The sequence below is a fragment of the Coprobacter tertius genome, from assembly GCF_024330105.1.
Classification (GTDB): domain Bacteria; phylum Bacteroidota; class Bacteroidia; order Bacteroidales; family Coprobacteraceae; genus Coprobacter; species Coprobacter tertius.
In genome coordinates this window covers 1-391045 of record NZ_JANDHW010000002.1, presented here as the reverse complement: position 1 = coordinate 391045, position 391045 = coordinate 1, and the positions used below count along the sequence as shown (strand labels likewise).

298 protein-coding genes, 3 tRNA genes and 2 pseudogenes are annotated in these 391045 nt (G+C 38.7%); 126 read left to right on the top strand and 177 right to left on the bottom strand.

Annotated elements, in window-relative coordinates:
- From NMU02_RS03445 to NMU02_RS03430, 4 genes are all read right to left on the bottom strand, one after another.
- Positions 1-421: SDR family NAD(P)-dependent oxidoreductase (locus tag NMU02_RS03445; RefSeq protein ID WP_255025812.1), on the bottom strand; the 421-nt coding region annotated here is incomplete at its 3' end.
- 151 nt (positions 422-572) lie between these two features.
- The gene (locus tag NMU02_RS03440) at positions 573-1115 is read right to left on the bottom strand and encodes a UpxY family transcription antiterminator (protein WP_255025810.1); all 543 of its coding nucleotides are present in this window, start codon (positions 1113-1115) and stop codon (positions 573-575) included.
- A gap of 582 nt (positions 1116-1697) precedes the next feature.
- Positions 1698-2915: a tyrosine-type recombinase/integrase gene (locus tag NMU02_RS03435; RefSeq protein WP_255025808.1), complete on the bottom strand. Its 1218-nt coding sequence runs from the start codon at positions 2913-2915 to the stop codon at positions 1698-1700.
- A 152-nt stretch (positions 2916-3067) separates the two neighbouring features.
- The gene (locus tag NMU02_RS03430) at positions 3068-3997 is read right to left on the bottom strand and encodes a hypothetical protein (protein WP_255025805.1); all 930 of its coding nucleotides are present in this window, start codon (positions 3995-3997) and stop codon (positions 3068-3070) included.
- A gap of 787 nt (positions 3998-4784) precedes the next feature.
- Here NMU02_RS03430 and NMU02_RS03425 point away from each other — a divergent pair.
- Positions 4785-7007 (top strand): tetratricopeptide repeat protein, encoded by a 2223-nt coding sequence (locus tag NMU02_RS03425; RefSeq protein WP_255025803.1) that lies wholly within the window; start codon positions 4785-4787, stop codon positions 7005-7007.
- Between the two features lie 10 nt (positions 7008-7017).
- Here NMU02_RS03425 and NMU02_RS03420 read toward each other — a convergent pair whose 3' ends face one another.
- Positions 7018-8856: an LTA synthase family protein gene (locus tag NMU02_RS03420; protein ID WP_255025802.1), complete on the bottom strand. Its 1839-nt coding sequence runs from the start codon at positions 8854-8856 to the stop codon at positions 7018-7020.
- A gap of 155 nt (positions 8857-9011) precedes the next feature.
- Here NMU02_RS03420 and NMU02_RS03415 point away from each other — a divergent pair, with 155 nt between their 5' ends.
- Entirely contained in the window at positions 9012-11099 is a 2088-nt protein-coding gene (locus NMU02_RS03415; protein ID WP_435522010.1) for a M3 family metallopeptidase, read from the top strand.
- A 58-nt stretch (positions 11100-11157) separates the two neighbouring features.
- Here the strand turns inward: NMU02_RS03415 and NMU02_RS03410 are convergent, their stop codons facing one another.
- Genes NMU02_RS03410 through NMU02_RS03400 form a run of 3 tightly spaced genes read right to left on the bottom strand, consistent with a single transcriptional unit; the run spans position 11158 to position 17559 of the window.
- A complete protein-coding gene (locus tag NMU02_RS03410; RefSeq protein ID WP_255025800.1) occupies positions 11158-11592 on the bottom strand; it encodes a lysozyme in 435 nt (144 codons plus the stop codon).
- Positions 11579-11923 (bottom strand): hypothetical protein, encoded by a 345-nt coding sequence (locus tag NMU02_RS03405; protein WP_255025798.1) that lies wholly within the window; start codon positions 11921-11923, stop codon positions 11579-11581. The genes NMU02_RS03410 and NMU02_RS03405 overlap by 14 nt, the downstream gene beginning before the upstream one ends.
- Positions 11924-11934: 11 nt before the next feature.
- On the bottom strand, positions 11935-17559 hold the full coding sequence (locus tag NMU02_RS03400; RefSeq protein WP_255025797.1) for an ApaG domain-containing protein: 5625 nt from the start codon (positions 17557-17559) through the stop codon (positions 11935-11937).
- A 152-nt stretch (positions 17560-17711) separates the two neighbouring features.
- On the opposite strand from NMU02_RS03400, the gene NMU02_RS03395 reads away from it, so the two are divergent.
- Positions 17712-18602: a glycosyltransferase family 2 protein gene (locus NMU02_RS03395; RefSeq protein ID WP_255025796.1), complete on the top strand. Its 891-nt coding sequence runs from the start codon at positions 17712-17714 to the stop codon at positions 18600-18602.
- On the opposite strand, the gene NMU02_RS03390 is transcribed toward NMU02_RS03395, so the two are convergent.
- Complete coding sequence (locus tag NMU02_RS03390; protein WP_255025795.1) at positions 18599-19057, bottom strand: DUF695 domain-containing protein; 459 nt, start codon at positions 19055-19057, stop codon at positions 18599-18601. The genes NMU02_RS03395 and NMU02_RS03390 overlap by 4 nt on opposite strands.
- 127 nt (positions 19058-19184) lie before the next feature.
- Between NMU02_RS03390 and NMU02_RS03385 the strand changes: the two genes are divergently transcribed.
- From NMU02_RS03385 to mnmA, 4 genes are all read left to right on the top strand, one after another.
- A complete protein-coding gene (locus tag NMU02_RS03385; RefSeq protein WP_255025794.1) occupies positions 19185-20108 on the top strand; it encodes a hypothetical protein in 924 nt (307 codons plus the stop codon).
- A 64-nt stretch (positions 20109-20172) separates the two neighbouring features.
- The gene (locus NMU02_RS03380) at positions 20173-22275 is read left to right on the top strand and encodes an outer membrane beta-barrel family protein (protein WP_255025793.1); all 2103 of its coding nucleotides are present in this window, start codon (positions 20173-20175) and stop codon (positions 22273-22275) included.
- 29 nt (positions 22276-22304) lie between these two features.
- Positions 22305-24470 (top strand): S46 family peptidase, encoded by a 2166-nt coding sequence (locus NMU02_RS03375; RefSeq protein ID WP_255025792.1) that lies wholly within the window; start codon positions 22305-22307, stop codon positions 24468-24470.
- A 115-nt stretch (positions 24471-24585) separates the two neighbouring features.
- The gene (gene mnmA / locus NMU02_RS03370) at positions 24586-25656 is read left to right on the top strand and encodes a tRNA 2-thiouridine(34) synthase MnmA (protein WP_255025791.1); all 1071 of its coding nucleotides are present in this window, start codon (positions 24586-24588) and stop codon (positions 25654-25656) included.
- A 2-nt stretch (positions 25657-25658) separates the two neighbouring features.
- Here mnmA and NMU02_RS03365 read toward each other — a convergent pair whose 3' ends face one another.
- Positions 25659-25979, bottom strand: a complete 321-nt coding sequence (locus NMU02_RS03365; RefSeq protein WP_255025789.1) for a hypothetical protein — start codon at positions 25977-25979, stop codon at positions 25659-25661.
- Between the two features lie 41 nt (positions 25980-26020).
- Complete coding sequence (locus NMU02_RS03360) at positions 26021-28114, bottom strand: KamA family radical SAM protein (RefSeq protein ID WP_255025788.1); 2094 nt, start codon at positions 28112-28114, stop codon at positions 26021-26023.
- 358 nt (positions 28115-28472) lie between these two features.
- Between NMU02_RS03360 and NMU02_RS03355 the strand changes: the two genes are divergently transcribed.
- Positions 28473-28646, top strand: coding sequence for a hypothetical protein (locus NMU02_RS03355; protein WP_255025787.1), 174 nt, complete (start codon positions 28473-28475; stop codon positions 28644-28646).
- A gap of 126 nt (positions 28647-28772) precedes the next feature.
- Here the strand turns inward: NMU02_RS03355 and recA are convergent, their stop codons facing one another.
- The 19 genes from recA to NMU02_RS03260 all read right to left on the bottom strand — a co-directional run bounded on the left by recA (position 28773) and on the right by NMU02_RS03260 (position 51123).
- Complete coding sequence (recA, locus tag NMU02_RS03350) at positions 28773-29816, bottom strand: recombinase RecA (protein WP_255025785.1); 1044 nt, start codon at positions 29814-29816, stop codon at positions 28773-28775.
- 14 nt (positions 29817-29830) lie between these two features.
- The gene (gene bcp, locus NMU02_RS03345) at positions 29831-30283 is read right to left on the bottom strand and encodes a thioredoxin-dependent thiol peroxidase (protein ID WP_255025784.1); all 453 of its coding nucleotides are present in this window, start codon (positions 30281-30283) and stop codon (positions 29831-29833) included.
- 176 nt (positions 30284-30459) lie between these two features.
- Entirely contained in the window at positions 30460-31473 is a 1014-nt protein-coding gene (locus tag NMU02_RS03340) for a radical SAM protein (protein ID WP_255025783.1), read from the bottom strand.
- An 89-nt stretch (positions 31474-31562) separates the two neighbouring features.
- Positions 31563-32759 (bottom strand): saccharopine dehydrogenase family protein, encoded by a 1197-nt coding sequence (locus NMU02_RS03335; RefSeq protein WP_255025782.1) that lies wholly within the window; start codon positions 32757-32759, stop codon positions 31563-31565.
- 218 nt (positions 32760-32977) lie between these two features.
- Positions 32978-34279, bottom strand: a complete 1302-nt coding sequence (locus tag NMU02_RS03330; RefSeq protein WP_255025781.1) for an inositol-3-phosphate synthase — start codon at positions 34277-34279, stop codon at positions 32978-32980.
- Positions 34280-34503: 224 nt separating this feature from the next.
- Entirely contained in the window at positions 34504-35205 is a 702-nt protein-coding gene (locus tag NMU02_RS03325; RefSeq protein WP_255025779.1) for an HAD family hydrolase, read from the bottom strand.
- Positions 35202-36119: a CDP-alcohol phosphatidyltransferase family protein gene (locus NMU02_RS03320; RefSeq protein ID WP_255025778.1), complete on the bottom strand. Its 918-nt coding sequence runs from the start codon at positions 36117-36119 to the stop codon at positions 35202-35204. Before NMU02_RS03320 ends, NMU02_RS03325 begins: the two co-directional genes overlap by 4 nt.
- Before the next feature lie 4 nt (positions 36120-36123).
- Positions 36124-37017 carry an ATP-grasp domain-containing protein gene (locus NMU02_RS03315; protein ID WP_255025777.1) on the bottom strand — a complete coding sequence of 298 codons (894 nt, stop codon included), beginning with the start codon at positions 37015-37017 and terminating at the stop codon, positions 36124-36126.
- Positions 37018-37027: 10 nt separating this feature from the next.
- On the bottom strand, positions 37028-37723 hold the full coding sequence (locus tag NMU02_RS03310; protein WP_255025776.1) for an NTP transferase domain-containing protein: 696 nt from the start codon (positions 37721-37723) through the stop codon (positions 37028-37030).
- Between the two features lie 313 nt (positions 37724-38036).
- Complete coding sequence (pdxA, locus tag NMU02_RS03305; RefSeq protein WP_255025775.1) at positions 38037-39140, bottom strand: 4-hydroxythreonine-4-phosphate dehydrogenase PdxA; 1104 nt, start codon at positions 39138-39140, stop codon at positions 38037-38039.
- 80 nt (positions 39141-39220) lie between these two features.
- Positions 39221-40264, bottom strand: coding sequence for a dual-specificity RNA methyltransferase RlmN (gene rlmN / locus NMU02_RS03300; RefSeq protein WP_255025774.1), 1044 nt, complete (start codon positions 40262-40264; stop codon positions 39221-39223).
- 267 nt (positions 40265-40531) lie between these two features.
- Positions 40532-41005, bottom strand: a complete 474-nt coding sequence (locus NMU02_RS03295) for a hypothetical protein (RefSeq protein WP_255025773.1) — start codon at positions 41003-41005, stop codon at positions 40532-40534.
- A gap of 64 nt (positions 41006-41069) precedes the next feature.
- Positions 41070-43466: an ankyrin repeat domain-containing protein gene (locus NMU02_RS03290; RefSeq protein WP_255025772.1), complete on the bottom strand. Its 2397-nt coding sequence runs from the start codon at positions 43464-43466 to the stop codon at positions 41070-41072.
- Positions 43467-43523: 57 nt separating this feature from the next.
- On the bottom strand, positions 43524-44459 hold the full coding sequence (locus NMU02_RS03285; protein WP_255025771.1) for an energy transducer TonB: 936 nt from the start codon (positions 44457-44459) through the stop codon (positions 43524-43526).
- 295 nt (positions 44460-44754) lie between these two features.
- Entirely contained in the window at positions 44755-46887 is a 2133-nt protein-coding gene (locus tag NMU02_RS03280; protein WP_255025770.1) for a peptidylprolyl isomerase, read from the bottom strand.
- 107 nt (positions 46888-46994) lie between these two features.
- Positions 46995-48257 carry a hemolysin family protein gene (locus NMU02_RS03275; protein WP_255025769.1) on the bottom strand — a complete coding sequence of 421 codons (1263 nt, stop codon included), beginning with the start codon at positions 48255-48257 and terminating at the stop codon, positions 46995-46997.
- Entirely contained in the window at positions 48254-48952 is a 699-nt protein-coding gene (lptC, locus tag NMU02_RS03270; protein WP_255025768.1) for an LPS export ABC transporter periplasmic protein LptC, read from the bottom strand. The genes NMU02_RS03275 and lptC overlap by 4 nt, the downstream gene beginning before the upstream one ends.
- Before the next feature lie 160 nt (positions 48953-49112).
- Complete coding sequence (gene bamG, locus NMU02_RS03265) at positions 49113-50402, bottom strand: BamG family beta-barrel-assembly machinery protein (RefSeq protein ID WP_255025767.1); 1290 nt, start codon at positions 50400-50402, stop codon at positions 49113-49115.
- Positions 50392-51123, bottom strand: coding sequence for a type III pantothenate kinase (locus tag NMU02_RS03260; protein ID WP_255025766.1), 732 nt, complete (start codon positions 51121-51123; stop codon positions 50392-50394). Before NMU02_RS03260 ends, bamG begins: the two co-directional genes overlap by 11 nt.
- Positions 51124-51229: 106 nt before the next feature.
- On the opposite strand from NMU02_RS03260, the gene NMU02_RS03255 reads away from it, so the two are divergent.
- Positions 51230-51547: an FtsB family cell division protein gene (locus NMU02_RS03255; protein ID WP_255025765.1), complete on the top strand. Its 318-nt coding sequence runs from the start codon at positions 51230-51232 to the stop codon at positions 51545-51547.
- Complete coding sequence (locus tag NMU02_RS03250; protein ID WP_255025763.1) at positions 51540-51884, top strand: hypothetical protein; 345 nt, start codon at positions 51540-51542, stop codon at positions 51882-51884. The genes NMU02_RS03255 and NMU02_RS03250 overlap by 8 nt, the downstream gene beginning before the upstream one ends.
- Positions 51885-52003: 119 nt before the next feature.
- On the opposite strand, the gene rplI is transcribed toward NMU02_RS03250, so the two are convergent.
- From rplI to rpsF, 3 genes are read right to left on the bottom strand one after another with little or no spacing between them, the layout of a single operon-like run.
- On the bottom strand, positions 52004-52447 hold the full coding sequence (gene rplI / locus NMU02_RS03245; RefSeq protein ID WP_255025762.1) for a 50S ribosomal protein L9: 444 nt from the start codon (positions 52445-52447) through the stop codon (positions 52004-52006).
- A 23-nt stretch (positions 52448-52470) separates the two neighbouring features.
- Positions 52471-52743, bottom strand: coding sequence for a 30S ribosomal protein S18 (gene rpsR / locus NMU02_RS03240; RefSeq protein ID WP_009317570.1), 273 nt, complete (start codon positions 52741-52743; stop codon positions 52471-52473).
- Between the two features lie 3 nt (positions 52744-52746).
- On the bottom strand, positions 52747-53094 hold the full coding sequence (rpsF, locus tag NMU02_RS03235) for a 30S ribosomal protein S6 (RefSeq protein ID WP_255025760.1): 348 nt from the start codon (positions 53092-53094) through the stop codon (positions 52747-52749).
- 198 nt (positions 53095-53292) lie between these two features.
- Between rpsF and NMU02_RS03230 the strand changes: the two genes are divergently transcribed.
- Together NMU02_RS03230 and NMU02_RS03225 are read left to right on the top strand one after the other, a co-directional pair.
- The gene (locus NMU02_RS03230) at positions 53293-53754 is read left to right on the top strand and encodes a MarR family winged helix-turn-helix transcriptional regulator (protein WP_255025758.1); all 462 of its coding nucleotides are present in this window, start codon (positions 53293-53295) and stop codon (positions 53752-53754) included.
- Between the two features lie 46 nt (positions 53755-53800).
- Positions 53801-54808, top strand: coding sequence for an alpha/beta hydrolase (locus tag NMU02_RS03225; RefSeq protein WP_255025755.1), 1008 nt, complete (start codon positions 53801-53803; stop codon positions 54806-54808).
- A 127-nt stretch (positions 54809-54935) separates the two neighbouring features.
- On the opposite strand, the gene NMU02_RS03220 is transcribed toward NMU02_RS03225, so the two are convergent.
- Positions 54936-55775, bottom strand: a complete 840-nt coding sequence (locus tag NMU02_RS03220) for an outer membrane protein assembly factor BamD (protein WP_255025754.1) — start codon at positions 55773-55775, stop codon at positions 54936-54938.
- A gap of 231 nt (positions 55776-56006) precedes the next feature.
- Positions 56007-58220, bottom strand: a complete 2214-nt coding sequence (locus NMU02_RS03215) for a RelA/SpoT family protein (protein ID WP_255025828.1) — start codon at positions 58218-58220, stop codon at positions 56007-56009.
- Positions 58221-58358: 138 nt separating this feature from the next.
- On the opposite strand from NMU02_RS03215, the gene NMU02_RS03210 reads away from it, so the two are divergent.
- On the top strand, positions 58359-59879 hold the full coding sequence (locus tag NMU02_RS03210) for a DUF4301 family protein (RefSeq protein WP_255025753.1): 1521 nt from the start codon (positions 58359-58361) through the stop codon (positions 59877-59879).
- Positions 59880-60198: 319 nt separating this feature from the next.
- Positions 60199-62829, top strand: a complete 2631-nt coding sequence (locus NMU02_RS03205; RefSeq protein ID WP_255025752.1) for an alpha-L-rhamnosidase — start codon at positions 60199-60201, stop codon at positions 62827-62829.
- A gap of 55 nt (positions 62830-62884) precedes the next feature.
- On the opposite strand, the gene NMU02_RS03200 is transcribed toward NMU02_RS03205, so the two are convergent.
- On the bottom strand, positions 62885-63565 hold the full coding sequence (locus NMU02_RS03200) for an RluA family pseudouridine synthase (RefSeq protein WP_255025751.1): 681 nt from the start codon (positions 63563-63565) through the stop codon (positions 62885-62887).
- 227 nt (positions 63566-63792) lie between these two features.
- Here NMU02_RS03200 and NMU02_RS03195 point away from each other — a divergent pair, with 227 nt between their 5' ends.
- Complete coding sequence (locus tag NMU02_RS03195; RefSeq protein WP_255025750.1) at positions 63793-64359, top strand: plasmid pRiA4b ORF-3 family protein; 567 nt, start codon at positions 63793-63795, stop codon at positions 64357-64359.
- 152 nt (positions 64360-64511) lie between these two features.
- Here NMU02_RS03195 and NMU02_RS03190 read toward each other — a convergent pair whose 3' ends face one another.
- The 11 genes from NMU02_RS03190 to NMU02_RS03140 form a co-directional block, all read right to left on the bottom strand.
- Positions 64512-65000 (bottom strand): RNA polymerase sigma factor, encoded by a 489-nt coding sequence (locus tag NMU02_RS03190; protein WP_255025749.1) that lies wholly within the window; start codon positions 64998-65000, stop codon positions 64512-64514.
- Between the two features lie 251 nt (positions 65001-65251).
- Entirely contained in the window at positions 65252-65998 is a 747-nt protein-coding gene (gene fabG / locus NMU02_RS03185) for a 3-oxoacyl-[acyl-carrier-protein] reductase (protein ID WP_255025748.1), read from the bottom strand.
- Positions 65999-66037: 39 nt separating this feature from the next.
- Positions 66038-66982, bottom strand: coding sequence for a 3-oxoacyl-ACP synthase III family protein (locus tag NMU02_RS03180; protein ID WP_255025747.1), 945 nt, complete (start codon positions 66980-66982; stop codon positions 66038-66040).
- Positions 66983-67000: 18 nt separating this feature from the next.
- Positions 67001-67579 (bottom strand): TetR/AcrR family transcriptional regulator, encoded by a 579-nt coding sequence (locus tag NMU02_RS03175; RefSeq protein ID WP_255025746.1) that lies wholly within the window; start codon positions 67577-67579, stop codon positions 67001-67003.
- A 299-nt stretch (positions 67580-67878) separates the two neighbouring features.
- Complete coding sequence (locus NMU02_RS03170) at positions 67879-68109, bottom strand: hypothetical protein (protein ID WP_255025745.1); 231 nt, start codon at positions 68107-68109, stop codon at positions 67879-67881.
- 21 nt (positions 68110-68130) lie between these two features.
- Positions 68131-68760, bottom strand: a complete 630-nt coding sequence (locus NMU02_RS03165; RefSeq protein ID WP_255025744.1) for a hypothetical protein — start codon at positions 68758-68760, stop codon at positions 68131-68133.
- 807 nt (positions 68761-69567) lie between these two features.
- A complete protein-coding gene (locus NMU02_RS03160) occupies positions 69568-70215 on the bottom strand; it encodes a hypothetical protein (protein WP_255025743.1) in 648 nt (215 codons plus the stop codon).
- A complete protein-coding gene (locus tag NMU02_RS03155; protein ID WP_255025742.1) occupies positions 70190-71278 on the bottom strand; it encodes a DUF3289 family protein in 1089 nt (362 codons plus the stop codon). The genes NMU02_RS03160 and NMU02_RS03155 overlap by 26 nt, the downstream gene beginning before the upstream one ends.
- Before the next feature lie 20 nt (positions 71279-71298).
- Positions 71299-71619 carry a hypothetical protein gene (locus NMU02_RS03150; RefSeq protein ID WP_255025740.1) on the bottom strand — a complete coding sequence of 107 codons (321 nt, stop codon included), beginning with the start codon at positions 71617-71619 and terminating at the stop codon, positions 71299-71301.
- A 29-nt stretch (positions 71620-71648) separates the two neighbouring features.
- Positions 71649-72428: a hypothetical protein gene (locus NMU02_RS03145; RefSeq protein ID WP_255025739.1), complete on the bottom strand. Its 780-nt coding sequence runs from the start codon at positions 72426-72428 to the stop codon at positions 71649-71651.
- Between the two features lie 267 nt (positions 72429-72695).
- A complete protein-coding gene (locus NMU02_RS03140; RefSeq protein ID WP_255025738.1) occupies positions 72696-73154 on the bottom strand; it encodes a hypothetical protein in 459 nt (152 codons plus the stop codon).
- A 485-nt stretch (positions 73155-73639) separates the two neighbouring features.
- Here NMU02_RS03140 and NMU02_RS03135 point away from each other — a divergent pair, with 485 nt between their 5' ends.
- On the top strand, positions 73640-73783 hold the full coding sequence (locus NMU02_RS03135) for a hypothetical protein (RefSeq protein WP_255025737.1): 144 nt from the start codon (positions 73640-73642) through the stop codon (positions 73781-73783).
- A 12-nt stretch (positions 73784-73795) separates the two neighbouring features.
- On the opposite strand, the gene NMU02_RS03130 is transcribed toward NMU02_RS03135, so the two are convergent.
- Both NMU02_RS03130 and NMU02_RS03125 read right to left on the bottom strand, forming a co-directional pair.
- Positions 73796-74425 (bottom strand): hypothetical protein, encoded by a 630-nt coding sequence (locus NMU02_RS03130; protein ID WP_255025734.1) that lies wholly within the window; start codon positions 74423-74425, stop codon positions 73796-73798.
- A gap of 112 nt (positions 74426-74537) precedes the next feature.
- Complete coding sequence (locus NMU02_RS03125; protein WP_255025733.1) at positions 74538-75050, bottom strand: hypothetical protein; 513 nt, start codon at positions 75048-75050, stop codon at positions 74538-74540.
- Positions 75051-75519: 469 nt separating this feature from the next.
- Here NMU02_RS03125 and NMU02_RS03120 point away from each other — a divergent pair, with 469 nt between their 5' ends.
- The 4 genes from NMU02_RS03120 to NMU02_RS03105 all read left to right on the top strand — a co-directional run bounded on the left by NMU02_RS03120 (position 75520) and on the right by NMU02_RS03105 (position 78564).
- Positions 75520-76296 carry an EFR1 family ferrodoxin gene (locus tag NMU02_RS03120; protein ID WP_255025732.1) on the top strand — a complete coding sequence of 259 codons (777 nt, stop codon included), beginning with the start codon at positions 75520-75522 and terminating at the stop codon, positions 76294-76296.
- Positions 76297-76362: 66 nt separating this feature from the next.
- Positions 76363-77292 carry a DUF3298 and DUF4163 domain-containing protein gene (locus tag NMU02_RS03115; RefSeq protein ID WP_255025731.1) on the top strand — a complete coding sequence of 310 codons (930 nt, stop codon included), beginning with the start codon at positions 76363-76365 and terminating at the stop codon, positions 77290-77292.
- Positions 77276-77896, top strand: coding sequence for a 16S rRNA (guanine(527)-N(7))-methyltransferase RsmG (gene rsmG, locus NMU02_RS03110; RefSeq protein WP_255025730.1), 621 nt, complete (start codon positions 77276-77278; stop codon positions 77894-77896). Before NMU02_RS03115 ends, rsmG begins: the two co-directional genes overlap by 17 nt.
- 29 nt (positions 77897-77925) lie before the next feature.
- A complete protein-coding gene (locus NMU02_RS03105; RefSeq protein ID WP_255025729.1) occupies positions 77926-78564 on the top strand; it encodes an MBL fold metallo-hydrolase in 639 nt (212 codons plus the stop codon).
- 3 nt (positions 78565-78567) lie between these two features.
- On the opposite strand, the gene NMU02_RS03100 is transcribed toward NMU02_RS03105, so the two are convergent.
- A complete protein-coding gene (locus NMU02_RS03100) occupies positions 78568-79155 on the bottom strand; it encodes a uracil-DNA glycosylase family protein (RefSeq protein WP_255025827.1) in 588 nt (195 codons plus the stop codon).
- A gap of 145 nt (positions 79156-79300) precedes the next feature.
- Between NMU02_RS03100 and NMU02_RS03095 the strand changes: the two genes are divergently transcribed.
- From NMU02_RS03095 to NMU02_RS03085, 3 genes are all read left to right on the top strand, one after another.
- A complete protein-coding gene (locus tag NMU02_RS03095) occupies positions 79301-80101 on the top strand; it encodes a metallophosphoesterase family protein (RefSeq protein WP_255025728.1) in 801 nt (266 codons plus the stop codon).
- A 12-nt stretch (positions 80102-80113) separates the two neighbouring features.
- Positions 80114-80767, top strand: a complete 654-nt coding sequence (locus NMU02_RS03090; RefSeq protein ID WP_255025727.1) for a hypothetical protein — start codon at positions 80114-80116, stop codon at positions 80765-80767.
- A gap of 82 nt (positions 80768-80849) precedes the next feature.
- The gene (locus NMU02_RS03085; protein ID WP_255025726.1) at positions 80850-82508 is read left to right on the top strand and encodes a glycoside hydrolase family 32 protein; all 1659 of its coding nucleotides are present in this window, start codon (positions 80850-80852) and stop codon (positions 82506-82508) included.
- Positions 82509-82594: 86 nt separating this feature from the next.
- Here the strand turns inward: NMU02_RS03085 and groL are convergent, their stop codons facing one another.
- Complete coding sequence (gene groL, locus NMU02_RS03080) at positions 82595-84232, bottom strand: chaperonin GroEL (protein WP_255025725.1); 1638 nt, start codon at positions 84230-84232, stop codon at positions 82595-82597.
- 27 nt (positions 84233-84259) lie between these two features.
- Positions 84260-84529 carry a co-chaperone GroES gene (locus tag NMU02_RS03075; RefSeq protein WP_255025724.1) on the bottom strand — a complete coding sequence of 90 codons (270 nt, stop codon included), beginning with the start codon at positions 84527-84529 and terminating at the stop codon, positions 84260-84262.
- Between the two features lie 312 nt (positions 84530-84841).
- Between NMU02_RS03075 and NMU02_RS03070 the strand changes: the two genes are divergently transcribed.
- The 14 genes from NMU02_RS03070 to NMU02_RS03005 all read left to right on the top strand — a co-directional run bounded on the left by NMU02_RS03070 (position 84842) and on the right by NMU02_RS03005 (position 101815).
- Positions 84842-86479, top strand: coding sequence for a beta-N-acetylhexosaminidase (locus NMU02_RS03070; protein WP_255025723.1), 1638 nt, complete (start codon positions 84842-84844; stop codon positions 86477-86479).
- A gap of 170 nt (positions 86480-86649) precedes the next feature.
- Entirely contained in the window at positions 86650-87075 is a 426-nt protein-coding gene (locus NMU02_RS03065) for a dCMP deaminase family protein (protein ID WP_255025722.1), read from the top strand.
- Positions 87076-87161: 86 nt separating this feature from the next.
- Positions 87162-88784: a S41 family peptidase gene (locus NMU02_RS03060; protein ID WP_255025721.1), complete on the top strand. Its 1623-nt coding sequence runs from the start codon at positions 87162-87164 to the stop codon at positions 88782-88784.
- A 2-nt stretch (positions 88785-88786) separates the two neighbouring features.
- Positions 88787-89362, top strand: coding sequence for a 5-formyltetrahydrofolate cyclo-ligase (locus NMU02_RS03055; protein WP_255025720.1), 576 nt, complete (start codon positions 88787-88789; stop codon positions 89360-89362).
- A gap of 22 nt (positions 89363-89384) precedes the next feature.
- Positions 89385-90098 carry a helix-turn-helix transcriptional regulator gene (locus NMU02_RS03050; protein ID WP_255025719.1) on the top strand — a complete coding sequence of 238 codons (714 nt, stop codon included), beginning with the start codon at positions 89385-89387 and terminating at the stop codon, positions 90096-90098.
- 2 nt (positions 90099-90100) lie between these two features.
- On the top strand, positions 90101-90685 hold the full coding sequence (locus NMU02_RS13680; protein ID WP_290427097.1) for a response regulator transcription factor: 585 nt from the start codon (positions 90101-90103) through the stop codon (positions 90683-90685).
- A gap of 32 nt (positions 90686-90717) precedes the next feature.
- Positions 90718-93534: a M16 family metallopeptidase gene (locus NMU02_RS03040; RefSeq protein ID WP_255025718.1), complete on the top strand. Its 2817-nt coding sequence runs from the start codon at positions 90718-90720 to the stop codon at positions 93532-93534.
- A gap of 305 nt (positions 93535-93839) precedes the next feature.
- Positions 93840-95540: an aspartate-alanine antiporter gene (gene aspT / locus NMU02_RS03035; RefSeq protein WP_255025717.1), complete on the top strand. Its 1701-nt coding sequence runs from the start codon at positions 93840-93842 to the stop codon at positions 95538-95540.
- Between the two features lie 41 nt (positions 95541-95581).
- Positions 95582-97246 (top strand): bifunctional aspartate transaminase/aspartate 4-decarboxylase, encoded by a 1665-nt coding sequence (locus tag NMU02_RS03030; protein WP_255025716.1) that lies wholly within the window; start codon positions 95582-95584, stop codon positions 97244-97246.
- A gap of 168 nt (positions 97247-97414) precedes the next feature.
- Positions 97415-97930 carry a ferritin gene (locus tag NMU02_RS03025; protein ID WP_255025715.1) on the top strand — a complete coding sequence of 172 codons (516 nt, stop codon included), beginning with the start codon at positions 97415-97417 and terminating at the stop codon, positions 97928-97930.
- A 167-nt stretch (positions 97931-98097) separates the two neighbouring features.
- Positions 98098-98757, top strand: coding sequence for a trimeric intracellular cation channel family protein (locus tag NMU02_RS03020; RefSeq protein WP_255025714.1), 660 nt, complete (start codon positions 98098-98100; stop codon positions 98755-98757).
- The gene (locus tag NMU02_RS03015) at positions 98732-99148 is read left to right on the top strand and encodes a GtrA family protein (RefSeq protein WP_255025713.1); all 417 of its coding nucleotides are present in this window, start codon (positions 98732-98734) and stop codon (positions 99146-99148) included. Before NMU02_RS03020 ends, NMU02_RS03015 begins: the two co-directional genes overlap by 26 nt.
- Positions 99145-100119: a glycosyltransferase family 2 protein gene (locus NMU02_RS03010; protein ID WP_255025712.1), complete on the top strand. Its 975-nt coding sequence runs from the start codon at positions 99145-99147 to the stop codon at positions 100117-100119. Before NMU02_RS03015 ends, NMU02_RS03010 begins: the two co-directional genes overlap by 4 nt.
- Positions 100103-101815 (top strand): ArnT family glycosyltransferase, encoded by a 1713-nt coding sequence (locus NMU02_RS03005; RefSeq protein WP_255025711.1) that lies wholly within the window; start codon positions 100103-100105, stop codon positions 101813-101815. The genes NMU02_RS03010 and NMU02_RS03005 overlap by 17 nt, the downstream gene beginning before the upstream one ends.
- Before the next feature lie 62 nt (positions 101816-101877).
- Here NMU02_RS03005 and NMU02_RS03000 read toward each other — a convergent pair whose 3' ends face one another.
- On the bottom strand, positions 101878-102378 hold the full coding sequence (locus NMU02_RS03000) for a TlpA family protein disulfide reductase (protein ID WP_255025710.1): 501 nt from the start codon (positions 102376-102378) through the stop codon (positions 101878-101880).
- Between the two features lie 337 nt (positions 102379-102715).
- Between NMU02_RS03000 and serB the strand changes: the two genes are divergently transcribed.
- The 4 genes from serB to NMU02_RS02980 all read left to right on the top strand — a co-directional run bounded on the left by serB (position 102716) and on the right by NMU02_RS02980 (position 108175).
- Positions 102716-103951 carry a phosphoserine phosphatase SerB gene (serB, locus tag NMU02_RS02995; protein ID WP_255025709.1) on the top strand — a complete coding sequence of 412 codons (1236 nt, stop codon included), beginning with the start codon at positions 102716-102718 and terminating at the stop codon, positions 103949-103951.
- Between the two features lie 155 nt (positions 103952-104106).
- The gene (locus tag NMU02_RS02990; protein WP_255025708.1) at positions 104107-106416 is read left to right on the top strand and encodes a patatin-like phospholipase family protein; all 2310 of its coding nucleotides are present in this window, start codon (positions 104107-104109) and stop codon (positions 106414-106416) included.
- A gap of 218 nt (positions 106417-106634) precedes the next feature.
- Positions 106635-107897, top strand: a complete 1263-nt coding sequence (locus NMU02_RS02985) for a metal-dependent hydrolase family protein (protein ID WP_255025707.1) — start codon at positions 106635-106637, stop codon at positions 107895-107897.
- A gap of 204 nt (positions 107898-108101) precedes the next feature.
- Positions 108102-108175 (top strand) — tRNA-Arg (locus NMU02_RS02980).
- Positions 108176-108302: 127 nt separating this feature from the next.
- On the opposite strand, the gene NMU02_RS02975 is transcribed toward NMU02_RS02980, so the two are convergent.
- The 5 genes from NMU02_RS02975 to ispE all read right to left on the bottom strand — a co-directional run bounded on the left by NMU02_RS02975 (position 108303) and on the right by ispE (position 112489).
- Positions 108303-109010: a class I SAM-dependent methyltransferase gene (locus tag NMU02_RS02975; protein ID WP_255025706.1), complete on the bottom strand. Its 708-nt coding sequence runs from the start codon at positions 109008-109010 to the stop codon at positions 108303-108305.
- Between the two features lie 192 nt (positions 109011-109202).
- A complete protein-coding gene (gene dnaJ, locus NMU02_RS02970; RefSeq protein WP_255025704.1) occupies positions 109203-110354 on the bottom strand; it encodes a molecular chaperone DnaJ in 1152 nt (383 codons plus the stop codon).
- 19 nt (positions 110355-110373) lie between these two features.
- Positions 110374-110973, bottom strand: coding sequence for a nucleotide exchange factor GrpE (locus tag NMU02_RS02965; protein WP_255025703.1), 600 nt, complete (start codon positions 110971-110973; stop codon positions 110374-110376).
- Positions 110974-111102: 129 nt separating this feature from the next.
- Positions 111103-111597: a ferritin gene (locus NMU02_RS02960; protein WP_255025701.1), complete on the bottom strand. Its 495-nt coding sequence runs from the start codon at positions 111595-111597 to the stop codon at positions 111103-111105.
- Between the two features lie 67 nt (positions 111598-111664).
- Positions 111665-112489 (bottom strand): 4-(cytidine 5'-diphospho)-2-C-methyl-D-erythritol kinase, encoded by an 825-nt coding sequence (gene ispE / locus NMU02_RS02955; protein ID WP_255025700.1) that lies wholly within the window; start codon positions 112487-112489, stop codon positions 111665-111667.
- Between the two features lie 171 nt (positions 112490-112660).
- Between ispE and dnaB the strand changes: the two genes are divergently transcribed.
- Positions 112661-114187, top strand: coding sequence for a replicative DNA helicase (dnaB, locus tag NMU02_RS02950; RefSeq protein WP_255025699.1), 1527 nt, complete (start codon positions 112661-112663; stop codon positions 114185-114187).
- A gap of 60 nt (positions 114188-114247) precedes the next feature.
- Here the strand turns inward: dnaB and NMU02_RS02945 are convergent, their stop codons facing one another.
- The 4 genes from NMU02_RS02945 to NMU02_RS02930 all read right to left on the bottom strand — a co-directional run bounded on the left by NMU02_RS02945 (position 114248) and on the right by NMU02_RS02930 (position 118237).
- Positions 114248-114694 (bottom strand): methylglyoxal synthase, encoded by a 447-nt coding sequence (locus NMU02_RS02945; protein ID WP_255025697.1) that lies wholly within the window; start codon positions 114692-114694, stop codon positions 114248-114250.
- Positions 114695-114765: 71 nt separating this feature from the next.
- Positions 114766-116055, bottom strand: a complete 1290-nt coding sequence (locus tag NMU02_RS02940) for a M16 family metallopeptidase (RefSeq protein ID WP_255025696.1) — start codon at positions 116053-116055, stop codon at positions 114766-114768.
- A gap of 6 nt (positions 116056-116061) precedes the next feature.
- Positions 116062-116829 (bottom strand): 3-deoxy-manno-octulosonate cytidylyltransferase, encoded by a 768-nt coding sequence (gene kdsB, locus NMU02_RS02935; protein ID WP_255025695.1) that lies wholly within the window; start codon positions 116827-116829, stop codon positions 116062-116064.
- 19 nt (positions 116830-116848) lie between these two features.
- Positions 116849-118237, bottom strand: a complete 1389-nt coding sequence (locus NMU02_RS02930; protein ID WP_255025694.1) for an NfeD family protein — start codon at positions 118235-118237, stop codon at positions 116849-116851.
- A gap of 289 nt (positions 118238-118526) precedes the next feature.
- On the opposite strand from NMU02_RS02930, the gene NMU02_RS02925 reads away from it, so the two are divergent.
- The gene (locus tag NMU02_RS02925; protein WP_255025692.1) at positions 118527-119030 is read left to right on the top strand and encodes an RNA polymerase sigma factor; all 504 of its coding nucleotides are present in this window, start codon (positions 118527-118529) and stop codon (positions 119028-119030) included.
- Positions 119031-119260: 230 nt separating this feature from the next.
- Here NMU02_RS02925 and NMU02_RS02920 read toward each other — a convergent pair whose 3' ends face one another.
- From NMU02_RS02920 to NMU02_RS02900, 5 genes and pseudogenes are all read right to left on the bottom strand, one after another.
- Positions 119261-119770, bottom strand: coding sequence for a type I restriction-modification system subunit M N-terminal domain-containing protein (locus tag NMU02_RS02920; protein WP_255025691.1), 510 nt, complete (start codon positions 119768-119770; stop codon positions 119261-119263).
- Between the two features lie 118 nt (positions 119771-119888).
- Positions 119889-120078, bottom strand: a pseudogene (locus NMU02_RS02915) (TIGR03905 family TSCPD domain-containing protein).
- A 133-nt stretch (positions 120079-120211) separates the two neighbouring features.
- Positions 120212-120940: a YebC/PmpR family DNA-binding transcriptional regulator gene (locus tag NMU02_RS02910; RefSeq protein WP_255025690.1), complete on the bottom strand. Its 729-nt coding sequence runs from the start codon at positions 120938-120940 to the stop codon at positions 120212-120214.
- A gap of 37 nt (positions 120941-120977) precedes the next feature.
- Entirely contained in the window at positions 120978-123443 is a 2466-nt protein-coding gene (pheT, locus tag NMU02_RS02905; RefSeq protein WP_255025689.1) for a phenylalanine--tRNA ligase subunit beta, read from the bottom strand.
- A gap of 158 nt (positions 123444-123601) precedes the next feature.
- Positions 123602-124516: an RluA family pseudouridine synthase gene (locus NMU02_RS02900; RefSeq protein ID WP_255025687.1), complete on the bottom strand. Its 915-nt coding sequence runs from the start codon at positions 124514-124516 to the stop codon at positions 123602-123604.
- Between the two features lie 206 nt (positions 124517-124722).
- Between NMU02_RS02900 and NMU02_RS02895 the strand changes: the two genes are divergently transcribed.
- From NMU02_RS02895 to hisB, 8 genes are all read left to right on the top strand, one after another.
- Positions 124723-125382: a phosphatidylserine decarboxylase family protein gene (locus NMU02_RS02895; RefSeq protein WP_255025826.1), complete on the top strand. Its 660-nt coding sequence runs from the start codon at positions 124723-124725 to the stop codon at positions 125380-125382.
- Between the two features lie 65 nt (positions 125383-125447).
- Positions 125448-126140, top strand: a complete 693-nt coding sequence (pssA, locus tag NMU02_RS02890) for a CDP-diacylglycerol--serine O-phosphatidyltransferase (protein WP_435522009.1) — start codon at positions 125448-125450, stop codon at positions 126138-126140.
- Between the two features lie 60 nt (positions 126141-126200).
- Positions 126201-126446, top strand: coding sequence for a DUF4834 family protein (locus tag NMU02_RS02885; protein ID WP_255025682.1), 246 nt, complete (start codon positions 126201-126203; stop codon positions 126444-126446).
- 135 nt (positions 126447-126581) lie between these two features.
- Positions 126582-127004 carry a DUF6789 family protein gene (locus tag NMU02_RS02880; protein ID WP_255025680.1) on the top strand — a complete coding sequence of 141 codons (423 nt, stop codon included), beginning with the start codon at positions 126582-126584 and terminating at the stop codon, positions 127002-127004.
- Between the two features lie 368 nt (positions 127005-127372).
- Positions 127373-128224, top strand: a complete 852-nt coding sequence (gene hisG / locus NMU02_RS02875) for an ATP phosphoribosyltransferase (RefSeq protein ID WP_255025679.1) — start codon at positions 127373-127375, stop codon at positions 128222-128224.
- Entirely contained in the window at positions 128224-129513 is a 1290-nt protein-coding gene (hisD, locus tag NMU02_RS02870) for a histidinol dehydrogenase (RefSeq protein ID WP_255025678.1), read from the top strand. Before hisG ends, hisD begins: the two co-directional genes overlap by 1 nt.
- A gap of 5 nt (positions 129514-129518) precedes the next feature.
- Positions 129519-130568: a histidinol-phosphate transaminase gene (hisC, locus tag NMU02_RS02865; protein WP_255025677.1), complete on the top strand. Its 1050-nt coding sequence runs from the start codon at positions 129519-129521 to the stop codon at positions 130566-130568.
- Complete coding sequence (gene hisB, locus NMU02_RS02860) at positions 130565-131695, top strand: bifunctional histidinol-phosphatase/imidazoleglycerol-phosphate dehydratase HisB (RefSeq protein WP_255025676.1); 1131 nt, start codon at positions 130565-130567, stop codon at positions 131693-131695. The genes hisC and hisB overlap by 4 nt, the downstream gene beginning before the upstream one ends.
- A 62-nt stretch (positions 131696-131757) precedes the next feature.
- Here hisB and phnW read toward each other — a convergent pair whose 3' ends face one another.
- The 3 genes from phnW to NMU02_RS02845 are packed head-to-tail and all read right to left on the bottom strand — an operon-like array spanning position 131758 to position 135047.
- Positions 131758-132846, bottom strand: a complete 1089-nt coding sequence (gene phnW, locus NMU02_RS02855) for a 2-aminoethylphosphonate--pyruvate transaminase (RefSeq protein ID WP_255025675.1) — start codon at positions 132844-132846, stop codon at positions 131758-131760.
- Between the two features lie 14 nt (positions 132847-132860).
- A complete protein-coding gene (gene phnX / locus NMU02_RS02850) occupies positions 132861-133670 on the bottom strand; it encodes a phosphonoacetaldehyde hydrolase (RefSeq protein ID WP_255025674.1) in 810 nt (269 codons plus the stop codon).
- A gap of 24 nt (positions 133671-133694) precedes the next feature.
- The gene (locus NMU02_RS02845) at positions 133695-135047 is read right to left on the bottom strand and encodes a DUF5690 family protein (protein WP_255025824.1); all 1353 of its coding nucleotides are present in this window, start codon (positions 135045-135047) and stop codon (positions 133695-133697) included.
- A 193-nt stretch (positions 135048-135240) separates the two neighbouring features.
- Between NMU02_RS02845 and NMU02_RS02840 the strand changes: the two genes are divergently transcribed.
- Entirely contained in the window at positions 135241-136125 is an 885-nt protein-coding gene (locus NMU02_RS02840; protein WP_255025673.1) for a hypothetical protein, read from the top strand.
- A gap of 168 nt (positions 136126-136293) precedes the next feature.
- Positions 136294-136380 (top strand) — tRNA-Ser (locus tag NMU02_RS02835).
- Between the two features lie 140 nt (positions 136381-136520).
- Here NMU02_RS02835 and ahpF read toward each other — a convergent pair.
- Positions 136521-138071, bottom strand: a complete 1551-nt coding sequence (gene ahpF, locus NMU02_RS02830; RefSeq protein ID WP_255025672.1) for an alkyl hydroperoxide reductase subunit F — start codon at positions 138069-138071, stop codon at positions 136521-136523.
- Between the two features lie 100 nt (positions 138072-138171).
- Positions 138172-138735: an alkyl hydroperoxide reductase subunit C gene (gene ahpC, locus NMU02_RS02825; RefSeq protein ID WP_255025671.1), complete on the bottom strand. Its 564-nt coding sequence runs from the start codon at positions 138733-138735 to the stop codon at positions 138172-138174.
- 143 nt (positions 138736-138878) lie between these two features.
- On the opposite strand from ahpC, the gene NMU02_RS02820 reads away from it, so the two are divergent.
- The 7 genes from NMU02_RS02820 (at position 138879) to NMU02_RS02790 (ending at position 146795) form a co-directional block, all read left to right on the top strand.
- The gene (locus tag NMU02_RS02820) at positions 138879-139802 is read left to right on the top strand and encodes a hydrogen peroxide-inducible genes activator (RefSeq protein WP_255025670.1); all 924 of its coding nucleotides are present in this window, start codon (positions 138879-138881) and stop codon (positions 139800-139802) included.
- 234 nt (positions 139803-140036) lie between these two features.
- Positions 140037-140600: an L-threonylcarbamoyladenylate synthase gene (locus NMU02_RS02815; protein ID WP_255025669.1), complete on the top strand. Its 564-nt coding sequence runs from the start codon at positions 140037-140039 to the stop codon at positions 140598-140600.
- Between the two features lie 17 nt (positions 140601-140617).
- Complete coding sequence (locus NMU02_RS02810) at positions 140618-142021, top strand: sugar transferase (RefSeq protein WP_255025668.1); 1404 nt, start codon at positions 140618-140620, stop codon at positions 142019-142021.
- Entirely contained in the window at positions 142018-143832 is a 1815-nt protein-coding gene (locus NMU02_RS02805; protein WP_255025667.1) for a chloride channel protein, read from the top strand. The genes NMU02_RS02810 and NMU02_RS02805 overlap by 4 nt, the downstream gene beginning before the upstream one ends.
- A gap of 22 nt (positions 143833-143854) precedes the next feature.
- Entirely contained in the window at positions 143855-144823 is a 969-nt protein-coding gene (gene fmt / locus NMU02_RS02800) for a methionyl-tRNA formyltransferase (RefSeq protein ID WP_494337084.1), read from the top strand.
- A 7-nt stretch (positions 144824-144830) separates the two neighbouring features.
- Positions 144831-145217, top strand: coding sequence for a YbaN family protein (locus tag NMU02_RS02795; RefSeq protein WP_255025665.1), 387 nt, complete (start codon positions 144831-144833; stop codon positions 145215-145217).
- Between the two features lie 57 nt (positions 145218-145274).
- Positions 145275-146795, top strand: a complete 1521-nt coding sequence (locus NMU02_RS02790; RefSeq protein WP_255025664.1) for a ClC family H(+)/Cl(-) exchange transporter — start codon at positions 145275-145277, stop codon at positions 146793-146795.
- 4 nt (positions 146796-146799) lie between these two features.
- Here NMU02_RS02790 and NMU02_RS02785 read toward each other — a convergent pair whose 3' ends face one another.
- The 5 genes and pseudogenes from NMU02_RS02785 to NMU02_RS02765 all read right to left on the bottom strand — a co-directional run bounded on the left by NMU02_RS02785 (position 146800) and on the right by NMU02_RS02765 (position 153606).
- On the bottom strand, positions 146800-147138 hold the full coding sequence (locus tag NMU02_RS02785) for a helix-turn-helix domain-containing protein (RefSeq protein WP_255025822.1): 339 nt from the start codon (positions 147136-147138) through the stop codon (positions 146800-146802).
- A pseudogene (gene recQ / locus NMU02_RS02780) lies at positions 147118-148935 on the bottom strand (DNA helicase RecQ); the annotation flags it as partial. The gene NMU02_RS02785 and the pseudogene recQ, both read right to left, overlap by 21 nt.
- On the bottom strand, positions 148932-150263 hold the full coding sequence (locus NMU02_RS02775; RefSeq protein ID WP_255025663.1) for a UDP-glucose dehydrogenase family protein: 1332 nt from the start codon (positions 150261-150263) through the stop codon (positions 148932-148934). The gene NMU02_RS02775 and the pseudogene recQ, both read right to left, overlap by 4 nt.
- 28 nt (positions 150264-150291) lie before the next feature.
- Positions 150292-151686 (bottom strand): undecaprenyl-phosphate glucose phosphotransferase, encoded by a 1395-nt coding sequence (locus tag NMU02_RS02770; protein ID WP_255025662.1) that lies wholly within the window; start codon positions 151684-151686, stop codon positions 150292-150294.
- Positions 151687-151791: 105 nt separating this feature from the next.
- A complete protein-coding gene (locus NMU02_RS02765; protein ID WP_255025661.1) occupies positions 151792-153606 on the bottom strand; it encodes a DUF349 domain-containing protein in 1815 nt (604 codons plus the stop codon).
- 402 nt (positions 153607-154008) lie between these two features.
- Between NMU02_RS02765 and NMU02_RS02760 the strand changes: the two genes are divergently transcribed.
- The 4 genes from NMU02_RS02760 (at position 154009) to NMU02_RS02745 (ending at position 162065) form a co-directional block, all read left to right on the top strand.
- Entirely contained in the window at positions 154009-155997 is a 1989-nt protein-coding gene (locus tag NMU02_RS02760; RefSeq protein ID WP_255025660.1) for a DUF3858 domain-containing protein, read from the top strand.
- A gap of 131 nt (positions 155998-156128) precedes the next feature.
- Complete coding sequence (locus NMU02_RS02755; RefSeq protein ID WP_255025659.1) at positions 156129-158114, top strand: DUF3857 domain-containing protein; 1986 nt, start codon at positions 156129-156131, stop codon at positions 158112-158114.
- A gap of 38 nt (positions 158115-158152) precedes the next feature.
- Positions 158153-160162: a DUF3858 domain-containing protein gene (locus NMU02_RS02750; RefSeq protein WP_255025658.1), complete on the top strand. Its 2010-nt coding sequence runs from the start codon at positions 158153-158155 to the stop codon at positions 160160-160162.
- A 7-nt stretch (positions 160163-160169) separates the two neighbouring features.
- A complete protein-coding gene (locus NMU02_RS02745; protein ID WP_255025657.1) occupies positions 160170-162065 on the top strand; it encodes a DUF3858 domain-containing protein in 1896 nt (631 codons plus the stop codon).
- 145 nt (positions 162066-162210) lie between these two features.
- On the opposite strand, the gene cas6 is transcribed toward NMU02_RS02745, so the two are convergent.
- The 9 genes from cas6 to NMU02_RS02700 form a co-directional block, all read right to left on the bottom strand.
- Positions 162211-162984 carry a CRISPR-associated endoribonuclease Cas6 gene (cas6, locus tag NMU02_RS02740; protein ID WP_255025656.1) on the bottom strand — a complete coding sequence of 258 codons (774 nt, stop codon included), beginning with the start codon at positions 162982-162984 and terminating at the stop codon, positions 162211-162213.
- A gap of 93 nt (positions 162985-163077) precedes the next feature.
- On the bottom strand, positions 163078-164316 hold the full coding sequence (locus NMU02_RS02735; RefSeq protein ID WP_255025655.1) for a M16 family metallopeptidase: 1239 nt from the start codon (positions 164314-164316) through the stop codon (positions 163078-163080).
- Between the two features lies 1 nt (position 164317).
- Positions 164318-165139, bottom strand: coding sequence for a peptidylprolyl isomerase (locus NMU02_RS02730; RefSeq protein ID WP_255025654.1), 822 nt, complete (start codon positions 165137-165139; stop codon positions 164318-164320).
- 256 nt (positions 165140-165395) lie between these two features.
- A complete protein-coding gene (pckA, locus tag NMU02_RS02725) occupies positions 165396-166994 on the bottom strand; it encodes a phosphoenolpyruvate carboxykinase (ATP) (RefSeq protein ID WP_255025653.1) in 1599 nt (532 codons plus the stop codon).
- Between the two features lie 138 nt (positions 166995-167132).
- On the bottom strand, positions 167133-168587 hold the full coding sequence (locus NMU02_RS02720; RefSeq protein ID WP_255025652.1) for an MFS transporter: 1455 nt from the start codon (positions 168585-168587) through the stop codon (positions 167133-167135).
- Between the two features lie 93 nt (positions 168588-168680).
- Positions 168681-169352 carry a bifunctional 4-hydroxy-2-oxoglutarate aldolase/2-dehydro-3-deoxy-phosphogluconate aldolase gene (locus tag NMU02_RS02715; protein WP_255025651.1) on the bottom strand — a complete coding sequence of 224 codons (672 nt, stop codon included), beginning with the start codon at positions 169350-169352 and terminating at the stop codon, positions 168681-168683.
- Between the two features lie 70 nt (positions 169353-169422).
- On the bottom strand, positions 169423-170466 hold the full coding sequence (locus NMU02_RS02710) for a sugar kinase (RefSeq protein ID WP_255025650.1): 1044 nt from the start codon (positions 170464-170466) through the stop codon (positions 169423-169425).
- A gap of 187 nt (positions 170467-170653) precedes the next feature.
- Complete coding sequence (locus tag NMU02_RS02705) at positions 170654-171451, bottom strand: ABC transporter ATP-binding protein (protein WP_255025649.1); 798 nt, start codon at positions 171449-171451, stop codon at positions 170654-170656.
- Complete coding sequence (locus tag NMU02_RS02700; RefSeq protein WP_255025821.1) at positions 171448-172191, bottom strand: MlaE family ABC transporter permease; 744 nt, start codon at positions 172189-172191, stop codon at positions 171448-171450. Before NMU02_RS02700 ends, NMU02_RS02705 begins: the two co-directional genes overlap by 4 nt.
- Positions 172192-172510: 319 nt before the next feature.
- Here NMU02_RS02700 and lptB point away from each other — a divergent pair, with 319 nt between their 5' ends.
- On the top strand, positions 172511-173248 hold the full coding sequence (gene lptB / locus NMU02_RS02695; protein WP_435522008.1) for an LPS export ABC transporter ATP-binding protein: 738 nt from the start codon (positions 172511-172513) through the stop codon (positions 173246-173248).
- Positions 173249-173284: 36 nt separating this feature from the next.
- Positions 173285-174571 (top strand): L-cysteine desulfidase family protein, encoded by a 1287-nt coding sequence (locus tag NMU02_RS02690; protein WP_255025646.1) that lies wholly within the window; start codon positions 173285-173287, stop codon positions 174569-174571.
- A gap of 51 nt (positions 174572-174622) precedes the next feature.
- Here the strand turns inward: NMU02_RS02690 and NMU02_RS02685 are convergent, their stop codons facing one another.
- Genes NMU02_RS02685 through NMU02_RS02670 form a run of 4 tightly spaced genes read right to left on the bottom strand, consistent with a single transcriptional unit; the run spans position 174623 to position 178414 of the window.
- The gene (locus NMU02_RS02685; RefSeq protein ID WP_255025645.1) at positions 174623-175066 is read right to left on the bottom strand and encodes a GNAT family N-acetyltransferase; all 444 of its coding nucleotides are present in this window, start codon (positions 175064-175066) and stop codon (positions 174623-174625) included.
- Positions 175035-175949, bottom strand: a complete 915-nt coding sequence (locus NMU02_RS02680) for a CPBP family intramembrane glutamic endopeptidase (protein WP_255025644.1) — start codon at positions 175947-175949, stop codon at positions 175035-175037. Before NMU02_RS02680 ends, NMU02_RS02685 begins: the two co-directional genes overlap by 32 nt.
- Before the next feature lie 4 nt (positions 175950-175953).
- Entirely contained in the window at positions 175954-176826 is an 873-nt protein-coding gene (locus tag NMU02_RS02675; RefSeq protein ID WP_255025643.1) for a 1,4-dihydroxy-2-naphthoate polyprenyltransferase, read from the bottom strand.
- Positions 176827-176851: 25 nt separating this feature from the next.
- Complete coding sequence (locus NMU02_RS02670; protein ID WP_255025642.1) at positions 176852-178414, bottom strand: DUF4435 domain-containing protein; 1563 nt, start codon at positions 178412-178414, stop codon at positions 176852-176854.
- A 195-nt stretch (positions 178415-178609) separates the two neighbouring features.
- Here NMU02_RS02670 and NMU02_RS02665 point away from each other — a divergent pair, with 195 nt between their 5' ends.
- The 3 genes from NMU02_RS02665 (at position 178610) to NMU02_RS02655 (ending at position 181047) form a co-directional block, all read left to right on the top strand.
- Entirely contained in the window at positions 178610-179215 is a 606-nt protein-coding gene (locus NMU02_RS02665; protein ID WP_255025641.1) for a riboflavin synthase, read from the top strand.
- Between the two features lies 1 nt (position 179216).
- Complete coding sequence (locus tag NMU02_RS02660; RefSeq protein WP_255025640.1) at positions 179217-179765, top strand: nitroreductase family protein; 549 nt, start codon at positions 179217-179219, stop codon at positions 179763-179765.
- Between the two features lie 115 nt (positions 179766-179880).
- On the top strand, positions 179881-181047 hold the full coding sequence (locus tag NMU02_RS02655; protein WP_255025639.1) for an AIR synthase related protein: 1167 nt from the start codon (positions 179881-179883) through the stop codon (positions 181045-181047).
- Between the two features lie 70 nt (positions 181048-181117).
- On the opposite strand, the gene NMU02_RS02650 is transcribed toward NMU02_RS02655, so the two are convergent.
- From NMU02_RS02650 to NMU02_RS02630, 5 genes are all read right to left on the bottom strand, one after another.
- Positions 181118-183673 (bottom strand): M6 family metalloprotease domain-containing protein, encoded by a 2556-nt coding sequence (locus tag NMU02_RS02650; RefSeq protein WP_255025638.1) that lies wholly within the window; start codon positions 183671-183673, stop codon positions 181118-181120.
- 84 nt (positions 183674-183757) lie between these two features.
- Complete coding sequence (locus tag NMU02_RS02645; protein ID WP_255025637.1) at positions 183758-184642, bottom strand: T9SS type A sorting domain-containing protein; 885 nt, start codon at positions 184640-184642, stop codon at positions 183758-183760.
- 51 nt (positions 184643-184693) lie between these two features.
- Entirely contained in the window at positions 184694-186460 is a 1767-nt protein-coding gene (locus NMU02_RS02640) for a RagB/SusD family nutrient uptake outer membrane protein (RefSeq protein WP_255025636.1), read from the bottom strand.
- Positions 186461-186494: 34 nt separating this feature from the next.
- Complete coding sequence (locus NMU02_RS02635) at positions 186495-189575, bottom strand: SusC/RagA family TonB-linked outer membrane protein (RefSeq protein WP_255025635.1); 3081 nt, start codon at positions 189573-189575, stop codon at positions 186495-186497.
- Between the two features lie 10 nt (positions 189576-189585).
- Complete coding sequence (locus NMU02_RS02630) at positions 189586-192177, bottom strand: zinc-dependent metalloprotease (protein WP_255025634.1); 2592 nt, start codon at positions 192175-192177, stop codon at positions 189586-189588.
- Between the two features lie 375 nt (positions 192178-192552).
- Here NMU02_RS02630 and NMU02_RS02625 point away from each other — a divergent pair, with 375 nt between their 5' ends.
- Entirely contained in the window at positions 192553-195054 is a 2502-nt protein-coding gene (locus NMU02_RS02625) for a DUF6383 domain-containing protein (protein ID WP_255025632.1), read from the top strand.
- Positions 195055-195438: 384 nt separating this feature from the next.
- Here the strand turns inward: NMU02_RS02625 and NMU02_RS02620 are convergent, their stop codons facing one another.
- From NMU02_RS02620 to NMU02_RS02555, 14 genes are all read right to left on the bottom strand, one after another.
- Positions 195439-198084 carry a DUF4962 domain-containing protein gene (locus NMU02_RS02620; RefSeq protein ID WP_255025631.1) on the bottom strand — a complete coding sequence of 882 codons (2646 nt, stop codon included), beginning with the start codon at positions 198082-198084 and terminating at the stop codon, positions 195439-195441.
- Positions 198085-198248: 164 nt separating this feature from the next.
- Entirely contained in the window at positions 198249-199946 is a 1698-nt protein-coding gene (locus NMU02_RS02615; protein ID WP_255025630.1) for a RagB/SusD family nutrient uptake outer membrane protein, read from the bottom strand.
- A 25-nt stretch (positions 199947-199971) separates the two neighbouring features.
- On the bottom strand, positions 199972-203151 hold the full coding sequence (locus tag NMU02_RS02610; protein ID WP_255025629.1) for a SusC/RagA family TonB-linked outer membrane protein: 3180 nt from the start codon (positions 203149-203151) through the stop codon (positions 199972-199974).
- Between the two features lie 259 nt (positions 203152-203410).
- Positions 203411-204451, bottom strand: a complete 1041-nt coding sequence (locus NMU02_RS02605; protein WP_255025628.1) for a T9SS type A sorting domain-containing protein — start codon at positions 204449-204451, stop codon at positions 203411-203413.
- A gap of 30 nt (positions 204452-204481) precedes the next feature.
- Positions 204482-205213: a discoidin domain-containing protein gene (locus NMU02_RS02600; RefSeq protein WP_255025627.1), complete on the bottom strand. Its 732-nt coding sequence runs from the start codon at positions 205211-205213 to the stop codon at positions 204482-204484.
- 187 nt (positions 205214-205400) lie between these two features.
- Complete coding sequence (locus NMU02_RS02595) at positions 205401-206588, bottom strand: heparin lyase I family protein (protein WP_435522006.1); 1188 nt, start codon at positions 206586-206588, stop codon at positions 205401-205403.
- Entirely contained in the window at positions 206585-210799 is a 4215-nt protein-coding gene (locus NMU02_RS02590) for a polysaccharide lyase family 8 super-sandwich domain-containing protein (RefSeq protein ID WP_255025626.1), read from the bottom strand. The genes NMU02_RS02595 and NMU02_RS02590 overlap by 4 nt, the downstream gene beginning before the upstream one ends.
- 10 nt (positions 210800-210809) lie before the next feature.
- Positions 210810-211787, bottom strand: a complete 978-nt coding sequence (locus tag NMU02_RS02585; RefSeq protein ID WP_255025625.1) for an ROK family protein — start codon at positions 211785-211787, stop codon at positions 210810-210812.
- Entirely contained in the window at positions 211784-213424 is a 1641-nt protein-coding gene (locus NMU02_RS02580) for a CehA/McbA family metallohydrolase domain-containing protein (protein WP_255025624.1), read from the bottom strand. Before NMU02_RS02580 ends, NMU02_RS02585 begins: the two co-directional genes overlap by 4 nt.
- 34 nt (positions 213425-213458) lie before the next feature.
- Positions 213459-215135, bottom strand: coding sequence for a sulfatase family protein (locus NMU02_RS02575; protein ID WP_255025623.1), 1677 nt, complete (start codon positions 215133-215135; stop codon positions 213459-213461).
- Positions 215136-215140: 5 nt separating this feature from the next.
- Entirely contained in the window at positions 215141-218332 is a 3192-nt protein-coding gene (locus tag NMU02_RS02570; protein ID WP_255025622.1) for a chondroitinase family polysaccharide lyase, read from the bottom strand.
- Between the two features lie 89 nt (positions 218333-218421).
- A complete protein-coding gene (locus tag NMU02_RS02565) occupies positions 218422-220446 on the bottom strand; it encodes a heparinase II/III family protein (RefSeq protein WP_255025621.1) in 2025 nt (674 codons plus the stop codon).
- A gap of 20 nt (positions 220447-220466) precedes the next feature.
- Positions 220467-221732, bottom strand: coding sequence for a glycoside hydrolase family 88 protein (locus NMU02_RS02560; protein WP_255025620.1), 1266 nt, complete (start codon positions 221730-221732; stop codon positions 220467-220469).
- 146 nt (positions 221733-221878) lie between these two features.
- Positions 221879-225949: a hybrid sensor histidine kinase/response regulator transcription factor gene (locus NMU02_RS02555; protein ID WP_255025619.1), complete on the bottom strand. Its 4071-nt coding sequence runs from the start codon at positions 225947-225949 to the stop codon at positions 221879-221881.
- 376 nt (positions 225950-226325) lie between these two features.
- Between NMU02_RS02555 and NMU02_RS02550 the strand changes: the two genes are divergently transcribed.
- A complete protein-coding gene (locus tag NMU02_RS02550) occupies positions 226326-227537 on the top strand; it encodes an L-serine ammonia-lyase (protein ID WP_255025618.1) in 1212 nt (403 codons plus the stop codon).
- A 400-nt stretch (positions 227538-227937) separates the two neighbouring features.
- Here NMU02_RS02550 and ilvC read toward each other — a convergent pair whose 3' ends face one another.
- From ilvC to ilvD, 5 genes are all read right to left on the bottom strand, one after another.
- Positions 227938-228984 (bottom strand): ketol-acid reductoisomerase, encoded by a 1047-nt coding sequence (gene ilvC / locus NMU02_RS02545; protein WP_255025617.1) that lies wholly within the window; start codon positions 228982-228984, stop codon positions 227938-227940.
- A gap of 31 nt (positions 228985-229015) precedes the next feature.
- The gene (locus tag NMU02_RS02540) at positions 229016-229780 is read right to left on the bottom strand and encodes an acyl-[acyl-carrier-protein] thioesterase (protein ID WP_255025616.1); all 765 of its coding nucleotides are present in this window, start codon (positions 229778-229780) and stop codon (positions 229016-229018) included.
- 21 nt (positions 229781-229801) lie between these two features.
- Entirely contained in the window at positions 229802-230350 is a 549-nt protein-coding gene (gene ilvN, locus NMU02_RS02535) for an acetolactate synthase small subunit (protein ID WP_255025615.1), read from the bottom strand.
- Between the two features lies 1 nt (position 230351).
- Positions 230352-232064, bottom strand: a complete 1713-nt coding sequence (ilvB, locus tag NMU02_RS02530; protein ID WP_255025612.1) for a biosynthetic-type acetolactate synthase large subunit — start codon at positions 232062-232064, stop codon at positions 230352-230354.
- 97 nt (positions 232065-232161) lie between these two features.
- Positions 232162-233988: a dihydroxy-acid dehydratase gene (gene ilvD, locus NMU02_RS02525; protein ID WP_255025607.1), complete on the bottom strand. Its 1827-nt coding sequence runs from the start codon at positions 233986-233988 to the stop codon at positions 232162-232164.
- Positions 233989-234521: 533 nt separating this feature from the next.
- Between ilvD and tamL the strand changes: the two genes are divergently transcribed.
- Positions 234522-236837 carry a translocation and assembly module lipoprotein TamL gene (tamL, locus tag NMU02_RS02520; RefSeq protein ID WP_255025606.1) on the top strand — a complete coding sequence of 772 codons (2316 nt, stop codon included), beginning with the start codon at positions 234522-234524 and terminating at the stop codon, positions 236835-236837.
- 114 nt (positions 236838-236951) lie between these two features.
- Here tamL and NMU02_RS02515 read toward each other — a convergent pair whose 3' ends face one another.
- Positions 236952-237875, bottom strand: coding sequence for a ribonuclease Z (locus NMU02_RS02515; protein WP_255025605.1), 924 nt, complete (start codon positions 237873-237875; stop codon positions 236952-236954).
- A gap of 173 nt (positions 237876-238048) precedes the next feature.
- On the bottom strand, positions 238049-239845 hold the full coding sequence (gene rpsA, locus NMU02_RS02510; RefSeq protein WP_255025604.1) for a 30S ribosomal protein S1: 1797 nt from the start codon (positions 239843-239845) through the stop codon (positions 238049-238051).
- 351 nt (positions 239846-240196) lie between these two features.
- Between rpsA and NMU02_RS02505 the strand changes: the two genes are divergently transcribed.
- The gene (locus NMU02_RS02505) at positions 240197-243292 is read left to right on the top strand and encodes a glycosyl hydrolase (RefSeq protein WP_255025603.1); all 3096 of its coding nucleotides are present in this window, start codon (positions 240197-240199) and stop codon (positions 243290-243292) included.
- A gap of 66 nt (positions 243293-243358) precedes the next feature.
- On the opposite strand, the gene NMU02_RS02500 is transcribed toward NMU02_RS02505, so the two are convergent.
- Complete coding sequence (locus NMU02_RS02500; RefSeq protein WP_435522005.1) at positions 243359-244516, bottom strand: beta-1,2-mannosidase; 1158 nt, start codon at positions 244514-244516, stop codon at positions 243359-243361.
- A gap of 299 nt (positions 244517-244815) precedes the next feature.
- On the opposite strand from NMU02_RS02500, the gene NMU02_RS02495 reads away from it, so the two are divergent.
- From NMU02_RS02495 to NMU02_RS02485, 3 genes are all read left to right on the top strand, one after another.
- The gene (locus NMU02_RS02495; RefSeq protein ID WP_255025601.1) at positions 244816-245310 is read left to right on the top strand and encodes a hypothetical protein; all 495 of its coding nucleotides are present in this window, start codon (positions 244816-244818) and stop codon (positions 245308-245310) included.
- 80 nt (positions 245311-245390) lie between these two features.
- The gene (locus NMU02_RS02490) at positions 245391-245729 is read left to right on the top strand and encodes a hypothetical protein (RefSeq protein ID WP_255025599.1); all 339 of its coding nucleotides are present in this window, start codon (positions 245391-245393) and stop codon (positions 245727-245729) included.
- Between the two features lie 643 nt (positions 245730-246372).
- A complete protein-coding gene (locus tag NMU02_RS02485; RefSeq protein WP_255025598.1) occupies positions 246373-247407 on the top strand; it encodes a tetratricopeptide repeat protein in 1035 nt (344 codons plus the stop codon).
- A 14-nt stretch (positions 247408-247421) separates the two neighbouring features.
- Here the strand turns inward: NMU02_RS02485 and NMU02_RS02480 are convergent, their stop codons facing one another.
- A complete protein-coding gene (locus NMU02_RS02480) occupies positions 247422-248345 on the bottom strand; it encodes a DMT family transporter (RefSeq protein WP_255025597.1) in 924 nt (307 codons plus the stop codon).
- Positions 248346-248373: 28 nt separating this feature from the next.
- Positions 248374-249594, bottom strand: coding sequence for an MFS transporter (locus NMU02_RS02475; RefSeq protein WP_255025596.1), 1221 nt, complete (start codon positions 249592-249594; stop codon positions 248374-248376).
- Positions 249595-249883: 289 nt separating this feature from the next.
- On the opposite strand from NMU02_RS02475, the gene gad reads away from it, so the two are divergent.
- Both gad and glsA read left to right on the top strand, forming a co-directional pair.
- Entirely contained in the window at positions 249884-251323 is a 1440-nt protein-coding gene (gene gad / locus NMU02_RS02470) for a glutamate decarboxylase (protein ID WP_255025595.1), read from the top strand.
- Between the two features lie 92 nt (positions 251324-251415).
- The gene (glsA, locus tag NMU02_RS02465) at positions 251416-252381 is read left to right on the top strand and encodes a glutaminase A (RefSeq protein WP_255025593.1); all 966 of its coding nucleotides are present in this window, start codon (positions 251416-251418) and stop codon (positions 252379-252381) included.
- Positions 252382-252603: 222 nt separating this feature from the next.
- Here glsA and NMU02_RS02460 read toward each other — a convergent pair whose 3' ends face one another.
- The gene (locus tag NMU02_RS02460) at positions 252604-253404 is read right to left on the bottom strand and encodes a potassium channel family protein (protein ID WP_255025592.1); all 801 of its coding nucleotides are present in this window, start codon (positions 253402-253404) and stop codon (positions 252604-252606) included.
- Between the two features lie 183 nt (positions 253405-253587).
- Between NMU02_RS02460 and gadC the strand changes: the two genes are divergently transcribed.
- The 3 genes from gadC (at position 253588) to NMU02_RS02445 (ending at position 258690) form a co-directional block, all read left to right on the top strand.
- Positions 253588-255159 (top strand): glutamine/gamma-aminobutyrate antiporter GadC, encoded by a 1572-nt coding sequence (gadC, locus tag NMU02_RS02455; protein WP_255025591.1) that lies wholly within the window; start codon positions 253588-253590, stop codon positions 255157-255159.
- A 346-nt stretch (positions 255160-255505) separates the two neighbouring features.
- Positions 255506-257779, top strand: coding sequence for a GH92 family glycosyl hydrolase (locus NMU02_RS02450; RefSeq protein ID WP_255025590.1), 2274 nt, complete (start codon positions 255506-255508; stop codon positions 257777-257779).
- 440 nt (positions 257780-258219) lie between these two features.
- Complete coding sequence (locus NMU02_RS02445; protein ID WP_255025589.1) at positions 258220-258690, top strand: hypothetical protein; 471 nt, start codon at positions 258220-258222, stop codon at positions 258688-258690.
- Positions 258691-258832: 142 nt separating this feature from the next.
- Here NMU02_RS02445 and NMU02_RS02440 read toward each other — a convergent pair whose 3' ends face one another.
- Positions 258833-259123, bottom strand: coding sequence for a YtxH domain-containing protein (locus NMU02_RS02440; RefSeq protein ID WP_255025588.1), 291 nt, complete (start codon positions 259121-259123; stop codon positions 258833-258835).
- A gap of 697 nt (positions 259124-259820) precedes the next feature.
- On the opposite strand from NMU02_RS02440, the gene NMU02_RS02435 reads away from it, so the two are divergent.
- Genes NMU02_RS02435 through NMU02_RS02425 form a run of 3 tightly spaced genes read left to right on the top strand, consistent with a single transcriptional unit; the run spans position 259821 to position 265075 of the window.
- Positions 259821-262970 carry an ATP-binding protein gene (locus NMU02_RS02435; protein WP_255025587.1) on the top strand — a complete coding sequence of 1050 codons (3150 nt, stop codon included), beginning with the start codon at positions 259821-259823 and terminating at the stop codon, positions 262968-262970.
- A gap of 22 nt (positions 262971-262992) precedes the next feature.
- Positions 262993-263934: a UDP-glucuronic acid decarboxylase family protein gene (locus tag NMU02_RS02430; protein ID WP_255025585.1), complete on the top strand. Its 942-nt coding sequence runs from the start codon at positions 262993-262995 to the stop codon at positions 263932-263934.
- 10 nt (positions 263935-263944) lie between these two features.
- Positions 263945-265075, top strand: coding sequence for a hybrid sensor histidine kinase/response regulator (locus tag NMU02_RS02425; RefSeq protein WP_255025584.1), 1131 nt, complete (start codon positions 263945-263947; stop codon positions 265073-265075).
- A gap of 175 nt (positions 265076-265250) precedes the next feature.
- On the opposite strand, the gene NMU02_RS02420 is transcribed toward NMU02_RS02425, so the two are convergent.
- The 15 genes from NMU02_RS02420 to NMU02_RS02350 all read right to left on the bottom strand — a co-directional run bounded on the left by NMU02_RS02420 (position 265251) and on the right by NMU02_RS02350 (position 285148).
- Positions 265251-268466 (bottom strand): hybrid sensor histidine kinase/response regulator, encoded by a 3216-nt coding sequence (locus tag NMU02_RS02420; RefSeq protein ID WP_255025583.1) that lies wholly within the window; start codon positions 268464-268466, stop codon positions 265251-265253.
- 212 nt (positions 268467-268678) lie between these two features.
- Positions 268679-269752: an endonuclease/exonuclease/phosphatase family protein gene (locus NMU02_RS02415; protein WP_255025582.1), complete on the bottom strand. Its 1074-nt coding sequence runs from the start codon at positions 269750-269752 to the stop codon at positions 268679-268681.
- A gap of 12 nt (positions 269753-269764) precedes the next feature.
- The gene (locus NMU02_RS02410) at positions 269765-270946 is read right to left on the bottom strand and encodes a glycosyltransferase family 2 protein (RefSeq protein ID WP_255025581.1); all 1182 of its coding nucleotides are present in this window, start codon (positions 270944-270946) and stop codon (positions 269765-269767) included.
- Positions 270940-271848, bottom strand: coding sequence for a glycosyltransferase family 2 protein (locus tag NMU02_RS02405; RefSeq protein ID WP_255025580.1), 909 nt, complete (start codon positions 271846-271848; stop codon positions 270940-270942). The genes NMU02_RS02410 and NMU02_RS02405 overlap by 7 nt, the downstream gene beginning before the upstream one ends.
- The gene (locus NMU02_RS02400) at positions 271841-272914 is read right to left on the bottom strand and encodes a glycosyltransferase family 2 protein (protein WP_255025579.1); all 1074 of its coding nucleotides are present in this window, start codon (positions 272912-272914) and stop codon (positions 271841-271843) included. Before NMU02_RS02400 ends, NMU02_RS02405 begins: the two co-directional genes overlap by 8 nt.
- Positions 272915-273103: 189 nt before the next feature.
- A complete protein-coding gene (locus NMU02_RS02395) occupies positions 273104-274231 on the bottom strand; it encodes a glycosyltransferase family protein (protein ID WP_255025578.1) in 1128 nt (375 codons plus the stop codon).
- A 1-nt stretch (position 274232) separates the two neighbouring features.
- On the bottom strand, positions 274233-275159 hold the full coding sequence (locus tag NMU02_RS02390; RefSeq protein ID WP_255025573.1) for a glycosyltransferase: 927 nt from the start codon (positions 275157-275159) through the stop codon (positions 274233-274235).
- A gap of 34 nt (positions 275160-275193) precedes the next feature.
- On the bottom strand, positions 275194-276636 hold the full coding sequence (locus tag NMU02_RS02385; RefSeq protein WP_255025572.1) for a lipopolysaccharide biosynthesis protein: 1443 nt from the start codon (positions 276634-276636) through the stop codon (positions 275194-275196).
- Between the two features lie 137 nt (positions 276637-276773).
- Entirely contained in the window at positions 276774-277907 is a 1134-nt protein-coding gene (locus NMU02_RS02380; protein WP_255025570.1) for a glycosyltransferase family 4 protein, read from the bottom strand.
- A gap of 10 nt (positions 277908-277917) precedes the next feature.
- Positions 277918-279117: a glycosyltransferase family 2 protein gene (locus tag NMU02_RS02375; protein ID WP_255025569.1), complete on the bottom strand. Its 1200-nt coding sequence runs from the start codon at positions 279115-279117 to the stop codon at positions 277918-277920.
- 6 nt (positions 279118-279123) lie between these two features.
- Positions 279124-280578 (bottom strand): O-antigen ligase family protein, encoded by a 1455-nt coding sequence (locus NMU02_RS02370; protein ID WP_255025568.1) that lies wholly within the window; start codon positions 280576-280578, stop codon positions 279124-279126.
- A 15-nt stretch (positions 280579-280593) separates the two neighbouring features.
- A complete protein-coding gene (locus NMU02_RS02365; protein ID WP_255025566.1) occupies positions 280594-282759 on the bottom strand; it encodes a GumC family protein in 2166 nt (721 codons plus the stop codon).
- A 2-nt stretch (positions 282760-282761) separates the two neighbouring features.
- A complete protein-coding gene (locus NMU02_RS02360) occupies positions 282762-283565 on the bottom strand; it encodes a TolC family protein (RefSeq protein ID WP_255025565.1) in 804 nt (267 codons plus the stop codon).
- A gap of 27 nt (positions 283566-283592) precedes the next feature.
- The gene (locus NMU02_RS02355) at positions 283593-284786 is read right to left on the bottom strand and encodes a sugar transferase (RefSeq protein WP_290427095.1); all 1194 of its coding nucleotides are present in this window, start codon (positions 284784-284786) and stop codon (positions 283593-283595) included.
- Positions 284786-285148, bottom strand: coding sequence for a response regulator (locus NMU02_RS02350; protein WP_255025564.1), 363 nt, complete (start codon positions 285146-285148; stop codon positions 284786-284788). The genes NMU02_RS02355 and NMU02_RS02350 overlap by 1 nt, the downstream gene beginning before the upstream one ends.
- A gap of 578 nt (positions 285149-285726) precedes the next feature.
- Between NMU02_RS02350 and NMU02_RS02345 the strand changes: the two genes are divergently transcribed.
- On the top strand, positions 285727-286986 hold the full coding sequence (locus NMU02_RS02345) for an NAD(P)/FAD-dependent oxidoreductase (protein ID WP_255025563.1): 1260 nt from the start codon (positions 285727-285729) through the stop codon (positions 286984-286986).
- A gap of 57 nt (positions 286987-287043) precedes the next feature.
- Here NMU02_RS02345 and NMU02_RS02340 read toward each other — a convergent pair whose 3' ends face one another.
- The gene (locus tag NMU02_RS02340; RefSeq protein WP_255025562.1) at positions 287044-287943 is read right to left on the bottom strand and encodes a FimB/Mfa2 family fimbrial subunit; all 900 of its coding nucleotides are present in this window, start codon (positions 287941-287943) and stop codon (positions 287044-287046) included.
- 36 nt (positions 287944-287979) lie between these two features.
- Positions 287980-289383 (bottom strand): Mfa1 family fimbria major subunit, encoded by a 1404-nt coding sequence (locus NMU02_RS02335; protein WP_255025561.1) that lies wholly within the window; start codon positions 289381-289383, stop codon positions 287980-287982.
- A 153-nt stretch (positions 289384-289536) separates the two neighbouring features.
- Between NMU02_RS02335 and NMU02_RS02330 the strand changes: the two genes are divergently transcribed.
- Positions 289537-291711 carry a fimbrial protein gene (locus tag NMU02_RS02330; protein WP_255025560.1) on the top strand — a complete coding sequence of 725 codons (2175 nt, stop codon included), beginning with the start codon at positions 289537-289539 and terminating at the stop codon, positions 291709-291711.
- Between the two features lie 691 nt (positions 291712-292402).
- Complete coding sequence (locus NMU02_RS02325; protein ID WP_255025559.1) at positions 292403-293200, top strand: hypothetical protein; 798 nt, start codon at positions 292403-292405, stop codon at positions 293198-293200.
- Positions 293201-293415: 215 nt separating this feature from the next.
- On the opposite strand, the gene NMU02_RS02320 is transcribed toward NMU02_RS02325, so the two are convergent.
- Positions 293416-293492: transfer RNA gene (locus tag NMU02_RS02320), tRNA-Asp, on the bottom strand.
- A 191-nt stretch (positions 293493-293683) separates the two neighbouring features.
- On the opposite strand from NMU02_RS02320, the gene NMU02_RS02315 reads away from it, so the two are divergent.
- The 4 genes from NMU02_RS02315 to NMU02_RS02300 are packed head-to-tail and all read left to right on the top strand — an operon-like array spanning position 293684 to position 302206.
- Positions 293684-294994 (top strand): aminotransferase class I/II-fold pyridoxal phosphate-dependent enzyme, encoded by a 1311-nt coding sequence (locus tag NMU02_RS02315; protein WP_255025558.1) that lies wholly within the window; start codon positions 293684-293686, stop codon positions 294992-294994.
- Positions 294995-295009: 15 nt separating this feature from the next.
- Entirely contained in the window at positions 295010-296257 is a 1248-nt protein-coding gene (locus NMU02_RS02310; RefSeq protein ID WP_255025817.1) for an exonuclease SbcCD subunit D, read from the top strand.
- Complete coding sequence (locus NMU02_RS02305) at positions 296254-299997, top strand: AAA family ATPase (protein WP_255025557.1); 3744 nt, start codon at positions 296254-296256, stop codon at positions 299995-299997. Before NMU02_RS02310 ends, NMU02_RS02305 begins: the two co-directional genes overlap by 4 nt.
- 19 nt (positions 299998-300016) lie before the next feature.
- Positions 300017-302206, top strand: coding sequence for a glycosyl hydrolase (locus tag NMU02_RS02300; RefSeq protein ID WP_255025556.1), 2190 nt, complete (start codon positions 300017-300019; stop codon positions 302204-302206).
- A gap of 3 nt (positions 302207-302209) precedes the next feature.
- Here the strand turns inward: NMU02_RS02300 and NMU02_RS02295 are convergent, their stop codons facing one another.
- The 6 genes from NMU02_RS02295 to NMU02_RS02270 form a co-directional block, all read right to left on the bottom strand.
- Positions 302210-303049 carry an SDR family NAD(P)-dependent oxidoreductase gene (locus NMU02_RS02295; RefSeq protein WP_255025555.1) on the bottom strand — a complete coding sequence of 280 codons (840 nt, stop codon included), beginning with the start codon at positions 303047-303049 and terminating at the stop codon, positions 302210-302212.
- Positions 303039-303845, bottom strand: a complete 807-nt coding sequence (locus NMU02_RS02290) for an SDR family NAD(P)-dependent oxidoreductase (protein WP_255025553.1) — start codon at positions 303843-303845, stop codon at positions 303039-303041. Before NMU02_RS02290 ends, NMU02_RS02295 begins: the two co-directional genes overlap by 11 nt.
- The gene (locus NMU02_RS02285; RefSeq protein WP_255025549.1) at positions 303829-305064 is read right to left on the bottom strand and encodes an NADH:flavin oxidoreductase; all 1236 of its coding nucleotides are present in this window, start codon (positions 305062-305064) and stop codon (positions 303829-303831) included. The genes NMU02_RS02290 and NMU02_RS02285 overlap by 17 nt, the downstream gene beginning before the upstream one ends.
- A 21-nt stretch (positions 305065-305085) precedes the next feature.
- Positions 305086-305850, bottom strand: coding sequence for a DUF1295 domain-containing protein (locus NMU02_RS02280; RefSeq protein WP_255025548.1), 765 nt, complete (start codon positions 305848-305850; stop codon positions 305086-305088).
- Between the two features lie 164 nt (positions 305851-306014).
- On the bottom strand, positions 306015-306653 hold the full coding sequence (locus NMU02_RS02275) for an outer membrane beta-barrel protein (RefSeq protein ID WP_255025547.1): 639 nt from the start codon (positions 306651-306653) through the stop codon (positions 306015-306017).
- Positions 306654-306668: 15 nt separating this feature from the next.
- Positions 306669-307301: a DUF4136 domain-containing protein gene (locus NMU02_RS02270; protein WP_255025546.1), complete on the bottom strand. Its 633-nt coding sequence runs from the start codon at positions 307299-307301 to the stop codon at positions 306669-306671.
- A gap of 713 nt (positions 307302-308014) precedes the next feature.
- On the opposite strand from NMU02_RS02270, the gene NMU02_RS02265 reads away from it, so the two are divergent.
- The 5 genes from NMU02_RS02265 to NMU02_RS02245 all read left to right on the top strand — a co-directional run bounded on the left by NMU02_RS02265 (position 308015) and on the right by NMU02_RS02245 (position 318584).
- Entirely contained in the window at positions 308015-309193 is a 1179-nt protein-coding gene (locus NMU02_RS02265) for an ATP-binding protein (protein ID WP_255025544.1), read from the top strand.
- A 53-nt stretch (positions 309194-309246) separates the two neighbouring features.
- Positions 309247-312798, top strand: a complete 3552-nt coding sequence (nifJ, locus tag NMU02_RS02260) for a pyruvate:ferredoxin (flavodoxin) oxidoreductase (protein WP_255025543.1) — start codon at positions 309247-309249, stop codon at positions 312796-312798.
- A gap of 152 nt (positions 312799-312950) precedes the next feature.
- Positions 312951-314984 carry a beta-L-arabinofuranosidase domain-containing protein gene (locus tag NMU02_RS02255; protein ID WP_435522004.1) on the top strand — a complete coding sequence of 678 codons (2034 nt, stop codon included), beginning with the start codon at positions 312951-312953 and terminating at the stop codon, positions 314982-314984.
- Positions 314985-315714: 730 nt separating this feature from the next.
- Complete coding sequence (locus NMU02_RS02250; RefSeq protein WP_255025542.1) at positions 315715-317049, top strand: NADP-specific glutamate dehydrogenase; 1335 nt, start codon at positions 315715-315717, stop codon at positions 317047-317049.
- Positions 317050-317270: 221 nt separating this feature from the next.
- Positions 317271-318584: an NAD(P)-dependent oxidoreductase gene (locus tag NMU02_RS02245; RefSeq protein WP_255025541.1), complete on the top strand. Its 1314-nt coding sequence runs from the start codon at positions 317271-317273 to the stop codon at positions 318582-318584.
- Between the two features lie 102 nt (positions 318585-318686).
- On the opposite strand, the gene NMU02_RS02240 is transcribed toward NMU02_RS02245, so the two are convergent.
- From NMU02_RS02240 to NMU02_RS02230, 3 genes are all read right to left on the bottom strand, one after another.
- Complete coding sequence (locus NMU02_RS02240) at positions 318687-319313, bottom strand: C40 family peptidase (RefSeq protein ID WP_255025539.1); 627 nt, start codon at positions 319311-319313, stop codon at positions 318687-318689.
- A 198-nt stretch (positions 319314-319511) separates the two neighbouring features.
- A complete protein-coding gene (locus NMU02_RS02235; protein ID WP_435522003.1) occupies positions 319512-320705 on the bottom strand; it encodes a BamA/TamA family outer membrane protein in 1194 nt (397 codons plus the stop codon).
- A 296-nt stretch (positions 320706-321001) separates the two neighbouring features.
- A complete protein-coding gene (locus tag NMU02_RS02230) occupies positions 321002-322180 on the bottom strand; it encodes a sugar transporter (RefSeq protein ID WP_255025814.1) in 1179 nt (392 codons plus the stop codon).
- 268 nt (positions 322181-322448) lie between these two features.
- Between NMU02_RS02230 and NMU02_RS02225 the strand changes: the two genes are divergently transcribed.
- Both NMU02_RS02225 and rpiB read left to right on the top strand, forming a co-directional pair.
- Positions 322449-323885, top strand: a complete 1437-nt coding sequence (locus tag NMU02_RS02225) for an ATP-binding cassette domain-containing protein (RefSeq protein WP_255025537.1) — start codon at positions 322449-322451, stop codon at positions 323883-323885.
- Between the two features lie 54 nt (positions 323886-323939).
- Complete coding sequence (gene rpiB / locus NMU02_RS02220) at positions 323940-324392, top strand: ribose 5-phosphate isomerase B (protein WP_255025534.1); 453 nt, start codon at positions 323940-323942, stop codon at positions 324390-324392.
- Between the two features lie 57 nt (positions 324393-324449).
- Here the strand turns inward: rpiB and NMU02_RS02215 are convergent, their stop codons facing one another.
- Positions 324450-324833: a hypothetical protein gene (locus NMU02_RS02215; protein ID WP_255025532.1), complete on the bottom strand. Its 384-nt coding sequence runs from the start codon at positions 324831-324833 to the stop codon at positions 324450-324452.
- 348 nt (positions 324834-325181) lie between these two features.
- Here NMU02_RS02215 and NMU02_RS02210 point away from each other — a divergent pair, with 348 nt between their 5' ends.
- Positions 325182-325370 (top strand): hypothetical protein, encoded by a 189-nt coding sequence (locus NMU02_RS02210; protein ID WP_255025530.1) that lies wholly within the window; start codon positions 325182-325184, stop codon positions 325368-325370.
- Positions 325371-325760: 390 nt separating this feature from the next.
- Here the strand turns inward: NMU02_RS02210 and NMU02_RS02205 are convergent, their stop codons facing one another.
- The 4 genes from NMU02_RS02205 to galE form a co-directional block, all read right to left on the bottom strand.
- A complete protein-coding gene (locus tag NMU02_RS02205; RefSeq protein WP_255025528.1) occupies positions 325761-326078 on the bottom strand; it encodes a DUF4491 family protein in 318 nt (105 codons plus the stop codon).
- A gap of 128 nt (positions 326079-326206) precedes the next feature.
- On the bottom strand, positions 326207-326785 hold the full coding sequence (rbr, locus tag NMU02_RS02200) for a rubrerythrin (protein ID WP_354003100.1): 579 nt from the start codon (positions 326783-326785) through the stop codon (positions 326207-326209).
- Between the two features lie 31 nt (positions 326786-326816).
- Complete coding sequence (locus NMU02_RS02195) at positions 326817-327230, bottom strand: Fur family transcriptional regulator (RefSeq protein ID WP_255025522.1); 414 nt, start codon at positions 327228-327230, stop codon at positions 326817-326819.
- Between the two features lie 425 nt (positions 327231-327655).
- Positions 327656-328690: a UDP-glucose 4-epimerase GalE gene (galE, locus tag NMU02_RS02190; protein ID WP_255025520.1), complete on the bottom strand. Its 1035-nt coding sequence runs from the start codon at positions 328688-328690 to the stop codon at positions 327656-327658.
- 370 nt (positions 328691-329060) lie between these two features.
- On the opposite strand from galE, the gene NMU02_RS02185 reads away from it, so the two are divergent.
- The 10 genes from NMU02_RS02185 (at position 329061) to NMU02_RS02140 (ending at position 342389) form a co-directional block, all read left to right on the top strand.
- Positions 329061-333899 (top strand): protein NO VEIN domain-containing protein, encoded by a 4839-nt coding sequence (locus NMU02_RS02185; protein WP_255025519.1) that lies wholly within the window; start codon positions 329061-329063, stop codon positions 333897-333899.
- Between the two features lie 254 nt (positions 333900-334153).
- A complete protein-coding gene (locus NMU02_RS02180; protein ID WP_255025518.1) occupies positions 334154-334744 on the top strand; it encodes a 50S ribosomal protein L25/general stress protein Ctc in 591 nt (196 codons plus the stop codon).
- Positions 334745-334754: 10 nt separating this feature from the next.
- Entirely contained in the window at positions 334755-335318 is a 564-nt protein-coding gene (gene pth / locus NMU02_RS02175; protein ID WP_255025517.1) for an aminoacyl-tRNA hydrolase, read from the top strand.
- Between the two features lie 7 nt (positions 335319-335325).
- A complete protein-coding gene (locus tag NMU02_RS02170) occupies positions 335326-335763 on the top strand; it encodes an RNA-binding S4 domain-containing protein (protein WP_255025516.1) in 438 nt (145 codons plus the stop codon).
- 79 nt (positions 335764-335842) lie between these two features.
- The gene (locus tag NMU02_RS02165) at positions 335843-336694 is read left to right on the top strand and encodes an ion transporter (RefSeq protein ID WP_255025514.1); all 852 of its coding nucleotides are present in this window, start codon (positions 335843-335845) and stop codon (positions 336692-336694) included.
- A gap of 124 nt (positions 336695-336818) precedes the next feature.
- On the top strand, positions 336819-337838 hold the full coding sequence (locus NMU02_RS02160) for a branched-chain amino acid aminotransferase (RefSeq protein ID WP_255025512.1): 1020 nt from the start codon (positions 336819-336821) through the stop codon (positions 337836-337838).
- Positions 337839-337988: 150 nt separating this feature from the next.
- Positions 337989-338360, top strand: coding sequence for a peptide-methionine (R)-S-oxide reductase (locus NMU02_RS02155; protein WP_255025511.1), 372 nt, complete (start codon positions 337989-337991; stop codon positions 338358-338360).
- Positions 338357-338839, top strand: coding sequence for a peptide-methionine (S)-S-oxide reductase MsrA (gene msrA, locus NMU02_RS02150; RefSeq protein ID WP_255025510.1), 483 nt, complete (start codon positions 338357-338359; stop codon positions 338837-338839). Before NMU02_RS02155 ends, msrA begins: the two co-directional genes overlap by 4 nt.
- 138 nt (positions 338840-338977) lie before the next feature.
- Positions 338978-339517, top strand: a complete 540-nt coding sequence (locus tag NMU02_RS02145) for an HDIG domain-containing metalloprotein (RefSeq protein ID WP_255025508.1) — start codon at positions 338978-338980, stop codon at positions 339515-339517.
- 82 nt (positions 339518-339599) lie between these two features.
- On the top strand, positions 339600-342389 hold the full coding sequence (locus NMU02_RS02140; protein WP_255025506.1) for a putative LPS assembly protein LptD: 2790 nt from the start codon (positions 339600-339602) through the stop codon (positions 342387-342389).
- A 74-nt stretch (positions 342390-342463) separates the two neighbouring features.
- Here the strand turns inward: NMU02_RS02140 and NMU02_RS02135 are convergent, their stop codons facing one another.
- Positions 342464-342931 carry a helix-turn-helix domain-containing protein gene (locus tag NMU02_RS02135; RefSeq protein WP_255025505.1) on the bottom strand — a complete coding sequence of 156 codons (468 nt, stop codon included), beginning with the start codon at positions 342929-342931 and terminating at the stop codon, positions 342464-342466.
- A gap of 170 nt (positions 342932-343101) precedes the next feature.
- On the opposite strand from NMU02_RS02135, the gene NMU02_RS02130 reads away from it, so the two are divergent.
- Positions 343102-343359 (top strand): hypothetical protein, encoded by a 258-nt coding sequence (locus NMU02_RS02130; RefSeq protein WP_255025504.1) that lies wholly within the window; start codon positions 343102-343104, stop codon positions 343357-343359.
- 93 nt (positions 343360-343452) lie between these two features.
- Here NMU02_RS02130 and NMU02_RS02125 read toward each other — a convergent pair whose 3' ends face one another.
- From NMU02_RS02125 to NMU02_RS02105, 5 genes are all read right to left on the bottom strand, one after another.
- Entirely contained in the window at positions 343453-343953 is a 501-nt protein-coding gene (locus NMU02_RS02125) for an NUDIX hydrolase (RefSeq protein WP_255025503.1), read from the bottom strand.
- Between the two features lie 8 nt (positions 343954-343961).
- The gene (locus NMU02_RS02120; protein ID WP_255025502.1) at positions 343962-346058 is read right to left on the bottom strand and encodes a DNA topoisomerase 3; all 2097 of its coding nucleotides are present in this window, start codon (positions 346056-346058) and stop codon (positions 343962-343964) included.
- Between the two features lie 70 nt (positions 346059-346128).
- A complete protein-coding gene (locus NMU02_RS02115) occupies positions 346129-347748 on the bottom strand; it encodes a hypothetical protein (RefSeq protein WP_255025500.1) in 1620 nt (539 codons plus the stop codon).
- 124 nt (positions 347749-347872) lie between these two features.
- Positions 347873-349636, bottom strand: coding sequence for a coiled-coil domain-containing protein (locus NMU02_RS02110; RefSeq protein WP_255025499.1), 1764 nt, complete (start codon positions 349634-349636; stop codon positions 347873-347875).
- Positions 349637-349660: 24 nt separating this feature from the next.
- Positions 349661-352636 (bottom strand): PEP/pyruvate-binding domain-containing protein, encoded by a 2976-nt coding sequence (locus NMU02_RS02105; RefSeq protein ID WP_255025813.1) that lies wholly within the window; start codon positions 352634-352636, stop codon positions 349661-349663.
- Between the two features lie 177 nt (positions 352637-352813).
- Here NMU02_RS02105 and gdhA point away from each other — a divergent pair, with 177 nt between their 5' ends.
- The gene (gene gdhA / locus NMU02_RS02100; RefSeq protein WP_255025498.1) at positions 352814-354148 is read left to right on the top strand and encodes an NADP-specific glutamate dehydrogenase; all 1335 of its coding nucleotides are present in this window, start codon (positions 352814-352816) and stop codon (positions 354146-354148) included.
- 206 nt (positions 354149-354354) lie between these two features.
- On the opposite strand, the gene NMU02_RS02095 is transcribed toward gdhA, so the two are convergent.
- Together NMU02_RS02095 and NMU02_RS02090 are read right to left on the bottom strand one after the other, a co-directional pair.
- Entirely contained in the window at positions 354355-354885 is a 531-nt protein-coding gene (locus NMU02_RS02095) for a GNAT family N-acetyltransferase (protein ID WP_255025497.1), read from the bottom strand.
- A gap of 37 nt (positions 354886-354922) precedes the next feature.
- Positions 354923-357112, bottom strand: coding sequence for a B12-binding domain-containing radical SAM protein (locus tag NMU02_RS02090; RefSeq protein WP_255025496.1), 2190 nt, complete (start codon positions 357110-357112; stop codon positions 354923-354925).
- Positions 357113-357224: 112 nt separating this feature from the next.
- On the opposite strand from NMU02_RS02090, the gene NMU02_RS02085 reads away from it, so the two are divergent.
- Together NMU02_RS02085 and NMU02_RS02080 are read left to right on the top strand one after the other, a co-directional pair.
- A complete protein-coding gene (locus NMU02_RS02085) occupies positions 357225-359975 on the top strand; it encodes an alpha-L-rhamnosidase-related protein (protein WP_255025495.1) in 2751 nt (916 codons plus the stop codon).
- A 20-nt stretch (positions 359976-359995) separates the two neighbouring features.
- The gene (locus NMU02_RS02080; protein WP_255025493.1) at positions 359996-361840 is read left to right on the top strand and encodes a glycoside hydrolase family 13 protein; all 1845 of its coding nucleotides are present in this window, start codon (positions 359996-359998) and stop codon (positions 361838-361840) included.
- Between the two features lie 239 nt (positions 361841-362079).
- On the opposite strand, the gene NMU02_RS02075 is transcribed toward NMU02_RS02080, so the two are convergent.
- The 7 genes from NMU02_RS02075 to NMU02_RS02045 form a co-directional block, all read right to left on the bottom strand.
- Entirely contained in the window at positions 362080-362589 is a 510-nt protein-coding gene (locus NMU02_RS02075) for a hypothetical protein (RefSeq protein ID WP_255025491.1), read from the bottom strand.
- Between the two features lie 81 nt (positions 362590-362670).
- Positions 362671-363573 carry a hypothetical protein gene (locus NMU02_RS02070; RefSeq protein ID WP_255025490.1) on the bottom strand — a complete coding sequence of 301 codons (903 nt, stop codon included), beginning with the start codon at positions 363571-363573 and terminating at the stop codon, positions 362671-362673.
- A 165-nt stretch (positions 363574-363738) separates the two neighbouring features.
- Entirely contained in the window at positions 363739-364617 is an 879-nt protein-coding gene (locus NMU02_RS02065; protein ID WP_255025489.1) for a DUF3828 domain-containing protein, read from the bottom strand.
- A complete protein-coding gene (locus NMU02_RS02060) occupies positions 364605-364871 on the bottom strand; it encodes a hypothetical protein (RefSeq protein WP_255025488.1) in 267 nt (88 codons plus the stop codon). Before NMU02_RS02060 ends, NMU02_RS02065 begins: the two co-directional genes overlap by 13 nt.
- 11 nt (positions 364872-364882) lie before the next feature.
- Positions 364883-366193 carry a glycoside hydrolase family 24 protein gene (locus tag NMU02_RS02055; RefSeq protein WP_255025487.1) on the bottom strand — a complete coding sequence of 437 codons (1311 nt, stop codon included), beginning with the start codon at positions 366191-366193 and terminating at the stop codon, positions 364883-364885.
- Between the two features lie 89 nt (positions 366194-366282).
- Positions 366283-366789, bottom strand: a complete 507-nt coding sequence (locus NMU02_RS02050; RefSeq protein ID WP_255025485.1) for a hypothetical protein — start codon at positions 366787-366789, stop codon at positions 366283-366285.
- Between the two features lie 231 nt (positions 366790-367020).
- Positions 367021-367248, bottom strand: coding sequence for a winged helix-turn-helix domain-containing protein (locus tag NMU02_RS02045; protein ID WP_255025484.1), 228 nt, complete (start codon positions 367246-367248; stop codon positions 367021-367023).
- Positions 367249-367476: 228 nt separating this feature from the next.
- Between NMU02_RS02045 and cls the strand changes: the two genes are divergently transcribed.
- Entirely contained in the window at positions 367477-368919 is a 1443-nt protein-coding gene (gene cls / locus NMU02_RS02040) for a cardiolipin synthase (protein WP_255025482.1), read from the top strand.
- A gap of 15 nt (positions 368920-368934) precedes the next feature.
- On the opposite strand, the gene NMU02_RS02035 is transcribed toward cls, so the two are convergent.
- Positions 368935-370347: an ATP-dependent DNA helicase gene (locus NMU02_RS02035; protein ID WP_255025481.1), complete on the bottom strand. Its 1413-nt coding sequence runs from the start codon at positions 370345-370347 to the stop codon at positions 368935-368937.
- Positions 370348-370454: 107 nt separating this feature from the next.
- On the opposite strand from NMU02_RS02035, the gene NMU02_RS02030 reads away from it, so the two are divergent.
- Complete coding sequence (locus NMU02_RS02030) at positions 370455-371276, top strand: DUF3822 family protein (protein ID WP_255025480.1); 822 nt, start codon at positions 370455-370457, stop codon at positions 371274-371276.
- 170 nt (positions 371277-371446) lie between these two features.
- Here the strand turns inward: NMU02_RS02030 and eno are convergent, their stop codons facing one another.
- Positions 371447-372727: a phosphopyruvate hydratase gene (eno, locus tag NMU02_RS02025; RefSeq protein WP_255025479.1), complete on the bottom strand. Its 1281-nt coding sequence runs from the start codon at positions 372725-372727 to the stop codon at positions 371447-371449.
- A gap of 27 nt (positions 372728-372754) precedes the next feature.
- On the bottom strand, positions 372755-373387 hold the full coding sequence (locus tag NMU02_RS02020) for a peroxiredoxin (protein WP_255025477.1): 633 nt from the start codon (positions 373385-373387) through the stop codon (positions 372755-372757).
- A 602-nt stretch (positions 373388-373989) separates the two neighbouring features.
- Here NMU02_RS02020 and NMU02_RS02015 point away from each other — a divergent pair.
- The 6 genes from NMU02_RS02015 to NMU02_RS01990 all read left to right on the top strand — a co-directional run bounded on the left by NMU02_RS02015 (position 373990) and on the right by NMU02_RS01990 (position 379560).
- Positions 373990-374541, top strand: a complete 552-nt coding sequence (locus tag NMU02_RS02015) for a hypothetical protein (protein ID WP_255025476.1) — start codon at positions 373990-373992, stop codon at positions 374539-374541.
- Between the two features lie 84 nt (positions 374542-374625).
- Positions 374626-376233, top strand: coding sequence for a hypothetical protein (locus NMU02_RS02010; RefSeq protein WP_255025475.1), 1608 nt, complete (start codon positions 374626-374628; stop codon positions 376231-376233).
- An 87-nt stretch (positions 376234-376320) separates the two neighbouring features.
- A complete protein-coding gene (locus tag NMU02_RS02005; RefSeq protein ID WP_255025474.1) occupies positions 376321-376830 on the top strand; it encodes a hypothetical protein in 510 nt (169 codons plus the stop codon).
- 34 nt (positions 376831-376864) lie between these two features.
- Complete coding sequence (locus tag NMU02_RS02000; protein WP_255025473.1) at positions 376865-377965, top strand: hypothetical protein; 1101 nt, start codon at positions 376865-376867, stop codon at positions 377963-377965.
- Between the two features lie 138 nt (positions 377966-378103).
- A complete protein-coding gene (locus NMU02_RS01995) occupies positions 378104-378652 on the top strand; it encodes an RsmD family RNA methyltransferase (protein WP_255025471.1) in 549 nt (182 codons plus the stop codon).
- The gene (locus NMU02_RS01990; protein ID WP_255025469.1) at positions 378652-379560 is read left to right on the top strand and encodes a DMT family transporter; all 909 of its coding nucleotides are present in this window, start codon (positions 378652-378654) and stop codon (positions 379558-379560) included. The genes NMU02_RS01995 and NMU02_RS01990 overlap by 1 nt, the downstream gene beginning before the upstream one ends.
- On the opposite strand, the gene mutY is transcribed toward NMU02_RS01990, so the two are convergent.
- Positions 379561-380661, bottom strand: coding sequence for an A/G-specific adenine glycosylase (gene mutY, locus NMU02_RS01985; protein WP_255025468.1), 1101 nt, complete (start codon positions 380659-380661; stop codon positions 379561-379563).
- Between the two features lie 135 nt (positions 380662-380796).
- Here mutY and NMU02_RS01980 point away from each other — a divergent pair, with 135 nt between their 5' ends.
- Together NMU02_RS01980 and NMU02_RS01975 are read left to right on the top strand one after the other, a co-directional pair.
- Entirely contained in the window at positions 380797-382122 is a 1326-nt protein-coding gene (locus NMU02_RS01980; RefSeq protein ID WP_255025467.1) for a DUF3843 family protein, read from the top strand.
- A 24-nt stretch (positions 382123-382146) separates the two neighbouring features.
- Positions 382147-382980 (top strand): alpha/beta hydrolase, encoded by an 834-nt coding sequence (locus NMU02_RS01975; RefSeq protein WP_255025466.1) that lies wholly within the window; start codon positions 382147-382149, stop codon positions 382978-382980.
- Positions 382981-383154: 174 nt separating this feature from the next.
- Here the strand turns inward: NMU02_RS01975 and NMU02_RS01970 are convergent, their stop codons facing one another.
- Positions 383155-384342, bottom strand: coding sequence for a glycosyltransferase family 87 protein (locus tag NMU02_RS01970; protein ID WP_255025465.1), 1188 nt, complete (start codon positions 384340-384342; stop codon positions 383155-383157).
- A 27-nt stretch (positions 384343-384369) separates the two neighbouring features.
- Positions 384370-385161 (bottom strand): DUF7847 domain-containing protein, encoded by a 792-nt coding sequence (locus NMU02_RS13800; RefSeq protein WP_255025464.1) that lies wholly within the window; start codon positions 385159-385161, stop codon positions 384370-384372.
- Between the two features lie 442 nt (positions 385162-385603).
- Between NMU02_RS13800 and NMU02_RS01960 the strand changes: the two genes are divergently transcribed.
- The 3 genes from NMU02_RS01960 (at position 385604) to NMU02_RS01950 (ending at position 388117) form a co-directional block, all read left to right on the top strand.
- Complete coding sequence (locus NMU02_RS01960) at positions 385604-386734, top strand: AAA family ATPase (RefSeq protein ID WP_255025462.1); 1131 nt, start codon at positions 385604-385606, stop codon at positions 386732-386734.
- A gap of 214 nt (positions 386735-386948) precedes the next feature.
- Entirely contained in the window at positions 386949-387449 is a 501-nt protein-coding gene (locus NMU02_RS01955) for a flavin reductase family protein (protein WP_255025460.1), read from the top strand.
- Positions 387446-388117 (top strand): B3/B4 domain-containing protein, encoded by a 672-nt coding sequence (locus NMU02_RS01950; RefSeq protein ID WP_255025458.1) that lies wholly within the window; start codon positions 387446-387448, stop codon positions 388115-388117. The genes NMU02_RS01955 and NMU02_RS01950 overlap by 4 nt, the downstream gene beginning before the upstream one ends.
- 165 nt (positions 388118-388282) lie before the next feature.
- On the opposite strand, the gene NMU02_RS01945 is transcribed toward NMU02_RS01950, so the two are convergent.
- The 3 genes from NMU02_RS01945 to NMU02_RS01935 form a co-directional block, all read right to left on the bottom strand.
- On the bottom strand, positions 388283-388963 hold the full coding sequence (locus NMU02_RS01945) for a DUF1566 domain-containing protein (protein ID WP_255025455.1): 681 nt from the start codon (positions 388961-388963) through the stop codon (positions 388283-388285).
- A gap of 19 nt (positions 388964-388982) precedes the next feature.
- Positions 388983-390701 (bottom strand): hypothetical protein, encoded by a 1719-nt coding sequence (locus NMU02_RS01940; protein WP_255025454.1) that lies wholly within the window; start codon positions 390699-390701, stop codon positions 388983-388985.
- Between the two features lie 52 nt (positions 390702-390753).
- Positions 390754-391045 (bottom strand): hypothetical protein (locus tag NMU02_RS01935; protein ID WP_255025453.1); only part of this gene is annotated, 292 nt, incomplete at its 5' end.

Here is a 391045-nt window from a genome sequence, read left to right as displayed (position 1 = left end):
CGATACTGTCTTCTACTTTCGGTAACGATTTACTATCCCCGTAGGTAGAACTGCTCGCAGCATAAACAAAACGTTTGACTCCGGCATCGCGAGAGGCGATTAACATATTCAAAAATCCCGTAATATTGGTCTCATTCGTTGTCAGCGGGTCTTTTATCGATCGGGGTACCGAGCCTAAAGCCGCTTCATGAAATACATATTCCACACCTTCTACCGCTTTACGGCAATCCGCCGGATTGCGGATATCTCCTACCACCAAACGAAAACGTTCCGGATAGTCCTTTAGCATCGGTAAAAGATTCTCGATATGGCCCGTCGTAAAATTATCCAGACAGACAACTCTCTCACCTTCTTTCAATAATACTTCACACAGGTTGCTCCCGATAAAGCCGGCGCCTCCTGTTACTAATATAGTTCGCATGTTTTTTTGATTTTCATATAACCCGGCACATTCAAATACCGATATCGATTTGATCGGACAAAATATGCCTATTTTAATGAGGAAGATTTTTTACACCTTTATAATATTCCAATAAATATAACCGATACCTCATCCGGGCATCGAATAAAAATTACATCCGCTCTATAACCTCTACCAAAGACGGATGTAAACTCGCAGTAGCGACTGCCATCACTCCTTCTATAGCAACAACAACCCGCAATCCACGTTTAATACGTACAAACCGACCCTCTACACCTTCCCATATTCCCCCTTTAATACGTACCCGGTCGCCTTTCTTCACAGAAACTTCGGTAGGGGTAAGATACATCAATTGTTCATCATAAGTTCCGGCAACAGCAATAAAATCCTGCATTTGCCGATCGGGAATAACCAAAGGCTCGCTACTTTTATATTTCATTATATAGCGAATGGGAAAAGCCGATAAGGTATCTGATTTTATAATATCGATATCAGATTTCGCAGCATGTACAAAAATGAGATTATGTATTACCGGTACCAATTTTCTATGTTTCTGACCGTTAATCTCCCTATCTTCATAATGCATCGGAACAAAGTTTTCGATTCCGACAGAATCAAGATATTCTTTAAATTTCATCTCCCGGCTATAAGTTACCCGCAATGGAAACCAGAATATTTCGGAACTTTGCACCATGCCATATCAAATAAAACCTACCCAAAAGAACATTCCTCGGGGACACCGGAAAAATTATTTTTCCGGTCAATCGAGTTTCGGTTGCCTGATTTACAATAATATTTCAACTCGAATTCCCCTTTCTATTACAGAAACGGGAACTGAAACCGTCACAAAGATATAAATATTTGTATTTATTGTTGTTATAAAAGCGAAATATTATGTATAGATTTTTTTCATTTGTTTATATCTCACTGATTATAAATATTATGCTTTTCGTTTTTAAAACAGGTGGTTATTTATATAATTATAAGTATAAATATAACTGTGTAATATGCTTATATATTAGATTTAAATTTGATACGTTTTCAATTTTATACCTGAATTTATGAAAGAAGGAAATATTTTGTATTTGAATTTATAAATAAATTAAAGTGTCATTAATTATTAAGGAACAATTATATTAAAATGTTGACTGATAAATAATCATGATAATACCATACCTTTATTCAGTGTAAATGATTATGTCCTGTTTCTGTAATAGAAAGAGGATATCCTTGATCTACCGTTTTTCGAAAATTACCTACTTACACAATAAAAAATTCATATACATTCGAGACAAGAAAGTATTCTCGAATTTGCATTATCGATCATAGAAGCATCCAAAGAAGCCAAATATATTTTAGTCATCGTTTCCGATGTATGTCCCATGCCTGCACTGATAACAGACAAAGATATATTCATATTACGGGCAATTGTAGCCCATGTATGTCGGGCTACGTATGATGTTAACGGGATTTCAAGACAAAGCATATCCGATAATTTTTTCAACTGTTTATTATAATAACTCCTTTTATTCTGATACTGTTTATATGCTTTATCCTCGTCTTTTTCGGTAATAATAGGTAACAAATATTCAGAATAAGAAACTTTATGGGCATAACGTTCTAAAATTTCTTTCATACAATCCTCAAGTTTTACCTCCATAAGACAACCCGTTTTTCTACGCGTATAACGTATAAAACCATTTCGAACATTACTCTTTTTAAGAAAGGCCATATCGACAAAAGCAATTCCCCGCATATAGAAACTAAACAAAAACAAGTCTCTTGTAAATGACAAAGAAGAGCAACAGGAAAGATTAAGCCTGATAAGCCTTTTAATAACCGATTCTTCTACAGCCCTTTTTCTTGTTTTATCTATACCGGTATATACCGATTTAAAAGGGAAATGTTGAGTGGTTAACCCAAGATTTACGGCTTTATTATATACCGAACGAAGTTGACGCATATAAAACGAACGAGAATTACGGGAAACCTCTTTTTTTCTGAGCCACCTATCGTATATTACCATCAATTCCCCGGTAATTGCGGTAAACGGGAGCATATCGCAACCTATAAATTCGATAAAACTATTTCTTGCTCTCATATAATTTTGGGCTGTACCCCAATGCCCTTCAGTCCTCAATACAGAAATACATCCGTCTATAAATGAAAAAAAAGACATTTCAGATAATAATCTGTTATATTCACGATAAACATCATCAACAGTATATCTACTCTTATTCTCGATAAATCGGCAAACAATTTTTTCGAGAAGATCCCTTTCAGCTATTACAAAGCAACGTATTTTTCCGATATAATCCTTACGTTCACCCGCATCGATAATAATATCCCGTATTTCATTATCCCATTCGTTTTCAAAAAGCACATAATTTGATTTCATTCGTAAATGAAATTGCTCATGCTTTACTAAATAATAAATACTCCCCTCTTTACTCTGACCGGAAAATTTCCGGAATTCCACTTCTACAATCATCATACTTTCATTAATTATTATCCTATTTTTTTAGGTTGAAAAAACAAAAAAAGAACGGAAAATTCTTCATTTCCCATTCTTTTAATTTTTCGGACATCTCCAATAAAATTCAATCGGATTATAATCTATTGAAAATTCTAAAACAATAACGACATTTATTGCTCTAAAACTAAGCCGGTATCGATATTCACAGTATATACAAAAAAACTTTGTGAATTGTCTTCAAAAGTCACTGTCAGCTTTAACTTCCACTCCGATGTACTTTGATCGAGAATCGTTAAATTCTGCCTATATCCATAAAGAGGAAAAGGACTTTTCAAAAAAGATTTCCAAATAAATTTCTGCTCTTTATAATTATATCGGGACATATCTCCGGGATACACAAATATTCCATCTTCTAAAGAAACCGGGATTATTCTCTGATGGGGTAATATCGTTTTATTCTCTTTTCCCTGATCGTAAGTATCATAGATAAGATCACCATCATTATCGTAACAACATCCCGATAAAAAAAATGTACCTTCATACCAATTAAGGACACCTCCACCCGTATAAGAGACTTTCTTTTCACTTGTCCCATTATAAAAAATACAAGGCGACGGAAAACACGTATTTTCATCCTTATCACAAAAAATAACAATCGCTATAAAACCGTTATCCTTTTTAGAGAGATTACTTATTTTTACCCCATTCAAAATATATTCTCCATACTCACCGTTATAAAGAAATTTCTTTTGATTTTTTTCTGTTACATCAGAATCCTCCCATTCAAACAATTTCTTCTTTCCATTCCTCTCGATCATGCACATCCATAAATGATCATTTTTTAATCCGGCAAACTTGAGAGTATCTCCAGGAGAGCAACGCCTACAATCGATTTTTTCATATTCCGATATATATTCCGAAAATAATTCATCATAAATTCCCCACCCTTTCATATACAATTTTTCATATTTTATTTCTTCTTTTTTACACGCTATAAAAAAAATCGGAAAAATAATAATTAAACTCACCAATTTCAATCTTTTCCCCACCTTCACAGCTCTATTCATTAAAATATAATGCTTATTATCTGTATTTCTCATAAATATAATTAATTAAATAATATCACCTGTAATTAAAGTAAATAATATATAACAGAAAATTAATAGTATAATATTGATAAACAGCGTCTTTAGATAATTATCTTTCTAAAAATAACGGGCTAAAATCATACTCACGATACATATTAAAATAATGCTGATAACCTATAGCAAAAATATCCATAGCAACAATTCTATACCGCTATTTACAAAGTGTCCCTGCGCATCTATTGCATACCATATGCAAAAACAATATAAAAGGTTAGGCAAAAAAATTAATCATGTAAAAAAGAAAACGCCAAAGTATTTTCCCGTAAAAAGCAATTAATCAACAATTACCCTCCTAAATCCTATTGTAAGGAATACATCACCTTTAAGCCAATAATTTTAAATATTCATCATTATTCACAAAATAAATAAAAATATCGATTAAATAAAAATTTTAACTATTTTATTAATATATTTTTCGACATATATAGTCCATTATTACTTTTATATAGATTAAAAAAACGGTCATTCCAATAGTTTTAAGTTGACAGACATTATCCGGTAATCCCTATTAGACTTATTAAAAAAAAAATTCTTCATACGCACCGGTTTCACAATATATGTATCTGATATGCATTTAAAATAACTTTTATTCTATCTCCTATTCTACATGAAAAAAATTTTGTTAACTTGCAGAAGTTTGGCATATTATTTGAACTTATAGAAAAAGTAAATGTTGTAAAACTAAAGTGATAACAGCATTTATTACCATAAAAATATCACGCATAATAAACTTATCCGTATGACTTCCAAAGAAATAAAGAATAGACAAAAAAAAATATACAACCTCCTTACCGACAGAAGACTGAAAGAGGCATTCGGCATATTGTCCGAACTGATCGCAATTCTTCAAGATGGTCATATTTCAGATAAACTGAACGAAATAGAAACGTCGTATAAATACATGATACGCTACATGCTCGATGGGTTTAACGATCCTGAAAGAAAAAAAATATACGACAAGCTGGTACTTTCTACATACAATCTGACAGATCTGGTAACCGAAATTTTGCTCGAAAAAGAATCGGGAGACTTTTATTACAGTAAAAAAAGATACCAGAATATACAACCTCCGGGCTATCTGCAACGATGCTTCGAAGAAGTTGATAATGCTATAAACAACCTGTCTTTAAACAGCTTATTGGAAGATAATGAAAATAATGATGAAGAAAAATTCCGACTCAAGCAAGAAACCGAACATACCGGACTCGAATTATTTACTGCCATAATGACAAATTATCCGACAAACGAAACCGATTATCAAAGTATTGGCAATGCTATCAATGAACAGATATTTCCGGTACAAACGACCTGTCTTATCATTTCGGCACTCACATTAAATTTATTACACCGTTACGATGAGAAAAAATTGCATATTTTACTCGACGGCTACTCGTCACCGGCGGAAGAAATAAAGCAAAGAGCTTTATGCGGTGCACTCATCATAATTTATATGTATAAAGAGCGACTGGCGTTGACACCTTCGATTGCCGAACGTATAGAATCTTTAAAAGAAAATTCGAACTTCTGTACCGATTCGAGAAACATTTTTCTGCAATTTATCAAAAGCCGTGAAACGGAAAGGATTTCCCGAAAATTTACCGAGGAACTATTACCTGAAATGATGAAAATAAGTCCGTCGCTATATAAAAAAATTAAGCCTGACGAACTGATGAGCGATATAAATTCACTGGAAAAAAATCCCGAATGGCAAGAAATACTCGATGAGGCAGGGATTACCGACAAATTGAAAGAATTAAGCAATTTACAGATGGAAGGAGCTGATGTCTTCATGAGTACATTTTCTAATCTGAAATCATTTCCTTTTTTCTCGGAAGCCGGGAACTGGTTACTTCCTTTTTCGACCGATCATACATCTCTACGGAATATTTTTAACAGTGGAGAAGGAAGCGTTAGTTTTAAAAGCATAATAACATCATCTCGTTTTCTTTGCAACTCAGACAAATACTCATTTTGTTTGAGCCTTACACAGGTACCTGATGCCCAGCGAAAAATGATGATATCCCAATTCAGCAACGAAGGTTCCGAAATGGAAAACATCGAAAAGGAAGAAGCAATGCTCACAGCTAATAAAAAGGGCGAAAATATTTCTAATCAATATTTACAGGACCTTTACCGGTTCTTTAAGCTTTTTCCCCGGAAAAACGAATTTTCCGACCCATTTGCTACCGATCTTAATTTGCTGCATGTTCCCATACTCGAATCGATTTTTTCAGGAGAAGAAAGCTTACGGCTCATCGGGGAGTTATATTTCAGAAAAGATTATTATACCGACGCTCTCGAAATATTCAACATACTGGCTGAAAAACAACAATCAAGCAGCGAATTATATCAAAAAACAGGATATTGTTTGCAAATGATCGGCGACCACGAAAAAGCGCTCGAAGCTTATCTAAAGGCAGAAATGATTCATCCCGACAGTGTTTGGACATTACGACGCATCGCACAATGTTACCGCAATCTTAAGAAACCCGAGATGGCTCTCGAATACTATCACCGGGTAGAGAAGCTTCGCCCCGACAATTTATCGGTAGAACTCAACATAGGGCACTGTTACCTTGAACAAAAAGATTACGGGGCTGCTTTGAGGCATTACTTTAAAGTCGATTATCTCGACCCGAAAAGTACGAAGGCATGGCGTCCGATTGCATGGTGTTCATTCCTTATCGGAAAAAGTGAGCAAGCACGCCGCTATTACGAAAAGATACTCGAAGACAAGCCTTCAGCACTCGATTTTATGAATGCCGGACATGTAGAATTCGCATTGGGAAATATACGTAAGGCAATTGAATATTACCGAAATTCGATCACCCTCGAAGACGGTGATATGAAAAAATTTATGCAAAATTTCAAACAAGATACACCTGAACTTATCGATGCGGGAATATCTTCCAACGATATTCCCATTTTACTCGATCAACTCATGTACAGTATTACCGACTAAAAGATACGGGTCAACGGCTACCCAAATCATCGTATAATTTCTGGAGAAAAGCTTTGCCCGCCAATTCGCTTGCGCTTGCATTGGCTCCTTTCAAGAAGATTGCTTTTCCGGCTTCATTATCATAAATGACCTGATTATCGGCATCAAGGAAACCGAAGCCGTCTTTAAAAGTATAATAAGCGAATTTCCGTTGAACCGGATCGGCCATATTTTTGCTGAACGTAAAGTCATCGTAAGGTAATCCGAGTTGTCCGAGTAATGTCGCAGCAATATCTATTTGAGAACCGTATTCACTAACTACACGAGGTTTACTAACAGCACCACCCGTCCATATCATAGGGATATAATGACGTAAAATATCCGATTCCTGAATTCCGACAGGATAACGCATAGCATGATCGGGCACAAAAATTACTAATGTATTTTTCCATTCGGGTGTTTTTTTCAAATCGTCGATAAACACTCCGATACAGCTATCGGTATATGCGACCGAATTCAGATAAGGATCTTTAAATTTATGATACGGTACATCGAAAGGTTCATGACTACTAATCGTCAAAAAAGCTTTCATATAAGGACGTTCTTTCTGATTAGCGATCAAGCTTCTGAGTTTATTAAACGTAACCTCATCATTAGCCCCCCACTTCGAAAGTCGGTCGGCCACGGGAAAATCTTTATCACATACGATATTTTTAAAACCGGTACCGATAAAATAAGATCGCATATTGGTAAAGTCTGCATCACCTCCATATAAAAACTCGGTATCATAACCGTTTTTTTGCAAAGTTCGGGCAATCGACGGTAACGACTGCGATTTCGAAGGATATTTCATGATAGAGGTCGTCGGTTGAGCCGGATATCCGCTCAGGATAGAAACCAGCCCCCGATCGGTTCGGAAACTATTCGCATAAAAGTTAGTAAAGAAAATACCTTCACTTGCCAGCTTGTCAAGATTCGGCATAATTCCACCAGGAGCTTCGGCATAAAGACTATCCATAGCAATACCCGAAAAACTTTCGAGGATTATCATCAGTACATTAGGCCTTTTATCTTGTATCCATAACAAAGAATCGGCAACCGTATAAGGATTTCCGCCCTTTAATCTTTCAAACTCTTTTTCAGCCTGGTCTTCATCCATATATCGGTATTGTTTCTTAAAATCCTGGCCTTTCGATATTGAAGTCATAAAACTGAAAACAGGATTAATAGCGGCATGATTCAACGAAATCTCAGGACTGAAATAAACTTTACCGATGTTCATCGTAGAAACAGAAAAACCGCCACGGGCCGGAATAATTAAAAGTGCGGTGATCAGCAACAAAACTACCGTATCACGCCCACGCCTGCGAATAAATTTCCAACGAACTGTAGGTGAAAGAACAAATCGGGAAAGAGGATACCAAATAAGTAGGAAATAAACGATAATGCATAAAGGAACTAAAATCAACGCAGCCATGGGGACACTAGCCATAGCATCGGCCGGAGAACTCAAATAAAAGAGCGGAGTTGCGTCCATGCGAAATCCCCAATAACTGTAAAGTTCTGCATCGCAAATAAATATTACCGATGAAACAATACATACCGGAATAAGCCACAACTGATTAGCCAAATATATCCAACGTCCTTGAATCCATACCGACAATACTGCTATAAGAGCCGGTATAAATAAAATATAGGCCGATAAAGAGAGGTCGAGCGGCAAACCATGCCACATTACCCGTAGCCAATCCGTCATATCGAACGAAGTATAAAGACCTGCATGATAAATCATAAACAAAGGTTTCTGCAAAATAAATACAAGCAAAAACCAGGCATATATTTTTAATAAAAAAATTAATCTTTGTCCCATTATTTTTGATATACTTTTTCACAAAAGTAAAATAAATAATACAAATCTGTTCAAACACAGTTATCAGCCTGTCGATAATTAATATTAATTAATAAGGAACCTTTATGAAAACAATGAATATTTATAACTTTGTCACCGATTTCAAAAACAATTTCATGAATAAATCAGTATTATCATTAGTTCTAATTGCATTTACATACATGACACAAGCTGCTAATCCTTTATTGGGAAAATTCAACACCCTACATGAGACCATTCCTTTCGGAATTATTAAAATAACCGATTATGAACCGGCTTTCGACGAAGCGATCCGAATACATCAAGAAGAAATCGATTCTATTGTAAATCAAACGGAAACTCCGACATTTGAAAATACAATAGCAACTCTCGATCAATCGGGAAAAATGCTCGGAAGAGTAAGTTCTGTCTTTTTTGCGTTACTGAGTGCCGACGGAGATGATGAAATGAATGAAATATCTCAACGAATATCTCCCAAACTCACTGAACATGGGAATAGTATCACATTGAACGAAAAACTATTCGAAAGGGTAAAGTCGGTTTATGAACAACGTGAAACTCTCGATCTCACCTCTGAGCAACAAATGCTTCTTACTGAAACTTACGAGAGTATGGCCAAGAAAGGAGCCAATCTAAAAGGTGAAAACCGGGAAAAATACCGCCGCTTAAAAACAGAGCTTAGCCAACTGACCCTTCAGTTCGGACAGAATGTTTTAAAAGCGACCAATAGCTTCGAAATGCTGCTTACCGATAGCGCCGATCTGGCCGGCTTACCGGAAAGTGTTATGGAAGCGGCTGCATACCAGGCAAAAGAAAAAGGAAAAGAAGGATATTTATTCGACCTCTCCTTTCCGAGTTATGTGCCTTTTATGAAATACTCGTCCCGTCGCGACCTGCGCGAAAAAATGTACAGAGCATATAATTCCCGCTGTCTGCAAGGAAAATACGATAATACCGATATACTAAAACGTATTGCGGAATTAAGATATGAAATTGCAAATCTGATGGGAAAAGAAAACTATGCAGAATACGCTCTGGAGTTTAAAATGGCAAAAAACAGCCATAATGTATATAACCTTTTAAACCGGTTGCTCGATGCTTATAAACCCGTAGCCGAAAAGGAAATACAAGAGGTTCAGGTTTTCGCAAACCGGATGGAAGGTAAAAATATCCCGCTTATGCCTTGGGACTGGTCTTATTACTCCGAAAAATTAAAAGATGCCAAATACGACTTGAATGACGAAATAATGAAACCTTATTTCGAACTGGAAAAAGTTAAAATGGGCGTTTTCGGCCTGGCGACACGTCTTTACGGCATTACATTCAAACCCAACAAAGACATCCCAGTTTATCATCCCGAAGTAGAGGCCTTTGAAGTGTTGGATAGTAACGATCGTTACATCGGTGTATTATATACCGACTTTCATCCTCGCGCAACCAAACGCAGCGGTGCATGGATGACTGAATTTAAAGGACAATGGAAAGAAAACGGAGAAGACAGCCGTCCGCATATTACCATTGTAATGAACTTCACCAAACCAACCGGAGATAAACCGGCACTCCTCACCTACGACGAGGTAAACACTTTTTTGCATGAATTCGGACATGCCTTACATGGCCTGCTTACCGAATGTACTTACACCTCTCTTTCGGGAACGAATGTCTACCGGGATTTTGTAGAACTTCCTTCTCAATTTATGGAAAACTATATGACCGAAAAAGATTTTCTCGACACATTTGCCCGGCATTATCAAACAGGAGAACCTATTCCGCAAGAACTTATCGAAAAAATCAAAGCCGCTTCGCAATACAATGCCGGATATAACTGTGTTAGGCAATTGACGTTCGGTTTACTCGATATGGCTTGGCACACGATAAATTCTCCGGTAAAAGATGCCCTCAAATTCGAGCAAGATTCCATTTCCCGTACACAATTATTCCCGATTGTTGAAGGTACGGCTATCAGTAACCAGTTCGGTCATATATTCTCGGGGGGGTATGCCGCAGGATATTACGGCTATAAATGGGCAGAAGTATTAGATGCAGATGCATTTTCATTGTTCCGCGAAAAAGGAATTTTCGATAAAACGACAGCAACCTCATTTAAAGAAAATATCCTGGAACGGGGCGGATCAGAAGACCCGATGACACTCTATAAACGTTTCAGAGGACACGAGCCCGGTATCGAAGCCCTCATGAAAAGAGACGGGATTATCGAAGAATAAACCCTAAATTTATAAACATAGGCGCCGTTGAATAAAAATCAACGGCGCCTTTTTAATTCTAAGACTTAAAATATAACCGACATTCGGCCAAACGCCTGTTGACTAATCCGATAAGTCTACGGCCGCCTGCAAATACCCATTTCGAAAATTCATCTCCAATACTTTTGTCATTCGGGTCACGGTTTACTTTACGTAATAACGTACTCTTTTTAAAATTTCCTTCTCCCAAATTAAAGATAAACGACACCAGCGCATCGAACTGATTTTGGGTAATCGTCCTCTTCACATACCTTGATACAACGTCTTCAGCCTCCGAAATATCCTCTTTCAAAAAATCCTCTGCCTCAGATTCGGTAATAATCATACCGTCTTTTACATTTTTACCCGTATGTCCGTATCCGATAGTAAGCACACCTGCCGGGCAACGATAAGTCAACGGTACAAACTTTTCGAACCGTTTTATCAATTCTATTCCCTCCTTACTTGTTTTCATTACCGTTTTTATTTTGAATTCTTTCGGGACAAATCGTTTTATAACATCTCAAACCTTTCAAATAAGTAATCTCACATTTCAATTCCGAAACGTCGGCCATCGCTTTTTGAGCTTTGTCAAGCATTTCAAAATAATCTTTCGTCAACTTGTCACATTTTTTCGTGAGATATTCATAATCATCTTGTTTTAAATCCTGTTTCTTCCGGTTATTGTCCAAAACTATACTTTCTGCAGCAGCAAACGCTTTTTTACGTTCGGCTCTGAGAAATATAAACTGAAAAATATTCAATCCACCGAATAATCCGGTCAGAACCACCCATAACTCACTCATATAATTTAGTATTATGTTAAAACCAAATACTTATGTCCTCCACTGACAAAAACTCTCAATTCTCCTGAATAAACAGTGTTGGCCACCCCATTTCCCCATGCAATGTCCCTTACATTATTTAACATAACACGATTGAAATAATATTCATTTCCAGATGCCTTTTCATAACCAAGATTAATATCTACACCTCCTGTCACAGATAAAGCAATATTATTATAACCATTAGCCACTTTGGCCATTACGGCATAATGTCCTATACCCTCTACATCTGTCGTAGTATCCTCAAAACGAGCTAAAACCGAATGGCCTAAATAACTGGGAGCAACATTTCCACCGACTCCCATAAATTTTGTTCCTTCATTATTAGTTAATATGATCGATGCATTAGTAACTCCATTATTTTCTACTACATTTATTAAATCTCCTCCTTGAATATTAAAACCTCCGATCTTTCCTGTTGAAGCTTCTACCTTTCCCACAATTTCGGCTCCTTCAGCCTTCAACACCCCATCGGAACCGACATGAAATTTACCGTTACCCACACTCAGACCATTCGTTTCGATCGCCTTAGCGACAACATCTCCGTTGAGACTGATATTTTTAGAGTCAATCTTTATATTTTCAGGCAAAATATTAATCGCAGACACCACATCGTCTTTATTCACTTTCATTGCGATTTGTCCGGCCTGAGTAGTAATACTTGCTTCTGCAGTAGAAACCCGTTGTCCTAAGGCGTTAAGTTCGGTTTTTGTCGCCCTCAGATTAATCTCCTCATTGGTTTTAGTTAAATCAGAATTATAGAGTGTAGTAGAAACTTTTCCGGCAATAGAGTCATCCACGTCTTCAGGAGAAGGAGTCCAATCGGTCGCTTTATTTCCCGTCTCGAGTTTCCAATTTTTCAACGTAAATGCAGAATAAGCCGATACTAAAATGTCGCAGAATACACACACCGTTTCGGCAAATCCTCCAGCTACAGACGTAATACTAATCCGTTTAGATTCTCCTGAAGTAATAACAAATTGGGTAGAACTTTTATCGGTAATATCCAAAGATAACTTTAATGTATCGCTACCGGTATTATTCACTGTTACCGAAAAAGTATAAGTTTCGCCGACATAAGCTTTCCCTGTCAATGAATTATAAAAACGCAGAGAATAGCCTCCTACCGGAGTTTTACTAAATGATGTAGAGCGTAATTCATAATCGCTCACTCTCTCTATCATCATTTCATTCTCCTGGATGTAATCGCTTTTTCGAAAATAATTACGTCCCCCGACAGCTACATTATCCACCAACTCTTTTGCTTTGCTCTCAATTTCCCGATATAATGTATTACGCTGTGTATAAAAAGTTGTAAACAACTCTCTAAAACGGCTGCCTGTAAAAACAGCACCATCTGCCGGAGAATCGGTATCGGGCTTTACCATCAACGGATTTACATAATTATATAATGCAGTGTAAGCATTCTGATAATTAGTTTTTTCGGTTACAATAGCATATTTATCCGCCATCTGACTTAACGGTATTTTCTCATTTACAATTGAAGTCCATTCAGGTAAAAGTTGTTTTTTTTCCGTTGCAGAAAAAATATCATCATCCACAATCGTCTCGATCTGATCCTGCAAATCGTCGAGAGACGGTTCCCAATCGGTAGCCTTTGTACCCCGTTCTATTTTCCATTCTTTAATTATAAAAGGAGAAAATTCTCTCACTCCTACATCGCAATATACACCGTTTGAAGTAATACTGGTACCGGAAACAGCAGTAACACTTATTCGATTTGTTTCCCTCGACGGAATCAAAAATTCTTCTTCCGGTTGTCCTGCAATACTAATTCCCAACTGTAACGTATAATCTCCCGTGTTAGTTATAGTAGTAGAAAACGTAAATGATTTACCCACATTAGCACTTCCTGTCAACTGATTGCAAAAACGCAGCGCATAATTACTACTGCTCGTAGATGCAGAAGAAACAAAAATTTTGTAATCGCCAATACGTTCTATCTCCACAAAATTCAACAATATCGTATCATTCTTCCGAAAATAATTTCGTCCTCCTATTTGCAAATCATCTACCATATCTTTTGTTTTATTTTCGATAGCACGATATAAAACATTACGCGCATCATAAAAAGCTATAAACAACTCTCTGAATCGAGACCCGGTAAACGAGACACCGTCAGCCGGAGAATTGCTATCAGCTTTTTCCATTAATGGATTGAGATAAGTGTACAACGAATTATATACCGCATCATAACTTTCTTTTTCAGTCGTTATCAGGTATTTTTCGGCCATTGAGATTAAAGAATTCCGTTCGTTTACAATCGAAGTCCATTCAGGTAAAAGCTGCTTCTTCTCTGCAGAAGAAAATATATCGTCATCTATGATCGTATCAATTTGTTCCTGCATATCTTCCGGAGAAGGAGACCAGTCTGTCGCTTTATTACCGGTTTCTATCTTCCATTCACTAATTGTAAAGGCCGATGAAGCAAGCACCGCTATATCACAAAAAACACCTTGTGAAGTATCTATATTTGCCGAGATACCCGTTACTTTGATACGGCTGCTCATTCCCGAAGCAACCTGCACCTCCTGAAACGAATTATTGCTGATGCGGGACGCAAGTTTCAACAAAGAAGTACCTGTATTTTTTATTTGTGCCGAAAATGTAAAGGTTTCACCCATATACAAATTTCCGGTTAGACGATTGCAAAAACGAATGGAAAAATTATTATCCGTACGCGGAACCGCTGACGAAACCGAAATCTTGTAATCTGAGTTTCGTTCGTAGGTAATATCCTGGTAGTAAATTTCATCATTTTTACAGAAATAATTTCGTCCTCCGATACTGATATTATCAACCAGATCTTTTGCTTTCCCCTCGATAGTACGGTAAAGAATATTACGAGAATTATAAAATACCGTAAAAAGCGACCTGAAATTTACGCCGGTAAAAGGAATACCATCTCCGGGAGAATCGGTATCAGGACTTTCCATCAAGGGATTTATATAATTATACAAAGAATTATATGCAGAAATATAATTCGCCTTTTCGGTAACGATATTATATTTATCGGCAGTTTGCTCTAATGATGTTCTTTCATTTACAATCGAACTCCATTCGGGCAAAAGTTTTTTCTTCTCCGTTGCCGAAAAAATATCATCATCGACAATAGTGTCTATTTGAAAAAGTATATCTTCGGGAGCCGGACTCCAATCTGTAGCACGATTTCCAGATTCCAATTTCCATTCACTCATGGTAAATGCAGAGAATTCTAATACAATTAAATCGCAATAAACGCTTTGCGTAGCAGCCGCTTCACTCGATATTGCGGTAACTTTCAGCCTTTCTGTAGTACCAGAAGCTACCAATACCTCCTGTGTTTCATTATCGGTAATACGCGAAGCCAACTTTAAGGTCGTATTTCCGGTATTTTTTATCGTTATCGAGAATGTAAAAGTTTTTCCAACATTAAGGCTTCCTTTTAATCGATTGGCAAACCGAAAAGAATAATTATCACCGGTAGGTACATTTGCCGAAACTACACTGATTTCATAATCATCCGTCCGGTTAAAAACAGTACCGATTTGATAAATCTCATCACTTTTCAAAAAATAATTACGGCTACCGACCTGCACATCATCGATCAAATCTTTCGACATCCCTTCTATTGCACGGTACAATGCATTACGGGCATTATAAAAAACCGTGAATAATTCCCTGAAACGTGCTCCGGAAAAAGAAACACCATCTGCCGGTGAATCGGTATCGAGAGTCGACATCAATGGATTCATGTATCCGTATAACGAAGAATATGCGGACATATAATCCGATTTTTGCGTTATTATACCGTATTTATCAGCCGTTTGTAACAAACTTTCTTTTTCTGCGACAATTGCATTCCACTCGGGTAAGATCCTCTTTTTTTCAGGGGCAGAAAATATGTCGTCATCTATGATCGTGTTTATCTGTTCCTGTACGTCTTCCGGAGCCGGGCTCCAATCTGTTGCCCGATTACCAGTCTCTATTTTCCATTCATTAACGACAAAAGTAGAAAAAGCTTTAATACTCATATCACAATAGACTCCATATTCAGATAGCTGCATACTCGAAATTGCCGTAGTATCAACCCGAACAATCTCACCGGCCGCAACTTCAATTTCCCGGGATCCGTTACCTGTAATTCCTAAAGAAAATCTCAATACCGAACTCCCCGTATTTTTTATAGTCGTAGAAAATGTAAAAATTTTCCCTGCATTTTCCGATCCTGTCAACCGATTGCAAAATCGTATGGAATAATTGTTATCAGTATGCGGAACAGCAGTTTCTACTAAAAATTCGTAATCACCTGTACGATTTATGTTCGTTTCATTCAGCAAAAGAATATCGTCTTTTCTGAAATAATTACGACTTCCGATCTGTAAATTGTCTATCAAGTCTTGTGTAGCTTCGATTACAGTTTTTCCCGACGATAGCTTAAAATCCCCTGTAAAACTATTTCCTGCAGGAGAAATTACCGTAGTCTCTTTCCCCGTAAGCGAGAAATTATTGATACCTGCGTATTGTTTAATTGAAGGGGCTTCACTTCCGAAAGCGCTTATCTCTATCGCGGCCTGACGGGAAACATCGTTACGATTCCCCAATTGTACGATAACATCTCCTTCGGCAGGAATTCCCGATTCTTGCGCATCGGTTTTAGAAAGGTCGATATAATCGGCACCGATTCCGGTTACCAATCGCCAATACGATTTTATGTTTCCACCATTAAAACGCTGGCATCGAGCCTGATCCCCCTTTACGAACAAATTAGATAAACGCCCCTCGTCATTATTGAAATAACACCGGTACGAATCTGTACGTTCCTCCACACGTATCGCTTTCATATCAGCCAGAGAAACAAGAATACGTCCTCCTACACTTTGTATTTCCGACACTGTGATTTTATTGAAAACAGCATTTACCCGCACCAACAAATGGTCGAATTCACCATACGATTCACCTCCCTGCACATATGCACGGAAACTGTTGTTGACACTTTTCAAATCATCTGTCGTTAATGTACCGTCGATTACAGCCGAACCGGTAATTTCACCTCCTGCTTTATCGAATTTCCGATCGAGACGCTCATCCCACTCATCTTTAAGACGATATATTTCTTCAGCCGCAGCTATCGCTTCTTGCGTCGCTTTTTCGGTGGCTTCGAGATCGGCCGATACGCCGGGATCGCCTTTATCCCCTTTGTCCCCCTTCTCACCTTTCTGATAGACTGGTAATACCGTTATTTCCGCACTTTCGGTATTATCACTCTTGCCTCCCCATAGTTCTATACCCGGTAATTGAGGTACTCGTATATGCTGCAACCCATCGGGAAATACTTCATTGGGTATCCCTATAAATAAGGTTTGCCGCAACAAACCGCAATCGAGACCATGATCATTAAAAACGACCAATAATCGGTCTCCGTCTAATCGGCAATTAGAATATACCCCATCTTTTTTACTTGCCACATATTTATTAAAACCGTCGGTTTCATACTCGAGGATAAAATCATATTCCGGTACGGATATCTTCGAGCCAGCAGCATCGGTAAACTGCACAAAGGCAGTAAAATCAGAATCTTTGTTAATAAGCTTCATACAATTAAAATTTATAATTTTACTACCGACAAAAGTGTACATAATCACATTACACATTATGTGATAATTATAAAAGCCACATATATTCCTTTATAACCGACATTTTTTGTTATCTTTGAAGATAGAACAGACGACTCCAGAATAAAAACACAATGCTATCGATATTAATCCCTACATACAATTACAATTGTTTGTCGCTCGTTGAAGAATTACATCAGCAAGGACAAAAACTGGGTATCTCTGTAGAAATAATCGTTGCAGATGATAATTCGAAAGAGGAAAATAAACAGGAAAACCGGAAAATGAATTTATTGCCGAAATGTCGCTACATCGAGCTGGATCAAAATATAGGCATCGCACGCATTCGTAATTTTTTAGCCGATCAGGCCCATTACCCTTATATCTTATTCCTCGATTCCGATACAATGCCAGTTACAAAAGATTTTCTTGCCCGATATATCGAAGCCGGGAAATCGGCTGATGTCGTTTGTGGAGGATTAAAAATCAGAAGAAAAAAACCAGACAAAAAGCATACCTTACGGTATTATTACGGGATAAAAACAGAAGAAAAAAATTCGGACGAACGTAAAAAGAATCCATACGGGCAATTTGTTAGCAGCAGTTTTTTAATTAACCGCCAAATTTTTCAACAAATCCGATTCAATGAAAATTTTACACAATACGGACATGAAGACACCTTTTTTGGGAAACAGTTACAAACTCTGAATATATCATTACTGCATATAAACAATCCCATTTATCATGAAGGTATAGACACTAACGATGAATTCCTCGAAAAAACACATAAAAGCCTCGAAAATTCATTACGTCATAAAGACATTCTTATAAAACACGTCAGGATACTGAATTTATATTTAAAACTAAAAAAAACCGGATTGCATTTTCTGTTACAAGCCGGTTTTCATATAAGCAATAATCTTATGTTGAAGAATCTGACGGGAGAGCACCCGAATCTGAAAATTTTCGCTTTATATAAACTGGGATATCTCTCAATTATCGATAAAAAACAGCATAAATTCTAATAATCCTCTTCGGTATCGCCTTCGCCGTTTTCAGGTTTCAATTCATACATTTCATGATATTCGGTCCAGTCGGGATCCTTCTCCGTATAAATTTCAATGGGCAGTAATTCAAAAGGCTCTAACGCTTTATTAAGCATTTGGCCAAAGGCTGGCACATTTCGCGTATAAAATACCCAAATACGTTCGTCTCCTCCGGTATAAACCCCCGTAAGTATAGCCAGTTTATCTTTTTCCATCGCTTTTTTTAAAGCTTCTTGCACGGGTTCCATCCGGCGGGCCTCCTCATCCGAAGGCATTCCTTTCGTTTCCCCCTTGTAACGCCAATAAACTTCAGCCCTTTCCTTAAATTTTCCCGATTCGATAAAAGGAGTAATATTATCCCTGCCGCATACAACCATCATATCGCCCGCTTCATTCTCAGAAAGTGCGGTAAACCAATCGTCAGTAAGTTTCATATTTTATCTTCATTATTTTAACGAGTATAAAAAAAATTTCCTATAAAGACAAAGATAACTGAAATTACCGGATATAAATCAAACATTCATCGCATTCTCGTTGTTGGATAATTAAAAAATAAATCAAATGAAATATACCGGTCTATTACTTTTATTTTTATTTCAGTTCTGTACGATTATGGCCCAGGAAGAAAATGGAGAAGGATCTTATGAAACCCAGCAATTTGAATCAGACCTCAAGGGAAAAGTGTCTCATGTACATACGACTTATTTGTTTTCAGAAACAGGGGCTTCACAAGATACGGCAAGCTATATACTCATAGACAAATATAACCGCAACGGCCTGCGCATAGAACAACAAATGCTCAGCCTCGATAATACTCTTATCGGTGCTGTCAATCTCGAACTAAACTCGCAAGGCCTGGTTTCAAAAGCCGACTACACCGATATGTACGGCAACTTAGTAACAAGAGTCGTATACAGTTATGACAACTCGGGTAACTGCATACAGGTAAATGTCTATCGAGGTGCTTTTTATCCTAAATCCCAAATTACATATAAATACAATGCACAAAATGCACCTGTCGAAATAACAAAATACAATTCGTTTAATTTTCCGGTAGAAAAAGAAGAACTCATTTACGACAATAAAGGTTACAATACTCTGAAAAGATTTTTCGACGGAAGAAACAAACTCAAATATACCATAACTTTACAATACGATTCTGCCGGACATGTTACAAGTTATACCCGTACCGGTAAAAATAATGAAATAACCGAAACATATAACGCATCACTCGACTCTGTCGGCAATATAAACAATTCGGAAACAAAACAATTCGCACCAGGGGGAACAATCGATACCGTTACAAAGTACGATCGTTACGGAAACCCGGTATCTATTACCATAACCGACCCAAATAATATTTCACCCGCTATATCGCTAATAGGATACCGCTACGACAAACAAGGAAACTGGACCCAAAAACAGATTACAGAAAAGGGCATTGTCACCTCTCAGGCTACCCGGACAATAGATTATTACGAATAGCACGCTTGCTGCTTTATCAAAAATCGTTACCTTTGCAAAAATTAATCAGGTTACGGTTTTACACATGATGCAACGCGCCTTAGCAGCGATAATCTGCATAACAGCTTTATTTTACATTTCCAACACATTCGCAATAAATGATTCAATTCCTCTGCATCGTCAACTCGACGAAGTAGATATAACTACCATTTATCCTCATAAAATAGGTAGAGGAACACTGGCAACTACGTTTCCCCGTGAAGTTATACACCCCAACAGCGCTTCACTAAATGCGTTACTTTCCCGTATCCCATCGATAGATTGCGAAATCGACGGTATAATCAGACTACGGGGATCGGATAAAATAAGTATTCTTATCGATGGACGACCGACCGCATTGATGGGGGAAAAACGCGACGAAGTCGTCATACAATTACCTGTTGCAGCCATAGATCGTATCGTTACCGAAAACATACCGAGAACCGGAGCTAAAAATATTCCCGACGGCGATGGAGGAATCATCGATATTATACTCAAACGCAATTATACTCAAAATTTTACAACAAGTGTACATGCGGCAACAGCAAACAACGATCGCTACCAGGCAGGTGTAAAAATAGGAATGCCGTTTGGAAATCACTGGTCTTTCGATGCTGGTGCCGAATATAAAAAAGAATACCGGACACGCTCATTCGACAATACGATTGTAAAAAACAGAAACAGTGATAAAGAATCAACCCAGTTACAAGATAATACGGCAAAAGCACGCCCCGAAACTGTATTTGCAGATTTAGGTTTTAAATACGAGAATGCGGAGAAAAATTACAGAAAAGCGGGAACAACTTTATTCTTTTACCAAACCCGTTACGACCGTATCGGGAATATACATAATACAGAACCTCCTAAAGAATTACGCATTGTTAGAAATAACAATCTCAAAAACAACAATTTATCTGCAAATATCTTTTATATACAAAGCATAGGCAAATCAGGGAAAAACCGTATAAATACAGACTTTTCTTACCGGCATACTCTTTATGACGAAAATAATGCTTACGATAGAACCATTATCGTTCCCAAACCAAATTTGATACGAGATAACCTTTTTATCGACCAGAATTCTAACGAATATGATGCCCGTATAGACTTTAGTTCCGAGGTAAACGATATTTTTAAACTACATACGGGTTATATGTCTAGAATACTACAGAATAATAGCCGCAACTTAAAAGAAATGTTTTCTAACGATATTTTTTCTGAAGTTCCGTCCGCTTCCTGGAAAACAAAATTGACACGCAACATACAAGCTCTCTATTTACAGGGAGAAATGAACTTCGACGAAATATTGAAATTAGAAATAGGATTAAGAGGAGAATATGTTCACCGGGTCGTATCCCGGATAGATACGGATGCAAAAACGGCTTATGATTACTGGCATCTGTACCCCAACATTTTAGCAGAATTCTGTTTCGATAAGCATACATTTTCTGCTCAATACGCGCAACGTACCAACCGACCGACCATCGCTGAACTGAACCCCTTTATCGATGAAAGCGATCCTGCCGACAAAATACAGGGTAACCCGCTGTTAAAACCGGAAATTACCAATAGTCTGAATATAGGATACTATTATAGAATATCCCGCTTCTCAGAAATGAAATTTTCAGTTTTTTACCGTAACAGGAAAAATTCTATCGTATCTTTGCTCACCGGACCCGATATGACCACCATATCGAATCTGTATAATTCCCGAACTACAGGGTTAGAAACCGAAATGGCATTCGAACCTTTAAAGTGGATATGCATAGATATTAACGGCTGCGTATTTCATGATGAAATACAAGCCGATAAAAAAGGGAAAAAGCGTAACGGATGGACCGGACAAGTAAAAGGCGGTCTCGCTTTCAGAATGACACCATCTACTACCTTACAATGCAATGGAACATATATTACCGATGTTACCACAGCACAAGGTACGATACGCTCTCGATACCGGATAGATACCGGTATCAATCAAATTATATGCAAAGGGAAAGGATATGTTAATCTGAGCATAGACGATTGGCTGGGTTCTTCTCGAGAAATTACGGTCGTAGATACGGCATCGTTATATAAACGCACGGTAAAAAGCCGCGACAACCGTATCGTTTGGCTGGATATAGGATGGAACTTATTCATGAAAAATTAATTTAATATACAACCATAAAACCAAAACTTATGAAACTAAACAAACTGATTCTGCCACTGGCATTCGCGACTTTATTCGCACCTGTTAAAGCAGATGAAGGCATGTGGTTGCTTCCGTTACTGAAACAACAAAATGCCGAAAAACTAAAAGAACTGGGACTGAAACTCGATGTCGACGATATATATAATCCCGACAGCACCTCGTTAAAAGACGCTATCGTAATTTTCGGCGGCGGTTGTACCGGTGAGGTCATTTCTCCGGAAGGCCTTATCCTCACCAACCACCACTGCGGATACGGGTCGATACAACAGCACAGTACGGTAGAACACGATTATTTGAAAGACGGTTTTTGGGCGATGAACCGCAGTGAAGAACTCCCTACTCCGGGATTACAGGTACGTTTTATCGACAAAATCGAAGAAGTAACCGACATAGTGAAGACAGAATTGGAGAAAGACAGTACAAGCAATATTATGAAACCTTTCGATACTAAATTCCTTCACGAAATAGCGGTTAATCGCATCGGTAAAGAATATCTCGAGGAACATCCTTATGTAGAGGTAGTCATAAAACCGTTTTATGGCGGAAACCGTTACTTTATGTTTACAATGAATGTATATAACGACGTACGTATGGTAGGAGCCCCCCCTTCGTCGATCGGTAAATTCGGAGCCGATACCGATAACTGGATGTGGCCCCGTCATACCGGCGATTTTTCCCTATTCCGCGTATACATGGGCAAAGACGGGAAACCGGCAGAGTATTCCCCCGAAAACGTTCCCCTGAAACCTAAACGGTTCTTGAATATATCTCTGAAAGGTATTGAAGAAAACGATTTTGCCATGATTATGGGATTTCCGGGAACAACAAACCGTTACTATACTTCATGGGAAGTAAAACAACGGAGAAATATCATCAACGACCGTATGATAAAAATAAGGGATGTACGCCAAAAGGAAATGCTCGACGAAATGTTAGCCGATCCGCAAGTGCGTATTCAATATTCGGCAAAATATGCCGCTTCGAGTAATTACTGGAAAAACTCTATCGGAATGAACCGGGGCATCGATAAACTCGATGTTATCGGTCAGAAAGAAAAAGAAGAAGCGGCATTCCGAAAATGGGCGCTGGATAACAATAAACCCGAATACCTGAGAGCCCTCGACAGCCTGAAAGTAGCTATAGAAAATACCGATTCTATAAAATATCAGTTACGGACACTTACCGAAGCATTGTATCAAGGTATAGAATTCAGAAAAGTACCTTATATCAGTCCTAAATTAGTAAAAGCGATTAAAAGTAAAAATAAAGACATAATCGCCAAAGAACTCGATAACCTGAAAGAAAGTTACCAAATATTTGCCAATAAAGATTATAACCGCAAAGTAGACAACCGAGTTGCCAAAGCAATGCTGAAGGCTTATATGAAGGATATTCCCCCTGCTGATCGTCCCGACATTTTTGCATATATCGATAAAAAGTACAAAGGAAACACTGATAAATTTATCGATGATTGTTTTAAAAAATCGATTTTCGGTAGTGATGAAAATTTCGAAAAATTCCTAAAAAAGCCTACTGTAAAAGCAATCGAGAACGATCCTATGATTATGTTCTCCCGCTCTGTTTCGAAAAAAGGATATGAACTCACACAAGAACTGATTCCTTATAATAATGATTTTGCGTTGGCCAACAAAGAATACATCAAAGGATTACTCGAAATGAACGCGGATAAACCGGCCTATCCCGACGCCAATTTCTCGATTCGTCTTACTTACGGACAGGTACTGCCTTACTCTCCTGCCGACGGTATCATCGATAATTATTATACTACACTCAAAGGCGTAATGGAAAAAGAAGATCCCAATAACTGGGAATTTGTAGTACCTGAAAAATTGAAAAAATTGTACGAAACCAAAGATTTCGGCCCTTATGCAATGAAAAACGGAGAAATGCCCTGCTGCTTTATCTCTAATAATGATATCACCGGAGGTAATTCAGGCAGCCCCGTTATAAATGCAAACGGGGAACTGATCGGTGCCGCTTTCGACGGAAACTGGGAAGCAATGAGTGGAGACATCGTCTTCGAACCCGATCTTCAACGTACAATCAGCGTAGATATACGCTACATATTATTTATAATCGATAAATATGCTAACGCCGGACATCTGCTCAAAGAGATGAACCTTGTAAAATAAATAAGCATATACCAAGACTTTAAAAGGTTGTTATCAATCGATAACAACCTTTTTTATTCCCCAACAATATACATATATCATTTTTTTTAAATTTGCAGCCGATAAGAATAAGATCATGAATATAGCCGCATTAGTTTCGGGAGGTGTCGATAGTGCCGTTGTCGTACACCGGTTAAAAGAAGCCGGGGAGAATCCGGTATTATTTTATATACGTATCGGAATGGAAGGCGGCCAAGGGGATTGCTCTGCCGAAGAAGACATAGAAATCGTTACCTGGCTGGCCCATAAATACGGCTGTCGGCTCGAAGAAGTCTCATTACATAAAGAATACTGGGAACACGTCATGCAATATGCTCTCGATGCGGTAAAACGAGGTCTTACCCCTAATCCAGACATGATGTGCAACAAGATTATCAAATTCGGATATTTCGAACAAAACTGGGGTAAGGATTTCGATAAAATTGCGACAGGTCATTATGCCACAACTACCGAAATAAACGGCCTCACGTATCTTTCTACAGCAGCGGACAAACGAAAGGATCAAACCTACTTTTTAGGGCAAATCAATTACCGGCAAGTTTCCAAAATTTTGTTCCCGATCGGTAATCTTCAAAAAAACGAAGTCCGTAATATCGCCTTAGCGGCAAAACTCCCTAATGCAAACAGAAGAGATAGCCAGGGCATCTGTTTTTTAGGGCGAATTGACTATAACGATTTTATACGACAACAGTTAGGGGAACGACCAGGGAAAATTGTCGAACTCGAAACCGGGAAAATCTTGGGCAAACATCGGGGATACTGGTTTCATACTATCGGTCAAAGAAAAGGCCTCGGACTCAGCGGGGGACCATGGTTCGTCGTAGGAAAAAATATTGAAGATAATGTAATTTTCGTTTCGAACGGATACGATACCGAAAAACAATACGGATACGATCTCTTTCTCGACGGACTCCATTTTATCACTGACAATCCATGGAAAAAGACAGATTTACCCGTACGAGTCGCTTTTAAAAATCGTCATACACCCGAATTTTCGGAAGGAATCCTTTCCCGAGATACAACTACCGGATTATATACCCTGCACTCGGATACGCTGATACAAGGCATTGCTCCCGGGCAATTTGCCGTTTTATACGACAGAAGCCTAAAACTATGTTATGGAAGCGCCGTTATCACTAACCGGTAAAGTCAGAAATAATAATAATGAGTGGCTACTGATACCACCGTTCCCAATATTATCGCATTCGCCGTTATTACCGGTATAGGCCTTTTGTCATCATGTCCTACATGAATAAGCATTGGCAACATTAAAGCCAATCCGATAACACCCCCTTTCAACCACCATGGTAAACCGGGAATATCGGTATTTACAATTACAATTGTTACGAAAAAATAATGAAAAAAGGCCGCTATTATAGAATAACAGGGCATTTTCTTCATAATCATCGGTACAACGTCTATTATCGCAATAATTATGCCCAAAATGGCCGAAAAAACAAATAAACTCATATTCAAATTCTTTTTAAAATACTCATCTTCAACGATATAATTCAACAAGCATCCAGATTGCTGAAATGTTCGGTTACTCTAAAATCAAATTCAGGATACTCATATCCCTTAAAACGGGATTCGGTCACTCCTTGCGTGTAAAACCAAATACTACGATAGTTATCAGGATTTTCACCCATATCTTCCAACTGCCGTAAATAAGCACGTATCGACTTATTTTCAACAATATACACATCACCCATTTTATCGATAATAGGGCTATGAGATCTACCCCTATCATGTTCGAAACGAAGAATTCGACGACCGTCGGCTGTAATTCCTATTGTCACGAAAGTCATACTTTTCCCGATTCCCGGCAAATTCAATACATTGCGATCGGTTGCTAAAAACGGAAGCCTGTATTTCCGCATAAACTGCCGGATACTTTTTGCCGTAACATTTCCTCCATTAATCAGAGTATATAATTCCGTCTGTTGTTCTGCCGTCATCATACCCCATTGTTTTTCTTCATACTGTTCTTGTAAAGAACGGCTATTGGGTGTAAATACGGTATAATTCTCATCAAATCCTTTCACCGTAAAAGTATAATAACAGATTACCCCCAACTGATTGAGTTTTCGTCTTAGCTGAGCGGTATGTCCTCTTCTCGATGCTGCAACTGTAAATACCAATTGATTGGTAATAATCCAACCGGTGGCCAATATTTTATTTATTGCCTGCTCCGCTTCGGGAGTTATCTCTAAAGGAGATTGAAAATGAGTTTGTATAACAAATTGCGTAACTCCTATTTCCGACGCCTTTTTCCTGAATTCAGACAAGATAGCAATTAATTCATCCCCGATTCTCATCGGAAGATAAGCCAACAAACGAGAACCCAAACGAACCCGTTGCAATTCGGCAAACTTTTCTCCTTCAGACCGTGTTAAATTTGCTTCTTTTTTCCTTTTAGCCATCTTGTACACAGCATCCAATATATTACGCAGTGTCTTATTCTGACTCATCAAAGCATCTCCACCCGTTATGAGTACATCACGAATTTGTGTATCTTCTTCGAAATACTTCATTAGTTTACGTAATTTTTTATCCCAAGTTTCTTTTGGTTTTAAGGATTCGAATTCGAAATTGAGCCTTTTATTCTGAAAATCATACATCCGTTGGCACGAAGCACATAAGCCCCCGCATGACCGTCCGATAGAATCAGGAATAAAAATTGCCACATCCGGATACCGACGATGTATATTGTGTCCGTCGGGGACAAACCAACCGGCAGCATTGGGCTTTCCTTCTTGTACAATATCTTCTCTTTCCCAGGCTCTTATACGACCATATGTCTCAACTAATTTTTCTGAATAAAGTACATAACTACGTATCGCTTTATCATCGTAATGATTTCCCGACACATCGAGCAACGATAAATAATAAGGAGTTACAAAAAAAGGCATACCTTTTCTCTGAGCTTTATTCAAAATATCGAGGGTCTCCTCCGATAAAGAAAAATCTAAAAAACGATTCAATTCCGAAGGGCTTTTTACTGCCATAGACAAATGAAAACGAAAATCCCTCCACCATTCTTTAACCAATCCCAATTTTTCATTATACTCCATCTTTTCAGAAAACCGATAACGAGCATTCTCACTATACCGATTTTCGATTTTACGTACAAGCAAATGCATAATTCTTTCTTTATTTTCAGCTCTAATCTGCATAACATTTTCATCAAGCCCCGAAGACCATCGAGACATCCATCTTTTTTCTGTATCTACCGGTACGACAGAAATTCCGGTATTTTGCAAAAAGCGAAACTGATAATAAAGATCGAGCAACAAATCGACATAACCGTCTCCTACAAGTTCCCCCCTGAGCACTCTCCTGAAAACAGAAATTGTATTTACCCGCATATTCTCTCCTGTAGATAACTCGAAAATATTTTTTCCATCGTTATCGATAAGCAATGAAAAGTGTTCTCTCTGTTTTAAATCGGCTTTTGAGTAAGTGATAACATATTCCAACAATTTCTTTTTAAAATCTTCATCTCCGGCACTGCTCAGTGCCATATTCACGATCTCGGGAAAATCAGCCGCAAACAACTTTTTTAAACCAGACAGAGATAACCTATATAACCTTCTATTCTTCATAAAACAACCTTCTCCTTATTATTAATATTCATACATCTGGCAACAGCATCATTATCGACCAATGATGATCAGAAAATTGCCATTCGGAATAAAATCTTTCTTAAGATAAGAATTTTTATGCGATTATACAAGTAGAAAATATATAACATCTTTTACATTTTTGTGCACAGATATTTGTAAGGGCAATTTTTATGATTTTTTTAATTTAATATATATGATTATCTTTTATATTTGCACTCCAAATTGTTCAATATACACTTTCAAGGTATTTTTTATTCTAAGTATTTTCAAACATAATATTTTATCAACGAACATTACGAACAAGAATCTGTTTTAATAATTGTAAATAGTAGTTATTATGAAGGATTTAAAAAAATGGGTTTTCAGAACGAACGAAGCCGGTTTTATTAACCGTGAAAACGAAAAGCTCGAAAATGTATTAGGAATTATTTTCTTTACAGTAATTATTATCGGCATACTAATTCTGGGTATATTCAGTTTTCAGGAGTTTACCCACGCAAGTGCCATATGAACTAACGACGAGGACTATTAAAAATCCCCCGGAATATAAATACCGGGGGACACATCAACCCTTCACTCTTATCTATGCAAGGCATCGCCTGTCGTCAACCACACAGAATAAAAGCAAAAGAATTCTTTATTTTACAGGCTTCAACGCTTCCATTATCAGGCCTTCCAGTTCGTCGGCCAACTCAGGATTATCGAGAATACATTTCTTTGCTGCATCCCGACCTTGACCCAGTTTTGTTTCGCCATAACTAAACCACGAACCGCTTTTCTTTATAATGCCTTTCTCGACTCCTAAATCGATTATTTCCCCAGATTTAGAAATTCCTTCACCGAACATTATATCAAACTCGGCTTTACGGAAAGGTGGTGCTACTTTATTTTTAACTACTTTCACCCGCGTCTGGTTACCGATTACCTCGTCACCGTCTTTTATTTGGCTGATTCTGCGTATATCGAGACGTACCGAAGCATAAAACTTCAAAGCATTTCCACCGGTTGTTGTTTCGGGATTCCCAAACATTACACCCAATTTATCCCGCAACTGATTTATAAATATACAAGTCGTATTCGTCTTGTTAATCGTTGCCGTCAATTTACGTAAAGCCTGAGACATGAGACGAGCCTGTAATCCCATTTTCGAATCCCCCATTTCACCTTCCAGCTCTGCCTTTGGAGTAAGAGCGGCCACAGAATCGATTACAACGATATCTACAGCCGATGAACGTATAAGTTGCTCGGCAATTTCAAGAGCCTGTTCTCCACTATCGGGTTGAGAGATCCAAAGATTTTCTACGTCTACTCCTAATTTTTCGGCATAAAAACGATCGAAAGCATGTTCAGCATCGATAATAGCTGCAATACCACCGGCTTTTTGTGCTTCGGCTATAGCATGTATTGCTAAAGTCGTTTTACCGGAAGATTCCGGTCCGTATATTTCGATAACACGTCCGCGGGGCAAACCACCGACTCCCAAAGCTGCATTAAGACCAATAGATCCGGTAGAGATTACGGCCACTTCCTCAACATGATCGTCTCCCATTTTCATAATGGCACCCTTACCGTAATTCTTCTCTATTTTGTCCATTGCTGCTTGTAAAGCCTTTAATTTCTCACTCGGCACAGCAATTTTACCCCCTTTTTCAATTTTATTTTCTGCTTCTTTTTCCGCCATATAATTTGTTTTATTTATAAATTCAAGATTTGTTTTGCATGATCTTTAGTATCGACTTTGGTAATAATATTCTGTATTACACCGTTTTCATCGATCAGAAATGTCGTACGTACAGTACCCATATATTCCCGACCCGCCATCTTTTTTAAAGCCCATACACCGAATATTTGGTTCAGCGACGTATCGGTATCGGCTACAAGATCGAACGGTAAAGATTCTTTATCGGCAAATTTACGGTGCGAAGCCACACTGTCTTTACTTACCCCTATTACTTCATAACCTGCAGACCTAAGGTTTTCATACCCGTCTCTCAAGCTACATGCTTCTGCCGTGCAACCGGGAGTATTGTCTTTAGGATAAAAATAAAGAGCTATTTTACGACCGGTAAAATCACTGGCTTTTAACTCTTTTCCGTCCTGGTTAATACCTAAAATATCCGGTATTTTATCTCCTATCTTCAATGCCATATTCCTATATATTTTCTTTTTTTCAAAGATAATAAATAAAAGCAGAGACCACAACAGACAACCACAAATTATTAATTTCCAGTATTCTCTGTCATTTTATTAATCCGTCGTATCTCCTATTCTTGTGTACAAAGGAAATCAAAAGATATGCCATAAAGAAGCATATCTTTGTTTTTTCATTTTATTATATAATTTATTTTACGAGTTACCTGAACCTTTTTTTTACGGCGAGGTAAAAAAACTTTCTTCAATAAAGACTTGCCGATGTGGGCCTTACGAGAATAATTTTCAAAGGTCATGTTACGATAATCATAATCTGAATGCCAACATATATGAGGAGACACATAACAGTAGGTAGCTTCTGAAATCATCTCGCCAGTATTATTATCTTCTAATATAAGCAAATTTCGGGGAGAAGGCGCAAGACATACAATATTACGCTGACGGCATTCCCGAAGCAAGGGAGTAATAATGCCATCATAATTATCCACGATCTTGTTCAGGGAAAAATTATCATAATCGGTCTCTCCTATCTTTTGTATCGGCCTCAACTGCAATATATCGACAGGCAGATTTGGGAAAGTTTCGAATAATAACGGTAATTCTTTTATATTATCGTCATTCATCGTATAATTGATACGTAATTTAAAGCGAGGGTATAGCACTTTCACATCTTTAACATTATCGAGTACAGACACAAACTTATCATAATCGCCGTTCACCATTAAATACTCGTAAGTTTCCCGTTTTACCCCATGAACCGAAAGTGTTATTTCGTCGAGACCGGCCGAAGCAAGAGCCATTAACGAATCCCGGTTCAAGAGATTTCCGTTAGTTGTCAGCGAGATATAAGGTATTCTGTATTTTTTCCCTAAGGAAACGATAAAAGGCAGGTCTTTAAACAATGTAGGTTCTGCCCCGCAACCGATCTGCAACTTCAATGCCCTGTGAAAAAGTGAACGGGCAACAGCCTCGATATCTTCATGCAACATGATTCCATGCATCTCTCTGCGTTTCTTTTCATCACTAAAATAGCACATTCGACAACGAAAGTTACAAGCTAATACCGGATCGAGAAAAACCCCGATATATCGCTTTCCCATAAAATGCAATGCCGCTATTCCTGCCAATTTCAACCGCTGACTCTTTATACAAGAAGCTACTTTAAAAAGAGAATATATATTTCCCATTATCAACCGCTATGACAAAATCATCAACCACAAAAAAATGAAGATACCCCGGCTCAGTGAGTCGGGGTATTTTTTCGAAAAATTTCTTATTACAATTCGAGATCTTGATTAAATACCTCATGCCACGGAAGCCCCTGCTTATTGAGTTGCTCCATAAAGGGGTCGGGATCGAATTCCTCGACATTGAAGACTCCCGGTTTCTTCCAAAGTCCTTTCAAGAACATCATCGCTCCGATCATAGCCGGCACACCGGTCGTATAACTTACTCCTTGCGCACCTGTTTCGAGAAAAGCCTCATGATGACTGCAATTATTATATATATAATACGTAAGTTCTTTCCCATCTTTCCCAATACCCCGAATACGGCATCCGATAGACGTTTCTCCGGTATAATTTTGTCCCAGCTCTCCGGGATCCGGCAATACTGCTTTCAAGAACTGAATAGGAACAATCTCCACTCCGTTATATATAATCGGATCGATACGTGCCATACCGATATTTTGTATTACACGAAGATGAGTAAGATACTCCTGACCGAAAGTCATCCAGAAGCGGGCCCGTTTAAGAGTCGGGAAATTTTTAACCAAAGATTCGAGCTCTTCATGATAAATAAGATACGACTCCTTAGCCCCGATATTGGGATAAGTCAACGGTTTATGTATTTCGTGCGGTTCGGTATAAATCCACTTTCCATTTTCAAAATACTTGCCTTTCTGCGTTACTTCCCGAATATTTATTTCGGGATTGAAATTAGTGGCAAAAGCTTTTCCGTGATCACCGGCATTACAGTCGACAATGTCGAGATACTGCATTTCTTTGAAGTGATGTTTTGCCGCATATGCCGTATATATTCCCGAAACTCCCGGATCGAAACCGCATCCGAGGATGGCCGTAAGTCCAGCTTCACGAAAACGATCCTGATAAGCCCATTGCCACTTATATTCGAACTTTGCTTCATCGACCGGTTCATAATTAGCAGTATCGAGATAATTCACACCACAGGCCAAACAAGCATCCATAATCGTCAGGTCCTGATAAGGTAAAGCCACATTGATTACAATATCCGGTTTATGCTCGTTGAACAGTTTTACCAGTTCATCAACATTGTCGGCATCTACCTGAGCGGTCTTAATACGTTTGTCTCCGATCGCTTCAACAATTGCGTCACATTTCGATTTTGTACGACTGGCCAGAACGACCTCTGTAAAAATATCGGGATTTTGAGCGACTTTGTTGACCACCACGGTACCAACGCCACCTGCACCGATAATTAAAACTTTTCCCATTTCTTATATACAGGTTTTTTAATTAGTTCAATGGAATTACCTCATTTAAAAATTAAAGGTAACCCTATCATACGACATACAAAGATAATATTAATCGTGAGATTTTCCTTATCCCTAAACGAGTTTTACACATACCATACAGAGAATATGAAAAAGGCCGAGAAATTACATTTATTTCCCGACCTTTCCTATTTATAATAAAATATATGAATTATAAATCAATCGATCTCTTCATCGGCTTCATATCCGCCCATTTCACGAATGGCATTCTTCAGCATAACATATTGTTGGAAAAGATGATTTACAGGAATTTCGTTTTCAGTATGCATTGGACTCTTCAAGAAGAAACTCAAGAACCGTTGTATACCATAACGTCCTGCACGTGCAGCCAAATCGCTCAATAATACGAGGTCGAGCAAAAGAGGAGCTGCCAAAATTGAATCCCTGCAAAGGAAATTTATCTTTATTTGCATAGGATATCCCATCCAACCGAAAATATCGATATTATCCCAGCCTTCCTTATTATCGTTACGGGGAGGATAATAATTGATACGCACTTTATGATAATAATCGGTATAGAGATCGGGCTGTTCTTCGGGTACGAGTATCGACTCTAATGTAGACAATTTACTAACTTCTTTGGTACGGAAGTTTGCCGGCTCATCCAATACCAAGCCATCGCGATTACCGAGTATATTGGTCGAAAACCATCCCGAAAGGCCGAGACAACGTGTACCGATGATCGGTGCAAATCCCGATTTAACCAATGTCTGACCGGTCTTGAAATCTTTTCCGGCAATAGGCATTTTGGTTTTTTCAGCCATTTCCCACATAGCGGGAATATCTACGGTTGTATTAGGTGCCCCCATAATAAAAGGTGCGCCTTCGGCTAATGCAGCATAAGCATAACACATCGAAGGAGCGATATGTTCCTTATCATCGTTTTTCATCGCTTGTTCCAAAGCTGCAAGACTACCGTGAACCGGCTCATAAACCGGTACGTATATTTCGGTAGAAGCAGCCCAGATAACGACAATACGATTGCAATTATTTTCAGCTTTGAATTTACGGATATCTTCTCTCAACTGCTCGGTCATATCCCAGCGATCTTTGCATTTCTTTACATTGTCGCCATCGAGACGTTTGGCATAATTATGATCAAAAGCAGCCTTCATGGGAACAATCTTTTCCAATTCGTCTTTTACGGGTTCGATATCTTTTTCTTTTAATACCTCACAATTGATCGCCGATTCATATGCATTTGCCGGATAAACATCCCAAGCTCCGAATACGATATCATCAAGTTTGGCTAACGATACGATTTCTCCATAATGCTTATACTGTTTATCAGCTCCTTTACCTACACGAATTTTATCGTATTGAGTCATAGATCCGACTGGTTTTGCCAACCCCTTTCGAGCCATTAAAACCCCTGTCATAAAAGTTGAAGTCACAGCTCCTAAACCTACACAAAGTACGCCTAATTTACCCTCAGCTTTTTCCTCATTAATTTTTTCCATAATCTTTTTATTTAATACAACTTTTCAAGTTGAATAAAATGTTGAATGATGATTTCCATCAAATTTTAGTTAAATATATATTGTTTTTTCTTATCCCAAAAAGGTTTTCACAACAATTATTTACAAAGTTACTTTATTTACTTTTAAATACGAACTTTCAGCCATTTTTAAAGTGATAAAGAACATTTAAGCCTTTATATATCCTCTATTCCCATTGCCATTTATTACAACAAAAGTTCTTTTAATTTAACAATAGTATCAATTGTTTGTTCATAAGCGATCTTATCCTCTTCATCGGTCCAACCCTTTCCTTTCAACCATATCGCAGCACAACCGATAGAGGTTGCGGGAAGTATATCTTTCTTATAACTATCGCCAACGACGACCGTTTCCTCCGGCTTTAGACCCAAAGCCTCCACGCCAAGACGAAAAATCTGCGGATCGGGTTTTCTCACTCCGACAACTGCCGATTCAATAATTTTACCGAAATATTTTCCGATTCCGAAATCATTTAAAACCGTTTGTATATTTCCATAAAAATTAGAAACAAGTACCATCGGATATTTTGCATATAATTGAGATATAATATTTTCAGCTTTTTTAACCGACATATGAGCACGATCATAACAGAATCGAGAAATATCTTCACAATATTTCGAATAATCGATATCGAGAATCTTATTTTCAACAAGGTATTTAAGCTCAATCTCCACCTTTATCTTTAACATGTGATAAAAGTTATGCTCCGGTTGTATATAAACCGTATGCGCCAGAGCTCTTTCAGCATACACATACGCTTCCCGAAAAATCTCTTTACTTACAGGTATTTTATATTTGTAGTAAGCTTCCCACAAAATCTCACTCCAATGTATACCGTCACTATCGATCGTTCCGCCGTAATCGAAAATTATACCTTTCACCCTCATAAAGCGGTCAGTTTTTTTACAAAATCGTCACAAATCTTTTCGTGACGCATTCTCATATATATCAACATAATATTCAATACCGTTAGCTCAAAAACGAAATAAAGCCATACTTCATCCAAAAACAACGATATAAATAATGCTATTACCCGCGTATTGAACGAAAGCATGTTGGTATACTTCATCAATGGTAAACTTTTAGCTCTGAATTGTACCCTCAGCCATTCGGGAACATTGTCACCGTATTTGCTTCTGATGATCGAACGTAATTCCTGCATATTAGGAGTAAGACGTTCCTGAGTTCTCGTATAACCGATGTAAAAAAATTGTACGAGTTTTGTCATAAAATCTTTCTTCCACGTTAGCTTTTTGAAATTTTGTTCGAGTTGTGACATATCTTCTAATTCCGATCCGCTCTTTCCCTTTACAAAAAACAGGTGAAAATTGCGATAATAATCGGCCATAGACGCTTGTTGTGCATGGAAATATCCGGCTATAGCCCCTAACGCAAATACCGAAACATTCCATCCTTCATTCATCAATCGCAAACATAAAGCGATATAAATAGTGATAAACCAAAGGTCTCCGCTCAAACCATCGAGTATACGCCCCAACCGAGAATATTTTCCCGTCATACGGGCCAACTGGCCGTCGGCACTATCAAAAGAATTCGCCCATATAAGCAATAACATTCCTGCCACATTATACATGAGGTTATCGAAATAGAACAGAATACCGGCAGCTATCCCGATAAAAATAGACGCAATGGTAACCGCATTCGGGGATATACCCAAACGCCTGAACAACAAAGCCCACACATATCCGATAGGACGATAAAACCATAAATCGATCGTCTCTTCGGTATCCATCGACTTTAATGTCGAACGTAATGTTATCTTCTCTTTCCCGTTTTCCATAAAATCATTTTCTGGCTTCAGTCATATGCCGTACCCGTTTTTTCTTTATCGCCAAATCGAGGCTGCGTGCAATATGTATCGAAGCGATATCCCGACAAGGAGCAAAACTCGGCCAATCGTTGAAATCGATAATACATATATCACCTTCGGGAGATATAATACAATCACCTCCGTACACCTGTACATTCAATACTTCCGACGCTTTTCGGCAAATCGATTGCATTTCATCGATCGAGAACGGGATTCCTACCGCTTTCCCATTAATCTGTTCATAGCCGAATTTACTATGATTCATATCAAACGGGTAAAACCAATAAAAGAAATCGCTATCGGCGATCCCATAAAATTTTACCAAATCGCCTTCGAGATGACGATTTATAACAGCCCGGCTGATCCCACGCAATGCATATTCCCGCAATATTTCAATCGCTTCTTCAGGATGACGTACATAACTGACATCTTCTTTATGCATGGCATGAAAATCTCCTCGTTTGATCCAACAGTTCACAAATCGTTCGGCATGAAGCAACGGGAGGACATCCTCATCTGTAGATACTATAATACTTTCGGGTGAAGGTACTTTAGCTTCCAATAACAGACGAGTCATTTTTTCACGGGTACAATTCTCAATCCCGAAACCGGAATTCAAAACGATCTTACCTTCTTTTTCAAGCCGTTGGAGTTTCGAAATAGAAGCCATTTCACGGCACATATTTATCACGACATCTTCCGCAATATCTGCTACCTGAAACTCTTCTTCGCTGTATTCGGTAATCGTATATCCTTCATTATGCAAACATTGCAACGTCTGACTGAATATGGCGGCATCGTTCCCAATATGATTGGGTGAGTATGCACCTGCTCTGCGTACTGCGGCTATCCTTATATGATCTTCCATATTTTCAATTTCATTTAACGAACCGGGCTGCTTTTTCGATATCTCCGGCATGATCTACATCGATAATTTTTGTAAAAGGATATGCTTTTAATTGCATACCTTCCGAAACCAGACGACGCTGATAATTCCGCATACGGGAAACATTGTCCCGCATAGCCCTTTCCAAAATATCAATTGCCGGTTCGGTTAGGCCATAAACTCCTCCAGAAATATATCGGGCATTATCATAGACATTATCTCTGAAACCCTTTATATTCAAATCTTTATCTGTTTCAACATATAACGGCTTCTCATCATCGATAAAATCGGTAACAGCCATTAGACCTCCGATTCCGGCACTCTCTTCGAACCGGGATATATAGGATGAAAATTCATCTTCACGAAACATCGTATCAACAGTCGTAAGACAAAACCTTCCGCCACGCAACCACTCCCGTAATTCAAAAAAACTATGCATCGAACTGGGAGTGGATTTCACTTCTACATGCAAGGGCACCGGAAGCTGCAACGAATCAAGATGTCGTCTCACTTCCTGCATTTCCGAATTAATAATGATATTTATCGATTCAGCCTTGTTTTCGATAAAAATACGTATAAGACGATCGATCATCGCTTCTCCATTAATTTTTACCAAAGGCTTCGGATCTTTTACTCCTTCCCCTACCAGTCGGGACCCCTCTCCCGCCGCTATTACAGCGTACTTCATACACTCTGTTACATTACAGTTTCACAAGATGCAAATGTCAGTAATATTCGTTACGAAACAAAAAGAACGCCTTATTTTAACATTCTTCCCCATTGATAAAATAAAACTAACAAAACTTTATCAGTTACAATAGTTTACCATTTATAGCTGCATATTTTTATAAAAAAGATATAATTACATCTCTTTTGCTTTCAAATTAACAGTTACAAAGATTAATTATTATTAAAAACACAACAAATAAAAGATTGTTAAATATTAATAATACGGAATATCTATAAGCAGTTATCCCGTATTACGACCTTACTACTATTTTTCAATCTTCCTTTTCTTCTTCTTCGAGATTAAGAACTTCGTTGTCTCCACTCTTATCGAAATACTGCTTTCTCAAAGGATTCGACTTCATTTCTTTAAATCGATTGCGACAATTAAATATATCTATTGCCTGATACATCGCATGGCGAAACGACTCTTCCGAAGCCTTGTTTTCACCGGCAATATCATACCCTGTACCGTGTGCCGGAGATGTACGTATAATCGGCAATCCGGCTGTATAATTCACCCCTTCTTCCATAGCCAGAGTTTTAAAGGGTGCCAATCCCTGATCGTGATACATAGCCAACACTCCATCGAAATGAGAAAAATGTCCCGATCCGAAAAATCCATCGGCGGCATAAGGACCAAAACACAAAATTCCTTGTTCCTCTGCATCTTTTAAAGCCGGTATAATAATTTCATTTTCTTCGTTTCCCAACAAACCTTCTTCACCGGCATGAGGATTAAGTGACAATACAGCGATACGGGGTTTTATGATCCCGAAATCTTGCCTGAGCGCATAATTAAAAATACGAAGCTTCTGTACGATATCAGCCTGCGTTATCATCGATGGAACCTGAACTAAAGGCACATGTCCCGTTACCAAAGCAACACGCAAAACATCATTCATAAGTATCATCAATGATTTTCGACCTTTCCCCAAACGTTTCTCAAAATATTCGGTATGTCCGGGAAAATCGAATTTATCGGATTGTATCACATGTTTATTTATCGGAGCCGTAACAATCACATCGATAGCCCCCCGTTCGATATCGGTCGAAGCCGCCTCAAGTGCAAAATAAGCCGCTTCCCCCGATTGGGCAGTAGGTTTTGATAATTCCACTTTTACCTCTTCATCGATACAATTAATAATATTGAGTTTAAGGTCTTCGGCTTGTCCGGCTTCATTGATAATATTAAAGCTCATCGGAGGCAACTCGAGTGCCTTACGATGATAAGCCGCAACTTTGGGCGAACCATAAACGATCGGCGTACACATTTCTACAATACGCGGATCGGAAAGGGTTTTCAGAATAACTTCATAGCCGATTCCATTAATATCTCCCTGGGTAATTCCCACTTTTACCTTATAATTTTCTTCCATAAATTCTATTTCGTAATTGAAGCTCTAAGTTACTATTATTCTCCGAAATATAGATATTTTTAATTTAAATAATGTATCCTTTATTTAAGAATATCGGTTCGCGTTCCTCCTTTCCGAACAGTCGAAAGCATGCCGCATGCTGCAAAAATATCTTCACCACGCGACGAACGAATCGTACAAATTACCCCTCTACGATTAAGACAATCTCTAAACCGTATCATTGCATCTTCATCAGAACTTTTTAAATCTACACCCGGGATCGCATGAAACCGTATCAAATTTACCCGGCAATGCAATCCTCGTAGTATTTTAGAAAGTTCTTCAGCATGTTCGATACTGTCGTTCAATCCATTAAACATGATGTATTCGAAAGATAATCTTCGTTGCTTCGAAAAGTCATAATTCCTCAATAACTCTATAATCTCATATTCAGGCCACGCTTTTTCTACGGGCATTAAAGATAAACGTTCGACCGGATAAGGAGAATGCAAACTCACAGCAAGATGACACTCGCTTCCTTCGAGAAAACGAATCATACCGCTTTTATGACCGATCGTAGATATGGTAATACGTTTGGGACTCCAGGCAAATCCCCAATCAGAGGTAAGGATTTCAAGAACTTTCATCAATTCTTCGACATTATCGAGCGGTTCTCCCATTCCCATAAACACGACGTTGGTTAAGGTATCGCTTTCGGGGATCGAAACTATTTGATTCAATATTTCATTTGCAGTCAGATTCCGTGAAAACCCCTGCTTACCGGTCATACAAAAAAGGCAATTCATTTTACATCCTACCTGGGAAGATACACATAAAGTAGCGCGATCCCGATCGGGAATATAAACCGATTCAACCGAATCTCGAGCCGACTTTCCAAACAGATATTTTACCGTGCCGTCTAACGACCTCATTTCGTCAACAGGAGGGAAATATCCGACCTCATATTTTTCTCCGAGAAACAACCGGTTACGTTTCGATAAATCGGTCATTTCATCGATATGATTCACCCGTTTTACATATATCCACTTCAAAATCTGTAAAGTTGTAAAACGGGGCATTCCCAACTCTGCTACAATCTCGGCAATTTCTGATCGGTTTTTCCCGGCCAAACGAATTTTTTCCACGTTCTGTCTCCTTTTTCTATACAAAAATACGTAAACGAATGTAAGATATCAACTCGCGACGCCCTTTTTATGCATTACAATCGCATCATAAAAAAACATGTATAGAAAAATAGCCGACCGGTAGTAAAATAAATCGCTGAATATCAAAAGCAAATAATCTAAAACAATAGATACTATGCACCGGTAATTTTTTACCGATATGTATGTATTTTAATATAATCGCACATTTTAACAGCGAAACAAATACCGGAAAAATCAAGTATTGTTTTATTTGTTCATGTAACTGTATTCCCCTAACATAGGAGGCCATGTGTTAATTAAAGCCAGCAAAAATAACAAAATAGTTACTATAAGTGATACGATTATTACCAACGCCACTTTCCATATCGACCATTTCAATCCCCCCGTTTCAAGACATTCCCTGATTTGTTCTCCTTGGTAACATTTTGCTAAAAACATATATATTGTGCTATAGGTAACCGGAATAAGAAAATTAGGAATTTTTTCCATAAAAGAATATTCAAGGGCAAACAACGTGATAAATATAAAAGTGGCAATCCATGTAATCCCTGCAAACCGTCTACGGCCGAACACGCTGAAATTTTCCGCCATCAGGTAGGCTCCGGCAAAGGGTCCGCCAATGAAGGCAGCCACATAAATCATATTCGGGGTATATACTCTTTTTCGAGATATTTCATCCGTCGCATTTTTTTCCGTCGCGCAAGTTACATTTTCAATCATAATACTAATTTTATAATTACGTTCGTTACCATTTTTTCCTATTTACAAAAAGATATCCGTTTTTTTACCGTTCGCCAGAGGGTTCCTTCTTAGGCAAAATCTTTAATACGTCTTCATTCCCATCCGCATAATCCCAAACCGAACTGCCGGCCTCATCGGTCGCCAATGGGTCGGCGCCTGCAATCAACAACATTTTCACAATATCCGCATTCCCTTTTTCGGCAGCTACCATAAGAACCGTACGACCTTGCTCGTCGTGAGCTTCCGGATTGGCTTTTCTATTCAAAAAATAACTGACAAGCCGCACGTCTCCGAGAAGCACAGCATCGATCAGCGGATTATCGTCGTACATATTAAGATCAGGATGATAACGAAGCAACAGATCGAGTATTTTATAATTTTTCAGCCGGGTCGCAATTTTAAAGGGATTGTTCGTGTCTGGATAGTATGGAGAGGCGTTAAACTTCAACAATATCTCAGCGGTTTTATATCGTTTTTTTTCGACTGCATACCCCAAAGGTGAATAACCACGCCCGTCTCGTATATCTACCGATGCTTCATTAGCGATAAGCCCGATTACGATCTCGTCGAATCCGAGAGCAGCCGCTACCGACAACGATGTAGCCCCCTCGTTAAAACGGGTATGTAGCGAATCACCGAGAACAATCTCCTGCGTCAATGTATAGTCTATATCGTCAGACGCCAATAAATTAATAACAACCCCGATCCCTATTTTACCCTTATAAAGGTCAAATACCGGTTTCAGTTTTTCTCGGTAATTTCCCAACGTATAATCTTGCCGTTCAAGCAATCGCTTTACTTCGGGACTGAATTTTTTTCTTTTCAATAAATCCAGTGGGCTCATAGCATCAAAATTTTCGATTCGTGACGAGGCCCCATACGCAATAAGCAATCGGATCGTTTCTTCCTGATAATCGGAAACAGACAGGGCCTCCATATTTGTCAGCAACGGAGTATTTCCGTCTTTATCCAATGCATTCACATCAGCTCCGTATTCAATCAAAGTTTTCATCATCGACAAAACACCCGGAAGGCTTTCCGAATAATTTACAGCGGATAAACGATGAAGTGCCGTTCGGTCGGTATATCCCCATATGTCCGGGTCAGCCCCTCGTTCGAGCAAATATTTTACGATGACAGAATCTCTTACGGCGGCTTTATCGGGAAGAATGGAATATCCGCTCCGGTTACGAACTCCGATATTAGCGCCGGCTTTTAACAAAATATCTAAAATTTCGAGATGCGTTTCGGTACTTACATCCCCCTGTGTATTGATCGCATAGTCACCTCCAATACTATGGTTTACATCTACCCCTTTATGTACAAGTTCCTCAACAATATCGATCTCTCCATTTCGTACCGCATCGAATAAGCGAAAATAATCCGTTTGAACGCCCTGTTTTGCTCCTCCCGCTATTAATAAATCAAAACAAGAAGAACCCGCTACGTCTATCGGGAAGCGGTTATTATGATTAGCTAAATTAACATCGGCACCCTGTTCAATCAAATATTTTACCAATTTATAATTATCATTTTCAGCGGCATGCCACAAGAAACTACACCCGGCGGAATCTTGCGCATTAATATCTGTCCCGCTTTCCAACATAGCTTTCATCACCTCAATCGGGCCTACCTGCGTAACTCCGTTAAAATAAGGCTTCATGCCGTGCCGAAGAAGGTACTCTACTATATAGTCCTCAAAATAAGGGAGTTTTGCGACCGCATCGAACGGTCTGAATCCGTCAAGTCCCGCATTCAGGTCGGCACCCAATCCGAGAAGCTTGCCAATTACAACCGTATCTCTTTTCATTACCATTTGGCTCAATACTGTATATCGGGTAATTTTATCGGGAGCATTTATATCGCTCCCCATTTCTATCATTTTTTCAAGTAAATTGAAATGATGAAAAACAGCCGCATAAAATAAGATACCGGTGTTATCCGTAAAATATTTTACTCCCGTTTTAGGAGTCGCCCAATCTATAAATTGCATAATAAACGTCTCGTCTTGTGTCTCTTCTGCCATCGCGACAACATCCATACCGCGCATCTGATTTTTTGCTTTAATATCAGCTCCCATATCGATGAGCATTTTAGATAAGTCTGCATACCCGTAACGTACGGCTATCATCAAAGGGGTAGAGCCTTCATACATTCTTATTTTTTCGAAGGGACCGGGCTCTTCCGACGTCAGTTCGATGACATCCGAATTCTCCCGGGGCGGATAATCCCACATGACAAACAACCGGCCGTCGATACCCCGGGTTAATAGACGGCGTATGGTATCGGCACAAACCTGATTAGGAAGTTCCGATAAAACGGGACTCAATTTTTGCCATTCCTCTCGGGTCAATTGTCTACCCTGGTTATTTACAGGTTGCCCGGGAGTACAAGATCCCCTCAGCAGACAAAAAATAAAAATGCTTAATATCCACTTCATATCTCAAGAGGGTAATTATGTTAATTAATTTATTTCTTCAACACCACACCAGATCTATTATTGCAAACGGAACATAATGGGAATCACAATTTGATAGGATGATTTTACATTTTCGATTATTCCCGGCGTCCAACGAGGCATAATTTTAATCACCCGAACCGCTTCTTCCGACAATATATCGGCCGGAGATCGGGTAACTTCCACATCACCCACCATGCCGTCAGCTTTTATGGTAACCGTACAAACCACCATCCCCGATATTCCATTCTCCATGGCCTGAGGAGGATATCTCAGATTACTCCGTATAAATTGTAGCAGTGCGCTTTGTCCCCCGGGAAAACTGGGAGGAAAAGATTTCAGGGAGTCAGAGATCATATTAATCATATCTGCCTCTCGCGAAATATCGAAATAAGCTATTTTCCGTATCAGACCCTTTTTCCAATATATATGCAGGGAATTATTCTTTAACTTATCTTCATACAACAACACCGGAACTTGATTTTTACGGCTAAAATACCGAGGTCTCCCCGTTGGAATATCCGCATAACCATACTTGCCGAACACTTTTCCCAACCTTGTACCCTTTTTAATACCTCCCATTAGCTCAAAATCGGGAGACTTTTTATCAGGAGAATCAAAATAACTACCTATCCTCGAAACCCGGCATTCTCGAACCGGCATCGGTTTTCCGAAAGTATTCGTAAATGATACCTTTAACCGTTTCCCACCCCGGGTGAGTATTTCCGCACTATAAGAAAGGAGGCTCTGCTCCTGGCCATATCCGGTTTCGAAATAATAAGGTAATTCGTAAGTCGCGTCTTTTTCATTTTCGAACCTCCATCCCAATTTCTCCAACTCGCTCCACTGGCCGGGAAGCTTTATGGTATCTCCCTCGATAATGATATACTCTGAAAAATGTGCAGGACGTTGAGCTTCAACATTAAATGCAATTAATCCAAAAGTGCATAGTGAAATAATCGTTTTTATTTGCATGATATAAAGATTTTCTATTGATCAAAATATGAGCTTGCGACTGCTTATCGACAAACATAAAAAACATAGTACATTAATTTTCAGCGGGAAAGGTATATCATAGGTCTTTTCGACACTACCAGAAACACTACAAAAAATAGGTTTTCTCCAACCAACCGGGCAAATACGAACCATTCACCCTCACCACTGTACCAATTAATGTACTATGTTCAAATACTATCTAAAAAATTTTATCTTCAGTTTTTAAACCGTAACCTTTAATATGCAGCTTAAAAACAATTCATCAATCAATTTTTTAGAAAAACTTTATACGGTTATCTTCAATATCGGCTTTATTTTTCATTACCTCTATTAACTGATTAGACATAGCCGAATTCACAAGCTGTATATATTTCTGTTTCTCTGCATCATTATTCATCGGCTGAGGATTGGTCGTTTTATTATATACCGAGATAACATATACCCCATTATTACCTTTTAACGGGCCATCCACTTTATTTTCGGGAGCATAAGGTGCTGTTGCCGTTAAAATAGGTTCGAAACCGATACCGGTAATGGCATTGGTATTAAAGCTAACAAATTTAGCCGTATCCACTTTAGATGACATAGCCTGAGCATAAGAATCGATCGAAGACGCTCCTTTTTCTTTTAAAGCATTCATGATAATATCAGCCTTTTTATCGGCCATCAGTTGCATTTTCAACTGATTCTCAACATCCTTAGGAGAAGCATATCCTTCTTTTACAATATTGGCCAATACTCCTACTAAAAATTTATTTTCAGTATTAAAGATTTCAGATATATCACCTTTTTTCGCATTGAATGCCCATTTGATTACCTTACGGGCATCTCTTACCGAACCCAGACCTATATCGTCACGCGTTAAGTCTGCAGTAGAAATATTATATCCTTTTTCAGATGCATTCTTTTCGAAAGAATCTACCTTATTATTGGTTGCGATATACTGACTTATACCATTATACAAATTACTGTACGTTTCGGAACTGGGGCGTACCGTCAATACCAACTGTGCAACCTTAGCCTTCGGAACATTAGCCGTACGCTCGGTTACCTCTACGATATGTTTTCCATAGGGACTTTCTACCGTAAATACAGAGCCTTTAGCCGCACTGAATATAGCCGATACGAATTTCTGTCCCAACTGCGAAGCAGAAACTTCAGTCATCCAACCCATATCTCCTCCATTGGAGGCAGAATTGCGGTCACCTGAAAATTGTCTTGCCAAAGCGGCGAAATCACCGCCGTTCTTAGCAACCTTATATACGCTGTCGTACCGGGCAGTTATCTGAGGATCGTTCTGTAAAGGGAACATAATATGACGAACTTTAACCGAATCGGGTCCGACAGTTCTACCCATCAAACGATACATTTTATATGAATTATTATCGAAGATAGGGCCTTCCACATCATTAATCTGAGCTTTTGTCACAAAATTTTTCATGTCGGCATCCATACTTCTTTCCGAAACATAAGCGTCAACATAAGGCACATCTGTATTGAAACTCAACATACCGGCAACATCTTTGGTAGATGCAAAATTAGCTTTAAGACTATTGATTCTATCCTCAGTCGCTTTAAAGTCAGCTTTACTGGGAACGATATCGACCGTAAAATATTTAACGACACGTTGCTCTTCGCGTTTAAAATTTTCTTTTTCTTTATTATAAAGCTCTTTCAACTCCGAATCGCTGATTTTTACCGTTGAATCGGCAATAGAACTATAAGGTTGCATAGCATATATGAAATCTGCGCTTGTTTTTCCGTCCTCATAGGCTGCCTCAATGTCTAATTTATTAGGAACGACCGATTTAGACATCAACGTATAGAATTTCTGAACCAACCGTTGCTGTTTTACATTCTTTTCGAGGTTAATCCACATCTGACGTTGTTGTTCGAGTTGACGAGCCTCTTCTTCGCTCATATTCGCATTCGTTCCGTTCAGAATCATATTCAGAAAACTAAGCAAAAATTGTTTATCAAATACTCCTGTGTTCGGATCGGTAAACAACTGCTTTACTTCAGGAACGATATTATCTCCTTGCAACAGGTCGGCAAGTTCCTGTTTGGATACCGTAATCCCCAATTTTGCCGTTTCATCCTGTAATAGCAATTCATTTATCATCTGGTCGAAAACCTCCTTATTTATGCTTGCAGCAGCACCTTCGGGAAGAGACATACCGTATCTTTTATACATATTCTGCATTTCTTCCGTACGCTGATTTACACGATTCTGAAACTCTTCGACCGTAATCCTCTTACCGTTGACCACAGCCACTTTATCCTGATTCATTCTAAAGAATGTATGACCCGAATTCAACAGGTCTCCCACGATAAAGGCAAGTAATGCCACACCGATAACGGTGACGAGCAGACCTGCTTTACCTCTAATTTTCTCTAACGTAGCCATCTATTACTTTGTGTTTATTTAGTTTTTAATTTTATTTCAAATTTAGTAGGCGCACGAAGATACAAAAAATGCCATTATATCTGTGACGAATACCCAAAAAAATCGCTTTATTTCTCTATTTTCATTCTTACGAGTTCTATTTTTGTTGCATTTCTTTTTAATATTTTAAATTTAAAAGGGGGTATTTCAACAGTTTCGCCCTGTTGGGGAATTGTTTTCACATACCAAAGAATAAAGCCGGCAATAGTCATATAATCATCCGATTCCGGTAATTCTATATCGTATTTTTCATTTATTTTCTCAATTTCGAGACGCCCCGAAAAAATATATTCCGTGTCACTCACTTTTTGCAACACATAATTACGCACATCATGCTCATCTTCTATATCTCCAAATATTTCTTCTACCAAATCTTCCAAAGTAACAACACCTCCGGTTCCACCAAATTCATCGATTACCACAGCGATACTTTTCTTCTGCTGCATAAGCATCTTCATCAAGTTCTTAGCAGGCATGGTTTCGGGTACCTGTAAAATAGGTTTTATTTTAATTCTCCAGTTGTCCGATTTTTTAAACATTTCAGAAGAATGTATATAACCGATTACATTATCTATGTTATCTCGATATACTAATATTTTAGATAGTCCCGTTTCTATAAATTCCGAAATAAGGCCGTCGGCCGTTGTCGAATCTATATCTACAGCGACAACCTCATTACGGGGAATCATACAATCCCTTAATTTCAGATTCGAAAAATCAAGTGCGTTCTGAAAAATCTTCACCTCTGTTTCCACTTCGTTTTCATCATCGGCATCTTCGATACTCTGTTGTATAAAATAATCGAGATCGACTTTGCTCATCAGGCTCCCATCCCGATCTTTCGAAATCTTTACACCGCCTAACCACAAGACTCCTTTAGAAAGTACTGCCGTCAGCTTCGAAACCGGATATAGTATGATATAAAAAAGATAAGCCGGTAATGCAAATACCCGCATTACCGAATTAGGGTTTATGCGAAAAAGCGTTTTGGGTAAAAATTCAGCCGTAAGCAATATCAACAATGTCGATAAAAGGGTTTGCCCCAATACCACGAATATTTCATTATTAAATATACCGGCAAGCAACGGCTCGAGTACCTGAGCCATACCGATACCATATATTACCAATGCGATATTATTCCCTACCAACATGGTAGAAATAAATTGTTCCTGATGACGATAAAAAACATTAAGCGCACGCCCCAGAAGTGTCGATTTCTTCATATCGATTTCAAATCTCACCTTGTTAGAAGAAACAAAAGCAATCTCCATCCCTGAAAAAAAGGCAGAAAAAAGCAGTGACACTATAATGGTCCATATCAATAGACTCATTCTCCACCTCCTTTCCGACGAGGGGCGTAACGTTGAGCATTAGACCGTTCATCGGCAGAAATAGCGACGTTAGTGCTATCCGAAGTACGAGACTCCTGCTTTATCGGGAAACTGGAATCATAAGCGCCTTTAAAAAGGTAACGTGTCATCGACTCGTTTGAAACGAAATTACGGGCTCGTATAATTTTATCATCCCGCTGTATATATACATTGCTATCGGTATACATTTCTCTCCGGTTCTGATCCCAGAAAAGTAGCTGCGTTTCGAATATTTCGTTTTTAATATTTTCCATTCTGACGTTTCCCACCAGTTTCCACAACTTTTTATCTTTATAATAATAGGCGGTATCTCCTACTATAAATGATTCGGTATGATAGGTAGAATCGAATTGTTCTACATAAAGTCCCTTCGGAAAATACCAATACGGCTCCGCTGCCGCTTCAAACATCAGCCATTCCTTAGCTTTCACCCGATACCGCGTAATACCCGAGTCGGATATAAGCGTCTCTACATCGTAAGTGTATAACGTTGGCAGCAGCTTAGCATCCGTTATTTCTCCTGCGACTTCAGTTTTTGTTTTAGATGTACATGAAGAAAAAATAAAGATAAACCCCGACACGATTGCCAGCAAAAGCGGCATAAGACGCATCAGAGTATCATTTTTCCTCCAAAAAGAAGTATCAGGTATTGCCATTTTTAAATTATCATGTGCGATTAATATACGATTATTGTATATTCAAACTGCAAAAATAACGAATTAGGAATATATAATCTAATCTTTTGTTTCAAAATTTCGATATAACGGGAAAGGGGGCAATTGCCCCCTTTCCCGTTATATCGAAATCCACAAATTATCAATTGATTTTTTCTTTATAAAACCATTTTTCATTAAATGTAAGGCTTATCGACAGTCTGAGATAATTTTCGGTAATCAGTTTTTTAGGAGTAGTCTGACGATTCACATATTCGAGCGCAATATTAATCAAAGACCGGCTGTTCAACACAGGGATACCAAATCCGCAACTCACTCCTATTTCTCTCATATCACACTGCTTTCCCGTCTCCATATCGTCTATTTTCTGATAAGCCTTGTTATAAAACAATCCGGCCCGATAATGCATCTGTTTTCCGAAATTTTTCGACATGGCATCTGGGATATATTCGCCTCCGAGAGAAACTCTCATCCGATTATTCTGATTACCGAGCACTCCGGCATATTTTGCTTTTGCCCAAGCTTGATAAGTAAAATCGGCTCCTACAATAAAATTATTTTTACGCATATACGTAAAACCTCCACCATAAGAATTAGGTAATTGGTACCGATTTTTCAGACTTTCGGATGTCGTACTTACCACCGACTCCGAAGATGATGTATAATCACTTACCGTATTGGTCATCGACCCTAACAAACTCTTTTTGGGAGAATATACGACACCGAAGATCAATTTGTCTTTATACTTATTTTTAATCTGATATGCGTACTGCGCTCCGAATTCGATATGAAAATCGGAAACATGCATTTTATTTTCAAGCAAACTACCGACCGTGTTTCCCGAAGAAGGAATAATATAATTACTGTGGGTAACATTTCCGAAAAGATATCCCATATTAAAACCGATCGAAAACGCATCAACCGGACGATAACCGATACCGGCATACGCTTGGTTGATACCGCCTTCCCCAACTTTCGTATCGTCTCCATTGGGAAGTGTTCCGCCATAACTGTACCCTACATACGAATAAGGAACCAGCCCCACACTTGCCGCCATTTTCTTACTCAGCGGAAACTGCATGACGATATATTCGAGATTACCGTTTATATTTTTCTGTTTCAGCCCGGCAGGATATTTACTCGTCGGGCTTTCTTTCATCCATACATTCTGCAGATTTACTCCAAAATCAAAAAGAAAAGTAAGAGAATCCATCGAAGCGTACGACGCCGGGTTTTTTACATTTATCTGTCCCGAAGATTGCAAGCCGTAACCTATACCTCCCATGGCACGATCCATGCCAAAAGAATTATCATCAAGAATACCATACCCATAACGCGAGTAAGGAGAATTCGTATTATTTTGCGCATTGGCACTCACAGCCCCCGCACATGCCGCGATGAGCACCCAAATAGAAATCTTTTTATTTAACATTATAGTCCAGTATTCTGTTTAATCCTTTTAATACAATATTTTTATCTGCAAAGATGGTGCTTTTTACTCGTTCGGCAAATAAAAAAGCGTCACCCCCCGTTAAAAAAATTAAAACTTCAGGGCATTTGCTTTTCACTTCTTCAATATATCCCTCCATTTCGAAACGGATACCTTCCATTACTCCCGAACGTATAGCCGTATCGGTATCATAACCGATTGCCGGTATATCACCCTCTTTAGGCACCATCGGCAAACGACCGGTAAACGCATGTAATGACTTTAAACGCATTTTTATACCCGGAGAAATATTTCCTCCTATAAAACGACCATCCGCCGTTAACACATCATACGTTATCGCCGTCCCGGCATCTATTACCAATATATCATGCCCTTTTTTTTCATAAAATGCCCCCACGACTCCGGCTATACGATCGAGACCGAGTGTATCGGGAGTACGATAATCGATGTTTATCGGCAACAACGTCTTATGATTAAACTCGATAAATCGCTCGATATTGTCTCCGAGCCAGATTATTTCCTTTTCGGAAGGAGCCGCCACCGAAGCATATATACAAGCTTCGATAGAATAATCTTCCAGTAAACCGGAAACAATCCCCTCATCCCACTTTCTGAGTTGTGTAAAGGCGACAGGCTCGTTTTTATCAAAAACAGCGAGTTTTAAAGTAGTATTTCCCTGGTCGATAATTAAATTTGCCATCATGAAATTTTGCACAAATGTACAAAGAAACAATAGAATATTCTTAAAGTGGATATAATTCTTTCGCAAACAAAAAAGATTATGTACGTTTGTATAAATTTTCGGATGTATGAAGAAAAAACTTTTACACAGCTGGACTTTTTTGCGGAAACACCTGTCGATCATACGGATTTTCGCCGTTTCATTTATCGTCATCATGCTATTTGTCGACGATAACAGCTTTTTACAAAGTTTTCTTTACGACCGCAAAATCAGAGAATTAAAAAAAGAGATAGAACATTATCAAGGCGTTATAGAGAACAGCCAACAACAATTGAACGAATTGCGCTCAAATAGTGAGAATCTCGAAAAATTTGCCCGGGAGCAATACCTGATGAAAAAATCCAATGAAGATATCTATATCATAGAAGATTCCAAAAATGAATAATAAAACCCGAAATCTTATTTTCAACCTTTCCGCTTTATGCGTTTTATGCTCAGCAGCCCTTTTTATTACAGGTTGGTTTTTATCGCCCTACGTTTTTGCGGTAGGTGCTGCCGGTATGGCTGTTACAAGGCTTACTCGCATTTATAATGGAAATAATCTGCGGCTTAAACGACTATATCGTATGGAAACGTTATCTTCTTTACTTATCGTCGCAGCCTCTTATTTTATGTTCAGAAAACAGAACGAGTGGTTCCTTTTACTGACCATAGCCGCCGTACTCCAGCTTTATACGGCGATATTGATTCCCGGAATAGAGAAAAAAGAGAACGAAAAATAAAAATACCTGCCATACATTATATCTATATGACCATAAACAGATAGACTGTTCATTATAAAATAAAAACAGACTCTTTTACAAGAGTCTGTTTTTTATATCGGATATGGTTGTACTTCTTATTATTCGGCAACCACTTCGAAAGGAATCTCTACGCTAACTTCTTTGTGCAGACGTAAAGTAGCTTTATAAGCACCTACTTCTTTAACAGCTTCTTTGATATAGATCACTTTGCGATCGATCTCATATCCGGCTTTTTCGAGAGCTTCAGCGATTTGGATATTATTTACCGAACCGAAAATCTTTCCGGTAGAGCTTGTTTTAGCGCCGATAGTCAGGGAAACACCCTCCAATTTGGCAGCGAGTTCTATAGCGTCGTTTTTAATCTTTTCGAGTTTGTGCGCACGTTGCTTCATGTTTTCGGCTAACATCTTCAATGCAGAAGGAGTAGCGATAACAGCTTTACCCTGGGGGATAAGATAATTACGACCGTAGCCGCTTTTCACGGTTACAACATCATCTTTATACCCAAGATTCAGTACATCTTCTTTTAATATTACTTGCATTCTTAATTCCTCCTTCTTTTAAATTATTTCATCATATCTGTTACATAAGGAAGTAACGCCAAATGACGAGCTCTCTTTACAGCTTGTGCGATACGACGTTGGAACTTCAATGATGTACCGGTAATACGACGGGGTAAAATTTTACCTTGTTCGTTCAGAAATTTTTTCAGGAATTCGGGATCCTTGTAGTCGATATACTTAATACCGCTTTTTTTGAAACGACAGTATTTTTTCTTTTTGATGTCCACTGAGGGAGGAGTCAAATATCTGATTTCAGATTGATTTTGTTGTGCCATGACTTAGTTCTCCTTTACTTCTTTAGATTTAACACTTCTTCTTTTTGCAGCATATTCTGCAGCGTATTTATCCATTCTAAAGGTTAAGAAACGGATAACACGTTCATCCCGACGAAAGTTAACTTCCAGTTTAGCGATAACAGTCGGATCTGCGTTAAACTCCAACAGCTGATAAAAGCCTGTCGATTTTTTCTGGATAGGATAAGCCAGCTTGCGCAATCCCCAGTTTTCTTCATTGATTATTTCGGCGCCTTCGGCAACCAAAATATCTTTGAACTTGTCTACCGCTTCCTTCATCTGTACGTCAGATAAAACGGGAGTTAAAATGAAAACGGTTTCATAATGATTCATACTCATTTAAATTAACTTGTTATTTAAATTTTTTCATTGCGGTGCAAAGGTAGTCATTTTTTACATACCTGCAACTTTTATATCGTTTTTTTACTTTATAATAAACCGGCTAAATTGATGATTAGAATATTTACACCCTCTGTTATATATCTGTATCTAAAAAAATAGTATCTTTGTTGCTTAAACAATAATTATTTTATGAACCATTCAGCTCTCGATATCGAACTCGTATTCGTCGTTTTAAGCGGAAAACTTTCTGCGGCTATCAATCGCAAAATATACCGGAGTTTTCGTAAAATGAATATCGACATTACTCCCGAACAGTGGACCGTTCTTTATTATCTATGGTCGAAAGACGGAGTAAGCCAACAAGAACTCTGCAACGCGACTTTTAAAGATAAACCGAGTATGACCCGGCTTATCGATAACCTCGAAAAACAAGGACTCGTACAACGTTCGGCAAGCCGGAAAGACCGTCGTACCAATATTATTACTCTCACAGAAAAGGGGCGTAAACTCGAAATAGAAGCTCAACCAGTCGTTTTAGAGACCAAAGAAGCTGCTCTTAAAGATCTTTCCGACGAAGAGATCGAAACCGCCCAATATTTACTGAATAAGGTGTTTAATAATGTAAAAAATTCACTCGGGGAAAAGATATAATTGCCTGCCGGCTGTTTATCGTCATATCCAAAACCTTTAAATTTAAATGAAACGTATATTATTCCTCTTAATTTTTACACTGCTGGCATCGGGATCGTTGCATGCTCAATATTCGATGGATGTTTTGGGTGGAAGGTTCGAAATGCGTACCCTCGATATGCCCGACGATTACGACGGAAAAGTAATTACCACCCTCATCAGACGGGAAGCCAATAAACCCTCTGATAAGGCGATACTTTATATTCATGGCTACAACGATTATTTTTTTCAGAGTTCTCTGGCCAAAACGTTCAATGATTCTTGTTTCAATTTTTATGCCGTAGATTTACGCAAATATGGACGATCGTTACTCGCATCGCAAACTCCGTTTCAAGTGCACGACCTCAAAGAATATTTCGCCGATATAGATACTGCCTTGCACATTATGAAAGAAGAAGGTAACAAAGAAATAATTTTGATGGGGCATTCTACCGGCGGTCTCATTTCTGCCCTGTATTGCGAAGAATATCGTAACGACTTACCGGTAAAAGGGCTTATACTCAACAGTCCGTTTCTGGATATGAACCTAAATAAATTCCAAGAAAAAATTTTAATTCCCATCGTATCTTTCACCGGCATTTTTACTAAGAATATGAAAATAAAGCAAGGTAAATCGACCGCTTACGGCGAAAGTCTGTTGGCAGACAAACACGGTGAATGGATATACGATACCAACAAAAAATTTCTGCAATCGAGACCGCTTACGACCGGATGGATACGTGCCATACACCGGGGACAGAAAAAAATACACCGGGGTCTCGACATTCCCTGCCCCATACTCGTACTTTTCTCAGACCATTCGGTATATGGAGACAAGTGGACTCCCGAACACCAAAATGGCGATGCAGTACTCGATGTAAAAGATATCAAAAAATACGGAATCAATTTAGGGAAAAGTGTCACCGAAGTAGCAATAAAGGACGGAATGCACGATCTTATCCTTTCCAAAAAATCGGCTCGAGAGGCAACTTATAATGCTATATTTCAATGGCTCGATAAAACCGGACTCGACTAAAATGTACAGAATAAAAACGATTAGCCCGTAAACCTAAAGTATCGGTTTACGGGCTAATCGTTTTATATCCGGATGTAATCAAAAAAATATTCTCTGATAAAATCCGGCTCTTTTGCGGTGAGAACAATTATTGTTCTTTTCCACTCTCCAGATCAGAAATCTGACGCCGGAGAATTTCACATCCTTTATTGTTGATCGCCTGCTCGCGAGTAAGCTCTTTTACAGACTTCATCGCCATAGCGAGTTCATACGAAGCATTTATCATCTTACGGGAACGATCGTCCAGCGTAAACGAATAAGGCCTCTTCCCCTCGTAACTTACCTTTATTTTACCGGGAGTATTATAAATCAATTCAGCCACGGCAATCATTTGTTCCCCTTTATACGTTACGACTTCGGTCGTATTTCCGTCATTAACGAAACGGAAATTACGGGCGCCATCATAAGGCACTACTTTGGTCATGGCATAAGAGCCATCAGGGGCCTCCACCCTCATCGACTCATGATGCAATGCAGCAGGACCGAAATATACACTTGCGATTTCCATAATGCCGTCTTCACTTACCTGAGCACGCACATAACTCCGATTCACAACCGGGTTATTCTTCTCCGACTTATAAACATAATGGCCGGTTTCTTCATACTTCTCATCTTTACTCAAGAAAAAATCTTTTTTCAAACGGTCCACCTCCGCTTTCTTCAAAGGAAGCAAACTATCGATATAAACAAGATTACGTTCAGACTCTTTCAAATTTACTCGGCACATCAGTATCATTCCTTTTTTTATCTGGTCGAAAGCTTTAGGATACAATACCTTAATACTATCGATCTGTTGTTTCGCCTGGTTATAATCTCCCTGTTCGTAAAGCGCTTCGGCCTTTTTATATTGAGCCTCCGCCTTTTTATCGGTTTTTCCGCAAGAAATTATACTAAAAGACAGAACGACTGCCCATAACAATTTTTTCATAGATTTACTTTTCAAATATTCGACGTAATATATTTCTGCATACAAAAGTAACAATTTTCTTTCAAAACGGCCGTCGTGTTTTCCTGTTTATCCCTACTCCAATTACAACCTTCATTCCTATAAAAGTTCGAACGACATGAAACCATTTGCAACGACAATTTTCATTTTCCGTTTATATCTGCCATATAATCAGAGAAACCGATCGGGATAAACATCCCGTCTAAATTCTAATTATTGGGTACGCTCTACATTCTTTACCCCTTTTACCGTTTTCAGTTTTTTTATCAGGCTGTTCAGAGACGAAAGATCATCGACCATTACCGTAATATGTCCCTGGAAAAGTCCATCATCCGACTCGATTGAAATATTTCTCATGCTCACATTCTTCTCTTTTGAAATAATCGAAGTAATATTGGTTACGATTCCGATGTCGTCATGACCGACAACCCGTAATACGGTAGCATATTGAGACCCCTGCTTACCTGACCAGCGTGCTTTAACGACCCTGTAACCAAAACGGGATCGCATAGAAAAAGCGTTGGGACAATCTATGCGGTGTATCTTTATACTCCCCTGAGTAGATACGAATCCGAAAATTTCGTCCCCATAAATAGGATTACAACATTTCGACAGTTTATATTCGACCCCTTTCAGATTTTGGTCGATTACCAATACATCTTCTTTCGAAGCATCCTCGTCATATAATTGAGGCACAAAATTCTCGGCGGTACGTAATTCCGAGAAATCTTCATTTTCTTTTTCCTTCCGGTCGAGATCGAGATAATTATCCAAAACGGTATTTACGTCGAGATTCTCCTGCGCCAACGCATAATAAAAATCGGTTACAGTCTTATATCCCATTTTCTTTATCAAACGCATCAGGATCGATTCATCCACCTCGATTTTTCGATTTTTAAACCGCCGCTGCAACAATTCTTTTCCGAATTCGGCTTCTTTGAACTGAGCCTCGTTCAAAGCCTGTTTTATTTTTACCCGTGCTTTAGAAGTCGTTACGATATTCAGCCAGTCTTGTTTGGGCGACTGTGAAGGCGCAGTCAGCACCTCGATCGTATCTCCGCTACGTAATTCGTATTTTATAGTCTGGTTTTTGCCGTTCACACGAGCTCCTACACATTTACTACCGAGACCGGTATGTATCAAAAAGGCAAAGTCGAGAACCGTAGCTCCTTTCGGTAATTTATACAAGTCACCTTTAGGAGTAAATACAAATACCTCTTTATCGTAAAGGTCCATTTTAAACTCTTTCATAAGTTCCATAGGACCGTTATTTGCCGATTCGAGAATATCACGCACGTTATTCAACCAATCGTCGAGGCCGCTCTCGCCTTTCAATCCTTTGTATTTCCAATGCGCCGCAAGTCCTCGTTCGGCAATTTCATCCATACGCTTACTGCGTATCTGCACTTCTACCCACCTGTTACCGGGCCCGAAAACAGTGATATGCAACGATTCGTACCCATTGCTTTTCGGTATCGAAAGCCAGTCTTTAAGCCTTTGCGGATTAGGTTGATACATATCCGTAACTATCGAATACACTTTCCAGCAATCGGCCTTCTCCTGCTCTTCGGGAGTATCCAGTACTACCCGAATGGCGAACAAATCGTAAATATCTTCCAAATCGGCCTTTTGCTTCTTCATCTTATTCCAGATCGAAAAAATCGATTTCGTCCGTCCTTTAATTTCAAAAGTCAAACCGGCTTCTTCGAGTTTTTTCTTTACAGGAGCGATAAATTCTTCTATATACTTGTCTCGAGCCCTTTTGGTCTCTTTTAATTTATGAGCGATCTGTGTAAAAACCTCCCGGTTGGTATATTTCAGAGAAAGGTCTTCGAGTTCCGATTTTATACGATACAACCCCAGGCGATGCGCCAGCGGAGCATACAGGTACGAGGCCTCAGAAGCCACATCCATACGGTATCTTTCGTTCGGATGATGGTTAATCATACGCATAAGACACAAGCGGTCGGCAATCATAATAATAATTACCCTCACATCTTCTGCAAACGTCAGCAGTAACTTCCGAAAGTTTTCACTTTCCACAATTTCCTGTTTGGCATAAAGACTATTAGCCTTTATCAGCCCGTTAATAATTTTAGTGATATCGGTACCGAATTCTTTTTTGATATCTTCGAGAGATAAAGAATCGCATTGCACTACATGATAAAGCAAAACCGCAATAAGCGTACTGCGCTCCAAGCCGACTTCCTTAGACAAAATCAGAGCCGTGTTCATATTCCGCAACAATACGTTTATTCCATTTTTATCATGCAGATAATTACCCGACTCGATCGCATGGGCTATCAATTTCCGAATACGCAGAAAATCCTTCTCTCCTATTAGCGAACGGGACGAGCGAGACAAAGAACGATAAGATTCCAAAAAATCAGAACGTTCGGCCGGAGTAAAATAAGTATTCTTCACCATAAGCCCGTAAATTTCAAAAATACGATTCAAATATATATTTTTTTAGCCTTACTCATTCCGATTTTAATAAGCTTTTTGTAAATTTGAAAGGATTTGTATCAAATGATAACTTTTTCACTATATAATCAATTAATTACTATGTTAACACAACAAGACAAGGAAGTTATATTCCGTAAAGGAATTTCGGAAGCCCAAATCGAATCACAACTCGAATCTTTCAAAAAAGGATTTCCATTTCTTACGCTTTATGCACCTGCCACAACAGGAAACGGAATATTAGCCCTGAATAAAAACGAAATCGAAAAATACCTCGGTATCTGGGATGAATATCTGAAAAAAAACCGGAAAATCGTAAAATTCGTACCGGCATCGGGTGCTGCTAGCCGCATGTTTAAAGCCCTTTTCGAGTTCCTCGGAGCAAAATATACATCGCCGGAGACCGATGCCGAAAAAACCTTTTTCGAGAATATCTCCTACTTTGCGTTTTACGACGACCTGAATAAAGTATGTCTAAAAAACGAAGGAAAAAATATAGATGAACTTCTGTCGGTCGGCAAATTCAAAGCGATCGTTTCAAATCTTTTGTTACCGGAAGGACTCGATTACGGCTCTCTTCCGAAAGGAATGCTGAAGTTTCACCGATATGCGCAAGCCTCTCGCACAGCAATGGAAGAACACCTGGTAGAAGGGGCCTTGTATGCCGGCAACACCGGCGGAGAAGTTAGCGTACATTTCACCGTCTCTCACGAGCATCTTCCTCTTTTTAAAGAACGAGTAACCCAAAAACAACCAGAATACGAGAAGAAATACGGAGTACGTTACGACATCAGTTTTTCCGAACAAAAATCGTCGACCGACACGATAGCCGCCGATTCCGAAAACCATCCTTTCCGGGATAACGGAACCCTTCTTTTCCGCCCCGGCGGCCACGGAGCCCTCATCGAAAACCTGAACGACATAGACGCCGACGTCATTTTTATAAAAAACATAGATAACGTCGTACCCGACAGGCTAAAGGATATTACCGTACAATATAAAAAAGTGATCGGCGGGATACTTATTTCTTTGCAACAGCAGATCGACGAATATACCTCTCTTTTAGAAAGCGGTAAATATACGATCGAAGACTTACGCGAAGTGATCGATTTTCTGCAACACAAATTATTCATCCGAAATCCCGAAACAAAGCTGCTTGAAGACGGGGAGCTGGCAATATATCTGCTAAAGAAACTAAAACGTCCCATACGGGTTTGCGGCATGGTAAAAAATATCGGCGAACCGGGCGGCGGCCCTTTCCTCGCCCGCAACCAAGACGCGACTTATTCACCACAAATTCTCGAAAGTTCGCAAATCGACATGAACGATCCCGAATCGAAAAAAATGTTCGAGACTTCTACTCATTTCAATCCGGTAGATCTGGTTTGCGCCGTAAAAAATGCCAAAGGAGACAAATACGATCTGCGTAAATTCGTCGACAAAAACACCGGTTTCATTTCAATGAAATCCAAAAACGGAAAAGAACTTAAAGCACTCGAGTTACCGGGATTATGGAATGGCGCCATGTCCGACTGGAACACCCTCTTCGTAGAGGTTCCCATCGAAACGTTCAATCCGGTAAAAACTGTAAACGATCTGCTGAGAGAGCAACATCAAGGATAAAACAATATTTTAGCAATGAAAATAAAACTGGGATGATATGATTACACATCCCGGTTTTTAACATAAAATCTTCACCGGTTATTTACCACATCCTGTGTAAGAGGAAATAATACCTGGCGACATCGCGATTACAAGATTATGTATTATGTCCCGTCGGATCACAAATCCGACGGAACGAACTGTATGTTTGCATCGAAAATCATCTTTTCTTTACCGGGAGATAAAACAAACTTCAGCAAAATATAAATAAATTTGAATTTGCAACCGGATTGCACTATCTTTGTACTAAATCATCACATAATTCAAATTACACGTTACTATGAAAAGAACCCTATTGTCCCTAACCGGGATAATTTTATGCCTTACATTTTCACTATCCGCTTATGCGGGCATTCCTGTAAATTTACGATGCGAATATTTGACCGAGCCGATCGGTATCGATACAGATTCTCCTCGCCTCACCTGGGAAATACGTTCGGAAAAGGACGGTACCTCACAAACCGCTTACCGCCTGATTATCGACACCGATCCTCTAAATATCGAAAAAGGTACCGGTACTTTTTATGACAGCGGAATTATAAAATCGGACAAACAGCGAATAGAATACAACGGAAAAAAACTTCAGCCTTGTACCCGTTATTATTGGAACATAACCTACTGGGATGAAAACGGAACAAAATCGGAATCTTCTGAAACCAGCTATTTCGAAACCGGTTTAAAAAACACATCGTGGAGAGGAAATTGGATATCAGATAACCGATCGATCGATTTTAAACCCGCTCCCTATTTTCGTAAAGCTTTTAATATTAATAAAGAAATAAAATCGGCCCGAGCTTACATCGCCGTAGCAGGACTTTATGAATTATCCCTCAACGGAGAAAAAGTAGGCGATCACCGACTCGACCCTTTATATACTCGTTTCGACCGGAAAAACTTTTATATTACCTACGATGTAACCCCACAACTTTCAAAAGGAGAAAATGTGATTGGTGTATTATTGGGCAACGGTTGGTACAATCACCAGTCTATGGCCGTGTGGAATTTCGACAAAGCCCCCTGGAGAAATAGACCCGCGTTTTGCCTCGATCTGCGAATTACTTATACCGACGGAACGACTGAAGTTATCGCATCGGGATTAGATTGGAAAACCTCTTCGGGAGCACTTATTTTCAACAGCATTTATACAGCCGAACATTACGATGCCCGCCTCGAACAAAAAGGATGGGATAAACCGGGATTCGACGACTCGAAATGGCATCATGTAGGTTACAGAGGAGCCCCTTCTCCCCGAATCGTTTCCCAACAGGTGCAACCGATACGAAACGTTAAAGAGTACACAGCGAAAAATATTAAGAAACTGAATGATACTACTTATCTGTATGACTTCGGACAAAACATGGCAGGCGTAACCCGTTTACGGACCGCAGGAAAAGCAGGTACTGAAATAAGACTTATCCACGGTGAAAGATTAGGAAAAAACGGTCATGTAGATTTGTCGAATATCGACGTTTACCACCGCCCGAAAGACAAAACCGATCCTTTCCAAACCGATATTGTAATCCTAAGCGGAAACGGCACTGATGAATTCATGCCGCGTTTTAACTACAAAGGTTTCCGCTATGTTGAAGTTGTCGGAACCGAACCGTTGCAACTCGACACAGCAAGCCTGAAAGCTTATTTCATGCATAGCGACGTATCTCCAATGGGTAGAGTATATGGTTCGAACCCGATTATCGAACAGCTGTGGCAGGCGACGAACAATGCGTATTGCTCGAATCTGATGGGGTACCCTACCGATTGCCCGCAACGTGAAAAAAACGGCTGGACAGGTGACGGACATTTCGCAATAGAAACCGCCCTGTATAATTACGACGGTATTACAGTATATGAAAAATGGTTAGCCGACCACCGCGACGAACAGCAACCTAACGGTGTATTACCCGACATTATACCTACCGGAGGCTGGGGATACGGAACATCGAACGGTGTAGACTGGACAAGCACAATAGCAATTATTCCTTGGAATATATATCTTTTTTACGGTGACGACCGGCTTCTGAAAGAATGCTACGACAATATAAAACGTTATGTCGATTATATCGACAACACTTATCCTTCAGGCTTAACGTCTTGGGGACGCGGAGACTGGGTACCTGTAAAATCGCATTCTTCATTGGAACTCACCTCTTCGGTATATTACTTCATAGATGCTACCATTCTTGCCAAAGCCGCCGCTATGTTCGGAAAACCGGAAGATGAAGCCCATTATAAAACTTTAGCCGAAAAAATACGCAGAGCCATCAACCACAAATATCTGAACGAGGAAACAGGCATATATGCCAACGGAACACAAACCGAATTAAGCGTTCCCTTATTCTGGGGTGTCGTACCTGAAAATCTTAAAGAGAAAGTCGCCGAAAATTTAGCAAAAAAAGTATGTGAAAGCGATTTCCACCTCGATGTGGGTGTATTAGGAGCAAAAGCCATCCTGAGTGCCCTGAGTGATAACGGACAAGCCGAAACCGCCTATAAAATAGCCGTACAGAATACATATCCGTCGTGGGGATGGTGGGTCGTAAACGGAGCGACTACCTTATTGGAAAATTGGGATTTGAATGCCACTCGAGATATCTCTGATAACCACATGATGTTCGGAGAAATCGGAGGCTGGTTCTTCAAAGGATTAGGCGGAATAAAACCGGACCCTGAAAATCCCGGATTCAAAAATATTATTCTGCAACCAAACTTTATAAAAGATTTGCCCTCTTTCTATTCGGAACATCGGACACCCTACGGACTGATCGTTTCGAAATGGACACGCAAGAAAAACAAAATAAATTATACGGTAGAAATTCCAGCCAATTGTACTGCGACCCTCCTATTACCGAATGACGAATCACCGCGCATTTTAAATTCGGGAAAACATTCTGTCACAATAAAAAACAAATAAATATAAAACCCCAAAATAAACCCCGGTATTGCCGGGGTTTATTTTTAAAACTTTATCATTCCGATACCTGCTTTTCAAAAGCCTGCCATAAATTATCTCCCGGAACGGGCGCCGTAATCTCGATTTGTTTTTTAGAAACCGGATGTATAAAAGAAATATATCTGGCATGCAGACTAATTCCGCCATCGGGATTAGAACGTTCGGCTCCGTACTTCAAATCTCCCTTTATAGGACATCCCATTTTAGCCAACTGACATCTGATTTGATGATGCCGTCCCGTTTTCAAATCGATTTCCAATAAATGGTACTTATCGCTATGAGCGATTACCCGATATGTCAACATAGCTTCTTTGGCATTCGGTTTCATTACATCATAAGCAACCGACTTGTTTTGTTTTTCGTTCCGTACCAGATAATGCCTCAATTCACCGGTTTCCTGAGAGGGCCTATTTTTTACAATCGCCCAATAAGTTTTTTTTATTTCTCCGTTACGAAACATATCATTGAGACGGGTAAGCGCTTTACTTGTTTTAGCAAATACCACCAATCCGCTGACAGGACGATCGAGACGATGCGTTACTCCTACAAAAACATTGCCGGGTTTAGCATATTTTTCCTTCAACCAGGATTTCAGCAATTCCGACAAAGGTGTATCTCCCGTTTTATCTCCCTGCACAATTTCCGAACCGGTTTTATTTACAATAATAATATGATTGTCTTCATATACGACTTCCATTACTCTCTTTTTACAGATTAAGGTTGTAAAGGTAATACAAGTATCGATGTTAAACAAAAATGCATCGCTCGAAAATCATCATATTACGTGTTGTGGCACAACATTCCGGTAATTCAAATGTTCCATATGTGACTAAGATCAACTTTTCCTCTTTTACTTTTGGGAAAGAGATATTTTTATTATTTTTACCGTATAAAACAAAAAAAGTATCCTATTAACTAAGAACTATGATTTATAAATTTTTGCTTATATCCGATGAGGTCGATAATTTCGCCCGTGAGATCAGCATCGATTCTGAGGCAACATTTCTCGATTTACATAATGCAATCCTCGACTCGGTAAATTTCACTAAAGACCAGATAACCTCTTTCTTTATTTGTGAAGATGATTGGGAAAAAAAGACAGAAATTACACTGATGGAAATGGATACAAGCTATGAAGACGATTCGTGGGTGATGGAAGACACCCGACTGAACGAACTTCTCGAAGATGAGAAACAACGATTGTTATACATCTTCGATAACATGAACGAACGCGCTTTCTTTATGGAATTAAGAGAAATAATCCCGGGGAAAAACCTCGAAAAGCCAGTTTGTACCAAGTCTATCGGAAATCCACCCCAGCAAATAACGGTTCCGGAAGATTTCGATAAACCTGCCGCAGCAGGAGATACGGGGTTTGGAGAAGATTTTTACGGCGACGAAACTTTCGATCCGTCCGAGTTGGATGAAGAGGGTTTCAACGATCTCGACATGAGTGAAGGTGCCTCTTTCGGAGAAGATAACCGCTTTTAATATTTAAAAATACAGTGTCGTAAAATTCTCGGCACTGTATTTTTCTGTCATCACCTGCTTTCGAGTCTAAAATCGGGCATGCAAGTTATCAAGATGCCATAAAACACGGTATCTGTCGAATTATTTATATTTTTATTATAAAAAGTTTTCGATCAATCCCGAAATTCATCCAGATCGATCTTCAATTCTTCTCTCAACGTATGCATCCTGCTCTTTACTGTTCCGATATTCAAAGAAAACATTTCTGATATTTCTTTATAAGAATATCCCATATAATAAAAGCCGAGCATATATCCGTAATTTTCATCATGAGAGGCTAAAGCCTTATTGATATATTCCAAATCATATTCATCTTCGACATGACACTCGGTAGAGAAAAACTCGGTTTTAACATCGCTATAATCAATAAATTCGATGCGATGCGCCTTACGATAATCATTCACAAAATGATTACGCATTATTTTGCGTAACCATGCCATAAAATTACCGCATACAAAACTTTCTTTATTCAGATATGCCTTAATCATTGTTTCCTGTACCAGATCTTCGGCAAGATATACATCATTAGTAAGCCATAATGCGTATGAATACAATTTCTTCCGGCACTTTTCCAGTTCGGTTTCAAAATCTGAGTTGTTCATAGATATCAAATTAACGAATGTGTGATGATCCTCTTTATTCCGCTAACGCAATATCCTAATGACCGGTTCGATTTATTTATAATTATTTCACACTTTCTATTGAATATATATACAGATATTTATTTAACAACATATATAACAATGAATTAGTAAAATATTTTTATTCAAAAAAAAATTACATATCCTAAAAAATAAGGGGGTCGGAAAACATAAAAGTTTCCCGACCCCCTTATTTATATCATTCCGAATGATTACATATTCATTCCTCCACAACAATGAACGACCTGTCCCGTAACATACGAAGAAAGATCGGATGCGAGGAAAGTACATACGTTAGCTACATCCTCGGGAGTACCTCCACGACGCAGAGGTATTTGTTTAGCCCATTCGGCCTTCACCTCATCCGAAAGCACAGCCGTCATATCGGTAATAATAAATCCCGGAGCGATTGCATTGGCACGTATACCTCGAGAACCCAGCTCTTTGGCAACGGATTTTGCAAGACCTATCATACCAGCTTTCGATGCCGAATAATTACTCTGACCGGCATTACCCGATACACCGACAACCGAAGCCATATTAATAATACTGCCCGAACGCTGTTTCATCATAAACGGTGTTACGGCATGTATAAAGTTAAATGCCGACTTCAGGTTTACATTAATCACCATATCCCATTGAGACTCGGTCATACGCATCATCAGTCCATCACGAGTAATACCTGCATTATTCACCAGAATATCTATACGACCAAAATCTTTTACGATATCTTCGACCACTTTGTGGGTATCTTCAAAATTAGCGGCATTCGAAGCATAGCCTTTTACCTTAACTCCCAAAGCCGCAATTTCAACTTCGGTAGCTTTTGCATTATCATCGATCGCCAGATCGGTAAAAGCGATATCGGCTCCTTCCTGAGCAAATTTAATAGCAATAGCTTTACCAATACCACGGGCTGCACCGGTAATAACAGCCACTTTTCCTTCGAGTAATTTCATAATTAAAATATTTAATAAAATAATATTTACTATTCTAGCTCAGATACGCACCAGAAAACCACCGCTGGAATATCCTCCTCCAAATACAGTAAGTCCTACTTTAGTACCTTTTTTCATTTTAGCAATATTTTGAGCCAGTACCAACATTGCACTTGCCGAACCTGTATTACCGAGTTCCTGAATATTATTGAGAAAACGCGATTCGTCGAGATTCAACAAATGGGCGATATTAGCCACGATACGCATATTAGCCTGATGACAAATGATGTAATCGAGATCGGCAATCGTTATATTTTGTTTCGAAGTAATATTCTCGAGTACATCGATCATGTATTTACATGCATGCATAAATACGTCTCTCCCCTCAGGCATTGAAATACCCTCTTCTTTCGGTTTAAGGTGTACCGCCTCGGGACCTTTCCCGATATGTCCGAGACCTTTGGTAAAAATATCGAGTATCTCGGCTTCTTCTTCCTTCTGCGGCTCTTTGGAAACAAACAACGCAACGGCCGCATCGCCCCATAAATGCCCGCACTTCGGGTCCGATTCATTACTGTAATACGTATTGTGTTCCGAACAGATTATAAGGGCTTTAGAAGCCTTATTCATCGCAAAATATCCTTCTACTACTTCAAGACCATTGGCAAAAGAAGAGCAAGCTGAAGAAAGATAAAGGGCCTTAGCCTTCTCTATATTAAATTCTTTTTGAGCCCAATGCGCTAATGTCGCTACCGTATCATAAGGAGAATAACAGGCCGATACTACTAAATCGACGTCCTCTATAGGATAAGGTAAAGCAGGGATTGCCGACCTGATAGCAGCGAAACCCATTGTCTGCGTATTCTCACCTTCACCGGCTTTCGAACGTGTTTTTATTCCGGTGCGTTGCAAGATCCAGTCACTCGTAAGACCATTCACCTCAAGAAAATGATCATTGGATACCCGGCCCTCCGGGATATAAAATCCAGTCGCATTAATAAACATAAAGTCTGTTTAAAGTTATTATTTTTTTATTCCGTACAATATAAAATCGGTTATGTATTCTTTCAAACGAAACCGTTCTACACTCAAATCAGAAAAATTGTCACGGATATAAGGAACATCCAGACCTTTCAATGAATAATGCAATATGGTTGCCGTAACGGCAACGTTCGGCATCTGAAATACTCCGCCTGCTACTCCCTCTTGTAAAATCCTCTTCAATAATTCTACTTCCTGCGCATCGATATTTTTCCGGGCCTGCTCCACTTTCCAAATATCCCTGAAAAACTCCGCCCTCAAAGAACCGTTCCGGGAAACAGTTTCTTTCATCGCCTCGAAACGAGTAGAAATATATGTCACCAGTTTTTCTTCAGGGGGAAGATCCCGATTTACGACATTACAAAGACGCTGATAAAGATGTTTCAACTCCGATTCGACAACCGCCCGGTATATCTCGTTCTTGTTTTTAAAATAGGTATATAATGTGCGGCGTCCCTTATTCGATGCTATGGCAATATCATTCATCGTCGTATTTTCTATCCCTACCCGAGCGAACAATTGACGAGCTACATCAACAAGCTTTTCTCTTGTTTTTACCATATGATATCTTATTGCACATTTACCAAAAAACTGTGCAAAAGTAAAGATTTTCCGATAACAGGCAATATAATGAATGAAAAATTTTAGTAACCCGGGAGTTATCTATTGTTATAGTTTATGTTTTTTATAAAACAATAATAGTTAAATTCCTCATTATCAATAATAAAAAAAATAGAACAAGGATAATTTTTAAGTTTAGTTGTAAGTATACCCTCAATGGAATATATAGTATCGATCCATTGCTCTACTATCGATGATTAAATTCTACATTGAAATTAAAAAATCCCGCTCTATTATCGTTACCGAAAAAAATTTCGATATATTCCCGAAATACAAAACCAAATAGCCCATCCCGAAATCGTTCCTATAAAAATATAAATAATCAATATTTGTATAAAAAAACTCATATCAGGGATGAAAGCCGACGAAATAAGATTCTCGTCTAAACAAGGTTCGGTTCCCTCCATTACAGCAAGTGCTGCACCTGATAATGTACCTAAAATAATCAATATATATTTCAGAAACTTCATATTCAATATCTTCTCATCTCATTACAAATCGGTAAAAGAAACAAATCTTGTATCCCGACAGTACAAATATTCCGGACTATACCACTCGGGATCGCCTTCCCACGGTCCCAAAAAATCTTTAATCAAAATACCATCTTCTTGCGTCAGAAATAAAGTTTGGCAAATCTGGTCGAGCTCCCGGCAATCGACCTCCGCCACAACTAATACTTTCTTAATCTTACCCTCATTATTTACACAGAGCAACACCCATTGGGGAAATTTATCTTTATCTTTAAAAGAATGAAAACGTTCTATATAATAAAGCAACAGTTCACGGTTTCTCACTTTAGGAAGACGCCTGGCAAAAATAAACCTCCCCTGCCTATGCAATAATGAATACTGATGTTTAATCTGATCCTTGAATGCGTCGTAATCAAAATAGTCATTTAATCCATATTCGTTTTTAATATCTTTATTTATATCCCAAGCCAAAGCATTCCAATTAAAATTAAAGTCGTATTGCAATGAATCCAACTCATATAAATCATACCTTCCTATAGTAGAACTATCGATAGGAACCGATTCGATAAGTTTTTGAAAACTTATCGATTGAGAATAACTTACTGTCATAAAAAACACTTGGGCGACGATAATTACAACCGATCGTTTCATTACGGATTAATTTATTCAATTATAAAATTTTAAAATCATTTTCCCGTTAAATGTAAATAATACAAGATAATCAAGATAAGCGGTTTATTGTAAATTAGCCTTCGATTCTGCCTCTTTTTATATAATATTATTAATATATATTATAACAAAAAAAATCTTTTTTATTTACATTTACAACAATATTATTTTTAAATATTAATAAATAATCTGATTCTAGATATAAAAATACATAAACACTTCTATGCAGGTTCCGCTATTCGTCTCTGAAATATTTGTTTTTTTGATACTAAAAAGGCTTTTCATTTTTGTTACTTATTATTCAGGCGGGCGTGTCTTAATTTTTATTTGATATATGAAACAGGCACCAATACAAAATAATACAATAAATATTACATATATCGCTAAACTCCTGTAGGGGTAAGACGCATGGGTTCCTAACCACATATACGATACATATACCAGTAATAATGCATTAATCAAAAGTACTATCTTAAGACGATTTATGAATAAAACAGCGATATTCGCAAGCGTAAATGAAGGTAAAAAGAGATACCTTGAACCGAACCATAGATTACGTCCCCAATACAAATCAATATTTACGGAATGAACATATGCGTCGCGTACTAAATATAATAGATGCATCAGACTTAACAGTAACATGAATTGGAGTAAAGTTACCCCAACTGTAATCCCTGAATTTATAATTAACTTTTTCATTTTATCTCGGTTCCATCGATTGTAAGGCACATAAAATACATCCGGCTATATATATCTTTATAACTTTCATTTTATACAGTATTTTCATTTTTATCTTGTCGGAATGGGTGTTTTACCTTTTTCGAAAATATATAAATTAGCAGGTAGCTCTCCACCAGGAGTATTTCCAGATACAGGTGGTGCATAAGCTCCATTTTCATTCCACAATGCTTCATCCCATTTATTCTCTAATGCTCTGTCATCATCTCGAAACATTTCTAAAGTATCTCTTTTTAGTAAGATTATTGAATCTTTATTGTATATGATTTTTGTTAAAACTACGTTTTTATCATGGGCTATTTTTAAATAATAGATTTTGGCAATTAGATTACGGCTGTATTTATCAATACTTCCCGTTTCACTGCGTATAGCATCACTTATGTGTTCCTGATAATCTGCGAATAATGTTTTTTCGTAAAAGAAAATAGATACAAAATCATTTTGCGCAACAGACTTTGTCAAGTGTTTTTGTCGGCAAAAATTGCATAGTATTTTCAGTAAAGAATCCGGTGAACAATTCTTATAATTAGCTACGGTATAGTATTGAAATTCGTCATTCCCCATTTTGTACCGGCCTGAATCACCAATCGGTTCTATACTTACATTTTCATCGCTGCATCCATGACAAATGGCAGGAAGTAACAATAATAAAATGATTTTTGTGATCATCCGTTTAAAAAGTTCCATTGCAAGTTTCATTTATTATTATTTTTGTGATAAATGGCTGGTAATTTTTAAAATGCTGTAAAACAAACCAACTATAAAAAATGTCATTATCATAATTTACAATGTCAGGATAATCAAGTCCAAAATGATCCCAATAAATAAATTCCAATTTAGCCGTAAAGTTATTTCCGTTTATAGCATAATCCGTAATAAAAACCTGATATGCCCATACATCATGTATCGTAATTCCTAAACCACTTATTTTATCATTGAATGTTGGAGTTTGAACGCCATGATCTAATAAATATTGATAAAGAACACCTGTCGAGCCATCTGTTATATTTAAGTTTTCAAACCGACCTTTGTTTTTGCTCAGATATTCGATTATAGCTTTTTTAACATGATTTATAAACGACTTTGAACTGTCATGTTCTTTCACTTTTCCTGTTAAAACTGCATCTGAAAACTCCCCACCTTTATTAGCTTTCATCTTTGCAACCATTTTGTGTGCTACATCTTCTAATTTTCCCATAGAATACCATTCAATCTCGTTGTTGAATATTTTAAATAGATTGTCATCTGATTTACGTGCAAAAGATCTCACTTTATTAATTCTTTGGTCAGCATATTTTTCAGCGTCTTCCTGTTTTTTCTTCTTTTCACTGACAAAGATGGAAATCAATTGTTGTTTCAATTTATTAAATCCGGATTCATCCATTGTATAATCGCCATAGAGTAAATCAGCAGCAGTTTCAGAATTGCTACGATTCATCCCTTTTCTGCGTTTTCCCTGCAATATCAACATAGGAAAAACTTTTTTTACTATGATAGTGACAGCTTTCTTTTTTGACACTGTCACCAAGTATGGCATTATAGTAATCTCTTTACCAGCCCACTTTTCCAGCACTTCCAATGAAATACGACCACCTTTGATCACCTCATCGTTAATGACAAGACGCTCCTCCTGATTGTCAATCTTCACCATCCATTTTACGCTGTCTTTTGTAGCCTGAGTCACTTTTTCTTCAGGTATAACTACTTCTGGTTTCGCCTGCCGACAGTATTCTACCGATAATTTAATGACATCTCCTGCCACAGCCTCTTTTATATCAGCATCTACGCCGCTATACGAATTTCTGTTTTACAAACGGGCCCAACATAGTAGACAACGATTTGCTCGCATGTTTGTATTGCATTGACATAAGCATGGAATCTTACATACTTGCCTTCGTCTTTTTTGGTAAAGGTGTATTGGCATGACAAGCCGGTGGCAATAGTTTCACTGTTGTCCGCTAACGTCATGTGTTTTCTGGCTTTCACCTCCTCGGGAGTGTATGTCACCTTCTTCCATGTAACGGGATCACTCTGTCGATAATTCATCATTGCACATAATTCAACAGTACTACCCGATCTTTCGATTTTTGTTTTTAAGGTCATAATATTAACAGTTTTATATTTCGGTCAAACTAATATTTGCTTAAAGCATTTAAGTAGCATTTATCTAACATTTTATTAATGGGCATCGCTTCTTTATTTTTAACATAAGTGCCATTTTCATCTATTTCCAAAGGAGGTACTATATACGATCGTTTATCAGCAACGTCGTAATAAATCTGCTCTAATGTATCTATTTGCAGCTCATTCCATTTTAACTTTTGAAAAAACACAATCCCTGACCTATAACTATCAGACTGTATAAATTCTCCATCCAAAAGGGGAAAATAGTTCCTGAGCACTTTCTCTCTCAACACCATTCCATTATGGCCGAATAAGTATATATCGCTATTTGTAGATGAACCTATAGAGTAAGTTAGAACTAAATCATTGACTCCATCATAATTGATGTCATAAATAGAATCTTTTATAAAGGCTGCCGTCTCTTCATAGCTCAATAACTTTATCGTATCATCAAGAAACCATGTGACTTTTGTAGACAAACAACTGTCATTATATTCGGAATGTTTGCAATAAATTCGACCATTAGAAAACAGATCTCCTTTTTGTCGGACATCCAAAACCAATCCGTTTCTTTTTATTACCGTATAACGAATCCCGTTTTCTTCACTTACACTTATTGTATCTGGAAATGTTTCGATTTCCATAGAATACGAATCATCTCCAACGCTTTTTGTATAACTAAAATATTTTAAGCCGTCGTATCGAGAGAGTAAACTATCTCGATAGGCTATAGTTACACTATTTCTGTCTGTGATTTCATCTTCAGTACAACCATTATTAACATCCAAAATAGCATTCTTTTTGATAAAGTTTATATCTTTCTTTGATTTGTAAGATCCTGAACAGGATATTAGCAATATATGTAAACTAAAAAGGACCCAGAAGCAATTTTTCATATAATATTCTATGTTAATTTTGTAATAACTCACCTTTCGGCGTTTTTATCGATGAGTGGCTATTTAGTTCTTTTGATATATTTTCTTTCAGTGCCAAGTAGGCAAGTACTTAAATTTGCCCACTGATACAATAAGTTAATTAACGAAACCATATCATCGTCACATATTATATTGACAATAACTACGATTAAAAATATATTTTTTATCGTTATTAAGGTTGTTTGTAGTCCATATAAACTCTTTTGTCGATTTTATGGTATCTATCTTTTGAGTAGTTGTCTTTTCTCCATTTTCTTGATAATAAATATGTTTAAATACATTTTGAAGTATTTTGCATGGCAAATCTCCGTCTACATAATAGAGTTCTTCTATCCCCTCGTTAAAGCCATTATTTCCGGCAACAGGTCTTTTAAAAGAGAGATATATCTGACCGTCTATCTTTAAAACTGAAAATTTTCCAATCCCCTCTTTACCCTCCCCGCCAAACAATCCAGAATCGGTAAAGTATTTCTGAAAAGCGTTAAGCTGCCAACCGTCGTCAACTTTCGAGAAGATAGCCACACTTATCGTGGCCGTGCTAAAATGAGAGCCAACGACCCTTGTTTGGTAAGCATTCACCCTTTCATAGCTTTGTGTTTTAAATATTAATATCCGACTATCTCGATTCGAGTTATTTTTGAATAATAGAATAGTGTCTAGCGAAGTGTGACATTTCTCGTCAAAGGAGATGTTGAATATATGTTTTTCCGAATAATTCGGGCTCCAAATAAAAACAGGTTGATTAACAATATCTACGTGTGATATATCAAATAATTTATTTACCACACAATTGAGTTCCATGCAGTTGAATGTATCTAGATTTTGATACTTCAAGCTCTGTGCAAATATATTCGCGTCGAGCCATAATAGAAATATAAAAGCAATAAATATTTTTTTATTTTTCATATTGTACTAATTTCCCAACAGGAGTTATTATATCACTTTTAGAATTAAGTTCATTAGAAATATTTTTCTTAAACATTTTCCGGCATATTCCTGCAACACCAAACCCAATGCACCAACCCCAAAAGGCTCCTATAAAAGTATAAATCATCAGTAATTGTATGAAAAAACTTTTATCGGGTATGAAAAACGAAGAGCGAAAATTTTCATCTAAGCAAGGTTCCAATCCCTCCAACACTGCAAAGGCTGCCCCCCACAATATGCCCAAAACAACCGGTATATATTTTCAGTATCTTCATATCTAATATCTTCTCATCTTATTCCAAATCGGTAAAAGGTACGATTTTGGTATCCCGACAATACATATAGTCTTCATTATACCACTCGGGATCATCTTCTAACACTCCTACAAAAAATTTAATCAAGAAACCATCATCCCGTATCTGGAATAATATTTGAGTAATTCTGTCATTGTCCTGACAATCTACTTCTGCCACTACAAATGCTTTTATTACGTTCCCCTCGCTATCTACACTGAGCAATACCCATTGAGGAAATTCTTCGTTGGGAAAGGCTGAAGTAAAACGCTTGATGTAATAAAGCAGCAGCTCATGGTTTCCCGCTTTGGGAAGACGCTTGGCAAAAATGAAAGCTCCTGGTTCACGCAACAATGAATATTCATTTTTAAGTTGGTCCTTAAGGGTATCGTAATCAAAATAGTCGTTTAACCGATACCTGTTTTCAATGTCTTTATCCGTGTCCCAGAACAAAAAAGTCGGATCATTATAATCACAGCGGAACGAATCTAATTCGCATAGATTTGGTGCTCCGACCATCGTACTGTCGATGGGGACAGCTTCAATAAGTTTGGAAAAACTTACCGGATTGCAATAGCTTGCGGTTGTGTAAAGCAACACGATAACACTGAATAAAATAGTTCTTTTCATAACGTTTTTTTTATTGGGATTGTTGTTTTATGGAAGCCCTGACTGTGCAAATGATCAGCATGTCCGTTCAGATGCTTAACATCTAACATCGATGTACTTCCGGGAAGTTTATCTATTTCTTCTTCAATAAACTACCATCAAAGATAATTTCACTTCCATCAACCCACCTGTCATCTTTATCCCAATCTCCTCCTTCACTATGCATTTGCATACTGTCAACAACGACAATACTTTGTTCAAGGTCTATTATACAACACAGATAATTTTCATAGAATATTTTTTTATCTTCATCCTCTACATAGTATCTTATAATATTATCCAACAGAACAAATCTTTTACTTGGAGAGGGATACAGACCCAATTCACTTCCATTTTCATACGGAAATTTTGCTATTTTAACCGTGTCTCTCTCTTTAAGACGTATGATATATGGATTATACCATAACTTAAGACGATTATCATATTTTTTGTACAAAATGGCAAAACGTTCGGAAACATTAATAACCGTATCTTTTGACTGTGTTACTGATTTTTGAGGTGGTATATCTGAAGAAATTTTACTACCTCCAAAACAATGAATAGCCAAACCTAATGCAATTGCTACAAACAACATATTTACTTTCATACTACTATTTATTTTTAATAAAAATTATTATCACTCATTTTTCGATATCTATTTGCCCTATCTGTACCTCTTCTGCTAATATTATAGTCATCTAATTAAGTTATCTAATCAGCCGCATAAGTAATTTTGGTGACAGTATTTTCGTCCTTCTGCATAATTTCAAAACAGGTAACCCCTCCAATCAATATTTGTCAGTAGATTCACAGGGGGGATTGTATCGTATTTTTGCCTCAAAGTTATTAGCGGAAAAAATAACAATAGAATGACTGAATATTTCATTTTATAAAATATATAAATTAAGCAAAACATTATCAACAGAAACAAATGAAATTTTTTTTATCCACATTTACAATACCTATGATATAATTTTAAATATCCATATAAAATTTTATTCTATTTTATGAATATAAAAACTCTTACGCCTTATGTCTCGGAAATATTTTTTATCTTTGAAGTAAAATCAATTCTTATGATATTTTATTTTTCCGGTACCGGAAACTCGCGATGGGTAGCTGGGGAACTCGCCGAGGTGCAAAATGAAAAATTATTTTTCATTCCCGATGAAATCGAGTCGCTGCGGTATAAAAATAAATATGCTGTATCTCCCGGTGAAAAAATAGGATTTGTATTCCCTGTTTATTCTTGGGGGATTCCTCCTTTTATCACATCCTTTATCAAAGCAATAAACTTCGATTACGACTGTCCTCCTTATATTTTCCTGGTTTGCACGTGCGGCGACGACACGGGACTTACCGACATTATCTTCCGACGTCTCCTCGACCGGAAAAACATGTTTTGCAATGCGGGGTTTTCGGTGACGATGCCCAATAATTATATACTATTACCGGGATTCGACACTGATAGCAAAGCACTCGAAACCCGGAAACTGGAAAAAGCATCGGAACGCATAAAATACGTCAACAAAGAAATAAGTCTTAAAACGAATAACCTATACGACTTCCACAGAGGAAAATTCGCGTTTCTGAAATCCCGTATAATTAACCCGCTTTTCAGAAAATTGCAAGTACAATCCCGACATTTCCATGCAAATGATAATTGCATACGCTGTGGCCTATGTTCTAAGGTATGTCCTTCTCATAATATCGATCTCTCCCCCACTCCCCGGTGGGGAAACAATTGTTTGCAATGCTTGGCATGTATTCACGATTGCCCGGTACAGGCCATCCAGTATAAAAATATAACCGTAGAAAAAGGGCGTTATCATTTCGAAAATATTACGGAATAAATCAAACCGAATACAAAAAGAAATGTTATTTTTGTATGAATAAAGAATTATAAATATTCCATCGTCATGAAAAAATATTCGACTCTTACTACCCTTTTTTGTTTTACGCTCACATTGGCCATAGTTTCTTGTACACATAAAAAGAAAGATAACGGCAAAACCTCCGACCAAGACAGCGCACAAGTGGAGAACGTAGCACTAACCGGCAATCCCGATACACTCACTTTCGAGACTATTAAAATAGAAAAAAAATCATACATCGCTAATAATCCCAAAAACCCGGGATGCACATACGACCTCGATTTAGTATACCCTTCGGGTTATACCGATCCCGAAACATTACAGGGAATACAAAAATTATTTCTCGAATCGGTGTTCGGATCGAAATATGCCGATCTTACGCCCAATGAAGCTGCCGCTCAGAATATGAAAGATTATATAGACAATTATCAGTCTGAAATGACGGAGTATATAAAATCGATGACCAAAGAAGACAAAGAAGCGCAGGGGGCCGATGCATGGATGAATTATGCATCGTACGATTCTACAGCCACAACTTATAATAAAAATAAAATATATAGTTTCAACGTATACACATACTCTTATACGGGGGGAGCTCATGGTATTTACGGAACAGCGGCTTATATAATCGATATCGAAAATCAGAAAAGAATCGATTTTGCCGATATATTTACAACACAGGATACTGCCCGTTTGAAAGTCATGCTGAAGGAACAATTGGCCACCGATCAAAATGTTAAAAACGAACAAGCCCTGAAGCAACTGGGATTTTGGACCGATAATATAACTCCCGACGATAATTTCTTTGTTACCGGGAAAGGGATTACCTGGATATTTAATCCGTATGATATAGCTCCCTATTCTATGGGATCAACAGAAATAACATTAAGTTTCGACAAACTGAAACCGATGATAAAAAAACAAAGTCCCATTTTACGAATTATTAATCCAGACACAGATGCAAATCATCGATAAATATTTTCCGATATTATCCGACACGCAAAAAAAACAAATCGACGATCTTTATGATCTTTATACCGATTGGAACGCCAAAATAAATGTTATTTCACGTAAAGATATAGAAAACCTGTATCTGCATCATGTATTACACTCGCTCGGTATTGCCAAAATGCTGAACTTTACATCCGGTAGTACGATCATGGACGTCGGTACCGGAGGCGGATTTCCCGGAATTCCCCTTGCTATACTTTTCCCCGAATGCAAATTTCATTTGGTAGACCGTATCGGAAAAAAAATAAAAGTAGCGACCGAAGTCTCCGCCGCAATCGGGCTGAATAACGTAACTTTCAGACATGCAGGCGCTGAGGAAGAAAAACAAAAATTCGATTTTGTCGTCAGCCGGGCAGTTATGCCATTAAACGACCTGATCAGAATCATTACAAAAAATATCAAAACCGATCAAAAAAACGCTCTGCCCAACGGTCTCATTTGTTTAAAAGGCGGAGAACTCGAAAACGAAATAAAACCGGTAAAAAAACGTGCATTGGTATATAATCTGAAAGATTATTTCAGTGAAGACTTTTTCGATACGAAAAAAGCGGTATACGTGCAAATATAACCGGAATATACTCTTTAAGCTATTTAGTAATGAAAATAAAGAAATTCGAATTCAATCCTTTTCCCGTAAATACATATATCGTATGGGATGAAGATACGCACGAATGCATTGTTATAGACGCAGGATGTTATTATCCGAAAGAGAAAGAAACGCTTAGCGAATATATCAGAGACAACGCACTCACCGTAAAACACCTGTTAGCGACACATCTTCACCTCGACCACAATTTCGGAAATACATTCGCCTCTCACGAATTTGGAATACCGCTCGAAGCGGATAAAGCCGACGAATTTTTGCTGGCCGGGATGAGAGAACAAGCGGCAATGTTCGGGATGGAATTACCCGACTCCCCGGTTTCCATCGGACGATATATAAAAAACAAAGATACTTTTACCTTCGGTAAACACACCCTACACGCTATTTCTGTCCCGGGTCATTCTCCCGGAAGCCTGGTATTTTATGAACCCGATGAACGTGTAGCCTTTGCAGGCGACGTTCTTTTCAGAGGCAGCATCGGGCGCACCGATCTTCCCGGCGGAAGTTACGTACAACTTGTAAACGGTATCAAACAAAAATTACTGGTTTTACCAGACGATACAATTATATACCCGGGGCATGGTCCTAAAACCACAATCGGGTACGAAAAAGAAAACAACCCTTATTTCTGAAAATCATAACAAGCCCAGTTCTTTGAACATTTGCTCATAGAACCGGGCTTTTTCCTCGATAGGCCGGGGATATGCTCTCGATGTAGAAGGCATACGGTAAAGACGCATTTCCCGATCCTGCCATATAAATTCACTGTACCCTCCTACCTTAGGTACAGAAGTATCGATCATTTTTAACAAAGTTTCGGTTGCTTTCTGGCCGGTAGTTACAATCGCAGTACAAAAGGGTAATTTTTTTAACACCGATGACAAATCGAGCGGATCGACTACTTCAAGAAACTTATCGGATGCATTATCCTGTAAACGTACGACAGACATCGCCGTATCTCCCAGAGCAATTCCCTTCTCAAACAAAAACTCGCATATACGTTCTTTATTAAATTTTTTGTTATCCGGTTCCAGAAAATAATTTTTATTCGCAAAAAAAATATAACCGAAAACACGCCACATATCATTCTGAAGATTAGGGTAGTAAAAATCCATACTCCAACGTTTTTTTTGCGGCGGAAAACTGCCCAACATTAACAATCGAGCTCTCTCCGGTAAAAATAATTCGAGAGGATGATATTCGGGCTGCTGTTCTTCTTTCATATCCATGATTAAAATCAATTATGAGCAAAGGTAAGAAATAGACCATAATTTCCGACTTTTTATTATCATTTGTATCGGTAGATTCCATACATTTGTAGCGAAAACTTTATTTACAAAAATAGTTTTTCAAAACATTATGCTCAATATGAAACACACGACATTATCGACCCTGATTTTTTTTCTGTTTACGGCCTGTGATGTATTCGAATATCATCCATACGATGTCAAACTAGGAAAAGAATATCGGCATATCAACGCCACACAAATTGCCGCATTAAAAGAAAAAAATACGGGCAAAGGAACATTGCGATTTGCATTTATGGGCGATACCCAACGTTTTTATGACGAAACCGAAGATTTCGTAGCTCATATAAACGGTCGCAACGACATAGACTTTGTCATACATGGCGGAGACATGTCTGACTTCGGCCTCAAAAAAGAATTCATTTGGTGTGAAGATCGGATGAAAAAGCTGAAAGTACCTTATATTACCTTATGCGGAAATCATGATATTTTAGGAACGGGCGAAGAAATATACACATCGATGTATGGAGATCTCAACTTTTCTTTCATTTTCGAACGGGTAAAATTTATATGTATCAATACGAATGCCCTCGAATTCGATTACTCCACTCCAGTCCCCGATTTCGATTTCATTTTGAGGGAGATCCGGCAAAGCGACGAATACGATAAAACGGTTTTCGTAATGCACGTTCCACCCGGAGACATCGAATTCAACAATAATGTAAAATTTACATTCCAACAGCAAATAAAACAAGCCCAGAATCTGCTTTTTTGTATGCATGCGCATACGCATACTTTTAAAGTTACCGATTATTTTAACGACGGCTTACTTTATTATGCCTGCGATACCATTATGAAACGCAGCTACCTCCTCTTTACCATTACTCCTGAAGGATATAGTTACGAATACATTCATTTCTGAAATCACATGTATATGAGAAAAAAGATACTATTCTTCCTCATCATATTATTACCGGCCGCTGTTTACGGCCAGTGTGAAGGGGGAAAAGACAGCCTGTCGAAATATGAAAAACGTATTCTCAAATATCAAAGACGTTGGTCACACTTTATTCCTAAATATACAAAATTACAATTTGCCGGAGGAATGGGAATGCTATCAGGCGGCATCGGCTGGGTATACGGAAAAAAACACTGGGAAACGGACTTACTCATCGGATTCGTACCCGAATTTTCGGGCGAAAGCGGATACGCTACCATCACTCTAAAAGAAAACTATATTCCCTGGAATATAAAGCTGAACCATACCCCTAAATTTTATGACTGGAATCTGGAACCTTTTACTGTTTCTCTCTATATAAATAAGATATTCGGTGAGAACTTCTGGCGTACCCCTCCCCAAAGATATCCTGATGGTTATTATTATATGGCTACCAATATGAGAATCAACATCGCATTCGGCCAGCGGATCAATGTGAAAATGCGCAATCCTAAATTTAATAAAGCAATCGGATTTTTTTATGAGGTAGGCACCAATGACCTGTATATTCTCTGCCTCGTACAAAATAAAACACTGAAAATACATGATATTTTCAGTCTCTCTCTCGGATTGAGAATGCAGATTTTCTAAAAATAAAAAACAAGCAAAGTAAAAAAAACGTATATTGCATCTTATTATCTTATATTCATCACTTATTATTTATTTCTATATCATGAAACATATACAAAAAGGTGTATTGTACGCCCTATTCTGTCCCGGTCTCTTTTTTATTTCACCCGTACATGCCGGAGATATATCGGTAAAAATCACAAAAAAATATCTGAATATACCGGTATCCCATCAGACTGACCGAATACCGATGAAATTATCTGAAAAAGACAAAAAAATCGACAGCTTCAACATCAGATTGGCCCCCGAACAAGCCGATTACTGGGTATTTTACGACGTATCTTCTTTAAAAGGAAAAACAGTTAAAATTTCGATTCCCGGTGAAAATAACGGTTTAAAAGCCATTTATCAAGATGATGTTATAGCCGGAAGCGATAGCCTCTATAAAGAAACATACCGTCCCCAGTTCCATTTTTCATCTCGACGGGGCTGGAATAACGACCCGAACGGAATGATCTATTACGATGGAGAATATCATCTTTTTTATCAGCACAATCCTTATGAACGAGAATGGGAAAATATGCATTGGGGACACGCTGTGAGTAAAGACCTGATTCATTGGGAAGAATTAGGCGACGCCCTCCGTCCCGATTCTATCGGAAGCATTTTCTCAGGCTCATGTGTTATCGATTATGAAAACACAGCAGGTTTCAATCAAGGAAAAACACCCGCAATGGTTGCCATTTATACAGCCGATAATCCCCAAAAACAAGTACAATGTATTGCTTATAGTCTCGACAAAGGTAGAACCTGGACGAAATACAAAGGAAATCCCGTAATCGACTCGAATGCCAAATGGAAAACTAAAGATACCCGAGATCCGAAAGTTTTCTGGTATAAACCAGGGAAAGAATGGGTTATGGTATTGAATGAACGAGACGGCCATTCTATTTATACCTCAACCGATTTAAAAGAATGGAACTATCAGAGCCATATTACCGGTTTTTGGGAATGTCCTGAATTATTCGAATTACCAGTAAACGGAGACCCAGAAAATACACGATGGGTTATGTACGGAGCTTCGGGAACTTATATGATAGGAACTTTCGACGGGAAAAAATTTACACCTGAAAACGGGAAATTCTATTATAACACGGGGGCCATGTATGCCGCCCAAACATTTACCAATATGCCTGCATCGGACAACCGGCGCATACAAATCGGCTGGGAACGCATTACACATCCGGGAATGCCTTTCAAAGGAATGATGTCGGTTCCTACGGTACTTTCGTTAAAAGCAACCCCTAACGGTATAAGATTATTCAGTGTTCCAGTTCAGGAACTGGAGAAACTGCAGGATGAAAAACTGAATATATCCACTAATCTTACTGCCCGAAAAGCATCGGAATTGTTACAACCGTTCAATAAAGAAGGAAGTATGCGCATACGTCTCACGATGAAACTTTCCCATGCAACAGATGCCGGACTCAACCTTTACGGACAATCACTTTTACACTATGATATGAACTCGAACCGGGTAAACGGAGTTTTCTATTCTCCCGCCGATTGTACAAGTATGGAAATTACCGCAGATATACTTATCGACCGTACTTCTGTCGAAGTATTCATCGATAACGGAGCCTATTCTTATTCGATGGAAAGAAAACCCCATAACGATAATAATGAAGGATTTCATTTCTGGGGTAACAACATAGAAATAAAAAACTTGAAATTGTATAAAATGCAATCGATCTGGAAATAAAAATAAATCCCGGCTACATTTTTGTAGTCGGGATTTATATATAAATATTCGATTAAAGAACTTACTAACTGAAGTTCCGAAGCAGATTACATCATGCCGCCCATGCCGCCCATACCGGGAGCAGCCATTGCGGGAGCAGGATTATCTTCCTTCTTCTCAGCGATAACACATTCGGTAGTTAAGAACATACCTGCAATAGAAGCAGCATTTTCAAGAGCCACACGCGTAACTTTAGCAGGATCTATAACACCGGCAGCAAAGAAATTTTCGTATTCGCCGGTACGAGCATTGTAACCGTAATCGCCTTTACCGTCTTTTACACGCTGTACGACTACGGCACCTTCTACACCTGCATTAGCGACGATCTGGCGTAAAGGTTCTTCGATCGCACGTTTTACAATTTCGATACCAGTCGTTTCATCGTCGTTCTCACCCTTCATATTTTCGAGTGAAGCGATACAACGTATGTAAGCTACACCACCCCCGGGAACAATACCTTCTGCAATGGCAGCACGAGTTGCACTCAAAGCATCATCTACACGATCTTTTTTCTCTTTCATTTCTACTTCAGAAGCAGCACCGATATAAAGAACTGCAACACCACCGGCCAATTTAGCCAAACGTTCCTGCAATTTCTCACGATCGTAATCAGAAGTAGTAGTCTCGATCTGTGCTTTAATCTGAGCTACACGAGCTGCAATAGCATCTTTGTTTCCCAAACCGTTAACGATCGTCGTATTTTCTTTGTTTACGGTAATCTTTTCGGCACGTCCCAGCATATCGATTGTCGCACCATCGAGTTTCAGGCCTTTTTCCTCTGAAATTACCACCCCACCGGTAAGAACAGCAATATCTTCGAGCATTTCTTTACGACGGTCGCCGAATCCCGGAGCTTTCACTGCACATATTTTCAATGAACCGCGCAAACGATTTACAACCAATGTAGCTAAAGCTTCGCTATCTACATCTTCTGCAATAATCAATAAAGGACGTCCCGATTGAGCCGTTGCTTCAAGTATAGGAAGCATTTCCTTCAGTGAAGATATTTTCTTATCGTAAATGAGAATGTAAGGATTTTCCATCTCACATTCCATTTTTTCGGTATTGGTCACAAAATAAGGAGAAATATAACCACGATCGAATTGCATACCTTCAACGATTTCAACAGTCGTATCGGTACCTTTAGCTTCTTCTACTGTAATAACTCCTTCTTTTTTCACCTTCTTCATTGCTTCGGCAATAAGCTGACCGATTTCCTGGTCATTATTAGCAGAAATACGAGCAACCGATTCGATTTTCTTAAAATCATCGCCTACTTCTTCAGACTGAGCTTTAATGCCTTCTACTACTTTAATTACCGCCTTATCTATACCACGTTTCAAATCCATGGGATTAGCACCGGCAGCGACATTTTTAAGACCTACATTTACAATCGACTGTGCAAGTACAGTAGCAGTCGTCGTACCATCACCGGCATCGTCACCGGTTTTCGATGCAACTTCTTTTACCAACTGAGCCCCCATATTCTGGAAAGGATCTTCGAGTTCGATCTCTTTAGCAACCGTAACGCCGTCTTTCGTGATGTGAGGTGCACCGAATTTCTTTTCGATAATTACATTACGACCTTTCGGACCCAATGTTACTTTAACGGCGTTAGCCAATTCGTCAACCCCTTTTTTCAGTTCTTCACGAGCCTGAATATCAAATTTAATTTCTTTTGCCATAATAATAATGCTTTAAAAACAGTTCGATTAGATAATAGCTAAAATGTCTGATTGACGCATGATGAGGAATTTGTCACCTTCGAGTTCGATCTCGGTCCCAGCATATTTACCATACAACACCTGATCACCGGGTTTCACAACCATTTCTTCATCTTTCGTACCGTTACCAACTGCAACAACTTCACCTTTCAAGGGTTTTTCTTTTGCCGAATCGGGAATAATAATACCTCCGACGGTCTTTTCTTCTGCAGGAGCCGGTTTAATCAATACTCTGTCTGCTAAAGGTCTAATGTTCATTGTTATTATATTTTAAGTTATTAATACTTCAGATTCTTGTAATTTCGAATCGACACTCAATAATTAACCAAATTCGTGCCAGATTTTATTTTGCCTTAAATATGACAAAAAGACAGCAAGCAGTTCGGGAAAACCGACATATAACTGACAAGATTTCGCATTTTCATACCTAACTAATAACAGATTTTCCGGGTATATGGTTCGGATAAAAAAATTCTTTACGAATATTTATCTGTTCTTTTGTGTAAAAAAGAAAAAAATACGTACTTTACATCAAAAGTAAAAAAATAGTTCATCACATTTTGTATTATTATGAAGAAAATAAATTCGGTACTTATTCTCATATGCAGTTTATTCATGTTTACGGCAAACGGAGCCGGAAAACGAAATGAGTTAAAAATAGCCATTACCCCTTTACCCGCATTTATAGAAGCACCGGAAAATAACAGTCGGTTTACAATTACGCCTAAAACGACTATATATCTCTGCGACACGACCGAAGGACTCCGTAAAGCCGCTACTTATTTTTCAAACTGGAGTTCCCGTTCTTTAGGAACAAGTCTGCCTTTAAAATATTCGGAAAAAAAAATAAACAAAGGCATTGTATTAATGACCGACAACAATTTGGAAGAGGAAGAATATATACTCGATATAAATAAAAAGAGGATACACATTGCGGGAGGATCTCCGAGAGCCGTATTTTATGCATTTCAATCTCTACGGCAATTATGCCCTCCCGAAGCCGAAATCGCGGAAAAAACAAAAAAATTAACGGTACCGGGAGTTTATATAAAAGATAAGCCCGACTTTACATACAGGGGTGCCATGCTCGATGTTTGTCGCCATTTCTTTACAATCGAAGAAGTGAAACAATTTATCGATATGCTCGTTTTGCACAAAATAAATACGTTTCACTGGCACCTTTCCGATGATCAGGGATGGCGTATCGAAATAAAAAAATATCCTTTACTGACAGAGATCGGGTCTCAACGAGATGCAACCATCATAGGACATGCCATAGGAAGTACCCGTTACGACAATACTCCTTACGGAGGATATTATACGCAAGATCAGATTAAAGAAGTCGTACGTTATGCCGATGATCATTTCATTACTGTGATTCCCGAAATCGAAATGCCCGGCCATGCATTGGCTGCTTTAGCCTCCTACCCCTATTTAGGCTGTGAAGACAAAGATTACAAGGTATGCGGAACTTGGGGAGTTTTCGATGAGGTATATTGTGCGGGAAAAGATTCTACTTTCGAATTTATGGAAAACGTACTATCCGAAGTAATTGAATTATTTCCGTCAAAATACATTCACATCGGTGGAGATGAATGTCCTAAAAAAGCCTGGAAAAACTGTGCGCTGTGTCAAAAAAGAATAAAAGAACTTTCTTTGAAAAATGAAAACGAGCTACAAAGCTACTTCGTTCGACGGATCGAAAAATTCCTGAACACGCACGATCGGAAACTTATCGGATGGGATGAAATAATGGAAGGAGGTCTTTCAAAAACGTCGACTGTAATGTCGTGGAGGGGAACACAAGGTGGAATCGATGCCGCTAAAATGGGCAATTATGCCATTATGACTCCTACAAACTATTGCTATTTCGATTATTATCAAAGTAAAGCAAAAGCTTCTGAACATTTAGCCATCGGAGGATATGTTCCAGTCTCCCAGGTATATTCGTTAGACCCTTATGAAAAACTAAATGAAAATGAGAAAAAATTTATTCTCGGAGTACAATGCAATACATGGACAGAATATATACCGAATTTCAACCATTTGCAATATATGGTATTACCTCGTATGGCGGCTTTAGCAGAAGTAGGCTGGAGTTACAGCCGCAAAAATTATGATGATTTTTTGCTGCGGCTTACCCGTCTTACAAAACGTTATGATGCATTAGATTACAATTATGCCAAACACGTTTTCGAAAATCGGTAAATTGTATGATAATGTATCAAGTTATGGCACATAAATTGTATAACTTATAAAAACACCGTTATTTTACTTAAAAAAGACAAAGATAATTGTCAAAATCAGTATCTTTGAGGCAAGTTGAAAAAATAAACACTTTTACCGTAAATGCGGGATATTAAAAGCCTGTGAGAATTATGGATAAAGAAAAACAATTGATTCTCGACAAACGTTATATACGTATGGCTCTTATTTGGGCCGAAAATTCTTATTGCAAACGACGCAAGGTAGGCGCCCTTATCGTAAAAGAAAAGATGATAATCTCAGACGGCTATAACGGTACTCCGGCCGGATTTGAAAATATTTGTGAAGACGAAAACGATCATACCTACCCTTACGTACTGCATGCGGAAGCAAATGCCATAACAAAAGTAGCAAGATCGAACAACAGCAGTGAAGGAGCGACTTTATACGTAACTTCATCTCCCTGTATAGAATGTTCGAAATTGATTATACAGGCAGGGATACGCCGGGTAGTATTCTCTGAGCATTATCGGTTGCATGACGGGATCGACCTTCTTAAAAAAGCAGGTATTACGGTAGATTTCATAGAAGCGACTTAATATATGCATTCCCATATTTTTTAACCTGCTTCCTTATACCATGTATCGAAACCAAAATATAAAAAACAGAATTAGATTTCGGTAAAATGAATAAAAAAACATTAATATGGCTTCCCGTAATCATAGCGATAGCCATTATTTCAGGAATTTATATCGGCAGATATTATCATACCGTGAGCACGGTCGGGAGCGGTTTCTTTTCACCAAAAAGCAAAATCGATGCTTTGATCGACATTATAAATAAACAATATGTCGATACGGTAGATACAAAACAAATGATCGAGGATATTATGCCCAAAGTCATTGGTGAACTCGACCCTCATTCAGCTTATATCAGCGCCAAAGATCTGGAAAGTATCAACGAAGAACTCGAAGGAAGTTTCGGAGGGATCGGCATTCAATTCAGTATTCTCGAAGATACGATTACTGTAGTGAGCGTCATATCCGGAGGACCTGCTGAAAAAGTAGGAATTATTCCCGGTGACCGCATCATTGCTGTTAACGACACGGCTTTCGTAGGCGAAAAGGTAACGAATGAAAAAGTAATGAGTAAATTAAGGGGGCCCAAAAACTCCGACGTAAATCTTACCATCAAACGCGTTACAGCCAAAAAACCGCTCGACTTTACCCTCACTCGTGGCGATATCCCGTTAAACAGTCTCGACGCGTCATTTAAAATCAATGATAAAACAGGTTATCTGAAAATCAGAAACTTCGGACGTACGACATACGATGAATTCATGAATGCATTGGCAAAACTCAGAAAAGACGGTGCCGAAAAATTTATTATCGATCTACGGGGAAATACCGGGGGATATATGGAAGCTGCAATAAACATGGTAACCGAATTTTTGCCTAAAGGACAGCTCATTGTATATACCGAAGGGAAATCATATCCCAGAAATGAAGCGTATTCTAACGGAACGGGGGCATTTCAAAAAAATCAAATGATTGTTCTTATGGACGAATGGTCGGCCTCGGCCAGTGAAATCTTTGCAGGTGCAATACAAGATAATGACCGCGGGCTTATCGTGGGCAGACGTTCCTTCGGAAAAGGCCTTGTGCAACAACAAATTCCATTCTCCGACGGGTCAGCAATAAGATTAACTGTCGCCAGATACTTTACCCCATCAGGCCGCTCTATTCAGAAAGAATATAAAATGGGAGACGGAGAAGATTACAGCAAAGATCTGATGATAAGATTCCTGCACGGAGAATTCGATTCGAAAGACAGCATCAAACAAAATACCGATCTGGTATATAAAACACTCAACGGCCGTACCGTATATGGCGGCGGCGGTATTATGCCAGATATTTTTGTTCCCCGGGATACGATCGGGATTACCTCTTATTTGAATAATGTGGTAAACTCGGGTCTTATATATCAGTATGCATTTAAATACGCCGATGAAAACAGGGAAAAACTGGAATCCTTTAAAGATTACAAAGACTTGTTACGGCATTTACAAAAACAACCCCTGCTCAATGATTTTGTCAGATATGCGACATCCAAAGGTGTAAAACCAAGACCGGTTTATATCAATATTTCACGCCACATCATCAACAATCAATTACAGGCTTATATTGCACGTAACATCTTGGGCGATGAAGCTTTCTATCCCGTATTGCTCACTCATGACAATACGTTACTCAAAGCGGTAGAATTACTAAACGATAATAAAGGGTTTCCCGAAATCCCGGTAAATTAAAAATGCAAAACGAAATCGGTAAAACGAAAGAACACATAAGACAGATAATAAAGCTGTCTAAAGCCCGGATATCGGACGAACAGAGAAAAACCGAATCGGATGACATTATGAGACAATTAGAAAAACTCGATTGTTTCAAAAAAGCACATACGATTTTATTATATCATTCGCTACCCGACGAAGTAGATACTACCGGTATGATTAAACGGTGGAATAAAACAAAACAAATTATACTACCCGTAGTTTCCGGGAACGACCTAATTTTACGTCGTTATTCTCCCGAACATTTATCTACCGGTGTTTTCGGTATTCGTGAACCGGACACGAACAATGAACAAATCGATTTGTCAGAAGTCGATTTGGCCATTATCCCCGGAATCGCATTCGACAGTAAAGGAAACCGCTTAGGACGGGGAAAAGGATATTATGACCGGCTGTTACAAGAAAAAAACAGAACAACAACCATAGGAATCTGCTTCAGATTACAACTGATTGAAAGTATCCCGGCAAACACATTTGACCAGCCCATGAACAAAATCGCAACAGCAGACAAGATTTACCATTGCGACAAAACTTAAAAATTTAATAAAACGACCGACTATGGGATTAGTATATGCAGATATGAAGCTTTGTGATATCATTCTACAAGAACCTACCCTAATTCCGGTAATTAACCGTTTCGGTATTTCATTAGGTGTAGGAGATAAGAATGTACAAACCGTATGTAAGGAGAACAAACTCGATACGAACTTTTTTCTTACTATTCTGAATACATTCATCAACAAAGATTTTTTCCCCGAAAAAAAATTAAAGTCGTTCTGCGCCTCTCAGATTGTAGATTATCTGAGCAAAACAAACGATTATTACGAACATTTTCAATTGCCCAATATCGAACGGCATTTTCATTCTCTCCTTTCCCATAGCACAGGGAAAAATAACTTGGAATACATCCGACAATTTTTCGGAGAGCTGAAAAACGATCTTCTCAAACGTATCGATGAAGACAGAACCCAATGGTTTCCCGCAATAAAAAAAGCATCGGAACAATTGACGCTTTTACAACCCGACGTAAACGATTTTTCCATTGATATTTCAGAACAAAGGACCGATCCTCTGGAAGAAAAGCTCAATGATTTAAAAAGCCTTTTCATCATACACTTATCTGTAGAATGTGACGAAAATCTTTGTTATGGAGTGATATTCGCCATATATACTCTTGCGAAAGATATTAAGCAAAATAACCGCATACGCCATCGTATTTTAAAACCTTTAAGTGAAGCCTTGCAATTGGCTTCCGCTAAAACGATACGTTAAAAATGATGCATAATAAACATATTGCCATCGTATCGGCTTATTCATTGAATAATACAGGCTTGAAATATCTATTGTCCGAATTTTTTTCAGCTGTGTATATCGATATATTCAGGGATGTGAAATCTCTGATGGAACATACTCCCGAAAAATTCGATTTCTATTTTCTGAATGCAGAAAGCTATGTACTTTATTCCGATTTCTTTCTTCCGAGAAAAAACAAAGTTATTTTACTAACTACGATAAAGGATAACATATCTGCAGGAACTAATACAGCGAATCGAATAGATATATGCGCAGATACAAATCAGATTATAGAACAATTACAATCGTTATTCGAAACGGCTTGTCATCAAACGTCATCGGACTCTCACGAGCCCCTTACACCTCGCGAGAAAGAAGTCTTGCAACTGATTGCACAAGGATATATTAACAAAGAAATTGCCGATAAACTCAATATCAGTTTCAATACCGTCCTTTCTCACCGTAAAAACATCACATCGAAACTCGGTATTAAAACATTATCAGGTTTAAGTTTCTATGCCATGATGAACGGATATATCACTCCTTCGGATATCGAACAGATTTAAAAAGCAAATCATTTATTAATAAATTATCGAAAATGAAAATTCTCAGTAAAATCATGATTTCAACATTGCTTGTTTCTCTGATTTTCACAAGTCAGGTTTCAGCACAGCAAATGCTCCCCTTACCCATTGATAAAGATGTAAGGTATGGTATTCTCGATAACGGACTTACCTATTATGTAAGACATAATGAATTACCTAAAAACAGGGCAGAATTTTATATTGCACAAAAGGTCGGATCGATTCTTGAAGAAGACGACCAAAGAGGTCTGGCACATTTTCTCGAGCACATGGCCTTTAACGGAACCAAAAATTTCCCGGGAAAATCGATGCTCAATTACCTCGAATCGATCGGTGTAAAATTCGGAACCAACGTAAATGCTTACACCTCCTTCGACGAAACAGTATATAACCTATCTAATGTACCTACCATACGACAAGGTATCGTAGATAGTTGCTTACTTATCTTACACGACTGGGCTTCCCAAATAGCCTTGGAAGATAAAGAAATCGATGAGGAACGCGGAGTAATCAGAGAAGAATGGAGAACCCGTACCGACGCAAACATGAGAATGTGGGATATACTTATACCTACCATGTTCGAAGGTAGCCAGTATGCCAATAGAATGCCGATCGGAACAATGGATGTTGTTATGAATTTCCCCTATAAAACATTACGGGATTATTATCATAAATGGTATCGCCCCGACCAGCAGGGAATCATCGTAGTAGGAGACATAAACGCAGAGAAAGTAGAAGCAGAAATTAAAAAAATATTCGGAGCCATACCCATGCCTGCAAATGCCGCCGAACGCATATACTATACCGTACCGGACAATAAAGAGCCGATTGTAGTAGTAGGGAAAGATAAAGAAGCCACTTCTACGGGTGTTATGGTTTTCTTTAAACACGAACCGATACCTAAAGAACTGAAAGCAACGATAGCAGGGATAGCCCAAGCATATATTCAGGCTGTAGCAAATATGATGATTAATGCAAGACTTTCAGAAATCGCGCAAAAACCCGATGCACCTTTTCTGAGGGCTTATACTTACGACGGAAATTTCTTTGTTTCAAAAACCAAAGATGCATTTACCGTAGAGGCATTAAGTAAAGAAGGTGAATCAGCTAAAGCACTGAAAGCCGTTTTAGTAGAAATAGAAAGAGCCAATAAATACGGATTTACACCTTCTGAATACGACCGGGCAAAAGCCAGTTTACTAAGTATGGTCGAACAAGTTTATAATGAAAAGGATAAAACCCGGAACAGTTCTTATGTAGAAGAATATGTGAATCATTTTATCGACGGAGGAGCCATCCCCGGAATCGAAACCGAATATAACCTTTATAAGCATTTGGCTTCTGAAATATCCCTCGAAGATATAAATAAATATATCGAAAAAAGAATCACAGACGACAATATCGTTGTTGCGATCACAGGTCCAGATAAAGAAGGAGTCGACTACCCTTCGGAATCCGACGTTTTAGAAATTATAAAAAATACGCATACCGAAAATCTAACTCCTTATGAAGATAAAACATTCGACGAACCACTGATATCCGAAGAACCCGTACCGGGAAAAATTATAAAAAAACAACAAGAAAAGGATTTCGGAACTACCGTTTGGACACTCTCTAACGGCGCTAAAGTAGTTATTAAACCGACCGACTATAAAAACGATGAAATTTTATTCAATGCCAGCAGTAAAGGCGGAAGCAACCTTTATCCCACTAAAGACATTGTCAATCTCGACGTATTCAATTCTGTCATCGATTTGAGTAAAAACGGTAATTTTACTAATATCGATTTAAAGAAAATGCTCGCAGGCAAGCAAGTCAGTGTTTCTTTACAATTAGGAGACTATTCCGAAAGTGTTTCAGGAACGAGTACTCCAAAAGATCTGGAAACTATGTTGCAACTGGTTTACCTGAGCATGACAGATATAAATAAAGACGAAAATGCATACATGTCTTGGAAACAAAGAATGGCTTCAGCACTCCGCAATCAGGAAGCCAGCCCTCAAAAAGCACTCAGAGACACCTTAAATGTCGCTATGTGGAACAACAATCCGCGAGCAAAGAATCTGACAGCCGAAGACCTCGATAAAATCGATTATGATCGTATCCTTACTATTTGGAAAGAACGGTTCGGTGACGCATCTGATTTTACATTTACGTTTGTCGGAAATATAGATACAGCACAGTTGAAACCTTTGGTCGAAAAATATATCGCTTCATTACCTTCGCTTCACCAAAAAGAAAAATCGGGAAAACCCCAAATGCAAATACGTAAAGGAAAATATGTAAACGATTTTAAACGGCAAATGGAAACCCCAAAATCAACGGTGTATATGATCTATTCGGGAAATATCAAATATTCACAGGAAGACGCCATTAAATTAAGCATGTTCGATCAGATTATGGATATTGTTTACACTGCTACCATCAGAGAAGAAGAAGGCGGTACTTATGGGGTAAGTACACAATCGAGCATGTCACGAAATCAAAATAACTGGATATTCATGATTGCTTTCGATACTAATCCCGAGATGCAGGAAAAAATGCAAAAAAGAGCTGTAGATGAACTGATGAAACAGGTCGACAATGGACCGTCTGAAGAAAACTTCAATAAAGTAAAAGAATATATGCTCAAACAATATAATGAGAACCTGCATGATAACGGATTCTGGCTCGGAAATATCGTTAATTATAAGCTTACCGGAAAAAATGAAATGAAACAGTATGAAGAAATCATTAAAAAACAAAGTCCCGAAACGATAAAAAAACTGGTAAAAAAATTATTTTCACAAGGTAACTATATACAAGTAACGATGGATGGCGTTGTCAAATAAAAAACGATCGAGCCGAAATTTATAAATTTAGATTCAATTTAAAGTTTATAATATTTTACAACAAATCCCCCCGGTTAAACCCAATTTTAACCGGGGGGATTTGTTGTAAATAATTATTACAGTCACAAATACATTGTTAAAAAAACCAACTTCCTATTTCAAAAATATACTAATATAAGTATACAGTTTCCTCAAAATATATCCATATTGTTTTTTTCAACATTATGTAAAATCTTTTTTACAACAAAATGTCAGTTCCTATTGTTATGGTTTAATTATGAAACATATCAACTATTAATCGTAATATGGAGACAATTCTGCATTTTTTCAGGACTTATCCCGAAATGGCGATATTTCTGACAATCGGTATCGGTTTCTGGGTAGGTACGCTAAAGTATAAAAGCTTTACTTTGGGCACAGTTACTTCGGTCCTGCTTATAGGAGTTTTGGTAGGACAAATGGATATACCTATCCCAGGACCTGTAAAATCGGTTTTCTTTCTTTTATTCTTATTTTCGATAGGTTATAGTGTAGGTCCGCAGTTTTTTCAATCTCTGAAAAGTGACGGTTTACCCCAGGTTGGTTTCGCCTGCGTACTTTGTATTTTGTGTCTTGTCGTAACAGTAGTAATTGCCAAAATACTGGGCTATAACCCGGGAGAAGCCATCGGCTTATTTGCCGGAGCTCAAACAATATCAGCTGTCATCGGAGTAGGTACCGATACGATAGGAACACTCGGTAACAGCCCTGAAGAAAAAAAAGCATGGCTCGACATTATTCCCGTTTGTTATGCCGTAACCTATATTTACGGGACCATAGGATCGGCCTATATATTAGGAACAATCGGACCTAAAATGCTGGGAGGACTCGAAAAGGTAAAGCAAAAAACCCGTGAACTCGAAAACGAGATGCGCAAAGGGGATATCGAGGACGATCCCGCACTTATCAATGCCAATCGTCCTGTCGTTTTCAGGGCTTATTGTGCTTGCAACGATTGGTTCTCGACTCCTCGTACAGTTGCAGATATTGAAAAGAAACTACAGGATATGGGTCGTCGTATTTTTGTAGAAAGAGTACGCTCTGCCGGAAAAATAGTAGAAGTCACGCCACAACTCATTATTAAACAAAAAGATGAACTCGTTTTAAGCGGACGCCGTGAAATCATTATAGAAGACGAAAGCTGGATCGGTGAAGAAGTGAACGACCCAGAATTGTTGACATTCCCGGTAGAAGATATATTCGTAATGCTTACAAAAAAAACAGCGAAAGGAAAAACCCTCTCCGAATTACGCCGACAAGAATTCATGCATGGCATCATGATAAAAAACATTAAAAGAACCGGAGTACAAATTCCCGTAATGGCCAATACAAAATTACAAAGTGGCGACCTTTTAGAAATCGTCGGAATGCAAAACGACATCAAACAAGCTGCACCCAATTTAGGCTATATCGATAGGCCGACCAATAAAACCGATATGATATTCGTCGGACTGGGTATCTTGATCGGTGGTATCATCGGAGCCTTATCTATACACTTGGGTGGTATTCCTATCAGTCTGAGCACAAGCGGAGGAGCACTACTTTCCGGCTTATTCTTCGGATGGCTCCGAACCAAACACCCGACCTTCGGACGTATCCCGGAACCGGCTGTTTGGATATTCAATAATCTCGGCCTTAATATGTTCATTGCAGTTATCGGTATAACGGCCGGCCCTACATTCCTTACCGGAATCAAAGAAATGGGTTTTGTCATATTTTTCGCCGGTATATTGGCAACCTCTATTCCATTATTCCTCGGAATCTGGATCGGAAATAAAATATTCAAATTCCATCCGGCCATCAACTTAGGGTGTAACGCCGGTAGCCGTACGACTACAGCCGCTTTAGGAGCCATTCAGGAATCACTCGAAAGTACCGTTCCGGCACTGGGATATACTGTTACCTATGCCGTAGGAAACACCCTACTTATATTATGGGGAGTCGTAATCGTACTGTTTATGGCATAATACAATAAAAGTTGACAAATCGTTATTAAATACAATAATTTATGGATTGTAAAGAAAAATTACCCTCCGCGCTGATGAAAGGTTACAGCCGGAAATTTGAAGAAGGGTTGGAACAGATGAGCCCTTTCGAAATAAAAAACAAACTCATCGAGTTTGCCGAAGAACATACTCGAAAAGCATTCTGCATGTTTCTGAATGCCGGTAGAGGAAACCCCAACTGGATCGCTACCGTACCCAGAGAAGCTTTTATCCTATTAAATAAATTCGGCATCGAAGAATGCAGACATACCTTCGACTTAAAAGAAGGTATAGCAGGTATACCTTTAGCAAAAGGTATCGCTAAAAGATTCGAAGAATTTATGATAAAGCACAAAGAAGAACAAGGAGCCGAGTTGTTGAGAGAAACTTATCATTATTTCATCGACGAAAAAAAAGCCGACCCCGATTCTCTTATTCACGAATGGGCTGAGGCTGTTGTCGGAGACCAATATCCGGTACCCGACCGTATTCTGAAATATACCGAAATTATCGTACAGGATTATCTGAAACAGGAAATGTGCGATCGACAACCGATAAATACGACATACGATTTATTTGCGACCGAAGGCGGTACAGCCGCCATGTGTTACATCTTTGATTCTTTGCAAGTAAATCACCTCATCGATAAAGGAGATCACATCGCCCTTATGACTCCTATATTTACTCCTTATATCGAAATCCCCGAACTCGATCGTTTCAGCTTTAAAGTTACAAAAGTGCAAGCTTCCCAAATGACCGAAAACGGGTTGCACACTTGGCAATATCCCGACTCTGAACTGGAAAAACTACGGGATCCGTCGATAAAGGTAATGTACATTGTAAACCCGAGTAATCCTCCCTCCTACACTCTCGACAAACGATCAATGGATAAAATCATCGGCATTGTCAAAAAAGATAATCCTAATCTGATGATTATTACCGATGACGTTTACGGTACATTCGTGCCTGATTTTAGATCTTTAATGTACGAGTTACCCGAAAATACACTTTGCGTATATTCATTCTCAAAATACTTCGGCGCAACCGGATGGCGTTTGGCCGTTATCGCTCTGAGCAAAGATAATATATATGATAAAATGATTGCAGAATTATCTGAGAAAGATACAAAAGACCTGCACAACCGATACAGTTCGATCACTCCGAACCCCGAAAAATTTAAATTTATCGACCGGATGGTAGCCGACAGCCGCATGGTGGCTCTTAACCATACAGCCGGACTATCTACACCCCAGCAAATGCAAATGTCCTTATTTGCAGCTTTCAGTCTTTTCGATAAACAGGATATCTACAAAAAGAAAATGCAGGCGATAATAAAGGAAAGACTCGACGCCATGTGGGAAAATACAGGATTCGAGCTCATAAAAGATCCGCTCAGAGCCGGGTATTATTCCGAAATAGATATCATGGTATGGGCCAAAAAATTATACGGTGATGAATTCGCCTGTTATCTCGAAGCTAATTACGATCCATTGGACTTCGTTATCCGACTGGCAAAAGATACCTGTATTGTTTTGCTGAATGGCAGCGGATTCGATGGACCCGACTGGTCGATACGCGCTTCCTTGGCTAACCTGGATAAAGACGAGTATAAAAAAATAGGTAAAGGGGTACGACTTCTTTTAGACGAATACGCACTCACCTGGAAAAAGTCTAAGAATAAAGAATGAGATTTTATCCATCACTTATTTTAACGGTTAACTGTCCGACAATTTTTTGTCGGACAGTTTTTTATAAATCGGCAAAAAGATGCTTAAAAAATTATGATAATTCATTTCATATTTTAACAATATGTTTCTATATTTGTAACTACTCAAAAACCTAAAAAGAGAATACAAATGAATAAGAAAATCGAAGAAGCTTTAAACGCACAAATCAATGCCGAATTTTGGTCGGCCTATCTTTATTTGTCTATGTCGGCAAATTTCGCTGTTAAAGGTAATCCCGGTTTCGCAAATTGGTTTGGAATACAATTCAAAGAAGAGCAAGATCACGCACAGATATTTATAAAATATCTGCTTTCACGCGGCGGGAAAGTCACACTTACCCCTATTGCAGGTGTAAAAACCGAATGGGAAAGCCCTCTCGATGCATATATCGATACACTCGAACACGAAAAGAAAGTTACGGGAATGATAAACGATTTATATGCATTGGCGACAGAAGAAAAAGATTATGCGACACAGAGTATGCTGAAATGGTTTATCGACGAACAAGTTGAAGAAGAAGAAACCGCACAAGGTTTAATCGATAGTCTGAAAATGATTAAAGATAATGGTTTCGGTATATATATGCTCGACAAAGAATTAGGAGCCCGTACTTACAAACAGGCTGCTCCTTTAGTCGGAAATTGATACATATCTGTACCGACTGGAACAAAAAGGCTTTTCTGTGATATCGTTTTTCCGGAAAAGTCTTTTTTATATAAAATAGAAAAGCAATTCTTTTACTGCTCAATAATAAAAGCCAAACATACGCCGAATCGCATAAAATTTGTATTTTTGCACGACAAACGGGAAAAATGGGAACTACATTCGCTTACATTATTGAAATTATAGGAACACTCGCGTTCGCCATAAGCGGTATCCGATTGGCTTCGGCTAAAAAATTCGATTGGTTCGGGGCCTATGTCGTCGGCCTGGTAACTGCAATCGGAGGCGGTACCGTCAGAGACGTATTACTGAATTTACCTATTTTCTGGATGCAAGACAGTATATACCTCATCGTTACAGCCCTATCGCTTTTATTCGTCATCGTATTCGGCAAATATGTAATCAAGCTCAATAATACTTTTTTTATTTTTGATACTATCGGACTGGCACTATTTGTTGTAGTAGGGATACAAAAGTCTATTGCAACCGGCTATCCCTTTTGGGTAGCAATCATAATGGGTACGATAACGGGAGCATTCGGGAGCGTAATCAGAGACATACTTATCAACGAAGAACCATTGGTCTTCCGTAAAGACATTTATGCACTCGCCTGTGCTTTCGGAGGAATTGCATACTGGTTATGTTACCGGACGGGCATGAATGCGATCGCCACACAATCGATCGCCGCCGCAACGGTAATCGCAATACGGCTGGTTTCGGCAAAATACCATCTTAGTCTTCCCGTTCTCAAAAGTGAAGACGAATATATTACTCCCGTAAAAAATGAATCAGACATTGAAAATAGATAAAGAAATCATAAGGCAATTTACAAAATTCGTAGTTGTCGGATGCATCAATACCGGCGTATCTCTCGCCATAATTTATATTTTACAAAATATATTCGAGGTAAAATATACGACCGCAAACTTTATAGGTTATATTGCCGGACTCATCAACAGTTTTTTCTGGAATAAACTCTGGGTATTCCGCAAAAAAGACGGCCGGTTTATCAAAGAAGCTCTTCTCTTTACATTTACTTTCGGAATTTGTTATACCTTACAATACATCTGCCTACTGGTTATGGTAGAAAAAATAGGAATATCTCAAAACTGGGCTCAGCTTCTTTCTATGGGAATATATACGATTTTTAATTATATACTCAACAGGTACATAACCTTTAAAAATAAAAACGGTTTATGAAACTAAGCGTTATCATACCCTGCTACAATGAAGAAGAAGTCATTCATACTTCTTATCAACGTTTTACCGATGTAATGCGTACTAATAGTTACGACTACGAATTAGTAATGATCAATGACGGCAGTCGCGACAATACATTAAATATACTCACGGAATTAGCCCATAAAGACAAGAATGTAAAAGTAATTTCTTTTTCACGTAACTTCGGTCATCAGAATGCCGTTACCGCCGGGTTACATAATTGTACCGGAGATGTCGCAGTCATTATCGATGCCGATTTACAGGATCCCCCCGAAGTAATTCCCCAAATGATAGAAACTTACGTTCAGGAAGGCAGCAACGTAGTATACGCTGTACGTAACCAACGTAAAGGCGAATCGCTTTTTAAATTGCTCACTGCCAAAATGTACTATCGTACATTGAATTATCTCTCCGATTTTTCTTTTCCTGTCGATACCGGAGATTTCAGACTCATAGACCGTCAGGTCATAAACACATTCAAAAAATTTCCAGAAAAACATAAATACTTGCGGGGATTATTTACCTGGATGGGATTTAAACAAACTCCTTTTTACTACGATCGGGATGAAAGAGCCGCCGGAAAAACAAAATATTCATTTGGAAAAATGATAAAACTCGCATCAGTAGGTATCTTCGGCTTTTCCAAAAAGCCCTTGAAATTAGCCATTTCACTGGGAAGTATTTCTATGATTTTTGCTTTAGGACTCGTTATCTGGATTCTTTACCTACAATTATTTGCGGTAGACAAAGTCGTACCGGGCTGGTCTTCTACGATTATTACAATTTTATTCTTAGGAGGGATACAATTATTTACAATAGGAATTTTGGGAGAATATATCGGAAATATATTCGACGAAACAAAAAACCGTCCTGAATATATTATACAAGAAAAGTTAAATTTCGATACAGATACACCTAAAAAAGAAAAAACACATGCGCCTGAACTCTAAAGCCACTCTGTTTATCCTTGTTTTCTCTGTAAGTGTGCTTACTTTACTTCCCTTCTTAGGGCTTACCGATTTCCACACCAAAGGAGAACCCCGAGAAGCGATTGTTTCGGTAAGTATGATCCAGACCGATAATTGGGTATTACCCGAAAACAACGGTGGAGATATTGCATATAAACCGCCCATGTTTCATTGGATTGCAGCGGCTTTATCGATGCCGTACGGTACGGTAACCGAATTTTCGTCCCGGTTACCTTCTGCTTTAGCAACCATAATCCTTGCATTGTGTTGTTTTATGTTTTTTGCCAAACGTACGACCAACAATCTCGCATTTCTTACGACCTTGTTATTCCTGTCGGCTTTCGAAGTACATAGAGCCGCAATGGCAGCCCGGGTAGATATGGTGCTAACCCTGTTTATCGTAACAGCTCTTTTTCAATTATTTAAATGGACAGAAAAAGGGCTAAGGGGATTCCCGCTGATAGCAACTCTTCTTATGGGGGCAGCAACCCTCACCAAAGGACCTGTCGGCATTATTCTTCCCTGTCTCGTATCCGGAATATATCTACTCATAAAACGAGAAAAATTCTTAAGAATATGTCTGAAATTTATTCCCGTGGTCATTGTTTCCTGCATTCTTCCGGGAATATGGTATTATTTGGCATGGAAACAGGGGGGAGATAATTTTATCAACCTGGTAATAGAAGAAAATTTTGGACGCTTTATGGGTAAAATGTCCTATGAATCTCACGAACAATCTATTTTTTATTACATCTATACAACACTGGCCGGCTTCATTCCTTGGTCGATATTAGTTGTTATCTCATTATTCTCTTTCCGACCGAAAAAAATAAAAGGGAAACCGACGGAATGGTGGAATTATTTTAAGAATTACATAAAAACAATGGATAGTGTCAGATTATTTTCATTACTATCTTTCGCTGTTATTTTCGTTTTCTATTGTATTCCTAAAAGCAAGCGATCGGTTTACCTTTTACCCGTATATCCTTTTCTGGCTTATTTTTTGGCAGAATATATGCTATGGCTGATACAAAACAGATCAAAAGTATGGAAAATTTTCGGAGCCTTTTTATCTATTCTCACCTCACTGGTCATACTTATCTTCATTACCCTGAAAACCGGTTGGATAAATCCCGATATTCTACCTGCAAAATATTCAGCGCTAGCATCGCATTATATTACGGCTTTACAAACTCCCTGGAACATCGGAAGCATTCTATCTCTCATCGTACTTATCATCGTGCTTTATCATGTATATAAAAATAAACGTGACCTCACTATCAACAATCGATATTTATATACAATAGTAGCTCTGTTTTTCTGGTTGCAAATACTTCTCGACGCCTTTATTCTCCCGGGAATACTAAATGCCAAATCGATGCGTCCTTTTGCGGAACAAGTAAAAGAAACCGTTCCAACGGGAAATATATATTCCTACGTCAGCGCACCGATGATGCATTTTTTTATTGTAAATTTCTATAACGACAACCGGGTTATCGATTTCGAAAAAGAAAACAGACCGGAAACCGGTTTTCTTCTGGTCGGAAAACATGATTTTAACTTTATACAGGAAGAATACGGCAAAAAATATCATTTCGAACCGATACTTATCAGCGAGCGAAAAGGAAATGATGTAAAAGATATCATTTACCTGTACAAATTCACCGAAATAAAATAACAGGAATAAAAATAAAAAAGCCTGCGATCAAAAAAGAAATAGGATCGCAGGCTTTTGTCAGTTTATTGACTTATCAGTTTTGTCAACTTTTCAGGACTGAAGTTTTTGGCGATGATCACTCCCTGAGGATCGATCAGATAATTGCCAAACCCTTTTTGAAGGCGGAAATTACGGTAAATACCGGATGATTCACCTTCATTGTCATAGAATTGTGTATTTGTATCTACACCGTCGAGTCGTACCGTTTCACGATATACATTCTCATTCGGGTCGAATGAGATCGAAACGAAACGAACATCATCCTTGTTTATTCGTGAGATTTCATTGTTGAACCGTATATTCGAGATTCTCGAATTGGCATCGTAACTTGCCCAAAAATTTAAAACGACATATTTCCCTTTTGCACTATTCAAATCAAATTTTCCGGAAAGAGTATCGTCGATGGTAAATCCAGGAGCTGTTTCTCCTAATTTAACCCCCACCTTCGGACTCATGTCATTATGGGAGAACGAAAACAATAAAAATAATACAAATACAGCAAAAATAGACTTTACATTCTTCATGCTGATGTTTTATGATTCGCACTAAATCTGTATATGGGACTCCCGTCTGCATAATACAAACCCCGCTGATTTTCAGCAGTTAATCTATACCTTCAGAAGCGCTCTTCTTCAAGTAAAGATTTATAAAACGCTGCAAAGGTGCAAAAAATCCGGTTAACCGCAAAATATTATTTACATTTTTTCACGATCAGAGCAATCAATAACCTTCTCGATAACATTGTTTTATCTTTTTTCAATATTAAAATATCCCTTTTTTATGACCGGTTTTACCTTATAAAGTAGCTTGTAGAAAGGTTTTTTCCTATCTTTGTAGTTTATAAATTTGCAAAATTCAAACATGAATCAAAAGAACGAAATCATCCTTATCAGTATCTCCGGAGAAGATAGACCGGGAGTAACTTCTGCCTTAACCGAAATACTGGCCCGCTACGATGCTTTTATACTCGATATCGGACAGGCAGATATACACCATACATTATCTTTAGGAATTTTGTTCAAGACTACCGGAGATAAATCGGGCGAAATTCTTAAAGACCTCCTTTTTAAAGCATACGAACTCGATGTGAATATAAAATTTTCACCCATCAGTGAGAAAGAGTATTGCGAATGGGTATCGCAACAGGGTAAAAATCGCTATATCATTACTATCCTCGGTCGTAAAATTACAGCCCGACAAATCGCATCGGTTACACAAATCGTCGCCGATCAAGGGCTCAATATCGATGGCATACAACGTCTTACCGGCCGTATTCCGCTCGAAGAAAATGTACGTAGCCCCAAATCTTGCATAGAACTTTCGGTAAGAGGCAATCCGATCAACAAAGATGCAATGCAGTCGAGTTTTATGCAGCTTTCAGTAAACGAAGGGATGGATATATCGTTCCAACAAGATAATATGTTCCGCCGATGCAGAAGGCTCATCTGTTTCGATATGGACTCTACACTCATAGAAACAGAGGTAATCGACGAACTTGCCGTACGGGCTGGAGTAGGCGACGAAGTAAAAGCAATCACCGAAGCAGCCATGAGAGGTGAAATTGATTTTTGCGAGAGTTTTAAACAACGTGTTTCATTACTAAAAGGTCTCGACATATCGGTAATGGAAGAAATAGCAAAATCATTGCCAATAACGGAGGGTGTAGATCGGCTCATGCAGGTGCTGAAAACTGCCGGTTTTAAAATAGCTATCCTTTCAGGTGGATTTACCTATTTCGGCAATTATCTGAAAAAAAGATACGGAATCGATTATGTATATGCCAACGAGCTCGAAATAGAAGACGGTAAGCTGACCGGACGTTATCTCGGAGATATTGTAGATGGTCGTAGGAAAGCAGAGTTATTACGTCTTATTGCACAAGTAGAGAATGTAGATATCGCACAAACAATCGCTGTCGGAGACGGAGCAAACGATTTACCGATGCTAAATACGGCCGGCTTAGGTATCGCATACCATGCCAAACCTAAAGTAAAAGAAAACGCAACGCAATCGATCTCGACAATAGGTCTCGACGGTGTTCTTTATTTCATCGGTTTTAAAGACTCCTATTTCGAAGAGAAACAGCACTTACGATAAACCGTTTGTTGTCTACTCCGTTATATATTTAATAACGGATATACGGTTATATATCCAAAAAATCGTACTGTTGCTTCAATTTAAAGAAGAACGGCCGGTGTTATTTGACAAAAAACAATTAGCTTTGAAGGTCATATAATGACTCTCGGTAGGATATGAAAAAAATTATTTTATTCTTTTTATTCTTGTTCCCGGTATTGTCTCTTTGCCATGCTCAAACGGTAGGGCTCGTACTCAGCGGAGGAGGGGCGAAAGGAATAGCTCATATCGGAATTATCCAAGCCCTTGAAGAAAACAATGTTCCCATCGATTATATTGCCGGCACATCCATGGGAGCAATCGTCGGGGCCCTTTATGCAATGGGTTATACTCCTTCTGAAATGATGGAACTTATTAAATCTCCTGATTTTGTATCCTGGTCGACGGGGACAATGGAGGAAGATTATATTTACTATTTTAAAAAACCCGACCCGACACCCGAATTCGCTTCATTTAAAATCAGTTTACAGGATTCGAGTAAAATAACCCCTCATTTTTTACCTCAAAGCCTGATCAATCCCTTGCCTATGAATTTTGCTTTCATGCGTATTTTCGCTCCTTATACGGCACAATCAGCAGGTAATTTCAACAATCTTTTTGTTCCATTCAGAGCTGTTGCCTCCGACGTTTACCATAAAAGGCCGCTTATTCTTAAAAACGGAGATTTAGGGGATGCAGTACGGGCATCGATGAGCTTTCCGTTTGTGTTTAAACCCATCGAAATAGATAGTGTACTGGTTTACGACGGAGGTATTTATAATAATTTCCCCTTGGACGTTATGAAAGACGATTTCAATCCCGATATAATTATCGGGAGTAATGTCGCCTCGGCTCCAGAAAAGCCTGACGAAAATAATCTGATGGCACAGATTGAAAATATGGTCATGCAAAAAACGGATTATAATCTCGATGAAAAAGACGGAATTCTGCTCGATTTCGACTTAAAAGAATTCGGGCTTCTCGATTTTCCGAAAGCTGATGCCATTTTTAATATCGGATACGAGAAAGCCGAAACTATGATAGATTCGATTAAATCCAGAATTCCGAGAGAAGTATCTACCGACACAAGGGAGATGCAGAGGATGATTTTTAAAAGTAAAACGCCCGAACTGATCTTCAATAACATAACCGTAGAAGGTGGAAATCATTTTCAACAAAATTATATCAAAAGACAATTTCTACCCGACGAAAAAGATACGACATTTACACAGGAAGATGTAAAACGTTCTTATTATAAACTTTTGTCCGATTCTAAAATATCCGATCTCATACCGCATGCTATTTATAATGAAAAAACCGGATATTTTACACTCGACCTAAAAGCTAAAATACAAGATAACATAGCTTTGGGACTCGGAGGATATGTTTCCTCCGGTAATACCAACCAAATCTATTTAGGTGCAAAATATCGTACCCTTAATTTATACCCGATGGACATCGAAGTCAGCGGTCAAATCGGGCGTGCCTATAACGCAGGAACAGCCTCGGCCCGTTTCGAACTTCCGAGCCACATGCCCATGTACCTGAAGGTAATCGGCTCATATTCAAAGAAAAAATATTTCGAAAGCGAAAAACTTTTTTATACCGACGAATCGCCGACTTTTATCGCTAATGCCGAATCTTATGCAAAAATAAGGTTAGGATTACCATTCCTGACAACTGGCAAAACGGAGTTGACTGTTGGATACGGATTACTTTCGGATAATTATTATCAGTCGAACGTAGTAGATTATTCTCAAACAACAAGCGATAAAAGTAACTACAAATTTTTAATGGGATCGTTACGATTCGAGAAAAATACGCTCAATAGCTTCATGTTTCCGGTTACGGGAAGCAGCATATCGGTAATCGGTGAAGCAGCCTATGGAAAAGAATATTACTATGCAAGTAACGGAAAAACAAGGCCGAAACAATCTACCGATAAAGCCAAACATTCGTGGTTGCAAATGACAGCTCAGTCACAAAATTATTTCGGCTTAACTCCTAAATTCACTCTGGGAGTAAGAGGAGAATTGGTATTATCGAGCAAAAGTTTTTTCAATAATTATACCTCGACCATCATACAGGCTCCGGCATTTACACCTACACCACATAGCAAAATGGTATTTAATGAGGCGTTCAGGGCAACCCAGTACATAGCTGCAGGTATTCTGCCTATCTGGCATATCATAAACAAACTGCAACTGCGTACCGAGTTATATGGTTTTGTCCCTTTTTATAAAATCAAAAGTGAAAAAAATACCAACAAACCTTATTACGGGAAATTTATGCGCTCCTTTGAATATATTGGGGAAATAGCTCTCGTATATGATTTACCGTTTGCTTCTATAAGTATATATGTTAACAAATATAGCTACCCAAAAGACAATTGGAATTTTGGAGTCGGTCTCGGCTTCCTTTTATATAATCCTAAATTTTTAGAATAACGGAAAAATCCGTTTTTTACAATATTGCTGAACTATCGTACCTTTAAACTTGAGAATCTAAAAACATAGATTTTCCTCACAACTACATATTTATCAGAATATCCCATAAAAATCTTATATAAAAAAACAATCACTCATAAGTCTGCGTTTTACCTTATAAAACAGACGAAATCTGTCTGGCGAAATGATAATAAAAGAAATATTTATAAATTATTCTTATGGGAAAAAGTACATTGATAAATAACGTAGAGCTATTTAACGGAAAAGATAACAAAACGATTAAAGGAAATATTCTGATCGAAAACAATCTGATAAAAAAAATATCGGAACAACCGATAGAAACCGACGATCCGGAAACAGAAATTATTGAAGGACAAGGCAAATTTTTAATGCCCGGTCTTATCGACGCACACTGGCACGCTTATATGGCAGCTAATACCATGATAGACTTACTTACAGCAGATACGTCATATCCACAAATAAAAGCTGCCAAAGAAGCTGAAAATACTTTATTAAGAGGCTTTACCACCATTCGGGACGCCGGTGGACCTGTTTTTGGATTAAAACGTGCAATCGATGAAGGCATTGTTAATGGTCCCCGTATCTTCCCGAGCGGTTCGCTTATTTCCCAAACCGGAGGCCACGGAGATTTCAGAGCCGTATATGATATTCCTCACCCGTTTGATTGTGCTCTTACTCACACCGAAAAAATTGGAGCTGCCACCATTGCCGATGGGGTGGATGCCGTTACGGTAGCCGCCCGTAATAACATACGTTTGGGTGCAAGCCAGATTAAACTAATGGTAGGCGGCGGAGCTGCATCGCTATATGATCAGTTGGAAGACTCTCAATTTTTTGAAGAAGAAATAGAGGCTGCTGTAAAGGCTGCCGAAGATGCCGGCACTTACGTTATGGTACACGTTTATATCCCCGAAGGAATTGCCAGAGCTGTCCGGGCCGGCGTAAAAAGTATCGAACACGGACATCTCATTGACGAACCTACAATGAAACTGATTGCAGAAAACGATGTATGGATTTGCGTTCAACCTTTTACTAAAGACGATAATACATACCCGACTCCAAAACAACAGGAAAAACACGAAATGATCGTAAACGGTACCGATAATACCTACAAGTTGGCGAAAAAATATAAAGTAAAACTTGCTTGGGGAACCGATCTGCTATTCAACCCCGAAAATACTAAAAAACAGAATCAGGGAATCGGCAAGTTAACAAATTGGTTTTCTAATTTTGAAATACTAAAAATGATCACGTTCGATAACGGAACCTTACTCGGATTATCGGGAAGACGAAACCCTTATCCCGGAGAAATAGGAGTTCTTAAAGAAGGAGCTTTTGCGGATATGCTGTTACTCAAAAAAAATGCACTCGAAGACATCAATGTATTAGATTCCCCTCAAGATAACATTCTGATTATCATGAAAAACGGAAACATTTACAAAAATATTCTACAACCCTAAAAACAGACATAAAAGTATACCTGTTTTTTATTTAATTCATCCCCTAATAAACCTAAATAATACGATATGTAAAATATCTTTCAAAAAATAAACGGAAAATGCTTGGCATTTATGTTTTATTTCGTACATTTGCACCTGAAAAAATCAAAGCTGTCCTCGAACGGATTTTTTACGAGAAACCGTAAAGGTATGGCTGGAAGATAAGGTCCCGTAGCTTAACTGAATAGAGCATCTGACTACGGATCAGAAGGTTACAGGTTTGAATCCTGTCGGAGTCACAAAAAAGAGTTACATATATATGTAACTCTTTTTTTCAATCAGTTATACAGCCCGATTTACTTATTTATTCAGCCTGCATATACTACTAAGACATTATCTACACGGAGAATACGGATAGATATAAATTCACGATATTTTAGGTATCAAATGATAAAATACCTGTGAATTAACAAATGAAAAACAGGTTCCCAGTGGAGAAAAATATCGTTTTTCGATAGTAAAATATTTTTTCAAAAGACGTTCGAGATCGGTATAATAAAAACCCATATGCGTGAGATATTCACTATTTTCCCTAAAGTGTGGTAAAGTTTTTCCCAAAAAAGATAATCCTATATTTTTCCATGAATATATTTCTCTCCAAGAACCTCCGCTTCGACGTCTTAAAATTCCTTTTACCAGTACCGGCAATCCTTTTTCTATCGGAACCGATAAAACTACTCGTCCCTTTTCTGTAATTACCGAAAGCATTTTTTGCAACATATCTTCCTGCATATTTACGGTCATATGCTCCAAAACCTCAAAACAACATATATAATTAAATTTACCATTTTCTTGGACATAAGAAAGTACATCCTCCCACAAATTTACAATCTCAACAATATTATCACGTCTGGGTTTCATATAAGGTTCATATCCGAGAAGATCGCAAAAACCAGGGAAACAAGTATTCAGTTTATTCAAAAACATACCATCACCGCAACCAAAATCGAGAACAGACGTTCGACAACCTTCTGTAAAACTTATCGCCTCTACCGACCTGCAGAAACGTTTTCGATGCGAAAATCTCCTTAACAGGTTTTTCGCATTATATGTATAATCTTCGTAATTTGCCATCATTAACCGTATTAATCACCGCCACCGAATTTATTCAAATAATTCGAACACAACAAATTCTCTCGTATAAATGAACGTTTGATACAAAAAACAAATTTGAACTCTCCTACACAAAAACAGTTACTCCCTACAATACATAATAAAACGGCATAAAGATTGTTTCTTTATGCCGTTTTATTCTTAAAAAGCCACTTAGTCGAACATATGTTTTAATTTACTGAATATTTTATCTTTAACAGACTTTGTCGGCTTAAAGTTTTCCGATCCGCTCAATTTTTCGATCATTTTCTTTTCTTCTGCATTCAGCGACTCGGGAATATATACCGATACATTGACCAACAAATCGCCAACTCCATAACGATTCACCGAAGGCAAGCCTTTCCCTCTCAAACGCAACACTTTTCCGGGTTGAGTTCCCGGTTCGATCTTCACCTTAGCTTTACCGTCTATTGTCGGCACCTCTACCGAACCACCCAAAGCAGCTGTAGAAAAATCGAGTAATAAATTATAAATAAGGTCGTTCTCATCCCGTAACAGTTCGGGATGCTCTTCTTCTTCGATTAAAATCAGTAAATCTCCGTTTACCCCTCCATGACGGGCTGCATTACCTTTTCCGCTCATCGAGAGTTGCATTCCGTCGGCAACACCTGCTGGAATATTCAAAGTAATCACTTCTTCCTCGAGTCTTACACCTTCACCGTTACATTCTTTACATTTGCTCGTTATTATACGACCCTCACCGCCACATGTAGGACACGTCGTTGTCGATTGCATTGCCCCCAAAATGGTTTGCTGTACCCTTGTCACCACCCCGCTACCGTTACAAGTCGAACAGGTAGTATAGGATGTACCGTTCTCGGCGCCAGTTCCATTACAAGATTTGCACGCGACGTATTTTTTTACTTTTATTTTCTTTTCAACTCCAGTTGCTATTTCTTTGAGTGTGAGTTTTACTTTTACCCGTAAGTCCGAGCCACGGTTAACATGTCTTCGAGAACGACTTCCGCCGCCAAAACCGCTAAAACCACCGAAACCGCCGCCGAATATATCGCCAAAATGGGAAAAAATATCTTCCATCGACATTCCTGCACCACCAAAACCGCCGGCGCCGCTTGCACCGCCTACTCCTGCATGACCAAACTGATCATAACGGCCTCTTTTATCCGGATCGCTTAAGACCTCATAAGCCTCGGCAGCCTCTTTAAACTTTTCTTCCGCCACCTTATCTCCGGGATTTTTATCCGGATGGAATTGTATCGCTTTTTTCCGATATGCTTTTTTTATTTCTTCGGCTGTTGCGGTTTTAGAAACCTCCAGCACTTCGTAATAATCTCGCTTACTCATTAAAATATTTAATTTTTAATTATTCGCCAACTACTACCTTAGCGAAACGTATCACTTTATCATTTAGTGTGTAACCTTTTTGCACACAATCTATTACTTTGCCTTTCTGATCAGGATCAGGAGCCGGAAACATCGTAACTGCTTCGTGATATTCGGTATTGAAATCTTCTCCTTGTGCCGGAATCTCTTTTACCCCCTTCTGTTCGAGATAGGATTTAAACTTATTGTATATCAACAACATACCCTCTTTCACAGCTTCTACATCCGATGTATCACCAATTGAAAGTAAGCCTCGTTCGAAATCATCGATAACAGGAAGAATACCTTTTAAACAATCCTCATTGCCGTTTTTCAAGATTTCTGCCTTTTCCCGCAAAGTACGTTTACGGTAATTATCAAACTCAGCCATCAGCAGCAAATAATCTTTGTTCTGTTTTTCAATTTTCTCTTTCAGTTCGGCGACTTCCGCTGTCAGTTTGTCAGCGCTTTCTTCTTCCATTTCCGGAAGCATTTGTTCCTCATCAGTCATCCCCTTTTCATTTCTTTCCTTTTTATCGGGAGACTTACCATTAGCAAATTGTTTTTGAGCCTCGTTCTTCTTATTCTTCTTATCACTCATGGCTATATATTTTTCTTTTTTATTACTTGTTTAATTAATTAACGACACTTGCTATCGACGTCGCATTTGTTGCTACAAAAATACTGCCACTATATTGTTTCAGTATTTTTGTCATGTTTTGTCAGTTTTTTACGCTTTAAAATCCTTTTGCAGTAATTCTCTATCGAGGAGATACAAACCGACCCCGTCTCCGAGATTTTTAACTCTCGATATCAGTTCAGACATAGCAGACTCCTCTTCTACCCTACGTAAAATAAACCAATCGAGCATCGCACGTGTTGCCTTATCGTTTTCATTACGGGCTTCATCAGCCAAAGTATCAATAGAATCGGTAATTCTCACTAAATGTACCATCGCCCGATCGAGCGACTCGGATACATTACCGAAAGATACCGGTACATCCACTATATCGCCGAGTAATATACGGCCTTCCTGCTTTTGCACATAATCGATCATTTTAAATGTCTCTCTCTGTTCTTCTTCATACTGCCTCTGCATCCGATAAGAAAAACCGGGCCATCCCAACGCCGTAAAATGCAATGACAAAGACAGAAAAAAATGAGCCGACCATATCCCTGCATTTATCTGTGTATTCAGGGCTTCTTCCATTCGTTTCTTCAACATAATTAATGTTTTATAAGTTTCAGATTATTGAAACAGTATAACATTCATCAAGTTGAAAACGTTCAGATTAAAACCGGCACTCGCCGGTATATACGAAATCGTTAACGAAATATAACGACAACTCCTCCGGTATTTGTTCAAATATGCCGAAAACCGAAGAGCCCGAACCCGACATAGAAGCATACAAGGCCCCCATCCGATACATATCGTCCTTAACTTTGCTTATCTGCGGATATTTTGCAAAAACACTCGGTTCGAAATCATTGACAAGTCGCCCCTGCCATTCTCGTATGGGAAGCTTAATAATATCAGAAAGAGTCACTTCGGGAATTCGAGGTGTAACCCCGGCATAAGCTTCGGGAGTAGATACCATTACGGCAGGCTTTACCAAAACGATAGAATATCCAGATAATGTAATCCCGATTTCTTCCATTTCATCGCCTATTCCATGTGCCAACATCGGTCGGTTACGAATAAAAAAAGCACAATCGGCACCCAACTGAGAAGCATAACGGGATAAATCGTCATCTGAAAGCGGTAATTTAAAAGAATCTCTCAGCATGAGCAACATATCTGCCGCATCTGACGAACCGCCTCCCAATCCCGCTCCGAATGGAATAACTTTATGCAGGTAAACATCCACAGGAGGTAATTCGAATCGGACAGCCAACAAATCATAAGCCTTTACTACCAAATTCTTTGCCGGATCTCCACCGATATGTATACCGGAAAGATGCAGATTACAAGAACCTCCTACCACAGAAGGAACCACTTCTAAAGCATCCGTCAGATTTACCGGATAAAAAACGGTTTCGATATCGTGATAGCCGTCGGGACGTTTACGCAGGATATTCAATCCCAGATTTATTTTAGCATTCGGGAATAACAGCATGTCATTCAGCAAAAGTTTTTAATTCCACGTATTCTTAAGAGGTCGCAAAGATAGCTATTTTTCAATGTATAATCAACACCCTGTTCAGAAGATTCCTTTTTTTAATTTTGTTGATATAAAAACTTTCCTTACGTTTGTATTCACAATAAACCAAATCTTATTTCCCAATTAATGGAACAACGCCGCTCTAACTATCGATCGCCTAAAGCGACAAACCCGATCAGCGAATTAGGAAAACTGCAACCTCAGGCACAAGAACTCGAAGAAGCAGTATTGGGGGCGCTTATGCTCGAAAAAGATGCTTATGCTATCGTTAGCGATATTCTTAAACCCGATTGTTTTTACGAACATAAGCATCAGCTCATCTATTCGGCGATTGTCGACCTGGCTATGCAGCAAAAGCCGATCGATATGCTTACCGTAGCCGAACAGTTAAGACGAAGAGGGGAACTTGACGAAGTGGGAGGAGAATTTATAATCGCTGAACTGACCGGACGAGTAGCTTCTGCCGCTAATATAGAATTTCATGCCCGTATTATCGCTCAAAAATATCTGGCCCGCGAACTTATCCGCTTTTCGAGCGAAATTTCAACGAAAGCTTTCGATGAAACCAATGATGTAGATGACCTCATGCAGGAAGCAGAGGGGAAACTTTTCGAAATTTCTCAACGAAATGTAAAGAAAGACGTTACACAAATCAACCCCGTCATCAAAGAAGCTCTCGATATTCTTCAAATAGCATCTAATCGAAAAGACGGCCTCAGTGGACTTCAGACCGGATTCAACGATCTCGACAAAATAACATCCGGATGGCAAAACTCCGATTTGGTTATCATTGCAGCTCGTCCTGCAATGGGGAAAACTGCTTTTGTGCTCTCCATGGCTAAGAACATGGCGATAAATTACAATACACCGGTTGCGATGTTCTCGCTCGAAATGTCGAACGTGCAATTAGTAAATCGCCTTATTGTAAATACTTGCGAAATCCCGGGTGAAAAAATAAAAAGCGGACAACTGGCCCCATACGAATGGGAACAGCTCATGTCGAAAATAAAAGATCTTTACGACGCTCCTATATATATTGACGATACTCCCAGCCTTTCGGTATTCGAATTACGTACCAAAGCACGGCGACTGGTTCGCGAACACGGTGTAAAGATACTTATTATAGACTACCTACAGCTTATGAATGCAAGCGGTATGAGCTTCGGAAGCCGTGAACAGGAAATAAGTACGATCTCTCGATCTCTTAAAGGTCTGGCTAAAGAACTGAATATCCCTATCATCGCCCTTTCACAGCTTAACCGTAGTGTAGAAAACCGACAAGATAAAGATAAACGCCCTCAACTATCCGATCTTCGTGAATCGGGAGCTATCGAACAAGACGCCGATATGGTATGTTTTATACATCGTCCCGAATACTACAAGATTGTAGAAGACGAAGCCGGTCATTCTTTGGTGGGACTGGCCGAAATAATTATCGCCAAGCATCGTAACGGTGCTACAGGAAATGTGCGGATGAGATTTAAAGGCGAATACGCCCGTTTTCAAAATATAACTGACGATACTGAAATCGGTGGAACATTCGGGACCGGCATTACGACCGATAATTTACCGCCTATCGAAAATTTCAATGCAGGCCCCGATCCCGCCGCTGCTTTCCTTGCCGGAGAAAATGGGAACGAAGTACCTTTTTAAACTAAATAGAAAAGGATGGCAATTACCATCCTTTTTATATTTCTGAAAAAAGACATATTACTATTCTCTTTTAAAAGCAACATATTTTTGTTCGGTAGGTACATAATCCTCACTATCCCACAATGTGCTTGTTATCATCAGGTCTGCACTATACCGGTTACAGGCAATTGGTATATTATGTATACGACATTGACGCAACAACATTTGTATATCGGCTTCGTGAGGCTGAGCATTCAAGTCATCGATCAGGAAAATAGCTAAATCGATCTCTTTCTTAACGACCATTGCGGCAATTTCAGCATCTCCACCCATCGGACCTGAATTCATACAAGTTATTTCCGCCTCGATTCCTTTCTCTTCAAACGCTTTTTTCACAAGACTTCCCGTAGTACCTGTACATACAAGGTGGTGCTTCGAAAGAAGTTCGGCATTATGTACGGCCCACTCCACCAAATCGGCCTTTCGATTATCATGTGCTACTAATGCGATCGTCAACCTTTTTTTCATACTCAGATTCGTTTTTAAGTTAAACAACGTCGGTTATATTCTGTTCAAATACAATGCCAATCACAAATATCTTATTTACTCCCGGCAACAACGACATAAAAATTATCTCTTTTAAGATATTCTCCGGCAAGGCGCATAATATCATCTGGTGTTACCGAACGTATAATATCTACCTGACGATTATAATAATCGAAAGACAAATTGTTTGCAAGCATAGATATATAAGCATCTGCAACCGGAAAAGGGCCATCGAATAAACGAGCCAGCTCTCCCAGCATGTAATTACGTACCATCGATAATTCCTCTTCTTGTACCGGCTCGCACTTTAGGCGTTCTATCTCGTTAAATACCTCTTCTACAAGCGGTTTTGTATACTCGGTTGCCGACTGTGTAGAAATCGATAAATAAGCGCCATAACGTTGCCCTATCAAAGAAGACGAAATACCATAGGTATAACCTTTATCTTCCCTTATATTAAGCATTAATCGACTTCCGAAATATCCTCCCAATAACGTATTCAACACGCGCATAGGTAAATAATCGGGATGAGAACGATTCATTACGGGAATTCCGATACGTATACCTGATTGTAAAGCCCCGACTTTTTCAACGAATATTTCTTTTTGAGTCGACGGTTCTATTTTAAATACCCGTGAGCTGCTTTTATTCGTAAAATCGCCAAACTCCATACCCAATCTCAGATCGAGTAATTTCAACATTTCATCCGTTATTTTCCCCGTAATCACGATACGAATATATTGGGGATTATAATAATTCCGGTGAAACTTAAAAAGGTCTTCTTTTGTCAGACTATCGAAATCATGCGGATCCGCCACAGCCCCATACGGGTGATGCTTCCCGAATAATCGGGATAAAAAGGCTCTCGTAGCTAAAGACTGAACCTTTTCCAATTCGATCGTCAATTGTTGTTTGCGACGCAAAGAAATGGTGCTAAATTCCTCTTCAGGAAAAAACGGACGCATAATCAGATCGGAAAGAATATCCAACGTATGAGTGAAATATTTATTGAGTGAATAAAGCGTAACATACGAATTGTGGAAAGAGACAGAATTTTGTAACCAGGCTCCATAAAAATCAAGTTGTCCGGCAATCTGTGCCGAAGTACGATTTCCGGCTCCCTCCTTCAGCATCACATTAGCCATATCAGCTACCAGGCTCTTCTCCTGATCATATTTTCCGGCTGTTACCATTACATCGATACGAGAAACCTCCTGGTCGCCCATATTGATCACGTAAACCGGTATCCCATTAGATAACATGATTTCACGAGCTTCAGGTAATACCAATGTTCCGAAATCTTTAACTTCCGGCTGGCTGGTTCTATCAGGATATATTGTCATAACTGATTATTTTGAGATACTGTCTAAAAATAACAAAGCCTTCTGCAAATCTTCGGGAGTATCTATGCCGATCGTTTCCTGAGTCGTAACTCCGACTTTTATACGATAACCACTCTGTAACCAACGTAATTGTTCGAGCGATTCGGCAATTTCGAGCGAAGATTGCGGTAATGACGTAATCTCATTTAACACAGAAGCCCTATACGCATACATCCCGATATGTTTATAAAAAATATGTGAACCGAGCCACTCCTCCCGAGGTATATTTCTCAGATAAGGTATAACCGAACGACTAAAATACAAGGCTTCATTACGATCATTCAATACAACTTTCGGGGAATTAGGATTTTCAAGAGCCTCAATTCCGTCCTCAGGAGTAAACGGCCGTACCAATGTTGCGATCTGAGTCTCCCGATCTTCAAAACAGGCCATGATATCGCGAATTTGTTCCGGTTTAATAAACGGCTCGTCGCCCTGTATATTAATAACTACATCTCGTCCTTTTCCTATTTTATGCCATGCTTCGCGGCAACGATCGGTACCACTCTTATGCATTTCAGAAGTCATAACAGCCTGTCCTCCGAATGCGATAACAGCTTCGTATATACGTACATCATCGGTAGCTACAAATACACTCTCGAGTACACTCGCAGCCTGCTCATATACCCGTTGTATCATACTTTTCCCTCGCATATCAACCAAAGGTTTTCCCGGGAAACGGGATGAAGCGTAACGAGCCGGTATAATTCCTATAAAATTATGGATATCGTTCATTTCTTTATCTTACTATAATCTACTTTTTAACCACATATAACTGACTGTTCTCAGTTTTTACGACTTTTACCGGTTCACCCCTTTCAATATATCCATACAGAGCCACCGCATCATAGTCGTCATCTCCGATTGTAACTTTACCGGCAGGTCTCAATATCGTAGCAGCGACACCCTCTTTCCCTACCATTTCGAATAACCGTTCGGGAACTCCTATATAACCTTCTTTCACTTCTTGCGATGACTGAAGAGCCAGTCGGCGAAATATACCTTTCGAACCGATCTTATGTGCTAAATATAAAGTTAATGCAAAACCACAAATAATACCCGATACAACAGTAAGTATACTACGGCTGATATCCTGAGAAGCCACTGGAGAAAAATCGAAATTCACATTATTTACTAAAGCAAGTATCAACCCGGTAAATATAAAAATACTGCCAAGGATACCTGCCACTCCAAAACCGGGTATCACAAGCAACTCGAGAACAAGTAAAATAATTCCCGCGACAAAAATCAATATTTCCCAACTTTCCGCCATTCCGCTCATATACAAAGGTGCGAAATATAAAATAGCGGCAATAATAGCAGCTGCCGAAGGAAATCCCAATCCAGGAGACTGAAGTTCGAAATAAATACCGCCGATAATAATCATTATTAATATCGCCTGAAGGGCCGGATTACTGAGAAAGCCGGCAATCTCATCATATACAGACGGCTTATACTGCTCGATACGATAATCTTTATATCCGAGATGCTTTGTGGCGATTTCATCTACACTATTTACAATACCCTCGCAATATCCCAGTTTAACAGCTTCCTGAGCTGTAAGCGTTAAAACTTTACCAGAATCTACCACATTCGGAATAACTACCCGTTCATCTACCATAGCTTCTGCAATGCGAGGGTCTCGTCTCCAATGAATGACCGTATCACCTTTTGAAGTAATCGTAGTATCTGCGCCATGAGCTTCTGCTGTCGAACGTATCGTAGCCCTCATATACGACTGATATTTATCCGGCATAGCTGCTCCTGTTTCATTTACAACCGTCACAGCCCCGATATTTGCACCAGGACGCATATAAATACTGTCGCAAGCGATCGCGATGAGAGCTCCTGCCGAAGCTGCATTGTTATCGATAAACGCATATACGGGGATTTTACTGTTCAGTATCAATGTTCGTATCGAGTCGGCATGCACTACAGTTCCGCCATAAGTATTCAGATGCAACAATATTGCATCTGCACCGTGTTTCACCGCCTCGTCGTTCCCTTTTTGCATATATCGCCAAGTGGTACTTCCTATCTCCTTTTTGATATCGATTTTATAAATTAAAGGTTTTTCTGCCGCATTCGTACCGAAAACAACTGAATATAAAAAAAATATGAACAAAAATGGGAACCTTTTCATGTATTATCCGTTATTAAGAATATACGAAGTTATATTTTTTCCATGAAAAACAGTGCATCACACAGGTAAAAACATTTTTTCAATCGGTAATCGACTAAAAAATCACATTATGTTACTTCCGACTTTTCATATTTACATAATAATATGTTTCATAATTATGTTTTTAAACACTGTTAAATAACATATTTTCATGAAATATATTTTGTATTTACCTGTTATCTAATTAGCTTTGTATATGAGCAGTAGCAAAAAGGATTAATAACGTCTAACAATTTTAATTTTTGTAACTATGAATTCAGACAAATTCCAACAGCGATTGCTCGGGTTGCAAGACAATCTTTTAAACTTTGCTTACATGCTGACTTCCGACCGAGAGGAAGCGAAAGATCTCTTACAGGATACGACGCTTAAGGCTCTCGATAACGAAGAAAAGTACATTGACAACATTAATTTTAAAGGATGGGTATTTACGATTATGCGTAATATCTTCATCAATAATTATCGTCGTATTGTACGAAATCAAACGGTAGTAGACCAGACTGAAGACCTATATCATCTGAATCTGCCACAAGAATCGGGATTTAATACCCCTGAAGGTTCTTTTACAGTAAAAGAGATTACCAAGGCCATCAACAGTTTTTCCGATGAATATAAAGTCCCGTTCTCGATGCATGTAGCAGGATTTAAATATCACGAGATCGCCGACAAAATGAGTCTGCCCTTGGGAACAGTAAAAAGTAGGATCTTCTTTGCACGACAACGGTTACAGGAAATGTTGAAAGATTATAAATAATTCCCATACCGGTTATTAATCCCGAAAGGAATTAACCTGAACATCTTTCCGGAAATTACGTATCAAAATAATTTTCATAAATTGCACCAAAGAATAATTTTAGATAAAAAAGTATCTGAAAAATAGAAAAATCACGAACGGCAAATTGCGTTGATTCGAAACACAGTTTACCGTTCGTGATTTTACGTTATCTCCACCGTCTTATTTATACAATCAAAACTATTTATAAGTTATCTCGTAGAAAACAAAAACAAGACATAATTCAATAAATCGGCAAGACATTCTTTATCCGGCTTACCATCTACATAGAAATCGATCCGGTCTATCAAGCCTACCATATAACCGAGATGTGCGTCATCCAGTTGGGGGGCATCCTCCAATAACGAAAAAATATCTTCAAGGTGAACAAAGTAATTCTTCATTTCACCAATACAATTATATAATATTTCGGATAACCGTCCTTCTTTTCGATTATCTCGAATATAACTCCATCTACACTTTTCGCAAATAAGATAAAAAGTATAAATACTCAACTGTTCTTCAGTTGTCTTATAATATAAATCGGCTGGAGGATTTCCTCCGCGCACAAGAATTACCCGACCGTTAAATACCTGATGAAAATATCGCAACATCAGCATAATAATGATATAATACTGGTATTCATATTCGTCGGGCCGATTTTGAATTCGACTCACAACCTTGTACAAGGCCTTGTACGGATATTTCTCTTTTGTTTTCATATCCGTATAACAAAATCGACCCTCTAAAATATTTTTGATATTTATTAAACAAGCATAATAAAGAACAGGTAGTTATTATATAAATTCTTATTTACAAGCAGTTAAAAAATATTTATTTTTATTTGCATAAAGCTTTACACAACTGGTCCGGACACGAAGTATGACGACTACCGCATCGTACATCTTCGAGCCGACTGATTATTTCCGAAAACCTTCATTCCGATAAACAAACGGTTAATTCCCCGTAAATTACTATTACACCCACCGGTGAATTTTACTTTTTTCACTATATCATCTTCCATCTCCATTTCTATCTGTTAACTACACGTAGCTTCCGTATAATATATCGTCTTCATAGTCAAGTTATATTTATTTCAGAAAAAAAACAGGAAATCACTTTTTTAGCGATTTCCTGTTCACATATTTTTCTGTACAAAGTAATTACTCTTCCTCCTCGTTTTCTTTCATATTATGGAAAACATTTTGTACATCTTCATCATCTTCAAATTTCTCGAGCAATTTTTCTATTTGAGTGCGCTGCTCTTCGGTCACCTCTTTTACATCATTCGGTATACGTTCAAATTCGGCGCTAAGAATCTCAAAACCGTTATCTTCAAGATATTTCTGTATATTATTAAACGATTCGAACTCACCGTACAATACGATTTCCTCTCCTTCGGCTTCCACTTCATCCACACCGAAATCGATCAGTTCGAGTTCTAAATCTTCCAAAGATACCCCTTCTTTAGCTTTTATCTTAAATACACTCTTGTGATCGAACAAGAATGATAAACTTCCGCTTGTTCCCAACGATCCTCCGAATTTATTAAAATAACTGCGCACATTTGCTACAGTACGCGTAGTATTATCGGTAGCTGTTTCTACCACAATAGCAATCCCATAAGGGCCATATCCCTCATATACCACTTCTTTATAATCGCCTTCGTCTTTCGATATCGCTTTTTTTATCGCCCTCTCAACATTCTCCTTAGGCATATTTGCAGCCTTAGCGTTCTGCATCAGAACACGTAAACGGGGATTTGCATCGGGATCGGGACCACTGGCTTTTACAGCTATAGAAATCTCCTTACCTAATTTGGTAAACGTTCGGGCCATATTCCCCCAACGTTTTAATTTTCTGGCTTTACGGTATTCAAACGCTCTTCCCATTGTACTTTATCTTTTCTGTATTATATTATTAAAACAATTATCTGAGTTTTGCATTTAACTTTTGTTGCAGGTTTCCGATAATCCGGTTCATAATAGACTCGATTTGTTTATCGTTCAGAGTCTTAGTCTCATCCTGCAAAATAAAAGATACGGCATACGATTTTTTCCCGGCTTCAAGATTTTTTCCTTCATATACATCGAAAAGATAAACCTCTTTCAACAACTTACGTTCCGTTTCATACGCAATCTTTTCAACTTCAGCAAAAGATATACCGGCATCGAGTAAAAGAGCCAAATCACGTTTCACAGGCGGGAACTTCGAAATATCATGATAAGTTACTTTATTTTTCGATGCTTCCTTCATTAACAATGTCCAGTTTAATTCGGCAAAATAAACTTCGGTATCGATATCGAATGTTTTCAGTATCTTCTTAGAAACCACACCCAATACAGCTAACTTTTTACCTTCGCGAGTAGTGATCGAAAGTACAGCCGAGAACATATCGTCAGAAGTTTGAGAAAACTGTATCCGTGCGAAATTTATACCCAATCGGGTAAAAATATTCAGTACATAAGCTTTTAATTCAAAAACAGTAGATTTCTCATCCGGATGTACCCAACTACCGCATACACGATTGCCTGTTACCCACATTCCGAGATGCTGTTCTTCAGAATAAGGAGCCAACACACCTTTCTGCGAATCGGCCCGGGGATCGAAATAATATACATTTCCGAACTCATACATTTTCAGATCACCGCGCCGGCGATTGGCGTTGTATGCAATGCTTTCGAGCCCACCAAACAATAAAGTCTGCCGCATCACGTTCAAATCATTGCTTAATGGGTTGAGAAGCCTTACGCAATGTTCCTCAGGATAAGTTTTCAACTCGCTGTAATAAGCACTTTTAGTCAGCGAATTATTCATAATCTCATTAAATCCGCAACCGGTTAACTGTTCTGAAACAAGCTGTTGTAACTGATGACTCGTATCGGTTTTTGTTTTATAAGAAAGATTAGAATGTACCGAATCGTTAAACTCTATGTTATTGTAACCGTAAATACGCAAGACATCCTCTATAACATCAACGTCCCGCTGTACATCTACTCTGTAAGTAGGAACGCTTAATGTAAGCAATGAATCTTTTTCATCGAGTATTTCTATTTCGAGACTTTTCAGAATATTCTTTACCGTATCACGAGGTATCGTCTTTCCGATCAGATTATTGAGTTTTTCAAAATCGAGTTCTACCGTAAAATTGTTTATCGGCGACGGATAAATATCAATTATATCACCGGTAATAATTCCTCCGGCCAACTCTTTTACTAACAGAGCAGCACGTTTCAGGGCATAAACCGCATTATTAGGATCGGCTCCGCGCTCGTAACGAAACGAAGAATCGGTATTCAGCCCATGACGACGAGCTGTTTTACGCACCCAAACAGGATTAAAATAAGCCGATTCGAGGAATATATCGGTTGTTTCTTCCGTTACACCAGATTTCAGACCGCCAAAAACTCCTGCAATACACATCCCTTCTTCTTTGTTGCAGATCATCAAGTCACGCTCAGAAAGTGTACGTTCAACCTCATCGAGAGTAATAAATTTTGTTCCTTCGGGTAACGTTTTTACGATTACCTTTCCTCCTTTAATTTGTTTCAGATCGAAACAATGCATCGGTTGCCCAGTTTCATGCAATACATAATTAGTAATATCTACAATATTATTAATTGGTCTGAGACCGATAGCAGTCAATCTCTTTTGCAGCCATTCGGGACTTTCAGCCACTTTTACATTACGTATTGTCAACCCGCAATATCGAGGACAAGCTTCGGCATTCTCTACTGAAACCGAAACAGCATCACCGGCAATATCATCAATGGAAAAGGTATCAACCGAAGCTTTCTTCAATCCCGGTTCCATTCCGTTTTGAATCAGGTATGCAGCCAGATCACGAGCGACACCATAATGAGATGCCGCATCGATACGATTCGGCGTAATATCTACCTCGAGAACATAGTCGCTCCCCACATTATAATAATCTTTTGCAGGTGTTCCGGGAACGGCAGTTTCGGGTAATACGATTATACCGTCATGACTCTCTCCTATCCCGATCTCGTCTTCGGCACAAATCATGCCGAAAGATTCCTCTCCTCTTATTTTCGATTTTTTTATAGTAAAACTCTGATCACCGTCATATAAAGTAGTTCCCACTGTTGCTACGACAACATGCTGTCCTGCGGCGACATTGGGAGCGCCACACACAATTTGAACCGGCTCTCCCGATCCCAAATCGACTGTCGTTATATGTAAATGATCAGAATTAGGATGATCGACACAAGTCAGCACTTTTCCGATAACGATGCCCTCGAGTCCTCCTTTTATCATTTGCACTTCCTCTATACCTCCAGTTTCGAGGCCGATAGAAGTTAAAGCTGCCGAAACCTGCTCGGGAGTCAACGAAAGGTTCAGGTAATCTTTCAGCCAATTGTATGAAATATTCATATCTGTATATTTTTGCTGTATGCGGCAACTATCGTTTTTATAGTGTTCCTGCCACCGCACTCAATTATTTTTATATGCACTTTCGGGTGTGCAAATTTAATAAGATTATTCTTTTTTTCTGCCAACCGGCAACCGAAAATAAGTATTACGCCGTTTATTTATTTTACGATAAAACGGAAGTCACGAGGTACAGGAGTTTCAAAAAACATATCCCGCCGTGTAATCGGATGCACAAATCGCAATCGAGAAGCGTGCAAAGCCAGCCGTCTGATAGGATTACATTTCGATCCATATTTTTTATCCCCGATAATACTATGCCCGATATCTTTCATATGCACGCGAATCTGGTTTTTACGCCCGGTTGCTAACTGTAATTCTACTAAAGCGAAATTTTTATTATTTTGAAGAACCTTATAACGGGTAAGAGCATACTCTCCTCCTTCTTTATCATCAGAAGAATAAACTTCGAAAGCCGCATTTTCTTTCAACCAAGAAGATACCTGCCCTTCCCCGGGTTCAGGGATACCCTCTACGACAGCGACATACCGACGATCGATAACCATATCATTCCAGGCCTTCTGCATTTGTTCTTGTATCTCTTTATTTTTTGCAAACATCATCAATCCAGATGTATCCCGATCGAGACGATGTAAGATAAAAAGCCGGGCTCCGGGATCGTTTTCTTTTAAATAATCGCTAATAATGCGATAAGCCGTTTTTGTTTTTATTCGATCGGTCGACATCGATAACAAACCATAACCTTTATCGATCACAATCAGAAACTGATCTTCATAAACAATTCTCAAACGAGGATGCTTAAATTCACTAAATCCCTTTTCAAAATTTACAACCACTATATCTCCCTTATGAACAGGAAAATCGAATTGCGTTATCGGGGTATCATTTACCGCTACCTGACGATGCGATAAGTACGATTTTACAGTCGTTTTACTCTTATCACACAATAAACCATACAGATAAGCAAGTAGAGTACCGTCTTCTTCTACCTTATACTCTTTTAAAGCATTATTCTTTTTTTCGCCCCTTGTTTTATGTTTATGAGGTTGCCGCATATAACTGATATTTGCAATATTACTGTTTAAAAACCTGCAAATATAATCATAAGTTAAATGAAAACAGAACTTTTGCTTCAAAAACGTATAGGGAAAAAGAGTGAGACCATTGTTTAAATGTTAAGAAAAATAATAATATACTTGGCTATTCTGCAAAATACAATTACATTTGCCTGTTATTAATATTTTATGACTCGACAATGAGAATGAAGATACATCAGGAAGGTAGAAATATTCTTCTTATTTTAATATTATTACTCGCCGTTATCAACGGCTTGATATACGTTTTCTTTTATAATCACTATTTCTCGGTCGGATTACTAACGGTATCTGTCGTTTTTTATCTGCTGGTACTAAATTTTTTCCGTTCACCAAAACGTCATTTCAAAGGCGATACACATAACGTTGTGGTAGCACCTGCAGATGGTACGATCGTAGCAGTTGAGGAAGTTATCGAGAACGAATATTTCCATGAAAAGCGAATACAAATTTCTATTTTCATGACAATATTCAATGTACATGCCAACTGGTTTCCTGTCAACGGCAAGGTACTACACGTAAGTCATCAACCAGGGCGTTTCATGGCGGCTTACCTTCCTAAATCGAGTACCGAAAACGAACGTTCGACCATAATTATAAAAGCGGAAAACGGACAGGAAATACTTACACGCCAAATCGCAGGTGCGATGGCCAGACGTATCGTCACTTACGCCGAACCGGGTGATGAATGCCATATCGACGAACATATGGGTTTTATTAAATTCGGTTCCCGGGTAGACGTTTTCCTGCCTCTCGATGCAGAAATTATGGTCTCGCTCGATGACAAAACAACAGGAAATCTGACACAAATAGCACGTCTCAAATAATATCTGTTCTTTCGTTAACAAAAAACGACAATACGGATAAAATTATATCCTACATATATAAACCGATCATGAACGCCATTATTAAATATATACCGAACAGCATCACTTGCCTCAATCTTTTATCTGGTTGTCTCGCCTCTGTCTACGCGTTTAACGGTGATTACAAAATGGGGGCTATTTTTATCGCATTAGCAGCTGTTTTTGATTTTCTCGACGGTTTTTTCGCGAGATTACTACATGCTTATTCTCCATTAGGTAAAGAACTCGACTCTTTAGCCGACCTGATCAGTTTCGGTATGGCACCGGCAGTTCTTATGTATAGTTATTTGCTATCCTCCCCGATCTCGCAAGGTGACAGTTTTATCTCTCAGTATATTCCCTATACAGCTTTCCTAATCACTATATTTTCTGGACTACGACTGGCTAAATTTAATATAGATACCCGTCAGACCACCTCTTTCATAGGACTTCCTGTACCGGCTAATGCTTTATTCTGGATAGGAATGTACTGGATCATGATTGAAAATAATTTAAATGATTATTTTTTGCTGGCATTATTCATTATATTCTCATATCTGATGGTTTCGGAAATACCGATGTTTTCGCTTAAATTCAAAAATTTATCATTTAAAGAAAACTATATACGATACCTGTTGATTATTTGTACTGTTCTTCTTATCATTTGGTTAGGAATCGGAGGATTGGCAGCGACCGTCGCTCTTTATATATTGTTATCGCTTCTGACAGCGAGGCGATAAACAAAAACGGAACGATTTTTGTTCCTTTTGTAGTCGTTTACCTATTAAATTATTCTGACTATGTTCCTTTTCTATATATTTATTTTTTTCCTCGTTTTTATCCTTCTTTCAGCTCTCGGTATTGTAGGAGCTGTTATTCGCATGTTTTTCCGTAGTCCCCAATCCGGAAACGAACAGCGTTCTTACTCCGGCAGTCGCCAGTCGACTTCGACAAAATGGTATACATACGGTAAAAAAAAGAAAAAAGTTTTTGATAAAAATGATGGCGAATACGTCGATTTCGAAGAAATAAAAGACGAAAAATAATTTTTATGACTGCCATTACGACAGTATAATTAAAGCCCTCTTTACTTTTTTAATACACTTATCATAATCAGGTATTTCCTGCAAACAAAATGTAATGTGCAGATGTTTATGTAACATAATTAAACTATCTGCATTATGAAAAAAACTCAAGCGTCTTTAATCGGAGGATTTTTAGCTACCGTAGCCTTATTACTTGTCGTATATATCGAAAACATGACAGGCTATTTCGCCTTTATGTCACCAATCTTCGTATCGGCAGTAACCGGAAGCACAATGTGGCTCAGTTGGCTTTTACATCTTATAGCCGGCTGGGTATTTGCTTTTATTTATGCTTATTTTTTTATAAAAATATTATCATGGGTAAAAACACCCTGGCTACGAGGAACCGTTTACGGCCTTTTATTAGCCGTTCTTATCGAGATTTCCCTTTACATGACCGACCGCGATATAGTAACCAACAACCTGTTACTTTCTACTCTCGGGCTGGCCATCGCATACATGATGTATGGTGCCATACTCGGTATGATCGTATTACCCGAAAATAAAACTGAGAACTGACCTTTATTTTCTTCTACATAAAAATAATTTCAGGAACGATAGATTTTCGAGGCAACAATGTACAGAATTTTCATATTTGAAATTCTAAATGAAAAACAAACATTAAAACACTCATAAAAAACAATTAGTGAAAGAAATATCATAAAAAAGACTTTATTTGTTTTTGATCTTTCATTTTTTAATGTACATTTGCAACATATTTAATAAAATAATATGTACAGCAATATTCTACACCATGCCCATCATCATTACTTAACTCTATCGAGGTGAGCGTAGATTTTATTGCATAAAATAATATTTACTTTTAAAGGCTTACCTCATGAGGTAAGCCTTTTTTATTTAAACAATAATTATAAACAAAATACGCTATGTTACGCATTGCCATCCAATCGAAAGGTCGTCTTTATGAAGATACCATGGAGTTACTTACCGAAGCCGGAATAAAACTGTCTTCTGCCAAACGAACATTACTGATACCGGCAAGGAATTTCCCGATCGAAGTTCTCTTCCTTCGTGACGACGATATTCCCGATTCTGTTGCTTCCGGAGTTGCCGATATTGGAATCGTAGGAAAAAACGAATTTTTAGAAAAACAAAAAGACGCTGATATCTTAAAAAATCTCGGATTCAGCAAATGCCGTTTATCTCTGGCAATTCCAAAAGACGAAGATTACCAAGGACTTGAATGGTTTTCGGGACGTAAAATCGCAACATCTTATCCCGGCATTTTGTCTTCTTTTCTCAACGAAAAAGGAATTAAGGCCGATATACATGTCATCACAGGATCGGTAGAAATTGCTCCCGGTATCGGACTGGCCGACGCTATTTTCGATATTGTAAGTTCAGGCAGTACCCTGGTAAGTAACCGTCTAAAAGAAGTTGAGGTTATTGTAGAATCACAGGCTGTACTCATCGGAAACAAAAATTTGTCGGAGGATAAAAAAGAAATTCTGGAAGAACTTATTTTCAGAATCGAAGCAGTACAGGCCGCTGAAGATAAGAAATATATTCTGATGAATGTTCCTAATAATAATCTCGAAGAAGTTTTAAATGTATTGCCGGGTATTAAAAGTCCGACAATAATGCCTCTGGCTCAGGAAGGTTGGAGTTCGGTACATACGGTACTAAACGAAAAATGTTTCTGGGAAATCATCAATAAACTCAAGACAGCCGGAGCCGAAGGTATCCTTGTACTGAACATCGAAAAAATGGTATTGTAATGAAAGTCTACGAATATCCGCCACGTTCTCAATGGGCGGAAATAACAGCCCGTCCGCATCTCGATACATCATCGTTGCATATTAAAGTCAGCAGTATTCTCGATGACATTCGCAAACGCGGAGATGCGGCACTTAAAGAATATACCTTACAATTCGACAAAACAGAGTTAGAAAATCTGCAAGTCGGGAAAAAAGAATGGGACAAAGGTTGCGATCTCGTTTCACCCGAGTTAAAGAAAGCAATAGAAACAGCCCGGGATAATATTGCCAAATTCCATGCATCCCAAACTTTAGAAATACTCAAAACAGAAACGACACCCGGCGTTGTCTGTTGGCAAAAACCGGTAGGTATCGAAAAAGTAGGCCTTTATATTCCGGGAGGAACTGCCCCACTTTTTTCTACTGTTCTCATGTTGGCTGTACCTGCGCATATAGCCGGCTGTCGGGAAATAATCATGTGTACTCCTTGCGGGAAAAACGGTAATGTACATCCTGCTGTACTTTGTGCCGCACGCATTGCAGGAGTAGATAAAATATTTAAACTGGGCGGCATACAAGCCATCGGAGCTATGGCATACGGAACCGAAAGCGTTCCTAAGGTTTACAAAATTTTCGGTCCCGGAAACCAATATGTTACTGCAGCCAAACAAATCGTAAGTTTGCGTGATGTAGCAATCGATATGCCGGCCGGCCCTTCTGAAGTTGCGATTATTGCCGACAAAACTTCCAATCCGGCATTTGTCGCGTCCGATTTCCTTTCTCAAGCCGAACATGGAGCCGATAGCCAATCGATGCTTTTTACTCTCGATGCCGATATTGTTTCTCCGATACAAACAGAAATAGAACGCCAGCTCTCCCAACTTCACCGAAAAGAATTGACCGGAAAATCTCTCGAACACAGCAAAATCGTAGTACTGAAAAACCGGGAAGAACTTATAGAAATTACAAATGAATACGCCCCAGAACACCTCATTATACAATCAAAAGATTATAATGAATTAGGAGAAATGATCGTAAATGCGGGTTCGGTATTTTTAGGACCATATACCCCGGAAAGTGCAGGTGATTATGCTTCGGGAACCAATCATACACTACCTACAAGTGGATATGCAAAAGCTTATAGCGGAGTAAACCTCGATAGCTTTATCCGAAAAATCACCTTTCAAGAAATCACCCGGGAAGGATTGAAAAATCTGGGTAAAACAATTGAAATCATGGCTGCCAATGAAAGTCTCGACGCACACAAAAACGCAGTATCGATACGTCTTTCTTCTTCAAACAAAAAATAAATACGATGAATATAGACATACAAAAACTCTTACGTCCTAACATTTTACGGTTAAAACCATATTCTTCGGCAAGAAGCGAATTTAAAGGTGATGCATCGGTTTTCCTCGATGCCAACGAAAACCCGCTCAATCCGCCCTATAATCGTTATCCCGACCCATTACAACACCAGGTAAAAGAGAAAATCGGTCGTATTAAAGGAGTTCCTTCCGACTCTATATTTTTAGGGGTAGGAAGTGACGAACCCATCGATTTACTCTACCGAGCTTTCTGCGTGCCGGGAAAAGACAATGTCGTAGCTATCGATCCTACTTATGGCATGTACGAAGTTTGTGCAGATATAAACGACGTGGAATACAGAAAAGTAAAACTCGATACATCATTCGACTTCGATCCAGAACAGTTACTGGCAGCATCAGATAAACAAACAAAACTTATTTTTATTTGCTCTCCTAACAACCCTACCGGCAATTCATTCAGTGAAGAAAAAATAGAAAAAGTCATTACCGGATTCCACGGAATTGTAATAATAGATGAAGCCTATATCGATTTCTCATCCTATCCGGGATTTGCCCGTAAACTCGGAAGTTTTCCAAACCTTGTGATATTACAAACATTTTCAAAGGCTTGGGGTAGTGCCGGAATCAGGCTCGGAATGGCCTTTGCCTCTCCCGAAATTATAGCTGTATTCAATAAGATAAAATACCCTTACAACATTAATCAGCTCACACAAGAACATGCCTTAAAACTTCTCGATCGAAATGAAGAACGCATCGACTGGGTAAAAACTCTGATAAATGCCCGTGAAAAGCTTGCTCTCGAGCTTTCGGGACTTTCTTATGTAGAAATGATATATCCGAGCAACGCCAATTTCCTATTGATAAAAGTCGATAATGCAAACGAACTATACAACTATCTGGTTAATAATGGAATCATAGTACGTAACCGAAATAATGTAACACTATGCTCTGGATGCGTACGTATCACTGTAGGAACAGCCGAAGAAAACGAAGAGCTGATAAATACCCTGAAAACTTATAAAACTACTGTAGGATGAAAAAACGTGCACTTTTTATCGATCGTGACGGAACTCTTGTCGTAGAGCCACCGGTAGATTATCAGCTCGACAGTCTGGAAAAACTCGAGTTCATTCCGAAAGTATTCAGAAATCTTCATTTCATTAAAGAGAAACTCAACTTCGAGTTGGTAATGGTCTCTAATCAAGACGGTTTAGGCACCGACTCGTTCCCCGAAGAAACATTTTGGCCGGCTCATAATAAAATATTAAAAGCATTGGCCAATGAAGGCATTACATTCGATGATATACTTATCGACCGATCTTTCCCAGAGGAACAACTGCCGACACGTAAGCCCGGAATAGCAATGTTAGGAAAATATACCGGTGGAAATTATGATCTTGCCTCATCATTTGTCATCGGAGACCGTATCACCGATATGCAACTGGCACAGAATCTCGGTTGTAAAGGAATATTCCTACAAGATCCCAACCTTGGAAAGGACGCAATAACAGAAGCTGGTCTCGAGAAATCTTGTGCATTGATAACTTCCGACTGGGATCGTATCACCGAATTTCTCTTCGCCGGTGAACGGCGCGCCGAAATACACCGTATAACATCGGAAACCGATATATACATATCAATTAATCTCGATGGAAACGGAAATTGCGAAATCGATACCGGACTCGGTTTTTTCGATCACATGTTACATCAGATCGGAAAACATTCGGGCATAGACCTCGTTGTAAAAACAAAAGGAGACCTATATGTCGATGAACACCACACGATAGAAGATACAGCCATTGCATTAGGCGAAGCCGTTGCCAAAGCATTGGGAGACAAAAGAGGAATCGAACGTTATGGCTATTGCTTACCCATGGATGATTGCCTGTGCAGTGTCGCTCTCGATTTCGGCGGTCGCCCTTGGCTCGTATGGGATGCAGAATTTACCCGCGAAAAGATCGGAGAAATGCCTACTGAAATGTTTCTTCATTTCTTTAAATCTTTTAGTGATGCCGCACGCATGAATCTGAATATAAAAGCAGAAGGAAAGAATGAACATCATAAAATCGAAGGTATTTTCAAAGCGCTCGCAAGAGCTTTGAAAATGGCGATAAAACGAGATATCTTCCATTACGAGCTTCCCAGTACAAAAGGTACTTTATAGTCTTTCAACATAAGGGAGTATCGATAATTATCGATACTCCCTTATGTTTTTAATGTCGAAACTCAATACTCTATTTTCCGTATTGTATCGATCAAACGATGAAAATCATCCGGGAACACATCTCCGATATTTCCGATACGGAAAGTATCGGCTTGAGAAATTTTACCCGGATATATTACAAAACCGTTCTCTTTCAATTGCATATAGAAACGTTTGAAATCAAATTCTTTTTTCGGATACAAAAAAGAAGTAATTACAGGAGATTGTATCGCATCCGGCAATAACGTCTCAAAGCCCAATGAGCGCATTCCCTCTACCAAAATACGATGATTCTCCGAATATCGTTTAAATCGAGCAACCACACCTCCTTCGTCTGCTAACTCTTGCATTGCCTGCTTAAAAGCTCGAACAACATGTGTAGGAGATGTAAAACGCCATTTCCCATGTCCTTTTTCCATTTTTTCCCATTGGGCATACAAATCTAAAGAAAGGGACCGTGCATTACCCTTGCATTGCATAAGTTCCTTTCTCCGGGCAATAACAAATCCGAACCCCGGAACCCCCTGAATACATTTATTGGCACTGCTAATCATAAAGTCGATATCCAACTCGGCTACATCTAAAGGAATACCTCCAAAACTGCTCATTGCGTCAACAATAAGTTTTTTATCGTATTTTTTAACAACTCCAGCTATTTCTTTCAACGGATTCAAAACACCGGTCGTCGTCTCGCAATGTACGACCGCGACATGTGTTATTTCAGGATGTTCCGATAAATAATGTTCCACCATTTCAGCAGAAACAGTAACGGTCTCAGGAAAAGAAAGTTTACAATAAGAAAGTTTATAATAATCCGAAATCAGTCCCATTCGGTCACCATAAGCCCCATTGCTAAGGATAAGCAACTTATCGGTGGGGTTTACTGCCGTACCAATCACCGATTCTACACAATATGATCCGCTTCCCTGCAAAAGAACGGCTGTATACTCCTCCGTGTTCCGAGTAGCGAAATCTACGAGTCCATGCCTGACCTCCTCTACAATATGCACATTATAATCTTCATCCCAAGTACACCAATCGGACATCATTACCTGTTTAACGCTATCGGTTGTTGTTAAGGGTCCGGGAGTTAATAAAAGATAAGGCCTCATACGTCTAATATTTTTTATTTACGATTTGTAATTTCTACTGATAATTTCTCATTTATCTGCGAGATAACGTCAGGTAACTCTTCAATAGTTTCTACAACAAAATGAGCTCCCGCATTTATCATTCGTTGACGGACATCTTTTTTTCTCATCGTCAATACATCGGGTTCCAGCGCAGCTGTCTCTTGTAACGTCAGTCCCATTTCATTACTACCGAGAATAACTCCGACCGTCCAAACTCCGGCATTTACTCCTTCACGTATATCAGCGATCGTATCCCCATATTTTACGATAAGATCTGTAGAAGGAACCGCAAGAGCAATCATATTCTTATATACCATATAAGGATAAGGTCGCCCTCCGGGTAAACCGTCAGGAGTAACACAATAATCGGGAGTATATCCTTTTTGGGATGCTTCGGGAGCAACGACCTCCATCATTGCAGCAGTATATCCGGTAGTAGAACCTATTTTTATTCCGCTTTCCCGAAGCTGATTTACCGTATTGATAACGCCCGGTATAGGATCAGTATAATTGCTAAGGGAAGCAAATAAATACTTTTCAAAATTTCTGTTCATTTCAATCACATCGATTTCATTCCACGGGCGTCCGTATATTTCCTTAAAAACGTTACTCACACCATCCATCTTGAAAAGTTCACGAATATGATCGATTTTAGCCATGCCCATCGGCCCTCGAGCCTGTTCTGCCGTAATACGTATCCCAATCTCCTCAAAAGCTTTCAGAAAAGCAGCGACTGGAGCGAAACATCCATAGTCTATTGCCGTTCCTGCCCAATCCATAATCACACATTCAATCTTTTTCATATTATTTTCAATTAAATTCATTATTTAAATCACCGACGACGTATTTAATACATTTTCCGAAATCGTTTTTGTTCCGATAGCTACTTTTTGCCTCGAAAACTCTCGAATATAACGCTGTACTAAATAAATCCCTGCGATAAAAAACACAACCATACAGATAATACCGACATACCCTGACAAAATATTGTAAAAATGCAGCCATTGAACATCCGGCCCAAAAAATTCTTTCATCACGAGCACAGTAACAGTTCCCGCATAACCGATAAAATCAATCGTAGCGATAAAAAAACCTACATTGCCCCGAATTCGGAAACAAGCAATAAAACGTTCGAAAAAAATCGTCTGGAAACTCAAATAAGCCGTGTAAAGACATAAACTCTGTATAAACAACCATGAAAGAGGACTCAACTGCAACATATCATAATTAATAGCTGTAAAACCGAGAACTCCCATACCACATATGACCAGCGACAACAACAAACACAATACTTTTATATTACTCTTTATCAAAGACATACTTCCGAAAACTGTGAGTATAATCAATGTCACGGCACCATCTACTTTTGCAAAAATCCAAGAAGATTGTTGCATTGCATTCACATCGATAATCTTTACCAAAAAATCTTCCTTTACATCTTGTAAAACAGTAATGAAAAGGTTTGCGAAAAAGAGCAACACCAGTAATGGCATAAATTTCGAGAACAAATTTAAACGTTCCTTTCCGTTTAACGTCACTCTTTCGACCTTTAATTGTTTGTCTTTTTCATCTGGTTGTGGCAACCGATTAAGAAGAAATCCCAATAATGATAATAAAGGAAAAGCAATTGCTCCGATAAAGGCCGGCATCCAAAATTCACTCACATGTAAGGTATCGAGAACAAACAGTCCGATAGATTTAGCCGTTCCCGAACTCACAGCAATACTCATTCCCATAATACTTGCTAACAGATCGGTTACTCGACGACCTTCGAGAAAACTAAAAATTACTCCCCACATACACCCCAAAGATAAACCATTGAAAAAGAGAGCAAATACATTATAAGGTTTAGGAAGACATCCGAAAAGTACAAGGGAAATCTCCGCTATTCCGACCGACAAAATCATAAAATGCAATCGATTTTCTCGTTTAAGTTCCGATATGAGTTTTATCCCGATAAACTTAGATAGCAAATAACCGAATATCTGTACAATACTCGTCGCCACTTTATAATCTATCCCGAAAAAATCAAAATCGTCGAACGTCGCAGCTGTAAAAGGCTTACGTAAAGCATATACTAAAGAATACGACAACAAAGCAGCTCCGCCGGCCCAAAGGATAAACAATAAATCGGAAATCTTTCCGGAGTGCAAAATAAAACTTTTACGGAGGGTTAGCATCATTCTTTCTGTTTTTTGATTCCGTCAGCAAAAATATTACCCCTCACCCGACAAAAAAATGAATAATTATTATTAATAAATCCCTGTTTCAGCCCTCTAATAAAGTAATATTAATGTAATATTTATGAAATGAAATCATCATATCGATTTATCTCCTTTGTAAACCTATTAAACGATTGATAACAGATATACAATGAACGACCTATTCGAAATTTACAGACAGATAGAATATTTACGTAATCAAGGTATTAAAATGAAAGAAATTGCCGATTGGACAGGAATGACTCCCAGTGTACTTTCTTCTCTGTATTCTAATGTATTACCCAATTTCGTAAACGCAACAAGAAAAGGTAGTTCTACCGAAGATGCTCTCGATTACGCCTTATCCCAAGTAAACAATGTTTCGAAAAAAAGATTGTTAGGAAGTCTCCCTGAATTGAAAGAAAAACTCTTCGGAATGGAAATCCCGTCTAATAATACCGTACCCGAAAATCCGTTTATCGGAATGCTCAATGAAGAGATGATCCGATCGGTACAAGAAGTATTCAATTATAGTGGTATTTATATGAGTTACAGTATGTCCTCGTCTTCCGACAGCCTGAAAGCAGAACCGTATTTAATCGCTCCATCGGAAAACAACAACTATGTAAAAGTAACCCATATGAGCGCTTATCATTCGACACATCGAGGTATCGGTATTTTCAATAACCATCAAAATTCCTATATAATCTTCAACGAACGAGAATCACCGCAACTGGCTTTATTCACAATATACCTGCAATTGCCCATGTATGATTATCCACGCATGCTTAAAGGTCTTTATTTATCATTAGATTATAACCGGAATCCCATTGCTCGACGCATCGTATTTATAAAATTATCGGACAGCACGTTAATGGACGACTTTTTGCAATTGAAGGGTGAGCTCATTGCTAAAGAAAATCTTACACCCGAACTCGAAATTTATTACAATTATGCCTGCCAGGAAGGCGATTATATAAAAACATGCACAATACCTTCACCTCAACTCAACGAAAATGACTTGACAAGAGAAAAAAAGATAATTAGTACCTGCTAAATAAACGAAAAATAACCTATACGTAAATTCCTGTCTTATAACCCGATTTCTTCACTGATTCCCAAATATGAAATTTTTGTCTAAAAATAAGCAGGAGAAAAATTTTGAAACTACACAAAAAAGAGTACCTTTGCACTGCTTTAGCCAATAAAGGCTTACCCGAAGCAAGGAAGTGTGGGTGAGTGGCTGAAACCACCAGTTTGCTAAACTGACGTACGGGTAACCGTACCGGGGGTTCGAATCCCCCCGCTTCCGCAAAAAATAACCGGTTGAAAAATCAACCGGTTATTTTTTTCCCTTTAATTTGATAACCATCATAATAATTTAATCAGACGGATTAAATATTTCCAAACGAAAACAGAATAATCCAACCGTTCAATCATCTCAATTATAAATTAAATAACACCTCTTAAACGGTCTTCAAATGCGGCTAATGCTGCTTTTGCACCTTCTCCCATACTTATGATAATTTGTTTAAAAGGAACCGAAGATACATCTCCGGCAGCATATATACCGGGAACATTTGTCCGACAATAACTATCGATTACAATTTCACCGCTTCGGTTCGTTTCCAAAATTTCACTGAAAGCACGACTATTAGGCGCCAACCCGATCTGCACAAAAATTCCGTCTAAATCGACAACCCGTTCTATTTCCGTTTTCCGGTCTTTTACACGAATACCTTTCACTTTTTCTCCATCACCAATTATTTCAGTTGCTTGCGTACCGGTAAAAATATCGACGTTAGGGATGCTCATCGCTTTTTCCTGCAATACTTTATCGGCTTTTAATTCATCTAAAAATTCAAAAACCGTTACTTTCGAACATATTCCGGCAAGATCTATCGCAGCTTCGATTCCCGAATTTCCCCCACCGATTACCGCAACTTGTTTCCCCTTATAAAATGGGCCGTCACAATGTGGACAAAATGCAACCCCATGCCCCGTATATTTTTCTTCACCGGGAATATTCAGTTTTCTCCAGCTGGCACCAGTAGCAATAATAACTGCATTCGAAATAAATTGCTCGCCACCCGTAACCTTTATCATTTTTTTCTTTCCATCGATACCGATCTCTTCTATTTTCCGATGCTCGAAAAGATCGATCGGGTAACAAGTCATATGATTTTTTAGATCATTTGCCAATTGATTTCCAGTCGTTTGAGGAACAGAAATAAAATTCTCGATACCTACAGTATCTTTTACCTGACCGCCAATTCTTTCGGCAATTACAGCAACACTTAATCCTTTACGGGCAGAATAAATAGCCGCAGAACTTCCTGCGGGTCCTCCACCGATTACAACGACATCATACGTTTTAACAAGAGATTCACTCTTATTTTTTTTAGAACCATAACGAGACTCTAATTTTTCAAGTAATGTTCCGAAATCACCTCTGCCTACATGCAGTAATTCTCCGTCGGCATAAACAGCCGGCACCCCCTGTAATTTCAACGCATCTACTTCTGCCTGATTAATAGCCCCGTCTACCATTTCATGCCATATTCCATTATTTAATGTAGTCATTACATTCAATGCTTGTACCACATCCGGACAATTAGTACAAGACAAAGAAACATAGGTCGTCAAACGAATAGGGCCATTTAGTGCTCTCACTCGATCACAAATACCTTCATCGGGGAAATTTTTCCCCTTCCCATCGAGATTCAAAATAGCCAGTAACAAAGAAGAGAACTCATGTCCATTAGGAACCGCTCTGAATTTGATTCCGGTCTCTTTCTCATTCCTCAACAGCATAAAAGACAATCCCTCACCCTCTTTTATCCGAAATGTAATTTTATCGGAACAGGAAGACACATCCTCTAACAATTCCAATAATTCTTTATAGCTTTCATGTTGCTGAGAAGCGGTAATATCAAAAAGATATTCGGCTTCCAATCCCTCGAAAATAGTTTTTATCTGTTCTTTTATTATAGAATCTAACATTTATATTCGATTTATTACAGTTTACGTTTTCTATTATACAGGGAGAGCCGAAATAAGAATACACTTTTCCGGCCCTATCCCACTATACAAATTTCAATCTTTAAATTTTCCCAACAAGATCGATACTCGGTTTCAGTGTAGCTTCTCCTTTTTTCCATTTGGCAGGACATACCTCATCTCCATGTTCTGCGACAAATTGAAGAGCCTGTAAACGACGAAACAGTTCATCGGCATTACGACCTACATTACCAGCCAAAACTTCGTATGAAACGATCCGGCCTTCAGGATTAACAATAAAGGTGCCTCTTTCAGCAACTCCTTCATTTTCGATCATAACATCAAATCCGCGGGCAAGAACGCCAGTAGGATCGGCTAACATGGGATAATGTATTTTTTGAATTGTTTTAGAGGTATCATGCCATGCTTTATGCACGAAATGTGTGTCGCACGAAACGGAATATATTTCGCAACCGGCCTTTTGAAAATCCTCATATTTATTAGCCAAATCTTCCAGTTCGGTAGGACATACAAATGTAAAATCTGCCGGATAAAAGAAAAATACCGACCATTTTCCAAGCACATTATCTTTGCTTATCGCTTTAAACTTATCGTGTACATAAGCTTGTACTTCAAAATCTACAATTTCTTTACCAATTAATGACATAACTTTAATCTTTTAAAATTTATATTATATTACTTACTCGTTCCTTTCGGTTAATAATTTATTTTATGACAAAAGTAAGCTGAGATTTTTTATAAATCAAACAGATATTTTCTATATTTGTATTTATAAAATCTATATAAAGTATGACAATTCAACAGATGGAATATATTGTGGCCGTAAATAAATATCGCCATTTTGTAACGGCCTCTGAAAAATGCGGAGTAACCCAACCGACATTAAGTACCATGATTCAGAAATTAGAAGAAGAACTGGACATTAAAATATTCGATCGTACCAAACATCCGGTAGAACCTACCGAAATGGGATTACGCATAATTAAACAAGCCGAAACATCACTTTTCGAAATCAGAAAAATAAAAGAAATAGTCGAATCGGAAACCCAATCTTTATCAGGAAATCTACAAATAGGAATCATTCCTACGGTGGCCCCATATCTCGTACCCGATTTCATCTCTCTTTTTCAGAAAAACTATCCTTCGATAAATCTTTCAATTTCCGAAATGAGAACCGGAAATCTTATTCAACATCTCCACGACGGTTTATTAGATATAGTTATCGCATCCACTCCTCTGAATCAACCCGATTTTTATGAAATCCCTATCTATTACGAGCATTTTGTAATCTATTTTGCAAAAGACAACCGTCAAAAAAATCACATCATGAATGTAGAAAATCTTCTGGGCAAAAATCTTTGGGTACTACAGGAAGGACACTGTTTCAGAAACCAAACCTTTAACCTCTGTTCTCAAAATAATAGTTATAATCATATTTATGAAGCTGGAAGTATCGATACCTTAATTAAAATAGTAGATAAAAATAAAGGATATACTCTGATTCCCGAATTACACCTTCCTTTTTTAACCGAAGAACAGAAAAAAAATATCAAACCTATTACATCGCCTCCTGCAGTACGGGAAATTTCGATCATTATACGTAAAGATTATATCAAAGAGAGAATGGTAAACGCAGTAGCCGAAACGATCAAAAAAATCATTCCATCTTCCATGCTCGATGAAAGATTAAAAAAATTTTCAATTAAATTATAACTACCGTTCTTCCTAACGAAAAAACAATATAGAAAAATATCTTTTATCCCGTACCGTTAAGGTGTACCTTATCAAAACGTACACCTAAACAGCCTGGATATAAATATAAAACATATACGTAAAAATATACATTTTTATTTTTTAATTCAGACAGTGTATTTATCTTTGTAAGTTCACCGATTAATAAATATGTACCCTGAGAAAGGTTACACACAAGAAATCCGTAAAAACGTTATGGAAGAAGATATAAAAAAAGCCTGTGAAATCATGCAAAAAGGGGGGATAATTTTATATCCTACCGATACGATTTGGGGTATCGGCTGCGATGCGACCAACCCGGATGCGGTAAAACGGGTGTATGAAATTAAAAAAAGGACCGATAGCAAAGCGCTTATCATACTCGTCGATAAAGAAAGTAAAGTAGAATTTTATGTTGAAGATGTTCCTGAAATTGCTTGGCAACTTATCGAACTTTCAGAAAAGCCGCTTACCATCGTTTACGATAAAGGACGCAACCTGGCTGAAAACCTTTTAGCAGAAGACGGTAGTGTAGGTATACGCATTACAAAAGAAAATTTCTCGAAAAAACTTTGTGATCGTTTCAGAAAAGCGATCGTTTCGACATCAGCTAATATAAGCGGCGAAAAATCACCGGTTAATTTCGGAGAAATTTCTGACGAAATAAAAAAAGCGGTCGATTATATTGTTTCATATCGGCAAGAAGATTTTTCTACACCGGCCCCGTCAAGCGTAATAAAATTAGGTAAAGGCGGACTAATACAAATCCTCAGACCCTGATGAGAAAAACGAGACAGATGATAAAGTACATCATTGGCGATTTCATATCGGCTAATGTAGCTTGGTTTTTATATAATCTGTATCGTTATTATACAGTAGAAACTTATGAATTCTTAGGTTCACTCAAATCTTATTTGGCATTTCCTCGCATTATCGAGGGACAAATACTTTTTCCTTTGCTGTTTATTTTTCTGTTCATTTTATCCGGGTATTATAATCAGCCTTACCTGAAATCGCGCCTTAGCGAATTTTTCTCGACCTTTTTTTCGGTTATGACAGGTGTGTTCCTTTTATTCTTTATCGCCATTATCAACGATATACAACGCATACCGCTCAATAGTTACGCTATGCTGGGGGTCATGTTTCTTATTATGTTTTGTTGCGTATATGCCGTAAGAGCCGTTATTACTTATCATGCGACGAAAAAAATACATGACGGATACTGGGGATTCAATACACTTATCATAGGAACAGGAAACCATGCCGCAAATTTATACCGTGAACTGACAAAAAAAGATAGGTCGTTAGGATATAATATACAAGGTTTTATAAAAACCGACGATGAAAAAGAAGAAGTTAATCCTTTACTTCCAAATTTTCCGGTTTATTCGATTTCCGATATCGAGACTTCGGTAAAACAATTCAATATCGAAGAACTTATTATTTCACTCGACCGGCACAACCGATCGACCCTTCACAAAGTCATTAATCGACTTTACCCACTAAACCTACCGATAAGATTACAAATCAACGAATTCGAAATGCTTACCTCCCATATAAAACTATCTAATATATACGGTACTCCATTAATCGATATCAGCAAATGTTCTTTGTCGGAATGTGAGAAAAATTTAAAAAGATTTTTCGACATTATAGGTTCCTCTCTGGCACTGATTATATTATCTCCTGTATATCTTTTCCTTGCTATTCGAATTAAATGCGGAGGAAAAGGACCGGTCATTTACCGGCAAAAAAGAATCGGTTTCCGGCGTAAGGAATTTACTTTATACAAATTCCGCACAATGGTAAATGATGCCGAAAAAAACGGACCTTCCTTATCCAAAGAAAACGATACGAGAATAACTTCTTTCGGCCGTATTATGAGAAAATACAGGCTCGATGAATTACCGCAATTTTGGAACGTACTCAAAGGAGATATGTCGATCGTAGGGCCACGTCCCGAACGAGAATATTATATAGACCAAATCATCAAAAAAGCACCTCACTATTCCCTGCTTCATCAAATAAGACCAGGAATTACATCCTGGGGAATGGTTAAATATGGGTATGCCCGTAATATAGATGAAATGATAAAACGCCTGAAATACGAAATTCTTTACCTTGAAAACATGTCTCTACTAGTCGATCTGAAAATTATTATTTACACAATTAAAACGGTTTTTACCGGCAAGGGTTTATGATAGATAATTTAGAAGCAAAAGAAGAAATAGGAAAAGAAAAAGATTGGTTCCTGAAAATACTGATCTGGAGAGAAAAAAATATCAAAGAAAAGAATTTTATTCTTATTCTTAGTTTTCTCGTAGGTATGTTCGCAGCGTTCGCCGCATTAATACTAAAATACCTGATACATTTTATACAAAACCTGTTAACCGAACATTTCACTATCGATGGCGCCAACTACTTATATCTGGTATATCCCATAATAGGAATTTTACTCTCGGGAATGTATGTACGTTATGTTGTAAAAGACGATATAAGTCATGGTGTAACCCGCATCCTATACGCAATTTCACAACGTAAAAGCCGGTTAAAACCTCACAATATGTACACTTCGGTTGTAGCCAGTTCGATTACGATCGGTTTCGGGGGATCGGTTGGAGCAGAAGCGCCTGTCGTATATACGGGAGCGGCAATAGGTTCGAATATCGGGCGGCTATTCAGACTCGACCAACGGGTACTAATGCTCATGGTCGGCTGTGGTGCTGCTGCCGGTATTGCAGGAATATTTAAAGCTCCGATTGCGGGATTACTGTTTACACTCGAGGTACTGATGATAGACCTTACTACGACATCAGTAATGCCTTTACTGATTTCATCAACGACGGCAGCTGTTGTAACCTATATTTTTATGGGACCTACCGCACAATTCAGTTTTGTACAAACCGAACCTTTCATAGCTGAAAGAATACCTTATGTCATATTACTCGGTATATTCTGCGGATTTATCTCCCTCTATTTTACGCGTATTATCAATTGGCTCGAAGATATTTTTAGAAAACTCAGTAAACCTTGGCTCAAATTTGGTTTCGGAGCAGTTATTTTAAGTCTCACGATCTTTCTTTTACCTCCCCTTTACGGTGAAGGTTATGATTCTATCATAAAACTTCTGGGGGGGAACGTACAAAGCATTACCGATGGGAGTATTTTTTATCCTTTAAAGGATAATTTCTGGATACTTTTTCTGAATCTCGGACTCATCGTTCTCCTTAAAGTATTCGCAACAGCTGCAACCAATGGCGGGGGTGGAGTCGGCGGAACATTCGCTCCCAGTCTTTATCTGGGGTGTATGTCAGGATTTTTATTTGCATTTACACTTAACCATTTCGGATATTCAATTCCTCTTTCCGAAAAGAATTTTGCCCTTATGGGTATGGCCGGAGTAATGTCGGGAGTTATGCACGCCCCTTTGATGGGAATCTTCCTTACGGCTGAACTAACAGGAGGATTCAGTTTGTTTTTACCCCTTATGATTACCTCTACCGTAGCATTCGGTACAATAAAAATATTTGAACCGTACAGTATCTATACGATGCGTTTGGCCAAAAAGGGAGAACTCCTTACTCATCATAAAGATAAAGCCGTGCTTACACTTCTGAAAATGGATAGTGTTATCGAAAAAGATTTTCTATCTGTACGTCCCGATATGAATCTTGGAGATATGGTAAAAATCATTTCCAACGCACATCGAAATATTTTCCCTGTAATCGACTCGAACAATATACTATTAGGGATTGTATTATTAGATGACATTCGCAATATCATGTTCCGTCCAGAATTATACAACCGGTTTTATGTGCGTCGTTTTATGGTAAGCCCGCCGGCCAAAATCGTTGTGGGAATGCCCATGGAAAAAGTAATGAAAATATTTGACGATACCAACGCCTGGAATCTACCCGTTGTTGAAGAAGACGGCAAATATGTAGGATTTGTTTCGAAATCGAAAATATTTAATTCATACCGTCGTGTATTAGTACACTTTTCTCAAGACTAAAAATTAGGATATGGCTCAACCAATTGATAAAAAAAATCTACGGATCGTATATATGGGAACTCCCGATTTTGCTGTCGAGAGCCTAAAACATCTTGTGGAAGGAGGATATAATGTTGTAGGTGTTATCACAATGCCCGATAAACCAGCCGGTAGAGGACACAAAATACAATTCTCTCCTGTAAAAGAATACGCATTGTCTCAGGGATTACCTCTACTTCAACCTGAAAAACTCAAAGATGAAAATTTTATAACCGAATTACGAGACTGGAAAGCCGATTTACAAATTGTCGTAGCTTTTAGAATGTTGCCGGAAATAGTTTGGAATATGCCTCGTTTGGGCACATTCAATCTGCATGCATCATTATTGCCTCAATACCGAGGAGCAGCCCCAATTAATTGGGCCGTTATAAATGGTGAAAAAGAGACCGGAGCAACCACTTTTTTCCTGACCCACGAAATCGATACCGGTCGCATCATTCTTCAACAACGAATACCTATTCTCGACGAAGACAATGCAGGAACCGTACATGATAAGCTCATGATAATGGGAGCCCAAATGGTCACAAAAACAGTAGATTATATACTCTCCGGAAACTACGATACTATTGCGCAAGAAGAAATATTGCCTGCTGATATATTAAAACCGGCACCCAAAATTTTCAAAGAAACTTGTCGTATCGACTGGTCTCAACCTATCGAGTGCATACATAATCTGGTACGAGGAATGTCTCCGTATCCTGCAGCATGGAGTGAACTGTATCTTTCTGAGGAAAATCCATATCTCGTAAAAATATACGAATCGGAACCGATAAGAAAAAACCATAATCTAAAAATGGGAACAATCGTAACCGATAATCGGAAATATATCGATATAGCCTGTTCCGATGGCTTTCTGAGGCCTAAAGTACTCCAATTAGCCGGTAAAAAGAAAATGCCGACAGAAGACCTATTAAGAGGATTTACTTTAACAGAAAAATCATATTTCAAATAAATTTATCATGGAGACCGGTCTCCTCCGTAAAATACTATATATAAGTGTCGGTTCGATATGTCTGGTATTAGGAATGATCGGCTTATTCCTTCCGGTACTTCCTACGACTCCGTTTTGGCTCCTTACAGCCTATTTATATACTAAAAGTTCACCCAGACTTTATCGTAAAGTTATGGAGATACCTGTTTTTGGGAAATGTATACGTAACTACAGAGAATATAAAGCTCTACCGATAAAAGTCAAGATAATATCCCTATCCACCCTTTGGCTGACAATATCATTATCGATTTACTTAATCGGCAATATTTATATCGCTTTTTTTTTAATAATCACGGCAATCTGTGTCACATGGCATATTCTTTCTTATAAAACACTCAGAAAAAACAACAATTAATCACTCATAATGAACATCATTTCACCCTGTCGTGTTATCGATTGAAACAAAGTCGAAGTGGAATCGAAAAATATAAAATTATATTTACTATGTATCCTGGTTGGAGTCGGTACGGGAATCGTTACCGTACCCTATCGCTATTTACTGGAAAAAGCCTCATCTCTGCGTGAAATCTTATATTCCCATGGAGAACCGTGGTGGTTTCATTTACTGATTATCCTTACGATGTGGGCTGCCGGAATAGGAATCTATTTTCTGGTAAAAAATTTCAAAATCATCTCTGGCAGCGGTATACCCCAGGTAGAAGGAGCGATATTCGGACGTTTTCATTTTAACCATCCGTTTAAAGAACTCGTATCGAAATTCATCGGCGGTGTAACCGGTATCGGAATGGGATTTTCTCTCGGAAGAGAAGGACCTTCAGTACAAATGGGTGCTTTTGTCGCTCGACTAATCGGTAAATGGAGTCGGGCTTCCATCTCCGAACAACGATATTTATATACCGGAGGCGCAAGTGCAGGCCTTTCTGCTGCATTTATAGCTCCTTTAGCCTCATCGATATTCGTAGTCGAAGAGATGGAAAAATTCGATTCAATTAAAATCATTATCACCTCTTTGCTGGCTTCTATCATATCGGGGACTATGGCTCAGTGGGCATTTCCGGGAAATATTTACGCCCCCATCGATGCAGCCTATCCTTCAGAATTAAGCTTACCGGCACTTATTCTCTCTTTTATCGCTTTCTCGGTAGTCTTAACTATAGTAGGTAAAGGATTCAATTTTTTTCTTTTATATTTTCAGAAAAAATACCAGGAAATAACAATACCCGTGTATTTAAAAATACTTTCGGTCATTATCATGACCTATATCCTCGGATATTTTTTCATCGACTTGATCGCCGGTGGAGAACAATTTCTCATTCACCAAGCCGGCACGACTGTCTACACAGGCATATTATTTCTCTGTGGAATTATAGCAATAAAACTTTTATTTACGACCATATGTTATGCAACCGGATTTCCCGGAGGTATTTTTCTTCCCCTGCTTGTGATCGGAGGTCTTACCGGAAAAATGTTCAGTTTGATTCTGGTGGATATGGGATGGATGTCTCCGGAACATTTCGGGTTCTTTATGGCCATAGGTATGGCTGCGGCTTTCGCTGCCGTTGTACGTTCTCCAATTACCGGAATCATCCTTTTACTGGAAATGACCCATAAATTCGAACTACTCGTTCCCATGACCATTGTCGTAGGTCTAACCTACTTCATCAGCGATATAGCAGGGGTAAAAGCCATCTACGATCAGCTATACCAAAAATTATTACCGAAAGACCTTTCCCGGTCAAAAGCCAGACTGACTATCCCTTTTGAAATCAACACCGACTCTTATATGGAGGGTAAAAGAATAACCGAAATTATATTTCCTGAAGGATGTCATATTGAGAAAATTATACGAAACCAAAAGTCTATATCGACAAACGATACGATTTTAAAACCAGGAGATCAGATAAACATTTCACTGTATTCCCGTGATCTCGAAAAACTATTCCGATCTTTCAGAAGCATGGCAAATGAATAGATTTTTACCTATTCAAAGATAAAACAGCCAGAGCCAAACGTATCTTTCCATAATTGATCTTTTCACCGAGAGCTTCAAAAATAGGTTTTAGTTCGGGATTTTCCATATTTCCTCCAGCAGCAGTTACTTTCGCTACAGCTTCAATTTCATAAACTGAAATAAATCGTGACCAATCGTTATATTTTCGCTCCCTTATCAATTGAGAAATATGGCTATATACAGTAACCGGTTTCAGCCCCCGGAGACGACAAATCTCATCTATACCCATATCCTGCATCAGTAGTAATAGTGTTTCGGTATACGAATCACCGGGAGATTTTTTTACTTTTAGTTCTTTTCGTATCAGATCTACAAATATTTTCCCGTATTTACTCACTTTGGCCAAACCCACCCCGTTGATCTTTGCAAAATCATATAAAGTCACCGGTTTACAGGTAACCATTTCCTGTAAAACCTTATCGGTAAATATAATATAAGCCGGTTTCTCCTCCTCTGCCGCAATACGGGCACGAAGCAAGCGCAACGATTCGAACAGTCGCTCTTCCTCGCTCAATTCTGCTTTCGGATCGACAGCGGCTGTTTTCTTAACATTATTCCCTTTAACCGGAATATCATTTTTTACGAACGTGAGCATTGCCGATAATTCCCCCCGCAGCACTTTCCATCCGGTAGAAGTTACTTTTAACCGGTTACCTTCGTTATAAAGCAATTCGAAATATCCGAGTTGCATCATCTGCAACAAATAACCCTGCCACTGGTAAAAAGAAAGATCGGAACCAACTCCGAAAGTTTTTATACGATCATATCCATTTTCAATTATTTCATTGCGGTGAGATCCGCGCAATATATCGATCAATGTTTGCATCGATATGGATTCATCGGTACGTATACATGCGCTCAATGCCTTTTGTACCAATACGGAAGCATCGAAACGCTGAGGCGGATTTTTACATATATCACAATTTCCACAATCATGTTCTCTGACTTCCCCAAAATAATTCAGTAATATACGGCGACGGCAAACAGGAGATTCTGCATATTCTTGCATACGCCTCAATTTTTCCATATTCAGCCCTTTCTGGCCACTATCTCCGGCAAACTTCGATAACATGACCATGTCTCCCAACGTATAAAATAGCAATGTATCTCCCGGCAAACCGTCACGACCGGCCCTTCCGATCTCCTGATAATAACATTCGATACTTTTAGGCAAATTATAATGTATTACCCAACGCACATTCGATTTATCTATTCCCATCCCGAAAGCAATCGTTGCACATACTACCTGCACGTTATCGGTAAGAAAATCATACTGGGCTTTTTCTCTTTCCCGATTCGATAAACCAGCATGATAAACCGAAGAACGTATGCCATACCCGTTCAACTCGGACGAAATCATCTCGGCATTTTTACGGCTAAGACAATAAATTATACCACTCTGCCCCCGATGTTTCTCGATAAAGCGGTATATTGCCGTAAGCTTTTGTTTCTTATTGAATCCGGCAATTACATTCAGACTAAGATTAGGTCTGTCGAACGATGAAATAAAAATTTCGGGATCATGTAAATTCAATTGTGTAACAATATCGCTGCGAGTAAGCTTATCAGCTGTCGCAGTAAGAGCAACCACCGGTATTTGAGGGAATTTATCTTTCAAAACAGAAAGGCGGTTATACTCAGGCCGGAAATCATGCCCCCATTGCGAAATACAATGCGCTTCATCGATAGCAATCAACGAAACATCAAGAAATGAAATAAGAGTATCCAACTCAAGCAATAAACGTTCTGGAGAAATATACAAAAGGCGTAATTTCCCGCTACGAGCCTGAGTTTTTATATTCAGATTTTCTCCTTCACTCTGCGAACTATTAAGAGCTGCTGCAGGAATTCCATTCGAAACTAATGCGTCCACCTGATCTTTCATCAAAGACAGTAAAGGAGAAACAACTATCGCTGTTCCGTCTTTCACCAATGCCGGTATCTGAAAACAAACAGACTTACCGCCACCAGTAGGCATAAGTACCAGACAATCTTTTCCTTGTAATATAGCTTTTATTACATCGAGTTGCAATAGCCTGAAAGTATCGTACCCAAAATACTTTTTAAGCAATGTGTATGCCTGGGCTATCAAATCATTCATCGGTTATAAGCACGTCCAATACATTCATACACAAAACCCATCTGCGTCAATTCGTCGGCATCATAAATATTACGTCCATCGAGAATATAAGGAGTTCTCATTAATTTCTTCATAACCGACCAGGAAGGCAAACGGAATTGTTTCCATTCGGTTACCAACAACAATGCATCGGAATCGAGAACCGCATCATACATATCATCAGTAAAAACAATCGCTTCATGATTACCTAAAATACGATGAGCTTCGTTCATCGCTATCGGATCATAAGCCTTTACCTTGCATCCTGCCTGTAATAACGAATGAATGAGGACAAGGGACGGAGCCTCTCTCATATCATCGGTTTCGGGTTTAAAAGAAAGCCCCCACACACCAACAGTTTTCCCAGCCAGATCTCCATGATAATAATCGGATAATTTTCTAAATAATATTTTCTTCTGTTCGGCATTTACTTTTTCCACTGCTTTAAGAATCTCGAGATCGACATGATGTTCCGACGCCGTTTTTATCAACGCTTTTACATCTTTAGGAAAGCACGATCCCCCATATCCGCAACCGGCATAAAGAAAACTTTTTCCGATTCTCGTATCACTACCGATTCCGGCACGCACCATATTTATATCAGCCCCAACGGCTTCACAAAGGCTGGCAATATTATTCATAAAACTTATACGAGTAGCCAACATTGCATTAGCAGCATATTTCGTCATTTCTGCTGAAGGCACATCCATAAAAATAATACGAAAATTATTTATCATGAACGGTTTATATAATTTCGAAAGTAATTTTTTTGCTTTTTCAGACTCGACACCAACAACCACCCGATCGGGATGCATAAAGTCATTTACAGCATTTCCTTCTTTCAGAAATTCGGGATTAGAAGCTACATCGAATTCTATTTCGAGTCCCCTTTTATCGAGCTCTTTTTGGATGGTCGAGCGTACGAGTGCTGCTGTACCTACGGGAACAGTACTTTTCGTTACAACTAAAACATACCGTGTCATATTTTTACCGATTGTTCGAGCCACATCAAGTACATATTTCAAGTCAGCACTTCCGTCTTCATCTGGGGGAGTCCCCACCGCACTGAAAATAATGTCCACATCATTAATACAGCTTGCAAGATCTGTCGTAAAACTCAACCGGCCATCACTATAATTTTTTTTCACCAATTCCTCAAGCCCCGGTTCATAAATAGGAATAATACCGTCTTTTAACTTATCGATTTTGTTTTTATCGATATCAACACATACAACGTTCAATCCCATTTCCGCAAAACACGTCCCGGTTACCAGTCCTACGTAACCTGTACCAACAATCGCTGTTTTCATATCCAACTTATATTTACTCCTGACACCATTAAAATGCATTCTTTTCTCCTCTGAGGGCATTCACAATCGTTTTGAAAATAATTTTTATATCGAGCCAGAAATTCCAGTTTTCGATATACCATACATCAAATTCAACACGTCGTTCCATTTGCCAAAGCGCTTTGGTCTCTCCCCTCAAACCGTTTACTTGTGCCCACCCGGTCAAACCCGGACGCACAAAATGACGAACCATATATTTATCCACTACTTTCGAATAATCGGCTGTGTGACGAAGCATATGAGGTCTGGGTCCTACAACCGACATATCACCCCGTAAAACATTTATAAATTGGGGTAACTCATCAATATTCGTTTTTCTAAAAAACTCCCCGATTTTAGTTTTCCGAGGATCGTTACGCGTAGCTTGTTTATGGTCTGCGTCATTGTTTACCCTCATCGTACGGAATTTATAACAATTAAATTCCCGACCTTTATAACCGGTACGCCTTTGCACGAAAAATACAGGCCCCGGAGAAGAAAGTTTCACTGCAATAGCAGCCGGTAACAACCAAAAAGGAGAAAATAAAAGAACGATCAGTGAAAAAATTATATCGAAAGAGCGTTTGAAAAATCGAGAAAAAGGGTTTTCCAACGGCTCGTCTCGTAAGGTCAACACCGGAACATCCCCCAACATATGATAATGCATCCTTTTAAATACATACCTATTTATTTCGGGAATTATATAAAATCGTATCATATTTAGTTCGGTAAACCTGATAAGCCTCAATATTTTTTCATCTTGCGATCCCGGTAAAGCACAATATATTTCATCAATATGTTCTGCTAATGCAAACTCTTCCACTTTATCCGTCGTTCCCCGATACAAAGGTATCTTACCGTTTAAACTGATATTATCATCGAAAAATCCCATAAATTTATACCCGTACCCGGCATCAGATTGAAGATTTTTATAAAGAAGTTGACCTGTCTTTCCGGCTCCGACAATAATTATACGTCTGAAATTCATTCCTTTTCGGCGTATTCTCTTCAATAACAACCGAGAAGTCACCCACCAAAAACTTAACAGAACAAAGAAAATAAAGAAATACAACAGAATCGTTTTATTCGAAACATCTTCTACCTGTAAAAACAAAATAAGAATACCGAATATAAGTGCGTGAAGTCCAATAGACATCAAAGCCTTTATAAATACACGATCGGCATAAATTATACGTTCATTATGAAAATGACTGAAAACAAACGCTACCGGCACATAAGAAAAGTTAAGTAACAGCCATACTATTTTCCCGTGTATGACAAAGCCTTCATTTGCATCTGAAAACAGATATACAAGAAAAAAAGCCAGATTAAGACACAGAAAATCGACTATTACGATTATCGTCTGCAAAAGATATCCGTACCGTCCGTTATTTTTGTTCTTCATTTGCTTCTGTTAATTAACTATCCTTATCCTTGTTATATGGCAAGAACCGGCCCACAATAACCCCTAAATGGAATCATCGTGAGCCGGAAAAGCATTATTTCAATTTTACAAATTTTCGTCAATCGTTTCGATCTTCTTCACCAGCAATTGCATTTCTTCTTTAAGTTTCTGCATTTTTCTCTCCATTTCTTTCAGCATGCCACTACCGCTCTTCGATGAGATATTCAAGAATCCCATGTTATTTTCATAAGTCTGCAACTCGTTCTTAAGATGATCATAAGTACGCATCAGTTTTTCTCGTTCACGGTATAATTTATTTTGAGCCTGATCTGATGTCGCCATTTGTTGAACTGTAAAAGTAAACGAAGAAAGTCGTTTTTTATTTTCTTGCATATTCAACCGTTCGAAATGTTTATCGAGGGATATCTGATATTCTTTATAAATTTTGTCTTTTTCTTTAAAAGGCACATGTCCTATTTTATTCCATTCACTCATCAGTTCCCTTACTTTTGATACAGCCTCAGAAGACTCCATATTTTCATCGATAGCATCCAGTTTAGCGATAACATCTTTTTTAAGAGCCAGATTTTCTAATTCGGTCTGTTTAACCGAAGAGGTTTGTTTCCCTTTTTGTTCGAAGAAATAATCACAGGCACCGATAAAGCGTTTCCAAACTGCATCGGAATATTTTTTTGCAACAGGACCTATTGTCTTCCACTCTTTCTGTATCGCTATAAGAGCATCGGTAGTAGCCTTCCAGTCGGTGCTGTCTTTAAGAGCTTCCGCTTTTTCACATAAAGCTTTCTTTTTCTCGAGGTTCCGAGCCATCTCGTCTTTTACCTCTTTAAAATATTCGGCTTTTCTTTTGAAAAACTCATCACAACTTTTTCTAAAGCGCTCAAACAGCAAATTATTTGTCTTGCGAGAAGCAAAACCAATACTTTTCCACTGTTCTTGCAAAGCGATGATCTGTTTTGTTTTTTCATCCCAGGCACTAAACGACTTCAGTTCAGACAAATCGATCGCTTCTATTTCGGCACAAAGTTCGATCTTCGCCTGTTCGTTTTTCTGCTCGTTTTCCTTAAGATGCTCAAAGTGTTGTTGATGCCGTTTATTCACAACTGTCGAGGCCGCTTTAAACCGATTCCAAAGCTCTTCCCGCAATTCTTTAGCAACCGGGCCTATTCCCTTCCATTCGTCATGCAAAGCCTGTAATGCCTTAAATGCCTCAATTACATCCTCTTTGTCAGCCAATGCCTCGGCAGCCTCACATAAAGCAACTTTCTGATCGAGATTTTTCTTGAAATCGTAATCTCTTAATTCTTTATTAATCTTTAACAAGTCATAGAAACGTTCTACATACAATTGGTAAGTCTTCCATAACTCGTTTATTTCTCCGGCCGGTATATTGGTTATTTCTTTAAAAGCTTGCTGTAGCTGTTGGAAATCGGCATAATGTTTATTTATATTATCTGAGTCTTCAGACATGCTCTTAATTTCTTCCAGTATCTCTTTCTTTCTGGCCAGATTTACATTTTTTATTTTCTCTTGTTCTTCCGCAAAAGCAGTCTTTTTTTCTTTAAAAATATTCAACAACTCTTTCAATTCTTCCTCGGTCTGATCGGGTTCTGCCACAAAAGTCTCGGGAGCTTCAGGATGATCGGTTTCATAAAGTTTTCTCGCAACCTCCATCTCTGCTTTACGTATTTTATAATAACTCTGTTTCAGCAGATCTATCTCATCCTTTACCCCTTCAACGGGCATATCAACCAACGACCTTATCTTTTCGATAATGTCTTGCCGAGTTAACTTTACTTCGCTTTTACCATTCGGTTCCGCCTGAGAAACCGAATTTTTTTCATTGTTCTGCTCTTCTCCTCCATTAACAGGTGATAAAAGAGTTTCTTGGGAGTCATTCATAATCGTCATTTTAAAGAAAAGCCATCGCTTTTTAATTATATGACAAAATAAAAAAAATATTTCGGCAATTCATATTAAAACGTCATTTTTTTTCATTCCTGCAATTTATAATAAACTAAATATAATTACATACATTTCAATTTTTTTTTAGCAGTCATATATAATCAAATAAATTTCAATATTTTATAACTATATACAAAGTTTAAAACAGAAATACATTACACGTAAAAATATTTACTTTTATTATTCAAGTCCAACAAATAATACATAATTTAATATTATTTTATTTTCATGCACTCCATTGCTTTTCTGTATGAAAAAAGTAGTAGAAATTAATTTTTTATTTATCTTTGATTCACAAAAGTGCTGAACAAATAACACCATATTAATATGAGATCGAATATGATAAGAAGAAGTGCTGTATTATTATTTACATTTTTTGTGATAATAACCGTTTATTCCCAAAATATTAGTTTTAAATATGGTAATGTAACTACCGACGAATTAAAAATGAATTCGTATGCCAAAGACACCAGCGCGGAAGCAGCGGTTATATATGAATATACAAATGTATATTACGATGCCGATCCCATAAAAGGCTTTCAGGTTGTTACGCAATATGCGGCTAAAATAAAAATATTAACTACCGAAGGTCTTAAATATGCAAGTATTACTATTCCGTACTACTCTAAACGCACATTAAACGAAACCGTCGAAGAAAAGATCGAAGAACTTCAGGGGGCCACTTATAATCTGGTAAATGGGAAAATCGTACAAAAAAATCTTACACTGGAAAATATTTACGACGGGCATACCAGCGACATAACAAAAGAAATGAAATTTTCTTTTCCCGATGTAAAACCGGGAAGTGTCATCGAATATAAATATATTCTCCGTTCCGATTTGTTTATGTATATCCCCATGCTGGACATACAAAAAGACATCCCGATGTTGCATTGTGAAAAAAAAGCAGAAATACCCGAATATTTCATCTATGATGTAAAAGCATCAGGATATCCGACACCCTCTGTTACAAAATCAACAGGAAAAAAAACATTTCTTTTTGGAATCGACCGATCCAATAAACCAACAAATACAAATACGACTATCTATAAATTATCTAAAAATGATATACCCGCTTTTAAAATCGGCGATTATGTATGGTGCCCCGACGACTTTCGGCCGAGACTGGAATTCGAACTTAAAGAAATTAAATTCAGACCGGGCACATACCATCATTATACCAACACATGGCAAGATGTAGAACATTACCTCGATACCCACCCTGATTTTGGTAAATACTACAAACTTAAATATCCATATAAAAAAGAAATAAAACCCCTACTTAAAATAACCAACGAAGAGGAACGTGCCCTGGCCGTACTGAATTTGGTAAGGGATAAATGGAAATGGAATGGAAAATACCAGCTCTTTGTTAAGAATATAAATAATACGGTTCAGTATAAAACAGGAGATAATGCACAATTAAATTTTGTTTTGATGAGCGCTTTAAAAGCTGCAAAACTAAAACCTTACCCAGTAATCCTCAGCCGACGAACTTCAGGCCGAATACCCGATAATTTAATATCGATCGACCGTATGACAACATTTATCGTAGCGGTAAAAAAACCGAACGGATCTTATATTTTCATGGATGCCGGTTCCCCATTCGGAGGACTCAATGTATTAGATGAGTCACTTCTAGCTGAAAATGCACGTATCCTGAATGGTAAATGCGAAAAGATAGATTTGAACGACCTGGTTCCAAATACCCAAATTATCCGAATCGAAGCAAAACTTAAACCATCAGGAGAGGTAAACGGAACATTTTCGATGCAATCTACCGGACAATGCGCATATAATTTTAAACGCCTTTACGATCAGGCGAACAGTATGACCGAAAGAACAGATAACTCCTCTCGGATGTATAACGTAAATATAAAGAATTATAAAGGAGAATTCCCGGATAAAACAGTTTTCCAAAATTCCGAAGTTTTCGATTTTGATACCAAAGCAGAAGTTTCGGGAGATCGAATTCTGTTTAGCCCGTTTATTATCAATTTTATGCAAAAAAATCCTTTTTCTGAAGAAAACAGAACATATCCGGTAGAATTCGATTATAATACTAAAACCGAAATAGAAGTCAATCTCGAAATTCCACAAGGTTATTTCATCAAAAAATTACCTTCTTCTTACTTTTTAAGTTCTGCCGATAGCTCTATTAAATGCATTTATTCTATTTCTCAAAGGAGTGATATTATACAAGTCAGATATACCTTCGAAAGAAAAAAAATGTTCTATTTACCAGACAACTATCGAGAATTACACGATTTTTACAATTCACTTACTCAACAATGTAAAGAATACATCGAACTCCAAAAAATAAATTAATCAATCACACATATATAATCTATCACTGTAAAATTTTACAGTGATAGATTATACATAAAATTATACATCACACAGCTCATTAACCTACAATTTTTACGTAACTGCCTAATGTAAAACTTAAACACAAAACCATGAAACACACATTTTTAACTCTCCTTTTTTTAGGGAATTTATTTCTTATTCAAGCACAAGACATCAGTCTTAAATACGGTAAAGTAAATGAAGACGAACTTAAGATGACAACGTACACCCCTGATACTTCAGCCGTTGCCGTCGTACTTTTCGAATATTCCGATTCTCATTTCGACTTTAATGAAAATAAAGGCATACGTTTGATCACCAACTATAAAACTAAAATAAAAATACTTAAAGATGAAGGTCTCAAATATGTTAATATTTCAATTCCGTACTATGATTCCAAAGTAAATTCATCATTAAAAGAAGAAATAACCGATTTACAGGGATATGTTTATAACCTCGAAAACGGAAAAATCATAAAAACCAAACTCAATAAAGAATATATTTTTGACGAACAGAGCGATGAGAATTACTGGCAAAAAAAATTTACATTTCCTAATGCTAAAGTAGGAAGTGTTATCGAATATAAATATACATTTTGTTCCGACTTTATCGAAGATATTCCAGATCTTAAAACGATGAAAAAAATCCCTATTTGGCATAGTGAACTAAGTCTCGAAGCACCCGAATATTTCCGATACAATGCCCAAGCTAAAGGATGGGATCTACCTGTATTCAAAAGCGAATCGGGCGTACAAACAATTTCGTTTTCAAATGGATATAAAAACGAATACCTACAAGCTAAAACAACAAAATATAAAGTTATTGCCGACACAGTAAAAGCATTAAAACCCGAAACCCATATTTGGTGTATCGATGACTATTGCCCCAGAATCGAATTCGAATTAAATGGAATCGCTTTGCCAGGAAATACCTATAAAGCCTACGCCAAAAATTGGGTAACTTTAGAACAAAATATTATGGCCGATAAAAATTTCGGGAAATTACTCGAAATGAAATGTCCCTATAAAGACGATGCCGAAAACCTCAAAAAAATAGAAAACAAGAGAGAAAGAGCCCGTAAAGCATTAAAATACGTCCAGAACAAAATATCATGGAATGGGAATTATAGCTTCAGCGGGTATGGAACAAACGATGCTCTAAAAAATGGTACCGGAAATAACGCTCAAATAAACTTCGTACTTCTAAGTATGCTAAAAGCAGCCGGTCTCGATGCTTATCCTGTATTTATCAGTACAAGAGATAATGGTAAAATTAATACTTCATTTCCATCTCTAAACCAAATAAATACTTTTATTATAGCTATCGCTGAAACAGACAGTACTTATTTTTATCTCGACGGCGGTTCTCCTTACGGAGACATAAATGTACTCGATATAAAATTATTATCGGAAAATGCCCGGCTTTTCGAAGGAGTTGCTGTTAGTCATTGGGAAAATCTGAGTAATTTATCGAGAAATGCTACCAGCTACCTTATTCAGGCAAAAATAGACGAAAACGGCCTTATTGACGGTACTATGACAATTCAGTTTACAGGTGAATGCGCTTTTGAATTTAAAAGATCATGCGGAACTTTAACCCTCGACGAACTAAAAGAATCGGCAAATAATAGCTACGACATAGAAATAAACGATTTTCAGAAAAATGATTCCGATACCCTCATAAACCAAGCTTCAGCTATATTAAAATTTAATAAACAAACTACGACGAATGATGATATGATATATTTTACACCTCTTATTGTCGATTACATGAGTAGTTCTCCGTTTAGTTCTCCGACGAGAAAATATCCGATAGAATTCGATTATAATAATCTCGATCATTTTAATATATCTATCAAAATCCCCGATGATTATAGCGTAAGCGAGTTACCCAAAAGTACTACGCTTGTTAATCCCGATAATTCATACATATGTCGTTTCTATTCATCGACAACCGAAAATACAATTAATTTACAATTTATGGTCGAAAAGAAAAAAAGGTTATTCCTACCGGAAGAATATAAAGACCTTCAGAATTTTTACACGGCACTGATCAGTAAAAGTACCGAACAGATTGTTTTAAAAAAAAATAAATAATTTACTATTATCATAAATATTTTAAATACCTCTAAACGATGAACTTTGTATATAAAAAAAGAAACAGCTATTTTCTTTTATTCGTATTATTATGTAATATTTTCTCTTCATACTCTCAGAAAATAAATCTTAAATACGGTAAAGTAAATGACGACGAATTGAAAATGACGACCTATACACCCGACTCGTCAGCCGATGCGGTAGTCCTTTTCGAATATTCCGAAACATATTTCGATTACTCCGAAAAGAAAGGTTTCCAACTCGTCACCGATTACAAAACGAAAATAAAAATACTCAATGAAAAAGGCCTTGAATATGCCAATATCTCGATTCCTTATTTCAGAAAAGTCACAATCAACGAAACTACCGAAGAAAAAATAATCGATCTACAAGGCACAGTATATAACCTCGAAAAAGGTAAAATCATAAAAAACAAACTGAAAAACGAATATATATTCGATGAGCAGACCGATGATTATTACTGGCAAAAAAAGTTTACGCTTCCCGGCGCAAAAGTAGGTAGTGTAATTGAATATAAATATACTTTTTATTCCGATTTTTACATGGATGTTCCCGAATTGAAAACCCAACGAGATATTCCTGTATTTCATAGTAAATTATCATTCGAAGCTCCCGACTATTACCGTTATAACGCAATTTCCACGGGCTGGCCTCCCCCTCATTTCACGACCGAACAGGGATCACAGACTTTCACTCTGCAAGAAGGTATGCAAAACCAGCACACTTCTACAAAAACGCTCAAATATATTATGATATCCGATACAGTACCCGCATTAAAGCCCGAAAATTATATTTGGTGTCTTAATGATTTTTGCCCTAAAGTTACCTTCGAACTTGACGGATTAGCTTTTCCGGGAAGAAACTACCAACCCCTCACACGCACCTGGAAAGACTTAGAAAATAACCTTACAGAAGACGATAATTTCGGAAAACTTTTACGAATGAAATGCCCCTATCCCAAAGAAGAAACCGAAGTTATCGCTCAAATCGAAAATATCCGGGAAAAAGCTCGTACCACACTAAAATATGTACAAGGAAAAATAAATTGGGATAATAAATATCGCCTTTCGGGGAAAAACATAAGAGAGGCCTTAACAACCGGAGTAGGTAACAGTGCTCAAATTAACTTTATACTTATCAGTACACTCAATGCTGTAGGATTAAAAGCATATCCCGTACTTATCAGTACTCGTGACAATGGCCGCATCCCGATGGCTTTTCCGACTATAGACAAATTAAATACCTTTATTGTCGCTGTAGAAGAAGCTGACAATAAATATTTTTATCTCGACGGATGCTCTAAATATGGAGATATTAATGTATTCGATACAAATCTTCTTGTCGAACAAGGTCGTCTTTTCAAAGGCAGGGAAAACGGAGAATGGAAAAATATAGATAATCTTTCCCGCAATGCTGCCAGTTTTACAATTAAAGCTCAGTTAAACGATGAAGGAATTATCACCGGAAATATTGCAATACAGTTTACGGGACAAAATGCCTATGCTTACAAAAAATCTCTCGGAAATTATTCTATCGAGGAATTAAAGGAATATTGGGGGGACGAAATTGGATGTGATATTACCGATTATCAGGGTTTTGCACCAGACAGCATCCTAAACCAGGCATCTTCAAAAGCGACATTCTCGAAACAGGCAATCGTAAACGAAAGTATGTTATACCTGAATCCATTGTTAATTGATTATGTTAAAGAATCTCCGTTTACCGCCGTAAACAGAAAATACCCCATAGAATTCGATTATAATAAACTCATACATTACAATATAGAATTGAGTATACCTGAAAATTATCAGATAAATGAAATCCCTAAAACGACAACCATAATAAATACCGATAAAACACTGAGTTGTAAATTTATCTCTTCACAATCGGGAAACAAAATCAAAATACAATTCATGTTCGAAAACAAAAGGTCGGTTTTCCTTCCTGAAGAATACAAAGACTTACAAACTTTTTATTCTGCTATGATCGGAAAATGTAACGAACAAATTGTAATACAAAAAAAATGATTAAAGAATGATTAAAAAAAATTTATGGGTTCTGTCTTTAGCTTTTATGAGTTTCTTCCCATTAAATGCCCAATACAAACCGATAGATATTCCAGAATACTTTACCCGTAATGCCGATGCTGTATTACAGGCTGACAGACTCGAATTTAGTTTCACAGGAGAAAATAACGGAATAGAACGGGAAATTACAATTACGACTGTACTGAACAAAAACGGCAAAGAATACGGTTTTTTCTTTGCCTATAACGATTCATTTCAGGAATTGGTATCTTTCAAAGGAATTATCTACGACAAAAACGGAAAAGAAATAAAAAAAATATCAAAAAACGATCTCAAAATTACCGAATACAATGAAGGTTTGGCATCTGACGGACGAACATATTATTATACACCGCAAATAGGTCAGTACCCCTATACAGTTCGTTATGAACACGAAACTCTATATAAAAAAAGGATTATAGGTCTACCGATATTTATCCCTCAAAAAGGAAACAATATCAGTGTTATCAATAGCGTATACAGTATAGCTCTAAATGGATTCAATACGATTAAATACAAATCTCTTTCAGGAATAAAAGAACCTGTAATAACCCGCGATAAAAAAGGGGATACGTATTCTTGGAGCGCCGATTCCATTCAGGCATTTACCGAAGAATACTACGCTCCTCCCTTCGCAGAAATTACTCCTTCGTTGTACGTAGTTCCCGTCAGATTCGCATTTAAAAACTTAACCGGAGATATGACTGACTGGAAAACTTACGGAAACTGGCTATATGCCTTACAAGAAGGAAGAGATAAACTACCAGAAGAACTAAAGCTTAAAATACATGAACTGACTGATACATGTAAAACACAAATAAATAAAATAAAAATACTATACGATTATCTGGTAAATAATACTCGCTATATAAGTATACAAATAGGTATCGGAGGACTGCAACCGATGGAGGCAACCGAGGTATATAAAACGGGGTTCGGAGATTGTAAAGGTCTTTCTAATTATATGACTGCAATATTAAAAGAAGTAGGTATAACGGCTTATAACACAATTATTAATACAAACGAAAAAAAATTGCTAAAAGATTTTGCCAGCGCCCAAGCTAACCACGAAATCGTAGCCGTACCTATGCAAAAAGATACCTTGTGGTTAGAATGCACTTCTAAAGAACCCTTTGGTTTTAGAACGCATGCCGGTCATGATGTCTTACTAATAACTCCCGATGGAGGAAAATTATCGACAATACCCGATTATAGCGACCAAGAAAACCAATCTTATATACGTGCTGATATCAGTATTAATGAAAATGGAGAAATATCGGGCTTCGTAAACGAAATAAATGCACTAAAACAATTCATATCCACATCGAATTTTGATCTTTTAAAACCAGACGAAAAAGTAAAATTCATACGAAAACGATTAAATATCATCAACCCTGATATAAGCAATATCGAGTATACTAAGGTTGAAAACGAAAGACCTTTTTCATCACTGGTTTATAACTTTAAAACTACACAAATCCTTAAAAACACAGGGAAAAGATTGTTTATAAACTTAAATCCTTTCAGAGAAGGAATAACACAACTCCCCCAAAAAGAAAGAATACGACCGATTATAATTCCTTACGGATTTCACGATACCGACAGTATCACACTTACAATACCCTCTGGATATACGTTAGAATCCATACCTCAGAATATCGAAATATATTCTCCTTTCGGCACTTTTACGACACGATATGTCAAACAAGATAACAAGTTAATTGCCCGATATGACTTAATTAAGTATTCAGGAAAATTCGATGCTTCGAAATACAACGAACTGTATGAATTTCATAAACACGTAAATCAACTGTATCAGGTAAAAGCCGTACTGAAAAAAGAATCCGATAGTACAACACAATAAAAAAATCAGGCCTCTTTTAAAAAGGCCCGATTTTTTATCCGGTAATAAGACTATATTATTATTATCTTTTTGCAGGAATGAATATAAGATACGCGATAACAGAATTTATAAAATTATAAAGTTATTTTCGAATCAAAGATATTTATCATTTTAATACTTCGACACACCCGAATCCCAAATTAACTTTTTCACCTAATCCCGTATTGTAAATCAAGCGGTGCAATACCGGGGGCAAAGTAAGTTTAAATTTATACATATAACCGATGATTTTCGTCTCATCTGCAGTAAATCTTTTTATAAAGATACCTTTTCTTTTTGCAGGAGTGAGTAATTCGAGATCGAAATTGAAATCACTGGCATATTCTTTTCTGTAAAAATACGCATACTTATCGAGAATTGTCTGAATAAAGGCCTGTGAATACTCGGGACATTCCGGTCCGATATATTCAAGACTTCTGTTCGGACGTACATTCGCTAAAACAATCGGGGATAAAGATAAATAATTCATGGTTTGTGTAAAATCCGGCATTTCATTCTGAATTATTTCATCTACAAGAAATTCCACTTTACTGTGACGATCTCCGATCAACAAAGTTTGCCCCAAAAACAGGTGATTCAATAATTCGGCCGTTCCTCTTTCAGGAAGAAACGATATCCATAATTGAACCCTCTTAGCCAAAATATACAACCTATCGACTTCGACTTTGATTCGGGGAATATAAAAATTAGAAATAGAGAACAGACGGTATTTCGTATTCATTTCGGGTAAAAAACCATTCATCCTCAACCAATCCCCATATAACTCCACATTATCAGTCAGCTTCCGATGTACACAAGAAGACAATTCATACTGATAACTCACTGGTAAAATATTTCCAAAATTTTCCGGTTTTACCGAAAGTATTAATTTAAATCGCATATCAGCACTTTATTTGCAATAATTAAAAAAACTCTGTTTTTCACAATAATCCTATTTTTCGCTATACCCTTGCCCATTCTAAAGACACGATCTCTAATTCTGCGCTCTATAATAAAATGTCGTACAATTTTCAGGAACAAAAGTTTCCGAAGCTATACGAAGCAATTTATCCGGGGTCACGCTTAAATATTTATTTATCTCTCTATTTATATCCTCTGCTTTACCTATAAGTTCGTGATAAGCCAGATTTGTCGCTTTATTCAGATAATTCAAATTTGAAAATAAATAATTAGATTCAAATTTATTGACGACTTTCTCCAGCTCGCTTTCATCTACCTTTTTTATAATAAGACGATTTATTTCCTCGGTAATAATCTTATCCGCATCCTCGATATTCACTCCTCTATTCGGCTTTCCGCTAACGACAAACAGTCCCGGGTCAATATCTCCGGTCACATAAGCATCTATTTCGGCAAATATTTTACGATCCATTACCAGTTCACGATATAACCTCGATGAAGTCCCGTTAGATAATATATCCGACAGCAGATCGACACCGGCATAATCCGAATGATTCCGTCCACAAATATGATAAGCTTTTGTAACCAAATCGAGAGGGACATTTCGCGATACTTCACCAAAACGAGCCGAATTCTGAATCGGTTCCTGCGGCAATTTTCGTTTTACAATGTCACGGGATTCAATCGGGCCGAACCATTTCTCGGCAAGCCATAAGGTATCTTCGTACGTAATATTGCCTGCAACAGACAGGATTGCATTATTGGGTGCGTAATGTCTGTAGAAAAAAGTTTTTACCTCATCGAGTGTTGCATCAGCGATATGGCTGATTTCTTTTCCTATCGTCGACCAGCGATAAGGATGTATTTTGTATGCCAAAGGACGCAACAACAAATACAAATCCCCATAAGGCTGATTCAAGTTTCGTTGTTTAAATTCCTCAATCACAACCTGTTTTTGTACCGATAAACTCCTCTCTGAAAAATCAAGGGATAACATACGATCCGATTCAAGCCAAAAAGCAGTTTCTACATTCTGTTTGGGAATGACAGAATAATAATTTGTGATATCATTATTAGTCCATGCATTATTTTCCCCTCCGGCCATCTGCAATGGGGTATCGAAATCAGGGATATTCACAGAACCGCCGAACATAAGATGTTCAAACAAATGAGCAAAACCCGTTCGCTGAGGATCCTCGTCTTTCGATCCAACATCATAAACGATATTAAGCGCCACCATTTGAGTGCTGTCGTCGTAATGATGCAACAGCCTCAATCCGTTTGATAAAATATGTCGGTTAACTTTTATCACTTTATTCCCTTACGATTTCGATCTTCATTTTTATATCTGTTTTCGGCCGGTCTTTCGTATCGGTCTTTACATTCTCGATTTTATCAAGTACGTCCCATCCTTCAACGACCTCTCCAAAAACCGTATATTCGCCGTCGAGATGAGGAGCACCTCCTACGGTAGTATACGCTTCCCGCTGTAAGTCGGTAAATACAAATGGACCTTCTTCCTGTAAACGTTCTTTAGTCTCCGCAATCAGTTTTTCCTGCAATTCATACAAACCCTCATTATCCCGATTACGGCGTAACTGCATAATTTCAGATTTATGTTCGCCGACAAGACGATTAAAAATTCGGGTTTCTCTCTGTTTAGTCAGACTATTCTCGAGCGAAACTAAATTTCCTCCTGAAAAAACTTTACCCGTAACAATATAAAACTGTGAACCCGAAGACTCTTTTCCCGGATTTACATCATCTCCTGTACGAGCAGCAGCCAAAGCCCCTTTCTTATGAAAATGAGTCGGAAAAACAATTTCTGCCGGAATAGTATAACCGGGGCCACCCATTCCTAACGACTTTCCTGCTGGTGCATTTACCGATGTGGGATCTCCTCCCTGAATCATGAAATCTTTTATCACTCGATGAAATAAAGTACCGTTATAGGCACCTTCTTTTATCAGTTTTATAAAATTTTCTTTATGCAAAGGAGTCTCATCGTATAATTTCAATGTAATTACACCATAATCCGTTTCAATTTTTACATATGTATTTTTATCTCCGTTTCCTGAGGAACAGCTCATATTAATTAATATTAAAATTAATATATATAGTAAAGATCGTATCATAAACAGCTTACATACAACAATATTAAGAACAATATGTACCCTTGTTCCTTTTCATTTGTTTTATTTGTTGATTCAGCATAATGTTTTTCAATTGAGATTTTATCTAACTGCTATTGAGTTATATATATTACGCATTAGTAATTTTTATTTATCCCAACCTTATTTAGGGTTTAAAGATACTTAATATTATGAACTAACAAACAAAAAAGGTCACATAATAACGCTATGCAACCTTTTTTTATATTCATTTAGTTTTTTACTCTATTTTTTCGGGTCCAAACTCAATTAAAGCTTCTGCTTCGGGCGTTGTCGCATACTGTACAAAATTATCGTTATATTTTTTGGCCAGTGAGCGTGCTTTTTTCTCCCATTCTTTTACATCTGCGTAGGTATCACGCGGATCGAGAATTTTTGAATCCACTCCGGGCAATGCAGTAGGTATTGTCAGGTTAAGTATCGGTACGTGTTTTGTTTGCGCCTTTTCGATATCTCCCGAAAGAATCGCATCTATAATCGCGCGCGTTTCTTTTATCGATATTCGTTTTCCCGTACCGTTCCATCCGGTATTTACCAAATAAGCCTTACAATGATGATCGTGCATTTTACGGGCAAGAACGGCTGCATACATCATTGGATGTACAGTAAGAAAAGCCTCACCGAAAGCCGGAGAAAATGAAGGCAACGGCTCGGTAATTCCTCGTTCGGTACCCGCCAGTTTCGAAGTATATCCGCTAATAAAATGATATTGCGCCTGTTTTTCGTCAAGTATCGATACCGGTGGTAAAACTCCGTACGCATCGGCCGAAAGGTATATGATTTTTGATGCATGTCCGGCACGGGAAGGTACTACAATATTGTCGATATGATAGATCGGATAACTAACACGGGTATTTTCAGTGATAGAAGCATCGGCAAAATCGATACTACCGTCTTTACGTACCACGACATTTTCGAGTAAAGCGTCCCGACGTATGGCATTCCATATTTCAGGTTCATTTTCTTTGCTTAAGTTGATAACTTTCGCATAACATCCGCCTTCGAAATTAAACACACCGTTATCATCCCATCCATGTTCATCGTCTCCGATAAGCAAACGCTTCGGGTCGGTAGACAGAGTCGTTTTTCCGGTTCCGGATAATCCGAAAAATAAAGCGACATCTCCGTTGATTCCCACATTTGCCGAACAATGCATTGAGGCGATACCTTTTAAAGGAAGGTAATAGTTCATCATACTGAACATTCCTTTTTTCATTTCTCCGCCATACCAGGTACCACCGATAATCTGCATACGTTCTGTTAAATTAAAAGCGACGAATACTTCCGAGTTCAACCCTTGTTCTTTCCATTTAGGATTGGTTATTTTCGAACCGTTAAGAACGACAAAATCCGGATCACCGAAATTTTTCAATTCATCATCCGTCGGCCTTATAAACATATTTTTAACGAAATGAGCCTGCCAGGCTACTTCCATAATAAAACGTACTTTCAATCGCGTATCTTCATTGGTACCACAATAAGCATCTACCACATAAAGACGGTCTTTATCGGACAATTCTCCTACAACCAATTTTTTAAGATCGATCCATACTTCCGTACTCATCGCATGATTTATACGCCCGTCCCACCAAACCGTACTTTCGGTCGTAGCGTCTTTCACGATATATTTATCTTTCGGCGATCGACCTGTAAATTTACCTGTTTTCACAGCAACCGCACCGGTATCGGTAACTTCGGCTTTTTCAAAACCAGTCAAAGAAGAGTCGGTCTCGTCTTTGAACAAATCTTCATAGGAGGGATTATAAACTATTTCTTTTACTCCGGTAATCCCGTATTTGCTTAAATCAATTTGTGTCATAATTTATTGTTTTTATATTCTTTCATATACACACAGATAAACATTATCGTTTCCTTTTTGTTTACTAAGGTTCTGATAATAAAATAAAAAGAGCGACAAAATTTGTCGCTCTTTTTATTTTCACAATCTAATTATCTCTTACAATTCTATCGGTTTATATCTGGGAACAAGCATTTTCATAACTCCCCAACCTATTAGATAGGCAAAAGCACAAATTGAAAAAATAATAAAATATCCCGATTCTATACCTTTGAATCCGAGCAATTGCATATTATTTAACTCGGCATAATCAAATAACATACCCGATCCTTTATTGATAAAGAACGAGCCTACTCCTCCTGCCATACCACCGATACCGGTAATCGTTGCAATAGCACTTTTTGGAAACATATCCCCAATTGTTGAAAATATATTTGCCGACCAGGCCTGATGTGCAGCTCCGGCAATACCGATAATAATGACTGGAAACCAATATGAAAGATGCCCCAACGGTTGTGCGCATAATGCCAGCAAAGGGAAAAAAGCAAAAATAAGCATGGCACGCATACGCCCCGCATAAGGATTCATATTCTTTTTATCAACATAATAAGTAGGTAACCACCCACCGATTATCGATAATAACGTAATCGCATATAAAACAAAGATCGCAGCTTGGCTTCCCGTGTCAGAAGACTTCATTCCGTATACCGAACTCAAATAGGCCGGAGTCCAAAATAAATAAAACCACCAAACACCATCGGTCATAAATTTACCGAAAGCAAAGGCCCAGGTCTGTTTGAATTTAAAACATTCGACAAATGAAAGCTTCTTCCCTTCTGCAGTTTCGTCTTTCGCCTCTTCTGCCGATCCCTTATCTTGTTGTATGTAATCCAGTTCGGCCTTATTTACGCGGGGGTTCTGATCGGGCTTTTTATATACGAATACCCAAAATCCCATCCAGATAAAGCCCAAAGCACCAATAATGATAAAAGACATTTCCCAACCGAAATGGGTAGCAATTACCGGTATCGATACCGGTGCAGCCAATGCTCCTACCGTGGCTCCGGCATTAAAAATACTGGTAGACAATGCCCGGTCTTTTTTAGGAAAGTACTCGGCAGTCGCTTTTATAGCTGCCGGAAAATTCCCGGCTTCACCGATGGCAAGCACCAATCTGGCAAAAATAAAAAGTACTACGCTCACGTTAATAATTTTGCCGGCATCTCCTACAAGAGCTATGGCATCTTTCGCCCCTTCAAAACCGACCAGCCACTTTCCGGCTACGATACCCGAAGTAGCGATTCCGCAAAAAGCATGCAAACAAGCACCGACCGACCAGATTCCAATCGACCAGAGAAATCCTTTCTTTGTATCGAGCCAATCGACAAAACGTCCTGCGAATAACATTCCTACAGCATAAAAAATAGAAAATAACGCTGTAATATCACCGTAATCGTCATTAGTCCAGTGAAATTCGGGAGCAATAAAATCTTTCCAAGTAAGCGACAAAACCTGCCGGTCGAGATAATTAACCGTAGTCGCAAAAAACAACATCATACAAATGATCCATCTGTAGTTTGTCATCCGACCATTCTGATTCAGTAACGTATTCATTCTATAATTCTTATTTTTGAGTGTTTTTCTTATTGTGAGTCATTAAGTAAAAATTCCATCTTCACCAATCGAAGACAGAAAGTTTAATTATGTCTATTTCCTGTACTTCTTTATTATCTCGAGTGCAGTCCTGCATTTTTGGGTTACTATCTCCCAATCGCCCTTTTCGATTGCATCAGCCGGAAAAAGATTCGATCCCATACCTACACAAGTCACTCCTGCATTTATCCATGCCGAAAGATTCTCCTCGGTAGGTTCCACTGCTCCGGTAACCATTATCATCGACCAGGGCATAGGTGCTTTTAAATTCTTAACAAAAGAGGGTCCTCCTACATTTCCTGCCGGGAATACCTTACATAAGTCACAACCGGCCTCTTGTGCATACCCGATCTCCGATACCGATCCACAGCCGGGTGTATAAGGTATAAGTCGCCTGTTACATACTTTTACTATATCGGGATTATATAAAGGCCCCACAATAAAATTAGCTCCTAATTGTATGTATAACGAGGCTGTCCCTGCATCAACAACCGATCCCGCTCCGAGGATCATATCGGGGCATTCGGTTGCTACGTATTTTTCTAATGCAGCAAATACATCCTGTGCGAAATCCCCCCGATTTGTAAATTCAAATGCACGTACTCCTCCTTCATAACAGGCTTTTACAACTTTTTTTGCTACTTCTAAATCCCGATGATAAAACACAGGCACCAAGCCTGTAGATGAAATAGTTTCGAGAACCCTGATTTTTGAAAACCTTGCCATATTGATTAAATTTTTAAAGTCAAAAAGTCCAACACATTTGCTGTCTCTCTTTCTGAAAATAGATTATTTTTTATCTCGAAACACGACCGGATGAATCTCCACTCATCAATTTTTCCACTTCTTCTACCGTCACTAAATTAAAATCCCCGTATATAGTGTGTTTCAGGCATGACGCCGCTACTGCAAAATCCAAGGCTTTCCGGTCATCTCCGTTATAGGTCAGTAAACCGTAAATAAGGCCACCCATAAAAGAGTCTCCACCTCCCACGCGGTCGACGATATGAGTTATATCGTAACGAGCTGACTTATATAATCGACTTCCGTCATACAAAACCCCTCCCCAGGTATTATGATTGGCATTTACCGATCCACGTAAAGTTATAATCACTTTCCGAACCCTCGGGAAACGAGACATCAATTGCCGGCATACCGATTCGAACTCTTCCGCATTTACCTCTCCTTCGGTCTGCGTTACATCGAAACCTTCCGGTTTTATACCGAACACTTTCTCCGCATCCTCTTCGTTGCCGAGTATGACATCACAACCGGCAACCAGATCGGGCATCACTTCAGATGCCTTTTTACCATACTTCCAAAGATTTTTACGATAATTAAGGTCGCAAGTTACCATAATACCCATACGATTGGCTGCCTGTATGGCCTCAAGACAAGTCTCAGCCGCCCCTTGCGATAAAGCAGGAGTAATTCCCGTCCAGTGAAAACAATCCGTACCTCTTAGTACCTCATACCAATCGATCATTCCAGGCTTTATATCCGAAATCGAGGAATGAGCCCGATCATAAACGACTTTACTGGCACGTGCAACAGCTCCTGTTTCCAGAAAATAAATGCCAAGCCTTTCGCCGCCGTATATTACATGATCGGTTTTTACTCCGTGTTTATGTAATTCCATGATACAATTCCGTGCAATGTCATTTTCAGGTAAACGGGTAACAAAATACGCATCTATACCATAATTTGAGAGAGAAACTGCAACATTAGCTTCCCCACCACCATAAGTAGCCGTATATTCGGTAGCCTGACAAAATCGCTGATAACCCGGTGTTGCAAGACGCAACATGATTTCTCCAAACGTAATAACTTTCTTGCTCATTGATCAAATAATAAAATAAAAACTTGTGATTTAGCAAATACGGTGCAAATATAAACAATATTCCGAAAATAGAACAATCGATTGCACTAATTCTCATTTTTTAATTTATAAAGATAGTATTCCCGATTCTATCTTTAATCGATAGCCGGTCTCTATTCTACCTATCAACCCTTGATATAAAAAATTTTCAACCCTCTTCTTTAATATCGAAAAAAGATTCGAGATGCTCTTTTACGACATATTTTTTTACCATTTTAAAAAGATTGGAAGCAAAAACAAAATCATCGAGAGCCTCGTTTTTAGCGGTAAATATTTCTTCTTTATTTCCAACCCAAGCTTTATGCCCCTTATTCAGAAAAATAATATTCTCACCGATGCCCATCACCGAGTTCATATCGTGAGTATTTACAATTGTAGTAATATTATATTCTTTAGTAATATCGCTTACCAACTCATCGATAAGTATAGATGTGCGTGGATCGAGTCCCGAATTAGGTTCGTCGCAAAAAAGATATTTAGGATTTAAGGCTATGGCCCGGGCTATGGCTACCCGTTTTTGCATTCCCCCGCTTATCTCCGAAGGCAACAAGTTATTCACGCCTTTCAGGTTGACCCTTTCAAGACAAAACTCCGCCCTTTTTATACGTTGAGCCATCGACTTACGCGTATACATAGTAAGAGGGAACATGACATTTTGCAATACGGTAAGAGAATCGAACAAGGCCGATCCCTGAAAAAGCATACCTATTTCCGACCGCAAAGCATGTACCTCACTACGATTCATTGCCAATAAATCTTTACCGTTATATAAAATCTGCCCCGACTCGGGAGTTATCAGACCGACAATCGATTTCATCAGTACTGTTTTACCCGATCCGCTTTGACCGATAATTAAATTTGTCTTGCCGGTATAAAAAGTGGCGGAAATATCATGCAGTATCTTTTTCCCGTCGAACGATTTACTTACTTTCTTTACTTCGATCATTGCAATAATAAATTTGTGAGTAAAACATCGAGTAACAAAATCATCACACTGCTTACGACAACCGAATCGGTACTGGCTTTTCCTACTTCCAAAGCCCCTCCCCGTGCATTATATCCATAATAAGAAGCGACCGAGCTGATAACAAAAGCAAAGAAAAACGATTTAATAATAGAATACCAGATATAATATTCCTGAAAATAACTCTGTAAACCGTATATATACTTCGATGGAGAAATCATCCCTGAAAAAATAGCGATAAGGTATCCTCCTGAAAGCCCCATAAACATACTGAAAATAACCAATACCGGAATAAAAGTTACTAATGCGACAACTTTCGGCAAAATAAGGTAATTGGCCGAATTCACACCCATAATATCTAAAGCGTCTATTTGTTCGGTAACTCTCATCGTTCCTATCTCCGAGGCAATATTAGATCCGACTTTACCGGCCAGAATAAGACACATGATCGACGATGAAAATTCGAGAATAAGAGTGTCCCTGGTAACAAGCCCTACCGTATATGGGGGAATCAAAGGAGACATAATATTCAGGGACACCTGAATAGTAATAACCGCTCCAATAAATAGAGAAATGGTAACAACGATCGCAATAGAATCTATTCCCAATTTATATACTTCGGCAACATAACGTTTAAAAAATTCACTCCATCGGTCGGGTATCGAAAATACCCTGCCCATGAGGATAACATAGTCGCCAAACTTAGATAATGACTTGGTCAACAGCATACTTCAACTTATTTTTGAATCGAAAATTTTCATTTTCATTCTACAAACTTATACAAAAAATCTCGGATTCAGACGGTATGATCTTTAAAAAAAACGAATCTATCGTTAATATAGGACTCATAAGAAGATAACATCGGAAACAGATAAATTAAAAGACAGAACAAAAGATATCGGTATTTTTATATAACTTTGTCGAAAATAATAGTCGAAAAACGAAATCCAGATGCCGAAAGACGATCAGAATATCGAATTGCAATCAAACAATTTCCCGACAGATGATTTAGCATCTATCCGGGAAGGCGAACAATCGTTAATGACATTGAGGACAGAAGAACTCGTAAAAAAATATCGTCAGAGAACGGTCGTAAACCATGTATCTATCAATGTTAAGCAAGGAGAAATTGTCGGCTTGCTCGGCCCAAACGGTGCAGGTAAAACTACAACTTTCTATATGGCCGTAGGACTGGTTACTCCCAATGAAGGCCGTATATTTCTTAACGACCTCGATATCACGAAATTTCCTGTTTACAGACGCGCTCAACACGGTATCGGGTATTTAGCTCAAGAGGCTTCTGTATTCCGTAAAATGTCGGTAGAAGATAATATTGCGTCTATCCTCGAAATGACCGGAGAAAGCAAATCGTTTCAGAAAGACAAACTCGAAAGCCTGTTAGCAGAATTCCGGCTTCAAAAAGTACGTAAAAATTTAGGGGATCAGCTATCTGGAGGAGAACGAAGAAGAACCGAAATAGCAAGATGTCTGGCTATTAATCCAAAATTTATCATGCTCGACGAACCGTTTGCCGGCGTCGATCCTATCGCGGTAGAAGATATTCAGTATATCGTTTATAAACTGAAAGAAAAAAATATCGGAATCCTGATTACAGACCATAATGCACCTGAAACATTAAGTATTACCGACCGCGCTTATTTACTTTTCGAAGGGAAAATACTATTTCAAGGAAATTCTGAAGAACTAGCGGAAAACCCGGTAGTAAGAGAAAAATATCTGGGTCGTAACTTCATATTCCACCGTAAAAAATTCGATTAATAATAGTTATACCATTCCTACTCGATTCTATTTATTATGGTATCAAAATCAGAAAGAGAACAAATCATTTCCCTCATCCATCAGGAAGTAATTCCGGCAATCGGTTGTACTGAACCGATCGCAGTAGCTTTAGCAGTTGCAAAAGCTACCGAAACATTAGGGGAAAGACCTGAAAAAATAGAGGTGCTCTTAAGTGCGAATATACTAAAAAACGCTATGGGAGTAGGAATACCGGGGACTGATATGATAGGATTACCTATTGCCGTAGCTTTAGGGGCGATCATCGGGAAATCGGAATATCAACTCGAGGTTTTACGTGACAGTACTCCAGAAGCTGTTACGGCCGGGAAAAAAATGATCGAAGAAAAACGTATCGATATAAAACTGAAAGAAGGGACATCCGAAAAACTATACATCGAAATACAATGTAAATCCGGCAATAAAAGCAGCTGTGCAATTATATGCCGAGAACACACTCATTTTGTTTACATCGCATCCGATAATGAAGTATTGCTCGACCTGAAAAATGAAGCGGATTGTGAGACAGAAGAGCATTCTCTCGAGCTGAATCTCAAAAAGGTTTACGAATTCGCCATATCTGCTCCGCTTGATGAGATACGTTTTATTCTCGAGACGGCTCGGATAAATAAAGCGGCAGCCGAACAATCTTTCGAAGGAGAATACGGCCATCAGTTAGGAAAAATTCTGAAAGGAAAATACGAACGCCAAGTAATGGGAGACAGCCTTTTTTCCCATATCCTATCTTATACCTCTGCAGCTTGTGACGCACGAATGGCCGGTGCGATGATTCCTGTTATGAGTAATTCAGGAAGCGGAAATCAAGGAATTGCAGCAACCTTACCCGTAGTCGTATATGCCGAGGAAAATGATAAAAGCGAGGAGGATCTCATACGGGCACTCATGCTAAGTCATCTTACAGTGGTATATATAAAACAAAATCTGGGCAGATTATCGGCCCTTTGCGGATGCGTCGTAGCTGCCACCGGTTCGAGCTGTGGAATTACTTATCTGATGGGAGGAAAATACGAACAAATATCTTTCGCCGTAAAAAATATGATCGCCAACCTTACCGGCATGATTTGCGACGGAGCAAAACCAAGCTGTGCCTTAAAACTGACAAGCGGCGTATCGACTGCAGTTCTTTCGGCGATAATGGCCATGGAAAATAAATACGTAACTTCAGTCGAAGGTATTATCGACGACGATGTAGATACTTGTATTCGCAATCTCACCCTTATCGGAGCAGAAGGCATGAATGAAACAGACCGATTGGTTCTCGATATTATGACTCATAAATCATGATCTATCGATATCCCGAACCGTAAAAATTTATCAACGACGTATCTCTTCATTTTAAAGATTTCTTTTAAGATAAATCATGTCGATACATTGTCGTCCGTTTTCAAATATCGGTTCGGAATAATTTTTTACAAAAAAATCTTTCACCACATGATCGAGCACAAATCCCGAACGTTGATAAAACGAAACACCGGAATCCGATGTTCCTACATACATGTAATCATATTTACGACTATATCTCTGCATTAAATAACCGATCAGAGCTGTTGCATATCCCCTTCCCTGATAATCTTCTTTGGTGGCCAGATTCTTCAGTTCACAAGCTGTGTCGGATAACGGCAAGATAACGGCCTCCGATACGACATTTCCATCGACTTCGAGAACATACATATAACCCTGTTCCAAATAGCGATCGATCATTCCTTCATCGGGATCGGCCGATATAAGAAAATCTAAATAAAATTTTTTATTCTGCGTTATTTCCCGTATCCTGTACATGATTCTGCTTGAAAGCAATCCGATAAAAAACAATACACAAAACTACAAAAAGAAATAAACTGCACCAGGCCATCCAGCCGGTTGAAGAAGCAGAGGTACCGATAGTTTCAAAATCGTTTGAAAAATGATACTCTTTACTTAAGTAATTATATACGACTGCTACACTGTTGTTAAGAAAATGAGCAAAAATAGGTAACCATATATTTCCCGACCAAACTAACAGGTATCCGAAAAAGGCTCCCAACAACATACGGGGAATAAAACCGTAAAATTGCAAATGTATGGTACTAAACACGATTGCCGCCGTCCAAATAGCCAAATGTTTATTCCTGAATTTATCGAGAAACAGACGCTGAAATATTCCACGGAAAGTCAATTCTTCTCCTATTCCGGCCAAAACTCCCACAATTATAATCACAGCAAGCAAACCTCCTAAAGTTTGCACCGAAATCAATTGCTCGGTAACTTGACGAGCTGTCTCTTCGCTATTTTTCATCCAGGTTTCTATCCCAGACATAAACTCGGGAAATTGCATCGATTCATTCCAGGCAACTGTCCAGTTTAAAAAGGGAATCGAAGCAATCATACACAAAAAAACACCGACCAAAGCCCTGAATGACGGTAATTTGTCGAGATGAAGATAATGAATAGGGGAATAACTGTAAAGAAACGCAATAAAAAAAGGCGGCAATACAAACAGGCACATCGTTTGTATTGCAGTAAGTATACGTACCAGATTTTCAGGAGCGAATTTTCCCGAACAGATATAAGATACAACTCCTAAAACGGCAAGTGTAAAGAGCATCATCAACAAAAAAACAGCCAATGCCGCAAATAATTTTACCGTAAACGATGATTTAGCGTATTTATTGATCAGATCCATAATTTTAAAATTTGAAAATCAGCATAAAAGAAAGAAACAACGTAAACAATAATAAATTACGCGCAGTTTTACCTAAAAAAGTATTCAAATTTGTCCCCTCATGACTACCGATTCCTCTCCAGGTAACAATATGGATAATCAAGAATAACAAAGAAAGAATAATTCCTGCAAGCGGATAACTGAACCACACTCTGGCTGTAACTACCACAGCTATAAAACCATTCGAAAGATAAGCGTAATAGGCAAATTTACGACCAAAACGTACAACGATCGTACGTTTTCCCGAGCGCTGATCCTCCTCTACATCCCGATAATTATTCACCATAAGTATATTTACCGATAACAGACCGATAGCTATACTTCCGAGCAAAGGTGAAACATCGAAATGTAAAACCTGAACATAATAGGTAAGATTAACCGCAACGAGACCGAAGAAAACGAAAACAGCTACATCGCCCAATCCTTTATACGATAACGGATAAGGCCCCGCCGAATAAGCCAATGCACCTATTGCGATTAAAATTCCGGCTCCGATCAGCCACCAACCTCCGTACAACAATAAAAAAAGCCCCGTAATGCAAGCAGTACCTAATGTCAGCACAGTTACCGTTAACATTGCCTGCGGTGAAATATCACCCGAAGCTACAGCTCTTCTCGGCCCGACCCGTTTTTCCCCGTCGCTTCCTTTCTTATAATCATAATAATCATTTGCAAAATTAGACGCGATCTGCGCCAATAAAGCAAACACCAGACACAACAAAAAAGGGATGCATTTAAAGCCTCCGCAAGCCCAAGCATAAGCCGTACCGGCAAAAACCGGACATGCCGACGCCGGTAAAGTACGGGGACGAGCCGCAAGTATCCATTTTTTTATCATTTCGATCAATTAACGTTCACAATAATCATGTAATACCGAAACATTTTTGTATCGCCTGCCTTATCAAGACAGCATCATCTTTATTCTCTTTCAGTATCGAAAGTACAAAACTAAGATATTTTTCTTTATTGGCCAATCCGCACAGTTGTGTAATGCGACTTTGCGGCAACATTCCTTTCTGATTATACACTCTTAATACGGCATTATAATCCCGGTCGACAATGTATTTTTCAAAATCGGTACGAATATCTTCATAAATTTTTCGGGTATCTATATCGTCGGTCAGTGTCTCGACATGTTCGACTAATTCCTCGATAGTATTCAATCGCCTGTCGATCATATATTCTATCTTATGCCTTAATCGATGACGGGTATGTAATAAAGTCTGCGCATCGAGATCTTTAGCAAATAGTTCGAGGACATTTTCCTTTACCGTTTCGAAAACAAGGTCTTCATCTTGAAGCATACGCCTGGCAACTACTCTTATAACAGTCTCGAGCATCAAAAGATTTTCGACTTCCGCCACATCGGGAACATAAATGTTACGTTCCCGTAAATATTTTATTTCATGCGGAGTACGACGATCCCTATCTACAATTCCTTTAGAATCGAGATGATGAAAATTTTTCATTTCTCCAAAAGCTTTGGTCGTCTCGATTACCTTTGTACATCCGCCTAAAGGTTTCACCAGATAATCGGGGAAAATATGCGGATATAACTTTATATCGATACTGGTGCTGTCAGTACCTTCAATAAAAAGGATAGGTTTACGGCTTCCCAATAACTCGAGATATATTTCTTCGGGAAAACTTTCGTGGTTTTCAATCAGTTCGTAATCCCACGAACAATGTGCCGAATCATAAGCTTTTACCCATACCCGAATACCCGAAGGCCTGGAAACGGCAAATTCGATATCATGCGTCAGATAAATAAATGTACAATCGGGGCGCGATTGCTCTATCGAATCCCATAAAGAAGCCAAGATCGACCGATGCAAATATATTTCAGGATCTTCAACAATAATCAACGCTTCGGGCATAGCATACAAAACCGAAGCGATAAGATAAAACACGACCTTCTCGCCCTGACTCATATGATAAGAAGTGTATGGGTCTTTATCACCGGCCGACCATATTTCGATTTCTCCCCCTTTACGCAGCAATCGACTGTGCGGAAAAAGACTTTCCCATACCGACTGTGTTTTATCGAGCCGAGTCACAGGCATTTCCGGGTCTTCGCCCCGTTTTAGCTTTTCTTTATGATTTACCAGAGAATGAAACTCCTCCTGCTGCAATAAATACAACAGTTGATCGAACTCGGTCAGTATCTCCTTACCCAAAACCGCATTTTCTTTTTTTACTTTCGCGTACAATTCGGCAATAGAATGCGGAAGAACTTTACGATAAGGGTTTACATACAATGCATCAGATGCCGAAATACGAAAGCTGCAATCGCTATATCGCCTCTCTATTTCTCGGCCAAAACGACTCTTTCCTGTTCCGTTAGCCCCTATAATAATAATATTATGAGGATCCTGCAATAGAACCTCTTCTTTGTTTTGGTTTTTCTTTGGCAATACGATATTCATAGTATTATCTCGTTTTTATCCTTTTCCTCTTGAATAAGCAGTTTTCAAATGTAAACAATTAAAAACAGATAAAATTTCACGATCTGTTAAAAGTAAAAAAACAGCCGGTTAAAAGTTAAGTGTCGAACCCGGAGGAATGCCATATTTTTTTGTAATTTTGAAATCTCAATATAAATCTTTAAACCGAAATACATTATGTTTTCAGGAATTGTAGAAGAAGCAGCCAAAGTAGTCGCTCTGAAAAACGAACAGGGAAATATGCACATAACCCTGAAATGCTCGTTTACCGACGAACTGAAAATAGACCAGAGTATCGCCCATAACGGGGTATGCCTTACCGTAGTAAGCATCGATGAAAATACATATACCGTTACAGCAGTAAAAGAAACGCTGATGCGCAGCAATTTGGGTGAACTAAAAGTAGGCGACGAAGTAAATGTGGAACGCAGTATGATGATGAATGGCAGATTAGATGGTCATATCGTACAAGGACACGTAGACCATACTGCCGTATGCACCTCGGTAGAAGAAGCGGAAGGTAGCTGGTATTATACTTTCGAATACGAATTCGATAAAAAAATGGCGGCACAGGGATATATGACCGTCGAGAAAGGATCGGTTACGGTAAACGGGGTAAGTCTTACCGTATGTAATTCTAAGAACAACTGTTTCCAGGTCGCAATCATACCCTATACACACGATAATACCAATTTTCATCTGATTCAGGCCGGTACCGTCGTAAATATAGAATTCGATATCATCGGCAAATACATAAGCCGGATGATGCAATATACATTATAATATGGATTTTCTCGAATTAGCAGAAAAAAGACAGAGCGACAGAGCATTCGATCCTGAAAGAAAAATCGAACCCGAAAAGATAAAACGCATCTTAGAGGCAGCTCGCATCGCACCGTCGGCATGCAATGCCCAACCGTGGCATTTTATTGTTGTAAACAACCCCGAATTAAAAAATAAAATAGCAGACGCTACATCTACAAAGGTATTGGGAATGAACCATTTTACCAAACAGGCGCCGGTACACATCCTTATCGTAGAAGAAAATGCTAATTTTACCTCGAATATCGGAAGCTGGGTAAAAAATAAGCATTTTCCCTACATCGATATAGGTATTGCGGCAGCACATATAACTCTTGCAGCAGCAGCCGAAGGAATCGGTTCGTGTATTATCGGATGGTTCGATGAAAAAAACATTAAAAAACTACTCGGTATCCCTTCTTCCAAACGGATATTACTCGATATTCTACTGGGTTATTCTACACAGGAACATCGTAATAAAAAAAGGAAGTTATCCGACGAAATCATTACCTATAACCGATACGAAAAATAAAATACCTATCCCGATCCCCAAAACACATTCAGATAATACGGGGATTTTCAAATCATTTTAGTGTGCACTTTAATTATTTGCACTATTTTTGCAAATAAAACAAGAAATACCCACCATGAGTGACCAACGTTATAATCTGCGCGGCGTTTCAGCGTCGAAAGAAGATGTGCATAATGCCATCAAAAATATAGATAAAGGAATTTTCCCAAAAGCGTTTTGTAAAATTATTCCCGATATATTGGGTGGTGATCCCGATTACTGCAATATTATGCACGCCGATGGTGCCGGAACCAAATCGTCACTCGCCTATATGTATTGGCGGGAAACCGGAGACATCTCGGTATGGAAAGGAATTGCACAAGATGCTCTGATCATGAATATCGATGACCTGCTGTGTGTGGGTGCAACCGATAATATACTGGTTTCCTCTACAATAGGAAGAAACAAATTACTGATTCCGGGAGAAGTCATATCGGCCATCATCAACGGTACAGACGAGTTGCTGACCGAACTGCGCTCACTCGGAGTAAACGCATACGCCACCGGTGGAGAAACTGCAGACGTAGGAGACCTCGTAAGAACAATCATCGTAGACAGCACCGTCACTTGCCGAATGAAACGTAGTAATGTAATATCGAACCATCGGATTACAGGAGGAGATGTAATAGTGGGAATGGCCTCTTACGGCCAAGCAACTTATGAAAAAGAATACAACGGCGGTATGGGAAGTAACGGACTTACATCTGCACGCCACGACGTATTTGCCAAATACCTCGCAAAAAAATATCCCGAAAGTTACGATGCTGCAGTTCCCGAAGGTTTAGTTTACTCCGGAGGATTAAAGTTGACCGATGCAATCGAAAATCTGGGGATCGATGCCGGTAAACTGATACTCTCCCCCACACGTACTTATGCACCGGTAATCAAAAAACTTCTCGATCGGCTCCGTCCCGAAATCCACGGTATGGTACATTGTTCGGGAGGTGCCCAAACGAAAGTTATGCATTTCGTAGAAAATGTAAAAATCACAAAAAATAATCTTTTCCCCATCCCTCCCCTTTTCAAGATTATACAAGAACAATCGGGAACCGATTGGGCGGAAATGTACAAAGTTTTCAACATGGGCCATCGTATGGAGGTATATATCGCCCCCGAACATGCCGACGAAGTCATCGAGATTACCCGTTCATTCGGTATAGACGCTCAAATTATCGGTTACGTAGAAAATTCAGATAAGAACGAGCTTGTAATCGAATCGGAAACCGGAAGATTCGTTTACTAATAAAGAACTAAAAAATAAAAGCCTCTGAAATGTATTTCAGAGGCTTTTATTTTTAACTGCTATTAATTTTTTAGCGTTTTATCAATTTACTCTTTGCTAAAATGGTTCCGTCTTCAGAACATATGCAAATAACATATATACCAGATGCCAAATTGCTGAAATCCGATTCGTAACGTAAGCTGTCGGGATATACATCTTTCACGATTGTTCCGGTCAAACTATAAACAGAAACTCTCCCGATCGGCATTTCACTTTCGATAGTAACAATATTATCTACTACCGTAGGATAAATCTTCACATTTTCTGTTACCGCATCAATTATCCCCGACTCTCCATTAAATGCCAGAGGTTCCGAAAAGGCCGTTTCACCGAAATCACCCAACGCTTTTACCGTATATACGGCTGTACCCTCCAGAGGTTCAGTATCGGTAAATGAACAATTATCAGAAATTCCTATTTTCACATCGTTACGATAGATCTCATATCCGGTAATAGTCGAGGACATCCCCGGATATACAGAAATTCCATCTACCATCCACCAGTAATATAACCCGTCATTGTTATCATCGAAAGCATGAAAAGCCACCCGCATATTTTCCGATTGATAAGCCGAAAGATCCACATCTATGCGGACATATCGTAAAGGCACGGTTTCTTCACCCTCTTTTACCAAATCATATACCTTGTTCCAGGTAACACCATCGTCATTACTTACCATAACGTAATAAAAATTATGCTTTGTCTTTTTCTGAGGCGCCGTAGATTTCGAATAAAAAGTCAACGACTTTCCGTTCGAAAATTTAGGAGATATCAACCATTCATCCTGATGAGTATAATCCATATCCTCTCCCAGATAAGCTACGAAAGATCCGTCATAAGGCTCGATACGAGTAGTAGCTTCCTGTCTTACCCAATTGTGCGAATTAGTAGATTTCTTTATTGTCCAATTCTGCATAGCAGCTTCATTTTCAAAATCTTCCGTAAATACAGGCATTCCGGCTAAAGGCGCTTTCCATGTGATCGTAACGGCAGTTCCCTCTTTAGAGGCCGACAAATCATATGGCGGCTGTATAAATCCCGATTTTTGCGATACCGAAGCAATCGCAAACACGCTCGCATCATCTGCCCCTTCAAAACGCACCTCTCCACTCCTTTCAGAGGCATCTTCATTCTGACTCTTGGTGGTAAACGTAAGCGTCACATTACCGGCAGCACCTTGCATCGGCTCTACTGTCAACCAATTGGGAAGCGATGACACTTTCCAATCGATATTGGTATCTATCTTTACCTGCGTGCTGCTGCCCGCAACACCGGAAAGCGAGACATTAGGCTGAGGAAGATATATCTGAGAAGCAAACGGCAACAAATCGAAAGTCATAGTTTCTCCGCAGGCCGAAATATTCCCTATAGCAAATTTAGCCTCTTTCCCATCACTGTAAAAAGGTTTTTCTTCGGCAGTTCCTCCAAAAACAGTACGACCGCTTTCGAGACTGAAAAACGCCTTTTCGATATTTCCGTCTTTTGTCGTAGTACCCCCGGGACGAAAAATATATTGCTCGTCCAGTTTCGTACTTCCGTTATACCCTTCATTCCCGGTAAATTTAGGATTAATGCGATATATTAATAAACCCGATGCAGGTAAACCCGACTCAAAGGTGCCTTCTTTCTTGCGGTATTCCACAATAAAATACTCATCGGAACCCATCGGTTTTATTTTATACGCCACATTTTCTTTCGTACTACCTCCTACCGGATTCAAGGTGTAGGTACCCGGTTCCGAAATTTCTGGAATTTCATCTATCCATTTACAATATTTATATTTGGTGTAAGCCATCATTCCCTGCGGCGTAGTCTGGTTATCAGACATCAAATCCCATATCCCTACCGGATTCAGGTCTTTGTATGATGAGTGATACAAATCATAGGTACCGAGAGTATGCGACATCTCATGACAGAGAACTCCCGTATTAATCTGCTTTCCGTTCCAATTCGAATCGTAACCGTTCGCTTCGTCAAAGAGCATTATATATTCATTTACCCTTTTCCCATGTATATACCCTTCTTGCGTATACAAAGTAGAACGATGCGGCCAAAGCAGATGACTACCGCTCAAGGCTGATCGACCGCTGACAATAATACAAATATTATCGATAACATTATCGTTGTTCGCGTCGATCATAGCATCGGCAGGAATGATCGTATTCAAATAATCAGCTAATTCTTTTACCAATTTTTGTTCTCTCAAAAGTGCATTCGCGCCCAATTCGTCATCGACATAACCTTCCGGATTACTGTCGCTTTTCTTTTCATAATATTTTCTCACATGAGAAGCCTGAAATGATACGATACGCGTATCGGCAGCTGCAGGATAAAATACGCTTTTCCATGACAACTGCCCGTAAGACGCTTCCCTAAAATAATTATAAACCGAATTGGCACCCGGAGTATTATCATTAAACATCGCCCGGTAATATTCAGGCGTTTTTTCAAATACATCTGCTTCTTCGTCGGAAAACCGCAAGAAGCAGACCAGATTACTAAGTTCTCCCTTATTTTGTTGGGCCGCAATGGGAATAAACATCAAACAGGAAAACAAGATGGTAAACAATGTTGTCTTTTTCATCATATTATTTTTTGAAAGACAAAAAAGCCGTTAAATCCTTATCTATTCATAGTGAAAGATATACTACTTAACGGCTTGTTATTCTAATCAGCGTACCAGTACTTTGGCAGTATCGCCAATATTCCCGTTTTGCGCTTTTATAATATACATCCCTTTGGGAAGGTCGTTCATATCCACTACCGACGAAGTTTCACTCTTTACCAATGAACCGCTTACGTTATAAACTCGCACTTGAGCCGGTTCTTTCAGAGTAACCGTATTTCCGGCATAAACCATACCGAGCGGATTATCATTCTTCACGGTTTCGATAGCATTTACCCCATCGGTATATACCTGAATACCATGCAGAATAAGATGATGAGGACGGGAATTTACAACATATACCGACACAGGTCCGGATGATTTTATCGTAGCTCCCGTTTCGGAATGAGCTAACTCCTGCATATTATTCCACCTGTAAATACCGGCTTTCGAAAGCGGCTTTAAAAGCATGTACCCTCTTACCAACTGCATATCGATCAGTTCACTTTTCCCGGGTCCCATCAATAAAGCAGGAGTCATTTTGTCGTCACAAGAGAGGCATACCGACATTTGAGAACAAGAAGGCAAATTCAATAAAATTCCTCCTCCGTTATATTGCATCGTACCCGCTGAACCAGGTAATTTTATTCCCCCAGTAATAGCTCCGGGACCTCCCAAAACACCATCAGTTCCATATCCTACCATATTCGGGTCTACTTCACAAGCTTCGAACTCACCGCTTTCATTTTCAAATTGGGCGTCCATCACTTGTATTTTATGCGTATCGTCGGGTAAATTACCATAACCAAAATATTTATCTATTTTAGCCTGGGAATCGAACCACAACCATCCTCCAGCATCAATATCTTCAGGATCAAAAAAACTTGTTTGGGCTTTTACGACAGTTCCACCTAAAGCGACACATAATAAAAATAGTAAAGTTTTCTTCATAATCGATAAAAATTTAAATTAGTACTTATATTCAGTTAACAAAATCTCTTATTACATTTCACGCCACGTCGGGTTTTGTTCTATTCCATGATAACGTATTTCATCCCAAGGAATGGGCAGAAAATACTGCATTTCCCTAAAATAACGTACGACTGTATTTCTACCGTTTACAATCACTTCCTTATATTCGGTCGGCTTTCCTTCTTCTTTGTAAATTTTTATTCCTTTAAGAGGATTAGTCGTACCGGTCATAACCTTTTCGGCTGTTCCCCAACGAAGCAAATCCCAGTAAGTACTTTTCTCGAAAGCCAATTCTACACGACGTTCGTTCATTATATCGTCCCAGGTAATCGATTCGTATTCGGGCATATGTACGCGACGCCGTATTTTATTTAACTCTTCCATCGCTAAATCGGGGCGGTTCTGTTTAAAATAAATCTCCGCATAATCGAGCAATACCTCGGCATACCGCCAAATGATACAATTCTGGCTGCTGGCATAATTCTCGTCATTATCGATTTTCTGAGATTCCCTGACAAATTTTCCGAGGTAATAACCCGTCCTTGTAACAGTCGCCGAAGTAGAGGAACCATAAGGTTTTAAATCTTCACCGGGAACTTCTTCTCCGTTAACTCGAGTATAATGTATATCCATCACATGATCTTTAAAAGTACAACCATCATAAAGGATATTTGCATAAAACCGGTAATCACGATTATCATAGGGATGTTCGGCGTCATAATCGGTATCGGGATCGTCGATACGTTTACCCGTAATCGTACGGTATTCACAAACATGGTTATGAGTAGGTACATAGGCGGCATAAGTCCCCCCAAAAGAGGGAGCAGCCGATTCACGGTCGAGTTTATGTCCGAAACCTTTGCTAAAATCTCCGTCATCGCTATGCTGCACTTCCCAAATCGACTCAATTGAATTTTTAGTCAGAAATATATTACGATATTCCGATACGATTTCATTCCGGGTAGTCCCGGCTATCGGAACTAAATCATAATGATGCAAAGCTTCTAACTCATCATATGCTTTTTTGGCGGCTTCGAGCATAGCAGCCGAACGGTCATCGGAAAATCCCAAAAAACTTTTTGTCTGGTTTTGAAACTTTACACCCGATGCCCACAAATAAGTTTTAGCCTTCAGCATAATAGCGGCTCCCCGATTAGCTCTACCGGTCTCCATTTCCTCCACTGGTTTTAAAAGATCCCGAGCAAGATCAGCCTCTCTTACAATAAATTTTACAGTTTCTTCATAAGTAGCTCGAGGGAATTTGGTACCATCATTTAACGGGTCATAATTATGTTCAATAATCAATGGAGCACCAAAACTGCGCAACAACAAATAATAATAATAAGCCCTAAAAAAATGAGCTTCTCCTAATAGCCGAGTTTTCTGGTCGCCTTCGGCGATTTTCCCGGCATTGTCTAACAATTTGTTTACCGACTGTATCTGCGTATAATATTTTGTCCATACTGTTTTGGCCCGTCGGCTGTTTCCTTCCATCGAACTTTTTAAAATATCACCATAATCGGCCTGATACCAATCCGATCGGCTGACAGTAAGCTGGTCACCAAACCAAGGCTCATATTCTCGTCCTATGCCTTTCATAATCGTGGTTACGAAAACCGAAAAACCATTATCCATATTCCGGTACCAGGGCAACACATATTCATCGAGTAACAAAGGACTTTTCCATATAGACTCTTCTGAAAGCTTATCATTCGGTTCATCCCTGAACTGGCATCCTGTATAACCCAGTAACATTATGGCAGCAATAACAGATAATATATATGATCTTGTTTTCATTTTCATCATTTTTTCATTCATTAAAATGCCATTATTAAAAACCAAAATTAAGAGTTACCCCATAAGAACGTTGTATAGGATAACCGCGCAACGATTCGGGATCCATATTATCAAGAGACGACAGGGTAAATAAATTGCTTCCCTGCAACGAAATACTCAAATTCGATATTTTCCATTTTTTCAATATCGAAGCTGGCAATCCGTAACCGATAGACAGCGATTTTAAACGCACAAAATTACAATCCTGTATCCAAAGGGTAGATTCCCGACGATTATTATCGGTTTTAGACGCAAATTTTATTCTCGGATACCGGGCATTCGGATTGTCTTCAGTCCAAGTATCGGTTAAATGATATTTCTGGAAACGTTGCAAACTACCGCTTTCGAGAGTATATAAATCGTTTATTTTCTGCTGATATCCCGAAACCCCCTGAAACATAGCATTTACAAAGAATCCTTTATATTTCACACCCAGACTGATACTATAGGCGATATCCGGATACGATGAATTTTTCACATAAATACGGTCATTCTCCGTAATAGCGTGATCTCCATTTTGATCTACATATTTTATATCTCCGGGAGCTAACGTTGAGTTTCCGGCTCCATCCTGATCGATCGGCCAATTAGCGATTTCATCCCATGACTGGAACAAACCGTCGGCTTGATAAACCGACCATACCATACTGCTTTTTCCTTTCCGACGGCGATTGGGTTCGAGAGACGATTCGTCTCCATAATCGAGAACACGATCTTGAGTCTTCGATAAAGTCACGGTAATATCGTAACGCACTTTATTTATCGAATTACGATGCGTAAGGGTAAGATCCCACCCCCAGGCTTTTATCTTACCGAAATTTTCATAGGGTACACTATTATCGGTTCCTGTAGAAGGGGGATACAAATAAGTGGGTGCACTCGTAATCATATCGGTACGGAATCTCCAATAATATTCGTAAGTTAAAGCAAAACGGTTATTCCAAAAACCGAAATCACCGGCAACGTTATAATCATGGCTTTTTTCCCAACTCAGGTCCGGATTTGGATAACTACCCGTATCCATAACGATGCCCGGCTTGTATGAGCCACCTATATTATACCCTTGGTTAACGGTATACATATAATTCAACAAATAACCATAATCCGATATTCCGCTATCTCGTCCGAGAATACCGGTCGACGCCCTCAGTTTAAGATTGGAAATAACCGGCTGATTCCAGCCCTTAAAAAATTTCTCATTGGAAACTACCCATGAACCCGAAACGGTGGGGAAAAAACCCCAGCGGTTATCAGGATGAAACTTTGTAGACCCGTCTACACGGAAACTCCCTTCGATAAAATATCGGTTATCATAGCCGTATGTCGCACGTCCGATCACCGAAGCCCGCTGGTTATAAAATTCACTACCGCTCAAATTACTATCGGTAGAAGTTCCGATAATTTCAGGATATTGGCCCGGCAAATTATTATTGGTAGCGTCGAGATAGCTATTTTTATAATCCTGATAATTTACGACGAGTAATCCCGATACATCATGTTTTTCAGCGAACGTCCGGTTATAATTTATGCCGGCCTCTAATAATTTATTATCGATAAATTGATCACGCTGATTAAGTGATATTTTAGCTTTAGGATAGATCGTAAGAGGATCTTCGGAGAATTCACCCGTTTGAGAATCATATAAATAAAGAGTCTCCGGTTTATTAAATTTCTTATTTATCGAATGGTTATTATCCATTGTCCCTTTCAGATACACCGATAACCCTTTTACCCAAGGTAATTCATAATTTAAAGTAGCAGTAAGAGTATTCAGGTTAGTTTTATTTTTAATATAACCGCCCAAACCATCGATTGCCAACAATGGATTACTTCCGCTCAAACTGGCAAGACTTCCATTCGTAAAACGAAGCGTCTGCAACGGAGAATAGCTATATGCCGCATCGACAGTAGTATAACTCGTATTTTTATTTTCCGATATATTTCCATTTACATCGACCGAAAGCGTAAGCCCTTTCATCAGATTGGCATCGAGTTTAACAGCATAATTATACCGGTCACGCCCTATTCCGCTATACAACCCTTTAATATTGGTATATCCTCCCGATATGTAATACTTAACAAAACTATTACCTCCGGTAACCGAAAGGGTATGTATGGTCGAATAACCGTACTTATTCAGATAATCGAGTAAATTCTCATCTCCATAAACATTCGGATTGGTATGATTCCGTATTTCTTCCAATTGTTTATCATCGTATTTTTTATAGTTCTCGCTTTGTGTACTTTCTACCGCACGGTTATATAACAATGCAAAATTATAAGCATCGAGAAACTCTGGTAACTCGGTAGCCTGTTGTATATTGAACTGGCCGCGGTAATTTACACGCACCTTTTGATCGCCGCTTCCCCTTTTTGTCTTTACCAAAATAACTCCGTTTGCAGCGCGGGCTCCATAAACGGCTGCAGCAGCCGCATCTTTCAAGATAGAGATACTCTCCACATCATCGGGATTCAGGTCGGAAAGACGCATTTCACCATCCGAAGTATTGTTTCCGAAACGAGGTACACCGTCGATCACTAATAATGGCGTACCATTAATTCCACGAATACGTAAATCAGCCTCTTTCGCTGAACTGGGATCTCCTGTCGATGAACGCACCTGCAAACCGGCAACCTGCCCGTAAAGAGCTTCATCTACATTCATAGCAGGCATTCTCAACAAGTCTTCTCCCCGTATTGTTTCGATAGAACTTGTAAGCGAAGACTTTTTCTGAGTACCGTATCCTACGACAACGATTTCATCGAGCTGCTGAGCATCTTCCGAAAGTACAATCTTTATGTTGTTTTCTCCCGCTTTCAACTTCATGTCCTGAGTCCTGTATCCGATAAACGAAGCCGATATAGTCGCTCCTTCAGAAACCAACATCGAAAAAGTACCATTTACATCAGTAATCGTTGCGGTAGTCGTATCTTTTATCTTTACGGTAGCACCGGTAATCGGCTCCCCCGAATGATCGGTAACCGTTCCTTTCAAAGTGTACATTTGAGGTTTACTCTGTGCCATCGTCCCGAAAGGTATGAGACACAAAAAAATCAGATATACAAGTCTTGCCATCTCTGAGGATTTATTTGTTAAATAACTGGGATATCTTTATTAGCTGATAATTATAGAAATCACGCGTTGCTTTATCTCCTGCCGAAGCAGCTCTTTGCTTGTATAATGTTTCTATTTTTTTAAGCCGGGCAGTCATCATAGGAGCCGATACATAAGCAGGCAATACCGGCAATCCGAAATTGATACGCATAAACGAGTCGGAACCTTCTCCGTTATGTGAAAAACCACAATGACTGCAAGGTACTGAAGGCTCGTCGGCAGAATGTATCAATTCTTCGTAATCGGCGAAAGCGAGAGCCGCTTTTTTAGCAGATGCGGTTTTCAACCCGGTAAGAGAAATCATGGCATCTATAGCTGTCGATTGCAAATTCATTTCGGCAGGCGTCAATTTCTGATTTTTGTAAGCGGCTTTAAACAATTCTGCCGTGACATCATCGAGATATCCATCGAGCGTATAATTAGCCTTACTTGTTTTCTCCCCTTCACTGATACGGTAAAGAGCAGCCGGTTGCAACAGACAAGCGACGACCGAATTTTGCAGTTTATTATTTATATCCGAATCTAAATTCAACTTCTGCATTAAAGGAAGCGGAGTAAGCCAATCATTATAAGTGCGAGCTTGCTCTACCAGCCAAATCATTGCTCTTTTCTGCGACACTTTATCGAAATAATCTTTTGCGTTTCCTTTTTCGCCCTGTCTTATCTCGGTAAATTTTACACCTCCGATATAAGGCATCACATGACGTAAATGGCGGCTATATTGTTTAACGATTTCGTTATACATTGTTTCTACATTCTCATAGGTAGCACCTTTTTCAAGGGTCCACGCTTCGAGATTATTCATAATGATCTTCAAATTCGAAATAGCATAATTCCCCGATTTGATATGATCATTCCCCAAATCTTCGGTTTGGTCGGTCGGGTCTATTGTAGCAAAGAATTGTTGAGCACCGAATTCATACATCGGATCGCCCTTCTTTTCTTCTATCCAAGCCGAAAGAGTCGCTTTCTCATCCGCAGGAGTTTTAGCTTCAGGAATTAGACGGTATCCCCAATCTATAGCGAAAAGATCATAAACTCCCAAAACAGGAGGAGTAAGTTTTACTCCTTTTTCAAAATCGCCCGGCTGTGCGATAAAATTATTACGAGCATAATCCATAATACTCGGAGTCGTACCGTATTGTTGAGTAAACGACGGACTGCGTAAAGAATCTACCGGATACGAATAACTCGCACCCATATTGTGCATAAGCCCCAAAGTATGTCCGATCTCATGAGCGGCAGCATAACGCATCGATTCACACATCACATCATTGTCGAAAACCGGTTTCCGCACCCGAGAATCCACTGCCGCCGTTTGTGTAAAACGCCAGTTATGTAATAGTGAAATAATATTATGATACCAAATTACATCAGCGGTTAGTATTTCTCCGCTACGGGGATCCACAAAACTCGGCCCCATTGCGTTAGCCGTAGATGTAACTGCATATTTTACACAACTGTAACGCATGTCATCGGGATCGAACGAAGCATCGTCACGAGGATAATCTTTAGCAACGACAACATTTTTAAAACCGGCGCCTTCAAATGCACGATTCCAGTCTTCAATTCCCTGTTTTACTACCCCTCTCCATTTTTCCGGAAATGCCGTATCCACATAAAATACAATCTGTTTCTGAGGCTCGACCAGTTCGCCTTTCAGATATTTATCCATATCTTCCGGCTTCGGTTCTACACGCCACCGGTGAATAAAAGTTACTGGAAGCACTTTATCGGCCGATGTAGTAAAAAGAGATTTATCGGAACTGAAAAAACCTACTCGGTTATCTTGTAATCGCATCTTCATAGGTTCGTCAGGCAATAAAACCAGCGAACGGTTTACAACAACCGTATAGGGTTGATTTAAAGGAGTCGTATTAAATGACAACATACTGCGTATTTCTATATTACGCGGAAAAGTTTTTACACCCATGAGAGTAGAACCGTCGCTAACAAATGTACCTTTCAACGATTTACTGCCACCTAACAATACTGTAAGAGGATTTTCGGGTTTAATCGGACTTATAATCTTTTCATTGCTACCGAAAAAAGAGGTAACATCGATAAGTACATTGTCTCCGTTTTTACCCACAATTTTAAATCCTTTAAAAACCGGATCGACAAAGTTTTTTTCAAAAGCAGGAGTAATAGGATCTCCTTTAGATACAATATCGTTTGCCTGTACCTTATGCGCATATACGTTATTATTGTCTTTCGAGAATTTTATCATGAAAGGACGTGTTGCCATCTGACCGGCAACATAATCTTGTGTATTGCTGGTTTCGGCAATACGGCTCGAAAGTAAATAAGTATGTTTGAATGCCGAATCGGGAATCTCGAAATACAATTTATTTTCTTTAGTAAAAAAAGTCGTAAACAATCCCTCTTTTTTAATCGCACCCGCAATCGCTTTTTTATAAGCTGAGCTCGACGAAGATACACTGTCTTTCTTCATCTCGATAGCAGGAGTTTTCTTTTTTGATTTAGAACGAGTCTTACCGAATGCTTCCTGAGTAGGAATAAGCATTGCTATCAATAATAACGTAGTTAAAATTGCTTTCATAAATTAATGGTATAGGTGTAATTATAATTCTTTACTTTTTATTTAAAATTCAGAATATTAAATAAATCCTCATCTTATATTTTCTTCAATTTTAAACAAATTATTTTTTATAATATATATATTGTGTTTGAAAATTTTTATATTTGCAGTGTGCTATTTTAAAAACCTAAACTTTTATCGCTGTTTTAAATACAATTTTAAGGTAAATAACGGTACCAGAATGCAAAGAAACGAAACGGCATTGCAATTACCGCCAGTCGCAAAGATATTAAAAAAATGAATAGTTGTATATTTATTAAACAAGATTTTCGCTTTTCCTATAAAAAAAATTGAACTGTTTTTATTCTTTATTATATCACTAAAATCAAAAGGAGTATGAAAAAAAGACTACTATTCTTTATTATTTGCCTTTGCACTGTTTTTTCCGCATCGGCACAATCAGAAACACCCCTCATCACACTTAAAGCGACACCGGGGAATGTAAATTTCGAAATCTATGCCATTTCGGCAGGTCAGAGCATCAGTATCGACTGGGGTAACGGAACCAAAATAAACTATGATAACATAGCTACCTATAACGATTTTCCTTACACCGTCATCAACAGTGAAGTTACCGGCGACGGTACGATAAAAATCTACGGAGAGGATATTATCGAATCATTCGAAAGTATTTTTCTGAAAGACGGAGCCCAAATATCGGAAGCCGATATAAATAACGCAACGCAACTGAAAAAGATTACAATTCAGGGACACGCCCTCTCGGGATTGGATATATCTAAAAATGTAAATCTTACCAGTTTGAGTTTGAATGGGAACGGACTGACGGTAGCTCCCGATCTCAGTAATAATACCGAACTCACTTCTATAGACTTATCGTTGAACGCTCTCAAATCTTTAAACGTTTCGAAAAACGAAAAACTCGGTACGCTAAAGTGCAATGATAACCAATTAACAACGATCGATCTATCGAAAAACACCGAACTAAAATATTTGTATATTGGAAACAACTTGCTTACGACCATCGATCTGTCGAATAATACATTGCTGAACTATCTTTCTTTACCCGGTAATTTATTAACCAAACTCGACGTAACCGCATTTGCCAATCTGGCTACTTTATTTTGCGACAACAACTTCATTACCGAACTAAAAATACCTGCAACTTTAAAAACGCGGTTATCTTGCAAAGAAAATTACCTCACATTAGCCACATTGCCTGCCAAGGTATCGAAATTTTATGTTTACGCACCTCAACGTCCGATGAGAGTGATGAAGGACATGGAACCCGGATCGAAAATCGACCTTAATGCACAAAATGGAATCACCGGAACTACAGAAAGTGCACAAACGACGACATTTACCTGGAAATATCTTACTTCGGGCGAAACGTTAGCCGAAGGCACAGACTATACAGCAGAAAATAATGTATTCACTTTTCCGAAGGAACTTACAGACAGCGTATATTGTGAAATGGCATCCGATGCTTTCCCCGATTTATCTGGAGCAAACGCATTTAAAACCAACAATACTTTCATCGGTGAATATCCCCTACTCATTACGTTAAAAGCATCCGATATCGAAAACAATGTAAATCTGACCCTTTTGGCAAATGAACCGCTGCATGGCATGTGCATCGACTGGGGTAATGGTACGAAAACCCCGGTAAAAGAGATTTCGGCCGATGCCATTGCTCCCACTCAATTCTCGCAAGCAGCTCAAGGAGATGGTACGATCAAGATTTATGCCGGCGACAACATCACCGAATTCGATTGTGGATTCAGCGTAGGTTCCGCAAAAATTACAGCACTGGATGTTACCAAAGCAACCGCCTTAACTCGGCTCTCCGCGGAAACTAATTCTCTGACAAGTATCGATCTGAGTAAAAATACGGCTCTTTACAATGCCAGTTTCAACAGCAATCAGATTAAAACTATCGACATTACAAATAACGCCGAATTACAATATTTCGAATGCGTTAACAACGGATTGACAGAATTAAAAATTTCAGAAAACAATGCAAAATTAAGTACACTGAAATGTAACAATAACTCATTGTCCAGTTTCGAACCGGGAAAACTCACCAATCTGAAAAATTTATATATCGGAAATAACCAGCTTACAACGATTGACTTGTCGGCAAACAAACTATTAAGTTACGTTCAACTTACCGGCAACAAACTTACCAGCCTCGATGTAAGCGAATGTCCGAAACTGGCTACTGTTTTCTGCAACAATAACATGATTTCAGATCTGAAAATAGCTCCGACATTGATAACCAATCTGAACTGCTCGGGCAACCGTCTCACTTTGGCCACTTTACCAACTAAAGTTTCCAAAAATTATACGTATGCTCCCCAGGCTGCTTTAACAATTCAAAAAGATATTCTTACAGATGCAGATATCGACTTGTCGGCACAGGATAATGTTACCGGTATTGCCACAGAACCTCAAACGACAGTTTATACCTGGAAAGTAGCCAATGACGAGAATACCGTTTTGGTAAAAGGAACCGACTATACCGAAAATAACGGTGTATTTACTTTCTTGAAAGCTCCCTCAGACAGTATATATTGCGAAATGAGTACACCGGCATTCACCGCATTTAATGGTAAAAACATATTCAAGACAACGAATATGCTCGTAACGAATGTCGACGGTATAGACGCAACCGACGTATCAACTCCGATTCTTTTTTCGGAAAGCGGCGTCCTTTATATCAATAACATTGCTACCGGTACGAAAATAAATGTGGTGAACGCACAGGGTGCCCTTATGGATAATCGTATCGCCACAGAAACAACGGCACAGTTCTATTTACCGCAAGGTATATATATCATAACCATCGACGGAAAGTCATATAAGACGCTCGTTAAGTAATTTATTTATAACGAAATACAAGGGGCTGTATGCAATATGTACAGCCCCTTTTTTCATTTACTACCTAACACGCCTGTTATCAGTCTGTCCTCAACCCCACCTTTCTAATCCTAAGTCTTACCCTTGTCACCAGTGATAATCACCCTATAGTCGATATCGACTTGATGAGAAGTCACGGGAAGATTCATCGGTTCCGCCTCAGAATGACAAACTACCTCTACGCCTAAGGCTCAGCCCCCTATCATGTTGAGCGACAGCGTAACATCTCATAAGAAACGGGGAAAACGCATCCGGACCGAAGAGACCGCCATCGTGGATATTTCGAGCTGCTCAGAATAAAAAGTGCAAGTCTCGGCAAGACAGTAGAAAAAAATCAAAAAGAAGTTATATTTCCAACTCGGGCATTTGATCGATCAATATTCGTTTCACTTCCTTATCCTCCACTTTATCGATAATAACAGTAGAACCTTTTATATCGTTCTTTACCTTTCGTTTACCTATTTTCATATCCGAAATATTGTATAACAAACCTACTCCTTCTTTATCCGAAACAATTGTCAGCCATGCTTTCCCTTTACTCGTAAGATTACATTTTATTTTCCATTCTCCTACCGACCAGGTACCTCGGATATAACTGATATTCAATTTTTCCGTATTTTTCCCATGAGTATCCATTATCGTCAGAAATCTGGCCTGAACAACTTTTGTTGTAGTAGCTGAAAAATGCCAATGATTTTTATATACAATCAAATTCCCTTTTGCATCGGTTTTATTTAACCAATTAACTGCCGGTGAAAAAAATTTGTCGGTCAGCGTAGTCGTAATTTTATCCGAACAGAATATAACAGCATCCGAAACACCCGTTTTATTTTCTCCCCTCACCCATATATAATCGTTCTTTTTTTCAACTTTCATGGGAAATTCCACCGTATGTAATAAGAAACTCCAAGCAACAGGTTCGTAACCTTCAAGTTCGTCGTATATGATAAATAAACCGCTGTCTCCAAGCATAATTATATGACGTCTGAATGTCTTTACTTTATTATTATCCCACCCGTTCTCCGGTGTAAATTCTATCCCGGACAAACGGGCTCGTTCCAACCATAACGGAGAAATTACTTTTCCATAAGCATCGGAAGCATCTCCGACAAAATACGATATTTTATTTCCTTCATAAAAACGAGGGATCCACCCGTATCCTTCCGTACCGATCTTCTGTCCCATTCCATCGGCAAGAATAGTATTATGAGCCCGGCTATTCCGATAAGAATACATACAATGGGCATCTGTAAAACCGGTACGATGACCACTGCTATAAAAAATAGGCTGGCCCCCATAAAATGTATTGAAAGAATTTTGATTGGCCAAAGCATGGGAAGTAGAACCGTAAGGACTCGACCGGAAAGAAAGCATCGCATTTTTTCCGGTATTCCCAAGGTTGGTATGCATCGTAGCCAGACCGGTCTGAGGAAATACTTTGGTATGAGGGAGACTTTCTAAACCGGAGCCCCCTTCAGGTAATTTCTTTTTTGTGGTTAACCGATACCATGTAAGATCTCCCGATTTACCTAAAAACGATTTTTTCAATACATCGGCATTATGGCTTATAATCTTTCTGACATAATCGGCTGCATAACTACTATTGCATTCACGAGCCAGTGCATCGGCATACCCTACCCTCGCCCCATTGGGACTCCTCATATTTTCATGCGAGTTACCATGACCGGCCGACACAGACTCCGGTAACTGATGATACAGTGTATATAAAATCGATCCTTTGTACCACGGATCAGCGAAATAATCGAATCCGGTAATACGAGAATAAAATGCGGGTACTTCGATCAACGTACGTATATTTACCTGAAAATAAGAATCTCCGTTATGCCAGGCACCATCATCATTCAACCCCGGGAAACGGGCAACCCACATATTATAACAATAATCTACCCAAACAGAAGCTTCAGGTAAATCACCATAAGAAGCAAAAGCAGCCATAGTCAGAATCCGCAAGGTCATTTGCCAAACATGGTTATCGGCAATTCGGTTTTCGAGATGATTCACGAATTCTCCGAAAAAAAGGTTTCCGCTTTCCCGTATCTCCTGCAATAGCATATCTTTTTCTTTACATCCCATAAGATCATAAAACGTATCATACGCCAGCGCACTTACCGACAACAATACCGAACTGTTAAAATCACCGGCAAAATAACGATTATGCTTCCACGATAACATTTCCTTTATACGAATAATCGCCGCTTTATAATAAGCGGTATCTTTTGTCAGTAAATAAGATCGCACCAGTGCTTCTATATTTGCTTCTTCCCGATCTACGACTTTACGGCTTTCCCTTATCATATACGATTTTCGCTGTACACTATTCTCGAGTACTGTGAGCTTTGTAGTATCTATCTCTTCCTGTATCGGTTTCAACGGGTGATTCATCGCCGTCCTTGCGTGATCGATATACCAACAGGCCTCTTCATTAACGGCATTCCGTTTACGGAAATTATCCCAATCTTTTTTGTCAAGAAATACTCTCGGATGATACCGAGGCAATTTTTCGAGTACGATTTCTAAAGATGGCGGATTGAAAACAACCGCTTTTTTATCTACCGTAAAATTATACACTTTCGACCATTCATCCCCGTTTATACTACAATATGCATACTGCCAATACCATTTACCGTGACCAAGTTTACGAAAAGGATTGAAAAAAGCCCAATGGAGAGTCGCTTCTTCTATATCAGTTAAAAATAAGGAATCACGCGATAATCTTACTTTATAGGTAACCGAAGGTTTTATCTCGGTTTCTTCCACTCCATCGAGAACCTCACCCAAATGAGGATATTTATCGGGCCACATCAATGCCGGGGGATTCTGCATAACAATCGACCCGTTAAGCGGAAACGGAGTTTCCCGCACCTCATGCATCAAAGTTATTGTTCCGGGACGAATGACAGAACTGCTTTTCTTTCCCGATAACAAACAAAACACCGGTATAATCAGTAATAGAAATATGTATTTTTTCATAAGAAATAATTATATTTTATCAGTCAAATCGTATTTTTCAGAGACATTGGCTTTTAATCAAAAGTTAAGTAAATAGCCATTCTAAAGTATTTCAAGACGGGAGTATCCGGAAATTCCGGATACTCCCGTCTTGAAATACTTTCTCACTTATAATAATATACTTATCAGTATCCCGGATTATTTTCGGTGATTTTCGTATTAATACTTATCTCCGATAACGGAATGGGGAAAAGCTCATGTTTACCATGTACGAAATTACCTTTATTACCCGGATTTTTCTCGTTATACCCGGCGGCATATCCTTTTTTTTGCGGACTGGTACTATGCATTTTAATCGCGTCTTCGAGAATACCCCATCGTATAAGGTCATATTTACGGGTAAGCTCGAAACAGCACTCGAATCCTCTTTCCCAAAACAGAGCAACCCGGAATTTTTCTTGATTACTTCCTGTCGGAAGAAAAGTCTGAGCCATATTGTAACTATATGATTTATTTTCTTTTCCGGTAAAATATTCCCACTTTCCTTTTCGCTGGTAAAGAGTCTCGAAATTGGCGAATCCCTTATCGAGGGCAGTCGCTCCGGCACGGGTACGTACCTGATTCAACAGATCTACAGCCTCGTCGGTACGATTCAACTCGTTCATCGCTTCTGCAGCCATCAATAAAACATCGGCATATCGTAAATACACAAAATTAGTATTAGTATTATTCGGGTCTTTGGGATTATTTCCCATCCACTCGCGCCGCCATTTAGCGGGACACCAGTACTGATCGTAATTATTTTTGGTAGAAACGAATACAGCCTGATGCGTAATATTCACGTCCCGCCTCCCGTCGGATTCTTCATAATACCCCAACCATTCGGGCAATACCCGGAAAAACGCATTTGCTCTTCCTTTGGGATCCTTAGCCGAATTATAAGGCCCGATATAGGTACCCCATGTACCAGCACCGTTATCTTTCCCATCGGGAGTATAAAAAGCGACTTCAAAGATGCTCTCCACCGGGTCTACTATATCCTGACTGAAATTTTTCCAGAATTGCAAATATCCCTGAGGATATAATTTATGGAACCCGTTTTTCCCGAATTCGGCAAATTCCTCCAATACGGCTTCGAAATATTTCTGCCTGATCGCATCATCAGGACGAGAATAAGCGCCATTCAATTTCAGAGAATATCCGGCTCGTTGCAAATATACTCGCATAAGTAATCCCCGGGCAGCGCCTTGTGTAGCTCGCTCGCTATTGCTACCTTCCTTAGCCCAAGGCAATTGATTCTTAGCTCTATCGAGATCATTTACGATTTGATCGTATATTTTCTCCCGATCGGTGCGACCGATATAAGCATCATCAACCGACACGACCTCTTTCGTGCGATAAGGTACATCGCCCCAATACCTTACCAAGTCATAAGAGAGCAAAGCACGCAGAAACAAAGCTTCCCCTTCGTATTTCAACGCTTCGGAATCACCGTCTTTATATTCCTGCATATTGCGGATATTATTTATTACCTGATTGGCTCGATCGATACCATCGTATTTTTTAGTCCAAAGCGTTTCTACCCACGAATTAGTCGGAGTTACCATATAATGAGAAATATCCCGGCGGTTACCGTCGCTGTTGGTACCATTTATATAATACATGTCGTCTGATGTAGCCATCGCCATTTCAAACTGTCCGTAATGATTCGGATTAGAAAGCACCTGATAAATGCCGTCTACCGCCAACCGGGCATGCGGAAGGTCTACAAAAAGATTCTTAGTTTCATAATAAGAGTCATGCGATTCGGAAAAAAAATCTTCACATGAGGTAAAAGTTAACGCCAGTATTGCTGTAGCTAATATATATTGTATACGTTTCATAGAATACATTTTTTAAAATCGATAATTATAATCCCAGACTTAAACCGAATACAAACGAACGGCTTCTCGGATAAGCACCCCAATCGACACCCGGTGTAGTTCCGGTAGAATTACGGGTGCTCACCTCCGGATCGAATCCCGTATAGGGAGTCCATGTAAACAGGTTGTTACCGGTTACGTATATGCGTAAAGTACCGACTTTTATTTTCCGCATCCATTTTTTAGGGAAAGTATATCCCAGCGAAATATTGTTGATACGCAGGAACGAACCATCTTCTACACCCCAGGAATGAATGACTTTATTTCCGTTTTGCATATCACCGAACTGAGCCACCGTTTTTCCACTGTTTACTCGTCGCAAGACATCGGGATCACTGATAACTTTACCGTCGGAACCTACCGTCACCCAGCGATGATGACTGTTTACAGCGTCGATAGACGTCTTATTGCTGGTTCCTATCAAAGTCGTGTATAATTTGGTTGCGTTAAGAATATCGTTGCCATAACTGAAATTCAAGAAGATACTCAGGTCGAAGCCCTTATAAGTAAATGTATTTATAATACCTCCGTAAAACTTGGGATTAGCATTACCGATCACTTGTTTATCGTCTTCGGTAATTAAAGGGTTCCCTTTAGCATCAACCTTTCCTCCGTTATCTTTAAATTTCCAATAACCCGGCTGAGGTTGATTATTGGGATTATACGGAATACCCTCTTTCAGAACATATTTACCTCCTACATAATTGAAATCATCTACCTGATATAATCCCTCGGTCTTATAACCATACATAAGACCGATAGAACGACCTACTGCCACAAGATAATCGTTTTGATTAAATCCCCATCCCGATTCTTCGAGGTATTGCGATTCTCCCGACAAAGCCAGAATCTTATTTTTATTATGGGAAAGGTTCAATGTCGTCCTCCACATAAAATCGCGTGTTTGTATATTTACGCTCGAAATCGTCAGGTCGATACCCATATTCTGAGTAGAACCGATGTTGCGGTAGAGATATTCTTTACCCGACGACTGCGGTAATTTCGATTTAAGCAGCAAATTACTCGACCGATTGATATAAAATTCGGGAGAGATCGTTAAACGCTGTTCGAAAAATCCGAGGTCGATTCCCACGTTGAAAGTTTTATTCGCTTCCCACTTGAGATCTTTATTGGGTATTTGAGAAGGGACATAACCGGGAATGCTTCCGTCGAGATTTGGCACGACCACCGCACTCCAGATCGACAGCGAACCGTAATCGCCGATACGGTTAATACCGGATGTACCATATCCCACACGTAGTTTTAAATCGGAAAATGCACCCAAATCTTTAATAAATCCTTCCTCTGAAAGACGCCAAGCGGCCGAAACAGAAGGAAATATACCCCAATGATTTTTCGGGCCGAATTTTGAAGAGCCATCGGCACGCAAAGTTCCGGTCACCATATATTTTTCTTTAAAATTATAATATACTCGCCCGAAAAAAGAAAGGATTTTATCGTCGTCATTGTAATTCGACTGGGATGTACCGGCTATACCCAAGCTCAGGTCATTTAAACCGATATCATCGTTCGGAAAATTCGTTACCGTAGTTTGAAAATATCTGTTCCAGGTTCCGATGTATTCCTGCCCCAACATAAACTCGGCCTTATGAGCTCTTTTACGCAAATTATAGGTAAGAGTATTCGCCGTTTGAAAATTACCGACTTCGGCATTACGAATACTGCCGTTAATACTTGTTCTCTTGGCGCTGACAGATTGGGAACCGTTAAAAATCTCGTTACGTTGGGTGCGGTAGAGCATTCCGGTGGTATTCTTAAAGGTAAGCCCTTTAACCAGTTCATAAGAAAGACCGGCATTTGCATTGAATATCCTCAATTCTTTTACATTATGCTCGGCCCGTGCCGAAGCTGCCGGATTTTGTACTGTATTACCGTCATCGTCGAGCCACGGATTATCGGGCATTGTCTTAAATTCTTCGTCGGTGGCTCTAAGTCCCACAGTGGGTTGATAGGTAAGAATATGCGTCATTTTACCGAAACCGCCTCCACCTTCTGATGTCCCCATTCCTTCGGTCTTCATACTGGTGAAGCTAATATTACCCGTCACCCGGGCTTTCTTATTGATCCGATGATCGATTTTAGCGCGAATATTGTCCTTTTTCACTCCACTCTCGATCATAATTCCCTGATCGTTCAGATGAGAATAAGACATCGAATATTTCAAGTCTTTCGTCCCGCCCGATACGCTTAATTTATGATTCTGCACGAATGCCGTACGAAAAACTTCTCTTTGCCAGTCTACACCCCGGTGGGCATAATTCGCCCCAATGTCTGCAAACTCTCCGTAATTTCTCCTAAAACTTTCACCGGCTCCTTCACTCGAAGCGCTTCTCCTTTCATAATCGAGATAAACAAACTCTGGGGTACTCAACATATCCATATGTTTAGATACATCCTTAAATCCCACATAAGCATCATAGGTTACCAGAGTTTTTCCCGCTATCCCGTTTTTGGTAGTCACCACCACTACCCCATTGGCACCTCTCGCACCGTATATGGCAGTAGACGAGGCGTCTTTGAGAATATCGATCGATTCTATATCGGTAGGGTTCAACGCCATAAAAGCCGCCGCTTCGCTAGGAAAACCGTCGATGATATACAACGGTTCGTTATTTTGGGTAATAGAGATTCCTCCTCGTACCCTTATCGAAATACCGGCATTGGGATCTCCCTCATTTTGGGTAACCATTACCCCGGCAACACGCCCGGCCAGCGCTTCAGCCATATTGGCGACTGGCGCTTTGGCCAGTTCCTCGGTATTTACCGAAGCCACCGAACCGGTCAGATCCTTACGCTTCATGGTTCCATATCCGATAGCTACTACTTCGTTAAGTTCTACAAATGACGGTACGAGTTTTACATTGATTATTTTCTTATCCCCGACTTTCACTTCCCGCTTTTTCATGCCTACATATGAAAAAACGAGAACCGATCCGGAGGGTGCGTTTATTCTGAAATTTCCATCTATATCGGTAGCCGTACCGGTTTTAGCACCTTTAACAAGAATACTTACTCCCGGGAGGGATTCATTATTCTCATCAGTTACTTTTCCGATTATTTCCGTCTCCGCATTCTGAGCCGATAACTGAAATACGGCAAATAGAGACAACAAAAGAGTAAAAAACAATAATCTACTGTTTTTCATAATATTTATACTTAGGTTATTTTATTTAGTTCGTTATCGATATTTATTCTATCCTCATCATTTCGATATTGCAGGAAATTCATTATCTATATCACAGTAACCGTAGAACTTCACCGGCACTTGATTTTCAGATTGTTCAAAGGATATTCTATTATAAAATTATAACTGATTCATCAAAAAAAAGGCCCCGCTAACAGGAGTAAGACAGGGCCTCGACCATTCAGCAATAAAAAATTGCAATTAAGTCAAATAGTCGTCTTTATCTTTTTACAATACGTTTAACGGAACGGCTTCCGTCGGCTTGTATGATCAATACCTGATAATAACCGTCGGCAAGACCAGAGACAGATATCTGACGGCTGGGCCTTGCTACTTGCATAACCGTCTGGCCGCTTATATTGGTAACAATAATATTCGATACGGCCCGGTCCGAATCTATATTCAGTATATCTGTCACCGGATTGGGATATACTTTTATTCCATCTTCATTATCCTTTTCAGTGTTCAATCCGGATAAAAATTTCGTTACCTTCATCGCCGTAAAAGCGACATTGGAGTTATTTTTCTTAGCTAAGACAAACCGTACGAAACGGGAATCCTGCTTCAGTTCAGCACTTTTATTTTTCTCTGCAGGAGTAGCTTTACCTGCAGGTATAGGATTCGCTGCATCATATTTATGTATTATCGTCCAATTAACTCCATCTGCCGATTCTTCCACATTAAGTTCGGCTGTAGGACTGTCAACCGAACCATTAACAGCATAGGAAAGTTCCTGTGGAGCATACGAAAATGACAAAACAATAGAACGCCTGTCCGATTCGAGGCGAGTAGAATTTCCGCTATTTTTAAGAGCTGTTCCCGCCCAACCCTTATGTGTTTCCGAACTCCAATTGTCAATATCTAACGGAAACGTTAAATCTATTTCGTCCTCCGTTGGAGCCAAACTTTTGCATTCAATCGAATAAATCGCCCAATCGCTGTTGGCCGCCCCGGCATTCGGATCATTCTGTATTTTTATACCGGTAACTTTTTGGCTGAAATCTGTAGGTAAAACAGCAGGCTCGATCAATTTTACACTTTCTGGCAAATTTAACGAAGCGGTTACATTTGTCAAGTCTACTGTCGATGGATAAATAATTTCAGCAGTACCCGTTTTTTTCTCATCATTATTTTTAGGATTTAATGTTCCCAATGGACTTAATGCGACAGCACCCTCTATTGTAAACGTGGTTAATCTTTGCCCGAATAATGTTCCTGCAAATATTGTACAAATAAATAGAGTAAAGATCTTCTTTTTCATAATCTTATGTTTTTAAGGTAAATAACATTTTTATTTTATATATATATTGTTCAGATTAACATTCTGCTTATCTCGCAAAGCATATATCCAACGAATATAGCGTGCTTCGGAAGGCAAAGACAAAGTCAAAATCTCCGTTCCCGTAACATCCCCTTCCTTATACGTTTTCAGATTTTTCCATTTCTTACCATCTATCGAGGTTTCTACATCGAACTCTCCGTTAAAAACGGCTCCTCCTACCACTGTGAATTCAAAAGAAGCCTCTTTCGCAACCCCATCATACGCAGCAAAAAATCCAATACCGTCATTTCCCATTCTCACCACTGTCGGTTTACTGTAATCGATTCCATATCCAGCCCAGGGCTTCGGATTGGTAAAATCGAGATCGCAGGGGTTAGTTTTGGAAAAAACGATTTGTAGAGGAAGCTTTCCGGGAACCAGTTGATGAACGATAATACTCCAATCTTTAGAAGAACCATCTTTTTTATTCACCGTAACGTGTTTAACTTTCGTATAATCATTATTTAAAGGAGTTTCCTCCGATATCACACACCCGCTGAGCAGTTTATATTTTACGGGCAAACTCTTAATATCCGCCGAAGCGTCTACAATTGTCTCTATAATAGAGGCCGATTTAGTACGGTTTTTCAATAATGTCTGTGTCAGGGAACCTTCTACCTTAAATGATGAAAAACCCTGTGCATAAAGACCGTTGCTGAAGAATAAAACCGATACTATGGCTGTAAAAATCCTGCGATTCATATAATTTTTCATTTTATTGATTTAACGATTAAGTCTTCCGGTCGCTTCTACCGGCCGGCATTGCAATGTTACAGACTTTCTCCCGAACAGACTTTCTCTGTTGTTGAAAAGACTTTTACATTTGTTGAAAACTCCCGTCGGTAAAGCTTTTATGCCGCTTAATGACAAAAAAATCGAATATAATCAATCAGTATTCTTTGTATCCGGCCAGATTATAACACACCGGAGTCGTACTGTTTCCCACCCGATAAATACCAAACTTAAAATAATATCCATTTCGGTCGTTACGTCCGATCAATATCGTTTCGTTATCTACGATATGCCGTTCTACTTTTTCACCGTTCTTTTCATACGACATAACCACATCCAGACTACCGGGTTTTACAATATTTTCCTTTTCCATTCCGTAAACAGTCCAGGTAACGGCAATTTCGAAGGTAACCCACGTTTCTTTGGGAAAATCGCTGAACGGTTCTTTATAAGCGAGGGTGGATGATTTATATTTCGAAATCAACGGATGCATGATTTCGCCTTTTTCGGGATCGATATTACAACGGTCGGTTTTATCGGATAACCATTTCCGGTCCGAATTGGCTTTTATATAAAAATATCCTTTATTAAAACCGAAAGCCAGAGGAGGGAATCCACCTTGTTCAATAATCCATCCATTAGGTTCCCAATGTGCCTGGTATAATATATTTCCTTTCTTGTCCTTTTCCAGAGTTCCGTCTTCACGTAGTAGCGGAAGTCGATCGTATCCCTTATCTTTTTTAAATATCACTTTTTCACATATTTTCGCGAATTCTTCATCGGAAACCTCTTTGACTTCGCCCTCGGGAGTACATAATAAAGTACGGTCGGGCATACCGTGCCACTGGGCAAAAATCGTATTTACCGAGGCTTTCAGGTCTTTAGGTACGTAAATAGAAAAACGATAATGACGGGTACTCCCCTGAGGACATTCCCCTTTACCGTAATGATAGACTTTTTTTGCTTTTACAATATTTTCAAATTGCTTTTCGGTTAGTTTTTCGATATCTTTCCCAGTCGCGAAACAATAAGATAGTTCCGCCCGTCCCTTTGTTTCACCGGCACTATAACCGGCTAAAGTATTATCATTTTGTTTCAATTCGAACCGATACGATGGCTTACCATCATACAAACGGGTATAATCATATTGTATCGCATGTTTCTTGCGGGTACCCACGGCTACCCACTCTCCGTCGATTATCGAATTTTCGGGAGCCACTTGACTTTGTATATCCACTCGTTCGCGAATAGGTACCAACGTTTTTTCCTGTGCCGTAAGAGAAAAGCCCCACAAGAGACACATTACGATTATTAAAAAGCTTTTTAGTTTTATCATATTGTTCATTTTTTTAGAATACGTTTTATTGTTTTATCTGCAATTAAAAAATAATATCCAGCCGAAAACCCTGTCAGATCTATACATACATTGGTTTCTCCCCGGTTCGTTTTTACCGACATGACTTGCCGTCCTCCGATATCGGTTATGCGAATAATCGTATTCACGGGTTCGTATGACCGGATATAAAGTTTTCCCGATGTCGGATTCGGATACACGCACAATCTGTCATCAGTATCAACATTTTCCATTCCGCTTCCGGTATAAATCAGGGGTACCGACACCGATTCACCGCCTGTACCGTTAAATTTCAATATCGTCGTATTTTCCATTTCATTATAACCGATAAATTCTACTTTTCCGGATGCGTCGGCAATATTCCACTTTCCATTTAAAGTAATCTCTACCGGTTGTATTTTTGTATCCATATACCGTTTCGACTTCGGAACCGACCATGCTTGCACAGGAAAACAACCGAATTCATTCCCTTTCTTATAATATCCCAAATCGGGATTCGACACCGTCAGTATCGTACGGTCAGTACCGGAGGTAAGCCAAATGTTGCAAGGTTCCGAGACACTCGAAATTATCTCATCCCCAACAAGTGTATCGGAAGCAAATACCGACAACCCCTTTTCTTGCCCTCGTTTTACGATATGCGCTACTTTATCCCGGCGCAGTACGGAATAAAAACTATCGGGATCATTGGCCAATCCGGAAATAAAAGATGCGCCCCGTACCCAAACGACATATTCATAACCGCCGTTTTTCGTTTTTCTGCCATGATTTATCCAGGCTGTCGCATAATTACCACTTGTCGCGTTTTTATTCTTATCATCTACCGATTGCTGTACATTCCGGTGTATATGCAATCCTTTAGCATCGGGAATATAATATCCGTTACCGGCAATATCGGTAAGGTAAACCGGTGATTCTACATTTTGGTCGTAGACATACGAAAGACCAGTAATCTGCGTTCCATTCACTATGGTGGGTGTCTCGGGAGAAGGAAGAAGATTTTGGAAAATAGTAGTATGAGCCGCATAATCGGAAGCAGTATTATCGATATCCGATCCCAAGGCAACGATAAGATCGTCGAAAAAGAAATAAGATTTCAATGCCGTTAATTTAGGCTTTGTCCAGGAAGCGCTACTCTGGCCTTTGGTACGGTCTGAAAATTTAAATCCATACACCCCATTTCTACCGTCGCTCACACCTCCGGCAAAGGCTTCATTCGAAAAACGCGGCCACTCGAACGCTTTTGCATCGGCAAGAACCTCGGGCAAAGATAAATCGGGGACCGTCGTACCCGGAATATGCGACCAGTCGTAACCATCATAACCGACGCCGCTGGCCAATGCCGACACGACACCTTCCGAATCTTTTCCGCTATATATACTCAATTGTCCGAAACTTTGGTTTCTTCCATACCAGTTTTCACTGCCGTTCGTCTCGAAATCCCACACATATTTACTATATCCTTTTATTGTCGCCAGCCAATCGGAACGACGATGTATCTGCATAGCGGCATAGGGAAAAGTCCGGTTTAATTCCATTTCTTTAACCGGCACAATGACCGCTTTTAAACCATTGCATATATTTATGGTACCCATGCCTCCTGTAAAAATTATTTCACAGGCCGTATTTCTTATCATTCCCGTTTGTACGGGATTATATTCTGTATCATACAAATTGGCAAAAACTCCGCCTATCTCTTTTTTTAATTTTCCTTCGGGTAAAATGTAATAAATATAAGCATAAGCCGGAATTTGATTTATAATATCATTTAAATGCCCGGGAAAACGACCGCATAACCCACGAGAAATATCATATTTCCCGCTATACTGTCCGAATGCCTTCAAGCCTTCGGCGATATGCTTAACGGGATCGGTAGCAATGCCGTAAACCGTATTATGCAACAAAAAAGCCATTTGTGAAGCTACCTGCAACGCATCGGTTACATAAGCGCTTCCCCACACTCCCAAATGGTGATAACCTGTATAGTCGGGTTTCAAAAATCCGTCCCAGGCTCCGTGGGGTACAAACGCCTGATTAAGGACCTCGGTAAGATACGATAACTTTTCCTCCCGATCCGCAACATTGTCACCGGCCGTTAAAATATACATTAGTCGGTTATTATATATCGTTCGTACTCCGTCGGAACGACTGATATTTCCGGCTGCCGAAGCCGACCAATCCTCTTCACCGCCCTCAATGTCGACACTGTTGGGAACAACCCAGCGAGTAGCCCATTCCATCATGTCCGATACTTCATCGAGCATTCCCGCCTTGGCCAATTCTTCACGCATCAGCATAGAAGCATAAAAATACCCCGTAAGCCTTAGATAAACACCACCTCCTGTAAAATGGAGTTCACGCCCCGTCTTAAAATTCCTTACACTTAAGTATTTATATAACTTCATGATTTCCGATAAAATACCGGCATTATGATAATAAATGTTAGGTTGTGTGTCGGGGCCTTTCAGCCGATATGCCATCGCCAACGGAAACAATACTTTACCGACTAATTCACGTACAAGTGCTATATCATTGCCGGGAACCTTTTCATCTAAAACAAATTCTGGCAAATCGGGAACATCCGGATCATATTTTCCGGCCATATCACTTGCCTGTGAAAACCGGGTTAATAACGAGTTATAACGGTCTATAGCAGAAAGATTAGAATAATCGGTAGTATCATCCCCGATAAGTAAATCTATATACCGCTTGCGAATTAAATCTATATCGGAATATGAAGTTACAGTGCATGTATATACTCCGCTATTTTCTCCTCCGGAAGTTTGTATAAGTGCATACAACCAATATCTGCCTGTCGAAGGTAAACTAACGTCGAGCGAAAGTGGCTTCCCGGCAACAGGGTATTCCCGGCTATTCCCCTGCAAAATAGCGTCGGAAGTCGGGATTTGGCAACTTCCGTCGTCAGGTTTTAATAAATAATATAAAGTACCCTCATCGTTAGCCGAAACTTCAAAAGTCACTGAGTCAGTATCTTTTTTTACAGGAACAATATAGTTTATCGCCAGCGGTTGAAGAGTGGAAAATTCGGAACCTGACAATACTTTTGTTGTATTTCCGGCTTTATCCCTGACTATAAAATACAATCTGAGAGTACTACCCGAAGGTGAATGCAATGTTTGAATGGTTTCCTGATTTGCCTGACAAGAAAAAGACCGTGTACCGTTTAACAATTCATCAGCGGTAGGTTGTACACCGTCATTACGAATCTCCCAATATACGTTCCCCGACTCACTACTCGTTAAAGAAAAATCGACCGAAGAACGGGTTATATTCGAAATTTTGATATCCGATACAACCGGTGGCTCATTATCGGTCACTTTCCATACCTGTATTTTATTTCCATCGGCAATAAACAATCGGCCATTGCTGTCTGCAGCTATTCCATAAGGAGACGTAAAACTTTTTCCACTGCCTAATTCACCTATCGTATTTTTAAAATTACCTGATAAGTCGAACCGGTAAACACCTAACAAGCCTCCTTTAAAATCGGTATCAGAAGTTATCAGTAGCGATCCATCAGGCAACGATGTCATATAAGCCAATGAATTATACGCATACCGAGAATCTTTTTTAATTATAAAATCGACTGTAGCCGTTTCTCCCGAAACTCCGGATAGGGCGATCATTCCGGTATTTTTATCGATAATATACATTCTTCCCGCACTGTCGAAATAAACCTTACGCACTTCCCTGAACTTATCTTTTGTAAGTGATATAATCGTATTCTCGAGGGTATTCTCTCTGTATACGGAAATTTTTGTAAGAGAAGCGACATAAAGTTTTCCGTCGGGGCCCATGGTAACGCCGTTTACATTTTCTCCTATCTGCAACGCATACCGCGATACTCCGTTTGCGGAATATACCTCAACGTTTTTTCCGCCCCGATTTGCTACATAAATATTGCCTGCCTCATCGACATCAACGTCAAAAGGGGTGTTCAGACCTTTTATAATCGTTTGAGGTGCACTCTTAAAATCACATTTTACAATCGTGTTTCCGGCTGTAGAATATAAGATTTCCTTTTGTATGCAAAGCCCTCTGGCAACACCCTGCAATGAGATCTCACGCTCATAATCGGAATTTTGAGCCTGCATATCGATAATGACAGTCACTAAAACCGCAATCAGGGTCGCCCCTCTAAAAAATTCATTTATAAATGTACGATGAGGAAATCCGATCATTTTTTTTCGATTAATTATTTTCCGTTATTTCAGAATCATTCCTTATATTCCCTGAAAATATCATACTCGCCGCACCCATCATACCCGCTCTATTTCCCAAACAGGCTGCACAAACGAGTGTATTCACACGGCAATCCGCTAAAGAATACTCTTTCACTTTTTCTCCGATACGAGAGATATAAAAGCCACCTGCTTCTGAAATACCGCCTCCGATAACAACCCGTTGCGGACTAAATATATTAACCAGTCCCGCAATACCGTGGCCGAGGAAATCCCAATGTTCATTCAAAGACTCTATTGCAACAGAATCTCCTTTATGATAAAGTTCGACAATCATTTTACCATCGGGCTTTATTCCTGTATGAAGTTTTCTTTTACGACAGCGGCCTTCGAAGCGTCGTATCAACGCTGCAGTAGAAGCATAGGTTTCGAGACAACCTACACTACCGCAGGCACAACGTTCCCCATTCGCGATAAGCGGTATATGTCCCATTTCCATTCCTCGGTTCTTATACCCGCCATATAACTTATTATTTATAATAACGGCGCCTCCGATACCTGTACCCACTGTAATAAACAGCACATCGGTACAGCCTTTAGCCGCACCGAAAGTTTGCTCACCAAGCCCCATTGCATTAGCGTCGTTTGCTACCAAAGTCGGTATTCCGGTCTCTTTCTCCAGTATGCCGGCAAGCGGTATGTTTTCCCAACCGGCTATATTTTCTGCACCCCCTAATACGATGCGATTATTTTCATCCGTAATCCCTGGAGTTCCTACCCCGACTCCACACAAAGCGATACTCTGTAAAGCGGCAAATCCGATACAATCGGAAATCGCCGCTTTTAACCGGTCGATAACTGTGTCTCTGGAAATATCGGCTAATGACGGCATTTCCCCGCTATACAAAAAAACGCCCTGTTCGTTTACAACCGCATATTTTAAAGACGTTCCTCCCAAATCCAATCCAACAGCATACCTCATAATCATACCCTTTCTACCCAGATAGGAGTACTGAATGCCCATTGTCCGTCCCGTTGACGAACCCGTACGTAATAATAATCGGTATCTCTCGAAGGCTTGTTATCATGCATCACGTGTTCTATCATAAAGGCGCTTTCTGGTGCCGCACGGTTAAATAATATCGCTTCGCTCAACCAACCTCTCATAAAATGCGATTTAGAACCGGTAAGAAGCTCACCCAAAGTATAACCGAATTCCTTTCCATTCATCTTCGTCCTGATGATACCGTTTTTGGGCATCGTTACATCCAGCATTACTGTTTGCATGGCAGGAGTCATCGTATTGGGATTTTTAGTAGAATACATTTCCAAATCGATCCTTTTGTCATCGGCTTTAAGTATTCTATTCACTTTCGTATCGTCTTCATGGCCTATTTTATCTGCCTGAGGAGAGGTATAAGCAGCCCCCCGAAAACAAGGTGTCGCCACATTGATTTTACCCTCGGTAATTTCGATAAACCCGTCCCAACGTACCGGTTTCTCTTCCCGGTTCCATCCGAAATCAAGCTTTACTTTAGCGCGCATCACATCTTCCGGCGGTACAATCGTCTGCATAGGGCCACTCAGTCGGGCGATACATTCTCCATTTTTTACGATATCTACATAATCGATATAATTCGCCGCTTCTACATTCAGGTATATATGACGGTTATTTCCTCTAATTATATCCCCCATAATAGCATTATTAATGCGAAAATCGATATTCACTTTATCCCCCGTAGCACAATACACATGGCGGTTTTTCATTGCCTCCCAAATGTCGTTTCGATCGAGCGATCGGGCCAAAACTCCGATACGGCCATCACCAAAACTGCCGGGATAACCCGCATGTTGGTCGGTAGATCCGATAAAGCCGAATTTAAAACCTTTTTCCAACCCGCACAAAGCGCTTCCCTCATACGACCTCGGTCCCATATCGTGAAGATAATTATAATCGCCCTGATCGCTTTCGGCTAACCCGTGCCGTGAAAAAATTTCGACAAACGGCGTCTGATTTCCCTGGGTAAAAAAATCCCAGTTATATCCACGGTATCCTTTTTCGTACCCCATATGATGTGGAGTGACAAATACTTTTTTATCTTTAAGCTTTGCTTTTAAATCTTCCACCGATTCACACTCTACGAGAGGGAAATTCTGTTCATACGACAAGACGACATGATCGCCATATTTCATGCTATGACATTCGTATGAAGGAAAAGTTAAAAATTTACCATCCTGATTATATTCTTCAGTCATTTTCAGATATTTTTCATACCCTCCTTCTCGAAGCCTTTTAAAGGCACCTGTATGATAATCGATCACCCAAGCCAGGCGAGGATCGTCTTTTCCGGGTATATCCGGCCACATGGCATGAGGAGTAACCGATACAAAATCGAGTTGCTGTTTTGCCGCCTCAAAAGCTAATCTCATATCACCATGACCGTATGTAATATTACAATGGTTATGTATATCTCCCCAGAAAACTTTCAATCCGTTCGGATCGATCTTTGCGGCCGCTTTCGCCTTATCTTTTTCTTTTGGTGTACAAGCTCCCAATATCGGGCCCGATACGGCCAGTCCCATAAAAGTCCAACCGGTTTGTTTAATAAATTTTCTCCTGTCCATAATCATTCATTCGATTTATAAATTTTTTTCGATATCAGTGCATATTTGCTCCGTCATCCCCTTTAAAGAACTTGATATTCTGTTCGGTAGGATCGGTATCTTTATATTCCTTCTGCATTTCGAGAAGCAACCGGGTCATATCTTCCTGCACTTTTTTATATTCAGGTTTTCCGTACACATTGTTCAATTCATTACTGTCTTTTTTCATATCATATAATTCCCAATAATCGGCATCATTGTAGAAATGAATGAGTTTATAGCGTTGAGTACGTATACCGTAATGACGTTTAACCATATGCCATGAAGGATATTCATAATAATGATAATAAACCGCTTTACGCCAATCGGCAGGAGTTTTCCCTTCATGTTCGAGGATCGGTTTCAAGGAATGTCCTTGTATATCGGAAGGAATAGAAGCGCCCGCATAGTCGAGAAAAGTCGGTGCCAAATCTATATTCATACACAATGCGTCGGAAACAGTACCGGCTTTTATCGCCTTGGGATAACGTATCATCAAAGGAGTACGCTGACACTCTTCGTACATAAACCGTTTATCGAACCATCCGTGTTCACCGAGAAAGAAACCCTGATCGGAAGTATAAACGATTATCGTATTATCCAATTCCCCGATCTGTTTAAGATAATCGAGTAATCGCCCAACATTCTCATCTACCGCCAGTGTAGTCGCCAGATAATCCCGCATATATTGCTGATATTTCCATCTAACCAATTCTTTTCCCTTCATATTCAGCGTTTTAAACTCCTTTATCCGAGGGGCATAAGCTTTATTCCATACTTCTTTCTCTTCCGGAGTCATCCGATTATAAGCCGCGCGAAACGACTCCATACCTCTATTCTTCTGATTAGCACGTTCTATTTCGGCTTTATTCATATCAGCGGCACGTTTATTATCATAAGTACCCGACAACTCTTCGGGAGTAGCAATCTTCAAATCCCAGTCATCCCACATATGGTGGGCTATCTCCATCATTGTTTCCCTTGCGGCAGGTCCTCGGGTAGAATAATCATCGAATAATGTTTTCGGTTCGGGAAACGTTTTATCGTTAAAAATCCCCAAATGTCTTTGCGCCGGCATCCAGTTGCGATGAGGGGCTTTATGGTAATACAGCATGGCAAAAGGTTTAGATTTATCCCGGTTACCGATAAATTCGATCGCCTTATCGGTAATAATATCGGTTACATACCCTTTTTCTCTGACTATTGTTCCATTTTCATTAAAATCGGGACTGTAATAATCTCCCTGCCCGAGCAATATACTCCAATAATTGAAACCCTGAGGGTCTGAATTTAAATGCCATTTCCCGATCATGGCTGTCTGATAACCGGATTTTTGCAACAATTTCGGGAAAGTCTCCTGATCTCCGTCAAATGTCTGCGAATTATCTGTAAAACCATTGATATGGCTCATTTTCCCAGTTAAAATGCATGCTCTCGAAGGTCCCGATATAGCATTACTTACGTAACAGTTATCGAATCTCATTCCTTCATTCGCGATACGATCGAGATTAGGTGTCCGCATCAGACGACTACCGTAACAACTGATAGCTTGGGTAGTATGATCATCGGTCATAATCAGGATAATATTCGGTCTTTTTTCCGGTTTATTATCTTTTTGTTTAGCGACACAACCGGTAAAACTACTAATTGCAGCTACCGGTAATAATAAAGAGGATAATACGTTATTTTTCATATGTTTTAGTATTTAATAATTTTTTGAGTGCTATATCCCGAGCCTGATCGGACAGATATCATATAAAAACCATCGGGAAACAGGCTTATATCTTTAGTATAGTTACCTTTAAAACCCTCCATGGCACACAAACGATCACCCCGCAGAGAATATATTTCTATTTGAAAAGGATCTTCGTTCGATGAGCAGAAATTAACCGTTTGTGAACTCCTGTCGTATACACACTCGATTCGATCCTTGTTTTCCGGCTTACAACCCGAAAGATATTTCTTCAACTTTGCATGGTAGCTTTTACCGTCAATCGTCGTTATCTTTAAAGCTGAAGCATCTCCCGAAGATATTATAGAAACTTCCGGATCGCCATCTTCTAATGTATATACATCATCGAGCGTTAATTCAAAATCAAAAGGAGTACCTTCCGCGCTTACCTTATCTTCGGTAAGAGAATCGTTATTCTCTGCACTCGGACGGCGCATATCGGGCTCACAAACAGAAAGATCGATAGAATCTTCATCCTCTTTCAACAATATAATAACAGGTGCATTTACGGTTTTGACATGACCTGTATTTACAGGAATCTCCGAATCGAATACAACATAACAAATAATATTTCTTGTCTTTTCCCTGATTATATGCGCCGACTTATCCTGACGGAGAATAACAATCGGAGAAGTTGCCTCATCCCTGTATCTGCTTATATCGTTATTTCCGGCATTCAGAACCATATAATAAATATATTTATCCCCGGCGGGAGCCTCACCGTGGGTAATATAAGACCTGACTACTCCTCCTTTCCTTTCTGTTACGGTAGTCCCGTTCTTTACGATATAAGCCGTACCCATGTTATCGACAATAACAGGATTTAAGATTTTTGTTACGGCAGAAACAAATTCATCCCCGTTTATCATTACTTTTTCACCTTCATTTGTTTCCTGCTGAAACAACGTCGTTACCGTAGGCACCGAAAAATCGTCGTTTTTTATATTGCTGCCTATGCATACACAAATACTATCGACACAAAAAACCGTCTTATCGGCATAAAAAGTTTTATCATAAACATTATCATGCAGTTTCATAGAGAATACCGAAACATCGGTTCCGCAAACCGTTCCCCCAAGAAACGTTTCATCACTGAAATTCCGATGTTTACCATTGCCTCCTGTGTTAGTGTTCAGAGACGTTAAAGACAACACTTTGGAGGTCGTTCCCGGTATATAATTCCAATCCCAATTTTTATCTTTATAAGCATTATTTTTCCTGAATCTATCTAACCGTGTATATTCTATCTGACCGTTGCTAAGATATCTCCCGTACAGATTCTCGGTAGAAGAACTTTCAAAATCCCATATATATTTACTCGTCCCTTTTATCGAAATGTGCCAGTTTTTACTTTTATTCACAAGAAGCCCGGCATAAGGATAATAAACCCGGGTATCTTTCACTTCTTCCGGTAATATACTTTTATGAAGTAACCTGGCACAGGTTTCGACCTCCCCTAAGGTCGATTTATGTGTAATATCGGTAGATACATCGGTAACCATTCGAGACACGATTTCCGGATCGGCATTCCATAAACGCATAAACGCCTGAGACAACTCCATATCGGGCTCATCTGACGAAAGCGACAAATAGGCATAAGCAGCGATTATCCTATCGAGTTTTTGCGTTTGAGTAGGAAAACGGCCCGATGTAGCGACGGGCACATCATATATCGAAGCAATATTCCTGAAAGCGAGTAAACAATTCTTTAATTGGGAAAACACCGTTTCGGGCAATGCGAAGGAAGTATCATGAAGCAAATAATAAATAAGAGAGGCCATATAAAGAGCATCCGGATAATAAGCGCTCATGTAAACTCCCCGATGATGATAGCCGGTAAAATCGGGCTTAAAGGTATCGAGATATCCTTGTGCTCCCGAAAAAGCATCGGTATAATATTTTGTAAGAACCCTTAGCGCCGCTACTTTGTCATTATCATCGGGAAGCATCAGGGCATAATACAGCTTCGGCAAGGCAAGTGTTCTCAGATTATCGGCTGATTCACCATGCCGGTTTTCAAGATTACGGGAAACAGCATCTCCGAAAAGAGTAAACCATTTGAGCGTATTCAGTTCTCGTTTTAACCGGACATCTCCCAATTGTTCACGCATCAGGAAAAGCGAATGAAAATATCCCCCACTCCTTAATTTTTCAAAACGGATCGATCCCATAGCGCTTCCGGCAGCCCACCCCTGATCGTTGTACCAGTCATAAATATCGAGCAGTCGTTGCCGTTCGATCTCCGATTTATTCAACCTCCAATCCAACGCAAAAGGAATAAGATATTTTTCACTGATATCCCTAAACTTAATAACAGAGACATTTCCGATTTTCGAAGAACTGTATTGTGGAAACAATCCGGGCCCGGTAACTATGTTTTCCTCGTCTCGGGAAAGAGATACGTCGAAAGAAGAATTCGCCCGATCTATCCAGTTGTCGATGCTTTTCTTGCGTTTGATATATTCCTCATCATTCCAAACCGTTTTGTCTTCACCGGACAAAAACCACCGGTCTATTCGCTGAGCTATTACCCCGATATCCTTTTTTTCCCGGGTAGTCGCATCGCTTATTGTTATCAGATCGGTCCGATATTTTTCCAGAAAATTATCGATCGTATTATAGGGTTGTTTAACTGCATGCTGAAAATCGTCGATTCTCTCCCATGATATTTTAGGGACGAACTCGAGATAATCGAAATACACCCGTCCCTGCGAAACTGCCGGAGCTTTTACGGTAATTGCGTTCAATTTTGTTCGGTCATGTCCCATATCGTCCACAAAACCGGCCCACAGACATCTCCATCCCGTAAAATTAAGCTTAAATTTATAGGTACATTTTTCTACTCCCGAGATATGTATAAAAGAAAAAGTAAGATCATCGGTCGAATATTTCGTATTATATATCCACAACGTAATTCCTCCGTTCACCCGGGTAGATACCTCTTTTAACGAGTTCAGATTTGTCAACTTTAACTTGTCACCTCCGACCCAATCCCATCGTAATGACCGGCTTCCTAATTTATATTTATCGGCAGATACCGATAAATTTCCTTTCGTCGCCGACCAATCTGCAGGAACACTCCCATCTTCAAAAGAATATATTTGTGAAAATGCATCCTGACAAATCATAAACAATAGTAAATAAAATACGTGTTTCATGGTATTCTTTCTTATAAAACCCTTTATAACATCAAAAAGGGGTAGAGTAATTACTCAGCAATACGGGACCTCCTTTCCCTCAAAACTTTTTATAAATCATATCCCAAATGATATTTTTTACGGCCAACTTCTACCGTAATTTTTAAAGATTTCGCATCAGAAAAATCGGTATTGAATTCGGCTTTTATCGATGGTGCTTTTACCGCATCTTTTACTGGCAATATCATAGTAATAAACCGGATACAATGATCGGACGCTTTCTTATCTTCATTAAAAGAGAAAGCCTTTCTTTCTGATTTTTGACGGTATGCATAAGATACCCAACCTTCCTCATTTTCCATTATCACATTTTTATCGCTAAAAGCTTGCAATAATATATTATTATCGTCTTTAAACCGGGTATACGCTTTCAACATGACAGAATCGGTCTTTACATCTCCCTCGCACATTTCATAATGAATACCTACTTTTCCCTGAGCATTGCCAAAAGCCTCATCGACGATCACAAAAAACTCCTTATTTACAAAAAATACCGACCGACGGTGTTTCAGCCCTTTATAAGACGGATTTTCTGTAACCAACACCTCGGTGGGTTCACCGATTTTCCACAACAAACATTTCGAATCGGTTTTTTCAAGAGACCGATTATCCAGTGTTAATGTTTGATGTACTCTGGTTTGACGAAACCAATTACGCCATTTCATCACTTCATCGTCACCCGCATAAACATAAGAACCGGAATCAGGGAAGAAATTTCTCCCTTTTACAAATAATTCGAATGTACCGTTATCGGGCTGACAATGCCAAAAAGCAGGCGGTCCGGCTTTTATAATCATACATGTAGAACCCATATCCCAACCGTTGCGAAAAACAAAAAATCCGGATGTAGGAAATGCTTTAGAGGTATAATCCGGTAATTTCCCGCTCTTACCCTCGGTAGCGAAATAACGTATCGCCTCATCTTGAGGAAAGACCTTCATCCACTGCTTGTAATTTTTAATCATTTCAGATTTATCATTTTTCTTCGCATCACTGAACATCGGATTCGAATAATCGGGAAAAGATAAGTTATAAGTAACCGTAATCATTTTTTCTACCGTATCCAGAAATTCCTGTGGAAATTCTTTTCGGTAACCGTTAAGATCGGCCATTTGCAACGCTTTAAAAAAGATATTGATCGTGGCCAGATGATAATGAGGATCGAGCTCGAATTGCATCCCGTCGTTATATACCTGAACTTTTATTTCTTTATTCAATATAGATATCGCCGATTGTCTCCATGCGGAAGCATCTTTAAATTCAGGGAAAAAAATACCGGCATACAATATACGTTGCGCCTCGAAAAGAAGATGGTTTCCTTGTTTCGAATAATTATTCATAATATGCACTGCATGTCTGTGCACATTTACGAGAAAGTGTGTAAAAAAAGCTGGCGTAAAATATTTTGAAGTATTGAATAGCAGAAACTCCGCTGCCTGATCTTGCAAACGGTTGCTGACCTCGAGCGGACGCCAGGCATATCGTACATTGTCATCCGTAATCTTATCCCCGTCGTATTCGGTATCTCCACCGGCGATAGTTTTTCGAACCGCACCTTTTTCAGGTGTTAAAGGGTTTTTCTTTATCCAGTCTAAATATTGATATACCCACTCTTTGGCATATTTTTCATCGCCTGATATACGATACGCTTTTCCCATAGGAATAAACCATTTCTGACGATGCAATTGCCAGCGTAATTCATTATCTTTTACAGGCCAATAAGTCCAATCTATATCCTTCCCGTAAAAAAAAGAAGGTTGGTAACCTTTATGCGCAAATAATTTATGTTCCAGAGCATCATCGGCCATTTTTTGTTCGCTTTCCGAAATTTTCAATTTATTAAAATTAATATCCGGCAAAATAATTCCCTGTCTGCTTTTATAATAAGTTAAGAGAGCTGATGCAGCATCCTGATATTTCCCTTCTTCGTAAAATGCCTTGACATTTTCAAGTCCCTTCCTATTCAAATCGATTAATTCAAAAGCCTCTTTATCGATCTGCTGAGCATAAATCCCCCAGCATCCGAAAAACAAGATACATAATGTTAAATATATAGTAATACGTGTTTTCTGCATGATCATTAATTTTTAGAGTCTTATTTTTTCGAGAATAAATTTCGAGAATCTATTTTTTTTATTTCCATATAGCGTTTCAATGCCTCCAGGTAATAATAATCGGCATAATTAAGCGGTACATTTATTTCCGACCCGTGCGGATAAGAACCCGTAGAATGCTTCAGTATAAACCCGTTGTTCGATCCTCTCGTAGCCAAATAATCGGGAGAAGAAAGATTTTTGATAATTTCCTCAGCATAATCGAAATAAGTTTTTCCATTATTTACCAATGTGCTCAATTCGAAAAGAGCAGAAGCTGTAACCGCAGCGGCAGAGGCATCTCTGGGAGCATAAGGAATATCTGGAGCATTATAATCCCAATACGGAACAAGATCTTCGGGAATCGCCGGATTATTCATAATAAATTCGGCGATAGCTCGGGCCTGATCGAGATATTTTTTATTTTTCGTCTCTTTATAACAGTCTGTAAACCCGTATAACCCCCATGCCTGCCCACGAGCCCACACAGAACTATCGGAATACCCCTGATAAGTTTCCTGACGTATTACGTTTTTTGCCGGATCGATATAATCGACCACATGACAACAGCTCATATCGGGTCGATAATGGTGCATCATCGTATTATCGGCATGACGTTCAGAAATAGTAAAGAAAATGCGATCCTTAGTCATTTTACCGGCACTGAAAAGCAACTCGAGATTCATCATATTATCAATAATTACAGGATAAGTCCATGTCCCGAAATCCCAGGATCGGATAACGCCTTTTTTCGGATTGAAACGAGAGATCAATGAACGGGCTGCATTTATAATAACCATAGAATCTCCACTTTCCGGAGCCAGCCGGTAAGCATTGCCGTAACTACAATTTATCATAAATCCGAGATCATGAGTTCCTCGATAATATTGGAGTTCAGCCAACAAATCGGTATACTTCCGAGCCTCTGTTTTTAACGTATCGTCTCCTGTCATTTCATATGTCAGCCACATACTCCCAGGGAAAAATCCGCTGGTCCAATCCTTAGGCTTCTCAAGACGAATACTATCTATCCAATTCCCTGGAGCCCGATGAGCCATAGCTACCGGATTCAAAATCGAACGAGGGAAAACGGCTGTATCCTGAATATTTTTACGATCTATAGCCTCAGCCGTCATTTTAAGCTGGTAACGAGCCGTTTCAATACCATTTTTCAACCACGACAAGTCTTCAGTCGACGATTCTTTACGATTACATGAAAAAAATAGAAATGCGGCAAAACCCAAAAAGAGGGGAAATTTGTGTCTCATAATATACAGAAATTCTATTAATTAATTATACATTCTAAGAATGCAATATTACCCATCTATATGATAACCGAATTTTACGAATGTCGAAATTTATAAGACTTTTTCTGCAAATTCTTTTTCATTTGTTGAAAAAACTTTCGAATTCGTCAAACTCGAAACTTTTTAACATATTCAGAGGGTGAACATCCCATATACTTTTTAAAACTCGTTGTAAAATAAGAAGGGGTAAATCCTACCATAGCACTTATCTCGGATACATTATATCTACCCTCTTTCAACATACGGCAAGCATGTCCAAAACGTATTCTGCGTATAAATTCAACAGCCGATTCTCCGGTAAGAGCTTTCAGTTTAAGATGAAGGTTCGAACGACTCATCCCCATTTCACGGCTAAACTCCTCTGCCGTAAATTCTGGATTCTCAAGATTTCGCTCGACAATATCTACCGCTTTATTCAACAATTCACCGTCTATTCCTCCGGATACGATCTGTATGGGACTGGCCTCCATATTGGATACATAATTTCGAATCGCACGCTGACGGCCCCTGAGAATATTCTGCATTTTTGTATGTAGAACCGAGAAAACGAATGGTTTACTGATATAATCATCCGCACCGATGCTAAGACCGGCCAATTGTTCTCCGACAGTCGTTTTTGCAGTTAATAAAATAAGTGGAATATGACAAAAATAAATATTCTGTTTTACCTGTTTGCAAAACTTGATTCCATCTTTTACGGGCATCATTACATCTGAGATAATAAAATCGATTTTTTCCCCGCTATTCAATATTTCCCAGGCTCTCTCTCCATTTTCAGCCTGAAAGACCCGATAAAACGCCGAAAAATTTTCATATAAGTATTTCCTCACTTCTATATCATCTTCAGCAAGTAACAGAGTATAGGTATCATTAACATCGGCAAGACGTAATTCCGAAAACGGATGATCTTCTTCGACAAATTCCGTTACATCGATAAGCTCATTTTCCGTACTCTTCATTTTCGAAACAACCGAAATGCCCGTTATCCGCTCATTATCAGAATAATCCTGTTCATCACCCGGTAAAGTCACTGTAAAAACCGACCCTTCGCCTAAAATGCTATTCAAGTGTATTTCCCCATGATGTTGTGCTACCAGGCGTTTTACAAATGAAAGTCCGATCCCGGTCCCTTCGCTGTTCTCCTCTACCTGATAAAATCTTTCGAAAATACGAGCCTGTTTATCTTCTGGAATACCACATCCCGTATCTTTTACCGAAATAATTACCGATTTTCCTTTTATACTCAATTGTACCGTAATAATCCCATATTCGGGAGTATATTTCAACGCATTGAAGATTAAATTGGTCAATATTCTTTCTATATAATTTTCATCAAAGAAAACTTTCTCTTCACATATATCGCAATCGAAACAATATTCTATTTTTTTATTCGAAGCCGCTTGGACGAACATATCGAATATTTCCTCAACAACCGGACGTATTTTCTGCTGACGTACGCGAAGCTTCATTGCACCCATTTCTATACGTCGATAATCGAGAACCTGATTAATAAGACGCAACATTCGATTGGAATTATGTTGAATAAGCAACAACTGCTTTTTTAACCATCGATCGCTCACTCCTCTTTCGAGAATTTCATAGACAGGAGACAAAATAAGGGTCAATGGAGTACGAAATTCATGTGAAATATTAATGAAAAAACGTATTTTCATCTGGCTAAGCTCTTCTGTACGTTCTTTCTCTTTTCTTTGCAATTCCAGCTCTTTCTTTATAATCTGACGTGACGTATAAAAGCGTATTCCGTAAAATATCAAGATTCCTCCTAACAATATAAAAAGAGTTGTCGCCCACCATGTTTTCCACCAATAAGGCAATATCACAATCACAAGATCAGTCTCTTTCTCACTCCATTTGCCGTCGTTATTTGCCGCCCTTACTTTAAATATATACCGTCCCGGATCGAGATTGGAATAACTAACGCTGTTCTTCGGTGTATCATACCATTGATTATCAAATCCCTCAAGCTTATAAGAAAACATGTTCTTTTTTCCCGATAAATAGTTCGGTACAATAAACTCAAGACCGAACACAGTTTGAGAAGATGTCAGGGTAACAATATGTGTTTCATCGATACTTTTTTCTAAAATACCGCTTCCATCTCCGGGACGTATAGTTTTATTAAAAACAGAAAATTTGTCGATAATGGCCGCCGGAGTATAAGGATTATCAATCAGTCTTTCGGGATAAAAAAGAGTTATCCCGTTTATTCCTCCAAAATACATTTTTCCATCTGAACTTTTACAATAAGCATACATGTTGAACTGATTACTCTGTATTCCGTCCGATTCGGTATACACGCGCCAGCTACCGCTTTCTGTATTCAAACATATCAAGCCGCTATTCGTACTCATCCATAACCGGTTGAAACTATCCTGAAGAATACCGTATATCATATAATCGGGAATATTATAACGACTGCCTATATCATTCAACCGACCGGCATCCTGATCATATATAAAAAGTCCAGACCGAGAACCTACCCAAATATTCTGTTTATTATCTTCGAAAATACAACAGATCTGCTTATCATTTGCTTTCTGCGGTTCGGCATCCAGAATCTCGTTTCGAGTTCTATCATATATATACAACCCGTTATCGGTACCCATCCAAATACGTTTTCTACTATCGGAATACAACTCCAGTATCTGCCTGTCTTTTAATCTGTCAGCTCCTGTCGATACAGTAAACGGACGGAATTTCTTTTCTTTGAAATCGTACAGATACAGTCCGTTTAAAGTTCCTATCCATAATATATCGTTTTCATCTTGCAACAGAGAATATACTCCATTATCCGACACAGGATCTGAAGAGATATGTAACCTACTGAATCGCCCTGCTTTTTCTCTCATAAAACACAGACCGCCATCATGAGTTCCTATAGCCAATGTACCGTCAGATAACCTCAACAAGGCTTTAATATTATTCCCCGAAATACTTTCCGGATCGTTTTCTTCGTGTTTATAATAAACAAATCGATCATTTTCAGGATCATACCGATTCAGTCCATTATCGTTTGTACCGATCCACACATACGATGATTCGGCGAGCATAGCACTTACTACATTATCATTGAGAGAATTAGCGTAACGCACATATTTTAAATGCTCGAACTGATTTTTCAAAGGATGATAATAATTCAATCCCCCGAGATAGGTACCACACCACATCCCACCTTGTGTATCTGTATATATCGCACGGATAGAATTTTGGCTCAATTCGTTCGCACCGTAAACGGTATTGAACAAATGATAAAATCCTTTCTCATCTCCTTTCAGAATATTTAGTCCCACAAATGTCCCTACCCATAACCGATGATTTCCGTCATAAGATAATGACCGGATAAAATCGGAAGATATACTTTCCGGATCTGCAGGCCGGTGTTTATAAGAAACAAGCACATGATATGCCATATCATAAAGATACAAGCCCTTCCCTTCGGTACCGATCCATATTTTATTCGGATCACGGTTATAGGGAAGAATCGTCATAACAGGCTTATTCCTGAGTGATTTATCTACAACCTCAAACGAATCGCCGAGTATATCATAATAAAATAAACCACCTTCTCCCCCTACCAATATTCTGTTTCTGAAACTGAATACCAACGAAACCCTTTTTTCGGGAAAAGACGTAAGTTCATATCCTTCTTTATCTGAAAAACGAAAAAGGCCCCGATCGGTAGCCAGTAAAAATTGATTTTCTCCACATTCACAAATACTGTAAATCAGTTGTTTTTTAAAACCCGTATTTTTCCAAGGATAATTCACAAAACGGGCTTTACAATGGTCATACATCGATAATCCTCCCTGCGTACCGATCCATACACGATCTTTCGAATCGAGATATAGTGCCCGGATATTACTATTTTCGATACTTGTAGAATCGGCTTTGTTATGCCGATAAACCGTAAATTTATAACCATCGTACCGGTTAAGACCATCTCCGGTAGCAAACCACATGTATCCTTTCTTATCTTGAAGAATATTAAATACAGAACTTTGAGAAAGACCCTCATTCAGTGAAAGCTGCTGAAAAACAATTTCTTTTTCTATACCGGCCGAAACCGGCATACCACTATATATAAAACATACTAATAAAGCATACACTTTTAAGGATACGATACCATCTACTTTTAATATTATTTTATAAAATCTCATTATGAGCACAATACCATTAATTAAAAAAACACTACGCAAATTAAGTATTAATACGATTATCCTTCACACCGGATATTCAGCTACCATTCAGAAATTTAACGACAAGATTAATTCCCCTGTTATTATAAACATACGACTATCCGTACCATCTGGATTGTATGTAAGAATCAGCTATTCAATAAAATCGTTCTTTTCTATTTTATAGTGTAAAAATAGTAAAAATATTATTCACGACAGGCAATATCCTTAAATTTTCACTTTCCGGCCTTCAACAGAGATAAATATTATTCGATATTTAAGCCCGAGATATATAACATTTACGTACATTTGTCGCAATTAAATAAACGTATTTATTCACAATTACGCTTAACACACAATGAACTCGATTAAAGAACTATACCGCATCGGATACGGACCTTCGAGTAGCCACACGATGGGACCCAGAAAAGCCGCCGAGATATTTCAACAAAAACACCCCGGAAGTTCATCCTTTAAAGTTATTTTATACGGTAGCCTTGCCGCTACCGGAAAAGGACACCTTACCGATCGTGCGATATTGAACGTCCTTGAACCTTATGCTCCCGTCGAGATAGAATGGCGTCCGAAAGAATTTCTGCCGTTCCATCCCAACGCCATGACATTTATCTCTTACGATACTACCGGAAAAGAAAATGAAAGATGGACGGTTTACAGTATAGGAGGCGGAGCATTAGCCGAAGAAGGGAAACCGCTGAATACTTCCTCATCGCTCTCTATTTATGAAATGCATAAAATGAGCGATATTTTACACTGGTGTGAAAAAAGCGGAAAAAATTACTGGGAATATGTAAAGGAATGCGAAGATGAAGATTTATGGGATTATCTTGCCGAAGTATGGAAGGTAATGAAAGATTGCATTCAACGCGGACTCGATGCCGAGGGAGTTCTTCCCGGACCATTGAACCTGAGAAGAAAAGCCTCGAGCTATTACATCCGGGCAACAGGTTATAAACAATCCCTTCAATCGAGAGGACTCGTTTTCTCTTATGCGTTAGCGGTAAGTGAAGAAAATGCTTCGGGTGGAAAAATCGTGACGGCACCGACTTGCGGTTCGTGCGGAGTTTTACCTGCAGTTCTTTTTCATCTACAAAAAACGAGAGATTTCAGTGATACCCGCATTTTACGAGCCTTGGCAACAGCCGGTCTTATCGGAAACATCGTAAAAACCAATGCTTCCATTTCGGGTGCCGAAGTAGGCTGCCAAGGGGAAGTAGGTGTTGCTTGTGCGATGGCAGCTGCGGCAGCGACCCAATTATTCGGAGGCAGCCCTGCGCAGATAGAATATTCTGCCGAAATGGGGCTTGAACACCACCTGGGAATGACCTGTGATCCGGTATGCGGGCTGGTACAAATCCCTTGCATCGAAAGAAACGCTTACGCTGCCGCAAGGGCACTCGACGCCAATATTTACTCCTCTTTTACCGATGGAATACACAGAGTATCATTCGATAAAGTAGTGGAAGTTATGAAACAAACCGGACATGACCTGCCTTCACTTTATAAAGAAACCGGAGAAGGCGGACTCGCGAAAGATTACAGCCAGATGTAAAATGCTCATTAATTCCATCATAAAAAGCGCAAGAAAAATCTTGCACTTTTTATGATGGAAAAAACGACAATCAGAACATTTTTTCTTTAAAATAGGCCTTTTATCTTTCATAGATATACTCTATTTTTGTTTGTATATAAAGGTTTTTATTACAGAGTAAAAGTATAAATAAAAGTTCCTGATCAAATCCACGCCTATATAGCAGACCTTGAAAATTTTATAGCAATATATTTAAGGAACTTTTCGTCTTCGTGAGAAGGCCTCTGTAAAGGATATAAAAGCTGCCTGATATGGGCGGCTTTTATTTTTTATTCAATAACAACGCCCTATCGTAGTTGATAGGGCGTTGTTAAAAACATTATATATTACTCTACCGACAATAAAATCGGCAAAATGATGATCAGTTATTTTCGGGGCGCAACTTGCGCACAGTTTCTCCCGCTTTCCACATTTCACTGTCACGGAGTTCTTTCAATTCAGCTTCCAATCCTTTTCGGTAATCGGGTTTACTGTTAGTATCGATCGACCGCTGAGCCTCATTTCCTTTTGCAACTTCCTTATATAATTCCTCGAAAACAGGCTTAGACGCATCCCTGAATTTCTTCCACCAGTCGAGCGCACCCCGTTGGGCAGTCGTAGAACAATTAGCATACATCCAATCCATTCCATTTTCTGCAATAAGAGGCATAAGAGATTGTGTAAGTTCTTCAATTGTTTCGTTAAATGCCTCCGAGGGAGTATGTCCATTGGCACGCAACACATCGTACTGAGCAGCGAAAATTCCCTGAATAGCTCCCATCAATGTACCTCTCTCACCAGTAAGATCAGAATAAACTTCTCTTTTAAAAGTAGTTTCGAAAAGATATCCGGAACCGACACCGATTCCCAATGCAATTACCCTCTCTTTTGCCCGACCGGTAGCATCCTGGAAAATCGCATAGCTCGAATTCAACCCGCGTCCCTGCAAAAACATACGGCGCAAACTCGTTCCCGATCCTTTAGGAGCAACCATAATAACATCTACATCGGCTGGAGGAACTATACCTGTACGGTCTTTATAAGTAATCGCAAAACCATGAGAAAAATACAAGGCCTTACCGCTCGTCAGGTGTTTTTTCACTTTGGGCCAAACTGCAATCTGCGCAGCATCGGACAACAAATATTGTATAATAGTCGCTCTCTCGCAAGCTTCCTCTATCTCGAACAAAGTTTCTCCAGGAACCCATCCGTCGGCAATCGCCTTATTCCAGGTCTTCGAATCTTTACGCTGTCCTACGATTACATTAAAACCGTTGTCTCGCAGGTTGAGGCTCTGACCGGGGCCTTGTACGCCATAACCGATCACAGCGATAGTTTCGTCCTTTAATACTTCTCTTGCTTTTTCCAAAGGAAATTCCTCGCGGGTTACTACATTTTCGTCAACACCGCCAAAATTCATAATTGCCATTTTGATTGTTATTATATTAAAAAATAAAACATTAATTTCTCTCTTTCTTTTCGCGGGGAACAAACCAAACCTTTCCCCTGCATATTCCTTCATGGTTCCGGTTTTTCAATTCGAGTTCGAAACAGGAATTATCAAATTCCCTGCGATAGAATACAAACCACATCCCGTACCTTATTTCACTCATATAATTTATTTCGAACCGACCGATCATATTTTCATCATACTGCTGCAATGAAAAAGTATCGAGCATATGTTCTATATATTTTACACTGTTCACATGACGGTTCAGGTCGATATCACTGTAACGTACCGGATATGAAACCAAAGGTTCGCCTTCCACAGGCTTCAATTTCGATTGTCGATCGATAGGGCATTCTACACCGGAAACCCTGTCTGAAAAACAATCGAGAGTACTCAGATCTACCGATATGCGCGTATCGATATCGATGACCGACCAAATTGTTCTCGCATAGCCATAAATTTCTCCCCGCGGAGAACTAAACCGGAAATTACGGGCTGAGAAATGTTTATTATAACTTTCTACCCAAGTCTCGATTACATAATCTTCATTTATTTTCGGATATCGCCGCATCTCGACGGCCAAACGTGCTAAAACCCAAGTCAAACGACTCTTTATCAAAGAGCTATATCCTACCGACCATTTTTCTGCATGAAAGGTAGCCGTTTCAAGGATACGTTTCACCAAAATAGTCAGAGGCAACTCTCCCTGAGCATTTCCCTCAGCCGGTTCGACCGAGTATCTGAACATTGCAACTTTGTCATCATTTCCACACATATCCGTATATATTTAAAACCATCAAACCAATAACCGGCAACGACGATCTTCCTGTTCCTCAAGGAAAATACTCACATGTTCTACCGTAGATTTAGTAATCGCTACCCGCCCCGAACGAACGAATTGCATTACACCATATTTACTCAACTCTTCGAATAACTGCTGCGTTTCTTCGGTATGTCCCGATTTCTCGATGACCGTATAGGTTCGATTTACCTCGAGAATTCGAGCATTATGCCTGCGTACCAATTCTTCGATACTGCTGTCGTCGAGTAATTTTTCGGTCGCGACTTTATAAAGCGCCACTTCCTGATAAACAATCTCATCGTCGGTATAAAAAAAAGCTTTTAATACATCGATACGTTTTTCAATCTGTTTTACCACCTTGGAGATCATATCTTCATCGCTTATCGTGGTAATCGTAAATTTATGAATTCCTTCGATAGCCGAAGCCGAAACCGAAAGCGATTCTATATTTAAGCGACGACGGGTAAAAATAATCGATATCTGATTCAGTAACCCTACCTGATTCTCCGAATATACTGTTACCGTATATAAAGTCTGTTCCATTTTATCCGTATTTTTCGTTTGTGTTCAACATGATATTCGTAACACATGTTCCTGCTGGCGTCATCGGGAAAACCATTCCCTTTTCTTCTACCGAAACATTAAGCAAATAAGGACCTTTATATTCCAGCATTGAACGAATGGCGCCATCGAGTTGCGAACGATCGGTAACCTCCTGCCCTTTTATTCCGTATGCTGCGGCCAATGCCACAAAATCGGGATTGAGCATAGGCGTTTCCGAATAACGCTCGTCAAAGAATAATTGTTGCCACTGCCGTACCATTCCAAGGAAATTATTATTCAGAATAATAATCTTTACATCTATATTATACTGCATAATAGTACCCAATTCTTCAATTGTCATCTGTATTCCCCCGTCACCGGAGAAAAGACAAACCGTACGATCCGGAGCCCCGATCTTCGCCCCGATAGCTGCAGGAAGACCGAATCCCATTGTTCCTAAACCGCCTGATGTCACAACACTTCGAGTACGTGAATATTTAAAATAACGAGCTCCCAACATCTGGTTCTGACCCACATCGGTTACCAATACGGCTTCATTGCCGGTCGCCTTGGACACTTTACGTACAACCTCACCCATGGCAAGAGGACCTTCTGTCGGAAAAGCTTCCTTGCTGATAACTTTATCAAATTCTACCTTCTCACATTTTTCGAAACTCCGCACCCACTCGAGATGTTCGTTTTTCCTAATTTTCTCCGTTACAGCCGCCAAAGTTTCTTTAGCATTTCCCAAAACAGCTACGTCGGCCTTTACATTTTTATCGAATTCAGAAGGATCGATATCGAAATGTATTACTTTCGCTTGCTTGGCATAAGTATTCAGGTCACCTGTCACCCGATCGTCGAAACGCATACCAATCGCAATAAGAACATCACACTCATTGGTCTTAATATTCGGCCCTACATTCCCATGCATACCGAGCATTCCTTTATTCAAGGGATGAGAAGTCGCTATAGCCGAAAGCCCCAATAAGGTAGAACCCACAGGGATACCTGCTTTTTCAATGAAAGCAAGAAGTTCCTTTTCGGCATTTCCTAAAATAACTCCCTGACCAACAAGAGCAAAAGGTCTTTTAGCCTCATCGATAAGAGCCGCCGCACGATTTATTTCCTCTTCATTTAATTTCGGGAAAGGAGTATAGCTGCGAATAAAATTACACGGTTCGTAACTGAAATCGATCATTCCCACCTGTGCATCTTTTGCCAAGTCGAGAACGACCGGCCCTGGCCTTCCGGTACGGGCAATATAAAAAGCCCGGGCAACTGCCCATGCTATATCTTCGGGGTAACGTATTTGATAACTCCATTTCGTGACTGGCTGGGTAATTCCCACGACATCGGTTTCCTGAAACGCATCGGTACCCAAAAGCGAAGAAACTACCTGTCCTGTTATTACTACCAAAGGAGTACTGTCAATCATCGCATCGGTAACTCCCGTAATAATATTGGTAGCAGCCGGTCCCGAAGTAACGAGTACAACTCCCGTTTTTCCCGATACCCGGGCATAACCCTGTGCGGCATGAGTAGCCCCTTGTTCGTGACGTACCAATATATGTTTTAATTTATCTCTATAATCATACAGGCAATCAAATACCGGCATGATTGCACCACCAGGATATCCATAGATTGTATCTACCCCTTCTTCCATCAGCGAACGGATCAGTGCCTCTGAGCCATTTATTTTTTCTGTAGCCATATTTTATATTATAATACGAATAAGCGGTTTTATATGAAACCGGCCATCCTATATTTCTTTTTAATTATTATACCAGTGAAACCGGTCGTCAATACAATCATATCATACGGACTCCCCCTTTATCGGCAGAACTTACCATAGCTGCGTAAGCCCGCAATGCTTTCGACACATAACGGTCGCGTGAATGCGGTGTAAAAGCCTTATCGCCTCTCGCCTGTTCCTCTTTTCGGCGACATTCGAGTTCAATATCGCTTACCTTAACATCGATGGTCCGTTCGGGAATATTTATCTCGATAATATCTCCATCCCGCACAAGTCCGATATTTCCTCCTGCAGCAGCTTCCGGTGAAATATGTCCGATAGAAAGGCCGGATGTTCCTCCTGAAAAACGACCATCGGTAATCAAGGCGCATTCTTTTCCTAAATGTTTCGATTTTATATAAGAAGTCGGATATAACATCTCCTGCATACCCGGCCCCCCTTTAGGGCCTTCGTAAATAATTACGACCACATCCCCCGCCGAAACTTTTCCGGACAAAATTCCTTCACAGGCAGCTTCCTGAGATTCAAATACCCGGGCTTTACCTGAAAAATGGAAGATACTATCGTCTACACCTGCCGTTTTTACGACACAACCGTCCTGTGCGATATTCCCGCGCAGAACAGCCAATCCTCCGTCTTTTACATAAGCGTGTTCGAAATTACGAATACAACCCGATACCCGGTCTGTGTCCAATTCAGAATAAGTATTGTTCTGCGATGCCATTTTCAAATTAAACCGGTTAGCCGGAGCACTCCTCCAAAGTTCCTCAGCCTCTTTAGAATATTTTTTCCCGTCGATTGCATAGCGGTCGATCGCCTCTGCTAAAGTCATGCCGTCGACTCTCGATACCGACGTATCCAATAATCCTTGTTTCGCAAGTATACTCATAATCGAAAGAATACCTCCGGCTCGGTTAACATCCTGTATGTGATAATGAGAATTAGGAGCCACTTTACACAAAACCGGCGATTTACGAGACAACTTGTCAATGTCGTCCATCGAAAAATCAACGCCAGCCTCATGTGCTATTGCCAATAAATGAAGAACAGTATTTGTAGATCCTCCCATCGCGATATCAAGTGTCATTGCATTAAGAAAAGCGCTACGAGTCGCAATACTACGGGGTAATACCGATTCGTCTCCATCGCGATAGTATTTATAAGCGTTTTCGACTATAGTTCTCGCCGCCTTTACAAATAATTGCTCACGATTATAATGAGTCGCCACAATTGTACCGTTACCGGGCAAGGCCATTCCTATCGCTTCATTCAAACTATTCATCGAATTGGCGGTAAACATCCCGGAACAAGAACCGCAGGTAGGACAGGCCGAACGCTCTACTATCTGTACCTGCTCATCTCTTACCGACTCATCGGCCGACTCGATCATCGCATCGATAAGATCGAGCGCCCGGCCTCCGGCATGGCCGGCTTCCATAGGCCCTCCCGAAACAAAAATAGCCGGTATATTCAACCTCATTGCAGCCATAAGCATTCCGGGAGTAATTTTATCACAGTTACTAATGCACACCATTGCATCGGCTTTATGGGCATTTACCATATATTCCACACTATCTGCAATAAGATCTCTTGAAGGTAGCGAATACAGCATGCCGTCATGTCCCATAGCAATACCGTCGTCGATAGCTATTGTATTAAATTCAGCTGCAAAACACCCCATCTTTTCTATTTCTGCCTTTACTTTTTGGCCGATCTCATGTAAATGTACATGTCCGGGAACAAATTGAGTAAAAGAATTGACAATAGCGATAACGGGTTTGCCCATTTGTTCTTCGGTCATTCCGTTAGCCCGCCATAAGGCTCTTGCCCCGGCCATCCTTCGTCCTTGAGTGCTAAGATCGCTTCGTAACTGATGTTTCATATCATTTTATCCTTCATATAATAAAAAAGCCTCTCTTTTCAGAAAGGCCTTATCACTTTATTACTTTTATGTTCTACATAAAGCAACTACATACCTTTCTCATCTCCCTCTATGCACGACGACACCGAGTAGAATCGAACCGATAAGGTTAATGAGATGTAATGTAGTAAGACTAATCATCATTCTTTTGGTTAGAATCACAATGCAAATGTATAGGGTTTCGTTCTATTATGCAAATAATCCAAGGAAAAAATTCGGGTTTTAATAAAAAAGTATCAGTTTGTCATTGTTTTTAATATCAATTTATAAAAAATAAAAGCAAAAAAAATCGAATATATCACACACTACAAAACGTTAGACTCCCGCAATAAATTTCAGAAAGAATTATCTAAAAAGAAATCTTTCCGGGGGATTATAAAAAATGAAAAAAGACATTTTGTTTTTCGGGTAACAGTTTGTATATAAACCATTATTTAAGTACGTTTGCACGTTAGGAAGATTAATAGCCTTTCTACGGCAATCGTTTACCCTATATGAATTCAAAGAGGATAACATACTTTTCTATTTTTCTCATTTTAATCTATCTGGTCTCTTCATGCAGTACAACGCGGCATGTAGGTCAAGGAGAATATCTTCTCAATAACGTAAGCATTACGACCGATAACAAAAACATAAAACCTTCTGAACTGAAACCGTACATCAGGCAGGAACCCAATCACAAAACATTCGGCATATTCGGGCTACCTCTCTTCTTTTATAATCTATCGGGAAAAGATACTACGCGATGGATAAACCGGCTCATGAGAAAAATGGGAACACCTCCTGTAATTTATGACAGCATCCTTACGATAAGATCGCAAAAGGAAATAAAAAAGGCGCTGAGCAACCGGGGATACGAAAATGCGGTAGTAACGGTTGATACCGTGTCGAAAAAGAAAAAAATGAAAGTAAAATATATCGTAACTGCCAATAAACCATATTATATCGACGAGATCAGTTATAATATTCCCGACCAAAACATACGGGATATAGTTATGGCCGACACCTCCTCTTTTTTACTGAAAAAAGGAATTCTTTTCGACCGTAATGTTCTTGAAAAAGAACGACAACGTATCTCATCATTACTTCGTAACAACGGTTATTACGCATTTAATAAAGAATATATTACTTATACTGCCGATACATCTTTACGGAATAACGGAGTAGAGCTCGAATTAAATCTTCGTCCGATTCCGAAAACCGCACCAGACAATAAGATAGAGTACAAAGACCATGAAATATATCTTATCAATAACGTATATTTCGTGACCAATTATAACCCGATGATACTCGATGAAAACAAACGGTACGACGTTAAAGATACTGTCGAATACAAGGGTTATTATATTTTATACGGAGAAAAACATTACCTTAAAAAAGAAACTCTCATAAATAACTGTTATATCGAACCCGGACAACTGTTCAATAACAGAGATGTTGACCGCACCTACTCGGCTTTCGGGCGACTAAAAATACTGAAATATGTCAATATCCGTTTTACTCCGGTAAAAATAGGAAATACCGAAATGCTCGATTGCTATATTCTGCTTACCGAAGGGAAAGGTCAAACGATATCGGTAGATGTGGAAGGCACCAACTCGGCCGGCGACCTCGGATTTGCACTGGGACTTACTTATCAACATCGGAACATCTTTAACGGATCTCAAACTTTTACGGCTAAATTCCGGAGTGCATACGAAAGCTTATCGGGAGATCTTAGCGGTATCATTAACGATAATTATACCGAGCTCGGAGGAGAAGTAGGCGTAGCAATTCCTGAATTTTTATTTCCATTTATCAAAAGCCAAACCCGTAAAAAACTACGTGCTACAACCGAATTCACAGCCAACATCAATTATCAAAGAAGGCCAGAATATACCCGTGTGATTGCAGGTGGAGGTTGGAATTACAAGTGGTATACCCATCGCAATATTTACCGGCATCATCTCGATCTGGTAGATATCAGTTATGTCTATCTGCCAAAAGCTACTAACGATTTTCTCAATAATATACCGGCCGATAACCCGCTGTTACGATACAGTTACGATAATCACTTTATTATGCGGTCTTCCTATGTATTTTACCGTTCTAATCTCAACCCTACCGTAAAAAGCCTGCACAATATTTATACGCTTCGTATGGCAGGTGAAATTGCCGGTAATCTTTTATACGGTATTTCGAAAATGACTCACATGAAACGAAATAACGGAGAATACAAAATCGGAGGAATCAGGTATGCTCAATATGCCAAAGTAGATGCCGATTATGCCTATACTTTCGTATTCGACGAACGGAATTCATTTGCACTGCATGCGGGTGCGGGAGTAGAAATCCCGTATGGAAATTCCGAAGTTCTACCTTTCGAAAAACGATATTTTTCAGGGGGGGCAAACAGTGTCAGGGGATGGTCGGTAAGAACCCTCGGACCGGGTAGTTTCCGCGGAGGAAACCAGGTTATGAATTTCATGAATCAATGTGGCGATATCCGGCTCGACCTGAATGCCGAATATCGGAGTAAACTTATTTGGAAACTCGAAATGGCGGCTTTTATAGATGCAGGTAATATCTGGACGATAAAAGATTATCCGTCCCAACCGGGCGGTCAATTCAGATTCGATTCATTTTATAAGGAAATCGCTTTAGCTTACGGTTTGGGAATCCGTTTCGACTTCAATTATTTCGTATTACGCTTTGATTTAGGTATGAAGGCTTATAATCCGGGGCGCGAATTCTCTAAACGTTGGGTCGTAATAAAACCGAAGTTTACAAGAGATGCGACCTTAAATTTTGCAGTAGGATATCCCTTCTAAATTAAATTCGCAATATATCATATAGGTTATGTAAAAGGATAACTTTATATCTACCTTCAGCATAAACTGATATTGTAAAAATTACCTTCATTATTCTATTACATTTATTAAAAGCTATTTTCCCGAAACAGGTACGACAAGACCCTCCTGAGCCAATATCGTATTTGGGAAAACAGATATAGCCTCTTCTAAAAATATAGTGTTATCGAGATAACGAGCAGAATAATGCCCCAAAATTAAACGCCCTACATTTGCCTTACGAGCGATTTCGGCAGCTTGGATAGCGGTAGAGTGAAAAGTCTCTTTCGCTCTCAAAAGATTATCATTAGCAAAGGTAGATTCATGATACAATACATCTACACCTTCGATTAAAGGAATAATTTTCTCTGTATAAATCGTATCGGAACAGTAAGCATATCGATATGATTTGTCTGCCTCACGGGTAAGTATGTTATTCGGGATTATTTTACCCTCGGGTGTCGTATAATCAGCGCCATCTCTAATCTGTGCCCTATCTTTTAAAGGTATTTTATAAAATTCCACTATATCCCTGATGAGATGACGGCTTTTCGGTTTTTCTTCAAACAGAAAACCGCATGTCGGTATACGATGTCTTAGCGGTATAGTGCGCACTCGCATCGATCGGTCTTCATAAATAATTTCAGAAACAGAGGGAGTCAGCGAATTAAAACGGAGCTGAAAAGGCATGTCCCGTGAACAATAAGAAAGTATAGGTCCGAATATTTTTTCGATATCAGGATGCGCATGTACAACCAACTCTCCTGTTCGCCCCAGCAATGCCAAAGTAGAAATTATACCCGGCAATCCGAAACAATGATCACCATGTAAATGAGAAATAAAAATATGATTCAATCTGCTGAATTTCAGTTTTTGACGACGGAATTGCAGTTGAGCCCCCTCTCCGCAATCGACCATAAACATTTTCTCCCGTAAAGCAACAACCTGAGAAGTCGGATAATGCTTTACAGTAGGCAATGCAGAACCGCATCCTAAAATATTAATCTCAAAATCACTCATATTACACTATTCTGTTAAAGAGAAAAATATAGACTCCCTTTATAAACAAATATACTTCTAAAAACCGAAAAAAGAAAACTCGCAGAAAGAAAAGAACCGATATTCGATTCTCTAAAATAAAAAACAGGAATGCAAGATTTTGCATTCCTGTTTACTACATTATAGAAAATTACTTATTTCTTTTCAGAATCCAGTTTTTCTTTCAAAGCAGCCAACTCTTCGATATCACCCAATGTAGTTTTTTCTACATTGTTGTTGATAACAGGAGTTTCTTCGGATTTAGCCGATTTCTTAGCAGCTTTTTTAGCAGCAGCTTCTTTCTTAGCTTCGGCTTTCGCTTCATCTTCGAAAATACGGCTATGAGAAAGAATGATACGTTTTGCATCTTTGTTAAATTCGATTACCTTAAACGGCAATTTTTCTTCAACCTGAGCTTGAGTACCATCTTCTTTTACCAAGTGTTTAGGAGTTGCAAATCCTTCTACACCATAAGGCAATGCTATTACAGCACCTTTATCGAGCATTTCGACAATAGTACCTTCATGTATAGAATCTACAGTAAACACGGTTTCGAATACATCCCAGGGATTTTCTTCGAGTTGTTTGTGACCGAGGCTCAAACGACGGTTTTCCTTATCGATTTCGAGCACCTGTACTTCGATCTCTGCACCGATTTGAGTAAATTCAGAAGGATGTTTGATCTTCTTCGTCCAAGAAAGGTCTGAAATATGAATCAAACCGTCAACTCCTTCCTCTATTTCAACAAATACTCCGAAGTTCGTAAAGTTACGTACTTTTGCCATGTGGCGAGAACCTACGGCATATTTAGTTTCTATATTTTCCCAAGGATCGGCTTTCAATTGTTTGATACCCAAAGACATCTTACGTTCTTCACGATCGAGGGTAAGGATAACAGCTTCTACTTCATCGCCTACTTTCATGAAATCCTGTGCACTGCGCAGATGCTGAGACCATGACATTTCAGAAACATGGATAAGACCTTCCACGCCCGGAGCAATTTCGATAAACGCACCATAATCGGCCATAACGACAACTTTACCTTTCACTTTGTCACCCACTTTCAGGTCGGCACTCAAAGCATCCCACGGATGAGGCATTAATTGTTTCAGCCCCAAAGCGATACGTTTCTTTTCATCATCGAAGTCAAGGATAACCACATTGAGCTTCTGATCGAGAGAAACCACCTCTTCGGGATGACTTACACGGCCCCACGAAAGATCGGTAATATGGATAAGACCATCTACGCCGCCGAGGTCGATAAATACACCGTAAGAAGTGATATTTTTAACGGTACCTTCCAATACCTGTCCTTTTTCGAGCTTAGCGATAATATCTTTTTTCTGTTGTTCGAGTTCAGCTTCGATAAGAGCCTTATGCGAAACCACCACATTTTTGAATTCCTGGTTGATTTTAACAACTTTGAATTCCATAGTCTTGCCTACAAATACATCGTAGTCACGAATAGGTTTAACATCGATCTGCGAACCGGGTAAGAATGCTTCGATGCCAAATACATCCACAATCATACCGCCTTTGGTACGGCATTTGATAAAACCTTTAATAATTTCGTCATTTTCAAGAGCCGAATTAACACGATCCCAAGAACGGGTTGCACGGGCTTTCTTGTGAGAAAGAACTAATTGTCCTTTTTTGTCTTCCTGACTTTCGATATATACTTCAACAGTATCTCCTACTTTCAGATCAGGATTGTAACGGAACTCGTTCATCGAGATAACTCCGTCCGATTTGTAACCGATATTAACAACAACTTCACGTTTGTTGAGAGAAATCACAGTACCTTCGATTACTTCTTTGTCTTTTACTGTGCTCAGAGACTGGTCATATGTGTTTACCAGTTCTTCACGGCTTTTTTCACCGTAAACATCGCCTTTTTCATAGGCATCCCAGTCGAAATTTTCAACGGGAGAATTTTTAAGTTCTTGATCCATTTAATTAATTAGTTGATTACTTTAATAAGTTAGACATTATATGGTCTGTTAAAATCGGGGCAAAGGTAACTATTTTTTTGTATATACCAATATTAATTATCTCTTTTTTACGATATAACAGTCTCTATCGAAAATATCGAGAACAAGAGCAGACCCTTTATTTAAGGACGAAGCTCTTTCGTTAGTTTCGCTCATACTACCTGTTACCGAAGTAAATTTCCATACATTTTACGGAAATAGATCAAAAAACAAAGTAAAAAGCCCAAATATAAAAGAATTTATCTATCTAAGACAAGTAATTTTAACGTTTAATATATCGATATCAATTATAATATAATCAAAAATCTATTCATGAAATCAAAATATTTATTTTTCTCCTGTTTCATATCCATTTTGCCGTTTTTGCAATCTACGGCAAAAAAAACGAATGAAAACCCTAATAATCTGAATGACCTGCGCAAAGAATTTTCCACCCCCGGAAAACAGTATGGTACAATACCTTTCTTCGTATGGAATGAAAAAATGACCCCTCCGCTAATCGACCGCATGATGCAGTCATACAAAGAAAACGGATTCGGAGGTGTCTTTATTCATCCAAGAGTCGGGTTACAAACCGAATACCTATCGCAAGAATGGTACGACCTCGTTAAATATACGGTAAATAAAGGAAAAGAATTAGGTCTCGACGTCTGGTTATATGATGAAAACTCGTACCCCAGCGGTTTTGCAGGGGGATATGTTCCCGACCTCATGCCACAGTCGTATAACGAAGGAATCGGGCTAAACATGCAACAATCAGATAAAATACCTCCAGCTACCGACGATATTTTTCTTTGCTTGAAAAAAGAGAATGATAAATTCGATAACATCACGAGATCACTCGATAATTATAAAAATAAACCGGGTGATTACTATATTTTCAAAAAGATTTACAATCCACGGGCTGGCATATATGGCGGGTTTTGTTATACCGATCTTTTGAAAAAAGGAGTTACCGAAAAATTTCTGGAAATCACCATGTCCGGATATGAAAAATCAATAGGAAACGAGTTTGCAAAAACTGTACCCGGTATTTTCTCTGATGAACCCCAAATCGCTGTCGATGGAGGAATCCGATGGACAAGCGATCTGTTCGATACATTCCGCAAAGAGCACGGTTACAACCTCGAAGAATATCTGCCTGCGCTTTGGGATGAATGGGGTGATTGGAAAAAAATAAGACATAATTATTATCAGACTCTCCTGCATATGTTTATCGAAAGATGGTCGAAACCTTATAGTAATTACGCTCAGGAAAAAGGGCTCAACTGGACCGGTCATTATTGGGAACATGATTGGCCCGACTTGTACAACGGCTGTGATAATATGGCCATGTACGCCTGGCATCAAATACCGGCCATCGACTTATTATTCAATGAATTCAATGATGTAAGTTCTAATGCTCAGTTCGGAAACATAAGGGCTGTAAAAGAATTATCGAGTATTGCAAATCAACTCGATAAAAAAAGAACATTGAGTGAAACTTATGGAGGCGGAGGCTGGGAAGAGACTCTGAAAGACTTCAAGCGATTAGGCGATTGGGAATACGTTCTGGGAGTAAACATGATGAATCAACACCTCTCTCATCCTACACTCTCGGGTAGCCGTAAAATCGACTATCCTCCCGTTTTTAACGACGCGTCTCCCTGGTGGCCCTATTATAAGCCTTTAAACGAATATTTTTCTCGTCTTTCTTTAGCCTTATCTTCAGGGGAACAAGTCAATGATATACTCGTACTCGAACCGACGACTTCGGTATGGCTTTATGCCAGTAAAAGAAAGGCGAATCAGCATCAATTAACAATCGGTCAAAAATTCCAGGAATTCGTTACTGAACTCGAAAAACATCAAGTAGAATATGATCTCGGTTGTGAAAATATAATTAAAGATCAGGGTGAAGTAAATAAAAAAGGATTTAAAATCGGATCCCGAATTTATAACACGATCGTAATTCCGCCACTCACCGAAAATATAGATACTAAAACCGCTTATCTGTTACAGAAATATATAGAAAATGGCGGTAAAATAATCGCTTATGCCATTCCCGAACGAATAGATGGCAACTATGCCCCCGAACTAAAAAAAATATTCGATGCTCCCTCGGTTAAAATCCTGAAGGCGCTTACCGATAACGATATAAAAAAACATTTCGGATCGACCGAAATTTCGTTCAACGATCTGTCCTCAGAAAATATTTATCACCATCGTCGAATAACACAAGACGGACAAATACTCTTTATCGTAAACAGCTCCGTAAATTCAAACGGAACGGGATCGGTTTCTGTAAAAGGAAAAGACATCGCTCAACTCGACTTATATGATGGAACTGTAAAAGAATATAATTTTTACAGTGACAAGAATAAAATTCGATTTACCTTTGATTTACCTCCTGCCGGCAGTCTTTTATTATACGTTTCGGACAAAAAAATAAAAAATAAGCAACAAGTCAAAAAAATCGTAACCGACAAACTTATAAAGACAGATACCCATATGGTAGTCAAACGCTCGGATCCAAATGTACTGGCTATTGATTATTGCGATCTCAAATTGAATGGAGAAGAATTCAAGGACCTTTATACGGCAGATGCCGATCGGATGATATTCAAAACGATGGGATTCAACGATAATCCGTGGATGAATAGTGTACAATACAAACAAAATATACTTCGGAAAAACGTATCTGATCTATCCGGATACGAAGCCACTTATCACTTCTTCGTTAACGATGAAATCGACACCAGAAATTTATTTGCTGTTATAGAAAGGCCGGAACTGGTAAAAGTTTCGATTAACGGACACAATATAAAACCCGAACCGGATAAATGGTGGCTCGACCGGTATTTCGGAGTATATCCGATCGGGAAATATACAAATAATGGAAAAAACTCGATAAGCGTATCGATAGATAAAATGGATGTTCGGGCCGAACTCGATAAAATATACATAATAGGAGACTTTTCGGTAAACCCCATTGAAAAAGGTTGGGAAATAATGCGGCCCGAAAAACTCATAGCTGGAAACTGGACTAAACAAGGACTTCCTTTTTATAATTCCGCTGTTACATATTCCCGGAAATATAACATCCAGGATGCTGAAAAAAATTATGCCGTCTCACTCGATAATTTCAGAGGAACCGTAGCTGAGATAATCGTTAACGGATCGAGCGCAGGCACACTTATCAGCGACCCCTGGAAACTGGATATTTCTTCGCAAATAAAACCGGGAGAAAACATAATAACGGTAAAAGTAATAAGCAGTCTTCGAAACTTGCTGGGGCCGCACCATATCGGAACGTCAAGGGGTAGTGTAAGGCCCTGGTTCTGGAGAAAATCCAAACCATATCCTTCAGGTAACGAATATGACCTGCTGGAGTACGGCATAGATGGGTTCGATATTTGGTGTAATTAAAAAACGGTTCCTATTAAGGAACCGTTTTTAACAGATTATAGTAACAGTGTTCGTTACAGTTTCAGTTCATCTCTTCATAACAGGAACAGGATCGGGAGTTGCCGGATGGTCAGGATCATAAACCGCAACACCGACAAATGAATCGGCACAACCGTAATACAAATACCATTTCTTCTTATAATACACCAAACCTTCAACAAAAACGGTTCCGTCTTTATACTGCCCGCTTTGTTCAAACGACTCCATCGGTCTAAAGAAAGCTTCATCGAGTCTATCGACAAGTCTCTCAGGATTATTTTTATCGAACAAAGCTTGCCCGGCAGCATATACTCCCGAGGGATATTTTTTATCACCTTTATCGCCAGGATGGTTTTTACCATTATATAACAAAACAATGCCTTTATCAGTCATTACAGCAGGAGGGCCGCATTCGCTCAACATACTGTCGAAATAGCCTTCTCGAGGGCTCATCAATTTTTTTAAATTCCCCTTCTCATCGAGTACAGGAATCCAATTTACCAAATCTTCGGATGTAGCTCCATAGACATTATCTTCGCCCCAATACATAAAATATTTTCCATTTATTTGAGTAATTACTTGTTTGCCGTTTTTCACTTTTGTCACGATAGAACCCGATTTGCAACCCAAATCTTTAAAGCGCCCCTCGTAAGCTTTAGCAAACGCAGGACCGTATTTTTCCCAAGTAAGTAAATCTCGGGAAGTTGCGACTGCCAAACGGGGAACTTTCTGATTCCAAGAAGTGTACATCATCACATATAATCCGTCATCTGTTACTGCAACTCTTGGATCTTCACATCCCCCGGGCCACTCGTATTCTTTCGCAGCATCTTCTCCGGGATACATTACAGGGGTATCACGACGTTTCATTATTACGCCGTCTTTACTTTCGCCCAACCCGATTCGCGATGTCCGTCTTCCAAGTCCGGGATGGGAATTGTCCTCTGCTCGGTACAATACACATATTTTCCCGTCTTTAACAACCGCAGCAGGATTAAAAGTATCGCTTTCTTCCCAGGCAACAGGCGATTTCCGCATAGGGCAATCGAATTTACTATTTTCTTTAGGAACAATTACCGGATTCTTTCCCTCTACCCTTACAAAACCACCTAAAGCCCATGAAGGAAGAGTAGGTTCGGCTGCCACAGCCGGCAGCATACATACCAGTAAAAAAGCCAATAAAAACAATACTATTTTATTCTTCATTTTTAAATTATTAGATAAAGATTTAACAAATAAGCATAATTGAACAATCTCAATACCTATCACCAAAGATACGATATTAACTTTAAAGGGCAGGTAAATTATAAAAGAAATGTGTGGTTTGAAATTCTAAACAATATTTGACTACCAACTCAGAAAGTCTTAAAATGACATATTTTAAAGAATGCCAAACCGAATGATTTAATTTCCTAATTTTGCATACAGAACTCAAAAGCAAACAAAATGAAACCTCAAGAAATCATTAATAAATGTCGCTTTTTATTAGAAGAATACAAAAATGAATGGGAAAACCGTTATGTGTTTATAGCAAAGTGTCTGCATCCAAGAATAAAGACTGGCGATACGATTTACGTTTTTTCGGACAAAATATCGGGGAGATAATCGTCAAAGAAGACAAGCAAAATCATCAAGATCGAATTTTTCTTAATGTTACAGAAGATAAGGCTAAATCAAACAAAAAATATTTCGACATAAATGTTTTCAATGGTAAGATAGACCGGAATAGTAATTTAGCTCAACAATTCAGGATAAAATTTAAACAATATTTCGACAAATGTTCAGAAATTAAAACCAAAAGCCCCGAACATCGAATAGAAAGTTTTATACTAAACGAATTTGCTAAAACGTTACGAAAACAAAACAAACAATTATGTAACATTCAGCCTATAAAATTATTCGACGCATTCTTTCAGATGCCTACTCCTCTAAAAGCGAGTAACCATGATCCCGAATACGCAAACCACGCCGGAGGCGGAATAGATATTTTGGCAGAGTAATACATAAGAATGGTGAAAAAAGACTTTGTGTCATAGAAATTAAAGACGAAAACATTAAAAATGAACCTCAAAGCGACGCTATGTTGCAAGCAATTTCCTATGCGACTTTTATCTTTTGTCTTTTGCAAAGCAAAAGCGGAAATGAATGGTGGAACATATTTAAAAACCCTCAAAATCCGAAATCTACCGATAAACAATTACCGGAACATTTATATATCGATGTCGTGACGTTAATGCCTAAAACTAAAGTGCAGGAAAAAGAAATTCTCGGGCCGATCGAAATAAATGAATTACATACGACGTTTGAATGTCATTCTCTATATTATGATGAAGAAAAACTTAAAAGATCGCTTTTAGAAACACGAAAAAATCCCGAGTTCATTTTCTCCGGGACCTACCCTGAAATTTTAAAACCATGAATATAACGATTCATAGAGGCACAAATTTTTATTGCAGGAAATCATGACGATTGCTTGTATAAAGCTTCAGTCGAAAGACTTCCCACCAATTGCCACTACTTATGCCACTCAGACATAACAATTGAAAATGTAACATTCTACGGCCTTCCGATGTTTATGATCGAGAAATCGAAGGGAAATACGAGATGTACATAAATCAAATACCAAACAACATAGATATACTAATTACCTACCAACCTCCAAAAAATATCCTCGACTATTCTCAAAAAATTCACTATGGTAGCATTATGCTATTAAAACGAATAGAACAAATAAGACCTAAATTTCATTTAGGTCGGACATATACATGATAATTATGGGACTCAAAAACAAGGTGAAACGATTTTTATGAATACTGCTTTAATGAATGAAAATTATAAGATCGTCAATGCTCCCCGAAAATTCATAATTAAAAGTTCATCAAAAAAACACATAAATTACCTATAAATCAACCACTTATCAAGATATCATCTTCACAACAGTATAAACTATCTGTATTCAGGAATAAATAAAATTTTAAATATATTATAATTTGATGTTTTCAAAATATTTTTTAATTTTGTTAGTATATTTTTGGGATATTATACCTTAAATCATACAAACCATGAAACGTTTCACACTCATCCTTGCGAGTTTATTTTATATTATGGTTATATCAGCGCAAACTCAAGCTGATAAATATATATCGGAAGGAATCAAATTACATGACCAAGGAAAATACAGGGAAGCGATCGGTATGTATCAAAAAGCTTTGGTTGAAGACCCATCCTCTTCAAGTGCTTTATATGAGATAGCGGTTTCGAAAATAGGACTGAAACAATATGATGAATCTATAAATTACTGTAAAAAAGTAATAAAGCTAAACGACAGATGTGTAGATCAAGCTTATGCTCTCATCGGAAACTGTTATAGCGCGATGGGAAATGAGAAGAAAGCGATTAAAATCTATAAAAAAGGGATTAAAAAATGCGGAAAAAGTATTTCGCTATGCTATAATCTGGCATGTTCTTATTATAATCTGAACGATAATGAAAATACTTTGAAAATGCTTATGCAATCTATCGAGATTAATTATCGGTACATTCCCTCTCATTACCTATTAGGATGCCTGATGGCACGCATGGAAAAGAAAACTCAAAGTATTTTATGTTTTCACTATTACCTTCTTAACGATCCGAATTCTCGTCGTGCACAAATAGCTTATACATTATTGAAACGACAATTTGTAATTCCTACCGAGAAGGATAAGAAAACAGGAGAGGTCTCGCTCTCACTAAGCCAAAAATCATTAACGGAAAATTCAGAATTCGCGACAGCCGATATGATGATCAATTTATATGCGATATCAAAATATGAAGAAAAAAATGAAAATAAGACCGACAGCGAACTTTTCATAGAAAATACCGAAAATTATTTTAAACTTTTGGGAGAATTACGTTCCGAAGATAACAAAAACCTTTGGTGGAATTTCTATATACCTATTTTTTATAAAATAGCCTGCTCTCCTTTTATAGATGTATATTGTAAATATATCAGTATTTCTTCGGACGAAGAAGCACTTAAATGGTTGAATGAACATCCTGAAAAACTCAACTCGTTCTCCAATTGGTTCAACACGGAACATGCAGACAATGACTAATGAGTTTTTGATTCTCATTCTTTCTCTGAAAATGAAGGCTTATTGTCTTTTTTCTCTGCAATTTCCACAAAATATACTCCTGCGCAAATCATTAGTATTGCCGACATTTGAGCCCAACTGAAGCGATCCTGCCCGATCGCTAACGAAGCTATCGTAGCCACAATCAAAATGAGATATCCATAAATAGCGACAACAGTCGTACTCAGATATTTTAACCCCACCGGGATAAGAAGATAACTAATAACCGTAGGAAAAATAAGGACGAACAGCAATACTAAAAATGGGAACCAATGTAACGGAAACGAGAGCACAGGGGCATTAAAACCGGTAAATAACGTAACGATAATACTCGAAAAAGCGGCTCCTGTAAAAGTATATTTTAATAAAGTATACATACCGACCGATTTCAGTAACCTGTTGCTCAAAACAAGATAAACGGCATAAATCACCGAACTCGTAAGACATAACATATTTCCTGTTAAGGCATCAGATGCCAAATCGTCGCTTTTTTGAGTTGAAATACATAAAAGAGCACCTCCCAGCCCGATCAAAATACCGACGACTTTCATTACCGTTATTTTTTCTCTAAAAAATAATACAGCGATAATAAACACCCATATCGGTTGTAATGTCGTAAAAATAGAACTGGATACCGGTGTCGTTTTACTCAACCCTACCAAATAAAAAAACATAAAGCCATAAATACCTGTTGCCCCCAATAAAAAAAGTAACCCCTTTTCCTTTAGAGTAGATTTCTCAGGCTTGGTAAAACAGGCGATAATCCAAAAAGCAACAGCAGCAAATGTGCAACGTATTGCAACACCTGATAAAGGAGACATCCACAAAGGTAAAAGGTATTTTAATGCGTTCATATTCAACCCACTGAAAGTTTTCGATATAATCATATCGACATTAGCTTCTGTCTTTTTATTTTTCACTCGTATTTTTTATTTTATAGTAATACTATTATTGTAACTGATCGTCATAGATAAAAGAATTTCTTTTTAAATAAGCGAATACAGCTACGATCAATGAAATAACCAAATTAAAAACAAAGGCAAATTGTTGCGTATGTACATGCAACATACTTTTAAACATATCGATAATAAACGGGCATGCAAGTATCGCCAGATAATTCATCGTCATAACAAAAGCAAGGGCAAGAGTCACTTTCCTCTCCACGGCAATACGGGTCGTTTTGGCATACACGACAGGCTGTATTACTCCATAACCAAGCCCAGTGAGTATACATCCCAGCCCAATCGTCCACTCGGCGTGTGAAATCCAAATCAATAATAATCCCAAAGCGATCGAAACAAGGCTACCGAAAAGAGTCAGACTTTTTAAACGATCGAGTATATTATTCAATATTAATCCAGGAGCCATAATGGCAAGAAAAAAGAGAGATATCATAATTCCCGAATTTCCACTGGTAAAATGGTATTCTTCCATTAAGAATGGAAGATTGAAGCTTACAATAATGACCAAATAAGTCGCCAAACCGTAAAATAACATCAGTTGTATCAGATATTTCACCTGTATTCCCTTTTTCCCATAAGACGTATTATAAGCAGGTTCTACATTATCTCCTACATCGGCATCTTTGGGCTTAGGCAAATCATCTATATTCAAATAAAACGATAGTATAATAGAAATTATAGGTAAAAGATACACTAAAAAAGGAAGATGCCAATTTACCTCGGCAAGATAACCTGTTGCAGTTGTAGCGAGTACGAGAGTGATATTGGTTATTGCCGAACTGTAACCAAACTGTTTTACCCGGTATTTCCCGATAAAATATCTCGATATCAAACCGGTAGATAACGGAACGATAAGGCCTGACCCTACTCCCAGCAATGCACTGACAGCTACCAACTGCCACATTTTTACAGATAGCAAATAAAGAATACCGCTAACTGTAAAAATCGCTAATCCGATTTGCAATAAACGAATGTTATTTACTTTTTCGGTAAGTTTTCCCGATAGTAAGATAAAAGGGATAATCATCAGCGAAGGTAAAGAAGAGAGCAATTGTATACTCAATTCGGAAGAATGAGGAAAAATTACCGACAATTGGCCGAGAATAGGAGACACAGCTAATCCCGGCAATGCATTTAAGGCCGATATCGACCATATTCCTGCCAATGTTATAAGCGGGATCGTTCCGCGGCCCGTGTTTATTTTCATATCGTTACGTCAACTAATAAATAATAAAACGATTTTGGTATTTAAACCGGAACACATTTAACTGTCCGATTCGTAATAAAAACAATATCTTGTCCTAAAAGTTTATTTCCCAATTATTCCGAAAATGGGTCATTCCTTTAATATAAATTCAAATTTCTAATAAAAAACAAATAGTGTGTGAATAGTAAAAATCAGTAAACATTCGAAAGAATCCAATGTTTTATATAATACGAATAAAAAGAATATCGACGAATATAATCAACCGTTTTTTAATAAAAAAAATAGCAAAATGAAAGATTTAAATTTTAGAAAAGGAGATGCGAAAACCGATGTTTTCGGTTCTGATGAAATGTTACAACCAGCGCCCGTCGACAAAATTCCCGACGGTCCTACCACACCGCAGATCGCATATCAAATGGTAAAAGACGAAACTTTCGCCCAAACTCAGCCACGCCTCAACCTGGCTACATTCGTAACTACCTACATGGATGATTATGCCACTAAATTAATGAACGAAGCGATCAATATCAACTATATCGATGAAACGGAATATCCACGTATTGCTGTAATGAATGGTAAATGTATCAACATCGTCGCCAATTTATGGAATACACCCGAACAGGAAAAATGGAAAAGCGGTGCTTTGGCCATCGGTTCGTCAGAAGCATGTATGTTGGGAGGTGTCGCCGCTTGGTTACGCTGGCGTAAAAGAAGAAAAGAAGCCGGAAAACCCTACGATAAACCCAACTTTGTCATTTCCACGGGATTTCAGGTAGTATGGGAAAAATTTGCACAATTGTGGCAAATCGAAATGCGTCAGGTTCCCTTAACCCTCGACAAAACCACGCTCGATCCTGAAGAAGCCCTTAAAATGTGCGACGAAAATACCATTTGTATCGTTCCCATTCAGGGTGTAACCTGGACCGGACTAAATGATGATGTGGAAGCACTCGACAAAGCCGTAGACGCTTATAACGCAAAAACCGGAAACGAAGTATGTATTCATGTAGATGCCGCAACCGGTGGCTTTATATTGCCATTCCTGAATCCCGAAGTTAAATGGGATTTCCGTTTGAAATGGGTATTATCTATCAGTACTTCAGGTCATAAATTCGGTCTCGTTTACCCGGGTCTCGGATGGGTAGTATGGAAAGATAAAAAATATTTACCCGACGAAATGTCTTTCAGCGTAAATTACCTGGGAGCCAATATTACTCAAGTCGGGCTGAACTTCTCGAGACCCGCCGCTCAAATACTCGGACAGTATTATCAATTTATTCGTCTCGGCTTTGAAGGATATAAAGCCATACAATATAACAGTATGGAAATTACAAAATACCTCCACGAACAAATCGGTAAAATGACTCCGTTCGTAAATTATAGCAACGAAGTTGTAAACCCGTTGTTTATATGGTATATGAAACCGGAATACGATAAAAATGCCAAATGGACATTGTACGATCTGCAGGATAAGTTGAAACAGAGTGGTTGGATGGTTCCGGCCTATACCTTACCCGAAAATATTCAGAATTACGTCGTAATGCGTATCGTCGTACGACAAGGATTCAGCCGCGATATGGCAGATATGTTACTAAACGATATCAATAACGCTATCGCCGATCTCGAAAAACTCGAATACCCCACGCCAACCCGTATTTCTATCAATAAACAGGAAGAAATAAAAGGCTCGGTATTTACTCATACCGGTTCGGGAAAAAAAGTAAAATAATTGCCAGATTGCCACGGGAGTTCTCCTTTTTTACCCAACGGAGGACTCCCGTATTTTTATAACGAATCGATCAACCATTAATTTACGATCTTATGAATAAAAAAATATCTGTTTCCCAGATACAGGAAGCTGCCCAAGAAGCTTACGAGCTCTATAAAAATAATACCGACGGTAAAAATGCAGACTATATCCCTTATTTGGCTAACATCAACAAAAATCTCTTTGGCATCAGTATCTGCCTGCTTAACGGAAAAATGATACAATTCGGAGATTACGACTACAAATTCGGGATAGAGTCGGTATCGAAAGTGCATACCGCCATTCTCGTACTTCGCCAATACGGTGCGCATAAACTGCTTGAAATGATCGGAGCAGATGCAACCGGGCTACCTTTTAATTCAATATTCGCCATTCTGCTCGAAAACGACCATCCCTCTACCCCGCTGGTAAACGCCGGTGCTATTGTAGCTTGTAGCATGGTACAACCACAAGGCAACTCTGATGAAAAGTGGAATGCTATCGTCTCAAATATTACGGATCTTTCAGGCAGTGCGCCTCAACTAATCGACGAACTTTACAAATCGGAATCGGATACGAATTTCAATAACCGTTCTATCGCGTGGTTATTGAAAAATTATAATCGTATTTACGACGATCCTACGATGTCTCTCGACCTCTATACCCGCCAATGTTCTCTGGGTATAACGGCCGGGCAACTTTCGGTATGCGGCGCTACGATCGCCAATAACGGAAATAACCCCATAACGAAGGAACAAATTTTCGATGCCGAACTTTCTCCCAAGATCACTTCACTTATCGCGACTGTAGGTTTCTACGAACATACCGGTGACTGGCTATATACTTCAGGTATTCCGGCAAAGACCGGAGTCGGCGGTGGTATCATGGGGGTACTTCCCGGTTTATTCGGCATTTCGGCTTTTGCGCCTCCCATAGACAGTGCAGGAAATTCGGTAAAAGCTCAATTAGCGATAAAACACATCATGAATAAATTGGGACTGAATGTTTTCGAATCGGGAACTGTCACTATAACCGACTAACCGGATAGAAATAAACACGTTATGTATTTTTAAAAAAGTCATATTCAAATACAAAGAGGCATTTTTCACTTCTCAACCGAAGTACAAAATGTCTCTTTGTTACTTTCGTTACCAGATCGATCTACAATCATCGGTACAGATATTACTTTCCTATGTTTCTCACACAAAACTTTTCTACATAAGAATAATCATATACTGAAAATATAAAATCAAAAAGATAAACTATTCAGCACCGTTCACATCCTCTCCACCTGATACCTTTTCAGAAACAGCAACCGCAGCAGAACCGGTTTTCATCATTTTCTGCTTTTCTGTATTATTTTTATAAAATTCTTCCCGTTTCTTATTCGCATCTTGCACCACACTGGTAATATATACAGTAAAAATAGGGAACATCATCATACCTAATGCCGCCAGTACAACCGACAAAACACGACCGGTAACAGTAACAGCATAAATATTGGATCCAACCGTAGTCACATCCATAAAAGCCCACCATAAAGCATCGGCATAACCGTTTACTTCGGGATTTACTTTATGTTCGAGAACGAAAAAAATAAGACTCGAAAAATACACCGTAGCCATTAACATAGTAAGATACGAAACAAACAGACTCGACGCTTTGGTATAAGTAAGCCAACTCACGACAATCGCCAAGGCATAACCTCCGCGTACAAGAGGTATGAAACGAAGAAAATAGGTTATTTCGGGCGAAAAAGTAATATGATAATAATCGATGATATTCACATACGGAATCGAAATAATCAGAAAAACAAAATGAGTACGCAAATAATACCATTTATTATGCGAAAGAAAAAATTCGAGAATAAAATCGAAAATAAAAAATAGGCAGATATATAACTGTACTTTCAAATATGCAGGTTGCGTGAGAAAAGAGATGTTATTGAATGTATCGATTGAGATACTGATGATAAGAAAAAGCGAAAGGATAAGAATAACTACATGCAAAAATCCGTAAATACCTTTCTTCTCATAAATAAAATCTGATAAAGCCGACTTCATATTCCCTTGAATTTAAAAATGCTATTTTTAATTACCCTATTAAGAACAACCCTCGTGCCCTTAATGTTTAAGAGAAGAAAAAAGCGTAATATAACGTTTAAAAAGACGAAAAGATAAACCTATACAATACATATTTGTTATAACTCCATAATATGATATTACAATTAAACTAATCTTTAAATTATGGGAAATATTGGAAAAACGGTAAAATTAGGTGTATTTACCCTTGCCATTATGAATGTTACCGCCGTTGTTTCGTTACGGGGATTGCCCGCCGAAGCCGAATACGGCGTAAGTTCTGCATTTTATTATTTATTTGCAGCTATTGTATTCTTAATTCCTACAGCTTTAGTTGCGGCCGAACTGGCTGCCATGTTTCAGGATAAACAAGGAGGAGTTTTCCGATGGGTCGGCGAAGCTTTCGGCAAAAAATTAGGTTTTCTTGCTATCTGGCTGCAATGGGTCGAAAGTACGATATGGTACCCGACCGTACTTACATTCGGAGCCGTTTCGATAGCCTTTATCGGATCAAGTCACGGGGCAGACATGTCTCTGGCTTCAAACAAATATTATACGTTAGCAGTGGTACTTATTATTTACTGGATCGCTACTTTCATTTCGTTGAAAGGACTCGGTTGGGTAGGTAAAGTCGCAAAAGTCGGAGGTATGGTAGGTACCATTATTCCGGCAGCTTTGTTAATAATTTTGGCAATCGTATATCTGGCTATGGGTGGGCAATCGCAAATGGATTTTTCGGGTAGTTTCTTCCCCGATTTTACCAAATTCGATAATGTCGTACTCGCAGCGAGTATCTTCCTCTTTTATGCCGGAATGGAAATGGGCGGTATTCATGTAAAAGATATCGAGAATCCGTCAAAAAATTACCCGAAAGCCGTATTTATAGGATCTCTTATAACTGTTATTATCTTCGTTTTGGGAACATTCGCTTTAGGAATCATCATCCCGCAAAAAGATATTAATCTGACGCAAAGCCTTCTCGTAGGTTTCGATAATTATTTCGCTTTTATTCATGCCTCATGGTTTTCTCCCATTATTGCCATAGCACTTGCATTCGGAGTCTTGGCTGGTGTGTTAACCTGGGTTGCTGGTCCGTCTAAAGGTATTTTTGCCGTAGGTAAAGCCGGATATCTCCCCCCGTTCTTCCAAAAAACCAATAAAATCGGAGTACAAAAAAATATTTTGTACCTGCAAGGTCTCGCGGTAACTCTGCTCAGTCTCTTGTTTGTCGTAATGCCTTCGGTACAAAGTTTTTACCAGATACTTTCCCAGCTTACCGTTCTCCTGTATCTGATCATGTACCTGCTGATGTTTTCAGCGGCAATATATTTAAGATACAACATGAAAAAAGCAAATCGTCCTTTCCGTATCGGTAAAAAAGGAAACGGTCTTATCTGGCTCGTTGCCGGCCTCGGATTTTGCGGTTCATTGCTGGCATTTATTCTGAGCTTTATTCCTCCCGGACAAATCGCAACCGGAAGTAACACCGTATGGTATTCGGTTCTGGTAATCGGCTGTATCGTAGTCGTTGCCGCTCCGTTTATTATCTACGCCTCGAGAAAACCAACATGGGCCGATAAAAACAGCCAGTTCGAACCATTTCACTGGGAAGCACAACCAGCAACGACATCCTCTATTACATCCGGCATGAATGCAACTGCGGGAAATACCGTAAATACTTCAACAACTTCCAATACCGGAACAAAGCCAGCAGATACGGATAATACGTTGAAATAATTTAAAATACAAGTTAAAAATCCGGTTTTACTTCTTCGTAAAACCGGATTTTTTATAAGCTGCAGTTAGTTAGAAAATGCAGCTTCTTCTTTTACGAATTACATCGTTTTCTTCAAAACCTGAGCGTGAATAACAATATATGTTTTACGTTTATCAGGAAAAATACATCTTTCGATTCATAAAACGGTGATGAAGAAATTCGTAAAATAGGAAAATTTGAATAATCAGGTTTTCTTGCTATTTTTGTGCAACTAAAGTGCAAAAGAAAAATTAAAAAGACAACACAATAGACTGAAAAAGAAAAAAAATAAATCGATAAATAACACTTAAAAACTCTTACTCACATATGAATCATTACAGAAAAATCGTCACAAAATGCATAATCGCATTATGTCTTTTATTTTTTAATTACTTTTATTCATTTGCTCAGAATCAGAATAAAATAACCGATTATACGAGTTATGTAGACGCCTATATCGGATCAGGAGGACACGGACACGTATTTGTAGGAGCCAGTGTTCCTTTCGGAGCCATACAAGCCGGCCCCCAAAACATACATAAAGGATGGGACTGGTGTTCAGGATATCATTATTCCGACAGCGTAATTATCGGTTTCAGTCACACCCATCTCAGCGGAACAGGATGTACCGATTTGGGAGATATTCTCGTTATGCCTTTTACAGGAAGGGTACGTACTACTCGAGGCGATCAAAATAATATAAAAGGGAGTTGTTCTTCATATTATAAACACGAAAACGAATCGGTCGCTCCAGGGTATTATTCTTTATTGATGAATAATGGAATAAAAGCCGAACTTACTACCACCGAACGGGTAGCATTGCATCATTATACCTATCCCGCAAGAGGAGACAGAAGAATTCTTATTAATTTGAAAGAAGGAAACGGAGATAGAGCATACGATACTTATCTGAAAAAAATAGATGATTATACGATAGAAGGATACCGTTTTTCAAAAGGATGGAGTCCACGGCATAAAGTATATTTCACTTTGAAAACCGACCAACCGATACAAACAGTACTGGTTTATAACGATGACGAACTGGAAGGACGAAATGAACTTTCAGGTCCTGCAGTAAAGGGAGTTATATTATTTAAGGAAAATCCCAAAGATGTGATGATGAAAATCTCCATATCTTCGGTAAGCTGTGAAAATGCGACTAAAAATATGAATGCGGAATTACCGCACTGGAATTTCGACAAAACCCGGCAAGAAGCAATCGATAAATGGAATCGGGAACTGGGATGTATCGATATTGAAACTACCGATGAAAAAGCAAAAAAAATATTTTATACTTCGCTGTATCATACCCTGATCGCCCCAACTCTTTATTGCGATGTAAACGGTGATTTCAGAGGACACGACGATAAAATATACAGCGCTAAAGACTGGAAAAATTATTCGACTTTCTCTCTTTGGGATACCTACCGTACCTTACATCCGCTTTTTACCATTATAAAACCGCACTATGTCGCCGATTTTGTAAACTCGATGTTAAGTATGTACGACCAACAAGAAAAACTGCCTATATGGCCCTTAATCGGAGGAGAAACCAACCAAATGCCCGGATATAGTTCGGTTCCCGTAATAGCCGACGCAATGCTGAAAGGTTTTACCGGATTCGATTACGATCGAGCTTATAAAAATATGGTTGCTACTTCAGTATATCCCAAACAACATTGTATCCCATACGTACTTGAAAAAGGCTACATACCTTGCGATAAAGTAAGTGAAGCAACCTCTATTGCAATGGAATATGCGGTAGATGATTGGGGAATCGCCCAAGTTGCCAAAAAGGCAGGGAAAACAGCCGATTACAAAGAATATCTAAAACGAGGAAAATATTATGAACAATATTTCGACAAAGAAATCGGTTTTATACGACCTAAAATGAGCGATGGAAGCTGGCGTACACCTTATAATCCTTTACGTTCGGTACATGGTGTCGGTGATTTCTGTGAAGGAAACGGATGGCATTATACATTTTTTGTCCCCCAAAATCCAGAAGGACTTATTTCACTTTTCGGTGGAGATAAGCCTTTTATTACAAAACTCGATTCTCTTTTCACGGTAACCGGAGATATGGGAGATGAAGCCTCTCCTGATATCAGCGGACTTATCGGCATGTACGCACACGGTAACGAGCCGAGTCATCATGTAGCCTATCTTTATCCTTATGCCGGAGAACAATGGAAAACCGCAGAAAAAGTACGATATATACAAGATGAATTCTATACCGACAAACCCGATGGTGTAATCGGAAACGAGGATTGCGGACAAATGTCTGCCTGGCATATCATGTCGGCATTAGGTTTTTATCAGGTAAGCCCATCGGGAGGTCAACTGGTTTTCGGAAGCCCGCTTTTCACAAAAGCGATCATCGAACTTCCCGGAAATAAAAAATTCGAAGTCATCGCCCAAAACAACAATAAAAAGAATATTTACATACAATCGGTCACTCTTAATGGAAAACCTTATCTCAAATCTTTCATCGATTACAACGATATTATGAAAGGAGGAAAACTAGTATTTAAAATGGGTAATAAACCGAATAAACAGTTTGGAAAAGCACCCATAAATCGGCCGAAAACAATTGAATAACCGGTTTAGTAAAACTCTATCAATAATTTAAATAAATTATTTCTAAAAATATCCGAATGCCCGGCTACATCTTAGATTTCGATCCTATGTAGCCGGGCATTTTTTGTGTCAAAAAACAAAATTCATTCTAAACTAAGGGACAAAACTACGTTTTTCTAAAGGCAAATTCTATTAACCTTTAAATAATGCAGAAAAATCTCGATTTTTTCAAAATAAACGCCTTTAGATAGAAAAAATTATTTTACATTTGGAAGAGGAATAATTTTGTTTTTATAGATAACGCATTGTATTACGCAGTTTATAGGATCTTGAAAGAGAGGTTCTCCACTGAGCGTGATACAATGTGTATACACAAAATTATTCCTACTAATACCCAGAGGAGACCCTCTTTCTTTTTCCCTTCAGAATGGATTTACTAACTTTTTACTTTAAATTAAGAAATGGAAGAACATTTATTTGAAGCGGAATTGAAAAAATTGTACGAACGATATTTCGGTAATGATCTATCGGACATTTTTTCTCCACCGGCAGATCTTTCTCTCTCCGAACCGCTTCTGGAAAAGCGCGTATCATCATCTAACCATCCGCTGAAGTTTTATCACAATCCACTGTTATCAACATGGATTAAAAACTTTTTTATCGGCGATTATCCCAAACTGATAAAAGAGTGCCTTTTATCGTCGGGGAATTTAACTCCTCATATCGGTTCCTCACACCCCCGAATGAAAGACGTAAATTCATCATTAAAACAAATGCCACAAGATAAACAGATGGCCTTTGCACAATATTTAAACGAATTAAGGCTTAAAGATATTGCATCGAAACATGATTTAAAAACAAATACGATCGAATCACGACTTTTTATGATCAAAAATTGCCTATTGGCTAACAAAAGCCGGAAGGCGAGCTAAAGATATATTTTGTAAAATATTCGATATTCTTTATTTTAAGATGCGATAATATCTACTAGACAAAATAATTCCGGTAAAATCAGAAGATATTATTTATTCATCATTTTACCGGAATTATTTCGTAAACAATCAAGAATCATCATCAATTATTTTTCTTGACTTCCTTTTTTAGTTCATTTACATTTTCTTTGACATTAGCCTTAGCTGTATCTACACCCTCTTTAAACGACTCCTTTGTATTTTCCCAGCCTTCTTTTATATGCTCTTTTGCATCTTCAGCCTTATCGTCTGCTTTATTTACGGCTTTTTGCGTAGATTCGCTCGCATTTTCTATTCCGTCGTTTATTTTATCTTTGGTACTTTTGTTATTGTTACATGACGAAAAGACAAAAATACCCATTGCCATAAGGACAAGAAAGATTAATTTTTTCATATTGAACAATTAATTAAAAAGTAAAACATTCATATTTAAAACAAACAAGTATCCGGTAAGTTTATTTAAACACACTTTTCATTCTGAAAAAGATCTTTAAGAACCCTTTCAAATCCTTTAAGAAAAGGATAAAATATTCATTTCATCCAATATCGATACCGGGCATTAAATGATCCCCAATTTCTTCGTCGATTTAAAAATAAAACGATCTATATTTTAAAAATGTAAAGTTCCCGATTCTTTTTGGTATTGTGATAATTATCTATATTTTTGTAGTGTCTAAAACTTAGGTTATCCGTATATTTAAGAATATATATAATTTTAGAGCAATTGTGTGTCATTAAGAGTGTAAGAGAGTTAAAATCATGAAGCAGAAAATCACCCGCCAACATGAGAAAAAACTATTCTCGGGAATCGGGTATAAACTAATTATTGCAAACAATTTTTCCGAGTTTCAGCCATTAGATACCCCACAAACTGACTTTCACTAAAAATTACCCGATTGATTCGACTTGTATTGTTTAAAAATATACCCGTAAACAAATGAAGTAAGAGTATTGAAAATAGTAACAGAATCAAGCCACAACTGTAATAATTAAAGAATAATTATATTCCGAAAGCCATTCCTTCGAAATACGGACATAGTAATAATAATTGAAAATCACCCAGATAAAAGTCTGCGGATTACGCTATATATATGGATTCTAACCAAATAAAAATATTAAAAGGGATTCGGCTAATTTGCCGCTATACTTTATCTCTGTTGGTATTTATCTCCGTATCTTTTTCTTCCCAGACAAATGCACAAAATAAAGAAACAGACTATATTCTGTTAATCAATACCTACACCGAATCGACTTTGTGGAGTCTCGATATTATAAAACCAGTCATGAATCTCGTTTCACAGACCAATAAACTGAATCTCTATGTAGAAAATATGAACCGGCTTTTGGTAGAAAACCAACATGATCTCGAAGAATACAAACACCTCTTATTCAAAACATACTCGGTACACAAACCCAGAATGGTAATATTGGTCGGCTTCGGTAGCAGTATCCTTTTAAGTAGTATTGCATCTCAATGGGGGCACGATATACCCATCATATTTTGCAGTGAAAAAGACTATATAGCATCCGATAAAAAAATATTGGAAAGAATTCCTTTATATGCCTCCGATACTTTACCCATTTCCGATTTAAGGGAAAAATATAATTTAGCTTTCATTCAAAAGCCGGTTTATCCCCAAGAAAATGTCGATATAATGGTAAGAATGCTCCCCCAAATGAAGACATTTACTTTTATCGGAGATGAAACTTTCATCAGTAAACAAAGTGATTCGGAACTAAAAAATTACATCCGAGGAAAATATCCTCAAATAAAATATCGGTTTATTTCATCAGAAGATATTCCTACCGATAGCCTTTTCAATATACTGAACAACATCGACCCACAAACCGATGGCCTACTATTCTCTTCATGGTTTCAGAAACAACATTTCTGGGGTAATTTGTTTATGCTCACCAATTCATACCGAATCACCTCTACTTCTCCCGTACCTTTATTTAGTTTACTCTCTGCCGACATCGGTACAAAAAGTTCTATCGTCGGAGGCTATGTTAACGACCGGGAACGATATAAAAAAGAAATCGATCAAGTAATCAACCAAATATTATCGGGAACACGAGCTTCTGAAATACCTCCTTATATACATCCGAGTGGTGTAGCCGTATTTAATTACGAAAATCTGGTTTCATACGGTCTCGACCCGAAACTTTGCCCCCCCGGATCGATCATATATAATAAACCTCCTACATTTTGGGAAAAATACAGCTATATATTAATAGGAGGAGGAATATTTCTCATACTCATTATAGTAGCATTCCAGTATCGAAGACTGAGAACACTCGAGAAATTAAGAATCTCCCAATTAAGAAACATAAAACTAATAGAACAATATACCAATCTTATTAACAGTATGCCCGTTATTTATATACATGGTAAACTGAAAAAAAACAAAGATGGAATAGCCATAGACGTTATTATAAAAGATGTAAATTCTTATTTTGAAGACACGATTTCATCAACCGAAAAAGTAAAAGAACGCTCCATTGAAAAAGCCATTCCGGATATTAAAAACGATCTTATCCGCAATCTTAATATCTGCCTGGATGAAAATCGGTCGGTCACCTTTTCTTATTACGGAAACAACACTCATATATTTTATGATATCGTAATGAATGTATCGGAAGATAAAAGTCTGGTAAACATATTCTGCATCGACAGTACCGAACTACATAATGCTCAGATACAACTCGCCGCTACCAATCATAAATTGGCCATGGCACTTGATGTCGCAAATATTATACCTTGGCGGTGGGATATAAAAAGTAAAACAGTATATTATGACATCACCAGCCGCAATCAGAAAAAAGGGATTGGTGACGATAAAGAAAACCACATTGCTATTCCCGATAAAGCCTATCTCAAATATATAAATAAAGAAGACCGAGCGAAACTTCTACAGGCTTATCATGACCTGATAAATGGAAAAACAGAAAAAGCCAAAGAAGAAATAAGAATAATAAAAGACAACATTACCGACTGTTTCGACTGGATCGAGATACAAGCTGCTATCGAAAGGCGTAACGAAAATGGGAAACCGACTGTGCTCATTGGTACATCGACAGTTATTACCGAACGTAAAATGATGGAGAAAGATCTTATGACGGCCAAAGAAAATGCTGAAGAGTCTAACCGGCTCAAATCGGCATTCCTTGCCAATATGAGTCATGAGATACGCACCCCTTTGAATGCAATTGTAGGATTCTCCGAATTATTAGCTTCCACAGATGATTTATCTGACCGGCAAGAATATTACAAGATTATCGAAAATAACAATGCCTTATTGCTACAATTGATCTCTGATATTCTCGACCTCTCTAAAATCGAAGCGGGAACTCTGGATTTTACTTATACCGATTTCGACCTCAACGAAATGCTCAAAGAGCAGGAATTATCTCTAAAACTAAAAATCGGTAACGAGAAATCCATAAAAATAGCTTTCGACTCTTCTTTACAAGAATGTATTATTCATTCCGAAAAAAACAGATTAATACAGGTAATTCTGAATTTAGTCTCTAATGCAATCAAATTTACAGAAAAAGGTGAAATCCGTTTTGGATATACTATTGAAAACCAAATGCTTCATTTTTTTGTTTCAGATACAGGATGCGGTATACCTCCTGAAAAAATACAAAGTATTTTCGGACGTTTTATTAAACTGAATAAGTTTGTTCCCGGCACAGGACTCGGTTTATCGATATGCGAATCTATCATAAAAAAGATGGGAGGTAGTATAACGGCCGAATCAGAAATTAATAAAGGTTCTACATTCCGGTTTACAATTCCATATCACCCCGTTCAAAAAAAAGATCATGAAAGCGAAGATGATATTCCTGAAAAAGTAAAAGATTCAGATATTGTAATCTTGGTAGCAGAAGATAACGAATACAACTATAAACTGGTCGAATCTATTCTAAAGAAAGAATATACTTTGATTCATGCTTGGAATGGCCGCGAAGCTGTTGAATTATACCATAAACATAATCCGAAAATAATCTTGATGGATATTAATATGCCTGAAATGGATGGCTATGAAGCGACTAAGGAAATACGCAAAAGCTCGACACACATTCCCATTATTGCAGTTACGGCATTCGCCTTTTCATCTGACGAACAACGGGTCATGGAAAACGAATTTAACGATTACACGGCTAAGCCCATCAATGCAAATTCATTAAAAAAACAGATTATATCGAACTTACAGAAGCATTTTATTTTTCTATAAAATGGCCTAAAAAATAGAGAATATGGCAAAAAGAATTTTAATAAGCGGAGGTGCCGGATTTATCGGATCTCATTTATGTACCCGCCTGGTTCAGGATGGAAACGATGTTATATGCCTGGATAATTTTTTTACAGGAGTAAAAAAAAATATAGATCATCTGATCGGATGTCACAATTTCGAAATCGTACGCCACGATGTTATCGATCCTTATAGGGCCGAAGTTGATGAAATATACAATCTCGCTTGTCCGGCATCGCCTATCCACTATCAACACGACCCTATACAAACAACCAAAACCTCTGTATATGGAGCCATAAACATGTTGGGGCTGGCAAAACGAGTAAGGGCAAAGATTCTTCAGGCTTCTACCAGTGAAGTATATGGAGATCCCGTAATACATCCTCAACCCGAAACTTATTGGGGGAACGTAAACCCGATCGGAATAAGATCATGTTACGACGAAGGAAAACGATGTGCTGAAACATTGTTTATGGATTATCACCGGCAGCATAACCTACGCATAAAAATTGTCAGAATATTCAATACCTATGGTCCTAAAATGGTTGCCCACGACGGCAGGGTCGTTTCTAACTTTATACTGCAGGCATTACACAATAAAGACATAACGATATACGGAGACGGAAGCCAGACACGGAGTTTCCAATACATCGACGACCTGATAGAAGGGATGATACGCATGATGAATACAGAGGATAATTTCACAGGCCCCGTAAACTTAGGAAATCCTGTAGAAATGACAATTCTCGATCTGGCCCAAAAGGTAATCGAACTGACAAATTCTAAATCAAAGATATTATTTTTACCTCTCCCCTATGACGATCCCCAGCAACGGAAACCCGATATCACTCTAGCTAAAGTAAAATTAAACTGGGAGCCTGTCGTTCAACTCGAGGAAGGGCTATTAAAAATGATAGAATATTTCGATATAAACCACATAGAATAAAAGTTGCATTATGGAAATGGAAATAAACCGCGGTGAGTATAAAATACTGATTGTTGACGATATCAGTTCGAATGTCTTACTATTAAAGACCCTACTGGTAAAGGAAAAATATAATGTACTCACTGCGAGCAGTGGTTATCAAGCCCTGGAACTTACCGAGAAAGAAAAACCCGACTTATTGCTGCTCGACGTTATGATGCCTGGAATGAGCGGTTACGAAGTTGCACAGCAAATTAAATCCAATCCCGAGACAAAAGAAATTCCCATTATATTCTTAACTGCACTAAATGCGACGTTCGACGTTGTAAATGGGTTTCAGGCCGGTGGAAACGACTTTATATCAAAACCTTTCAAAAAAGAGGAACTGATTATACGTATCGACCATCAATTATCGCTGGTAGCTGCAAAACGCATTATTATACGACAAACAGAAGAATTAAGAAAAATTATATGCGGTCGCGACAAACTCTATTCGGTCATAGCGCATGATCTACGTTCGCCTATGGGTGCTATAAAAATGGTACTGAATATGCTCATACTGAACCTGCCATCGGAAACTATCGGAAAAGATATGTTCGAAATGCTCGAAATGGCCAACCGAACCACAGAGGAAGTATTTTCTTTATTGGACAATTTACTGAAATGGACAAAAAGCCAAATCGGTAAATTAAATGTTGTATACCAGGATTTTGAAATTACCGAAGTGTTGGAGTCTATGATCAATGTACTCAGTATGGTTGCAGAATTAAAACACATAAACATCAAACAAGATTACAAAAACCATTCGGCAATTGTACATGCAGATATCGATATGATTAAAACCGTCACACGCAATTTATTGAGCAACGCTGTAAAATTCAGTCATGAGGGGAGTAACATATATGTTGATTTGAATATTCAAGATGATAAAGCGATCATTTGCGTGAAAGACTCGGGATGCGGAATAAGCAAAGAAGACCAAGAAAAGTTACTACACGAAGACACACATTTCAGTTCATACGGTACACACAAAGAAGAAGGATCCGGACTCGGGTTACTCTTATGTAAAGATTTTGTTGAAAAAAATGGAGGAGAACTCTGGTTTGAATCGGAAAAAGGAAAGGGTTCTACATTCTGTTTTTCTGTCCCTTTGAAAAAATAAAACTTCCTCCGGAAAAATCTCTTTACTTATTAATAAGTAGAAACCCATATCCACGCAAAAATATAAATTCCATAAAATAAAAAAGGATGATACGCTTTATCATCCTTTTTTATTACTATAAACTGTATTCCGGCCTTTACCGAATATATAATATAAAAATAACCGAATATATTTCTTAATTAGTTAATTTGCCGGAAAGTGCATTTTTTACTTGTTCTTTAAATGTTTGTACAATAATAGGTTTTGCGATAAATCCGTTACAGCCTGCCTGAAGAGCATTTTTTTTATCATTCTCGAAAGCAAAAGCAGTAACGGCCAAGATCGGGACCGATAGGTCGAATTCCCGTATCTTACGAGTAGCTTCGAGACCGTTCATATGTGGCATACGTATATCCATAAGAATAAGATCGGGAGATAAGTCCCGGCACATTTTCACAACTTCGAGTCCGTCATGAGCCCATTCGATTTTATAATCTTTACGCAAGATCGCCGACATAAGCATAAAATTACTTTGGGTATCTTCGGCTATTAACACCAACGGTTTTCCCTTCTCTGCAGCAGGTATATCTTTTTGAAAATTATGGGAACCCGAATAAACTTCTTTTTCAATAATCTGTTTTCGGGGATGAGTAAACCAGAAGCGTGACCCTTTTCCTATTTCCGAGTCCACACCGATAGTTCCTCCTAATTGTTCAACAATCGTTTTACAAATCGACAAACCTAACCCTGTACCGTTCACAAAGCTGTTTAATTTTACAAAACGATCGAAAATATGGGACTGTTCTTCTTTAGAAATTCCGATACCGGTATCCTCTACATAAAACTCGACATATTCACCGTGATCTTCATAACCGACACATATACTCCCCCGTAATGTAAATTTAAACGCATTGTTGATAAAGTTTGTAAGAATCTGTATAAGACGATTACGATCGCTGGTCAAATGACAATGAAAAAGATGCGGATCGAAAATCAATTCTACCCCCTCCGGTTTTTTAATCTGCAGTGAATATACCAATTCTTCACAAAGTAAATTCACATCAACATTTTCACGTACAAATTCAACGGTACCGGCTTCTATCTTCGACAAATCGAGAATATCCGAAATCAATTGTAATAACAAATCATTATTTTCTTGAACAATATGTATGTATTTCAAGCGTTCATCGATATCTTCAGTATCGACCAACAGATTAGAAAATCCCACAATAGCATTCAAAGGAGTACGTATCTCATGACTCATATTGGCAAGGAACGCCGATTTTAACCGATCCATTGCCTCCGCCTTATCCCTGGCAGCGACTAATTTTGCCTCCGTTTCCTTAAGCTCGGTAATATCATAACTTATACCGATAAGTTCGACAAGACCCTTTTCCGGCTCATATTCCGTTATCACGACATTCATACTCAGCCAGTTCCATTCATCGGAATTATCATTACGAGAAACCCGGATTTCATCTCTGAAACTACTCGAAATTCCATTTAACGCTTTATTCAAATATTCTATTAAACGTTCTCTATCCTCAGGATGAACTTTATCATATATTCCAACAATTTCCGATAGCGGTTTATTTTCATCCTCTCCTATATTCCTATACCACTGTTTTATAGCATAACCTTCTTTATTCACCAGGTTTAGCTTACAATATCCTACTTTGGCATAATCAGAAATAAACGAAAATAGGTTTTCGAAATCTCGAATCCGGTTGGATGAGTTTATTCGTTCCGTATCATCGATATTAATAAAAACATATCCGTTAAAATTATCATTCATGTCGTACCACTTGCACACTTTAGTATAAAGATTTATACCTCCCTGTTTACAAGTGGGGTAATAATGCCCGTTGACATTCGGGAACATATAAGTCATATTAAAATCGACCATATCATCCATTTTGATCCGATCCTGTATTTCAAGCGGAATATTCGGATTAGAGAATATATTTACCCCGATTACATCACTTTTCTTTTCAATCCCGAAAATGTCCATGTCTTTATTATTCAAATCGGTCAGATTACCATCCTTATTATAAATTTCGACTCCCACCGGTATATTGGCAAATACATTTTTAAATAATTTTTCGCTACGATCGAGGGCCTTATGCGCTTTCATCGTCTCTGTCGAATTTATAAAAAGCCCTACTATCTCATTCTCAGAAGGAGAATAAATGATCCAGTGAAAATACATGTCGGTACGCTTAAAATATTCATCCAGTTCTCTATACCCACCATTAACCAATATATCGGACAAAAATTGTATTTTATCACCGGGATCGCTATAAATCTCCGACGCATATTTTCCGATAAATGACTCACAAGGCAAACCGAACCAATCCGCACACAACTGATTTGCATCAGTTATTTTATAATCATTAGGCAAACCGTCTTCATTATACAGCACCGAAAGGTGAATATAGCCCATAGGCATATGGCTGAATAAATTGTACAGGAATTCCTGATCCCGGATAATATCATCTTTTGTCTTTCGTAACTCAAGACAGATACTTACAATATTAGCCAGTGACAATAACCATTGGTAATCGATATTGTTCCAGCTACGAAAACCATTTACGATATCTATTCCCATATATCCCCAGATATAATCACCTGTAGATAAAGGTACAGCCATCAAAGAATTTATATTTTGTCTTCCTAACTCTTTCCTTTCAAATATGGCTTCTTCGGGTAACTGGGTTAAATTGTCCAAAATAATAGGCTGTCCCGATAATATCTGGCTACTCCACCAAGGAGTATCACTGGCCGAAGTAAATACAAGCCTGTCTTTCTCTGCAGTTACTTCCTTTGATGAAACGACTTCGTATTTACAATAATGATGCCTATGATCTTTATCATATTCAAAAATATACGCCCGTTCGGCTTTATAATGTTTAAGAATATCATTCAAAATACTCTCTACACAATTCTCGATATTTTCATCATGCAGAAAACGTAATAAAGTCTGTGATATAGACTCTTGCCTATACAACAAATCATTATTATTAGAATCTGTTTCTTTATGCCTTTGCCCGGGACTTTCTACAAGTTGTATCGTACCGAACGAACGTATTCTTTCACCAGTTACGGGATCATCTGTACGATCTCCCAATCGAGTACGTACCCAAGCCACCCCGTTTTTGGCATAAATAGGAAAAGTTCGTTCATAAAAATCTTTATGAGCATAAGAAGCGAATTCATTCATAATCTGGTCACGATAATCTTCATGCACCATTTTATAGAAATCCCCAAAAGAAATCGTATTGCCTTCGAGATCTAATAAATCACACAAAAAATCGGAGCACAAAAAATATTTTCCCACAAAATCTGTTTCCCACCAACCGATTTGCGAGAGCAAACCCATTTTGCGGTACCGTTCATCATCATCATATTGCATAAGAACCCCCAAATTAACTGATCTAAATAGAACTTTAAATATAGCAAATGTAAACAATTATTTACGTATAAGCCCTAAAATATATTGAAAATAGGATGTTTAAAATGATAAATCTATACTTATACAAGTATTTTTTTCATATTTATACAACACTAATACAGCTTATACAAGAAAAAATTAAATCTTATAATGTTTTATCATTTCCGAAATGCTCATTCGGAGAGAGAGATTTGTGAAATCACCATATTGTGGTCACTCCAATTGAATGAAGGAGAATAATAAGAGATTCCCACCATAGTCGGAGAATAAAGTATATAATCGATACGTAATAAACGGCCTATCCCCCTATATGTATATCCATATCCCTTGCCTGTTTCCCTGAAACTATCCTTCAATTTACCCTTTATCCGATGATAGGTATAAGATGCCGGTGTATCGTTAAAATCTCCACAAACAATAATAGGATAAACAGATTTTGCTATCGACCGGCTTATAACATCAGCTTGGACTGCCCGTTTCACAAAATTCGACACAAGTGTTTGTTTCATTTCATATACAGCTTGTTCCTCTCCCTCAAACCCGTCGATACGACTTTCTCGAACAAATTTTGCCCGTTCCGAATTGAAACTGGTCGTTTGCATATGTACATTATAAATTCTTACGATCTCGTTATTTAGCCGTATATCGGCCCACATTCCACAATTTTCGCTATTGGGAAATGGTAAAAAATAGGACGAAATTATCGGATACTTACTAAAGATCGCTATACGGGGTCTGCCACTTATCCCCACTGGAGACAGTTTATAAGGATAAGCATTGAAAGCTCGAAATACACTATCTTTTTTAAATCTATCGTTCCAGAAAATCTCCTGTAAGCAGACGATATCTACCTTTTTTTCATCTAAATACCGGGCAATTTTCTTTACCGTATATCCGGTAATCTCCCGGTTAAAACCTTTTACATTAAAAGAAGCTACAGTAAGTATTTTTTGTTTATAATCACGCTCGGATGATATCTGAATAACCGATAATAAATAATTATAATTAACGATAATGGCAAAAATCGGGAACAGAAACCAATATTTTTTTCGAAATATCCAATATAAAGCAATCACGAAATCGAGTAACAACATGCCTGGCAACAACATACCGGCAATTGTGACGAATGGATGGTTCTGCGGATGGCAAAATTGAGAAAAAGCGCCAACAGCCGTGAATGCAGCTAACAAAAAAGTTATTAAAACAGCTATTCCATACCAAAGTTTATATACAGCTCGAAATCCCATGCGTCATTCAAATTAAGTAGTCCTCTTCGCCTTTTCCCATATACCAGTTCCTTTTTTACGACATAAATAAAAAAATCCTTTTATTACATTGATATTCATAAAAAGAAAATAATACGGAATAAACAAATATTTATTTTTAATCGATCTTTTAGATAAATAATACCCCCAAAGACCCATTATATAAAACAGGCATTGCAATACAAGCAAAATACGATATATCATTAGGGATGAACCTAAAACCAATAATATATTCATAGGAAAAAGCAAAAATAAAAGTACCGGCGTCAACGACCATCGCAACACTCGATGAGAGACATATTGGAAAGTAAGCATCCCGTATCGAAAGGGATTTAAAAGTCGCCTCAACCGCCAAATCGACTGTATGCCTCCGGCAGCAATACGTATCTTGCGTTTTTCTTCTTCTCGCATATCAACCGATCCGTATTCGAGAGCATAAGCCTTATCACAATATTCTATTTTATATCCTTTTGACGCAATACGCATCGATAAAATAAAGTCATCGAGTAATGTATCATTCTCCATTTCTTCGAATAAACTTTTACGGATCGCAAACAATTCTCCTGCAGCTCCTACAGCAGTAAAAAATTTTGAATCCAGTGATTTAAGAAATGATTCATATTTCCAATACAGTCCTTCTCCTCCCGCAGCAGCCTGATCTTTTTCCCGAACAAAAATACGTTTTTCACCGGCAACACATCCAACGGCAGAATTCTCAAAACATGCTACGATTTCTTTTATGGCGTCTTTATTAATCATCGTATTAGCGTCTGTAAAAACGACAAAAGGAGTTTCGATAAATGCCATCCCCCGATTAATAGCTGCAGTTTTTCCTTGCCTTTCGGGTTGATAAAGAACCGTTACATTACCATACGCTTCCAATAATTCGTTTGTTTTATCATTACTTCCATCTGTCACCCATACTATTTCGAGTTTATCAACAGGATAATCGAGTTGTTGTGTATTTAACATCTTTTCTCCGACAATATCCTCCTCATTATATGCCGTGATAAAGAGAGTAACAGATGGCGATGGCAAACACCCTCCCCGTTTCTCTTTCTTATTTTTAAACTCTTTTACCTTTACCAAAAGATACAACAATATACCATACCCTAAATAAGTATAGAAAATAATAAAAAGACTTATCCAAAAAACAAATTCCAGTATTTTTACCATAACATCAATCTTTTCGAGCAAACAGCTTTTATTCCATCACAAGCCCCTTTCAACAAAGGTTTTAATAAACGATATTTTCGACTTACCAAAAAAAAGACAAACCTTTTAGGCACTGCACATACAAGCTGATACGCATACGCAACAATCCTTTCATACCGGTTTACGATCGTACGCCTAACAAAAATCAAACGATTGCGTGTGTGATAATAAACTTGCAAAGGACTTTGCAACCCTACACTTGCACTCTCTTTATGTGCAACCACCGCCCGGGGTTCATACCAAATATAAAAACCGGCCTTCTGCATCTGAACACACCAATCCAATTCTTCATAATACAGAAAATAAAGGTTGGGCATAAGACCGAATTTCTCGACATCACTATGGCGTATCATCATGGCCGCCCCGTTAGGAAAAGAAGTTTTACAAGGTATGTCATAACTTCCATCATCCTTTCTATTATATCCGATAAATTCATTTCTAAGTGTAATTCTACTCATAGGTGTTGCCCCGGCATATTGCAATACAGAATTTTCAGGCCAGAAAGTCGTTTTTGGCGAAACACATCCCAACTGCTTATCCTTTTTCAGACATCCGGCTAATATCTCCAATACAGGTCTGGTCAATATAGTATCGTTATTCAAAAAAAACAAAAATTCTCCTTTAGCACGACCAATTCCGAGATTATTGCCACCCGCAAATCCCAAGTTCCGATTGCTGCATATAACCGATATCTCGGGATATTGTTTTTGTAATCGATCTCCCTCTCCGTTATCGGATGCATTATCTACAACGATAATCTCATAAGGATAGGTTTCGATACTTTTTAAAGAATCTACTATTTCACAAGTATCTTTAAATCCATTATAATTCACAAGTATGACAGATACCAAATCTTTAATCATCAGCCGAAGAACTTTGGTGAGGGGTACTATTAAAACTCATATCTTTACGATACATTCTGACAAATGCCTTCAAATAACTCTTTATCGAAACAACGATCAATACAGGCAATTTCATCAGACTCAGATATAATGAACTGTTATACATTTTCTGGGGTATCGCCAAAGCGAATACCAAAATCTCGAACAATAAAAGAAACCACCACTTTATTGATATAGGGAATGAAACAAAAGACCATATAAGAGCTGATAAGAAGGCCATTAACATCCGAATTTGTTTTGGAAAAGGAATCCACTGAAACAACTTGTCTATCGTTGTTATATTAAAAACTCCATTCTTCATAGCACGTATAAGCAAAGAAAAAACAACCGTTTGTGAATGAGCCCATCGCATTCTCTGTATCAAAAATATATCTTTTGTAGCTGTCTTTTCATCATATACGTAAACATCGTTTTCATAATCGACAAAAATATCATCCTTGGCCAATAATACTTCTAATTCTTTATCCTCGGCAAAAGTCTCACATTTCCCTATATTATGTTTAAGCCATTCAAAATCAAATACAATACCTGATCCGATAATAGCCGACGAAAGACCGACATTTACATGCCCTTTACGATATATCGTATTATTTATCTCCTCTGCGATTCCATCTAAAACAGCAACGGCAGTATTACTGTTTTTTCTGGTTCGGTGTAATTGCATAGCTTTTGTATGAACTGATAATCTATTTACCCGGGTCAAAAAATCGGTATCGGTAATATTATCGGCATCTAATATCACTGCTTTATCAAAATCGCACAACCGGTCTAACGCATATTTTATCGCCTTGGATTTAAGGCTTACTTCGAAATTAACCACAAATAAATCAATTGGCAATTCGGATAAAATATGATTTGTTTCATCCTGCATCTTATCCGATACAACTACAATTTTATATTTATCTATTGGATAATCCTGTTTTAAAAACCTCCTGACAGAATCAAGAATAACCGCATCCTCTTTATAAGCAGGAAAAATAACAACAAAACGTTGTAAATTAATATCACAAACCGTCTCATTTGTCACCTTTTTCCGTCTGCAAAAAGAACATAACGTAAAAAACAAATTATATAAAACAAAAATCGATAATATGGAAAACAGTACACCGTCTAAAACAGGAAAGAACATCTGACTTTCATTTGAATATTTATTACAAATATAAGATAACTTTTCATCATAACCTCATATAAAACAAGTAGTTTTCATAAAAAACGATTATTGTCGCCTAAATAGTTCAACATTCTCAATTACTATTCCCATTTGTCTTTTCCAGGAGAGATTATCGATACTTTTTCTTATTTCGGCAGGTGTAACCTTTATCTCTCTTCGAAATCGTATAAGAGCGGATATATCGATGGGCGACTCATCGGCAGCCACTTTAAGAATATAATCTCGGTTATCGAAATCATTATCGTTTTCGGAATATATAAAAGGTATTCCTCGAGCCGCATATTCACGGTTTTTCAGAGTCTTAATAGAAGATATACCACTCCTATGTCTGGCAAGACTACCGACTCCCATATCGGCACGATCAAACAAAATATCGAGCTCATGCCCATGCTTAGCTCCGTGCAATATTACATACTTTTCTAATCCGTACCGATGTATCAAGGGCATTATCTCTTTTTTCTCCCGTTCTCCGAAAAATTCACCCACGATATGAAAATATACTTTACAAGACGGATTCCCTTTATAATACTCACCGAGACCGCTGATTAAACGATCGAAACCATGCCAGTAATGTATCTCGGCAACACCGATCAGCGACAAATTGTCATCGATATGACGTAACGTGTCTTTAACTTGAATATGATCAAAATCTATCCCGTTTGAAATACGAATAGCCGGAACCCCAAATATCTCTTTATTTTCAGAAAATGTAACGATACGGTCGATATATTTCATAAGCGACCGGCGAAAACATTTATCGGGTAACAATTCCATTTTTTCCCTAAAACCGCAATATTCTTTATCATAAGGAAATGTCGGAATCTCAAGCACGGTACATATACCGGCATCGTGTACTTTCTTTAGCATACGCACCACTAAAGGATGAGCATTATGTGCCGAACGTATATAAACCAAATCGATATTATGCAGGAAAATATAACGTACGACCGAATCGAATTCAATTCGTTTCAATATCTTGCCGATTATCCCTTTGCCATAGTCTCCGATCACCGTATCATCTACCATACGTTTTTTATACCCTTCTACTTCAGACAAATAGCACAACTTAGTATCTAAACCGCATGCATTCAGAGCCTCTACCTGATAATGTATTTTTTTACTTATACCATTTGCCGGGTCAAAACCATGAAAAACAAGGAATAATGCTTTCATATCACTTTTTGATAAAGGATTTAAATAACAAAATAAGTAAATTGCGATTGCTTACGTATTTTTTATATTGTCCGAAAATGATCTTGGCAACGTATAAACGGTCTTTTAAGGGTATTCTGTATGCTAACCACACCGCTGCATTCATCATTCCCGATAAATATTTATCAACAGTTTCACAACTCGAAGGATACTCTTGCGCAAACTGTATGAGTTCTTCCGCAATAATAAAATAATTATCCATATTACGACGAGAAAATCGAGTAGTCATTATCGAATTTTCACGAAAACGTCTTTTAAAAAAATCCTCATGGATACACATTACTCTTTCGGCTTGTATATATAACAGAAAACTGAATAATGCATCGTCATGTATCAAACCCGGATAAAAGCGAAGATTTTTTTTTCGAAGATAATCTGCCCGAATAAAATTAAGCCATATAGGCACTGCAAACCCCTTATTATCCAACAAAATATTTAAAATATCCACTCCCTTGTATATCTTATTTTCGTCGGTACAGGACTTACGTTGATAATTTAATCCGAACTGTTCCGAAACTTCTTTATTAAGAATATCAGCATCGAAAAATATAAAGTCGAGAAGGTTCTCCTCACATTTCGCATAACAGGCCGAAAGAGTTTCAGGTTCGAGATAGTCATCACTATCCATAAAATATATATATTTTCCCTTTACTTTTTGTAAGCCGACATTACGAGTTATGGCAGGACCTTGATTTTGTTGTGTATATACACATATACGGTCATCCTTCAGTGCCATTTTTTCCACGATCTGTAAACTATTATCGGTAGATCCGTCGTTTACAATAATTATTTCCACATCTTTAAATGTCTGATTCATAACAGACATTACCGCCTCTTCTACAAATTCGGCGGTATTATATAACGGAATAATAACACTGACTTCCGGCATATTTTTCTTCCCATTAAATTATCACTCTCAGAAATCACTCCGGAAGCAATTTCCTGAATTTTTTCATTATATTGTATTCCCCGCTTAACTGTGTATAAATCGAAAAGATAAAAAAAGCTGCCAAAGTTTTTACAGCTAAGCTTATATATATCGAATAACAATCTATCCATAAAGATAATACACTTAAAACTACTCCGATAATCAAACTCAATATACCGGGTGTAATAAACTGTTTCCAGAAATTAGTCATCGGTAAAATAAAAGTTATCTTATACATGGTAATATAACATTGCAGAAAATTCAACCCGATAGCCAAGCTCATAAAACCGGCAATAGCCTCTAAAGTTCCAAAAGAAAAAATACCGATAAGAATTGCCGAAATGCAAGATATGGCGGTAAATACGCCACATGCAAATAAAGAACGGGTATCGTTACCAGCTTGAAAAATAGAGCCAGTGGTATTTAATAATATCTGTAAACCAACCGTTAAAGATAAAATACGAAAAACCGGAACAGAAGCCATCCATTGATGGCCAAAAATAATAAGCGTAATTTCCCTTGCTGTAAAGAAAAGAAATATAGACAAAGGAAAACCGATATAAGCTAAAAGATGTACAATCTTTTCATAACTGGAAAGCATTTTTTGCTTATTCCCCTGCATTTCGGAAAATACAGGATGCATTACCGGACTCAGTACATAAGCTATATTTTGTAAGGGCAACATCATTAGCCGATACGATTTCTCATAATAACCTAAAGGTGTCATTCCCATAAATTTACCGATAAAAAGCTTATCGAGATTCTTTCCGAAATAATTCAACAGATTGAATAATAATTGATAAAAAGAATACCCCGATATTTTTTTCAATGCTTTCATATTGATATTCAAATAAAAAGCCTGCGGATATTTATAATAATTAATAATAAATACAATAACAGCCGAAAGTATAGGGTTTATCACCAATGCGTATATTCCGGCGCCGGTAAATACAGCTATCACTGCTAAAATACCGGTAAAAAACTGGACACCCAAAGTACGAATCGCGATATATTTAAACTCTTTATTCCGATATACAATAGCGTTCGGAACAATATTTACCGTAGCGAAAAAAAGATTTACCGATAATAACCGACATATAATTATCAGCGTAGGATTTGTATAATATTTACCAATAAACCACGATAAAATAAAAAATAATATTGAAATAAAAATACCTGTCCATACAGTAAAAGTAAAAATCGAAGCGATCTCTTTAGCAGTAAGATTTTTATTTTGTATGATAGCCGGCCCTATTCCCATTTCAGAAAACGTATTGAAAAAATTGATAATAACAGTAGCTATGGCGACAATACCAAAATCTTCGGGAGTAAGCATACGAGCAAGAATACCAGCAATAACCAAGGAGATTACCATCCCCGAATATTTGGCGATCGCTGTATATACTACACCCGAAAACAGATCTTTTTTTACTGACATAATCTTTATGTTTACTCCGCGAACACGACTATCATCGATTTCTTTACACTTGACATCCGAAGTTACTGTATATTCTTGGTTTAATAATAGCAAGACAATATTTCACAATCACCGAAATAATCGTAATATTCTCATATTCAATTTATTTTTTTAATCTCTCGAAAAGATTTGTATAATTCCAGCAGAGAATCCGCCGTATTTTTCCATGAAAATAATTTTACACGTTGTAATCCGTAAATTACCGCATTATTATATAACGTTTCATTTTCTTCTAATGCAATCATCTTTTCGGCAATATCTTCCGGAGAAAACGGATCGGTAAATATACCACCGTTTCCTGCAATCTCCGGAATAGCAGACGTATTACTGGTAATCACAGGAGTTCCACATGCCATCGACTCCAATAGAGGAATACCGAAACTTTCTCTGAAAGAAGTATATAGAAACGCAAACGCCCCATTATACAAATAAACCAAATCACTATTAGGAATATATCCCGGACAGTATATATAAGGTTTTATATCCTCGATTCCGGCTGCTTTCAACATATCGTCTAAAATATCCGCCTTAAGATCGGCAACCAACAAACTCCGCTTTACCGAAGAATTTTTCAGATATAAACTGTAAGCTTTTAACGTTCCCAATGTATTTTTCTTCGGATCGGTATTCCCCAGAAAAAAGAAATAATCCTCATCGGGAATATACCTACCGGTAACCGAGCGAATATCCTCTAATGGCCTGAAATGAGAGTTGAATCCATTATAAACAGCAGTAATCTGTTCTTCAGAAAGGTGTAAAGCTGTTTTTATCCTATTACACTCGAAATGCGATACGGTTATAATCTTCTTAGACCGTCGTAAAATAATCGGGACAACGATTTTACGATAGATACGTCCCATATTTTGATACCACGATTTGTTTCCGTCTTGCCTCGGCTCGAGAAATATAATATCATGCAACGTAAGTATCAGCGGTACGTTACAAAATACCGGAGCCGTATTACTGGTACAATGAAGGCAATCGGGCTTTATTTTAGATACAGCAATCGGCAAGGCAACCTGCTCCCACAAAGGATAAGTAGGACATGCTATCTCGACAATATGAAAATTAGCCGCCTCCGACAAACAACGATCCTCTCCCGGACTTACCAGAATAAAATATTCGTTTTCACAATCAATCTTCTGTAATTCCCGAATCGTTTCCAGAGCGACAAAATCCATTCCATGTTTATTGGGTCTGAAAATTCGTTGAGCCTCGATCGCTATCTTCATAATTTTTAAATTATTCGTCGTGAGGAGTATGTGAAAAAGTATTTTTCCGATTAAATATTCTGAAATGATTTAACAACATCAGCAAAAATAATATCGGTACATAAAATATTGCTTTCAGCAAACGACCATTGACCAAATAATCCGGTATAGCTAAAGCTAACGTAATACACAATACAGCAAATAAAACGAACCATTTTATCGACAAATAAAAACTAAACGGCAATATCAAACAAGCAATAATAAGTATGCTTCCTAAAAGCATAATTCTCGGAGGCATAATCCATTGGAATAATTTATTGCAATAATCCCAATTCCCATTAAATAATGCTTTCGGTAAACCTTTAGCACCCAGAAAAAGATTATGCACTTGGCTGAACAACCATCTCTTCCTCTGATTATAAAATTGAGAACTCTTTTTTACCTTTTCATCATAAGTATGTACATCGCTAAGGTATTCGATATATATATTTTGCTTTAATAATAAAACCTCAAGTTGCTTATCTTCTCCAATCGAACTGGCATCATAGATAATGCTCATAAATGTATCATAATCGAAAGCCATTCCCGAACCGATAAGTCCGGCTGAGAACCCGAGCTTGGTATGTCCTTTACGAAAAATCGAATTATTCATTTCTTCGCTCACTGCATCTAAAACAGCTACACTGGTATTCATATTTTTAGCTACACGATGCGTTTGCACAGCAGAGCAACCTGAATAAAACGCATTATTCAATTGCTCGAGAAAATCGGAATCGACCACATTATCGGCATCCAGAACGACAACGACATCGTAATCGAGCTTGTTTTCCACAATATAATCAGTTGCTTTTTGCAATGCCTTTATTTTAGTATGACAAGTATCATCGACCCGAATCACTGTTGCAGATAAGGATTCCAGTTCACGATCTGTCTTTTCTTTCATTTCTGCCGAGATAACATAAATATCATATTTATCCCTCGGATATTTCTGAGCTAAGAAACTTTTAACAGAATTTACGATTACCAAATCTTCCATATAAGCCGGAAATAAAATCGCAAATTTGTATAATTTTTCCGCAGGTGGATATTTATTCACCGTTTTCCCGGTCGATTTTACGGCAAATATAAACAGATACAAAACAAACACAGCAAAGATGAGAAACAGTACGGCATCTACTATTCTGAAAATATCTTCACCATTATCAAAATTAAAAAAAGAGTTAATATCCATGAGCATTCAACATTTACTGTATTCCACATCCTGCAATTTTTCTAAATAGGGACCTTTCAAAATGATCCCTAAAAATATATATGCAATAATCATCGTCGGGAATTGTCCCCAAAACGGATTCCCATATGCGCTTACAAGCATACCGAAAATTCCGCATAGCAAACCGCCAAGGATACCTGCCAGTTCCTTATTTTTTATTTTAAACATTACCACCCGAGCACATTTTATCATTACGATAATAAGACCTCCCAGATAAATTATTAGCCCTACAATACCCGTTTCTACCCAGATTTTCACATACCAGGAATCATTAGGAATACTGGTTGTAAAACGTAAAGAAATATCCCGATTCTCAACCCCAGAAAGACCGAGTCCCTCTCCGAAAGGACGATATTTAAGATACTCGGCCAATTTTTTCTGGTTTTCTCTGCGCACATTAAACGATGCATCCTCAGTAGGACGAAAAGCACTTCTCATTCTGCGTATCATCGCATTTTCTTGTCCTATATAGGTAAAAGCAAAAAAACAATATATCAGGGATAATAATAATGCACCTACCGCAAACGCCTTATAATTTTTACATATGATAATATAAAAAGCTAAACCAACTAAAGGTACCACCATTGCTCCACGGGTACCCGACATAAACATAGCATACAAAGATAACAACGAAGCCAGAGCGTAAAATATTTTTAACAGATTATTTTTCATTATAAACGCAAGTATACCGAAAATTATTCCGGAACATCCCATATTAGATCCAAAATTACCGGCATCAGTAAAAAATGAAAAGTAACGAGTACCTGTTTGTATAATATGGGTAACCGCACCTCCGCCTGCCAGCCATCTCTGCTCCCCAGCATCGAAACCGATGTACTTTTGCATAAGAGCTTTTAAAATAGCTAATAACGTAAAACTTGCATATAAAAACACGATTGTTTTTACCTGATTTTGTTTTGTAATAATCAGCGATACGATCAACGACAAAATAAACCCATTAAATATCAGGCCTCTCGATAATACCCAGCCTTTTAACACACCAGTCGGATTTAATATTTCAAGAATACAATATAACATCCAGATCAAGCTGAAAATTACCAGTGCATTTTTTGCCGGTTTCCAATCTATATCCCGTTTCCAGTAGCTATGTATTATAATAATCAAAAACTCGCTCATCAACAATACATCCATTATAACACTTATTCCCTCGATATTTATATATCGGAATATTCCCATCAAAAAATAATTCAAGGTAAAAATAAGATACAAAAGAGATACGGGATACTGAAGAAATACCAATACGGCAACTAACAACAGAGGGAATACAATTATGCCTCCCGATACAAGAATATTATCGATAGATAACGAAACAACAACACCCGCCAATCCCAGAAAGATGAGTATTCGCACCCACTTTTTCCAGATATTGATTGTCTCCAGAGTGTTATCTAATTCGTTCATAATGCTGCTAATTATTTATATGGCATCCCCTTTTGCAGTCAATCCCATATGCATCATTTTCACGGCAAGTAAATGTCTCGATGACCGGGGAGGTAGTTTACCGGTATAATCTTCAACGGCCTCCCGATCGGCATTATTCAAACAAATATATACCGGTGTGTTTCCCGCGATTTCTTTAATATGCTCAAGGACCTCCTCGTCACTTTTCTTCCAAACACGTTTGGCATTAGCAATTACAAGATTGATATCGGCCTTCTTCAAAAAAGCAGAAGGAATACTATGCTGTTGCAACGCTTGATATTCGACTAACAATATCTGTGGTTTTTCTTCTGCCATATTCGGATAAAGGGTATCGAAACCAGAGGCAAGCAAATACGATGAATTGACTGTAAAATCTTTACCCATTTGCAGATAACATACTTTTAGGCCCTGCTTCTCCCATTCATCGATCATATATTTGGAAATAAAACTTTTGCCTTCTTTCTGCTCTATACTCAGCAAATTAACACATACGATTTTCTCTTCCTGAAGATATTTATCGATTTTATTGCAAAGAAAGGCTGCAGAAATACGATTCCATGTTTTTGAAAAACCACGGAAACGAAGACGACTTTTTCCTGAAAATACAGCAAATACTTTTGTCCCGGTAAGCATCTGTGTACGTTGCGCATCCCGAAGGGTACGATCGAGCATTTCGATCATAAGATTATATCCCGTTATGATAATAAGGCTTCCGAAAAACGCCGCTATAATGTAGAATAAACGTTTTCCCCTATTGGGAGATAAAGGAAATGAAGGAGCTGTAACAGTATTCAGTCCGGCTGTCGTAAGCTCGATATTTTTCTTTCTTAAATAAGCCAAATTCAAAAAATGCAACATCTCGAGATAAGAACGCTCGGTCACATCGATTTCTCTTTCTCGCCGCTTTATACCGGTACCTACAGGAGAAAAATTACTGTATTTTTGGTGGAAATCCTTTAACCGATCATCAAGAACTTTCAATTCGGCCTTCGCTTTAGTATTCTGAACAAGAGCTTTCAACCATTCCGAAACCATATCTGGTATCGCTACTCCTTCTTTGGAGTACTGGTATTCGTCCATCTTATTCGATATTTGTTTTATTTTTTGTTCAGCTTTCTTCAGCTGATTTTTATATTTCAATAATTCTACATTGCTTTCTTTTCCACTATCTAATGTAAATGTTTCAATTTCGGTAATCTTTCCATTAATGGTCGATATTTCGTCAAGAGTTTTCAAAAATTCATCATTTACATGATATAATTTAGTACGGGTTTCCATCTGAGCCTCTAAAGATTCGAGTAATTTTTGAGAACTTTGATACTCTCTCAAAGTCTCCTCATAACGATCTTCGTAATTACTGTAGGCATGAGCCGTCGCCTTGGTCTGTTCTCCGTAATTTATCACATTGTTTTCGGTATTGTATTTTGTCAACCCGTCTTCTTGTTCTTTCAATTCTTTCCGTCTTTGTTCGACCTCTTTTCTAAAATATTCGATAACGTCATTTGTCGACTTATACCGCAATTCGTTATAATTACTCAATAATTCTTTATTAAATAATTTCACAGTATTAGTGGCGATCCCCGGATCATCGGCCGTATAAGTGAGATTTATCATATCACTATTCCCCATACGCATAATCTGTACTTTTTTCAACGCATCATAACTATAATAGGGATCATGGCCGTTAAGCAAAGAATACATAAAGTTTTCGGAAGTAGGAATAATAATTTTTTTCAAATTTTCAACCGTCTTATCTACAGATTTTTTATCTATTAAAGACTTAATCTCATCGGGAACTTTTTTTTGCAACCGCTGAAAATTATCGGCAGTAATATAATGATTATCTTTCTCTGGATCACCATATATCATATTCATAGCAAAAAGATGCAATGATACGTTCTCTAAAGTAGCTTGGGACCTTAATAAACTAATAAGATTATCGAACGTATTATTCACCATCTGATAATTGGCAGACGTACCTTCATCTTCTAAAGTAGCCATCGATACGATACCAGTAAAAATAGTCGTATTTACAGTATATTTCTTAGGTAGGAATTGTGTAAAATAAGCTACCAGTAAAGTAACGATCACACTCCCGAATATCAATTGATACCGGATACGATACAAAAAACGGGAAATAAATAAAGATACGTTATTCATATTTATCGCTCCATAATTTTTACATTAGTCAACATTTCAAGTAAAGTGATGGCATTTTGTAAAGCGACTCTACCCGACTCATACGCCACAAGAGCAGCAGAACGACGACTTCTCTCCATCGATAATGCTATAATATCTATTTTTCCGTTAATGAAATCTTGTTCGGAGATCTTCATCTGAGCATTGTATAAAACTGCAGCTTCCGCTTTGGCTTTAAGAACGGCTAACTCTTGTTGTACCTTGTTATACGCCTCGAGAACAACAAGCTTACGGTTTTCTACCGTAGTCGCATAATCGTACTCCATTTGGCGTAAACGGGCTTTAGAAGCCAATACGCTTTGTTTCTGTCCTCCGATAAGATCGCCTAAAGGTATCGACATCGAAACCCCTATATTATACAGATTATTGGTATTGCCGTTAAACGTATAATAAGAGGTCGCATTATCATGATCAGTTACTTGGTTAGCCGAAAAAAGTTTCCCGTACTGATAATTACCCGTTATACGGAAATAGTCGAGCCATTTACGTTTCTCGACTTTCAACTCGGCCTCAGCTTCCTCTCTTTTAGCATCATATACCCTTACAGTAGGATGCTTTTCAACCGACTCGAGAAACACCGATAACGGTGGTAATTGTATATCCCTGAGATCGAATAATTCTGATTCGGAGACCGAAATGGAATCGATCTCAGAAAGCTTTGCAATTACTGCTTTGGCAGATTCGACATCGCTTCTGCCATTTTGCGCATTTCCAAGAAACGGCAAACATAAAATCAAGATCACAATACAAAACAATCTCTTATTCATAACAATACTCTATGAATTTAGCGAAATTTAAACATTCTCTTTTTGAATAAATGCAGTTAACGTTTTCATTATAATTTTCATATCCATCATAAAAGAAAAACTCGCTGCATACCGTATATCCAATTGCTTTCTCTCTTCAGCCGATAAAGTTCCGGAACTACCCCGTTTCTCGACCTGCCACAAACCGGTAAGTCCTGCCGGAGCCATAAAACGATCGATATATTCGTCTTTGGTGAGCAGTTCGGCTTCATAAAGTGGTAAAGGTCGATTTCCTACAACCGACATATCTCCTTTAAGAATATTTATAAGTTGAGGAAGCTCATCTATACTATATTTACGTATATATCGCCCTACCTTCGTGATACGGGGATCATTTTCGAATTTTACAAAAGCATTATCCCGTTTATTTTGAGATCGGGACTGATAATCCGTTTCTGAAATTATATAGTCGTCGCCGATAAGCATATTATCATCGAGTACAGAATCATCTCCAAACAAGAAAGAATCTTTTTCAACCTCGGAATCTTTCTCATTTATTATATTATCTTCCTTATTTCCATTCTGTTTATACTGATTTAAGTCATTAAATTCTTTCAACCGCTTATCTGCCCCGGTATACATCGAACGGAATTTTAAAAAATCGAAAATATGATAATTACTTCCGGCCCTTTTCGATTTATAAATGATCGGTCCTTTACTTTCCAGTCGTATCGCTAATGCGGTTAAAAGAAACACCGGAGATAGAACAACAAGGGCTCCAAAAGAAAAAGCAATATCAAATGATCTTTTCCATAAAGGTAATTTAAACCCACATATCTGATCCTTTTCATTTATGTTCTGTTCCTCCTTTCGATTAACAAAACAATTTCGCAAAAAATCTACCTGTTTTTGAAAATCATCTTTATTTACAGTAGGAGAAACCGTATCGTTAAAACCATATTTAAGATATAACGAACACTCTTCTTCTTTTAAACCAGAGGTAACGAGTACAAAATAAGCAGTAGGAATATCTTTTTTGATACGACGTATATAATCAAAGTTTTTCGCATTATTGTCTTTTTCCCACATAAAAATGCTAAAGAAATCATTATTTGCAGATTTTAACAATTTCTTCAGATCGGACGCAAAAACCTGAGTAAAAACCATTTCCCCAGCAGATAATTGTCGAAAATGGTCTATAGTCTCTTCATTTTCACCTATATATATAATCCGATTCGACATCAGGATACTATTTTTTTAATTCTAATTTTAAGCTCGATAGGATTAAATGGTTTTATAATATAATCCTCTGCACCATCCTGAAGTAACTTTATTCGCTCAGAAGTACTGTCTTCACTGGACAAAATAATAACGGGAATAGATTTTAACAGTTGATTATTTTTTACATAGTATAAGAATTCGTCTCCTCTCATCTCAGGCATCCGAAGATCTGTAATTATAAGATCGGGTAAATTCCCCTCCAGCAACCATTGTATCCCTTTTATCGCATTATCGAAATATATTATCTCGAATTCTGAAGAAAGATATATAGAAACAATTTTAGCAATAGTTTCTTTATCATCAAGCAATAAAATTTTTTTCATATTACTCGTGATTTTATTTCTCTCCGGTTTTATTAAAAATAAAAATTAATGAATTGGATACTGGAATATCATCCTCTTTGAAGGAATGCAATACATAAATTTTACTCATAACACCTCATTTAATATAGACACCTTATTTTTTACAAAGATAATCAGAATGAAGTATATTTCCAAATGAATTTATAATTTGTTGCTAAAGCCTTTAAAAGAGAAATATTTTGAACATTTTAGAATAAGTTTAAGATTAAGGAAGCGATTATGAACAAACTAAAAAAACTTTGAACTTATACCTTTTATAATGCAAAAAAACTTAGAAAAGGAGAAAAACCACTTATCTGCCTTAAACAAAAAGTTCACATCTTAGTTTATATGGATATAAAATACTGAATGGCTATATATTTATAACGTATGAAGATAATAAAACGAATAAAAAACGGATATTTTCATTCGTAACAATTAAACAAAATAGCCAGTCGTAATTTTCGCGTCCACATATACCGGCCACAACCTACGAGCTTTGAACCGTATAAGGATAACGAAATAAAATATCCGGAAATACTAATATTAAATTTTTAGATATGGGGAAAAAGCATGTTTTAGTTTTAGGCTGTAATTTCGCAGGTCTGACGGTTGCAAGATTTATTCGAGAGCAAGCCAAAGACAATGTGAAAATCACGGTGATCGATCGTAAAAATTACATTAACTTCATTCCGAATATTCCTATCGAGGTATTTAATGGACATAATCCGGCCGACAATCTTGAATTTATGTTTGAAAAATTCCTTAAACATGACAAATCGGAATTTATACAAGGTGAGATAGAAGAAATAGACCCAGTTAATCGAAGCGTCACGTATAAACCCAATGAAAGAGACGGTTCTCCTTCTGAAAAAATAAGTTATGATTATCTGGTAATAGCCCTCGGAGCACGCTTGGCATACGATAAAATTGAAGGTTTCGAAGAATACGGTCATACATTCTCCGATACTTTTTACGGAAATAAAGTACGAGAATATCTCTACAATGAATATAAAGGCGGTCCGATAGCAATCGGATCGGACAGATTTATACAAGGGAAAAGCCCTAAACTGCCGAAAATTCCTGTTGCCCTGGCCGCTTGTGAAGGGCCTCCCGTAGAACTCGGTTTTTCATTTGCCGACTGGCTTAAACGCCACAAACTCGGAGACGCAAAAATAATTACCTTATTCACTCCCGCTAAAACAATTGCAGAAGATGCCGGTAAAAAAATCCTCAATCAATTATTACCGATTGTAAATAATATGGGATTCGGATATATAAACGACACCGTGGGCATAAAACGTATTTACAAAGAAGGAATAGAATTTCGGAATGGAAATTCACTCGAAGCGGAATTGAAAATCGTATTTCCAAACTGGGAAGCACACGAATTTATGAAAGGACTACCTATTGTAGATGATCAAGGATTCGTAGTAACGGATCTTTACATGAGAAATCCCGACTATCCCGAAATTTTCGCTGTCGGCGATGCAGCTTCTTTAACGGTTCCCAAGCTGGGCGCTATAGGACATATGCAGGCCGAAATCGTTTCAAAAATGATCGCTAATGAGGTTGGTGAGAAAAAAGATGTCGATCCGCTTAATCCAATGGTAGTCTGTTTCGGAGATATGGGAAGTCACAAAGGATTTTACATGCATACCAACGAATGGTGGGGAGGAGATATCAGTGTACTTAAAATGGGATATACCCCCTATCTGCTTAAAATGGGATTCAAAAACATGTATTATACTTTGGGTGGGAAAGTTCCGAGCTGGGGAATTCCTCTTTCAGAATTTGTCGCAGACCATACCCTTGTATAATAAAAAACAGGTCGGAGAAATTATTCCGGCCTGTTTTTATTATACCCAAATACATCGTTAAAATTCATCCTCCAAAATAACTTCCCAACCGTTCACGAATATACTCACGGGATAATTTCCATCGAATATAATCTCTATCACAAACTCATGATCATAGGTAAAATTTACCTTCGGATTTGCACTCAAAAGAGTACCGATAAGGTCTTCACTATAAAAAACCTTTCCCGTATTATCCATTATTAGTAATCTGCTCTGTTTTTCCGGTATAAGTTTCATCACGGTAAAATCTGCCGTAACTTTTTCATCCGACTGTTCACCAAAAGGATACTCAGGTTTATATTTCAAAAGAACATCATCATGAGAAGTTCCGTCATAATTGTATAAACCGTTCCCTGCCTCTATCACAATATTACAACCCGAATCTCGATCGATACCCCGTGCGATAACACGAATATTATTAGTTAGTTGATCCAAATTAATTGATACTGTTTTCTCTATACCGGGTTCTATTTTCACGACCCCATATGAACCGTTATGAAGAAGAGAAGGGCGTACCGATACTGAATTATCGATTTCCCTGTTAAGTTTAAGTTTAAAATTTTCAATCCGGGTTACTTTCGGTATGGGAGTAGTTATTTCATAATTATTATTCAGCCCTACCCAAACGGCAAACTGATAAGCACCTTCGGTATATGGCAAACGAAGACGATAAGAGTCGTCGATAACGGCATTCTCATCGTCGATTCTACCGGTAAATACACCTTGATCATCGAAAATAAATACCGAAAGCCCCCGAGTCCCCGAGTCTACACTTCTAACCTTTGCAGGTAATACCGAAACATAATTAAATGCCAATTGTAGTCCCCCTTGATCACAGGGAGGAAGATGTTCGGCAATACAGCCGCTCATCATCCCCACCCAAACAATGTATATGATCGCTAAAGAAATTTTTTTCATTAGAGACTACCTGCTAAAATATCGGTATACCTGCAATTAAAGATCTTCATCGGATTCCACCACTTCCCACGGATTTATCTCGATATCAGCACCGATCCATACATTTTCACGTATAAGTTGACCATCATCAAAGTTATCGGAAGGATATCCGAGAGCTTGTATAGAATTTAACGTTATCTTGTAATACTGATTACGATATATGTTATATGGGGCTTGCGGAGATACAGCATTGGCATTCACAAATATGTGATAGTAACATTTCCCATTCGTATACGTATTTTCTCCTACATCATAAGGCCCTGTTAACGGAGGCATTCCTGCCGCTTTATTTATAGCAAGTGTAGCATATGTAGTAGCTAAATCATCAGTCGCGAAACAATTGACCTTACCATCGTCTGTTCGTACTGCATAAAATGTAGTTCCGGCAGTTCCGGGATTATCCACTGTTTCGAAATCAGCCGCAGTAGTCGGATTATCGACTCCCGCCTTTAATTGGAGGATCTTCTCAGGCATAAAAGTGCCGCTTACCGAAACAAAAGTCGCCTGGTCGACTTGCGCATTATCCCTAACATAGCTAAAAGCATTTTCGGTCGCATAAGAAAAAACAGTAGGTACTACTCCATTTTCATTTACAGCTAACTCATCGGTTCCTCTCGTAAAATCAGAATTGGTAAAACGATCCCAGTTATAATCTTTGATAAGGCCGCCATCTACTTTTTGTACTAAATAAAATTTATTATTGAGATTTCTCCACCCGAAACTAAGGTTAGTAAGTGTACCCCCTCCGTGTACGACAAAAGCGGGGCCTTTAAACACCGCGGCTTTAGCAACCGTACGTGTAACATTTATAGGAAGATGTGCCGCCTGAGCTTCAGCCTCTGTATTATAAAAAGATGCAGCAGAGGTAATCGATGGGTATTGAGTATTAAACATCACAAAGCCGTTTATCCCGTCGGATAAAGCCGCTACCGACTGGGCCAATTCATTATAATTGAAAGCTCCGAATCCGAGATTATAAATATAATCTACTATCGATTGGTTCAAATTAACTCCTACGAAGATATATTTATCGCTTTTTTTAACTTTAATTGCCTTTGTGGTCACCCATTCAGAGGTTGAACCCGGCTTTTTAGTCAACGAACCATCTGCAGTATTGAATTCTGCGACTGTAGGCATATGCGGAGCAAGAGCATCATAAATAAATACATGCAATTTTGTTACAATATTTTCCGCATCGCTACCGGCATCAGTTTCTGCTCGCGATACCCCTGAACGAAAATTGGTGTTAGTAGGAATTTTAAACGAAAAAGAAGCATAAGCGTCAGGAAGATTTTCGTCTGTACCTCCTATCCCAAAATCAACATTTTTACTATTATCATCGCTACAGGCAAAAAAAGCGAAGGCAATCATCATTAAAAAAAATAATTTACTTGTTTTCATTACTTTATTAATTAAATATCCGACACATAAAATCATTCGCTCTTTTAATAATAAAAAAACTTATGATTGTACTTACAACAATTTGTAGAGGCAATATGTTTTTACTATAAACATTTCCTTCATAAAAAAATCCTGTTGACAGGAGAACGAAAAATGAAACGACTATTAATTTTACCTTTTATTATTTTATTATGGTCTGCATGCACTGAAGACCATTTGGGAAACGATAACGATATATGCACCTCAATCGACAGAGATGAATCAGTAATCAGGTTTACTGTTGTCACTCCAGGAGCTACTGTCTACAGCAGTTATTCCCGTTCGGGCCAGTTAGCCAATACAACTCAACCCGAATCGGTCATCAACGATATTCAGATATTAGTATTCGAAGCAGGTAAATATCTTTATAGAGTCCCGGGAGCTTCAATTACGACAAACGATAATCAGGCCTCTTTTACAGCAAGACTCAAAGCAAGTTCAACAGCGATAAAACTAATGATTTTGGCAAATGTTACTCATGACATTATCGACAACGATCCTCTGCCCGAAACTTCAGAAATCGATATAAAAAAAATGCTTACCCGATCTTTTACAGCCGACGGTATTACTTCTCCTTTTCCCATGTACGGCGAGTATACTCTTTCCAACGGTTTGTCGGGAGGAACATTAAATAACATCGGAACCGTAAAAATGCTTAGAGCTATTGCAAGAATAGATATACAGGCAGGAGAAGTAACAAATTTTAAACTTAGCAGCCTGCAAGCTTATCGCACTACCAATAAAATACAATTTATACCCAACCAAAACACAATAATTGTAACCGCCCCCAGCATTCCTCTCGACGCTTCCGCTTCTGTCGCAACAAACTCATTACCGATAAGCGGAACCTCATCAATTTCACAACTGTATCTTCCGGAAGCCGCTGCACCAGCATCAGGAGAGGAAACGAAAAGCGCCTGTTGTATCGTCATCGGCGGGTATTACGGGACAGACCTTACGCCTACTTATTACCGAGTAGATTTCAATTCGGAGAACCAAGACGGTACTTTCGGACAAATTTTACGCAACCACCGCTACATATTCAATATAAAAAAAGTTTTGGCTCCGGGCTGGACTACACCTGTAGATGCAGCCAACAACAAGTCTTCGCAAATACAGGTAGAAGTACAATCATGGGAAGATAGCACAACAGATATGTATTTCGACGGGGAACATCATTTCGGACTTTCAACCCGTGAAATTCAGGTTGCCTACAAAGAGAATTCATCCGCTAAAATCAATGTGAGTACCGATATACAAGATTATTCTCTGCAATGGGTAGATAACCAGAACAATCCTATAGGAACTCCGGCAACATCGCTCAACAACAGCGAATTCAGCGTCGTAAAATCGTCGGATGGTTCTATAATCACAGTAACAACTTTACAGGCCAACCTGTCGACCGATACGGTACGCACCCGAAAATTTTTGGTAACTGCCAACCGTTGGAAAATCATAGTAACGATAAAACAAACAGAAAAAAAGATAATTACCCGCATGATTAATTTGATTTCATTTTACGATGGCCTCGGATATTTGGGAACAAATCTGATTTTACCGAAACAATCGGCTGAATCCAGAGGACAAGGATTATACGGAATTCTGTCAAACACTAAAAACTTCGGGCTTACGGGTACGGTAGAATGCGGAGGTTTCAACATGATCAGGAGTAATGTTTCGGCGAATAATCTTTCCGAGCTATTTTTTTCGACAGCCGATGTCGTATACGTAAATTATATGTCGACCGGTTCGTTCGGAATAACAGATTCTAAAAATGTGCACAATTGGCTAAAAGCCAAGAAAAACAGAGTACTTCTTGTAGCTATCGATGGCTCGGGTATTAATATCAACCTGCTGAACGAATTATTGGGTGGTATAACAAATATTTCATGGTCTCAAACATCCACAAATTCCTTCCCGGTAGCCGGTAAGTCCTCCAGCAATTATTTTACTGATGCAGGGCCTTTTACCCAATCGCCATATACTCCGATATCGTCGGATTTCAAATTCAGATGTTACGATTCATCGCACGGAGAAATAAAACCGGCAGGATCATCCGGAATAACACCCCTGCTTATGAGCCCTGATAATACCAATATCGTTCTCGGTTTCGATCTCAACAAAAGAATCGTTTACGTTGGAGATATCGATCTATTCTCAGCTTCATCAGGAGGTACTGGTACCACCGATAATTATATAAAAAATACGACAGGAGATATAAATAATAACGCATCGAAACTCATTGCGAATCTCTTTGCGAAAATTGTAGAAATCGTATTGAAAGAATAAACTTTCGACATAACCGATGTAATGTACATAATACTTTTCCACCACAAAAATTTTCGAAAACTCTCATCATCTAACTCTTAAACTCAAACAAATAAGGTTTTATATTTATTATCAAATAAATTAGTATCTTTGTAAAAAGATTAATTCCGAAGCACGACCCATTACAATCATGCTTTGGATTACGACCTTTAATGAATAAATAATAATATACAACAAACAGCAACCGACATACGGGCTTTCGTGTTGGAAAATGAATAGATGAATATAGAAAATAATATTAGGCTGGGCTTATTATATGTTATCTGAAAAGAAAGATACTACATATATAACACAACCTCATAAGTTTTTCTTTTTAGTTGCAAATGCAGAGACTATTTTCAAGAAAAAAATTACTATTAATCTGATTATCAAACATAATCAAAAAATAAAAAAATAGCTTATATTTATAAAAAACGATAAAAAGGAAATACACGATCCTTTTCTTTTGAAACTTTTTTTTGATAAATATGTCGAATAAAAAACTTTACCTCGACCAAACATAATAATATAAGGTCGCTTTTTAATTTGATTGATGGAATAGTAAACTGAAAAAAATATTTGCATTTGTCATTTCGAAAAAAAGTCATATAGCTCAAAATAAATTTCAAAGTGAAAAGAAAAAATCATATCGTTTAAATTAATATTAAAAAAAATGAGAACAACTCTTTATTTATTTACACCAATTGTCGGATTTATACTTCTGACAGGATTTCGTAGCAAAACTTCCGAGGAATCTCTTCAAATAATCACGACAGAGCAACTTCGGGTAACACCTGTCCAAAATTCCAAAGCCTTTCCTGATGCAACCCTAAAAGTACAAGATATCCAAACTGAAGAAACAACTTCACCCGATTCCGTTTTCTTCAAAATAACTTATAACATCACCAATTTTATACTTACCGAATGTACCGAAGATCCTAATACACACCAAATGGCCAATTCACAAGAAGGCCAACACATCCATTTTATTATAGACAACCACCCCTATGTCCCTCTGTATAAACCAGAACACAAAATAAAATTAAAAAAAGACACAGAACATTACCTACTGTCTTTCCTTTCCCGTTCATATCACGAATCAATTAAAGAAAAGAATGCGTTTGTACTGAAGCATTTTAAGATAAATCAAGACGGTAAATATCAAGAATTGGCAACACCTCCATCTCCTATGCTGTTTTACAGCCGACCCAAAGGCGAATACTCCGGGAAAGATACACATGCGGTATTATTAGATTTTTATCTCTTAAACACCCAACTTTCTGAAAAGGGTAACCGAGTAAAAGTGGAAATCAACGGGAAAAGTTTCTTGCTGAATCACTGGCAACCCTATAAAATAGAGGGTTTGCCATTGGGAGAAAACAAAATAAAATTAACTTTAATCGATGCTTCGGGCCAGCCGCTGAATGGAAAAAATACATCTGTCGAACGAACAATTATACTAAAAGAGTAAATAAAATAATACTTTATATCCTGATTTATAAATAGGAGGAAGAAAAACAGCGAATTGTAGGCTTAAAAAAGTAACAAAAATTCGACGACAAAAAATGTCACCTATCGGGACACCGGATACCCCCTAAAACTGCCTTATTTTGCCTGTTTGCCTAAAAACAGAAAACCCTGAAAGTCATTAACTTTCAGGGTTTTGCATCTTTTTTCTTAAGGTTTTGGCGGTGCGGACGGGACTCGAACCCGCGACCCCATGCGTGACAGGCATGTATTCTAACCAGCTGAACTACCGCACCAATATTTTATTTCAGGGAACTCTCGTTCTCAATTGCTGTGCAAAGATAGACACATTTTTCGATTCTGCAATAGTTTTACGAAAATTTTTTATTCATAATTATTTTGTACATTTGTAATATCAGGAAAGGGAAATATCCCCATCTCAACCAATAAAATTCTCACGATCATTAACTATCTGAGCTATAATAATATGAAAAAAACACCTATCGACCAGACCCTTGTCGAGGCCGCTATCATAGAAATGAATTTATCTGATTTCGGAAAAGCAACCATCCGTGAAGTAGTAGCAATAGCTTCTAAACTGGAAAAATCTACCGGAAAAGAATTTATTCATATGGAAATGGGAGTACCAGGATTACCTCCGGCACAAATCGGAGTCAACGCAGAAATCGCTGCTTTGCAAAACGGAGTAGCGTCTATTTATCCGGTTATAGATGGACTTCCCGAGCTAAAAACAGAAGCGTCTCGCTTTATCAAAGCTTTTACCGATATCGACATACATCCACAAGGCTGCGTTCCGGTAGTAGGATCGATGCAAGGAACTTTCACATCATTTCTCGTCGCAGGACAATGCATACCGGGTCGTGACACGATTCTCTTTATCGATCCCGGTTTCCCAGTACAAAAACAACAAATTACTGTATTAGGATATAAATACGAATCATTCGACGTTTACGATTATAGAGGAAAAAAATTACACGATAAACTCGAAAGTTATTTAAAGAAAGGCAATATAGCCGCTATTATTTATTCAAATCCCAATAATCCGTCATGGATATGCTTGAATGATGAGGAGTTAGAAACTATCGGCTCTTTAGCGAACCAATACGATACGATCGTTCTCGAAGATTTGGCATATTTTGCTATGGACTTTCGTAAAGATCTTTCTACTCCTTTTAAAGCACCTTTCCAACCCAGTGTAGCCCGTTTTACCGATAACTATATTTTATTGGTGTCCGGATCGAAAGCTTTTAGTTATGCCGGACAAAGAATCGGAGTCGTCGCCATTTCCGATAAACTTTACCACCGAAAATATGCCGGTCTGAACAAACGTTACGGCGGAGGTACTTTCGGAAGCGTTTTTATACATCGTGCACTTTACGCGATTTCATCGGGAGTCAGCCATTCGGCGCAATATGCTTTAGCAGCCATGTTCAAAGCAGCCAGTGACGGAAATTTTCGTTTTATCGATGAAGTAAAAGAATACGGTCGCCGAGCAGAAAAATTAAAGGATATTTTCACCCGACACGGTTTCCATATCGTTTATGATACCGATCTAGGCGAACCTGTAGCCGACGGATTTTATTTTACAATCGGGTATCCAGGATTATCGGGAGGAGAACTGATGAAGGAACTTATATATTATGGAATCAGTGCCATTTCATTAATTACAACCGGAAGTAAACAAGAAGGAATAAGAGCCTGTACATCATTTATTAAAGAAAACCAATATGATCTGCTCGAAGAAAGATTAAGCATATTTGAAGACAATCACCGGTAATATTTACTAAAGATGCTGAAAATCATTCATACTGCCGACTGGCATATCGGACAGACTTTTTACGGATACGACAGAAAATACGAACATCGTATTTTTTTCGACTGGTTACGGAATTGCATACACAATACCGAAGCCGACGTATTGCTGGTTGCCGGAGATGTATTCGACAGTCCCAACCCGTCGGCCGATTCTCAGGAATTATATTACCGCATATTAACCGAACTGCATTTTGAAAATCCTCAATTACAGATCGTCATTATAGCAGGAAATCACGATTCGGCAGGTCGTATAGAGGCCCCCCACCCCATACTAAAAAATATGAATATACAAGTACGGGGAAGTGTAAAAAGAACCAGTGATGATATCGATTACGAAAATCTTATCATACCGTTACGAAACAGATCGAATACTGAAAAAGCATGGTGTTTGGCCGTTCCTTACCTGAGGCAAGGAGATTACCCTTCTACCGACAACTTCGAAAATGAAAATACGTATACGTCAGGCATTAAAAATCTGTATCGTACTCTCAGCCAAAAAGTATCGAAAATACGGAAACCGGGAGAAGCAGTTATTGCCATGGGACATTTGCAAGCGACCGGATCTGAAATATCAGAAAACGACCCTTCTGAACGCAGCATTGTCGGTGGTCTCGAATGCGTGCCTCCCGAGTCATTCGATTCAGGTATAAACTATACAGCATTAGGGCATCTGCACAAAGCCCAACGAGTTTCAAACCGTAATCACGTACGATATGCAGGTAGCCCACTTCCTATGTCTTTTGCTGAAAAAAATTACAAGCAAGGAGTAAACCTGGTCATTTTCGAAGAAGAACAACCGATTTCTATCGAAAGAATAGAATTTACACCTCCGGTCAGGCTCATCTCCCTTCCCGGAAAACCTATGGTTCCAGAAGAAGTCTTAAAAGAAATCGAACTACTCCCCGATGGAGACAAAACAGCCGATTCTCCCTATCTTCAGGTTAATGTATCGGTCATCGAACCCGACCCGGCGCTAAAATTTAAAATCGAATCGGCTCTTGAAAATAAAGCGGTACGCTTAACATCTATCATTACATCAAACCCGACCAACAACGGAAATGGCACATATGACTACAATCCTGAATCACTGCAAGATATACACCCTCTCGATTTGGCGGAACGTATTTATTTAAAAAGAAATGGAGAAACTATGCCTGATGAACTGAAAAGCCTCATACAAGATATAATTAAAGAGATTTATCATAAAGGTGTAGAAGAATTATGAAAATTTTAGCGATACGAGGGAAAAATTTAGCATCATTGGAAGGTACTTTCGAAGTTGAATTTTCCAAGGAACCCCTCCTTTCGGCCGGTCTTTTCGCAATTACCGGCCCGACCGGCTCGGGCAAATCGACACTGCTCGACGCTATATGTCTTGCATTATACGATAAAACACCGAGATGTAAACAGCCTCGCAATAACGAAAATATCACCGACACTGCCGATCGTATCATCAACCAGAAAGATACACGCAACATCCTGAGAAAAGGATCTTCTGAAGGATATGCTGAAGTAGATTACCTTGCCCATGACGGACAACAATACCGAAGTCGCTGGTGGGTGAGAAGGGCAAATAATAAGCCGAACGGAACCTTCAGAGTGCAAGAAATGAGATTATTGAATCTTACTACAAATGCAGAAATATCTGGTAAAAAAACAGAAATTATTCGTAAAAATGAAGAGCTGTTGGGGCTTAACTTCGACCAGTTCACCCGCACCGTATTATTGGCACAAAACGAATTTTCTACATTTCTGAAAGCTCCGAAAGAAGAAAAAGCCGAATTACTCGAAAAACTTACCGGAACTGGCATTTATACGAAAATATCGATCGCCATATTCGATAAAACTCGTGAAGCAGACAAAGAATACACTCTCGTATCTGAGAAAATAAAAGGATTAAATCTTTTGTCCGACGAAGAATTATCAGGATATATACAAGAGCATGAAAAGCTCGAACACCAGATCACCGATACGGAAAAACAAATAACAGAATTACAAAAAAAATCGGAATGGTGGATCGAATTACAACAGTTAAATCAAAGTATCAATGATGCGGAAGCCGAGTTGAAGACAGCAAAAGAAAATGCAATAATAGATATAAATCGTAAACAAATTCTCTCTTTAGCCGAAGATGCACAAAGTATCAGAGATACATATCGAAATCTGATAAAAGCAGAAGAAGATTTGAAGTCGACCGATGCTGAAATAACAAAAAAAGAAAATGAAAAAAATCGTGCCGAAGATTCTTACATAAGAATAAAAAACAAATTCGAAACTTGCAAAAGAGAAGCAGAAACCAAAACAAATGATCTCAACGAGATAAAACCAGAATTGGGAAAGGCAAGAAATCTCGATGCCGAAATCAAAAATGCATTATCACGACAAAAAGAAGCCGAAACACAATTACAAATCGCAGTCGATAAAACAAACCGTATACATATTTTACTTCAACAAGAGAAAAAAAAGAACCAGCAACTTTCTTTCACATTAAAAGACTGTCAAAATTGGTTTATGAAACACGATAAATATCAAAAAATCGTTGCTCACTCATCTTTCGTCATCGATACTTTACAGAACCTTAGAAAATTACGCACAAAACAGATAGAAATCGGAAATAAACTAAAAAATAATAATACAGAACTGCAACGTTCAAATGAAGAAATTCCGAATATTGAAAAAGAAATAAAAAGACAAAAAGAAATTCTTACCGTAAAACAAGAAGAAGCCAAGAATCTTGAAAACAAGATAAAAAGATTCAATGTAGAAGAAATAAGGAGAGAAAAGGAAAATATTGAGAAATTACGGGATACAATTGCCGACGCTAAAAATATTTTCGAAGAAACCATTTATACCCAAAAGGAATATACTGACCTGTTAAGACAAAAAAACGAACTCGAAAATCAACAAAAATCATTCAACAACAACATACAAGAATTCATAAAAGAAGAGTCGAATAAAAAAGCGGTTTTTGAATCAGCTAAAGCTATATATGAAAATGCACTTTATGCAACACACGAAACAGCTGCTCGATTACGATCCGAATTAATAGAAGGAGAACCATGTCCAGTATGCGGGAGCCGGGAACATCCGGCACTTCATATCGAAAAAAAAACTATCGACAAAATATTCGGGTTATTGAAAAATAAATACCAAGAATCTGAAAATGAATATAATATAATAAGACAAAAAACTGAAAATATCAGATTACAATCTAAGTTTACAGAAAAACAACTGAACGAAATAGAGTCCGCTTTAAAAACAGCGGAACGGAATAATCGAGAATCATTATCTAAATGGACCGATATAAAACAATCAGTACCCAGCCTTCCCGAAGACGTCAAACTATCGGAAATATGGTTTTCAGATAAAATAAAAGAAATTACATCTGAAATTCTCAAACTATCGGAATTATGGAATAAACATACGGAATACTCCGAAAAATTCAGAAATTTGCAATCGAGAATAAACGCCACTTTAAATGATATTTCTGAAAAAGTTTCTCTATCAGGACAATTAAAAGAAAAAAAAGCATCTTTAAGAGCAATTACAGATAATCTTATCAAGGAGAATTTTGATATAGAAAATAATTTAAAAGAACTGGAATCTAAAATAGAGAATCTCTTCGATAGTAATAATTGGCTTCAAAAATGGGAACAAGCTCCCGAAGAATTTGAAAAAAGTATTATCACATTAACCGAAAACTGGAAATTACAGGAAAACTTACAAAATGAAACCAAAGAAAATATCGCTCGTTCCGAAGCTGAGATAGAAAACCTCGATACATCTTTATCGGAACAACAAGAAACAGTAAATAGCCTGACCAAATTAACCGACATACGCGTAACAGAATCAAACAGATTCATCGAAGAAAGAAAAACAATCCTGAACGGCAAAGATGTCGATGAAGTAGAAAAAGATTACGAACAAAAAAAGTATAATGCCGATAAAGCATTGAAAATACAAGACGAACTTTTACGAAATATCGACAATACATTAAAAGAACTATCGGGCAACCTCGAACAACTTTATAAAAACAAAAATTTACAGGAAAGTAAAATAAAAAAAGAAGAAATCTCCCTAAAAGAATGGATAGATCGTTATAATCTGAGCCATGCTCAACCAACCTGCCGTACAGAAATATTTTCTTTGCTCGATAAACCGATCGAATGGTTAAATGAAGAAAGAAAATATTTCAAAAAACAATCCGAAAATATTATTTCATTACAAACCCGAAAAAACGAACGGGAAAAAAACCGTATAAATCATTTTCATTCTGCTTTACGCCCCGATACCGATAAGGAAACGCCTGAATATCTTGATAATAAAAAAAACGAAATATCCGAGAATCGACGAAAAGCAACCAATCGATACACCGAAATCTCGGTTCTTCTACAAAATCACAATCGAGAAAAAGACCGTTTGAAACAATTTGAACAGGAATTAAACGAAAAATTATCGTCTTTTGAAAAATGGAATAAATTAAATACTATTTTCGGATCTGCAAATGGCGATAAGTTTAAGATTATCGCACAAGGATATACATTAGATACCCTTTTAGGATATGCCAATCGCCATTTAAAAGATTTGGCCGGCAGATATCGCCTCGAACGCATCCCCGATACCCTCAACCTACAGTTGATCGATCTCGACATGTGCGACGAGATAAGAAGCGTTTACTCTCTTTCAGGCGGAGAATCATTCCTTATTTCATTAGCCCTGGCATTAGGACTATCATCATTTTCTTCGAACCGAATGAGTGTAGAATCACTTTTTATCGACGAAGGCTTCGGCGCACTCGATTCGGATACTCTGCGTACTGCGATGGAAGTTCTTGAAAGGTTACAAATGCAAGGACGCAAAATAGGTGTTATATCTCATGTGCAGGAAATGAACGAACGTATTGCAGTGCAAATACGTGTTTCTAAAAATAACAACGGAAAAAGTAAAATAAAAATCATCGGATAAAACTCTAAATCTTTATAAAATGAAAATACGGAATTTTATTATCCCCATTATACTCTGTTGTTTGTTTCCAAATTTATTTACCATATCAGCCGATAAAGAGGACCAGCAAAAAGCAGTATTTAAAAATGCTGACCAAATTTTCCGACCCAACCCGTTATGGTTTTGGAACAATAGTAAAATCGATAAAATCGAAGCCGAAAATCAGCTAACCGACTTTAAAGAAAAATGCGGTTATGGCGGAGTAAGCATACTGCCGTTCGGAGACAAATTTTCTCCCGAATATTTGTCAGAAGATTATTTCGACCTATACGGAGATATTATCAAAAAAGCAACGACTCTACAAATGAAAATGTGGATATATGACGAATACGGTTTTCCCAGCGGAAGTGCCGGTGCATACAACGCCGACAGTTATAGCCGCTTTGGAGAAAAATATCCCGAACACACCTTAAAGAGACTCGACAAAACAGAATATCGACCAACTCCCGGTAAAAACTTTATAACTGAATTATCTCAAAGTAAATTAATGGCCGCAATAGCTATGGATACCGTTACGATGCAACGTATCAATCTAAAAAGTTTTATAAACAACCACCAATTAATTTGGAACACACCGAAAGGAAATTGGAAAATCATGATCTTCACTTGCGAAAAAGGATCGGATAAAATTGTCGACTATCTCGACCCTACAGCAGTACGCAAGTTTATCGCAATGACACATGAAAAATACTACAAAAGATTCGGAAAATATTTCGGAAATACTCTCGTAGGAACATTTTTCGACGAGCCTACCCTGTATCGGGAAAACGGCCGTTGCTGGACAAAAGATTATAATGAAAAATTCGAGAAAAAATACGGTTTCTCTCCTGATTTATTATATCCTGCTTTATGGTACGATATAGGGAAAGAAACCCAAAGTGCGCGTAATTACCTATTTGGATTCAGAGCCGAACTTTATGCCACAGGATATATGAAAGAAGTAAATGACTGGAGTCATAAACACGGACTTTTAGCAACGGGACATCAAGATAATGAAGAAATTATCAATCCCGTAGGCACATCTGCCGATTTGATGAAATGTTTTAAATACCTCGAGGTCCCCGGAATCGATAAAATAGGGGGAAATCGCCCGACCGAACGGTTTTACAAAATTATAAGCTCCGCTGCCAATAACTGGAATCATTCGCTGGTCATGTCCGAAACCTACGGAGACATGGGTAATATATCTTGGGAACAAATTTTCTCGATCGCTATGGACCAATATTCAAAAGGGATTAATTTGCTTATCCCCCACGCTGTATGGTATGATACCGAAAAAGTTACATTTCGCCCCGAACTATCACATCGCAATCCCCTATACTCCGATAGCCTGAAAGCCTTTACCGACTATCTTACACGATTGAATGTATTATTACAAAACGATGCACGAACCGTAAACAATGTGGCTGTCCTCTATCCCATTCATACACTGCAAGGGGAACACTATTTCGACGGGCCTCTCGGATATTATAAAGGAGGGGTAGAAATACCCGATATGGATTATATCGATCTAGGAGTCATGCTAACCGATAAGCTGGGACGTGACTTTTCGTACCTGCACCCCGATGTCCTTTCCGAAAAATGTTCGGTATCGGGAAAATCGGTCCGATTAAATAACTCTGTACATTCCGGAAACTATTCTTATCTTGTTTTTCCATCCTGTAAAACGATATCTACTGAAAATCTGAAAAAAGCAGTTCAATTCTATAAATCAGGAGGAATTATCGTCTTTACAACTCAGCTTCCATCGAAATCAGCTGAAACAGGAAACGACACATTCGTTCAAAACACAATAAAATCTTTATTCTCGGATTGCCGGAATATCGGCGAAAACGGAAAAATCTCAACCAATAAAAAAGGAGGAAAAGTATATTATATTCCGACAATAACAGATCGAATATTCAGTCAAATACTGAATGATAGACCCGATGAAATCGAATTTAAAGGAAAGCCTTTACGTCACATACATAAAACCTCAGATAAAACGGATATTTATTTCTTCGCTAACCCTTCGGCAGAATCTATAACTACCGAAGTCATTCTTAACGATAAAAAGAATACGGAATTATGGGATCCTCATACAGGCACTATCGAGAGAGTACCCAACAAAAATACGGTCAGACTGGTTCTCGAGCCTTACAAATCTATTTTTATCGTTACCAAACAATAAGGACTATAACCACGGACGGAGTACTTTCTCTGTATCGGCCCATAAATTTTTCCGATACGGATGATGAAGTATTTTTGAAGAAAGGCGTATAGGGCGTTTACGTCCCCAATACATCCCCGAAATATTTTCCGGGACATCCCCTATAATCAATCGTAATGTACGACTAATTCCTTGCTCTGGCGAAAGGATCAGCGGTCGAAAAAAAATATCGGTTAACGGATCGAACCACCGATGCATAGTGATAATACCGGTATCGACGACTCCCGGATCAACTGCATTTACCATAATTCCGGAATCCCCAAGCCGCTGAGCGAGTTCAAGAGAAAACAATATCAATGCTTGCTTCGATGTACTATAAGAACGGAAACGATCGTAATTGCAAACATCAGGGACAAACATATGCTTTGAGACTTTTCCCAAACGATAAGTACAAGATGCGATATTCAATATATGTCCGCCTCGAGGGATCAGTGGCAATAAGCGGCATGTCAATAAAAAAGGAGCCAAATAATTTATCCCGAGATTCTGTTCAAATCCATCTTGAGTGAGCAAAAAATCACGGTTCATAACACCGGCATTATTTACCAATACCGATACCCTAATATTTTCTTCATCCAATATTCCGGTGAACGAAATAATTGAGTCGAATGAAGAAAGATCTAACCGGAGCAAACGTACCCGATCGGGACACCCTGCTGCTAATTCACGATAAACAGGCTCGGAACGAGGCAAATTACGGCATGCCATAATTACCCGATATCCTCTTTTTACAAGACTTTCTGCAAGAACTCGCCCCATACCACTATTAGCACCGGTAACGACTATCCATCCGTTACAATCCATATCGATATAACTTTGAATGACGTTTTACATATCGTATCATAAATGAGGGTATCGCTTTTGCCAGAGGTAGAAACAAATAATTAATTACACCGGGAATAACACAACGCTTTTTTGAAAACATTGCTTTAAGACCTTTACGTGCCAATCGATCAGAAGGCATCAATACTCCTAATCGTACCCCTAAACGCATTAATTTACGGCTTAAATGATATAAATTAGTAGCAACTCCTCCGGGACACACGACTGTTACTCCGACTCCTTTATCATATAACTCATTATAAACTGCTTTCGATAAGGTTATAAGGTATGATTTCGTTGCAGCATAAACCGAAATTCCCGGATACGGTAGCCAACCGGCCATAGAAGCCATATTCAAAATATATCCTTTTCCTCTCGAAGCCATTTCCCGACCGAAAAAACGACAAAGCATAGTAGCTGTCAGAATATGAAGATGCAACAGAATAGACAAACGATCTTCATCGACATCGGTGATATCTCTGAAAAAGAAAATCCCGGCATTATTAACAAGAATCTCTACCGTTATATCATTCTCTTTACAATAACCAAAAAGCTCGATAGCTGCATCCGGGGCAGATAAATCTCGGAATAAAGGCTGAACTTTGACTCCCGATTCAGAAATAAACATTTGTGCCGCATCTTCTATCTTTTCTTTCTCATTGCTTACTATCAGTAAATCAAAACCTCTTGCCGCTAACTGTCGGGCATATTCGTATCCAATCCCTGAACTCGCGCCCGTTACCAACGCAACAACACATGAGTTAACGAGACATTCCATCTTTTTCTTTAATTTTTTCTATTTCATCCCTCAATTTTCCAGGCAAACTATCCAAATGTTTATAACATGCCATTTCTCGAGAATACATACGTGCAATACAATAATTTACATGATCGCAGCCACATTTACGTTCATTCCCATCTTTCATCCGATTAACAAAATCAGGCTCATTTAATAACGCGCGTGCCATAGCTACAAATTCGAATCCCGCATCAAGTACCATATCGATTTTTTCCCGCGTAACCAAACCTCCTACATACACTAAAGGTAATTTCAATGCTTCCCTGAATTTTAAAGCATCTTCATAAAAATAGGCCTCTTTGAAGGGCTCGACCGGAATCATAAAACGTCCGCACAATTTTACCCCGTATTTCAACCACCAGGGATGCATATAATACGTCATACTTTTTAAAGGCATTTCTCCCCGCATAACATACATCGGAGCTTTACTCACAAAACCGCCGCTCAGAACAAGAGCATGCACGCCGATACGCTCGAGAGTACGACCGACTTCAAGAGCCTCATCGATTTCCATCCCCCCTTTAAAACCGTCACGCATATTCATTTTCACTAAAACAGCCATATCTCCTTTGGCCGCTTCCATCGCTTCCGATATACATATCTTCATAAACCGCATACGATTATCGAGGCTACCACCGTAATCATCATGTCTATGATTGGTATAAGGAGAAAGAAATTGACTTATTAGATAACCATGGCCAGCATGCACTTCTACCGCATCAAAACCGGCTTTCCGAGCTAACCGCACCGCATCTCCAAACTGACGAGCCATAGGTGCAAGTTCGTTTTCACGCATTCCCCTGACCCATGTAGGAGAGTAAATATTAAATCCTGAAGAAGCTGAAACCGGTATCTGACCCGCTGTCTTCCAATGCGACATATTGCCACAATGTCCTATCTGTATCGAGGCTGCGGCCCCTTCTTCATGTATAGCATCGGTAATATGCCTGAGTCCCGGTAGAATTTCCTCTCTCAACCATAACTGATGATCGAAAGAAAGACCGCTTTTCGTTACTGCCGCATAAGCCAAAGTAGTCATGCCGACTCCTCCGGCAGCAACGCTACGGTGATAATTATACAACAAATCAGAAGGTGCATTTCCGGGGCACATCCCTTCAAAAGCAGCCGCTCTTATGGTCCGGTTTCTAAGTGTAACAGGCCCAAGTTTTTCAGGCGTAAATAGTAGTGAATTATGCATTGTAAAAATTATTCTCAGGTATTAATAAACAAAAGGTATAATTCGTTTCCGTTTTTTCTGTATAAATTCCTCCCCGAACATTTCCTTATAACGACGATAAATACTATTTGCACGAGGCACCAAATTCGCAAATGTCCAGATCGCAAAAACCGCACCGGCAGGAGACCAAGTTAAAATGGCGAAACCACACCACTCAACCACTTCACCGAAATAATTTGCCGAAGTTACATACCGGAACATACCACCTTCGGGCAAATAATGCCGCGTATCTCCCGGTTTTCTCAAATTACGTATAATAGAATCGGAATGAATATTAATAGCCATACCCGCAAGGAAAATACAAATACCCACCCAAAATTGCGGAGTAAGCAACCAGTACAAATCATACATACCAGCAGGTGAAATATAAAATATCCAACCACCTTGCATAAGAGCATTTAATACATTAAAAAACATCCCCATGAGAATAATTCCTATAGGCATAGAACTTTTACCTTTAAGTAAAAAAGGATATATAAATGCTCGATTTAAATAATGTAATTGGAATAAAAAGAAAAATATAAGACAAACGATATCGGTACGGCGAGATGAGAAAAAACAAAGAATACACATGATGATAAATACAGGAGTTTCCATAATCATCCAACCAATACGATTATTTATATTCGGGCCCCACTTCCCGTCGCGCAAAATGCCATATCCCGCTTTTACAAAATATAATGTGATAAAAACAATAACGGCAATTCCCGCCATAATCCAAAGGAATAAATAATAGCGTTCTTCCATATATGAAATTCATTTTGGCTAACTCGTACAAAGATAAAAAAATAACCGCAATACAAAACTTTATAATTGAAAATAGTTTTTTCTTCTATAAAAAAAAGTCTCTGCATCTTTGAATAGAACAAAGTGCAGAGACCTAATATACTACGAGAACACAAAGTCTTTTATCAGAAAGTTACACCAAGACGAAAACCAATATTATTCAATCCGTCAAGATTATAAATCAACACATCCGATTTATTCGTGGCATAACTATAATATAAAGCAACATGGAAACCGAATGATTTATCGGGAGTAGGGAATATCGACATACCTACTTCGGGAGATACTGTGAATCCCCAACTATCGTCTTTCATCTTATATACATTATAATAAGTCGACATACGGGCATATTCCGCACCCATTTTCAATCCTATATAAGGCTCTACAACATACGTTTCGGGAAGGAAACGATAGCGGAAAGCTGCTCCGAAAGGTAATTGAAAAACAGAATGCTGCTGATCCATAGTAGCTGCCGAATGATCGTTAAGTTGTATGGTACGAGTAGGAATGTATTCATTATTGGTGTGGAATGAAATAAAAGCACCGATACCGAAATTAGGCAGCACATAATAACCGCCTTCAAAATTCATACCCCAGCCACTGGCTTTATCGGAAAATTTATTGCTCAATGGCGCATTGAACTGCCAATCGACATGTGCATATCCGTTATTGGCATTCTGTGCATTCACCCCAAAAGGTAAAGCAGCCAGACAAAAGGCTGTAGCCAAAACAACCTTTGTACATATATTCTTAATACTTTTCATATCTTTATAACAATTTTATTTTTTCAAATACGGAGACTGTACAAATGCCTGATTTACGGCTTGAATAGCAAGCTGAGTATTCACATGATTCGAACCAGAGAGCAACCCTGTCATATAAGCATCCCAAATAATCGGTAATTTTTTACGAGCATCGGGTTCATCGATTTGAAGTTTTACCATCTCTGCCAAAAGAGAACCTACATTATAACCATATACTACACGGTAGGGATAATACCATCCACCCCAGCTTCCCCAATACCAAGGATACCAGTAACCGGGATAATCCCACCACCAATAAGGATCATTATATCCGGTAAAGTAATGAGTATCTTCCACATAACTAAGTTGTAATCCGAGATCAGCCTCGTCTTTCTGATCGGTACGAGTATAACCGCGGGCATCCATATTATCTACAAAAGCATCGATAATGCTCAACGCATTTTCGTCTTTCCAGTATTTGGCTTCTTTACTTTCTCCGATAAGTAATATACTGTCCGGAATGTAATATTTGACGAAAGAGCCAAAATTCTCAGTCTTATCGTAATCGGTGTAGACAAGGAAACTGTCATCGAGTTTACCCGTATCGGGCTCTTTCTCACACGACGTGAATAAGAGTGCAACAAATAAAAAAGGAATTAATCTTTTCATATTCTTTCTTTTTAAAAGATTATTATTAGAAAATGTTCTTGTTTCAATAACAATACCGTTAACGGAAAGTTTAATATCAGCTGTTAATAAGTTTTAACGGAATTATTATAATAACTCCTGTTTTAATATGACTTTAACTAAAATACAGCCTAAAAACTCATAAAAAATCGGGTCGAAATTTGACCGGTTTATGCCATTATAAATTCTAATCATATTTATTCAGCATCAAAAATCCATTTAATTAATGAATGAACAAAAATAGGGTTGCAAAATATATAATTTATAAATTCAGATCAATTACATAAATGTTAAATTTTAGATGATAATATGTTAATTTTTACAACAAACAGCAAAACATTAAAAAATAAGAAACGAGCTTACTCAAAATTTCTTATCTACAACAAAGAAACACATTTTCTGACAATTAGCATATAATCGTCTGAATCCTAGAAAATAAATGAACCGATATCAGATTATATCGAAATATTCATATATTTGTACTCGAAAATCGATATAAATAAATATCCTCTTTCAATAAAAAGTCAGAAAGAAAACCCGAATCGAATGAGTCGTAATATCAAAAGCGGGCATATCACTAAAACCTCCGGTATACATTAGACATTATAAATTACTAAAAAGAGCATAAATTGCAATCTCCACTTTGCAAAATTGCTTTTTTTTTGTACATTTGCGCCATATATTAGTATTGCAGAATGGAGTCATTTTACAGGACACATAAATATCTGGTAGAACATGTAAATTCTCCTGTCAAAAGAGAATTAATGAAAGAAATCGACTGGAACAACCGGCTAATCGGAATAAAAGGAAGCCGGGGGGTCGGAAAAACTACATTTCTGCTCGAATATGCAAAAGAAAACTTCGGAACCGACCGCTCATGTTTATATATAAACCTCAATCATTTATATTTTACAGAACGAAGTTTGGTCGACTTTGCAGATGAGTTCAGAGTAAAAGGCGGTAAAACCCTGTTGATCGATCAGGTATTCAAATATCCCGACTGGTCGAACGAACTAAAATACTGTTATGATAATTTCCCCGATTTGAAAATTATCTTTACCGGCTCTTCGGTTATGCGTCTTAAAGAAGAAAATCCGGTATTGTCGGGATTAGTAGACTCCTATAATTTGCGTGGTTTTTCATTTAGGGAATATCTCAACCTCATGGCTGGTACGAACTTCAGATCGTATAAATTGGAAGAAATATTAAAAGACCACGTACATATCGCATCAGAAATATGCTCACGGGTAAAACCGTTAGCTTATTTCCAGGATTACCTGCACCACGGCTTTTATCCGTTCTTTCTCGAAAAACGCAATTTTTCCGAGAATCTGATAAAGACCATTAATATGACTATGGAGGTCGATATCTTATTTCTTAAACAAATAGAACTTACGTATTTGCCCAAAGTACGTAAATTACTTTATTTACTTTCAGTAAACGCACCTTCAGCGCCGAATGTAAGTCAGCTCAGTAAAGAAATACAAACTTCCCGAGCTACAGTCGTAAATTACATCAAATACCTGAAAGACGCCCGGCTGATAAATATGCTTTACCCGGTTAATGAAGAATTTCCTAAAAAACCGGCCATGGTTTATATGCATAACACCAACCTGATGTATCCCATGCGACCGTCACAAGTTGAAGCACAAGCTGTAAGAGAAACTTTTTTTTACAATACATTACATAAAGATAACCATCTGAACAAAGGTGAAAAAAACGCCCAGTTCCTGGTAAATAAAAAATATAATTTCAAGATAGAAGGAGAAAATACAAGAGGACGCAATAATCCCGATTTTTATTATGTCACCGATCTGATCGAAACAGGAGGTGAAAATAAAATTCCGCTTTGGATATTCGGTCTTTTATATTGATTACCATATCAATGAATAATTAAATTTTTAAATCATCAAATATAATTTAGAATATGACCAAACAAAAAAAAATGTTAACCTGTGATGGTAACCAAGCAGCTGCACATATCTCATATATGTTTAGCGAAGTCGCTGCGATTTACCCCATTACTCCCTCTTCGACTATGGCTGAATACGTAGACGAATGGGCTGCCGCAGGACGTAAAAACATCTTCGGCGAAACTGTTTTAGTACAAGAAATGCAATCAGAAGCCGGAGCGGCAGGTGCTGTTCACGGTTCTTTACAGGCCGGTGCTCTAACAACAACCTATACAGCATCGCAGGGATTGTTGTTGATGATCCCCAACATGTATAAAATTGCAGGAGAATTTCTTCCCTGTGTTTTCCACGTATCAGCCCGTACCATTGCGTCCCATGCACTTTGTATTTTCGGAGATCATCAGGATGTAATGTCTGCCCGCCAAACCGGATTCGCAATGTTGGCTGAAGGTTCGGTACAGGAAGTTATGGACCTTGCCGGGGTTGCTCACCTTTCGACGATTAAATCACGTGTACCTTTTGTTAACTTCTTCGACGGTTTCCGTACTTCACACGAAATACAAAAAATCGAGATGCTCGACAACGAAGACCTGGCTCCGCTTATCGACCAAAAAGCCTTGCAGGAGTTCCGCAACCGAGCTCTTAATCCCGAATCTCCGGTAGCCCGCGGTATGGCAGAAAATCCCGATACATTCTTCCAACACAGAGAATCTTGTAATCCTTATTACGAATCGGTTCCTGCTATCGTAGAAGAATATATGAACGAAATTTCAAAAATTACCGGACGTAAATACGGTTTGTTCGATTACTACGGAGCCGAAGACGCCGATCGCGTTATTATCGCTATGGGTTCTGTAACGGAAGCTGCCCGTGAAGCTATCGACTATTTGATATCGAAAGGAGAAAAAGTAGGTTTGGTTTCGGTACATTTGTATCGTCCTTTCTCTGCAAAGCATTTCCTGGCAGCTGTTCCCAAAACAGCAAAACGCATCGCTGTTCTCGATCGTACCAAAGAACCGGGTGCAACTGGAGAACCTCTTTATCTCGATGTTAAAGACGTATTTTACGGAAAAGAAAATGCTCCTGAAATTGTCGGAGGCCGTTATGGACTCGGGTCGAAAGATACGACTCCGTCTCAGATCCTTTCGGTATTCGAGAACCTGTCGTTACCCATGCCAAAAAATAATTTTACGATCGGTATTGTAGACGATGTAACATTTACTTCTCTGCCGCAAAAAGAAGAAATCGCGTTAGGTGGCGAAGGCATGTTCGAAGCTAAATTTTTCGGATTAGGTGCCGACGGTACGGTAGGAGCTAACAAAAACTCAGTAAAAATCATCGGTGATAACACCGACAAACATTGTCAGGCATATTTCTCTTACGACTCTAAAAAGTCAGGTGGCTTCACATGCTCTCACCTTCGTTTCGGTGATAACCCCATTCGTTCTACTTACCTTGTAAATACGCCTAATTTCGTAGCATGCCACGTACAGGCATACCTGCGCATGTATGACGTTACCCGTGGTTTACGTGAGAACGGAACGTTCCTGTTAAATACAATCTGGAGTGAAGACGAGCTGGCAAAACACCTACCTAACAAAGTAAAACGCTACTTCGCACAAAAAAACATATCGGTTTATTATATCAACGCAACGCAGATCGCTCAAGAAATCGGATTAGGAAATCGTACCAACACAATTTTGCAATCGGCATTCTTCCGTATTACCGAAGTTATTCCAGTTGATCTTGCTATAGAACAGATGAAGAAATTCATCGTTAAATCTTATGGAAAGAAAGGCGAAGATGTCGTAAATAAAAACTATGCTGCTGTCGATCGCGGTGGTGAATACAAAAAATTAACAGTTGATCCGGCATGGGCCAATCTTCCCGATGACGAAGTGGTATCGAACAACGACCCGGCTTTCATCAACGAAGTAGTACGTCCTATCAACGCACAAGACGGAGACCTGCTTCCTGTTTCGGCATTTAAAGGAATCGAAGACGGTACCTGGCCTCAGGGTACAGCTAAATACGAAAAACGCGGGGTTGCGGCTTTCGTTCCCGAATGGACTCCCGAAAACTGTATTCAATGTAATAAATGCGCCTATGTTTGTCCTCACGCTTCGATACGTCCGTTCGTTCTCGATGCAAAAGAACAGGAAGGTGCTAACTTCCCCTCGATAAAAGCTGTAGGTAAAGCTTTTGACGGAATGACTTTCCGCATTCAGGTAGATGTACTCGACTGTTTGGGTTGTGGTAATTGTGCCGATGTATGTCCGGGTAACAAAAACGGAAAAGCACTTGCCATGAAAGCGCTTGAAACCCAGTTAGATCAGGTTCCGAACTGGAACTACTGTATAGAAGACGTGAAAAGCAAGCAACATCTGGTAGATGTCAAAGCCAACGTGAAAAATTCACAGTTTGCTACACCGCTCTTCGAATTCTCAGGAGCATGCTCTGGTTGCGGTGAAACACCGTATGTAAAACTTATCTCACAACTTTTCGGTGACCGCGAAATGGTATCGAATGCAACAGGATGTTCTTCGATCTATTCTGGTTCTATACCTTCTACTCCTTATACGACTAACGAAAAAGGCCATGGCGTAGCATGGGCGAACTCATTGTTCGAAGACTTTGCAGAATTCGGTATGGGTATGGTTCTCGCCGTAGAAAAAATGCGTGAACGTCTCGTAAAACTGATGACACAAGCCATAGAAAGCGATTCTTGCCCTGCCGACCTGAAAGACCTTTTCACACAATGGATTGCCGATAAGGAAAACACCGACCGTTCGATCGAACTCGAAGCTCAAATCACTCCGATCGTAAAAGCCAATGCCGATAAATGCGAAATTTGTAAAGAAATCGCTTCGCTATCGAAATACCTCATCAAGAAATCACAATGGATTATCGGTGGTGACGGCGCTTCATACGATATCGGTTTCGGTGGCCTCGATCACGTACTGGCTTCAGGCAAAAATGTAAATATACTCGTTCTCGATACCGAAGTATATTCCAATACTGGTGGGCAGGCTTCAAAAGCCACTCCGGTAGGAGCAATCGCAAAATTCGCTGCAGCCGGAAAACGTATCCGTAAAAAAGATTTGGGACTTATCGCATCTACTTACGGTTATGTATATTGCGCTCAAATTGCTATGGGAGCCGATCAGGCACAAACCCTAAAAGCGATACGCGAAGCCGAAGCATACGACGGACCATCTATTATCATTGCTTATTCACCCTGTATCAACCACGGATTAAAGAAAGGTATGGGTAAATCGCAGGCCGAAGAAGCTGCTGCCGTAGAATGCGGATACTGGCAATTATGGCGTTATAATCCTGCTCTCGAAGAAGAAGGAAAAAATCCGTTTACATTAGACAGCAAAGAACCTCAATGGGATAAATTCAAAGACTTCCTCAAAGGAGAGGTACGTTACGCTTCCGTAATGAAACAATATCCTGCAGAAGCCGATGAACTTTTCGACGCTGCAATGAAAAATGCTAAATGGAGATATAACAACTATAAACGTTTGGCCAAACAACAATGGGGTGTAGAACAGGAAGATTAATCTTCACCCGACATTCTAAAAAAGACAGGGAGTTATCCCTGTCTTTTTTATTTCATTATATCCATAATCTTACCGTATTTTATTATATTTGCAAAAATGACAATCAGTAATCGATTGTCTGAGAAATATTTCATCACATTACCTAATAACCAATGAAAAAAATCTTATTTGCAGCATGCTGCTCCCTGTTGATGGTATGCCCTTCTAAGGCTGCCAATTCCGGTAAAGATCAACCGATATACCAAAACAACCGGTATCCTCTGCTTACAAAACCGTATATGGAACTTCCCTTAGGAGCGATTACTCCTACCGGATGGTTAGAAGAACAACTCGTTAGAATGCGGGATGGCCTAACCGGAAATCTCGATGAGATTTATCCACAAGTCATGGGACCCCGTAACGGATGGCTGGGGGGAGATGGCGATGTATGGGAACGCGGCCCGTACTGGATTGACGGTCTCCTGCCGTTAGCATATATTCTAAAAGACAAAGAGATGATCGCGAAAGTACAACCGTGGATCGAGTGGACTTTAGCATCTCAAAAAGAAAACGGTTACTTCGGCCCCGATACCGACCGCAGTTACGAACCGGGATTACAACGGGACAACTCGAAAGACTGGTGGCCTAAAATGGTTATGCTAAAAGTAATGCAACAATATTACATGGCAACGCAGGATAAACGAGTGATCGATTTCTTAACAAATTATTTTAAATACCAACTTGAAGAACTTCCCCAAAATCCCCTTGGCAGATGGACATTTTGGGCCGAACAACGTGGCGGTGACAACCTTCTCATCGTGTACTGGTTGTATAATATAACCGGAGATAAATTTTTACTCGATCTGGGTGAACTCATACACAAACAAACATTTAACTGGACCGATATTTTTCTCAACCAAGATCATTTATATCGCCAAAACAGCCTGCATTGCGTAAATCTGGCACAAGGATTTAAAGAGCCGGTTATTTATTGGCAATATAGTAAAGATCCCAATCACATCGATGCTGTAAAAAAAGCAGTTCGCACAATAAGGCATACAATCGGATTCCCGACCGGATTGTGGGGTGGCGACGAACTATTACAATTCGGTAACCCCACACAGGGTTCTGAACTTTGCACTGCGGTAGAAATGATGTATTCTCTCGAAGAAATGCTGAAAGTTACAGGTGATGTACAATGGGCCGACCATTTAGAACGAGTTACCTACAATGCGTTACCTACTCAAGTATCAGACGACTTTAAAGGGCGCCAATATTATCAACAAGTAAATCAAGTAACGGTGACCCCGGCATTCCGTAACTTTACTACTCCTCATGACGATACCGATATTCTTTTCGGTACACTTACCGGATATCCATGTTGTACCTCAAACCTGCATCAAGGATGGCCGAAATTTGTACAAAACCTTTGGTATGCGACTGATGATAACGGAATTGCCGCTATGGTATATGCCCCCTGTAAAGTTACGGCAAAAGTAGCAGGCAATATAATGGTGAATATCACAGAAACAACAAATTATCCATTCGACGAAAAAATAAATCTGAAACTTTCTTTTGCCGATAAAAAGACTAAATCGGCTGCGTTTCCGGTTCATTTCAGAATTCCCGAATGGTGTAAAAAACCAATAGTACGGCTCAACGGGCAAGAAGTTTCACCTGAACTCTTCGCAAAAAATACAATGCGAATCAATCGAGAATGGAAAAATGGAGATAATATAAGTATCGAATTTCCGGCAGAAGTCAAAGCCAGCTATTGGTATAATAATGCAGCCGTTATCGAACGTGGACCTCTGATTTATGCCTTGAAAATGGATGAAAAATGGGAGAAAAAAGATCTTCCTGAAAACAGAAAAGGCCAATATGGAGACTGGTATTACGAAGTAACTTCCAATTCACCATGGAACTACGCCCTTTTGAGCCACAATCTACAGAAAGAAAATATAGCTAAAGAATTTATTGTTGAAAAGAAAGAAACAATAAGTAATTATCCGTGGACAGCTACCGAAGCTCCTATTGTAATAAAAACAAAAGGAAAAGAAGTTCCCCGATGGAAACTGTATAATGGTATGGTAGGACCTATCAATTATCTGACCCAACATAATAACGATGGCGGTGAAATAAGAGACATACAACTTATTCCGTACGGGTGTACCACTCTAAGAATAACTGAGTTTCCAGTACGATAAGCAATAAAATAACGATCAATAAAAAAACTCCTGCGATTTTATCGCAGGAGTTTTTTTATTGCCTACTCTCAGCAAGAACACCCATTAATAAAGTAAAATACGACATACAGGAGTTAAAAATTTAATCAACAGGTCAGTATCTTTTCTGTATTTTAATATCAGAGCCAATATTCCATTCCAAAAAATAAATACCGAAAACGGGTATGAAATCATAATAAGAAAAACAGGACACTCAGGAGAAACGAAGACCAGCATTAGAGATATCCTAACAATGCGACCAATAGAGCAAATTCTGTTGAATATAGCCACAACCATATATACATTAGTATTCAGTAAATACCAAACGCTATATTATTTATTTCTATACTTAATTTTCATTATTCATCTCTTCAATAAATAATACTTGCAATAAACTATTTTTCATATCAAAAAAGAACAATAATACGACAGAATAAAGAAAAATTCAGAGATTACTTTGCCGTATTTTATAATTATGCAAATCACAAATAAACAAAAGTTTAAAAAATAAGCATCAAATATCGCATTTTGCTACTAAAACCGATTTTAAAAATATTTTTGTTGTTTTTATCAACAAAATACTTGCATTTATAATAGATTTTATTGTACCTTTGCATTGGAACGAAAGAACCGTATGATTATTCAATACAAAACGGTTTCCAGTAAGAATAAAATATTAAATGAATTATAAACTATATAATAAAGTAAGAATATGAATGTACAAAATGTTTTAAGCGAACTCAAAAGACGCTTTCCCAACGAACCTGAATATCATCAGGCGGTAGAAGAAGTATTATCGACCATTGAAGATGCCTATAACGAGCATCCTGAATTCGATCGTTATAACCTGATCGAAAGACTTTGCATACCCGATCGTATTTTCTCTTTCCGCGTAACCTGGATCGATGATAAAGGAAAAGTTCAGACAAATATGGGCTATCGAGTACAACATAATAACGCCATTGGCCCGTATAAAGGAGGGATCCGATTCCATTCTTCCGTCAATTTATCTATTTTGAAGTTCCTTGCTTTCGAACAAACATTCAAAAATTCATTAACAACATTGCCTATGGGTGGCGGTAAAGGAGGTTCCGATTTCAGCCCGAAAGGAAAATCAGATACGGAAATCATGCGTTTTTGCCAGGCTTTCGTTACCGAACTTTGGCGCCATATCGGTCCCGATACCGATGTTCCGGCCGGAGATATCGGTGTAGGAGGACGAGAAGTCAGCTATATGTATGGCATGTACAAAAAACTGGCTCGTGAAAATACAGGAACATTTACCGGTAAAGGTCTCGAATTCGGAGGATCTCTCATCCGCCCGGAAGCTACCGGATACGGCAATGTCTATTTCCTTCTCGAAATGCTGAAAACTCGCAATATCGATATAAAAGGCAAAGTAGTCGCTATCTCAGGATCGGGTAATGTAGCACAATATACAGCAGAAAAATTGATCAGTCTGGGTGCTAAAGTCATTACTATGTCCGATAGCAACGGTTATATCTACGATCCGGATGGAATCGACGAAAAGAAATTGAAATATATTTTCGAACTGAAGAATCTTTATCGTGGACGTATTAAAGAATATGCTGAAGAGTTCGGTTGCAAATATGTTGAAGGAGGCCGCCCGTGGAGCGAAAAATGCGATATTGCGATGCCAAGCGCTACACAAAACGAACTCGACGGAGACGATGCACGACAACTTATCGAAAACGGTTGTTTTGCTGTATCTGAAGGGGCTAACATGCCTTCGACTCCCGAAGCGATTAATCTTTTCCTCGAAAAGAAAATTCTGTATGCACCCGGAAAAGCCGCAAACGCAGGAGGTGTATCGGTCAGCGGACTCGAAATGACACAAAATGCGATTAAACTAAGCTGGACCGCCGAAGAGGTAGACAACCGATTGAAACAAATTATGTACGACATACATACACAATGTTGTCGTTACGGTAAAGAAGCCGATGGCTACATAAACTATGTAAAAGGTGCGAATGTCGCCGGATTTATGAAAGTTGCAAAAGCAATGATGGCTCAAGGTGTACTCTAAAAAATAAGCCGTAATTCACTATAAATATTAAAAACGCAGGTAGGATATAATCTTATCTGCGTTTTTTATAAAACCGTAAAATACGATTGACTCAACAGGATTTTCAATTATAAATTATTCTTAAATCACCATTAATGCAATACTAAGATAGCAATTTATTCCTATTTTTGCAATTTCGAGTTTACAATTATACATTTACTTAATCATTATTCTTTTTCGACATGAAGTCAAAAAACTTGAAATTCGACGAAATAAACGAAGGTTTTACGATAAAAGAAGCCATTGAAGAAGCAAAGCGATGCTTAAACTGTAAAAATCCAGCTTGTATCAAAGGATGCCCTATCGAAAACAATATCCCACTATTTATCAATCAATTATCTATGGGTAACATGGGAGCAGCAATACACATTATCAATGAAAAAAGCAACTTGCCTGCAATTTGCGGCAGGGTATGCCCACACGAAAAACAATGTGTTGGTCATTGCGTACTGAATGCAAAAGGAATGCCCATAAATATCGGTAAATTAGAACGTTTTGCCGCAGATTTCGACGAAGATATGGGGCTTATTAAAGAGCGGCTACCCCAAAAAGGTCGAGGAAAAGTCGCAGTGATAGGTTCTGGTCCGGCAGGACTTACTGTTGCGGGAGACCTCGCTCGAGAAGGTTTTAATGTCGTAATATACGAAAGTCAGCCCGAACCAGGAGGAGTTCTGATGTACGGTATTCCCGAATACCGTTTACCAAAAGAAGTCGTAAAGAAAGAAATAAAAAAGATAGAAGCGCTTGGAGTTACATTTTTTACACATACCGTTATTGGAAAGAACATTACCGTCGACGATATCTTCGAACAGGGCTACGATGCCGTATTCATAGGCTCGGGCACCGCCCTACCCAAAGCTCTCGAAATACCCGGCTATATGGCAAAGGGCATTATACAATCATCCTATTTTTTACGTATGGTAAATTTATTCAATGCGGGAAATATAGGACGAGAAGAAGTCCCCGTAAAAACAGGAGAAACGATAGGTGTAATTGGCTGTGGAAATGTAGGTATCGACGCTGCCCGTACAGCATTACGTATGGGAGCTTCAAAAGTAAAAATAATATATCATCGCACAGAAAAAGAAATGAGCGCTTTAAAAAGCGAATATGAAGAAGCAGTAAAAGAAGGCGTAGAGTTTCTATGGAATACAAATCCGAAAGAGTTTGTGACTGATGATAAAAATATTTTACGAGGAATCAAAGCTAAAACAGCCAAAGGTGAAAAAAAATTCACTTTGGATAGAATCCTTTTGGCAGTCGGTTCCCGCCCTGCCAACCGTATTGTTTCCACGACATCGGGTATCGAAGTAGATAATGCAGGATATGTAATAACCAAAGAAAAACCCTACGGAATGACAACACGTAAAGGAGTATTTGCCGGTGGAGACGTGGTACATACACCCCAAACTGTCGTTCTGGCAATGAAAGAAGCCAAACAAGTAGCCAAAGGTATCGCCCAATATATAGATGCAAAAAAATTACTTGAAGAATAATTCCCTTCTGTTAATCGTACCTTATATTAAAAAAATCGATAAAATAAATGCCGGTAGCTTAAATATGCGACCGGCATTTATATAAATATATCGTAAATAAAATTAGTCTTTCACCTCCAATTCATCGATCACACGACGTGCGCCCACATATCGTTTCGCATAATACTGGGAATTACTCGAATCTTCACAAATCCCTTTCGAGCAAGACGCATGAATAAATTTAAATCCGCCCTCGGGTAATACTTCAGAAACCAACCCTACATGACCGATACGGGACGACCCCGAATTACGACCTTTAAAAAACACGAGATCTCCCGGCTGAAGTTCATTTTTCTCCACTGCTTTACCCTGCTGGTACTGAGAAGAAGATGATGAATTCAATTTAAGAGAAACAACCTTATTGAAAACATAGCTGGTAAATCCCGAACAATCGAAACTCCGAGGACCTTTACTTCCGCTTCTGTAAGGGCGTCCCTTCAATGAATAAGCATAACTTAACAAGTTTTCGATAATATCGTTACCTTTTTTATTTAATGACGGTACTAAAGCCTGTACCATAGATGAAGCCTTTGCCAGTTCTTCGATACTATATTCAAAAGGTTGTTTATTTTTAGGTGGATCCTGAATGAAATTCGCGGCCGATATTTCATTGTCAACCGAAATAAACGGACCACAAAACATGAATGTAAATATCAGGAATAATGCAGTTTTTAAATACGAATTTTCCATTTTTATGGGTATATAACTTACATGCACCTTACAAAATTAACCAAATATTTATACAAATGCAAACTGAAAACTCATTTTTAAAAACAAGAGAAATTTATTTCAACTTATTAACGAATCTGCAAATTCATCGGATAAAAAAATGCGAGAATTAGTCGAGGCTTAAATATCTTCTCCGAGTAGAAAAATATCTAATACCGGTTAAAATGCTTCATTAATATTAAACATAAAACCGGTACATTTTTTTCCGAACCCCAAATCGAGACGAACATTCACACGCTTTTTAAATTCCCATCGGTATCCGAAACCGAAATTAGGCAGTGTATGACGCCACTCAAAAGTACGAAAATCTTTATAAACATTTCCGGCTCCCGCCCATATGGCAATACCGTTACGACGCCAGATATGCTGACGCAACTCTACCTGGAATTCGGTAATATTATTATCCCGGTACTGCCCCTCATAATATCCGCGCATCCGGTAAGCTCCCCCCAAACGAGACATCATTGTCCAAGGAACCGACTCGCCATAATTGAACTGAGCATGTATATCGAAGGCAAGGATACCGCCATTCCACACTTTCTTAAAAAAATCAGCGACGAAATCGGTACGGTAAAAAACATTTTTATTTCCTAAAAAACCGGGATAAAGATTCTGTTCGAGTTTCAGATATACCCCTTTATACGCATTAGTTATATTATCTCGAGTATCGTATTGTATCGAAGCTCCTACACCATAAGAAAGGGTCTTATATGATTGCCCCCGAAGTAACTCTGGTTTAGAGAAATCTTTCCCTTCTACATAATCGAAACTTGCCGAAGGGCCGGCATATAACCCTTTTTTTATTCTAAACAAAAAATCGACCTTGATCTGATTTTGCAACCTCTTATAATTACTCTTATTATCTTTATTAGCCCCATCGTTATATCCCATCCCCCAGAAGTAACCAGGAAAAGAGAAAAAATAAAGATTGTACAATAACCGATATTTGTCCTTGGGAAAAAGATGCGTTCCCTTTATTCCTAATAAATAAAAACCGGTGGTTGAAACATCTCCGTAAAGCGAAACGTTAGAGGGAGGCATGATCGTATCGTGAAGATCGGTCGTATAAAGGCCGGCGGCAACCAAACCGATACCGAATTGCGTATCGTTAGAATAATGCGGACCGCCGATAATACTAAAATCGAATTTTTTTCGGGGTTTCGGTTTATTTGCATCTGCAAAATAGCCTATAAATTTCTGCCAGGCATTACGCTTTTGCACTGTTGTATCAGGAGAAATACTTATCGTCGTATCGGGTAAATGAACATTATCCGTAATCATTTTTTGCGCCGTAACCGACATACATAATAATCCAAACAATAAAATAGTAAGGAAATGCTTTACCCACTTCATTCTTTATATATAAATATATATAACCACTTTAGGACAGTCCATGTTCGCATAGGTCCTAATTACCTCAATCAATAATCGGAAATACGTTTAATTACAGGGGGCAAAGGTATGTAAAAAACTAATGCGTTATAAAAAGTTTTATCAATTTCTATCATTTCTTTTATATTTTAAATAGTAGCTTTCTTTCGTAATTCTCATTAAAAGCAACGATTGAAATTAATAAATGACAGAATCTCTATTACAGCTTAATCCCTTTAGCCGCTTAATATAAAAGAAAGAGTAAAAGAATATCAAACTTATAGGCATGGAATAACTTTCCTGTTTTTTAACTGTTTTAATACCTTTTTTTGCCAGTAAATAAAAGCCAAAGCAGCAAGGATTCCACCTACATACCCGATATACGAAATAGAACTATAAGTACATATTCCACCTCCAATCAACGTGCCGCATCCTATCCCGAGATTAAAAATTCCTGAAAATATCGACATAGATACAGGTGTAGCACTCTGAGGTGAATTATTTATTATTTCTGCCTGCATAGCAACATTAAAAGCAGTAACTGCCATACCCCAAAATGCGCACAATAGAATTATTAAATATGAGTTAAAAGAAAACGGATATATTAATATTAGACAAAAAGAGACACTGAAAATTACAATACCGACAAATGCATATGGATATTTACCATAATACTTAGAAAAGAACAAACTGCCTAATATGCCTGCACCTCCGAATATCATTAAAGTCGACGTTATCCAACTGTCTTTCAGTCCGGCAACCTGTTTTAAAAAAGGTTCGATATAACTATATCCGGTATAATACGATGTCGCTATTGCAAACGAAAGTAAATATAGCCCTACTAATAACTTATTCTTCAATAATACAGGAAGCCTGTGTAATGAAAAACCACCATGGCTCGGGACTTTAGGAAGAACAAATATTAAATACAGGAACGTTATAAATGCGAAAACTCCTACGCATAAAAACGCCATTCTCCATCCGATATGCAAACCGATTATACGGCCTAACGGAAGCCCCAAAATCATCGCCACTGAAGTTCCCGTTACAATCATACTCAATGCAAGAGGCCGATTTTTATCGGGAACTATACGAACAGCTAAAGGTGATACGATAGACCAAAAAACAGAGTGAGTACAGGCTACACCTATTCGTGAAGCCATCAAAGCTCCATAATTAGCCGAAACAGAAGAAAATACTTGAAAACCGACAAACAAAACAAGTGTAAAAAGCAACAATTTGCGTAATTCTATTTTAGAAACAAGCAATATCAAAGGCAAAGAAAGTAAAGTAACAATCCATGCATATACAGAAATAAGTAATCCTGCATGAGCCTCGGTAATCTTAAAATCTTTTGCAATATCGCTTAATAAACCGATCGGTATAAATTCTGACGTATTAAAAATAAAAGCAGCACAAGTTAGACCTATTAGCGGGAACCAACTTTTCACAGACATATTATTTCCCATAAAATTATTCGAAGCATTTCCTGCTTGTCTTTATTATGTTTTGATGAATGCGGACAAAGGTATAAAATGAGCAGGAAAAACAGATTCTCATTATCTCTTTTTTCCGATTCGACAGATAAAAATAACAGAGTTGTTTTACATGCCCCCAGATATTATAAAATGGTATTATGACAATTTCCATATCGAAAATACATTCTTCTTCCTTTCATTATTAATATATTACTTACCTTTGCAATTTGTAAATCAATATTATACAATGAGCATAACGATAAGTGTAAACAATATAGTCCCACGCATCCCCGAACTACGTTTTAACGAACCTGTATTTTGGGAAATGAAAGATAATGAACAGTGGGCATTTGTAGGTCCCAATGGTTCGGGTAAAACATTATTCTCCGATATATTACAAGGTAAGATCTCGCTGAAGGAAGGTAATATTCGTTTTTCCCATAATGAAAAAACCAGTGAAATTATAAAATCGATCGCATTTAAAGACATTCATTCCTTTACCGACAGTCGTAATACTTATTATCAACAGCGTTGGCACTCGACCGAAACAGATGACGTTCCTACTATTGGCGAGATATTAAAAAAATATACGACCGGAAAAGAAACCGATCGTTTTATGCATCATTTTAACATCGAAGAGATGCTTAGTAAAAAAATCATATCTCTATCAAGCGGAGAATTACGTAAATTTCTTATTTACAAAACTTTAATGAGTAATCCTAAAATACTTATTCTCGATAATCCGTTTATAGGACTCGATGCGGCATCACGTATTCAGTTGAACAATCTATTACAGGAAATGGCATCAGTACAAGAATTACAAACCATACTTTTACTGTCCGACCCTTCCGATATTCCCGACTCTGTCACTCATATCCTTCCTTTCTTCAAAAAAAAACGACCTGTTCCCGCCACTCGAGAGGAGTTTATTAATAACAAAGCATACATCGAGCAACTATTTCCATCCGGCAAAGAAACAATATCTTTACCTGGTTCTGAAGACAGCATATCACAACACGATGTTACCTTCCGAATGGAAAAAGTAAATATAAAATACGGTAACCGCACAATTCTGAAAAATATAGACTGGGAAGTGAAAAATGGCGAAAAATGGGCATTGTTAGGACCGAACGGAGCTGGAAAATCGACTTTACTCAGTCTGATTTATGCCGATAATCCTCAATCTTATGCCAATACATTCTATCTTTTCGATCGAAAACGAGGAAGCGGAGAAAGTATATGGGAAATAAAAAAGCACATCGGATATGTCTCTCCCGAAATGCATCTATATTATACCGAAAATGTACCTTCAGTAGAAATTGTAGGATCGGGATTTTTCGATTCCATAGGATTATATCGCAAATGTAACCCCAGTCAGGAAATAACAGCTATAAAATGGATGCATATCTTCGGTATCGATCACTTAGCCCAACGCTCTTTCATTACCCTCTCATCAGGTGAGCAAAGACTCGTATTGCTGGCAAGGGCATTCGTAAAAAATCCCGATCTTCTTATTCTCGACGAACCGTTACACGGTCTCGATATTTCGAATAAAAACAGAGCGAGCCGTATTATCGAACAATATTGCGACCAACCCAGCAAAACCCTTGTATACGTAACCCATTATCCGCAAGAAATGCCAGCTTGTGTTAATCATACATTTAAACTTACTAAAAACGTTTGAACCTGCGAGATATTTTTTAATTTTGTATGAAGTACAGAAAAATTCGATCAAATTATGAGTATATTAAAACAAGGCGTTCCTGTAGGGCTGGCTTCCGATCACGCCGGATTTGAAATGAAGCAGTTCGTTATAGAGCTTTTAAAAGAAAAAGGAATCGAATATCACGATTTCGGAACATATTCATCCGAAAGCAGTGACTATCCCGATTATGCACACCCGTTGGCAATCGCTGTAGAAAAAGGAGAATGTTATCCGGGAATCGCTATTTGCGGAAGCGGAAACGGCATAAATATGACTCTTAACAAACATCAGGGCATACGTTCGGCTCTTTGCTGGACCGTAGAAATAAGCCGTTTAGCAAGACTGCATAACGACGCCAACATATGTGCCATGCCAGGACGCTTCATCGATAACGAAACAGCTCGTCATATCGTGGAAACCTTCCTTGAAACACCTTTTGAAGGAGGGCGACACCAAAAAAGAATTGACAAGATTCCATGCCGATAAATAAAATACAAAAGGGGATATCGATATCCCCTTTTATTTTATCTTTCAGTAAAAAAGTTATAATGCTACTTTCTGCGTTACTGTTCCCACTTTGACAATATAAATGCCTCGTGCCTGTATTTGTATTTCGGTAAGCCCCGGCCCTACATAAGGATTAGCGACTAATTGCCCCAATATACTGAAAACTTTCGCCTCTACCCTTTTCGGAGAACGTACATAAATATAACCGTCGCTGCTATATATTTCTATACCATCTGCATTCGCTGCACTCGCCAATCGTATCTGCGAACCGCTATCGGAAGAAACAGCCGTTTGTTTCTGTATAACCGGGTCTCCGGAAGAATTCTGAATACCAACAGGCTGAGACAATGCTGCGGCCGAGACTGCATTCATCAGACAGCAACCACATAACATAATACCCAATGCCTTTATCGTTTTCATATTCTTAATTTTAAAGAACCTATAAAAATGGATATAAAGATACGGCTTTTCCACAATAAAAAAAAGAATTCGCCGTTAATTATCGAAAAACGCTCTTTTATCCTATCTAAATATATAACAAGCCGATCATATATTTTGATTTCAGAATCTACTTGAAATTAAAAAAGATATATTTGTATATAAATAATATACTATAGACACTATTAATTATATTACCGGTGCTTTACTTGTTATCATTAGTATATTTGCATAAAAATATCCCTGGCTAATAGCAGGTTACAACTCTTTATCGGATGAAAAGGAAAAAGAAGTTGATATAAAAGTCCCGCCCGTATCGTAAGAAATAACATGATGGTAATGGGATGTGGTATCATTGCTTCACAAGCGTTACTCCACCTATTCAACTTTCAAGTATTTATCGATTTTATCATTCCTATATTCTTATTCCACATTACGGTATATATGTTATTTCAGGCTCATAAATACACACATAACACCCATATCAACCTGCTTTATCACAAATCGAAAAGTAACTGAATTATTATAGTCGTATTAACTATTGCCGGAGAATTTATTTATAATACCCGGTCATCAGAAATAAAGGTTAATGCAGACGCAATCACCATTACGGGTAGTTACGGACAAACTATCCCTTTTTCCGATATAGAATCGATAGAATCTATACCCCCGATACGTTTACGTACAAACGGATTTTCATGGATGAACGTACAAAAAGGTAATTTCCTGCTTAAAAATGATTTGCCCGCCATCCTATATTTACAAAAACCCGAAAGCCCGTACCTATATATCGTTCGCCATCCCCCCCCCTTTGTTACATATCAATTATAAAAACGACGATAAGATACAGGATATTTACAAAAAAAATATGCGTCCATACTTTACCTAAAGAAAGCATTTGAGCTAAAATCAGTTATCCCATTTATACTTACGTTTCGGATTACGTGGAAACCACCCCTTCTTTACTCGCTCTTCCTGTTCGAATATTTCTTTAATCGTCCAAAAAGAAGAAAATGCGAAGACGCCCGACAGAGCTGCGACAAGAATATTATCTACAAGCAAAGAAAGAACAATGCCACCAAGGCCAAGAACAAGAAACAACCACCAACAGCGGGTTCCCCAATAATATTCGGCTTTTACAACGACCGGATGAAATATCCCTATAATCAGAAAAGTCGAAATTCCGATAATCAGTCCAAGAAGATGCCAAGTCTGTAAAAATTCCATACCTTAACTATTTTAAATATATTTATAAAAAAACACTCCGGTAAAAACTTTTTTGCCAGAGTGTTCGCTATCTTTAAAGACCTGTCAGGGATATTACGATCATTCGCTATCGTCCTACCCTAAAAAGATCAATAATTGTTTTTCTTCCGTTCGAAATAAGCCTGAGGATGCTCGCAAGCGGGACATTTCGCCGGTGCTTTTTTCCCCTTATGTACATATCCACAATTGCGGCATTGCCACTCTATTTCTTCCTCTTCTTCAAAGAATTTTCCGGCTTCCACACGTTCGAGTAATTTCCGGTAACGAGCTTCATGTTCAGCTTCTACACGCGCTACCATACGGAAAGTTACCGCAATTTGAGGAAATCCTTCCTCATCGGCTATGCGTGCGAATTCAGGATACAACTCAGCCCATTCTTCATTTTCACCTGCAGCTGCTGCGCGAAGGTTTTCTTCTGTAGTCGAAATAATACCGGCCGGATATGAAGCGGTAATTTCAACCATTCCCCCTTCGAGATATTTAAAAAACTTTTTAGCATGTTCTTTTTCTTGTTCGGCAGTTTCCATAAATACCCCGGCAATCTGCTCATATCCTTCTTTTTTAGCTACACTGGCAAAAAAAGTATACCGACTGCGAGCCTGAGATTCACCTGCAAATGATTTCAACAAATTCTGTTCTGTTTTTGTTCCTTTGACACTTTTCATAATCGTTAAGTTTTTAAAAGTTCTTGTTTTCAATCTATTTCATATAACCCACTAATTGTAATTGTATATCAGTAAGTTCAAAACCGGAAATACACTTTTTTCCGATATATTCCCGGATCATTCGAGTAAGTTCTTCATCCCGAAAATCCAGTATCTTACGGCTATCGGCACAATAAATATGATAATGTTCACTCATATCCCAATCGAAACACATACGATTATCGGCCGTATTCACTTTACGTATCAGGTTTTTCTGAACTAAAAAATCGAGACTATTATAAATCGTAGCTGTAGAAATAGCAGGAAAAGTTTCTTTCACCTTCCCGATAACATCCTCCGGACAGGGATGCTTCAATCCGGTTAAGGCCGAATATACGGCTACCCGTTGAGGAGTTACCTTTATCCCCCGGGAGCGAAATAATTCTACTATTTTTGTGTGCGGTAACATTCCCGTATCCTTTTCTTTTGTTTTTTAACTCCGCAAAGTTAATTAGAATAATTCTAATATAGAAATATTTCTAAATATTTTTCACCTAAAAAATTTTCTTTTTCAATACCACTATTGCAAATATTTACAAATATCTTTATCTAATATCCTGCTACCATATATGCCTTGCATATTCGATACCATCATTATTTTTTCCCTGTTTTTATACATTTTCTAATATACAAATCTAATCATTTCACTTAAAAAGTAATAACAAAAAAATTTATTTGAGAATATTTAATACACAATACAAACCGACATATTCTATAAGATTCCCCAGTTATACGCATCATCTACCCCCTCCCATACGATATTTTTCCTTACTCATAATAGAAAGGCCTGTCTGTTAACAGACAGGCCTTTCTAAAAACCTATATTCAAAATAATTACATAATACCTCTCTCTCTCAATTTTTGCTGCCACTTCCATGCCGAAGCCAAAGTATCTTCCAACGATTCTTCAGCAATCCAACCCAATTCTTTATTAGCATGAGCAGGATTAGCCCAAACTTTTTCAATATCTCCTTCACGGCGACCTACGATCTTGTATTTAACCTTTACCCCCGTTGCTTTTTCAAAGGTATTTATCAGTTCCAATACCGAAACTCCTCTTCCGGTGCCCAGATTAAATACTTCCACATTATCTTTCGACTGTCCAGCGATCATACGATTAACAGCGATTACATGAGCTTTTGCCAAATCTACTATATTTATGTAATCCCTTATACACGAGCCATCGGGAGTATCGTAATCATCTCCATACACACTCAATTCCTGCCGTATTCCCATAGCAGTTTGCGTAACATAGGGCAATAAATTCTGAGGTACGCCTAAAGGTAATTCTCCGATTTCGGCCGACGGATGCGCGCCAACAGGATTGAAATAACGTAAAATGATCGACTTATAAGGTACTCCCGAATAAACGGCATCTTTAATTATTTCTTCACAGATCTGCTTGGTATTCCCGTAAGGAGACAAAGCCGGTTTGATAGGAGCCTGCTCATCTACCGGTAGTACATCGGGTTGACCATATACAGTACAAGAAGACGAAAATACAAGTGCTTCAACCCCATATTCCGGCATAAGATCCATCAAATTCAATAAAGTAACCAAATTATTGCGATAATATAATAACGGTTTCTGTACCGATTCACCGACTGCTTTACTAGCAGCAAAATTGATAATTCCTTTTATCCCTTTATTCTCTTCAAAAACTTTTCGCAATGCTTCCTTATCCTGTACATCCATCTCGACAAATACAGGACGTATCCCTGTTATTTTCTCGATACCATCGATAACGCCGGCATTCGAATTCGAAAGATTATCTATAATAACCACCTCATAACCTGCATTTTGTAATTCTACTGCAGTATGAGATCCGATATAACCGGCTCCTCCGGTCACCAAAATTTTCCCTTTCATTTGCGTGCTATTTAGTGTAAAAATGTAAACAAATTTAATTTATTTATTCTCTACAAAGATAGAGATAAAAAACGAAAATAAGAGCAGATAAATACAAGAAGGTTGTAAACAAAAAATTTTGAGGAAAATGGATTGTAAAAACAAAAATTTTAGTGATTTATATTTTAATCAGGAATTCAACAAAATATATTCAAACAGACTAAAATCAACATTCAACAATCCTTTTTTGGACCGCTAAAAAGAAAGGTGTAAGACCAATTCAATTCATCCGCTAACAAAAAATAATACCTTTGCCGATAGCCATCTTTTACTAAAATAAATTTGAGATTTCTCTATTTATTTTCTATAATTGTAAAAAATATAGATAACCATGAAATACCGTAGTGCCAGAATTTTCAGAACGTGGTATAAGATTCATCATAAAAAAATCGCAACAGATAGTTCCGATTACGAGGAAAACTTCATGGGAACTTATCATGATTTATCGGAGGAAAAACGGATAAAAGGTTTCTTTGAGATGTTCCACGGACACAAACCAGATATCGCCGGCTATCTTCCCTCTATACTTAAAATAGCTGAAGACGGGCAAGCTATTTATGAATTTTTGCAGAATGCCGTAGATTGTCATTCTTCGGAGTGCCACATATTTTATGATAATAACTACTTCCTGGCTATTAATAATGGCCGTCCATTCTCGATCAATGAGTTAGTTTCTCTTCTCAATATCGCTCAGAGTCCCAAAAAAGATGCCTCGCAAATCGGTCGTTTCGGTGTCGGTTTTAAACTCATACACCGTCTTGTCGGATCAGGAGACGGCACAAACGAACTCGTGAATAAATATAAAGGTCCATTACTTTTCAGTTGGTCTCAATTACAGGACCTTCAACAATTTCTGACAGATGACACGGTAGAATACGACAGTGATTTCAAAAACGAGAAATATCCTATTCTGTTGAAAATTCTATTAACGAACTTTCCCGCCGATGTAGAAGAAGTTGTTAAAGATATCTCATACGAGGACCGAATAGTATTCTCCAAAGAGGAATTATCGGCTATGAAACATTTTATGTATGAAAGAATATCTGAATACATTAATTCCAGTTACCGGATATTTTCGCAAGGAAGTGCATTTTTTCTAAAATTAGGAGATGGGAAAAAAGAACTTCTGGACCGTAACTATGACGATTTGGTTAATGGAATTCAATATTCAATGAATATTCTCAATCTTTCTCGCATTTGCATAAACAATCAGACAATCAAAAAATTTCCGTTACAAAAGGAGACTTTTAATATTACGTGTAATAGTGAAGCATTTATCCGCATAAATCCTGAATACAAAGAATTTCCCTTAAATATCACATTCGGTTATCCCAAAGATTTCTCGCTGTCGCATCAGTTGAAACAATCTCCGAATTTTTACAAATATTTTCCTATGGGAGATGAAATCAATGGCTTTGATTTTATCATACATTGCGATGGCTTCAGCAATGAAGTAAACCGAAGAAAGTTACAACACGATCCAATAAATGAAAATCTTCTACCCGAAATTGCCAAGCTGTTAATAGCCAGAATGGAAGATTATCGATGCTCGCAACCCCAGCGCTTTATTCAGATTTATGGGAATCTGCTTTTGTCAGATGTTCCCGACAAACAGAACAACGAATGGTTGAAGCCAGTTTTTTATCAATATCTTAATACGTATATTCGCAAACATATTCCTCTTGCCGGTGGTGGATGGGGAGACGATCCGCAAAAAATAAAAATAAAAGATGTAAAATTAGACATCCGACTAAGCGATTTAGGATTCCCTCATTACGACTGGTTTTTATGGGATTCCAAAAACAAAGAGTTCACAGAACATGCACGTGATGACCAGAAACTCGGTCTTGAAAAATGGGATATACGCGATATTGCAGAGCAATCGGATCTCTCTCTTCTGAATCACTGGATAGCCGAGCTCGACCAAACTCAATATAGAAATTTCCTCCGAGAATTAAATAAAGACGAATTACGAATCGCAACCAAAGAAAGGCTTTCTAAAATTGCTCTATTCAAGTTTTCCGATGGTTACTTCCATGCCATAATCGAACTCTCTCAGAATGATAATTTGATTTTCATAGCGGATAATCGAATGAAAGAAATCAAAGAAATTCTCATCGCATTAAATTACATCACAACCGATGACGATATTTCAGAGTTCATCTATCTTTATGAAGCAATCAAAGAGAAATGTATCACAAGAGAAAACAAATTCTTCGATTCGCTCGCTGAACGTTGCAAACAAATTCATCTGACACCCAACCAGAAACAAAGACTTATCAGAAATCTGACTAATCCAGAATTTTGGTCAGAAATTCATAATGAAAAATTAGGCTCATTGCAGTTATTTTGTAACAGAAAAGGAGAAAATCAGCCACTTAACACATTATTACTTCCTGATATTCAAGTTCCGGGATGGCTCAGCCCATACAAAATTGCCGAAGATGAATATACACCTGAATTAGATAATTTATTAGTCGGACTTTCAGACGTGTATTCAAAAATTATTCTCCCGAATCAAACGGAAATACTCGAAAATGTCGTCGACCAGCCATCATTCTATCAGGAAATCATCACATTTTGTCAATCAGATGAGAATATCCCTTCTGCCTGGGATAAAATTTTCATCGATGACCAAATTGGTTACGTTTCATCCGATAAAGTATTCTATCATCCCGATTTAAGCTCTGTAGATAAGTATAATGCATTAAAATCGGCAATACTTCTCTTAAACGACCAATATGTTCCGGAGAAATCAATCGTAAAATATCTGGAAGAGCCACCTTTTTCATTGAAACCGAAACGCATTACAGAGTTAAACTTCAATGACGACGTAGTTCTTACGCAACAAGAAGTGTCAGCTTTACTCGATTTATGTATAGCGACAAAAGACAATTTTTTCGATAACTATATCATTACCAAATCCAATGGTAGCTTTACCCTAATACCGAAAACTTATGATACGTGCCAGATTCGGATTGCCGCAAAATGCCGTAAATTCATTGAAGAACATTTCTCCGGAATTTATTATGTTTTGCCCCAACAATTCAATTTATACAGAGATAAAGTAAATGGTATTATTGAAAAAGACGAATTATACGAAGACATCGTTTCCCGACTCGATGTAGATAAATATAAAGAAGAATTGACGCAAATCTTTCTGACAGAAAGTGCGAAAAAATTATTTCTTCAAAAACTAAAAACCCTCCGATTAGATTGCGATCGTAATTACACAGACAGTGATAGTGAATATACAATTCTCGAATGGGCTTGTCTCTTATTGAAGTCTGACGAAGAAATTGAAAATTTCAGAACCAAAATAATCATCACATACGGAAATGAATCCTACAGCCTGAGGGAAATCCACCCAATATTAGATCAAATTTCGATCGAAGAGGTAACGCTTCCTTTGTCAAAAATCCTTCCCCATTATTGCAAATCGATTGATCATTTGAATGTAATCATCGAAAATTTCAAACAAATTGGAGGGCGTATAAATACAATTATCGGTATTCAGGCCCAAGCTGAACCAGAACATTACTATTCGCTATTGATCGAAGAACTCGATACTTGCAGTGACAATAAGACCCGTATCATTAACAATACAGAACAGCTGATTTTTGTTCTTCTCTATCAGCGAATAACCGATGTTCACGATCCGTTCTGTATTTATACTTTAGAAGGAGACGAATATCTTTACGATCTCGGTTCAATGAGCTATTCGTTTGTTTACAAAGACTTTATCAAACCATACAATATAATCGATTTCAAGCGATATCATGACCTGGAGAAATATAGGAAACTACTGTTGGAATACGATCATAATGAATTGATATTCTTAAATGGACCGCTGGATAATACGAATACAATCCTATGCGATATGATTTTGGATGATATGAATGACAATCAGCGAATCTCCCTGATAGAATATCTCTATACCGTATCTAAATCTATCGATTCCACCATTAAATGGAACGATAACGAGGCTAAAATTAAAATTCTCGGATTCGATCCGAAAAAAACAATTTTTGCTCCTATTAAATATATTCGCTCAGAAGAACATTTGCCGGAATATCTTTATCAGTGGATAACAGCAGACTCCTCCCGCAATACACTATTATCTGCTCTTGAAATCAATTGTTCCGAATCTCCATTAATACAATTACGTGCCGCAATACTTGATGACCGGCCATTCGATATACAGGATATGTTGGGCATATCCCCCTGGTCGCTTATGCAAACATTATCCTGGATATGTGATAACAAACTGACTTTGAACGGAGAAAACCAGCGTAACATATTGGAAAAATTATTCAAAAGTTTAGAATACGAAATTACGATTTCCCGATCATATGATTTAACCGAGTCTTACGAAGAATTGAAAGGGGCTGTTTATGAAAGCTTAAAAGAAAGCACCGGATACCGGATTTATTTATATGACGGGAAACTCATCTCGAAAGTTTGTATACGTGAGTTCGGAGATTATGTTTTTTGCAATGAAGAAAACAATGTCGCCTGGTTAGATGATAACAGCATTTTCATCAATCGCCATACAGATCTTTTACAGACACTCTCGCATTTCATAGAGCAAAATAATTTTCCACTAAAACTTAGCGAACTTTACGGTGCTTGCATGGGTGATTTCAATCATGATACTTTTTCACTAAACCAAGAAGAGATGACTCTTATCGAAAATCTCCGAGTTTTACCTGAAGAAAAAAAACTTGCTCTGATAAAATACGTATATAATCAAAGTCAATCGCCAAAAGAAACGTCTGAAATGCAACAGTCGTTAAAACGCTATAACCAAAATTCGGGAGATCAAGCCGAGCAATATGTATATGATGCATTGGTCGCCCGATATGGTGCAAACCGAGTAAAATGGACCAGCTCTAAGAACCCACTCAATGAGGGGCAGGAAACGACCGACGAATACGACTATGAAGTATATGACGAAAAAGTAGAACATGTAATCTACTATATCGATTGCAAATCAACAACCCAACGAAAATTATCCGGCCCGACAGATATTTTTTGGACAGAATCAGAATGGGCATTTTTAGAAAATAAAAAAACATCTGATTACATTGTTGCAAGAGTATTTGATTGCCGTGCAGACCAACCGCCAATTACTTACCTGCATGTGGAATGCATCGATCTCGATAAGTGAAAAATAAAAGAAAAATATTTATGCAAGTGATTTAAGAACGAGCAATCCATCATCTCGGGTTATCGAATATATTGAGTTTATCTCCATTCCGAATCTTTTTTGAACAGATAACCAGATACCTATTACGTAATTTTTTATACAACCTTTGTAAAACAGAAAAAAAAACATATCTTTGCACCGCTTTTCGAAAGACCCGTGTGATGGGAAATTAGGAAGCAAGACTAATTTTGAGTAACACAATTAATTTAACGACAATGAAAACATTCCAATTAGAAGGTACCCCGAGAACGATCGCCGAACGTTCGAGCGAACAGAAAAAAGCGATAAAAGCTTTGCGTAAAGAAGATCTTATTCCTGCCGTATTATACGGAGGTACAGAAAATATACCTTTTACCGTTTCTAACGATGCCGTACGCAAACTCGTATATACCCCTGAAATATATGCGATCGAACTTACCGTAGGTAAGAAAAAAACGATGGCTATCGTTAAAGAAATCCAGTTCCACCCGGTAAACGACAACATCCTTCACATGGATTTTCTGGAAATCAACGATCAGAAACCCATCGTAATGGAAGTTCCGGTAGCTCTCGAAGGTCACTCAGAAGGTGTAAAAGCCGGTGGTAAGTTGAGTCTCGAAATGCGTAAACTGAAAATTAAAGCTCTTTATACCAAAATTCCCGAAAAACTGGTAATCAACATCGATAACCTGGGACTCGGAAAAACGATGCAGGTAGGAGAACTCCACTTCGAAGGTCTCGAAATCATGAATGCTAAAAATGCGGTTGTTTGTGCAGTTAAGCTGACAAGAGCAGCCAGAGGTGCTCAGGCAAAAAGCGGTAAATAATCATAATTAAATGAAGTATTTGATCGTAGGGCTGGGGAATATCGGCTCCGAATACGAAAATACCCGGCACAACATAGGATTCAGAGTATTGGACGCTTTAGCTAAAGCGTCCAATCTTGTTTTTACCGACGGTAGATACGGCGCAACCTGTGAACTTAAAATTAAAGGTCGCACCCTCGTATTACTCAAGCCATCGACATATATGAATTTGAGTGGAAACGCTGTCAGGTATTGGCTTCAGAAAGAACACATCCTCGTCGAAAACCTGTTAGTCATCGTAGATGATCTGGCTCTTCCGTTCGGCACGTTACGACTGAAACCCAAAGGAAGCGATGCAGGGCATAACGGACTGAAGCACATTTGCCAAATACTCGGAACAAACATATATGCACGATTAAGATTCGGTATTGGAAACGAATTTCAACGCGGTCAGCAAATCGAATATGTATTAAGCAATTTTTCTCCCGAAGAAGAATGTGAACTCCCACAAAAAATGGAAAAAGCCGCAGAGATCATAAAAAGTTTTTGTCTGGCAGGAGTACAGCTCACAATGAACCAATATAATAATAAATAACCTTCGTATGGGAAAAGAAGACGAAGTAAGAATCGATAAATGGATGTGGGCAACCCGCATTTTCAAAACCCGCACGATTGCAGCCGAAGCCTGTAAGAAAGGGCGTGTCTCTTTACAGGGTACAAATGTTAAACCTTCGAGAATGATAAAAACAGGAGACATTATACAAGTAAGAAAACCTCCTGTGACCTATTCTTTTAAAGTATTGGCTCTTACCGAAAAAAGAATGGGTGCCAAACTCGTACCCGGATTTCTCGAAAACGTAACTTCACCCGATCAACTGGAGATACTGGAATTAAGCCGTATTAGCGGTTTTGTTAATCGTAGCAAGGGATTAGGACGCCCGACCAAACGTGACAGTCGCGAATTGAAAAAATTTACCGAACAGGAATTTTATGACGATGGTTTCGACTTCGACTTCGATTTTGACGGAGAAGACGAATAAAATCGAACAAATTTCGTTTAAAAATGTTATCACACACAAGGAATTACTCCTTGTGTGTGTTTTTTTAATACCCGGCTATATGAAAATATATTTTCCGTCTTTACCTCCGAAACCGGAATTGAAAAAGATTTTATACACCGTCATTTTCAAAACCGACACGCCTGCCGGAAAAAACTTCGATATAGCCTTACTTGTTACGATTGTATTCAGTGTGCTTCTGGCAATGCTCGAAAGCGTAAGGAGTCTGCAAAATTTTCGCAACCTGTTCAGGATACTGGAATGGATTATTACCGTCCTGTTCACGATCGAGTATGTCCTACGCATTTATTGCAGCCCCAACAAAAGAAAATACATATTTTCATTTTACGGTATTATCGACCTCCTTGCTATACTACCGTCTTTTTTAGGAATACTTTTCAGTACGACCCGTTATCTGAGTATCGTCAGGTCATTACGGTTATTAAGGATATTCCGTATCTTCAAATTATCCCATTTTGTAAAAGAAAGCGACCATTTGGCCGACTCTCTGAAACGAAGCTTCAGTAAGATACTTTTGTTTTCTTATTTTATCATCATCATGGTTACCATTCTGGGTTCGATCATGTATATGGTCGAAGGAAATGTAAACCCCTCTTTCTCCAATATTCCCGAGAGCATATATTGGGCGATCGTTACCATTACGACCGTAGGATACGGGGATATTACCCCGATAACATTCACCGGACAACTTATTTCCTCTATGGTAATGCTTCTGGGGTATTCGATTATCGCTGTACCCAGCGGTATTTTTACCGCAGAAATGATCAGACCTTTGCGTAAAAAAAACATAATATGCGATAACTGCGGAAACAAAGAGCACGACAAAGACGCAAAATACTGTAAACAATGCGGAGCTTCGTTGCCCGATACAAAAAATAAACAGAAAACCTGAAATTGCCCGCCCCTCCCTTTCAGATTATATTTTAAAGAAAAAAGTACGATTTACAGTAAAAAAAAGTAACTTTGCAATACCGAAATATATCGATTTAAAAATATCTATCTTAATATAAAATACAATGGAAACTATCGACTGGTCTTCATTATCGTTCGGTTATATGCCAACCGACTATAATGTACGCTACACTTACAAAAACAATGCGTGGGGAGAAATGGAAATCACCGATTCGCAAACCGTAACCATGCACATCGCATCTACCTGCCTTCATTACGGACAAGCAGCTTTTGAAGGATTGAAAGCCTTTCGCGGGAAAGACGGAAAAATAAGAATTTTCAGACTGGATGAAAATGCAAAACGGTTGCAAAGTTCCTGTCGGGGCATCATGATGCCCGAGCTATCTCTCGAAAAATTTAAAGACGCAGTTATAACCGCCGTTAAAAAGAACGAACGCTTTGTACCGCCCTACGAGAGCGGAGCCTCATTATATATACGTCCGGTCCTTTTCGGAACAGGAGAACAAGTAGGAGTAAAACCGGCAAAAGAGTATGTCTTCATTATTTTCGTTACTCCCGTAGGGCCTTATTTTAAAGAAGGTTTTAAACCTACCCCCATGGTCATATTGAGACAATATGACCGAGCTGCCCCTCTGGGTACAGGTACTTTTAAAGTAGGCGGTAATTATGCCGCCAGCCTTGTTGCCGGTGAAAAGGCCCACGAAATGGGTTATTCTGCCGTACTTTATCTCGACGCTAAAGAAAAAAAATACATAGACGAATGCGGTCCCGCCAACTTTTTCGGAATCCGCGGCAACAGTTATATTACACCGAAATCTACTTCTATCCTTCCCTCTATAACCAATAAGAGTCTTATGACCATCGCCGAATCTTTGGGAATGACAGTCGAACAACGCCGTGTACCCGAAGAAGAACTGGAGACTTTTGATGAAGCCGGCGCATGCGGTACAGCAGCAGTCATCAGCCCGATCGAAAGAATAGATGATCTCGATCGCAATAAATCTTATGTTTTTTCTAAAGACGGAAAACCGGGAGTGATCTGCGAAAAACTTTATAACAAACTCAGAGCCATACAATACGGTGACGAGACCGATACTTTCGGCTGGATAACGATTGTAGAATAAATCATAATGAATCCCGGATTGCAAACAACAATCCGGGATTAACTTTTTTTATTACTTTTATCCGAACAAATATTCATACTTTTTGTTTATATATTTTATATATAATGAAGAGGTATATTTTATGCTATTTTAAAGGGATATACAGTAAATATGGATTACAATTCGTCAGCATCTGAAGAAGAACACTCTTCTGTTCATAAAGATATCGAAAAAAGATTCGGTATAAATCATCGTTTTTTTAATAAGGTAGGTATATTTGTATGCAAAAAATGCGGAGCTCCTTTGTTTCATTCGGCCGATAGATACGAATCAGATAATAAAGGGCCATTTTTCGATGATACGATCACCAACTCGGTAAGTCCGGTAATCGACAAAAATAAACCCAATAAACGTATTGTATGCACACATTGTGCATACGAATTAGGGTATCTCTCTGTTAATGAACACTGTACAAGAAAGGGAAAAAGATATAGCGTTAATTTATCTGCTGTACGATTTATCGAAATAAAATATCACCTATGATTAAAAAAGCATGGTTTGCCTTAGGATGCTTCTGGGGAGCCGAATATTATTTTACAAAACTAAAAGGAGTGGAAAACACCTCGGTAGGTTATATGGGCGGTAAAACAGAAAATCCGTCTTACAAAGATGTGTGTACTCAAATCACAGGTCATTACGAAACAATCGAAGTAGAATACAATTCTGAAAAAATAAGCTACGAGAAACTCGTACGATATTTTTTTGAAATTCATGATTTTACACAAACCGACGGACAAGGACCAGATATCGGTCCGCAGTATCAATCGGTCATATTCTGGTCCGACCCCAAAGAAAAAGAAATTGCGGAAAAGCAAATCGACATTCTAAAATCAATGGATTATAAAGTGGCGACAAAACTGTTACAAGCCGAAAGATTCTGGCCGGCAGAAGAATATCATCAAGACTATTACGAACATAAAGGAACCGAACCTTATTGCCATAAATATCACAAAATATTTTAACGACACTGGCTCCCCCGGTACCTTACAAAACCAAGGAAAACTTTTTGACAAAAAATAGGGAATGGTAAAATGTTTGTCAACCTCTGGTATATTCAATAAAGATTTTGTATCATTGCAAGTCATATTAAAGAGCAGGACATGAACCCATTAACAATAATCGAAAAATATTATACCCCCGGGAGCAAGTTATACGATATATTAGTCGACCACAGCCGCTTGGTAACAGAGCGAGCTCTTGCGATCGCTAAAGCCCATCCCGAACTGGAAGCCGATCAGGATTTTATTGCCGAAGCTGCCATGTTGCACGACATCGGAATATTCCTCACCGACGCTCCCGACATAGAATGTTACGGTTCCCGGCCCTATATATGCCACGGAACATTAGGAAGCGAATTACTGAAAAAGGAAGGGCTTCCTTTGCACGCACTGGTTTGTGAACGTCATACGGGAGCAGGACTCTCCTTAAATGAAATCATAGGGCAAAACCTGCCCATTCCCCATCGCGATATGCTTCCGGTAAGCATCGAAGAACAGATCATTTGTTTTTCCGATAAATTCTATTCCAAATCCGACCCTCTCAAAGAAAAAAGCATCGACCGCATACGCAAAAGTATGGCAAAATACGGAGAAGCCTCTGTACAACGATTCGAAGCATGGTGTCAGGTATTTCTTTTCTAAAATATATTAAATAGCCTATAACCAATTATTAGTTGGCCTAAATTATGTATTTTTGCAGGTCGATAACCCACACGGTTCATGAATGTTGCCTAAAAACAAGACATTAATATCAATAATCGCTTCTGTTTGCACACTGCTAATCGTAAGCCTGAGTGCCCAACCCAAACGGGCCGAGGCATCAGCCTCTTTTAATGCAGGCATTCTGTTTCCGGCAGACAGCCTCGATAACGATTCGCTGACAGCCCTAATAGACAGCTTTTCTACCGGAAATGCCGGTAAGGCTTCATCCGATACCCTCCCGAACGACTCTCTTAAAACAGATACTGCAAGTGTAAAATCTAAAAAGAATGTACTCGACGATGTCGTAAAATACAAAGCACAAGATTCGATCGTATTCATGAACGGGAACATTGCTTATATGTACGGAAACGGCGTAGTAAATTACTTAGACATAGAACTGGATGCTGACGAAATACGCATGAACCTCGACAGCAGTCTCGTCAATGCTATCGGTCGACCCGACACGAGTGGTGAAATTGTAGGAAACCCCGTTTTTAAAGACAAAAGCGGAACTTACGAATCGAAAACGATGAAATATAACTTTAAATCTCAAAAAGGTTATATCACAAATATAATTACGCAACAGGGAGAAGGTTATTTTACCGGTGGACAAACAAAAAAAATGAAAGATGGCGATCTTTTTGCACTGAACGGGAAATATACTACTTGCGATAACCACGATCACCCGCACTTCTATCTTCAGTTGACCAAAGCAAAAATACGTCCGAAAAAAAATATCATTTCGGGGCCGGCTTATATGGTTCTTGCAGACGTACCATTACCATTAGCCATACCTTTCGGTTTTTTCCCTATGACCAAAAAATACTCGTCGGGTATAATTATGCCTACTTTCGGAGATGAAATGAATCGTGGATTTTATTTGCGCGACGGAGGGTATTATTTTGCAATCAGCGATTATATAGACCTGGCATTAACCGGTGAAATATACACGAAAGGTTCTTGGGGGCTCGGCGCTCAATCAAATTATGTAAAACGATACAAATACTCCGGATCGTTTAATATAGGTTATCTGGTAACGATATTGGGCGATAAGGGAATGCCCGATTATTCGAAACAAAAAAATTTCCGTCTAACGTGGAATCATTCTCAGGATGCGAAAGCCAATCCAAATATGTCATTTTCAGCCAGTGTAAATTTTACGACCAGCGGTTATGACCGAAACAATTTGAACAGCTATTATAACCCTACTACATTTACCGAAAATACTAAAAGTTCAACGGTAAATATGACTTATAATTTTCCCAACACGCCATTCAGCATTTCGGCAACTACCAATATTACGCAAAGAAGCAACGACTCTACACTGGCAGTATCATTCCCCGACTTTACACTGAATATGAGCCGAGTTTATCCGTTTAAGAGAAAGAATCCGGTTGGAAAAGAACGATGGTACGAAAAAATCAGCATGAACTATACCGGTATATTCCGAAACTCGATAGAAACGAAACAAAACTTGTTCTTGAAATCGAATCTTATAAAAGACTGGCGGAACGGGATGCAACATGATATTCCTATTTCGGCCACTTTCAATCTGTTTAAATACCTGAATCTTTCGCCTTCTTTTAAATTTACCGACCGCATGTATACCAACAAAATCCTACGGGAATGGGATCCGGCGAAATCGACAGAAGTAATGGATACGACTTACGGATTTTATAATGTTTACAATTACAGTTTGAGCGTCTCCGCACAAACGAAACTATACGGCTTTTACCAACCCCTTCCTTTTATGGGAGATAAGATACAAACAATCCGTCACGTATTCACCCCAAGCGTATCTTTTACAGCTGCCCCCGATTTCAGCGATCCCCGCTTCGGCTTTTACGATACCTATACCAAAATAAATTCTCAAGGAATACGAGAAGATGTATTGTATTCACCTTTCCAGCAAGGAATGTTCAGTACAGCACCTCAAGGAAAGCAGGGTCTTGTTTCGTTCAGCGTGGCCAATAATCTCGAGATGAAAGTAAAATCAGATCGGGATACGACCGGAATAAGAAAAATATCTCTAATCGAAAACCTTACGGCAAGTATGAGCTACAATATGGCAGCCGATTCGATGAAATGGAGTAATATAAATACTTCTATCTTAATAAAACTCACCAAAGATTTCAATCTGCAGATGAGCGCGACATTCGACACCTATACTTACCAGCTCAATTCGGCAGGCCAACCTGTAAGAGTAAACATTCCCCGATGGAAGGCTGGAAAAGGGTTAGGGCGTTTGTCAAGTACAGGAACATCATTCTCCTATACCCTCAACAATAATACGTTTAAAAGAAAAAAGGATAATAAAAAAGGGGAAATTCCACAAGCCGGAGAAAAACCGATGAGTACCGATAACCAAGATTCATCTCCCACTACAGGGGCAGACCAGAATGAAGAACAAAACAGCGAAGAACAGTTCGGAGCCGACGGTTATATGAAATGGGAAGTGCCCTGGAGTCTTTCGATCAATTATTCTATTAACTACGGTTACGGAACATTTAATAAACAAAAGATGGAATACAACGGGAAAATAACCCAGAATCTTAGCTTTTCAGGAAACGTAGACCTTACCAAAAACTGGTCGTTTAATTTCTCGGCCAGCTACGACTTCAATTTGAAAAAAATCGCATACATGAATTGCAGTATCCGGCGTAATCTGCATTGTTGGAGCATGAGTGCCGACTTTATACCTGTTGGCCCTTACAAATCGTACAATTTTCACATCAGTGTAAATTCATCGCTATTAAGCGACTTGAAATACGATAAACACGGTAGTGCATATGACCGCCTGAAATGGTACTAAAATAGATATCACCATCATTGGCCAGTACGACATTTCTTGCTAAAAATAATACTTAAAATTGTTTCAGAGATTTTTTATTCGACAGAAGAGATTTTTTCAAATAAAGCTTTTTCGAGAACCTCGATACGATTTTTATAATGAGCGTTCAATTCCCTTAATTGCTGTATTTCGGTTTCTTTTGACACAAACATATTTTGTAATGTCGAATTGAATTTTTCACATAATTTATACTTTTCGTAACGCTCTGTAAGCTCTAAAAAGGTTGTTTCATTAGTTTCTTCATATTTTATCGAACTATTTTCATAGTCTCTGCCATTTCCTTCCAAAGACACCTTTTTAAAAAAGTCTTCAATAGGTAAATGATACTCGTTACAGATCGTCAACAAGACATTAACATTCAGGTTTCCTCCACGTACAGCCTTTCCTATCGTGTTTTTGTCTATCTTTAAATAGGCAGACGCTTCTTTATAAGTAATTCCCTTCCGTTTTAAAAATTCCCGGAATCGATCTCCACAGTAAATGGTACGATTAGATTTACTCATGTTAAATAACCTTTATAGTATAAATATACCGCTATTTCAGTTCGTTTCTAATGAACTAAATTGTTAGTTTTGCATTACCAATATACGAAATTTCAGAGACTTTTTAAGGCAATAATATCTGTTGTCATAAAAGAAACTGAACAAAATGACAGATACAAAAACAAGAAAATATGAAGGAAATTTTAGAGTTGTTGCAAGCATTACAAAAAAAATGCGAATCCCAACATATAAATTACGGACTCTTTATATGTAATCAGCCACACGCCATTACCGGAGCCGCCAATTTTACATTAGAGGAAATAACGATCATGATTGAAACGATTACCCGTAATCTTCCTTATGAACAAGTTTCTTTTATACAACATATCGTAGGATTAGTTGCCGATGAAAAGAAAAAAAAGAAAGAAAACAAACTCATTAAAAATTAAGGGTTCGTTTTTTCATATTAACCAATCTCAAATAAATAGCAACGGATTTTATTCCGGATCATTTTCCTCATAATTTCAAATGGGAAACTGATTTTACAAAATATTCTTCATCATCCGGAATTCATTTTCGAAATTCGGTGTAAATATACCTTTTCCTAAATAATTCTCAATCTCTGTTATTTTCCAATACCTACCTTTTACGATTTCATCCTGGTCAGGACAGATTTTTCCATCAAAAACCGTACGGTAAGTATTCACCATTTCACGTTCAATCTCCGATTCGAAAATATAACGGAATAATAATTCGGGAATAAAGCCTTCTATCCCGAGTTCTTCCCGGCTCTCTCTCATCAAAGCCTCTTCTACACTTTCACCATAATCTATATGGCCACCGACAGCCGTATCCCATTTACCCGGTTGAATGTCTTTTTTCTCCGATCGTTTTTGCAGGTACAACTCTCCTTTGCTATTAAATAATTGTAGATGTACTACCGGATGCAAAAGTTTAGACCCGCTATGGCACTCTTTTCGGGATGCTTTTCCTACCACATTACCAATCTCATCGACAAGTGGAAAAATCTCTTCTGTCTGCATTTTTAAATTCAATTTTTATTCCGCGTTTTATATTCCCCGATCAGCTTTGCCAGTTCGTTGTAAGACATATTTTCATTTCCTTCCGAAAAAGGAATACGGAAAGCGCATCCCGATTTCCATTCGGAACATCCATACGCCGTTTTTCCTTTCAAGACATTACCTTTACCGCATACCGGGCACTTTAACGTAACATTTTTTTCTGAATCGGAGACGACTTTTGTTTCAGGATTTTTTTCTCCCGTTTTCTTTTTCTCCGTTTTTTTTCTACTCTTTTTTTCCGGCACTTCAACAGATTTCCCTTGTATCGTAATCGATCTTACGGTCTGGTCATGCATTACCTCTCGTACTACTTCAGCGACCATTTCTTTAAGTTCTTCCAAAAAATCATGAGCACTGTATTCGTCCCTTTCTATTTTACGTAACTTATTTTCCCAGATACCGGTCAACTCTGCCGATTTAAGCAATTCTTCATGAATGATCTTTATCAATTCTATACCCGTAGGTGTAGCGACAAGATTCTTTCGTTCCTTACGGATATAATTTCTTTTAAAAAGTGTTTCTATAATGGCAGCCCGGGTAGAAGGGCGCCCGATACCATTCTCTTTCAGCGCATCTCTCAACTCATCGTCATCTACCAACTTTCCGGCTGTTTCCATAGCCCTAAGCAAAGTAGCTTCGGTATATAATTTAGGAGGCTGTGTCCACTTCTCAGCTAATGAAGGTTCGTGAGGACCACTTTCGCTTTTTTTAAAATCGGGTAAAACTTTTTCTTCCTCTTCTTCTTTTTCTTTCGGCTCCCCGTCGGCAATATCCTTACTGAAAACAATTCGCCAACCTGGCTCCAATATTTGCTTACCGGTCGCTTTAAATTCCACTTTACCGGCCATTCCCAACACGGTCGTCGTAGAAACCTTACAATCAGGATAAAAGGCGGCAATAAAACGGCGAACGACAAGATCATACACCCGTTTCTCATTATCGGTAAGATTTACGGGACGTACGTTAGTGGGGATAATTGCATGATGGTCGGTAACTTTAGAATTATCGAAAACCTTTTTTGATTTCGGCAATTTACTATTCCGCAAACGGGTAACGAACGGCTCATACACAGAAGAGGCGATTAATGACTGCAATATACCCGGAACTTTCGGATAAATATCATCACTCAAAAATGTCGTATCGACACGCGGATAAGTCGTAACTTTTTTCTCATAAAGAGACTGAATATATTTCAGGGTATCTTCTGCCGAAAATGCAAATTTACGGTTACATTCCACTTGTAAGGACGTAAGATCGAACAGTCGCGGTGGGGATTCTTTTCCCTGTTTTTTCGAAACATCGGTTACTTCAAAAAGAGATCCTTCCACTTCCTTTAAGAAAGACTCCCCCTCTTCTACCGTCTGAAAACGGCCCTTTGTAACCGAAAATACGGTATCCCGATAAACGGTTTTCAGTTCCCAGTATTGTTGAGGTACAAAATTTTCTATTTCGAGCTGACGGTTTACAATAAGAGCCAGCGTAGGTGTCTGTACGCGACCTATCGACAAAACCTGCCGGTTTTGTCCGTATTTTATCGTATATAACCTTGTCGCATTAATGCCCAGCAACCAATCTCCTATCGCACGGGAAAGACCGGCTCGATACAGAGTATCGAAGTCTTCCTGTTTTTTCAAATTCTCGAATCCTTCCCGTATCGATTCTTCAGTTAAAGAAGATATCCACAATCGGTACACCGGGCACTTACATCCGGCTTTCTGCATCACCCAACGCTGTATCAACTCACCTTCCTGACCGGCATCACCGCAATTTATTACGGCATCGGCTTCACTCATGAGTTTTTCGATAATCGAAAACTGCTTCTCTATTCCTTTATCCGAAATAAGTTTAATGCCAAAACGGGGAGGAATCATAGGCAAAGTCCACAACGACCACTGTTTCCACTGAGGAGAATATTCATGGGGTTCTTTCAGTGTACACAAATGTCCGAAAGTCCAGGTTACCTGGTAGCCGTTACCTTCGTAATAGCCCTCTCGTCTGGTCATAGCCCCTACAATATCGGCAATTTCTTTAGCAACACTGGGTTTCTCGGCAATGCAAACTCTCATTTTTGTTATTTCTTTCTGCAAAAATAAGATTTAATTTTTATTCGTATATGCTATCAGGTAACAATATAAGTTATCGATTCAATCCGTCCATCATTTCCGAGAGCAGCGGCGAATTTATATATCGGGTATATGAATCGTATTCACGAGGAGTCAGCTTTCTTTTAAGATAGCGCAAACGAGGAACAAATTGCCGCGTAAACAAAAGTTCGAATGCCAATGAAGGTTCCAGACCTAATACACCGGTATAAATATCATACATTTTTCGTATCCTTATATCCTCACTTATCTCAATTTGTTCTTGCGCATATTTCGCATTAAAATCTTTCAACCGCTCATAATAACGGGGAAATCCGGCAATATCGGATCTCGACCTGACCATCGCGGAAAAAACCACCAGTTCTTTTTCCTGAGGTGTAAGGTTTATATTCATCCGGGAAAAACCCTCTAATATTTCCCCGCCGTTCAATACTCGGCTTTTCAATAAAGGAGGAATATATTCCAAACGGTTGATAAAAATTTTATATCCGGCCGCCGATAACGATAAAGGATCATCTAACGGTAGCTGATGCAAAAAACCATACCACGAAACCGGCAGCGTATCCAGGGGGTGTTCGTTGCGATAATACAATTCATAATCGAGCAATGATCTCGCCCAATCGAAACGAATATTCATCTCCATTAATTTCTTCAGCGGGGCATTCGGACGCAAAGAATCTATCACAGCTTTACGACGATACAGCAAAGAATCTTGTCGTTCTCTGTATTCAATAGAAGTCATATTCTGCATATTCCTCAGATATTCCCGGGTATTTTCCGTACAATATTTTCGGAGTATCTTTAATCCCCGGTTCTTCTCAGCCAACGATCCGTAATATTCTACACCGGTCATCAACAAATCGATATCCGCAATATCCCCGACCGGGATTATAAGTTCTTCTAAAGGAACCGAAACCCCCACAGTGCGACCCGGTTCGAGATAAAAATGCACATACCCCGATGGAAAAAAAATAGTTTGCTGCACAGGATAGCAAAGAGGCAATTCTACTTCAAAACGGCCATCAGGAGATATCGGTACTTTAATAACGGTATCTTGTTTGGTAATGACATTGTCAAAATAAATTTCCCCCTCATTCCATTGTAAAGCCGGGTGGTATCCTTTTATCCAACCTTTTAAAAAAGACGAACGATATATGTCTTCATCTTTTGAAGACGAAACACTTTTTCTCAGCCATGCGCTAAAATCATCTTGTTTTCTCACACTCCCGGTATCACCGCTAAGAGAAATCCCAATGATACGAAAGGGTGTTTCAAGATTCTCATCGACAAGATTTACCACTCCGACTCCTTCCGGAAGAGCAGGGAAATCGACAGTAAGATATACCTTCCCCGAATCGGGAAACTGAAACCTACGATCTAAATCGGCCCCATCCATATCCACAACCGACCAATATTTCGAAGTATCCCCTACATCGGTGAGTTTCATTTTACTACTCATCAACATACCTTTTCCCGGTAGGTTACGACATTCGAGATAAAACCTGATATAACCGTTTTGCTTTTCGATGCTATCGACCGAAACAATACCCGAACTTCTCGCTTCATAGTGCGGAAATCTGATTATATGAGGGACAGCAGACAGAGCATAAAAAACATTCGATATTAGTATAAGTAGCGATAACGTACATTTCATATAAGGGAGATTTTGTGTTCAATTATTAACAACAAAAAACACCCCCTTGCAGTTCGTTACCTATTAACTTAAAATTGCAAGAGAGTGTTTTACGAATATAAATGTACGACGGGAAATACGTTTCTTACCAAAGACTCATTTGTGAGGGATCGGGCTTGTTTTCCGGTTTTTCTTCGACGGCAGCCCTCTCCGCCTCCTCCTTCGCCCGTTTCTCGGCTTTCCTTTTTTCTATCATTTCAGGAGTATCGGGCCGAGTAGGTACGAGCCAGTTCAGTTCTTCGGGCATATCTTCTTCTACAACCGAAGGTTCTCTCGTCGAAGAAAAATCTTCATCAATTGAAGGGGACGTTTTTTTATTATCATTTTTTATTTCATCCGAAGATTTTTCCGCACCTTGTATTGTTTTTTTAATATATCTCTCAGGTTCGGGAAATTGCTGCTGCAATATTTCTTGTTCGGGCTCATTTTCTTTTTTTCCCTGCCGGCTCATCACCGCAGAAAGCATTTCATTGACAGAAAGTAATTCGAGTTTCAATTGTTTCACCTGTTCTTCTTCAGTTTTCAACCTATCTTCCCGTTCTGCAGCCTCTACTTTCATGGCGTCGATTTTATCCAACAATTTTTCATTATACTGCCATGCTTCCTCAGCCGTTTTTTTCAAAGATTCCATCTCCTGGGGAGTAGAATCGATTTTCTCATTACGAAGAGCCTCCATCTGTTGCTGCATTTCATTGAGACGACATGACGATTCTATCGATTCTTTTTCTCTTAATTGTTGAAGCTCGGCTAATTGTTTTTTATAATCATTCAATACAGCCGTCAAATGATCCTTCTCCGCATGCAAACGGGTTACTTCTTCTTTTGCACGAAGAGCATTATCCAAATCTTCATGAAGAGAAGCCGATTCGGCCAATCTTTCGGCCTGTTCTTTTTCATAAGCCGAAGTAAGTTCCTCGATGCGCAATCGATATTCACTGATCAGATGCGACACTTGCTCTTTTTCAGCCAACAATTTCGTAAGCTCTTCTTTGGCATGCAAAGCATTTTCAATATCCTGATGCAAAGCAACCATTTGTGCAGCATGTTCCTGCTGCATATTTTCCATCGCTTCCTTCCCGGCTACACAGTCTTTTTCTTTCTCCTGCAATACGGTAATTTGTTCTTTCAACTGAATATTCTCCTGTTGAAGAGAATCGACCTTTATAGAGCATTCGCTATTGAAATCGGTCGACATTTCAGCCATTTTAGCTTCTAATCCCGATATTTCAGCCCTCAACCGATCACACTCGTCTTGCGTATCTTTATCTTGCACTGCCGCCACTTTAAGTTTATTCAGCAACGCATTCTTTTCCATTTCAATCTGTTCTTTCTCAGCCTCAAAAGAAGCGACCCTCATCTCCAACTCATGTATCCGCTCATTCAACGCTCGCTTCTGACGTTCTGCACTTAATTGAAGGCTTTGCAGTTCATCTTTTTTCTCCACCGCATCCTTCGCTTTTTCTGTCATGAGCTTTACCTCGTTGCGCAGTTTTATTTCCTCTTCACGCCAGGTTGTTACCCCCTCCTTCTGTAATTTTTCATAAATAAAATGGATATATTCGATAAAAGGCTCTAACAAATGATTGTATATATTTCTCTTTTCCGCTTCCTTATCAATACTCTGTTTTACAAAATCGGGGACCGAACTATTAATAATCTCCGACATTTTATCGAGAATAGAGGCCGGGATTTGCTCATTTAATAAAGCGTTAACATACTCTTTGGTACGTTCTTCATCTAACGGTTTATGACTTGCCGGTTCTCTGACTTCCACATTTTCATCCTCATCCAGAGCTTTGGCATCAGCATTCCATAAAGCGTGCATCGATTTGAAAAATTTTGATTTCATTCCCTATATTAATATTTTTACTTTTCATTTTGTTTCCCCGATTACGGGTTTCATAACGATACCGATATTCTTTTTCCCGTTTATTTTTACGATTACCGGTCGGTCGAACCTAACCACCCGTAAAAACTCAGTCTCCTCTATCGCCTCACAACGGTCCAGAAAATTTTCATCATAAAAACCGTCGTTCATAAAAGAATTTACTGTAAAATATCCTACCCCGAACGATGTCAGATTCTGAAAAAAATGAGTTCCCTGACTCGGTTCTATCCGGTAATTACTCAATGCCGACTCTACAATAAGTCGAGCACTCGATATATGAGGCCATTTCACCGGAATTCCAAGTGCCGTATCGCTCGATCCCCACCTTCCGGGGCCGATCAAAATATAATTCTCCCCCCTATCGGTAAATTTACGATTAATTTTTTCGATCTCACGGGCGATCAGCATATTATTCGAGGCCCTAAAATTCTTTGTCTTCACATATACCACATGATAGAGATCATCCATTATTCCATGCCCTAAAGCCGAATTAGACTTCAACAGGGATTCCTCATCCGGTACATCTGTCACTTCATCGTCCCGCATCTCTTCGGTATCTACGATGGGACGTATCTGCAGCCAATATAACATTCCCCGTTTATTCTCCTCATTCGGCAAAGTTCCGGCAAATTCTATTTCTACATGCCGGCCCATTTCGGTAGAACCGAATTCGAGCATCATCGAAAGCAGATCGGCCAAAGGGAAAGCATCATGTTGCAGAATATTGGCAAAGGTAACGACTTTTCGTCCACCTTCATAATATCCGTCCCTTATTATCTGATCATACGGGTCGAAAGTAGAGACCATCAGACGCAACGAATTATCTTTTTCCGCCTCTCGTATATGCAACTTCAACAGATTAAAACTATCATCTACCGAAAAATTCTCCTGCATATTTTTCAAATCGAGCGCATAAAAACGAGTCTGTGTATCACTTAACGCTAAATCGAGGGTACTTGTTTGCAAAATATTACGGGGATGTTTGGGAGAAAAGCGAAGACTTCGTCCTCCGTCTACAATATATTTTCCTAATCCTACCGCCAGATCGACCACGCCTTCCTCCGGTTTTTCATCGTTTATCGGATAATAATTTAACGAGCGACCTACCCCCGAAAATGACGGATAAAATCGGTCATCGTATTGTGTACCCACGACTTCCTGCAAAATTATCGCCATCTTCTCCTGATCGATGACATTCGAGGTTGCAGTCATATAAGCCTTACTATCGGCATAGAATACCGACGCGTACACTCCCTTTATCGCATCACTGAGCATGCGTAACATTTCGTACTTGTCCTCGAGATAAGGAATCATATAAGTAGAGTATATTCCGGCAAAAGGCTGGTAATGAGAATCCTCAAGCAAACTCGAAGAACGAATGGCAATAGGTCTTTTTACAACATCGAAAAAGGTCAGGAAGTCGTCGATGAGATAATCCGGAAGACGGGCTCTGAGAAAATACTGTAAAATCTGTTCGTCGGGTATATCCGACAAGGCAACATGATATAGATTATTCGACTGCATAAATTCATCGAATATATCGGTACATAACACGACCGTTTTCGGTACCGTAACACTTACACCGTTATAATTTTCGAGAATAGGATGCCGTTTTATCAATGAATCGATAAAAGCGAGTCCCCTCCCCTTTCCTCCGAGGGACCCCTGTCCTATACGGGCAAAGTTAGAATACTTATCGAATCGGTCGCGCTTGAATATGGCAACCACCCCTCTGTTCTTCATTTTGCGGTACTGCACGATCGCGTCGAAAATAAGCTGACGCATAGCCTGCGATTCACTGATATCGGTAAATTGCTTTCTCCGAAGCAATTCGGCGATGGGGAACATCGCGCGAGAATATAACCAGCGGGATATGTGATTACGGGACCCATGATAATACAACGATTCATCGGGAACCGACATGATCGTATTTTGCAGATCTTTCAAATTACGAACCGTATATAAAACTTCACCAGTCTGAGGATTGATAAACTCGAAATCTCCGAATCCAAAATTTCTTAAAATCGTAGAACCTAAATCAACAGGGAGTTTTTTCGAATTTTTATCGAGAAAACAGGCATTGAGTTTTAGTGCCAATTTCTGATTCTCTGGTTCCGACGACTCGATGATTAAAGGCAAAAACTCGTCTCTCTCTCTTATATACGAACAAAAACGAATTCCAGCCTGTGGATCCTTTACTCCTTCGCGTTTAAACGATACATCCGATATAATCCCCAGCACATTATTCGAATACCGGTTATAAATTTCGATCGCCTCTTCATAGGTTCGGGCCAATTTAATCTTAGGCCGTCCCCTCATTCTCAGCATCTGTTCATGCTCATTTAAAGCTTCGGTAGAGAATATTTTAGACTGGTTTAATACGAATTTATATAAATGAGGCAAAATCGAAGAATAAAACCGAATAGAATCCTCAACCAGCAAAATCATTTGCACCCCTACCTGATTGATATCTTCCTGAGCGTTCATTTTATCTTCGATAAGTTTTATGATAGCCAATAGCAAATCGGCGTTTCCTAACCAGCTAAAGACGTAATCGATACCACTAAGATCTTCGTTACTAATACGTTGCGATACTTCTCTCGAAAAAGGGGTAAGCACTACAATCGGAATATCGGGATATAATGTTTTTATCTCTTTACATTTCTCAAACGCGTCGCTTTTCTCCATTCCCGGCATCGTAATAACCAAATCGTAACGTTTTGAAGACAACTCGTAAAAAGCGGCATCAAAATCATTTACCTGTATTACCCGAGGCGGAGAACTCAGATTTAACGAAACGTATTCAAAAAATATTTGCTCGTCTACCCGGCCGTCCTCTTCGAGCATAAAGGCGTCATAACGACTGGCAATAAGCAATACATTGAAGATACGCTTTTGCATTAAGTTAGCAAAAGTGGTATCTTTTAGGTATAATTGATTTATATTTTCAGTATTCATCACCATTTTAGAAACAATCAGCTTGCAAAATGTCAGATTCAATTAATAATCTTTAATGTTCAAATTTAAGAAAAATAATTTTTTTATTCGCATAAATCATTAATTTTGCGTAAAGGCATTCTCCAAAACGGCGAATAGCCTTTTATTATAATTAAAAATAAACCATAAAAACACTTAGCTATGAACATCGATCTCGTTATTGCGTCGCTGGAAGCTAAACATCCCGGCGAAGATGAATACTTGCAAGCGGTGAAAGAAGTACTTACTTCTATCGAAGAAGTCTACAATGAACATCCCGAATTTGAAAAAGCAAAAATCATAGAACGATTGGTCGAGCCCGACCGGATATTTACCTTTAAAGTACCCTGGGTAGATGATAAAGGAGACGTACAGGTAAACCTGGGATACCGGGTACAGTTCAATAATGCTATCGGACCGTACAAAGGCGGCATCCGGTTTCATGCTTCGGTAAACCTCTCGATCCTTAAATTCCTCGGATTTGAACAAACCTTTAAAAACGCCTTAACCACCTTGCCTATGGGGGGTGGAAAAGGCGGATCCGATTTCAGTCCGCGAGGAAAATCCGATGGTGAGATCATGCGTTTTTGCCAGGCATTTATACTCGAATTATGGAGACACATCGGGCCAGATACCGACGTCCCGGCGGGAGATATAGGTGTAGGCGGCCGTGAAGTAGGTTATATGTACGGTATGTATAAAAAGTTGAAACGGGAAAATACAGGTACTTTTACTGGAAAAGGTCTCGAGTTTGGCGGATCGCTCATAAGGCCTGAAGCTACGGGGTTCGGCGGACTTTATTTCGTAAAACAAATGCTGAATACCAAAGGTATAGATATTAAAGATAAAGTGATCGCCGTGAGCGGTTTCGGTAATGTTGCTTGGGGGGCCGTCACTAAAGCGACCGAACTCGGAGCGAAAGTCGTAACGCTTTCGGGACCCGACGGATACATTTACGATCCCGACGGTATATCGGGTGAAAAAATCGATTATATGCTCGAATTAAGAGCTTCCGGTAATGATATCGTACAACCGTACGCCGAAAAATTCGGAGCCCGGTTCTTCCCGGGAAAACGCCCATGGGAACAAAAAGTAGATATCGCCCTTCCGTGTGCTACTCAGAATGAACTCGACGCAGAAGACGCCCGTAAACTGATCGCCAACGGGGTAATCTGCGTGGGTGAAGTATCCAATATGGGTTGCCGCCCCGAAGCGATCGACTTGTTCATCGAAAATAAGATCATGTACGGCCCCGGAAAAGCCGTAAACGCAGGCGGAGTCGCCACCTCGGGATTAGAAATGACCCAGAACGCCATGCATATCACCTGGCCGGCTGAAGAAGTCGACGCAAGGTTGCATCAGATTATGAGTGATATTCATGCGCAATGCGTTAAATACGGTACCGAAAAAGATGGGTATATCAACTACATGAAAGGTGCAAATATCGCCGGATTTATGAAAGTTGCCAAAGCGATGATGGCACAGGGGATTATTTAAATACTATCACCATAAAAAAGGACAGGGGTGGCTTATTTAAAATAAGCCACCCCTGTCCTTTTTTACTCTGTCACTCATTTTCATTGTAGAATTTTACACTTTTATTCCGAGCCCTCCTGTCATTCGGAATTACCGTCTGCCATCCTGAGCGATAGCCCCTACTAACCTGAACAGTATTCTCTGTCATTCTCGAGCGTCAGGGAGAATCACTTTGGAATACCCATTACTTGCACTTTTAAATCCTCTGCAAACCGATCATATTCTTCTCCGGAAATCTTCCTTCCGCCTGACAAAACCACCAGTGAATGACCAGAACAACCTATTCTGTACGGAGGGTGAATATGCGGAAATTCATTTTCGTAAAATCCGCATCGTCGATAAAATTTCAACCGGGCAGCAGAAACTTCATCCACTACCGGATCGATCTCCAACAACACCGTTTTCGGATTACCGACAACAAAATCATTCAGGATACGGCTACCGTATCCTTTACCCCTAAGTACCGTATCTACTGCAAAATGTTCGATATAAATATAGGTATCGAATGTCCAATAAGCGATGAATCCGATAAACTGCCCGTTATCCGTATAGGCTGTCAATCGATATTGGGAACATGAAAATGCATACTCTTGCTGCTCTCCGGTTCTTTGCTCGAAAACCGGGAAAGCCGTGGCATATAATTCACTCCATACGGGATAAAGAAAATGTTTTTCATGATTGATCATGACCTTTTCCATCGAATTCAAAATTTTAAATATTTATTTTTTTAACATCTTATACAAGCAATAATCCTTGTTCACGTAGCGCATTCCACAAAGGTGACGACAAAAATGCGTTAAAATCTCCCAAGTGATTCGAAACAAAATCAGCCTCCATGTCGGAAAGAAAAAGATTATCCCGGCTTTTGCTCATTTTACGTAAATATTTTTCTATCCAGATTCCCCAGTCAGCACGAATCCGAAAACTCATATCATCGTTTTTAAAACGAAAAACGACATAGACAGAATTCTGTCTTCCTTCTTTATTCTTCCGGCTTGTCTGCGTTACGCACGGCAAAACAATATCCGGCCAAAACAGCCTGAGATGACCGGCCTTTTCAATCGTATCCTTCTCCCCGATATTCAACAAACGTTCGATGTAATTAGGAGGAATGGAAGTACGGGGAACCGAACAGTCGAACCATTTTTGCAAAGGAATATCGAAACCCGCACCACGCATATAATTATACAAAGATCGGCGTAATCCTTCTCCGAAAAGACTATGATCTGCACCTTTCTTATCTTCAAACTCCATATCGTTTCGGGCAAAACCGCCAAAAGGAGGTTCGGTAATACGCACCGAATACTTCTCCGGAGCTTTTCCGACAGGACTATGCGCTGTAAGTGCAAAACGATGCCAAAAAGCCGATTGTACCAGCCCGTTCAAAAAAAGTTGTCTGACAATCTCGAGAGAATCAATGGTTTCCTGTGTCGTTTGAGACGGGAAACCATACATCAAGTAAGCATGCACCATGATTCCGGCTTGCATAAAATTATCGGTCACACGGGCTACCTGAGCAACAGATACCCCTTTATTTATCAATTTCAAAAGCCGGTCGGAAGCTGTCTCTTGTCCTCCTGAAACAGCAATACAACCCGCACGCTTCATTAATCGGCAAAGGTCTTTTGTAAAACTCTTTTCAAAACGTATATTCGTCCACCAAACGACGGTCATCTTTCTGCGAATCAACTCTAAAGACAACTCTTTCAGTAAAACGGGAGGAGCCGCCTCATCGACAAAATGAAAACCTCGCTCACCCGTTTTTCGCAACAAAACTTCCATGCGATCGACAATCTCGGAAGCACTCAAAGGTTCATAACGGCCGATATAATCGAGAGAACCGTCACAGAACGCACATTTTCCCCAGTAACACCCGTGCGCAAGCGTCAGTTTGTTCCAACGCCCGTTACTCCACAAGGCATGCATCGGATTTATCATCTCGATTACCGAAAGATATTTATCTAATGGTAAACCTTCGTAGTCGGGCACTCCTCGTTCACACATAGGAATATCCGGTTCCCGGGAATCACGGTATACGACATTTCCATTTTCCTGCAAAAAAGTACGCACCAGATTCTCTTCATTACCACTTAATAAGCGTAATAAGGGCAATTCTCCGTCGTCGAGTGTTATGTAATGGAAAAAATCGAAAACCCGGGGATCGGAAAGTTGTCTCAATTCGGTAGTCGGGAAACCGCCTCCCATTTCGATGCGAATATGCGGATAATTTTTCCTCACATGAGCAGCACAGCGGAAAGCGCTGTACAGATTACCGGGAAATGGAACCGAAAATCCTAACCATAAAGGACGGTAACAGGCTATTTTTTCATCGAGAATTTCCAGCATCAATCGATCGATATAAGTCGGCGTTTTGCGCAATTCACCGAATAGTTCGTCAAAAGAAGAAGCCGAACGACCGAGATGCTCGGCATACCGACTGAATCCGAAAGAAGGATCTACAGCAGTTATCAAAGAAGAAATATCTTCGAGATACTGTGTTACGAGATGTCGGGCTTTATCTTGAATACCCATTGTCCCAAACGCCCATTCCAGATCATCGGGATCATCGTAACGCCGTATACCCGGTAAAAAATCGCCGTCACAAATCAGATAAGCCAGCGACCGGTCTCTACCTTGTAAATAAGAGATAGCCATATCTATCGTAGAAATATACGACTCGCGCATATCCGATACCCGGGCAGCAATACCGCCAACTTTAGTAACAGACGACTTGTCGATATAAGAAAAAAAGTCACGCAATCCGTCTGAAGAAAAAAGGCGCAATATTACTTCCAATCCCAGATCGGTTTGTGCCGATCGTATATCGATCGTATTCAGAAATCCTTTCAGGTACGCTGTAGCCGGATAAGGAGTATTCAGTTGCGTAAAAGGAGGAGTAACAAGCAGGATGCTGACATTTTCCATATCGATTCATTTTCGTACAAAGGTATTGTTTTACCCTCATATCCGCAAACGGGAACACTTCACGAACTATTCACATTCTCCGGTTGTTTTACAGCAAACAATAAACCTTGTTATGATGATAAATAAAGCTTTCGGATGGGCTGCAATCGGCATTCTGCTTTTCTCGGCCTGTTCCCGCGAAAATAATAACGACGTGATCTATCAGGGAAAAACTTTTACCGTATATAACAACCGGGTGATTCAGGGAAAATACAAAGCCGTAGCCATATCGCCCGACGAGATCATCTCAGACTATCAGAGTCCGGCAAATCAAGCTTCTCCCGAAATAGAGTTTAAATTCAGTATTAACAGCCGGGACAACGAATTCCCGGCCGGTATTAACCACAAGCTGGTTCTCGACCCGGAAAACGGGGAATCCCTCTCTCCAATATTCGTATTTGGTGAAAAAGATACGATTACAGACACATCTCTACCACAACGTCCTTCTTTACCCGAAAATACAAGATGGACTGTCAGGGTAGATATGAACCCCATGTTGCGATCTTTTGCAGAAAAAGGCTCTTATACCACCCCTACCGGAGATATTATTTATAAAAACGATTTTAAGGGAGTATATATTGCCGGCAGTAGCGAGCCGCTTACCTGGGATTTCGAAAACTTATACGGGAAACCGGAAATGACGTTATCGGATACAAACGGTGACGGAATATATGAAACGACTCTGATTCTGAACCCGGTCGAGAACAATCCTGAAAAATTCAATAACTGGAAACGCCGAAACGATTTATCGGCATTTCCGGGATATCACTCGGACCAGTTACTGATAGACGCCCTTTACAATATGTCGATCGATGAACTTATCGACGACATACGTCCTGACGGAACGTTACGAGCCGGTGCCGCCTGGGATGGCGTGTGGACAAGAGATATCAGCTATTCTATCTACCTCGCGTTGGCTTATATCCACCCCGATGCCGCAATAAAAAGCCTGCGCGCAAAAGTAAAAGACAATCGGATTATACAAGATACAGGTACGGGTGGTGCATGGCCCGTATCGACCGATCGCATGGTGTGGAGTATCGCTGCCTGGGAAATTTACAAAATTACCGGTAACAAAGAATGGTTGTTGTATGCTTTCGAAATCATTCGCAATTCGGCCCAGGAAGATCAATATACCATAAAAGATCCGGCAACGGGGCTAATGAGGGGAGAACAGTCATACCTCGACTGGAGGGAACAATCGTATCCCCGATGGATGCAACCGGTAGATATATACCAGTCCCTTTGTTTAGGAACGAATGTAGTACATTACCGCACGTATGCCATTCTGGGAGAAATGGCATCTATTCTCGGACTCGATGCCAAACCATATGAAAAACAAGCCGAAATACTAAAAAAAGTGATCAACCAAAATCTCTGGATGGAAGATAAAGGATATTACGGACAATACCTATACGGTGGCATATACCCTCTTCTATCTCCCGGAGCCGATAATCTCGGCGAGTCTCTGAGTGTGTTATTCGGCGTAGCCGACCAACATCAGGCAGCCCGAATCGTTGCCGGCATACCGGTCACAGAATACGGAGCGACCAGCATTTCGCCTCAAATACCCGATATAAAACCGTATCATAATAATGCCGTATGGCCCTTTGTTCAATCTTATTGGAATCTGGCTTCGGCTAAAGCCGGAAACAAGACTTCAGTTATTACAGGACTGGGAGCTTTATATCGTGCAGCTGCTCTATTTACGACTAATAAGGAATTGTTTGTCGCTTCTACCGGTGATTTCAAAGGATCGGCCGTTAATTCGGATAAAATGCTTTGGAGTCTTTCGGGAAACATTGCTATGATTTACCGGTTATATTTCGGAATGCAATTCGAACCCGATGGCATTCATTTCACTCCTTTCGTTCCGTCATCGATGCCTGGTAAAAAGACCATCGACAATTTCAAATATCGAAATACGACACTGAGCATGAGTATCATCGGAACGGGAAATCATATCGAAAAATTTAGTATCGACGGGCATTCGTCGCGCAAACATGTTTTCCCCGCCACCCTTACGGGAAAACATCATATCGATATCGCCTTGTCCGATAATGATAAAAAAGACCGGTCTATCAATATGCAACCGGTAGAATTTATGCCAGCAACAACTCTTCTGAGACTTTCTACCGATAAAGATTCCGTAATTATCGATAATTTTTCCAACGAAAACCGATATACACTCTGGATCGACGGGAAAAAACAAGGTGATATACAAAACCCGATATACCCGTTACCCGATATTTCACAATTTACACGTATCGCTATAACGGCTACCAATATACGAAACCTAACGGGATTTACCGGTATGCCTATCACCATTTTGCCTGAAAACCAAGAAATTATTCTCGAAGCGGAACAATACGCACCCATCGAAAAATCGAATTATCAGGGATATTCGGGAAAAGGATTTATCGAAATAACAAAAACAAAAAATGTGAGAATCGATATCCCCATTCATATCCCCCAACCGGGATGCTGGTATATAGATGTAAGGTATAGTAATGGTAGCGGTCCTATCAATACGCAAAACGCCTGTGCCATTCGCTCGCTTTATGTAAACGGACAGCTGGCCGGGCCATTGGTAATGCCTCAGCGAGGAAAAGACGAATGGTCGAACTGGGGTTACTCCAATCCGGTAACCGTAGCCTTCGGTCCCGATCAAAATCGAATATCGATACGGTTTAATCCCTCTCAAAATGAAAATATGAATGGAGAAATAAATCGTGCATTTATCGACGCAATACGTTTACGAAAAGCCAAAGACAGTTCGTTTATCCGACTGTTCCCGCCGGCTGTTTTCCCTAAAAACGACTAAATTTCAGAAAATTAAACGATATGAAAAGAATCCTCCTATTTTTAATAATCGCTTTCGTTACGACTCCGGGATTTACTGCCCTGAAAATAAACCGTATCGATCCTGCATTCTGGTGGACAGGTATGCAGGAAAAAGAGTTACAAATCATGGTTTACGGCCCAGGTATCGGGGATGCCAGTGTTACATTAGACTATCCGGGTGTAAGACTCGACAGTATTGTAAAGGCTGAAAGCCCCAATTATCTGTTTCTTTACCTGAATGTATCGGATGTTGCACAACCGGGAACTTTTGATTTGAAATTCAATAAAGGAAAAGAAAAATATACCTATCGCTATACATTGCATAAGAGAGAAAAACATCCTGAGGAACGAGCCGGATTCGATGCCTCAGACGTACTGTATCTTATCATGCCCGACCGTTTTGCCGATGGAGATCCGAAAACGAATGTCATAAAAAGTATGCGTTTCCCTTCTCCGGTTAACCGTAATGATCCCAATGCCAGGCACGGAGGCGATCTTCAGGGAATAGAAAAACATCTCGATTACTTACAAGACCTCGGCGTTACCGCTATCTGGCTGAATCCGGTCCTCGAAAACGATATGCCGGGCGGATCATACCATGGTTATGCAACCACCGATTACTACAAAGTAGATCCGAGGTTCGGGACAAACGAATATTACAAAGGCCTCATACAAAAATGTCATGACAGGGGTATGAAAGTGGTCATGGATATGATTTTCAATCACTGCGGCAGCGAACATATCTGGTTTCTCGATCGCCCTTGGCATAATTGGTTTAATTTTCCGGATGGTTATGTACAAACCTCATACCGCCTCACCCCTCATTTCGATCCGTATGTATCTCAATACGATAAGGATATTACCGACAAGGGATGGTTTGTAGAAACAATGCCCGACCTCAACCAGCATAATCCGCACCTGATGAAATACCTCACTCAAAACAGTATATGGTGGATAGAATATGCCGGTATAGACGGCATACGCATGGATACCCATCCGTATGTTTTTTTCGATAGTATGTCGAAATGGTGTAAGGATGTAATGCATGAATATCCGCATTTCAATATCGTAGGTGAATGCTGGTATAATACCGAAGCAGGAGCCGCCTATTGGCAAAAAAATTCGATTCTCGATACAAAAAGAAATTCGAACCTGAAAAGTGTTATGGATTTTCCTTTACAGGGAATCGTACGAGATGCGTTCACCGCACAAACCGATGCCTGGACTGGACTCAATCTCGTGTACGACAAATTAGCGATGGATTTTATGTACCCTGATCCGATGTCGGTACTTACCTTCCTCGACAACCACGATACCGACCGTTTTCTACTATCGATGCCCAAAAACCTGGGATTCTTTAAACAAGCCATCGCATTTTTGCTTACAACCCGGGGCGTACCACAAATTTACTACGGAACGGAAATACTCATGCACGGAAGTAAAAAAGAAAGCGACGGATTGATACGTCTCGATTTCCCCGGAGGATTCCCCGGAGACAAAGTAAATGATTTTATAGCGGCAGACCGTACCCCCATGCAAAACGAAGCGTTTAATTTTATAAGAGCTTTACTAAAATGGAGAAAAGGAAACGAAGTCTTAGCGAAAGGAAAATTACTGCATTTTATGCCCACTAACGGATTGTATGTATACCAACGGAGTTACGGAAATAAACATGTATTGGTAATTATGAACGGTAACGACCGTGAAATTACCGTTACCATGAACCGCTACGGGGAAATACTGAAAAATGTCACCCGTCTGCACGATATTCTTTCGGGAGACATGATCGCCTTTGCTCCCGAAATGACCTTCGGCCCCCGGGCTCTTTACATTTTCGAATATTAGAAATTACAAAAAATAAGGCATCCTGTGATGGGATGCCTTATTTTTTTGTAATGCCGTCAGTTTTTATTAATTTTTATTTTAAAAACAACCTCGTTGATGCATCTTATTCTTTTAGACAATTGCCATGAAAATATATCTTCAACTTTGACCTTAATTTCTGGCAAATTTTCACCATCAGTAGTCCATATACCAACTAATTTCAAGAAGTACTCAGCGTTTATCAACTATATTTATCATATCTATTTCTTCTTCAACAAACTACCATCAAAGATAATTTTACCTCCATCTACCCACCTGTCATCTTCATCCCACTCTCCTCCACAATGTGTTTGCATACTGCCAACAACGACAGTACTTTGTTCAAGGTCTATTATATCACACAGATAATTTTCATGCAATATTTTTTCAACTCCGTCTTCTACATAACCTTTTATAATATTATCCAGCACAACAAATCTTTTACTGGGAGAGATACGCAAATCCAATTCACCTCCATTTTCATAAGAAAAACCAGCTATTTTAACCGTATCGTTCTCTTTCAGACGTATGATATACGGATTATACCATAACTTAAAATCATTATCATATTTTCGGTATAAAATGGCAAAATGTTCCGACACATTAACAACAGTATCTTTCGACTCAATTTTCGATTGTCGAGGTTGTATATCTGAAGAAACTTTATTATCGCCAAAACAATAAATCGACATACCTAATACAATTGCCGCTAATAACATATTTACTTTCATAACTATTTTTTAAAAGAATTATTATCACTCATTTTTTGATATCTATTAGCCATATCCGTCCCTTTTCTGGTAATACCATAGTCATCTAAAGTACTTTTTCTTTCTTCTTCCATTCTGATGGATTATTCGACACTCCTGGATTTTAAAAAAACAATCTAAAATCTTACCGAAATCGGTTGCTACAAATGCGGGTCTGTTAATATGATGATCCAAAACCGTAGCTTTTCCCAATTTTGATTTCATATAATCTTTTAATGAGTAGCTGTATCCTGATGGTACAACCTTTAAAACTCGATTGTTAAGTCTTGCAATAAAATCATGTATTTGTTTTGATTGGAATACTTCATTTTTAGCGACATTAATTAAAGGTTCAATTGGAATCGCTTTAATCTTCTTTCCGCATGTTAACCCAGAACAATTTTCTCTAATTTCATTTTTCAGGTCTTGCCCTGTTTTATTACTGTAATATACACGCCATTTATCATTTTCCTTCTCTACGGACCAGCCGCAGTTTGTAAATAGCTGTTCAAATAAATCAGGATATTCATCCTTGAATTCAGCCATTTGTGTTGGAAATTCACCATACCCATCCGGGTTGATGGTTTTCTGCATTGCACCCACTGTGACAATCTCAGAGTCATACGACTGAATTGCATCCAGATTGCCTTCATTTTCCGATACTCCCATAATAATGGATTGCTCTTCCAAGGTAATTTTATTGGAATCTAATAATATATTCCAACAGCTATAATCGTTAAGCGTGATACTTCCTCCGTATTTAGGGACATAATTACTGTTGTATTTTACGCATGTAATAGAATCTCTATACTCTATGCCGCATGATTTCCCTATTGCAGTCGGATCTATTTCAACTTTTAAATTGGCAGCGGTCTTTTCTGTCGACTGATTCATATAGGGCATCACGAGAATGTTTTTTCCTTTCCATGATTCAGGCACTGTAAACTTTATGTCTTCGACTTTCATTATGCTTATTCAATGATATAACTGAGTTTAGGCTCTGCTCCAAGCCACACTAACAATAGCCCCAAAAGAAGCCACATCAGATAGGTCATCATTAAACTCCGTAAAAATGGCATCATATTTAGTTATTGTTACTTAAACTATTACCTTGAGTAACATGTGAAACACTTAAGGTACTTTTATTAGATTAATAGTTTTGTCACCCGTTTCTCTTGTGAATTGAGAATCTTGCCAAACTCTCTGCTTTGTTATTGTATTATAAAAACCTAACCATGTATATCTGGCTGTATTATTACTCAAGAATTGAATATGTCCCACTGGGTGCGTCGTTGAAAGATGCGACCAATCCAATCTTTGTCCTCCGATCCCCAACTCTTCTGCCGGAGCGACAAGTAAAATTTGATATGAGTTATTGGGTGCAGATGTATCCGGAACCAATTTTGTATTAATCATAATTTGATCACTCTCCACAACGACATACGCTGAAGAGTCTTTGCGTATTGCAATATATGGGAACGGCTGTTCCTCGCTTATCACCCAAGTCCCAAGGTAGGTGTTAATTGAACTATCTTGTACGCAACTTACTAAAGAATTATCTCTATTGTAAGAGATGTTATCAATAAGGTACTTGCCACCCTCTTTGCATATAACTTTCACTATTATACAATCTTTGTTATCAGGCAACATAACCGTATATAAATTATCTAAAGAATCTATTTTAGCTATGTCAATTTCCGTCAACCACCTTTGGCTGAAATCTTGAGCGTCAACGAATGGATCGAAATCAACGACACTACTCCTTAACTTCATCAACAAACTCGGCGTTAAGTATTTTTCTTTGAGATTTAATAATGACGCATCATCAACCTCATCGCACAGATTTAATGAGATATATTCAGCGTAAAACTCTTTTAACATATCGACTGCTGGGTCTAAATTCCCATCATTAACAGTTTTAGCATTACCCGCAATACAACTCAATAATAGAAATGACACTGTTATAAATAGTAAATTCCTCATAATTAATTTGTTTTTTATTGTTTCCATCTGAAAAACGTATGTTTGGGTTTAATAGTTCTATAGCTTTGTCCTCCCCAAAAATCTCTATGTTCAAAGTCTGATATCCAGTGTTCACCATCGTACATCGCAATATGTCCATGAGGATGGTTATCTATATTTTGAATAACAACAATATCTCTTTTTTGTGGTGTATATTCTTCTGTTGCTACAGTTGAGAATCCTATAGTTGGTAGAAACTTATCATAATCTTTAGCAGAGTTTGGTCTTTTTTCGGTTGACAATCCTCCTGCTTCTATTGCAATCCGAACATACTTAGCGCATAAACTTGTGAGTTTGTCTTTTTATTAAATATCAATTTTGCTACAGCTTTGTCAATATTATATTTTGAATCAATGCTACAAACTTGATTATATTGACAACAACATTCAGAATAAAAATCCTTCAAAAATCCTTGTTTTAAATGTAAATCGGACTTCACCGACAATTCTTCTTTGTAATATTTATCATATAGAGCTAAAGCTTCATCCATAGTTTTTGCTGGTTGTCCATATCTTCCTGGTGGAAGACTAGCCCATTCATACGATCCATATTTTTCCAAAGCCTCTTTAACATTTCCACCTGTGATCAATTTTAATATGCCATTACGTTTATACCTCAATATCACTAGGCATATCAAATCTTGGCTTAATGGAGAAAAATCAGTAATCTTGTGTTTCTTTAAATAGTCCTTGCTTTCAGTATATTTGTCATATAGATTTGATGAAGAGTTTTTCGACCAACCATTTAACTCTTTATATGTGTAGCCCATAATCTGGTAGGCCCCGGCAGCAGTTGATTTTAAACCACTTTTTGAAATTAAAATTTGTGGATGTGTAGACCAACCTTTTTTATAATCTTTAATAAAAGATTTGCCTCCAAAAAGCTTCTCATATCCCTCCTCTCCAACCGTTCCTTCTCCTACCCTGAGCATCCTCATAAATGCTCTTACTCGTTCTTCACAAATACAGTCACATTTTTGCGTGTCTTTAATAGATGTTTCAACAGATAAACTAATTGATACTTTCTCGGTTGATTGATTGAGATATGGCATCAAAATAACATTTTTCCCTGACCATGATTTTGGAACTTTAAATTTTATAGTCTCGCCTCTGTAAGGCTCATTTTTGTCAGTTGTGAATACCTTCTTTTCCCTGTCTCCTACTTTTACATCCCATTTGATAGAGCGTTTCTGTGCCTCAGTAATTTTATCGGAAGGTTTGTTGTATCGTGTCACTTTACACTCAACGATACCTTCAACTTTTACACTTCCTGATTTGTCCACTTCCTTTATTAGAATACCTGCGGTCGATACCTTCTCTTCAATAAAACAGGTCAAGCATTGTTGCGGATACATTTTATAGCTATCTTTTTTTATAAAAGCTCTAAATACAATCTCTTTACCAGCATACTTATCAGTTATTTTATAGTTTATAGCCTTCCCTGTGCCGATAATTTCAGGTGTACCACCTTTCGGTATTAGGGTCTCTTGAATGGAAGGTGCACTTCTTTCTATATTTTTTTGTTGAGTGAAAGAAACTGCCTCTAATATAAATTCTGTCCCCATTTTCAGTATCTTTAATAATTGCTCATATACTTTATTACTTAATTTGATTGTTTTTTAGCATCTAAAATTATAACTCACAGTAAAGTTATCTAATCAGCCGCATAAGATATTTTGGTGACAGTATTTTTGTCCTTTTGCGTAATTTCAAAACAGGTAACCCCTCCTGGGTAGTCAACTTCTATTAAGAGGTCATTTGTTGTTTTATACTTATAATAAACCTGAATATATTTATCCACTTCAGAAATGTATTCGATGTCTTTTTGGGGTAGTGTATCTTTCAGATTCTCATTGATTCGCTTAATAATATCATATACTTGTGTCATATTAGCGTTAGGAAAAATGCACTTCTGAATGGTCGTGTATCCATCATCCTCTGAATATTTCTCGCATTTTAAACCTTTCCAATCTGTTTCATTCACAAATAATTTAGGTTCATCACTATTCGCTTCACTCACATGATTATTTGTGTCGGAGTTTAAAACGCAAATATTAACTTTACTTTCTGTTTGTGAATCTGTTTTCGTTTGTTTATTTTGAAATGACCAGCACCCGCTAAGCATTATTAGTCCCATGTACGCTAAAAATATTCTTTTCATCGTAGTTTATTTTTTAAATGTATGATTATAGCTTTCAATAAGTATATCTTACGGATCTTGAATATCTGATCATCGTCAGAATAGCAGACTTCTTATTTCTATGTAAAGTAAAGCTTTTTAATTAAAGGTCTCCGAGATAAGTTTTTTATCAATCATTCTATCAACTTCTTTCTCTCTGTTGAGCAGGGTTATCCGATTTTAGGATAACCCCATTATATCGCATCCTGCATTTTATCCGAAATTGATAAAACCTTCAAACAATTGATTACTGAAATATAATTCTCCGTTTTGTTCACGACCATAGATTTTACCTTCTCTGGCTAACCATCCGATCGCTGAAAATAACGATCTCTCATCGATAGCGAGACTGCTCATAAGCTGAGATATCGTCATTTCTCCCGTCTCATTCAGGATGTTCCATAAACGTCCTGCATTTTCTCCAATCGTACATGTAATCATAGTATTATTTATTAAATTTTTCTCTTAAAGATATAAATTTTTATCTACATTAAATAGCGATTTAAGAAAACTACAAATTTTAACTCGCTTTTTATGAATTTTTCAATCATAAAACTGTTTGTACGAGATCGGTCAATCCGACAAATTATCACTTTTAAGAGTATTTTTTTGATAAAATCAGATTTTTTTACGAAATTAGTTTTTCGAATGTCATATAAATTTTAGGAAATGATCCTCGCCAGCATTCAGGACATCAACGACTGGTTATACACCAGTCTGTATGTGATATATTTTATAACCATAATCAGTACCATTATCGTAGTGATTTCAGAAAATCGGAACCCGGTAAAAAGTATTGCATGGATCGTCGTATTGCTTTTTCTGCCGATTGTCGGCATCGTATTTTATTTCTTCTTCGGGCAGGAATACCGGCGTCAACGCATGATATCACGCAAAGGAAAACGCAAATTATTACGAAATATTTCTTACGGAGAATTCGATACTTCCGAATCGCAACTCTCCGATTCGGCCAAACAACAAATAAAGCTGGGATTTAATCTTAACCAAGCCCTATTATATCCCGGAAATAAAGTAACTATATATACCACCGGAAAAGAAAAATTTATCGATCTGAAAAAAGAACTGCTGAAAGCCAGTCTCTTTATTCACCTGCAATATTATATATTTAATGACGACGTACTCGGACACGAAATCAGGGATATTCTTATCGAAAAGGCAAAAGAAGGTGTAGAAGTACGTGTAATATACGACGATGTCGGATGCTGGAGAGTAAAAAACAAATTTTTTTCGGAAATGATCGATGCGGGGATCGAGGTAAATCCTTTTTTTGAAGTGAATTTTCCGCAATTAGCCAATAAAATCAATTATAGGAATCACCGAAAGATCGTAATCATCGACGGGAAAGTAGGCTTTATCGGCGGGATGAATATCGCCGATCGTTATTATAACGGCGTTTCCTGGGGTATATGGAGAGACACCCACATGCGTATCGAAGGGCCGGCCGTACAAGGTCTACAGTCGTCGTTCGCGGTAGATTGGTGCTTTACCAGTCGCGAATTGCTTTCGGAAAGTATATACTTTCCTTCAGTGGCTCCACAAGGGAAAATAGATATTCAAATCATAACGAGCGGCCCGATCGGAGAATGGAAAGAAATATCGCTTACTTTTTTAAAAGCTATCGGCAACGCTAAACAATACATTTATATACAAACTCCGTATTTTCTTCCTACCGAAAGTCTGATGAAAATCTTACAGGTTGCAGCTCTTGCTAAAGTAGATGTAAGACTGATGCTACCGGAAAAATCCGATTCTCCCGTATTACAGAGAGCCTCCCACTCTTATATAACCCCTATGTTGAAAGCCGGAGTGAAAGTGTATTTTTATCAGCCCGGATTTTTACATGCCAAATCGATCGTCATCGATGACGAATTTTCAACGATCGGATCGACTAACCTCGATTTCAGAAGCTTCGATCACAATTTCGAAGTAAATGCTTTTATGTACAATAAAGAGTTGGCATTAGACATGAAAAACATATTCTTGAACGACCAGAAAAACTGTCGGCGTATAACGTTAAAACATTGGATAAACCGACCGCTACAAAAAAGAATAGTAGAATCTGTAGTACGACTACTCAGCCCTGTGCTGTAATTTACAAAAAAACGGTTATTCGCAAAATTCTTCCGCTGGGTTTATTATATACAAATGTCGTGATGAGCGGGTAAAAGCCGTATAAAGCCACCGGTAAAAATCGAGGCCTAAAAACTCGGTTCGTATATATCCCATATCGATAAACACATTTTTCCATTGTCCGCCTTGTGCTTTATGACAGGTTACAGCATAAGCGTATTTTACCTGCAATGCATTATACCATGGATCTATCTTCACTTTTTTCAGCTTTTCCCGCTTCGTCGTTATATCAAAATAATCTTCATATACCGACATAAACAGCCGGTTATTCATTTCAGAGGTTAAAGCCGGAGCCTCTGTCGATAATGTATCGAGGATAATTTTACACTCGATTTCCACTTCATAATCGGGAAAATACAGTGCAACATCCGCAAAACGGAAACCATACATTTCCCGAGTATTTCTCACTTTTACTACCCGGGCTACATCTCCGTTGGCGATAAAATCGATCTCTTTATATTTCTCACTCCAAAAATAATTATTCTTGGCAATCAATAACATATCTCCGGCCGTAAGTTCTTCATCCCGGTACAAGATCTGGTTACGTATTCCCTGATTGAATATATTGGCCCGTTTATTAGAACGTGTAATTACGATCGTTTCATCCATTCCGTCCCGATCATACGCCGTTGAAATAGTTTCTACCAAAAACTCTCCGGATACTTTCTCGATGTCCTGAAAAGAAGAAAACCAGATATGGGGAATCGCTGAAGGATCGGAAAACATCTGTTCTCTCAAATGGGTCGCATTAAAAAGTATTCCCGAATCGCCTGCCTGCCGGGCAACGGTATGCAATTCGGCATCGAATACTTGCAAACCGTATCCCGAAAGGACGTTCTTATCGAGTGCAGGGCTGTTTTCCTGTCCCACCGGCGGCAACTGAGCCCTGTCTCCTAATAAGATAAGACGACATCCTTCTCCGGAATAAACATACTCTATCAGATCATCGAGTAAACATCCCGAACCGTATACGTAAGTATCTGAAGATATATTCGATATCATAGAAGCTTCATCTACGATAAACAAAGTATTTTTATGCAAATTATCGGTTATCTGAAAACCATCGTAATCACCAGTAAAACTTCTTTGCCGGTATATTTTCTTATGAATCGTATAAGCGGCATGTCCGGCATATAAAGAAAACACTTTTGCGGCACGCCCAGTAGGTGCAAGCAAAACAGCCTTTCGCTGAAATGTCCCAAGCGTTTTTACCAAGGCACCGACCAATGAAGTTTTACCAGTTCCCGCATAACCGGTAAGCAGAAATAACGATTCGTCGATTCCTTCGAACAGGAAATCGCACAATGCCTCGAGCATTTTCTCCTGCCCAACATTAGGAAGGTAAGGCAAATTACTTTTTACCTGTTTTAGGAAATAATCTTTTATCATCTTTTTCTAATAAAGTCATTTACAAAAATAGTGCATACGGTTTTCTTTTTTTACTTTTGTAAAAAGAAAATTAGAAAACTAAACGAAAGCCTTATAATAAACCCGTTATGACAGAACGTTTTAATCTTGAAACAGAAAAGACCGGGCAATACATTCTACTCATCCGTATAGAACCCGAAGGGTTCTGTTTTGCCGCTTATAATCCGGCTGTAAACGGGTCGTTTACCTCTTACCGCATACCGGTAAATAAAAACGAAGATCTTTTAAAAGTACTCGAAGAAGCGGTTTATGAGGATCCTGTATTATTATGTCCGTTCCAAAAAATCTATATCCTCTTGCAAACGGAACGGTTTACTTTCGTTCCGCAAATACTGGAAACCGAAGGTGAAACTGAGCCTTATTATCATTACTGCCACACCGAAAAAGAAGAAAATATTCTCGAAAATCGATTGGAAAAAAACGGTATTTATAATCTCTTCGGTATAGATAAAGATTTATACGCGTTTCTTCAGCGGACCTTCGATAATCCAATGATTCTTCATCATCTGAGTCCGCTTTGCGAATACTTTTATACCAAAAGCCGTTTAGGAAACAATGGAAAAATGTATGTAAACTTACAAAAAAAGCAAATCGATATTTTATGTTTCAATAAAAAAGGCCTCCTTTTAGCCAATACTTTTCCGTACGAACACATAAACGATGGAGCTTATCATATTCTGAATGTTTGGCAACAAATCGGGTTAGACCAAATGAGAGATGAAGTGCAATTAGCCGGAGAAAGCGAACCAAAAAAAATGATCACCCATATCCTACAGGAATATATCAGTTATGTTATTCCTTCGGTATTCCCAGCTCAATTATTTAAAATGGGTAAAGGAACCATGGGAGTCCCTTTCGACATGATTATTACTCCATTAAGCGGATTATGACAACCTATAAGGTTCAACGCTTTTCCGAATTATAACTTTTAATCTGTGTATTTTATCAAACCATAAACAAAAATCCGGTATTTTTCCGAATTAAATTCACAAATAAAAAACAGGAGCTTTTCCCAAAGCCCCTGTCCTTTAAAATGATCTATTCACTACAAAAGTATATATTATTTTATCCTTTTATAGCCATATACGGCCAGATCGCCGAGCTGTTCCTCTATACGCAGCAACTGATTATATTTTGCCATACGGTCAGAACGGCTTAAAGAACCTGTTTTAATTTGTCCGCTGTTGGTTGCTACGGCAATATCGGCAATCGTCGCATCCTCGGTTTCACCCGAGCGATGAGAAGTAACGGTCGTATATCCGTTACGATGAGCCATCTCGATAGCGTCGAGTGTTTCACTCAAAGAACCGATCTGGTTTACCTTAATCAAGATAGAATTGGCACAGCCTTCTTTGATCCCTTTCGATAAAAATTCGACATTGGTAACAAATAGGTCATCTCCAACCAATTGACAACGGTTTCCAATACGTTCGGTAAGTTTTTTCCAACCTTCCCAATCATTTTCACTCATACCGTCTTCAATAGAATCGATCGGATAAGTATCGATTAATTTTTCGAGATAATCGATCTGTTCGTCTGCTGTACGTTTCACCCCTTTATCACCTTCGAAAATCGTATAATCATATACTCCGTTCTTATAGAATTCAGAAGAAGCGCAGTCCATTCCGATCATTACATCTTTCCCGGGAACATAACCGGCTGCTTTTATCGCAGCGATAATACTGTTGAGAGCATCTTCGGTTCCGTCGAGAACCGGAGCAAATCCTCCTTCATCACCCACAGCCGTACTCAAACCACGATCGTGAAGCACTTTTTTCAAGGCATGGAATACTTCTGCCCCCATACGCAACCCTTCGCGGAAAGAAGAAGCCCCGACCGGACGTATCATAAATTCCTGAAAGGCAATAGGGGCATCGCTGTGCGAACCACCGTTGATAATATTCATCATAGGTACAGGCATTACATAAGTATTCACACCACCAATGTAACGGTACAATGGAATATCGAGATATTCAGCAGCAGCTTTCGCAACCGCCAAAGAAACACCCAAAATAGCGTTAGCACCGAGATTCGATTTGGTTTTCGTTCCATCGAGTTTCAACATAGCCGTATCGATTCCTCTCTGATCGATTGCAGGCATACCCACAATTGCCGGAGCGATTTTTTTATTTACATTCTCTACTGCTTTTAAAACACCTTTACCTCCGTAACGTTTTTTATCCCCATCTCGCAACTCGAGGGCTTCATGTTCACCGGTAGAAGCACCAGAAGGAACAGATGCTCGTCCGATAATTCCCGACTCTAACGTAACTTCTACTTCTACTGTGGGATTTCCCCGGGAGTCAAGTATTTCCCGAGCCCATATTTTCTCTATTTTCATACTCGTAATTATTTAATAAATTCGAAATTAATGTTTTTCCAGATAATTGGCTACACCTTCTTCGGTTGCCTTCATAGCTTCTTTACCTTTACTCCAGTTAGCAGGGCAAACTTCTCCATATTCTTCAAAATGCTGTAAAGCCTCAACCATACGTAATGCCTCATCTACATTACGTCCCAACGGTAAATCATTGATCACGCAATGCCGTACAATTCCCTCTTTATCGATGAGGAATAATCCTCGATAAGCCACCGGAGCCCCTTCACACTTCCAATTTCCATTTTCATCCGGAGCATATTTACCGGCTAAAACGCCATAACTTTCTGAAATAGATTTAGAGAAATCAGAAACGATAGGATAAGTAACACCCTGTATTCCCCCTTTATTTTTAGGCTGTTGCAGCCATGCGAAATGAGAATATTCCGAATCGACCGAACAACCGATCAATTGCACATTCAATTTTTCAAAGTCAAACAGCTTTTCTTGAAAAGCATGTAATTCGGTAGGACATACAAATGTAAAATCCATCGGATAAAAGAACAATATTACATATTTTTTCCCTTTAAACTGGCTCAGTGTAAAATTATTTACAAACTCATGTCCGTTTATGATTGCCGTACTGTTAAAATCAGGGGCCTTTCTTCCAATTAAAGATCTCATAATCGATTTTTTTAATTAATAAATTACTAATATATTAACCGAAATTTGTATGTACTGGTTTTGGGAAAAATCAGTTAATATGCTTTTCCGGAAATATTTCTAACTTTTATTTTTTCGAGGATAAAATTACTCGATCTTAAAAACATTTCCTATCCCCATTTGTAGGTATATATCATAGTATAACAAATAAGATAAACTAAAAGTTTATTGGGCGTAGAAACATGCTGCGAAGCATATACAGTCATTTGTGATTCCTTTTTTATTTCGTATCTTTGTCACCAAAGATGATGAATTGCATCCGAGTACACTTAATTTTCTTCATTAAAACGATAGAATAACCTAAAATTCGGGAAATTAAGAATAAGTACAAAGAAAGTATTTACGACTTGCAGACAAAAGTCGACGGACAGATCTCCAACAAACAAAGTACAGCATTATTTTATGTAGTAATAGCTTTGACCTTCACTAAAGGATATGCTGAACAAAGAAATAATGTATTTGCACCGTTCAGAAATGGTTTTGCAAAAACAAAATTGTCTCGGGATATAACGACATTTTTTTAATTAATAATTATGAGAACAATCGTTTTAATCTTTTGTATTATGGCAAGCATGATAAGTTGCAAACCAACAACGAATAATTTTTCAAAAGCTGAAAAAATTTCTCTTTTAGACACTTTATCCCACAATTTTTCTACAGATATTGTCGATTGGGTAACAGAATATGAACCCAATGACGAATTACTCATCGTATCGATGAGTTTAATTTCAGCCCCCGCCTTATTAGAAGAATATAAAAAAACAGGCGGTATCGAAAATTCACCCTCAAATACAAGGATAGACGAATTTATCCGGCTCAAAATACTACCTGATTATATGTTGACTAATGAAAATAACGATACCTTAAAAATTAGGTTAACAGACACTTCGGAGTATTATTTTAACGGCGGTTTCTCTTTTTCGGGACTCTCTCTTTGTGAAAAAAATAACGAATTATATTTCAAACACTGGATACGGCTGGATTTGGATGCCGCCTTCAAACAACTGAAAGGATATATAAATATCATGTTGTTTTTCCCTGAAAACAACATGAAACGAAAGATAAGAATTCCTGTAAACGCCTCTGTTTATAAAAAACTTAACAATTTGGAATAAATAAAATATCATAGACGAATAAAAAAACAAACATAACCGAGCCATATGAAAAAAATAACTCTTATCTTTTTATTAATATACTTTATGAATACCATCGAAAACAATGCGCAAAGCCGGGAAAATTCCTCGCTTAACCAACTTTTCATCGATTTTCTGAAAACAGAAACGCTCTATCATAAAGATGCGGCATATTACCCTTACCCCTTCGAAGATATCGACTGCGGACATCTTTACAAACGCCAGGAAGTAAATAGCACCGAACAGATGAAACAACTCATAGCAGAAAGTATCGCTTATGATAGCAGAGACTCTACCATCTATTACAAAGCCAAGCTCGAGTTGCCTCATTATATTAAAATCGATGTACTCGACAATGAACATTATCATGCCGAAGCCTTCGTGAACCAGCCAGACAGTAGCGCTACGCTGCATTTTAACGAAGCATCCATAGGCATACCCCAATGTTTTGATAAGACTGAAATTACATTGCTCGGAATCGAGGGGGACGTCGCTTATCTTCTCCTGGAAGATAAGAGCAAATCGATAGACTACTCCTATACTCGACCGGGATATGAGTTCGATGACGACGAACCGACTGAAAACGAAAAAACGGAATGGAAGTGGAAACCTTATAGAGAGGGCTGTAATATAGACATCATCTCTATTTGCGGAGATACCGATGATGGGATTAAATACTGTCAGATGGGGCGCCTTTCGGCCGTAGTACGTAATAATAAAGGTGCGATACTTGATTTCCAGTCCCTTTGCGAGGATTTTCGCCACTACTTGTGGTATCGCAACATGGATGTGGTTAACAGTTACACGGCAAAAGCCTTCGAAGAATTACAACAGCGCTTTGCTCCGATAGACGGCGGCTATCTACATTATCCGTTATATGTGGTGAGACTGCAAGCTTCGGGACACGTCGACAACCTGGATGTTACCGTTCATTCCCATAGCGTGCGCCCTCTTGTTCGGCTGGAACTGACCGGAAAATTCGTACCCCGTTACGACCATTACGCAGATGAACCCACGTTAGAAGAGATGATGCACCAAATAGCCACCATTCGAAACAATAATGCCGACAGTCTGCTGCTGAAACCTGTTGTAGCCACCTATGCCTATCATCCTCAACGAAATACCCTGGCCGTAGTCGCTTATTTGCCATTCTGCTATAATACCCAGAAGTGGGATGCCAGACTGCAATTTTCGAGTCTCACGATTAATTCAATAGAAGGAATCGTTACTCTGGAAGACGATGAAATAGTACGGGGACGTTTAGATAACAGGCCCTATTTATCCCAAGGACCATACGGTGATGCTATAGACATGGTAACCATACCCACTCCTATTAGCAGTAACGACACGCTTCGGGGTGAGTTACGATATTATTATCCCGACTACGAAGCAACCCGCTACGACCTACCCCGGTTACCTATGGGGTGGCGTTACGAAGAAGAGAGCCATACCTTATTTATCCCTCGCGATGACTTTCATTATTTCGATACCAACAACGGGTACGACGACCAAGGCAAATACAATCCTACTATCGGCGATATCATTCGCACCGACAATGAATACGGGCTGGTATTTGAACGACCGCTTAAAACGTACATCGTCATCAAAAAGGTAAGAACCATAGGGGGTACCGTTCCCTTCACCTTGGCATTGCCGGCGGGTCCCCCGAAGTAGCAGTATGAATATTAATTGATAAAAATCATCGGGATCACATAACCTGCCCTCCATAAGTAAACCATTAAAATGCATATAAAAACAATTATGAAAAAACAGAATTACTGGATGTGGCTTTTCCTAAGCTCTGTGGCGACATCGGTCGTAAACATCGGGATCTTTGTATGCTTCGGATGGTTGGAAGGCTCCTTTCTGGTTAAATTCGGATTAGACCTATTGCTTTCGGAACTGATCGTAATACTAATATTATACCGACTGATAACGGCCTCTGACCGGCCGGTATCGAGAGGGAAATGTGTATTGTTTGCCGTACTGGGACAATTCATCAAAGCCTTCCTCTCGTACGTATTACTTTTTATCTATATCAGATTTATATATTTAAATGTAAACGAACCCGCCGCCGGCAATATCGACGATTGTGTTGAGTATGCCCTCGATAGTTATACGAAAATATCGATTTACAGTATGTTTCTGAGAATATATATCGTATACTATTTAATATACCTGTTTTGTTCGACAATCGCAGGTATTGTCATAGGGTTAGCGCTCTTCGTCCTACAAAAAACGATACGCGAAAAAAAGCTGATCCAAGACTGATACCGGTACAAAAAATAATCGATATAAAACAATCATGAAAAAAATAATGATTATGATTCTATTCGGAACAATCGCGCAAACGGGAATCGCGCAAACGGCAGAACGCTGGTATGCTTTTCAGGACCAAACACAACTATACGGGTATAAAGACGCTAACGATGTAGTCCGTATCAAACCCCGTTTTACTACAGCTCCAACCAATTTCGACAACATAATATGCGTCGGGCAATACCTTGGGAACAATAACAAGGAAGTCGTCAGCTTCGATACTTATTTTCTTACCAAATCGGGACGCAGGATAGATCACCATCTATACATTTCTAACCGGGGAATCGTCGATTCGGAATGCGAAGGTTTTATCCGCTATCGACATTATAACATGTGGAAATTGCCGCAATTTACAGGACTACTCGATCGCAACGGAGATATTGCGATCGAAGCGAACCGATTTAACTATCTTTCGCGCGTACAGAACGGTTTGTTATGGGCCGAAGAGGGCGCCGTTTGTAAAACCTCGGCCGATGGACGTCCTACCTGGGAAAACGGTTCCGGAATCATGCTGATAGATACGACCGGACAGGTATTGATAAATGCCGACGAATGCATGGTCGACCAATATGATATGATTTACCTCAAATTACACACCTGCCGAATCTCCCCCTCTCCCCACACAGACAGCACCCGCGTAAGTTTTATGGGAGTCAACGGAGAATACTATTCGTTTGTAGACTACCGCAAAGAATTCTTAACGTGGATTAAAGAAAGGGCAAAAGATATAAACGAAAGAAATGTCGACTCGATATTGGGTCCGCAGATAACCCTACAACTTCATAATGGAGGAGGGCCGCTTTATTGTCAACCGGAAAATCTCGAGCCGAAATATAAAAATTCATTGATACAGGCCATCAACGCCATAGCAAAAGGAGAGGCCATGCATGGAATTTCTCAAGCAATGTCGTATTTTTTTGTGTCCGACTACTGGATAAACGAATTTGCAGCATCCGGAAAAGGTGGAAACGAATTGCCTACATTCGAAATTTTTAAGGTGGTCGAACCCGCAACCTCCATCCGGGAACATTATTATTTTCTCGATACGAAGCAAGGGTTTAAATTATCTAAGATACAGATGTATTAGATCAATATAAAAGAAAAGAAAGGTCATCCGATACATACGGCAATAAGAGGGTATGGCATATGTTTTTGTCGATAAACTCTCACGTGGTTTTTGTCGTTTTTTCTCCTTATCTTTGAAGAAAATTTAAAAATTACTTGTATGCGTATTATCAGCGGTAAATACGGAAAGCGGCGTTTCGATGTGCCTACCAACATAAAGGCGCGGCCGACAACCGATTTTGCCCGGGAAAACCTTTTTAATGTTCTGGGAAATCTCATCGATTTCGAAGGAAAAACCGCACTCGATCTGTTTGCCGGTACGGGTGCTGTCAGTTTCGAATTATGTTCGCGCGGGTGTAGCCGGGTCGTATGCGTAGAACATTACGGAGTACAATACAATTTTATCCGGAAAGTACAGCAATTACTGGGCGATAAATCATTACTTCCGGTAAAAGGAGACGTATTTAAATTTATTTCCTCTTGCCGAGACAAATTCGATTTTATTTTCGCCGATCCTCCTTACGATTTGCCTCAGTTAGAGAAAATACCCGAAATGATTTTAAAATCGGAATTATTGAAGCCCGACGGATTACTCGTCGTAGAACATTCGCGTAAAAACGACTTTTCATCTCTTCCCGAATTTATACAACACCGGGAATACGGCAGTGTAAACTTCAGCTTTTTCAGAGTAAAAGAGGAGGCTCGGTAATGGCGAACCTAAAGGGATTCCTCGCAGGAATCATTTCCTCTTCCACCTTCGGTCTCATTCCGTTGTTTACTCTGCCGCTAATGGCACAAGGAATGGATTTCGACTCTATTTTATTTTATCGTTTTCTGATAGCCGGGATTTCGATCGGGATCGTTTTACCGCTAAAAAAAATATCATTCAGAATCAGCAAAGCCGAATTGCTTACATTATCGTACCTGAGTATTTTTTACGTAGTCTCGGCCATGTTCTTATTCTGGGGTTACAATTACTTGCCCAGCGGAATAGCCACAACGATACATTTTCTGTATCCTGTATTCGTTACCCTTATCATGTTCCTATACTATCATGAAAGACTTTCGGTAATTATTATTACAGCCATTATAATGGCGTTTTTTGGAGTAGCTTTTCTCTCGATCGGAGGCGCGGCCGAAAAAATCGATATGGCGGGCATCGGAATCGTGCTTATTTCGGCCATCGGTTACGCATTATATATCATCAAGGTAAGTAAATCGAAAGTACGTAATATGAATGGCAGCAAACTGACATTTTACGTACTCCTTATCGGGGCGCTTATCTTTTACATTCAAACTTTAATAAAAGGGACTTTTCAGATTATCCCCAATACCCAATCACTCATAAACATCTTACTGTTAGCAATTCTACCTACCGTCATATCGAATCTCGCACTCGTTTATGCCATTAAACGTATCGGCTCTACACTCACGGCCGTTCTCGGTGCCATGGAACCGCTCACTGCACTCTGTGTGGGGATATTGGTATTCGGAGAACCGATCACATCCCGTATCGCTACCGGATTTTTACTGATTATTTCGGCTGTAAGTCTCATCATTCTGTCACGACCCTTAGAAAAAATAATACGGCAATTATTTTTCAGGCTACGTCAATGATTACCATAATGTATAATCAGCCGACCGTTTTCGGTATTCGTCAAAATAACTCAACGTCAGACGGGAGAAAGCATATTGTCCGATCTCATTCATCGAAACACGCTTATATTGTGAAAGAGTTTCCGACTCTTTTACGATTTCGATGGTATAAAAACGGGCATGTATAATCCGATGAGAAAGAACATGCCTGCGGCAAACCGGAATCCCTGAAACGACAACCTCATCTGAAGAAGGCAAAAGTTTTTTATATCGGGGCATTTGTACAAGTTCTTCAAAAGAGACCTCTTTTTCGGTCTCGATAAGAACCAATTCATATAAATTTCTCCATATATCATTTTCCGACCTACGATTAATCCAGGTATCTCCATCTTTAAGAATATGCAAATAATTAAAATACCGGGGTTTCACTTCTGTCTTTCCCTGCTTTACGGGATAAGACTCTACATTTCCATCGGCAAAGGCCCGGCACTTAACCACCAGCGGACACATTTCGCAACGAGGAGAGCGCGGTACGCATTGTAACGCACCCAATTCCATAATAGCCTGATTATAAATCCCCGGACGATGACGATCGAGCAAATCATCGGCTAAGGAAAAAAACATTTTTTTCCCGGCTCCGCTATCGATAGGAGTATCCAAAGCGAATAAACGGGATAATACCCGATAAACATTTCCGTCGACAACAGCATGCGGTAAACCATATGAAAAGGAACAAATCGCCGCAGCAGTATATTCGCCTATGCCCTTTAGCGAAAGTACTTCTTCGTAAGTTTCGGGAAATTTACCTCCGAAAACAGTCATAATCTGATGAGCGGCCGCATGCAAATTACGAGCTCGACTGTAATAGCCCAGCCCCTCCCAATATTTCAGTACCTCGTCTTCGGGAGCCTCGGCCAAAGTGGCTACGTCCGGGAATCGCCCTACAAAACGATTAAAATAATCGAGCCCCTGCGCTACTCTTGTTTGCTGTAATATTATTTCCGATATCCAGATCAGATACGGATCGGCGGTCTCCCGCCAGGGCAGCTGCCGCTTATTTTCTTCGTACCATTTAACTAACGGACCCGATATCGACAAATTTTCATCGTATTGTATGCTCATACCTTATTCTTTGACCGCTGCAAATGTAACGAAAACCCCTGAAACCCTCTATCGTTTCTTTTTTCTTTTAACGTTTCACGATTCGACAATATTATCGTAAGTTTGCACCTATTTTAAATCGAATATTTTATCATTATGGCTAAAAAGAAACAGGTAATTTTCAGCGGAGACTGGATGGGTATGCATCCTTACCAGTCCTCTGCCCCCACCGACTTGTATTACGTAAAACTCGCCAACCGGATATATGAAGCCGCCGACGTACTTTTTCTTTCGGAAGCCTATCATAAACTATATCTCGACGAAGACGAGAAAAAAAGATTTTGTTGCACTTTAACGGCCTATTTCGAAGATATTATTTCACAAACAGGAATATTTACCGCATTTACACGGGAATGCCTGAAACGAACCGGAAAACCTTTGCCATTTTATACTTGCGAAGACTATGCTGAAGATGAAATAAATACCTGCGACCTGCAATTTATTATCTGGCATTTTTTTATGCAACTCGATGAAACAAATATTCCTTATTCTCCGCTCGACCCTTTATTTACTCAACTGGCTACAACCGTTATGCAAATTCTCGATGCAGAATACGAGACCGCACCTGAAAACGAAAAGCTAAAGAAATTTTTTCTGCAACCGAACCTTACGAGCCGCAATATAGAAAATTGGTTTTCGCGTATTTTCTGGACAGGCAGCGAATCATATTTATTCCAAGAAAACGGATTGCGTTTACAAATCGACGCCGACGATACGGTCGATATGGCTAAAAAAGAAAATATGGAAGACCGCATACCCGAAATGATAAACATGCTCTGCAATGATTTCGCTTATAATAACGTTACCGAATTTTTTGCGTTACGACCCGCACAATGGCTTTCCCGTATTCTCGGCAAATCGGTCCCGGTGTACGAATGTCTCGATTCTCTTAGCCGCAAATATTCCGGATATTTCCGCTACATAGAAGAAAAAGAAACACATACCCGGTTTACACACATCGCTACCGGTAAAGAAATAGAAATCACGAACCGGTCTCTAATCGGATTTCCCCCCGAGATGAAAAATGAAAACCGTATCTTATTTTTCGGTATCGTAAAATGGGATAACGACTGGTGGCTCGTAGGAGAGGCCCGCTCCTATGACGGATCGGAAGAACTGGCCGATGAAATTACCGGGCAAGAAGAGGAATATCATCTTTTCGACGAAAAAGAAGAGTTACCCGAAAACGAGCAAGAAATTATCCTCAACGATATTCTTACCGATACACAAGATGAAGAAGGCGAACCGCTCTCTCCTACTGAAGTAGCTTGGATCGCTTTAAAAAGCGATGAATTAGGCAAATCGTTCTTCAAAAACGCTTACCTGAATAACAGGATACCCGAGTTGGCATTCGAAGGGGAAAACGGCAAAATACTCATAAAAGAAAACCTCGATTTTATGCTCGACTATATAAAACGATAAAACAAACCATCTGAATCCATAAAAATGAAAAAACAATTATTTGTTCTTTTGCTTCTATGTATCCCCTTTTCATACATAAGAGCCGCGCAAGTAGATACGTTAAAAGTTTACAGTCCCAAAATGCAAAGGGAAATTAAATGTGTAATTATACTACCCGATACTTATTCCCAAAAAACGACAGAATTGTTTCCTGTTATGTATCTCCTGCACGGATACGGAAATAATTATAAAATCTGGATCGAAAAGAAGCCGTCCTTACCCCGTTTAGCCTCTTCACATAACATGATCGTAGTTTGCCCCGATGGAGAAGCGAGCTGGTATTGGGATAGCCCGATAAATCCTTCTTCCCAATTCGAGACTTTTCTCTCGAAAGAATTGGTAGAGTATATCGACAAAAATTACCGGACTATCGCCAATCGCAAAGGACGCGCCATTACCGGTCTGAGCATGGGAGGACACGGAGCCATGTGGACTGCAATACGGCATCAGGATATCTTCGGAGCGGTAGGCAGTATGAGTGGAGGCCTCGATATACGTCCCTTCCCGGGTTATTGGAAAATGAATAAACAAATCGGCGAATATAAAGACAATACAGAACGCTGGAATCAGTATACCGTCATAACCCAACTTGATAAACTCACCAATAACAGCCTGGCCATTTTTATCGATTGCGGAGTAGGCGACTTTTTTCTACAAGTAAATAAAGATGCTCACAATATGTTATTGCAAAAAGGAATAAATCACGACTTTATTTTACGACCGGGAGGCCACGATTGGGATTACTGGACAAACGCAGTCGAATATCATATGTTGTTCTTTAAAAACTATTTTCAGGGGAAACATCCTCTTGTAAAATAAGAAAATGATTTGTTAACAAAATGAGATATTTCACATAAACATAGTTAAATCGACACGAATTTTTATACAAATCATTTGCAAATACAAAAAACGACCTTATATTTGTACTATGTTTTTTCATAGTATTAGATTTAAGGTTTACAAAGATTGGGTTGTCGGGATGACAACCTTTTTTTATTTATTCCTGTAATTACTAACGAATTTCCCCTTGCACATATCATATATCACGAATAACCACACGATCATACAAGGTAATGCTTTCAGTGCGTAAGGGCGGATGTACTCCATACGAATAAACCGGGGGAAAAGATCAGAGGAAGAAAATCCTGTAAATATCAATGCAAACAACAGTAAAGCCAGATTGCTATATTTCCACCCATGTCTTTCGGGAGTAACCAGAAACCAAATAATCACTCCGGTAAAAGGAATAATATAAGTACTCGATTCGCTTCCGGTACTAAATAATACGGTAAACAATAATACCGATGAAAGCAGTAACATCTGAAAGCGTTTATCTCCGTATCTGCTGATACGCAAGTAGGGTAAGAAAAATAATACTAATCCGGGGACAATAAGCCAAAGGTCGCTATATGCCGCGTTACCCGATATCTTTCGTACCATTCCCAGAAAGGATATATTTTGCATGGGAGAAAACATGTTTTCTCCGTTTTTTATCTGTAACGACTCATACCATCCGGCATATTGCTGAAGGATATAATCGGTACCGAAAAAGAGCATCGGCAATACCAACATGACAACCGCCCAGAATATACAATATAAAATAAAATGTTTTTTCTGCTTGGAAAAGAAAAAGAAAGCCAAACCCACAATTCCGTACAATTTTACAAAAGTACCCGCCATAATAAGGAATGCCGCCCAGAAATCACGCTTATCCCGAATCAAGGTATAAGACAAAATCAGGATGGCGGCAATACCGAGATTCAACTGTTGGTTTACGACAGATGCGAAAACTTCATTTACCGTCAACCAATAAATAAGCGCATGCTGCCAGCGTTCGAGAGGCAACTGTTTTACGGCCCAATACAACAGCATCACATTCCCGGTCACCCACAATAAAACACCCCAAAAGTCGGGTAATACGGCAAACGGAGCTATAATCAGAGAAAAGAACGGCCCATAATGATTTTTATCGAAATACAACTCGGGATAATGTCCATACAAAGAAACACCGTCGACCGCATGCCAATATACATTCTTAAAAATAAGATAGTTATTATAAGACCCGGGGCCCTTCAAAAATTTCAATACCACACCGGTAATGGCTAACACAAGCCATAATACCGATGTGGTACGATAATCAGAAAAAAACGGTTTTTTAAAAAAACGCACTATACTACGCATCTGCTTTCCGATATATTCCTGTTAATTTTATTCCGCAGGGAGAACGGTATCCGTTTTCCCCTCAATTTTCTCCTCTTTATTTTTTAAATCATATTCGTAAGCAAGCATGCGATACGATACGGCAAAACCGACAGATGTTACCGCCATGGTAACGAAAATACCCACGATAAGCGCGATAAAGCCTACTATATTAATCAGAAGGAATACAATACCCAACGCTACCAGTTTACCGAATTTGCCGCGCGTAATCTCCCAACTTCTTTTCAAAGCCTCTACCGCTCCCTTATCGGTATCGACGATGATGATGGGCGCATACATAAATCGTATCAAAAACAGCAAAATAGCGACCCAGAAAATAGCCAAAGGGATAAGTATAATCATAGATTTGGAAATCGATTCGGGATTCATAGCCGCCGCGTAATTATGCGCACCGGAAACCAAAACGATCAGTAAAAATACAAACGTAAACAAAACAGAAACGACAATAATAAAACCGAGATAAATAAATACCAGAACTAAATACGTCTTTAATTTCTTTAACCCTTCCTTAAAAGCCGAAAATTCGGCGTCTTTACCGTCGACAATATCGAGACATAACTTATAAAAGCCCAAAGAAAATACCACCGAAAACAACAGCAAGAATAACATCGTAACCCAAAAACCGAAATCAGGTTTGTTCGACGGCAAAAACGTAAAATATACCGCATAATAAATCGTTGTATAAGCCAGAATCAGCCCGCATAAAACCACGAGGTTATTTTTCGCCAGCTTCCAGCCTGTTTTTACCGAATCTCTTACCGAGAATAATAAATTTTCCATAAAATCTGAATTTGTTAATTTGATACGAATATAAACCATTTTTTCGAAATTACCATATAAGAGGCGATAAATTGATCCGGTGATCGCATTCAGGCCTTCCGCTTTATTGCTTCTTTAAAGATAACGTTTAAATTTGTAAGATCTTCCAATTTTCTTACGAAGGTTGCCATGCCATCTGCAAGCAGAGGCAAAGAGGTTGTACGATGCCGGACGAATAGTGTAGTGGCAAATGAATAGACATAATCACTTTCATTAGGGTGAAACACTTGCCTCATGCATATACCTTGGATGTCGATAAGAGGGAAAGTAAGAAGCCCGTTATCGAGGAGTAGACAGCAGATTTTGAAGAGAAAAGCATGGCCTAAAACAAATTTATTAGTAATAATGTTATTAGTAATAGATATATTACTTATCTTTGTGCTTGGAATTACATTTGAAGATTATGGAGAAAAAACCTTTCATATTCGGTGTTGCAACATCGGGCGATAATTTCACCGACCGGGAAAAAGAGACCTCTCGACTGGTATTGAATTTCCAGCATGGAGTGAATACGGTATTGATCTCGCCTCGCCGTTGGGGTAAAACCTCTTTGGTGCAGAAAGCGTGTCGCTTGGCGCAGTCCGACAAATTGAAGGTCGTTTATATCGATATTTTTTCTTGCCGTAGTGACAAGGATTTCTATGACGCATTTGCTTCGGCCATTCTCAAACAAACCTCTTCAAAGTTGGATGAATGGTTGGAGCATGCCAAATTATTTCTTTCACGAATCAGTCCTAAAATATCGATGGGAACCGATCCGATGACGGATTTTTCAATATCGCTTGAAATGAATCCCAAGAGCAACGAGATCGATGAAATCCTGCAACTCCCTGAAAAGATAGCGCAAAAAAAAGGTTGTAATATCGTTATTTGCATCGACGAGTTCCAGCAAATTGCAGAATTCAAAGATTCCAAAACATTCCAGAAGCGGTTACGCTCGATCTGGCAATTACAGAATTCGGTATCTTACTGCTTATTCGGCAGCAAAAAACACTTGATGAACGAACTTTTTGAAAAAAGAAGCCTTCCGTTCTATAAATTCGGAGACGCTATCTATTTGACAAAAATCGGGACGGCGAACTGGGTGGATTATATTTGTGGCCGTTTCGAAGCTACGGGAAAGCGGATTTCGAAAGAGTTAGCCGAAAAAATCTGTCAGAGAGTGGATAATCACTCTTCGTATGTGCAGCAGTTGGCGTGGCTGGTATGGATTCATACGGATAAAGTTGCCACGGAGAAGGATTTCGAGGAGGCATATCAGGATATCATCGACCAGAATACACCGTTGTTCGAGAAGCAGACCGAAAGCCTAACGACCTATCAGATGAATTTTTTGCGAGCCATTATTGATGGAGTCCATAGCGAATTTACCACGCAAGAGGTTTTGCAGAAATATCAACTCGGTTCATCGGCTAATGTCAGCATCGTAAAGCGGGCATTGGTCAAGAAAGAGCTTATCGAGATCGAAAAGCGTCAAACCATTATTCCCGATCCCGTGATGAAGGTGTGGTTAAAAAGAGAATTAGGTGTATAATTCTGCGACTAAATAATTCTAAAAGAGAAAAACCGGCAAGGTAAAATAAGACGGGATTGGCCGCAACAAGACCGGTTTCACTGTGATTATATGAGTCATGTTCCTAATTTCGGCTTGCTATGCCGCTATACTCTTGCGGAATTGGTCAAAAGAGCATCTAAGAAAATTAATTGAATCAGTATCATGAACATTTCCCAGTATAAATAGTAGGTTTATGGAAAAAATAAATGTAACAGATCTCGATGAAAACTTTTTTGAAACCATCGGGAAAGAATGGATGCTGGTAACAGCCGGAACAAAAGAAAAATTCAATACGATGACTGCCAGTTGGGGAGGAATCGGTTTTTTATGGAATAAACCCGTTGTTTTCGTTTTTATCCGACCCGAACGATATACCTACGAGTTTATCGAAGCCAACCAAGATTTTACCCTCTCTTTTCTCGGAGAAGAAAACAAAGGAATACACAAAATATGCGGAAGCAAATCGGGGCGCGATACCGATAAAATTAAAGAGACCGGCCTCATTCCTCGTATTACCGAGAGAGGAAATATCATTTTCGAACAATCGCGCCTGACACTCGAATGCCGGAAACTGTATTATGACGACCTGAAAAAAACAAATTTTATCGAGACCGATATTCCCGGAAAATGGTACAACGGCGCGGGATACCACCGCATGTATGTAGCAGAAATCGTAAATATCCTGAAGAAATGACCGGAATAAAAGTGACTGTTTCCGAAAAGTTTTTATCGGTATGCCCTCAATTCGATGCTGCCGTTATAACGGCTAAAGTGCATAACTCGGCCCTTAACCCGCGGCTTTGGCAAGAAATCGACGCAGAAAGTCGAAGGATTAAGGAAACCTATACTTTACCGGATATCAATAAACGGGAAGCGATACGTTCTACCCGAGCGGCTTACAAAGCATTGGGAAAAGATCCCAATCGCTACCGGCCCTCGGCAGAGGCTCTCTGCCGACGTATCGTAAAAGGAATGGAACTGTATCGAATCTCTACTTTAGTCGATCTTATCAACCTGGTATCGATGCATACCGGTTTTTCAATCGGAGGGTTCGATGCAGAAAAAATAAACGGCGATCTGATTTTGGGAGTAGGAAACGCAAACGAAGAATTCCAGGGCATCGGGCGAGGATTACTCAACATCGAAGGTCTCCCGGTTTACAGAGACAGGACCGGGCCTATCGGGACTCCCACCAGCGACGAAGAACGTACGAAACTCACCCTGGCTACTCGTGAAATACTAATTATCATCAATGCCTACTCCGGCGGGGAGCAACTCGGAAACGCAGTAAGGCTTACCGGCTGTTTACTTACCGAATATGCCGATGCTAAAGAATTATCGTATACCGAAATATTTAAATAATACCGAGCACCTGTTGTCCTGAGTCCCTTTATTATCGTGAATGACAGCAATAAATCCCCTGCCCGTTTCACTTCGGGTAATCGCCCCATAATCGTTTACGCCTTAGTGACGTCCCGAGAGATCCCCCGGTTCCGCCTCATAATAACAAGAGGGGGACATCTCCCTTCAATAATCGCTGACGCATCGGGCATTCCGAACGGGGAGCGGTTTTGAACTGTTGTACCATTGAGTATATACGGCAAGATACGCGTCACCGGTAGCCGGAAAGCCGAAAACGACAGAATATGAATTACCACTTGTTGTACTTTCTGTCGAAGACCAGTATTCCCCCTCTATCATGGGATGAGCGGGATAAATGGCGTCGACCGCTTCCTGAAAGATGCGTATCATCAGCAATTCCCCTACGGTGGGCAACCGCCAACTTCGCCCGCCCGTAGTTAACCCCCGGCAACCGGCGCCGGCGACAGGCTTGGTAAAATCGGCTTTAGTATTATAATTGGCGGCATCTTCAAAGCCCGACACATTCGCCCACGTACCGGGAGCGATGTCGGCCGGCGCCACGATAAACCGCGCCGGTACCCGGCCGTTGATATTCGGGTTGTTTTCATTTCCCCCGCTCGTGTTGTGGCGTATCGTGGCCCCGTTCCTCATCAGATTCGTACCGAAGGGCCATACCGCCGCATCGGGCATGCCGTCGGCATAAAATACCGCTACCGGGGCACTAAAGCCAGGGAGCGTCTCTTTTAGGATGTACTGCGCCGAGGCTCCGGTAAAACCACCCGCGTAAAGGGCTGCCGCGCACAGGCATATCCGGTATAAAATCTTATTCATTTCTTTACGTTTCATTGTGTTGTTTGTTTCCCGATTAATCATTTATCTGGCGTACCGCTCTCACATAATACATGATATTAAATGTATTTAAGGATATAATTGAACTTTTAACATCCGCACTATAAGCATACGGACCGCTTTCGACCTTATACAACAAATTACAAGTAGATGACCAAATGCCGAAACGCCCTTCCTCGGAGGGAGGAAATATGTTTTTCGCAGAAGCCACCCCAATTGTCTCTACGACAGAGGGCAGGTACCAGTCGGCGGGGCTATACCCATCGGAAGGCTGCAGCCCGTTAAGCCGATAACAAGCGATCGCCGGCCGGATTCCTATCCAAGGATCGGGTTCCGCCATAGCGGCTTTCGTATTTTCGAAACCATCGGTATAAGAAGTCATATTCCTTATAATATCTAAAGGAAGAGTAGATCCATTACGGGTAATCCAAAAACTCATACTCGAGGGAGAACTACCGGGGGGATTAATGGGGTCTGCAAGAGGTAAAGAATATACCTCTATGCGTTTGGCGTACCGGAATTTCACGGCCCCTGCATCGTTAACAGGCACCTCGCCCCCGGCGTCGTTCCAGGCTTTCAACCCGCCGGCAAAATATCCCGGAACAACTCTCACCACGTGAGGATCTTTTTCAGAAACCCCTTTCAGGCGGATCGTATAATTCAGTTCGCAATTGGGCTGTATGCTGTAACTTTCTTCGAAATTCATCCCGAGGGGTATTTTGTACACCACCACCTCTTTTCCCACCCCGCCGACCACATTTTTGGCGGTTATCTGCAGGTAAATGTTCCCTACCGGGGCGTTATTTACCCGTTCGGTAAACGATGTACCGGGTACATCGTGTTGCAAACTCACGGGCACGTAGGTCGACAAGGGTGGTAACTCGCCTCCCTGATGCCCCGTCAGCAGTGCCAAGCCTACAGCATTATAAACGTTCGGAAAAACGGGTATACGCCCCATAATGTTGTAAAAACTTATATCCGGAACAAACACACTCACATCCCAGGTATTGAATTTTGCTTGCAGGGAATCCTCTACCTGAATATTGAAATTCATTTTCGAGACGGAACGCAGCAACGGGATAGAAACCTGAATGGGATTGGCGGCGGTAAGCGTTACGTCGGTCTGCCCGCAAATAACAATTTTATCTTTTTCCGGATTACCGTAAGTGTTTAACGGAAATCGAGGCATTCCCGTCGAAAGTTTAAAATCATTTTGCAGCGTCTCATAAACACTATACCATCCACCTACATTGAGTCGACTAAAATCAGACTCGAGCACATTGCCGATAACCACGATGCGTTGTCTCCCCTCTTGCTTGTTAAGGGTAATGCTTCGAGGGTCGATCACCCCGTCGGGGCAATTGACATACTGCTTGCTTACCAGTTTCGATTTAGCGGCCGTCCCGTCGAACTGGAATACGGCGTATCCCCACACAGCATATTCGAGTCCCGGTTCTCCCGCCCGCGTCCCGGAATACGCCGCCGTATCGGGGACAACCGTCAGTTCTACGTCCATCACGGGAGACGAAGCCCTTACCGGCCGGAAAGTCTCTGCGCTACGGCCTTCCGTTCCCGGCAGCAGGTTATACGCCGCCAGGTCGAGCGAGAGTTGCACCGTTACCGGATCGCCTATGCCTCCCGATGCCGTCGTTTCCGCCTCGGGAATGAGTTCGTCGTTGCATCCGGCGGCTAAAGCGGCCGTTATCAGCAGGCCGGTTATGATTCGATTCTTCATTGTGTTGTATCTGGTTGTTATGTATTATTTATTTGTTTATTATCCAATTGCTTTACGCTGTCCTCCTGAGCGAATAGCGAAATCCCCCCGGAGACATCACCCCGGCAGCAGCGTCGGTGGGGAAATCGCCCAATGCCATAGCGACGAGAGCAGGACGATTACCCAAAGTGACTCTCATCAGGGGACCCTTCGCAGGTCGCTCAACATGACAGGGGGTAATGGTAAGGTCAGGAACAAGGAAATGCGGTAACCAGAAATTCCGTTTACCGCTAACGTAGCGTTTATAATATAAGAGCTTGCTTACATCACAATTGTGTGTGTGTGTGTGTGTGTGTGTGTGTGTG

Bases quoted from the DNA above. Each gene is read 5' to 3' on its own strand.
- NMU02_RS03440 (WP_255025810.1), bottom strand. From the start codon at position 1,115: ATGGTGCAAAGTTCCGAAATATTCTGGTTTCCATTGCGGGTAACTTAT.
- NMU02_RS03435 (WP_255025808.1), bottom strand. From the start codon at position 2,915: ATGATGATTGTAGAAGTGGAATTCCGGAAATTTTCCGGTCAGAGTAAA.
- NMU02_RS03430 (WP_255025805.1), bottom strand. From the start codon at position 3,997: ATGAGAAATACAGATAATAAGCATTATATTTTAATGAATAGAGCTGTG.
- NMU02_RS03425 (WP_255025803.1), top strand. From the start codon at position 4,785: ATGACTTCCAAAGAAATAAAGAATAGACAAAAAAAAATATACAACCTC.
- NMU02_RS03420 (WP_255025802.1), bottom strand. From the start codon at position 8,856: ATGGGACAAAGATTAATTTTTTTATTAAAAATATATGCCTGGTTTTTG.
- NMU02_RS03415 (WP_435522010.1), top strand. From the start codon at position 9,012: ATGAATAAATCAGTATTATCATTAGTTCTAATTGCATTTACATACATG.
- NMU02_RS03410 (WP_255025800.1), bottom strand. From the start codon at position 11,592: ATGAAAACAAGTAAGGAGGGAATAGAATTGATAAAACGGTTCGAAAAG.
- NMU02_RS03405 (WP_255025798.1), bottom strand. From the start codon at position 11,923: ATGAGTGAGTTATGGGTGGTTCTGACCGGATTATTCGGTGGATTGAAT.
- NMU02_RS03400 (WP_255025797.1), bottom strand. From the start codon at position 17,559: ATGAAGCTTATTAACAAAGATTCTGATTTTACTGCCTTTGTGCAGTTT.
- NMU02_RS03395 (WP_255025796.1), top strand. From the start codon at position 17,712: ATGCTATCGATATTAATCCCTACATACAATTACAATTGTTTGTCGCTC.
- NMU02_RS03390 (WP_255025795.1), bottom strand. From the start codon at position 19,057: ATGAAACTTACTGACGATTGGTTTACCGCACTTTCTGAGAATGAAGCG.
- NMU02_RS03385 (WP_255025794.1), top strand. From the start codon at position 19,185: ATGAAATATACCGGTCTATTACTTTTATTTTTATTTCAGTTCTGTACG.
- NMU02_RS03380 (WP_255025793.1), top strand. From the start codon at position 20,173: ATGATGCAACGCGCCTTAGCAGCGATAATCTGCATAACAGCTTTATTT.
- NMU02_RS03375 (WP_255025792.1), top strand. From the start codon at position 22,305: ATGAAACTAAACAAACTGATTCTGCCACTGGCATTCGCGACTTTATTC.
- mnmA (WP_255025791.1), top strand. From the start codon at position 24,586: ATGAATATAGCCGCATTAGTTTCGGGAGGTGTCGATAGTGCCGTTGTC.
- NMU02_RS03365 (WP_255025789.1), bottom strand. From the start codon at position 25,979: ATGAGTTTATTTGTTTTTTCGGCCATTTTGGGCATAATTATTGCGATA.
- NMU02_RS03360 (WP_255025788.1), bottom strand. From the start codon at position 28,114: ATGAAGAATAGAAGGTTATATAGGTTATCTCTGTCTGGTTTAAAAAAG.
- NMU02_RS03355 (WP_255025787.1), top strand. From the start codon at position 28,473: ATGAAGGATTTAAAAAAATGGGTTTTCAGAACGAACGAAGCCGGTTTT.
- recA (WP_255025785.1), bottom strand. From the start codon at position 29,816: ATGGCGGAAAAAGAAGCAGAAAATAAAATTGAAAAAGGGGGTAAAATT.
- bcp (WP_255025784.1), bottom strand. From the start codon at position 30,283: ATGGCATTGAAGATAGGAGATAAAATACCGGATATTTTAGGTATTAAC.
- NMU02_RS03340 (WP_255025783.1), bottom strand. From the start codon at position 31,473: ATGGGAAATATATATTCTCTTTTTAAAGTAGCTTCTTGTATAAAGAGT.
- NMU02_RS03335 (WP_255025782.1), bottom strand. From the start codon at position 32,759: ATGGGAAAAGTTTTAATTATCGGTGCAGGTGGCGTTGGTACCGTGGTG.
- NMU02_RS03330 (WP_255025781.1), bottom strand. From the start codon at position 34,279: ATGGAAAAAATTAATGAGGAAAAAGCTGAGGGTAAATTAGGCGTACTT.
- NMU02_RS03325 (WP_255025779.1), bottom strand. From the start codon at position 35,205: ATGAGGGTGAAAGGTATAATTTTCGATTACGGCGGAACGATCGATAGT.
- NMU02_RS03320 (WP_255025778.1), bottom strand. From the start codon at position 36,119: ATGGAAAACGGGAAAGAGAAGATAACATTACGTTCGACATTAAAGTCG.
- NMU02_RS03315 (WP_255025777.1), bottom strand. From the start codon at position 37,017: ATGGAAGATCATATAAGGATAGCCGCAGTACGCAGAGCAGGTGCATAC.
- NMU02_RS03310 (WP_255025776.1), bottom strand. From the start codon at position 37,723: ATGAAGTACGCTGTAATAGCGGCGGGAGAGGGGTCCCGACTGGTAGGG.
- pdxA (WP_255025775.1), bottom strand. From the start codon at position 39,140: ATGGAAGAAAATTATAAGGTAAAAGTGGGAATTACCCAGGGAGATATT.
- NMU02_RS03295 (WP_255025773.1), bottom strand. From the start codon at position 41,005: ATGATTGAAAATGTAACTTGCGCGACGGAAAAAAATGCGACGGATGAA.
- NMU02_RS03290 (WP_255025772.1), bottom strand. From the start codon at position 43,466: ATGAAGTGGATATTAAGCATTTTTATTTTTTGTCTGCTGAGGGGATCT.
- NMU02_RS03285 (WP_255025771.1), bottom strand. From the start codon at position 44,459: ATGCAAATAAAAACGATTATTTCACTATGCACTTTTGGATTAATTGCA.
- NMU02_RS03280 (WP_255025770.1), bottom strand. From the start codon at position 46,887: ATGGCTACGTTAGAGAAAATTAGAGGTAAAGCAGGTCTGCTCGTCACC.
- NMU02_RS03275 (WP_255025769.1), bottom strand. From the start codon at position 48,257: ATGAGTCTATTGATATGGACCATTATAGTGTCACTGCTTTTTTCTGCC.
- lptC (WP_255025768.1), bottom strand. From the start codon at position 48,952: ATGGCAATACCTGATACTTCTTTTTGGAGGAAAAATGATACTCTGATG.
- bamG (WP_255025767.1), bottom strand. From the start codon at position 50,402: ATGTTAAATAAAAAGATTTCTATTTGGGTGCTCATCGCGGCATGTGCG.
- NMU02_RS03260 (WP_255025766.1), bottom strand. From the start codon at position 51,123: ATGATGGCAAATTTAATTATCGACCAGGGAAATACTACTTTAAAACTC.
- NMU02_RS03255 (WP_255025765.1), top strand. From the start codon at position 51,230: ATGAAGAAAAAACTTTTACACAGCTGGACTTTTTTGCGGAAACACCTG.
- NMU02_RS03250 (WP_255025763.1), top strand. From the start codon at position 51,540: ATGAATAATAAAACCCGAAATCTTATTTTCAACCTTTCCGCTTTATGC.
- rplI (WP_255025762.1), bottom strand. From the start codon at position 52,447: ATGCAAGTAATATTAAAAGAAGATGTACTGAATCTTGGGTATAAAGAT.
- rpsR (WP_009317570.1), bottom strand. From the start codon at position 52,743: ATGGCACAACAAAATCAATCTGAAATCAGATATTTGACTCCTCCCTCA.
- rpsF (WP_255025760.1), bottom strand. From the start codon at position 53,094: ATGAATCATTATGAAACCGTTTTCATTTTAACTCCCGTTTTATCTGAC.
- NMU02_RS03230 (WP_255025758.1), top strand. From the start codon at position 53,293: ATGAACCATTCAGCTCTCGATATCGAACTCGTATTCGTCGTTTTAAGC.
- NMU02_RS03225 (WP_255025755.1), top strand. From the start codon at position 53,801: ATGAAACGTATATTATTCCTCTTAATTTTTACACTGCTGGCATCGGGA.
- NMU02_RS03220 (WP_255025754.1), bottom strand. From the start codon at position 55,775: ATGAAAAAATTGTTATGGGCAGTCGTTCTGTCTTTTAGTATAATTTCT.
- NMU02_RS03215 (WP_255025828.1), bottom strand. From the start codon at position 58,220: ATGGTGAAGAATACTTATTTTACTCCGGCCGAACGTTCTGATTTTTTG.
- NMU02_RS03210 (WP_255025753.1), top strand. From the start codon at position 58,359: ATGTTAACACAACAAGACAAGGAAGTTATATTCCGTAAAGGAATTTCG.
- NMU02_RS03205 (WP_255025752.1), top strand. From the start codon at position 60,199: ATGAAAAGAACCCTATTGTCCCTAACCGGGATAATTTTATGCCTTACA.
- NMU02_RS03200 (WP_255025751.1), bottom strand. From the start codon at position 63,565: ATGGAAGTCGTATATGAAGACAATCATATTATTATTGTAAATAAAACC.
- NMU02_RS03195 (WP_255025750.1), top strand. From the start codon at position 63,793: ATGATTTATAAATTTTTGCTTATATCCGATGAGGTCGATAATTTCGCC.
- NMU02_RS03190 (WP_255025749.1), bottom strand. From the start codon at position 65,000: ATGAACAACTCAGATTTTGAAACCGAACTGGAAAAGTGCCGGAAGAAA.
- fabG (WP_255025748.1), bottom strand. From the start codon at position 65,998: ATGAAATTACTCGAAGGAAAAGTGGCTGTTATTACCGGTGCAGCCCGT.
- NMU02_RS03180 (WP_255025747.1), bottom strand. From the start codon at position 66,982: ATGTTTATTAATGCGACTGGATTTTATATCCCGGAGGGCCGGGTATCC.
- NMU02_RS03175 (WP_255025746.1), bottom strand. From the start codon at position 67,579: ATGGTAAAAACAAGAGAAAAGCTTGTTGATGTAGCTCGTCAATTGTTC.
- NMU02_RS03170 (WP_255025745.1), bottom strand. From the start codon at position 68,109: ATGAAGTTTCTGAAATATATATTGATTATTTTAGGTACATTATCAGGT.
- NMU02_RS03165 (WP_255025744.1), bottom strand. From the start codon at position 68,760: ATGAAACGATCGGTTGTAATTATCGTCGCCCAAGTGTTTTTTATGACA.
- NMU02_RS03160 (WP_255025743.1), bottom strand. From the start codon at position 70,215: ATGAAACTTGCAATGGAACTTTTTAAACGGATGATCACAAAAATCATT.
- NMU02_RS03150 (WP_255025740.1), bottom strand. From the start codon at position 71,619: ATGACCTTAAAAACAAAAATCGAAAGATCGGGTAGTACTGTTGAATTA.
- NMU02_RS03135 (WP_255025737.1), top strand. From the start codon at position 73,640: ATGAAAAAACTTTTATCGGGTATGAAAAACGAAGAGCGAAAATTTTCA.
- NMU02_RS03130 (WP_255025734.1), bottom strand. From the start codon at position 74,425: ATGAAAAGAACTATTTTATTCAGTGTTATCGTGTTGCTTTACACAACC.
- NMU02_RS03125 (WP_255025733.1), bottom strand. From the start codon at position 75,050: ATGAAAGTAAATATGTTGTTTGTAGCAATTGCATTAGGTTTGGCTATT.
- NMU02_RS03120 (WP_255025732.1), top strand. From the start codon at position 75,520: ATGATATTTTATTTTTCCGGTACCGGAAACTCGCGATGGGTAGCTGGG.
- NMU02_RS03115 (WP_255025731.1), top strand. From the start codon at position 76,363: ATGAAAAAATATTCGACTCTTACTACCCTTTTTTGTTTTACGCTCACA.
- rsmG (WP_255025730.1), top strand. From the start codon at position 77,276: ATGCAAATCATCGATAAATATTTTCCGATATTATCCGACACGCAAAAA.
- NMU02_RS03105 (WP_255025729.1), top strand. From the start codon at position 77,926: ATGAAAATAAAGAAATTCGAATTCAATCCTTTTCCCGTAAATACATAT.
- NMU02_RS03100 (WP_255025827.1), bottom strand. From the start codon at position 79,155: ATGAAAGAAGAACAGCAGCCCGAATATCATCCTCTCGAATTATTTTTA.
- NMU02_RS03095 (WP_255025728.1), top strand. From the start codon at position 79,301: ATGAAACACACGACATTATCGACCCTGATTTTTTTTCTGTTTACGGCC.
- NMU02_RS03090 (WP_255025727.1), top strand. From the start codon at position 80,114: ATGAGAAAAAAGATACTATTCTTCCTCATCATATTATTACCGGCCGCT.
- NMU02_RS03085 (WP_255025726.1), top strand. From the start codon at position 80,850: ATGAAACATATACAAAAAGGTGTATTGTACGCCCTATTCTGTCCCGGT.
- groL (WP_255025725.1), bottom strand. From the start codon at position 84,232: ATGGCAAAAGAAATTAAATTTGATATTCAGGCTCGTGAAGAACTGAAA.
- NMU02_RS03075 (WP_255025724.1), bottom strand. From the start codon at position 84,529: ATGAACATTAGACCTTTAGCAGACAGAGTATTGATTAAACCGGCTCCT.
- NMU02_RS03070 (WP_255025723.1), top strand. From the start codon at position 84,842: ATGAAGAAAATAAATTCGGTACTTATTCTCATATGCAGTTTATTCATG.
- NMU02_RS03065 (WP_255025722.1), top strand. From the start codon at position 86,650: ATGGATAAAGAAAAACAATTGATTCTCGACAAACGTTATATACGTATG.
- NMU02_RS03060 (WP_255025721.1), top strand. From the start codon at position 87,162: ATGAATAAAAAAACATTAATATGGCTTCCCGTAATCATAGCGATAGCC.
- NMU02_RS03055 (WP_255025720.1), top strand. From the start codon at position 88,787: ATGCAAAACGAAATCGGTAAAACGAAAGAACACATAAGACAGATAATA.
- NMU02_RS03050 (WP_255025719.1), top strand. From the start codon at position 89,385: ATGGGATTAGTATATGCAGATATGAAGCTTTGTGATATCATTCTACAA.
- NMU02_RS13680 (WP_290427097.1), top strand. From the start codon at position 90,101: ATGATGCATAATAAACATATTGCCATCGTATCGGCTTATTCATTGAAT.
- NMU02_RS03040 (WP_255025718.1), top strand. From the start codon at position 90,718: ATGAAAATTCTCAGTAAAATCATGATTTCAACATTGCTTGTTTCTCTG.
- aspT (WP_255025717.1), top strand. From the start codon at position 93,840: ATGGAGACAATTCTGCATTTTTTCAGGACTTATCCCGAAATGGCGATA.
- NMU02_RS03030 (WP_255025716.1), top strand. From the start codon at position 95,582: ATGGATTGTAAAGAAAAATTACCCTCCGCGCTGATGAAAGGTTACAGC.
- NMU02_RS03025 (WP_255025715.1), top strand. From the start codon at position 97,415: ATGAATAAGAAAATCGAAGAAGCTTTAAACGCACAAATCAATGCCGAA.
- NMU02_RS03020 (WP_255025714.1), top strand. From the start codon at position 98,098: ATGGGAACTACATTCGCTTACATTATTGAAATTATAGGAACACTCGCG.
- NMU02_RS03015 (WP_255025713.1), top strand. From the start codon at position 98,732: ATGAATCAGACATTGAAAATAGATAAAGAAATCATAAGGCAATTTACA.
- NMU02_RS03010 (WP_255025712.1), top strand. From the start codon at position 99,145: ATGAAACTAAGCGTTATCATACCCTGCTACAATGAAGAAGAAGTCATT.
- NMU02_RS03005 (WP_255025711.1), top strand. From the start codon at position 100,103: ATGCGCCTGAACTCTAAAGCCACTCTGTTTATCCTTGTTTTCTCTGTA.
- NMU02_RS03000 (WP_255025710.1), bottom strand. From the start codon at position 102,378: ATGAAGAATGTAAAGTCTATTTTTGCTGTATTTGTATTATTTTTATTG.
- serB (WP_255025709.1), top strand. From the start codon at position 102,716: ATGAATCAAAAGAACGAAATCATCCTTATCAGTATCTCCGGAGAAGAT.
- NMU02_RS02990 (WP_255025708.1), top strand. From the start codon at position 104,107: ATGAAAAAAATTATTTTATTCTTTTTATTCTTGTTCCCGGTATTGTCT.
- NMU02_RS02985 (WP_255025707.1), top strand. From the start codon at position 106,635: ATGGGAAAAAGTACATTGATAAATAACGTAGAGCTATTTAACGGAAAA.
- NMU02_RS02975 (WP_255025706.1), bottom strand. From the start codon at position 109,010: ATGGCAAATTACGAAGATTATACATATAATGCGAAAAACCTGTTAAGG.
- dnaJ (WP_255025704.1), bottom strand. From the start codon at position 110,354: ATGAGTAAGCGAGATTATTACGAAGTGCTGGAGGTTTCTAAAACCGCA.
- NMU02_RS02965 (WP_255025703.1), bottom strand. From the start codon at position 110,973: ATGAGTGATAAGAAGAATAAGAAGAACGAGGCTCAAAAACAATTTGCT.
- NMU02_RS02960 (WP_255025701.1), bottom strand. From the start codon at position 111,597: ATGTTGAAGAAACGAATGGAAGAAGCCCTGAATACACAGATAAATGCA.
- ispE (WP_255025700.1), bottom strand. From the start codon at position 112,489: ATGCTGTTATTCCCGAATGCTAAAATAAATCTGGGATTGAATATCCTG.
- dnaB (WP_255025699.1), top strand. From the start codon at position 112,661: ATGGAACAACGCCGCTCTAACTATCGATCGCCTAAAGCGACAAACCCG.
- NMU02_RS02945 (WP_255025697.1), bottom strand. From the start codon at position 114,694: ATGAAAAAAAGGTTGACGATCGCATTAGTAGCACATGATAATCGAAAG.
- NMU02_RS02940 (WP_255025696.1), bottom strand. From the start codon at position 116,055: ATGACAATATATCCTGATAGAACCAGCCAGCCGGAAGTTAAAGATTTC.
- kdsB (WP_255025695.1), bottom strand. From the start codon at position 116,829: ATGAACGATATCCATAATTTTATAGGAATTATACCGGCTCGTTACGCT.
- NMU02_RS02930 (WP_255025694.1), bottom strand. From the start codon at position 118,237: ATGAAAAGGTTCCCATTTTTGTTCATATTTTTTTTATATTCAGTTGTT.
- NMU02_RS02925 (WP_255025692.1), top strand. From the start codon at position 118,527: ATGAATTCAGACAAATTCCAACAGCGATTGCTCGGGTTGCAAGACAAT.
- NMU02_RS02920 (WP_255025691.1), bottom strand. From the start codon at position 119,770: ATGAAAACAAAAGAGAAATATCCGTACAAGGCCTTGTACAAGGTTGTG.
- NMU02_RS02910 (WP_255025690.1), bottom strand. From the start codon at position 120,940: ATGGGAAGAGCGTTTGAATACCGTAAAGCCAGAAAATTAAAACGTTGG.
- pheT (WP_255025689.1), bottom strand. From the start codon at position 123,443: ATGAATATTTCATACAATTGGCTGAAAGATTACCTGAACCTTTCGTTG.
- NMU02_RS02900 (WP_255025687.1), bottom strand. From the start codon at position 124,516: ATGCGGCAACCTCATAAACATAAAACAAGGGGCGAAAAAAAGAATAAT.
- NMU02_RS02895 (WP_255025826.1), top strand. From the start codon at position 124,723: ATGAAGATACATCAGGAAGGTAGAAATATTCTTCTTATTTTAATATTA.
- NMU02_RS02885 (WP_255025682.1), top strand. From the start codon at position 126,201: ATGTTCCTTTTCTATATATTTATTTTTTTCCTCGTTTTTATCCTTCTT.
- NMU02_RS02880 (WP_255025680.1), top strand. From the start codon at position 126,582: ATGAAAAAAACTCAAGCGTCTTTAATCGGAGGATTTTTAGCTACCGTA.
- hisG (WP_255025679.1), top strand. From the start codon at position 127,373: ATGTTACGCATTGCCATCCAATCGAAAGGTCGTCTTTATGAAGATACC.
- hisD (WP_255025678.1), top strand. From the start codon at position 128,224: ATGAAAGTCTACGAATATCCGCCACGTTCTCAATGGGCGGAAATAACA.
- hisC (WP_255025677.1), top strand. From the start codon at position 129,519: ATGAATATAGACATACAAAAACTCTTACGTCCTAACATTTTACGGTTA.
- hisB (WP_255025676.1), top strand. From the start codon at position 130,565: ATGAAAAAACGTGCACTTTTTATCGATCGTGACGGAACTCTTGTCGTA.
- phnW (WP_255025675.1), bottom strand. From the start codon at position 132,846: ATGAGGCCTTATCTTTTATTAACTCCCGGACCCTTAACAACAACCGAT.
- phnX (WP_255025674.1), bottom strand. From the start codon at position 133,670: ATGAAAAAGATTGAATGTGTGATTATGGATTGGGCAGGAACGGCAATA.
- NMU02_RS02845 (WP_255025824.1), bottom strand. From the start codon at position 135,047: ATGCTAACCCTCCGTAAAAGTTTTATTTTGCACTCCGGAAAGATTTCC.
- NMU02_RS02840 (WP_255025673.1), top strand. From the start codon at position 135,241: ATGAACGACCTATTCGAAATTTACAGACAGATAGAATATTTACGTAAT.
- ahpF (WP_255025672.1), bottom strand. From the start codon at position 138,071: ATGTTAGATTCTATAATAAAAGAACAGATAAAAACTATTTTCGAGGGA.
- ahpC (WP_255025671.1), bottom strand. From the start codon at position 138,735: ATGTCATTAATTGGTAAAGAAATTGTAGATTTTGAAGTACAAGCTTAT.
- NMU02_RS02820 (WP_255025670.1), top strand. From the start codon at position 138,879: ATGACAATTCAACAGATGGAATATATTGTGGCCGTAAATAAATATCGC.
- NMU02_RS02815 (WP_255025669.1), top strand. From the start codon at position 140,037: ATGGAAGAAGATATAAAAAAAGCCTGTGAAATCATGCAAAAAGGGGGG.
- NMU02_RS02810 (WP_255025668.1), top strand. From the start codon at position 140,618: ATGATAAAGTACATCATTGGCGATTTCATATCGGCTAATGTAGCTTGG.
- NMU02_RS02805 (WP_255025667.1), top strand. From the start codon at position 142,018: ATGATAGATAATTTAGAAGCAAAAGAAGAAATAGGAAAAGAAAAAGAT.
- NMU02_RS02795 (WP_255025665.1), top strand. From the start codon at position 144,831: ATGGAGACCGGTCTCCTCCGTAAAATACTATATATAAGTGTCGGTTCG.
- NMU02_RS02775 (WP_255025663.1), bottom strand. From the start codon at position 150,263: ATGAAAACAGCGATTGTTGGTACAGGTTACGTAGGACTGGTAACCGGG.
- NMU02_RS02770 (WP_255025662.1), bottom strand. From the start codon at position 151,686: ATGAAGAACAAAAATAACGGACGGTACGGATATCTTTTGCAGACGATA.
- NMU02_RS02765 (WP_255025661.1), bottom strand. From the start codon at position 153,606: ATGAATGACTCCCAAGAAACTCTTTTATCACCTGTTAATGGAGGAGAA.
- NMU02_RS02760 (WP_255025660.1), top strand. From the start codon at position 154,009: ATGATAAGAAGAAGTGCTGTATTATTATTTACATTTTTTGTGATAATA.
- NMU02_RS02755 (WP_255025659.1), top strand. From the start codon at position 156,129: ATGAAACACACATTTTTAACTCTCCTTTTTTTAGGGAATTTATTTCTT.
- NMU02_RS02750 (WP_255025658.1), top strand. From the start codon at position 158,153: ATGAACTTTGTATATAAAAAAAGAAACAGCTATTTTCTTTTATTCGTA.
- NMU02_RS02745 (WP_255025657.1), top strand. From the start codon at position 160,170: ATGATTAAAAAAAATTTATGGGTTCTGTCTTTAGCTTTTATGAGTTTC.
- cas6 (WP_255025656.1), bottom strand. From the start codon at position 162,984: ATGCGATTTAAATTAATACTTTCGGTAAAACCGGAAAATTTTGGAAAT.
- NMU02_RS02730 (WP_255025654.1), bottom strand. From the start codon at position 165,139: ATGATACGATCTTTACTATATATATTAATTTTAATATTAATTAATATG.
- pckA (WP_255025653.1), bottom strand. From the start codon at position 166,994: ATGACACAAATTGATTTAAGCAAATACGGGATTACCGGAGTAAAAGAA.
- NMU02_RS02720 (WP_255025652.1), bottom strand. From the start codon at position 168,587: ATGAATACGTTACTGAATCAGAATGGTCGGATGACAAACTACAGATGG.
- NMU02_RS02715 (WP_255025651.1), bottom strand. From the start codon at position 169,352: ATGGCAAGGTTTTCAAAAATCAGGGTTCTCGAAACTATTTCATCTACA.
- NMU02_RS02710 (WP_255025650.1), bottom strand. From the start codon at position 170,466: ATGAGCAAGAAAGTTATTACGTTTGGAGAAATCATGTTGCGTCTTGCA.
- NMU02_RS02705 (WP_255025649.1), bottom strand. From the start codon at position 171,451: ATGATCGAAGTAAAGAAAGTAAGTAAATCGTTCGACGGGAAAAAGATA.
- lptB (WP_435522008.1), top strand. From the start codon at position 172,511: ATGACATTGAGGACAGAAGAACTCGTAAAAAAATATCGTCAGAGAACG.
- NMU02_RS02690 (WP_255025646.1), top strand. From the start codon at position 173,285: ATGGTATCAAAATCAGAAAGAGAACAAATCATTTCCCTCATCCATCAG.
- NMU02_RS02685 (WP_255025645.1), bottom strand. From the start codon at position 175,066: ATGTACAGGATACGGGAAATAACGCAGAATAAAAAATTTTATTTAGAT.
- NMU02_RS02680 (WP_255025644.1), bottom strand. From the start codon at position 175,949: ATGGATCTGATCAATAAATACGCTAAATCATCGTTTACGGTAAAATTA.
- NMU02_RS02675 (WP_255025643.1), bottom strand. From the start codon at position 176,826: ATGATAAAAAAATGGATACTTGCGGCTCGTCCCCGTACTTTACCGGCG.
- NMU02_RS02670 (WP_255025642.1), bottom strand. From the start codon at position 178,414: ATGAATATCGTATTGCCAAAGAAAAACCAAAACAAAGAAGAGGTTCTA.
- NMU02_RS02665 (WP_255025641.1), top strand. From the start codon at position 178,610: ATGTTTTCAGGAATTGTAGAAGAAGCAGCCAAAGTAGTCGCTCTGAAA.
- NMU02_RS02660 (WP_255025640.1), top strand. From the start codon at position 179,217: ATGGATTTTCTCGAATTAGCAGAAAAAAGACAGAGCGACAGAGCATTC.
- NMU02_RS02655 (WP_255025639.1), top strand. From the start codon at position 179,881: ATGAGTGACCAACGTTATAATCTGCGCGGCGTTTCAGCGTCGAAAGAA.
- NMU02_RS02650 (WP_255025638.1), bottom strand. From the start codon at position 183,673: ATGATGAAAAAGACAACATTGTTTACCATCTTGTTTTCCTGTTTGATG.
- NMU02_RS02645 (WP_255025637.1), bottom strand. From the start codon at position 184,642: ATGAAGAAAACTTTACTATTTTTATTATGTGTCGCTTTAGGTGGAACT.
- NMU02_RS02640 (WP_255025636.1), bottom strand. From the start codon at position 186,460: ATGAAAACAAGATCATATATATTATCTGTTATTGCTGCCATAATGTTA.
- NMU02_RS02635 (WP_255025635.1), bottom strand. From the start codon at position 189,575: ATGGCAAGACTTGTATATCTGATTTTTTTGTGTCTCATACCTTTCGGG.
- NMU02_RS02630 (WP_255025634.1), bottom strand. From the start codon at position 192,177: ATGAAAGCAATTTTAACTACGTTATTATTGATAGCAATGCTTATTCCT.
- NMU02_RS02625 (WP_255025632.1), top strand. From the start codon at position 192,553: ATGAAAAAAAGACTACTATTCTTTATTATTTGCCTTTGCACTGTTTTT.
- NMU02_RS02620 (WP_255025631.1), bottom strand. From the start codon at position 198,084: ATGAAAAAATACATATTTCTATTACTGATTATACCGGTGTTTTGTTTG.
- NMU02_RS02615 (WP_255025630.1), bottom strand. From the start codon at position 199,946: ATGAAACGTATACAATATATATTAGCTACAGCAATACTGGCGTTAACT.
- NMU02_RS02610 (WP_255025629.1), bottom strand. From the start codon at position 203,151: ATGAAAAACAGTAGATTATTGTTTTTTACTCTTTTGTTGTCTCTATTT.
- NMU02_RS02605 (WP_255025628.1), bottom strand. From the start codon at position 204,451: ATGAAAAAGAAGATCTTTACTCTATTTATTTGTACAATATTTGCAGGA.
- NMU02_RS02600 (WP_255025627.1), bottom strand. From the start codon at position 205,213: ATGAATCGCAGGATTTTTACAGCCATAGTATCGGTTTTATTCTTCAGC.
- NMU02_RS02595 (WP_435522006.1), bottom strand. From the start codon at position 206,588: ATGAACAATATGATAAAACTAAAAAGCTTTTTAATAATCGTAATGTGT.
- NMU02_RS02590 (WP_255025626.1), bottom strand. From the start codon at position 210,799: ATGATCGGATTTCCTCATCGTACATTTATAAATGAATTTTTTAGAGGG.
- NMU02_RS02585 (WP_255025625.1), bottom strand. From the start codon at position 211,787: ATGATTATGAGGTATGCTGTTGGATTGGATTTGGGAGGAACGTCTTTA.
- NMU02_RS02580 (WP_255025624.1), bottom strand. From the start codon at position 213,424: ATGGACAGGAGAAAATTTATTAAACAAACCGGTTGGACTTTTATGGGA.
- NMU02_RS02575 (WP_255025623.1), bottom strand. From the start codon at position 215,135: ATGAAAAATAACGTATTATCCTCTTTATTATTACCGGTAGCTGCAATT.
- NMU02_RS02570 (WP_255025622.1), bottom strand. From the start codon at position 218,332: ATGAAACACGTATTTTATTTACTATTGTTTATGATTTGTCAGGATGCA.
- NMU02_RS02565 (WP_255025621.1), bottom strand. From the start codon at position 220,446: ATGCAGAAAACACGTATTACTATATATTTAACATTATGTATCTTGTTT.
- NMU02_RS02560 (WP_255025620.1), bottom strand. From the start codon at position 221,732: ATGAGACACAAATTTCCCCTCTTTTTGGGTTTTGCCGCATTTCTATTT.
- NMU02_RS02555 (WP_255025619.1), bottom strand. From the start codon at position 225,949: ATGAGATTTTATAAAATAATATTAAAAGTAGATGGTATCGTATCCTTA.
- NMU02_RS02550 (WP_255025618.1), top strand. From the start codon at position 226,326: ATGAACTCGATTAAAGAACTATACCGCATCGGATACGGACCTTCGAGT.
- ilvC (WP_255025617.1), bottom strand. From the start codon at position 228,984: ATGGCAATTATGAATTTTGGCGGTGTTGACGAAAATGTAGTAACCCGC.
- NMU02_RS02540 (WP_255025616.1), bottom strand. From the start codon at position 229,780: ATGTGTGGAAATGATGACAAAGTTGCAATGTTCAGATACTCGGTCGAA.
- ilvN (WP_255025615.1), bottom strand. From the start codon at position 230,350: ATGGAACAGACTTTATATACGGTAACAGTATATTCGGAGAATCAGGTA.
- ilvB (WP_255025612.1), bottom strand. From the start codon at position 232,064: ATGGCTACAGAAAAAATAAATGGCTCAGAGGCACTGATCCGTTCGCTG.
- ilvD (WP_255025607.1), bottom strand. From the start codon at position 233,988: ATGAAACATCAGTTACGAAGCGATCTTAGCACTCAAGGACGAAGGATG.
- tamL (WP_255025606.1), top strand. From the start codon at position 234,522: ATGAATTCAAAGAGGATAACATACTTTTCTATTTTTCTCATTTTAATC.
- NMU02_RS02515 (WP_255025605.1), bottom strand. From the start codon at position 237,875: ATGAGTGATTTTGAGATTAATATTTTAGGATGCGGTTCTGCATTGCCT.
- rpsA (WP_255025604.1), bottom strand. From the start codon at position 239,845: ATGGATCAAGAACTTAAAAATTCTCCCGTTGAAAATTTCGACTGGGAT.
- NMU02_RS02505 (WP_255025603.1), top strand. From the start codon at position 240,197: ATGAAATCAAAATATTTATTTTTCTCCTGTTTCATATCCATTTTGCCG.
- NMU02_RS02500 (WP_435522005.1), bottom strand. From the start codon at position 244,516: ATGAAGAATAAAATAGTATTGTTTTTATTGGCTTTTTTACTGGTATGT.
- NMU02_RS02495 (WP_255025601.1), top strand. From the start codon at position 244,816: ATGGGAAAACCGTTATGTGTTTATAGCAAAGTGTCTGCATCCAAGAAT.
- NMU02_RS02490 (WP_255025599.1), top strand. From the start codon at position 245,391: ATGTTGCAAGCAATTTCCTATGCGACTTTTATCTTTTGTCTTTTGCAA.
- NMU02_RS02485 (WP_255025598.1), top strand. From the start codon at position 246,373: ATGAAACGTTTCACACTCATCCTTGCGAGTTTATTTTATATTATGGTT.
- NMU02_RS02475 (WP_255025596.1), bottom strand. From the start codon at position 249,594: ATGAAAATAAACACGGGCCGCGGAACGATCCCGCTTATAACATTGGCA.
- gad (WP_255025595.1), top strand. From the start codon at position 249,884: ATGAAAGATTTAAATTTTAGAAAAGGAGATGCGAAAACCGATGTTTTC.
- glsA (WP_255025593.1), top strand. From the start codon at position 251,416: ATGAATAAAAAAATATCTGTTTCCCAGATACAGGAAGCTGCCCAAGAA.
- NMU02_RS02460 (WP_255025592.1), bottom strand. From the start codon at position 253,404: ATGAAGTCGGCTTTATCAGATTTTATTTATGAGAAGAAAGGTATTTAC.
- gadC (WP_255025591.1), top strand. From the start codon at position 253,588: ATGGGAAATATTGGAAAAACGGTAAAATTAGGTGTATTTACCCTTGCC.
- NMU02_RS02450 (WP_255025590.1), top strand. From the start codon at position 255,506: ATGAATCATTACAGAAAAATCGTCACAAAATGCATAATCGCATTATGT.
- NMU02_RS02445 (WP_255025589.1), top strand. From the start codon at position 258,220: ATGGAAGAACATTTATTTGAAGCGGAATTGAAAAAATTGTACGAACGA.
- NMU02_RS02440 (WP_255025588.1), bottom strand. From the start codon at position 259,123: ATGAAAAAATTAATCTTTCTTGTCCTTATGGCAATGGGTATTTTTGTC.
- NMU02_RS02435 (WP_255025587.1), top strand. From the start codon at position 259,821: ATGGATTCTAACCAAATAAAAATATTAAAAGGGATTCGGCTAATTTGC.
- NMU02_RS02430 (WP_255025585.1), top strand. From the start codon at position 262,993: ATGGCAAAAAGAATTTTAATAAGCGGAGGTGCCGGATTTATCGGATCT.
- NMU02_RS02425 (WP_255025584.1), top strand. From the start codon at position 263,945: ATGGAAATGGAAATAAACCGCGGTGAGTATAAAATACTGATTGTTGAC.
- NMU02_RS02420 (WP_255025583.1), bottom strand. From the start codon at position 268,466: ATGCAATATGATGATGATGAACGGTACCGCAAAATGGGTTTGCTCTCG.
- NMU02_RS02415 (WP_255025582.1), bottom strand. From the start codon at position 269,752: ATGGGATTTCGAGCTGTATATAAACTTTGGTATGGAATAGCTGTTTTA.
- NMU02_RS02410 (WP_255025581.1), bottom strand. From the start codon at position 270,946: ATGGTAAAAATACTGGAATTTGTTTTTTGGATAAGTCTTTTTATTATT.
- NMU02_RS02405 (WP_255025580.1), bottom strand. From the start codon at position 271,848: ATGATTAAAGATTTGGTATCTGTCATACTTGTGAATTATAATGGATTT.
- NMU02_RS02395 (WP_255025578.1), bottom strand. From the start codon at position 274,231: ATGAAAGCATTATTCCTTGTTTTTCATGGTTTTGACCCGGCAAATGGT.
- NMU02_RS02390 (WP_255025573.1), bottom strand. From the start codon at position 275,159: ATGCCGGAAGTCAGTGTTATTATTCCGTTATATAATACCGCCGAATTT.
- NMU02_RS02385 (WP_255025572.1), bottom strand. From the start codon at position 276,636: ATGTCAGTAAAAAAAGATCTGTTTTCGGGTGTAGTATATACAGCGATC.
- NMU02_RS02380 (WP_255025570.1), bottom strand. From the start codon at position 277,907: ATGAAGATAGCGATCGAGGCTCAACGAATTTTCAGACCCAATAAACAT.
- NMU02_RS02375 (WP_255025569.1), bottom strand. From the start codon at position 279,117: ATGGATATTAACTCTTTTTTTAATTTTGATAATGGTGAAGATATTTTC.
- NMU02_RS02370 (WP_255025568.1), bottom strand. From the start codon at position 280,578: ATGAACGAATTAGATAACACTCTGGAGACAATCAATATCTGGAAAAAG.
- NMU02_RS02365 (WP_255025566.1), bottom strand. From the start codon at position 282,759: ATGAATAACGTATCTTTATTTATTTCCCGTTTTTTGTATCGTATCCGG.
- NMU02_RS02360 (WP_255025565.1), bottom strand. From the start codon at position 283,565: ATGAATAAGAGATTGTTTTGTATTGTGATCTTGATTTTATGTTTGCCG.
- NMU02_RS02355 (WP_290427095.1), bottom strand. From the start codon at position 284,786: ATGTCGAATCGGATTATATATATAGGTGAAAATGAAGAGACTATAGAC.
- NMU02_RS02350 (WP_255025564.1), bottom strand. From the start codon at position 285,148: ATGAAAAAAATTTTATTGCTTGATGATAAAGAAACTATTGCTAAAATT.
- NMU02_RS02345 (WP_255025563.1), top strand. From the start codon at position 285,727: ATGGGGAAAAAGCATGTTTTAGTTTTAGGCTGTAATTTCGCAGGTCTG.
- NMU02_RS02340 (WP_255025562.1), bottom strand. From the start codon at position 287,943: ATGAAAAAAATTTCTTTAGCGATCATATACATTGTTTGGGTGGGGATG.
- NMU02_RS02335 (WP_255025561.1), bottom strand. From the start codon at position 289,383: ATGAAAACAAGTAAATTATTTTTTTTAATGATGATTGCCTTCGCTTTT.
- NMU02_RS02330 (WP_255025560.1), top strand. From the start codon at position 289,537: ATGAAACGACTATTAATTTTACCTTTTATTATTTTATTATGGTCTGCA.
- NMU02_RS02325 (WP_255025559.1), top strand. From the start codon at position 292,403: ATGAGAACAACTCTTTATTTATTTACACCAATTGTCGGATTTATACTT.
- NMU02_RS02315 (WP_255025558.1), top strand. From the start codon at position 293,684: ATGAAAAAAACACCTATCGACCAGACCCTTGTCGAGGCCGCTATCATA.
- NMU02_RS02305 (WP_255025557.1), top strand. From the start codon at position 296,254: ATGAAAATTTTAGCGATACGAGGGAAAAATTTAGCATCATTGGAAGGT.
- NMU02_RS02300 (WP_255025556.1), top strand. From the start codon at position 300,017: ATGAAAATACGGAATTTTATTATCCCCATTATACTCTGTTGTTTGTTT.
- NMU02_RS02295 (WP_255025555.1), bottom strand. From the start codon at position 303,049: ATGGATTGTAACGGATGGATAGTCGTTACCGGTGCTAATAGTGGTATG.
- NMU02_RS02290 (WP_255025553.1), bottom strand. From the start codon at position 303,845: ATGGAATGTCTCGTTAACTCATGTGTTGTTGCGTTGGTAACGGGCGCG.
- NMU02_RS02285 (WP_255025549.1), bottom strand. From the start codon at position 305,064: ATGCATAATTCACTACTATTTACGCCTGAAAAACTTGGGCCTGTTACA.
- NMU02_RS02280 (WP_255025548.1), bottom strand. From the start codon at position 305,850: ATGGAAGAACGCTATTATTTATTCCTTTGGATTATGGCGGGAATTGCC.
- NMU02_RS02275 (WP_255025547.1), bottom strand. From the start codon at position 306,653: ATGAAAAGTATTAAGAATATATGTACAAAGGTTGTTTTGGCTACAGCC.
- NMU02_RS02270 (WP_255025546.1), bottom strand. From the start codon at position 307,301: ATGAAAAGATTAATTCCTTTTTTATTTGTTGCACTCTTATTCACGTCG.
- NMU02_RS02265 (WP_255025544.1), top strand. From the start codon at position 308,015: ATGGAGTCATTTTACAGGACACATAAATATCTGGTAGAACATGTAAAT.
- nifJ (WP_255025543.1), top strand. From the start codon at position 309,247: ATGACCAAACAAAAAAAAATGTTAACCTGTGATGGTAACCAAGCAGCT.
- NMU02_RS02255 (WP_435522004.1), top strand. From the start codon at position 312,951: ATGAAAAAAATCTTATTTGCAGCATGCTGCTCCCTGTTGATGGTATGC.
- NMU02_RS02250 (WP_255025542.1), top strand. From the start codon at position 315,715: ATGAATGTACAAAATGTTTTAAGCGAACTCAAAAGACGCTTTCCCAAC.
- NMU02_RS02245 (WP_255025541.1), top strand. From the start codon at position 317,271: ATGAAGTCAAAAAACTTGAAATTCGACGAAATAAACGAAGGTTTTACG.
- NMU02_RS02240 (WP_255025539.1), bottom strand. From the start codon at position 319,313: ATGGAAAATTCGTATTTAAAAACTGCATTATTCCTGATATTTACATTC.
- NMU02_RS02235 (WP_435522003.1), bottom strand. From the start codon at position 320,705: ATGAAGTGGGTAAAGCATTTCCTTACTATTTTATTGTTTGGATTATTA.
- NMU02_RS02230 (WP_255025814.1), bottom strand. From the start codon at position 322,180: ATGTCTGTGAAAAGTTGGTTCCCGCTAATAGGTCTAACTTGTGCTGCT.
- NMU02_RS02225 (WP_255025537.1), top strand. From the start codon at position 322,449: ATGAGCATAACGATAAGTGTAAACAATATAGTCCCACGCATCCCCGAA.
- rpiB (WP_255025534.1), top strand. From the start codon at position 323,940: ATGAGTATATTAAAACAAGGCGTTCCTGTAGGGCTGGCTTCCGATCAC.
- NMU02_RS02215 (WP_255025532.1), bottom strand. From the start codon at position 324,833: ATGAAAACGATAAAGGCATTGGGTATTATGTTATGTGGTTGCTGTCTG.
- NMU02_RS02210 (WP_255025530.1), top strand. From the start codon at position 325,182: ATGATGGTAATGGGATGTGGTATCATTGCTTCACAAGCGTTACTCCAC.
- NMU02_RS02205 (WP_255025528.1), bottom strand. From the start codon at position 326,078: ATGGAATTTTTACAGACTTGGCATCTTCTTGGACTGATTATCGGAATT.
- NMU02_RS02195 (WP_255025522.1), bottom strand. From the start codon at position 327,230: ATGTTACCGCACACAAAAATAGTAGAATTATTTCGCTCCCGGGGGATA.
- galE (WP_255025520.1), bottom strand. From the start codon at position 328,690: ATGAAAGGGAAAATTTTGGTGACCGGAGGAGCCGGTTATATCGGATCT.
- NMU02_RS02185 (WP_255025519.1), top strand. From the start codon at position 329,061: ATGAAATACCGTAGTGCCAGAATTTTCAGAACGTGGTATAAGATTCAT.
- NMU02_RS02180 (WP_255025518.1), top strand. From the start codon at position 334,154: ATGAAAACATTCCAATTAGAAGGTACCCCGAGAACGATCGCCGAACGT.
- pth (WP_255025517.1), top strand. From the start codon at position 334,755: ATGAAGTATTTGATCGTAGGGCTGGGGAATATCGGCTCCGAATACGAA.
- NMU02_RS02170 (WP_255025516.1), top strand. From the start codon at position 335,326: ATGGGAAAAGAAGACGAAGTAAGAATCGATAAATGGATGTGGGCAACC.
- NMU02_RS02165 (WP_255025514.1), top strand. From the start codon at position 335,843: ATGAAAATATATTTTCCGTCTTTACCTCCGAAACCGGAATTGAAAAAG.
- NMU02_RS02160 (WP_255025512.1), top strand. From the start codon at position 336,819: ATGGAAACTATCGACTGGTCTTCATTATCGTTCGGTTATATGCCAACC.
- NMU02_RS02155 (WP_255025511.1), top strand. From the start codon at position 337,989: ATGGATTACAATTCGTCAGCATCTGAAGAAGAACACTCTTCTGTTCAT.
- msrA (WP_255025510.1), top strand. From the start codon at position 338,357: ATGATTAAAAAAGCATGGTTTGCCTTAGGATGCTTCTGGGGAGCCGAA.
- NMU02_RS02145 (WP_255025508.1), top strand. From the start codon at position 338,978: ATGAACCCATTAACAATAATCGAAAAATATTATACCCCCGGGAGCAAG.
- NMU02_RS02140 (WP_255025506.1), top strand. From the start codon at position 339,600: ATGTTGCCTAAAAACAAGACATTAATATCAATAATCGCTTCTGTTTGC.
- NMU02_RS02135 (WP_255025505.1), bottom strand. From the start codon at position 342,931: ATGAGTAAATCTAATCGTACCATTTACTGTGGAGATCGATTCCGGGAA.
- NMU02_RS02130 (WP_255025504.1), top strand. From the start codon at position 343,102: ATGAAGGAAATTTTAGAGTTGTTGCAAGCATTACAAAAAAAATGCGAA.
- NMU02_RS02125 (WP_255025503.1), bottom strand. From the start codon at position 343,953: ATGCAGACAGAAGAGATTTTTCCACTTGTCGATGAGATTGGTAATGTG.
- NMU02_RS02120 (WP_255025502.1), bottom strand. From the start codon at position 346,058: ATGAGAGTTTGCATTGCCGAGAAACCCAGTGTTGCTAAAGAAATTGCC.
- NMU02_RS02115 (WP_255025500.1), bottom strand. From the start codon at position 347,748: ATGAAATGTACGTTATCGCTACTTATACTAATATCGAATGTTTTTTAT.
- NMU02_RS02110 (WP_255025499.1), bottom strand. From the start codon at position 349,636: ATGAAATCAAAATTTTTCAAATCGATGCACGCTTTATGGAATGCTGAT.
- gdhA (WP_255025498.1), top strand. From the start codon at position 352,814: ATGAACATCGATCTCGTTATTGCGTCGCTGGAAGCTAAACATCCCGGC.
- NMU02_RS02095 (WP_255025497.1), bottom strand. From the start codon at position 354,885: ATGGAAAAGGTCATGATCAATCATGAAAAACATTTTCTTTATCCCGTA.
- NMU02_RS02090 (WP_255025496.1), bottom strand. From the start codon at position 357,112: ATGGAAAATGTCAGCATCCTGCTTGTTACTCCTCCTTTTACGCAACTG.
- NMU02_RS02085 (WP_255025495.1), top strand. From the start codon at position 357,225: ATGATGATAAATAAAGCTTTCGGATGGGCTGCAATCGGCATTCTGCTT.
- NMU02_RS02080 (WP_255025493.1), top strand. From the start codon at position 359,996: ATGAAAAGAATCCTCCTATTTTTAATAATCGCTTTCGTTACGACTCCG.
- NMU02_RS02075 (WP_255025491.1), bottom strand. From the start codon at position 362,589: ATGAAAGTAAATATGTTATTAGCGGCAATTGTATTAGGTATGTCGATT.
- NMU02_RS02070 (WP_255025490.1), bottom strand. From the start codon at position 363,573: ATGAAAGTCGAAGACATAAAGTTTACAGTGCCTGAATCATGGAAAGGA.
- NMU02_RS02065 (WP_255025489.1), bottom strand. From the start codon at position 364,617: ATGGAAACAATAAAAAACAAATTAATTATGAGGAATTTACTATTTATA.
- NMU02_RS02055 (WP_255025487.1), bottom strand. From the start codon at position 366,193: ATGGGGACAGAATTTATATTAGAGGCAGTTTCTTTCACTCAACAAAAA.
- NMU02_RS02050 (WP_255025485.1), bottom strand. From the start codon at position 366,789: ATGAAAAGAATATTTTTAGCGTACATGGGACTAATAATGCTTAGCGGG.
- NMU02_RS02045 (WP_255025484.1), bottom strand. From the start codon at position 367,248: ATGATTACATGTACGATTGGAGAAAATGCAGGACGTTTATGGAACATC.
- cls (WP_255025482.1), top strand. From the start codon at position 367,477: ATGATCCTCGCCAGCATTCAGGACATCAACGACTGGTTATACACCAGT.
- NMU02_RS02035 (WP_255025481.1), bottom strand. From the start codon at position 370,347: ATGATAAAAGATTATTTCCTAAAACAGGTAAAAAGTAATTTGCCTTAC.
- NMU02_RS02030 (WP_255025480.1), top strand. From the start codon at position 370,455: ATGACAGAACGTTTTAATCTTGAAACAGAAAAGACCGGGCAATACATT.
- eno (WP_255025479.1), bottom strand. From the start codon at position 372,727: ATGAAAATAGAGAAAATATGGGCTCGGGAAATACTTGACTCCCGGGGA.
- NMU02_RS02020 (WP_255025477.1), bottom strand. From the start codon at position 373,387: ATGAGATCTTTAATTGGAAGAAAGGCCCCTGATTTTAACAGTACGGCA.
- NMU02_RS02015 (WP_255025476.1), top strand. From the start codon at position 373,990: ATGGCAAGCATGATAAGTTGCAAACCAACAACGAATAATTTTTCAAAA.
- NMU02_RS02010 (WP_255025475.1), top strand. From the start codon at position 374,626: ATGAATACCATCGAAAACAATGCGCAAAGCCGGGAAAATTCCTCGCTT.
- NMU02_RS02005 (WP_255025474.1), top strand. From the start codon at position 376,321: ATGAAAAAACAGAATTACTGGATGTGGCTTTTCCTAAGCTCTGTGGCG.
- NMU02_RS02000 (WP_255025473.1), top strand. From the start codon at position 376,865: ATGAAAAAAATAATGATTATGATTCTATTCGGAACAATCGCGCAAACG.
- NMU02_RS01995 (WP_255025471.1), top strand. From the start codon at position 378,104: ATGCGTATTATCAGCGGTAAATACGGAAAGCGGCGTTTCGATGTGCCT.
- NMU02_RS01990 (WP_255025469.1), top strand. From the start codon at position 378,652: ATGGCGAACCTAAAGGGATTCCTCGCAGGAATCATTTCCTCTTCCACC.
- mutY (WP_255025468.1), bottom strand. From the start codon at position 380,661: ATGAGCATACAATACGATGAAAATTTGTCGATATCGGGTCCGTTAGTT.
- NMU02_RS01980 (WP_255025467.1), top strand. From the start codon at position 380,797: ATGGCTAAAAAGAAACAGGTAATTTTCAGCGGAGACTGGATGGGTATG.
- NMU02_RS01975 (WP_255025466.1), top strand. From the start codon at position 382,147: ATGAAAAAACAATTATTTGTTCTTTTGCTTCTATGTATCCCCTTTTCA.
- NMU02_RS01970 (WP_255025465.1), bottom strand. From the start codon at position 384,342: ATGCGTAGTATAGTGCGTTTTTTTAAAAAACCGTTTTTTTCTGATTAT.
- NMU02_RS13800 (WP_255025464.1), bottom strand. From the start codon at position 385,161: ATGGAAAATTTATTATTCTCGGTAAGAGATTCGGTAAAAACAGGCTGG.
- NMU02_RS01960 (WP_255025462.1), top strand. From the start codon at position 385,604: ATGGAGAAAAAACCTTTCATATTCGGTGTTGCAACATCGGGCGATAAT.
- NMU02_RS01955 (WP_255025460.1), top strand. From the start codon at position 386,949: ATGGAAAAAATAAATGTAACAGATCTCGATGAAAACTTTTTTGAAACC.
- NMU02_RS01950 (WP_255025458.1), top strand. From the start codon at position 387,446: ATGACCGGAATAAAAGTGACTGTTTCCGAAAAGTTTTTATCGGTATGC.
- NMU02_RS01945 (WP_255025455.1), bottom strand. From the start codon at position 388,963: ATGAAACGTAAAGAAATGAATAAGATTTTATACCGGATATGCCTGTGC.
- NMU02_RS01940 (WP_255025454.1), bottom strand. From the start codon at position 390,701: ATGAAGAATCGAATCATAACCGGCCTGCTGATAACGGCCGCTTTAGCC.